Annotated in this window: 282 protein-coding genes, 10 tRNA genes and 1 pseudogene (1 of these 293 running past the window's edge); 115 read left to right on the top strand and 178 right to left on the bottom strand. The window is 65.4% G+C overall.

All coding sequences use genetic code 11. The features are described from left to right. Window positions 1-377: 377 nt before the first annotated feature. The 4 genes from A3Q7_RS0103430 to A3Q7_RS0103415 all read right to left on the bottom strand — a co-directional run bounded on the left by A3Q7_RS0103430 (window position 378) and on the right by A3Q7_RS0103415 (window position 19876). Window positions 378-2036: a ShlB/FhaC/HecB family hemolysin secretion/activation protein gene (locus A3Q7_RS0103430; protein WP_232417804.1), complete on the bottom strand. Its 1659-nt coding sequence runs from the start codon at window positions 2034-2036 to the stop codon at window positions 378-380. Between the two features lie 38 nt (window positions 2037-2074). Next, the gene (locus A3Q7_RS0103425) at window positions 2075-18154 is read right to left on the bottom strand and encodes a leukotoxin LktA family filamentous adhesin (protein WP_018410451.1); all 16080 of its coding nucleotides are present in this window, start codon (window positions 18152-18154) and stop codon (window positions 2075-2077) included. A 213-nt stretch (window positions 18155-18367) separates the two neighbouring features. Then, window positions 18368-19201: a PEP-CTERM sorting domain-containing protein gene (locus A3Q7_RS19325; RefSeq protein ID WP_232417803.1), complete on the bottom strand. Its 834-nt coding sequence runs from the start codon at window positions 19199-19201 to the stop codon at window positions 18368-18370. Between the two features lie 42 nt (window positions 19202-19243). Then, entirely contained in the window at window positions 19244-19876 is a 633-nt protein-coding gene (locus tag A3Q7_RS0103415) for a response regulator (RefSeq protein ID WP_018410449.1), read from the bottom strand. On the opposite strand from A3Q7_RS0103415, the gene A3Q7_RS0103410 reads away from it, so the two are divergent. Continuing rightward, window positions 19875-21260: a sensor histidine kinase gene (locus A3Q7_RS0103410; RefSeq protein WP_018410448.1), complete on the top strand. Its 1386-nt coding sequence runs from the start codon at window positions 19875-19877 to the stop codon at window positions 21258-21260. The genes A3Q7_RS0103415 and A3Q7_RS0103410 overlap by 2 nt on opposite strands. 66 nt (window positions 21261-21326) lie before the next feature. Beyond that, the gene (locus tag A3Q7_RS20225) at window positions 21327-22121 is read left to right on the top strand and encodes a CHAP domain-containing protein (protein WP_051079159.1); all 795 of its coding nucleotides are present in this window, start codon (window positions 21327-21329) and stop codon (window positions 22119-22121) included. A gap of 663 nt (window positions 22122-22784) precedes the next feature. Here A3Q7_RS20225 and A3Q7_RS20220 read toward each other — a convergent pair. From A3Q7_RS20220 to A3Q7_RS0103385, 5 genes are all read right to left on the bottom strand, one after another. Next, window positions 22785-28940: a CHAT domain-containing protein gene (locus A3Q7_RS20220; protein ID WP_018410446.1), complete on the bottom strand. Its 6156-nt coding sequence runs from the start codon at window positions 28938-28940 to the stop codon at window positions 22785-22787. Between the two features lie 30 nt (window positions 28941-28970). Continuing rightward, complete coding sequence (locus tag A3Q7_RS0103395; protein WP_018410445.1) at window positions 28971-29762, bottom strand: caspase family protein; 792 nt, start codon at window positions 29760-29762, stop codon at window positions 28971-28973. Window positions 29763-30011: 249 nt separating this feature from the next. Further along, entirely contained in the window at window positions 30012-31889 is a 1878-nt protein-coding gene (gene pbpC, locus A3Q7_RS19310; RefSeq protein WP_269745093.1) for a penicillin-binding protein 1C, read from the bottom strand. Continuing rightward, entirely contained in the window at window positions 31886-32239 is a 354-nt protein-coding gene (locus A3Q7_RS21255; RefSeq protein ID WP_269745082.1) for a transglycosylase domain-containing protein, read from the bottom strand. Before A3Q7_RS21255 ends, pbpC begins: the two co-directional genes overlap by 4 nt. A gap of 123 nt (window positions 32240-32362) precedes the next feature. Further along, window positions 32363-32596 (bottom strand): hypothetical protein, encoded by a 234-nt coding sequence (locus tag A3Q7_RS0103385; protein WP_018410443.1) that lies wholly within the window; start codon window positions 32594-32596, stop codon window positions 32363-32365. Between the two features lie 858 nt (window positions 32597-33454). On the opposite strand from A3Q7_RS0103385, the gene A3Q7_RS0103380 reads away from it, so the two are divergent. Both A3Q7_RS0103380 and A3Q7_RS0103375 read left to right on the top strand, forming a co-directional pair. Next, window positions 33455-34096, top strand: coding sequence for a response regulator transcription factor (locus A3Q7_RS0103380; protein ID WP_026224439.1), 642 nt, complete (start codon window positions 33455-33457; stop codon window positions 34094-34096). Further along, complete coding sequence (locus tag A3Q7_RS0103375; RefSeq protein ID WP_018410441.1) at window positions 34096-35877, top strand: ATP-binding protein; 1782 nt, start codon at window positions 34096-34098, stop codon at window positions 35875-35877. Before A3Q7_RS0103380 ends, A3Q7_RS0103375 begins: the two co-directional genes overlap by 1 nt. Window positions 35878-36349: 472 nt before the next feature. On the opposite strand, the gene A3Q7_RS0103370 is transcribed toward A3Q7_RS0103375, so the two are convergent. The 9 genes from A3Q7_RS0103370 to gspG all read right to left on the bottom strand — a co-directional run bounded on the left by A3Q7_RS0103370 (window position 36350) and on the right by gspG (window position 45341). Beyond that, window positions 36350-36844, bottom strand: coding sequence for an REP-associated tyrosine transposase (locus tag A3Q7_RS0103370; RefSeq protein WP_232417801.1), 495 nt, complete (start codon window positions 36842-36844; stop codon window positions 36350-36352). Between the two features lie 640 nt (window positions 36845-37484). Beyond that, window positions 37485-39806, bottom strand: coding sequence for a secretin N-terminal domain-containing protein (locus A3Q7_RS0103365; RefSeq protein ID WP_018410439.1), 2322 nt, complete (start codon window positions 39804-39806; stop codon window positions 37485-37487). Further along, a complete protein-coding gene (locus A3Q7_RS0103360; RefSeq protein ID WP_018410438.1) occupies window positions 39803-40315 on the bottom strand; it encodes a hypothetical protein in 513 nt (170 codons plus the stop codon). The genes A3Q7_RS0103365 and A3Q7_RS0103360 overlap by 4 nt, the downstream gene beginning before the upstream one ends. Next, window positions 40312-40869, bottom strand: coding sequence for a hypothetical protein (locus A3Q7_RS0103355; protein ID WP_018410437.1), 558 nt, complete (start codon window positions 40867-40869; stop codon window positions 40312-40314). Before A3Q7_RS0103355 ends, A3Q7_RS0103360 begins: the two co-directional genes overlap by 4 nt. Beyond that, window positions 40869-41408, bottom strand: a complete 540-nt coding sequence (locus A3Q7_RS0103350) for a hypothetical protein (RefSeq protein WP_018410436.1) — start codon at window positions 41406-41408, stop codon at window positions 40869-40871. The genes A3Q7_RS0103355 and A3Q7_RS0103350 overlap by 1 nt, the downstream gene beginning before the upstream one ends. After that, window positions 41405-42100 carry a hypothetical protein gene (locus A3Q7_RS0103345; RefSeq protein WP_232417799.1) on the bottom strand — a complete coding sequence of 232 codons (696 nt, stop codon included), beginning with the start codon at window positions 42098-42100 and terminating at the stop codon, window positions 41405-41407. Before A3Q7_RS0103345 ends, A3Q7_RS0103350 begins: the two co-directional genes overlap by 4 nt. Further along, window positions 42081-43751 carry a GspE/PulE family protein gene (locus A3Q7_RS0103340; protein ID WP_018410434.1) on the bottom strand — a complete coding sequence of 557 codons (1671 nt, stop codon included), beginning with the start codon at window positions 43749-43751 and terminating at the stop codon, window positions 42081-42083. The genes A3Q7_RS0103345 and A3Q7_RS0103340 overlap by 20 nt, the downstream gene beginning before the upstream one ends. Further along, the gene (locus tag A3Q7_RS0103335) at window positions 43748-44926 is read right to left on the bottom strand and encodes a type II secretion system F family protein (protein ID WP_018410433.1); all 1179 of its coding nucleotides are present in this window, start codon (window positions 44924-44926) and stop codon (window positions 43748-43750) included. The genes A3Q7_RS0103340 and A3Q7_RS0103335 overlap by 4 nt, the downstream gene beginning before the upstream one ends. A gap of 1 nt (window position 44927) precedes the next feature. Further along, entirely contained in the window at window positions 44928-45341 is a 414-nt protein-coding gene (gspG, locus tag A3Q7_RS0103330; protein ID WP_018410432.1) for a type II secretion system major pseudopilin GspG, read from the bottom strand. A gap of 161 nt (window positions 45342-45502) precedes the next feature. Between gspG and A3Q7_RS0103325 the strand changes: the two genes are divergently transcribed. After that, on the top strand, window positions 45503-46093 hold the full coding sequence (locus A3Q7_RS0103325) for a lytic transglycosylase domain-containing protein (protein ID WP_018410431.1): 591 nt from the start codon (window positions 45503-45505) through the stop codon (window positions 46091-46093). 1013 nt (window positions 46094-47106) lie between these two features. Here A3Q7_RS0103325 and A3Q7_RS0103320 read toward each other — a convergent pair. Beyond that, a complete protein-coding gene (locus A3Q7_RS0103320; RefSeq protein ID WP_018410430.1) occupies window positions 47107-48051 on the bottom strand; it encodes an IS110 family RNA-guided transposase in 945 nt (314 codons plus the stop codon). A 470-nt stretch (window positions 48052-48521) separates the two neighbouring features. Beyond that, on the bottom strand, window positions 48522-49523 hold the full coding sequence (locus tag A3Q7_RS0103315; RefSeq protein WP_018410429.1) for a PEP-CTERM sorting domain-containing protein: 1002 nt from the start codon (window positions 49521-49523) through the stop codon (window positions 48522-48524). Window positions 49524-49887: 364 nt separating this feature from the next. On the opposite strand from A3Q7_RS0103315, the gene A3Q7_RS0103310 reads away from it, so the two are divergent. The 5 genes from A3Q7_RS0103310 (at window position 49888) to A3Q7_RS0103290 (ending at window position 57273) form a co-directional block, all read left to right on the top strand. Then, window positions 49888-52812: a TonB-dependent receptor gene (locus tag A3Q7_RS0103310; protein ID WP_018410428.1), complete on the top strand. Its 2925-nt coding sequence runs from the start codon at window positions 49888-49890 to the stop codon at window positions 52810-52812. Between the two features lie 565 nt (window positions 52813-53377). Further along, entirely contained in the window at window positions 53378-54235 is an 858-nt protein-coding gene (locus A3Q7_RS0103305; RefSeq protein WP_232417797.1) for a hypothetical protein, read from the top strand. 113 nt (window positions 54236-54348) lie between these two features. Then, window positions 54349-55167, top strand: coding sequence for a PEP-CTERM sorting domain-containing protein (locus A3Q7_RS0103300; protein ID WP_018410426.1), 819 nt, complete (start codon window positions 54349-54351; stop codon window positions 55165-55167). Window positions 55168-55266: 99 nt separating this feature from the next. Then, entirely contained in the window at window positions 55267-56049 is a 783-nt protein-coding gene (locus tag A3Q7_RS0103295) for a PEP-CTERM sorting domain-containing protein (RefSeq protein WP_018410425.1), read from the top strand. Between the two features lie 231 nt (window positions 56050-56280). Then, window positions 56281-57273, top strand: a complete 993-nt coding sequence (locus A3Q7_RS0103290) for a PEPxxWA-CTERM sorting domain-containing protein (RefSeq protein WP_018410424.1) — start codon at window positions 56281-56283, stop codon at window positions 57271-57273. A gap of 164 nt (window positions 57274-57437) precedes the next feature. Here the strand turns inward: A3Q7_RS0103290 and A3Q7_RS0103285 are convergent, their stop codons facing one another. Both A3Q7_RS0103285 and A3Q7_RS0103280 read right to left on the bottom strand, forming a co-directional pair. After that, window positions 57438-58898, bottom strand: coding sequence for a sigma-54-dependent transcriptional regulator (locus tag A3Q7_RS0103285; RefSeq protein WP_018410423.1), 1461 nt, complete (start codon window positions 58896-58898; stop codon window positions 57438-57440). Continuing rightward, window positions 58873-60357, bottom strand: coding sequence for a sensor histidine kinase (locus tag A3Q7_RS0103280; RefSeq protein ID WP_018410422.1), 1485 nt, complete (start codon window positions 60355-60357; stop codon window positions 58873-58875). The genes A3Q7_RS0103285 and A3Q7_RS0103280 overlap by 26 nt, the downstream gene beginning before the upstream one ends. Before the next feature lie 1287 nt (window positions 60358-61644). Between A3Q7_RS0103280 and A3Q7_RS0103275 the strand changes: the two genes are divergently transcribed. The 4 genes from A3Q7_RS0103275 to A3Q7_RS0103260 all read left to right on the top strand — a co-directional run bounded on the left by A3Q7_RS0103275 (window position 61645) and on the right by A3Q7_RS0103260 (window position 64879). Beyond that, window positions 61645-61938, top strand: coding sequence for a DUF4212 domain-containing protein (locus A3Q7_RS0103275; protein WP_018410421.1), 294 nt, complete (start codon window positions 61645-61647; stop codon window positions 61936-61938). A 1-nt stretch (window position 61939) separates the two neighbouring features. Then, window positions 61940-64006, top strand: a complete 2067-nt coding sequence (locus A3Q7_RS0103270; RefSeq protein WP_026224434.1) for a sodium:solute symporter family protein — start codon at window positions 61940-61942, stop codon at window positions 64004-64006. A gap of 113 nt (window positions 64007-64119) precedes the next feature. Further along, window positions 64120-64209: transfer RNA gene (locus A3Q7_RS0103265), tRNA-Ser, on the top strand. 262 nt (window positions 64210-64471) lie between these two features. Further along, the gene (locus A3Q7_RS0103260; protein WP_018410419.1) at window positions 64472-64879 is read left to right on the top strand and encodes a hypothetical protein; all 408 of its coding nucleotides are present in this window, start codon (window positions 64472-64474) and stop codon (window positions 64877-64879) included. A gap of 759 nt (window positions 64880-65638) precedes the next feature. On the opposite strand, the gene acs is transcribed toward A3Q7_RS0103260, so the two are convergent. Beyond that, window positions 65639-67609 (bottom strand): acetate--CoA ligase, encoded by a 1971-nt coding sequence (acs, locus tag A3Q7_RS0103255; RefSeq protein ID WP_026224433.1) that lies wholly within the window; start codon window positions 67607-67609, stop codon window positions 65639-65641. Between the two features lie 231 nt (window positions 67610-67840). On the opposite strand from acs, the gene A3Q7_RS0103250 reads away from it, so the two are divergent. From A3Q7_RS0103250 to A3Q7_RS0103230, 5 genes are all read left to right on the top strand, one after another. Continuing rightward, window positions 67841-68365 (top strand): TIGR00645 family protein, encoded by a 525-nt coding sequence (locus A3Q7_RS0103250; RefSeq protein ID WP_018410417.1) that lies wholly within the window; start codon window positions 67841-67843, stop codon window positions 68363-68365. A gap of 77 nt (window positions 68366-68442) precedes the next feature. Further along, window positions 68443-69978, top strand: a complete 1536-nt coding sequence (locus A3Q7_RS0103245) for a fumarate hydratase (protein ID WP_018410416.1) — start codon at window positions 68443-68445, stop codon at window positions 69976-69978. Between the two features lie 227 nt (window positions 69979-70205). Then, complete coding sequence (locus A3Q7_RS0103240) at window positions 70206-71399, top strand: cation:proton antiporter (RefSeq protein WP_018410415.1); 1194 nt, start codon at window positions 70206-70208, stop codon at window positions 71397-71399. After that, window positions 71399-72517, top strand: a complete 1119-nt coding sequence (locus tag A3Q7_RS0103235; protein WP_018410414.1) for a YbdK family carboxylate-amine ligase — start codon at window positions 71399-71401, stop codon at window positions 72515-72517. The genes A3Q7_RS0103240 and A3Q7_RS0103235 overlap by 1 nt, the downstream gene beginning before the upstream one ends. Beyond that, window positions 72514-73005 (top strand): DUF456 domain-containing protein, encoded by a 492-nt coding sequence (locus A3Q7_RS0103230; protein WP_018410413.1) that lies wholly within the window; start codon window positions 72514-72516, stop codon window positions 73003-73005. The genes A3Q7_RS0103235 and A3Q7_RS0103230 overlap by 4 nt, the downstream gene beginning before the upstream one ends. A 48-nt stretch (window positions 73006-73053) precedes the next feature. On the opposite strand, the gene A3Q7_RS21060 is transcribed toward A3Q7_RS0103230, so the two are convergent. The 7 genes from A3Q7_RS21060 to A3Q7_RS0103195 all read right to left on the bottom strand — a co-directional run bounded on the left by A3Q7_RS21060 (window position 73054) and on the right by A3Q7_RS0103195 (window position 77227). Then, on the bottom strand, window positions 73054-73833 hold the full coding sequence (locus A3Q7_RS21060) for a general secretion pathway protein (RefSeq protein WP_077231391.1): 780 nt from the start codon (window positions 73831-73833) through the stop codon (window positions 73054-73056). A gap of 5 nt (window positions 73834-73838) precedes the next feature. Further along, on the bottom strand, window positions 73839-74219 hold the full coding sequence (locus A3Q7_RS0103220; protein WP_018410411.1) for a type II secretion system protein: 381 nt from the start codon (window positions 74217-74219) through the stop codon (window positions 73839-73841). A 6-nt stretch (window positions 74220-74225) separates the two neighbouring features. Beyond that, window positions 74226-74720 (bottom strand): type II secretion system protein, encoded by a 495-nt coding sequence (locus A3Q7_RS0103215; RefSeq protein ID WP_018410410.1) that lies wholly within the window; start codon window positions 74718-74720, stop codon window positions 74226-74228. A 70-nt stretch (window positions 74721-74790) separates the two neighbouring features. Beyond that, window positions 74791-75033, bottom strand: a complete 243-nt coding sequence (locus A3Q7_RS0103210; RefSeq protein WP_018410409.1) for a hypothetical protein — start codon at window positions 75031-75033, stop codon at window positions 74791-74793. 115 nt (window positions 75034-75148) lie between these two features. Next, entirely contained in the window at window positions 75149-76162 is a 1014-nt protein-coding gene (galE, locus tag A3Q7_RS0103205; RefSeq protein ID WP_018410408.1) for a UDP-glucose 4-epimerase GalE, read from the bottom strand. Window positions 76163-76266: 104 nt separating this feature from the next. Next, on the bottom strand, window positions 76267-76746 hold the full coding sequence (locus tag A3Q7_RS0103200) for an FKBP-type peptidyl-prolyl cis-trans isomerase (RefSeq protein ID WP_026224431.1): 480 nt from the start codon (window positions 76744-76746) through the stop codon (window positions 76267-76269). Continuing rightward, window positions 76667-77227, bottom strand: coding sequence for a peroxiredoxin (locus A3Q7_RS0103195; protein ID WP_026225023.1), 561 nt, complete (start codon window positions 77225-77227; stop codon window positions 76667-76669). The genes A3Q7_RS0103200 and A3Q7_RS0103195 overlap by 80 nt, the downstream gene beginning before the upstream one ends. 524 nt (window positions 77228-77751) lie before the next feature. Here A3Q7_RS0103195 and A3Q7_RS0103190 point away from each other — a divergent pair. From A3Q7_RS0103190 to A3Q7_RS0103165, 6 genes are all read left to right on the top strand, one after another. Beyond that, window positions 77752-78243 carry an FxDxF family PEP-CTERM protein gene (locus tag A3Q7_RS0103190; protein WP_018410405.1) on the top strand — a complete coding sequence of 164 codons (492 nt, stop codon included), beginning with the start codon at window positions 77752-77754 and terminating at the stop codon, window positions 78241-78243. 405 nt (window positions 78244-78648) lie between these two features. After that, on the top strand, window positions 78649-79257 hold the full coding sequence (gene lexA / locus A3Q7_RS0103185; protein ID WP_018410404.1) for a transcriptional repressor LexA: 609 nt from the start codon (window positions 78649-78651) through the stop codon (window positions 79255-79257). Beyond that, window positions 79247-79981, top strand: a complete 735-nt coding sequence (imuA, locus tag A3Q7_RS0103180) for a translesion DNA synthesis-associated protein ImuA (protein WP_018410403.1) — start codon at window positions 79247-79249, stop codon at window positions 79979-79981. The genes lexA and imuA overlap by 11 nt, the downstream gene beginning before the upstream one ends. A gap of 26 nt (window positions 79982-80007) precedes the next feature. Further along, the gene (locus A3Q7_RS0103175; protein WP_018410402.1) at window positions 80008-81462 is read left to right on the top strand and encodes a Y-family DNA polymerase; all 1455 of its coding nucleotides are present in this window, start codon (window positions 80008-80010) and stop codon (window positions 81460-81462) included. A 38-nt stretch (window positions 81463-81500) separates the two neighbouring features. Continuing rightward, a complete protein-coding gene (locus A3Q7_RS0103170; RefSeq protein WP_018410401.1) occupies window positions 81501-81983 on the top strand; it encodes an MOSC domain-containing protein in 483 nt (160 codons plus the stop codon). A gap of 55 nt (window positions 81984-82038) precedes the next feature. Continuing rightward, window positions 82039-82689 (top strand): FecR family protein, encoded by a 651-nt coding sequence (locus A3Q7_RS0103165; protein ID WP_018410400.1) that lies wholly within the window; start codon window positions 82039-82041, stop codon window positions 82687-82689. A 14-nt stretch (window positions 82690-82703) separates the two neighbouring features. Here the strand turns inward: A3Q7_RS0103165 and A3Q7_RS0103160 are convergent, their stop codons facing one another. Beyond that, complete coding sequence (locus tag A3Q7_RS0103160; RefSeq protein ID WP_018410399.1) at window positions 82704-84491, bottom strand: GspE/PulE family protein; 1788 nt, start codon at window positions 84489-84491, stop codon at window positions 82704-82706. Between the two features lie 566 nt (window positions 84492-85057). On the opposite strand from A3Q7_RS0103160, the gene A3Q7_RS0103155 reads away from it, so the two are divergent. After that, window positions 85058-85963 (top strand): crotonase/enoyl-CoA hydratase family protein, encoded by a 906-nt coding sequence (locus A3Q7_RS0103155; protein ID WP_018410398.1) that lies wholly within the window; start codon window positions 85058-85060, stop codon window positions 85961-85963. Window positions 85964-86306: 343 nt separating this feature from the next. After that, the gene (locus A3Q7_RS0103150) at window positions 86307-88955 is read left to right on the top strand and encodes a chemotaxis protein CheW (protein ID WP_018410397.1); all 2649 of its coding nucleotides are present in this window, start codon (window positions 86307-86309) and stop codon (window positions 88953-88955) included. 36 nt (window positions 88956-88991) lie between these two features. Here the strand turns inward: A3Q7_RS0103150 and A3Q7_RS0103145 are convergent, their stop codons facing one another. Then, entirely contained in the window at window positions 88992-89603 is a 612-nt protein-coding gene (locus tag A3Q7_RS0103145; RefSeq protein ID WP_018410396.1) for a thioredoxin family protein, read from the bottom strand. A gap of 13 nt (window positions 89604-89616) precedes the next feature. After that, on the bottom strand, window positions 89617-91722 hold the full coding sequence (locus tag A3Q7_RS0103140; protein WP_040570785.1) for a protein-disulfide reductase DsbD family protein: 2106 nt from the start codon (window positions 91720-91722) through the stop codon (window positions 89617-89619). A 168-nt stretch (window positions 91723-91890) separates the two neighbouring features. Here A3Q7_RS0103140 and A3Q7_RS0103135 point away from each other — a divergent pair, with 168 nt between their 5' ends. After that, on the top strand, window positions 91891-92373 hold the full coding sequence (locus A3Q7_RS0103135; RefSeq protein WP_018410394.1) for an RrF2 family transcriptional regulator: 483 nt from the start codon (window positions 91891-91893) through the stop codon (window positions 92371-92373). 90 nt (window positions 92374-92463) lie between these two features. Here A3Q7_RS0103135 and uvrB read toward each other — a convergent pair whose 3' ends face one another. Continuing rightward, on the bottom strand, window positions 92464-94503 hold the full coding sequence (uvrB, locus tag A3Q7_RS0103130) for an excinuclease ABC subunit UvrB (RefSeq protein ID WP_026224429.1): 2040 nt from the start codon (window positions 94501-94503) through the stop codon (window positions 92464-92466). A gap of 168 nt (window positions 94504-94671) precedes the next feature. Here uvrB and A3Q7_RS0103125 point away from each other — a divergent pair, with 168 nt between their 5' ends. Then, window positions 94672-95877: an amino acid aminotransferase gene (locus tag A3Q7_RS0103125; protein ID WP_026224428.1), complete on the top strand. Its 1206-nt coding sequence runs from the start codon at window positions 94672-94674 to the stop codon at window positions 95875-95877. A gap of 287 nt (window positions 95878-96164) precedes the next feature. On the opposite strand, the gene A3Q7_RS0103120 is transcribed toward A3Q7_RS0103125, so the two are convergent. Beyond that, window positions 96165-97109, bottom strand: a complete 945-nt coding sequence (locus A3Q7_RS0103120; RefSeq protein WP_018410391.1) for an IS110 family RNA-guided transposase — start codon at window positions 97107-97109, stop codon at window positions 96165-96167. A gap of 690 nt (window positions 97110-97799) precedes the next feature. On the opposite strand from A3Q7_RS0103120, the gene A3Q7_RS20885 reads away from it, so the two are divergent. The 5 genes from A3Q7_RS20885 (at window position 97800) to A3Q7_RS0103095 (ending at window position 106170) form a co-directional block, all read left to right on the top strand. Continuing rightward, window positions 97800-101084, top strand: coding sequence for a two-partner secretion domain-containing protein (locus tag A3Q7_RS20885; RefSeq protein WP_051079104.1), 3285 nt, complete (start codon window positions 97800-97802; stop codon window positions 101082-101084). Between the two features lie 140 nt (window positions 101085-101224). Next, entirely contained in the window at window positions 101225-102799 is a 1575-nt protein-coding gene (locus tag A3Q7_RS0103110) for a ShlB/FhaC/HecB family hemolysin secretion/activation protein (protein ID WP_018410390.1), read from the top strand. Between the two features lie 607 nt (window positions 102800-103406). Beyond that, window positions 103407-103595, top strand: a complete 189-nt coding sequence (locus A3Q7_RS0103105; RefSeq protein WP_198289153.1) for an ammonium transporter — start codon at window positions 103407-103409, stop codon at window positions 103593-103595. A gap of 112 nt (window positions 103596-103707) precedes the next feature. Continuing rightward, window positions 103708-104892, top strand: coding sequence for a phospholipase A (locus tag A3Q7_RS0103100; protein ID WP_018410388.1), 1185 nt, complete (start codon window positions 103708-103710; stop codon window positions 104890-104892). A gap of 87 nt (window positions 104893-104979) precedes the next feature. Beyond that, the gene (locus A3Q7_RS0103095) at window positions 104980-106170 is read left to right on the top strand and encodes a BaiN/RdsA family NAD(P)/FAD-dependent oxidoreductase (protein WP_018410387.1); all 1191 of its coding nucleotides are present in this window, start codon (window positions 104980-104982) and stop codon (window positions 106168-106170) included. Window positions 106171-106185: 15 nt separating this feature from the next. Here the strand turns inward: A3Q7_RS0103095 and A3Q7_RS0103090 are convergent, their stop codons facing one another. After that, complete coding sequence (locus A3Q7_RS0103090; protein WP_018410386.1) at window positions 106186-107916, bottom strand: SLC13 family permease; 1731 nt, start codon at window positions 107914-107916, stop codon at window positions 106186-106188. 10 nt (window positions 107917-107926) lie between these two features. Continuing rightward, window positions 107927-108679, bottom strand: a complete 753-nt coding sequence (cysQ, locus tag A3Q7_RS0103085) for a 3'(2'),5'-bisphosphate nucleotidase CysQ (protein WP_232418043.1) — start codon at window positions 108677-108679, stop codon at window positions 107927-107929. A 990-nt stretch (window positions 108680-109669) separates the two neighbouring features. Between cysQ and cysD the strand changes: the two genes are divergently transcribed. After that, window positions 109670-110599, top strand: a complete 930-nt coding sequence (gene cysD / locus A3Q7_RS0103080) for a sulfate adenylyltransferase subunit CysD (protein WP_040570783.1) — start codon at window positions 109670-109672, stop codon at window positions 110597-110599. 82 nt (window positions 110600-110681) lie between these two features. Then, window positions 110682-112592, top strand: a complete 1911-nt coding sequence (gene cysN / locus A3Q7_RS0103070) for a sulfate adenylyltransferase subunit CysN (protein WP_018410383.1) — start codon at window positions 110682-110684, stop codon at window positions 112590-112592. Window positions 112593-112635: 43 nt separating this feature from the next. Here the strand turns inward: cysN and A3Q7_RS0103065 are convergent, their stop codons facing one another. After that, window positions 112636-116235 (bottom strand): EAL domain-containing protein, encoded by a 3600-nt coding sequence (locus tag A3Q7_RS0103065; RefSeq protein WP_018410382.1) that lies wholly within the window; start codon window positions 116233-116235, stop codon window positions 112636-112638. Window positions 116236-116261: 26 nt separating this feature from the next. Then, on the bottom strand, window positions 116262-117242 hold the full coding sequence (locus tag A3Q7_RS0103060) for a phosphate/phosphite/phosphonate ABC transporter substrate-binding protein (RefSeq protein ID WP_077231298.1): 981 nt from the start codon (window positions 117240-117242) through the stop codon (window positions 116262-116264). A 321-nt stretch (window positions 117243-117563) separates the two neighbouring features. Between A3Q7_RS0103060 and A3Q7_RS0103050 the strand changes: the two genes are divergently transcribed. Further along, a complete protein-coding gene (locus A3Q7_RS0103050) occupies window positions 117564-117767 on the top strand; it encodes a cold-shock protein (RefSeq protein ID WP_008058826.1) in 204 nt (67 codons plus the stop codon). A 147-nt stretch (window positions 117768-117914) separates the two neighbouring features. Here the strand turns inward: A3Q7_RS0103050 and ppsA are convergent, their stop codons facing one another. Further along, window positions 117915-120290 (bottom strand): phosphoenolpyruvate synthase, encoded by a 2376-nt coding sequence (ppsA, locus tag A3Q7_RS0103045; protein WP_018410380.1) that lies wholly within the window; start codon window positions 120288-120290, stop codon window positions 117915-117917. 271 nt (window positions 120291-120561) lie between these two features. On the opposite strand from ppsA, the gene ppsR reads away from it, so the two are divergent. Genes ppsR through A3Q7_RS0103030 form a run of 3 tightly spaced genes read left to right on the top strand, consistent with a single transcriptional unit; the run spans window position 120562 to window position 122717 of the window. Next, window positions 120562-121374, top strand: a complete 813-nt coding sequence (gene ppsR, locus A3Q7_RS0103040; protein WP_018410379.1) for a posphoenolpyruvate synthetase regulatory kinase/phosphorylase PpsR — start codon at window positions 120562-120564, stop codon at window positions 121372-121374. Between the two features lie 31 nt (window positions 121375-121405). Then, complete coding sequence (locus A3Q7_RS0103035; protein WP_018410378.1) at window positions 121406-121837, top strand: DUF1841 family protein; 432 nt, start codon at window positions 121406-121408, stop codon at window positions 121835-121837. Window positions 121838-121859: 22 nt separating this feature from the next. Beyond that, window positions 121860-122717 (top strand): D-hexose-6-phosphate mutarotase, encoded by an 858-nt coding sequence (locus A3Q7_RS0103030; protein WP_018410377.1) that lies wholly within the window; start codon window positions 121860-121862, stop codon window positions 122715-122717. Between the two features lie 42 nt (window positions 122718-122759). Here the strand turns inward: A3Q7_RS0103030 and A3Q7_RS0103025 are convergent, their stop codons facing one another. Together A3Q7_RS0103025 and A3Q7_RS0103020 are read right to left on the bottom strand one after the other, a co-directional pair. Further along, on the bottom strand, window positions 122760-124649 hold the full coding sequence (locus tag A3Q7_RS0103025) for a propionate--CoA ligase (RefSeq protein ID WP_018410376.1): 1890 nt from the start codon (window positions 124647-124649) through the stop codon (window positions 122760-122762). 86 nt (window positions 124650-124735) lie between these two features. Next, a complete protein-coding gene (locus A3Q7_RS0103020; protein ID WP_018410375.1) occupies window positions 124736-125908 on the bottom strand; it encodes a GGDEF domain-containing response regulator in 1173 nt (390 codons plus the stop codon). 223 nt (window positions 125909-126131) lie between these two features. On the opposite strand from A3Q7_RS0103020, the gene A3Q7_RS0103015 reads away from it, so the two are divergent. Continuing rightward, window positions 126132-126665: a C40 family peptidase gene (locus tag A3Q7_RS0103015; RefSeq protein ID WP_018410374.1), complete on the top strand. Its 534-nt coding sequence runs from the start codon at window positions 126132-126134 to the stop codon at window positions 126663-126665. A gap of 220 nt (window positions 126666-126885) precedes the next feature. On the opposite strand, the gene A3Q7_RS0103010 is transcribed toward A3Q7_RS0103015, so the two are convergent. Next, the gene (locus A3Q7_RS0103010) at window positions 126886-127275 is read right to left on the bottom strand and encodes a DUF2325 domain-containing protein (RefSeq protein ID WP_232417794.1); all 390 of its coding nucleotides are present in this window, start codon (window positions 127273-127275) and stop codon (window positions 126886-126888) included. A gap of 124 nt (window positions 127276-127399) precedes the next feature. Here A3Q7_RS0103010 and A3Q7_RS0103005 point away from each other — a divergent pair, with 124 nt between their 5' ends. From A3Q7_RS0103005 to A3Q7_RS0102995, 3 genes are all read left to right on the top strand, one after another. After that, on the top strand, window positions 127400-128428 hold the full coding sequence (locus A3Q7_RS0103005; RefSeq protein ID WP_018410372.1) for a Fe(3+) ABC transporter substrate-binding protein: 1029 nt from the start codon (window positions 127400-127402) through the stop codon (window positions 128426-128428). 165 nt (window positions 128429-128593) lie between these two features. After that, window positions 128594-129274, top strand: coding sequence for a GTP cyclohydrolase II (gene ribA, locus A3Q7_RS0103000; RefSeq protein ID WP_018410371.1), 681 nt, complete (start codon window positions 128594-128596; stop codon window positions 129272-129274). A gap of 5 nt (window positions 129275-129279) precedes the next feature. Further along, window positions 129280-129906 (top strand): SAM-dependent methyltransferase, encoded by a 627-nt coding sequence (locus A3Q7_RS0102995; protein WP_018410370.1) that lies wholly within the window; start codon window positions 129280-129282, stop codon window positions 129904-129906. Between the two features lie 12 nt (window positions 129907-129918). Here the strand turns inward: A3Q7_RS0102995 and A3Q7_RS0102990 are convergent. Next, window positions 129919-130003, bottom strand: a tRNA-Leu gene (locus tag A3Q7_RS0102990). 45 nt (window positions 130004-130048) lie between these two features. On the opposite strand from A3Q7_RS0102990, the gene hpnC reads away from it, so the two are divergent. Genes hpnC through hpnE form a run of 3 tightly spaced genes read left to right on the top strand, consistent with a single transcriptional unit; the run spans window position 130049 to window position 132997 of the window. Next, a complete protein-coding gene (gene hpnC, locus A3Q7_RS0102985) occupies window positions 130049-130882 on the top strand; it encodes a squalene synthase HpnC (RefSeq protein WP_018410369.1) in 834 nt (277 codons plus the stop codon). Next, a complete protein-coding gene (gene hpnD / locus A3Q7_RS0102980) occupies window positions 130879-131712 on the top strand; it encodes a presqualene diphosphate synthase HpnD (RefSeq protein ID WP_018410368.1) in 834 nt (277 codons plus the stop codon). Before hpnC ends, hpnD begins: the two co-directional genes overlap by 4 nt. A 10-nt stretch (window positions 131713-131722) precedes the next feature. Then, window positions 131723-132997 (top strand): hydroxysqualene dehydroxylase HpnE, encoded by a 1275-nt coding sequence (hpnE, locus tag A3Q7_RS0102975; RefSeq protein WP_018410367.1) that lies wholly within the window; start codon window positions 131723-131725, stop codon window positions 132995-132997. 69 nt (window positions 132998-133066) lie between these two features. On the opposite strand, the gene A3Q7_RS0102970 is transcribed toward hpnE, so the two are convergent. Beyond that, on the bottom strand, window positions 133067-133279 hold the full coding sequence (locus tag A3Q7_RS0102970; protein WP_026224423.1) for an RNA-binding S4 domain-containing protein: 213 nt from the start codon (window positions 133277-133279) through the stop codon (window positions 133067-133069). Window positions 133280-133296: 17 nt separating this feature from the next. Further along, window positions 133297-134454 carry a methionine aminotransferase gene (locus A3Q7_RS0102965; protein WP_018410365.1) on the bottom strand — a complete coding sequence of 386 codons (1158 nt, stop codon included), beginning with the start codon at window positions 134452-134454 and terminating at the stop codon, window positions 133297-133299. Window positions 134455-134518: 64 nt separating this feature from the next. On the opposite strand from A3Q7_RS0102965, the gene mtnA reads away from it, so the two are divergent. The 4 genes from mtnA (at window position 134519) to A3Q7_RS0102945 (ending at window position 139799) form a co-directional block, all read left to right on the top strand. Continuing rightward, window positions 134519-135568: an S-methyl-5-thioribose-1-phosphate isomerase gene (mtnA, locus tag A3Q7_RS0102960; RefSeq protein WP_018410364.1), complete on the top strand. Its 1050-nt coding sequence runs from the start codon at window positions 134519-134521 to the stop codon at window positions 135566-135568. Between the two features lie 227 nt (window positions 135569-135795). After that, entirely contained in the window at window positions 135796-136425 is a 630-nt protein-coding gene (locus A3Q7_RS0102955) for a class II aldolase/adducin family protein (protein WP_018410363.1), read from the top strand. Between the two features lie 145 nt (window positions 136426-136570). Next, the gene (locus A3Q7_RS0102950) at window positions 136571-139156 is read left to right on the top strand and encodes a response regulator (protein ID WP_018410362.1); all 2586 of its coding nucleotides are present in this window, start codon (window positions 136571-136573) and stop codon (window positions 139154-139156) included. 73 nt (window positions 139157-139229) lie between these two features. Continuing rightward, window positions 139230-139799, top strand: a complete 570-nt coding sequence (locus A3Q7_RS0102945; protein ID WP_018410361.1) for a rhodanese-like domain-containing protein — start codon at window positions 139230-139232, stop codon at window positions 139797-139799. A 58-nt stretch (window positions 139800-139857) separates the two neighbouring features. On the opposite strand, the gene A3Q7_RS0102940 is transcribed toward A3Q7_RS0102945, so the two are convergent. Together A3Q7_RS0102940 and A3Q7_RS0102935 are read right to left on the bottom strand one after the other, a co-directional pair. Next, window positions 139858-140388: a cytochrome b gene (locus A3Q7_RS0102940; RefSeq protein WP_018410360.1), complete on the bottom strand. Its 531-nt coding sequence runs from the start codon at window positions 140386-140388 to the stop codon at window positions 139858-139860. 56 nt (window positions 140389-140444) lie between these two features. Further along, window positions 140445-142325, bottom strand: a complete 1881-nt coding sequence (locus A3Q7_RS0102935) for a potassium transporter Kup (RefSeq protein WP_026224421.1) — start codon at window positions 142323-142325, stop codon at window positions 140445-140447. A 134-nt stretch (window positions 142326-142459) separates the two neighbouring features. Between A3Q7_RS0102935 and A3Q7_RS0102930 the strand changes: the two genes are divergently transcribed. The 6 genes from A3Q7_RS0102930 (at window position 142460) to A3Q7_RS0102905 (ending at window position 149999) form a co-directional block, all read left to right on the top strand. After that, the gene (locus tag A3Q7_RS0102930) at window positions 142460-142813 is read left to right on the top strand and encodes a nucleotide pyrophosphohydrolase (protein WP_018410358.1); all 354 of its coding nucleotides are present in this window, start codon (window positions 142460-142462) and stop codon (window positions 142811-142813) included. Between the two features lie 99 nt (window positions 142814-142912). Then, a complete protein-coding gene (gene mfd / locus A3Q7_RS0102925) occupies window positions 142913-146365 on the top strand; it encodes a transcription-repair coupling factor (RefSeq protein WP_018410357.1) in 3453 nt (1150 codons plus the stop codon). Between the two features lie 113 nt (window positions 146366-146478). After that, complete coding sequence (locus A3Q7_RS0102920; protein WP_026224420.1) at window positions 146479-147405, top strand: ketopantoate reductase family protein; 927 nt, start codon at window positions 146479-146481, stop codon at window positions 147403-147405. Window positions 147406-147460: 55 nt separating this feature from the next. Next, window positions 147461-148414: a diacylglycerol/lipid kinase family protein gene (locus tag A3Q7_RS0102915; RefSeq protein WP_018410355.1), complete on the top strand. Its 954-nt coding sequence runs from the start codon at window positions 147461-147463 to the stop codon at window positions 148412-148414. Then, a complete protein-coding gene (locus A3Q7_RS0102910) occupies window positions 148411-149208 on the top strand; it encodes a metallophosphoesterase family protein (RefSeq protein WP_018410354.1) in 798 nt (265 codons plus the stop codon). Before A3Q7_RS0102915 ends, A3Q7_RS0102910 begins: the two co-directional genes overlap by 4 nt. Further along, window positions 149205-149999, top strand: coding sequence for a phosphatase PAP2 family protein (locus A3Q7_RS0102905; protein ID WP_018410353.1), 795 nt, complete (start codon window positions 149205-149207; stop codon window positions 149997-149999). Before A3Q7_RS0102910 ends, A3Q7_RS0102905 begins: the two co-directional genes overlap by 4 nt. Window positions 150000-150019: 20 nt before the next feature. Here A3Q7_RS0102905 and A3Q7_RS0102900 read toward each other — a convergent pair whose 3' ends face one another. After that, a complete protein-coding gene (locus tag A3Q7_RS0102900; protein ID WP_018410352.1) occupies window positions 150020-150958 on the bottom strand; it encodes a diguanylate cyclase in 939 nt (312 codons plus the stop codon). Between the two features lie 240 nt (window positions 150959-151198). Here A3Q7_RS0102900 and A3Q7_RS0102895 point away from each other — a divergent pair, with 240 nt between their 5' ends. The 3 genes from A3Q7_RS0102895 (at window position 151199) to A3Q7_RS19295 (ending at window position 154900) form a co-directional block, all read left to right on the top strand. After that, complete coding sequence (locus A3Q7_RS0102895) at window positions 151199-152122, top strand: LysR family transcriptional regulator (RefSeq protein ID WP_018410351.1); 924 nt, start codon at window positions 151199-151201, stop codon at window positions 152120-152122. A 149-nt stretch (window positions 152123-152271) separates the two neighbouring features. Continuing rightward, window positions 152272-154572, top strand: coding sequence for an FdhF/YdeP family oxidoreductase (locus tag A3Q7_RS0102890; RefSeq protein ID WP_018410350.1), 2301 nt, complete (start codon window positions 152272-152274; stop codon window positions 154570-154572). Beyond that, entirely contained in the window at window positions 154559-154900 is a 342-nt protein-coding gene (locus A3Q7_RS19295) for a winged helix-turn-helix domain-containing protein (protein ID WP_018410349.1), read from the top strand. Before A3Q7_RS0102890 ends, A3Q7_RS19295 begins: the two co-directional genes overlap by 14 nt. A 92-nt stretch (window positions 154901-154992) precedes the next feature. On the opposite strand, the gene A3Q7_RS0102880 is transcribed toward A3Q7_RS19295, so the two are convergent. The 11 genes from A3Q7_RS0102880 to A3Q7_RS0102830 all read right to left on the bottom strand — a co-directional run bounded on the left by A3Q7_RS0102880 (window position 154993) and on the right by A3Q7_RS0102830 (window position 165064). Next, entirely contained in the window at window positions 154993-155292 is a 300-nt protein-coding gene (locus tag A3Q7_RS0102880; protein ID WP_232417790.1) for a DUF971 domain-containing protein, read from the bottom strand. A 20-nt stretch (window positions 155293-155312) separates the two neighbouring features. Beyond that, window positions 155313-156182 (bottom strand): ABC transporter ATP-binding protein, encoded by an 870-nt coding sequence (locus A3Q7_RS0102875; protein ID WP_026224418.1) that lies wholly within the window; start codon window positions 156180-156182, stop codon window positions 155313-155315. 1 nt (window position 156183) lies between these two features. Next, window positions 156184-157170 carry an ABC transporter permease gene (locus A3Q7_RS0102870; protein WP_018410346.1) on the bottom strand — a complete coding sequence of 329 codons (987 nt, stop codon included), beginning with the start codon at window positions 157168-157170 and terminating at the stop codon, window positions 156184-156186. 3 nt (window positions 157171-157173) lie between these two features. Further along, window positions 157174-158619: an ABC transporter substrate-binding protein gene (locus tag A3Q7_RS0102865; RefSeq protein ID WP_018410345.1), complete on the bottom strand. Its 1446-nt coding sequence runs from the start codon at window positions 158617-158619 to the stop codon at window positions 157174-157176. A 69-nt stretch (window positions 158620-158688) separates the two neighbouring features. Then, the gene (gene fdxA, locus A3Q7_RS0102860; protein WP_018410344.1) at window positions 158689-159024 is read right to left on the bottom strand and encodes a ferredoxin FdxA; all 336 of its coding nucleotides are present in this window, start codon (window positions 159022-159024) and stop codon (window positions 158689-158691) included. Window positions 159025-159033: 9 nt separating this feature from the next. Next, window positions 159034-159981 (bottom strand): HEAT repeat domain-containing protein, encoded by a 948-nt coding sequence (locus A3Q7_RS0102855; protein ID WP_018410343.1) that lies wholly within the window; start codon window positions 159979-159981, stop codon window positions 159034-159036. A gap of 10 nt (window positions 159982-159991) precedes the next feature. Further along, complete coding sequence (locus tag A3Q7_RS0102850) at window positions 159992-160225, bottom strand: 4Fe-4S dicluster domain-containing protein (RefSeq protein WP_026224416.1); 234 nt, start codon at window positions 160223-160225, stop codon at window positions 159992-159994. Window positions 160226-160296: 71 nt separating this feature from the next. Continuing rightward, window positions 160297-162027 carry a fumarate reductase/succinate dehydrogenase flavoprotein subunit gene (locus A3Q7_RS0102845; RefSeq protein WP_018410341.1) on the bottom strand — a complete coding sequence of 577 codons (1731 nt, stop codon included), beginning with the start codon at window positions 162025-162027 and terminating at the stop codon, window positions 160297-160299. Between the two features lie 94 nt (window positions 162028-162121). Next, window positions 162122-162904: a GntR family transcriptional regulator gene (locus A3Q7_RS0102840; RefSeq protein WP_018410340.1), complete on the bottom strand. Its 783-nt coding sequence runs from the start codon at window positions 162902-162904 to the stop codon at window positions 162122-162124. A gap of 90 nt (window positions 162905-162994) precedes the next feature. Continuing rightward, window positions 162995-163855: a TSUP family transporter gene (locus A3Q7_RS0102835; RefSeq protein ID WP_232417788.1), complete on the bottom strand. Its 861-nt coding sequence runs from the start codon at window positions 163853-163855 to the stop codon at window positions 162995-162997. Window positions 163856-164062: 207 nt separating this feature from the next. After that, the gene (locus A3Q7_RS0102830) at window positions 164063-165064 is read right to left on the bottom strand and encodes a YeiH family protein (protein WP_026224414.1); all 1002 of its coding nucleotides are present in this window, start codon (window positions 165062-165064) and stop codon (window positions 164063-164065) included. Between the two features lie 104 nt (window positions 165065-165168). Here A3Q7_RS0102830 and A3Q7_RS0102825 point away from each other — a divergent pair, with 104 nt between their 5' ends. Further along, the gene (locus tag A3Q7_RS0102825; protein ID WP_018410337.1) at window positions 165169-166080 is read left to right on the top strand and encodes a LysR family transcriptional regulator; all 912 of its coding nucleotides are present in this window, start codon (window positions 165169-165171) and stop codon (window positions 166078-166080) included. 61 nt (window positions 166081-166141) lie between these two features. Here A3Q7_RS0102825 and purL read toward each other — a convergent pair whose 3' ends face one another. Both purL and A3Q7_RS0102815 read right to left on the bottom strand, forming a co-directional pair. Then, window positions 166142-170122: a phosphoribosylformylglycinamidine synthase gene (gene purL, locus A3Q7_RS0102820; RefSeq protein ID WP_018410336.1), complete on the bottom strand. Its 3981-nt coding sequence runs from the start codon at window positions 170120-170122 to the stop codon at window positions 166142-166144. A 153-nt stretch (window positions 170123-170275) separates the two neighbouring features. Next, window positions 170276-170680 (bottom strand): hypothetical protein, encoded by a 405-nt coding sequence (locus A3Q7_RS0102815; protein WP_051079154.1) that lies wholly within the window; start codon window positions 170678-170680, stop codon window positions 170276-170278. Between the two features lie 284 nt (window positions 170681-170964). On the opposite strand from A3Q7_RS0102815, the gene A3Q7_RS0102810 reads away from it, so the two are divergent. The 4 genes from A3Q7_RS0102810 to A3Q7_RS0102795 all read left to right on the top strand — a co-directional run bounded on the left by A3Q7_RS0102810 (window position 170965) and on the right by A3Q7_RS0102795 (window position 177327). Then, on the top strand, window positions 170965-171834 hold the full coding sequence (locus A3Q7_RS0102810) for a tetratricopeptide repeat protein (protein ID WP_018410334.1): 870 nt from the start codon (window positions 170965-170967) through the stop codon (window positions 171832-171834). After that, window positions 171834-172385: a DNA-deoxyinosine glycosylase gene (locus tag A3Q7_RS0102805; protein ID WP_018410333.1), complete on the top strand. Its 552-nt coding sequence runs from the start codon at window positions 171834-171836 to the stop codon at window positions 172383-172385. The genes A3Q7_RS0102810 and A3Q7_RS0102805 overlap by 1 nt, the downstream gene beginning before the upstream one ends. Next, on the top strand, window positions 172382-173476 hold the full coding sequence (locus A3Q7_RS0102800) for a calcium/sodium antiporter (protein WP_018410332.1): 1095 nt from the start codon (window positions 172382-172384) through the stop codon (window positions 173474-173476). Before A3Q7_RS0102805 ends, A3Q7_RS0102800 begins: the two co-directional genes overlap by 4 nt. Window positions 173477-173595: 119 nt before the next feature. After that, entirely contained in the window at window positions 173596-177327 is a 3732-nt protein-coding gene (locus tag A3Q7_RS0102795; RefSeq protein WP_018410331.1) for a response regulator, read from the top strand. Window position 177328: 1 nt separating this feature from the next. Here the strand turns inward: A3Q7_RS0102795 and A3Q7_RS20210 are convergent, their stop codons facing one another. From A3Q7_RS20210 to rpoE, 21 genes are all read right to left on the bottom strand, one after another. Beyond that, entirely contained in the window at window positions 177329-179401 is a 2073-nt protein-coding gene (locus tag A3Q7_RS20210; RefSeq protein ID WP_232417785.1) for an extracellular solute-binding protein, read from the bottom strand. A gap of 131 nt (window positions 179402-179532) precedes the next feature. Then, a tRNA-Gly gene (locus tag A3Q7_RS0102785) sits at window positions 179533-179608 on the bottom strand. Between the two features lie 31 nt (window positions 179609-179639). Next, a tRNA-Cys gene (locus A3Q7_RS0102780) sits at window positions 179640-179713 on the bottom strand. Between the two features lie 67 nt (window positions 179714-179780). Continuing rightward, window positions 179781-179856, bottom strand: a tRNA-Gly gene (locus A3Q7_RS0102775). A gap of 71 nt (window positions 179857-179927) precedes the next feature. Beyond that, entirely contained in the window at window positions 179928-180500 is a 573-nt protein-coding gene (pgsA, locus tag A3Q7_RS0102770; protein ID WP_018410330.1) for a CDP-diacylglycerol--glycerol-3-phosphate 3-phosphatidyltransferase, read from the bottom strand. 5 nt (window positions 180501-180505) lie between these two features. Then, complete coding sequence (uvrC, locus tag A3Q7_RS0102765; RefSeq protein ID WP_018410329.1) at window positions 180506-182287, bottom strand: excinuclease ABC subunit UvrC; 1782 nt, start codon at window positions 182285-182287, stop codon at window positions 180506-180508. A gap of 12 nt (window positions 182288-182299) precedes the next feature. Continuing rightward, window positions 182300-183334 carry a beta-N-acetylhexosaminidase gene (gene nagZ, locus A3Q7_RS0102760; protein ID WP_198289152.1) on the bottom strand — a complete coding sequence of 345 codons (1035 nt, stop codon included), beginning with the start codon at window positions 183332-183334 and terminating at the stop codon, window positions 182300-182302. Further along, window positions 183331-183720 carry a holo-ACP synthase gene (acpS, locus tag A3Q7_RS0102755; RefSeq protein ID WP_018410327.1) on the bottom strand — a complete coding sequence of 130 codons (390 nt, stop codon included), beginning with the start codon at window positions 183718-183720 and terminating at the stop codon, window positions 183331-183333. Before acpS ends, nagZ begins: the two co-directional genes overlap by 4 nt. Further along, the gene (locus A3Q7_RS0102750; protein ID WP_018410326.1) at window positions 183717-184472 is read right to left on the bottom strand and encodes a pyridoxine 5'-phosphate synthase; all 756 of its coding nucleotides are present in this window, start codon (window positions 184470-184472) and stop codon (window positions 183717-183719) included. The genes acpS and A3Q7_RS0102750 overlap by 4 nt, the downstream gene beginning before the upstream one ends. 2 nt (window positions 184473-184474) lie before the next feature. Beyond that, window positions 184475-185206: a DNA repair protein RecO gene (recO, locus tag A3Q7_RS0102745; RefSeq protein ID WP_018410325.1), complete on the bottom strand. Its 732-nt coding sequence runs from the start codon at window positions 185204-185206 to the stop codon at window positions 184475-184477. Window positions 185207-185234: 28 nt separating this feature from the next. Continuing rightward, a complete protein-coding gene (gene era, locus A3Q7_RS0102740; RefSeq protein ID WP_018410324.1) occupies window positions 185235-186170 on the bottom strand; it encodes a GTPase Era in 936 nt (311 codons plus the stop codon). After that, on the bottom strand, window positions 186167-186844 hold the full coding sequence (rnc, locus tag A3Q7_RS0102735) for a ribonuclease III (RefSeq protein ID WP_018410323.1): 678 nt from the start codon (window positions 186842-186844) through the stop codon (window positions 186167-186169). Before rnc ends, era begins: the two co-directional genes overlap by 4 nt. A 4-nt stretch (window positions 186845-186848) precedes the next feature. Further along, entirely contained in the window at window positions 186849-187214 is a 366-nt protein-coding gene (locus A3Q7_RS0102730; protein WP_018410322.1) for a DUF4845 domain-containing protein, read from the bottom strand. A gap of 35 nt (window positions 187215-187249) precedes the next feature. Then, entirely contained in the window at window positions 187250-188062 is an 813-nt protein-coding gene (gene lepB, locus A3Q7_RS0102725; protein ID WP_018410321.1) for a signal peptidase I, read from the bottom strand. A 21-nt stretch (window positions 188063-188083) separates the two neighbouring features. After that, window positions 188084-189877 (bottom strand): translation elongation factor 4, encoded by a 1794-nt coding sequence (gene lepA / locus A3Q7_RS0102720; RefSeq protein ID WP_018410320.1) that lies wholly within the window; start codon window positions 189875-189877, stop codon window positions 188084-188086. Between the two features lie 78 nt (window positions 189878-189955). Next, window positions 189956-190213 carry a glutaredoxin family protein gene (locus A3Q7_RS0102715; RefSeq protein ID WP_018410319.1) on the bottom strand — a complete coding sequence of 86 codons (258 nt, stop codon included), beginning with the start codon at window positions 190211-190213 and terminating at the stop codon, window positions 189956-189958. Then, complete coding sequence (locus A3Q7_RS0102710) at window positions 190210-191655, bottom strand: DegQ family serine endoprotease (RefSeq protein ID WP_026224412.1); 1446 nt, start codon at window positions 191653-191655, stop codon at window positions 190210-190212. The genes A3Q7_RS0102715 and A3Q7_RS0102710 overlap by 4 nt, the downstream gene beginning before the upstream one ends. A gap of 2 nt (window positions 191656-191657) precedes the next feature. Next, entirely contained in the window at window positions 191658-192083 is a 426-nt protein-coding gene (locus A3Q7_RS0102705) for a SoxR reducing system RseC family protein (protein ID WP_018410317.1), read from the bottom strand. Then, window positions 192083-193051, bottom strand: a complete 969-nt coding sequence (locus A3Q7_RS0102700; RefSeq protein ID WP_026224411.1) for a MucB/RseB C-terminal domain-containing protein — start codon at window positions 193049-193051, stop codon at window positions 192083-192085. The genes A3Q7_RS0102705 and A3Q7_RS0102700 overlap by 1 nt, the downstream gene beginning before the upstream one ends. Further along, entirely contained in the window at window positions 193048-193572 is a 525-nt protein-coding gene (locus A3Q7_RS0102695) for a sigma-E factor negative regulatory protein (RefSeq protein WP_018410315.1), read from the bottom strand. Before A3Q7_RS0102695 ends, A3Q7_RS0102700 begins: the two co-directional genes overlap by 4 nt. A 4-nt stretch (window positions 193573-193576) precedes the next feature. Beyond that, a complete protein-coding gene (gene rpoE / locus A3Q7_RS0102690) occupies window positions 193577-194176 on the bottom strand; it encodes an RNA polymerase sigma factor RpoE (protein WP_018410314.1) in 600 nt (199 codons plus the stop codon). Between the two features lie 204 nt (window positions 194177-194380). Here rpoE and nadB point away from each other — a divergent pair, with 204 nt between their 5' ends. Continuing rightward, window positions 194381-195997 (top strand): L-aspartate oxidase, encoded by a 1617-nt coding sequence (gene nadB, locus A3Q7_RS0102685; protein WP_018410313.1) that lies wholly within the window; start codon window positions 194381-194383, stop codon window positions 195995-195997. Here the strand turns inward: nadB and A3Q7_RS19285 are convergent. The 9 genes from A3Q7_RS19285 to A3Q7_RS0102640 all read right to left on the bottom strand — a co-directional run bounded on the left by A3Q7_RS19285 (window position 195930) and on the right by A3Q7_RS0102640 (window position 202687). Continuing rightward, window positions 195930-196379: a hypothetical protein gene (locus tag A3Q7_RS19285; RefSeq protein WP_026224410.1), complete on the bottom strand. Its 450-nt coding sequence runs from the start codon at window positions 196377-196379 to the stop codon at window positions 195930-195932. The two genes, nadB and A3Q7_RS19285, sit on opposite strands and share 68 nt — an antisense overlap. Window positions 196380-196388: 9 nt before the next feature. Next, window positions 196389-197630, bottom strand: a complete 1242-nt coding sequence (gene fabF / locus A3Q7_RS0102675) for a beta-ketoacyl-ACP synthase II (protein WP_018410312.1) — start codon at window positions 197628-197630, stop codon at window positions 196389-196391. A gap of 24 nt (window positions 197631-197654) precedes the next feature. Further along, on the bottom strand, window positions 197655-197900 hold the full coding sequence (gene acpP / locus A3Q7_RS0102670) for an acyl carrier protein (protein WP_018410311.1): 246 nt from the start codon (window positions 197898-197900) through the stop codon (window positions 197655-197657). A 137-nt stretch (window positions 197901-198037) separates the two neighbouring features. Continuing rightward, the gene (fabG, locus tag A3Q7_RS0102665) at window positions 198038-198784 is read right to left on the bottom strand and encodes a 3-oxoacyl-ACP reductase FabG (RefSeq protein WP_018410310.1); all 747 of its coding nucleotides are present in this window, start codon (window positions 198782-198784) and stop codon (window positions 198038-198040) included. Continuing rightward, complete coding sequence (gene fabD / locus A3Q7_RS0102660; protein ID WP_018410309.1) at window positions 198784-199722, bottom strand: ACP S-malonyltransferase; 939 nt, start codon at window positions 199720-199722, stop codon at window positions 198784-198786. The genes fabG and fabD overlap by 1 nt, the downstream gene beginning before the upstream one ends. Window positions 199723-199755: 33 nt before the next feature. Next, the gene (locus A3Q7_RS0102655; protein ID WP_018410308.1) at window positions 199756-200718 is read right to left on the bottom strand and encodes a beta-ketoacyl-ACP synthase III; all 963 of its coding nucleotides are present in this window, start codon (window positions 200716-200718) and stop codon (window positions 199756-199758) included. Next, the gene (gene plsX / locus A3Q7_RS0102650; protein ID WP_026224409.1) at window positions 200715-201728 is read right to left on the bottom strand and encodes a phosphate acyltransferase PlsX; all 1014 of its coding nucleotides are present in this window, start codon (window positions 201726-201728) and stop codon (window positions 200715-200717) included. Before plsX ends, A3Q7_RS0102655 begins: the two co-directional genes overlap by 4 nt. Before the next feature lie 73 nt (window positions 201729-201801). After that, on the bottom strand, window positions 201802-201981 hold the full coding sequence (gene rpmF / locus A3Q7_RS0102645; protein WP_018410306.1) for a 50S ribosomal protein L32: 180 nt from the start codon (window positions 201979-201981) through the stop codon (window positions 201802-201804). Between the two features lie 73 nt (window positions 201982-202054). Then, complete coding sequence (locus A3Q7_RS0102640; RefSeq protein ID WP_232417783.1) at window positions 202055-202687, bottom strand: YceD family protein; 633 nt, start codon at window positions 202685-202687, stop codon at window positions 202055-202057. A 137-nt stretch (window positions 202688-202824) separates the two neighbouring features. Between A3Q7_RS0102640 and A3Q7_RS0102635 the strand changes: the two genes are divergently transcribed. Both A3Q7_RS0102635 and A3Q7_RS0102630 read left to right on the top strand, forming a co-directional pair. Next, window positions 202825-203415 (top strand): Maf family protein, encoded by a 591-nt coding sequence (locus A3Q7_RS0102635; protein ID WP_026224408.1) that lies wholly within the window; start codon window positions 202825-202827, stop codon window positions 203413-203415. Continuing rightward, window positions 203412-204125: an SAM-dependent methyltransferase gene (locus tag A3Q7_RS0102630; protein ID WP_026224407.1), complete on the top strand. Its 714-nt coding sequence runs from the start codon at window positions 203412-203414 to the stop codon at window positions 204123-204125. The genes A3Q7_RS0102635 and A3Q7_RS0102630 overlap by 4 nt, the downstream gene beginning before the upstream one ends. 16 nt (window positions 204126-204141) lie before the next feature. On the opposite strand, the gene A3Q7_RS0102625 is transcribed toward A3Q7_RS0102630, so the two are convergent. Genes A3Q7_RS0102625 through A3Q7_RS0102610 form a run of 4 tightly spaced genes read right to left on the bottom strand, consistent with a single transcriptional unit; the run spans window position 204142 to window position 207108 of the window. Then, entirely contained in the window at window positions 204142-205107 is a 966-nt protein-coding gene (locus A3Q7_RS0102625) for a S49 family peptidase (RefSeq protein WP_026224406.1), read from the bottom strand. A gap of 7 nt (window positions 205108-205114) precedes the next feature. Then, complete coding sequence (locus A3Q7_RS0102620) at window positions 205115-205465, bottom strand: Rieske (2Fe-2S) protein (RefSeq protein ID WP_018410301.1); 351 nt, start codon at window positions 205463-205465, stop codon at window positions 205115-205117. Beyond that, window positions 205453-206109, bottom strand: a complete 657-nt coding sequence (locus A3Q7_RS0102615) for an HAD family hydrolase (RefSeq protein ID WP_018410300.1) — start codon at window positions 206107-206109, stop codon at window positions 205453-205455. The genes A3Q7_RS0102620 and A3Q7_RS0102615 overlap by 13 nt, the downstream gene beginning before the upstream one ends. 6 nt (window positions 206110-206115) lie before the next feature. Then, window positions 206116-207108, bottom strand: coding sequence for an RluA family pseudouridine synthase (locus A3Q7_RS0102610; protein WP_026224404.1), 993 nt, complete (start codon window positions 207106-207108; stop codon window positions 206116-206118). A 378-nt stretch (window positions 207109-207486) separates the two neighbouring features. Here A3Q7_RS0102610 and A3Q7_RS0102605 point away from each other — a divergent pair, with 378 nt between their 5' ends. Then, window positions 207487-210423, top strand: a complete 2937-nt coding sequence (locus tag A3Q7_RS0102605) for an Rne/Rng family ribonuclease (RefSeq protein WP_040570664.1) — start codon at window positions 207487-207489, stop codon at window positions 210421-210423. A gap of 147 nt (window positions 210424-210570) precedes the next feature. Further along, entirely contained in the window at window positions 210571-211086 is a 516-nt protein-coding gene (locus A3Q7_RS0102600) for an SRPBCC family protein (protein WP_018410296.1), read from the top strand. A gap of 67 nt (window positions 211087-211153) precedes the next feature. Here A3Q7_RS0102600 and A3Q7_RS0102595 read toward each other — a convergent pair whose 3' ends face one another. The 14 genes from A3Q7_RS0102595 to A3Q7_RS0102530 form a co-directional block, all read right to left on the bottom strand. Then, entirely contained in the window at window positions 211154-211651 is a 498-nt protein-coding gene (locus tag A3Q7_RS0102595; RefSeq protein WP_018410295.1) for a low molecular weight protein-tyrosine-phosphatase, read from the bottom strand. Window positions 211652-211676: 25 nt separating this feature from the next. Beyond that, entirely contained in the window at window positions 211677-212624 is a 948-nt protein-coding gene (ttcA, locus tag A3Q7_RS19280) for a tRNA 2-thiocytidine(32) synthetase TtcA (RefSeq protein ID WP_018410294.1), read from the bottom strand. A gap of 199 nt (window positions 212625-212823) precedes the next feature. Then, complete coding sequence (locus A3Q7_RS0102585; RefSeq protein WP_018410293.1) at window positions 212824-213711, bottom strand: urease accessory protein UreD; 888 nt, start codon at window positions 213709-213711, stop codon at window positions 212824-212826. Beyond that, complete coding sequence (gene ureG / locus A3Q7_RS0102580) at window positions 213701-214342, bottom strand: urease accessory protein UreG (RefSeq protein ID WP_018410292.1); 642 nt, start codon at window positions 214340-214342, stop codon at window positions 213701-213703. Before ureG ends, A3Q7_RS0102585 begins: the two co-directional genes overlap by 11 nt. Window positions 214343-214346: 4 nt before the next feature. Then, window positions 214347-216059 (bottom strand): urease subunit alpha, encoded by a 1713-nt coding sequence (gene ureC / locus A3Q7_RS0102575; protein ID WP_018410291.1) that lies wholly within the window; start codon window positions 216057-216059, stop codon window positions 214347-214349. 31 nt (window positions 216060-216090) lie between these two features. Then, on the bottom strand, window positions 216091-216795 hold the full coding sequence (locus A3Q7_RS0102570) for an urease subunit beta (protein ID WP_018410290.1): 705 nt from the start codon (window positions 216793-216795) through the stop codon (window positions 216091-216093). A 17-nt stretch (window positions 216796-216812) separates the two neighbouring features. After that, window positions 216813-217559 carry an urease accessory protein UreF gene (locus tag A3Q7_RS0102565; RefSeq protein WP_018410289.1) on the bottom strand — a complete coding sequence of 249 codons (747 nt, stop codon included), beginning with the start codon at window positions 217557-217559 and terminating at the stop codon, window positions 216813-216815. Next, the gene (locus tag A3Q7_RS0102560; protein ID WP_018410288.1) at window positions 217549-218046 is read right to left on the bottom strand and encodes an urease accessory protein UreE; all 498 of its coding nucleotides are present in this window, start codon (window positions 218044-218046) and stop codon (window positions 217549-217551) included. The genes A3Q7_RS0102565 and A3Q7_RS0102560 overlap by 11 nt, the downstream gene beginning before the upstream one ends. 96 nt (window positions 218047-218142) lie before the next feature. Then, window positions 218143-219318: an urea ABC transporter substrate-binding protein gene (gene urtA / locus A3Q7_RS0102555; RefSeq protein ID WP_018410287.1), complete on the bottom strand. Its 1176-nt coding sequence runs from the start codon at window positions 219316-219318 to the stop codon at window positions 218143-218145. A gap of 403 nt (window positions 219319-219721) precedes the next feature. Beyond that, window positions 219722-220015, bottom strand: a complete 294-nt coding sequence (locus A3Q7_RS0102550) for a hypothetical protein (protein ID WP_018410286.1) — start codon at window positions 220013-220015, stop codon at window positions 219722-219724. A 1-nt stretch (window position 220016) separates the two neighbouring features. Further along, window positions 220017-220706 carry a tetratricopeptide repeat protein gene (locus A3Q7_RS0102545; RefSeq protein ID WP_018410285.1) on the bottom strand — a complete coding sequence of 230 codons (690 nt, stop codon included), beginning with the start codon at window positions 220704-220706 and terminating at the stop codon, window positions 220017-220019. Continuing rightward, window positions 220699-221712 (bottom strand): Rieske (2Fe-2S) protein, encoded by a 1014-nt coding sequence (locus A3Q7_RS0102540; protein ID WP_157278072.1) that lies wholly within the window; start codon window positions 221710-221712, stop codon window positions 220699-220701. Before A3Q7_RS0102540 ends, A3Q7_RS0102545 begins: the two co-directional genes overlap by 8 nt. Window positions 221713-221775: 63 nt before the next feature. After that, window positions 221776-224172, bottom strand: coding sequence for a N,N-dimethylformamidase beta subunit family domain-containing protein (locus A3Q7_RS0102535; RefSeq protein WP_026224401.1), 2397 nt, complete (start codon window positions 224170-224172; stop codon window positions 221776-221778). A gap of 122 nt (window positions 224173-224294) precedes the next feature. Beyond that, window positions 224295-224735, bottom strand: a complete 441-nt coding sequence (locus A3Q7_RS0102530) for a N N-dimethylformamidase small subunit (RefSeq protein WP_018410282.1) — start codon at window positions 224733-224735, stop codon at window positions 224295-224297. A 267-nt stretch (window positions 224736-225002) separates the two neighbouring features. Here A3Q7_RS0102530 and A3Q7_RS0102520 point away from each other — a divergent pair, with 267 nt between their 5' ends. Continuing rightward, window positions 225003-226172 (top strand): transporter substrate-binding domain-containing protein, encoded by a 1170-nt coding sequence (locus A3Q7_RS0102520; protein ID WP_018410281.1) that lies wholly within the window; start codon window positions 225003-225005, stop codon window positions 226170-226172. Then, complete coding sequence (locus A3Q7_RS0102515) at window positions 226169-226798, top strand: ANTAR domain-containing response regulator (RefSeq protein WP_018410280.1); 630 nt, start codon at window positions 226169-226171, stop codon at window positions 226796-226798. Before A3Q7_RS0102520 ends, A3Q7_RS0102515 begins: the two co-directional genes overlap by 4 nt. Before the next feature lie 290 nt (window positions 226799-227088). On the opposite strand, the gene A3Q7_RS0102510 is transcribed toward A3Q7_RS0102515, so the two are convergent. The 5 genes from A3Q7_RS0102510 to A3Q7_RS0102490 form a co-directional block, all read right to left on the bottom strand. Continuing rightward, a complete protein-coding gene (locus A3Q7_RS0102510) occupies window positions 227089-228762 on the bottom strand; it encodes a formate--tetrahydrofolate ligase (protein ID WP_018410279.1) in 1674 nt (557 codons plus the stop codon). Between the two features lie 81 nt (window positions 228763-228843). After that, complete coding sequence (locus A3Q7_RS0102505; protein ID WP_018410278.1) at window positions 228844-229821, bottom strand: HpcH/HpaI aldolase/citrate lyase family protein; 978 nt, start codon at window positions 229819-229821, stop codon at window positions 228844-228846. Window positions 229822-229887: 66 nt separating this feature from the next. Next, window positions 229888-232632: a phosphoenolpyruvate carboxylase gene (locus A3Q7_RS0102500; RefSeq protein WP_018410277.1), complete on the bottom strand. Its 2745-nt coding sequence runs from the start codon at window positions 232630-232632 to the stop codon at window positions 229888-229890. Window positions 232633-232744: 112 nt separating this feature from the next. Then, window positions 232745-233632 carry a succinate--CoA ligase subunit alpha gene (gene sucD, locus A3Q7_RS0102495; RefSeq protein ID WP_018410276.1) on the bottom strand — a complete coding sequence of 296 codons (888 nt, stop codon included), beginning with the start codon at window positions 233630-233632 and terminating at the stop codon, window positions 232745-232747. Between the two features lie 116 nt (window positions 233633-233748). Next, window positions 233749-234924 carry a malate--CoA ligase subunit beta gene (locus A3Q7_RS0102490; protein ID WP_026224400.1) on the bottom strand — a complete coding sequence of 392 codons (1176 nt, stop codon included), beginning with the start codon at window positions 234922-234924 and terminating at the stop codon, window positions 233749-233751. 262 nt (window positions 234925-235186) lie between these two features. Between A3Q7_RS0102490 and glyA the strand changes: the two genes are divergently transcribed. From glyA to fchA, 5 genes are all read left to right on the top strand, one after another. Next, a complete protein-coding gene (gene glyA, locus A3Q7_RS0102485; RefSeq protein ID WP_018410274.1) occupies window positions 235187-236440 on the top strand; it encodes a serine hydroxymethyltransferase in 1254 nt (417 codons plus the stop codon). A 51-nt stretch (window positions 236441-236491) separates the two neighbouring features. After that, window positions 236492-237682, top strand: coding sequence for an aminotransferase class V-fold PLP-dependent enzyme (locus A3Q7_RS0102480; protein WP_018410273.1), 1191 nt, complete (start codon window positions 236492-236494; stop codon window positions 237680-237682). Window positions 237683-237777: 95 nt separating this feature from the next. Further along, a complete protein-coding gene (locus A3Q7_RS0102475) occupies window positions 237778-238728 on the top strand; it encodes a D-2-hydroxyacid dehydrogenase (protein WP_018410272.1) in 951 nt (316 codons plus the stop codon). 70 nt (window positions 238729-238798) lie between these two features. Continuing rightward, window positions 238799-239659 carry an NADP-dependent methylenetetrahydromethanopterin/methylenetetrahydrofolate dehydrogenase gene (locus A3Q7_RS0102470; RefSeq protein ID WP_018410271.1) on the top strand — a complete coding sequence of 287 codons (861 nt, stop codon included), beginning with the start codon at window positions 238799-238801 and terminating at the stop codon, window positions 239657-239659. A gap of 3 nt (window positions 239660-239662) precedes the next feature. Continuing rightward, the gene (gene fchA / locus A3Q7_RS0102465; protein ID WP_018410270.1) at window positions 239663-240292 is read left to right on the top strand and encodes a methenyltetrahydrofolate cyclohydrolase; all 630 of its coding nucleotides are present in this window, start codon (window positions 239663-239665) and stop codon (window positions 240290-240292) included. A 130-nt stretch (window positions 240293-240422) separates the two neighbouring features. On the opposite strand, the gene A3Q7_RS0102460 is transcribed toward fchA, so the two are convergent. Next, the gene (locus A3Q7_RS0102460; RefSeq protein WP_018410269.1) at window positions 240423-240695 is read right to left on the bottom strand and encodes a hypothetical protein; all 273 of its coding nucleotides are present in this window, start codon (window positions 240693-240695) and stop codon (window positions 240423-240425) included. A gap of 125 nt (window positions 240696-240820) precedes the next feature. Here A3Q7_RS0102460 and A3Q7_RS0102455 point away from each other — a divergent pair, with 125 nt between their 5' ends. The 4 genes from A3Q7_RS0102455 to A3Q7_RS0102440 all read left to right on the top strand — a co-directional run bounded on the left by A3Q7_RS0102455 (window position 240821) and on the right by A3Q7_RS0102440 (window position 242953). Beyond that, window positions 240821-241342 (top strand): gamma carbonic anhydrase family protein, encoded by a 522-nt coding sequence (locus A3Q7_RS0102455; protein WP_018410268.1) that lies wholly within the window; start codon window positions 240821-240823, stop codon window positions 241340-241342. 94 nt (window positions 241343-241436) lie between these two features. After that, the gene (locus tag A3Q7_RS0102450; protein WP_018410267.1) at window positions 241437-241649 is read left to right on the top strand and encodes a hypothetical protein; all 213 of its coding nucleotides are present in this window, start codon (window positions 241437-241439) and stop codon (window positions 241647-241649) included. Between the two features lie 58 nt (window positions 241650-241707). Next, complete coding sequence (locus A3Q7_RS0102445) at window positions 241708-242424, top strand: SIMPL domain-containing protein (protein ID WP_018410266.1); 717 nt, start codon at window positions 241708-241710, stop codon at window positions 242422-242424. After that, window positions 242408-242953 carry a C40 family peptidase gene (locus A3Q7_RS0102440; protein ID WP_018410265.1) on the top strand — a complete coding sequence of 182 codons (546 nt, stop codon included), beginning with the start codon at window positions 242408-242410 and terminating at the stop codon, window positions 242951-242953. The genes A3Q7_RS0102445 and A3Q7_RS0102440 overlap by 17 nt, the downstream gene beginning before the upstream one ends. A 57-nt stretch (window positions 242954-243010) precedes the next feature. On the opposite strand, the gene ftsB is transcribed toward A3Q7_RS0102440, so the two are convergent. The 15 genes from ftsB to A3Q7_RS0102365 form a co-directional block, all read right to left on the bottom strand. Beyond that, window positions 243011-243301, bottom strand: coding sequence for a cell division protein FtsB (ftsB, locus tag A3Q7_RS0102435; protein WP_018410264.1), 291 nt, complete (start codon window positions 243299-243301; stop codon window positions 243011-243013). Between the two features lie 5 nt (window positions 243302-243306). Further along, window positions 243307-244593, bottom strand: a complete 1287-nt coding sequence (gene eno, locus A3Q7_RS0102430) for a phosphopyruvate hydratase (RefSeq protein WP_018410263.1) — start codon at window positions 244591-244593, stop codon at window positions 243307-243309. Between the two features lie 49 nt (window positions 244594-244642). Beyond that, window positions 244643-245485: a 3-deoxy-8-phosphooctulonate synthase gene (gene kdsA / locus A3Q7_RS0102425; RefSeq protein WP_018410262.1), complete on the bottom strand. Its 843-nt coding sequence runs from the start codon at window positions 245483-245485 to the stop codon at window positions 244643-244645. Window positions 245486-245495: 10 nt separating this feature from the next. Continuing rightward, a complete protein-coding gene (locus tag A3Q7_RS0102420) occupies window positions 245496-247175 on the bottom strand; it encodes a CTP synthase (protein WP_018410261.1) in 1680 nt (559 codons plus the stop codon). Window positions 247176-247290: 115 nt separating this feature from the next. Continuing rightward, entirely contained in the window at window positions 247291-247485 is a 195-nt protein-coding gene (gene iscX / locus A3Q7_RS0102415; protein ID WP_018410260.1) for a Fe-S cluster assembly protein IscX, read from the bottom strand. A gap of 6 nt (window positions 247486-247491) precedes the next feature. After that, window positions 247492-247833 (bottom strand): ISC system 2Fe-2S type ferredoxin, encoded by a 342-nt coding sequence (gene fdx / locus A3Q7_RS0102410; protein WP_018410259.1) that lies wholly within the window; start codon window positions 247831-247833, stop codon window positions 247492-247494. A gap of 49 nt (window positions 247834-247882) precedes the next feature. Then, on the bottom strand, window positions 247883-249745 hold the full coding sequence (gene hscA / locus A3Q7_RS0102405; protein WP_018410258.1) for a Fe-S protein assembly chaperone HscA: 1863 nt from the start codon (window positions 249743-249745) through the stop codon (window positions 247883-247885). Next, window positions 249745-250305, bottom strand: coding sequence for a Fe-S protein assembly co-chaperone HscB (gene hscB / locus A3Q7_RS0102400; protein ID WP_018410257.1), 561 nt, complete (start codon window positions 250303-250305; stop codon window positions 249745-249747). The genes hscA and hscB overlap by 1 nt, the downstream gene beginning before the upstream one ends. Beyond that, window positions 250298-250621: an iron-sulfur cluster assembly protein IscA gene (gene iscA, locus A3Q7_RS0102395; protein ID WP_018410256.1), complete on the bottom strand. Its 324-nt coding sequence runs from the start codon at window positions 250619-250621 to the stop codon at window positions 250298-250300. The genes hscB and iscA overlap by 8 nt, the downstream gene beginning before the upstream one ends. Window positions 250622-250631: 10 nt before the next feature. Beyond that, window positions 250632-251042: a Fe-S cluster assembly scaffold IscU gene (iscU, locus tag A3Q7_RS0102390; protein ID WP_018410255.1), complete on the bottom strand. Its 411-nt coding sequence runs from the start codon at window positions 251040-251042 to the stop codon at window positions 250632-250634. Window positions 251043-251171: 129 nt separating this feature from the next. Then, window positions 251172-252383, bottom strand: a complete 1212-nt coding sequence (locus tag A3Q7_RS0102385) for an IscS subfamily cysteine desulfurase (protein WP_020565937.1) — start codon at window positions 252381-252383, stop codon at window positions 251172-251174. A 23-nt stretch (window positions 252384-252406) separates the two neighbouring features. Continuing rightward, window positions 252407-253546 carry a cysteine desulfurase family protein gene (locus A3Q7_RS0102380; RefSeq protein WP_018410252.1) on the bottom strand — a complete coding sequence of 380 codons (1140 nt, stop codon included), beginning with the start codon at window positions 253544-253546 and terminating at the stop codon, window positions 252407-252409. 2 nt (window positions 253547-253548) lie between these two features. Beyond that, entirely contained in the window at window positions 253549-254037 is a 489-nt protein-coding gene (gene iscR, locus A3Q7_RS0102375; protein ID WP_026224396.1) for a Fe-S cluster assembly transcriptional regulator IscR, read from the bottom strand. A 110-nt stretch (window positions 254038-254147) separates the two neighbouring features. Further along, entirely contained in the window at window positions 254148-254912 is a 765-nt protein-coding gene (gene cysE, locus A3Q7_RS0102370) for a serine O-acetyltransferase (protein WP_018410250.1), read from the bottom strand. 97 nt (window positions 254913-255009) lie between these two features. Next, window positions 255010-255768 carry an RNA methyltransferase gene (locus A3Q7_RS0102365; RefSeq protein WP_018410249.1) on the bottom strand — a complete coding sequence of 253 codons (759 nt, stop codon included), beginning with the start codon at window positions 255766-255768 and terminating at the stop codon, window positions 255010-255012. Between the two features lie 185 nt (window positions 255769-255953). Here A3Q7_RS0102365 and A3Q7_RS0102360 point away from each other — a divergent pair, with 185 nt between their 5' ends. After that, window positions 255954-256763: an inositol monophosphatase family protein gene (locus tag A3Q7_RS0102360; RefSeq protein ID WP_018410248.1), complete on the top strand. Its 810-nt coding sequence runs from the start codon at window positions 255954-255956 to the stop codon at window positions 256761-256763. A 3-nt stretch (window positions 256764-256766) separates the two neighbouring features. On the opposite strand, the gene A3Q7_RS19275 is transcribed toward A3Q7_RS0102360, so the two are convergent. From A3Q7_RS19275 to A3Q7_RS0102345, 3 genes are all read right to left on the bottom strand, one after another. Further along, window positions 256767-259073, bottom strand: a complete 2307-nt coding sequence (locus A3Q7_RS19275) for a putative bifunctional diguanylate cyclase/phosphodiesterase (protein ID WP_018410247.1) — start codon at window positions 259071-259073, stop codon at window positions 256767-256769. 3 nt (window positions 259074-259076) lie between these two features. Continuing rightward, window positions 259077-260285 carry an FIST signal transduction protein gene (locus A3Q7_RS0102350; protein ID WP_018410246.1) on the bottom strand — a complete coding sequence of 403 codons (1209 nt, stop codon included), beginning with the start codon at window positions 260283-260285 and terminating at the stop codon, window positions 259077-259079. Between the two features lie 409 nt (window positions 260286-260694). After that, on the bottom strand, window positions 260695-262299 hold the full coding sequence (locus A3Q7_RS0102345) for a methyl-accepting chemotaxis protein (RefSeq protein ID WP_232417781.1): 1605 nt from the start codon (window positions 262297-262299) through the stop codon (window positions 260695-260697). Between the two features lie 198 nt (window positions 262300-262497). Here A3Q7_RS0102345 and mutS point away from each other — a divergent pair, with 198 nt between their 5' ends. Next, window positions 262498-265047: a DNA mismatch repair protein MutS gene (gene mutS, locus A3Q7_RS0102340; protein WP_018410244.1), complete on the top strand. Its 2550-nt coding sequence runs from the start codon at window positions 262498-262500 to the stop codon at window positions 265045-265047. 52 nt (window positions 265048-265099) lie between these two features. Continuing rightward, entirely contained in the window at window positions 265100-265489 is a 390-nt protein-coding gene (locus tag A3Q7_RS0102335) for a hypothetical protein (RefSeq protein WP_018410243.1), read from the top strand. 63 nt (window positions 265490-265552) lie between these two features. Here the strand turns inward: A3Q7_RS0102335 and A3Q7_RS0102330 are convergent, their stop codons facing one another. Continuing rightward, complete coding sequence (locus A3Q7_RS0102330; protein WP_018410242.1) at window positions 265553-267229, bottom strand: alkaline phosphatase D family protein; 1677 nt, start codon at window positions 267227-267229, stop codon at window positions 265553-265555. Window positions 267230-267390: 161 nt separating this feature from the next. Here A3Q7_RS0102330 and A3Q7_RS0102325 point away from each other — a divergent pair, with 161 nt between their 5' ends. Continuing rightward, window positions 267391-267969 carry a hypothetical protein gene (locus tag A3Q7_RS0102325; RefSeq protein ID WP_018410241.1) on the top strand — a complete coding sequence of 193 codons (579 nt, stop codon included), beginning with the start codon at window positions 267391-267393 and terminating at the stop codon, window positions 267967-267969. 102 nt (window positions 267970-268071) lie between these two features. On the opposite strand, the gene A3Q7_RS0102320 is transcribed toward A3Q7_RS0102325, so the two are convergent. Next, complete coding sequence (locus A3Q7_RS0102320; protein WP_018410240.1) at window positions 268072-269847, bottom strand: M61 family metallopeptidase; 1776 nt, start codon at window positions 269845-269847, stop codon at window positions 268072-268074. A 200-nt stretch (window positions 269848-270047) separates the two neighbouring features. On the opposite strand from A3Q7_RS0102320, the gene A3Q7_RS0102315 reads away from it, so the two are divergent. From A3Q7_RS0102315 to A3Q7_RS0102300, 4 genes are all read left to right on the top strand, one after another. Continuing rightward, window positions 270048-270575, top strand: coding sequence for a BON domain-containing protein (locus A3Q7_RS0102315; RefSeq protein ID WP_018410239.1), 528 nt, complete (start codon window positions 270048-270050; stop codon window positions 270573-270575). A 55-nt stretch (window positions 270576-270630) separates the two neighbouring features. Continuing rightward, the gene (can, locus tag A3Q7_RS0102310; RefSeq protein WP_018410238.1) at window positions 270631-271290 is read left to right on the top strand and encodes a carbonate dehydratase; all 660 of its coding nucleotides are present in this window, start codon (window positions 270631-270633) and stop codon (window positions 271288-271290) included. Between the two features lie 212 nt (window positions 271291-271502). After that, window positions 271503-273545, top strand: a complete 2043-nt coding sequence (locus tag A3Q7_RS0102305; protein ID WP_018410237.1) for a PhoX family protein — start codon at window positions 271503-271505, stop codon at window positions 273543-273545. 69 nt (window positions 273546-273614) lie between these two features. Next, entirely contained in the window at window positions 273615-274244 is a 630-nt protein-coding gene (locus tag A3Q7_RS0102300; protein ID WP_026224393.1) for a PEP-CTERM sorting domain-containing protein, read from the top strand. Window positions 274245-274372: 128 nt separating this feature from the next. Here A3Q7_RS0102300 and A3Q7_RS0102295 read toward each other — a convergent pair whose 3' ends face one another. Both A3Q7_RS0102295 and A3Q7_RS19270 read right to left on the bottom strand, forming a co-directional pair. Then, the gene (locus A3Q7_RS0102295) at window positions 274373-274582 is read right to left on the bottom strand and encodes a DUF2788 domain-containing protein (protein ID WP_018410235.1); all 210 of its coding nucleotides are present in this window, start codon (window positions 274580-274582) and stop codon (window positions 274373-274375) included. A 77-nt stretch (window positions 274583-274659) separates the two neighbouring features. Next, complete coding sequence (locus tag A3Q7_RS19270; protein ID WP_018410234.1) at window positions 274660-275454, bottom strand: DUF2189 domain-containing protein; 795 nt, start codon at window positions 275452-275454, stop codon at window positions 274660-274662. Between the two features lie 310 nt (window positions 275455-275764). On the opposite strand from A3Q7_RS19270, the pseudogene A3Q7_RS21350 reads away from it, so the two are divergent. After that, window positions 275765-276472 (top strand): annotated as a pseudogene (locus A3Q7_RS21350) (methyl-accepting chemotaxis protein); the annotation flags it as partial. Between the two features lie 99 nt (window positions 276473-276571). Then, window positions 276572-277594 carry a substrate-binding periplasmic protein gene (locus tag A3Q7_RS21345; protein WP_408630405.1) on the top strand — a complete coding sequence of 341 codons (1023 nt, stop codon included), beginning with the start codon at window positions 276572-276574 and terminating at the stop codon, window positions 277592-277594. 37 nt (window positions 277595-277631) lie between these two features. Here the strand turns inward: A3Q7_RS21345 and cueR are convergent, their stop codons facing one another. Then, window positions 277632-278024 carry a Cu(I)-responsive transcriptional regulator gene (cueR, locus tag A3Q7_RS0102280; protein WP_018410232.1) on the bottom strand — a complete coding sequence of 131 codons (393 nt, stop codon included), beginning with the start codon at window positions 278022-278024 and terminating at the stop codon, window positions 277632-277634. Next, the gene (locus tag A3Q7_RS0102275; RefSeq protein WP_018410231.1) at window positions 278021-280438 is read right to left on the bottom strand and encodes a heavy metal translocating P-type ATPase; all 2418 of its coding nucleotides are present in this window, start codon (window positions 280436-280438) and stop codon (window positions 278021-278023) included. Before A3Q7_RS0102275 ends, cueR begins: the two co-directional genes overlap by 4 nt. A gap of 146 nt (window positions 280439-280584) precedes the next feature. Between A3Q7_RS0102275 and A3Q7_RS0102270 the strand changes: the two genes are divergently transcribed. Then, window positions 280585-280785, top strand: coding sequence for a heavy-metal-associated domain-containing protein (locus A3Q7_RS0102270; RefSeq protein WP_018410230.1), 201 nt, complete (start codon window positions 280585-280587; stop codon window positions 280783-280785). Window positions 280786-280825: 40 nt separating this feature from the next. Here A3Q7_RS0102270 and A3Q7_RS0102265 read toward each other — a convergent pair whose 3' ends face one another. Both A3Q7_RS0102265 and A3Q7_RS0102260 read right to left on the bottom strand, forming a co-directional pair. Beyond that, on the bottom strand, window positions 280826-283462 hold the full coding sequence (locus A3Q7_RS0102265) for a fused MFS/spermidine synthase (RefSeq protein ID WP_198289151.1): 2637 nt from the start codon (window positions 283460-283462) through the stop codon (window positions 280826-280828). A 1-nt stretch (window position 283463) separates the two neighbouring features. Beyond that, entirely contained in the window at window positions 283464-284090 is a 627-nt protein-coding gene (locus A3Q7_RS0102260) for a putative 2OG-Fe(II) oxygenase (RefSeq protein WP_018410228.1), read from the bottom strand. Window positions 284091-284420: 330 nt separating this feature from the next. On the opposite strand from A3Q7_RS0102260, the gene A3Q7_RS0102255 reads away from it, so the two are divergent. The 7 genes from A3Q7_RS0102255 (at window position 284421) to A3Q7_RS0102225 (ending at window position 290947) form a co-directional block, all read left to right on the top strand. Then, a complete protein-coding gene (locus A3Q7_RS0102255) occupies window positions 284421-284714 on the top strand; it encodes a hypothetical protein (RefSeq protein ID WP_018410227.1) in 294 nt (97 codons plus the stop codon). Between the two features lie 199 nt (window positions 284715-284913). Further along, on the top strand, window positions 284914-287130 hold the full coding sequence (locus tag A3Q7_RS0102250) for a hypothetical protein (protein WP_018410226.1): 2217 nt from the start codon (window positions 284914-284916) through the stop codon (window positions 287128-287130). Between the two features lie 66 nt (window positions 287131-287196). Continuing rightward, the gene (locus A3Q7_RS0102245; RefSeq protein WP_018410225.1) at window positions 287197-287796 is read left to right on the top strand and encodes a PEP-CTERM sorting domain-containing protein; all 600 of its coding nucleotides are present in this window, start codon (window positions 287197-287199) and stop codon (window positions 287794-287796) included. A 103-nt stretch (window positions 287797-287899) separates the two neighbouring features. Beyond that, on the top strand, window positions 287900-288778 hold the full coding sequence (locus A3Q7_RS0102240; protein ID WP_198289150.1) for a peptidyl-prolyl cis-trans isomerase: 879 nt from the start codon (window positions 287900-287902) through the stop codon (window positions 288776-288778). After that, window positions 288775-289755 (top strand): HupE/UreJ family protein, encoded by a 981-nt coding sequence (locus A3Q7_RS0102235; protein WP_018410223.1) that lies wholly within the window; start codon window positions 288775-288777, stop codon window positions 289753-289755. The genes A3Q7_RS0102240 and A3Q7_RS0102235 overlap by 4 nt, the downstream gene beginning before the upstream one ends. Then, a complete protein-coding gene (locus A3Q7_RS0102230; RefSeq protein ID WP_018410222.1) occupies window positions 289752-290348 on the top strand; it encodes a HupE/UreJ family protein in 597 nt (198 codons plus the stop codon). The genes A3Q7_RS0102235 and A3Q7_RS0102230 overlap by 4 nt, the downstream gene beginning before the upstream one ends. Next, window positions 290345-290947, top strand: a complete 603-nt coding sequence (locus tag A3Q7_RS0102225) for a HupE/UreJ family protein (protein WP_157278070.1) — start codon at window positions 290345-290347, stop codon at window positions 290945-290947. Before A3Q7_RS0102230 ends, A3Q7_RS0102225 begins: the two co-directional genes overlap by 4 nt. A 32-nt stretch (window positions 290948-290979) precedes the next feature. On the opposite strand, the gene A3Q7_RS0102220 is transcribed toward A3Q7_RS0102225, so the two are convergent. The 7 genes from A3Q7_RS0102220 to A3Q7_RS0102190 form a co-directional block, all read right to left on the bottom strand. Continuing rightward, window positions 290980-292404: a multicopper oxidase family protein gene (locus A3Q7_RS0102220; RefSeq protein ID WP_026224390.1), complete on the bottom strand. Its 1425-nt coding sequence runs from the start codon at window positions 292402-292404 to the stop codon at window positions 290980-290982. A 14-nt stretch (window positions 292405-292418) separates the two neighbouring features. After that, the gene (locus tag A3Q7_RS0102215) at window positions 292419-293852 is read right to left on the bottom strand and encodes a TolC family protein (RefSeq protein ID WP_018410219.1); all 1434 of its coding nucleotides are present in this window, start codon (window positions 293850-293852) and stop codon (window positions 292419-292421) included. Then, the gene (locus A3Q7_RS0102210; protein ID WP_018410218.1) at window positions 293836-294303 is read right to left on the bottom strand and encodes a hypothetical protein; all 468 of its coding nucleotides are present in this window, start codon (window positions 294301-294303) and stop codon (window positions 293836-293838) included. The genes A3Q7_RS0102215 and A3Q7_RS0102210 overlap by 17 nt, the downstream gene beginning before the upstream one ends. Window positions 294304-294362: 59 nt before the next feature. Next, a complete protein-coding gene (locus A3Q7_RS0102205; RefSeq protein WP_018410217.1) occupies window positions 294363-294737 on the bottom strand; it encodes a hypothetical protein in 375 nt (124 codons plus the stop codon). Between the two features lie 45 nt (window positions 294738-294782). Next, window positions 294783-296396 (bottom strand): SpoVR family protein, encoded by a 1614-nt coding sequence (locus A3Q7_RS0102200; protein ID WP_018410216.1) that lies wholly within the window; start codon window positions 296394-296396, stop codon window positions 294783-294785. Then, entirely contained in the window at window positions 296393-297667 is a 1275-nt protein-coding gene (locus tag A3Q7_RS0102195) for a YeaH/YhbH family protein (RefSeq protein WP_018410215.1), read from the bottom strand. Before A3Q7_RS0102195 ends, A3Q7_RS0102200 begins: the two co-directional genes overlap by 4 nt. A 68-nt stretch (window positions 297668-297735) precedes the next feature. Further along, window positions 297736-299658 carry a PrkA family serine protein kinase gene (locus tag A3Q7_RS0102190; RefSeq protein ID WP_026224389.1) on the bottom strand — a complete coding sequence of 641 codons (1923 nt, stop codon included), beginning with the start codon at window positions 299656-299658 and terminating at the stop codon, window positions 297736-297738. 600 nt (window positions 299659-300258) lie between these two features. Here A3Q7_RS0102190 and A3Q7_RS0102185 point away from each other — a divergent pair. Both A3Q7_RS0102185 and A3Q7_RS0102180 read left to right on the top strand, forming a co-directional pair. Next, window positions 300259-303552: an error-prone DNA polymerase gene (locus A3Q7_RS0102185; protein ID WP_018410213.1), complete on the top strand. Its 3294-nt coding sequence runs from the start codon at window positions 300259-300261 to the stop codon at window positions 303550-303552. 15 nt (window positions 303553-303567) lie between these two features. After that, window positions 303568-304020: a peroxiredoxin gene (locus tag A3Q7_RS0102180; RefSeq protein ID WP_018410212.1), complete on the top strand. Its 453-nt coding sequence runs from the start codon at window positions 303568-303570 to the stop codon at window positions 304018-304020. Here the strand turns inward: A3Q7_RS0102180 and A3Q7_RS0102175 are convergent. From A3Q7_RS0102175 to A3Q7_RS0102095, 15 genes are all read right to left on the bottom strand, one after another. After that, the gene (locus A3Q7_RS0102175; RefSeq protein ID WP_232417779.1) at window positions 304010-307780 is read right to left on the bottom strand and encodes a DUF748 domain-containing protein; all 3771 of its coding nucleotides are present in this window, start codon (window positions 307778-307780) and stop codon (window positions 304010-304012) included. The genes A3Q7_RS0102180 and A3Q7_RS0102175 overlap by 11 nt on opposite strands. Before the next feature lie 200 nt (window positions 307781-307980). Further along, window positions 307981-308057, bottom strand: a tRNA-Asp gene (locus A3Q7_RS0102170). A 13-nt stretch (window positions 308058-308070) separates the two neighbouring features. Further along, window positions 308071-308146: transfer RNA gene (locus A3Q7_RS0102165), tRNA-Glu, on the bottom strand. A gap of 85 nt (window positions 308147-308231) precedes the next feature. Then, a tRNA-Asp gene (locus A3Q7_RS0102160) sits at window positions 308232-308308 on the bottom strand. 49 nt (window positions 308309-308357) lie between these two features. Beyond that, window positions 308358-308433 (bottom strand) — tRNA-Glu (locus tag A3Q7_RS0102155). Between the two features lie 40 nt (window positions 308434-308473). Continuing rightward, a tRNA-Ala gene (locus A3Q7_RS0102150) sits at window positions 308474-308549 on the bottom strand. 154 nt (window positions 308550-308703) lie between these two features. Next, complete coding sequence (locus A3Q7_RS0102145; protein ID WP_018410210.1) at window positions 308704-310143, bottom strand: FAD-binding oxidoreductase; 1440 nt, start codon at window positions 310141-310143, stop codon at window positions 308704-308706. Between the two features lie 22 nt (window positions 310144-310165). Then, on the bottom strand, window positions 310166-311530 hold the full coding sequence (rimO, locus tag A3Q7_RS0102140) for a 30S ribosomal protein S12 methylthiotransferase RimO (protein WP_026224388.1): 1365 nt from the start codon (window positions 311528-311530) through the stop codon (window positions 310166-310168). Between the two features lie 29 nt (window positions 311531-311559). Next, window positions 311560-312150: a polyhydroxyalkanoate synthesis repressor PhaR gene (gene phaR / locus A3Q7_RS0102135; protein ID WP_018410208.1), complete on the bottom strand. Its 591-nt coding sequence runs from the start codon at window positions 312148-312150 to the stop codon at window positions 311560-311562. A gap of 185 nt (window positions 312151-312335) precedes the next feature. After that, entirely contained in the window at window positions 312336-313076 is a 741-nt protein-coding gene (phbB, locus tag A3Q7_RS0102130) for a beta-ketoacyl-ACP reductase (RefSeq protein ID WP_026224387.1), read from the bottom strand. A gap of 85 nt (window positions 313077-313161) precedes the next feature. Beyond that, window positions 313162-313902 carry an acetoacetyl-CoA reductase gene (gene phbB / locus A3Q7_RS0102125; protein ID WP_026224386.1) on the bottom strand — a complete coding sequence of 247 codons (741 nt, stop codon included), beginning with the start codon at window positions 313900-313902 and terminating at the stop codon, window positions 313162-313164. A gap of 189 nt (window positions 313903-314091) precedes the next feature. After that, the gene (phaC, locus tag A3Q7_RS0102120; protein ID WP_040570769.1) at window positions 314092-315804 is read right to left on the bottom strand and encodes a class I poly(R)-hydroxyalkanoic acid synthase; all 1713 of its coding nucleotides are present in this window, start codon (window positions 315802-315804) and stop codon (window positions 314092-314094) included. A gap of 566 nt (window positions 315805-316370) precedes the next feature. Beyond that, the gene (locus A3Q7_RS0102110; RefSeq protein WP_018410203.1) at window positions 316371-317225 is read right to left on the bottom strand and encodes a ZIP family metal transporter; all 855 of its coding nucleotides are present in this window, start codon (window positions 317223-317225) and stop codon (window positions 316371-316373) included. 52 nt (window positions 317226-317277) lie between these two features. Further along, on the bottom strand, window positions 317278-318021 hold the full coding sequence (pgeF, locus tag A3Q7_RS19260) for a peptidoglycan editing factor PgeF (protein ID WP_018410202.1): 744 nt from the start codon (window positions 318019-318021) through the stop codon (window positions 317278-317280). After that, the gene (locus A3Q7_RS0102095) at window positions 318018-318989 is read right to left on the bottom strand and encodes an RluA family pseudouridine synthase (RefSeq protein WP_018410201.1); all 972 of its coding nucleotides are present in this window, start codon (window positions 318987-318989) and stop codon (window positions 318018-318020) included. The genes pgeF and A3Q7_RS0102095 overlap by 4 nt, the downstream gene beginning before the upstream one ends. On the opposite strand from A3Q7_RS0102095, the gene A3Q7_RS0102090 reads away from it, so the two are divergent. Beyond that, window positions 318988-319782 (top strand): outer membrane protein assembly factor BamD, encoded by a 795-nt coding sequence (locus A3Q7_RS0102090; RefSeq protein ID WP_018410200.1) that lies wholly within the window; start codon window positions 318988-318990, stop codon window positions 319780-319782. The genes A3Q7_RS0102095 and A3Q7_RS0102090 overlap by 2 nt on opposite strands. Window positions 319783-319849: 67 nt before the next feature. Next, window positions 319850-320290: a universal stress protein gene (locus A3Q7_RS0102085; RefSeq protein ID WP_018410199.1), complete on the top strand. Its 441-nt coding sequence runs from the start codon at window positions 319850-319852 to the stop codon at window positions 320288-320290. A 33-nt stretch (window positions 320291-320323) separates the two neighbouring features. Here A3Q7_RS0102085 and A3Q7_RS0102080 read toward each other — a convergent pair whose 3' ends face one another. The 10 genes from A3Q7_RS0102080 to A3Q7_RS0102035 all read right to left on the bottom strand — a co-directional run bounded on the left by A3Q7_RS0102080 (window position 320324) and on the right by A3Q7_RS0102035 (window position 330314). Beyond that, on the bottom strand, window positions 320324-320956 hold the full coding sequence (locus A3Q7_RS0102080; RefSeq protein WP_018410198.1) for a LysE family translocator: 633 nt from the start codon (window positions 320954-320956) through the stop codon (window positions 320324-320326). Window positions 320957-321119: 163 nt separating this feature from the next. Next, a complete protein-coding gene (locus A3Q7_RS0102075; protein WP_018410197.1) occupies window positions 321120-321521 on the bottom strand; it encodes a hypothetical protein in 402 nt (133 codons plus the stop codon). 114 nt (window positions 321522-321635) lie between these two features. Next, window positions 321636-322352: a (5-formylfuran-3-yl)methyl phosphate synthase gene (locus tag A3Q7_RS0102070; protein WP_018410196.1), complete on the bottom strand. Its 717-nt coding sequence runs from the start codon at window positions 322350-322352 to the stop codon at window positions 321636-321638. Next, window positions 322352-322915 (bottom strand): DUF447 domain-containing protein, encoded by a 564-nt coding sequence (locus tag A3Q7_RS0102065; protein ID WP_018410195.1) that lies wholly within the window; start codon window positions 322913-322915, stop codon window positions 322352-322354. Before A3Q7_RS0102065 ends, A3Q7_RS0102070 begins: the two co-directional genes overlap by 1 nt. Beyond that, complete coding sequence (locus A3Q7_RS0102060; protein ID WP_018410194.1) at window positions 322912-324411, bottom strand: DUF6513 domain-containing protein; 1500 nt, start codon at window positions 324409-324411, stop codon at window positions 322912-322914. The genes A3Q7_RS0102065 and A3Q7_RS0102060 overlap by 4 nt, the downstream gene beginning before the upstream one ends. Beyond that, complete coding sequence (locus tag A3Q7_RS19255) at window positions 324363-325013, bottom strand: flavoprotein (protein WP_051079103.1); 651 nt, start codon at window positions 325011-325013, stop codon at window positions 324363-324365. Before A3Q7_RS19255 ends, A3Q7_RS0102060 begins: the two co-directional genes overlap by 49 nt. Next, window positions 325003-326976, bottom strand: a complete 1974-nt coding sequence (locus A3Q7_RS0102050) for a sigma-54-dependent Fis family transcriptional regulator (protein ID WP_018410192.1) — start codon at window positions 326974-326976, stop codon at window positions 325003-325005. Before A3Q7_RS0102050 ends, A3Q7_RS19255 begins: the two co-directional genes overlap by 11 nt. 194 nt (window positions 326977-327170) lie before the next feature. Next, window positions 327171-327989: an ankyrin repeat domain-containing protein gene (locus tag A3Q7_RS0102045; protein ID WP_232417777.1), complete on the bottom strand. Its 819-nt coding sequence runs from the start codon at window positions 327987-327989 to the stop codon at window positions 327171-327173. After that, window positions 327986-328780, bottom strand: coding sequence for an XrtB/PEP-CTERM-associated transcriptional regulator EpsA (epsA, locus tag A3Q7_RS0102040; RefSeq protein ID WP_018410190.1), 795 nt, complete (start codon window positions 328778-328780; stop codon window positions 327986-327988). Before epsA ends, A3Q7_RS0102045 begins: the two co-directional genes overlap by 4 nt. 430 nt (window positions 328781-329210) lie before the next feature. Continuing rightward, the gene (locus tag A3Q7_RS0102035; protein WP_018410189.1) at window positions 329211-330314 is read right to left on the bottom strand and encodes a beta-propeller fold lactonase family protein; all 1104 of its coding nucleotides are present in this window, start codon (window positions 330312-330314) and stop codon (window positions 329211-329213) included. A gap of 227 nt (window positions 330315-330541) precedes the next feature. On the opposite strand from A3Q7_RS0102035, the gene prfB reads away from it, so the two are divergent. The 9 genes from prfB (at window position 330542) to A3Q7_RS0101985 (ending at window position 342679) form a co-directional block, all read left to right on the top strand. Further along, window positions 330542-331646, top strand: a protein-coding gene (gene prfB / locus A3Q7_RS0102025; protein WP_157278068.1) for a peptide chain release factor 2 whose coding sequence is annotated in 2 segments (ribosomal slippage) — window positions 330542-330622 and window positions 330624-331646 — 1104 coding nt in all. Because the reading frame shifts where the segments join, the coding sequence is not laid out codon by codon here. Window positions 331647-331648: 2 nt separating this feature from the next. Beyond that, window positions 331649-332908 (top strand): hypothetical protein, encoded by a 1260-nt coding sequence (locus A3Q7_RS0102020; RefSeq protein WP_018410186.1) that lies wholly within the window; start codon window positions 331649-331651, stop codon window positions 332906-332908. Continuing rightward, entirely contained in the window at window positions 332905-334179 is a 1275-nt protein-coding gene (locus A3Q7_RS0102015; protein WP_040570662.1) for a hypothetical protein, read from the top strand. Before A3Q7_RS0102020 ends, A3Q7_RS0102015 begins: the two co-directional genes overlap by 4 nt. A 16-nt stretch (window positions 334180-334195) precedes the next feature. After that, the gene (locus A3Q7_RS0102010) at window positions 334196-334885 is read left to right on the top strand and encodes a hypothetical protein (RefSeq protein ID WP_018410184.1); all 690 of its coding nucleotides are present in this window, start codon (window positions 334196-334198) and stop codon (window positions 334883-334885) included. A gap of 179 nt (window positions 334886-335064) precedes the next feature. Next, the gene (locus tag A3Q7_RS0102005) at window positions 335065-337854 is read left to right on the top strand and encodes an AAA family ATPase (RefSeq protein WP_018410183.1); all 2790 of its coding nucleotides are present in this window, start codon (window positions 335065-335067) and stop codon (window positions 337852-337854) included. Window positions 337855-338105: 251 nt separating this feature from the next. Beyond that, window positions 338106-338915, top strand: a complete 810-nt coding sequence (locus A3Q7_RS0102000) for a PEP-CTERM sorting domain-containing protein (protein WP_018410182.1) — start codon at window positions 338106-338108, stop codon at window positions 338913-338915. Further along, complete coding sequence (locus A3Q7_RS0101995) at window positions 338915-339331, top strand: hypothetical protein (protein WP_018410181.1); 417 nt, start codon at window positions 338915-338917, stop codon at window positions 339329-339331. The genes A3Q7_RS0102000 and A3Q7_RS0101995 overlap by 1 nt, the downstream gene beginning before the upstream one ends. 5 nt (window positions 339332-339336) lie before the next feature. Next, on the top strand, window positions 339337-340602 hold the full coding sequence (locus tag A3Q7_RS0101990; RefSeq protein ID WP_018410180.1) for a glycosyltransferase: 1266 nt from the start codon (window positions 339337-339339) through the stop codon (window positions 340600-340602). A 13-nt stretch (window positions 340603-340615) separates the two neighbouring features. After that, complete coding sequence (locus A3Q7_RS0101985; RefSeq protein ID WP_026224383.1) at window positions 340616-342679, top strand: tetratricopeptide repeat protein; 2064 nt, start codon at window positions 340616-340618, stop codon at window positions 342677-342679. Window positions 342680-342721: 42 nt separating this feature from the next. Here the strand turns inward: A3Q7_RS0101985 and A3Q7_RS0101980 are convergent, their stop codons facing one another. Beyond that, window positions 342722-343114 carry a DUF423 domain-containing protein gene (locus A3Q7_RS0101980; protein ID WP_018410179.1) on the bottom strand — a complete coding sequence of 131 codons (393 nt, stop codon included), beginning with the start codon at window positions 343112-343114 and terminating at the stop codon, window positions 342722-342724. Between the two features lie 226 nt (window positions 343115-343340). Here A3Q7_RS0101980 and A3Q7_RS0101975 point away from each other — a divergent pair, with 226 nt between their 5' ends. The 3 genes from A3Q7_RS0101975 to A3Q7_RS0101970 all read left to right on the top strand — a co-directional run bounded on the left by A3Q7_RS0101975 (window position 343341) and on the right by A3Q7_RS0101970 (window position 345490). Then, the gene (locus A3Q7_RS0101975) at window positions 343341-344594 is read left to right on the top strand and encodes a DUF2399 domain-containing protein (RefSeq protein ID WP_040570661.1); all 1254 of its coding nucleotides are present in this window, start codon (window positions 343341-343343) and stop codon (window positions 344592-344594) included. A gap of 133 nt (window positions 344595-344727) precedes the next feature. After that, complete coding sequence (gene pqqA, locus A3Q7_RS20630) at window positions 344728-344802, top strand: pyrroloquinoline quinone precursor peptide PqqA (RefSeq protein ID WP_008060153.1); 75 nt, start codon at window positions 344728-344730, stop codon at window positions 344800-344802. Window positions 344803-344902: 100 nt separating this feature from the next. Further along, a complete protein-coding gene (locus A3Q7_RS0101970) occupies window positions 344903-345490 on the top strand; it encodes an IMPACT family protein (RefSeq protein WP_018410177.1) in 588 nt (195 codons plus the stop codon). Window positions 345491-345794: 304 nt separating this feature from the next. Here A3Q7_RS0101970 and A3Q7_RS0101965 read toward each other — a convergent pair whose 3' ends face one another. The 3 genes from A3Q7_RS0101965 to A3Q7_RS0101955 form a co-directional block, all read right to left on the bottom strand. Then, window positions 345795-346724, bottom strand: coding sequence for an alpha/beta fold hydrolase (locus A3Q7_RS0101965; protein ID WP_018410176.1), 930 nt, complete (start codon window positions 346722-346724; stop codon window positions 345795-345797). Continuing rightward, window positions 346721-347329: a TetR/AcrR family transcriptional regulator gene (locus tag A3Q7_RS0101960; protein WP_018410175.1), complete on the bottom strand. Its 609-nt coding sequence runs from the start codon at window positions 347327-347329 to the stop codon at window positions 346721-346723. The genes A3Q7_RS0101965 and A3Q7_RS0101960 overlap by 4 nt, the downstream gene beginning before the upstream one ends. Before the next feature lie 136 nt (window positions 347330-347465). Continuing rightward, on the bottom strand, window positions 347466-350764 hold the 3' portion of the coding sequence (locus A3Q7_RS0101955; RefSeq protein WP_026224381.1) for a cobaltochelatase subunit CobN. It continues 640 nt past the right edge of the window; only the last 3299 of its 3939 coding nucleotides appear in the window; the start codon falls outside the window, past its right edge — the gene reads right to left on this strand; it ends in the stop codon at window positions 347466-347468.

The following is a 350764-nucleotide window of genomic DNA, read 5'->3' as shown; positions in this document are numbered from 1 at the left end:
ATCCGGACTGGGTCCCTCCGCCCGACAAGCTATTCCTACGCTTGCCACGGCAGAACATACAAGCGGGCTTGCCCCGCGATGCAGCTTCAAACGAAGCCGCCGGGCAGTGGGGGCCGCTGGCCCTCACCCGGCGCTGCGCGCCACCCTCTCCCGCTTATGCGGGCGAGGGTCACATCGGCGACGGCGCCTGCCTTACTTACCTCTCCCACATCAGTGGGAGAGGGGCCGGGGGTGAGGGCGAATCGGCTCGCCCGCGATACAGCCTTGAACGGAGCCCGCGGCACGCATCCGCCGCATCGCGGCCAGAGGCCGCTCCCACAGCAGCTCGCTCAAACCACGAACGGAGCCGGGGTTTGGTGGGAGCGGGCTCGCCCGCTCTAGAACAACTGTGCGACGAGCTGGAAATGCACGTAGTAGTCGCGCGGGTCCTGGATGCGGTCGCGGATGGGCAGGCCGAAGGTGAGGCGGGCCTGCACGCGTTCGTTGATGTTGGCGTTCACGCCCCAGCCATAGCTGGCCAGGGTATCGGTGCCGCGTGTCGATTCGTTCGGACGGAATGGCTTGGTCGCGCCGTAGTCCAGGAACAGGAAGCCGCTGGTGCGCATCGGGATTTCCGGCGGCTGCGGCAGCGGGTGATGCAGTTCGACCGACGCGGTCAGGCCCTTGTCGCCGCTGAACAGCGCGGTCTGGTAGCCGCGCACGCTGCCTTCGCCGCCGATCAGGAACTGTTCGCTGGACGTGAGGTTGTCGTCACCCGTGTACTGGAAGGTGAAACTGTTATGCACCGACCAGCCGGGCGCCAGTTCCTGCACGCGGCGCACGGCGCCGCGCCACACGCTGAACGAGGTGGTCACGATGTCGTCGATGGGCTTGGCCTTGCCATGCGACCAGTTCAGCGACGCGTTCCAGATGCGGTCCCGCTCCCACCACTGCCCATCGACGCCGAGCGACATGTCGTCGATGTCGGTGGACTGGAACTTGGTGCCGAAGGTCCAGCTTTCGGTCTTGCGCGTCTTGGCGCCGACCAGCAGGTCGAGCTGGTGGTCGCTGCCGATCAGCAGCGGGTGGCGCAACTGCGCGGTGTAGGCGGTGGATTCGCCGCGGATGCGCAGCGCGGTGAACGGGCCGTTTACGATGCGCGTATGGTCGTTGAACCAGGACAGCGACAGCCGGGTGCCCAGTGTGCCGAGTGGAAAGCTGTAGCTGATGGCGCGGCCCTCGTGACCGTCGGCGCCGGTCAGCGTGACCCCCAGCGAATCGCGGAAGCCGAGCAGGCTGCGGTTCTGGTAGAACAGACCGACGCGATAGACGCCGGTGGCCTGACTGCCGCTGGTATCGGTGAACAGCCGCATTTCGTGCCGCTTCGGTTCGCTCGCGCTGACCGCCACATCGGTTTCCGCGAAGCGCGCGCCCGGCTTGAGTTCGGCGCGCAACTGCACATCCTGCGTGCGGTTGAATCGCTGCAGGCCGCGCTCCAGCGCGCCCACGTCGGCCAGTTGCCCAGGTTGCTGCCCGACCCGCGCCAGGATGAAATCGGTGGAGGTCGTGGCATTGCCGTCCACCGTCACCTTGCCGATACGCCCTTCCACCAGCTTGATGGTGATCGCGCCATCGGCCACTTCCTGCGGCGGCAGCACCGCCTGCGCGGTGGGCACGCCCTTTTCGCGATACAGCGCGTTGATGCGGTCCACCAGCGCCTGCACATCGGCCAGCGATACCTCGCGCCCTTCCAGCGTCGCCGCCAGTTCGCGCAGGGTGGATTCCGTCAGCACTTCCGACGCAGTGAAATCGATGCGTCTCAGCATGAAACGCGCCGCCGGTGCGGCCGGCTTTGCCGGTACGCGTTTGATCGCCTCGTCATCGACCGTCGGGCCTTCCGGCGGTTTGCGCTCCTGCTCCTCGCGCAGCCGGCGCTCGATCTCCCGGGCGCGTTCCTGGATCACGCCCGGGTCGGCCGAGGGCGGAATGTCGCGCAACTGCTGCGCGTGGGCCGCTGGCAGTGCCGCCAAACCGAGCAAGGCCAGCGAAGTTTTCACGGCCAACCGATGCAAGCGCCCTACCCGCCGACGATGGCTCACTGGACCTCCTCCTGTTGTTGTTCTTCCGCCTTGCGACGGGCTTCCGCCTCTTCCTCGGTTTCTTCCTCGCCCGAATTGACCGCCGGAATGTCGAGCGGGATGTTCAGCGCGAGCGGCAACGGCTGCGGCACCTGCGACACCGCGTTCTGCCTGTCCGGCGTGAGCACGCGGGTCACCACCAGTTCGCGCGACTGTTCGCGGCCGGAGAAGTCGAGCACGGTATTCATCACCACTTCGTGCAGCGGGCTGCGCGACACGACATAGGGATCGGTCACCAGCTTCCAGCGCTCCAGCAGCATGTTGTTGAACACCTTGTCCGGATGGTACAGCCGGATGTCCGAGTCCTCGCCCACCGTGCTGTTGTTGTCCATATACACCAGCGTGAAGGGGTTGCTGAAGAGCGCGCGGTTCTCGACACGGCCCTGGTCGATCTGCAGATAGCCGCCCTCCATGCTCACTTCCGCATCCAGCACGTCGAAGCGATCAAAGCGCACGCCGACCTCGCTGTCGATCTCCAGATCGACCAGACGCGCCGGCGCGCCATTGCGGCCGACCGCACGCATCGCCAGAGGCGCATCGGTGCCGGTATGGATGACGCGCGCGGTGACCGACTCGGAATTGAAGAACAGCGAGCGGCCCACCGTCAGCGTGCCCAGGTTCAGATCCTCCTTGGCCGACAGGGACAGGATGTCACCGGTGATGCGCGACACGCTGACGCTGCCCTGGTTCGATTCCAGCGTCACGCCATTGCCCGCCGTGACCGCGTCCATCAGGATGTCGTCCTCGGCGATCACCGTGGTACTGCCGAGCACCGCGGTCGCATCGAGCACCGTCACCTTGCCGCCGGAGCGCAGGTCGATATTGCCGCGCGAGGCATACACCGCGGTGCCGCTCATGTCGCCGGTGGTGCGCACGAACACGTCGTCCAGCGCATCGATGCGGCTGATTTCCAGGCCGTCGCGCTCGTCGATATGTACGCCGCCCGCGGTGGCGATCGCCTCGATCTTCGCGATGTCGGTTTCCAGCGCATCCGGTATCGCGATCGGCGAACCGCCGTTCCAGCTCGCGTTGCCAACGCCGCCATCCGCCTGCAGCAGCACACCGGCGCCCGGTGTCGCGGCGACCAGGTCGTATTCGCCGAGATCGCCTCCGTCAAGGATGCGACCGGCGGTGGTGATGCGTATCGCTTCGTCGCCCGCGTACTGCGTGGCTTCGATGCGGCCGACCACCACATCGCCGGTCGCATCGATCGCGATCTGGCCCTGGTCTGCACGCATCAGCGCACCGTCCTGCATGATGAGGCTGCCGGCCTCCACCGTCACGCTGCCCGGAGCGAGCACGTCGCCCGCCACCGCGAGACGGCCGGCCTTCGCGGCCAGCGATATGTCGCCCCCGGCGCTGATGCCGCCGATGTCCAGATCGGCGCGCAGGCCGGGCGCCGGCAGCGCATCGACCGCCGCCAGATGCACGTCGCCACCGGCGGTCGCATCCACCGTGCCGGCGGCACTGATGCGCAGCGGGTCGCCGTCGCCGCCGATATCGTCGGCCGCGCCCAGATTCACGCCGCCATGCTGGCTCTGCACCGACACCAGTGCGCCGCTGGTGCGCGCATCGACGATGCTGCCGGCGCTGGCAAGATGGATGTCCTCGCGGGCGAACACCTCGTTCAGCGTCAGGTCGCCGCGTGCGCTCATCAGGCCGGACACGCCGCTCACCCAGATCTGGTCGCCGGCGCGCACCGTGAGGCCGCCGCCCAGATCCACGGTGAGCGGACGCGACGCGCTGCCCACGCTGCCGGTCGACGCTTCGACGATGAGGCTGCCGCCGCTGACCGCCGCCTGGCTGGTGTCGCGCAGCGAATATTCATATACGCCGCCGCCACCCTTGATGCGGATGGCCTGGTTGGCCTGCACGCGGTCGATATTGATGTCCTGTTCCGAACCAAGGTAGGCGTGCGTGCCGGCATTGATGGTGACGCTCTGCGCCGGCGTGCCGGCATTGCCCGCGATATCGATGTCGTCGCGCTGCAGGATGACGATCTGGTTGGTCGCCTCGTCGAAGCGGATGTCGTCCGCCTCGGCCGACGCCAGCGCCAGCCGCTGCGCAGTCGTCAGATTGCCGACGTCCAGGTCGGCATCGATGGTCACTTCGCCGGACAGCCTGCCGACGCCGCCGCTGGTGTCGATGCGTATCGAACGACCGACGATATTGGCTTCCTCGATGCGCGTTTCGGTATCGGACGTGCTCTTGAACAGCACGCTGGATGGCAGCGCGGTCTTGAGCTGCTGTTCGGTCCAGGCGTAGCCATCGCTCAGTTGATTGATTTCCGTCTGGCTGAGCTGGTAACGGTAGTTGGGATCGAAGGTGGTGTTGCCGAACTGCGACTTGAGCTGCGCGTATTCCGCCGTGCGCTGTGCCTCGAACTGCGCGACATCCACGCCCTGCGACTGCAGCGCGCTGCGCTCGCCGCTGGTGGCCACATAGCGCTCGTTCACGATGTTGCCGCTGCTGCGCATCTGCCAGTAGGTCGCGTACTCGCGCTCGCGCTGCGCCTGGTAGGCATCCAGCGTGTCCTGCTTGCTCTTGCCGGCGCCGCTGGTGGTGGTGGTGTCGTCGATAAGGTTGAGCGTGTCCCACAGCGACAGCAGTTCGGATTCGGCGCGGGTGTCGCGCGTTTCATTGCTGTTGGCATCGATCAGGTCGCCGCTGGCGCTCAGCGTCACATCGCCTCCGGCAGAGGCGATCTGCACGATGCGCACATCGCCGCTACCGCTGTGACGGATGACGATGTCGCCACTGGCATGCGCCTGCAACGTGCCGCCGTCGGCGGCCCGGGTCTGCAGGTTCAGCGCGCGTCCACTGCTGCCTATGGTGCCGGTGCGCGCATCGAGCTGGATGCTGTCGCCGATCACCGCCACACCGTTCTGGATGCTGGCCGCGACGATGCTGCGCTCGGCCTCCAGGCTCACCTTGCCGTCGCCGGTACGTGCCTCGTTGATCACCAGATCGCCGGCCGGTGCCTTCAGCGCGACGTCGCCGATGCGCGTTTCCGCGCTCACCCAGCCGCCGTCCTGCAGATTCACCAGTATCGGTGCAGCTTCGCCACCGATGCCGGTGTCGGCATTGAGCGACACGGTCTTGCCGCTGACCAGAGCGAAGTCGCTGCCGGCCTTGATGGCGCCATCGCTGGACGTGATGGTGGTGGTCTGGTCGCGGTTGCTGACGGCCCCGACCAGGGTCACGTCGCCGCGGCTTTCGATGTTCACCCCGGCCTGCGCCGAATTCGCGTCCCAGCCTATGAATTCGATACTGATGCGCTGGTCGGCCTTCAGCGAATGCACGTTGAAATCCTTCTTGCCCTGCACCCAGGTGTCCTCCACCCAGTAGCGGCGCTCCCAGCACACGCCCGGCGTGCTGGCCACGCATTCCGACCAGGTCTTGCGGCTGGCACGGTAGCTGCCGGTGGTGGAGTAGCGGGTGAGGTCGTATTCGTACAGATTCGACTGGCCCGCCTGATCGACGTATTCGCCGCTCAGCAGCGGATCACCGGTGCGCACCGACGTGAAGGGACCGTAGTCGTAGTTGCCGCTGCCCGACGGGATGAAGCCGATGGCCGAATCCTCGTAGGCCTGATAGACGTCGATCTTCTGGAAGGTGTTGCCGGTGGTATAGACATAGCGCTGACCGGTGAGCGGGTCGTAATGGCTGGTGCGTCCGGTGCCGCCATCCTCTGTCTTGATCGTGACTTCGCTGCCGGTGCTGTCCACCACCTTCTTCTCGATCACGATCTGGTTGCCCAGGCGGGTGATTTCGGTGGTGACCGGACGCAGCGAATTGAAGTTTGCCGCGGCATGATTGGTCACGATGGTGCCGGTCGAACCGTCGTAACGGAAGGCGGTATCAGTGATGCGGATCTTGCCTTCGATGTCGTTGCCGGTATCGATGCCATTGATCTGCAGAGCATAGGACGTGTTGTTGTCGATATTGACCCGGCCGTAGCCATCGACCACCTTCAACTGACCGTTGCCGGTACTGATGATTTCTCCGAACAACTGCATGTAGCCGCCTTCGACCTTCACCGCGTCGACCTCGATCAGCCCGGTTTCCGCGTTGTAGTAGGTGCCGATCTTTCCGGCACGCAGATCGGAGGCGGTGAGCGCGTACAGCGGACTGGCCGGCCGCTCGCCCTTGGCGACGCGCGTGGCATAGTCGTTGGCGAAACCGGCGATGGTGCTGTCCAGGCTGCTCGACAGATCCAGCTTCCAGTCCACCACGCCGGCCTGCACCACGCCATTGATGTCGAGGTAGCGCGCGCTGATGAATACATTGTTGCCGGCGATCACGCCCGGACCGCTGGCCACATGCGGCGTATTGTTCGACTCGCTGTAGGAGTTCGTGGTGACCGGCTGGGCCCGGCCATTGGCTTCCGCTGCTGCCGCCACGCTGCCCCACGCACCGCCCCAGTTGCCGAATTCGTCGCGCGCCAGCGCGGCGCCACCCACGGTGAAGAAGCCATTCACATAGGCCTGCACGAAATTCTTGCCGGCGGCGATGTCGATCGAATCGGCCAGTATGGTCGGCGCGTCCTCGTTGCCCAGACCCTGCACGATGATGCTGCCCTTGGCATTCACCACCTTGACCGAACCGGTCACATTGGTGACGTTGCCGGTGATCTGGATGTCCGGCGCATTGAAGGTGAGCGTCGCGCGCGGATCGGATGGCGGGTTGTAGTCGTTGCGCACCTCGATGCTGGGCGCAGGACTGGATGCCGAAGTCTGCACCGTGCCGAAGGACGCGGACGAACCGCTGGGTGCATTGCGCAGATTGATGGCGGCATTGATCTGGCTGCTGCTGTCACCCGGTATCGTCGCGCCATTGAGCGTGAGCTTGCCGCCGGTGTCGGCGATGGTGAGCTTGCCGGTGCGCAGATAGAACGGACTGTTGTTGTCGATGAAGATTTCGGTGTCCTTGCGCGCCTTCAGCGTGGCGCCGGCACCGCCCACCAGATAGTCGCCGGTGACATTGATGTCGCCGCCGCGCGCCAGCACGTCCTGCACATTGATGTACTTCACCGGCGCGGCTTCGAGCGGCACGAGCTGGTAGACCTGCACGCCGTTCTCGTTGGTCACCAGTTCGCGCGAAGCCAGCCCTTCTTCCAGCAACTGCTGCGTGATGCGGTTGATTTCGTTGTCGTAGGCCGCTTCGGACGCCGCATCACCGGAATACTGCTCGCGCAGCGTGGTGAGCCGGTCGATTTCGCTGAACAGGCTGGCGACGCGGTCCTCGGTCGAAATCGTGTAGTGCACGCCCTCGGTCTGTTCGACGACCTGGATGTTCGCGTCGTCGTAGATGTTGTCCGGGTTGGCACCGGTGTAGTTGATCACCAGGCGCTGCTTGTTCTGGATGCCGGCATCGACCAGGCCATCGACCCGCACACCTGCGCTGCCGGTCAGTACGCTGGTGCCGCCATGCAGATCGAGCGACACATCGCCCTGGCCGACCATGTTGGAGAAGAAGCTGGCTACCGCCGCCGCCGCTTCGCGCCACAGGTCCTTGCCCACGCCCTGGCCATCCGCGATATTGCTGCCGCGGATGGCGCCCAGATTCACGTCCTTCACGCTGCGCACCTGGGCGTTGCCGGCGATTTCCACATAGTTCGTGGCACCCACGGCGGCGTCGGCCTTGAGCTGCGATTCGATGATGGGTGCCAGCGTCTTGTTGAACAGGTCGGTGCGTGCACGCGCATTGATGTCGTTCGACGTGCCCGCCGCATCGCGGCCGGCCATCAGGTTGATGTAACCGTCGGCGCGTATCGATGCACCGTCCGCGATCAAGGTGCTGTTGTTGTAGTTGATCACCGTGGTCGAGGTGCCCATGGCGGCACCCGCCAGACCGTAGGTGCGCGCATTGGCGCTGGTCTGCACGTCGGCGTCGATGCGCGAACCGAAATTCACATCGCCCACCGCATCCAGCCGCGCGCCCTGCCCCAGCCTCACCTCGGCCAGATTGCTGGCGACGATGGACGACTCGGCCTGGGCGATGGCGATCGCGCCACCGGTGTCGAGCTTGGTGCGGTCCTGCATGTCCAGCTCGTTCACCGCGACCATCCTGGTGGCGCCCGGATCATCGACATCGCCGGTCACATTGACCACGGCGTTGTCGCCGATGCCGGCACGGGTGTTGTTGGTGACCAGGCTGTAGGAGCTGGCCGCCGCGCCGGAAATCAGGCCGCCGGTACCGGCGGACGCGTTGAACACGCCATTGGCGAGCAGCGGCTTGAGCGACACATTGCGCGCCAGGATGTCCAGGTCGCGCGTGGTGAGCCGGGCCGCCCCGGCGATGCCGGCGCTCAGGTTGGATACCACCACGTTCGACGACGTGGCACCGCTGGCGCCCGCCAGTGCCGCCTGCACGGTGTCGACCGCGCCATTCCATTTCGCGGTGTGCTCGGCCTTCACCTGTATCGCCTCGGCATCGAGTACGGCATTCGTGCTGCCGCCGCCCAGCACCGCGGTGGTGGTGGCGGTGGTCGAGGTATCGGCGGTGGCGCCGGCGCCGGCCAGCAGGCCGCCCGAACCCGACTCCGCCTCGGCGAAATTGTCGGCGCTGCCGGTGGCCAGCACTTCGAGACGATCGCCGACCGCGCCGGTCACGCCATTGGCGACCGAAGCCGTGGTGGTCGAGGTCGATTGCGTGTCGGCATCGTTGAAGCCGGCGGCCAGCAGACCGACCACCACGCCGGACACCCTGGATTTCTGACGCGTGTCATTGGTGGCCGATACCCGCACGTCGCCATCGACGTCGAGCACGCTGCCCGATGCCAGCGCCGCTCGCACGGTCGAGGTGCTGCGCGCCTGGCTGTCGGTCGCGCTGGCGCCGAGCAGCAGTCCGCCGCCGGATGCCTGGGCGTCGGACGAGGTGGTGAACTGATTCGGCGCAAGAAACTGTGCGGCCGACACGGTGAGGCCGCCTGCGCTCACCTGTGTCGCATGCACCGCGGCATCCACCGTGCTGGTCGACGTCGCCTTGGCGACCGACACGCCGATGTAGGCGGTGAGCGCGCCGCCATAGCCATCCGCTTCGGCATCGACCGACGGCGATGCGCCCGCGCCGATCGTGGCCACGCCATCGCCGTCGAGCATCACGTCCTCGCCGACACGGGCCAGCACGACACCGCTGTCGCTGGCGTCCGCACCGCTGCCATTGCCGGCATAGACACCGCCCGAACCTGCGCGCGAAAAGGCACTGACCGCTCCGGTGCGGGTGGCCGACACGGTCAGCGCGCCGCCGCCCCAATTCACATTGGTGACCTGATTGAGCTGCGCATCGACATCGGCGATGGTGGCGCTGACGCTGCCACCCTTGCTGGCGGTCGATACCACGACGCCGGCCGCCACTGCACCCACCGCGTAGCCCTGCGCCTTGCTGCGCACCGACGAGCTGTCATCGGCATCCACGGTCACGGCACCATCGGCCGAGGTCGCATTGACGGTGACGCCACGTCCGATGCCGGCGGCCACCGTATTGCCCAGGTTGGCGGTCGCCACCGCCGCGCCGACCCCGACCAGCCCGCCGGCCGCCTGGAAGGCCTCGGCGCGCACCGCGTTGCGGTTGCTGTACAGATTGCCGGTTTCCGCCGACACCTCGACATCGTCACCGGCGGTGACCGTCACCAGCCCCTCGATATCGGCCTGCACATTGTGGCGCACATCGGTCACGGCAACCGAAGCGCCCACGCCCGCCAGACCGCCGATGGCCAGACCGCCGGCCAGTGTGTCGATCGCGTCCTTCTCCGACGCGGCCACACGCACGTCGCCATTGGCCGAAATCGTGTCGCGCACACCGTCGGTGTCGCGGATGGCGGCGCTGGTCGTGCCATCGGGCGTGGCGTTCACCGTGCTCTTGGTGGCCACCTGGCCGCGCGCGTTGACGCGATCGATGTCTGACTTCGAGAAATTGCTGTTCGGCGTGACGTTGGCCTTCTGGTTGGCCGCATCGTCGTCCGGCTTGCTCGAATCGTAGGACGCGAGCTGGCCGCCATTCGAGAAGCTGTCCGCCTTGCTCAGCGTGCCATTGTTGTCCTTGTCCGCCTCGCCGCGCGCGTCGCCGTTCAGGCCGGCGTTCACCACGGTCACCGCGACCGCGCCGCCGATGCCGGCGGTGCCGCCTATCGCCGCCGCGGCTGCGGTGTTGTCGAGTTCGCGCGTGGCGGTCGCGGTCACCGCCACATCGTTGTCGACGTACACCGAGGTGTCGGCGACATAGGCCGAGGTGGTGTTGTCGACCTTGGTGACCGATGCGCCCGCGCCCACGCCCGCAATGCCACCCACCGCGCCGGCGCCGGCCACGCTTTCAGTCACCACCGCATCGCTGGCCGATACGTTCAGTCCGCCCGACCGGTTGGCCGAGGAGCCGACGCGACTGTCGCTGACATGGGCGGTGGTCGTGCTGTCGATGATGCCCACCGCGACCGCGCCGGCCACGCCGGCCGCACCGCCGCCGGCGCCGCCGATGGCCCAGGTGCGCATTTCGGTCGAGTTGTCGGCGACCACATTCACCTGGCCGTCGGCATCGACCGAACCGCCGTCCACGCGCGCTTCGGTGGTACTGGTGTCGAGACCGACCGCGAAGGTACCGGCCCCGGCGATGCCGCCCGCGGCGAGGCCGCCGCCCGCGACCAGGAAGACCGAATCATGATCGGCGCGCACGTCGAGCGAACCGACCTGCCAGATCGCGTCGTCGGAAAATGCCATGGTACGGCTGGTGAACTTCGCCACCGAACCGCTGCCGACGACGGCGACCGCGCCGCCGGACGCACCGACGACGATGGAGGACACGCCCTGGCTGGAGCGCGCTTTCACCGTCGACGCGCCTCGGGCGGTCAGCGTGCTGTCGCTGACGCCGGCGGTGGTGTCGCGGTCGAACACATTCACATCGGCCGAGGCGCCGACACCGGCGATGCCTATCGCGATCGAGCCGATGAAGGTGTTGCCGTAGGCATGATCGGACGCCTTGACGCTCACCGCCTGGGCGCTGCCGGCGGTCGAATTGTCGCCGCCATTGATCAGCGAATCGCTGATCGTGGCCCGCGTCTCGCCGTCGATGATGGTGGTGCTGATGGTGGCCGCGACGCCGGCGAACAGGCCGCCGCCCACATTGGCGACCGCGGTCGTGGTCTGGTGCGTTGCACTGGCATTGACCGCGAGGCCGCGCATGTTCTCGCTGCCGCGCGAAGCGGCGAGATCCGGCGCGACGAAGGGATCGCTGGTCGAATAGCCGCCGCCACTGGTGCTCATGCGGTCTATGCTGTCGCGCAGATCCACGCCGCCGATCTCGCCGCTGTTGATGCTGAGGTTGTCGTTCAGCCGCGCGCGTGCCGCGACTTCGCTGCCGCGTATCGCCGCCTCGGTGGTGCCGGTAATCTCGTTGACCGAGATCGACGCCCCCACACCGGCCACCGACACACCGACACCCGCTGCACCCGCCAGCAATGTGATCCTGTCGTCGGACTCCGCCAGCACGCCGACATTGCCGCTCGCCTCCACTTCTGCGCCGTTCTCGATCAGCGCCTGCGTGTCGGAATTGATCAGGTTCACCGCCACCGAGCCGCCGACGCCGACATCGACGCCCGCCCCCACACCCGCCGCAGCGGTCTTGATCGCCGCCAGCGAGTCGGCATCGATCACCAGATGACGCACGTTCAGGCCGCCGCCCCGCGTGCCGGACACCCGGGCCAGCGTGTCGTTGGCGATCTTGTTCACCGACACCGCGGCACCGACGCCGGCAGAGCCGCTGATGCCCACGGCGCCGGCGAGCGAATTGATCGACGCACTGTCGGTCGCGTTGACGGCGACCGACGCGGTGCCGCCACTCACCTCCGAACCGGTGATCTCGGCAACGGTCCTGTTGTCGGTACGGTTACTGGAGGCGGAACCGGCGAAAGCGCCGGTCGCGGCACCCGCACCCGACACCGAGGCGGATTCGATCAGCGAGCTGTTGCTGCCATTCAGCGTGAGCGAAGCCGCGCCCCCCACCGTGCTGTCATGGACCCGCGCGCGCGCGGTGTTGCGCACCCAGTTGTCGCCGATGGCGCCGCCGATCGCGGTATTTCCCGAGAACGCCGCGGCACCGGCCAGCGACTTGATGGTGGAACTGTCGCTGGCGGACACCGTGATCGCCGAATTGCCGGCGCTGTTGCTGAGGGTGGTGCCGACGATTTCGGCGGTGGTGACATTGCCCGCCTCGCCACCTTCGTTGCTGTCGCCGTCGTACTTGCCGATGTGGTTCAGCGTGACCGAACCGGACAGCGCCACGGTCTGGGCACCGCCCACGGCGAGGGCCATGGTGTTGATGGTGGAGGTTTCGGCCGCGCTGACCGACAGCGTGCGCGCATCGCGGATTTCGCTGTCCTCGATCGATGCCAGCGTGCTGTTGCCGATCTTGCTGTAGCCGAAGGCGGCGCCGAAGGCATTCTGGCCTATGCCCACCGCCACCGCGCCCGCCAGCGATTCGAGCGTGGAATTGTCGGTCGCGCTCACCGTCACTGCATTGGTGTCGCCACTGTCCTCGATCAGCGCGTCGTCCACCGTGGCGTCGGTCCGGTTGCCGATGAAGTTCAGCGATATCGAGGCGCTGACCGCCGGATTGGCGCCCAGTGCAACGGTACCCGCCACCGCGAGACTGCGGATGCGGGCATCGGACGACGACAACAGGCTCAGCGAATTCGCGGCGTCGATGTGGGCGCGGTCGATCTGCGCCTGCACGGTATTGGTGATGTCCGCATAGGTGACCGACGCACCGATGGCCACGCTGTTCATGCTGGCCGAAATGGCACCGGCCAGCGTGTCGATGCGCGAGCGGTCGGCCGCGCGCACGGTCACCACGGAGGCACTCACGTCGTCGTGGCCGTCGTCCCGCGACGGCGCGGATATGCCGGCCAGCAGATCGTTGTCGATGAAGTTCACCGTCACCGACCCCGCCGCGGACACCTTGCCGGACACGCCGACGCCGACCGCGATGGACGTGATCACCACATCCGATTCCGCCTTCACATTGAGCGTGCCGCCGGCCGCCGTGACCGTGGCTTGCGCGTCCTCGATCTTCGCGGTCAGATCGTTGCTGATCGAACTCCAGTTGAACGATCCGCCGACGCTGTTGCTGTTGCTGCCGATATTCACCTGCATCACGCCGGCCACCGAGGTGATGCAGTTGCCGCTGGTGGTGACGCCCGCGCCCTGACGACCGCAGTAATCCAGGCCGAGCACGGTGTTCTCGCGCTTGTTGCCCGGCTCGATGATGTTTTCCAGCGTGGCATCGGCGCCACGGTCCTGCGCCAGAACGTCCAGGCTGTTCTTCGCGGTGATGACGGACAGTCCGGCGATGCGCGCGGTCGTGTCGTTGTCGATGTCGGTGATCACCACCGCGCCACCGATGGCATTCGAATCCTGGTTGGCCGAGGCCTGGCCATGCGCCGCGCCGGCACCGATCTCGGTGGCGTTGTAGGCGCGCACGCGCGCGGCATCGATGCCGTTGGCCGTACTGCCCTGGGCGATCTCCGCCAGCACCGTATTGTCGATGTCGGAATAGGTGATCGAGCCGCCGGCGCTGGTCTTGCCACCGAAAGCCAGGGTACCGCCGCCGGTGCCGATGAACATGCGGTTGTAGGCGGTCACGTCGAGCAAGCCACCGGCCACGCCGGCGCCGGTGAAGTCGGTCGAGCGCATGGCCGCGGTGACCGTGTTGTCGACCAGTGACAGCGACAGCGAACCGGTGAGCGATTTCGAATTCTGGCCGTTGTTGCCGCTGGTATTGACCGCCGCGCCGATGGCGATCGAAAGCTGCTCGCCGCCGGCCAGCGCCTGCACCGTCACATTGGCCGGATCGTTCAGCGTCGAGTTCTCGACCAGGCCTTCGACCGTGTTGTCGATGATGTTCACCGACACGCTGCCCGCCACCGCGGCCGAACCGCTCTGGCTCGAATTGCCGCCGCGGTTCAGTGCCGCCGCACCGGATGCGGTGACGATGTCGAGATCGGACACGCCACGCACGGTGACACCGCCCTTGGCCGCTTCGTCCTGCTCTATCGTCACGCCATCGATTTCGGCGCGGGTCACCAGCTTCACATCATTCACCGCGGCGCTGCCGGCACCAGCCAGGCCGAAGCTCGGCTTGCTGCTGGCCGACGGCGAACTGGCAGTGGAATTGCTGCCCTGGCTGACCGAAGTCGGCTTCTGGTCCACGATCGAGGACAGCTTGTTCTGGATGTCGGTGTACTTCTGCGAAATGCTGCCGAAGAAGCCGCTGCTCGAGTTTTCGTTCTTCTCCTGGCCGCCGGCCACCGCGCCGGTCACGGCGATCGCTTCCATGCGACCGTCGGCGCGCGCCTCCACCGACACATCGCCCACCCGCACGGTGGCGCCCGCCACCGTGCGGCTGCTGCTGCGGTTGTCGCCGTCCAGCAGATCCTCGTCGTCGTTGTCGCCGACCCGCGCCTCGGTCAGGTTGTCCGCGCCGATGTAGGCAATGCCCACACCCACACCGGTCGATTCCGACTTGTTGAAGCCGCCGGCGATGGACCACAGCACCGGGGTGTCGGTCGCGGCGAGCGACAGCGAACCGGCGCGCAGCGTTGCTTCGTCATCGACCAGGGCACGCGTGGTGTTGTTCACATCGACGATGGATACCGATCCATTGACGCCGAAACTGGCGCCCGAACCGGCGAGCGTAGCCATGGAAATGACCAGGTCGTGCGCCTCGGCCTCGATATTGACCGCGCTCGCCGCTCGCGTGCCGCTGATCGAATAGCTGCGCTCGCCCGCCGTCGTGCCCGACACGGTTTCGGTCACGCCGCGTATCTGCGCCCCTTCGCGCACGAACACCAGGGTGTCGCCGGTCAGCGTCTCCTGGGTATAGGCCATGCCCAGACCCTTGCTGCCGCTGCCGCCGCCGGCACTGCCCGGAATGAAGTGCCCGCCGTGGAACAGCAGGGTGACGTCGCGCCGCGCGCTCAGATCGACCGGCGACTTGAAGGCCCATTCCTGCAGCACCTGTTCGTCATCATCGGTCGAACTGTCGTCCGCCACGGTTTCGAAGCTGGCCGACCATTCGCCGGTTTCGCTGCCGGTGACATTGAGCTGGGCCGATTCGCCGACCTCGGTCTTCGCCGAATGATCGAAGCGCAGCAAGCTGACCGAACCGGACAGCGCGATGCTGTTGTTCGAGCCATCGGAACGCGATTTCGCGGCCGACGACCCATTGAACACGTCGAGGATGCCGGTCAGGTCGTTGAACCAGTCCTTCACCGTGCTCAGACCGTCCCAGCGCGTGAAGCTGCCGCCGGTGATGAGCGTTTCGCGCACCGGAATGATCACGTCGGATGCGACCGCGATGCGCGGTGCGGTGACCACCGCATTGGCACCGATGCGCGCCAGCGCGTCGTGCGAATAATTGGCGATCGATATGCCGGCGGAGAAGGTGTTGCGCGCGGTATTGCCGGTGGCCTGCGTCTTCGATTGCGATATCGCCGACGCCTCGGTCATCACCTGGATGTCCTGGCCCAGCGTGCGCGCCGCCACCACGGTGCTGTCGCTGGCATGCACGCGGGCGCCGTCGCCTATGGTGGCCGACGCGCTGGCGTCGCTGTCCACCCAGGCGATCGCGCCGCCTATGCGCAGCGGCGTCGAGGTCGGTTTCACCTTCTCGTCGAGTTCTTCACCGCCGAGCAGCTTTTCCCACAGCTTTTCCTCGATGAAGCCAGTGGTATCGGTCAGCGGTTTGGCCTTTTCCTGCGCGGCTTCGATGATGGAATCGTTGAGCGAGGTGCCGACCTTGGCTTCCGAGGTGGTCGCATTGGTGGTGGTGTCATTCACCGCCAGCACGCGCACCCGCGTGGCGTCCGCCACATTCGCATTCAGGCTGGCATTCGCCTCGCTGGAGAACTCGCTCACCGCGACCGCCGCAGCGGCCTTGCCCTCATTGCCAAGCGAGGCAGTGACCGAATGGGTGAAGCTGTTGCGGTTGGTGGCGGCCACCGTCACATCGCCCGACACCTTGATCGTGGCGCCCGCTTCCACGGTCGCGTTCGCCTTCACGTCGGCAAACGCGAGGCCGAGCGCCAGGCTCATCGGCGCATTCGCGTCCTCGCCCGGGTCGGCCGCTTCGATCGCCGCTTCCAGCGTGGCGTCGTTGTTGGCGCGCACGGTCAGATTGGCCGCTTTCACGCTGGCACCCGATTTCACGTCCACGGTGGCGGTCGAGCTGTTGCGCGCATACAGCGCACCCAGGCCCAATGGTGTGTTCACCTGGGTGCCCGGCCCGCTGATACCGGAATCCGGCGCGGCACCGGCGGAGGTCAGGTTGTCGGCGAGCAGCGTCACGTCCTGGGTGGCCTCGACCGTGGAACCCGCCTTCAGCGCGATGGTGGCGGTGCCGACCGCCTGCGAATGCACGATGTTGATGCCGAGCAGCGACAGACCGATGCCGAGCAGGTTTTCCGCGCCGGTGGTCGCGAAATTGGCCGCGTTGTCCTGGAAGCTCGCCTCGTCGTAGATCCAGCGGTTCTGCACATCGGTTGACGCGGTCATGGTCACATTGCGACCCTTGACCGTCGCGCCGTCGAGTTCGATCGACGCGGTCGCCTCGCGATACCCCAGGATGTCGATCAGCGACACGCTCTTCGCGGTGAAGGTGACATCGCCGGCTTCGAATCCGCTGTCGGCGTTCGCCAGCACCTGGCTGCCGGACTTGAGCACGATGACCGGCGCCTCGAAGGTGATGTCGCCCGAATCGCCGGTGGACACGCCACTGGTGTGATTGCCGGCGACGCTGCGGCTGGACACCACGACGTTCTCGTTCACCGTGATGCTTTCATCCGCCTGCAGCAGCAGATTGGCACCGGTCACACTGCCGCCGGACGGCAGGCCCGGATAGCCGGACCCGGTACGCAGCAGGTTGGCGCTCAGGATGATCTTGTCGGGATCGATCAGCACGGTACCCGCCGCGCCACCGTTGCGGCCGTCGGCATGGAACTGGCCGCCGGCCAGTTCCACCGTATCCCTGGCGGAGAACTCGATGAACCCCCCGTCGCCGGACGCTCCGGCGCTTGCATCCATCACCGCGCCGCTGCGGATGAGCGCACTGCGCTGCGCGAGCGAATCGATGCGGCCGCCATGCGAATCCTCGCCGTCACCGGCGGCGGTCACCATGGCATCCACGTCGGCGATGATGTCGCGACCGGCGCGCAGGACGACTTCGCCGCCCGCCACCCCACTGCCGCCGCGCGCATCCAGCGTGCCGGAAATTTCGATGTCCTCGTCCGCCGCAATATAGATGCGGCCGGCCTTTTCGATCACGCGGCTGCCCTGGGCCAGACCTTGCGCGTTCACGACGTCGCTGAAATCGGGCGCCCTGCCCTCGAAGCGACCACCGGTCAGTATCTGGCCACCGACGCTGACGGTGCCGGCCAGCAGCGTCACGTCCTCGACGGCATTGACCCGACCGTCGATGCGGATGGCGGCCGACGACAGCGGCGCCGTGCCATTGAGCAACTGCGCCACCGACCCCGCGTCCGGCACACCGGGTGAGCGGAAGAAGCCATCGACGAAGCCCTGGGTCGGCGTGCTGACCGACAGCGAACCGACATTGACCACGCCGCCCGCGCCCACCACGAAGCCGTGCGAGCTGGCGAAGAACACATTGCCGCCGATGCGCCCGTCGCGCAACGCATTCAGCGTGCCTTGGATGTCCACACGCGAGTCGCGCACGATGTTGATCAGGTTCACCGTACCGTCCGGCAGATGCAGATTGGCGGTATGGCCGGTATTGACGCTGAAATGCCTGAAGGAATTGAAACCGGCGTCACCACGGACAGTCGCGGTACGCACATCGGTCACCGCCCCCGCCGTCGTCACCGTGGTGAGCGTGTTGCCGTCGGTCTGTATCGCCTGCGCCCAGGCCGATGGCGACAGCAGCGCCGGCAGCGTGCTCATGCCGAGCAACAGGCTGGACGGCGCGCGCAAGTTGGCGACCAGGGTGCGCAGCCTGGGCAGGCTGCGACGGCGTTGTGCATTCGGTTTCATGGCAGTGTTCCCATAAGAGCCTTGATCGGCGACCACTTCGGCGATGCCGGAAACGATTCCGGGGAACACCGTGATCCGTCAGGCTTGTTCTGTTCGTTGTGTAGGTATTTTTCCTACTTTCTAGCGCATTGTAAGCCCATGTATCGAGCTTGTTCGGAAGGCGGGCTCGACTGCATCACGTTCGGTTTGCATCTCTGGAATCAAGGACATGGCTCAGCGGATGTTTCTCGCGCATCTGCCGGCACCGGGGCGGCGGATGGCCCGCAGCGCGCCGAGCGCCAGTGCTGCCAGCGCCAGCGTGCCGGGTTCCGGCACCGACTGGGTCGGGGGAGCGCGCAGCTCGAAAGTTGCGCCGATGTCCCGCAGGCGGTAAGCCGCAGTATTGGCGCGCAACTGCACCGCCTGGGTATAGCGTGCGTCCGGTGTGACCATGAGCATTCCGGTGGCACCCAGATCGAAGCTGAGGATAGGCATGTCGAAGGCGTCGATCTGATACTGGCCGTTCGCGATTTCATGCACCCCCAGATCGAACTCGAGATATTGCGTGATGCCCTGAACCGTCATCGCCAGCCGGAAGGACCGGTGGTCGGCAGTCTGGCCGTTCGGATCGGCAGCCCCGGTGCCCGCGTAGAGTGCGAAAATATTGCCTCTGACGGCGACATCGCGTGTGAGGTCGAGCGTCGCGGCGCGCCCGGTGAACTGAATGGTTGCCGAAATGTCGTCCCGCGACTGGAAATAGGTTTCGATCGGCGAGCCGGTGGTGGTGAACGTGACCGGCACCGCCTGCGCGACGCCGGTGCACAGGTACAGCACCAGAGCTGAAAGCACGGAATGACCCTTCACCTGAACCTCCTCATTGTTTGTCGTCGCCCGGACGGTCTTCAGCAGAAATGACCGTGCATGCAGGCATCCAGTCGCCGCGCCGGGCTGCGCGCGTTCCCGCTCGGCGCGCCACAACGGAGGCGGCTGTCCCGCACGAGCCGCGAACGCGCGGGAAATCCGGACTTCATTTAAGCGTTGCGCGCTGCCGGGGGTAAATACGAACAAGCGCGTAGCGGCGCGCCCGACTGGGTCAAAGGAGGAATTTGCTCACGCTTCCGGCAGCCGGTGGCGCACCACCCAGGCCACCAGTTCGGCTGCATTGCGCAGGCCGAGCTTGCGAGCGATGTTTTCGCGGTGCTTGCGCACCGTGTGTTCGGAAATGCCCAGTTCGACGCCGATCTGCTTGCTGGACAGCCCGCTGCCGACGCGTGAGGCGATGTCGAGTTCGCGCGAGGTGAGCGCCTCGACCGGCTCGACGTCGGCCGGTGCCATCAGGCCGGCCAGTTCGGCGCTCACGTGATACCCGCCATCGGCCACCGTGCGTATCGCCGCCACCAGTGCATCGGCATCATCGGTCTTGAGCATGTAGCCGTGCGCGCCGAAGGCCAGAGCCGCCTGGAAGGACTGCGGATCCTGGCGCGCGGTCACCACCAGCACCCGGGTCGGCAGCCCGGCAGCGGTGATGGCCTGCATGACGCTCAGGCCGTCCAGCAGGGGCAGGCCCAGATCGAGCAGCAGCACGTCGGGCATGAGCGTGCGCACGAGTTCGAGCGCGCGCTCGCCATCGCCACACTCGCCGCGCCACTTGAGACGGGGTTCCACCGACAGCATGAGGCGCAGTCCCTGACGGACCAGCGCGTGGTCCTCGGCAACGACGATGCTAATCTCTCGGGCTTCCATGGCCGAAGAAATTAACACGTCCGGAACCGGCGCCCTGCTCGATTCCGCCACAGTCGAAACGGACCGCGACGCGGTGCGTCGTGATCTGCTTGGCGTTCTGTTCGATCACACGCCGACCATAGTCGCCGGCAATCTGGCGGTGTCGCTGACCGCTTCCGTCGTGCTGATGCAGGGTGGCGACGTGCTGCCACTCGCACTCTGGTTGTCGGCCATCTGGTTGCTGGTCCTGCTGCGTCTCGGTTTCGTGCGCCGTTGCCGCAGCCGGTTGGCGGATTTCGGGCGCAGCCAGCTCGACCACACCGAAAGCCGGTATGCGACGATCGCCTCGCTGACCGGTCTGGTCTGGGGCCTTCTGCCCTGGATCAGCTACGACGGCGTGGACGCCTTCAGGGACTTCTTCGGCGTGGCCATGCTGGCCGGCATGGCAGGGGGCGCGGTCACCGCGACCTCTTCGCTGCCGCGCGCGCTGAACGGCTACCTGGTGTTCGCGCTGCTGCCTTTCATCGTGAAAGCCGCCTGGATGGGCGGTGCAGTCAACCTGGGTGGCGCGATCACCCTGCTGTTCTATCTGGTTGCGCTGATCGCCTTCGGGCGCGATGCCCACACTGCGTTGAAGCACGCACTGGAACTGACCCGCCAGAACGCCCGGCTGGCCGAACATCTGCGCCGCGAGCGCGACGCGGTGCAGGCGACGATGCGGGCGAAGAATCTGTTCCTGGCCGGTGTCACGCACGATCTGCGGCAGCCGGTGCACGCGGTCGGCCTGCATGTGCGCTATCTGCGTGCATTGCAGGCCGGCGGTCTGAGCGCAAGCGCGATGGACGAGGTGTGCACCGGGCTGGATGGCGCGGTGCGCGCGATGAGCAGCCAGCTCACCCGGCTGCTCGAACTGTCGCGGCTGGAAGCGGGCGAAACCCGGGTGTCGCGACGTGCGATGAGCGTGAATGAACTGTGGTCCGATTGCGCCGCCCAGTTCGCGCCGCTGGCCCAGGAGAAAGGCCTGCGGCTCGCCTTCCGGCCAAGCGAGGCGCAGATCGACAGCGACCCGATGATGTTGCGTTCCATGCTGGACAATCTGGTATCCAACGCGGTGCGCTATACCGAGCGAGGCCGCGTGCTGGTGGCGGCGCGCCGGCGCGGCGCCGACATCGAACTGCAGGTGTGGGACACCGGTGCGGGCATCCCGGCGGAACATCTGCCCCATATCTTCGAGCCGTATCGCCGCTTCGACGATCGCGCGCTGCGCCACGACGAAGGACAGGGACTGGGCCTCGCCCTGGTCCAGCGTCAGGCCGATCTGCTCGGGCATGCGCTGTCGGTGCGCTCGCGTGCCGGACATGGCAGCGTATTCACGCTGCGCGTGCCATCCGTCACTGCTGTCTGAGCGTGGCCCTGCACAGGGCGAAAATACCCGCTCAGAATGGACCCTCCTTCCTTCAGGGAGATGGCGATGAAATATCCGGGACGCTTGATCAAGCAGGGTGAGGCGGACGCAAGCATCGTCCGTGCGTTGAAGAAGGCACTGAACAAGGCGCTCGCGCTGCGCGCGGGACAGGGTCCGGGTCTGGACCCCGACAGTCCGGATTTCGGACCGAAGATGAAACAGACGGTCAAGCTGTTCCAGATGCGCCATGTCGACGGCAGCGGTCGCCCGCTCAAGGTGGATGGCGAAGTCGGTGCGCTGACCTGGCAGGCGCTGTTCGGCGCGAATGCCGTCCCAGCGAGCGGTCGCGCCAGCTCTGCGCTGTTGAAGTCGGTACTGGATCTTGCCGGTCGGGAGGCCGATCGCGCCGTACGCGAACAGCCGCGCAACTCCAACCGCGGCCCCGAAGTCGAGGCCTATCTGGAGCGCGCCGGGGTCGCCGCCGGCAATCCCTGGTGCTGCGCCTTCGTCTACTGGAACTTCGACGAGGCCGCGAAGAAGCTGCGCCGTGCCAATCCCATGTTCCGCACCGCGCACTGTCTCACCCACTGGAACCGGGCGGTATCGGCTGGCGCACAGCGCATCACGCGCAAGGAAGCCATCGACGACCCGGCGCGGGTGCGTGCCGGCATGATATTCATCATGGACCACGGCGGAGGCGCCGGACACACCGGTCTGGTCGAGCGCGTGGAAGGCGGCTTGATCCACACGATAGAAGGCAATACCGACGCCTCGAAAACCCGCGAAGGTGGCGGCGTCTATCGACTGCAGCGCAAGATCGCCGACATCAACAAGGGCTACATCGATTACGCGAAGTGCTGACCTCGGCCAGCCAAGGCCGCGTCGCGACCTTGGGGTCGCGCCTGCGGCAAAGCGCGCCCTGACCGCGAACAGCACGGGTGTCCCGTAGGAGCGAGCCCCGCTCGCGACAACACCTCCGAACGAAGCCTGCGGCCGGCATGTGCCGCCTCGCGACCTGGGGGTCGCTCCTACAACAGCGCGCCCAAACCACGAACGGAGCCGGGCTGTCGTAGGAGCGAGCCCCGCTCGCGACCCCACCCCAGAACGAAGCCACCGGCCAGCGCAGGCCGCGTCGCGACCTTGGGTCGCTCCTACGAAAAAGCGCGCCCTGACCGCGAACGACACGGGTGTCCCGTAGGAGCGAGCCCCGCTCGCGACAACACCTCCGAACGAAGCCTGCGGCCGGCATGTGCCGCGTCGCGACCTGGGGGTCGCTCCCACAACAGCGCGCCCAAACCACGAACGGAGCCGGGCTGTCGTAGGAGCGAGCCCCGCTCGCGACCCCACCCCAGAACGAAGCCGCCGGCCAGCGCAGGCCGCGTCGCGACCTGGGGTCGCTCCTACAACAGCGCGCCCAAACCACGAACGGAGCCGGGCTGTCGTGGGAGCGAGCCCCGCTCACGACCCCACCCCAGAACGAAGCCACCGGCCAGCGCACGCCGCGTCGCGACCTTGGGGTCGCGCCTACAGAGGATTTGCAAGTTCGCCGGCCAGCACAGACAGCAGTTGCAGATTCCGCGTTGCCATCGTCTTGCTGTCATCCTGACCTGATGCCCTGGCAAACAGATCGCGCAGCAGTTCTATCTGTCGCAACACGGAAATGGCGATATCCGGGTCTGGCTTGAGGCTCTCGATTTCGCTGATATAGCGCGCGGCCAGTGCCTTCGCCTCTTCACTCGTCTGCCGATTCGTCTCCGCGCCCGGCGCGGAGCCGTCGGTCGATGCGCGTCGGTGACGCCTGGGCGTTGCCTCTTGCTCCGATTGCACGCCGCTGCTCGCCGCGCCGCCGGCGAGCAGGCTTGCGGTGAGCTCTGCGTCGATCGCCGTCATGCCATCCCAGAAATTCATGTCGTCGGCGAAGGCCTTGCGCGCGCGCTCGCCGCAGCGGCGGACCAGGGCCAGCGTATCCGTCTGCTGCGGAAGCGCTGCTCCCCCGAGCACGACGTCGAGTTGCAGGCGGTTCAGCGTGGCATAGGGATGATCGCCCTCGCGGCCGCCTCCTCCTTCCGCCGCGGCGTAGGCATCGCGCGCAGCGCGCACCACCGCTGCCATCGTTGCCCACTCTTCTCCGGCGTACAGCATCACGCGCACCAGGCTCTTCAGCACGCTGCCGAGCACGCAGCGCCGACGGAGGGTGACCCGGTCGAACATTCCGTCGGTCAGGTCCACCAGCGCCCGCATGCGGCCGACCGCACTGTGCGCGCGCCGGCCCGCTTCGGCCAGCCTCTCGCTGCCGCGAGCCGCTTCGTCCTGGGTACTCTGCGTCGTCTTCCCTGGTGCTGCCTCGCTGGCGCCGTGCGCGCGTGCCAGATTCTCCGCGGTGCGCGCCTCGAGCCGCGCCAGCAGTTCGATCGCCAGCAGGGCTGTGCAGCCGTCGCGCTCTTCGGCGTCGGCCGCGATCGCATCCAGGTAGGCGCGGCGCGCGTTGTCGAAGCCGGCCTCGCCATAAAGGTCGTGCAGGCGCGCCAAGGCCAGCGACACGTCGCCCCGGCGCTGCCAGTGCTCCGGCACCCGGTTCATGCGACTTCGGATGAGCTTGAGCAGTCCGGCGTAGCCGCGCTCGCTGGTGCCACGCAGATCGGCATCGAGCCGAAGGCCGTCCAGCCAGTCGATCACTTCCGCCGGCGACACCGGTGCGAAGTCGCCGCCGTCCCCGTCTTCCGGCGGCTTCAAGGTGAAGGTCGGGCTGCCATAGGCCTGGTAGGCACCCCAGGTGTTGCAGTCGGGATGGCGGGCATGGCATTCGTGCCGCGCCTGGTGGATGGCCTCACCGAAGGGCTTGTTGAGCCGCACGAAGCGGTCGAAGAACACCCTGGAAAAAGTGAGGGCGGCCGCGTCGTCAACCGCCCAGCCCGCCGCCACCACGCAGCGCACGCCCATCTCTATCAGCTCGCGCGCCAGACTGTAGGCCAGGCGGTTCGGCGCCCAGCCGGCGCCGCGACTGATGCCGCCCAGATGACAGCAATTGAGGAATACCACCTCGGGCACCACTTCCATCTGCCCGACCTCCGCCGCGCTGAGCAACAGGCCGTCGGACAGCACCACGCCGCTGCGCAGTGCCCCCTGCCGGTCGGTCACCTCGAACACGCCGTGGGCCGCGATCACCAGCAGGCGATACGACTGCTGGAACAGTCTGGCGACGACATCGGACGCGCGACTGTCCGCGCTCGCGCGCACGATGTCGTAGTTGTCGGCCTCGAGTATGGCGGCGATGGCAGCCCCCTCTTCCTCCGCGCCGGGCAGCGACGGCAGGCGGTCCGGATCGTTGCCGACCGGTCCTCCGGCGAATTCGCTGCGATAGCCCTCGGTCGATGGATTGACGATGATGAGCGCGCTGCTGCGCCGTATGCTCTGGACCCGCGGACGGTAAAAGCGGGTTTCAAGCTGACGGATCAGGCGGGTGCTCAGCACCAGCGGCTCGCCATTCGTTTCGATCATTTCCCACGGCAGATTGGCGGTATAGCCATCGACCACCAGCATCAGATTGGGCGCCTCGCGCGCCACGCTCTTCAGATTCGGCGGAATCAGCAGATGGAACAGCGTGCGCCCGAATCCGGACGCGGCATTGAAGCGGGTGGAACCGGTTTCCAGTTCGACCAGCCGTTCCACCAGACCGGGCTGGCGCTGCTGCATCTCGAGTTCGACGCGCGCCCGCTGTCCTTCGTAGCGGTACTTCAGGCGCAGCGGATAGCGGCGCGCGGCACGCGGCGACGCCTGCGCCGCGACGCCCTCGATCGCTACCCGGCGCATGCCGCGTGCGGCAAGCAGCCGATCCATCGCGTCGTCGGACAGCGGCGAATCGCTGCGGAACTCATAGCATTCCGGCGAACAGGCAGATTCGCTGCGGTCGGCATCGCTCACCGTGAGCCGGGGCCAGTAGGAGGCCGACATCGCTACCGACAGTCGCGCGCGCACACCCTCGCCGTAGTGCAGTTCGGCGCCGGCCTCCAGCCGGTAGCCCGCGGCGGAAAGCGGACGCTCGAGCGTGCGCGGCAGCTCGCGCACCGCACGCGCCGCAGTCACCGCCACATCCTCGAACTGTTCGATGAACTGCAGTGAACCGACCTGCACCACGGGCTGGCGATGGTCGCTGCGGCGCTGCGCGAACTGCCGGTTGGCATCGATCACGCCGAGGGTGATGGCCACCACCGATTCATCGACCGAAATGGTGGTGGTCGAGTTGTAGCCGATCAGCACACTGGCCAGATGCAGCCGCGGAGGTACCCCGGCGCCGCGACCGACCTGTTCGACATCGCGGTCGGCCGCGTGCAGCAGAAGTCTGAGCACACCGCTGCGCACGGTTTCACGCACTTCCGCGGCGCTCAGTTCGCCGAATTCGCCCAGGCCGACAATCAACGCGCCGCGACCGCGTCCGCGCCGGATTTCGTCCGGGGTGCGCGGCATCAGCACCAGCGATACGGTATTCAGCGCACCAGCGTGAACGCCCAGCCGTTCGCGCAAGGTCAATGCATGATCCACCACGTCGGTATCGAGCGTGCGTTCGGCGCCGGCGATCGGATCGCCGATGTAATGGCCGCACAGCACCGGCACCGACAGGAAGCGCAGGTCGCCGGCGCGCACACTCACCTTCAATTCCGACCGGCGGCGCGCCGCGCGCAGCGGAGGCAGGCGTCCGCCGACGACCGCGGCCACCAGTTCGCGCTCGCCCGGATACGCCGGCACCGGCTGTGGCTGGTAGCTGCGCGGAAGCGGCCGCACGTCGCCGCGCGCCGACGCCAGCCGTGACAGCTTGAGCGGCCGCCCGGCTTCCAGCAGCGCATGTATGTCATCGAAGAATTCCGGCGCATTCGCCAGCGCACCATGATCCACCGGCATGAGCCAGCAGCGCTCATCGCTCAGGCCGTTGAAGTCCGCCGATTCCCAGGTGACCGATCCGTCGCCATACGGTGTGCCCTCCGAAGCCAGCACCTGCCGGCCCGCCGCACCCTGCACCACCACACCGCTCGGCGTGATGTCGGCCTGCCCGCACACATAGTTCACGCGATCCGCGTGCGCGAACGGCGCTGCGTCGAGTGTTTTCCAGAACTCACGGGCCCCGGCCAGCGCCTGCGCCGACGGCCGGGCGCCGATGTCGCGCGTGCGGAACCATCCGGCGGGATTCAGCGCGCGCAGTTCCTGCCACAGAGCCGCGTCGAACACGCTGTAGTCCTCGCCGCCGACACTTGCCGTGCCATCCATGGGCAGCAACTGCAGCGCGCCGTCGAAGCCGGCCACGATGTCCAGCACGGCCTGCAGGTCGCGCCGCAGATCCGCGCGCGCCAGCAGGCGCACCGAGTCGGATCGTCCGAGCAGGGTGTCCACCATCATGAAGGCGCCGCGATTGGGCGTGCCCAGCATGACCAGACGGCCTCCCGGATGCGCGGTGAGGCGCGACCACAGATCGGGCCGCTGACGGATCATTTCGCGCGCCAGCAGACCGCCCATGCCGTGCGCGAGCAGACGCAGCGGCTGGTCGGGATGCGCATCCAGCAGCCGTTCCACCTCGCCGGCCAGCCGCGCGGCCTCATCGGCGATCGCCTGCCGCCAGTCATAGGCATACGCGACCACATGGTGACTGTCATGCAGATAGTTCCGCAGCCGCCCGTAGGCGGAATCGATCAGTTCCTCGGCGCGCACGTGCTCGCTCGCCATGGCGATGCGCCCCAGCCCGCGGCGGGCGATATCCTGCGGGTCCAGCCAGATGCGTTCGCCACTGCCCGGCTCTGCCGACGCGTCGGCGCGGATTTCCAGATGCGAAGCCATGATGCCGGGCAGCAGCACGACCACCGGCCGCGTGTTGTCCGGCCGTTTCGCAGGGTCGCCGCGCGACGCCAGCGCCGGCACACCGGCAGCGAGGTCGTTCCAGTCGCCGGCGGGGGGCAGCACGTTTTCGGTGAGCCAGTCGCGCAGGGCCTCGCGCGTGTCGCGATTGACGAAATAGCGGAAGTGGCTGACGTCCGGCCCCTGCACGACGCGCGCATGTGCACCGCGCCGGGCCATGCCGGCAATCATGGATCGGGTGTCCACAACCAGGTCGTTGTTGGCGCGGTCGAAGAACATCCAGTCGGTGAACATGACGGCCAGCCGCTTGAGCAGACCGCCGCCCTCGATATCGCCGGCGATCACCGCCATGCGCACCGAGCCCTGTCGCGGCGCGCGCGCGAGGAAATCGGTGAGCGGTGAATCCGGCAGCATGGCTTCGATGCCGGGCATGCATTGCGGCAGCACACGCCGGTTCGCGATTTCCACCACCACGCGCGCCAGCGTGCGCACCGTGCGATCCAGCCCCTCCTTCACCGTGGCCGCGGCAACCGGTCCGACCAGGGCGCCGGCGGCCGCCCCGCCGGCCCAGCTCACGGCGCGCCGCAGCAGATCGAGCAGGCAGGACAGGAATACATCCAGGTTGTCGGACAGCAGCGAGGTGCCGGCCGCCGGCGCCGCCACGCGTACATAGCGCTCGACCGCGATGTTCTTGCTCTTGAGCGATGCGATCAGCGCGCGCAGCGTGTCCTGTTCCTGGCGCGCGACCTGTTCGCGCGCCGCGCTCATGGCGTCCCGTTTCTCCTTGTCCAGCCCGGCGTCCACCGCCCGTTCGTCCGGCCGCGGCTGGCGACGGAAATCACGGATCGCGGTGTCCAGACCGTCGCCACTCGCGGCCAGGCACAACAGATCGCCGACCAGACCGCCGCGCGAATGAGTCACCAGGTGCAGCCGAGCGCCGTCGGGCAGGGCCTGAACCAGGGCCAGCGCGTTGTCGAGCGGACTTTCCGAGAAGGTGCGATGCTCGAACGCGAACACCCGCTCCTCATGGTGCCCAGCCAGCGCAGGCCAGAGCTCGCTCGAGGCCAGTTCGCCGAAGCTGCCCAGCGTGCTGGACGCGGTGCCGTGGATGAACAGCAGCACGGGCTGGCCCCGCAGCGCGGCCATGTCGGCATCGCCCGGCAGGACGCGCCGCTCGGCCCGCAGCGGCCCGCCATCGTCCCAGCGGTAGAGGCCGGGCGCCCCCGCCAGCGTGCTTTCGATCGCCGCCATCAAGGCGGCGGCGCCCTGGGTGGACGCACGCATCACCAGCGCGTCCTCGAGTTTGTCGAGCGCCAGATCGCCCAGCTTTTCGCGCAGCAGGCGGGTCGCGCGGTCGGTGATCTCGTCCGGCTCCACCGCCAGCTCGGTCACCCGCTTCCATATCCATTCGCGCACGCCGCGACTGGCTGCCTCGGGATCGTGAAAGCGGGCGAAGTCGACCACGCCATCCGCGTTCACCGTATCCGGCTGCACGGTGGCCAGCGTTTCGGCCAGCGCATCGGCGCGCATGAACACCGTCGTGCCATCCTCCGCCTCCAGCGCGAGCAGCCTTTGGTCGGCCGGCAGGGCCTCGCGTGCCGGCGCATCTGCGCTGCGGCCGGCCGGCTGCAGCGCCCACTGGCGCAGCGGCCGCACATTCGGCAACAGCGCGGCCGCCGTCGTCGAACCGGCCTCATCACGGCTGCCGGCGCGCCGCAGTACCGGCGGCAGCGCGAGCGGCTGCACGGTGTCAGGCCGGGCGCTGCGTTCATCCGTGACGGCAGTCAGCGGCAGAACGAGGGAGAGCGGCCGCGCGGCACGCTTGTCTGCATCGGTCATGGTGTGGAGTCCGGAAAATCCGTCGCGCCGTCAGGCGAACACCTTCCAGCGTCGCGCGGTGGCCGAGCCGAAAAGCTGCGGCGTCTGCGGCAGACTGTTGGAGGGAAGATGAAGCGGCGTGATGGCCTTGAACCACTGCGCATAGCTCGCGTCCGGTTTCAGCGTCGCGAGCGCCTTCAGCGCGTAGTAGGTGAAGGCGCCATTCGGCCGTCCGCGAAAGCGGGTGTCCCAACTGAATTCGCTGTCCTGGCAACCGGCCATCAGCAGGTCGCCACCGGCTCGGCTCAGGCCGCTGCGTACTGCGCGCGGCGTGCGACGCGGCAGGTCGGCGGCGGACATCCACGCTTGCGGCGGCAGGAAGCGTGCGCGCGGCATGTCCGGGTCGAGATCGGGCGTGCTGCCGCGACTGACCGAACCGGAATGGCAACTGTCCGAGATGAGCAGCACCCGCACGCCAGCCGCCCGTTGTCCGAACAGATCGTGCAGTTCGTCGTCGAGCAGCACCTGCCCCTTGCCGATGTCCCACGGGCACAGGCCCTCGTCGCGCGCGTCGACTTCGTCGCCGTCCTTGTCCGCTACCCAGGTGCCATGGCCGGAATAGGTGATCACCACCGTGTCGCCCGAGCCGGCGGCGGTGATCAGCGCGTCCATGGCATCCACCATCGCCGCCTTGCTCGCCTGCCGGTCGAGCAGTGTGCGCACCTCGAAACCGCGCCGGCCCAGTTCGGCTTCCCAGTCGTGCGCGTCGTTGACACAGCCCGACAGATCGCTGGAGGTACCGGGATAATCGTTGATGCCTATGCAAAGCGCCTTTCGGGCCATGATCCCCTCCTCCCTGATGCTGCAGGTGCGCGGCACGGCGCTGACGGAACGGACGGGACCCGGGGTGCCGCCCCCTCCTCGCGATCTCTGGCGGATCGCCTGCTCATGCCCCTTCTTAGAGGGCCACCCGGCTGCCGTCAATCATCCATATGACTTACGTGGCTGCACCGCGCGTCGCGTGCCGGCGAGTCATGGCGAATCCCTGCGCCCCTGGTCCCCGGACGCCGCCCGGCGGATGTCCGTTACCGGTCACCGTGTCACCGGCGGCGGCATGTCCACCGCAAAGCGCACGCTGTGATAGCGCCCGCCCGCGTCCAGCACGGTGAGCCTGTGCATGCCGGCCTCATCCAGGCGCAGGCGGCCACCCGCGTCGGGTCGCACCCGCCGGCCGTCGAGCAGCCAGTAAGCCTCCGACTGCGCGCCGCGTACCTGCAGTTGCAGCACCACATGGCGATGGCCGGGCGCCGGTCGCAGACGGCTGCCATCGCCGATGCCGACGATGCGCAGCGTGCCGGCCGGCGCGCCGCCGGAGGGCGCGCAGCCGGGCAGCCAGTCCGGGATGCGTTGCTCCGCCGGCAGCACCCCGTCCAGCCAGGGCTGCAACAGCAGCGGCCAGCGCGCGATGTCGCGCGGAACACCGCCGCCGCAGCCGGGAACCGTGCGCAAACCGCTGTCCGGCGCGACCCAGATGGTCTGCCGCAGGCTGCTGCCGTCGATGCGATCGGGGCGAGTCGGCGGCAGCGCCCCCGCGAGCGACCAGGCGGTGCGGCGCACATGGCAAAGAGCGGCAGGCGTGTCGACAGCGGCCCCGCCAAGCGGCCAGCAGATGTCGGCCGGCTGCACCGATGGCGGCCTGACACGCGACGGCGCGACCGTGCGCGGCAGCGCTCCGGCAATGTCCTTCAACAGCGGCGCCGCGACATTGGCCCCGAAAAAACCCGGATTCGGCGTGCCATCCGGTCGGCCTATCCAGACACCGAGCGCGTGGCGGCCGGACACGCCGACCGCCCAGGCGTCGCGGAAACCGAAGCTGGTGCCGGTCTTCCAGGCCAGCGGCGCGGCGCTCCCGGTTTCGATGAAGGGGCGATCAGGGTGGCCGCCCCCTTCCAGAATGTCGCGCACGATCCACGCCGCCCCTTCGCTCATCAGGCGCGCTTCCTGCCGCGCTGCATCCGGCGTGAGCCGCGGCCGGCCAGCGAGCCCGCCGGCCGCGAGCGCGCGGTAGGCGCCCACCAGTTCTTCCAGCGTGACGCCGGCACCACCGAGGATGAGGCTGAGATTGGGCTGTTCGCCGGTGGCGATGCGCAGGCGCACGCCACCGTCATTCATGCGGCGGGTGAAATCGGCCGGACCGATCTGTTCCAGCAGGTCGACCGCGGGCACATTGAGCGAGCGCTGCAAGGCCTCCGCCGCACTGACCGGCCCGGAAAAATCGGCCTGGAAATTGCCCGGCTGGTAGTCGCCGAAGGCCTGCGGCGCGTCGACGAGCAGACTTTCCGAATGGATCAGGCCACGGTCGAGCGCCATCGCGTACAGAAAGGGCTTGAGTGCCGACCCGGGCGATCGCACGCCGCGCACCATGTCGACATGGGCGCCGCGCGCGTTGTCGGAGAAGTCGGCCGAACCGGCGTAGGCGAGCACCTCCAGCGATTCCACATCGATCACCAGCGCCGCGATGGACACGCGCGGCGGCAGGGTCGACACGCGGTCAGCCAGCAGGCGCTCCACCGTTGCCTGCAACTCGCGGTCCAGCGTGCTGGCCACGCGCACCAGCTCCGGCGCCCCGCCACGACGCATCTGACCGCGCAGCCGCTCGGCCGCGAGGGGCGCCAGCCATGCGCCTTGCAGGCGTTGCGCGATTACCGGCTCCATCCTCGCATCGGCCACGACCTCGGGCGTCCAGACGGCGAAACGCTGCAGACGCGCCAGCACGCGGTCGCGTGCCTGCTGTGCCGCCTGCGGGGAGCGATCCGGCCGCAGACGGCTGGGTGCGCGCGGCAAGGTGGCCAGCAGGGCCGCCTCGGCGTGGCTCAGATCGCGCGACGGTTTGCCCAGATAGGTCCGGCTCGCCATTTCCACGCCTTCGACGATGCCGCCCATGGGCGCGTGATTGAGGTAGAGCGTCAGGATGTCGCGTTTGGACAGCCGCCATTCGAGCTGCAGCGCGCGCGCGCGATCTGGCGCAGCTTGCCGAGCGGCGTGCGCGGCACCGGTTCGAGAATGCGCGCCACCTGCATGGTGAGGGTGGACCCGCCGGATACGATGCGGCCATGTGTCGCCCACTGCCAGGCGGCTCTCGCGAGCGACGCGGGATTCACCCCCGGATGCCAGTGGAAGCCCTTGTCCTCGTAGCCGATCAGCGCCTCGACATAGCGCGGGGACACCTCGTCGAGAGTGACCGGATAGCGCCATGCTCCATCGCCGCCCCGGCCAGGCGCGCAGCGGACTGCCATCGCGCGCGAGCACGATGAAGCCATCGTCGTGCTGCGGCAGCGGTGGCGGAAACAGACGGTCGAGCAGCCACAGCGACGCGACCAGCATGAGCGCAATGGCGAACACCGGATGGCGGCGCAGCCATGCCGGCACGGCGATCCGCGCGCTCATGCGTCGCCGGTCGGGCCCGGCGGCGCGGCCGACGGATGTTCCACCAGCCACTGCGCAAGCAGCGCCTGCCCGCGCTCCAGTTCCGCTTCGGCGATCTGCAGAACCACCGCCCCGTGGCGACGCGCATCGCCGCGCGCCCGCACCAGCTTCACATGCAGACCTTCGAGCGCGAGCACATCGCGCAACATGCGCGCATCCAGACTGTTGGCGATGATGGTGAGCGTTTTCATCGGCGCTCAATATAGGCCGAGTGCACCACCTTGGGTATGACAAGGCACCGAATTGAAAGGTCGCGACGCGGCGTGTACGGGCCACAGGCTTCGTTCGAAGCAGCATCGCGGGCAAGCCCGCTCCCACCAAACCCCGGCTCCGTTCGCGGCTTGAGCGAGCTGTTGCAGGAGCGACCCCCAAGGTCGCGATGCGGCGTGGGCGTGCCGCGGGCTTCGTTCCAGGCTGCATCGCGGGCAAGCCCGCTCCCACCAGATCCCCGCTCCGTTCGCGGTTTGAGCGAGCTGTTGTAGGAGCGACGCCAGGTCGCGACCCGGCGCATGCCGGCCGCGGGCTTCGTTCGATGGCGGGGTCGCGAGCGGGGCTCGCTCCTACGACAACCCGGCTCCGTTCGTGGTTTGGGCACGTTCTTGTAGGAGCAACCCCCAAGGTCGCGATGCGGCGTGGGCGTGCCGCGGGCTTCGTTCCAGGCTGCATCGCGGGCAAGCCCGCTCCCACCAAACCCCGGCTGCGTTGGCGGTTTGAGCGAGCTGTTTTGGGCCTGACAACCGGCTGCGTTGGCGGTCTGAGCGAGCTTTTGTGGGAGCGGCCTCTGGCCGCGATGGGATTGATGCGGGCCGCCGGCTTCGTCCGGGAGTGTGGTCGCGAGCGGTGCGCGCTCCTACGAAAGGCCGCGCTCCATTCGTGATCAGGGCGCGCTTCGGTCACGACACGGGATTCATCTGCATGATTCACAAGGTGATCTATTTCATTGACGCTCCGTTGGCGGGTGCCGACACTCCTTCATCCGGCCCCCGGATTCACCGTTTTCGATGAACAATCGTGATATTTCACCGCACGCGGATTGCCTCAAGGACGCCATGACCCGAACCCTTCTGGTGGTCGACGACCACCACCTGACCCGGGCGGGATTGCGTGTGCTGGCCCAGTCCGCGGACCTGACCGATGTGGAATGGCTGGAAGCCGCCAGCCTCGATGAAGCGCTGACGCAATACGCCGGCTGCATGCCTCCGCCGGATCTGGTACTGCTCGACCTCAGGCTTCCGGACAGCCTGGGCCTGCAGGGCCTGCGGCGTTTCCTGGCCGAATTTCCGCAGGCGCGCATCGCAGTGTTCTCGGGCAGCGAAGACACTTTCGTGATGCGACAGGCGCTCACACTGGGCGCGATCGGTTTCATTCCGAAGACCGCGGATGCCGACAGCGCGCGCGCCGCCATCGTCGGCCTGCTCGACGCCCGCCGGAGCGCCGCGGACAGGCCCGCCACGACCGCCGATGGTCACGGCGCGAACGGGACGCATGGCGCAACGCCCCGCGGTCCGTCCACCGACGGCCTCACCGCCACCCAGCTCAAGGTCCTGGAACTGCTGCTGGCGGGCCTGAGCAACACGCAGATCGCCAATGAACTCGGGCTGGCGGTCAGTACGATCAAGAATGCCGTGTCCTCGGTCATGCTGAAGTTCGACGTACGTTCCCGCTCCCACCTGATCAGCCTGTTCCGCTGATGACCGGCGCCGTCCCGGCCCCGCCGCTTCCGGATGACATCGACGCGCGCATCCTGCGCGAACAGGTCGATTCCATGATGCGCACGAGCTGGAGCGGTGCCATCGCCGCCTTCGTTGTCGGGCTGGGCTTCTGGTCCATATCCTGGGCACAGACCGGCGACCGCGGTGCGCTGCTGTGGGCCGCACTGCTGCACAGTTGCCAGCTCTGGCGCTATCTCGGCTGCCGGCGCTACCTGCGCACGCCAGCCGCTGCGCGCGACGCGCATGCGGCCGGCAACTGGTACGCGCGAGCCCTGCTGCTCAACGCGTCGATCTGGGGCCTCGCGCCCTGGCTGTTCTTCCCCGAGGACAGTCCGCTGGTCACCGCACTCATGATGCTGGTGCTGCTCGGCATGACCACGGGATCCATCGCCTCGCTCGCGCCGCACCGGCGCGCGCTGCTGAGCTTTCCGATTCCGGTCATGCTCGGGCTGTCCAGCGCCATGCTGTGGCAGGGCGGCGCGCTGGAACTGTTCATGGGCGTGTCGGCGCTGGTCTATCTCTATGTCAATCTGGACTTCGGGCTGCAGCAGCACCGTCTGTTGACCGAGGCCCTGCGCAGCCGCTACGAAAAGGAGGCGCTCGCCCGTCAGCTCGAGGAACAGATCGAAATCGCCCGCCGCGCCAGCGCCGAGCGCATCCGCTTCTTCGCGTCGGCCAGTCACGACCTGCGCCAGCCGCTGCATTCACTCGGACTGTTCGGCACCGCTCTCGAACGGCGGCTGGCCGGCCATCCGGCGCACGCGCTGGCGGGCAATCTCATGCAGTGCGTGAACGCGCTCGAACTGTCCTTCAATGAAATGCTGGAAGTGTCCCGGCTCGACGCGGGCGTCATCGTGGCACGCCGCGAGCCGGTGTCGGTGGCGGCGCTCTGCCGCGCCCTGGACGCCAGTTTCGGACCGCAGGCGGAAGCACGCGGACTGATGTTGCGCTTCCGTCCGGGGGCGCACTGGATCTCCGCCGACCCGGCACTGATGGAAAGGCTGCTCGGCAATCTGGTGCACAACGCGCTCAAATTCACCGCGAATGGCGGCGTGCTGCTCGCCGCACGCAAGCGTGGCGAACAGGTGCTGATCGAAGTGTGGGACACCGGCAGCGGCATTCCGGCTGCCGAACTGCCACGCATCTTCGACGAGTTCTACCAGGTGGGCAATCCGGAACGCGACCGCGCGCGCGGTCTCGGCATGGGTCTCGCCATCGTGCGCCGCCTCGCCGATCTGATGGGACTGCAGGTCGATGTGCGCTCGCGACCGGGCCGCGGCACGCTGTTCCGGCTGCAGGCCCTTGCCTGCGCGCCCGCGGCCGCACAGCCGCGGGTGGAGGCCAGGCCGGCCGGCCACGACACCGGTCATCCCGGACTGTGCGTCATGGTGATCGACGACGAGCCACAGGTGCGCGCCTCCACAGCCGCCGTGCTGGAACAGGCCGGCATGCTCGCGGTCACTGCCGACGGCGCGCAGCAAGCGCACGCGGTTCTGCAGACCCAGGCCGACCGCGCACAGCCGGTGGACATCCTGGTGTGCGACTTCCGCCTGCGCGGCGAAGAAGACGGCCTCGCCCTGATTGCCTCGCTGCGCGCCGCCGCCGGCCGGCCGTTGCCGGCGCTGCTCATCACCGGCGATACCGCTCCAGATCGCGTCCAGCGCGCCCGCGCCAGCGGCCTGCCGGTGCTCTACAAACCGGTCCCCGCCGAGGCCCTGCTCGGCGCACTGAATGCCGTGTTCTCGGAAGGCGACCGCTGACCTCGGGCAAGCCTGCTCGCCCTCACCCCCGGCCCCTCTCCCACTGATGCGGGCCACGGGCTTCGTTCGAAGCAGCATCGCGGGGCAAGCCCGCTCCCACCAAATCCCGGCTCGTTCGCGGTCTGGGCGAGCTTTGGTGGGCCTGACAACCGGCTGCGTGGCGGTCTGGGCGAGCTGTTGTGGGAGCGGCCTCTGGCCGCGATGCGGCTGATGCGGGCCACAGGCTTCGTTCGAAGCAGCATCGCGGGGCGAGCCCGCTCCCACCAAACCCCGGCTCCGATCGTGGTCTGGGCGAGCTTTGATGGGCCTGACAACCGGCTGCGTTGGCGGTTTGAGCGAGCTCTTGTGGGAGCGGCCTCTGGCCGCGATGCGGCTGATGCGGGCCACAGGCTTCGTTCGAAGCTGCATCGCGGGCGAGCCCGCTCCCACCAAACCCCGGCTCGTTCGGCGTCTGGACAGGCTGCACATCAAGCTACGTGAGGTGCAGGTCCTGTTCCACGCCCAGCCAGACGGCATGCCAGTGCGGATAGTCCTGAACCCTCAGGACCAATCTCGCACGCAACGGGTTGGTAATCAGATAGCGCGCCCACGCGCGGAGTTCGCGGTCCGTACCGCGCAGGGCTCGATCGTGGAAACCGGCTTGCCACACCCGACGCCCGAGGCTGCGTGCCACTCTCGACTTCACCTCTCGAACAACGGCGGAGAGATTCTCGACGTAACCGAGTCGAAACATCCAGTGCAGGAGATCAGGCATCACAACAAAGGCGAGCGTGCCGGAATGGCAACACCGATCAGACTCCATCAACGTCCTGATCAGCAGACGTGCACACCGAAAATCCGAGAATATCCTTTCGCGTCGTGCGGTCACCGTCGTGACCAGGTAAACCTGACCCGGGATGGATACCCGTCCCTTGCGAAGGCGATATGAGGAAGGCCTGTCCATGCATTCAGAATAGACGAATTGCACGGGGAATCAGGCCAAGCAGTCGGCTGTTCCGGTCGTGGCCGGCACATATCCTTGGTGGGAGCGCCTCTGGCCGCGATGCGGCGTGGGCCGGCCGCGGGCTTCGTTCCAGGCGGTATCGCGGGGCAAGCCCGCTCCCACAAAACCCTCAGCTCCGTTCATGGTGCGGGCGAGTTCTCGTGGGAGCGGCCTCTGGCCGCGATGCGGCGTGGACAGGCCGCGGGCTTCGTTTGAAGCCGTATCGCGGGCAAGCCCGCTCCCACCAAACATCGGCTCCGTTCGTATTTGTCGCGAGCTTTCGTGGGAGCGGCCTCTGGCCGCGATGCAGGGTCGGCCGGGCGCCGGCTTCGTTCCAGGCTGCATCGCGGGGCGAGCCCGCTCCCACCAAATCCCGGCTCGTTCGCGGTCTGGGCGAGCTTTGGTGGGCCTGACAACCGGCTCCGTTCGCGCTTTGAGCGAGCTCTTGTGGGAGCGGCCTCTGGCCGCGATGCGGCTGATGCGAGCCGCGGGCTTCGTTCGAAGCTGCATCGCGGGGCGAGCCCGCTCCCACAAGACCCGCCTGTTTGCGGTCCGCGCGTGCCACAGCTTCAGACCCGGCGCTGGTGGCGGTCGGGGGCTTTGCAGGCGCCCCGACCGGGCGACCTCACTTGATCTGGATTTCCGCCGGCGGCGGCGGGCCGACCTGCACCGGTACGCCGTCCTCGGCCAGCACGGTGACGCTGCCCACCTGCACGCTGGTGACGCCGGGCTGGGCGCTGGCGTTCACCTTGAAGGCGATGTCCGCGCTCATGGGCTGGCCGGGGACGCCCGCCATCTGCACCACGGCACGGCCCGGTGCAGTGGCGGAACCGGCGGTCAGGATGTTCGGGTCATAGACGATTTCCACGGTGGCCGTACGTGCGGTGGCGGCGGTGAGCGTGACCGACACGCTGGCGTCGCCACCGGCCGATGTTTCGCCCGACGACTGCAGGCGCAGTTCGGCCGGACCCGGCTCGTCGGTCTCCGGTTCGGGTGCCGGTTCGGGCGACGGAATCGGGGCGGCGACGGCACCGCGCGGCGGGCCGCCGGCCGGCGCACCGCCGCCGGAACTGGACAGTTTCATCCCGGGCTGTTTGCCGCCCGACTGGATGACCAGCGGGGAGGCGCCGACCGCCGATTCGGTACCGGCGGCGAGCGCGGGCGATATATGGGTCGGGCGGTTCAGGCCACGCACGATGCGCGGCGTGATGAGCAGCACGATTTCGGTCTTGTTCGTGCTGTTGCGCTCGCTGGCGAACAGCTTGCCGATCAGCGGCAGCTCGCCCAGGCCGGGCAGGCGCGAGGCGCTGCGTCTTTCCTCGTCATTGATCAGCCCTGCCAGTATCTGCGTTTCGCCATCGCGCAGACGCAGCGCCGTCGCGGCGGAACGGGTGCCCACCTGGTAGGCGAGCGAACTTTGCGGACCGGTCACTTCCTTGACGATGCTGGATACTTCCAGCGTCATCTTGATGTCCACGTCATCTTCGAGATGGATGAGCGGTTCGACGTCGAGCTTGAGGCCCACATCGAGATAGGTGACCGAAGCCGACACGCCGACGTTGGCGGTCGAGGTGGTGGTGAACACCGGCAGCTTTTCGCCGATATGCACCTTGGCCTTCTCCTTGTTCTTCACGCGGATGCGCGGATTGGCCAGCAGATTGGCCGCACCGTCCTGCGCCTTCAGGTTGAGCAGCAGGCCAGGGTTGCTGACGTAGGGCACGACCAGTCCCCTGGTGTCCTTCAGATTGATGTTGCCGGAGGCCAGCGTACCGCCCAGCGTGGTGGTGCTGGTCGTGCTTGTGGTGGTGACCGTACTCGTGGAGGTGGTGGGCGTGAGGATGCCGTAACCCACCTGGTCCGGCCAATCCACTCCCAGTTCCTTCAGCTTGTTGCTGCTGACTTCCAGTACCTCGACTTCCAGCATCACCTCGGGTTCGGCGACATCCACCGACTCGACGAGCTGTTCGGCCAGGCGCACCGCGTCCGCGGTGTCCTTCATCACGATCAGGTTCAACCGTTCGTCGATGTAGATGTCCTTGGTTTTCACCACGGTCTTGATGAGGTTCTGCACCTGCTTGGCTTCGGCGTTCACGAGGAAGAAGGTGCGCGTCACCAGTTCCTTGTACTCGCGCACCTTGGCCGCGGTATTCGGATAGATGAGCACGGTGTTCTCGGACAGCACGCTGCGCTCGAGCTGGTTGGTGATGAGCACCAGCCGCAGCACCTCGGATACGGTGGTGTTGCGCACGAACAGCGTCACCTTGATATCTGGCCTTACGTCCTTGTCGAACACGAAGTTGATGCCGGTCGAGCGCGAGATTGCCTCGAACACGTTGCGGATCGATGTGTCGCGGAATTCCAGCGTGACCGTCTTCTGGAACATGTCGCCCAGCTTGCCGGACGCGGTGGTCTGACGCGGCCGCCCCTCCTCGATCTGGCGCAACAGTTCGCGCGCGCCGGCATGGCTGTTGTCCTGCGAAAGCACGGACCGCACGCGGGTTTCCGCGCCAGACACATCCTTGCGCGCGAGCAGCGCGCGCGCCTCGGCCACCACGGCGTCATGCTTGATACCGCGATCGATGTCGATGCGCATGGTCTGCGCGCGCGTGTTGCGCGGATCGATGGCCAGCACCCGGTCGAGCAGCGCCTTGGCCTGGTCGTTCTTGCCCGCCGAACGCTGCGTATCGGCCTGCGACAGCAGGCGCGCGACCGCCACCTCGCGCTGACGCATGACGGTGGCGCGGATTTCCGGGTTGCCGGGCGACTCCCTGGCCGCCTGCTCGAACAGGGCCAGCGCGCGGTCCTGGTCGCCGGCCATCAGTGCATCCTTGCCGTTCTCGAAGGCGGAATTGGTGGCGCAGCCGCCCAGGGCCAGCAGGGCGATGACGGCGCACAGGCCGGCAAGCCGGGACGATGTTTTTCGCGGTGCGATCCGGTGTGGAATCATTTGGCGCTTCCGGTGGACAGTGTCTGCTGCTGCTTGAGCGGCTCGAACATGAAGGTGATGGCCGATGGCGTGATCGCCTCGACCCGGTACTGGTTGCCGATCAGATCGCCCTTGCGGGCGACGAGTATGCGGTCGCCCTGGGCAAGGAACACCACGGTGTCCTGTCCTTCGATCATGCGGCCCTGATAACGGAAAGGCAGCGGCGGAGCGACCGGCGGCGGCGGCGGCGGCGGCTTGTCGCTGCCCGGCGGCGGCGGGGGCAGCAGGCTCTGCACCGCGAACAGATCGCGCGCCACCTCGGCTGCGGCGCGCTCGGGCAAACGGGCGATCACGGCATCGGGAACGGCCGCCGGCGCGCTGCCGGCGAGCCTTGCGTTGCGCGCGGCGCGGCTGCCTTCGCCGCTCACCGCAGACGGGTCCTCGGCGTCGCCGGCATCCCCGCCCTCCCCGGATACGTACCACACGCCGACCAGCGTCACTGCGAGCGCCGCGATCAAACCCTTGTTCACGGCGCGTCCTTCAGCACGATGGCGATGCGCACGGTGGCATCCACCGTGTCACGCCCGATATCGGCGCGCCTGAGCAGCACATCCTCGACCATGACGGCGGGCGACACGCGCTGCGCATCGGCCAGCCAGGCGCGCAGCGCGGTGTATTTGCCCTGGATCGGAAAAATGTAATCCTGGCGCGCGTAACCGGCGCCCAGCATCTGGGATTCGCGGCTTTCGACGCGGGCCAGCGACAGTCCACCGGCGCGTGCCGCACGCGCCAGACTGGCGAGCAGGCTGGGCAAGCGGGCGCGCTGAGCCAGCGCGGCATCGAAGCGATCGAGCTGTTCGCGCGGCGACTCCACGGTGACGCCGGCCGCCACGCGCTGCGCCAGCTCATCGCGCGCCGCCTGCAGGCTGCGCTGTTCGGCCATCAGCGGCGACACCGCACCGAAATACACGGCGAGCGCGAACACCGCCAGCGCCACGCCGAGCGCCCCCGCCCAACCGGCACGGGCGATCGCGTAGGCGAGCTGACCCTTCAGCGCATCGACGCCGACATTCATGGACGCCATCACGAGCGCCTCCAGTTCAGGCGCAGCGAAAAGGTCACCACCTGGATGCCGTCGCGCTGCTTGAATTCAAATACCTCGATGCGCGGTGCATTCAGCGTGTCGGCGTCGGCAAACGACTCGGCGTACTCGAACAGCGCATCCAGGTCCTTCACTTCGCCGGTCACGCGCAGCAGCCCGCGCGCGGCATCCGGCTCCACGGTGAGCAGCGCGACATCCTTGCCGCGCGCTTCCAGGTCGGCGAACAGCGGTTGCCAGTCGCGTGCGAGTTGCTGCGACAGCGGCCGCGCCACCTGCAGGCGCGCGCGCAGCGCCGGATCTTCCTGTTCGCGCCGCGCCAGCACGCGCGCCTGTTCGGCCTGGCGCGCGGCGCGGCGATTGGCGTCGCGCAGGCTGTCCACCTCGTCCTGCAGCGCCAGGTAGGCGTCCACGGTCCACGCGGCCGCGGCGCAGCCCAGTGCCAGGCCCAGCCAGCCCAGCCAGCCGGGTGCGCGGCGGCGGGCGACGAAATCCAGTTCCGGTATCGCGGGACGGCGGCTCATTGCACGACTCCCGCCACGCATTGCCAGCCACGCGGCAGGCTGACCGCCGGCGCCCCCTGCAGGAAGAGGCGGCCACCGGCCAGTTCGCCATCGAACAGATTGAGCCGGCGCTCGAGCAACGCGCCCAACCCGGCGGGATCGGTCAGCGCCTCGCCGCGCATGTGCAGCCACTGGCCGCCGGACCACAAGCCCATGCACAGCCAGCCGTGCTGCCACTGCGCGAAACCGCCCAGCGGCGCGTCGCCGCGCAGTGCCGCGTAGCCACGCAACCAGGCCGGCTGCACGCTGGCAAGCTTGAGTCCGCGTGCGGCGGCCCACGCCTGCAGCCGCTGCATCAGCACCACGTCGAGCGCACTGGCCAGCACGCGCGCGGCCGGCCGTTCGTCCCAGGCCGACACCCAGGCCTGGGCACTGCTGCCGAACACCTCGGCCATGCGTGCGCGCACCAGCGCGGCCCGCTCGTCGCGGCCGGTCACGCCGGAGGGCATGTCCACAACCTGCCAGCGCACCCAGGCGTTGGCCACGGTCACCTCCAGGCGCGCGCGCTTCGGCGTTGCGGCTTCGGGCAGCGCATCGAGCGCCGCCGCCAGCGTATCCAGCGACAGCACTTCGGCGCGCGCCGGTCCGCCCTTCAGCGTGACGCCATGGGGCCCCAGCTCCAGTGCCAGGGACTCAGCCAACAAAAGTGACACGGTTCAATTCCGCAAGACTTGTTTCGCCAGTGGCCACCAGAGCCAGCCCGGCTTCGCGCAGGGTGCGCGTGCCGCGCGCGCGCGCGGCTTCCTTCAGTTGTCGCATCGGCGCGCGGGTAACGATGAGTTCGCGCAGTTCGTCGTCCAGCACCAGCAGTTCGGCGATGGCGCGCCGCCCCTTGTAGCCGGTGCCGCGGCAGTGGCCGCAGCCGGCGCCGGCGCGGAACAGATAACCGGCGGTGTCCACCAGGCCGGACTGCGCGAGCTGCTCCGCGTCCGGCGTGTGCGGCGCTGCGCAGTGCGTGCAGTTCAGACGCACCAGACGCTGCGCGACGATGCCATTGAGCGCCGACACCAGGTTGTAGGGATCGACGCCCATGTGCAGGAAACGGCCGATCACGTCGAACACATTGTTGGCGTGCACCGTGGTCAGCACCAGGTGACCGGTCAGCGCCGCCTGCACCGCGATTTCGGCGGTTTCACCGTCGCGGATCTCGCCCACCATGATCTTGTCCGGATCGTGCCGCAGCACCGAACGCAGGCCGCGCGCGAAGGTAAGGCCCTTTTTCTCGTTCACCGGAATCTGCAGCACGCCCGGCAACTGGTATTCGACCGGATCCTCGATCGTGATGATCTTGTCCAGACCGTGGTTGATCTCGCCTATCGTGGCGTACAGCGTGGTGGTCTTGCCGGAACCGGTCGGGCCGGTCACCAGCAGCATGCCGTAGGGCTCGGCCGCCAGCTTGCGCAGCGCGGCGCGCGATATTTCGTCGAAACCCAGGCTTTCCAGCGTGAGCGCCTTCAGTTCCTCGGTCAGGTGTTCCTTGTCCAGCACCCGCAGCACCGAATCCTCGCCATGCACGCTGGGCATGACCGATACCCGCAGATCGATGTCGCGGCCGGCATAAGCCACCTTGAAACGACCATCCTGCGGCACGCGCCGCTCCGCGATATCCAGCTCCGCCAGCACCTTGATGCGCGAAATGACCTGCTCGGCGGTGTCGGCACCGGCGATCTGGCCCACGCGCACCATGACGCCGTCGATGCGGTACTTCACCTGCATGCCGGCGGGGACCGACTCAAGGTGGATGTCGGATGCGCCCTGCTTGAGCGCGTCATACAGCGTCGAATTGACCACCCGCACCACCGGGCTTGCGTCATCGGCGATGCGCGCGAGCGACAGTACCTCGGCCGAACTGGAGCCCACCTGGTCGGTGTCCTCCAGCAGACCGGTGGATGCGCGCTGGCTCTCTTCGAAACGGGCCAGCGCGGCGGTGATGTCGTCGCGCGTGGCCAGCCGCAGTTCGAAGCTTTCCGGCAGCGTGGCGGCCAGCCAGTCCTGCAGCGCGGCATCGAAAGGATCGGCGACCACGGCCAGACGCTGGCCGGCGGCGTCGATCGCCACCAGCACGGAACGCGACAGCGCCTCGGAAAACCGTATCCGGTCCAGCGACAGATCCAGCGCATTCAGTTCGGCGCTGCTCATCGGCGTCAGCCCGACATGGGCGGCCACCTCGGGCAACAGATGTTCGGCGCTGGCGCCGCTCAGGTCGAGCAGCGCCTGCATGACCGAGCCGCGCCCGGCGCGCGCCCGCGCACGCGCGACGAGGTCGGCCGACAGCCGGGCGGAATCGTGAGGCAAGGCACTCATTGCAGGCTTTCCGCAAGCTGGAAGATGGGCAGATACATGAGCACGACCACGCCGCCGATGGCCAGCCCGATCACCAGCATGAGCAGCGGGCCGAACAGCCGGGTCGCGCTGTCGAGCCAGCGCGTCAGTTCTTCGTCATGGAAGGCGGCGATGCGCTCCATCATGTCGCCCAGATTGCCGGCGCGCTCGCCCACGCGCAGCATGCGCGACGCGACCGCAGTACTCAGCCCGACATCGGTGAAGGCATCGGATGCGGCGCGCCCTTCGCGTATCGACAGCAGCGCGCGCGACAGGCTCTGCTGCATCGGCAGCGGCAGCAGTTCGCGCACCAGTTCGAGCGACTGCACCACCGGTATGCCGCCGCGCAGCAGCATGCCCACGGTGCGGAAGAAACGCGCCAGGCGGAACACGCGCATGCGGCTGCCGACGCCCGGCATGCGCTCGAACTGCGCCATGAGCTGCTGGCGGAAAGCCGCCTGGCTGCTCACCCAGACCACGCCCGCGATGAAGGCCACCAGGCCGACGCCGAGCAGCATGGAATGCGCCTTCACGAACTTGCCCCAGGCGAGCAGCCATTGCGACGCCAGCGGCAGGTCGGTGGAAATGTCTTCATATACCTTGGAGAACTCGGGTACCACGAATACCAGCAGGAACAGCACGACCAGCGAACCGACACCGAGCAGGATGACCGGATAGGTGGCCGCCGACACGAGCTTGCCGCGCAGGGTGTCGAGCTGTTCGCTGTAGGCGACGAAGCGCTCCAGCGCCTGGTCCAGATCGCTGGTACGTTCGGATGCGCGGATCATGGCCACCAGCAGGTCGGGAAACACCTCGGTCTGCGAAGACATGGCCATGGACAAGGTCTTGCCCTGGCGCAGCGCGTCGATCAGCGAGGACAGCACGGTGCGCGACAGCGTGCGTCCTTCCTTCTCGGCCATCACCTCCAGCCCCTCGACCAGCGACAGGCCGGAGCGCAGCAGCGCCAGCAGTTCCTGGCAGAACAGCAGCACCGGAAAACGCTGGCGGGTCAGCGTCAGCGTGCGGGCACGGCTGGCCGACAGTACGGTGAGACCGTCGGCCTGAACCTGGGCGCGCGCGGAAGCTTCGTCTGACGCCTCGACCTGTATCTGCGTGATGCGGTTGCTCAGGTCAAGGGCGCGGATGCGGAACTGCATGTCACCAGTTCGTGATGTCGGCGGCTTCTTCGGTGCCGCCGGGCTGGCCGTCCTTGCCCAGCGAACTCAGGTCGTACTCGCCATGCTCGCCCGGCGACTTGTATATGTAAGGACGCTCCCAGGGGTCGAGCGGCACCGCCTTCTTCAGGTAGGGGCCGGACCACTTGGTGGTGCTGGACGGACGCTCGACCAGGGCCTTCAGGCCTTCCTCGGTCGACGGATAGCGGCCATTGTCCAGCCGGTACTGGTCAAGCGCCTTGTCCAGCGCATCGATCTGCGCGCGCGCCGCCTTGACCTCGGACTTGCCGATCTGGCTGAAGTAACGCGGGCCCACATAGCCGGCGAGCAGGCCTATGATGACCATGACCACCAGCAGTTCGAGCAGGGTGAAACCGCGTGCGGAATTCCGTTTCATATCCGTAATGTGACGTGTAATGATTGCCGAGTCTAATCGCCCGGTTTCCAACGCAGCAAGCGATACGCAACACGGCCAGCGGCTTTGTTTCAATATCGCTGAAAGATTTTCGCAGCATCCTTGCAACAGCCTCTACTTTAGCCCCCGCGTGTTTCTTCCAGATGACTCGACCGCTCGCCGCCCTGCTCTGCCTGTTTGCGCACTGCGCCTGGGCTGATGTCTATGTGAAGGAGGACGCCGACGGTACCGTCGTGCTCACCGATGCGCCCGCCGATACCGGCTTCGAACTGCTGCTGCGCAGCCCGCGCGAAGGACATTCGTCACCCGCGCCCGCCGCCAGCGTGTCCGGTGCCACCCACCCCGCAGCCCGGCTCCACGCGACACGCATCGAACGTGCCGCCCTCGCCAGCGGCGTCGATGCCGGCCTGCTGCATGCCGTCATCCGCGCCGAATCGGCCTACAACCCGAATGCGCTGTCGCCCAAGGGCGCGGCCGGGCTGATGCAGCTCATGCCGGCCACCGCGCGCCGCTATGGCGTGACCGATCGCTTCGACCCCGACCAGAACGTGCTGGGCGGCGCCCTCTACCTGCGCGACCTGCTGGCCCGCTTCAACGGCGAACTCGAGCTGGCCCTCGCCGCCTACAACGCCGGCGAAGGCGCCGTGCAGAAGTACGGCAACCAGATCCCGCCCTACGACGAAACCCGGCGCTACGTGCCGCGCGTGCTGCACAACTACCGCTCGCTGCAGTAGGCGCGCCCTGACCGCGAACGGAGCCGGATTGTCGTAGGAGCGAGCCCCGCTCGCGACAACACCTTCGAACAAAGCCTGCGGCCGGCACACGCCGCATCGCGGCCAGAGGCCGCTCCCACAAAAGCTCGCGACAGACACGAACGGAGCCTGATTTTCGTGGGAGCGGGCTTGCCCGCGATTCAGCTTCGAACACAGCCCGCGGCCGGCATGCGCCGCATCGCGGCCAGAGGCCGCTCCCACAAAAGCTCGCGACAAACACGAACGGAGCCTGGTTTTCGTGGGAGCGGGCTTGCCCGCGATGCAGTTTCGAACGAAGCCCGCGGCCGGCATGTGCCGCATCGCGGCCAGAGGCCGCTCCCACAAGAACTCGCGACAAACACGAACGGAGCCTGGTTTTCGTGGGAGCGGGCTTGCCCGCGATGCACCCTCGAACAAAGCCCGCGGCCGGCATGCGCCGCATCGCGGCCAGAGGCCACTCCCACAAAAGCTCGCGACAGACACGAACGGAGCCTGGTTTTCGTGGGAGCGGGCTTGCCCGCGATGCAGCCCCGAACGAAGCCTGCGGCCGGCACACGCCGCATCGCGGCCAGAGGCCGCTCCCACAAAAGCTCGTGACAAACACGAACGGAGCCGGGGTTTGGTGGGAGCGGGCTTGCCCGCGATCAGCTCTCGAACGAAGCCGGCGGCCGGCATGCGCTGTATCGCGGCCAGAGGCCGCTCCCACAAAAACTCGCGACAAACACGAACGGAGCCGGGGTTTGGTGGGAGCGGGCTTGCCCGCGATCAGCTCTCGAACGAAGCCGGCGGCCGGCATGCGCCGTATCGCGGCCAGAGGCCGCTCCCACAAAAGCTCGCGACAAACACGAGCGGAGCCAGGGTTTGGTGGGAGCGGGCTTGCCCGCGATGCAGCTTCGAACGAAGCCCGCGGCCGGCACACGCCGCATCGCGGCCAGAGGCCGCTCCCACAAAAGCTCGCGACAGACACGAACGGAGCCTGATTTTCGTGGGAGATTCTATGTTCGGCCGCAAGCGTTTTCGTGTTGTTTCGGGACATAGTCGGCCGCGTTCTTCATCACAGAGAAGGCAACGCGAGCGAGTTTTCTTGCCAGCGCAACCAGCGCCTGGGTGCGGCTGAATCCGCGCTGGAGCATGCGCTGGTAGAACGGCTGCCAGGTCGTGGATCTGCTGGCCGCCATGGCGGCGTTGTAGAGCAGGCGGCGCATCTCCGAGTCCCCCTTCTTGCTCAGCGCACGGCGTCCGGTCTTCTTGCCCGAGTCGCGCACGGTGACGTCCATGCCAAGGAAGGCGATGAAGGCGTCCGCACCGCTGAAGGGAGCGCGATGGAACACCGCGCACAGGCCGGCGGCGGTGAGCGCGCCGACGCCTTCGATCTTCAGGATGCGCCGGTACGGTTCAGTCCATCCGCTCTCGTTGATCAGCGAGGCGATGCGCTGTTCGAACCGTTTGATCAAGGCGGTGAGCCGCGCGAGAGCCACACGCACTTCGCGACCAAAGCCGGGCAGATCTTCCATGCTCTGACGGATGCGACCCAGGCTGCGTACCACGGTTGCGCGACGACGCAGCAGGCTGCGCAGTTCGGTGACCGCGGGCGCCGGGAGCGAGAACGGGCGCAGATCCGTGCCCTCGTGCGCGAGGTAGCGGGCGATCAGGCGTGCGTCGTGCCGATCCGTCTTGGCGCGCTGGCCCACGGTGTCGCGGTACCTGGACAGCTTGAAGCCGTCGATCAGAAACACCTGATGTCCGGCCTTGATGAGCAACTTGACGAGCGTGCAGTGATAGCTGCCGGTCGATTCGCAGCCGATGCGCTGGGCACCTCTGGGTAGCGTGCGCAACCAGCCGCGGATGGCCGCAGCGGTGTTGTCGACGCGCGTTACCTGCGCGCTGGGGTGCTCGGCGATGTCCAGCCAGTGCTTGGAGACGTCGATGCCAAAGCACACTGCCTCGTTCTGACTTGTCACGATGGGATCCTCCCGACTAAGGTTCAAAAGGCTTGTCGGGATTCACCACAGCACTGGCTTGCAGGGTATGGACGGTACCGCGGTCACGGTCCGATGGATTCCTGATCGGTGCTTGGGTGAGGGCGGGACATCTCTCCCACTGTCTGTACGTGCTTGCCGTCAGATCCGGACTGGGTCCCTCCGCCCGACAAGCTATTCCTACGCTTGCCACGGCAGAACATACAAGCGGGCTTGCCCGCGATTCAGCTTCGAACACAGCCCGCGGCCGGCATGCGCCGCATCGCGGCCAGAGGCCGCTCCCACAAGAACTCGCGACAAACACGAACGGAGCCAGGTTTTCGTGGGAGCGGGCTTGCCCGCGATGCAGTTTCGAACGAAGCCGGCCCTGAGCACACGAAAAAAAGCCCGCATCGGATGCGGGCTTCAAGGCTCTGATCAAAGAGAGCGGGTCAGACCTTGCGACGGCGGGCGACGGCGGCGATGACGCCGAGGCCGGCGAGGAACAGGGCGTATTCGGAGGGCTCGGGCACCGCGGTGACCTGCCAGCCCATGTCCTTCAGGATGGCTTCGTCCAGCGCGGTAATCTGGCGACGCTCGCCCGCATTCAGCGTGAGCGTCATCAGGGCGCCCTGGGCTGCGCCATTCACCGTGCTCACGACGGTGTCGTCGAGACGGCGATCATCGAAAACCTCGGACACATTACCTTCTTCATCCACCAGCTCGTAAACGGCCAGATACACGCTGTCGCCATTCACGGCGCTGGCTTCGGGCCCGGTGAACACCATGGCATCGCCATCGACATAGCGCTGGTAGCTGCCCACGCTGTTGCCATTCGACCCGTAGCCCAGCATGCCGATCAGACCGCGCAGCGCGGCCGTGTAGAAATCGACGCCTACGATATCGTCTGCGGTGCTCAGGTCGGTATCGACGTAGTAGTCAATAGTCGAGTTGAAGGCCAGCGCACCGCCCCATGGCGAAAAATCGGTGGTGGTCGTATAGCCCTCCTGACCCCGCGAGCGCAGCGACTCGCGATAGGCAACATAGTCGGGATCGCTGCTCGGCATGCCGGCCGGCCGGGTTGCATTGCGGGCATCCCCTGCCAGCGCACGCTCGGTCTGGTCAAACAGATCACGCGCACCGACATAGACATAGATCTGGTTGGCGCCGACCGAGGTCGGGCCCGGCATCGAACCACCGGTTTCCGGCGCCGACGTGAAAATGCTGGGAGAGAACTGGTCGGTCGGGGCAATGGCACCCAGACTGTCGGCGATGCGGGCTTCGATCTGCGCCGCCGCGGCTTCGAGAATGGCCTTCTTCTCGTCCGTCATGAACCCCTGGGTGTCGGTACCGTAATCGAATACGAACTCGATGGCCTGGGCACTGCCCACCATGCCCATCGATGCCAGCGCCGCGGCGATGAGTACGCGGGCATTCTTGTGTGCGGACTGCATGTCTTTCCTCCTGATATTTGATCTGACCGGCGGGGAGCCGCCGCCAGGGACACCTCTGCAGGAAGCGTGCCTGCTTGACCCGTCCCACGCATGACGTGGAAAGCTCCCCGCAAATCCGCCAAGCAGTTCCTCACACCCCGCAGGGTTTGAACCAGAGTGGTCGATTTCAGCCACCACTCCACACCCACATGCACGTCGACTGACACCAATATCCTGATACAGGACAGATTCCCTTCCTGGCCTCTCGTTTGCTTTGCCCGCCTCTGCGCCTGTCGCTTGCAAGCGCACGCAGCACAGGTGACACACCCCATGCCGGACATGACAACAACGCGTGCCAAAGAGCTGCGACGAGGAGGAAGGGTCTTTGCAGGTCATCACACGCATCGCGGCCGCCTGTATCGGCGTGCTCTGCATGTTCGCCGCGGCGCGCGCGCAGGACACCGGCGCCGGCGCGGAAAACCAGGCGGGGCCACCTCGCCCGGTCGCGGCGGAAAAGGACGGTACCGAGGTCATCCTCGACACCGTCATCGTGCGTGACAAGAAGCCCCAGGACATCGGCCCCATGCCCGGACTGGGGCTGACCCGCGAGGAAATGCCCTCCAATGTGCAGAGCATTACCGCGAAGGAAATGCGCGAGAGCAACGCCCTGTCCATCACCGACCTCATGAACTCGCAGATGCAGTCGGTGACGGTGAACGACTACCAGGGCAATCCCTTCCAGGTCGACGTGCAGTTCCGCGGCTTCACCGCCGGCCCGCAGGTCGGCACCCCGCAGGGCCTGTCCGTCTTCCTCGATGGCATACGCATGAACGAGCCCTTCGGCGACATCATGAACTGGGACATGATTCCGATGAATGCGCTGTCCCGCTTCGATGTCTTTCCCGGTTCCAACCCGCTGTTCGGCCTCAATACCCTGGGCGGCGCACTGTCCATGCGCACCAAGAGCGGCTTCACCGACCCCGGCGTCGACGCCAAATATATGGGCGGTTCCTGGGGACGCAACCAGGTGCAACTATCCGGCGGCGGCAGCGTCGGTCCGGTGGCCGGCTTCGTCGCGCTGCACGGCTTCGCCGAGGACGGCTGGCGCGACAACTCGCCCAGCAAGCTGCGCCAGCTCTTCGTCAAGAACGAGATCGCCCTCGGCAAGCTCATGCTCGGCTTCTCCGCGCTGAAGGTCGACAGCGATCTGGTGGGCAACGGCCTCGTTCCGCTCGAGGACTACGAACGCCGGCCCGAGTCCGTCTTCAGCTCACCCGACGAAACGCGCAATGAACTGAACCAGTACCAGTGGTCCGCCATGTTCGAAGTGAATGACAGCTTCAACATCACGGCCATGAGCTATCGCCGCAACAGCCTGCGCACAGGATTCAATGGCGACATCCTCGAGGACGGATTCGAGGACCTCGATCTCGACTTCCCGGTCACCAAGATCTATGACCCTTACTGCGCCTATGCGGATGTCGATGAAGATTACTTCCCGGACGACAATATTCCGCTCAATGGCTCGTGCAATCCGCCGAACGCGCCCAGCAACAGCAATTGGGGTCAGGCCCGCAATGGCGCGTACAACACATCGAATCCAGGCGGCATCATCGACGGTACACCGATTGCCGTGGCAACCCGCACGCGCACCCAGCAAGAGGGCAGCGGCACATCGCTGCAGTTCAACTGGAATCTGGAGCGCCACAAATTCATGGTCGGCGCGTCGCAGGACGTGTCCAACACGCACTATCGCGCCACCCAGCGGCTGGGTCTGCTGGACGCGGATCGCAACTTCTACTACGCGACATACGGGGTGGGCCCCGGGCAGATAGACCCGATCTTCTACCTCGCGGAGAACGAAATCGAATCGAACAACTTCCGTGGCGAATCCAAGACGCGCAGTTTCTATTTCAGCGAAACCTGGACGCCCCGCGACGACCTGCACCTGTCGCTGTCGGCGCGCTACAACGTCGCCAAGGTGAACAACTGGATGCTGGGCCGCACCTCGACCGGCAATCCGAATGATTTCAAGAACCAGGGGTACGGCGACCCGAACCAGGGCGTCGGCGGCCCCTCCTACATCCTGTGCTGGGGCAGCTATCCGGATGAATGCCACTACGTACCGCAACTGATCGAATACGACCCGTCCAATGTGAGCCGGGCGGTCACCGTCGAACGCCACACCTATCGATCATTCAATCCCTCCGCCGGCGTGAGCTGGCTGCCTCGCGAAGACCTCAACCTGTTCGCCAATTACAGCCGCGGCGCGCGCGCGCCATCGACGATAGAACTGGGGTGCGCGATCGACAAAGGTTTCACGCCAGGCCCAACCGGACCGATACCGAATGCGCGCATCGGAGCCGTCTGTCATCTGCCCAATACGCTGTCCGGCGACCCCTATCTGCCGCAGATACGTTCGCACTCCTACGAAATCGGCGCACGGGGCACGCTTGACAATGGCTTCGAGTGGAACGTGACCGCCTATCGAACCGATCTGACCAACGACATCTATCTGGTCGGCGTTTCGGCTTCGCGCAGCTATTTCGACACCATAGACCGCACTCGCCGCCAGGGCCTGGAAATGGGGCTGAAGGGCCAGGTCGACAAATGGGACTTCAAGGCCAGCTATGCCTACACCGAAGCCACTTTCGAATCGACCTTCTACATGCACAGTCCGCACAACAGCAGCGCCGACTTCAACCAGAACTCGGTGCCCAACGCCGCCTTTCCATCGCCCGGTGCCTCGCTGAACAACGGATACGGTACCTATCAGATGATACGCATCGATCCGGGCGACACCCTGCCCGGCGTATCCCGCCATAACGCGAACCTTACCGTCGGCTACCAGTTCAACGACAAACTGAACTTCAAGCTGGGCATGGTGGCGCATTCGCCGTCATTCCTGCGCGGCAACGAAAACAACGACCACCAGACCGGGGGAACGGACAAGGAGACCGGAGAGTACTCCTGCGGTGCTCCGCCCGGATGTCCCATACAGCAGTCAGCAACGGCCGAAGGACGGTTGTTCCGGTATGGCGGCAAGCTTCCGGGCTATGCCGTGTTCAATCTGAGCGCCAGCTACAAGATCGACCAGCGATGGACCGCGCTATTGCAGATCAACAATCTGCTGGACAAGGACTACTTCACCGCCGGTCGCCTCGGCATCACGCCTTTCGCACCCAGCGTACGCGGTGCGATCGGTGAAAGCGGCTGGAACTACAACTCCGCCGACTGGCTGAACACCACCATGGTCGCGCCCGGCGCGCCACGAGCGATCTGGGTGGGCATGAGCTTCCGCCTCGACTGATCCATGCGGGTGGCCCGGTTGTCGCGAGCGCGGTGGTCGCGAACAACCAGGCTGCACGATCACAACCACCTAACCCGCGCATCGGTCCGCCGCGCGCATTTTCGCCCTCTGGCGGAAAGCCTTCTGCCCGCGCATTCCGGGGATTGCATCCCCGAACGGAACGCTTCTTGCAGACATGCCCTTATGCGTTACTGATGATGACGCCCGCCCCGACACGACAAGAACACCACGGAGGAAATCACATGTCCATGCACCGGCCTGTCCTGCCCGGTCACTGACCTCACTCATCCACGGAGCCGCCATCCGTCGCCATGACGGGTGAAGCGATTCCGGCGTGCCGATCCACCGCAAGGCGAGCGATCGACGTCAGGAACAGCCGGCATCCAGCTTCATTCAGATGTGCTTCGCATCCTCGCGAAAAGCGGGGAGGGAGCCGCTCGCACATAAAAACATTGTCCTTTTAAATCATGTGTTTGCAATACTTTTCAATGTGAAGTTATCCCGCCGATATGCAGGAACTTTTCCCTGATTGATTCGATGCATGACTCCTATCCTGCATAGGTCCATGTCGTTCGAGAACGCGTACCGGGACGCAGGCCCCGGTGCGCAGGACACCCCCGGCGACGTCCGGTGCGTCGCCATTCAAAGCCCAAGAGGAGAAAAAACGATGCGAAGAACCTTGCTTTCCGCTGCACTGGTGATGGCGTGCGGCGCCTTGTCCGCCCCGGCGATGGCCGACTTCGTCACGCTGAATACGTCGGGCTCGCTGGTCATGACGTCGTGCAACCCGACACCCACCTGCCGCACCAGCGCATGGCCCGGATCGAACCCGGGTGGCTATGTGCTTCTCAACGCACGCCGGACGAATATCGTCGTGAACTCGGTGACGGTCGGCAAGGTGCTCGATCGCGTGTGGCGCAAGCCCGGCACCAGCACCTATGTGTTCGCGACCCGCGTCATCCTCAACGACGAGGACTGGGGCAACGGTTTTCCCTTCGAAGTCGATGACATCTTCCGTTACGGCTTCTCCAGCAGCGCATCGCTTGCTGCGGGTTGGCGGAATGCGCGCGTCAGCGACCAGGCGATCGACCAGGTCGGCCGCACCAGCGTCGGTCTGAACGAGGGCACGAAGACCTTCAATCTCGGCGTCGTGGACTTCTTCTCGCCTCTTTTCGTCCAGATTCCCGAAGAAGGCGGCGATGACGATGACGACGATGAGGAAGCAGTCGCAGGCGGCGCAGATGAGGACGAAACCCTGGATACCGGATCGCCGGGCAAGGTTCGTACCGCCTGGTATTACGTCCGGACCACGGCAAGCGGTTACCAGCTCGGCAGCAACGCGATCCGTCTCTGGAATGGCGGAGAAAGCGAAGGCCAGGAGCCCATTTCATTGTGGTTCAGCGGCTTCGTTCCGACCCACTGACACACACCACGCCCGGGTTCCGCGAGGAGCCCACTCGTTGTTCCAGAGCGGCTCCGGCGTATCCATCCGGAGCCATCACATCCGCAGCACGATGTTCATCAGAGGAGAAACACATGAAACACAGCATGTTCCGCGCAGCAGGCGCATTCGGCATCATGTTGATCGGCGCCGCCGCGCACGCCAGTTCGGTCTCTCTGCCCACGACCGGAACCATCATGGTTCCGTGCCAGGACAGCGGCAACGGCAATTCCACCAGCTTCACATGCGCCATGGGTTCCACGTCCACCGCGACGTCCGGCTACTCGCTCCTTACGAGCAGTTCCACCACCATCGTCGCGGGGTCGACCAATGTCGGTACGCTCTATGACCGAGTGTATGGCAATGGCGCGGGCTCATACATTTTCGGGGTGCGCATCAATCTGAATGACAACACCTGGGATTCGACCAACCTCACTTTCGAGGTGAACGACATCTTCCGCAGCGGTTTTTCCGGCGCCACTGCGCTCAGCGGCGGTTACTCGAAGGTGGATGTCTCCGGCGTCACCGACGAATATGCACGATCGATCGGCCGCTCCAGCAAGGGGCTGAACGAAACCGGCGTAGGCTCCTATGACGCGAACTGGGTGCGCTTCGAAACCGATGTGAACGTCGAGGACCCGGACGACACAAGCCCGGGCACCTCGGCCTGGTACTGGGTGGTGGTGAGTGGCGCGAGCGGATACACGACAGGGGAAGACGCGATCCGCCTCTGGGAAGCCGGAGAAGAGGACCAGACTCAGATCTCCCTCTACTTCGACGGCTATGTCCCCACCTATAGCGGTGCCCGCCTCGCCGCCGCCACGCTGGCGCCGGTGCCGGAACCGACCGAGTACGCCATGTTCCTGGCCGGCCTGGGCGTGCTGGGCGTGATGGCGCGCCGCCGCACGCGCTGAGCGACTGAGCGCCACTGACTTGGCGCTGCCTGACCGGGGCGATGAGGCACGATGTTTGCCTCATCGCCCCTGCATGTTCGTACACAGGGAGTTTTCATCTTGCGTTCCGCATTCCGTACCTGGGCGATCGCCGCCCTGCTCGCCTGCAGCACCCAGGCCCAGGCGCTGAACGGCGCCTCGACCGGCAACAGCTATGTCCATCTGGGCACCGTGGGCACAGGGGGTCTCGACGGCATCCTGATCGCGCCCAACTGGGTACTTACGGCCGGCCATGTGGCGCAGACCGGCATCACCTTCAGTTCAGCACTGGGCAGTGCCACCGTGGATGCCGCCTACCGCGCGCCCGGATTCAGCTTCCCGGCCAATGACCTGGCGCTGCTGCATCTGTCGTCCGCCCTCGATGCGAGCAGCTTTCCGACACTGAATGCGGAGGTGATCGGCAACGACAGTGCGGCAGAGGGGCTGCCGGTCACCATTGCGGTGACCGCGCAATCCGGCGCGCAAAGCCATGCCTACACGACGGTGGATGCCGCCTTCGACCAGGTGGCGCTGGAGGGCGGCAGCACCGCCACGGTGTGGTATCTCGCCACTGGCAGCACCGCGAATGGCAGCCCCTATCTGCAGGGCGGCGACAGCGGCGGCGCATTATTCGCCGGTCAGGCCGGCAACAGCCAGTCGCTGCTGATAGGCATCGCGTCGGCCACCGATGGCAGCCTGTCCTATTTCGTGCAGCCCGGCGCCTATCGCGACTGGGTGGACGCCACTCTGGCCGCATCGGGCCAGCGCGCGCTGTGGAATGTGTCCGCGGTGCCGGAACCTTCTGCCGCATGGCTGCTGTGCGCCGGACTGGCCGTGCTCGCAGCGCGCCGTCGCAGGGTGTGACCGCCCGGCAAGGTGGTTGAAGGCAACCACCTTGCATGCATTCAACCACCTCGGGCCGCTCGGCGTCCGCCCGCTGCTCGGCCAAGGGCGGGCACACCGCGGTCCACGGCGCGATTGCACCCCACCCAGGGGATTTCATCCCGCAAGGGAACGCTTCTTGCTGTTCATCGGCCGAGCCCACGCAAGGGCCTCACCCCATTCTCGAATCCAGAAGAACCAGGAGGACAGCAGATGAAAACCTTACGCCAGCTCACGCTCGGTCTGGCCCTGGCGAGCTGCTTCGGCAGCGCGAACGCCTACATCAATATCGTGTTCGATTACACCTATGACACGAACAACTTCTTCACCGCCGACCGCCGTGCAACGCTGGAACAGGCGGCAGCGGCATTCGAAACCCGCGTATTCGACACGCTGGACGCCATCACGTCGACGCCCGGCGGCAACAGCATTTCTCTGAACATCCTTGGCACGAGAATCGAGAACGCGAACATCGCCAAGAACGAATTGCGCATCTATGTGAATTCGGCCATTAGCGTTGGTAGTACCGCGGGTGAAGCCACTCCCATCAGCGCCAATCAAGGCGGCATGGGGGTGAAGGGCGACACTAGCTATATCAATGCGTCGTGGTCGCGCGGACAAACCGGATGGCCGGACAGCGAAGTCGGCACCTGGGGCGGCTCCATCACCTATGACAGTAACGTGAGCTGGTACGCCGACAGCGATGTCAGCACCATCGAATCCTTTGCGGGCCAATGGGACCTCTACACGGCCACGCTGAAAGGCCTGGTCGAAATCATGGGCGTCAGTGGCAACGGCGTGGACACCGCCTATCGGGAAAAGCTGAATGGCCTCGGCAATTTCAATGGCGACAAGGCCAAGACCGAATATGACGTGCGCGGTGGCAGGCAGAATCTGCTGCAGGCCATCCCGACCGAAAAGATCTATTCCCACGAAACCCGGCTGGCGGCAAACATCAAAGGAGATCTGACCCGCAACGGGGTGGAGACGGAACAGCTTGCGCTGCTTGCCTGGGGCTTGAGCACCGGTGAACGCCGCTACATGACCGATCTGGACTGGGCCATCATGGACGATATCGGCTGGGACGTCACCGGCTTCACCGTCATGCCGGAAACCCCGCCCATCCCGGAACCGCAGACCTGGGCCATGCTGGCGGCCGGCCTCGGCCTGATCGGCTATACCGCGCGCAAGCGCCGCATGATGTAAGCGCGGTCATCACGATCTGAAGACGCGAGGCCCGCACCGGCCAGCCCGGTGCGGGCCTCTTCGTTTTCGTGCCAGGGTGAGGTGCGGAGTGCCGGTGCCGGTGCCGGCGCCGCGCGCGGCGCATCCGCCGCGCATTCAACGCCGCAGCCGGCCCCCACCCGGCTTCATTCGTCTATCGAGCCGCGCAAGCCGTGCTTTTCGATGCGGTAGCGCAAGGTCATGCGACTGACGCCCAGACGGCGGGCCGCTTCCGACACATTGCCGCGCACCTTGTTGAGCGCGCGCTCGATCAGCCAGCGCTCGGCTTCGTCCAGTGTCATGGACGCGATGGGCAGCGCGGCATCGGCATCCCCCGCCACAGCGCGGGTGGCGCCGGGCGCCGGCAGGCCGAGATCGTCCGGCCCGATGCTGCGCCCCTGGCACAGCAGCACGGCGCGCTCGATCAGGTGCTTCAGTTCGCGCACATTGCCGGGCCAGTGATAGCGCTGCAAGGCGGCCAGCGCCTCGGGCTGGAACGCCGGTTCCACCAGCGCGTAGCGCCGCGCCATCTGCGCCGCGAAGTGGCGCGCCAGCAGGCTGACGTCATTGCCGCGCTCGCGCAATGGCGGCATGGTGAGCGTGACCACATTGAGCCGGTAGTACAGATCGGCGCGGAACTGGCCGGCGGCGATCATGGCCGGCAGATCGCGATTGGTGCCGGCCACGAAGCGTGCGGCGATCGGCCGTTCGCGCGTGGCACCGACGCGCCGCACGACGCGCCGTTCGATCACGTTGAGCAGCTTGGCCTGCATGTCCAGCGGCAGTTCGCCGATTTCATCGAGAAAGGCGGTGCCGCCCTCGGCCGCTTCGAGCAGGCCGGCGCGCGCGCCCTGGGCGCCGGTGTAGGCGCCCTTTTCGTGGCCGAACAGTTCGGCTTCGATCAGCTCGCGCGGCAGCGAGGCGCAGTCGATCTGCACGAAAGGGCGATCGGCCAGCGGACCGGCGCGATGCAACAGGCGCGCCGCGACATCCTTGCCGGTACCGGTTTCGCCGACGATGAGCACGGTGGGCGGCGGCGCAAGACCGCTGCCGGCCAGCGCCGCGAGCGCCGTCACCTGTTCGCGCGCGGCGCGCATGACGGCGCTTTCGCCCAGCATCTGGATGTTGTCGCTCAGATGGCTGCGGTGGCTTTCGCGGCTGCGCGAGTAATCGACCTTCTGCTTGAGGCCGGCGGTGCGCAGCACGCGCTCGATCACCAGTTGCAGTTCCTGGAGATCCACCGGTTTCTTCAGATAGTCGGCCGCGCCCAGCTTCATCGCGCGTACCGCGTCCTCGACCTCGCCATAGGCGGTGAGCACGATGACCGGCACCGAGCGCGCCTCGCTGTTGAGTTCGGGCAGCAGATCGAGGCCCTGACCATCCGGCAGCCGGATGTCGAGCAGCACGACGTCGGGCGCGAAGCGGCCGATGGCTTCGCGCGCCTGCGCCATGGTCATCGCGTGTTCGCAGGCATAGCCGGCGGAATCCAGGCGGCGCGTGACCGCCCGCGCGAACAGGGATTCGTCCTCGACCAGCAGCACGCGCGCCGCGCCTGCCGGGGTGGCGCCGGCTTCGCCGGCTTCAAGCAGTTCGTCGTTCGACAGCATGAGGATCCTTCATCGGCAACACCATGACCGCTTCGATGCCGCGGTCGTGATGGATGAATTCGAGCCGCCCGCCGTGCACCTCGCACACCTTGGCGGCGAATGGAATGCCCAGGCCACTGCCCTGCAGCTTGGTGGTGGCCACCGGCTTGAGACCGCGCGGCGCCGGCGCGCTGCTCATGCCCGAGCCGTAGTCGCGCACCGACAGGCTGACCTCGCCGCCGGCACAGGCATGGCGCAGGATGATTTCGGCGCCCGGCGGCGATGCCTCGATGGCGTTGTTGAGCAGGCCCAGCAGCGCCTGCTCCATCAGTTGCGGGTCGAGTTCGGTGCTGCCGCCCTCTTCCCAGCCGACCCGCCGCAACTGGATGCCGCGCGCCTCGATGCGATCGGCAGCCAGCGTGGACACGGTGTCGAGCAGCGTGCTCACGGTGACCGGCACGCGCTGCGGCTGCAGCGGGTGCAGATAGGACAGCAGCGAATAGGTCCAGCGGTCGAGCCGGTCGGCGGCGGCGATGATGCCCTCCAGCCCTTCGCGCACATCGTCCGGCAGCGCGTCGTCGTCGATCACCTGGGCGGTGGCGCGTATGCTGGCCAGCGGGTTGCGGATGTTGTGCGCTACCACCGGCACCAGCGCACTGAGCGTGGCCTGCTTTTCCGCGGTGAGCAGCGCCTCGCGGCTGGCTGCCAGGTCGGCCGCCATGGCATTGATGGCACCGGACAGACGCACCAGTTCGGCGGCGCCGCGTTCGGGCACGCGATGGCCGAAACGGCCGTGACTGATGATGCGGGTAGCCGTCATGATGTCGGCCAGCGGTTCGGCCACGGCGCGTCGCAGATAGCGCCGGAACACGATGAAAATGAGCGTGGCCAGCAGCAGCGGCAGGGCGAGCAGCCAAGGCACGGCGGCCTGCAGCCAGGACAAGCGCCGGTCCACGCGCACGCGGTCGCGCAACAGCAGCGCTTCAAAGGCGTCGAGCTCTTGCTCGAAATCACGGAATCCCCCTTGTTCGAGTGCGAGGTCCAGACTGGCCCCTTCGGCCTGCACCATGGCCGGCGTCGACTGCAACAGCGTTTCGCCATAGCCGCGCACGCGGTCGTAGGCGGCGCGCAGGGCGTCGACACGTTCGAGCTCTTCGGCCCGTTTCACCTGCCCATACACAAGAACGAAATGCTGATCGATGTCCTGTGCATAGCTCTTGAATTCATCCGCCGCACCGATGTCGCCGAGGAAGGCGTGATCGAACACCTCCTTCATCTGCCGGTACAGGCTGCCCCGCATGTCCAGCGCCTCGCGGCTCATGGTGGCCAGGCGGTCACGCTCGTCCGCCGCCTCGCGCCACAGATACAGCCCGGACACCCCCATCACCGCCGAAAACAGCAGCAGCCCCAGATAGAGCACCGCGTAACGCAGTTGCAGACGCTGCAGCGATTGGGCTTCGCCGATCAGGTGGGTAGCCAAGAGACGAAGACGACGACGGACAGATCTGCGCCTTTGCAAGAAGCAAGCCCGATACAGCGCCACGAATGGAGAAGTACCCCGCAACGCGCGCGCGCTCATCCCGACCTCGCATGGCATGATCCAGCAGGCATTCCGGGAACACGTCCCGAACACCGGGGCCGCCGACCGCACCGCCGGCCCCTGCTCGCCCGCTGACTGAACGTCGTGCACCGTGGTTCAAAAAAGCCACCTTGCATCATTTCAACCACCAGTCATGAGCAATGCGCCATGATGGGGCAATACGCGAGATGGAATGAGGGACGTCGTCCCTGATGATCCGGGCGACTGTCCCATATCCGCATCGGCGATATGACTTTAGTAATACAGATCCGCGCCGCCCTGCCTCCCCTCTCTCATCCGTGAGGCACATCGGCAACGGCGCCGGTCTCCCCTCTCCCACATCAGTGGGAGAGGGGCCGGGGGTGAGGGCGAACGGGATTGCCCGCGATGCAGCCTCGAGCGAAGCCCGCGGCCGGCATGCGCCGTATCGCGGCCAGAGGCCGCTCCCACAAGAACTCGCGACAAACACGAACGGAGCCGGGGTTTCGTGGGAGCGGGCTTGCCCGCGATCAGCTCTCGAACGAAGCCGGCGGCCGGCATGCGCCGCATCGCGGCCAGAGGCCGCTCCCACCAAAGTCCGCCCTGACCACGAACGGAGCCGGGGTTTGTTGGGAGCGGGCTTGCCCGCGATCAGCTCTCGAACGAAGCCGGCGGCCGGCATGTGCCCCATCGCGGCCAGAGGCCGCTCCCACAAAAGCTCGCGACAAACACGAACGGAGCCGGGGTTTAGTGGGAGCGGGCTTGCCCGCGATTCAGCCTCGAACGAAGCCCGCGGCCGGCATGCGCCGTATCGCGGCCAGAGGCCACTCCCACAAAAACTCGCGACAAACACGAACGGAGCCGGGGTTTGGTGGGAGCGGGCTTGCCCGCGATCAGCTCTCGAACGAAGCCCGCGGCCGGCATGCGTCGCATCGCGGCCAGAGGCCGCTCCCACCAAAGTCCGCCCTGACCACGAACGGAGCCGGGGTTTGGTGGGAGCGGGCTTGCCCGCGATCAGCTCTCGAGCGAAGCCGGCGGCCGGCATGCGCCGTATCGCGGCCTGCGACCGGTCACACAAAAGTTCGCTTGACGCGCGAACCATGCCTTTGCGCGCAAGGACCGATGCGCGGATGCGTAAGTATTCCGTAAGTCTCATCTGCATGATGACGCGCACATCACAAGAACGCTGCGGTTGTCGAGGTGGCACCCATGCCGCCCCGCACATCGCGCGCGGAGGAGCCCTGCATGCAGTTGTCGGAAAGCCATCGCCGGTACTGGCGGCGCAATCTGCGCATCACCATCGTCCTCATCCTGATCTGGCTGGCGGTCACCTTCCTGCCCATCTATTACGCGCAGGCGCTCAACCGCATCACCTTTCTTGGCTGGCCGCTGGCTTTCTACATGGGTGCTCAGGGCTCGCTGATCATCTATGTGCTCATCATCGGCTACTACGCGTGGACGATGAACCGCCTGGATCGCGAGCACGGCGTGCAGGAGGACTGACATGCCGAACCGACAGTCACAGTTCAATCGCCAGCTCAGGCGGATGTACGCCTGGTACACCGGCGGCTTCGTGCTGTTCGTCGTCCTGCTTGCGATCGGCGAACAGCTCGGCATGCCTTCGCAATGGATAGGCTATGTGTTCATGTTCGCCACCATTGCGCTGTATGCCGGCATCGGTGTGATGAGCCGTACGGCGGACGTGTCGGAGTATTACGTCGCCGGCCGCCGCGTTCCCGCCCTGTTCAATGGCATGGCGACCGGTGCCGACTGGATGTCGGCGGCGTCATTCATCGGCCTCGCCGGCACGCTCTATTTCAGCGGCTATCAGGGGCTGGCCTTCGTGCTGGGCTGGACCGGCGGCTACTGTCTGGTGGCGCTGTTGCTTGCACCATATCTGCGCAAGTTCGGTGAATACACCATCCCCGATTTCCTGGGTGCCCGCTACGGCGGCAATCTCGCGCGCATGATAGGCGTGGGCGCGACCATACTGGCCTCATTCACCTATGTCGTGGCGCAGATCTACGGGGTGGGCCTGATCACCAGCCGTTTCGTCGGGCTGGAGTTCGAAGTGGGCGTATTCGTCGGTCTGGCGGGCATTCTCGTGTGCTCCTTCCTCGGCGGCATGCGCGCGGTCACCTGGACGCAGGTGGCCCAGTACATCATCCTCATCCTCGCCTATCTCATCCCGGTGGTCATCCTGTCCACCAAGGTAACCGGCATCCCCTTGCCACAGGCGATCTACGGGCAGGTGCTGGAAAAGCTGTCGGCGAAGGAGGCACAGCTTTTCACCGCGCCGGACGAGCTGGCCGTCAATACGCTCTACCAGCAGCGTGCCGACGACTACGCGGCCAAGATCCGGGGTCTACCCGCATCGCTGGAGGCCGAGCGCACGGCGCTGACTGCGCGGCTGGAAACACTGAAGGTGGCCAACGCACCGGCCAAGGAACTTGCGGCGGCCGAGATGGGATTGCGCAATATGCCGCGCGACGAGGCGGAAGCGCGCCGTATCTGGGGCGACGCGCTGAAGCAGGCGGATGCCAAGGCACGTCCTCCGCAGCCGCATACGGCGGCCCATGCGGGGCGCAACGAGGACGAATCCGACACCAGACGCCTCAATTTCATCGCCCTGGTGGTCTGCCTGACGGTGGGTACGGCTTCATTGCCGCACATCCTGATGCGCTACTACACCACGCCCAGCGTGAAGGAGGCGCGGCAATCGGTATTCTGGTCGCTGTTCTTCATTTTCCTGCTCTACGTCACCGCGCCGGCCTATGCCGTGTTCGCGAAATGGGAGGTGTACGACACCCTGGTCGGCACCACCATTGCATCGCTGCCTGGCTGGGTCGCGTCCTGGGGCAAGGTGGGACTGGTGAAGATCGAGGACATCAATGGCGACGGACTGCTGCAACTGGCGGAACTGTCGCTCAATACCGACGTGATCGTGCTGGCCACGCCGGAAATCGCCGGTCTGCCCTACGTCATTTCCGGTCTGGTTGCCGCAGGCGGGCTGGCGGCGGCGCTGTCCACCGCTGACGGACTGCTGCTCACCATCGCCAACGCCATGTCGCACGACGTGTATTACAAGGTGATCGATCCGCAGGCCTCGACCCAGCGACGGCTGGTCATTTCCAAGGCGCTGCTGCTGGTGGTCGCATTGGTCGCCGCCTATACCGCATCGCTCAAGCCGGACAGCATCCTCTTCATGGTCGGATTCGCCTTTTCGCTCGCTGCGTCGGCTTTCTTCCCGGCGCTCGTGTGCGGCGTGTTCTGGAAGCGGGCGAACAAGCAGGGCGCGGTGGCCGGCATGCTGACCGGGCTGGCGGTGAGCCTGTATTACGCGTCGACCACCCATCCCTTCTTCGGTGGCGACCCGTCCAATGCCTGGTTCGGTGTGGAACCCATCTCGTCCGGCTTCTTCGGCATTCCCGCCGGCTTCGTCGTGATCGTCGTTGTCAGCCTGCTCACGCCGGCACCTGACCAGGATACCCAGGACATGGTCGAAAACCTGCGCTATCCGCGGCTCGACGGCGGCCGGCAGGGCGGAGACAGCGATCCCGGCGCGTACTGAAGTCCCGCGAACGACCCGCAGGGCGGACAGCGGCCGGCGCGCCGGCAGATCCGCGAGGGCCGGGCGCACGCACAGAAAATCGCCGGATTCTGATATAGTCGCGCCTCTTTGCAGGAGAGGTGGATGAGTGGTTTAAGTCGCACGCCTGGAAAGCGTGTTTAGGTGAAAGCCTAACGCGGGTTCGAATCCCGCCCTCTCCGCCACGCATTCAGCAAGCAAGCGCCTTTCGGGGCGCTTTTTTGTTGCACCCAACATCGCGCCATGTCCCGCATCCGGGATATGCCGCGGTCGTCCGCAAGGCCCTTGCTCCGTCCGCAGTCGTTTCGGGCCAGGCGGCGAACGGGCCCGGCCTTTCCTTCGTTTCTTGACTTCGCTCCCGCGTCCGCGACTCTGTTCTTGCCGCAGCACGGCTGTAAAGTTGTCGCGGCAGACTGGCAGCCTTTGATCGTCCGGGAATCTCAAGTCATGAACCGAGCCGCGAGGCATCTATTCCGCACCCTGTTCTGCCTGGCGCCTTTTGTCGCGCTTGCTCACGCCGCACCCGAACCGGCGTGTCAGGTCGAATCGAGCACCCCGGCGACCATGGATGTCGTATGCCTCATTCCGCTCGCGGCCGCGCCGCAGCAGTTCGAGTTTCAGGCGACCTTCTCGGGCAGCCATGACGACACCCGCCTGAAGATCGAAACCGCGCTTGACGGCAAGTCGCTCGCATGTGACAAGGGCAGCAAGACCGAGTCGGAATTCGAGGATGGCGACATCACGCTCAATTGTCGATTCTCCGTATCCGGCGCTCAGGGCAGCACAGCGCGCCTGAAGACCGGCCTTCGCTGGAGTCACGCCGAATACGCCGAGCACCGCTTGCTCAGGCGCTGAGGGTTGTCCGGGCAAGCCCGTTCCCACCAGACCCTGGCTCCGCTCGTGTTTGTCGCGAGCTTTTGTGGGAGCGGCCTGTGGCCGCGATGCGGCTCATGCGTACCGCGGGCTTCGTTTGAAGCTGCATCGCGGGCAAGCCCGCTCCCACCAAACCCTGGCTCCGCTCGTGTTTGTCGCGAGTTCTTGTGGGAGCGGCCTCTGGCCGCGATGCGGCGCATGCCGGCCGACGGCTTAGTTCGAAGCTGCATCGCGGGCAAGCCCGCTCCCACCAAACCCTGGCTCCGCTCGTGTTTGTCGCGAGTTCTTGTGGGAGCGGCCTCTGGCCGCGATGCGGCATTGGCACGCCGCAGGCTTCGTTCGGGGCTGCATCGCGGGCAAGCCCGCTCCCACCAAACCCTGGCTCCGCTCGTGTTTGTCGCGAGTTCTTGTGGGAGCGGCCTCTGGCCGCGATACGGCGCATGCCCGCCGACGGCTTAGTTCGAAGCTGCATCGCGGGCGAGCCCGCTCCCACCAAACCCTGGCTCCGCTCATGTTTGTCGCGAGTTCTTGTGGGAGCGACCTCTGGCCGCGATACGGCGCATGCCGGCCGCAGGCTTAGTTCGAAGCTGCATCGCGGGCGAGCCCGCTCTCACGAAAGCCGGGCTCCGTTCGCGGTCCGGGCAAGCCCGCTCCCGCAATGCCTCTGTCCGGGGTGCCAAGGGATGAAAAAAGGGCGCGACCTTTGCGGGTCGCGCCCTGCTTCGGCCCTGCGGGGCCGGATCAGAGGGTCTGTGCCAACTGATCAAGGATGGCGGGGTTTTCCAGCGTCGAGGTGTCCTGCGTGATCTGTTCGCCCTTCGCGATGGAACGCAGCAGGCGGCGCATGATCTTGCCGGAGCGGGTCTTGGGCAGGTTGTCGCCGAAACGGATGTCCTTCGGCTTGGCGATCGGACCGATTTCCTTGCCCACCCAGTTGCGCAGCTCGTTGGCGATCTGCTTGGCTTCGTCGCCGGTGGGTCGCGAACGCTTGAGCACCACGAAGGCGCAGATGGCTTCACCGGTCAGGTCATCCGGACGGCCCACGACGGCCGCCTCGGCCACCAGCGGGTGCGCCACCAGGGCCGATTCGATTTCCATGGTGCCCATGCGGTGACCCGACACGTTGAGCACGTCGTCGATGCGGCCGGTGATGGTGAAGTAGCCGTTCTTCGCGTCGCGGATCGCGCCGTCGCCGGCCAGGTAATAGCGCCCCTGGAAATCGGCCGGGTAGTAGCTCTTGACGAAGCGGTCCGGGTCGCCCCAGATGGTGCGGATCATCGACGGCCACGGCTTCTTGACCACCAGGATGCCGCCCTGCCCCCACGGCACGTCATGGCCGGTCTCATCGACGATGGCCGCCTGTATGCCGGGGAAGGGCAAGGTGCAGGAACCGGGCACCATGGGCGTGACGCCGGGCAGCGGCGTGATCATGTGACCGCCGGTTTCGGTCTGCCAGAAGGTGTCGACGATGGGGCAACGGCTGCCGCCGACCATTCGGTAGTACCACTCCCAGGCCGCCGGATTGATCGGCTCGCCGACCGAACCGAGCAGGCGCAGGCTGGACAGGTCGTAGCTCTTCGGATGCACGGCCGAATTGGCTTCCGCCGCCTTGATGAGCGAGCGGATGGCGGTCGGCGCGGTGTAGAACACGGTGGCCTTGTGGTCCTGGATCATTTTCCAGAAGCGGCCGGCGTCCGGGTAGGTCGGCACGCCCTCGAACACGATTTCGGTCGCGCCGCAGGCCAGCGGGCCGTAGGTGATGTAGGTGTGGCCGGTGACCCAGCCTATGTCGGCGGTACACCAGAAGACATCGGAAGGCTTGATGTCGAAGGTCCACTTCATGGTGAGCACCGCATGCAGCAGATAGCCGCCGGTGGAGTGCTGGACGCCCTTGGGCTTGCCGGTCGAGCCCGAGGTGTAGAGCAGGAACAGCGGATGCTCGGCATCGACCCATTCGGGTTCGCAGGTATCCGCCTGTCCTTCGAGCGCTTCGTGCAGCCACACGTCGCGGCCCGCGACCATGTTGCAGGCGCCACCGGTGCGCCTGTAGACGATGACGGTCTTGCAGGATTCGCAGCCGCCCATGCCGAAGGCTTCGTCGACGATGGGCTTGAGCGGGATGTTCTTGCCGCCGCGGCACTGTTCGTCCGCGGTGATCAGCATGACGGCGCCCGCGTCATTGATGCGGTCGCGCAGCGACTGCGCGGAGAAGCCGCCGAACACCACCGAGTGGGTGGCGCCGATGCGGGCGCAGGCCTGCATCGCGACAATGCCTTCGATCGACATCGGCAGATAGATCACGACGCGATCGCCCTTCTTGACGCCCCTGGCGCGCAGCGCATTGGCCAGCCGGCACACGCGGCCCAGCAGGTCGCTGTAGCTCACGTGAGTGACCGTGCCGTCGTCGGCTTCGAAAATGATGGCGGTCTTGTCGCCCAGGCCGGCCTCGATATTGCGGTCCAGGCAGTTGTAGGACACGTTCAGCGTACCGTCCTCGAACCACTTGAAGAACGGCCGGTTGTCCTCGTTCAGGGTGCGTGTGAACGGCGTCTTCCAGCTCACGTGCTCGCGTGCGAGACGCGCCCAGTACCCTTCGTAATCGCGCTCCGCCTCGGCGCACAGAGCCTTGTAGGCATCCATGCCTGACACGGCGGCATTGCGCACCATGTCCTGCGAGGGCTCGTAGACGCGAACTTCAGTTGCTTCTGACATACAACCTCCTCCATCACTCGAACTGTTCTCGCACACCGGCAAGCGCGCCGGCATGCAACGAATGGCCTTGTGAGCCACCGACAGGCGCGCAAGCGCGCTCATTTTTTGCTGCCTTTTTGCTGCGATTACAGCCAGTACGACTTACAGTGCGCTTACGCACCCTGGTCCGGCCGGGCTGCAAGGTGCGGATGGTAATATCAGCCCGGTCTTTTGTCTTATATCTGAGTTGCGATGACGAATCTTGGACGTGTTCTAAAAAGCTGCATCTTTGCCAGCCGCTGGCTGCAAGCCCCGCTCTACTTCGGTCTCATCGTCGCCCAGGCGGTGTACGTCTACCTGTTCATGGTGGAACTTTCGCACTTGGTGCACCGCATCGGCAACCTCACCGAGACGGACATCATGCTCATCGTGCTGGGTCTGATCGATGTGGTGATGATTGCCAACCTGCTCATCATGGTCATTGTCGGCGGCTACGAAACCTTCGTGTCGCGACTGAACCTCGAAGACCACCCGGACCAGCCCGAGTGGCTGTCCCATGTGAACGCGGGCGTGCTGAAAGTGAAGCTCGCCACCGCACTGATCGGCATTTCCGCCATCCACCTGCTGAAGACCTTCATCAACGCCGGCCAGCTCGAGGACCGCGTGGTGCTGTGGCAGGTGGTGATCCACATGGTGTTCGTGGCGTCGGCCATGGCCATGGCCTATACCGACAAGCTGATGACGCAGACGCTGGTGCTCAACAAGCAGCATCACTGAACGATCGCCGGAGCCGCTACCCGCGGTCTCCGGTGCGTGCCGCCAGAAGCGGCTTCACCACCGAAGAGGACTTTTCCATGAGCCAGCCCATCCGCCAGGACCATTTCATCCAGTCCATCGCCGATGCCTTCCAGTTCATTTCCTGTTATCACCCGCTCGACTTCATCCAGGCGCTGGGTGCGGCCTACGAGCGGGAACAGTCGCCAGCGGCGCGCGATGCGATCGCGCAGATCCTGACCAATTCGCGCATGTGTGCGGAAGGCAAGCGACCGATCTGCCAGGACACCGGCATTGCGGTGGTCTTCCTGAAGGTGGGCATGAATGTGCGCTGGGACGCGACCATGAGCGTGACCGACATGGTCAACGAGGGCGTGCGCCGCGCCTATCTGCATCCGGACAACACGCTGCGCGCCTCGGTGCTGCTCGACCCGGCCGGCAGCCGCAGGAATTCGAAGGACAACACGCCGGCGGTCATCCATTACGAAATCGTGCCGGGGGATCATGTCGAGGTGATCTGCGCAGCGAAGGGTGGCGGTTCGGAGAACAAGTCGAAAATGGTCATGCTGAACCCGTCCGATTCCATCGTGGACTGGGTGCTGAAGACGGTGCCCACCATGGGCGCCGGCTGGTGCCCGCCGGGCATGCTGGGCATAGGCATAGGCGGTACGCCGGAAAAGGCCATGCTGCTGGCGAAGGAATCGCTGATGGAGCCGGTGAATATCCAGATCGTCGCCGACAAGGCGGCACGCGGCGAGAAGCTCACGCGCATCGAGGAACTGCGGCTGGAACTGATGGAGAAGGTCAACGCGCTGGGCATAGGCGCGCAGGGGCTGGGCGGCCTGTCCACCGTGCTCGACGTGAAGATCCTCGACTATCCGACGCACGCCGCTTCGCTGCCGGTGGCGATGATTCCGAACTGCGCCGCCACCCGCCATGTGCATTTCCATCTCGACGGCTCCGGCCCGGCCAAGCTCGAACCGCCGCGCCTCGAGGACTGGCCGGCGGTGACCTGGCAGGCGGATACCAAGACGTCGAAGCGGGTCGACCTGAACACGCTGACGCGCGAGGAAGTGGCTTCGTGGAAGCCGGGCCAGACCCTGCTGCTCAACGGCCGGATGCTCACCGGCCGCGACGCCGCGCACAAGCGCATCGCCGACATGCTGGCCAGGGGCGAGAAGCTGCCGGTGGACTTCACCAACCGCGTCATCTACTACGTCGGCCCGGTCGATCCGGTGCGCGACGAAGTGGTCGGCCCGGCCGGCCCGACCACCGCCACCCGCATGGACAAGTTCACCGAAATGATGCTGGCGCAGACCGGCCTCATTTCCATGGTCGGCAAGTCCGAGCGCGGTCCGGCGGCGATCGAGGCCATCCGCAAACACAAGAGCGCGTATCTGATGGCGGTCGGCGGCGCGGCCTACCTGGTATCCAAGGCGATCAAGGCGGCGAAGGTGGTGGGCTTCGAAGACCTGGGCATGGAGGCCATCTACGAATTCGAGGTGGTGGACATGCCGGTCACGGTCGCCGTGGATTCCGGCGGCACCTCGGTGCACGACACCGGCCCGCGCGAATGGCAGGCGAAGATAGGCAAGATTCCGGTCGCGACCGCGTGATACCCTACCGCCCATCCTGAAGCCGGCAGCGCCGGCCCCCTCAATCAGGGAGCGCCAGCACGCGGCTCCCGGACCGGCCAGGGCCGGTCCGCCTCCCTGCACTTCGCCCCGGTCATCGCGGTCCACAAGCCCGCCCGGATGAAGAGCCATCGACCTTGAAGATGCCCCGTCGCGACGCCACCCAGGGTGCGACATCGTGCGAGGCGCATCCACCCTCGGAGGAGCCCATGATCTTCGAAGCAGGACGCATGTTCGCTCTGGTCGGCTGGCCCGCGGTGCTGCTCGCCGCGTGGCTGGCGGGCGAGATTGCGCACCGTGGCCTGGGCGTGCCGCGCGTATGCGCCTATTCGCTGGCAGGCATCGTCTACGGCAGTTGGGGCGGCATGCCGGATGAACCGGAAGCGCAAGCGGCATTCACCTTCCTGGCGAACTTCTCGCTGGGTCTTTTCCTGTTCGAGCTGGGACACCGCATCAATCTGCGCTGGCTGGTGACCAATCCCTGGATCGCCATCACCGGCATCGTCGAATCGCTGCTCACCTTCTTCGTCGTGCGTGGGGTCGCGCTCGCGCTGGGCCAGCCGGACGACATTGCCATGGTAATCGGTGCGCTGTCGGTCGCCACCTCGCCGGCAGCACTGGTGCGCGTGGTCAACGACATGCGCGGATCCGGCCAGGTGACCGAGCGCGCGCTGCATCTGTGCGCGATCAACTGCCTGCTGTCGGTGCTGCTGATGAAGGTGGCCATCGGCTACTGGCAGTTGCTGGCGTCCGGCAGCGCGACCGTTGCCGTGTGGAACAGCCTGGTGATCGTCGCGGTGTCGGTGGGCTGCGGCATTCTGGTCGGGCTCCCGCTGCCGCGTCTGCTGCGCCTGTTCCGGGCCGACGAAACCGGCGTGACCATCGTGTTCGCACTGGCCGTGATGCTGGTGACGCTGCTCACCCAGGGCGTGAACGTTTCGCCCCTGCTGGCTGCGCTCACGCTGGGCGTGCTCATACGCAGGCGGCACCACATGCTTACGCCGGCGCAGCGCAACTTCGGCGTGCTGGGCGATCTGCTCACCGTGTTCCTTTTCGTATACGTGGCCGGCATGGCGCAGTGGCCGAGCACGGCAAGCGGGCTGGCGCTCGCCGTGCTGCTGTCGGCCGGCCGCATCGCCGCGAAGATGTCCGCCACCGCGCTGTTCGCCCATGTGAGCGGGACCAGCACGCGCAAGGGTGCGTTGAGCGGGCTCGCGCTGGCGCCCCTGTCCACCTTCGCGCTGCTGCTGCTGGAATACAGCCGGCACGCGGGCTTCGGGCTTGCGGATGGCGCGCTGGCCGCGATCGCCGGCATGATGATCGTGATGGAGTTCATCGGTCCGGTGTGCACCCAATGGGCGCTGCGACTGGCCGGAGAATCCCGACGCAAGGACATGCACTGATGCCACTCGAGAATTTCCATCCGTCGGCCGCGCTCAGCATGGGCGTGGAACTGGAACTGCAACTGGTCGGAGAACACGACCGCGATCTGGCCTCGGCCGCGGCGGACCTGCTGGAACTTGCGGGCCGGCGCAGCTTTCCGGGCGACATCAAGCCGGAAATGACGGACAGCATGATAGAGGTGGCGACCGGCATACACGAGCGCTATCCCTTGCTGCGTGCGCAGTTGCATGCCATACGCGATGCATTGCTGGAAGATGCGGCGCGGCTGAATGTGTCGCTGTGCGGCGGCGGCACCCACCCGTTCCAGCAGTGGCACGAACGGCGGATATTCTCGGCCCCCCGTTTCCAGCAACTGTCCGGCCTCTATGGCTATCTGGCCAAGCAGTTCACGGTATTCGGACAGCATGTGCACATCGGCATGCCGGACGCCGACAGCGCGCTGCGCGTGCTGCATGCGCTGGGGCGCTATCTGCCGCACTTCATCGCGCTGTCGGCCTCATCGCCCTTTTCGCAGGGCAGCGACACGCTGTTCGATTCGTCGCGGCTGAATTCGGTGTTCGCCTTCCCGCTCAGCGGACGCGCGCCCTTCGTGCTCGACTGGGCCCGCTTCGAACGCGAGTACTTCGTGCGCATGGAAGACACCGGCATCGTGCGCAGCATGAAGGATTTCTACTGGGACATCCGGCCCAAACCCGAATTCGGAACGATAGAGCTGCGCGTGTGCGACACGCCGCTCACGGTGGATCGCGCGGCACAGATCGCGGTCTATCTGCAGGCGCTGTGCAGCCTCATCCTGGCCGGCGAGGACCCGGCGCCGCAGGAAGACGACTATCTCGTGTACACCTACAACCGCTTCCAGGCCTGCCGCTTCGGACTTGAAGGCCTGATCGTGCATCCGCGCGGCCACGCTGCGCTTCCGCTGCGCGACGACATACTGGGTACGCTGCAGCGCGTCCTGCCGCACGCCGAGCGGCTGGGCTCGCACGAAGCCCTGACCGCCTTGCACGACATGGTGAAGCGCGATGGCAATGACGCGTGCCGGCTGCGCGGGGTGCATGCCCGTACCGGCAGCCTGCTTGCGGTGGTCGATGCGGCGGTGGCGGATTTTTCGCGATGAGCGCTGGCGATATCGTGCTGTGGAGCCTTGCCTGGCTCGCCGTCGTCGTCGGTTTCGCCGGCGTGGTGCTGCCCGCCCTGCCCGGCATCCCCTTCATGTTCGCAGGCTTCCTGCTGATGGCCTGGCTGGACGGCTTCCAGCATCTGGGTACGGTTTCGCTCACGGTACTCGGGGTGCTGACGGTGCTGTCGGTGCTGATCGATCTGGCCGCCAGCGTGATCGGCGCGCAGCGCGTGGGCGCCAGTCCGCAGGCCTTGGCGGGCGCCGCAGTCGGCACCGTTGTCGGCCTGTTCGCCGGTCTGATCGGTCTGCTGTTCGGGCCGCTGATCGGTGCCGCGATCGGCGAGTTCGCCGCGCGTCGCGATGCGCTGCAGGCCGCACGCGTTGGCGCCGCGACCTGGGTCGGCATGCTGCTCGCCACCGTCGCCAAGGTCGCCATCGCATTCATGATGGCGGGCATTGCCCTGGCGGCCTGGCTGGTGGCCTGAGCGGCGCATCGACGCGGCCCACCACCCGCCGCGCCGGTCCGCGTCGACTCAGCGGCCGGGGACGGCGACGCCCGGAGAAGCGGCACCTTCCAGCTCTTGCGCCGGAGTCACCGGCTGGCTGGTGCCATCGGTCGCGTTCCCCCCCTGCGCGGCATTCTGCGTCGACGCGGCAACCGGAATGAACAGCCAGTCGGCGTGGCGAAGATCTTCCGCCGCCAGGCCGGGCGGGCCTCCTTGCGCAGTCTGCTGCCCGGCTGTTCCGGCGGAGGCCCGTCCCCCGGTCTGCATCTGGGTATTCACCGCACTCGGGAAGGCGCTGTTCTGCAGCCGCGCCAGCGAATCCGGAAGGTTCTGCCCCTGCGCATTCGGCATGCCGCTGCCGGTCGCGGCAGACAGGCTTGTTTTCATCGACGACGCCACCTTCTCGCCGGTGGTATCCACCCAGGGCGGCAGCACCCGTATGCGCGCCTTCTTCTCGGATCGGCTGTAGATCGCGCGGATCTGCCCGCCGCTCACGACCAGGCCCCAGTCGCGATTGCCGGTCATCGGGTCGACATAGATCTTGCGCAGGTGGCGCACCGGTGTCTGGAAGCGCTTGTCCTCGGTCAGATCCTCGAGTCGGGCCGGATACATCCTGGGTTCGGTCGGCGAGGCGTCGTAGTAGCGCTGCAAGGCGCGTCCGAATTCCCCGCCTATGAACAGCAGTTCGCGCTCGCGCTCGGTCTGCGACAAGGTGCTCCACATGAGCGAGGTACCGGTGGCGGCGATGCCCAGCACGGCCACCGCGAACAGCAGCAGCAGATAGGAAAAGCCGCGCTGGGTGCGCATGCCGGTCACAACTCGCCGAATGCCACGCCGTCGCGCGTCTGCCCTTCGGCGCCGCTCTTGAGGTCGGCCACGCCGGTGTCGGTTGCCGTATCGCGCGGCGGCACGATGATCCAGGTTTCGCTGCTGTCGGTCACCGGATCGAATGGCAGCTTGCGCAGATACTGCTTGTCGACCAGTTCCTGCAGATTCTGCGGATAGACGCCACGGTCGCCGCGGAACTTGTCGATCGCGTCGCGCGTGATCGCCAGCGTCTGCTTCAGCGTTGCTTCCCTGGAGCGATCCAGATGTTCGAAATAGCGGGGTGCGGCTATCGTGAGCAGCACGGCGATGATGGCCATCACCACGAGCAGCTCGATCAGCGTGAACCCCCTGCGCAGCAGCTTCATGCAGGTCTACCAGTTGCGATAAGGAACGCCATTCAGGCCGGTACGGCTGGACAGCGAATACACGTCGAACACATCGGCGCCCGGAGCGGGTTCATCCGGAGGGCTGGCATAGCTGCGCAGCCCCCAGGTCTGTTCCGGCGGAATGGACATGTCCTTGTTGAAGGGATCGCGCGGGACGCGGCGCAGGAAATAGATGCGCGCCTCGTTCGGCTGCTTGACGTCGCGCACGCCATTGACCAGCACGTCGAGGCTGGGCGGATATCCGCTGGCACCGACCTTTTTCTCGATGCGCCCTTCGTCCCAGGCCTTCTTGTAGTCATCCAGAGCGGTCCGGATCTGGCGCAGCGATGTGCGCAGCTCCGCCTCGTCGGCACGCACGCGCGCCAGCTCCACCATGGGCATGGCCATGGTGGCGAGCACGCCGATGATGGCGATGACCACCATCAGCTCGATCAGTGTGAAGCCGCGCCGCAGGGACAGAGAAGCGAATCGTGAAACCATCCGGTCAGGCTAGCACAGCATGCGTACGAAGCGATGACAGCCGGACAGTGAAGACGGCGAAGCCGGAGGATCAACCCAGGTGGCTGCGCCAGGGCTGCCCGCCCTCGTGCTCGAGCAGCCACACATAGCGTTGCGAGCGCCATTCGCGCAGGGCGTTCAGGGCGGTATCGAAATCCGGGTAGGACAGCCGGTAGAGGAGCTGTAGGTCGAACGGGGTGTCGTGTTCCAGTGCATCGAGCAACTGCCGGAAAATGCGCGCGCTGTCGTCTTCGACAGGCGCATGGGCTTTTTCGAACACGGCTTGGAGATGCATGGGGAACCTCCTGACGTTCAGTACCCGGGTCGGTGGACGCGAAGATGTAACACGAACGTGCCTGTCCTTCCAGCACGTTTTTTTTCATGTCGAGCACCGTTTTCCGGAAGCCGCGTCAGAGGTAGCCCTGCGGGTTGTTGCGCTGCCAGTTCCACGCATCCGCGCACATCTGCGCAAGATCGAACCGTGCATTCCAGCCCAGAAGCCGGTTTGCGAGCATCGGATCGGCATAGCACTGGGCGATGTCGCCCGGCCTGCGCTCGACGATGTCGAACGGCACATGCTGCCCGCTCGCCTGTTCGAAGGCGCGCACCACGTCCAGCACACTGTAACCGCGGCCGGTACCGAGGTTCACGGTGAGCAGACCCGGCTGTTCGGCCAGATAGTCGATGGCCCGCACATGACCTTGCGCAAGATCGACGACATGGATGTAGTCGCGTACGCCGGTGCCGTCCGGCGTGGGCCAGTCGCCGCCGAAAATGCGCAGCGCCTTCAGCTTGCCGACGGCCACCTGACTGACGAAGGGCATCAGGTTGTTGGGCAGGCCGTTCGGATCCTCGCCGATCAGGCCCGACGGATGCGCCCCGACAGGATTGAAATAGCGCAGCAGTGCGATGCGCCATTCGCCGTCGGCCGCGCTCAGGTCGCGCAGCACATGTTCCACCATCCACTTGGACCGTCCATACGGATTGGTCGGTCCGGTCGGAAAATCCTCGCGTATCGGCACGGACGCAGGATCGCCATAGACGGTTGCCGACGACGAGAACGCCAGGGTCCGGACACCCGCCTCCGCCATGACTTCGCACAGGGCGACCGTGCCAGACACATTGTTGTCGTAGTAGGACAGAGGCTTCGCAACCGATTCACCCACCGCCTTCAGGCCGGCGAAATGGATCACCGCATCGATCCGGTACGCCGAGAACACCTGGCGCATGGCCGCTCGATCGCGCACATCCGCCTGCACGAGCGGAATGCCACGTCCGCTGATGCGCTCGACGCGCGCGATGGCTTCAGGTTTGCTGTTGCAGAAATTATCGACCACGACGACATCATGGCCTGCAGCAAGCAGTTCGATGCAGGTGTGCGAGCCGATATAGCCAGCTCCACCGGTCACGAGTACACGCGACATGGGCGCTCCGGGCAAAGGATGCGGATGGGAGATGCGTCCGCGTCACGAGGACGCATCGATGCGTGCGCGACAAAGGCCGCGCGTGCGGCCCGAACGATCAGCGATCAGTGATGATGGCCGTGATCGCCATGCACATGGCCGTGCGACAGTTCCTCGGCAGACGCGGCGCGCACGGCAGCCACCGTGCACGAGAACACCAGTGCGGTACCGGCCAGCGGATGGTTGCCATCGATCACGACACGGTCGTCCGCGATGTCGGTCACGGTATACAGGCCTTCTTCCTCGCCCTCTTCGCTTACGCGTTCGAACTGCATGCCGACTTCGATGTTCTCCGGAAAGTTCGCCCGCGACTCGATCTCGACCAGTTCCTCGTCGTACTCGCCGAACGCATCTTCCGGTTGCAGCTTGACGACCACCTCGTCACCCACCTTCTTGCCTTCCAGCGCTTCTTCGATCGGCACGAAGATGCCGCCATAGCCGCCGTGCAGATAGGCCAGCGGCGTTTCACCCGGATCGACCATATTGCCGTCTGGATCGGTCACGCTGTACTTCAGAGTGACTACCGAGTTCTTGGTGATGAGCATTCCTGATTCCTTTCATGTTCAGTGCGCGCACGCGGTCGAGGACAAGCTCGGCGTGCCCGCGCGGATTCACGCCATATTCGGCGTAGCGTATGACACCTTTCCGATCGATGATGAAGGTCGAGCGGGTCATGCAGAAGCGCGGCTTTCCATCGACATCCCGCTCCCGCCAGACGCCATAGCGCCGGCTGACGTCCGCATCGACGTCCGACAGCAGGCGCACGGTCAGACCGTGCTTGTCGCGAAAATCCGCATGAGTGAAACATTCGTCCCGGCTGACGCCGAGCACGACGCAGTTGCAGTCGCGGAAACGGTCATCGAGTTCGCTGAATTCGATGGCCTGCGCGGTGCACCCCGGCGTGTCGTCCCTGGCATAGAAATAAAGCACGAACAGATGTTGCCCGAGCTGTTCGCCAAGATTGAACAGATCCAGATCGGCATCCGGCAATTCAAAGAGCGGAGCGGGTTGTCCTGCCTCAAGCATGGCTGCCTCCCATTCACGCCGCGCGACCGGACCCTCACATCGCACGTTCTGGAACTGCCGCCGATTCTATCAGGCCGGCGATCCGGCGCAGGAGCGATCATGCCGGCCGATCCGGTCTCCAGCGGGCGCCTGCCAGACCGGTCGCCGGACAGACGGGCCGGATCGGCTTTTTTCAGAGAATGTCCGCCGATCGCGCTGTAAGAAATCCCGTCGCGTCCACGCACGCAAATGGGTTGTATTGCACCACCATCAGTCAGATCCCGGTTGAGGCCACACGAAACAATAAATTTAAAAAATCTTTAACGTTCAATTGATTAAAAAAATGTACGCATACGGTTCTTCCATAACCTGGATTCTGGCCTGATATTTGCATCCATTCACGCGGGACGCGGGGCCCGGATGCCGGAACGGCGCAAGTTCATTACCTGCAGTTTCAAATGAGAGCGTCATCCCGGATTGTGAGGGGCAGGTGCTCTTGCAAGAATCCAGGCTCCACTTTGTCACTTTTAGTGAAAGGACGGGAAATGAAGAAAACTTTGATCGCAGCTGTAGCAGGCGGTCTGCTCTCCGTCGGTACGGCGAACGCCGCCACCGACTGGGGCACCCACGCACCGATTGAAACCGGCATCGCTTCGGTGACCGGTTCCTTCTCGGAAATCTTCAACTTCACCCTGACCGCACCGACCACCACGCTGTCGACGCTGGCCACTTCGGCTACCGCCGAGCCGGTGTTCAGCCTGAGCGCCGACAGCATGGTGTGGCTGTACAAGGAAGCCGGCGCTGTCGATTCCTTCGTGGCCGCCTACAGCTTCGGTACGCTGTTCACTGCCAGCAACCTGATGTCGGGCGATTACTACTACAAGGTCACCGGCACGGCGACCGGTTCGCTGGGCGGCGTGTTTGCGCTGACCTCGACCACCGCCCCGCTGGCCCCGATCCCGGAAGCCGATACCTACGCCATGATGCTGGCAGGTCTGGGCATGCTGGGTCTGATGGCCAAGCGTCGCATGAGCTGATCTCCCCGCTGTTGCAGGACAGAAAAAGCACCTTCGGGTGCTTTTTCTTTTTGAGTCTTTCAGAATGTTTCCGCAGTCCAGCATCGTTCGCGCCTGGATGTCCCCCGCAAGGTCCAAAAACAGCTCAAGCAGCGTCACGTTGCTGCAGTGTGTCAAAACGACCGACAGCTCACAGCTACGACCTAAGTATTAGTCCTTCAAGCCCCAATCCCGGACAAGCCTTGCGAACATGAGATAAAGCGCAGCGTTGCAGCCGCATAGCAATAAAGCTGCACGCACTGATGGCGCAACGCAGCAAAAAAATCGCATCCAGGCATGTAACCTTTTTCGACATTTCTCAAAGGTGCTTGCACAAGCCCCGTGGACTGTATAAAAATACAGTCAACCATCCAGGGACCTTCCGGCATGAGCACCGACAGCCTGACATTGCGGCAACAGCAGATCCTGCAACTGATACGCGATGCCGTCGCCGAGCGGGGCAGCCCCCCTACCCGGGCGGAAATTGCACAGGCCTTCGGTTTCCGTTCCCCGAATGCCGCGGAAAGCCATCTGCGGGCGCTGGCCCGCAAAGGGGTGATCGCACTGGATGAGGGCCGTGCCCGTGGCATCCGTCTGGCCGAAGCCCCCGGTCTGCCATTGATAGGACGCGTGGCGGCCGGTTCGCCGATACTGGCCGAAGCCCATGTGCAGGGACGCTATCAGGTCGATCCCACCCTGTTCTCCCCGCGCGCCGACTATCTGCTGAAGGTACGCGGCCTGAGCATGCGCGACGCCGGCATTCTTGATGGCGATCTGATCGCCGTGCATGCCACGTCGGAAGCGCACAACGGGCAGATCATCGTGGCCCGCCTGCAGGATGAAGTCACCGTCAAGCGCCTGCGCCGCACCGGCAGCCAGATCGAACTTCTGCCCGAAAACCCCGATTTCCACCCCATCGTCGTCGATACACGGCGCGAAGCGCTGGTGATCGAAGGCGTGATGGTGGGATTGATCCGTAACGGCCATGGCACCTGAAAGCGGACTCATGCAGACCGCCCCCAAACTCTGGCCGCCTCACCCCGATGTCTGGCGAGCTGGCGATACCGTGACGGATGTCCCGGCGGGATTGCCCACCGGCTTTGCGGAACTCGATCGTGCGCTCCCCGGCGGCGGCTGGCCCGTCAGCGACATCACCGAGCTGCTGTGCGAAGGCCGTGGCTATGGCGAACTGTCCCTGCTGCTGCCCATGCTGTCTGCCTGCAGCCGCAACGACGGATGGATCGTATGGGTCGCCCCTCCTGCAGTGCCGCACCTTCCCGCCCTGTCCGCGGCAGGCATCGTGACTTCGCGCCTGCTCATCATCCAGGCCGGCAGCGTGGGCGAACGGACCTGGGCCTTGCGGCAGGCTCTGGAATCGGAAGCCTGTACCGCTGTGGTCGGCTGGCTGGAAGGAATGGACATGGCGTCCTTGCGTCGTCTGCATCTGGCCGTACGCAACACGTCCGTACCGCTCATGCTGTTCCGCCCGGCCAGCGCGGCTCAGGCCGCCTCTCCTGCCGTTCTGCGCCTGCGACTTGGCGCAGGTGAACAAGGTTCGTTGCAGATCGACATCCTGAAACGGCGGGGCAGGCCGAGTGACGGCAGCATCAATCTTGTCACACGGCCCGGGCTTGCTGCCGCAGTCGCGCCTGGACAGTCGAAGTCCTCCAGCAAGATCGCCCGACAGCGTGGATCAACCGCGCTGCGCCTGATCGCCTGAGTCGCTGACATGGATCTGCGTACTCTATGCTCTGGCTGGCAATTGTCTTTCCCGAATGGCCGCTGCAAGCCCTCTTCCGCGGCTACCACAGCAGCCATGCAGTGGCCGTGGCGGCCGGCCAGCGTGTGCTGGCGCTGGATGCAGCGGCTCTGGCTCAGGGCGTGCGGGCCGGACAGCGCCTGGCCGATGCACTGGCACTAGCGCCAGACCTGCAGATACGTCCCCGCGATGTGGCCGCCGAAGCCGCCGCATTGCAGGACATCGCCGGTGCGCTGCTGCGCTTCACTCCGCATGTGTATCTGGATCAACACGGCCTGCTGCTCGAGGTGGCGGGCAGCCTGAAACTGTTCGGCGGGCTCGATGCCCTGCGCAGGAAGATACGCGACAGTCTGTCCGCCGGCGGTTTCATCGCGCACATGGCGTGTGCGCCCACGGCACGCGCCGCGCACTGGCTGGCGCTGGGCCAGCCAGGCAGCACGATACGCAGCCGGGATGATCTGTCTGACGCCCTGGCAGGGCTGCCTTGCAGCGTTCTGCAGATCGACTCAACGGCCCTCGATCTGCTGCGCAGTGCTGGATTGCACACGCTGGGCGACGCCATGCGCCTGCCGCGCGATGCGCTGGCACTGCGTGACGCGGCGATGCTGCGCCTGCATCTGGACCAGGCATTGGGCCTGCATCCGGACATCCGCACGCCTCACATATTGCCGGCGCGCATCGAAAGCCGACTGGAACTGCCCGTCCCCCGCCATGATATCGATGTACTTCTGTTCGCCGCCAGCCGCCTGTTCTCGACGGCGTGCGGACAGCTCGCCGCAGCACATGGCGGCATCGAACACTGTGTACTCGAGCTTGAACACGAGCATTCACATCCCAGCCGGCTCGACATCCGCACCGGCACGCCGACCCGTGAGGCACAGAAGCTCGCGTCTCTGACCCGGGAGCATCTTGCGCGGCTCAGTCTTCCGGCGCCGGTAAGCGCTCTGAAACTCCGCATGGAGACGCTCGTTCTGTTGGCGGGACGGGATCAGGACATGTTCGGCCGGCAAGCACCCTCGGCCAGGGACCGACAGGAGGCCTGCCAGGTGCTGGTCGAACGGTTGCGTGCCCGCCTCGGCCGCGATGCGGTGCATGGTCTGACGGCCTGCAGCGACCACAGGCCGGAACAGATGCAGCGGGTTGTCGATCCCGGACAGGCTGCACCCGGAGCGCCGCGCGCGAGGCGCCCGCTCTGGCTGCTCGCACACCCCGAACCGCTGACCGAACGTCATGGGCAGCCCTGGTACCACGGCCCGCTGGAATGCATCGGCGCAGCCGAACGACTGGAGACCGGCTGGTGGGAGCAGGCGGGCGAGGAGGACGCCCCGGGCGAAGCGCTGCGCGACTATTGGATCGCACGCGGACGGCGCGGTGAACAGCTCTGGATATTCCGCGAGCACACCTCGCCCCATCGCTGGTTCCTGCATGGCGTATTCAGCTGAAGTAGCATCCGGTTCCGGCACCCGCTCATTCGCGACACATGGACACCTTGCAAAGCCTGACATCGACCTTCGCCCACCCCGGCAGTGTGGAATGGATAGGCGTGCGCCCCGCACGCATGCAGCCGCTGCGCATGCTCGAATCGGTCAATGCGGTGGAATCGCTCGGGCTGGAAGGCGACCGCTATGCCAGCCCGGGCGGCAACAGACAGGTGACGCTGATACAGGCAGAACATCTGCAGACCGTGGCGGACCTGCTGGGCCTGGGCGAGGTGGATCCGGGACTGACCCGACGCAATATCGTGGTACGGGGCCTGAATCTGGTGGCGCTCAAGGGCAAGCGCTTCAGGATAGGCGAAGCCCTTCTTGAATACACTGGCCCCTGCGACCCCTGTTCGCGCATGGAAAGCAACCTCGGCAAGGGGGGTTACAACGCGATGCGAGGTCACGGTGGCATCACCGCACGCGTACTGCGTGGCGGCAAGATCAAACTGGGCGACGCGGTCGAACCTGAAGCCGGATGACGCGACCCGCCCGATCAGACATCCCTGACATCACACACAGAAGGAGAACCGCCCGATGAAGCGACGCGATCTGCTGCTCGCCAGCACATGCGCACCACTGGTCCTGAGCACCCTGGTGCGCGAGGCAGTCGCGCGCGATACCCGGACCGGCCTGCGCGGTTTCCGTGGTGAAGTGACGGTGAATGGAGCGCCCGCCCGGTTCGGCATGTCATTGCAACCAGGCGATACGGTGCGCACCGCACCCGGCGCCGAAGCCGTGTATGTGATCGGTCAGGATGCCTTCCTGCAGCGCGGCGACTCCCATGTCGCCTTCGGCAGCGGTGCGGCAGCCAACCTGATGCGTGTGATTACCGGCAAACTGCTGTCGGTGTTCGCCAAAGGCGATCGCCGCATCGCGACCCCCGCCGCGACCATAGGAATACGCGGCACCGGCTGCTACATCGAGGCCGGCGAAGACAGGACGTATTTCTGCCTGTGCTATGGCGAAGCGGACATCGCGCGCAACGGCGACCCCTCGCAACGAGAGATCGTGCGCACCGTCCATCACGACAAGCCCGTCTGGCTGCGCGACGCGCCCGGTCTCGACATGATGTCGGCGGCTTCGGTCATCAACCACAGCGACGCGGAACTCATCCTGCTCGAAGGTCTGGTCGGCCGCCAGCCGCCTTTCGTGCGGGCCGGCTGGCCACCGGATTCCGGTTACTGATCAACGCGCCGGGGTCATGCCGGGGGCGCCACCTTCATCACCTCTTCCAGCGTGGTGATGCCCTGCGCGATCTTCAGCGCACCGGATACGCGCAATGGATACATGCCTTCGCGGTAGGCCTGATCCCGCAGGGCGGACAGATCGGCATTGCCGGAAATGAGCGTCTTGATTTCCGGTGACATGAGCAGGATTTCGTAGATGCCGATACGCCCGGAATAACCGGTCATGCGGCAATCAAGACAGCCTGTGGACTGCATGAAGCGCTCAGGCCGGCTGGCTTTCCAGGGTGCGACAAGATCGTCCCATGCCTTGGGGTCGGCGGCTTGCCGGTCCATCGGTTTGCGGCAGTGAGGGCACAAGGTGCGCACCAGACGCTGCGCCATCACGCCCAGCACGGTGGCATTCAGCAGATAGGACGGCACCCCCAGATCGAGCAGGCGGGTAATCGCCGACGGTGCATCGTTGGTATGCAGCGTGGACAGCACCAGGTGGCCGGTAAGCGCGGCCTGTATCGCCATTTCGGCCGTTTCGAGGTCGCGTATCTCGCCCACCATGATGATGTCCGGGTCCTGCCGCATCAACGACCGTATGCCGGCGGAAAAGGTGACGCCGATATCCGGCGACACCTGCACCTGGTTGAACGAAGGTTCGATCATTTCGATCGGATCCTCCAGCGTGCAGACATTCACTTCCGGCGTCGCCAGATTCTTCAGCGTCGAATACAGCGTCGTGGTCTTGCCCGAGCCGGTCGGTCCGGTCACCAGGATGATGCCGTTCGGCTGGGAGGTCATGTGCTTCCAGCGCCGGGCATCCTCGTCGGAAAAGCCCAGGTCGCGGAAATCTCGCACCAGCACTTCCGGATCGAACACCCGCATCACCAGTTTTTCGCCGAAGGCGGTCGGCAGCGTGGACAGGCGCAATTCGATTTCCTGCCCGTCCGGCGCGCGCGTCTTGATGCGCCCGTCCTGCGGCCGGCGTTTCTCGACCACGTCCATGCGACCGAGTATCTTGATGCGCGAGGTCATGGCCCCCAGTACCGGCATGGGTATCTGGTACACCTGATGCAGCACGCCGTCGATGCGGAAGCGCACGACGCCGAAATCCCGGCGCGGCTCGATGTGGATGTCGCTCGCCCGCTGTTCGAAGGCGTACTGCCACAACCAGTCGACAATGGTGACGATGTGCTGGTCGTTCGCGTCGAGCTGCCGGTTGTTGCGACCGAGCTCGACCAACTGTTCGAAGTTGGATGCCCCGACACCGCTCACGTCGCCGCGCCTGGCGGCGCCCTTGACCGACTTGGCCAGGCTGTAGAATTCGACGACATAGCGCGCGATGTCGTCCGGGTTGGCGATCACCCGGCGTATCGGCCGGCGCAGGATGGGTGCGAGTTCCTGCTCCCATTCGGTCAGGAAAGGCTCCGCGCTCGCGATCACGACCTCCCGCGGCGACGCCTGGACCGGCAGGATGCGGAAGCGGCTGGCGTAGGCATTGGACACCACTTCGGTGACCGCTGCGAAATCCACCTTCAGCGGATCGATGTGGTAGTAATCATGGCCGCTCCAGCCGGCCATCCATTCCGTCAGCGCTTCCAGATTGAGCACCCGGTGCGGCGGATGCAGCGATTTCCACTTCTGCTCGGCAAGCACGACCAACGGGTGCTCGCTGCCGCGCCAGTATCGACGCTCGTGCATGAAGGCGCGGGCCACCGCCTCGGCCAGCAGCCCGTCGGCCACCATGCCATCGACCAGTTCCTGCAGTGAAACCTTGTGTTCCTTGGGTTTGCTTGCGGTTGCTTGTTTCATCGCGCGCTGAAAGAGGTTTGCGAACGGCACCCGCCGTGCGATGCAGCGACGCAAGAGCCGACGGGACCGAGGAGCCGGCCCTCATCATAAGCGCTCGCACGTCCGTCGCGCGGACCGGCACTCGCACGTCCGTCGCGCGGACCGGAATTCGCCGCCGGCAGGCGATTCCGCAGGTGCCGATCACGCGGATGCCGACGACGCCGACGGACCGGCGCGCCGGCTCCGGACAGTCGGGACAGACGGCGTCATCCTTGCCGTCAAATGTTCACGCAAAGCGCCGCAGCTTGTCGTAACATGCACTTACAGGGTCAGACTCTGTCCGGATTCGTGCCCCGGGCAGCAGGGAAAAAAAGGCAGAAAACTGCCTCTCCTATACGTCCTGCAGGGACGTTTTTTCAGCATGCTTTGTTGTCGGACTTGCCGACGGAGGCTGGAAATGTATCTGTTGACCCGCTGCTCGACAGCGTATCCCGTCCATTCAAGGCACTGGGATACGCATCTCGCCCCACAGTATATTGTCATGACTGCAACGGGCATTTCCGAGAACTATTTCGCGGAGGTGCAGCATGCAGATCGTTGATATCAGTCGAGCGCACCTGCAACAGGTCGCCCCTCAGCCGGCTGCGGCGAACGGGCCGCGCCTGCTGGCCACGCCCATCCTGACCTCACGCTACGAGGCCGACACGCGCGCATTGTGGATGTACGCACATCCGAACGGCCGTCCGTGCTTCACGCCGGAACTGCTGGCCGACGTGGTCGCCCAGCAGCAGGAGGTCGAGCTGGCACCAGGAACCGTCGATTTCTTCCTCAATTGCTCGGGGGTACCGGGCGTCTATAACCTGGGCGGCGATCTCGACCTGTTCCGCCGGCTGGTGGAAGCCGGCGATGAAGCCGGACTGATGCGCTATGCGGAAGCCTGCATACGCGCGATCAACAACAACGTGGCAGGGCTGCATGCCGACGCCGTGTCGATGGCGGTGGTCCAGGGCGATGCGCTGGGAGGCGGTTTCGAGGCGGCCCTGTCCTGCCACGTCGTGATCGCCGAGCGTGGCGTCAAGATGGGTTTTCCGGAAATGCTGTTCAACCTGTTTCCCGGCATGGGTGCCTACAGCCTGGTGGCCCGCAAGGCAGGGCCTCGCGTGGCGGAAGACCTCATCCTCAATGCGCGCGTACTCCCTGCGGAAAAGATGCATGAGCTCGGGCTGGTCGACCACCTGGCCGATCCGGGACGCGGGGAATGGGCCGCACGCGAAGTGATGCGCTCGATGGCGAACCAGCTCAAGGGTTTCCGTGCCTTCCAGCGCGCCAAGATGCACGCCTATGTGCGGCTGACCTACCAGGAGCTGGAGGATGTGACCCGCGAATGGGTGCGCGGTGCAATGAAACTGGACCGCAAGGACCTGCGCACCATGGAAAGGCTGGTCAAGGCCCAGAACCGGCTGCACGGCGGCACCGAATCGGTCAGCGCCTGAACAACGAGCGCCGCAAGCGCATCGGTCCGCGTACAGCGATGTGCTGCGGCCTGATGCCGGTGTGCGCGGGCGCGATGTAAAACTTATCTTTACGCGTAATATTTTTCCTCAAGCCGGTTCGCCGGTTTCCCGTTAGCTCTCCTCATCACCGGGAACAATCGGTCCACGCCGATCATTCCAGGGCCTGCTCGTATGTTGTCGCAGCCTCGGGCGGACCGGTACGCGCGCCAGACTTCCACACGTCGTGCGCGGGGTCCGCCACGCAAGCCATTAAAAAAAGAGGCTTCACGCGATCGACCGGATATGGACAGACCCTCACGCGGATCGTACAGAGAGGGCTCTCATGGCGCGCTACAAGAACATCGAGGTGGATGGCCACCTCGCTCAGGTCATCCGGTACATGGACAAGGTCGAGGAGTACCGGGAGGAACTGAAGCATCTGCAGTCCGTGTGGGACAACCTGACCATGCTGGGCCAGCTGTCCGGTACCGGCAACGACATGAGCAGCACGCGTCATGCATTCGGCGACCTGACGCAGACCCTGCTGCGTCAGCTCAGCGAAGAAAATCTCCGCAAATGCCGCTCCGAGCTGGGCGCGAAGGCCCAGGTGGCGATCGACATCCTTGTCCGCAATCTGTTCGAGCGCACCGCCGACATCGGGTTTCTCGCATCCGACACGGCCATCGTCGAGTTCATGCATGCGCACCGCGAAATGGCCGGCAACGCGATGCGCACCCGCGAACTGTCCGCGCGGCGCGTGGAACTCCAGCGGCGCTTCGCCGATTACGTCGCCAAGTACTCGGTCTACGCCGACATCGTGCTGTTCGACTGCGATGGTCAGATCGTGGCGCGACTGGACGAGCACGCCTCGGTGGAACGCACTCGCGACGGCGTGATTGCCGAAGCGCTCGCCACGGACGCCGCATACGTCGAACGCTTCGGTGTCGCCGACTACATCGCATCCGGCCTGCCTGCGCTCGTCTATGCCAGCCGTGTCAGCGATGGCGACGACAGTTCGGGGGTTCTGGCGCTGCACTTCCGTTTCGAGGACGAAATGCAGCGCATCTTCGCGCGACTGCTGGATAACGAGGACTGGACGGTCATCGTACTGCTCGACGACGGCGGACGCGTGCTCGCCAGTTCCGACACCATCCAGATGCCCATCGGCGCCCGGCTCGACTGCCGCAACGACGAGGCCCGGCTCGTGCGCTTTGCCGGACGGCTCTATCTCAGTTCGCGACGCGACGCCAAGCCCTACCAGGGCTATGCCGGCCCGGGCTGGTCCGGCGTGGCCCTGGTGCCGGTCGAGCAGGCCTTCGCAGTGGACGACAATGCGCAGAGCCACGCCATATCCGGCGATCTGCTGGGCGCGGTGTCCTCCTCGTCCGCGCTGTTCTCGGCCGGCCTGCGCGAAATCCCGCAGCGGGCGGATTCCATCCAGCGCACCTTGAACCGCTCGGTATGGAACGGCAATGTGCGCCAGAGCAGTTCGCGTCGCACCCTGAATGCGTCGTTCTCGAAGGTCTTGCTGTGGGAGGTGAGCAATACCGGCGAGAAGACCAAGGACGTGTTCCGGCGTGCCATCACGGATCTGCAGGAAACCGTGGTATCCGGTGTGCTGCGCGACAGCGCCTTCCTGGCGTCACTCGCCGTCGACATCCTGGACCGCAATCTGTACGAACGCGCGAACGACTGCCGCTGGTGGGCACTCACCGCGGCGTTCAGGGATGCGTTGAGCGATGTCTCGTCCACCGAAAGCCGCAGCAAGGCGGCCTCCGTCCTGCGCTACATCAACAGTCTTTACACGGTGTACAGCAATCTGCTGCTGTTCGACGCGCGAGGCGTGGTACTGGCGGATTCGCAGGCCGGTGCCTATCCCCAGTCGTCGCAGCCGCTCGGCGCGGAGTGGGTGCGCCGCATCCTGGCGCTCGCCGACGGGCAGAGTTATGCGGTATCGGCATTCGCCCCGAGCGATCTCTACGCCGGACGGCCGACCTATATCTTCGGCGCCGCCCTGCACGTCCCGACGACTGACGGTGCGATGCGCCGGCCGGCGATAGGCGGCATCGCCATCGTGTTCGATGGCGCACTGCAGTTCGACGCCATGCTGAGCGACTGCCTGCCGCGCGACAGCGAAGGACAGATCAAATCAGGCAGTTTCGCGGCCTTCGTCGAACCGGGTGGCCTCATCGTCGCATGCAGCGACGAAGCACGCTGGCGGCCCGGGCAGCAGCAGCCGATTGCGGCCGAAGCCCTGGCTGCCGCCAGCGCAAGCGACAGCGCAGTGATCGAGATCGACGGGCAGTTCTTTGCCGTGGGCTGCGCACGATCGTCCGGCTATCGCGAATACAAGGGACCGGAAGACGCCTACCGGAACGAGGTCGCCGCCCTGGTGTTCCAGCCGCTGTGCCCGGCGGCGACCGTCGGTCGTTTCATTCCCTCGGAACATCAGCCGGTTCAACCCGATCGTGGCGGCGAAGGCGAAACACTCGAAATCGCCACCTTCCGCATCGGTCGCACCTGGTTCGGGCTGCGTACCGGCAGCATCGTCGAAGCGGTCGACGCACTGGGGACGGTCGCCGTGCCCGGTGCCGGCCCCGGCATGAGCGGCTACCTGATGTACGAGGACACGCCGATCGCGCTGTTCGATCTCGCGCCGCTGCTCAACGAATCGGTCAGCACGCCGCCGGGCGAACGCCAGGCGCTGGTGATGCAGGCCGGAGAGGGCACGCGGCTGGGCATACTGGTCGATGAACTGGGCGAAATCCCGGAAGTATCGACTTCGCGCCTGCGCCCCATTCCCGGCATGCTGGGCGGCGGAAATGTGCTGGGTGAGGCGGTGCTGGATACAGGCAACACCGATGAGCACCGTCTCATGCTCATACTGGGCGCGGAACGCATCTTCAGCCGACTGTGCGGTGGATCGCCGCCCCCGGCGAACGCCATACCGATCGCACGGCGCGATCTGCCGCCGGTCCAGGCGCGCGCCTGAAACGGGCGTCGCTCTTCATCGGCGGATCAGCCGCCGTCAATTGGCGTACTTGATCGAGCAGCCGTAGGGCCGGGTCTGCGCCTTGGCCACCGGCTTGCCCACCAGTACCGCATCGATGGCCAAGCGCGCCAGCGGCTCCGCCTTCGGGATGTCGTTCACATCGGGCGAGGCAATGCTGTCGATGCCGCCCATATAGGCCAGCCTGCCATCCGGCGCGATCACATACATGTGCGGCGTGACCTGTGCGCCATAGGCGCGGCCCACCTTGCCGTCCGGATCGAGCAGGTAATGCGTGGGTGCGGCGCCCTGCTCTTTCATCATGCGGTTGGCACTCGCGCCATCGACATGACCCTGGGTCCCCGGCGCCGAACTGAGCACGGTCAGCCACACCGCGCCCTTGCCGGTCGCCTCCTTCTGCAGCGCCTGCATGCCGCCGCTGTACCACTTCTGCACGTACGGGCAACCGTGATTGGTCCATTCCATCACCACCGTGCGCCCGGCAAAATCGGAAAGCTTCACGCTGCGGCCATTCGAATCGACCGCAGTGAACGCGGGCGCCGCATCACCGACGCGCGGCGCCGCCTGGGCGACCGGCATGATCATTGCGCAGGCCATCAGGCCAGCGCCCAGCAAGGCATTCTGTTTCATCGGCAGGGTCTCCTCATGAAGCGATGTGATCGATGACGACACGCGGCGTCAGGATCTGCGGCAGCACGACCGGCGCGCCGCCGGACGGAAAGTACACATACAGCGGCACACCGTCGCGCCCATGCGCCTGAAGGAAACGCGTAATGTCCGGATCGGCACGCGTCCAGTCGCCCTTCAGATAGATCACGCCCCGCGCGGCAAAGGCTGCCTGCACCGCATCGGTTGACAGCGCGACCTTCTCGTTCATCAGGCAGGTGACACACCACGCTGCCGTCATGTTCACGAACACTGGTGTACCGGACGCCCGCAGCTCGGCCAGTCGTTGCGGCGTGAAAGCATTGTCCGCCACAACCTGCGGGCCGATGACTTCACCGGGTGTGCGCGCGATCGCCACCCCGCCCGCCACCAGAACGACCAGCGCGCCGGCGCGCCACAACCCGGCATGATCCGCAGCCCCCTGGGCAACACCGGTCAGCCAGGCTGCGAAAGCCACCAGAAGCAAGGCCACCATGCCGTGCAGCACGCCATCGGCGCCACTTTGCTGGCTCAGCACCCAGACCAGCCAGGCCGCCGCACCGTACATCGGAAAGGCCAGCGCCTGCTTCAGGCGCTCCATCCAGAGGCCTGGCCGGGGCATGCGACGCGCCAGCCCCGGCATGAAGGCGAGCAGCAGATAGGGCAGCGCCATGCCCACGCCAAGCGCGGTGAAGATGGCCAGCGTGTGGAGAGCGGGTGCAGCGAGCGCGGCCGCGATGGCGCCTCCCATGAAGGGCGCGGTGCAGGGCGTGGCCACCACCACCGCCAGTACGCCGGTGAAGAAACTTCCGCTCAGGCCGCCGCGCTCGGTCAGCGTGCTGCCCGCCGATGCGAGCCGACTGCCGAACTGGAACACGCCGGACAGGTTGAGGCCCACCGCGAACAGCAGCACCGCCATGGCGGACACGAAAACCGGGGACTGGAACTGGAAGCCCCATCCAAGCTCACTGCCCGCCGATCGCAGCGCAAGCAATACTGCGGCGAGCACGACGAAGCTGGCAACCACGCCGATGCAGTAGGCGATCGACTGCCGGCGCACCACGGTCCGCTCGCTGGCGCCGACGCGCGCAAACGACAGCGCCTTGATGGCCAGCACCGGGAACACGCAGGGCATGAGGTTCAGCAGCACCCCACCGGCAAAGGCCAGCAGCAGCGGCCACCATGGACCTTCGCCGGCCGCGGCGGCTGGCGGCGCCATCGCCCCGGTCACCGGTGGCTCGGTGCCGGCAAGGGCCAGGCTGACAGCCGGTGCGCGAACCGTCCTTTCGCCCGGCGTGCTCACCCACAGCGCACGCTCGACACCGTCCGCATCCCTTATCCGGAGCACCCCCTCGAGCGCGCGCGCCGCGTCGAATTCCGCACCCGGAGCAAGGGTCACGCGTGCGATATCGCCGGAGGTGGTGAGGGTCTGTGGTGCCGCATGATCAATCCGCCCCCAGTCGGCGGCGAAGAACTCGGCCGACTGCAGCGCCCCGGCGCCGGGCCCCTCCAGGATGAGCACGCCGCGCGCATCCACGCTGGCCTGCCAGCGGCTGTCCAGAGCGACCGGCGCTGCGGCCTCGGTCGCGGCGAACATGGGCGCATCGCTGCCGGGTCTGTCATTGCCCGGCGGCAGCGCCAGCCGGAACGCGCCTTCCTCGGGGATGCAGATGTCCTTGCACACCAGCCAGCTCGCCTTCACGGCCAGTTCGGCACCGCGCTGCATGGCGGATGGCAACACCAGTTCAAAGGGCAGCAGCACGTCGCCCTGATGGATATAGGTGGTGACCGGTCCATCGACATGCCGTTCCGGCGCCGGCCAGCGCACATCGCCGACGCGGGCGCCCTCGGGTGCGAACACCTCGATGCGCGGCGCCTGGCCGGCATCGCCCGGATTCATCCAGTAAATGTGCCAGCCCGGCTGCAGCCGGAAATGCAGGGCCAGGCCGAGCGTTGCCGCAGGCGCCGCGGCATCCTGCGCCGACACCAGCCGGACTTCAGCGCGCGGGCTGCGCACCGCATCGCTCTGTGCGGCATGCACGAAGGCCGACATCGACAGCATGGCGACCGTCAGCAGCCACCGGTTCAGTATGCAGTGTTTCATGGACGGATCGGAGTGCGCGCGCGGCATCGAGTTCCCGCCGACCGGCATCTGGACGGGTGGCCCACCGGGCGACGGCGGCACGCGTTCAAAGTGGCACGCCGGACGCATCCTGTCGGCAGTCGCCCTATACTCGAAACGGAGGCATTCTTCCCCTGCGCGCCCACTGCCATGCACATTACCCAGCATACGGATTACGCGCTGCGCGTGCTGATCCACCTTGCCGCGAACGCTCATCGTCTGGCGACCATCCAGGAAATATCCGACTGCTTCGACATTTCGCGCAGCCATCTGATGAAGGTAGTGAATCAGCTCGTGCGCCTCGGCTTTGTCGAGGGGGTACGCGGCAAGGGCGGCGGACTGCGTCTGGCGCGCGCGCCGGTCGATATCGGTATCGGCGACGTGATCCGGCAGATGGAAGCCGGTTTCGCGCTGGTCGAATGCCAGGGCGAGGACAGCCGCTGCCTGCTGACACGCGACTGCCGGCTCAAGGGCGTGCTGGACCGCGCACTGGCCGCCTTCCTGGCCGAACTCGACCGCTCGACCCTGGCTGACCTGATCGGTCCGGCGGAACGGAAGGCGCTGCAGCTTCTGCACAGGCGCGCACCGGACAGTCCGTCGTTGCAGCCTGTCGGAGCGCCATCGGATCAATGATCCGGAAATGGCGTCGCGCTTCCGGCATCATTTCAGTCAACCGGCTCACCTCATGCGGCCTTTGCGGGCAGCCCGACGACCGGCTGAGCGTCACGCGCCGAAGGCGCCGCTGCGCAGCTTGAACAGGCGATCGCGCGCCTCGGCGGCCTTCTCGAATTCCAGGTTCTTCGCGAATTCGACCATCTCTTTCTCCAGCTTCTTGATCTCCTTCGCGAGATCCTTCTCGCTCATGGACTCGAAACGCGCGTGCTCCTCCGCAACCTTGAGCTCGCGTGCCACCTCTTCCTGGTCGTAGACGCCGTCGATGATGTCCTTGATGCGCTTCACCACGCCCTTGGGCGTGATGCCGTGCGCCTCGTTGTGCGCGATCTGCCTGGCGCGGCGGCGCTCGGTTTCCGCGATCGCGCGCTTCATCGATTCGGTGAGCTGGTCGGCGTACAGGATGGCCGTGCCATGCAGATGGCGCGCCGCGCGGCCTATGGTCTGGATCAGGCTGCGCTCGGATCGCAGGAAACCTTCCTTGTCCGCATCGAGTATGGCCACCAGCGACACCTCCGGGATGTCCAGCCCCTCGCGCAGCAGGTTGATGCCCACCAGCACATCGAACTCGCCCAGCCGCAGGTCGCGGATGATTTCCACCCGCTCCACGGTGTCGATATCGGAGTGCAGATAGCGCACGCGCACGCCGTTCTCGCTGAAATAGTCGGTCAGGTCCTCCGCCAGACGCTTGGTGAGCACGGTCACCAGCACGCGCTCTGCGGCCTCCACCCGCTTGCGGATCTCGCCCAGCAGATCATCCACCTGGGTGGACGCCGGACGAATCTCGACCACAGGATCCACCAGGCCGGTCGGCCGCACCACCTGCTCCACTACCTGGCCCTGGTTGCGCGCCTCGTAGTCGGCTGGCGTGGCCGACACGAATATGGTCTGCGGCATCAGCTTCTCGAACTCGTCGAACTTGAGCGGCCGGTTGTCCAGCGCCGACGGCAGCCGGAAGCCGAATTCGACCAGATTGGTCTTGCGCGCCAGATCGCCCTTGAACATGCCGCCGATCTGCGGAATGGTCACGTGCGACTCATCGATGAACATGAGCGCGTCCGGCGGCAGATAGTCGATCAAGGTCGGCGGCGGCTCGCCGGGCTGGCGCCCCGACAGATGGCGCGAGTAATTCTCGATGCCCTTGCAGAAGCCCAGTTCGTTCAGCATTTCCAGATCGAAGCGGGTGCGCTGTTCGATGCGCTGCGCCTCCACCAGCTTGTGCTGGCTGACGAATTCCTTGGAGCGCATTTCCAGTTCCACCTTGATTGCATCGATCGCACGCAGCACCGTGGCGCGCGGCGTCACGTAGTGACTGGACGGATAGACGGTAAAGCGGCCGATGCGGCTGCGCACCTGGCCGGTCAGCGGATCGAACAGCGACAGTTCCTCGATCTGGTCGTCGAACAGCGACACACGCAAGGCGTTCTCGGCATGCTCCGCCGGAAAGATGTCGATCACGTCACCGCGCACACGGAAGGTGCCGCGCTTGAAATCGGTGTCGTTGCGCGCGTACTGCATCTGCACCAGCCGGGCGATGATGTCGCGCTGGTGCAGCGTGCCCCCTTCGCGCAGATGCAGGATCATCGCGTGGTAATCGACCGGATCCCCGATGCCGTAGATCGACGACACGCTGGCGACGATGACCACGTCGCGCCGCTCCATCAGGCTCTTGGTGGCGGACAGCCGCATCTGTTCGATGTGCTCGTTGATGGCGCTGTCCTTCTCGATGAACAGGTCCTTCGACGGCACATAGGCTTCCGGCTGGTAATAGTCGTAGTAGCTCACGAAGTACTCGACCGCATTCTCCGGAAAGAACTCACGGAATTCCGAGTAGAGCTGGGCGGCCAGCGTCTTGTTCGGCGCCATCACGATGGCCGGCCGACCGGTGCGCGCAATCACGTTGGCCATGGTGTAGGTCTTGCCGGAGCCGGTCACGCCCAGCAAGGTCTGGAACATGAGCCCGTCCTCTATCCCTTCGACCAGGCGATCAATGGCGACCGGCTGGTCGCCGGCCGGTGGAAACGGCTGGTGAAGCCGGTACGGACTATTGTCAAAGCTTAACAAGGCGGGTGCGGCAGCGGTTTCCGACATGGTAGAATTTTGCGTTGCACAAAATGATTGCAGCCCGATGACCGCACCGCATCGGCGGCGCGAGGGCAAACGCAAACATTAGCGCTTTTGTTGGTGTTTTTTCGACCTATCTTTCTTGTTGCACGCAACGCCCGACCGGGCGAACCAACCCTGCACACCGGAGCACGCATGAACCCGTCTGTCTTCTCGTCCGTAGAGATGGCCCCGCGCGACCCCATCCTGGGCCTGACCGAAGCTTTCAACGCCGACACCCGCACCACCAAGGTGAACCTGGGCGTGGGCGTGTACTACGACGACACGGGCAAGTTGCCGCTGCTGCGCGCGGTGCGCAGCGCAGAAGAAGCGCGCATGAAGAATGCGCCGCCGCGCGGCTACCAGCCGATCGAAGGCGCGCCGGCCTACAACAAGGCGGTGCAGGACCTGCTGTTTGGCGCAGGTGCCGCGCTGACCGCCGACGGCCGCGTCGTCACCGCGCAGGCACTGGGCGGCACCGGTGCGCTGAAGATCGGCGCCGACTTCCTGAAGCGCCTGCTGCCGCAGGCCAAGGTCTACATCAGCGACCCGAGCTGGGAAAACCACCGCGCACTGTTCGAAGCGGCCGGCTTCGAAGTCGATGTCTATCCCTATTTCGATGCCGACACGCGCGGCGTGCGCTTCGACGCCATGATCGCCCACCTGAAGGCGCTGCCCGCCAAGCAGATCGTGCTGCTGCACGCCTGCTGCCACAACCCGACCGGTGCGGATCTGAGCGACGCGCAATGGGGTGAAGTGGTCGAGGTATGCAAGTCGCGCGAACTCGTTCCCTTCCTCGACATGGCCTACCAGGGTTTTGCCGATGGCATCGATCAGGATGCCGTCGCGGTGCGCCAGTTCGTGCAGTCGGGCCTGAGCTTCGTCATTTCCAGTTCGTTCTCGAAATCGTTCTCCCTCTACGGCGAACGCGTCGGCGCATTGTCCATCGTGACCGCCTCCAAGGACGAATCGGCGCGCGTGCTGAGCCAGTTGAAGCGCACCATCCGCACCAACTACTCCAACCCGCCCACCCATGGTGGCGCCATCGTCGCGTCGGTACTGGCAACACCGGAACTGCGTACGATGTGGGAACAGGAACTGGGCGAAATGCGTGAGCGCATCCGCGCCATGCGTACCGGCCTGGTGGACAAGCTGGCTGCACGCGGCGTCACGCGCGACTTTTCCTTCGTCGTACGCCAGCGCGGCATGTTCAGCTACACCGGCCTGAGCGTGGCGCAAGTGGACCGTCTGCGCGACGAATTCGGCATCTATGCGGTCAGCACCGGCCGCATCTGCCTGGCAGCGCTGAATTCGAAGAACATCGATTACGTGGCCGACTCGCTGGCGACCATCCTGAAGTAATCGACTCTGCACTCCGTAAAGAGCCCGCTCCGAGGAGCGGGCTTTTTATTGGCTGCGATGCGGCGCATGCCGGCCGCGGGCTTCGTTCGGGGCTGCATCGCGGGCGAGCCCGCTCCCACCAAACCCTGGCTCCGCTCGTGTTTGTCGCGAGCTCTTGTGGGAGCGGCCTCTGGCCGCGATACGGCGCATGCGTACCGCGGGCTTCGTTCGAGGCTGAATCGCGGGCAAGCCCGCTCCCATCAAACCCTGGCTCCGCTCGTGTTTGTCGCGAGCTTTTGTGGGAGATTCTATGTTCCGCCGCAAGCGTTTTCGTGTTGTTTCGGGACATAGTCGGCCGCGTTCTTCATCACAGAGAAGGCAACGCGAGCGAGTTTTCTTGCCAGCGCAACCAGCGCCTGGGTGCGGCTGAATCCGCGCTGGAGCATGCGCTGGTAGAACGGCTGCCAGGTCGTGGATCTGCTGGCCGCCATGGCGGCGTTGTAGAGCAGGCGGCGCATCTCCGAGTCCCCCTTCTTGCTCAGCGCACGGCGTCCGGTCTTCTTGCCCGAGTCGCGCACGGTGACGTCCATGCCAAGGAAGGCGATGAAGGCGTCCGCACCGCTGAAGGGAGCGCGATGGAACACCGCGCCCAGGCCGGCGGCGGTGAGCGCGCCGACGCCTTCGATCTTCAGGATGCGCCGGTACGGTTCAGTCCATCCGCTCTCGTTGATCAGCGAGGCGATGCGCTGTTCGAACCGTTTGATCAAGGCGGTGAGCCGCGCGAGAGCCACACGCACTTCGCGACCAAAGCCGGGCAGATCTTCCATGCTCTGACGGATGCGACCCAGGCTGCGTACCACGGTTGCGCGACGACGCAGCAGGCTGCGCAGTTCGGTGACCGCGGGCGCCGGGAGCGAGAACGGGCGCAGATCCGTGCCCTCGTGCGCGAGGTAGCGGGCGATCAGGCGTGCGTCGTGCCGATCCGTCTTGGCGCGCTGGCCCACGGTGTCGCGGTACCTGGACAGCTTGAAGCCGTCGATCAGAAACACCTGATGTCCGGCCTTGATGAGCAACTTGACGAGCGTGCAGTGATAGCTGCCGGTCGATTCGCAGCCGATGCGCTGGGCACCTCTGGGTAGCGTGCGCAACCAGCCGCGGATGGCCGCAGCGGTGTTGTCGACGCGCGTTACCTGCGCGCTGGGGTGCTCGGCGATGTCCAGCCAGTGCTTGGAGACGTCGATGCCAAAGCACACTGCCTCGTTCTGACTTGTCACGATGGGATCCTCCCGACTAAGGTTCAAAAGGCTTGTCGGGATTCACCACAGCACTGGCTTGCAGGGGATGGACGGTACCGCGGTCACGGTCCGATGGATTCCTGATCGGTGCTTGGGGTGAGGGCGGGACATCTCTCCCACTGTCTGTACGTGCTTGCCGTCAGATCCGGACTGGGTCCCTCCGCCCGACAAGCTATTCCTACGCTTGCCACGGCAGAACATACAAGCGGCCTCTGGCCGCGATGCGGCTGATGCGGGCCGCCGGCTTCGTTCAGGGCTGTATCGCGGGCAAGCCCGCTCCCACGAAACCCCGCTCCTTTCTTGGGCAGGGCGGGCCGTTGCAGGAGCGCCCCCAAGGTCGCGATGCGGCGCATGCGGGCCGCCGGCTTCGTTCAGGGGTGGAATCGCGAGCTGCGCTCGCTCCTGCGCGAGCCCGGCTCCGGTCGTGGTCACAGCGCACTGTTGTCTGCGCTCCGGTTCGGGTGTTTTTCCCGGACAGCCCGCCTCCGGATGCAAATCGCGACAAATGTGAAAAAATATTCGTACGCGTATCTAAAGTCCGGTGCCATCAAGGCCGAAAGTGCCCTTGGACCGACCGAAGTCGGCCGTTACAACAACGCAAACAATGCTTCGCCTGAGCGAAGCACAGCCTTTCGATCGGGAGCCTTGATGAAGCCGACACCCCTCGCACGCGCGCTTTCGCTGCTGTGCATTTCCGGTCTGCCCGCCACTGTCCATGCCCTGCCCGACGGGGCCACGGTCACGCACGGCAGCGCGACGGTCAACGTGAACGGCGGCACGATGACCATCACCAATACGCCGAACACCATCATCAACTGGAACGGCTTCAGCATCGACCGCAACGAACTGGTCCGCATCATCCAGAACAACGCCGATTCGTCCATTCTGAACCGGGTGACCGGTGGCAATCCTTCCGTCATCCTGGGTGCGCTGCAGTCCAACGGCAAGGTGTTCCTGATCAACCCCAACGGCATTCTGTTCGGTGCGGGCAGCCGCATCGATGTGGGCGGACTGGTCGCCAGCTCGCTGCGCATGAGCGACCGAGACTTCCTGGACGGGCGCGCGCGCTTCACCGGCGAAAAGGACAATCTGAGCAAGGTCAGCAATGCCGGCACCATCACCACGCCCACCGGTGGCCAGGTCTTCCTGATCGCGCCCAATGTCGACAACACCGGTGTCATCACCGCGCCGGACGGCCAGGTCATCCTGGCCGCCGGTCACACCGTGTCCGTCGGCACCTCCAGCCTGCCCAATGTGCTGGTCGAGGTGAGCGCCGATCGTGACGACCTGAATGTGTCCGAACTGATCGCCAGCGGTCGCCTGTTCAATATCACCAACAGCGGCAGCATCCACACCCTGTCCAACGCGCAGTTCACCTTGAAGAACGGCAAGGTGGCGCTGGAATCGGTGGCCACGGTCACCACCACCGCGTCGTCGGACATTTCCGGCAACATGGTGCGCGGCATGGCCGGCACGACCGGGCAGTACGCAGGCAGGTTCGAGGCGGGCGCGCAGGGCTTCATCGAAACGTCGGCGAAGTATCTGAAGATCGATCGCGACATCGAAATTTCCACCCAGGGCGGGCGCTGGCTGCTCGACCCGGACAATATCGAAGTCCATGCCGGTAGCGCCTCGGGTGTCGCCTCCAGCACGGTGGATGTCAATACGCTGAAGACGGCGCTGGAAAACGGCACGGACGTCGAAGTGAGCACCACCGCACTGGGCAATTCGGGCGGCAGCGAAGACGGGGACATCTTCTGGAACGCGGAACTGCAGACCAACTACAACGCCAGCGGCAAGCTCACCGTCATCGCCGACCGCGATCTGCTGGTGAATGAACTGATTTTCACCGGCAACGGCAAGATGCTGCTCACCGCCGAGCGCGATATCGTGATCGGCAGCGGTGTGTCCAGCATCGGCTCGGCCAGCGGCGACTACGATGCGATCGTGATCGACGCCGGTCGCTTCTTCCGCGCCGACAACAGCGCCTTCACCTTCTACGATTCGGTCGCCGGCCAGAGCGTCGCCAACTGGCAGGTGTATGCCCAGAACCCGGGCACGGCGGGCAACAACTTCGGTGCATTGCAAAGCAACAATGTCGCCGTCTGGGGCTGGGGCAACAACGCCGCCTGGGACGGCAACAGCGGCAGCGATGCCCGTTTCGGCAATACCGGCCTGAACAGCTTCTTCATCTTCCGCGACAACAACCAGGTCGTCGTGAACGTCGCCTCGGATTCGGTGACCGAGGGCGAGGCCTTCGTGTCCGGACAGAATACCCCCTACATCCTGAACAATCTGCAGTACGCGGCCGCCGACTATGCCGGCAGTTCGTCGTCCGATCCGAACATGCCGCCGGATCCGTACGCCCCGCCCGGCGGCGGTGGGGGCCCGGGAGGAGGTGCGCCCTGGCAGGACCAATGGCCGGATGTGTCCGGCATTACGATACGCACGCGCACTTACACCACGTCCACGCCGGCGACCGACGCGCAGTCGCCACTGAGCGGTGAACTGGAAGCCGACTTCAGCCAGGCCACGGTAAGCATCGCCGGCTACACGCTGGTGCAGGGCAGCCGCGGCGACCTGACGGTCAATGCAGCCTCGGGCAACCCCGGTGGCGGTGATCCGGGCAGTGGCTCGGGTGGTGGTGATTCCGGCGGCGGCTCAGGCGGTGGTGATTCCGGCGGCGGCAGCTCGGGCGGTGGATCGACCGATGAGCCGGCGAATACCGGCGGCAGCGGTTCCACGGCCAACGTTGGCGGCACGACTGTCAACGTGCCTCAGGAGACGGTTACCACAGCGCTCAATCAACTGACGACCATACAGGTCGCCAGTGGCGGGACATCCGCAACGGGTGGGGCAGCAGGGCTGGGCGGAGGACTCGGAGGTGGCGGGCTGGGAAGCGGTGGCTTGGGCGGCGGTCTTGGTGGAGGGCTGAGCACCACGTCAGACAGCTCTGCCGGCGCGACGACACCGACCACCGGATCCAGCGTCACCACGCCGTTGTCTTCCGGCGCTGCGCCCGTTGCGGGCATTACCGTGACGACCGCGACGACCATGCCTTCGAATGTCACGGTTGTGACCGCCGGCACGTCGATTACGCTGCCGTCCGACACGGTGACGAGCACGGTGACAGGTCTTGAATTGACCCCCGCCCCCAGCGCGGAGGGCGTGGCGGGTGGTGGCAGCGGCGACGGCCTCATCGTCGGCAGCACCGGCAGCCCGCCCCCGCCTGGTGACAGCGGCAGCGGCCTCATCATCGGCAGCACCGGCAACAACGCGATCGTCGTTAGTGGAGGCAGCGACCTCGTCCTCGGTGGTGGTGGTGGCGACCTCGTCCTCGGTGGTGGTGGCGGCGACCTCGTCTTCGGCGATAGTCGCCACGAAATTGTCACCAATCGCCCGTCGGCCAGCGATTTCGGCACAGATTTCAAGATGCCCGAGCCGGCGAAAAGCACCTATGAGGATCAGCGGGCGAATAACCCCAAGGTTGCAACGGTCCTCGATACGATAGACCGCGTAAGCCGTGGAGAGGCCACCGTTGCCGAAGTCAAAGCCACTTTCATTCCGGTTTCGGACGAGACCAGCAGCATCCTGCGTGAATATATGTTTGAGAAGATCGTGGTGACAAAAGCGTTTCTTTTCGAAACCGAACGCACCATCACAATTTTCGAATCTTCGCTCGGCAGTCTGCTGAAGAATCCGGGCGAGCTTGGAAACAAGACCCTGGGCGAGATCTATGCAAATGACAAGTCGATCACGTCGCTGCCTTCGGGCACCGCGAACATGACCCTCAATGAGGCCATCGCCGCCTACGGGACGCTGCAGAGCAAGCTGGGCGAGGCGAAAGCACAGGTGGAACAGGCCGAGACATTTTCAAGGAACTTTCAACAGAACCTGAAAACGGCGGTGGAAGAGTACGTACGGAGCCTGTAACTGCGGACCGGATAATGGCGAGGCTGGATGCTGTTGAGTCCCGGCCCGCCAGGCAGCACTTGAATAATCTTTCATGAAACGGGGATGACACGGTATGCGTCCGCGACGCCGTGTCCCACCCTTGTCACGGGAATCGATACATGTCCGCCTCATACAAGAAGAGCCTGCTTGCCGTGGCGCTGTGCGCATCGTTCGCGCAAGCGCTGTTTGCCGCCGATGCGGTGCCCGCCGCCGCCGGCAGCGCACCGGTCGATCAGGTCACGATACGCAGGATAGAGGTGCACGGCGGGTCCGGTCTGCCCGATGCCGACATCCGCGCGCTGTCCGGCCGCTACGAGAACCGCCCGGTGTCCATGGACGATCTGCGCAGCTTCGTGCAGGAACTGGATGCCCTGCTGCGCAGCCGAGGCATCGACGCATCGGTGAGCGTGCCGCCGCAGGACGACGTGAGCGAGCGCCTGGTCGTGCAGGTCACGCAGTCGCGCATCGGTGGCGTGAGCGGCCCGGAGGGTCTCAAGTCGCGGCTCACCAGCGTGGCAGGAGGCAAGGCGGTCGACGGCGCCGACATCGCGCGCAACTCGCGGCAGATCCAGGAAGACACCGGCTACATGCCGCGCATCCGCCTGGTGCCCGGCCAGGAAGGTTTCGCCGCCGAGGCATCGTCCGACGCCGGCACGCCGTATTCCTTCGGCATCAGTTTCGACAATACCGGCGACAAGCGCACCGGCCGTCCGCGCGCCACGGTGAGCGCCGGTCACAATGATCTGTGGGGGCGTCAGCACAAGCTGGATGCCTTCTACCAGACCGCGCTCGAGAATCTCGACGACGTGCGCATCTATGGTTTCAACTACCGCATCCCGTTCTACGCCAGCGGCAACTCGCTCGATTTTTCGTACAACCATTCGAAATCCAGCCAGGGCACCATCAATGGCGTGCTGAACATCGCCGGCTCGGGTGACACCTATGGCGCGACTTTCACGCACCGCTGGCTCACCCACCCGGAGGCGCTGCGCCACGACAGCTATGCCAGTTTCACGATACGCAAGGTGGGCAACGACGTGACGCTGGTCGGCAGCAACGAGAGCCTGCTGCCCGACCTGCGCACCAATACGCTGACCGTGGGGCACCGCATCGATGGGGAAGCCGGCAACAACCAGTTCGGCGCCGATCTGTCTCTGACCCACAATCTGCCCTTCGGCAGCGATTCCGATCGCGACAGCTTCGAGCGTTCGCGCACCGGCTCGGACCGTCATTACGACATCGTGCGCGCCTCCGGCCGCTTCACCCGCTCTTTCGAGCATGGCGGCGCAGTCCGTCTGCTGGCGCGTGCGCAATACACCCGCGATGCGCTGCCCTCGCACGAACAGTTCGGTATCGGTGGCCTGTCCAGCGTGCGTGGTTTCAACGAGCGCCAGGTGTCGGACGACAAGGGCTTGCTGCTGTCGCTGGAGTACTACTTCGCGGGGCTCACGCTCAACAACGTTCAGGTGACGCCGCTGCTGTTTGTCGATAGCGGCTGGACATGGCGCAACGAGGCGCTGGCCGGCGAAGACCGGCACAAGCAGCTCAGCTCGCTCGGCGCCGGCGCGCGCTGGCAACTTTCGCGCAACGCCTCGGTGTCGACCGATCTGGGCTACACATTGAATGCGCCCGACCAGTCGGCGCGCTACGAAGGCACCCTCTTCCTGCACGCATCACTCGGCATCGCCTTCTGATCCGGCGCATGCCGGCCGGCGGCTACGTTCGAAGCCGCATCGCGGGCAAGCCCGCTCCCACCAAACCCCAGCTCCGATGGCGGTTTGCGCGAGCTGTTGTAGGAGCGGCCTCTGGCCGCGATGCGGCTTATGTGGGGCCGCGGGCTTCGTTCGAGGCTGCATCGCGGGCAAGCCCGCTCCCACCAAACCCCGGCTCCGATGCCGGTTCGGGCGAGCTGTTGTGGGAGCGGCCTCTGGCCGCGATGCGGCTTATGTGGGGCCGCGGGCTTCGTTCGAAGCTGAATCGCGGGCAAGCCCGTTCCCACCAAACCCCGGCTCCGTTCGTGATCGGCGAGAGCTTACGTGGGAGCGGCCTCTGGCCGCGATGCGGGCTATGCCGGCCGCAGGCTTCGTTCGAGGCTGAATCGCGGGCAAGCCCGCTCCCACCAAACCCCGGCTCCGATGGCGGTTTGCGCGAGCTGTTGTAGGAGCGGCCTCTGGCCGCGATGCGGCTTATGTGGGGCCGCGGGCTTCGTTCGAAGCTGCATCGCGGGCAAGCCCGCTCCCACCAAACCCCGGCTCCGGTGCGGGCTCGGGCAAGCTTTTGTGGGGAAGCGGCCTCGGTAAGGTGAGTATCGCTTCACAAGTGACCGGCACGCTTGCCGGCATCGTGTTCGCCCTGGTCGGCGGCGGCGTCATCTACGGCACGATCAAGGCGCTGGCAGGCCTGCGTCCGGATCCGGAAGAAGAATACGAAGGCGCCGATCTCGCGATCCATCGCATCGGCGCTTCACCCGAGCGCGAAACCCTGTGGTGAGCGCTGGTGAGCGCACACGGTAGGACGATGCCGTCAGGCGGTCGGTTCGCACCGACAGCACGCTGACGCCGGGAGCGGGCAGAATCGCGGGGATCACAAAAGGAGATTCCCCATGACTCGCCTCAGTCCGTCGCATCCGAGCGGTATTACCGTCGCGCTCGCCACACTGCTCGTTTCGCTGATCGCGCCCTCCGCCCGCGCCGACCTGCTGCTGGCATCGCGTCAGACTCTGGTCGAACCAGGATTGCCGCTCACGCTGACCGTGGTGGCAAGCAATGGCGAAGCGCTGCCCGACGAACTGAAGGCACGCATCATCGTCGGCGCCCGAGCGGCCGACCTGCGCCTGCGCGCCGAAGGGCCCGCAAGCGGTATTCAGCGAAGTTACAGCACCACCTTTCCGCCGGACCTGGATGGTACCGGCCGCATCGAACTGACGTCGGCCGCTTCCAGCGTGCTGCTGGTCCAGCTCAAGCCCGCGCCGCTGGCAGCCGGCGCGGTCGCGGTCAAGGCGGCCGCCGACAGGCCGGTGGCCGAGGACAGCGAGCCGCAAGGCGTGGTGAACCTCGGCGCCAACCGCATCGGACTCGGCACACATGAGCCGGTCTATTTCATCGCCGGCTCACGCGGCGACACGACGGCACGCTTCCAGATTTCGTTCAAATACCGCATCTTCGATCCCGAAGGCTGGGCCACCGAACTGCCTCTCGGCCAACTGCTGACCGGCCTTCACTTCGGCTACACACAGACCTCGATCTGGGACTGGAGCGGCGATTCCAAGCCCTTCCGCGACACCACGTACAAGCCGAGCTTCTTCTACGAATTCGGTCCCTACCGGCAGATCGGTGCGCGTCACATCTTCAGCGCGCAGGCCGGCTACGAACATCAGTCCAATGGCCGCGACGGCGATGAGTCGCGTTCCATCGACACGCTGTTCGTGAAGCCATCCTGGCGCTGGGACATTGACCACAACACCCACGTCGGTGCATCGATCAAGATGTTCGACTATATCGACCGCGATCCGACCAATCGCGACATCGCGAAATACCGCGGCTACGCGCTGCTGGGCCTGGAAGTGGGCAATGACGATGGCTGGCTGCTGAAAGCGGAAAGTTACCCGGGCAGCCAGGGCTCGCTGCAGATCGACCTGTCCTACCGGCTCAAGCGCAGACTGCTCGCCGACGCCGGCGCGGGCGGCTTTCTCCACTTCCAGTACTTCAATGGGTATGGCGAGGGCCTGATCGATTACAACCGCGCGGGCCCGGCGCAGTTCCGCGTCGGTTTCTCCATCGTGCGCTGACCGGAAGCGACGGGCCTTCGTCACGCCGGCACATGCAAGAGGGCGCTAGACTGGCGCCCCCTTCCCAGCGACGGCCGGACCTCTTCAATGCATGTCGACGTGATCGTGATCGGCGCCGGCGCCGCCGGACTGATGTGCGCCGGAATCGCCGGCCAGCGTGGCCGTACCGTACTGGTGCTTGACCACTATCCGAAGCTGGCGGAAAAGATCCGCATTTCCGGCGGCGGGCGCTGCAACTTCACCAACCGCGACCTCAGGCCCGAGTGCTATCTGTCGGACAACCCCCATTTCTGCCGTTCCGCACTGTCGCGGTACACCGTGCGCGACTTCATTGCGCTGGTGGACAAGCACCGCATACCTCACCACGAAAAGACGCTGGGCCAGTTGTTCTGCGACGACAGTTCGCAACAGATCATCGACATGCTGGTGGCCGAGTGCGAAGCCGGGCGTGTTCAATGGCAGCGTCCGTCGGCGGTGGCGGGTGTGGCGCGCGAGGGCGACGGCTTCCGCGTCGAGACCGACCGGGGACCGCGTTTCGCCCGCTCGCTGGTGATCGCCAGCGGCGGCCTCACCGTGCCGAAGATAGGCGCCACGCCCTTCGGTTACCGGGTCGCGGAACAGTTCGGGCTCAAGGTGGTGCCGCCCAAGCCCGCGCTGGTGCCTCTTGCGCTGGCACCGGAATGGCTGGCGCGCTTCGGGGAACTGTCCGGCGCATCCTTCGATTCGAATGCCTCCTGCGACGGGCCGGTTTTCCGCGAACAGACCTTGCTCACCCACCGCGGCCTGTCCGGTCCGGCCATCCTCCAGGCCTCGAGCTACTGGCAACAGGCGGGCGGCCGCGAGCCGGTGCTGATCGATCTTCTGCCGGACGTCGACGACGCGGAATCATGGCTGCAGTCTTCGCGCCCGGGCGGCCAGACGCTCGCGTCGCTGCTCGCCCGGCAACTGCCGCGGCGCTTTGCCCAGCAATGGGTGGACTTCGAAGGACGGGGCACCTGGAACGCGGCACTGGTCGAACTGCCGCGCGCAACGCTGGCGGACATCGCGCGCCGCCTCAAGGGCTGGGCCGTTCAGCCCTCCGGCACGCTGGGATACAACAAGGCCGAGGTCACGCTGGGTGGGGTGGATACACGCGAACTCGACCAGAAAACCATGATGGCGCGCCGGATACCCGGCCTGTATTTCGTCGGCGAAGTGGTCGACGTCACCGGCTGGCTGGGCGGCTACAACTTCCAGTGGGCATGGTCGTCCGGCTGGTGCGCCGGACAGGCGGCCTGAGCGCGCTGTGCACGGTCAGCGGGCGAACGGGAAGAACACGGGCACCAGAAGCAGCACGGTGGCCCCATAGGCGAGTGACACAGGCAGGCCCACACGGACGAAATCCATCATCCGGTAACGCCCGGGGGAATACACCATGAGGTGCGTCTGGTAACCGAAGGGGATCAGAAACCCCGCGCTCGCGCCATACAGCACCGCCATCACGAAGGGCATGGGGTCGGCACCGAACACACGCGCCGTCGACAGCGCGATCGGAAAGGCCAGCGCCGCGGCGGCATTGTTGGTGACCAGTTCGGTCAGCAGTACCGTCATCAGGTAGATGCCGACAAAGGCACCGATCACCCCATGTCCGTCGTACAGCGAACGCAGGGCACCAGCCATGAGCTCTGCGGCGCCGCTGCCCTCAAGCACACTGGCGATGGCCAGCGACGAGCCTATCGTGAGCACGAGATCGAATGGAAAGCGCCGGCGCATTTCGCCGAGCGTAAGCAGCCCGCTCATCACCAGTGCGGCCAGCAGCAGCAGCAGACCCGAGAAAAGCGGCAACACGTCGAAACCGGACAGTGCGATGACCGCGGCGAAGCCACCCAGAGTCAACCGGCCCTGCAGCGGCGTCAGGCGGGGCCTGACCGTTCCTCCGACCAGATGGAAATTGCGATCGATATTGCGGTGATTCGCGAAGTCGGGCCCCACCGCCAGCAGCAGACTGTCGCCGACATGCAGGGGAACGCGGCCGAGCTGGCCGGTCAGTCGCTTGTCGCCACGCCGTATCCCCACCACCCCCGCATCGAACATGGTGCGGAAATCGACTTCGCGCAAGGTCTTGTTCGCCAGTTCCGACTGGCTGGAAATCACGACTTCGAGCAGATTGGAACGCAGCAGAGAATCGGCCTCGACCCCGAACACCTGCAGGCCATCGAAGCGCTGCAGGGCGGCCACCTTGTCCACCTCGCCGGTGAAGATGAGCACGTCGCCCGCTTCGATCACCTCGGTCGGTGCCACCGGCGAAATCAGGCGGCCGTCGCGCATGAGTTCGAGCAGGAAAAGCCCTTCCAGACTGCGCAGCCTGTTCTGCTCGATGCTCGCGCCGATCAGCGATGACGCCGGCTCGACCCGAGCCTCGAGAAAGTAGGCCTGCTGCAACTCGCGGTCACCCGCATCGTTGCGTGGCAGAAGACCGACGCACAGAGCCAGCACGAGCACACACACGATCGCGATGGGCACCCCCACCCACGACGGATCGAACATGCCCAGTGCAGGCATGCCGGCATTCACCATCAGGGAACTGACCACCAGATTGGTCGACGTGCCGACCAGCGTGGTCACGCCACCCACGACCGCGGCGAACGACAGCGGCAACAGCAACAGCGAGGCCGGATGGTGACGCTGCTTGGTCACCACCCCGAGCAGGGCGCCGACCACCGCGGTGTTGTTCAGGAATGCCGAAAACAGGGTCGTGACCGAAGTGAAGCGCAACAGCGCACCGCGCGTCGATCCCTGCAACAGCCGGTCGGACAGGCGCTCGAGCAGCGGGGAACGTTCGATCACCAGCGACACCAGCAGCAGCATCACCAGTGTGGCGAGAGCGGGATTGGTGTAGCTGGCGAGCCAGGTTTTCTGGTCCAGCAGGCCCGAGAAGTAGTAACAGGTGGCCAGTCCGGCGAACAGCGGAGCCGGCGGAATGCGCCCATGGACCAGCAGGGCCAGCAGCAACCCGATCGACGCAAGAACCAGCCAGGCGGTCATGACAGAAGACTCAGGCGCCCAGACCCCATGCGGCAAAGTGCGGATTGGCGAAATCCGGTTTGCCGTAGTGCAAGGGCGCACCGTCGATCTGTTCGATGCGTCCTCCGGCTGCAGCGAGTACCGCGTGTCCGGCCGCGATATCCCATTCCATGGTGCGGCCCAGGCGCGGATAGACATCGGCCTCACCAGCGGCCACCAGGCAGATCTTCAGCGAGGAACCGGCGTTGCGCAGGCTGGCAACCTTGCGACCGGCCAGATAGGCGTCGAGCGCCCCGGCGTCTCCATGTGACCGGCTGGCGACTACGGTGAGCCCTTCTGCGGGCGGAATTCGACAGCGGATCGCGCGCAGGCCGTCGGCATCATCCAGCCAGGCCCCGACCCCCACAATGCCCGAGAACAGGCGTCCCAGAGCCGGTGCCAGCACGACGCCCAGCACCGGCTGCCCCTGCTCGATCAATGCGACATTTACGGTGAATTCACCATTTCGATTGATAAACTCTTTAGTGCCATCAAGCGGATCAACCAGCCAGAACGGTGCCCCATCCGCCGGACGCTGGCCGGCTTCGGTCGATTCTTCCGACACGATGAAAACGTCCGGAGTGAGCGCTTTCAGACGGGCAACGATAAGTTCGTCGGCCTTCCTGTCCGCCATCGTGACCGGAGAATCATCTGATTTATCATGAACTTCGAAGTCCGTCGCATAGACATCCATGACGCGCTTGCCCGCGTCACGAACGATATCCAGCAGTGCCGCGTGCAGCACCTTCAATTCTGCGACATCCTTCATTTTTTCTCCCGAGCGGCCACGTCAATAGGCACTAAATAATTAATGCACACTATCTGCGCACTGAATGCTTGTACTCTACATGATGGAAGTCACCTCTGTCCGTGAAGAATGGACGCTAGAAACCTGCCCGCCGACCAGTTGAACGAACGCCGCCGCGAAGCCGTGAGGCTGCGCCTTGCCGGCATGACAGTGGCCGCTGTGTCGGCTGCCGTGCGTCTGAGCGCGCCCACGGTCATCGCTGCTCACAAGGCCTATCTGGCCGGGGGCTGGGATGCGGTGCTGCTGCGCCGGCGTGGCCGTGCGGCGGGCAGCGGACGCAAGCTCGACACCGCGATCGAGAAGCAGCTGCTGGCCACCATGTTCGAACATTCAACGGATGCGCTCGATGCGCCGCAGGCGCTGTGGAGCGACGAGTCGATCGCGCGCTGGTTCGAACGGAAGGGATTGACTGTGCCTCCGCGTCGCAGCCTGGCGCGCTACCGTGCAGGCTGGGGCCTGCATCCCGTTGTGTCCGACGAAGAGGAGGCGCGGCTGCTTGCGCTGATGAAGTCGGCCGCCCGTGACCACGCTGCGTTCTGGTGCGGCGCACAGGCGAGTGCGCCGCGCGTCGCGGGCGAAGCCGGTCACTGGTTCCTGTTCGCGCGCGGCACGCGCGGGCAGTTGTACTGGTCGGCCCTGCCCCATGCGCCGCGCACGCACGACTGGACCCACTTCTGGCAGCGCCTGGCAGCCACCGTTACGCGGCCGCTGCACCTGTTTCTCAGCGGCCTGGCGCTGACACCACGCGGTGAGCTGGATCGCTGGATGTCGGCCCGGACGCCGCCGATACGCTGGACCTCGGTGCCGATGTCGCCGGGCACGGCCGCGGTGGCCGCCGGCACGGCGTATCCACCCTCCGCCGTGACGCGCTCGACCGCGCAGCCGGCGGCCACCCCTCATCATTCCGCGATCAAAGCGAGAGCGCCCATGCAGACCACACCCGAAGCGATCGATCCCGACACCCTCACCCACCTGCAGCGGCTCGAAGCCGAAAGCATCCACATCATGCGCGAGGTGGTGGCCGAGGCGGAAAATCCGGTCATGCTGTACTCGATCGGCAAGGACAGCGCCGTCATGCTGCACCTGGCGATGAAGGCCTTCTATCCCGCAGTGCCGCCGTTTCCGCTGCTGCATGTCGATACGACGTGGAAGTTCAAGGCCATGTACCAGTTCCGCGACGAAATGGCGAAGAAACTGGGCATGGACCTGATCGTGCACATCAACCAGGACGGTGTGGCGAAGGGCATCAACCCGTTCACGCACGGCTCGGCCATCCACACCGACATCATGAAGACCGAGGCGCTCAAGCAGGCGCTGGACAAGTATGGCTTCGACGTCGCCTTCGGTGGCGCCCGCCGCGACGAGGAAAAGTCGCGCGCCAAGGAACGCGTGTTCTCGTTCCGCACCGCGCAGCACCGCTGGGACCCGAAGAACCAGCGGCCGGAGCTGTGGAACCTGTACAACGCTCGCAAGCACAAGGGCGAATCGATCCGCGCCTTCCCGATCTCGAACTGGACCGAACTGGATATCTGGCAGTACATCTACCTGCAGAACATCCCCATCGTGCCGCTCTACTTCTCGGCGCCGCGGCCGGTGGTGGAGCGCGACGGCACGCTCATCATGGTCGACGACGAGCGCATGCCGCTGCGTGCCGGCGAAGTGCCGCAAATGAAAAGCGTGCGCTTCCGCACCCTGGGCTGCTACCCGCTGACCGGCGCGGTCGAATCGACCGCCGCCACGCTGACCGACATCATCCAGGAAATGCTGCTCACGAAGACTTCGGAGCGCCAGGGTCGCGTGATCGATCACGATTCCGCCGGTTCGATGGAAAAGAAGAAACAGGAAGGGTATTTCTGATGCGCCCCCACACTCACATCCGTTCCTTGCCCCCCGAGGGGGCTCAGGCCGTCTTTGGGGCGGCCCTGCAGGAGGCCTGCTGATGGCACACGTTTCCGACCTCATCGCGCAGGACATCGGCGCCTATCTGAAGCAGCACGAGCACAAGAGCCTGCTGCGCTTCATCACCTGCGGCAGCGTGGATGACGGCAAGAGCACGCTGATCGGCCGTCTGCTGTACGAGTCGAAAATGCTGTTCGAGGACCAGCTGGCCGCGCTCGAAGCGGACTCGAAGAAGGTGGGTACCCAGGGCGGTGACCTCGACTTCGCGCTGCTGGTCGACGGTCTGGCCGCCGAACGCGAACAGGGCATCACCATCGACGTCGCCTACCGCTTCTTCTCGACCGACCGGCGCAAGTTCATCGTCGCCGACACGCCGGGTCACGAGCAATACACGCGCAATATGGTGACCGGCGCCTCGACTGCCGATCTGGCCATCATCCTGGTCGACGCGCGCCACGGCGTGCAGACGCAGACCCGCCGCCACAGCTTCCTGGTGTCGCTGATCGGCATCAAGCGCGTGGTCGTCGCCATCAACAAGATGGATCTGGTCGGCTATTCGGAGACCACCTTCCGCCGCATCCTCGACGACTACCGCGCCTTCGCCGCGCAACTGGGGCTGGAGGACATCGTAGCGATACCGATGTCGGCACTGAAGGGCGACAACATCACGTCACAGAGCGAGCAGATGGGCTGGTATCACGGCCCGACGCTGATGGGCTATCTGGAAACGGTCGAGGTTGACCAGAAGCGCCGGCTCAAGAGCCCCTTCCGCATGCCGGTGCAGTGGGTGAATCGTCCCAACCTCGACTTCCGCGGCTTCGCCGGCACCCTGGCCAGCGGCACGATAGAACCCGGTGCAGCGATACGCGTGCAGCCGTCCGGCCGCACCAGCACGGTCAAGCGCATCGTCACCGCGGACGGCGATCTGTCGCGCGCCATCGCCGGTCAGTCGGTCACGCTGGTGCTCGACGACGAAGTCGACATTTCGCGTGGCGACGTGATTTCCGCGAAGGACGCCCCGGCCGAGGTGGCCGACCAGTTCGAAGCCACACTGGTATGGATGCAGGATGAACCCATGATGCCCGGGCGCGCCTATCTGCTCAAGATAGGCACGCGCACGGTGACCGCGACGGTTACCGACATCAAGCACAAGGTGAACGTGAATACGCTGGAACATCTGGCAGCCAAACAGCTCGCGCTGAACGAGATTGCGCTGGTCAAGCTGAGCATGGACCGGCCGATCGCCTTCGACCCCTATGAATCGGTGCGCGAAACCGGCGGCTTCATCCTGATCGACCGCATCAGCAATGCCACGATAGGCGCAGGCATGCTGCGTTTCGCGCTGCGTCGCTCGCACAACATCCACATGCAGCACGTCGACGTGAACAAGGTCGCACGCGGCACGATGAAGGGCCAGAAACCCTGCGTGCTGTGGTTCACCGGTCTGTCGGGTGCGGGCAAATCCACGCTGGCCAACCAGATCGAGAAGCGGCTCACCGCGATGGGCCGCCACACTTACCTGCTGGATGGGGACAACGTGCGGCACGGCCTGAACAAGGATCTCGGCTTTACCGAAGCCGACCGCGTGGAAAACATCCGGCGCGTGGCCGAGGTGGCCAGGCTCATGGTGGACGCCGGCCTCATCGTGCTCACCGCCTTCATCTCCCCCTTCCGCTCGGAACGCCGCATGGCGCGCGGCCTGCTCGAAGAAGGCGAATTCATCGAAATTTTCGTCGACACGCCGATGACTGTTGCCGAGGAGCGCGATCCCAAAGGGCTGTACAAGAAGGCACGGCGCGGAGAGATCAAGAACTTCACCGGCATCGATTCACCCTACGAAGCGCCGGAACGCGCCGAAATCCGGGTCGATACGAGCGGACTCGATATCGACCGATGCTGCGATCGCATCATGGAGCGTCTGCGCGAACTGGGCATATTGATCGAAAGCTGAGTCCCGGGGAGCCCGCCCCCCGGCCGCGCCGACCGCGACTTCTCTAGTGGCGGCGGCGCGCGTCTTCGGAAGAGGCCCTCATCAGCGCATCGATGGCACGGATCACCCGCTGCCGGACTCTTTCCAGGTCGGGCAACAGCGCACGCGCCTGCGCGTGCAACTGTTGCCCGCACAGATCGACGATGCGGCTGCCGACGAGGTGCAGTTCGCGATGCGCGGAATCCAGTGCATGGAAAGCTGAAAACTCGCCATAGCGCCGTTCGCCGTCGACATGGAACCAGCGGCCGAAACGACAGTGCTCCGGGTCACGCAGTTCGGCATCGTTGAGGTTCATGACATAGCCGTGCGCCGTGGCGGTCACGGCATCCACCCAGCGACCCAGGTCACGTGCCGCGGTAAACAGCGGGCGTTCTTCCATGTTCCAGGGCACGTCGCGCCAGTCGGCCCAGCGCGGATCGGGACGCCAGTCACGATACCAGGACAGCAGGCGACCGGCCGGCAAGGGCGCAGAAATGCCGTAACCCTGGATCTGCGTGCACCCGAGGCGCAGCAGCAGCAGCAGCCCATGTTCGTCGGATTCCACCCCTTCCGCCACCGGTTCCCTGTGCAAGGCGCGCGCAAGCGCAGTCACCGCCTGTACCACCTCGAAGTCGTCTTCGTCGTCCAGCATGTCGAGCACGAAGGACTTGTCGATCTTCACGACATCCACCGGCAATCTGCGCAGATAGCCGAGCGAGGCGTAACCCACGCCGAAGTCGTCGATGGCGACGCGCACGCCCAGGCGACGGATATCGGATACCACGGTCGCCGCGCGCTCGATATCGTCCAGCGCAACCGACTCGACGACCTCGATCTCGAGCACTTCGCGCGGCAACTGGGGCTGCTCGGCAAGGAGCTCGGCAAGACGCGGAATGAAACCGGGCGAAAGCAGGTGCGGGGCGGACAGATTCACCGACACACCGAAGGACTCGCCCTGCTCGTGCCAGGCCGCAAGCTGGGCCAGCGCAGTGCGGATGACCCATTCGCCCAGTCGATGGATTTCGTGATCGTTGTCGATCAGCGGCAGGAAAGCGTCGGGCAACAGCAGGCCTTCTTCCGGATGCTGCCAGCGGACCAGCGCCTCCGCTCCCACCATGCGGCCCTCGCGCATGTCCACGCGAGGCTGGTAATACAGCACCATTTCGCCGCGCCGTATCGCTTCGCCGATGCGTTCGCGCCGCCGCTGCTTCTCGACCGAGGCCTGGCTGTCGGCGAAATCGAAAAGACGGTAGCAATGCCCGCCCGCCTGCTTGGCGGCATACATGGCCTGATCGGCATGCCTGAGCAGAGCGTCGGCATTGCTGTCGTTGAGCGGATAGAGCGTGACGCCTATGCTGGCCTGCGTGCGTACCACCTCGCCGGCGATGGTGACCGGTTCGGCCAGCGCCACCAGCATGCGTTCCAGACAGGCGTCCATTTCGCTCACATCCTGCAGCGAGCCCAGAAGCAACACGAATTCATCGCCCCCCAGGCGCGCCACGGTGTCGTCGATGCGCACCGCCGTCGCCAGTCTGTGGGCAACCGCCTGCAGCAGTTCGTCGCCCGCATCGTGACCCAGGCGATCGTTCACCGGCTTGAACGCGTCCAGATCGAGAACACACACCGCGAGCAACCTTTCCTGCCGGCGCGCCCGCGCCATCGCCTGCATCAACCGGTCCTCGAGCAGAAGACGATTGGCCAGTCCGGTCAGCGGATCGTGCGTGGCCTGCCAGCGCAGGCGCTCCTGCATCCGGTAGCGTTCGGTCGCATCGCGGAAGACCACCACCGCGCCACAGACATCTCCGCGCGAATCCCTTATCGGTGCGGCCGAGTCCTCGACGATGCATTCGCGACCGCTGCGCGACACCAGCAAGGTTTCGCCATCCAGTGGCGTCAACACATGCTGGCGCAGCGCTTCGACGGCCGGATCGGGTCGCGGTTTGCGGGTCGCCGCATCGACCAGTTGCAGCACTTCGCCCAGCGGCCGCCCGGCCGCCGCCTCGTTGCTCCAGCCGGTGAGCTGCTCGGCCACCGGGTTGAGGAAATCGATGCAGCCCTTGTCGTCCGTTGAAATGACCGCATCGCCGATGGACAGCAAGGTCACGCGCAGCCTCTCGCGCTGCGCGGCCAGAGTGTTCTCCAGACGGACGCGCGAGGACATGTCGCGGAAGGTCCATACCACCCCGAGCAGGCGGTGGCCGGCACGCATGGGCAGGAAATCGCGCTCGATCACCCGGCCATCGCGCAATTCCACCGCTTCTCCGATCACCGCCTCGCCGCGCGCCACCACCTGTTCCAGACGCTGCAGCATCGCCTCCCCGTCGGCAACCAGGGAACGGCACGCCTGCCACACTTCGGCGCGCGACTTGCCAAGCAGTTCGCCCGGCGTGTCCGCCATCGGAAACAGCTCGCAGAAGGCCTGGTTGGCCACCGCCACGCGCCCTTCGGCGTCTTCCATCAATACGCCGGTGTACATCTGCTCGAGCAGGCTGTACAGCCTGGATCGCTCGAGAGCGCGGCCCGCCTCGGCGTCCTTCAGCGCGGTCACATCGGTATGCGTACCGCTCATCCGTATCGCCCGCCCGGTCGCGTCACGCACTGCCGACCCGCGTGTCAGGATCCAGCGCAGACCGCCGTCGCGATGACGCATGCGGACGATGATTTCGAAAGCAGGCGCGCGCCCCTCCAGATAATTGTTGATCAGATCGAGCAACAACGGCAGATCGTCCTCAAGCACCCGGTCGAGGAATACCGCAGGCTGGTCGCCGAGTTCGTCCTCCTTGTAGCCGAGCATGGACTTCCAGCGCGCCGAGTAGAACACGTGATTGGTGACAAGATCCCAATCCCAGATGCCATCGTTGGCCCCCTTCACCGCGAGCTCGAGTCGCTCCTGCGTCAAGCGCAGCATCTGTTCCTTGGCAACCAGCGCATCGAGTGTTTCGTTGATGCCACTCAGCAGCGCACCCAGTTCGTCACGCCGCGCATGTTCCAGTCTCTGCGTGAGATCGCCCCCACGTACGCCCGCAAACAGCCTGCTGGCGCGGCGCAGATCGGACGTCAATCCGCGGGCGATCAACAGTGCCGCGAGGCCTCCGGTCACCGCCGCCACCAGCACATACGACAGCGCCTGCACCAGTACCAGCCGCAGCGCGTCATGCTCGGCATCGTGGTTGCGTGCCACACGCGCCCAACCGACGACGCGATCACCGTAGCGGACCGGCGCCAGCGCATCGCTCAGTTCGTCGGTCTGTTGTATCAGTCTCGGCTCGCCGACCGGGCCCTTCAGCACCTCGCGGCTCAGCGCATCGTCCAGCACCAGGCCCACCTTGCCTTCGTCCGTATGCGCCAGCACCCGCCCGGAACGATCCAGGTACATCGCATATTCGATGCCCTGCACGCCCTTGACCGTATGCAGCAGATCCTGCAGGCCTGCCAGATCGCGCGACACGACCCAGTCGCGGCCGCTGCGTGCGAGCAATCCGGCTTCGGACAGCAGCGCCTGACGCGTCTGTCCGGTCAGGGCGAGATACTCGCGCCTGACCTGATCGCTGACAAACAGCAGGATCAGGAAGGCGTGCAACAACGCGATCGCGACCGTGAGCCGCCTGCGCAGCGAGCCGGCCATCCACTGCGATAACCGTTCCCGACCCTTCATTGCGGCAAAGGACCGATCACTCGCGAGTAGCGCTCGAGCATGCGCTCCACCGGCGCGTACCGGGCATCGTCCGCCGGTTCGAACCCGCGGATTTCAGCGGCCGACAGGAGCTTCCTGCCCGCTTCACCCTCACTCATTCCATACAGCGCCATGGCGACGCGATCGACAAGCCCCGGATCAATATCGGAGCGGGCGATCAGGCCGTTGTTGGGGAGAGTGTCCGTGCGCCACGCCACTTCGAGTTGCGCAGCCAGCGCGGGATGACTGCGTCTGAATGCACGCCAGGGCGGCGGCCAGGTGGCTCCGGCATCGACCATGCCGGTCGCCACGTTCATGATGCTCGACTCCTGCGACCCCACTTCGCGCACATCCAGTTCGCGCGCGATATCCATGCCATGGTCGTGCAGGTAGAGCAAGGGCAGCATGCAGGCCGCCACCGCGGTGCGCGATGGACAGCTGAAACGGCGATTGCGCAGATCGGTCGGCTCACGCAGGGCGCTGCCCTTGCGGCGCAGGATGAGACCATGAAAATCGCTGTCGTCGGCGACCTTGCCGAAGATGCGGTAGGCGGGACGCGCTTGCACGGTCTGGTAGGGATTGGGTAGCGCGATATCGAAAACCCCTTCGCGCAGCTTGCGTTCGTAGTCGGCGTAATCGCGGGAAGTCACGAGATGCAGGCGTATGTCCGGCAACGTCCGGTTAACTTCATCAATGATAGGCCCGTACAGTGCGAGCAGCCGTGCCGGATTGTGCAATGGATGGATGCCGAAGGACAGATCCCGCACCACCTGATCGGGCGGCGCAGGCGCGTAGGCCGGCAAGACGGGCGGCGCCGGGCGATCGCATCCGGCCAGCGCAAGGAGAGAGCAAAAAAGAATCAGGCGCAGCAGTCCGCCGACTCGGTCCGGGACCGTTCCAGGCTGACGCCAACGCGCGCCGCCGGCCTCAGGCCGCGCGGCGGTACCAGCAGAAGCCATAAGCGGGATTCACTCTGTCAGGCATTCCATGCATATGGCGAGAAGTGTATCCGCAGCGACCGCTTCGCTGACAAGTACGACATCCATGCGACGCGCACTCATTGCCTGGATCAGGGCAGAGCAAATTCCATTTGCTTCCGGGCGACTATTCCCGTATAAGCACCCTTGTAGGTGATTTCAAGCATGAACGTGTTGTGCGTCGGTTCTCGATTTTCAAGTCAGTACTCCGCTTGCCATATTCTCCCCTTGAGGTTTCCCTGCGCTACGGTCACTGCATGTCGCAGTGACTTGTTCACACTCTAGTTCTGAAGGAATTCAAACATGGCAACTGGTACCGTCAAGTGGTTCAACGACGCAAAGGGTTTCGGCTTCATTTCCCCGGATGATGGCGGCGAAGACCTGTTCGCGCACTTCTCCGCAATCCAGGGCAACGGCTTCCGTTCGCTGCAGGAAAACCAGAAGGTATCCTTCGAAGTGACGCGCGGCCCCAAGGGTCTGCAGGCTTCGGAAATCAAGCCGCTCTGATCCGTCAGATCGCTTGAAGCCGCCATCCATCGCGGCGGCGGCACAAAGAAAAAAGCGCACCATTTGGTGCGCTTTTTTTTTCCCGCGCCAGGCGCGGCCATGCCCGTCACGCGCCCGCCCGTCCGAGGCAGGGCGCGCGCAAGGTTGTCAGGCCTGCTTCTCCTTGCTGTGCGCAGCGAATTTCAGCCAGGTATCAACCACCGTATCCGGATTCAGCGATACGCTCTGTATGCCTTCGTCCATCAGCCACAGCGCGAAATCCGCGTGATCCGACGGGCCCTGGCCGCAGATGCCGACATACTTGCCCAGCCTGTTCGCGGTGCGGATCGCCATGGACAGCAACTGCTTCACCGCGGGATCACGCTCGTCGAACGCTCCGGCAACCAGACCGGAATCGCGGTCCAGGCCCAGCGTGAGCTGGGTCAGGTCATTGGAACCGATCGAGAATCCGTCGAAGTGCTCGAGGAACTGTTCGGCCAGCAGCGCGTTGGACGGAATCTCGCACATCATGATGAGCTTGAGGCCGTTCTCGCCACGCTTCAGGCCGTGCGCCGCCAGCAGCTTCACCACTTCCGCCGCTTCACCGGTATTGCGCACGAAGGGCACCATCAGCTCGACATTGGTCAGACCCAGCTCTTCGCGTACGCGACGCATGGCGCGACATTCCAGCTCGAAGCAGTCGCGGAAGCTGTGCGCGATATAGCGCGACGCGCCGCGGAATCCCAGCATGGGGTTTTCTTCATCCGGCTCGTAGATGTCGCCACCGAGCAATTTCTTGTACTCGTTTGACTTGAAATCCGACAGGCGGACGATGACAGGCTTGGGCCAGAAAGCGGCGGCGATGGTGGCCACGCCCTCGACCAGCTTGTCCACGAAGAAAGCCTCGGGGTTCGCGTAGCCACGCGCACGACGGCGGATTTCCTCGCGCAGGCGGGCCGGCGCCTGGTCGATCTCGAGTATCGCCTTGGGGTGGATGCCTATGGTGTTGTTGATGACGAATTCCAGCCGGGCCAGACCGACGCCGGCATTCGGCAACTGGCAGAAATCGAAAGCCAGCTCGGGATTCCCCACATTCATCATCACCTTGAGCGGCAGTTCCGGCAGGTTGGACAGATCGGACGTCACCACTTCGTAGTCCAGACGGCCGCGATAGATATTGCCGGTATCGCCCTCCGCGCAGCTCACCGTCACCTCTTCGCCCTCGCTCAGCGTTTCGGTCGCGTCGCCACAACCCACGATGGCCGGAATGCCCAGCTCGCGCGCGATGATGGCGGCATGGCAGGTGCGACCGCCACGGTTGGTCACGATGGCTGCCGCCTTCTTCATGACCGGCTCCCAGTTCGGATCGGTCATGTCGGTCACCAGCACGTCGCCGGCCTGCACCTTGTCCATCTGCGAGGCATCGTCGACGATGCGCACCGGTCCGGCGCCGATCTTCTGGCCGATGGCCCGGCCGCTGGCCAGCACCTTGCCGTACTGCTTGAGGCGGAATTTCTGCTGCGTCATGCCGGATTCGTGCGATTTCACGGTTTCCGGACGGGCCTGCAGGATGTAGAGCTGGCCGTCGACGCCATCAAGTCCCCATTCGATGTCCATCGGACGGCCGTAATGCGCCTCGATGGTCATCGCGTAGCGAGCCAGTTCGAGTACCTGCTCATCGCTCAGCGAAAAGCGCTGGCGATCGGCATCCGCCACGTCCACCGTCTGCACGCTGCGGCCGGCAGCGGCGGTGGCGGCGAATTCCATCTTGATCATCTTGCTGCCGAGATTGCGGCGGATGACCGCCGGACGGCCTTGGGCCAGCATGGGCTTGTGCACGTAGAATTCGTCCGGATTCACTGCGCCCTGCACCACGGTTTCACCCAGCCCGTAGCTGGAGGTGACGAACACCACATCGCGGAAACCCGATTCGGTGTCCAGCGTGAACATGACGCCGGCAGCGCCCTTGTCCGAACGCACCATGCGCTGCACGCCGGCGGACAGTGCAACGCCCGCGTGCATGAAGCCCTTGTGCGCGCGATAGCTGATCGCGCGGTCGTTGTACAGCGACGCGAACACCTCACGGATCGCGTGCAGCACGTTATCGATGCCGGAAATGTTCAGGAAGGTTTCCTGCTGGCCGGCGAAGGAAGCATCCGGAAGATCCTCGGCGGTGGCGGAACTGCGCACCGCGAACGAACCGTTGCCTGCGGCATCGAGCGCAGCGTAGGCGGAACGGATATCGGCTTCGAGGGCAGCCGGAAATGGCGTGTCCATCATCCACTGACGGATCTGCGCACCGGTGCGAGCCAGCGCATTGACGTCATCGACATTCAGCGCATCGAGCGCGGCATGGATGCGACCCGCCAGATCGTCCTGCGCCAGAAATTCGCGGAAGGCGTGTGCCGTGGTGGCGAAACCGCCAGGAACACGAACGGATTTCGGGAGCTGGCTGATCATTTCGCCCAGCGACGCATTCTTGCCACCGACGCTTTCCACGTCGGTCATGCGCAGCTGTTCGAAAGGGATGACGTAGCGAGACATGGGTATCCTCTCTGGAACATGGAGCGGCTGCTTGTTGCGGCAGCCGGACTGGCCATCGCACCGGGTAGGTGCGTGGAAGGCGGCATTCTAGTTAAAGTCGCTGCTGCGCTGCAAAATGTTTTTGGCACAACGTGATGTTTTTTTTGGCATGTTGCTGACTGCACTGCGGTGTCGCCCCGCCGGACACGGGCCGCGACCGATGCAGCGAAATCCGCTTCGGGTCAGAATGCGCCCCCTGCATGCGAAAACGCTCGACTGCCACAGGTGAACGATGAGAACCGTCTTCTTCATTTCCGACAGCACCGGCATCACCGCCGAAACCCTGGGCCGCAGCCTGCTGTCGCAGTTCGAGGGCATGAAGTTCCGGCAGACCCGGGTGCCCTTCGTCGATTCGGTGGACAATGCCCTGGATTGCGTCGAGCGCATGACAGAAGCGAAGATGCGTGACGGAATCCGCCCCATCGTGGTCACCTCCATCGTGAATGCCGAAGTGGCGCGCACGGTGCGTCAGGCGGATGCGCTGTTCCTCGACATGTTCGAACATTTCGTGGGGCCACTGGAGGAAGAACTGGGCCAGGCAGCCAATCACAATGTCGGCCGGCCGAAGAGCATGGAGGAAAGTGCGGATTATCAACGGCGTATCGAGGCGATCAACTTTTCACTCGCCCACGACGACGGCATGTCGCACAAGGAGCTCGCGCAGGCGGACGTCATCTTGGTCGGCGTATCGCGTTCGGGCAAGACACCCACCAGCCTCTACATGGCCATGCAGTTCGGCGTCAAGGTGGCCAATTACCCGTTGATTCCCGAGGACTTCGAACGCGGCAAGCTGCCCAGCGAACTGGTCAAGTACCGTCCCAAGCTGTTCGGTCTGACCATCGCGCCGGACCGACTGGCCCAGATACGCGAAGAACGCCGCCGCGGCAGCCACTACGCCTCGCTCGAGAACTGCGCCTTCGAAGTCGAGGCCGCGCAGAAGCTGATGCGCATGGAGGGCATACGCTGGCTCGATTCGACGCACAAATCGATCGAGGAAATCGCCGCCATCGTGCTGCAGGCGATCAAGTTCGAAGAAGCCTACTGAAACGGCGCAACAACCAGGCATATCGATCATCATGTTCACACCCAGCCGGGACCAGGCGCGCCAGTTCTTCATCGATACCTGGGCAAAGCGTGCAAGCGGCCAGCCTCTCACCCAGATGGAGACGCTGGCGATCAACCTGATCGCCCGTCACCCGGAATACCATGCTCTGCTCGAACAGGGCGAACGCGCACTCACCCGCGAATTCCCGCCCGAACTGGGCGAAACGAATCCTTTCCTGCACCTGTCCCTGCACCTGGCGATAGAGGAACAGCTCGCGATCGACCAGCCGCCTGGCATACGCGCCGCGTTCGAGGCGCAACGCACGCGGCTGGGCGACGAGCACGCGGCGCTGCACCGGGTGCTCGACTGCCTGGGCGAAACCATCTGGCGCGCGCAGCGCGAGCGCCAGCCGCCGGATGGTGCCGCCTATGTCGCCTGCATCCGCAAGGATCTGGATGCCTGACACCCTCACCGCATGGTCACCGATGAGCAAGACACCCGCACACATCACCGAAACACAGTTCCACGGCCAGCCAGCCCTGGTCATGCAAGCCGGGGACGGCGCGCAGTGCACGGTCAGCCTGTTCGGCGGACAGGTGCTGTCCTGGATACCGGCCCGCGGCAGCGAGCGCCTCTACCTTTCGCCGGACGCGCGTTTCGACGGCCGCAGCGCGCTGCGCGGTGGCATTCCGGTCATCTTTCCGCAGTTCGCCGAACGCGGGAGCGGCCCGCGTCACGGTTTTGCCCGGACCCGCATGTGGCGATTGACGGAAAGCCGCGCCACCGCGGACTTCGCAAGCGCGACCTTCGCGCTGACGGACGATGCGGACAGCCGCGCGCTGTGGCCGCACCGCTTCACGCTCGAACTGACGGTCGTGATCGGTGCCAACCGCCTGGACCTGGAACTGGATGTGGCCAATAGCGGTGACCGGCCCTTCGATTTCGCCGCGGCCCTGCACAGCTACATCCGAGTGCGCGAGGTCGAGAACTGCCGCCTCGAGGGCCTGCGCGGCACACGCTGGCTCGACGCGACACGCGGTGATGCACGCAGCGAGGACCGGCTGGATGCGCTCATCGTGGACGATGAGGTGGACCGCTTGTATTGCGCGGCGCCGGATACCGTGGTGCTGCACGACGCGGATCGCGCCATCGGCTTCCAGAGCGAGGGTTTCCGCGATCTCGTGGTATGGAATCCCTGGGAACACAAGTGCCGCGAACTGAGCGACATGCCGGATGCCGACTTCCGCCGCATGCTGTGCATCGAGCCGGCAATTGCCGAAAAACCGCTTGCGCTGGCGGCGGGCGCACACTGGACCGGCCGCCACACGCTGGTGGTGGCCTGAAGCACGCACCGGCCCGGCGCTGGACCGGTCCGGTGCAAAGACTCAACCCAGCGCCAGCCGTATCTGTTCCAGCGTGCCCGGATCGTCCAGCGTCGTGAGATCGCCAGGATCGCGCCCTTCCGCAATGGCCTGTATGGACCGCCGCAACATCTTGCCGGATCGCGTCTTGGGCAGGCCATGGACGAACAGCACCCGCCCGGGTCGGGCGATCGCGCCCAGCAGACCATCCACCGTCTGCATCACGTCCTTCTCGAGCTTCCTGCGCGCCGCTTCATCGGCGATCCGCGCCGGATCCTTGACCACCGCGAATGCAATCGGCATCTGCCCCTTCAGCGCATCGGCGACACCGACGACCGCAACTTCAGCAATCGCCGAATGGGCCTGGATGGCCTCCTCGATTTCGCGCGTACCAAGCCGGTGGCCTGCCACGTTGATGACGTCGTCAGTACGGCCCAGTATCTTGTGATACCCCGCCTCGTCGCGTATGCCCCAGTCGAAGGAGGAGTAAACGAGCGGTGACTTGAACAGGGAGAAATAAGTGCGCACGAAACGCTCGTCGTCGCCCCACACCGTCGACAGGCAGCCCGGGGGCAGCGGCGGCACGATGCCGACGATGCCCTTCTCGTTCGCTCCGCACTCGCTGCCATCCTCGCGGAAGATGCGCAGATCGTAGCCATAGACCGGATGCCCGGGCGAGCCGAGCTGTACCGGCGTGTTCTCGACACCGGGCAGTTCGCACAGGATGGGCCAGCCGGTTTCCGTCTGCCAGTAGTTGTCGATCACCGGCTTGCCCAACGCATCCATCAGCCACTGATGGGTCGGCTCGTCGAGCGGCTCGCCGGCCAGGAACACATGCCGCAGCGAGGACAGGTCGTGCTTGCGCAGATAGGCCGGATCCTGCTTCTTGAGCACCCGCGCGGCGGTCGGCGCCGAAAACATGACCGACACCGAATGCTTCTCGACCAGGCTCCACCAGATGGCGGGATCGGGACGCAAGGGTGTGCCTTCGTACATCAGAGTGGCCATGCCGGCGATCAGCGGACCGTAGATGATGTAGGAATGGCCCACCACCCAGCCGATGTCCGACGTCGTGAACATCGTTTCGCCAGCATTGCCGCAATAGATGTGCTTCATCGACGCAGCAAGCGCAACGCAGTAGCCGCCGGTGTCGCGCTGCACACCCTTGGGTTTGCCGGTCGTACCTGAGGTGTAGAGGATGTAGGACGGCTCGCTCGATTCCAGCCAGACGCAGGGCACCGTCGCATCGATGTGTTGCGCGCGCAATGTCGCGTAATCGACGTCGCGCCCCTCGATCCGCTGAAAGCCGGCTTCGAGGCCGCGATCGACCATGAGCACCTTGTGCGGCGGATGACTCGACAACGAGCACGCCTCGTCCAGCAGGTGCTTGTAGGGCACTACCTTGCCGCCGCGCATGCCCGCCTCGGCGGACACGATCACCTTCGGGCGTGCATCGTCGATGCGGGTCGCCAGCGACCCGGATGCGAATCCGCCGAACACGACGGAATGGATGGCGCCAATGCGGACACAGGCCAGCATTGCAAAAGCGGCCTCGGCGATCATGGGCATGTAGATGAGCACGCGATCACCGCGCGCCACGCCCAGCGACAACAGGATGGCCGCCATCCGTTCGACCTCGCGCTGCAGTTCGGCAAAACTGTAGGTGCGCTCCGCCCCGGTTTCGGTCGATACGAAGATCAGCGCGGTGGCATCGGGCCGGCTTGCGGCATGGCGATCCACCGCGTTATGACACAGATTGGTGGTACCGCCGACGAACCACTTGGCAAATGGCGGGCGGGAGAAATCACAGATACGTTCAGGCGGCGATTGCCAATCCACGAGCGCGGCCTGCTCCGCCCAGAATTCGTCACGCTGGGCGAGTGCGCGCTCGCGGAATGCCTTGCTTGTTGTCATTCATCTCCTCCAACCCCCGCACGACTGTGGATGGATGCAGCTCTGGCTCGCGGTGACGGGGCTGACGGCCCTCGCCCGCGATGCTCTTATTTTCCAAGCAGCGAAGTATCGGCTTCGGCAATGAGTGTGCGCAAGGTGTCGACCGGAATGTTGCAGTCGTATTTGACCGCGATCAATTCCAGCAGCGGCAGCAGCCGGTAGATCAGGGCCGGCAGTTGCGGTTCGACCTCCTGCTGTGCGCCGGACTTGATCAGCAGAAGTGCGCGCTCGATGCTCACGATGCCCGCCGTCCAGGCGAATTTCTGAGGCTCGCCACCGGTGCTGCGCACCGCATTGCCGCCTTCGCGATGGGCCATATCGGCGCGGGCCACCGCAAGACCCAGCATCTGCGACACGGAACTCGCGTTGTCGGCCACGCTGTTGGCGACACCGATGTTCAGGCTGATGCGCAAGGTCTGGCCGCGGTACTGCATGGCGGTTGCCGCAATCACGCTGCGCATGCGGTTGGCGAACTGCTCGGCGCTCTGCAGGCTGATGTCCGGCGTGATGATGGCGAACTGACCGTCGCCGATCTGCGAGAAGGTATCCTCCTTTCGCACCTTGGTTGCCAGCACCTTGGCCAGCTTGCGCATGATGAGATCGGTGACATGACGGCCGAAGCTGCGCACGATGTCGGCGAAGTTGTCGATGCCGACGATAAGTACGCTCACCTGGCCGTGGTAGCGCACGGCCGCCGACAGCAGCTGCGCGCCGTGGATTTCCATGTACTGCGGCGTCGCCATGCCGGAGTCGGGATCGATCGGAGACGACGCAGCGAGCGCTTCCCGGCTGTCGGCAAGCTGGCGGGTCGTGGCATTGAGCCGGCTGGCCGATTCAATGCGCGCCAGCAGTTCGACCGTACCGATGCCCTTCGTGATGAAGTCGTTCGCGCCCAGCGCACGGGCACGCTCGCGTGCCTCGTCGTCCTCATCGCCGGAAATCATGATGACCGGAATGTCGGCGATGCGCTGGATGTGCGAGGCACGTATGCGCTGCAGCAAGCCATAGCCGTCGAGCTTGGGCATGCTCAGGTCGGACAGCACCACCTGTATTGAATCATCGACCAGGAGCGCCTGCCAGCCGGCCTCGCCATCGACCTCCTCACGACATTCGAAGCGGTCGCGGATGCGCTTGATGATGGACGCGCGCACCATGCGCGAATCATCTATCACCAGCACCTTCGCGTGCACGACGTCGTCGGATGGGGTCGGTTCGCTCATGCGCCTCTCGAATGAACAGGGTGTCGGATCGGATGGGCGATTGTAGGCGATGCACTTCACCGCCGGGGGTGCGGCGGGTGCGGGTCCGCGCGAGACCGGAAACGTGAGCACGCATCGCCGACGCTGTCGGAAAACTTGGCAGTGACCGGTCGCGCCGGTATAGTCCGGACCCATGCCAATAAAAACCCCAAGCAGGACATGGATCTGCGCGGCAGTCGCCCTCATGGCGATCGGCACCTCGTCCGTGCATGCGGAACCCTCTGCCGATACGGTTCAGGGCGGCCCGGGGTTTTCCGCCCTCTACGCCCAGTTCTCCGGCGACCGCGTGGTCGAGCATGCGACGGCGGCGGCCGACGCCGTGACCGGCCTGATCGACAGCGGGCTGTCCATGCTGGGCATACGTTACCGCTTCGGTGGCAATTCGCCGGAAAGCGGCTTCGACTGCAGCGGTTTCGTGCGTCATGTGTTTTCGGATGCACTGGGCGTGCTGCTGCCGCGCACGGCAGTAGAAATGGCCAGGATGGGTGATACCGTCACCCGTGACGAACTGCAGCCAGGCGATCTGGTGTTCTTCAACACGCTTCGCCGCTCGTTCTCGCATGTCGGCATCTACCTGGGCGACAACAAGTTCCTGCACGCGAATTCGCGCGGCGGCGGCGTCCGTGTCGATGACATGAGCGGACGCTACTGGGCCAAGCGCTTCAATGGCGGGCGACGCATCGACGTGCAGGACGCCTCCGCTTCGCCGATCCACTGAGGCCGTTGCGGAATATCCGCTGACAGCGGTCTGGCGCGCACCATCAAGGTGCTCAGAAGACGGAACACCTCCATCTGAAGGTGCAGACTGTCGAACCGCCTTACAGTGCCGGGCGAGTCACCGACAGACGGATGCATACGACATGCCCCCGGACGTCAGCCACCCGCTGCCCCGCTCCGCGTTTGCCCGGACACCTTCCGCATCGCTCGCCGGACCGCCTTCAGTGACGTGTAGGTTTGCTTCCCGGGCAGCCCGCGCACTTCACCGCGCCGCATCCTTCCAGCGCCTGCTTCAGCGCACACACGGAACGGCGACACGCCACGACCGGAATACCGCTGTCGCGCGCCGCCTCGCGGAACGCCTTCATCACGTTGTGCCCGAGAAAATCGGTAAACAGGATGAGCACATCGGTCCCTCCCGGCAGCCTTTGTGTCGAACGTTGATGCTTGGGATCGCGGCCGGTGATGTGATGCCGGATGGTGAGCCCGAACTCGGCGAGCACGTCGGGAATGTTGCCGAGACGATCAGCGCCGACCAGAACAGCGTCCATATGAAAACCTTTATGAGAACGATTCGCATTTACTCTAGACCAACTGCGAATGCTTTGCAATCTCAAAATGCATCTGATAATTTCCCGCGCGGCCGAGCCCTTGTTGACGCGATTTGTTAGCCCGCAAACAACCAGGGCGTTCTGCGCGAACCGGCCACACCCCCATCACTCCGGAGCAAGAAAAATGGCTTCCCTTTCGATACGCCAGGCCACCCTGATCCTGACCGTGCTGGCAGTCGCCCCTGCCACCGCGCAGGAAAAGGTGCTCAACCTCTACTCTGCTCGTCACTACCAGACCGACGAAGCGCTCTACAGCAACTTCACGAAGCAGACCGGCATCAAGATCAATCGCATCGAAGGCAAGGAAGACGAGCTGCTGGAACGCCTCCGCAACGAGGGCAGCAACAGCCCGGCCGACGTATTCCTCACGGTCGATGCCTCGCGCCTGGAACAGGCCGATGCCCTGGGGCTGTTCGCGCCGGTGAAGTCGGCGCTGCTGGAGCAGCGCATACCCGCCCATCTGCGTGACCCGCAGGCGCACTGGTTCGCCTTCTCGACACGCGCGCGCGTCATTGTCTACAACAAGCAGAAACTCAAGGCTGCCGATGTCGCCAATTACGAGGACTTGGCCAAGCCCGCGTTGAAGGGCAAGCTGTGTTCCCGCTCCGGCGCGCATCCTTACAACGTTTCGCTCGGTGCTGCGCTGATCCAGCATCTGGGTGAGGCGCGGACCGAAGAATGGGCGCGCGGTGTGGTCGCCAACTTCGCGCGTGATCCAAAGGGCGGCGATACCGACCAGATCAAGGCGGTCGCCGCCGGCGAATGCGATGTCGCGGTATCCAACACCTACTATCTCGTCCGCCTGATGCGTTCATCCAAGCCCGAGGAACGCGCGGTGATGGAAAAGATCGCGGTGGTATGGCCGAACCAGTCGAGTTTCGGCACCCACATCAATGTATCGGGGGGCGGGATGTTGAAGAACGCGCCCAACAAGGACGCCGCGGTCAGGTTCCTGGAATACCTGGCTTCCGACGAGGCGCAGACCTATTTCGCCAATGGCAACAATGAATGGCCGGTGGTGCCGTCGGCCGTGGTATCCAATCCGGAGCTGAAATCGCTCGGCGATTTCAAGTCGGACACACTGAACGTGGGTGAACTGGCCAGGACCACGCCGCAGGCGCAGAAGGTGTTCGATCGCGCGGGCTATCGCTGATACAGGACAACGCCCATAGCGACGAGAAGCCCTGATGGCGCCCGCCATCAGGGCTTCTCGCTTCCGGCTACCCCGAAAGTGGCATGTCGTGCTTGAAGGTCGCGACATGAGCCATACTTATGGCTTCCGACCCGCCCGCAGATTCCGGGCCCAGCCCGCGCAGCAATGAGCAGCTCATCCACTGAAAAGAAATACCGGGTCATCGGCCACCTTCCCGACGCCGATCCGAGCCGGCACGTATCCGACGCAGTCACCGCCGGCGCCGGTGGTCCATCGGAGGTCCATTGCCATCTCCCCACCCGCTGGGCCGACTTCACGCTGCACGGCTTCCGCGATCCGGATACCGGGCTGGAACATGTTGCGCTCACCCTGGGCGACATCGATGACCGATCGCCGGTCATGCTGCGCCTGCATTCGGAATGCCTCACCGGCGACACGCTGTTCAGCCTGCGCTGCGACTGCGGCCCGCAACTGGAGGCATCGTTGCGGGCGATCGCGGCCGAGAAACGCGGCGTGCTGGTCTATCTGCGACAGGAAGGTCGCGGCATCGGCCTGATCAACAAGATCCGCGCCTATGCGCTGCAGGACGAAGGCGCCGACACCGTGGACGCCAACCTCATGCTGGGCTTCGCCGACGACGCGCGTGACTATCGCTTCGCGTCCCACATCGTGCGCAGTCTGGGCATACGCCAGGCGCGTCTGCTCACCAACAATCCGCTGAAAGTGCGTGCGCTCGAAGCCGAAGGTGTCGAGGTGGTGGAACGCATTCCGCTGCATGTCGGCGCCAATCCGATGAACCATCGCTACCTGGCGACCAAGGCCCAGCGCATGGGCCACATGAAGTAGTCGCCATGAGCCACGTCGACGCGCAGGATTTCTGGTCCGACCGCTATCGCGCCGTTGGCAAGGACTATCTGTTCGGCACCGAGCCGAACCGCTTCCTGACATCGCAGGCCGCTCTGATCCGGCCTGGCCAACGCGCGTTGAGCGTCGCTGACGGTGAAGGGCGCAACGCGGTCTGGCTGGCGCAGCAGGGGCTGGACGTGACCGCCATCGACCTGTCTACAGTGGCCATCGAGAAGGCCGAGACGCTGGCAGCGCAACGCGGTGTGGCCGTGGATTTCGTGCTCGCCGATGCGCTCTGCTGGATCTATCCTGAAGACACCTTCGACCTGGTGGTCGCCATCTTCATCCAGTTCGCGGCACCGGACGAACGCGCCCGGCTTTTCGACAACCTGAAGCGGACGCTGCGCCCCGGCGGCCGCATCGTGCTTCAGGGCTATACACCGAAGCAGCTCGAATATCGCACCGGAGGGCCCTCCGCGGTCGACAATCTCTACACCCTCTCACTGCTGCGTTCCGCCTTCGACGATTTCGACATCGAAGTGCTGGACGAATACGAAGAGGTACTCGCGGAAGGCTCCGCGCATCGCGGGCTGTCTGCACTGGCGGGGATGGTGGCGAGAAAGCCTGGCTGAACAGGCGCAGGCTGGTGCCCAGGAGAGGACTCGAACCTCCACACCTTGCGGCGCTGGAACCTAAATCCAGTGCGTCTACCAATTTCGCCACCTGGGCACGCGGCGACGATTGTACATGGCGGCCCGGTATACTCGGCGGCCCATGCCGGTCGAACACTACGAAAACTTCCCCGTCGCGTCATTGCTGATGCCGCCCGCACTGCGTGAGCCGGTGGTGGCCATCTACGGTTTCGCGCGCAACGCCGACGACATCGCGGACGAAGGCGACAGCCCGCCGGAACAGCGGCTGAGGGCGCTCGAGCAGTGTCGCGGGCAACTGTGGGTCATCGCCGAAGGTGGCGAGCCGGACGACGCGATTCATACACGCCTGGCGCGCGCGATCCGCACGTGGTCATTGCCACTCAAGTTGTTCCACGACCTGCTGGATGCCTTCGCGCAGGACGTGGTGAAAACACGCTATGCGAACGACGCCGAGCTGCGCGACTACTGCCGCCGCTCGGCCGACCCGATAGGCCGTCTGCTGCTGTGCCTGTACGGTGTGGACGATGCGTCCAGCCTGCGTGAATCCGACGCCATCTGCAGCGCACTCCAGCTCATCAACCACTGGCAGGACATTGCCATCGATCTGCGCAAGAATCCGCACTGCGATCCGCCCGGTCGCATCTATGTGCCGCTTGACGTGATGGCGCGCCATGGCGTGAGCGAAGAACAGTTGCGCGCAGCCCACTGCGACGAACGCTTCCGCGCCATGATGAAGGACCTTGTCGATGACGCGCGCCAGCTCATGCGCTCGGGCATGCCGCTGGCACGCCGCCTGCCCGGCCGCATCGGCTGGGAACTGCGGCTGATCGTGCAGGGCGGACTGCGCATTCTGCAACGTATCGAACAAGTCGATTACGATGTATTCCGCCACCGCCCGCAACTGGGCCGCTCCGATTGGCCCCTGATTGCCTGGAAGGCCCTCTCCTACCGATGACCCCGGACGAATACTGCCAGGACAAGGCCGCGCGGAGCGGCTCGTCCTTCTACTACAGCTTCCTGTTCCTGCCACCGCCGCGCCGTCGCGCGATCACCGCGCTGTACGCCTTCTGCCGCGAGGTGGACGACGTGGTCGACGAGACCGAGGATGGCAGCATCGCGCGTGCCCAGCTCGCCTGGTGGCGCATGCAGATCGACGCCTGCTTCGATGGCACGCCGGAACACCCGGTCTGTGTGGCGCTGCTGCCCGCCATCCGCGATTACGCGCTGCCGCGCGAACAACTGCTCGAAATCATCGACGGCATGGAAATGGATCTGGACCAGTCGCGCTACCTGGACTTCAAAGGACTGCAGCTCTACTGCTATCGCGTGGCGTCGGTGGTCGGACTGCTGGCGGCGCGCATCTTCGGCGAAACGCATCGCGACACGCAGAAGTATGCCCATGATCTGGGCATCGCCTTCCAGCTCACCAACATCATCCGCGACGTCGGCGAAGATGCGCGCCGCGGTCGCATCTACCTGCCGGTCGAGGACCTGCAGCGCTTCAACGTGCGCGCCGCCGACATCCTGCAGGCGCGCTACAGCGACGAATTCCGCCAGTTGATGGAGTTCCAGATCGCCCGCGCCCGCCAGTACTACGAACAGGCCATGGCGGCACTGCCGGCGCAGGACCGCGCGGCGCAGCGGCCCGGTCTGGTGATGGCGGCCATCTATCGCACCCTGCTCGACGAGATAGAACGCGACGGCTGCCGCGTGCTGGACCGCCGCATCGCGCTCACACCGCTGCGCAAGCTGTGGCTGGCGTGGAAAACCTGGCTGCGCAACTGAACGAGGCGACGTGAAGCCCACGGTCGGCATCATCGGTGGCGGATGGGCAGGTCTGGCCTGCGCGGTCGAATGCGTGCGGCGGGGACTGGCGCCTGTCGTCTTCGAAGCGGCCGCCCACCCTGGCGGCCGCGCGCGCGGAGTGAGCCTCGACGGGCTCGTGCTCGACAACGGCCAGCACATCCTGATCGGCGCCTACACGGCCACTCTGGACATGATGCACACGGTGGGTGCGGATCCGGACAGATGCCTGCACCGGCTGCCGCTCACCCTCAGCTTCGACGACGGTTTTGCGCTGCGCGCGCGCGGCGGTTCATCGCTTGCTCGAGCGCTTGCGCTGCTCACTGCGCGCGGCCTGCACTGGCGTGATGTGTCGTGCCTGCTGCGCCTGCTCTGGGCAATCGGGCGACCGGACATCGAGGATGAAACGGTCTCCGCGCTGCTCGCACGCACCGGACAGCGCGACAACCTTGTGCGCCACCTGTGGGACCCGCTGTGCGTGGCGGCGCTGAATACGGCACCGGATCAGGCCAGCGCACGCGTGTTCGCACGTGTGCTGGCAGACAGCCTGCTTGCCGGCGGCGGCGCCGCAGACCTGCTGCTGCCGCGCGTGGACCTCGGCGCCCTGTTCCCCGAACCGGCAGTCGCCTGGCTCACCGCTCGCGGTGTCGACGTGATGCGTGGCAGCCGCGTGCGGCACATACGGTCATCCGGCACGGGTTTCGATCTCGACGTCGGCGAAACCGGGCACCGCGTCGACAATCTGGTCATCGCCACCGCTCCGCAGCATGCGGCCGGATTGATGCTTGGCCTGGCCGGCTGCTCGCACACGGCATCGGCGATCGACGCGCTCGAGTACGAAGCGATCACCACTGTCTATGCGGCGTTCGATGCATCCTGCACGCTGCCGGATCCCATGACCGGTTTCGTCGACGGCCTGCCGCACTGGGTATTCGACCGCGGTGCGCTGGGCGGACCGCCCGGTTTGCTGGCCGCCGTCGTGTCCGCCGACACGCGGCAACGGAACACGACGGAACGCGAGGTGCTGCAGGCGATGAAGCGGCGCTGGCCGGAACTGGGAGAACCGCTGTGGGTGCGCAGTCTGAGCGAACGTCGCGCGAGCTTTCGCTGCGTACCGCATCGTCCGCTCATCGAGCAACCTGCCGACCGCCGGATCGCGGTCGCTGGCGATTACATGGTTCCGGACTACCCGGCCACGCTGGAATCGGCCGTGCGCAGCGGCATTGCCGCCGCACACCGGATCGCGCACCAGGAGAGCAACGCGTAAACCGCCCGGGCCCGCCGGCCGAAGCGGGATCGCCGCAGCGTCCGGAATCGCGCTGCCTGCCTCGGCGAATCAGCGGACGGTGATCCGCACGCCGTCGCATTCGACCACCTGGTGCGCGCGTATCTTGGCGGTACGGCGCGATTCCGGCTGGCCGTCCACGTAGACGCCGCCGGCATCCACCCGCGCCTTGCCCTCACCACCGCTACCCGCCAGGCCGACCAGCTTGAGCAGGTCGCACAGGGCGATGAATTCGCCGCGCAGTTCGAAATCGATGTCATCCATCTGTTGATCCATTCCAGTCAGAAACGACGCAGCCGTTCGCACGCCTGTTCAAGCAAGGCATCGCTCTTGGCAAAGCAGAAGCGCACCAGCCCGGGATCGTGCGCATCGTGATAGAAAGCCGACACGGGAATGGATGCCACGCCGGCCTCGCGCATCAATCTGCGCACAAAGGCCTGGTCGCCCTCGCGCGCGATCGCCTCGTGCCGCGCGAGCTGGAAATAGGTGCCGGAGCACGCCAGCAGTTCGAACGCCGATCCCTGCAGCGCAGCGCGGAAGGCGTCGCGCTTCTTCTGGTAGAACGCACCCAGTTGCAGATAGCGCGCAGCGTGCTGCATGTAGTCGGCGAGGCCGAGCTGGCAGGGCGTGTTCACCGCGAACACGTTGAACTGATGCACGCGGCGGAATTCCACACTGAGCGCAGCCGGTGCGCAGACGAAGCCCACCTTCCAGCCGGTGACATGGAACGTCTTTCCGAAACTCGACACGACCAGCGTACGGCGCGCCAGTTCGGGCAGCCGGCAGGCACTGGCGTGCGCCGCGCCATCGAAAACGATGTGCTCATACACTTCATCCGAAATGACCAGGATGTCATGCCGCTCGCACAGGGCGGCGAGTTGTCGCTGATCGTCCAGCGTCCAGGTCGAACCTGTCGGATTGTGTGGCGTATTGGTAATGATGAGTCGCGTGCGCGGCGTGATCGCACGTTCGACCGCCTCCCAGTCGGGCCGGAAATGTGGCGCCTGCAGGCGGACGAAAACCGGCGTCGCGCCGGCCAGCCGTATGCCCGGAAGGTAGCTGTCGAAGGCCGGCTCGAAAATGATCACCTCGTCGCCCGGTCCGGCCAGTGCGGTGATCGCCGTATACACCGCCTGCGTCGCACCGGCGGTGACCGTGATTTCCGCGTCGGCGTCATAGCGCGCCGCGTAGACCGCGCTCATCTTGTCGGCGATGGCCTGGCGCAAAGCCGGCTGGCCGGTCATCGGCGAATACTGGTTGCGACCGGCGTGCATGTGTTGGGTCACCGCATCGAACAGCGCGGGCTCAGCGGTGAAGTCGGGAAAGCCCTGCGCAAGGTTCAGCGCTCCGCACTCCGCGGCTTCGCGCGAAATGACGGTGAATATCGTGGTGCCCACGTCGGGCAGACGTGAGCGGACAATGCCTGGATAGTCGTGCATGTCGGGCAGCAGGAAGTGATCAGCGCGGATTATGCTTCAGCGCCCGACGCCAGGACCGAACCCGATGCACGACACGCCCAGCCCTCTGCGCGTGGAGCACGATGTGCTCCACATCCTCGATCAGACCGCGCTGCCTTTCGAGCGACGGGAAGTGAAGATAGAAACAGCGCGCCAGGCCGCTCACGCCATCGCCAGCATGCAGGTGCGCGGCGCACCGCTGATCGGCGCAGTCGGCGCATTCGGCCTTGCCCTGGCGCTGCGTGAAGCGGCCAACGATGACGCGCTCGCCGCCGCGCGGGACATGCTCGCGGCCACCCGTCCCACGGCGGTCAATCTGTCGTGGGCGCTCGCCCGGGTGGCGCGCCGTGTGCTGCCGCTGCCGGAAGCCGCCCGCGGGGAAGCGGCCTGGCGTGAAGCGATGGCGCTGTGCGACGAAGACCGCGCCGCCAACCTCGCGATCGGCCGGCACACGCTGGCGCTGATCCGCACGCTGGCACAGGCCGGCAGGCGCGTCGACCTGATGACCCACTGCAACGCCGGCTGGCTGGCCACCACCGGCTGGGGCACAGCGCTGGCAGGCATCTATCTGGCGCATCAGGCCGGCATGGATGTCCACGTCTGGGTATCGGAAACGCGCCCGCGCAACCAGGGCCTGCTCACCGCCTGGGAACTGGCTGAAGCCGGCATCGCGCACACGCTGATCGCGGACAATGCGGCCGGGCTGCTGATGCAGCAGGGCCGCGTTGATGCGGTGGTGATCGGTGCCGACCGCATCGCGGCGAATGGCGACACAGCGAACAAGGTGGGCAGCTACCTCAAGGCGCTGGCCGCGCGCGAAAGCCAGATTCCGTTCTGGGTTGCCGCCCCCTGGTCCACCATTGATCTGGCCTGCGCGAACGGCGGCTCGATTCCGATCGAACTGCGTGCCGACGAGGAACTGTGCATCCTGAGAGGCATGGACGGCATGGTCCGCCAGTTGCAACCGGAGCATGACGTGCACAACCCGGCCTTCGATATCACGCCCGCCCACCTGATCGATGCGCTGATCACGGAAACCGGCGTCGTCCGTTGCCGCGCGGGCGAAACGCCGGTGACCGACCGAAGCGGCGCCTGACGCGGTCACCTGCCGCTGTCGAATGACGGACCATGAGCGCAAATGCAAAACCATCCACAGAACTTAAGAAAGTTTCGAGGTTAACGAAATCCAGTCTGGACAACGTTTTTCGGGCATCGATGGCGAGCTTGCCCTTAAGATTCGTCAACATTTCATCGAGACACGCTTGAAATCCCTCGTTACGTCAGGATAATCAGCGACACTCAACAATACAGGGGCACACCCTGATGACCGAGGTCAGCGGCGAAATGGTGCGCGATGCATCACGCCGATTGGAAACATGGGGACTCAACCGGAGTGCCGCTGGCAACGTCAGTGCGCGCTGCGGCGCCGTTTTCCTCATCACACCGAGCGGTGTCGCTCCGGATTTGCTGGCGCCGGAGGACGTGGTGACCATGGATCTGGCAGGTGGATGGCAGGGACGCCTGAAGCCTTCGTCCGAATGGCGCATACACCGCGACATCTACCGCGCCTGCCCGGACGCGGGCGCCATCGTTCATACCCATGCGCCCTTCTCCACCGCACTGGCCTGCATCGGTGACGACATTCCGCCCTTCCATTACATGATCGCCCGCTTCGGCGGCGCCAGCGTGCGCTGTGCGCGCTATGCCACCTTCGGCGAGCAGGCCCTGTCCGATGCGGTGCTGGAAGCACTGGACGGACGTCGCGCCTGCCTGATGGCCAATCACGGCATGCTGGTCCATGGCGACACCCTGAGCCACGCGCTGACCCTGGCGCTCGAATTCGAAACCCTCTGCGAACAGTACTGGCGCGCACTTCAGGTGGGAACGCCGCGCCTGATCGGCGAAGAGGAAATGAGTCGCGTGATCGCGAAATTCGGGAGCTACGGACAATGAATACGGTCCTGGATCACGGTATCCCCGCTCAAGAATCAGGTCTGATGGCCGTGAACAGGAGCAATTCACTTTCCCGGCACAACGTGGCCGCCACGCACCGCACATCCGCCCCGTCATGCCCCACTCGACGCTGACAGAAGGCAGCATGCCGCGCGACGACAGTTCGGAACGCCAGGTCGAAGCCGAACTGGTGTCGATTGCCTATCGACTGACGCCCTTCACGCTGTTGATGGCCGTCGTGCTGGCCGGACTGATCTGGGGCGTGCTGCACGCCATCGTCGACGTGCGCGCACTGACGCTGTGGCTGGGCGTCATGGTGGTGGTCAATGCCGGACGCTACGGCCTCATCCTGGCCTGGCGTCATGTCGCGCCGGGCATCAACGAAACCCTCATCTGGAAGTGGCTGTTCATCCTCGGCGTGTTCGCCGCGGGCGTAGCGTGGGGTTCGCTCGGCGTGGTGCTGATGCCTCCGCCCGGGCACCCCTACGAAATGGTCATTCCGCTCACCCTGGTCGCGGTATCGGCCGTCGGCCTGTTCTCGCTGACCGGCATGTGGAAGGCCTATGTGGCCATGTCGTTTCCGACGCTGCTGCCCACCGCCTTTCTGTACCTGACCGCGCCGGAACCCGAACGCGAGGTGCTGGGGGGCTTCCTGCTGCTGTTCCTGATGATCGCCGTCGTCAATGCGCGGCGCTTCCAGCGCAACACGGCGGAATTCATCCGGTTGCGCCTGCATCACGCCAAGGTGGCGCAGGAAAATGAAGAAGCCAAGGAGGCCGCCGAACAGGCGAACCAGGCCAAGAGCCAGTTCCTGGCCAATATGAGCCACGAAATCCGCACGCCGATGAATGGCGTACTGGGAATGGCGCAACTGCTGCTGCGCAGCGAACTGAACGCGGATCAGCGCCGCTATCTCGAAACGCTCTATCGCTCGGGCGAGAACCTGCTCGACCTGCTGAACGACATCCTGGACCTGTCGAAGATCGAAGCAGGACGCTTCGATCTCGTGCGCAGCGAGTTCGATCCGCGACGCACACTGCGCGAAGTGACCGAGCTGCTGGGGCCACAGGCGCGCGAGAAGAGCCTTACGCTGGCACTGGATATCGACGATGCCGTTCCGGGGCGCATTGAAGGCGATGCGGGTCGTTTGCGTCAGATCGCGGTCAACCTGATCGGCAACGCAATCAAGTTCACGGATCACGGAGGCGTGTTCATCACGCTGCGCGCTCACTCGTCCGAAACCGGCGCGCTTCTGCCGGATCGGCCGAACAGCGGTTCGGTTCGCCTCGTCATGTCGGTACGCGACACCGGCATAGGCATTGCGGATGCCGATCAGGGACGCGTGTTCGACGCCTTCGCCCAGGCGGACAACACCGCGTCGCGCCGCTTCGGCGGAACCGGCCTCGGCCTGGCGATATCCCGACAGCTCGCGGAAATGCTCGGCGGGTCGATCACGCTGCGCAGCGCGGCTGGCATCGGCTCCACATTCACCCTCACGCTGCCGGGCAAGGTAGTCGCCACCGCGCTGGACGAAAACGCCCATTCGCTGTCCATGCCCACGCTGCCAAGGTTGAACGGGACCGTTTTACTGGTCGAGGACAGCGCGGTCAACGCCGAGGTGGCCATCCACATGCTTGAGGCATTCGGCCTGCGCGTCACCGCTGCACGCGATGGCCGCCAGGCGCTGCAGGAACTGGAGCACGCGCGCTTCGACCTGGTGCTGATGGATTGCCAGATGCCGGGCATGGACGGCTTCGAGGCATGCGAGCGCATACGCGACCGCGAACGTCTGGTCGGCCTGCCCGCAACACCGGTCATCGCCCTGACCGCCGGAGCGAACGACGGCGACCGCGAGAACTGCATCGCCGCCGGCATGGACGACTATCTCGCCAAGCCCTTCCGCGAAGACGATCTGTACGCGGTGGTACGCAAATGGTTGCCCGATTCAGCGGTATCGGGCACGCAGTCGATCAGCGTCGAGAACATCGGCCAGGCCGACCGCGCCCGCTTTGCCGCGCTGTACGAGAAGGAATCCCAGCGCAACGTCCTGGCCATGCAGGAGGCGTTGCGCGAACATGATGACATCACGCTGCGACGCGCCGCCCACACCATGAAGTCGCTGGCGGTGCACGCGCAGGCCTTCGACCTGCATGACACCATGCGCCGCGTCGAAGCGGCTGCGGTCGAGAAGGACTGGGCGCTGCTGACCACCCTGGTGCCGATTGCCAGCCGCATGCAGCTCGAATCGGCACGGCGCGTGATCGAATGCAGTGGCGAAGGCGAATTCGCCCAGGGCGCCCTGCCCGACGCGCTGGACATCCTCATCGTCGATGATGACGAGGCGGAACGCTTCCTGATGCGCCGGGCACTTGAACAGGCGGGAGCCCTCAGCATCCGCGAAGCGGAAAGCGGCGAAGAGGCGCTGGTGCTGGTCGGCCAGCAGTGCCCCCACGTGCTGCTGCTGGATGGCCTGATGCAGGGCATGGATGGCATCGCCACCTGCAAGGCGCTGCGCGAACATTACGGCCCGGAACAGCTGGTGATCGTGCTGCTGTCGGGCATCGACGATCCGGCCTGGCAGCGCGCGGCGGTGGACGCTGGCGCAAGCTGCTTCGTCGCCAAGTCGGTGTCGCGCGACGCACTGATGGACGAACTGTCCGCCCGGCTCGCTGAACTCGACCGGCCATTGCACAGTCGACTGCGCAACAAGCCGCGCCTGAGCGTCGCCTGAGGCGGCATCCGCGCCTTTTGCATCCAGCCGTCGCGCCCGCCGGATGCGCCCACACATGCAGGAGCCTCCAGCCATGCGTCGAATCCTGATCGCACTTGTTGCCCTTGCCGTTCCGCTCGCACACGCCGCTGCCCCCGAGGATGTGGCGAAGGAAAGGCGGACTGTGCTTGAGCGCTATCTGACGGCATCCGAAGCGCATGCGATGGTCAGCGCCAACCGCAGTCGCGTCCTGTTCATCGACGTACGCACGCAAGCCGAAGTGAGCTATGTGGGCATCCCCGAGGGTCTGGATGCCAACATTCCCTTCCTGCTGATCGATTTCGATCACTTCGACAGCAAGAAGCGCAGTTACACACTGCACCGCAACCCGGATTTCCTGCGTGCGATAGAAGCCCGACTCAAGGCGAGGGGACTGGATCGCGACGCGGACATCGTGCTCATCTGCCGTTCCGGCGATCGCACCACACAGGCGGTGAACGTGCTGGCGGCCGCCGGATTCACGCGCGTATGGAATGTGGTGGATGGCTTCGAAGGCGATCTGGCCAATGGCCGGCGCAACCTGAACGGCTGGAAGAATGCCGGCCTGCCCTGGACCTACCGCCTCGAAGCGGATCAGGCGTGGACGCCGGCGGACGCCCGCTGAAGCGCTCCGACAGAGCCGCAGTGCGCCCGATGCGGCATGCGCTCCGCCGCAACCGCGGTCAGTCGCCGCGGAACGGCAACATGCGGGACATCAGTCCATCGCGATCCACGAACTGGTGCTTCAGCGCGGCGATGACATGCCCGGCGACCACCAGCATGAAGAACCAGTTCAGCACCCGATGCACCCACAGCAGTGCCTCACCCAGCGCCTCGTCCTTGGGCAGCAGATCGGGCAGCGGCAATACACCGAACCACACGGTCTGGAATCCCTTGGCCGAACTCATGAGCCAACCGGACAGCGGCGCCAGCACCATGAGCAGGTAGAGCAGATGATGGCCGCCCTTGGCCAGCCTGATCTGCAACGGGTTCATGCCTGCAGGCAGTTCGGGCGGTCGATGGGCGATGCGCCATGCCAGGCGCACCAGCACAAGCAGGAACACCGTAACGCCCGCCCACTTGTGGTAGGAGTAATACTTCAGCTTCTGCGGTGAAAGAGGCAGCTCGACCATGTAGAGGCCGAAGGCGAACATGCCGAACAGCATCAGCGCAACAAGCCAGTGCAGCGATATCGCGGTCTTTGTGTAGTGCATGACAGGTTTCCGGATCGGTGGAACGGCCCGGCGCTCGCATGCCGGGCGCGGTGATTTCAAATGCTGATCTGTGTGCCCAGTTCGACCACCTGATTGGGCGGCAGATGGAAATAGTTCGCCGGGCCTTCCGATTGCCGCATCATCCACGCGAACAGTGCTCGCCGCCAGGAATGCAGGTCGTCGCCCTCACCCTCGACCACGGTCGCCCGCGCGACGAAATAGGTGGTGCTCATCGATTCGAGTTCCAGGCCGCGCGCCTTGAGCTGTTCGAGCGCAGCCGGGATGTCAGGTTCCTCGCGAAAGCCGTAGCGGATTTCCACCGCATAGGTATCGCTGCACAAGGTATGCATTTCCGCCCGGTCGATATCCGGTACGCGCGGCACGTCCTCGATCGTCACGTGCAGGAAAAGGATGCGCTCGTGCATCACCTTGAAGTGCTTGAGGTTGTGGAACAAGGCGCTGGGCACCGTGTCGGTGTCGGACGTGAGGTAGATGGCGGTGCCCGCCACGCGCGGCACATCGAGCAGCGGAGCACTGATGAAATCGGACATCGGAATGTTGATGCGTCTGCGTTCCCTGCTGATCAGGCTGGAGCCGCGCTTCCAGGTGGTGAGCAGGGTAAACAGCGCCGCGCCAAGCAAGGTGGGCAGCCAGCCGCCCGCCATGAACTTGGTGAGGTTGGACGCGAAGAACAGCATTTCGATCAGCAGGAACACCACCAGTACCGCGAACAGCAAGCCCTTGAGGCGGCGCGTGGACATGCTGGTGATGAACAGCATGAGCAGCGTGGTGATGATCATGTCGCCGGACACCGCGATGCCGTAGGCGGCAGCCAGTTCGCTCGAACTGTCGAATTCAAGTACCAGCACGACAACCGCGATCAGCATGAGCCAGTTCACGGCGGGAATATAGACCTGACCGCGCTCGGTGTCCGAGGTGTGGAGCTGGCGCAGCCGCGGCAGATAACCCAGGCGCGTGGCCTGCGCCGTGATCGAGAAGGCGCCGGAAATGGTGGCCTGCGACGCGATCACGGTGGCCATGGTAGCGAGCGCGACCAGGCCAATGCGCCACTCTTCCGGCGCCAGCATGAAGAACGGGTTCTCGACCGCCTCCACCGAGCGCAGGACCAGGGCACCCTGGCCGAAGTAATTGATGAGCAGCGCGGGACAGACGATGAAGTACCAGGCCAGACGCACCGGGCGCGCTCCGAAATGGCCCATGTCGGCATACATGGCTTCCCCGCCCGTCAGCGCGAGAAACACCGCACCCAGCAGGAAGAACGCCTCTGCCGGCTTCTCGGCCGCAAAGCGCGCCGCATGCACAGGATTCAGTGCCGCAAGCACCTCGGGAGTCTGCACGATGCTGTTGAGCCCGAGCATGGCCAGGGTTGCGAACCAGACGATGGTGACCGGCCCGAAAAAACGCCCCACCACGCCGGTGCCCTTGCGCTGGGCACAGAACAGGACGACGAGTATGAATATGGTGATCGGCTCGACCCAGTGTTCCAGGGTGGGCGCCACGACGGCCACACCCTCGACCGCGGCCAGTACGGAAATCGCCGGCGTGATCACCGCGTCGCCGTAGAACAGGGCCGCAGCGAACACGCCAGCGGCTGTCACGGCCGCGATGCGGCGACGTACCCCGGTCCGTGCCGAGCGCTGGGCGAGCGATGCCAGTGCCAGCGAACCGCCTTCGCCCTCGTTGTCGAAACGCAGCACGATGAATACGTACTTGAACGAAATGAGCAGGGTCACGGCCCAGAACAGCGCCGACAGCGTGGCCAGTACATTGGCCTCGGAAAGCGGCAGCCCATGCGCGCCGGAGAATGCCTCCTTGAATGCATACAGCGGGCTGGTGCCGATGTCACCGAACACGACGCCCAGGGCCGCGACGATGAGCGGCCCCATTGATTTTGATTCGTGATGCGCCTGGGTCATCATCCGGACTGCGGAATGCGAGGCAAAGGGCGTCAGATACTGCGCCGCAACATGTTCAAGATCAAGTCTTGACCTCACATCGCGTTGATGTTTATCGATGTTTTACCGGGCTGGCATCACCAGCCATCGACACCATGACCGATACTTCCGATCTGCTTGCCCTGCGCGCCCTGGTGCGCGCCTTCGTCGATGAGCGCGACTGGGCACAGTTCCACACACCCAAGAATCTGGCCATGGCCATGAGCATCGAGGCAGCCGAAGTCATGGAGCATTTCCAGTGGCTGCCCACCGGTCGCGAGCTGAGCGAGGACAAACGGCAGGCGGTGGCCCATGAACTGGCCGATGTTCTGGTGTACCTCGTGCGGCTGGCCGACGTGCTGGATATCGATCTGCCCGGCGCGATCGCGAACAAGATGGCCATCAACCGGCAGAAGTATCCGGCCGACCGCGTACGCGGCGATGCGCGCAAGTACGACGAGTACGAATGACACCGGTCACGGCGAACGGTCGGTTTCCGGGATAATCCACGCCTCCGCCGTCACCGGTGGCGTCCGGTCCTCTCCGGCGCCCCAATGCTCTGCCCGCTCATGACTTCATCACCCTCCCTGCTGTCCCGCCTTCCCCGCCCTCGCGCAGGTGGCCGCACCGACTGGCCCGCACTGCCCGGCGGCGCCCGCGCACTCGCGCTGTGCGAACTCGCACGCGAGCTGGATGCCCCGCTGGTGGTCGTTGCCGCCCGCCCGATGGAGGCACAGCGCCTGCTCGACGAACTGCGCTGGTTCGCGCCGGACTTGCGCACCTTCCAGTTGCCGGACTGGGAAACCCTGCCCTATGACCAGTTTTCGCCGCATGCCGACCTGGTGTCGGAACGGCTGGAAACGCTGTATGCGCTGATGCGCGGCGAGCTCGACGTCCTGGTGGTGCCGGCATCGACGGCGCTGTACCGGCTCGCGCCGCGCGAGTATCTCGCGGCCCACACCTTTTTCGTGAAACAGGGGTCCAGGCTGGACGTCGAGAGCCTGCGCCTGCAGCTCGCCGTCGCCGGCTACAGCGCGGTCACCCAGGTCGTGGCGCCCGGTGAGTACAGCGTGCGGGGCGGTCTGGTTGACCTCTACCCGACCGGCTCGGCCCTGCCCTACCGCATCGATCTGTTCGACGATGAGGTCGAGAGCATCCGTACCTTCGATGTCGATACCCAGCGCACCGTGTTCCCGACCCAGGAAATACGCCTGCTGCCCGCGCGCGAATTCCCGATGGACGACAAGGCCCGTGCGGCCTTCCGCTCGCGCTTCCGTGAAGCTTTCGAAGGCGACCCATCGAGATCCACCATCTACAAGGACGTATCGAACGGCGTACCCAGCGCTGGCATCGAGTACTACATACCGCTGTTCTTCGAGCGCACCGACACACTGTTCGACTACCTGCCGACGCATGCGGTGGTCGCCCTCGACTTCGAAGTGAACGATGCGATCGCCGATTTCTGGCGTGACACGAAAAGCCGGCATGACCTGATGAAGGGCGAACGTGCCCGCCCCATACTGCCGCCGGCCGAACTGTTCCTGTCGGAAGAGCAGTTTCATGTGTCGCTGGCCAACCGCCCCATCGTGCGGCTGGGGCGCGGCGACGACCTGGCCGATGTCGGGGTGCTGCCGGATGTCGCGGTTGAGCGCAAGTCCGACGACCCGCTGTTCCGGCTGCGCGCACTGGTCGCCGTCCAGCGCGTGCTGGTGGTGGCGGAATCGGCGGGACGCCGGGAAACACTTGCCGATTACTTCTCCGAATACGGTCTGCGGAACGCGGCGGTCGATGGCTTCGACACCGCACTGAACTCCGATACGCAACTGGCCATCGCGGTCGGTCCCCTGGCCGAGGGCTTCGTGCTGACCACGCCACAAAAGGGCCAGGGTCTGGCGCTGGTGACCGAAAGCGAGCTGTATCCGTCGCAGGCGCGCTCGCGCGGTCGCCGCGACGGGCGCAAGGTGACCGCCGAGAACTTCCTGCGCGACCTGACCGAACTGAAGATCGGCGATCCGGTTGTGCATCTGCAGCACGGCATCGGGCGCTACCTCGGGCTCATGCACATGGATCTCGGCGAAGGCGAGACCGAGTTCCTGCACCTGGAATACGCCGACGGCGACAAACTTTACGTACCGGTATCGCAACTGCATCAGATCAGCCGCTACAGCGGCGCACCGGGCGACCAGGTGCATCTGCACAAGCTCGGCTCAGGCCAGTGGGAAAAGGCGAAGAAGAAGGCCGCTGCCCAGGTGCGCGACACCGCGGCCGAACTGCTGGCGCTGTACGCGCAGCGCTCTGCACGCAAGGGTCACACTTTCGGCTTCAGGCAGCACGATCTGGATGCCTTTGCCGAAGGATTCGGCTTCGAGGAAACGCCGGACCAGCTCAACGCGATCAACGCGGTGGTCGGCGACATGACGTCCGGCCGGCCCATGGACCGCCTGGTCTGTGGCGATGTCGGCTTCGGCAAGACCGAGGTGGCGCTGCGCGCCGCCTTTGTCGCGGTGGCCGACGGCAAGCAGGTGGCGGTACTGGCGCCGACCACGCTGCTGGCCGAGCAGCACTACCAGACCTTCACCGACCGCTTCGCACAGGTGGCGCACGAGTGGCCCGCGCGCATCGCCGAAATTTCGCGATTCAAGAGCGCGAAGGAACAGGCGCAAGCACTGAAGGAGGCGGCCGAGGGCAAGATAGACGTGCTGATCGGCACCCACCGACTGCTGCAGAAGGACGTGAAGTTCGCCCGCCTGGGTCTGGTCATCATCGACGAGGAACACCGCTTCGGCGTGCGCCAGAAGGAGGCGCTGAAGGCGCTGCGTGCAGAGGTGGACGTACTCACGCTCACCGCGACGCCGATCCCGCGCACGCTGGCGATGTCGCTCGAAGGCATCCGCGACTTTTCGGTGATCGCCACCGCGCCGCAGAAGCGGCTGGCGATCAAGACCTTCGTCAGCCCGTGGTCGCGCGGCCTGATCCGCGAGGCAGTGCTGCGCGAATTCAAGCGTGGCGGTCAGGTGTATTTCCTGCACAACGAGGTCGACACGATAGAGGAAATGAAAACGCGGCTGACCGACCTGCTGCCGGAAGCGCGCATCGTGGTCGGCCACGGCCAGTTGCCGGAACGCGAGCTGGAGCGCGTGATGCGCGAATTCACGCAGCGCAGGCACAATGTCCTGCTGTGCACGACCATCATCGAAACCGGCATCGACAATCCGAATGCCAACACCATCATCATCAACCGCGCCGACCGTTTCGGACTTGCGCAGCTCCACCAGTTGCGCGGTCGCGTCGGCCGCAGCCATCACCAGGCCTACGCCTATCTGCTGACCGATGCGCATGCCAAGCCGACCGAACAGGGCCGCCGCCGGCTGGAAGCGATCACCATGATGGAGGAACTGGGGTCGGGCTTCTTCCTCGCCATGCACGATCTGGAGATCCGCGGCGCCGGCGAAGTGCTGGGCGAATCGCAGTCCGGCGAAATGCAGGAGGTGGGATTCAATCTGTACACCGAAATGCTCAAGAGCGCGGTCAAGACGCTGCAGAGGGGCGACAAGGGCGAAAGTGTCGACCTCACGCAACCGCTCGACGTGGTGTCGGAAATCAATCTGCACATGCCCGCCTTGCTGCCCACCCAGTACTGTCCCGATGTGCACGAGCGCCTCACCCTGTACAAGCGTCTGGCCAACTGCGAGAGCGACGACGAACTGGGTGCCTTGCGCGAGGAGCTGGTGGATCGCTTCGGCCCGATGCCGGAGCAGACCCGCGCCCTGATGGAAACCCACCGTCTCCGGCTGGCGGCGAAGCCCTTGGGCATCGCCAAGATCGATGCGCACGAGACGCAGATACTGGTGACCTTCGTGCCCAATCCCCCGATCGAACCGATACGCATCATCCAGCTTGTGCAGAAGGACAGGAACTTCAAGCTCGCGGGACAGGACAGACTGTCCTGGAAGCGGTCGAGCCCGGATCTGGACAGCCGGGTCGGCGCGGTGCGTGAGCTGATGAAGAAGCTCACCGGCTGATCGTCCCTGTCACGGCCCGGCGGCCGGTACAGCGCAGCGCGCGAGGCCGTCCCGGACGGGTCCGGCCCGCAGTTCGCGGCTATGCTGTGCGGCACCGACGACAGGGGGTGATCATGCGGATACTGATACTGGGCGCCGGCGGCATAGGCGGCTACTTCGGAGCGCGCCTGCAGCATGCGGGTGCGGATGTGCACTTTCTCGTACGCCCGCCCCGCGCGGAAATCCTGCGCGCCCGCGGCCTGCGGGTGCACAGCCCGCTGGGCGATCTGCGGCTGCAGCCCGACGTCATCACGCGCGTCGACGCGCCGGCCGACGTGGTGCTGCTGTCCTGCAAGGCGTATGACATCAACCCGGCACTCGATTCGATTGAACCGGCGATGGGCCCGCACAGCGCCGTCGTGCCACTGCTCAATGGCGTCGCCCATCTCGATGCACTGGACCGGCGTTTCGGCCGCCAGCGCGTGGCAGGCGGCGTGGCGCATCTGGCGCTCACGCTGGACGGAGATGGAGACATCCGTCACCTGAACTCGACCGAGAAGCTCATCATCGGCGCGCGGGCGGATTCGCATCGGACAATGGTCGAGTCGCTGGGCGAACGGCTTGCCGCGATCTCGCCCGATTACCTCGTATCCGCCGACATCGAACAGGACATGTGGGACAAGCTGGTGTTCATCAGCGTACTGGCCGGAGCCACCTGCCTGATGCGTGCCCCCGTCGGGGTGATCCTCGCCACGCACGCCGGTGGCCGCCTGATCGACGACATGCTGGCGGAAAGCGCCGCCGTCGCATCGGCCTGCGGCCACGCTCCGGCACCGGCCAGAATGGAGGGCTACCGGGCGACCCTCACCGAATCCGGTTCGACGCTGACTGCGTCCATGCTGCGTGACCTGTTGCGTCACGCACAGACCGAAGCGGAGCACATACTGGGCGATCTTTGCCGGCGCGCCGAAGAGCATGCCTTGCAGGTGCCCATGCTTGATCTCGCCCTGTCGCATCTCCAGGCCTACGAAACGCGCAGAGTGTCGGAATCCTCCGGCTGAGAACGGGAGCGGCAGGCCGTATGATGAGCGGCGGTACATGCTGCATGGAGACTGGATGACATTCGCACTTTCCGCCGACGCCCCCCTGTTCATCGTCCTGAATGCAGCCTCGGGCAGCCGGGACGCGGAGGAAACCGCACGCATCATCGAAACGGTGCTGAGCGGTTGTGGCCGCCAGCATCGCATGCTGCACGTACATGATGTGCGCCGGCTCGCCACAGTGGCCTGGCAGGCGGTCGAAGAGGCGCGGATGCAGAAGGGCATGGTCGTGGTCGCCGGCGGCGATGGCACCATCAATGCGGTCGCGCAGGCGGTGGTCGGTACCGGTGTGCCCTTCGGCGTGCTGGCTCAGGGCACATTCAATTACTTCGCGCGTACCCACGGCCTGCCGACCGACACCGAAACCGCGTTGCGCGCCTTGCTCGACGGCCAGGTCAGACCGGTGCAGGTGGGCCGCGTCAATGACCACATTTTCCTGGTCAATGCCAGTCTCGGGCTCTACCCCACCCTGCTCGAAAACCGCGAACAATGGAAACGCCAGTTCGGCCGCACCCGTCTGGTGGCGCTGTGGGCAGGGCTGGCGACCTTGCTGCGCGGCCATCGTCGTCTGACGCTGGAAATCGAGCACGGCGGCGGGCTGCGTACCATGCACACCTCGACGCTGTTCGTGGGCAACAACCCGTTGCAACTGGAACAGATCGGCATCGCCGAGGCGGCCGCGCTGGAGCACGGCCGTCTCGCCGCGCTCGCGCTGCGCCCGGTAGGACGCAGGGCCATGCTGTGGCTGCTCGCGCGCGGCGCCTTCGGCCGGCTCGGCGACGCGCAGGAAATACAGAGCTTCAGCTTCCGCACCTTGCGCCTGAGCGTGCTGAGAAGGCGCAGGAGCCATGGCCGCATCAAGGTCGCCACCGACGGCGAAATCGTATGGATGCGTACGCCGCTCGAGTTCACGGTGTTGCCCGACGCATTGAACCTCGTCGTGCCGCGCGCGGTGGAGGCGCGCGAGTGAACCTGCTGCTGCAGGTATCCGATCCGCATTTCGGTGCCGAGCGCCCTGAAGTGTGCGATGCGCTGCTGCGTCTGGCGCAGCGCGAGCGCCCGCATGTGCTGCTGATGAGCGGCGATCTGACGCAGCGCGCCCGTCCCGCGCAATTCGCCGCCGCCCGCCGCTTCGCCGACAGCCTGAACGTGCCGCATCGGCTGACCCTGCCAGGCAATCACGACATTCCGCTGTTCGATCTTGCAAGCCGCCTGTTCCGGCCCTATGCACGCTACAGACGGCATTTCGGACCGGCCCACGACGGGGTGCTCGATGTGGATGGCTTGCGCCTGATCGGTCTGGATTCGACCCGCCGCCTGCGCCACGTCGATGGCGAACTGTCCGATGTGCAGATCGCGCGCACCGCCGAGCTTCTGCGCTCCGCACCCAACGGTGCACTGCGCGTGGTTGCATTGCATCACCCCCTGGAGGTCGGGCGCGGCAGTGAACGGCGCAACCGCGTCCACGGTCACGAAGAGGCGATCCGCGAATGGATACGTGCGGGCGCCGACCTCATGCTGGGCGGCCATATCCATCTGCCCTCGGTACGCCGCCTCGAGCACGCGCCACGCTGGTCCTGGGCGGTGCTGGCCGGCACTGCGGTATCGCACCGCATCCGTCACGATGCGGGCAATTCGGTGAACCTGCTGCGCCGCGCAGGCGACCGCGCCTGCATTGTCGAACGCTGGGACTTTCGCGATGCGTCGGGTGCGTTCGAACTGGCTGCGCTCAATGCGCTGCCACTTGCGCGACACTGCCGATGAGCGCTTCCATCACCGGAGGAGCGGCCGCACTGGCCGAATTGCTCGCCACCCGGATATGGCTGGTCTATGCCGTGCTCCTGATCGGAGCCCTGGCCGCCGCCGCGCTGATATTCGTCGCGTGGCGGGATTGGCGAGGCACACGTGATGCCCGCCTCACCGCAATCGTGATCGCCGGACTGTGCGCCATCGGCACCGGTGCCATCGTTTTCGCGTGCATCGCCTTCGCAGTGCACAGAGGCAATGCATTGCCGGCCCTCGACGACGCTCTGGTCGATGCCTTGGCCACCCACGCCACTGTGACGACGCTGCAGGTGTTTGCAGTGCTGACGCGGTTCGGCGACACCGAAGTGCTGACCGTTCTCGGCGTACTCGGCACTGCCGTGCTTCTGTGGCGCCATCAGTACCGGCTGGCTGCCACCTGGGCGGCTGTGATCGGCGGCAATTCGCTGCTCAACGTAAGCCTCAAGAGCGCGTTCCAGCGCGCGAGGCCGGTGCACGAACACGGCGTGACGATGGAAACAAGCTGGAGCTTCCCTAGTGGACACGCTTCCGGCACTGTCGCTGCCTGGGGTGTGTTCGCCTATGTGCTGCTGCAGCTTCTGCCCGCACGATGGCATCTGCCTGTGGTGCTGGCCGCCGTTGCGGTCGCACTCACCACCGGCTTCAGCCGCATCGTGCTGCAGGTGCATTTCGCGAGCGATGTGGTGGCCGGCATGTTGTCCGGCGCTTGCTGGCTCGCGCTGTGCATCGTCGCCAGCGAATGCGGGCGGCGGCGACGGATCCGAACCTGATCACGCAACGTCCACAGACCCTAGCTCAACACCGCGCGGTTGCGTCCTGCCTGTTTCGCTGCGTACAGCCTTTCGTCGGCGGTACGGAAAAGATGCAGGACCTCGGCGTCCGCCGAAGGTACGAAGGCGCCGCCGATGGAGGTGGTCACCACACCCCAGTCGTCGTTGCACGAATGCGGAATGGCGAGCGCGCGTACTCCGGATATGACTTCGTCGGCCAGCGTGCGATAGGTTTCCAGACTGGCATCCGGCATCAGGACCGCAAATTCCTCGCCTCCGTAACGTGCGGCCAGGGCGCCGCGAGTGCGCTTCTCCTGGTTGAAACGTTCGACCACATCGGCCAGGGTACGCGCGACCCGACGCAGACAGTCATCGCCGGCGGCATGTCCGTACAGATCGTTGTATTGCTTGAAGTGATCGATGTCGAGCATGAGCAAGGCGAACGAGGAACGTGTCTGCTGTGCCTGCTCCCACTCGACGTCTACCGTGAGATCCATGTGTCGACGGTTGCACAGACCGGTCAGACTGTCGCGTATCGCCTGTTCCTTGAGGAGGTGGTTCGCCAGCGTGAGCCGCTTGCGCAAGCGCGCGATGCGTGCCATGGCCTTCATCTTCGCGCACAACACGGCTTCCGGCAGCGTCTTGACGAGAAAGTCGTCGCCGCCCGCGTCAATGGCCGTAATCAGGTTTTCGTGCGTACCCGACGCAGTCAGGAAGATGATGGGCGTCCACGCCCAGTCCTGGGTCGCCTCGATCGCGCGGATGCGCGCCGTCGCATCGAAACCGTTCATCACCGGCATTTCGATGTCCATCAATACCAGGTCAGGTGCAAAGCTGGAGAACTTCTCCACGCCTACCGCGCCATTCTCGGCGATACACACCTCGTAGCCGAAGGACGCCAGCCGCACCGACATGATGGCGGCCATGGCGCGGCTGTCCTCGACGAGCAGAATCTTCATTTCATCACCGCTGCAATGCTATTCCGGGGCCGGCACGCATCGGCGCCCGCCCGGCCGAGTGCGTCTCACGACGATCCCGAGGTCTATCGACCTTTCCGGCGGAAACTGAAGCGCGCGAAGTGCAAACCCCTGCACAGTCGGCACAGATCCTTGCCGCCGGATCGAGAACGGGAGAAGGCGGTCGCCCGCATGCTATCGTGACGACCGTTCCGGGCACCTGTTCTCGGCTGACCGCACACCATGTTCTTCCGGCAACTCGAATACCTCGTCACCCTCGCCCGCGAGAAGCATTTCGCCCGCGCAGCCAAGGCCTGCCACGTGTCCCAGCCCGCGCTGTCGTCAGCGATCCGCAATCTGGAAGAAGAGCTGGGCGTGACCATCGTGCTGCGCGGCCAGCGCTTCCTCGGCTTCACCGCCGAGGGCGAGCGCATCCTCGCCTGGGCGCGGCAGAGCCTCGCCGCACTGTCCGGCCTGCGCCAGGAGGCATCGGTGGCCCAGGCGCACCTGACCGGTGTGCTGCGTCTCGGCGTCATCCCCACCTCGTCGGTCATCGTGTCGCTGCTGACCGGAGCTTGCCGCAGCCAGCATCCGGAACTGGCCTACTCGGTGCTGTCGCTATCCACCGACGAAATCCTGCGACGGGTGGACGAATACGAGCTCGATGCCGGCGTGTGCTATCTGGACGACGTCGACGAAGCGGGTTTCCGCGTACTGCCGCTGTTCCAGGAGCGCTACATGCTGCTTGCCCCGGCCGGCTCGCGCGAAGCGGCGCTCGACACCATAAGCTGGAAGGAAGCGGCGGCACTGCCGCTATGCCTGCTCACGCCGAACATGCAGAACCGCCAGATCGTCAATGCAGGCTTTCGCCGTGCATCGGCGCAGCCCTTCGTCGCGGTGGAGACCGATTCGGTGTCGGCACTGCTCGCGCAGGTGCGCCATGCCGGCCTGTACAGCGTGGTGCCGCACAGCCTGACCGATCTGGCGATCGCCCCTACCGGCACGACGATGGTGAGCCTCAAGCCGCTGTTCTCGCGCGTGATCGGTCTGGTGCTGCGCGATCCGGACCCTCTGCCGGCACTGCCGCCACTGCCCTCGGCCTTGTGGCACATCGCGTCCGGCCTGGATCTGCATCGGCGCTTCGGCACGCCGTCTGCGGGCGGCTGATAAGCACGGCTTATCAAAGAATCCGGACAAACGATTGGACGGGTCTGTCAAGCCCTTGCAGCATCCACCGCAACAGTGCATGGGCACAGGCCGGTTGAAACCACATTGACCGGCATCAAGCGCCCGTGACGAATCATTGCGGAGCGCTCATGTCGGATTCAGGGATCAAGGAGTACAACGCGCCGGCCGGTGGCTGGGGTGCGCTGAAGAACGTCGCCATCCATTTGCTGAAGGAAAAGATTCCCGGCCGCGGCGCACTCACCCTGCTGTCGCAGAACCAGCCCGATGGCTTCGATTGTCCCGGCTGTGCCTGGCCCGACCGCGAGCACACCTCCACCTTCGAGTTCTGCGAGAACGGCGTCAAGGCGGTTGCGGCCGAATCGACCGCCAAGCGCGTCACCCCGGATTTCTTCGCCCGTCACACGGTGACCGAACTGCTGCAGCAGTCCGACTACGAACTGGAAGCGCATGGCCGGCTGACCCATCCGATGCGCTACGACGCGGCCACCGACCGCTATGTTCAGGTGAGCTGGGACGAAGCCTTCAAGCTCATGGCTGACCATTTGAATGCCCTGCCCGACCCTGATCAGGCGGCCTTCTACACCTCGGGCCGAGCCAGCAATGAAGCGGCTTTCATGTACCAGTTGTTCGTGCGTCGCTACGGCACCAACAACTTCCCCGACTGTTCGAACATGTGCCACGAGCCGACCAGCATAGGCCTGCCGGAAACGGTCGGTGTCGGCAAGGGCACGGTGACGCTGGACGACTTCGACCACTGCGACACGCTCATTCTGTTCGGCCAGAACCCGGCGACCAACCATCCGCGCATGCTGGGCGAGCTGCGCGAATGCGCCAAGCGCGGCGCCACCATCGTCGCGGTGAATCCGCTGCGCGAACGCGGGCTGGAACGGTTCGCGAGTCCGCAGCACATGCTGGACATGCTGTCGCCCAAGGGCGTGCAGATCAGTTCGGTGTTCATCCGTCCCAAGCTCAGCGGCGATCTCGCGCTGATCAAGGGGGTTGCCAAGCGCGTGCTTGAAATGGACGACGCGGTGATCGATGCGGGCGGCGAGCGCGTGATCGACGTCGAATTCATCGCCGAGCACTGTGCCCACTTCGACGACTTCGCGGCCGATCTGCGTGCGTCGGACTGGAGTGAAATCGTCGAGGAATCCGGCGTGCCGTACGAGGAGATCGACCGACTGGCCGGCATCTACGCACGCGGCAAGGCCGTGATCGCAACCTGGGGCATGGGCCTGACCCAGCACAAGCATGCCGTGGCCACGCTGCAGATGCTCACCAACCTGATGCTCATGCGCGGCAATATCGGCCGGCGCGGCGCCGGACTGTGCCCGGTTCGCGGTCACTCGAACGTGCAGGGCGACCGCACCGTGGGCATCGATGAACGCCCCACCCCGGCCTTCCTCGATCGCCTGGAAAAGGTGTTCGGCTTCAAACCGCCGCGCCACCATGGCTACGACGTCGTGGCGACGATACAGGCCATGCTGGACGACAAGGTGAAGGTGTTCATCGGCCTCGGCGGCAACTTCGTTATGGCGTCGCCGGATACCGATCGCGTGTTCGCCGCGATGCGCGCATGCAACCTGACCGTGCACATCACGACCAAGCTCAACCGCAGCCATCTGGTTCATGGCCGCGATGCACTCATCCTGCCCACCATGGGGCGCACCGAAATCCACGCCACCGCGCTCGGACCGCAGGGTGTGACGGTCGAGGACTCGATGAGCATGGTCCATATTTCCTACGGCATCAACAAGCCGGCCTCGCCGGAATGCCTGACCGAGATCGAAATCGTCGCCCGGCTGGCGCAGGCCACCCTGCCGGACGCCGGCATAGACTGGATGTGGTACGCGGAAGACTATGCGCGCATCCGCGATGCGATCGAAAAGGTGTACCCGCAGTTCAAGGATTTCAACGCGCGCGTCGTGCGTCCGGGTGGTTTCCACCTGGGTGTGGCCTCGCGCAACCGTGTCTGGCTCACGCCCAGCGGCCGTGCGGAATTCAAGGTGCACGCCATCCCGAAGGACACGCCGATACACCAGGCGCGCAAGCGCTTCGGCGATCGCGTGCTCACGCTGATGACCACGCGCTCGCATGACCAGTACAACACCACGGTCTATGGCATGGACGACCGCTATCGCGGCGTGTTCGGTCAGCGTCGCGTGCTGTTCATGAACCGTGCCGACATGGACCGCCTCGGCTTCGCGCCGGGCCAGTGGGTGGATCTGGTCAGCGTGTGGGACGACGGCATCGAGCGTCGTGCCGACGGCTTCAAGCTGGTCGAGTACGACATTCCGGACGGCTGCATCAGCGGCTATTACCCGGAAACCAATCCGCTGGTACCGCTGCACAGCTTCGCCGACAAGGCGCGCACACCGACCTCGAAGTCGATTCCGGTCCTGATGGAGCCTTCGCGTGTCGCCGCGTAACGACGAAGACCTGTTCGACGATGATGTCGAACCGGATGCCGGCAGCGACAACGACGGTGTCGATCCGCTGACGGTCGCCATACTGCGTGCATTGCACGAAGATCTGGCCGACAGCCGCGACATGTCGCTCGCACGGCTGGCGAAGCGTGTGGGCGCTCGCCAGAGCACACTGCGTCGCCAGCTCACTGCGCTGGAAGATGCCGGACTGGTGGGCGTCATGCTCACCGAGGACGGCAGCGGACAGGTCGAATTGACGACAGAAGGTCGCGCGCTGTGCGCGCTGCTGATGGAGGACGGCGATACGCCACCTCCGCCGCCGGTGCACTGAGCCGGCGCGCATCGAAAGTTTCTCTCTCCTCGGCGTCTTCTCCTCCTCGACGCCTTCATGCCGGGGCCGTTCCAGCCCCGGCATTTCTTTTTTCAGACCCCGGTTCCAGCCATTCGCGCCGCCTGCTCCGACTGACACAGTTCGCGCAGATAGGGCCATGGGTAGATGCCGCGTTCGTGGCCATCCGAGAACACGAAGTTGAGCCCGTGATCGGCCAGCGGCTTCACCGCCTGCACACCTACCGACGCGATTTCGGCAGGCGGCTGGCCGTCGCGCCGCCCCCTCTCGCACTGGGCACAACGGCAGCGCGCGCGCAGCAGGCCATGCGGCAACGCACGGTTCAGTCCGTCCGACCATTCGATCTCGAGCAGGCGCGATTCAGCATGCAGCACCAACCTGACCGGCAGCGCGCTCACAGCACCGCCCCGACGCTCTGCTCGCCCATATGCCAGTCGTGACCGGCCAGCCCGCCCTCCTTCAGCTCGCCACCCATGGCAGCCAGACTCTCCTCGCGTATCAGCGCGCGCAACTGTCGGTGCAGCGACAGGAAGGCGGGTGAAGACAGCATGTCGGGTGTGCGCGGACGCGGCAGCGGTATCGGAATTTCCGCCTTGATGCGGCCGGGCCGAGCGGTCATGACATACACCTTGTCGGACAGGAAGATGGCTTCCTCGATATCGTGCGTGATGAACAGCACCGACAGTTTGAGCTGCTGCCACATATTGGTCAGGATTTCCTGCATCACCACCCGCGTCTGCGCATCGAGCGCGCCGAAGGGCTCATCCATCAGCATCACCTGCGGACTGGTCGCCAGCGCCCGCACGATGCCGACCCGCTGTTTCATGCCGCCGGACAACTGATCCGGATAGTGGTTCTCGAAAGACAGCAGGCCGGCCAGGCCGAGCAAGGTGCGCGCGCGCGCCTCTCGCAACATGCGCCCCACCCCTTTCATCTTCAGTCCGAATTCCACGTTCTGCCGCACGGTGAGCCAGGGAAACAGCGAGTACTGCTGGAACACCACGCCACGATCCGCGCCCGGCCCGCTGATGCCCTGGCCATCGACCGTCACGCGGCCCGCGTCGGCGCGCAGGAACCCGGCGACGATGTTGAGCAGCGTGGACTTGCCGCAGCCCGACGGTCCGACGATGGACACGAATTCCCCGGGTTTCACGTCGAGTGACACGCTGCTGACGGCGTCGAAGGGCCGGCCGTTCTGCACGAAACGCACGCTCACATCGCGGATGTCGATGTGTCCGGCTGCCGTTGCTGGAGGGGTCGTCATATCAGTTCTCCTTGCCGTGACCGGACTGCCAGGGCATCAGCACGCGGCCAAGCAGCCGTATCGCACCGCTGCATGCCAGACCGAGCACCCCGATCACCACCATGCCGACGACGATGTTCGCGTACTCGATCAGCGAATAGGCTTCCCAGGTGAAGTAGCCGACGCCGTATTGACCGGAAATCATTTCCGCGGCGATCAACGACACCCACGCCACACCCATGCCCACCGCCAGACCGGTGAAAATGTGCGGCATGGCGCCGCGCAGTACCACCTGGGTCATCAGCGCGAATTCGCTCGCACCCAGGCAACGGGCGGCCCGCACCAATACCGCGTCCATGCTCTGCACCCCGTGCACCGTGTTCAGCAGGATGGGAAAGAAGGCGCCGATGAAGGTGATGAACACGATGCTGGTTTCGGTGGTCGGCCACAGCATGATGGAGATGGGCACCCAGGCGATGGCCGGTATCGGACGCAGCACTTCCATCGCGGGGAACAGCAGGCTGCGCATCGCCTTGTAGCGGCCTATCACGAGCCCCAGCGTCACACCCAGCACGGTCGCCACCGCGAAGCCGAGCAGGATGCGTCTCAGGCTGAGCAGGATGTGCGAACCGAAGCCGCGATCACCGAACAGGTGCACCGCCTCGGTAAACACCTCGACCGGCCCTGGCACATTCGTGAAGCGGATGTAGAACACCCAGCGATGAGTGGTCGCCAGATGCCAGAAGCCGATCAGCAGGCCGATCGAAAGCGCACCCAGCAACAGGCCGGGCAAACCGCGCCGTAGCGCGGCACCCCAGCGGGCGGCTGTCGTTGCGCCGGCGGGTTGCGTCATGCCTGACGGTCTCGGCATCACCGGCACGACCGGCGCGTGCGTGGCCCCGCCGGCCGCCAGGGTCGTTGCCACCGGCGCCGCGGCGGGTGGCGTATCGACCTCGCCGGACGGCGGGGCCGTCTCGTCCAGCGCGGCAATCCTCATCGCATTGGCCATGACTTATTTCCTTACCGTGGCGACCGCCAGTGCATCGGCGTAGCTGCCCAGTTTTCCGCCATTGGCGGCGGCATGGGCTTCGGCATCCTTCTTCAGCAGGAAAGGCGTGATGCTGCTCGCACCGCCCTTGCTCACGATGGAATAGAAGGCCTTGTCGGCAAACAGCTTGATCTTGAACGCCTGGTCGAACACGAAAGCCACGCCGATCTTCTTGCCTGCCTTGGTCGCCGCATTGACCGCAGCCAGCGTGCATTCGGCCGACTTGTAGGCGGCAATGCTGCCGCCCTCCAGCCACACCTCGCCCGCCTCACGCGGCTTGTCTATCGCGCCGCCGCACAGCGGATCGGTGCCGGTGATTTCGTAGCTGGCAAAGCTCGCCTTCTGCTTGTCGTAATCCAGGCCCAGTTCCTTGAACGCCTGCTTGACATAGGTTTCGTCGACCCAGGCATCGGCATCGAAGTCCTTCACGCGGCCCATGCGCTGAAGCACGCCGTGGTCATACTTCACGGTGTCGACCCACTTCGGCTTGATGGTCGGATCCAGCGTATGCACGCCGCCCGGGCCGAGGAACATGTAGGCAACTTCCTTTTCCACCCGCGTCCACTCCTCGATCTTCGTGGCGGCCTCGACCGGGTTCTTGCGCACCCACTCGTTGGCCTCCATCAGCGCCTTGATGTAGGCGACGACGAATTCCGGATACTTCTTCGCAAAGTCCTCGCGCACCACCACGCCGTGGAAGGTGGGCACCTTGGTTTCGACGCCATCGAAAATCTTGCGCGCGAAGCCCCGGTAGGGCAGCAGTTCAGCGAACGGAACGAAATCGGCGTGACCGTCGATGCGCTTTTCCTGCAGGCTCGACGTGCCGACCTCCGGGCTCTGGCTGGACAGCTCCCAGAAGTCGCTCTTCCAGCCCTTGTCCTCCATCGCCTTGAGCAGCATGCCGTGCGCGGCAGAACCGAAAGGCACGGACACCTTCTTGCCCTTGAGATCGGACAACTGGTAGTAGGGCGAATCCTTGTGCACCACGATGCCGTTGCCGGCACCATCCGCGTTGTAGGCGATCAGCGCGATGAGACGGCTCCTCGTGTCCGGGCTGGCCTGGAAGGTGGCGCCATTCACCAGCAAGGGATAGTCGCCCATCATGCCGATCTGCAGCGTGTTGGCCACCATGCCGTTGGTGACCGGAGGGCCGGAGGTGAAGTTCTGCCACTCGATCCTGAACTGGATGTCCTTGTACTTGCCGGTCTTGGGCAGGTGCTTCTCGATCAGCCCGAGTTCCTTGACCACGATGCCGCCGGTGACGGTATTCGTGGTGGTGTTCTGGGTGCCTATGCCCACCGTCACCACTTCCGCCAGCGCCGTTCCGGCACAGGCCAGCAGCGAGCCGGCAAACAGCATGGAACGCAGTGTGCGCTGCAGTCGCTTCGAGCCGTACATCAGTCCATTCATGGCTATCCCCTTCTTCCTGTCAGATCGATGAAATTGCGCAACGGATGAAATCGGTGTGCGGGTCTGTGCTCAGACCTTCTCGGCTATGTCGAGGTACTGGCGCTTGTCCTTGACGGCTACCCAGCGATCCGCCTCCTCCAGCGGATCGCGAGACGCCGAAATGACCGGCCACTGCCGCGCCAGTTGTGCGTTGATGTCGATGAAGGCGCGCTGGTCCTCCGGCAGATCGTCCTCGGCATAGATGGCTTCGGCCGGACACTCCGGCACGCACACGCCGCAGTCGATGCAGCCGGCCGGATTGATCACCAGAAATTCCGGCCCTTCGTGGAAGCACTCCACCGGACACACATCCACGCAGTCGGTGTATTTGCAGCGCACACAGGCTTCGGTCACGACGAAGGTCATGGCGGTCTCCTATTTCTGGGCGAGGGAAATGGCGGTCAGCGCGAGACGGGACAGCTTGCGCACATCCGGGTCGGCGTCGTCGAGCGCCTTTTCCAGCGCAGGGATGGCACGCGGGTCGGCGATTTCGCCGAGCGCGATCGCGGCCTCCTTGCGCAGATTGCCTATCGGATGTGCGAGCGCCTCCATCAGCGACGGCAGCGCTGCGGTCGCTTTCAGCAGCCCGAGGCTGCGTGCCGCTTTCACACGCACCTGCCAATAGTCGTCCTGCATAGCGCGCATCAGTTCGGGGATGGCCAGGCCCAGGCGCAACTTGCCCAGGGTCTGTGCCGCTTCGTCGCGCACCATCCAGGACACATCGCTCAGCGCCCGCGTCAGCGCCGGCAGCACACTCACTTCGCTGGAGTAGCCGATGGCACCGATGGCGATGCGCCGCACCTCGTGATCCGGATCGCGCGCCGCGATCTCGGCCAGCGCACCGATCGCCTCCGCTCGGCGCAGGTAGCCAAGCACGCCGACCGCTTCGCGGCGCACGCCGGCATCGGCGTCCTTGAGCGCATCCATGGCCGGCGCGAATGCGGCATCGACGCGCAGCGCGCGCACCGCGCGCAACGCCAGCATGCGCACCTCGGCGCTGTGACCGCTCAGGAAAGGAATGAGCGGTGCGGCGGAGGCGCTTTCCTTCAGTTCTGACAGCACCAGTCCAACGGCCGTCCTCACCTCGGCATCCGGGTCGAGCAGCATGGGGGCGAGCGCTTCGACCACCTCGGCGTCCTCGTAGCCCTCGAGTGCACGCACGGCTTCGGTCCGCACCGTGGCGTCGCTGTCCTGCAGCCGCGGCAGCAGCAACGGAACGATGTCGTCCTCATCGCTGTAGGGCAGATCGATCACGGCCAGGCGGCGCACCTCGGCATCCGGGCTGGCCAGTCGATCGGCAATCGACAATGTCTGCAGTTCCATGATGGTCCCTTCAGCGCAGCAGGTAGGGGATGGACACGCTGACCGCACCGGTCGGGCAGTCGGTCTCACAGGGCAGGCAGTACCAGCACTCATCGAACTTCATGAAGGCCTTGCGGGTGAGCATGTCGATGGCGAGCACGTCGAGCGGACAGACGTCCACGCACACGGTGCAGCCCTTCTCGGCAATGCACTTGTCGTTGTCGACCTGCACCGGCACCTGGGTCGGCGTAGCTGCTAGGGTCATGGCGTACTCCTTGTGGAATCGAGTCTTGAGTCGGGTCGTGGAAACGGAGCGGATCAGCGCCGTCGTGAAAATCAGGCGGCCTCGGCGCTGCGGGCAACGCGCAGGCGCTGATAGGCGGTGCGCTCTTCCTCGTCGATGGGCACCACATAGGGTTCGATCGCCTTCTTCGCCAGCGTCATCCGGCCGTCGGCGCCCTTGCTGAGCAAGGTGTGGCAGAACCAGTTGTCGTCGTCGCGCTCGGGATGATCGACGTAGTAGTGGTAGAGGCCCCATCGGCTTTCGGTGCGGAACAACGAGGCGCGGGCGGCCATTTCGGCGCAGTCGATGATGGAGTGCGCTTCCATCGCACGCATCAGCTCATGCGGATTGCCGGCCATCATGCAGGCCGTGTCCTCACGGATTTCGTCGAAACGGCGCAGCGCGATCTCGTACTTGCGCGTGATCTTGGGCGGTTGCAGGTAGTCATTCACCAGCCGGCGCGTCTTGTACTCGATCTGGAACGGGGTCAGTCCGTCGGTGCGTCCCAGCGGGGCCAGGATGCGCGCCTCCTCGGCCGCTGCGGCGCCCGCGTCGTAGTCGACCAGCGGCCGCTCGGCGCAGTACTCGGCGGCGTTCTCGCCGCATATACGGCCATAGACGAAGGCACCCAGCATGTAGTTGTGCGGCACGCTGGCACAGTCGCCGGCGGCATACAGGCCGGGCACCGAGGTTTCGCCGCGCGCGTTGATGTGAATGCCGGATGCGCTGTGGCCGCTGCAGAACCCGATTTCCGAAATGTGCATTTCCACCATCTGCGAGCGGTAGTCGTTGCCGCGCTTCTCGTGGAAGCGGCCGCGGCTCGGACGCTCGTTGGTATGCAGGATGGTTTCGATCTCCTGGATGGTTTCCTCCGCCAGGTGATCGAGCTTCAGGAACACCGGACCGTTGCCGCCCTCGAGTTCGTTGTGGAACTCCATCATCATCTGGCCGCTCCAGTAATCACACTCGATGAAGCGCTCGCCCTTGGAGTTCGCGGTGAAGCCACCGAAAGGACCGGTCACATAGGCACAGGCCGGACCGTTGTAGTCCTTGATCAGCGGGTTGATCTGGAAGCACTCGAGATTGGCCAGTGAAGCGCCGGCGTGATAGGCCATCGCATGTCCGTCGCCACAGTTGGTCGGGTTCTCGTAGGTGCCCATCAGATAACCGGAGGCCGGCAGGCCGATGCGGCCGGCCGCGCCGGTGCTGATCACCGCCGCCCTGGTACGGATGACATAGATGTCGGCGGTGCGGCAGTCGAAGCCCATCACCGCGGCCACTTCGCCGTTGGCGCCGGTCAGCACGCGGGTGACGACGACGCGGTTGGTCACCTCCACGCGCGCCTTCTTCAATTGGCGGTAGAGGATTTTCTTCATGTGGTGACCTTCAGGCATGGGCAGCACATAGCTGCCCAGGTGATGCACCTTGCGCACCGCGTAATCGCCGGTTTCGTCCTTCTCGAACTTGACGCCCCAGCGATCCAGTTCGTTGATCATGTCGAAGCTGTTGGCGGCATAGGCCATCACCGCTTCCTGATCGACGATGCCGTCGTTGGCGATGGTGATTTCCTTGACATACTGCTCCGGTGTCGCGTGACCGGGTATGACGGCGTTGTTCAATCCGTCCATGCCCATCGATATCGCGCCCGAGCGCTTCACGTTGGCCTTGTCGATCAGCAGCACGCGCAGCTTGGGGTTCTTTTCCTTGGCCTTGACCGCGGCCATCGGGCCGCCGGTACCACCGCCGATGACCACGAGGTCGAATTCCAGATCGATGCGTTTCATGTTCTCTCCTGTAGGGTGTCGCACTCTGGCGCGTCAGCGCCCGCCTGCGAACGAAGAATTCCTGCGATGCAATTTCCAGGCATCACTGCCCGCCTCAACTCCGGTCGATCCGTAGCCGGTACTGGAAGGCATCGCCGCGGTAGTAGAGGAATTCGAAATCGATGGGCCGTTCGCCGGCCCAGGTGAGCCGCTCGATGCGCAGCAAGGGCGAGGCCTCGGCGATGTCCAGATGCCGCGCCAGCGAGTCGTCGGCGGAGATCGCCTCGATCTGCACATCGGCATGCGTCAGGTTGTGACCGAAGTCGTTTTCGAGAATGACGAAGATGTCGCGCGTGGCCAGGTCCTCCTGGGTGAGCCGCTCACCGATGTCGAGCGGGAAGTAGCTCACGTCGACCGAGATCGGCTCCCGGTTCAGGTAGCGCAGACGCTGGATCTCGAACACCATGTCATCGTGCTTCTTCAGATGCAGGCGCTGCGCCACCAGCGGCGTCACAGCCACCGGCTTCGCGCTGAGCAGCAATGAATAGGTTTCGTAGCCGGACGAGGACATGGCCTCGCCGAAACCCTGCAGCCTGGACAGACTCTGGAAGGCCTTGGGCTTGGCGACGAAACTGCCCTTGCCCATCACCTTGAAGATGAGCCCCTCCTTCTGCAGGTCGCCCAGAGCCTGGCGTATCGTGATGCGGCTCACCTTGAATGCCGACATCATCTGGCTTTCCGACGGCATCTGGGTATGAGGGGGATAGCTGCCGTCGAGAATGCGACGGCGCAGGATTTCCCGGATCTGCGTATACAGCGGCATCTGCGATACCGCCGAAAGATCCTTGCCTAACGCGTCCGGTACGGAATCCGGTTCCGGCGTCTGTTGCGGTGCCATGCTGGAGCTCCTGTCGAAGAACCTGTTATGACGGGTTATGTCATGCAAACTCGGTGCCACTTTTTCGCCGTGCACAAAATCGTGTTCAGCTCATTGATTCAAAACAATTACATGTCGAATTACCGGGGATTCGCCCGAACGATTCGCCGGGTTTTCCTGCACCGCCGCTGTGCGATGCACCATATCGGCCGCCTGTCGTGGCCACGATGCAAGCAGACCGATGATCATGAGCAGCGCGAGCACCACGCGGCGGAAGTAGCGCGGATCGAGCACCCGGTACACCCGCTCGCCCAGCAGACCGCCCGCATGGAACAGCGGCGCCAGCAGCAGCGATTGCAGCAGCAGCGCGCGGTCGAGCACCCCGCCCAGCGCAATGCAGGCCAGCGCCATCGGATACAGGCAGCCGAAGTAGACGAGGAAGCTGGCACGCAGCCGGCGCGCATCGGTATCGATGGCCAGCAGATAAAGAATGGCGGGCGGCCCGCCCACGCCACCGAAACCGGTCAGCAGGCCGCTGGCCAGTCCGGCCAGCGCAGCCCCCGCCGGTCCAGGGGTCCATCGCGGACGCCAGCCGGACGCCATCAACGCGGCGCTGAGCAGGACCGACAAGCCCACCAGCAGTCCGAAGTGGCCTGCCGGCACGCGCTGCACCGCCCACAGCCCACATGGCAGGCCACATGCGGCCGCGCCCAGCATGGGCAAGAGCACCCGGTGATCCACCTGTCGTCGCATGGCAGGCGCAAGTGCGTGCGTCAGTGGCAAGGCATTGAGCAAGGTGACCAGGCACAGCGTGTCGCGCGCCGAGGCCACCAGCGCGAGCAACGGTGCCATCAGCAAGGCCGCCCCGAATCCGGTCATGCCTCGCAGGACGCCGCCCGCCAGCACCGCGGACGCGATCACCGTCCAACTGGTGGCGTCGCGTACCCCCCACCAGCCCTGGAGCACAGACATGTCCATATATCCCTTCGTGCGGTCGGCACAGCCCGGACGGCGCGACCAACCTGTCATGACAGGTTGGATAAAGCAAGAGCCACACCGGATGGCGCCTCTGCGGGCCTTCGCGGCGTCCTGCCTGCGTTTCCGGCCTGCGGCCCGCGGCAGGCCCTGCGCCGGTCGCGCACGATGCCGGCGCACGTGCGCCCTCAAGCGGTGCCCCGATCACGACCACGCTCCGATCAGCACCAGGATGGCAGCGCCCACCACGAGATGGATGCACAGCCCCCCCGCCAGAAGCCACACGCGCACACCCGCACCGCCCATATCGGACAAGCGCGTCTGCATGCCGAGCGCGGCCAGACCGATGGCGAGCAGCAATTGCGCCGCCATCACGCCGGCCTGCTGCACGGCAGGCGGCAGCAGGCCACTGCCATTGAGCAACATCATCAACACGAATACGCAGGCGAATGCCGGCGTGCGGCCGCTACCCTCCGGCGCCGAGGTCCGGCGCAGTCCGCGCGCCAGCAGCATGAGCACCGGCGCCAGCAACATGACCCGCCCCATCTTCTCGACCAGCGCCGCAGCAGTCGCGTCGCCGCCGCCCGCCGACGCAGCGGCCACCACATGACCCAGCTCGTGCACCGACAACCCCACCCACATGCCGAACTGATGCGCGTCCATGCCCGACAAGGGCTGCAGAGCGGGCAGCAGGAACATGCAGGCGGACCCGAACACCACCACGGCAAGCACCGCGGCCGACACATGACGGGCGCGCGCGCCGATCACGCCATCGGCCGCGGCGACTGCGGCAGCGCCGCAGATGGCGCTGCCGCAGCCGATCAGCAGGCGCAGATCCCGCTCCACGCCAAGCAGCCGGCCTAGCCAGTCCGCCAGCAGCAAGGTGCTTGCCACCATCAGCACGACCGCGACCGCCCCGTGAATGCCGGCGGCGCCGAGATCGGCGAAGCCGATGCGCAGCCCGAACAGCGCGATGCCCGCACGCATCAGCGGACCCCGCGCCAGATGCAGTCCGCGTGCGCCGTACATGGACAGAGCCGGCCACAGATTGCCCGCCGCCATGCCCACCAGGACCGACAGCGGGAGCCAGCCCAGACCGCTGCTTTCCATGCCCGGCATGCGGGCAAGCAGAGCGGACAGCAGAGCGATGCCGATCGCGGAGGCGAGGCCCACTGGGCGTCCGGGCATCAGGGGAAGAGAGCTCATCGGGCGTGTGCATTACATCGGGAAGCGATGGCGCGCAGCCTAGATGGCGAGCGATTCATTCTTCTATATCATGCAAATCACCAGATGATTACCTGGGGTAATACATGAACCTGCACTTGCTGCGCATCTTCGTGAAAGTGGTGGACGCACAGAGCTTTTCCCGCGCGGCAGAGGCACTGGACATCACGCAACCCGCGGTATCCAAGGCGGTCAGGGAACTGGAAGCACAGCTCGAAACGGTTTTGCTGGACCGGCGCGGCAAGAGCTTCCGCCCCACCCAATCCGGCCAGGCGCTGTACGACTACGGGCGCAGCATCCTGGCGCTGGAACGCGAAGCCACGGAAACGCTGCGCGCCTACAGCTCGCTCGACCGGGGCCGGCTCACCATAGGCGCGAGCACCACCATCGCCACTTACTGGATGCCGCCCTTCCTGGTCGACTTCCACGCCCGGCATCCGCGGCTCGACCTTCAGGTCGTCGCCGGCAACACCCGTCAGATCGCCGATCTGCTGCTCGACTGCCGGGTGGACGTGGCGCTGGTCGAGGGCGAGGTCGACGACACGCGGCTGCAGCGCAGAATCTGGCGGCGCGAGGAAATGGTGATCGTCGCGCCGCGCGACCTCGACCTGTCGTCGGACGACCGCTTCCGGCCGGCCGACCTCGCGCAGCACACCTGGATCGTGCGCGAGCGCGGCTCGGGCAGCCGCACCGCCACCGACCGCGTGCTCGACGAACTGGGGCTCACCCCCGCCCGCACCATGGAAGTGGGCAGCAATGAAGCCATCGTGCAGAGCGTCGCAGCCGGCGGCGGACTGGGCCTGGTGCCGCGCATCTGCGCCCGCGATCAGCTCGCGCTCGGCCGCGTGCGCCGGCTGCATCCGGGTGGCGCGGCCATCCAGCGCACGCTCTACCGCATCCGTCTGCCCGAGCGCCCGCTCGGTCCGGCCGCCCTCGCCTTCGAGGCGCTGATCGCCGCACCGAGGCCCGACGAGGATCAGATCGCTGAAGCCCCCTGAGCGGGAAACGAAAAGGCCGGCTTGCGCCGGCCTCTTGCCGCTTCTGGAGACAGGTCGGCGCTCAGCCCACCCACACCCGCGCATTCCTGAACATGCGCATCCATGGGCTGTCCTCGCCCCAGTGCGCCGGGTGCCAGCTCATCTGCACGGTGCGGAACACGCGTTCCGGATGCGGCATGAGGATGGTGGCGCGACCGTCGGCCGAGGTGACCGAGGTGATGCCGTCCGGCGAGCCATTCGGATTGCGCGGGTAGCGCGTAGCCACGGAGCCGTCGTGGTCGATGTAGCGCATCGCCAGATGCGCCAGCGACTTCGCCTGTTCGTCGGCAAACACCGCGCGTCCCTCGCCGTGTGACACGACAATGGGCATTTTCGAACCGGCCATGCCACGGAAGAAGATGGACGGCGAATCCAGCACTTCGACCTCGGTGAAGCGGGCCTCGAACTGTTCCGAACGGTTGCGCTCGAAGCGCGGCCAGTGTTCCGCACCAGGAATGATGTCCGCGAGCTGGCTCATCATCTGGCAGCCGTTGCACACGCCGAGCGAGAAGGTGTCTTCACGGCTGAAGTACTCGGCGAAGGCGTCACGCAACAGCGGATGGAACAGGATGGACTTCGCCCAGCCGGACCCGGCGCCCAGCACATCGCCGTAGGAGAAGCCGCCGCAGGCCGCCAGGCCCTTGAAGTCGGCGAGCTTGAGGCGGCCAGCCATGAGGTCGGACATGTGCACGTCCTGCGCATCGAAGCCGGCACGGTCGAAGGCCGCGGCCATCTCGACCTGGCCGTTCACGCCCTGTTCGCGCAGGATGGCGATGCGCGGGCGCGCTCCCTTGCTGATGAAAGGCAGTGCGACATCCTCCTGCGGCTCGAAGGTGAGTGCGGCAAACAGGCCGGCGTCGGCGTTGTCGTCAAGCAGCGCGAATTCCTCGCGCGCGCAGTCGGCATCGTCGCGCAGCGCGGCGATGCGGTGGCTGGTTTCGGTCCATGCCTTCTGCAGGTCCGCACGCGACTCGCTGAAAATGACCTTGGCGTTGTGCCAGAACCGGATCTCGTCGCGGTCGTTCGGGCTGCCGATGCCGTGGGTAACCCCGGACAGGCCCGCCTCGCGCAGGATGTCCATCACCCGCGAGCGCTGATCGACACGGATCTGGATCACCACGCCCAGTTCTTCGGCGAACAGCGCGGTGAAGGTGCGGTCGTTGAAACGGCCGCGCACTGCATCCGGCTTCTTCGCGAGCGAATCGACATCGACCAGCAGCGGGTCGTAAGCCAGCGTGTCCAGGTTGATGGACAGACCGACGTGCGAGGCGAAAGCCATCTCGCACAACGTGGCGAACAGGCCGCCGTCCGAGCGGTCGTGATAGGCCAGCACCAGCCCGTCGTCGCGCAGGCGGGTGATCGCCGGCAGCAGGCGGCCGAGCAGCACGGCATCGGCATCCGGGGCATGTTCGCCGACCACGCCACAGGCCTGGGCGAAGGCCGAGCCGCCAAGGCGGTTCTTCATCTGGCCGAGGTCGATCAGCAGAAGTTCGGTGTCGATTTCCGGGTCGATCAACAACTGCGGCGTCAGCGTCCGGCGCACGTCGTCGACACCGGCGAACGCGGTGATGATGAGCGACAGCGGCGCCACCACCTCTTTCTGCACCTCGGCCTCGGACCAGCGCGTCTTCATCGACAGACTGTCCTTGCCGACCGGGATCGCCAGCCCGAGGGCCGGACAGAAATCGAGGGCCACCGCTTTCACCGTGTCGAACAGCGCGGCATCCTCGCCCTTGTGGCCGGCCGCCGCCATCCAGTTGGCCGACAGCTTGATGCGCTCGAAGCTGCGCACGTCGGCAGCGATCAGGTTGGTGATGGCCTCGCCTATGGCCATGCGGCCCGAGGCCGGACCGGACAGCAGCGCCACCGGCGTGCGCTCGCCCATCGCGAATGCCTCGCCGCGATAGCCGGTAAAGCTTTCGCAGGTGACGGCGACGTCGGCCACCGGCACCTGCCAGGGGCCGACGAACTGGTCGCGCGCGGTGAGACCGCCGACCGAGCGGTCGCCGATGGTGATCAGGAAGGACTTGCTGGCCACGGCCGGCACGCGCAGCACGCGGTAGGCGGCGTCCTTCAGGTCGTAGCCGGCGACGTCCATCGGCGGGGCATAGGCCGGCCGGCGCGACACCGTGCGGTGCATCTTGGGCGGCTTGCCGAGCAGCACGTCCATCGCCATGTCGACCGGCTTCGTGTTGAACAGCGGATCGGCCACCGTGAGCTGGCCATCGGCGGTCGCCTCGCCCAGCACCGCGAACGGGCAGCGCTCGCGCGCGCACAGCGCCTCGAATTCCGCGATGCGCTGCGGGGCGATGGCGAGCACATAACGCTCCTGCGACTCGTTGCACCACAGTTCGGCCGGGCTCATGCCCGACTCTTCGCTGTGGATCGCGCGCAGGTCGAACCACGCACCATGACCGGCACCGTGCGCCAGTTCCGGCAGCGCATTGGACAGGCCACCGGCACCCACGTCGTGGATGGCCAGGATGGGGTTGTCGTCCTTCATCTGCCAGCAGCGGTCGATCACTTCCTGCGCGCGGCGCTCGATTTCCGGATTGCCGCGCTGCACCGATGCGAAGTCGAGGTCGGCGGTATTGGTGCCGGTGGTCATGCTCGATGCGGCGCCGCCGCCCAGACCGATCAGCATGGCCGGGCCACCCAGCACCACCAGCTTGGTGCCAGCCGGGAACTCGATCTTCAGCGCATCGCGCGCGGCGATGTTGCCGATGCCGCCGGCGATCATGATGGGTTTGTGATAGCCGCGCATCTCGCCCATGAAGGGCAGTTCGAAGGTGCGGAAATAGCCGGCCAGATTCGGGCGGCCGAATTCGTTGTTGAACGCGGCGGCACCGAGCGGACCTTCGATCATGATCTGCAGCGGCGATGCGATACGCTCAGGCTTGCCATAGGGCAGCGATGTCGCATCGCTGTCGATGCGCTCCCACGGCTGTTCAAAGCCGGGGATGTTCAGGTTGGACACGGAAAAGCCGGCCAGACCTGCCTTGGGCTTTGCGCCACGACCGGTTGCGCCCTCGTCGCGGATTTCGCCGCCGGCACCGGTCGCCGCGCCCGGGAAGGGCGAAATCGCGGTCGGATGATTGTGCGTCTCGACCTTGGCCAGGAAATGCATGGGTTCGACATGCCAACCCCAGCGGCCCTCGCGGTCCGGGTAGAAGCGGTCCACCGGCACGGTGGTCGCGCCCTCGATCACCGCGGCGTTGTCCGAGTACGCGACCACGGTGTGCTGCGGCGTGGCCCTGTGCGTTTCGCGGATCATGCCGAACAGGCTCATGTCCTGTGGCTGATAATCGATGGTCCAGCTTGCATTGAAAATCTTGTGCCGGCAGTGCTCGGAATTCGCCTGCGCGAACATCATCAGTTCGACATCGGTCGGATCGCGGCCCAGTTTCGCGTAGGCGTTGAACAGGTATTCAATCTCGTCATCCGACAGCGCCAGACCGAGTTCCGAATTCGCACGCTCCAGCGCGACCCGACCGTCCGCGAGCGGAACGCTCACCAGCGGTCGCGGCAGTACATGACTGAACAAGGCATCCGCCTCCTCCAGTCCGCCGAGCACCGATTCGGTCATGCGGTCGTGCAGGGCGGCTGCCAGCGCGGCGCGCTCGGCTGCATCCATGCTTCCAGCCCGCAAGCCGCGCGCCAGGGCGGGCTCGAACATCACCCCGCGCTCGATGCGCACTACGCCGGTCAATCCGCAGTTGCGGGCGATATCGCTGGCCTTGGACGACCACGGCGAAATGGTGCCGATGCGCGGCGTGACCAGCAGGCATTCACCTTCGATCGCGGAAGCCGGGCGGGCGGCCAGCAGCGCGCATAGCCGCTCCAGCGCAGCGGTTTCGAGCGCGGCGCCGCATTCGATGAAGAAGTACTGGGTCGCATCCAGTTCGCGCAGGCGCGGTACGACGGCGCGACAGCTTTCGGTCAGGCGGGCAAGGCGGGCTTGGGACAGGGCGGCGGAACCGCGGAGCTTCAGGATGTGGGCCATGGATGCAGGCAAGGGCGGGAGGTGAAAGCGGCGGCGGCCGTGCTGCCGGCGCCGTCCAATCCACAATTATACGTGGGCGTCGCCCCTCGTCCCAAACGCGTCAGGCGCCGGCGCCACTTCCGCCCCTCCGGAAGATTCCTCTCGCCCAGCCGCTCAATCGTCGTATTTCAGTTCGGCGTCCTTCATGCAGGCCTTGCGCGCCGACCCTTCGAGCGACTCGCAGCGTGCCTGGGCCGCCGCCAACTCGGCTTCGTTGCGTTCCTCGACCTGTTCGGCGCGCGCCTTTTCCGTTTTCAGCGCCACCTTGGCATCCGCCAGCGCATTCTTGCGCGCGGCCTCAGCCTCCTTCTCACATACATTCTCGGCGTCGCCATCGAGCTTGTCACAACGATCCATGGCGGCCTTGTAGTCCAGGTCGATGTTCTTGCGCGCGGCATCGTACGTCGCCTCGGCACGCGCCTCGATCACATCTTCCTGGTCGGCCGCGGCCGCCGGCAGGGTCAATGTTGACAGGCAGATGGAACACAGTGCGTTGAACAGGGCTTTCCTCTTCTTCATGGCGGTCTCCTTGAGCTGGCGCGGCCATGCGGTTCCCGGCCGCACCGGTGGGGGTTGTCGGCGATGCGCTGGCTGCATGCCGACAGCCGGTGATGTGAAGCTTAGCGATGCCGGTCACGCGCTCCTGTAGTCGCTGCGCGGCGTCGCGGTAGGACTGTTCCCGCACTCGGGGACAATGCGCGGCCCGCTGGCGCGAGGGCCGGAATTCGCACTACGATGTGCGCGCTTTCCGCATCTGCTTCGCGGAAAGCCCCCCCCTCCACGCACCCGGGAGCACTGCCTGCATGTCCGATGCCTCCATGCCCGATGTCATCGAGGTCAACCTGACCAACTTCCAGCGCGACGTGATCGACGTTTCGCGGCGCGTACCCGTTCTGGTCGATTTCTGGGCGCCCTGGTGCCAGCCCTGCCGCGCCCTGACTCCGAAGCTGGAAGCGCTGGCCGCCTCTTTCGCCGGGCGCATGCGGCTGGCAAAGATCAACTCGGACGACAATCCGGAACTGGCACGGCGTTTCGGCGTACGCGGCATTCCCAACGTGAAGGCCTTCGTGGGCGGCGTGGTGGTGGATGAATTCACCGGCGTGCTGCCGGAACGCGAACTGCACGACTTCATGGAGGCGCTGCTGCCCTCGCCTGCCCAGCCAGCATGTGACGAAATGCAGGCAGCCCTGGCACGCGGGGATGCAGAGGCCGCACTGGCCATGGGCGACGTCGCGCTCGCCCTGGATGCCGGCTTCGAGCCCGCCCGCCTGGGGCGTGTCGAAGCGCTGATTGCGCTGGGCCGCCTGGACGAGGCGCAGGACGCGCTGGACAAGCTGCCCGAGCCACGCCACGATGCGGCGCGCATCGGCACGCTGTACGCGCGCCTGGCGGTGGCTCGCCGTCAGCCGGCCGGGAACGCGCAGGACTACGAGGCGCGCATTGCACGCAACCCCGGCGATCTGGCTGCCCGCCTTGCCTGGTCGGCGGCGCTTGCCGCCCGCCAGGACTGGGAAGGTGCGATGGCGCAGGCGCTGGAAGTGGTGCGCCAGGATCGCGCCTTCGAGGACGACGCAGGCCGTCGCGCCCTGCTCGACCTGTTCGCCTTGCTTGGCTCCGATCACGAACTGGTGCGGCGCTTCCGGCGGGAGCTCGCTGCGCTGCTGAACCGCTGATGGCGGACCGCGTTTCCAGCTTCCCGCCGGTTGCCGACCCGGCCACCGCTCGCATACTCATCCTGGGTTCCATGCCGGGCGAGGCCTCCCTGAGTGCCGGGCGCTATTACGCGCATCCGCGCAACCAGTTCTGGCCCATCGCGGGCGCCTTGTTCGGTGCCAGCCCGGATCTGCCGTACGAACATCGCCTGCAGCGGCTGAAGGATGCGGGCATTGCCCTGTGGGACGTGCTGGAGAGCTGCCAGCGATGCGGCAGCCTGGACGCCGATATCGATCTGCGCAGTGCGCGGATCAACGATTTCGAGCGCTTTCTCGAGCGACATCCGCTGATCGCCGCGGTGGCTTTCAATGGCGGGATGGCGGAACGACTGTTCCGGCGTGACGTCGCGCCCCATGTGCGCGCGCTGCGCCAGATCCGTCTGCCGTCGACCAGCCCCGCTCACGCCAGTCTGGGCGCGGCAGGCAAACTCGAGCGCTGGCATGCTGCGCTGCAACCCATCCTTGCATCGACAGTCGAAGCGCACATCCAACCCGGCTGGACGTCCCGATGATCACCCTGTTGCTGTTTGCGCTCGGACTCACCCTGCTCATCGTCGGTGCCCAGATGCTGGTGCACGGCGCCTCCCGTCTCGCACTGTCCTTCGGCATTTCGCCGCTGGTCGTCGGCTTGACCATCGTGGCCTTCGGTACCAGTTCTCCGGAAATGGCGGTATCGGTGCAATCGGCATGGTCCGGAAAGACCGATATGGCGGTCGCCAATGTAGTGGGCAGCAATGTATTCAACGTGCTGTTCATACTGGGGCTTTCGGCATTGATCACGCCGCTGCTGGTAGACAGGCAGCTGATACGTCAGGAAGTCCCGCTCATGATAGGCGCCGCCCTGCTGTTCGCTGGTCTCACACTCGACGGCGAACTGTCGCGCGGCGAGGGTCTGCTGCTGTGCGTGCTGCTTGCCGCGTACACCACCTTCCTCATTGTCCAGAGCCGGCGGCAGAACGGCGGTCCGGACGACACCACTACAGACCTTGATCGGCCCGCATCGGAGCCCTCCCGGACCCGAGGTCTGGACGACCGACTGCCGGTGCAGCTTGCCCTCATCGTCATCGGTCTGGCGGCGCTGGTGGCCGGCTCCGACTTCATGGTCGACGCCGCCATCGTGTTTGCCCGTCACCTGGGCATGAGCGAAGCGGTGATCGGTCTGACCGTGGTCGCAGCCGGCACCTCGCTGCCGGAGGTGGCGGCATCGGTCACCGCGGCCCTGCGCGGCCAGCGCGACATCGCGGTAGGCAACGTCGTCGGCAGCAATATCTTCAACCTGCTCGGCGCGCTCGGACTTTCCGCGGTCGCGGCACCGCACGCACTCTCGCTCGCGCCGGCCATGCTCAATTTCGACATCCCGGTCATGGTGGCGGTATGTGTCGCATGCCTGCCCATATTCGCCACCGGCCATCTGATCGCGCGCTGGGAGGGCGGGCTGTTCCTCGCCTATTACGTGGCCTACACCCTCTATCTGATCCTCGCCGCCAAGGAACATGATGCGCTGCACGACTATGCTCTCGTGATGAAAACCATCGTGCTGCCGCTCACGGCGGTGACATTGGCGCTCATCAGCGTCCGGCACTGGCGGCGCAGCACCGGCTGAGCCATTGCCGCAGTGCGCAAAGGGTTGTCAGGACCGCGACAGCCATCGCGGTGCATACTCCGCGCCAAATCCGTGCGGAGTCGCCGATCCATGACCGATGCCGTTCCAGGAGTGCCCGTGTGAGCCCGTCGAGCCGTCCCTCGTCCATCGCCGGTCTGCTCATCGTTCTCATCGTCACGACCGTATCGCTGCTGCTTGCCGCGGTGGGTGCGCTGCTCTACCGCAGTTACAGCGAAGCGGAGCTCCGCGAGTTCGAGCAGGCGATGGACATGTCGGTGGAACAGCTTGCGGTAGGACTGGTGCCGGCGGCCTGGAACCTCGACTACGAACAGGTGCGCAAGCTCATGGAGAGCCGCATGCGGGATCGGTCGATCGCCGGGGTCGAGGTACAGCTGGACACCGCCCGCCTCGCGTTCGCCCGGGCCGCCGATGGCGCACCGCAAGCGGTCGACGGCGTCGCGGAGAGCCCGAAGTGGCGGGTCCGCGAACGGCCCATCCTGTCGGGCGAGCAGCCGATAGGCACGGTCCGCGTGATCGCCACGCCGGAATATGTCGAACAGGAGCTGCGTGGAACGCTGGTCAGCCTGGTGCTGTTCATCGTGGCGCTCGACGCGGTGCTCACCATGGCGCTGTACATCGCGCTGCAACGCATGGTGCTGCAACCGCTGCGGGAAGTGGAGCGGCACGCCGACGAAGTCGCGCGCGAGGGACGCTCGCAACGCGAGCTCGGCAGCCTGCGCTTTGCGGGCGAACTGCACAGTCTCACGCGTTCGCTGGATGCGATGGTGTCCCAACTGGAAGCCCGCAATGCCGAACTGGCGGCATCGAACGAACGCTTCCAGCGCGTGATCCGGCTTCTGCCGCTGCCGATCAGCCTGTTCGAACGCAACGGGCGCATCGTCTATCTGAACGAGAGCTTCGTCGCGACCTTCGGCTACACACTGGACGATATTCCGGATGCGGAAACCTGGTTCCGGCTCGCCTATCCGGACCCGGTGTACCGCGAGGAGGTGCAACGCACCTGGGCGCAGGATCTGGCCGATGCACCGCTTGCGGCAGGGCTCGTGAAATCGCGTCCCTACTCGGTCATCTGCAAGGACGGCAGCCGAAAGATCGTGGAGATCGGCGGCATGATGTCGGAAGATCCAAACATCACCATATTGAGCGATATCACCGATCGCAGGCGTGCCGAAGAGGAACTGGCGCAGCATCAGGAGCACCTCGAGGAGCTGGTCTCCAGCCGCACCGCCGAACTGGAAAGCACCAATCGCCGCCTCGAGGAAACCCAGTTCGCACTCGATCACGCGGGCGTGGCCATCCAGTGGATAGACGCGGCCAGCGGCCGCTTCAGCTACGTGAACGATCGCGCCTGCGCGCTGTATGGCCGATCGAGGGCGGAACTGCTGGGTACCCGGGTCGGCGATGTGCTGATCGACATCGCCGGCGACGATCTCGCCGCGCTCGAGCCTGCACTGCGCGAGCGGGGGCATGCCCGCATCGAAACCATCGCGCGCCGGGGCGACGGTAGCGAGGTGCCGGTCGAAGTGGGCATCTATTTCGGACCGCCCTCCTCCGGCCAGAACGATCATTGCATCGCATTCTCTATGGACATCACCCAGCGCAAGGAAGCCGAAGCGGCACTGATTTCGGCCAAGCTGGCCGCGGAAGGCGCGGCACAGGCGCGCAGCGAATTCCTCGCCAACATGAGCCACGAAATCCGTACGCCGATGAACGCCATCATCGGCATGACGCGGCTCGCGCTGCAGACCGATCTGGATGCCCGCCAGCGCAATTACATCGGCAAGGCCAACGGTTCGGCCATATCGCTGCTCGGCATCCTGAATGACATCCTCGACTTTTCCAAGGTGGAAGCGGGCCAGCTCGTTCTGGAATCCATGTCGTTCAGGCTGGAGCGGGTATTCGAATCGCTGCTGTCGGTCGTTGCGCTGCGCGCGGAAGAGAAGGGCCTCGATCTGCTGCTCGACGTGGCGCCAGACGTACCACCTGTACTGGTCGGCGACCCACTGCGCCTGGGGCAGATACTGACCAATCTGGTGGGCAATGCGATCAAGTTCACCGAGCGCGGCGCGGTACATCTGTCCTGCCGCAGACTGGACCAGGAAGACGGCCATGCGCTGCTGGCTTTCGCGGTGCGCGATACCGGCATAGGCATGAGCCGGGCGCAGCAGGACAAGCTGTTCCAGCCCTTCACCCAGGGCGACAGCTCGATCACGCGGCGCTTCGGCGGCACCGGTCTGGGGCTGGCCATCAGCCGGCGACTGGCCGAACTGATGAATGGCCGCCTGCAGGTGAGCAGCCGCGAGGGCGTCGGCACCACCTTCACCTTTGTCGCCCGTTTCGCTACGGCGGAACTTCCCGATGCCGACCGCCGCGTGCTGCCGCCGGCCCTGCGCGACGCCCGGGTTCTGGTGGTGGACGACAACAGCGAGGCGCTGGACATCCTGTGTCGTGACATCGAACACCTGGGGCTGCGCACGATACGCGCAAGCAGCGCACAACAGGCTCTGGAGCGGATGGACAGTGGCACAGCGGTCGACCTGCTGGTATGCGACTGGAAAATGCCCGGCATGGATGGGGTGGAACTGGTACGCCGGATGCAATCGTCCGCACGCTCACCGCTGCCGCCGGCAGTCCTGATGGTGAGCGCCTACGGTGCCGACGACATGCGGGACGCGGCTCGCGGCCTCGAAATTGCCGGTGTGCTGACCAAACCCGCCAGCGCCTCGGCCTTGCACGACGCCATCGTGACCGCCTTCGGCCTGCAGTCGGCAGGACAGGGCGCGCCCCCCGTTCCGTCCGCCCCCGATGATGTCGCCATCCTGAGAGGGCGACGCGTGCTTCTGGTGGAGGACAATCCGATCAACCAGGAACTCGGTGTCGAACTCCTGCAGGCCGTCGGCATGGAAGTGGTCGTCGCGGATAACGGAGCCGAGGCGCTCAGGCATCTGGATGCGACCGGATTCGATCTCGTGCTGATGGATGTGCAGATGCCGGTCATGAACGGGCTGGATGCCACGCGGGAAATCCGTCGCCGCGAACATCTGCGCGAACTGCCGGTCATCGCGATGACGGCGGGCGCCATGCCGTGGGAGCGCGAACAGACGCGTCAGGCAGGCATGAGTGATCACATCACCAAACCGGTGGACGTCGACATTCTCATGGCCACCCTGTGCCGCTGGCTGGGCGACCGACCGGGAGTCGCCGAGCCGGTGGCCTCTTCCATCGCATGCGCGCCGGACGACGTGGATCCGCTGCTCGATCGGGACGGGGCTTTGCGTCGCTTGAATGGCGCGGAAGCCACCTATCGTCGTGCCCTCACGCTGTTCATCGACGAATCCGTCCATCTGCGCGCGCGCATGCGCACGGCGCTCGCGCACCGGGACATGCAGGCGCTCGCCGGTCTGGCCCACCGTGCCCGGGGCAGCGCTGCCGCGCTGGGCGCAAACAGGCTCGCAGTCGCTCTGCGCCGCGTCGAGGACGCATGTCGTCAAGCAGAGGCTGTCGACCTGAACGGACTTCTGCGAGCCGGCGACGACCTGTTCGACAGCACGCTCGATGCCATGCGCAATGAACTGGCTCGGCCCCCGGCATCATCCGTGGCCGAACCGCTGACCGAAGAGGACATCGCCCGGCTATACGGACTGCTGGAGAGCAACGACAGCGAATCGACCGAATTGTTGTCGGCGCTGCTCGAGCGGCCTCGCACGCCCGAAGTACGGCAGACATTGAAGCAGATGTCACGCGCAATGGAGCGCTACGACTTCGACAGCGCCCTGGCACTGATGACGCAACTGCGAGCCCCGACCGGAGACCCGGACACCCGCATCTAGGCTATTGCCGGATGTAGCCCGACGCCCGCATCTGCCGCGCGACCTCGGCCTGCGCCGCACGCAGCGCCGTATCGACATCCTGTTCTCCGACCAGCGCACGCGCGATTTCGGTGCCGACGCGATGGCCGATGGCCGGAAATTCAGGAATGCCCACCCATTGCACGCCGGTGTAACGACGCCCGGGCAACTGTGTGTATGCACTCGCAATCGCCTGCCGGACGAAACCTGAAAAAGGTGCGGCGGCACGGTAAGCCGGCGCGTCGTACACCGTCAGCCGTGTGCCGGGCGGCACCGCAACCCAGCCAGCCTGCGCGGCGACCAGCGAAGGATATTCGGGCGAGGTCGCCCACTCGATGAAACGTCGGGCGAGTTCCTTGTTGGGAGACGAGGCCGGAATCGCGAGCGCCCATATCCACAGCCAGTTCGATCCTTCGCGCACGCGCTCGACCGGCGCCGGCGCGAAGCCGAGCGAAGCAGCCACCCGGGACTCCTTCGCGTTGAACAGCTTGCCGGCCGCCACCGTGGCATCGATCCAGATCGCACAGTGTCCGCGCGCAAACAGTTCCAGCGTTTCGGGAAAACCGTTCAGATGCGCATCCGGCGGTCCGTAGCGGCGCAACAGATCCACATAGGTGGACACCGCCTCGCGCCACTCGGGGCTGTCCAGCTGCGGCTGCCAGGCATCGTCGAACCAGCGACCACCATAGGTATTCACCATGGTGGTGATCACCGCGACATTGTCACCCCAGCCCGGACGTCCCCTCAGGCACAGTCCGTGAACACCGGCCGCCGGATCGTGCAGACGGGCAGCCAGCCGTCCGATGTCGGCATAGCTGGGCTGGGCTGGCATGGTCAGCCCGGCGCGGCGGAACAGGTCGGTCCGGTAATAGGTCATGGTGCTTTCGGCATAGAAGGGCAGCGCATGCAATACCCCGTCATGACGCAAGCTCTCGCGCACCGGAGCGATGAGATCGTCCTCGCGATAGGCCGGCGGCAGATCGCGGAAGGGCACCAGCCATCCGCGTGCCGCCCACAGCGGCACCTCGTATGAACCTATGGTCATGACGTCGAACTGGCCATCGGCAATCGCCAGATCGGTCATGAGCCGGGTGCGCAGCGAGGTCTCGTCAAGCACGCGCCACTCGATGCGCACATCCGGGTGGCGACGCGTGAATTCGGCAGCCAGCGTCTTGAGCGTCAGCATGTCCGGGTTGTTCACGGTGGCCACGGTCAGCACCTTGCGTCCATCCGCCGCCGGACCGCGTGCGCTCAGCCCGTGCCGGGTAAGAATGTCGTCCACGCGCCCTTCACGCGCCAGAGCCGCCAGACCGCGGTTGAAATCGGCGCGCAGACGTTCGTGATTCGGTGCCCGCCTGGCGAATGCGATATGGAAATCGCTGCGGAACAGCGGCGGCTGCATGAAATCGAGCTGACCGATCAGATGCGGCCGGTGCAGGATCATCAGATCGCTGGCGGTGAACTTGTCGACCAGCATCAGGTCGATGCGCCCGAGCGCCAGTTTGTCCAGGTTCTGCAGATCCTGATCCACGTATTCACGCTTCAGGAAGGCCGCCGCGTCGAAGGCAGACCAAACCGAGGTGCCGCGCACGGCACCGAATCGCAGGTTCGCAAGACCGCGCAGCGTTTCCGCCGGCCGCACCGGTGCATCGGGCGGGTAGTGGATGTCCAGCGAACGCTTCTTGAGCAGACCGACACTGGCACCAGGAAACGGGTCCGACAATGCGAATTCCGGGGTGAACGCATCGTCATGCGGAACAGGAAGCAGGCCATCGACCTGCCCGGAAGCGGCCAGGCTGCGCGCACGGGCGGGCGGATAGAAGCGGATGTCCACCGTATAGCCGACCCGTTCGAACGCCGCGCGCACCAGTTCCGCGACATAACCTTCGCGCGGATGCGCCGGACCGATGTATGGAGGCTGTTCGGCTGCAGCCAGCCTGACCGTGGCTGCCAACGCCTGCGCTGCGGGCAGACACAGGATGGCGAGTGCGCCAAGCCGGCGCAGCCAGCGGCAACACCGCGGTTCCAGGGTGACACGCTGCGACGGGGAGCTCACCGGAACGGCTCTCCAGTTGGCGGACCGGATGTGCAGCATATGCCCGCCGCGCGCACGCGTACAGCGTCGCGGCACGCCGCGCGTGCCGGAAAAGAAAAACGGCGAAGCGCAAGCTTCGCCGTTCAGGGTGTTGGAGCGGGAAACGAGGCTCGAACTCGCGACCTCAACCTTGGCAAGGTTGCGCTCTACCAACTGAGCTATTCCCGCGTATCGATGCCTGGCATCGACCGGATTGTCTTGGAGGCGAGGGTCGGAATCGAACCGGCGTCCACGGCTTTGCAGGCCGCTGCATGACCACTCTGCCACCTCGCCAGAGGCACGGCCGGAGAACAGGCCGTGAAGCAAAATGGGGAAGCTGAGCTTCCCCATTTCTGTATCCTGGAGCGGGAAACGAGGCTCGAACTCGCGACCTCAACCTTGGCAAGGTTGCGCTCTACCAACTGAGCTATTCCCGCAAGACAGGCGCGCATTATAGGCCTGCCGGAAAAGCTGTCAACTGTCCGCAGCAGAAATCGCCGCCGTACCTTCAGACCTCCTTGCGCGCGCGCAGCTCGGGCCATGCCCTTCGCATGTAGTAGGCCATGGACCACACGGTGAGCAGCGCGGCGATCCAGATGAGCTTGCCGCCGATGAAGCCGATGTCTATGCCGAACAGCGGATCGAAATACAGCAGCATGGGTATCGCGATCATCTGCGCCGTGGTCTTGATCTTGCCGATCATGGACACCGCCACGCTACGCGAGGCGCCCACCTTGGCCATCCATTCGCGCAGCGCGGAAATGGTGATTTCGCGGCCGATGATGATGAGCGCGATCACCGTGCTTGTGCGCGACAGCTCGACCAGCATGATGAGTGCTGCCGCGACCATGAGCTTGTCCGCCACCGGATCGAGGAAAGCGCCGAAGGAGGACGTCTGGTTCAGCGTACGCGCGAGATAGCCATCCAGCCAGTCGGTGATCGCCGCGACGACGAACACGGTGGTCGCGAACACGTTCTTTTCGTGCAGCGACAAGGTGTGATCGGGCACGAAGAACACGCCGACGAACAGGGGAATCAGCAGGATGCGCGCCCAGGTCAGCGCGGTGGGAAGGGTAAACATGAACCCTAGTTTAACTGCCGGTGTATCTGTTCGGCGAGCTTGCGGCTGATGCCATCCACCCGGCACAGATCCTCTACCGTGGCATTGCGCACACCGGACAGTCCGCCGAAGGTGGTGAGCAGTCGCTTGCGGCGGGCCGGTCCGATGCCGGGAATGTCCTCCAGCGTGGAGGTGAGCCGCTTCTTCGCGCGCTTGGCACGATGGCCGGCAATCGCGAAGCGGTGCGCCTCGTCGCGGATTTCCGCAATCAGATGCAGCGCCGGATGTTCCGGTCCGAGCACGAGCGGCGTCTCGACACCGGGGCGTATCAGTTCCTCCGCCCCCATCTTGCGCTCCTCGCCCTTGGCCACGCCTACCAGCGGCAGATCGAGACCCAGTTCGGCCATCACCTCGATGGCGATGCCGAGTTGCCCCTTGCCGCCATCGATCAGCACCAGGTCGGGTCGTGCCCCCTCACCGTTGGCCACCTTCTCGTAGCGGCGGGTGAGCACCTGGCGCATCGCCGCATAGTCGTCGCCCGGCGTGATGCCGTCGATGTTGTAGCGGCGGTACTCGCTGTTGCGCATGGCGCCATTCATCCACACGACACAGGACGCCACGGTGGCTTCGCCCATGGTGTGACTGATGTCGAAGCACTCGATCCGGTCGGGCGCGATATCCAGCTCCAGCGCATCCACCAGCGCCCGCACGCGATGGGAGGCTCGGGCGCCCGCATCCAGGCGCGTGGTGAGCGCGATCTCCGCGTTCTTCAACGCGATGTCGGTCCACGCCCGCTCGCGCTCGTTGCGAGCCAGCGCCAGGGTCGAACCGGGCAGCGGTGCTTCGCCATCTTCGGCCTCCGGCGGCACGTTCACCACGATGCGTTTCGGCGCATTCCCGGCCGCGTAGTGTTGCGTGACAAAAGCAAGCAGCATGTCGGCCGCGCTGCCCTGCCCGGCCGCGGGAAAATGCGCGTGATCACCGAGGTGGCGCCCGCCGCGCACCATCGCGTGATTGACGCAGGCGGAGCCGTCGCGCTCGATCGCCACCACGATGTCCAGATCCTCGTCGCGCGCGCTGTCGGCGAACTGCTTGTGCAGCACGCGATTGAGCGCCCGGATCTGGTCCCGGATCTGCGCGGCCTTCTCGAAGGCGAGCGCCTCGGCAGCGGCATTCATCTGTTCCGACAGGCGCTCGATCACTTCACCGTGACGACCGTTCAGGAACAGCGCGGTGAGCCGCACATCCTCGTCGTAGTCCTCCTTCTCGATCAGGTCCACGCAAGGAGCGGAGCAGCGGTGGATCTGGTGCAGCAGGCAGGGGCGCGAACGGTTGTTGAACACGCTGTTCTCGCAGGTACGCAGCAGGAAGGCACGCTGCACCAGTTGTATCGTCTCCCGCACCGCCCACGCATTGGGCAGCGGGCCGAAGTAGCGCGCATCGCGTCCGACGCTGCCGCGGAAGAAGGCGATGCGCGGAAAGCGGTCGTTGCTCAGCTTGATGTAGGGATAGGACTTGTCGTCCCGGAACAGGATGTTGTACTTCGGCCGCAGGCTCTTGATCAGGTTGTTCTCGAGGATGAGCGCCTCGGTTTCCGATCGCACCACCGTGGTGTCCACGCGCACCACCTGGGCCACCATCATGGCAATGCGTGGACTGGACTGCGTGCGCTGGAAATACGAGGACACGCGCCGCCGCAGGTTCTTCGCCTTGCCGACGTAGAGTACCTCGTCCTCGGCGCCCATCATGCGATAGACGCCCGGATCCTCGGGCACCGTCGGCAGGAAGGCCTTGGCGTCGAAACTCATGGCAACGAGGCGCTAGGCAAGCAGGCTGCGCACCGCGTCCAGTGCATCGCGATAGCGTGCGTCCTGCGCGAGCACGCTGCGATCGCCATAAGGTCGTGCGGGCATCAGCGACGCGACGCGCGCACTGCGCACGCTGTCGAATTCGGGCCGCCAGCCATCGATCAGCTTCACCGCCTGGTCGCGCGCATTGCACACCAGCACCATGTCGCAGCCGGCATCCCATGCCGCCTCCGCGCGTGCCACCACGTCACCGGCCACCGACGCGCCCTCCATGGACAGGTCGTCGCTGAACACCACGCCGTCAAAAGCGAGTTTGCCGCGCAGGATGTCCTGCACCCAGGTACGCGAGAAACCGGCCGGCATGCGATCGACCGCCGGATAGATGACATGGGCCGGCATCACGGCATCGATCTGCCGGCCGAGGTCCAGATAGGGCCGGATGTCCAGCGCCCATATCGTGTCGAAGTCGCGCTCGTCCACCGGGATGGCCACATGCGAATCGGCTTCGGCCCATCCGTGGCCGGGAAAGTGCTTGCCCACCGATTTCATGCCGGCTGCGCGCAAACCTTCCGCCAGCGCACCGGCCAGCGGAGCGACAATGGCCGGGTCCAGGTGGAAGGCGCGATCACCGATCACCCCGCTGCGGCCGTAATCCAGATCGAGCACCGGCGTAAAGGACAGGTCCACGCCCAGCGCCCGCAGTTCGGCCGCGAGCACATAGCCAGCCGCGCGCGCATCGGCCAGCGCGCCGCCGGCATCCGCCTCGTAGCGACTGCCCAGTGTGTGCATGGACGGAAGATGGGTGAAACCGTCCGACTTGAAACGCTGAACCCGGCCGCCCTCGTGATCCACCGCGATCAGCAGCGGCGGCCTGCGCACGGAATGGATGGCATCGGTCAGCGCGGCAAGCTGCCGGGCGTCATGGAAGTTGCGCGCGAACAGGATGAGCCCGCCCACCGACGGATGGTTGAGCAGTTCGCGATCCTCGGCATCGAGTTCCAGTCCATGCACATCCAGCATGACCGGTCCGGGTGGCGCAGTCCTCATGTTCGGTTCTCCGTGCGCTCGACCACCACGAAGGCGAGCGCGTGTTCGTTTTCATCCGACAGTGAAAGATGCGGCCGCAGTGCGCGTTCCGCCATCCAGGCTGCCAACGCCTCATCGAAGGCGAAATCGGGCCGCCCCAGATCGTCGTGCATCACGGCGATTGCACGCAGCAGAACCGGCGCCCGGATGCCCGTGCCCAGGGCCTTGCCCAGCGCCTCCTTGGCGGCGAAGCGCTTGGCCAGAAAATGCGCCGGTCGCTTCGCACTGGCGAATTCGACCAGTTCGGACGCACTCAGGATGCGATGCGCGATCCCGTCACCGTCTTCGGCCAGCATGCGCGCGAAACGCGCAACGCTGCAAAGATCGGTGCCGACGCCGGCAATCACGCATGCCTCCCGGCCGCCTCGCGCATCAGCGCCTTCATTTCGCGCACCGCCTCGCGCAGACCGACAAAGACCGACCGGCTCACGATGGCATGCCCGATGTGCAGTTCGCGTACCCCCGGCAACTCGGCCACCGGCTGTACATTGGCGTAGTTCAGCGCATGGCCCGCGTTGAAGCGCATGCCGAGGTCGCGGATGAGCTTGCCCGCGGTGCGCACCTTGTCCAGTTCGACCACCACAGCCTGCGATTCGCGGTCGCGCCCGAGGCCATGGAAGGCGTGCGCATAGGGGCCGGTGTGCACCTCGCAGACCTGGGCGCCGATGCGCGCGGCGGCTTCGATCTGCGCCGGCTCGGCATCGATGAATACACTGGTCACGATGCCGGCGTCGCGCAATCGGCCGATCACGTCCTTCAGCCGTATCTCCTGCGACACGATGTCCAGGCCGCCTTCGGTCGTCACCTCGTGTCGCCCTTCGGGTACCAGCATGGCCATTTCCGGTCGCAAGGTGCAGGCGATGCCCACCATTTCGTCGGTGGCTGCCATTTCCAGGTTCAGCTTGATGTGCACCAGATCGCGCAACCGGCGCACGTCGTCATCCTGGATATGGCGTCTGTCCTCGCGCAGATGCACGGTGATGCCATCGGCACCGCCCAGATGCGCCTCGACGGCTGCCCAGACCGGGTCCGGTTCGTAAGTCCGGCGCGCCTGCCGTAGGGTCGCCACGTGGTCGATGTTGACGCCCAGTTCGATCATGTTCAGAGATCCTGTAATTCGATGAATACGCGCCGCGTACGCAGCTCCTGTCCCTGCAGATAATGCGCGATGAGCATGCGCATCAAGGTCTTCGCGAGGCGGGCGACCTGCGCATCGGCATAGTCGTCCGCATCCAGCGCCAGCGCCTGGGCGCCGCTCAGACCGAAATCATCCGGCCCGCCCTCGCCTTCGATCAAGCCCTGTTCCGGCCTGAACACATAATTGGCCGCAGGATCGATGGCCTGGCCGCCAGCGTCGTGAGCCAGGGTCAGGCCATAGCCCAGTTCTCGCAGCAGCGCCTTCTCGAAGGCGCGCAGCATGGCTTCGTGCCTTACCGTGTCAGCGGGTGCCGTGGCCAGCTTCTGCACCGCTTCGGCATAAAGCGCAAACAGCGCCGGGTGAGCGTCCTCGCGCGCCAGCAGTCGCTGCAGCAGCTCGTTCAGATAGTAGCCGAGCAGCAAGCGGGGACCGGACAGCATGGGCCAGGCGCGCTGCCATTCGGCGCGCGCCAGCGTGTGCAGCTCTCCCGCACCGAACCAGCCCAGCTCGAGCGGCTGGAACTCGACCAGCACGCCACGCAACTGCGAGCGCGGCCGCTTGGCGCCGCGCGCCACCAGCCCGACGCGACCGTAGTCGCGGCTGAATACGTCGACGATGAGGCTTGTTTCACGATAGGCGTGGGCCTGCAGCAGGAAGGCCGGCTGACCATCCACCCGCTGCTTGCCGCCGCTCACCGCGCGCGCCTCCGCCCTCCACGAGCGGTCATGGCTCGAAACCCAGGCTCTTCAGCGCGCGTTCGTCATCGGCCCAGCCGCTGCGCACCTTCACATGCAGTTCAAGGAATACCTTCGAACCGAACACCCGCTCCATATCGGTCCGAGCCGCCGCGCCGACCGTCTTCAGCACTTCGCCGCCGCGACCGATCACGATGCCCTTGTGCGCCTCGCGACTGACGATGACCGCTGCCGCGATACGCCGCAGCGCCCCATCGACGTCGAAGCGCTCGATCTCGACTGCAAGACCGTAGGGCAGCTCGTCGCCCAGTTGCCGGAACAGCTTTTCGCGGATGTACTCGGCCGCCAGAAAGCGTTCGCTGCGATCGGTAAAGTCGTCGGCGTCGAACATGGCCGGACCTTCCGGCAACAGATCACCCGCCACCTTGAGCAGGGCATCCAGACCATCGCCGCGCTGCGCACTCACCGGAATGATGGCGTGGAAGTCGCGCAGCTTCGAAATGCGCTCGACGAAGGGCAGCAGCTTCGCACGGTCGCCGGTCTTGTCGGTCTTGTTCAGCAGCAGCAGCACCGGCCGGTCCTGCGGCAAGAGCGCAAGCACCTCCTCGTCGGCGTCGGTCAGGCGGCCGGCTTCGATCACGAACACCACGACGTCGACATCGGCCAGCGCCTGTGTCACGGTGCGGTTCATGGCGCGGTTCAGCGCGTTGCGATGCCGGGTCTGGAAGCCGGGTGTATCGACGAACACGAACTGGCGGGCATTCCGGGTCAGGACGCCGTGAATGCGATGGCGCGTGGTCTGCGCCTTGGCCGACGTGATACTCACCTTCTGTCCGATCAGACGGTTCACCAGCGTGGACTTGCCCACATTGGGGCGGCCGACGATGGCAATGAAACCGCAGTGGGTCACCGGCGGGCCGGCCGCATCATCCGCCGGCAAGTCATGTTGCGTAATGTCGGTCATGCCGCCCCCTGAAGTTGTTCGAGCGCGTCTGCGGCGGCAGCCTGCTCGGCATGACGACGGCTGCGCCCCTCACCTTCGGTGCGCACGCCCAGCGCATCGATCACGCAGGCTGCGCGGAACACCGGGGCGTGGGCCGGGCCGCTGGTCGACACGATCTCATAACGCGGGGGCCGGTTGGCCCGCGCATGCAGCCATTCCTGCAGCGCGGTCTTCGGGTCGCGCGCGTCCCGTTCGGGATTCAACGCCATCAGTCGCGATTCCAGCAAGCGCGCCACCACCGCGCGGGCGGCGTCGTAACCGGCTTCGAGAAAGACCGCGCCGATCAGCGCTTCCAGCGCATTCGCGAGCAGTGCCGGCCGCTTGCGGCCGCCGGTTTTCTGTTCGCCTGCGCTCAGCCGCAGCGCATCGCCGAGCGCGATGCCGGCGGCGATGTCCGCCAGCGTGTCTTCCTTGACCAGCGAGGCACGCAACCGCGACAGCAGACCTTCCGGTGTGTCCGGAAACCTCCGGAACAGCAGATCGGTGGCCACGCAGTCGAGCACCGCGTCGCCCAGCAGCTCGAGTCTTTCGTTATGAGTGGATGAATGACTGCTGTGGGTCAGCGCCTGCGCAAGCAGCGCGCGCGATGCAAACTCATGGCCGAGCGCACGCTCGATACGTTCATCGGGATTCAACGCTTCAGTTCGACCCCGAGGCCGACCCTTCGAAATCGAACACCAGACTCACCGGACCGAACAGCGGCACCTTGCGGCTGTATGCGAAGGAAATCTCGACGCCCTGACTGTCCTTGACGATGTCCAGATCGGCTGGCTGCACGCTGGACATTTCGTCCATGATGGAGCGCTTGGCATAGGCGTTACGGTAGTCCGCCACGCTGCCGCCGCGCACTTCGCCACTGCTGGCGACCGCCTTCACGTTCTTCAGTATGGTGTAGTACTCGATGACGGCCGGCACCGTCTTCATGCCCAGGATCACGACCACCGCAAGCACGAAGGCGACGAACAGGAAACCCACCATGCTCAGTCCGGACTGCTTGCGCTGCATCGCTGTCTCCTCTGCATGAACCATGACCGGAAACCTCACCGGAAGCTGCCGATGCGGCCGAAATCGATGCCCTTGGGCGGCAGGATGCTGTCCGCGTGGAACCAGATGAAGAAGGCCTTGCCCACGATGTTGCCTTCCGGAACGAAGCCCCACACCCGGCTGTCTGCGCTCTGGTCGCGGTTGTCGCCGAGCACGAAGTAATGCCCCGGCGGCACCTCGCACTGAACCCCCTCGCGATTGTAGACACAGTTCTCGCGCCCCGGAAAATCGAGCACGGTCGGCACGTCCGGACGGACATGGACGTCGTTCAGGGCTTGGTGCTCGACCGGACCCAGCGTTTCGACGAAACGCTGCGAGTACAGCGCGCGATCCTTGTGCAGGTAGTCATCCATGGGCTTGACCGGTACCTCCACGCCATTGATGGTGAGCCGCTTGTTCTGGTAGCTCACCTTGTCGCCGGGAAGGCCGACCACACGCTTGATGTAATCGACCGACGGATCGGCCGGATAACGGAACACCATCACATCACCGCGCTGCGGATCGTTCATCGGCACGACCTTGTTGTTCAGCACCGGCAGGCGTATGCCATAGGTGAATTTGTTCACCAGGATGAAGTCGCCGACCAGCAGCGTGGGAATCATGGATCCGGACGGAATGCGGAAGGGCTCGACGACGAAACTGCGCAGGCCGAACACGATGAAGATGACCGGAAAGAAGCTGGCGCCATATTCGACCCACCAGGGATGCGGACTGCCCGCCGGCCTCTTCTTCGCGAACACCGCCTTGTCGGCGATCCAGAGGATGCCGGTGATCACGCACAGCACGAAAAGAATCAATGCGAAGTTCAAGATGGAAGTCCCGTCTCTGTTTTACTTGTCATCCACACGCAGTACCGCGAGGAAGGCTTCCTGCGGGATTTCCACGTTCCCGACCTGCTTCATGCGCTTCTTGCCGGCCTTCTGCTTTTCGAGCAGCTTCTTCTTGCGCGTGATGTCGCCGCCATAGCATTTCGCCAGCACGTTCTTGCGCAGCGCCTTGATCGTTTCGCGGGCAATGATGTGCGCGCCGATCGCTGCCTGCACCGGCACATCGAACATCTGGCGCGGGATGAGTTCGCGCATCTTGGCAGCGATCTCGCGCCCGCGGAACTGCGCGCTGGCACGATGCACGATCACCGACAACGCATCGACCTTCTCGCTGTTGACCATGAGATCCAGCTTCACCACATCGGCCGCGCGATATTCCTTGAACTCGTAATCGAGCGAAGCGTAGCCACGCGACACCGATTTCAGCTTGTCGAAGAAATCGAACACCACCTCGGCCATCGGCAAATCATAGGTAAGTTGCACCTGACGTCCGTGGTAGAGCATGTTCACCTGCTGGCCGCGTTTCTGCTCGCACAGCGTGATCACCGCGCCGAGGTAATCCTGGGGCATGAAGATGACGGCCTTGATGATGGGCTCGCGGATCTCGGCGATCTTGGACGTTTCCGGCAGCTTGGACGGGTTCTCCACCATGACGATGCTGCCGTCGTTCATGGCCACCTCGTACACCACGGTCGGCGCCGTGGTGATGAGGTCCATGTCGAACTCGCGCTCCAGCCGCTCCTGCACGATTTCCATGTGCAGCATGCCGAGGAAACCGCAGCGGAAACCGAAGCCGAGCGCCTGCGACACTTCCGGCTCGTACTGCAGTGACGCGTCGTTCAGCTTGAGCTTTTCCAGCGATTCGCGCAGCTGGTCGTACTCGCTGGCTTCCACCGGGTAGAGCCCGGCGAACACCTGGGGCTTGATTTCCTTGAAGCCGGGCAGCGCTTCGGGCGCGCGACGGTCGGCCAGCGTGATGGTGTCGCCCACCTTGGCCGCCTGCAGCTCCTTGATGCCGGAAATGATGAAGCCCACCTCACCCGCCGAAAGCGCGCTCTTCTGTACCGATTTCGGCGTGAATACACCGACCTGATCACACATGTACTGCGCGCCGGTCGACATGAGCAGCATTCTGTCCTTGGGCCGCAACGCGCCATCGACCACGCGCACCAGCATGACCACACCGACATAGTTGTCGAACCAGGAATCGATGATGAGCGCCTTCAGCGGCGCATCGGGATCGCCCTTCGGCGCGGGAATGCGCGCAATTACCGATTCGAGGATGTCGTCGATGCCCATGCCGGTCTTGGCCGAGCACGGAATGGCATCGGTCGCATCGATGCCGATCACGTCCTCGATTTCCTGCTTCGCGTTGTCGGGGTCCGCCTGCGGCAGATCCATCTTGTTCAGCACCGGCACCACCTCGACGCCGAGGTCCAGCGCGGTGTAACAGTTGGCCACCGTCTGCGCTTCCACCCCCTGGGACGCGTCCACGACAAGCAAGGCGCCTTCGCAGGCGGACAGCGAACGGCTCACTTCATAGGAGAAGTCGACATGGCCAGGGGTGTCGATCAGGTTCAGGTTGTAGACCTGTCCGTCCCGAGCCTTGTAGCTGAGCGCGGCGGTCTGCGCCTTGATCGTGATGCCGCGCTCGCGCTCCAGATCCATCGAATCCAGGACCTGGGCTTCCATCTCGCGGTCCGACAGCCCTCCACAGCGCTGGATGATGCGATCGGCCAATGTGGACTTGCCATGGTCGATATGGGCGATGATCGAGAAATTTCGGATGTGCTGCATCAGTCGGATGAGATCGGATCAAAAACGAAAAAGGGCGCCTGGGCGGCACCCTTGCGGCCGGCCAGACCGGGCCTGCAGTCAAGCGCGCGATTCTAGCAGATAGGCCGCGACCGCCTCCGAGTCCAGGCGATGTCGGCAAAGTTCGCGCCCACCGGCGCACAGCACCGGGATGTGCTCGCCGTAGAACGGCTCGAATTCCGGATGTTCGTCGATATCGATTTCCCGTACCGTCACGTTCCGGCCGTCGATCAAGGGCTGCAGCGCATCCAGCAGCTCGTCGCACAGGTGACACCAGCGGCGAAGATAGAGCGTCAGTTCGGGCGAAGCACCGCTCACTTTCCATCACCGCCCTGGGAATTGGGCGGACGCAGCGTCAGGAAAGTCTGCCCGTCGCCACGACGGACGAGCACGGTCAGACCGACCTTGGGCTCTATGCCCGACAGAATGCGGTTGAACTGCTCCAGCGAACTGACCGGCGTCTGTCTGCCGCGCGCGATCACCGCGAGAATGATGTCGCCGGCCTTCAGGTCGGAACGTTGATTGCCGGCCACCTCTTCCACGCGCAAACCGCCCTCGACCTTCAGATCGCGCCGCTGTTGCGGCGTCAGCTCTGACAGGACCAGCCCCAGTCTGTTCGGCACGCGTTCCGTTTCCGGCTGACCGCCTCGCCTGAGCTTGCGCGGGTCGACCCGGTCATCATTCAGTTCGGCCACCGTGAGCCGGAGCTCTTTTGCAACGCCGTTGCGCCACACCTGGACACTGGCCACGCTCCCGGGCCGGGTGCCGCCGACCAGCCTGGGCAGATCACCCGATTTCTCCACCGGCTTGCCATCGAAGCGCAGGATGACATCACCCGCTTCGATGCCGGCCTTGTCCGCCGGCCCGCGCGGCTCGATCGAACTGACCAGCGCGCCTTCCGCCCTCTGCAGACCGAAGGAATCAGCCAGTTCGCGCGTCACCTCCTGGATCACCACACCGATGCGACCGCGCTGCACCCGGCCGGTGGCACGCAACTGCGACTGCACGTCCATGGCCACATCGATGGGGATCGCGAACGACAGCCCCATGAAACCGCCATTGCGGCTGTAGATCTGCGAATTGATGCCGACCACCTCGCCGCGCAGATTGAACAGCGGACCGCCCGAGTTGCCGGGGTTGATCGCCACGTCGGTCTGGATGAAAGGCACGAAATTCTCCTGCGGCAGCGATCGGCCCTTGGCTGACACGATGCCGGCGGTGACCGAACTTTCAAAGCCGAAGGGCGAGCCGATCGCCACCACCCACTCACCCACCCGAAGCTTGCCGGCATCGCCGAAGCGGACGGTCGGCAGGCCGGTTGCATCGATCTTCAGCAGGGCAATATCGGTGCGCCGGTCTGCGCCGATCACGCGCGCCCTGAACTCGCGCTTGTCGGACAGTCGCACGGTGATTTCATCCGCCTCGTCGACGACATGGGCGTTGGTGAGGAGATAGCCATCCGCCGAAACAATGAAGCCGGAACCGAGGGAGCGCGCATCTTCAGCCCCCGGCCCACCGGGCTGTTGCGGCACGAAGCGCCGGAAGAAGTCGAACATGGGGTCATCTTCGTCCAGACCCGGCGGCAACTGCGGCATCGCGCGCGTGCTCACCTTCTGGGTGGTGCTGATATTCACCACCGCCCGCCCTTGCTGCTCCACCAGATCGGAGAAGTCCGGCAAGGCGCGCTGCGCGTGAACAGGAAAGATTGCGCCAAGCGCGATGGCGGCACCCAACAGTGCAGCCCGGAGGGAAGCCATCATGTTCATGAAAACCGGGAGTGAGGACGTCCGGAAACAATCCGGATCGCGGGAAGCAGGGACATCGCCGCACTTGCACGCAGCCAGATGCCCGCCAACGCAAGGCCGGCGATCAGACCCACGGCCACCGCGGAATCGGAAGCGTCGCCAAACCACACTCCGAGCGCGACACCGACGATCAGCGCAAACAGGGCGACGCCGTAGGTCAGCAATGCAGCCAGCAAGGCGGTACCGGAGGAAACCTCGAGTTCCACCCTCTCGCCCGGCAGCACCGCGGAATCGAGCGGAATCATGTACGTGGAGACGTTGCGTTCGCACGACTGGCCGCAACCTCCGCGCTCCGTGCAGCGGCCGCAGCCGGCGCTCCGTTCGACCTCGACCCATGCGAAGCCGTCGGATACCTTGACGACCGTACCCGGGCGGACGTCCATCAGCGCTTCTGCACCACCGCGTCGGCCATGCGCTGCAGGCTGTGTGGCGGCACTTCGCCCAGCGCGGTCACGACATAACCTGCGATGCGGCGTTTATAGACGTTGACCGCACCATGCTTCATCGGCCCCATCATGCCGCCATCTTCCTTGCGGTAAGGCTCTATGAACAGCGAAATGGCCGCAAGACCGTCGGAAAACACCATGTGCACCATATCCGGTCGATCCGGACCGAGCGCGCGCTTCATGCCGGCAATCTGCCGGAAACCCGGCACATCCGCGCTCACGGACCATCCCAGGTCGGCGTTCTGAACCTGCGTCGAATTGGCCGCGTGCACGGTCCAGCCGGTTGCGCTGGACGCCATTCGCGACTGCACATCCTCACGGTGCAGGGCGGGACCGATCTGCAACTGGGCGAAGGCGAACTGTTCGATCGGCTCGCCCTTCTCGTTGACCATGCGTGCCTTCACCAACAGGCCGGTCTGGGACTCGATCCAGAACATGTGGCCATAGCGGAAGCCATCCTTGGGTTCGAGCAGCACAAGTTGCGTGTCGAAACCGGCTACGCGCCCCGGCGGACCCTTGCGGATACTGTAGACCTCACCCAGCGCATTCACCGATTCCGGCAGCAGCGACGGAAACGCTTTGCGCGCGCCGCGTCGGTCCTCGATGATCATCTTTTCCTTGGGCAGATAACAACGGACGTCGTCGTTCACGCGTATCACTTCACGCGGGCTGCCATCGAGCACTTCCAGCCGCTCTATCGAATTTCCATCGGGATCGACGTAATGGGCAATGCGCGACGTCTCGACATTGGTGCCGCTCTGGTAGACGAAAGTGCCCAGGTAGGAAATACGTTGCGACGCGCTGACCGCCCTTGCGAGCATGGAGAACGCTTCAGACTGCCCCTGGGCGGAAACCCAGGGAGCAAGCAGCGCGAGACAGACGAGACAGACAGCTCGACAGATCATCGACGGTCGTCGTCGGTATTCGGATCCGAAACGCCACGAGCGTACAGTGCGACGCCCTGCATGCTCCCCGCGGGAGAATATCCGTGATGGGCCACCAGATAGGCACGCAACGGTGCATCGTTCTGAGCCATCCGGACCACTGATGCGGGCTGACTGGGCTGCACAGTCGCCACGACCTGATTCAATGAAGAAGGACCCGACATCATGTCCAGGCCAAGCCACGACACCAATGCAACGCCCGCAACCGCGGCTGCGGCAGGCATCCACAACCGCTTCGCCTCCGGACGAGGGCGTATGGAAACCGGCGACAGTACCGTCGGCTCGTCCTCGATTCGACTCATGATCACCGAGGTGAAATCCGAGCCCGGCCCGATATGCTCGCCCCGGATCGCATCGCCGATCAGCATGTGCAATGCGAATTCGTCGCGCAGGTCGGAATCCGCGTGAAGCCTGTCCAGCACCTGCTGAGCAAGGCGCCCATCGAGTTCGTCATCGATGAACGCGCTCAAGTTCTCTTTCATGCCCTTACCACCTCTTGTCCGGCGCCGTGTCGAGCAGCGGCCGCAACTTCTCTGCAATGGCCTCACGCGCGCGGAATATCCGCGAACGCACGGTGCCGATCGGACACTCCATCACCGCCGCGATTTCCTCATAGGCCATGCCCTCGAGTTCGCGCAGCATGATGGCAGTGCGCAGTTCGTCGGGAAGGGCTTCCATCGCTGAAGTCACCGTCTCGCCGATCTGTTTGGTCAGCAACAGGCGCTCGGGGGTATTGATATCCCGAAGATTGTCGCTGTCGTCGAAATTCTCCGCCTCTTCGGAATCGAATTCCGTGCTCGTTGGCGCACGTCGCCCCTGAGAAACCAGATAATTCTTGGCCGTATTCACGCCGATGCGATACAGCCACGTGTAGAACGCACTTTCCCCGCGGAAGGACGGCAAGGCGCGATAGGCCTTGATGAAGGCCTCCTGCGCGACATCCTCGACTTCCGCAGGATCGCGGATCAGCCGCGACAAAAGACGTCCTAGCTTGCGCTGGTACTTGCTCACCAGCAGGCCGAATGCCTGTTTGTCGCCACGCTGCGCGCGTTCGACCAGAAGCTGGTCTACCTCTCGCTCGCTCATCTGGGCCGATGTAGTGCCACCCGGGTCTTTCACCGGCGCGGATTTTGAACTGGCGCGCAGTATATCCGAGCGCACAGGCCTGGGTACCACTTGAAGGGGGTGTAGTGTCGCGTCCATGCTGCGACTGACACCCCCCAATGAACAAAGTTCATCACTGCGCGCGCTGAGCTATAGTGCAGCCCTCGACTGGAACTGCGGATAGCCGTGCAGACATACGACGCGCTGGTACTGGGAAGCGGACTCGCCGGACAGGCGCTCGCACTTCGCCTCGCTGAGGCAGGACGGCAGGTTGCACTGGTCACCAAGCAGAAACTCGAGGATTCCGCGTCAAGCTGGGCGCAAGGCGGTGTGGCGGCAGTACTTGACAGCGAGGATTCGGTCGAGGCTCATCTGCGCGACACCCTGATCGCCGGCGCCGGCCTGTGTGACCCGGATGCCACCCGTTTCGTGGTCGAGAACGGCCGGCGGGCGATCGAATGGCTGATCGGGCGCGGCGTACCCTTCACCCGCGACGAACAGAGCGCGCTCGGCTATCACCTCACACGTGAAGGCGGACACAGTCACCGGCGCATCGTTCATGTGGCCGACGCGACCGGCTCGGCCATACAGACCACGCTGACCGGCCAGGTCAAGACTCATCCCAACATCCACATCTTCGAACGGCACATTGCGGTCGACCTCATTGTCGGCTGGAAGCTGGGCCTGCCTGAAACCGGGTGCGTCGGCGCCTACGTGCTGGATATCGAAGCGGATCGCGTGCATACCTTCGCATCCCCGGTCGTGGTGCTGGCCACCGGCGGCGCGGGCAAGGTCTATCTGTATACGACCAACCCCGACACTGCGACCGGCGACGGCATCGCCATGGCCTGGCGGGCAGGATGCCGGGTCGGAAACATGGAATTCATCCAGTTCCACCCGACCTGCCTCTACCACCCGCACGCGAAGTCCTTCCTGATCACGGAAGCGATGCGCGGCGAAGGCGGGCTGTTGCGACTACCGGACGGCGAACGCTTCATGCCGGCTCATGACGAACGCGCCGAACTCGCACCACGCGATGTGGTGGCCAGGGCGATCGACTACGAAATGAAGAAGCGCGGCCTCGATTGCGTCTATCTTGACGTGTCGCACAAGCCCGCGGATTTCCTGATTGCCCATTTTCCCAATATCCACGCGCGCTGCCTCGAACTGGGGGTGGACATCACACGCGAGCCGATACCGGTCGTGCCGGCGGCTCACTACACCTGCGGCGGGGTCAAGGTGGACCGGCGGGCGCGCACCGATGTCGACGCCTTGTATGCGATAGGCGAAACCACCTACACCGGCTTGCATGGCGCCAACCGCCTGGCCAGCAATTCATTGCTTGAGTGCCTGGTCTATGCCGAGGCCGCCGCCCACGACATCCTCAGCCGACCGAAAGCGACGTTGCCGGATCTGCCCGACTGGGACGAAAGCCGCGTGACCGACGCCGACGAGGAAGTGGTGATCGCCCACAACTGGGACGAGCTGCGCCGTTTCATGTGGGACTACGTGGGTATCGTGCGCACCAATAAACGCCTGGAGCGCGCCCTCCATCGCATCCGGCTGCTGGAGCGGGAAATCGACGAGTACTACGCGAACTTCCGGGTCAGCAACGATCTGATCGAATTGCGCAATCTCGTGCTGACTGCGCATCTCATCGTCCGCAGCGCAATGCAGCGGCACGAAAGCCGGGGCCTGCACTTCAGTCGCGACTATCCCGGAAGCAGCCCGGTCGCTACAGCGACCCTGCTTCGTCCGCGCCGCTCCCGCCTGGGCGACGAGCTGAGCGCAGGTACGCACTGAGGACGCGGAAGTGATCCGGGTCCTCGAACTGATCGACCCACAGCATGAGCTGCCGTCTGCCCCGCGCGGCATCGCCGTTGCGCAGCAGCGAGATCCATGAGCGGCTGCAGCGGGCGCGCAGGACGGCCATTTCCGACACCCGGCCGGAGCAGTCGCGCACGCTCAGCCTTCCGTCAGGCGACGACGCAAGGCTTTGCAGGCTGCCCGAGGAACGGCGCAGATACAGTGCAATCGACGCGGCGGGCAGCAGCACGCACAGAGCCATCGCACCGACCTCGAAAACACTCGCAGTGGCACTGGCAAGGCAAACAAAAAGGGCCACGTCCTGAAGACGTGACCCTTTGAGCGAAATCGCGGGCAGGCTGCGCTCGCCGCCACTCATTCCACTTCCCTACGCGAGCTTGCGGAAAACAAGCGTCGCGTTGGTACCGCCGAAACCGAAGGCATTCGACATCGCTGCGCGGATCGGCATTTCTCGCGGCACGAGCGGCACGTAATCGAGATCGCATGCCGGATCCTGATCATGCAGGTTCGCGGTGGGAGGTGCGATCTGGTGATGCACGGCCAGCACGCTGATCACCGCTTCGATGCCCGCGGCCGCCCCGAGCGCATGTCCGGTCATGGACTTGGTCGAACTGACGCACAGCCGGGTTGCGTGCGCGCCGAAACAGCGCTTGACCGCCACCGTTTCGGCAATATCGCCCAGCGGCGTGGATGTGCCGTGAGCGTTGATGTAATCGACCTCGTCCGTTGCGACACCGCCATTGCGCAACGAATTGTTCATGCTGCGCGAAGCACCTTCGCCATCCTCGCAGGGCGCGGTGATGTGATGCGCGTCGGCGCTCATGCCATAGCCGGCAAGCTCGCAGTAGATGCGCGCGCCGCGCGCCTTCGCGTGTTCGTACTCCTCGAGCACCAACACACCGGCGCCTTCTCCAAGCACAAAACCGTCGCGTCCGCTGTCCCAGGGACGGCTTGCGGTTTCCGGATCATCGTTGCGCGTCGACAGGGCCTTCGCGGCAGCAAAACCGCCGATCGCCAGGCCGCAGATGGTGGACTCGGCGCCGCCGGCGATCATGATGTCGGCGTCGCCATACTCGATCAGGCGCATCGCCTCGCCGATCGAGTGATTGGCGGTCGCGCAGGCACTCACCGTGGCGAAATTCGGCCCCTTGAAGCCGAAGTTGATCGCGACGATGCCGGAAATCATGTTGATGATGCAGCCGGGAATGAAGAACGGCGACACCTTGCGCACGCCACCCGACAGCAGCGCACTGTGCGTCTCCTCGATCATCGGCAGACCGCCGATGCCCGAACCGACACAGACACCGATGCGCTCGGCGTTAACCGGGTGCGCTTCCAGACCGGCATCACGTATTGCATCCGCGGAGGCCGCGATGCCGTAGTGGATGAAGGTATCGAAGCGTCGCGCCTCCTTCGGAGACAGGTAGTTGGCGACGTCGAAATCGCGCACTTCGCCTGCGATCTGGACAGGCATGGCCGAAGCATCGAAGCGCGTGATGCGCCGGATGCCGGACTTCGCCGCCAGGACGTTTTCCCAGGCTTGACCGACCGTGTTTCCGACCGGAGAAATGATGCCCAGGCCGGTGACGACTACTCTCTTACGTGCCAAAACGTGCTCCGCTGGATGAAACGCTCAGCCCTTGTTGGCGAGGTGGTTGTTGACGTAGTCGATGGCCTGCTGGACCGAGGTGATCTTTTCGGCTTCCTCATCGGGAATTTCGCACTCGAACTCTTCTTCGAGAGCCATCACCAGTTCGACGGTGTCCAGCGAGTCAGCGCCCAGATCGTCAACGAAGGACGATTCGTTCTTGATTTCGGCCTCGTTGACACCCAGTTGTTCGGCGACGATCTTCTTGACACGTTGTTCGATGTTTTCCATTGCGGTACTCCTTCCCTGTGTAGGCCCAAACTGAAGCGTAAGAGCGCGAAAAAAAAGTGGCGCGAGTGTATCAGAAAGCACGCTCCACATTGCCTGCAGCCGATGCCCGGCGGCAGGAGCCGGCCGGGGCACGGCCATCAATGCATGAACATGCCACCATTCACGTGCAGCGTGCTGCCGGTGACGTAGGCAGCGCCCGGGGACGCCAGGAACACGACTGCGGCGGCGACCTCTTCCGCCGCACCCAGCCTGCCGAGCGGGATCTGTCCGAGCAGCGCTTCACGGGCGGCATCGCCCAGCGCATCGGTCATGTCGGTCGCGATGAAACCGGGCGCGACGCAGTTGACCGTGATATTGCGCGATCCGAGCTCCCGCGCGAGCGCCATGCTCATCCCCGCGACGCCGGCCTTGGCTGCTGCGTAATTGGCCTGCCCCGGATTGCCGGTTTCACCGACCACCGAAGTGATGTTGATGATGCGACCACTGCGCGCCTTCATCATTCCCTTCATGACGGCACGCGACATCACGAACACCGCCTTCAGATTGGTGTCGATGACCGCTTGCCATTCCTCGTCCTTCATGCGCATCGAAAGATTGTCGCGCGTGATGCCGGCATTGTTCACCAACACCGAAACGGCGCCGAATTCCTTCTCTATCGCGCCGATCAGCGCAGGAATCGCGCTCCCGTCGGTCACATCGAGCACCACGCCACGCCCCTTGATGCCTGAGGATTCCAGCACCTGCCCGATACCAGCCGCACCCGCTTCGGTCGTTGCCGTCCCGATCACCGTGGCGCCAGCCTGCCCCAGCGCCAGCGCGATCGCGCGACCTATCCCGCGGCTTGCGCCGGTCACCAGCGCGATCTGACCGTCCAGAATAGCCATCACTCTGCTCCCATCTGCTGTGCGAGTTGATCGAGAGACGCCGCATCCGCCAGCGCCACTCCATTCAGTTCCTTGTCGATACGCTTGGTCAGGCCGGCAAGCACCTTGCCAGGACCGCACTCTGCCACGGTCGCCACACCCAGCGACGCCATGCGCCGGATCACCTCGACCCAACGCACCGGGGCCGCCGCCTGGCGCACCAGCGCGTCGCGGATCGCGTCGGCATCTTCCGGACTGGCCACATCCACATTATTGACCAGCGTGATGACCGGCCGGGCGAGCTCGACACTCCGGAGGGCCGTCGCCAGACGATCCGCCGCGGGCTGCATCAGGCTGCAATGAAATGGCGCGCTCACCGGCAAAGCCACCGCGCGTTTCGCCCCGCGCTCCGTGAGCAGCGCCATCGCGCGCCGCACCGCCGTGGCATGCCCCGCGATCACCGTCTGTTCAGGCGAATTGAAATTGACTGCGGCAACCACTTCGCCGTGTGCCGCCTCGGCACAGGCGATACCGACCACCTCGGCATCGAGGCCGAGGATGGCCGCCATTGCACCGGTGCCGGCGGGCACCGCCTCCTGCATGGCCTGCGCACGCAGGCGTACCAGCGGCACGGCATCCCTGAGCCGCAACACACCGGCCGCGACCAGTGCCGCGTACTCGCCCAGACTGTGGCCGGCGACCACATCCGGCATGCGCCCGGTGCGCCTCATCCAGCTGCGGAACACCGCAACGCCGGCCGTCAGCATCAGCGGCTGGGTATTCGTGGTCAGCGCGAGCCGCTCCGCCGGCCCGTCGGCCACCATGGCCCACAGGTCCTCGTCAAGCGCTGCCGAAGCCTCGTCGAAGGTCGCGCGGATCTCCGCGTCGTCGCCATAGGCCGACATCATGCCGACCGACTGGGATCCCTGGCCGGGAAACACAAAAGCGAATTTATGCATATGAGGAATATCTGCCTGAACCCACCGCCGCGATCAGAAACGCAACAGCACGCCACCCCAGGTGAAACCGCCGCCAACGCCCTCAAGCATCACGTGATTCCCTGGCTTGATCCGTCCATCCCGCACCGCCACGTCAAGCGCGAGGGGCACGGAGGCGGCGGACGTGTTGCCGTGCTCGGCCACCGTGGTCACCACCCGTTCCATCGGCAGTTCCAGGCGCTTCGCGGTCGATTGCAGGATGCGGATGTTGGCCTGATGCGGAACCAGCCAGTCAAGCGCACTCAGCGGAAGCCCGGCCGCCGCCATCAGCTCCACCGCCGTATCGCCCAGAACGCGCACGGCGAATTTGAAAACAGCCTGACCGTCCATCTGCAGGAAGGGCTTGCCCGAAACGCCGCCGCCGCATACCTGGCCCGGCACCGACAGGATGTCGTGGTAGTGGCCGTCCGCATGCAGGGCACTGGACAGGATGCCGGGCGCAGCGGACGCCTCGAGCACAACCGCGCCCGCCCCATCGCCGAACAGCACGCAGGTGCCGCGGTCATTCCAGTCGAGAATGCGCGAGAACACCTCCGCGCCAACCACCAGCGCACACCTGTGCGAGCCCGAGCGGACAAATTTGTCGGCGATCGTCAGTGCGTAGACGAAACCGGAACAGACCGCCTGCACATCAAAAGCGGCGGCCGTGCGGTTGCCGAGCTTGTGCTGCAACAGGCAGGCGGTGCTGGGGAACACCTGATCGGGCGTAGACGTCGCAACGATCACCAGATCGACCTCCGCCGCATCCCGACCGGCTGCCGCGAGCGCCTGGCGTGCGGCGTGCAGGGCCAGGTCGCTCGAATTCTCCTGCACCGATGCGAAATGCCTGAACCGTATGCCGGTGCGATCGGCGATCCATTCGTCGGAGGTATCGATACCCCGCGCAACCAGGTCGTCATTGGACACGGCCGCGCCGGGCAGATGACCACCCGTGCCGGTAATGCGGCTGAAAATCATGCAGCTACCTCGGTACGAGTCATGCATTGGGTGATGCGGGCGATGAGGTCATTGCGCACCGCGTCCGCAGCGCGCGCCACCGCCTGTTCGAAACCGTAGGCGTCGCTCGACCCGTGACTCTTGACCACAACGCCACGCAAGCCCAGCAGGCTGGCGCCATTGTAGCGGCGGTGATCGACCCGGCGGCGGAACGCGGATATCACTGGACGGGCAACCAGGTACATCAGCTTGCGCAGCGGTCCGCGACTGAATTCCTCGCGCAGGAAGGTGGCGATCATCTGAGCCAGACCTTCCGAAGTCTTCAGCGCCACGTTGCCGACGAACCCATCGCAGACCACGACATCGGTCGTGCCCTTGTAGATGTCGTTACCCTCGACATTTCCATAGAAATTCAGATCGCTGGCGCGCAGAAGTTCGGCTGCGCCCTTCACCGCTTCGTTGCCCTTGATCGCCTCTTCGCCGATGTTGAGCAAACCCACGGAAGGACGCTCCCGCGATTCCAGCGCGGAAACCAGCATCGCACCCATGAGGCCGAACTGGAACAGGTGTTCGGACGTGCAGTCCACGTTGGCCCCCAGATCGAGCACATAGGTGTGCCCCTTGACCGTGGGCAGTATGGAAGCGATGGCAGGACGATCGATGCCGGGAAGGGTCTTGAGCACGAATTTGGAAATGGCCATCAGCGCGCCGGTGTTGCCGGCGGACACCGCCGCCTGGGCGCGCCCCTCCTTGACCATGTCGATCGCGACACGCATCGAGGAATCCTTCTTTGCGCGAAGCGCCTGTGCGGGCGGCTCATCCATGCCCACGACTTCCGACGCATGGACAACCGACAGGCGCGACTCGCCCTCGGCGCCAAGACGCTTCAACTCGTCCTGAAGCACATCCTCGAGCCCGACCAGAAGCAGGTGGCAATCCGGATCCCTGCGCAGATAGGCCAGAGCGGCCGGCAAGGTGACGGATGGCCCGTGATCCCCGCCCATGCAGTCTATGGCCAGGGTGTAACTCATGTCGGGCATCCGCATGAAAAGGTGGTTTCCGGCGCGCACCCGCAGGAATGCGCCGGACAGGAAACCACGATGATCACTCGCCCTTGGTCTTCAACACCTTCTTGCCGCGATAGAAACCACTCGGAGAGATGTGATGACGCAGATGCGCCTCACCGGTGGTCGACTCGACGGCGGTGGCCGGCGCGGTCAGGAAATCGTGCGCACGATGCATGCCGCGCTTCGACGGCGACTTCTTGTTTTGCTGAACAGCCATGACAACAACTCCCCCGGAATAACCGGACAAATAAACCGCAAAAGCCGGGCGGCAGAGCCGCCACGGGCGAAAATCAGCTCTTCTTCAACGCACCGAGGACTGCGAAGGGCGAGGGACGACCGTTACCGGCAAGCTTGTCCAGCGATCCGGCCGGCAGACCGCACGCTTCTTCGTGCATCGGCACGGGCGGCAGCGCGAGCAGCAACTCGTCCTCCACCAGAGTGGCAAGTTCGAGCGGACCGTCGAGCTCGAGCGCTTCGAAACTGTCGTCCTCCAGATCGGCGTCATCCCAAGCCTCTCCATCGAACACCAGGCGAAAACGCGTCCGGCTCGCGATCGGCAGCGGGAGATCACCCAGACAGCGCTGGCACTGAACAACCACCGAAGCGGAAACATCCAGCTCCAGCCAACAGGCACCGTCCGTATCGACCGACCCCTGCACTGACCACTGCACAACGCGCCCCGCTTCACGGCACTCGGCCACAAAACGCGGAAAAACCTCGACCTGACTGCGACCGCTCAACGCCTGGGCCGCATGCGCAAACTGGCGGGCATCGAGGCGGACCTGCACGTTGTCGCCACCGGCTGCCTCGCTGGAAGCCTGACTCAACGACCCGTCCACCGACCCAACCAATGATTCACCCGAGCGCACACTCGCCACCTGTACTGCTGCATCGCGAGAACCGTAACCGGCGATGCCTGCCACCGGAAACCATCTTCGACGATGCGCGAAGAAACAAACACGAAATGATACTATCCCCCTGAAGTAGCTGTCAAAGCCTGCCCGCAAACGAATCGGGGCGATGCATCGCGCACCCGAACGTATCGTCCTCCTCATACGCCATGTCCCGCCCCCTGCCCCCCATCGTCCTCGGGTCCTCGTCCCGCTATCGGCGCGAACTCATGTCGCGCCTGCGCCTGGATTTCATCTGCGATGCGCCGGATATCGACGAGCAAGCGCTTGCAGGAGAATCGCCACGTGCTCAGGCGATACGCCTCGCGCGCACGAAAGCCGCCGCAGTCGCCGCACGCCACGCTGGCGCCTGCGTGATCGGCTCCGACCAGGTCGCCTGGAGCGGCGGCGACCGCTATGGCAAACCAGGCACGCGCGAAGCGGCGATCGCCCAGCTCACGGCGCTGAGCGGACGCGTCATTGTTTTCGATACCGCACTGTGTGTCATCGATGGCCGCGACGGCAGCCTGCATGAAGCCCTGGTGCCCACCGAGGTGGCGTTCCGCCGTTTGCAGGCTCAAGAAATCGAGCGCTATATCGACCTCGACACACCGCTGGACTGCGCCGGCGCGGCGAAATCCGAGTCCCTGGGCATCAGCCTGCTCGAACGCATGAGCGGAGACGACCCGACCGCGCTGGTCGGACTGCCGCTGATACGCCTTGCGGCCATCCTGCGCGACCTGGGATTCTCCCTGCCATGAGCGCAGGCACTCTTTACATGCTGCCGAGCCCGCTCGATGCCGCCTGCGCGCCCGGTGCGGACACCCCGAGCGCGGTGCGCGAATGCGCACACCGGCTGGATTACTTCCTGGTCGAGAACGCCAGATCGGCGCGCGCGACGCTGAAGCGCCTGGAGCATCCCCGCCCTCTCCGCGAACTGGACATTGTCGAGCTCCCGCCGGAGCACGAAGGAGGGCTGCTGCGCGAACTGCTCGCACCGGTCGCCTCCGGCCGCGACGCCGCGGTCATCTCGGACGCGGGATGTCCCGGCGTCGCCGATCCGGGCGCCCTTGCCGCCCGCACTGCCCACGGAATGGGTATCCCGGTGATGCCGCTGGTCGGCCCTTCATCGATACTGCTGGGCCTGATGGCCTCCGGTCTGAACGGCCAGTGCTTCATTTTCCACGGCTATCTGCCGGTCGAGGACGACGCGCGCGGCAAGACCCTCGTCGAGCTGGAAAAGCAATCGGCAAGATTGCGCCAGACGCAGATTTTCATCGAAACACCCTATCGCAACCTGCGCATGTTCGAGGCGATACGCAAGCACTGTCGCGGCACGTCCCTGCTGTGCATCGCATCAGCGCTCACCGCACCGGACCAGTTCATCCGTACCCAGGCGATTGCGGCCTGGACGCCAGAACAGGTCGAACGCATCGACCGCCGTCCGACCCTGTTCCTGCTGCTCGCCTGAAAGCAGGCGTCGGCGTCTATCGCATGCCCACGCGGGACAGCGCGCCGGCAACGCTTTCTCCGAAATTGGCGCCGAACTGTTTGGCGAAACGCTCGGCGATGTTCTGACGCTGCGTGAAATCGACGATGTCCGCCGCCTTCACCACCTCGCGGGCGACATACTCCACACTGCCCAGATCGTCGGCCAGCCCCATTTCAATGCTGCGCGAGCCCGTCCACATGAGCCCGGAGAACATGTCCGGAGATTCCTTCAGCCGCTCGCCGCGCCCCTGCCGCACGACGTCTATGAACTGCTGATGGACATCTCCCAGAAGCTGTTTCGCATGCAGCTTCTGTCGTTCGTCCTGGGGGGAGAAAGGATCGAGAAAACCCTTGTTCTCTCCGGCCGTAAGCAGGCGCCTCTCGACACCCAGCTTGTCCATCAGACCGGTGAAGCCGAAACCATCCATCAGCACGCCGATGGAGCCGACGATGCTCGCCTTGTCGACATAGATGCGATCGGTCGCGACAGCGACGTAATACCCGCCGGAGGCGCAGATATCCTCCACCACGGCGTAGATCGGGGTATCCGGGTAAAGACCACGCAAGCGACGGATCTCGTCATTGATGATGCCACTTTGCACCGGGCTGCCGCCCGGGCTGTTGATCTTGAGGATGACGCCCTGCGTGTTCTTGTCGTCGAATGCCGACTGCAGCGACGAAATCACGCGATCCGCACTCGCCTCGCCGTTGGGCGCAATGACCCCGGTCAGTTCCACCAGCGCGGTATGTTTCTTGTGCTCGGCCTGACTGAACAGCGCGCCCCAGTCGACCAGAGCAAAGGCCAGTACGCCCAGATAGGCAAAGCCGACCAGGCGGAAAAAGATGCCCCAGCGCCGGCGCCGCCGTTGTTCGGTCACCGATTCCAGCGCGATGCGCTCGATCAGCTTGCGTTCCCAGCCCATATCGCCCCGTTGCTCGGACTGCTTGTCGGATTCGGACATCGCTTCTTCACTCATTGCATGATTCGGACAGCCAGACCTGCCCGCCGGATTCCTCGACCGGCACCGGCTGCAGGCGGGCGCCACGACATGGCCCCCCCACACAGACACCGGTTTCCGGCTCGTAGAGCGCACCATGCGTCGAGCAGATCAAGTATAGCTTCGACAGATCGAAGAACTCGCCGTGGTTCCAGTCGAGTTCTATGGGTACATGGCGGCAGCTGTTGAGGTAGGCGTAGACCCTGCCCTGGAAGCGGACTGCGAACGCCTCGACGAGGGCCCCCTTGCGCTCGACCTGGAAACGCACGCCTGCGCCGCCATTCTGCAGGGCATCCGATGGGCAGAGGCTCAGGCGTTGCATTTGAGCCACGCCGACAGTTCAGCCACGCTTGCCGCGTGCGCCCGCGGCGACGCCGCAAGCAGTTCGTGCACCGGATGAGCGCCATAACTCACCGCGACGGCCTGACAGCCGGCATTGCGCGCCATCAGCAGATCGTGCGTCGTGTCCCCGATCACCAGCGTGCGTGTCGGCTCGTGGCCCAGCTGTTCCATGAGTTCGAGCACCATGTCGGGTGCCGGCTTGGACACCGATTCGTCTGCACAGCGGGTCGCAGCGAACCTCGGCGCCAGTCCGGTATGTCCGAGCGCACGATCAAGACCAGCCCTGCTCTTGCCGGTGGCAACGGCCAGCATGTGGCCGCGACCGGACAGTTCGTCCAGCAACGCTGCGACGCCCTCGAACAGTGTCAGTTCGTGGTCACGTGCCAGATAGTGATAGCGATAGCGGCAGGCCAGTTCCTGGTGCCGCGCCACCGGCAGTTCAGGAACGGCGCGCGCCAGCGCGTCGAGCAGACCGAGACCGATGACCGAGCGGGCCGTGGCGTCATCGGGTGGAGTCACTCCGATGTCGATGCAGGCATTCTGTATGGACCGGACGATGGCGGCTGCCGAATCGAGCAGTGTGCCATCCCAGTCAAAAACGATGAGGTCGAACTGTGCGGGCATGATCTGTCAGTGAGGGTCACCTGGGGTCTGGTCGAATTCGCGCACGGATTGCGCATCCAGGTGGCGGATGAAGCCTGCGAGATCCGCGGGCAGCGGCGCCTCGATGCGAAGCGGCTCGCCGGTCAGCGGATGCTTCAAGGCAAGCCGGTGCGCATGCAGGAACATGCGGGGCAACGCCTCCTTGCGCAACGCTTTGTTCAGCGCAAAGTCGCCATATTTCTCGTCGCCGGCGATGGGAAAGCCGCTTGCCGCGAGGTGCACGCGGATCTGGTGCGTGCGGCCGGTGCGGATGCGCACGCCGAGCAGGCTGTAGCCAGGCCAGCGCGCCTCGAGCTCCACGATGGAATGCGCCGCTTTGCCTTCGGGATCGACCGACACCCGGCGCTCGCCCGATTCGGTGAGATATTTGGTGAGCGCCAGCCGGATGTGCTGCACCGGGTTGAGCCAGCGCCCCTTCACCAGAGCGAGATAGCGCTTGTCCATCGAACGCGTGTCGGTGCCACCTTCGCGGAAGGCGTCATGCAACGCATTCAGGGCGGAACGCTTCTTGGCCACCAGCAGGATGCCCGAGGTTTCCCGGTCAAGCCGATGCGCCAGTTCAAGCAGTTTCGCCTGCGGCCGGGCGCGGCGCAGACTTTCGATCACGCCGAAACTCACGCCCGAGCCACCGTGCACCGCAATGCCGGCCGGCTTGTTGAGGGCCAGAAAGGCCTCGTCCTCGTAAAGAATATCGAATTCCAGCGCCGGCGCGGGCGGCTGTGCGCCGGGTTCGGCCAGCCTGATCGGAGGAATGCGCACTTCGTCCCGCTCGACCAGGCGATAGGTCTGGTCCACCCTCCGGCTGTTCACGCGCACCTCGCCGGAGCGCAGGATGCGGTACACATGGCTCTTGGGCACACCCTTGCACACGCGCAGCAGGAAGTTGTCGATGCGCTGCCCCGCCTCCTCCGCATCCACCACATGCCGTGCAACTTTCGGAGCTTTACCCAACTCCTTCATTTCAAATATACTGCGGCGGGTTTTCGGTCGGATTTCGGAGCCGACGCAGAACGAAGCACATCCAGCCCGAAGTGGCGGACGCCGGGTGACATTGAGACGGTGCAGTGCTTCTTCATGCAGTCCTTCAGGAAATGACGGAAACCGGATCACGGGTTAATCCCGCTCACCCAAAGTAGCGAGTGTACTGAGTAGCGCGAGTACCGTACAGGCAGAATCCCCCAGGCAGCCGCGAAAGCGCGGATGCATTGAGAGTTGGCAGACCCCTCCACGTCCCCCGTCCGTTCCCATCGAAAAGTACCGATTGCAGCCGACTAGATAGACGTTATTCACTGACGAGCGGTTTGTCCTGCCCGTGTGCGGTGCGCGCGGGAGAAGTTGATGAAACGAATGCTCTTCAACGCAACGCAGGCCGAAGAGCTGCGCGTTGCGATTGTCGACGGTCAAAAGCTGGTTGACCTCGACATTGAGTCATCCAGCAAGGAACAGCGCAAGAGCAACATCTACAAGGCCGTCATCACCCGCATCGAGCCCAGCCTCGAAGCGTGTTTTGTCGACTATGGCGCAGACCGCCACGGCTTCCTGCCGTTCAAGGAAGTATCCCGGTCCTATTTCAAGCCCGACCTCGAACCCGGCCGCGCGCGCATCCAGGACGCGCTGTCGGTCGGCCAGGAACTGATCGTCCAGATCGACAAGGACGAACGCGGCAACAAGGGCGCCGCCCTCACCACTTTCATTTCGCTGGCCGGGCGTTACCTGGTGCTGATGCCGAACAACCCGCGTGGCGGCGGTGTTTCGCGCCGCGTCGAGGGTGACGATCGCGCCGAGCTGCGCGAAACCATGGATCAGCTCGAAGTGCCCTCCGGCATGAGCCTGATCGCCCGCACTGCCGGCATCGGTCGCAACGCGGAAGAACTGCAGTGGGACCTGAACTACCTGCTGCAACTGTGGACCGCCATCGAAGGTGCAGCCCAGTCGCAGACCGGCGCCTTCCTGATCTACCAGGAAGGCAGTCTGGTGATCCGCGCCATCCGCGACTACTTCCAGCCCGACATCGGCGAAATCCTGATCGATACCGACGAGGTGTACGACCAGGCCTACACCTTCATGGAACACGTGATGCCGGGCAATGTGGCCCGCGTAAAGCGCTACCGCGACGATGTCCCGCTGTTCTCCCGTTTCCAGATCGAGCACCAGATCGAATCCGCCTACTCGAGGCAGGTAAACCTGCCGTCGGGCGGTGCCATCGTGATCGACCATACCGAGGCACTGGTGGCGGTCGATGTGAACTCGGGTCGTTCGACCAAGGGCAGCGACATCGAGGAAACCGCGCTGCGCACCAACTGTGAGGCGGCCGACGAGATCGCGCGCCAGCTTCGCCTGCGCGACCTTGGCGGCCTCATCGTCATCGATTTCATCGACATGGAAAACCCGCGCGCCCAGCGCGAGGTGGAAACCCGGCTGCGCGACGCGCTGCATCACGACCGCGCGCGCGTCCAGATGGGCAAGATCAGCCGCTTCGGCCTGCTCGAGCTGTCGCGCCAGCGGCTGCGCCCGGCTCTGGCCGAAACCAGCTACATCCCGTGCCCGCGCTGCAATGGCACCGGCCACATCCGCTCGACCGAATCGGCGGCGCTGCACATCCTGCGCATCCTCGAAGAGGAGGCGATGAAGGAGAACACCGGCGCCGTACACACCCAGGTGCCGGTCGATGTCGCCACCTTCCTGCTGAACGAGAAGCGCGCCGACATCAATGCGATCGAGTTGCGCCACAAGGTGAACATCGTACTGATCCCGAACAAGCACCTGGAAACGCCGGCGCACGAAATCATCCGTCTGCGCCACGACCAGCTGAATCAGGAAGGCACGACACCGCCCTCCTACCAGATGGCCAGCCACCCCGCGACGGAAAGCTATCAGCCGCCGTCGGCCATACCGGCCGATGAGCGGCCGAAGCGCCAGGAAGCCGCGATCAAGCACATCACGCCGGATCAGCCTGCTCCGGTGGTCGCCGAGCCGGCGCCCAGCGTGCCGGTCGCGGTAACCGCGCCGGTGCCGGCATCCAAGGGCGGACTGTTCCAGCGCATCGCCGCGTGGTTCCTCGGCAGCCCCGCGACTCAGGCGGCTGAACCGGCGCCGGCACCGGCCGCCAAGCCTGCGCCCACGCGCGAGCGCACGCCGCGCGGCGAAGGCCAGGAGCGCGGCGGACGCAGCCGCAATCGCAAGGATGGACGCGACAGCCGTGAAGGGCGTGAGACGCGCGAACCCCGCGAAGGACGCGAGCCGCGCGACGCGCAGAACAAGGGTGAAGGACGCGATGGCCAACGCAAGCCGCGCGAACCCCGCGAGCCGCGGGAAGGTCGCGACAACCGTGAGGCGCGTCCGGAACAGAGCGAAACCGTAGCCCGCGAGCCGCGCGAACCGCGTCAGCCGCGCGAGCCGCGCGAACCCAAAGAGGCGCGCGAGCCGCGTCAGCCACGGGAACGTGCAGCCAACGATACGGCGCGCGAACCGGCACAAGCCGATCTTCCGCTGAATGGCGCGCCGCTGGCCGAGAGCACCGCACCGGCTGAGGGCGGGGAGGAACGCAGCTCGCGTACCCGTCGTCGTCGCGGCGGGCGTCGCGAACGCGGCGAACGCCGTCCCGATGCAGTCGAAGGCCAGGTTGCGGAAGCAACTGCCGGCGAAGCTGCCGTTGCCGACAACGCCGTGGCAGCGGACCTGAACGTAAGTCCCGCCGCCAACGAAACCGCGGCCAACGCGCCGGCGGCCCTTGTGGTCGAGGCGGTGGTGCCGGCCGAACCGGAACGTGAAATCCAGGCTGCACTTCCGCTGCACGCACCGGATACGGCAGCCTTGCCGGAGCCGGGCACGGTGGATGCAACGGTCGCTAACGACGCATCGCAGGTCGTGAGCCACAATGATGGGCCAGCGGTGGACGTCGCGCCGGAAGTGGCGGACACCCCTGAACCGGCGATCACCGCCGCGTCGGCTGAGCCGGTGGCCAGCCCGGTCGCAGCGACGCCGTTGAATGGCAGCGATGAGTCGACGCTGGTGCGTGCGATGGAAAGCCTGGTCGCCGCCGCGCCGACACCGTCGTTGCCGACCGCAGCGCCCGGACAGGCCCCGGTGGAGCCCGCCCCCGCCCTGCAGGACACACTGGCCGCCAGCGGTCTGGTCATGGTGGAAACATCGGCCGAACGTGCTGCGCAAAGCGAGACGGTAGAGGTCGAAACGCCCCGGTTGGGACGTCCGCGCCGTGCCACGCCGGTCATCAACAATGAACCCATGCAGCAGGTCGAGACGCGCAATCCCTGACCTTCGCCGCATGAATCGAAGCCCGGACTGAGGTCCGGGCTTTTTTTACGTTCACACCCGTGCTCGGGGGTATTTCCCTTAGCCGAAAGACGCTTTTTCACCGACACTGCCACGCCTTTTCATCACAACAAAACGAGGAGATTCTCCATGCGTCTGTTTGCAGCACTGCTCGCCGTCGTCGCCAGCACCACCGTATTCGCCCACGGTCCGTCACGTCTCAAGGCCAATGAAACCGTCACGCTCAAGGCCAGCCCGGATGCGGTGTGGGCCAAGGTGAAGGACTTCACCCAGCTGCAGTCCTGGCATCCGGCGGTCGAAAGCAGCAGCGCCACCGCCGGCAGCGACATCGGATCGGTACGCACGCTGAAGATCAAGGGCGGCGGCGAGGTGGTCGAGAAGCTGGAAGCGATGTCCGATGCCGACCGCAGCCTGACCTATACGGCACAGGATGGCGGCGCGCTGCCGGTGAGCAAGTACAAGTCGACCATCACGGTGAAGCCGGCGGAGGGCGGCGGTTCGACGGTGGAATGGAAAGGCGTGTTCTTCCGCGCCGACCCGAGCGAGCACCCGGCCGCCGGCAAGGACGACGAGGCGGCCACCGGCACCATCAAGAAGGTCTATACCGACGGCCTGAACAATCTGAAGGCACTGCTGGACAAGTGATTCTGCAGGCCGGTCATGCAGACCGGCTGCAGCGTTCAAGGAGCGGCCGCGGACGGGTCGCTCCGCGTCAACGCAGTTGCGTCAGCACCTGCCTCAGTTCCTGCAGCAGGCCGTCCGCGGCATCCTCGATCAGGTCCAGCACGCGTTCGAATCCCGCCGGTCCGCCATAGTACGGATCGGGCACTTCCTGTTCTCCGAAGCGGCGACCATGTGACAGGAAGAGCGCAATCTTGTGCCGCATCGCAGGCGGGCAGACTTTTTCGAGATTGCGCAGGTTGTCTCGGTCCATCGCATAGATGCGGTCGAAGCGCTCGAAATCGTCAGTCGTCACCTTGCGTGCGCGGATGGAGGCAAGGTCTATGCCGCGCGCGGCTGCCGCGTCGAGCGCGCGCGGATCAGGGCGGCTGCCCACGTGATAGGCATGCGTCCCCGCGGACTCCACCCAGATGCGCTGCGCCAGGCCGGCCGATTCGAGCCGCGCGCGCATCACGCCTTCCGCTGTCGGGGAACGGCAGATGTTGCCCATGCAGCAGAGAAGAATCTTCACTTCAGCATCCTGATCCATCCTGCGGCCCCTGCGCAACAGGCGTTCAAGCACAGTCGTCCCCGACCTTCGCATCGGTGCGTACCGCGATGGCAGCCAGCCCCTCCTCCTCGCTCCAGTTGCGGACCGGCAACTCAAGCGGGTCGAATGCGGTATCTCCCTCTTCCACGGCACTGCCCGGAGCCAGGCCTGCGAAATCGAACAACCGGGCGTCTGCGAGGTGAGACGGCACCACATTGCGCATCGCAGTTGCCATCGATTCGATGCGCCCCGGATAAAGACGGGCCCACTCCTGCAGCATCGCCTTCACCTGCTTGCGCTGCGCATTCTCCTGAGAACCGCACAGATTGCACGGGATGATGGGGAACTGCATGACGCGCGCGAAGCGCTCGATATCGCGCTCGGTGCAATAGGCCAGCGGGCGGATCACGATGTGGCGGCCGTCGTCGCTCACCAGCTTGGGCGGCATGGATTTGATCTTGCCGCCGAAGAACATGTTCAGGAACAGCGTTTCCAGCAGATCGTCGCGATGGTGGCCCAGCGCGATCTTGGTCGCACCCAGTTCCGACGCCACCCGGTAGATGATGCCGCGACGCAGCCGCGAACACAGGCCACAGGTGGTTTTGCCCTCGGGTATCTTGTCCTTGACGATGGAGTAGGTGTCCTCGGTCTCGATGCGGTACTCGATGCCCAGCGACTCGAAGTGCGCCGGCAGCACGTGGTCCGGAAAGCCGGGCTGCTTCTGGTCGAGATTGAACGCGATCAGGCGGAACTTCACCGGCGCGCGCGCCTGCAGGCCGCGCAGCAGTTCCAGCATCGTGTACGAATCCTTGCCGCCGGACATGCACACCATGATCACGTCGCCGTCCTCGATCATCGAGTAATCGGCGATGGCCTGCCCCGCGGCACGCTCCAGCCGCTTGCGGAACTTCAGGAAGTTGTTGGACAGCGTTTCGGCGGTGGGCACCGGCGCTTCGAGAATGGACGGCGACATGGCGGGCTCGCCTGGGGGGCGCAAAATGGAACTGCCGGATTATACCGGTGCGGCCCTCGCGCTTCCGCGTCCTTGCTCACGGAAATGGTGGCCGAATACCTCAGCCGCCGGTTCGCACGGGGCCCCGCAGACGAGGTGCGACGGCTTGCCCCTTCCGCCATCCGCCGCACCCCGCCAACGGGACCTGTCTGCCGCGACGCTAGCGTCGTCGCAGCCCCGGCGCCGCGCCGGTGAAATGAATGCGCGCTGCCCTCCAGGCGGCATGCAGCAGGTGCTCGAGCCCCACCGCGTCACTGGCCAGTACGCGGAACACGATGCCCGCCGAATGCGGCAGCAGGCTGGCACCGGCGAGGCAGCCCGCACCTTGCGGCAGGGCGCGCAGTTCGGCCAGCAGACCCGCATCCGCGCCGCGGCCGAGCATCCAGAGGGTGCCGTGCATGCGCAGACCGCCATGACCGCCGGCCGAATTCGTGCGCCACAGTGCGCCATCCAGACACATGCGCTCGCGTGCCAGAAGTCTGCCGTCCGTCGCGCGCACCGTCATCGCGGATTCGATGCGCCGGAAACTGCCGTCGCCGCCTTCGTGGTCGTGCGCCAGAAAGCTGTCGGCGACGATGACCCGCGCGTCATCGGCCAGCTCGACCTCGATGTCGCTCACCATATGGCTGCCCGGAAACAGGATGAGCGGCGCCGGCATGTATTCGAGCAACGCATCCGGCGCCACCTGCAAGCGCATGGACTGCAGCGCACAGCCGCCCTGCATCGCATGCACGATGGTCGACGCGGGGGTCGCGACATGCGCGCGCGCGCCGGCAGCCAGCTCTATGCTTCCGGCCAGGCGCTCATGCTCGAACAGGCCACCCGATACCGACTGCAGATACACCACGCACAGATCGCGCGCTGCCGCATCCACATGAAGCGCGCGACCGACATGCACCGGATAGGCGACGAACTGACGGGCGAGATAGCCGCGGCCCGACGCCTCTCGCGCAAACGCCAGATCGACGCAGCGTCGCGCATCCGCGCGCAGCGCGGCATCCGGTGCCGTGCGCAGGACTGCATCCGCCAGTGCCGGCTCAGCGATCAAACAGCACCTCCTGCGCGATGCGTTCGACCACCGCGTCCACGCCATCGCCGTGCGCGCAATTGGTCAGCAGTGTCGGACGCCCGAGGCGTACCTCGTGCGCCTCGCTCACCATGCGATCGAGGTTCACCCGCACATGCGGGGCCAGATCGACCTTGTTGATCACCAGCAGGTCGCACTGCAATACGCCCAGCCCGCGCTTGCGCGGAATGTCGTCGCCACCGGCGACATCGATCACGAACAGCCAGTAGTCCACCAGATCGAGCGAGAACGACGAAGCGAGATTGTCACCGCCGCTTTCGATCAGGATCAGCTCCAGCCCGGGATAGGCGCGATCCAGTTCGTCGGCCGCAGCGAGATTGAGCGTCGGATCCTCGCGTATCGCGGTATGCGGGCAGGCGCCGGTTTCCACCGCCAGCACGCGCTCCGGGGCGATCAGGCCGCTGCGGCGCACGCGTTCCGCGTCCTCGGCGGTCACCAGATCGTTGGTGATGACCGCGATATCGGTACCGCGCGCCATGAAGCGCGGAATGAGCTGTTCGAGCAGCGCGGTCTTGCCGGAGCCGACCGGGCCGCCGATGCCGACCCGTGCCGCGCCACGCGGCCGTGCGTGCGGATTCAGTTGTGCGGACATGGCATCACCTCAGCATGTAAAGACGGTTGAGCGGCACGCGGTCGGCCGGCGGGCAGCCGATCACGCGCCCGTCGACGCTGACTTCAAAGGTCTGCGGATTGACCGAAATGTTCGGGCAGGCGGCGTTGCGCACCATGTCCGCCTTCTGCAGGGTGCGCGTACCCTTGCAGGCCAGCAGCGCCTTGCGGAGGTCGAGGCGGCCGTGCAGGTCGCTGTCCAGCGACGCGGCGCAGACGAAGTTCGCCGACAGGCCCTGCGGCGCGCGCCCGAATGCGCCCCACTGCGGCCGCATGATGAGTGGCTCGCAGGTCATCAGCGACGCCGCCGAATCACCCATCGCGCCCCAGGCGATGAAACCGCCCTTGACCACGATTTCCGGCTTGATGCCGAAGAAGGCGGGACGCCACAGCACGATGTCGGCGATCTTGCCCGGCTCCAGCGAGCCGACGTGCTGATCGACGCCGAACGAGCGTGCGGCATTGATGGTGTATTTCGCGATGTAGCGCAGGATGCGTTCGTTGTCCGCGCTGCGCGTGGTCTCCTCCGGCAGGCGGCCGAACTGGTCCTTCATCTTGCTGGCGAGCTGCCAGGTGCGACAGATCACCTCATTGATGCGGCCCATGCCCTGGCTGTCCGAGCCGAGCATGGATATCGCGCCCATGTCGTGCAGCACGTCCTCGGCGGCGATGGTCTGCGCGCGGATGCGGCTTTCCGCGAACGCCACGTCCTCGGGCACTGCCGGGTTCAGGTGGTGACACACCATGATCATGTCCAGGTGCTCGTCGAAGGTATTCACGGTGTACGGATTGGTCGGATTCGTCGACGATGGCAGACAGTGCGGCATGCCGGCCACGCAGATCACGTCCGGCGCGTGACCGCCGCCTGCTCCTTCCGTGTGGTACATGTGTATGGTGCGCCCGCGGGTAGCTGCCAGCGTGTCCTCCAGGAAGCCGGATTCGTTCAGCGTGTCGGTGTGCAACTGCACCTGGAAATCCATCTCGTCGGCCACCGACAGGCAGGTGTCTATGGTGGCTGGCGTGGCGCCCCAGTCCTCGTGGATCTTCAGGCCGATGCAGCCGGCCTTCATCTGTTCCACCAGCGACTCCGGGCGCGACGAGTTGCCGCGGCCGAGGAAACCGAAGTTCATCGGCCACTGTTCCGAGGCCTGCAGCATGCGGCCGACATTCCAGGCACCGCCGCAGTCTATGCCGACCGTGATCGGGCCAAGCGACCCGCCGAACATCGTGGTGATGCCGGACGCCAGCGCGTGCTCGACCAGTTGCGCCGAATCGAAATGCACGTGCACGTCCAGCCCACCCGCTGTCGCGATCAGGCCCTCGCCGTCGCGCACCGTGGTCGCGTTGCCGACCACGAGCTGCGGATGCACGCCATCCATCACATGCGGATTGCCGGCCTTGCCGATGGCGACGATGCGGCCGTCCTTGATGCCGATGTCGCCCTTCACGATGCCCGCGACGGCATCGATCACGACAACGTTGCTGATCAGCATGTCGAGCGCGCCCTGCTCCGAGGTGAGCCCGGCCATCATGCCCAGGCCGTCGCGCAGCGTCTTGCCGCCGCCATGCAGGCACTCATCACCCGGCGTCGAGTAGTCGTGCTCGATCTCTGCCAGCAGCGAGGTGTCGCCCAGGCGGATCATGTCGCCGCGGGTCGGCCCGTACATCGCCGCGTAGTCGCGTCGGGTCAGCCATGCCATCCGGAATCCTCCCTGTACAGTGGTGATCGGTTCATGCGCCGCGAAATCCTGCGGCGCGCGCGCGGGCCAGCGCGTCGTTCAGGCCGGCGCTGTCGGCGGTCGGGCCGTCGGCCAGGCGGTTCAGTCCGAATACCTCGCCGCTGCCGCCGAAGGCGACCAGCGTCACCTCCTTGTCCTCGCCCGGTTCGAAGCGCACCGCTGTGCCGGCGGCGATATCCAGATGCATGCCCCAGGCCTGCGCGCGGTCGAATTCAAGCGCACGGTTCACCTCGAAGAAATGGAAATGACTGCCCACCTGTATCGGCCGGTCGCCGGTATTCAGCGCGCGCAGCGTCATGCGTCGGCGACCGGGGTTCAGCTCGATGCGACCGTCGGCCGGAATGATTTCACCCGGTACGCGATCGGGCGTCGCCTGCATCACGGTGTCGGGTCCAGGCCGTATCGGATCGTGCACGGTCACCAGCTTGGTGCCATCCGGGAAGCTCGCTTCGACCTGGATCATCGGCATGAGCGCAGCGACGCCGGGCAGCACATCGTCGCTGTTCAGTATCTGCGAACCGTATGAGATCAGTTCGGCGACGCTGCGTCCGTCGCGCGCGCCCTCCAGGATGTCGTCCACGATGAGCGCAATCGCCTCGGGACAGTTCAGCTTCAGGCCGCGCGCGCGCCGTCGGCGCGCCAGTTCGGCCGCGTTGAATATCGTCAGTCTTTCCAGTTCGGTCGGTGTCAGCAGCATGCAGCCCTCTCCAGATATCAGTTCGCGAACAGCCGGCCCGCACGGGCTTCGTGGCGCATCGCCGCGACATCGAGCAGCGGCGCCCCGCTCCACAGCGCATCGACCCCGCATGGAGGCATGGCCATGACGCGCGCGACCAGTGGCCGCGTGCGCGCGAGCAGCCTTTGCCCCTCGGTATGTCCGATCAGGCCCAGGCGCAGCGCGGCACCGACGACCGTGGTACACAGACCGCTCGCCGCCATCGCATCGCAACCCTCGGCGCCCAGACCGTAGGCTCCCCAGATCAAGCCCTGCACAACGGGCAGATGACCGGGCATTCCGGCTGCGCGGACCTGATCCAGATAGACCTGGGCGATGCCCAGGCCGAGGTCGGCGTGCACGCGCAACTGCGTGAAGCCGAGGCGGCGGCTTGCGTCGCGCCAGCCGCGCGACAGGTTCATCGCCTCGCACACGCGGTCCAGTTCCAGCGCTTCGTTCAGCGCCGCCGCGCCGCGCTGCACCCAGGCCTCGCGCGCCGCATGCATGAGCGGTCGGTCAAATCCCGCCCAGCGCTGTTCGATATGCGCGCACAGCACCTCGAACACCTGTTCTGCGTTGCCCACCCGGCCGTCCAGCTTGAGCGACTCCAGCCCCCACGAGAACGAGGTCGCCCCGCTCGGAAAGAAGCTGTCGGCGAACTGCAGCATGCCCAGCATGGACAGCGCATCGCCGGAGTCAGCCGGCCAGCCGCCAACGGCGTCGGAAACCGGCGCGTCAGTGCGCATGGGGCACCGCCAGATAGCGCACGCCGGCAGCCGGTGCCGGCGGCGCATCGATCACCTGCGCGTGACCGCGCGCGAGCAGGTGAGAAAGACGTTTCAGATAGTCGTCGCGTGGACCTTCCAGCAGCACCCACAGGCGCTCGCCATCGAAGCGCACCTTCCAGTGCATATTGCCGGCAAAGTAGCCGGCTTCCAGCGCGCCCGCCGCACTCGTCGCACCGAGCACCAGCCACTGCGGCTCGTCCAGCACGACCAGCACCGCGCGCGCCGGTTCGAGCAGCAGCACCGCGCCATTGTCCAGCCCCGAACTGCGGTCCAGCATGAGCGCAACTTCGGTGCCGCGATCGGTGGTGACCCGCTGGCGCCGACGCGACAGGTCACGGCGCGACAGGTGGATGCGTTCGACCACGCCGTCATGTTCCATCTGGTGCAGGCGCTCGGCGATATCGGCGTCGGTCGCATGGCCGACGATGTCTGTCAGTCTGAGCATGGTGGGATCCCGGATCGTTGGCCGATGGCGGACGCCGCGCGATGCGGCATCCGCCCGGCGTGCGCGCCCGCGCACCCAGGCGGCGGGCGCCCCTGGTCACAGCGTCGGATACGGATTGGGTTCGATCAGCGGCGACTCGTACAACAGCTTCACCTGGCCATCGGCATTGAACGAACCGATGCGCGCCTGCTTCCACAGATGGTGATTGCTGTCGTGGAACTTCACCTTGCCTTCCGGCCCTTCGAATTCGAGGCCGGCCGAAGCCGCCACCACCTTGTCGACATCGAAGCTCTTCGCCTTCTCCACCGCCATCTTCCACAGGTACACCGCGGTATAGGCGCTGGCCAGGGTGTCGCCGGTGACGCGCTTGTCGCCATACTTCGCCTTGAAGGCTGCGACGAATTTCTTGTTGGCCGGATTGTCCAGGCTCTGCAGATAGCTCATGCAGGTGAGCACGTCCTGCACATTCTCCTTGCCGATGCCCGACACCTCCTCTTCCGACACGGCCAGCGCCATCACCGCGGTCTTGTTGAAGTTCACGCCGGCCGCCTTCAGTTGCTTGTAGAAGGCGACGTTGGATCCGCCCACCACGGTGCTGAGAATGATGTCCGGCTTGGTCGCCTTGATCTTGTTGATGGTGGAGCCGAAGTTGGTGCTGCCCAGCGGCAGGTATTCCTCACCCAGCACCTTGCCGCCCCCTTTCACGATGGTGGGGCGAGCGATCTTGTTGGTGACACGCGGCCAGATGTAGTCCGAGCCGATCAGATAGAAGGTCTTGCCGCGGTTGGCGAGCAGCCAGTTGCATGCCTGTATGCACTGCTGCGTGGCTTCATGTGCGGTATAGAGAATGTTGGGCGATTGTTCCTGGCCCTCGTAATAGGTCGGGTAGTACAGCAGCCCTTTCATCTGTTCGAACACCGGCAGCACGGCCTTGCGCGAAGCGGAGGTGTAGCAGCCGAACACCGCGGCCACCTTGTCGCGGTCGAGCAGCTTGCGCGCCTTCTCGGCAAAGGTCGGCCAGTCGCTCGCGCCATCCTCGACCACCGGCACGATCTTCTTGCCGAGCACGCCGCCCGACGCATTGATCTCGTCGATGGCGAGTTTCTCCGCGTCCACGACCGACGCCTCCGCCAGTGCGATGGTGCCGGTCAGCGAATGCAGGATGCCCACCTTCACCGTATCGTCCGCCAGCGCATTGCGCACCATCCACGGTCCGGCGACCGAAGCGAGCGCGAGGCCCTTGACGATGTCCCGCCTGAGTTGATTCTTCATGTCCTACCTCGATGCAATGTTGAAAGGAAAAATCGAATGGGGAGCTTGCGAATGCACCGTCGTCATTGCCGGTGCGGTGCTACGGGATCGAACAGCGCAAAGGCGAAAAAAAAGGGCCTGCCCGGATCCGGAGATCCAGGGCAGGCCCTTTTGCCTTTGTTCCGCGCCGGCAATGCTGGCAACGCGGAAAGTTGAGTCAATACTAGGAAGGCCCATCCGTGCCGTCAAGCGTCGACACGCGAAATCCGGAAAAAAATTTTCCGGCCAGGCGCCGCCCGCAACGCCGGACAATACCCATGTCATGGCGCATGAAAAAACGCTCTCCTGCACCGCGCTCTCGTGCACCGCGTTCCAGCATGCGACGGCAAGTGCCCGCCCGCCGCGGCGACCAGGCGAACCCGCCCTACCCCATGCGCCGGTACATGAAGACGCAACGTCCTGCACTGGATGCGCTTGAAGCCGGCGCCGGATGCAGGCGATAGCGCGAGATCATGAACTCATACACGGCACGCGCCGCATGCGGCGACAGCGCCGGCTTCCACAACCAGATGTCGCGTTCGGGATGAACGCCGCACAAGCCGAACAAGGCGTGTTCCGGATCGTCCGCCACGCCGATCGACCAGTCTTCCATGCGCGCGCCGAATTCCTTGATGTAACTGAAGCACTCGAACTTGATCTGCTGCACGCTGTAGCTCATGTCAGGGCTCCGGTACCGGTATCAGCCGGGCGGGCGAGCTGACGGCGGCGGTACGTGTGCGCCAGCGGTCGAACAACGCCGCCCCTTTCTGCTTCTCTTCCGCCGACATCTGCCCCAGCATGCCTTCGAGCGCGGTCAGCGCACTGCCCACGCCGTGCTGCGCGGCGAGCGAAAGCCACGCGAAGGCTTCGGCCCTGTTCTTTTCCACGCCCAGCCCGTTGCCATACATGAAGCCCAGCCTGGCCTGCGACGGAAAGTGCCCCTGCTCGGCGGCACGCCGGTACCAGTGCAGGGCCAGCGACTCATCACGCTCCCCGCCCAGTCCCTTGAAGTACACGGTAGCCAGATTGCTCTGCGCCATCGCATCGCCGGCTTCGGCGGCCTTCCTGAGCCAGTGCAGTCCCTGCGCGACATCGGGCGAGCAGCCCTGCCCCATCATGAGCATGGCGCCGGCATTGGTCTGCGCCGGCACATGCCCGCCCGCTGCGGCGAGCAGGTACCAGTCCAGCGCCTGGACCAGATCGGCAGGCACTCCTTCGCCATTGGCGTACAACGCGCCCATCCACGCCTGCGCCTCGGCGTCGCCGCGCTCGGCGCAATCGCGGAACAGCGCGAACGCCGCTGCGTCGCCGTTGCGATAGGCCGTCACCGCATCGGCGAGCGACACGCACGTCTCGATCACCTCATCCATGGATCGCTCCTTCGTCTATCGTCGTGCGTGCCCTCACTCGCTCAAGCACGACCTGCAGCAGCCAGCGCCCGCGCGCATCGGGCCTGTCATCCGCCGCGGAGCTGTCTGCGCTGCCGCACCGCTCGAGCTGGCGTTGCGTACGCTGTGCGGCGGCCAGACGCGCAGCCAGCCGCTCGCGCCATGCCACGCCATCTCCGCCCGACAGCAGCGCGAAGCGGCAGCGCGTGCGCGCCAGGGCGACGGGCTGCAGCACCACGGCGCACAGACTGTCGGCACTGCGCATCAGGACCAGATTCGGAAAATGCAGTACGGCGACCTCGCCCTCCGCCCGGTCAGCGGAGAACACCGGCCCGTCCGGCTGCGTAGCCTTCCTGTCCGAGTCAAGCAGTTGGGCCGCCACCTGCTTCCAGTTCGCCTCGCAATCCACCCATTCCATCGTGTCCGCCATGACCGAGGCGTCACCCGCGGCGAGCGCCGGCACGCAGTGCGCCAGCGCCGCCTCACTGCGGGCGAAGCCCGGACCCTGAGGCTCGAGATGGACGAACAGCAGCGGCCCGAAAGCAGCCGTGCGCACGGGCAGAAGTCGTTCCGGCCGCAGCCCGAGATACTGGAACATGTGCGGCGTACCATCGTCGAGTTCGCCGGCGCGTATCACAGGTCGATCCAGACTGTGCCCGCAGGACGTAAACGAACAGGGCGTCTTCGCCCCTTGCCGGCATTGCAGCGGCACGACGCGACAGCCGCCGTGCTGTGCCTTGTTGAAACGTCCGACCAGCCGGCCATCCCCCATCCGCTGGATATGGACCGCGTGATCGCCCACCGTGTAGGGCAGCAGATCGCCCGCCTCGGGGATTTCCGACGACAGTCCCACGCACACCCATTCGCGCGTCCAGATCGCCTCATCCTCGGCGCGCGCGAAGTCGAGTGCGCGCGACGCGCCGCCTTCGTTGAGCCCGCGCCCACCCACGACTGCAAGCTGCGCCACCTCATCCATGGTGCATGTCATGTCCATTCTCCTGTGCAGCCACCCGCCCGTCCGCAGCGGACGGGCGGGCGGACATGCGTCCGGTCAGCGCGAAGAGGCCAGCGCCGGCGACTCGTAATCGGCACGGCCGCGGTGCTTCCAGGCCTCCTGCGGTGCAGCCGGCAGCGGGCCGTCCTGCATGAAGCGGTCGAGCACGTTGCGGGTCAGACGCGAAATGTTGTTGTCGCAGTTGTTCCACGGCAGCGAACCGCAATAGGCGATGGAGCTGAACGCGAAGCAGCCGCCGCCATTCGGCGTCTCATGGAAGGTGATGTCGGCGCGCACGCGCGGATGCACGGTGCCGTCCAGGCCCTGCTGGTTGAAACCGAAGTCCTCCATCACCAGCAGATAGGCTTCCGTGTGACGGCCGGCCGAGGTGGCCACGGTCAGGATGTGCGGCGGCGAACCGAGCATGGTGTCGACGATGTCCAGTTCCAGACCGGCGGCACCGCCGCCGACCAGACCGAAATTGCCCAGTTTCTCGTCGTAGCTGATGCCTTCGAAGGCCCAGCTCACCCGTGCATCCATGCTTTCCGGCGTACGCGAGAAGTAGGACGAAATGTCGAAGCCTTCCGACGACATGCCCACACCCGCCACGGAATGCAGATAGCGGCCACGGTAGCGCCACATGCCGCCCAGCTCGCCGGTGCCCTGGTGGTAGTACTCGCCCGGATCGGCGCGCCAGGTGCGGATGCCGGATTCACAGCGCCGCATTTCGGTCATAACGCCGCGCCCCAGATGCTCATAGGCGGGATGGAAGGAATGCACCCAGTACCACGCGTCGGCGCCCATGTACATCAGGCGGCCGCCGCGCTGCGTATAGTTGTGCAGGGCGTCGAGCTGGCTGCCCGAATTGTGCTCGGGGTGCGAACCGGTGATGATGACGTTGTAGTTCTCCAGCCTGGCCAGACCGTCGTAGGTCACGTCCTCGTCGGTAAACACGTCGTACTCGTAACCCAGGGTTTCCAGCCAGCAGATGAGATGCAGATCGGCCGGGTACTGCCACGGTGCCTGAGCCAGGAAGTGGTCGTACTTCGGGCGGATGCTGAGGATGGGACGCAGCCGCGACGACAGGCAGATGCCGCTGCCGTCGGTGTGGGTGTCGTAGATGGAGCCGCCGTACTCGCGGTGTTCGGCGAGGAACATGTTCTGCTGCTGCATGATGGGCACGCGATAGACGAACAGTTCGGCGCCGCCGGCATTGCACGCCACATGCTCGTTGGCGTAGGCCATGTAACTGATGGTGGGCACCATGACCGCGATCTTCGACTGTTCCTGTCCTATCCTGGGCACCACCCAGAACGGGATGTAGTCTTCGTCACCCTCGGGCGTGGTGAGCCTGGCGGCGTAGAACCGGCTCTTGATGCCGGTGGGCACGGTCCATTCGAAACTCACCTGCCAGCGTGCGTTGTCCAGGTCGTCGTCGTGGAAATGGATGGCACCGTACTCCTTCGGCGCCACCTTCCAGTCGAAGGTCTGGCCGGCCCAGTTGTAGCCGGTCAGCGCGCGGGTCGGACAATTCACCAGTGTGGCGTGGAACTTGTACGGACCGGCATCCTTGCCCACCAGGGTGTCGATGCCATCCGAAAAATCCCAGGCGGCGACGATGGCTTCCGACAGGGCGCCGGTCGGTCCGGCATTGCGGCGCTCGGTCAGGCCCGGCTGCACGCCGCCCTTCATCATTTCGATCTCGAAGCGCGACAGCGCGCGGTTGCACAGGCGCGGGCTGTCGATCTTGCCGTTGTAGTGGCCGCCAACGATGACGCCCTGCGGCAGCGACGACAGGCCCAGCGGACCCGTATCGACATGGTCGACATGACCGGCGATCACCAGCGGCAGATCGGTGTGCTCGACCTTGCCCTTGAACGTCGCCCTGACCGGCGGGATGTCCGGGTCGAGCGCATACACCACCTGAGGTTCGTGATACAGCACCACCTCGCCGGTGTTCGCGTCGAAGCTGGCGGCGATGAAGTGCCAGGCGTGGTCCCGCAGCGGCGCACCGGTGGTGTAGGTTTCGCCATTGATGCGCAGTTCGGCACAGCCGTCGGTGTTGATGAACAGGCCGTAACCCTTGCCGCCGGACCACTTGGTCAGCAGCCCCTGGGGGCCATGCTTCCAGTAACGCTTGTCGGTCCGAGGCGTGGTGGGCCAGATCCAGCACTGCAGCGTGAAGCTGTCCGGGTTCAGTTGCGGCGCATCCGGCACGAAACCGTACGAGCCGCCGTACACCACCTGCTTGATGCCATCGTAGTCGGCCTCGCAATCGGCCTGCACCGGCTTCTCGATGAAGCCGGGGCCGCGCGGATTGGTGTCGCCGTTGATCATCTGCACGATGGATGCGTGGTACTTCGCCGGCCCGTCGCAATTGACATGGAACTTGATGGTGTCGCCCGGATGAACGCTGAACTTGTCGGCATATCCGGTCAGTCGCATTGCACACATATTCGTTTCTCCTGGCCGAGCGCCGCCCTCCGCGGGCTCGGATGCATAAGCAGTGAATGGGTGGAAGACGTTCGCGGCGGCCGTTCAGACCCGTCGCCGCGCGCGTCGGCGCGTGGCGGCGATCAGGTGGCCGGCCAGTTGTCGTCGCGCCGCTTGTAGCCTTCGTGATAGTGCTCGGGCATGCCGTCGCTTTCCTCCATCTCGTCCAGGCGCATCAGGAAGACGGCGTGCTGGATGTCCTGTTCGCTGGTATAGATCGTGTCGTCGACGAAGGTGGGCGGCACGCCGCGTATGCCGGACAGCCGGCCGATGCGCCACTCGGCGTCCACCTGGGTGCAGATCACGATCAGCTTGCCCTTGGGCGATGTGCCCCGCATGCGCAGCAGCACGCGCTTGAGCAGCGGATCCTCGTGCACGCCACCGCTGATTTCGGTGGTATCGCCCGGCGTGGCGCACTTGAGCACCGAAAACCCGGCCACGCCTGCCATCGATTTCACGCAATCGAGGTGTTCCTGGATGAGCCGGTCGCGCTCGGGCGTGCCTTTCCTGGGTATGGAAATCACAGCGTTTCTCCTGAAGAGTTGAATGGTCGGAAGCCTGTCGCGACCGGCCGACGCTGACCGGGGCGGAATACCTGATTGCGGAAGAGGAAACGGGTCGGAAAAACAAAAAGGCCTGCCGGATCCGGAGATCCGTGCAGGCCTTTTTGCCCGTCATCCGGCCGGCAGTGCTGGCGGCGGGATGCGATGAGTTGATGCTAGACAAGGTCTTTCGCCAGGTCAAGCTCTGCTAGTATCGATTGCACCCATTCCTTTTCCGGCAGCACTTCCGTGACCACAACCGATCCGATCAAGGTCGGCGTCCTGTTCTCCCGCGAAGGCGTCACCGCGCGCATCGAAAACACGATGCTCGCAGGCACGCTGTTCGCCATCCGCGAGATCAACGATGCCGGCGGAATACTCGGCCGCGAACTCGTGCCGGTCTATTACGACCCGAAATCCAGCCCCCAGATGTTCCGCACCCTGGCCACCCGCCTGGTTCAGGAGGACAAGGTCAACGTCATATTCGGCTGCTACATGTCGAGCACGCGCAAGGCGGTGCTGCCGGTGGTCGAGCGCTGGAACCGTCTGCTGTTCTGCCCCACCATGTACGAGGGCTTCGAGTTCTCGAACAACATCATCTACACCGGCGGCGCGCCGAACCAGAACAGCGCGCTGCTCGCCGACTACATGTCCAGCCATTTCGGTGCGCGGGTGTACCTGATAGGCAGCGACTACATCTTCCCGTACGAATCGAACCGCATCATGAGCGACTTCGTGCACCATCGGCAGGGCGGTGCCAAGGTCGGTGAAAGGTATGTGCATCTGGATGCGCAGGAAAGTGCCTTCACGCCCATCATGAAGGACATCAAGGCGAAGCGGCCCGATTTCATCTTCTCGACCATGGTGGGCAAGACCACCCGCATGCTCTACCAGGCCTATGCCGATGCCGGCTTCGATCCGCAGACCATGCCGATCGCCAGCCTGTGCACCAGCGAGGAGGAAGTGTCGGAAATGGGCATACGGCTGGCCGAGGGGCACTACACGGCCGGTACCTACTTCCAGTCGATAGACACGCAACGCAACCGCGACTGCGTCGCGCTGTTCCGCAAGCTGTTCGGCACCCAGGTGCAGCCGAACATGAGCTGGGAGTCGTCCTACTACCAGGTGCATGTGTTCGCCGACGCCTTCCGCGAAGCCGGCAGCGACGAACATGACATCCTGCTGCCGCATGTGCTCGGTCGCGAGTTCGAAGCACCGCAGGGCCGCATCCGCATCCTGCCGCAGAATCACCACGCCCGGCTCTACCCGCGCATCGGTCGCGTGAATGGCAGCGGCCAGTTCACGATCCTGGCGGAGACGCCGGGCGGCGTGGATGCGGATCCCTATCTGGTCAGCCACTCCTTCGACGACTGGAGCACCCGGCTGCGCATGAATTCGAGCGAAGAAGCCTCATCGTGAGCACACCACCCCGCAACAGCGGACGTGCCGGCAAGCGGATCACGCCCGAATTCCTGTCGCAGTTGCGCAATCTGCGCATCGTCGTGCTGCATCCACGCGATGCCGACGGCGAGGTGCTCATCCAGCAACTGAAGCGCATAGGCTGTCAGGTGCAGACCTTCTGGCCGCCGGTCGAGGACATTCCGGACAAGGTCGACGTGGTCTATTACGCGATCCAGTCCAACGAAATGCATGCGCCGCTGAACTTCAGCAATTTCGAACAGCCGCCCGCAGTCATCGCCGTGGTCGGCTACGAGAACCCGACCATCTTCGAAGTGATGCTGCGCCTGGGCGCGACCGGGGTGCTCAGCTCACCGGTGCGCTCCACCGGCGTGCTCGCGTCGCTGGTGCTCACCATGGGCCTGACGCAGGAAATGCGCGGCTACCGCAAGCGCGTGCAGCGGCTGGAGCAGAAGCTGCTCAGCGTGAACCAGATCAATGACGCGAAGGCCATCCTGATGCGCACCCGCGGCGTCAGCGACGCCGAGGCCTACAAGATCATCCGCGAACAGGCGATGAGCAAGCGCGTGCCGACCGAAGAGATCGCGCGGGCGATCATTCATGCCAACTCAATACTCTCCGGTTAGTTGAAAGTGGCGTCCAGTACGCCACTGGTTCAGCGCGCATTATTTGTCTCTGGAATTCACTCGGTTAGTGTTTCGAGCGGAACTGGAATTGGGGATACGGCGCGTGAGCAGGCGCGGCAGGCCGAGAGGATTCCAAGGAGTTCTGACAGCGAGCCCTCGATCAGCTCTCACCACGCGAAGAATTTCGACTACAGATGGCGTCGGCCATCGCAAAAATGCAGTCCCCAAGAGAAAAGGCCGCTCAAGAGCGGCCTTTTCATTGCTGCGAAACGGCGATCAGAAGCGAGCGTTCAGAACAGACCCGACACCTTGCCATGCTCGTCGATGTCGATCTTTTCCGAGGCCGGCGCCTTGGGCAGGCCCGGCATGGTCATCATGTCGCCGCAGATGGCGACCACGAAACCGGCGCCGTTGGCCAGGCGCACTTCGCGCACATTGAGCGTGTGGCCGCTCGGTGCGCCCTTCGCGTTCGGGTCGGCCGAGAAGGACATCTGGGTCTTGGCCATGCACACCGGGAACTTGCCGTAGTCGACGTTCCAGGCCTCGAGCTGCTTGCGCGCCGCGTCGGCAAAGGTCACCTGCCCTGCGCCGTAGATCTTGGTGGCGATGGTGGTGATCTTGTCCTGCAGCGTGGCGTTCTCGTCATAGACGAACTGGTGCTTGCCCGGTGCCTTGTCGCAGATGTCGGCCACCATGCGCGCCAGTTCCTCGGCGCCGGCGCCGCCGTGCGCCCAGTGACGGGCGATCACGAACTTGCCGCCGAGCGCTTCGATGCGGCTCTTGAGCAGCGCGATTTCGGCGTCGGTGTCGAAGGTGAAGTGGTTCACCGACACGACGCAGGGCAGGCCGTAGTGCTCGGTGATGTTCTTCAGGTGGCGCTCGATGTTGACGATGCCCTTTTCCAGCGCGGCCAGGTTTTCCTGGTTCAGGTCTTCCTTCTTCACGCCGCCGTGGAACTTGAGCGCGCGGATGGTGGCGACCAGCACGACGGCGGCGGGGTTGAGCCCGGCCATGCGGCACTTGATGTCGATGAACTTCTCGGCGCCCAGGTCGGCGCCGAAGCCGGCTTCGGTCACCACGTAGTCGGCCATCTTCAGGCCGGCCTTGGTGGCCGACACCGAGTTGCAGCCGTGCGCGATGTTGGCGAACGGACCGCCGTGGATGATGGCCGGGTTGTTCTCCAGCGTCTGCACGATGTTCGGCTTGATCGCGTCCTTGAGCAGCGTGGCCATGGCGCCCTGCGCCTTCAGGTCGCTGGCGTACACCGGCTTCTTGTCGCCCATCGTGTAGCCAATGATGATGCGGCCCAGGCGCTCCTTGAGGTCGGTCAGCGAATTGGCCAGGCACAGGATGGCCATGACTTCGGACGCGACCACGATGTCGTAGCCGTCTTCGCGCACGAAACCGTTGGCGGTGCCGCCCAGGCCGATGGTGATCTTGCGCAGTGCGCGGTCGTTCATGTCGACCACACGCTTCCACTGGATGAGGCGCGGGTCGATGCGCAGCTCGTTGCCGTGGTTGATGTGGTTGTCGATCAGCGCGGACAGCAGGTTGTGCGCGGCACCGATGGCGTGGAAGTCGCCGGTGAAATGCAGATTGATGTCTTCCATCGGCACGATCTGCGCGTAGCCGCCGCCCGCGGCACCGCCCTTGACGCCGAATACCGGGCCGAGCGACGGTTCGCGCAGGCAGATCATGGTCTTCTTGCCGATACGGTTCAGCGCGTCACCCAGACCGACGGTGGTGGTGGTCTTGCCCTCGCCCGCCGGCGTCGGGCTGATCGCGGTCACCAGGATGAGCTTGCCATCCGGACGGTCCTTGAGGCTGTTCAGGTACTCGAGCGACACCTTGGCCTTGTAGTGACCGTAGGGCTCGATCGCGTCTTCCGGGATGCCCAGCTTCGCGACCACCTCGCTGATGCGCTGCATCTTGGCCTGCTGCGCGATTTCGATATCGGATGCCATATTGGTTTTTTCCGTTCAGTTCAAATAGCGTGTACGGGACAGGACCAGTGCCCTGCCCCACCCTTGCCGTGGTCCGCGCGCTCAGCGGGCCGCCGAAATGGCGTCCGCCTTCTTGATCAGCGCTTCCGCCATGCGGATGCTGGCGATGTCTATCAGTCGTCCATCCAGCGACACGGCGCCACGGCCCTCCTTGGCGGCCTGTGCCATGGCGTCGAGGATACGGCGGGCCTTGGTCACTTCCGCGTCGGACGGCGTATAGACCTTGTTCGCCAGTTCGATCTGCGACGGGTGGATGGCCCACTTGCCTTCGTATCCGAGCACCGCGGCACGGTTGGCGGCCGCAATATAGCCGTCCGGATCGCCGAAGTCACCAAACGGGCCGTCGATCGGGCGCAGGCCGTAGGCGCGGCAGGCCACCATCATGCGGGTCTGCGCGGCGTGCCAGGGATCGGTCCAGAAGGTCTGACGCTCGCCATTCTCGTCCTTGTCGCTCAGCACCACGCTGTCCTTGTTCACGCCACCGATCACGGTGGTGCGGGCGCGCGTCGATGCCGCATAGTCGGCCACGCCGAAACTCATCGCCTCCAGACGCTTCGATGACTGGGCGATGGCCTCGACATTGGCCATGCCGAGCGCGGTTTCGATCAGCACCTCGAAACCGATGCGCTTGGTGCGCTTCTTGGCGACCTCGATCTGGGTCACCATCATGTCGACCGCATAGACGTCCGCAGCCGTGCCGGCCTTGGGAATCAGGATCATGTCCAGGCGCGGGCAGGCCTCGACGATGTCCACCACGTCGCGATACATGTAGTGGGTGTCCAGACCGTTGATGCGCACCATCATGGTCTTGTTGCCCCAGTCGATTTCGTTCAGGCCCTGGATGATGTTCTTGCGCGCCTGTTCCTTGTCGTCCGGCGCGACCGCGTCCTCGCAGTCGAGGAAGACGATGTCGGCGGCGGACTTCGCCGCCTTCTCGAACATGCCGGGGTTGGAGCCGGGAACGGCCAGTTCGGAGCGGTGCAGACGCGGGGTCGCTTGTTCGATGATCGTGAAGCTCATGGCAGGAAACTCCTCCGTTGAAATGTTGCGTTGCGCGTTTCGGGTGATCGGTGGGTGGCAGTTCGTTCAGCCGGTGGCGCCGAAACCGGCGGCCACGCAATTGATGGACAGCAGCAGCGCCTTGCGGAATTCCTCCTTGCGCTGCGCATCGTCGGTGAGCCGGAATGCCCGCAGCAACGATATCTGCTGGCGGCTCACCTGGTTGATCACCGGCAGCCGGTGATCCAGCTTCTGGCGATAGTCCGGGAAACGTTCGGCGACCTGGCGGGTACCGGACAGACGCAGGATCTGCGTGCGCGTGATGTCGTATTCGCGCGCGATCATGCCGAACACCTCCTCGCGCACGCCGGCCTCCGACACGAGCTGGCTGTATTCGCGCGCAATGTCGAGATCGACCACCGCCAGCGTCTTCTCGACTTCATCGACGATGAGCCGGAACAGCGGCGACTCGTTGAACATGCGTGCCAGCAGTGCCTCACCGCGCGCGCCGCGCACCTCGATGAAATTGGCCAGGCTGGAACCGACGCCATACCAGCCGGTGACGATGTGACGGTTCTGCGACCAGGCGAACACCCAGGGAATCGCGCGCAGCTCGGCCAACGACTTTGCGCCGAAACGACGTGCCGGACGCGAACCGATGTTCAGCAGCGATATTTCCTCGAGCGGGCTGGCTTCCTGGAAGTAGCTCACCAGACCGCTGTGCGATATGAGGTTCTGATAGGCCGCATGCGCCGCGCCAGACAGCGCTTCCAGCGCGTCGTCGAATTCCGGCGTCGAGTGGCCGCCCGCCGCGCCGCCGGACTTGAGCACATGGTCGAACACGCTGGCCGCCAGCAATTCGAGATTGAAGGCCGCCGTGCCCTTGTTCGCGTACTTGCTGGATATGACCTCGCCCTGCTCGGTCAGCCGGAACAGCCCCTGGATGGAACCCGCCGGCTGGGCCGCGATGGCGCGACCGGCCGGCACGCCACCGCGGCTGACCGAGCCGCCGCGTCCATGGAAGAAGGCGATCTTCACGCCGGATTCGCTGCCCACCGCGGTGAGCTTCACCTGCGCCTTGAACAGTTCCCAGTTCGAGGCGACGAAGCCGCCGTCCTTGTTCGAATCGGAATAGCCGATCATCACTTCCTGCACGCCGCCCAGCGCGCGCACCGAGCGCTTGACCAGCGGCACCGCGAGCAGCTCGCGCATGATGGCCGGGGCGCGGCGCAGGTCGTCTATGGTTTCGAACAGCGGCATGATGGGCAGGGAGCAGCGCTCGACGCCCGCCGGATCGGCGAACAGCCCGGCTTCCTTCGCGAGCAGATAGACGCCCAGCACGTCGGAAGCATTGCGCGTCATGCTCAGGATGAAGCTGCCGAAAGCCTCGCGGCCGACGCGCGGACGCATGTCGGCCACCAGCCGGAACAGGCCCAGCGTTTCGCTGGCAACCGCCGGCAGCCCGCACAGGTCGCGCACGCCGGTGCGCGGCTGCGCCAGTTCAGCCAGCAGCCAGTCGCGCCATTCGGCGCTGTCCTGCACCGGCGCCGGCACGTCATCCGGTTCGCCGCGACTGAGGCGCCACAAGGCCTCCAGGGTCTGCGTGACGCGCGTCGAATTCTCGCGCACATCCAGCCTGACCGTACTGAAGCGGAACATGTCCACCTGACGACGCAGCGGCACCACCTCGCTGTCGGCCAGACGGGCCAGGCGCGCGTCGCGCAGGCCGGCTTCCAGCGTGCGCAGGTCGGCGATCAGCCGCTCGGCGGATTCGTAACCGCGACGACAGGCGGCGCCCTCCTCGGCTTCGGTGCAGGCGATGGTGTCGTCGAGCTTGTTCAGGATGCAGGCGAGGAACTGGCGGAACGGTTCGCCTGGATTGCGTGCGGCGATCGCGCTGCCTTCGCCGCTTTCTTCCAGCGCCAGCGTGAGCGCATCGCGGAAGTCGCCGGACAGCACGAGCGAAGCCTCGGTGACCGACAGGCTGCGCACCAGATCGAGCACCCCCTGGCGATGCCGGCGCAGGCTGGCCAGCCGGCATTCGGTCAGCGCGCCCCGGGTGATGGCATTGGTGACGAAAGGATTGCCGTCGCGGTCGCCGCCTATCCACGATCCGAATTCGATGAAACCCGGCAGGCCGTCAGCACTGCCGAAATGAGCGGCCATCGCCTCGTCGGCGCGCGCCAGCACTTCCGGGCCGACCTCGAACAGCGTTTCATTGAAGAAATGCAGCCCCCAGGCGATTTCCTGCGACACGCTGGGCTTTTCCAGACGCAGTTCGCCGGTGAGCCAGAGCAGTTCGATCTCGTTGCGCAGTCCGTCCTCGAGTTCGGCGCGCTCGCGCGGCGTCCAGCGCGGTGACTCGAGATCGATCAGCATGCGGTAGATGCGGCGATGACGCTCCAGCACGGTCACCCGCTTGGCTTCGGTCGGGTGGGCGGTCAGTACCGGCCGCACCTTCACGCCGGCGAAGGCCTCGCGCACGCGTTCTGCGCCGAGTCCGGCCTGACGGGCGGCGGCGAGCACGCTGGCGAAGGTGCCAGGCAATGCGGCGCGGCCATGCTCGCGTTCGATCTCGCGCCGCTTGCGCATGGCGCCGTTCTGTTCGGCAATGGACAGCAACTGGAACAGGATGCCCTGGGCCTGTATGGCACGGCCCAGCATCTGCGGCGACAGCGCATTGCCGGATTCGCCGGCCAGCACCGGCAGAAGTTCGGGATGATGACGTTCGACCACTTCGCGCAGCAGCGAAAACTGCAGGTCTATCGCCTTTTCCGAGAACTGGGCCCCGGACGCGTCAGCCGACGCAGGGGCGGAAATGGGATCACTCACCACGATGGGGTCTCGCACTGTTGGACTTCGCAAGCGGGGTGGCGGGACGTCCGCCCCCATGGGGGCGGACGGAAAGCAGGGCGCGCTCCGCACGCCCCGTGCTGCTCAGGACTTACATCCGGGCCAGGACGGAGGCCACGGTGCTGCCCAGTTCGCCGGCGCTCGGCGCAACGGTCAGACCAAAGGAACGCATGATTTCCGACTTCTCGGCAGCGGTATCGCCAGCCGCCGAAATGATGGCCCCGGCATGACCCATGCGGCGACCCTTGGGCGCGGTCAGACCGGCCACATAGCCGATCACCGGCTTCTTCATGTTTTCCTTGACCCAGGCCGAGGCTTCCGCTTCCTGCGGACCGCCGATCTCGCCGATCATCACGACGGCGTGGGTGTCCGGATCTTCCTCGAACAGCTTGAGGTGATCGAGGAAGGACGAGCCATTGATCGGGTCGCCACCGATGCCCACCGAGGTCGACACACCGATGCCCAATTGCTTCATCTGCGACGCGGCTTCATAGCCCAGCGTGCCGGAACGCGACACGATGCCCACATTGCCCTGCTTGTAGATGTGACCGGGCATGATGCCCAGCATGGCCTTGCCCGGGCTGATGATGCCCGCGCAGTTGGGACCCACCATCAGCGTGCGGCGCTCCTTCGGATAGCGCATGAAGTAGCGCTTGACGCGCATCATGTCCTGCGCCGGGATGCCGTCGGTGATGGAACACACCAGCCGGATGCCCGCGTCGGCGGCTTCCATGATGGCGTCGGCGCAGAAGGCCGGCGCCACGAAGGTGATGGAGGCTTCGGCACCGGTCGCCTCCACCGCTTCCGCCACCGTGTTGAATACCGGCTTGCCCAGGTGCGTGGTGCCACCCTTGCCCGGGGTGACGCCGCCGACCACATTGGTGCCGTACTCGATCATCTCCTTGGCGTGGAAGGTGCCTTTGTCGCCGGTGAAGCCCTGGACGATGATCTTGGTCTTTTCGTTGATCAGAATGCTCATGTCTAAATCCTCTAGTGCATCGGTTATCCGCCGCGCGCCACCCGCCGGGCCGCCCTGTGGGCCCGCGCTGCCCCCTCGGGCGGCAGCGAACGGAGTGAGCGTGGGGGTCTCTTCACTCAGCTCGCGGCGTGGGCGCGGGCGGCATCGACCGCCTTCTGCGCGGCCTCGGTCAGCGAATCGGCGCTGATGATGGGCAGGCCGCTGTCGCGGATGATGCGACGGCCTTCCTCCTCGTTCGTGCCGGCCAGGCGGACGATGAGCGGAACGGTGATATCGATGTCGTTGCAGGCCTGCACCACGCCCTGCGCCACCCAGTCGCAGCGGTTGATGCCGGCGAAAATGTTCACCAGGATGGCCTTCACGTTCTTGTCGGACAGCACCAGGCGGAAGGAATTGGCCACGCGCTCGGGCGAGGCGCCGCCACCGACGTCGAGGAAGTTGGCCGGGGCACCGCCGGCGTACTTGATGGTATCCATGGTGGCCATGGCCAGACCTGCGCCGTTGATGATGCAGCCGATGTCGCCGTCGAGGCCGACATAGTTCAGGTTGTGCTCGGCCGCCTGCACTTCGCGCGGATCCTCCTGCGACGGATCGCGCATGTCGGCCACCGCGCGCTGGCGGAACATCGCGTTGTCGTCGAACGACATCTTGGCGTCGAGCGCCAGCACGCGGTCGTCCTTGGTCACCACCAGCGGGTTGATTTCGACCATGGTGGCGTCCAGATCGCGGAAGGCACGGTAGGCACCCATGATGGCGGTGACCGCGCGCGACACCTGCTTGATGTTCAGGCCCAGACCGAAGGCGATCTGGCGCGCCTGGAAGGCCTGCAGACCGACTGCCGGCTCGACCACGACCTGCATGATCTTTTCCGGAGCAGTGTGTGCCAATTCTTCGATTTCCATGCCGCCTTCGGCCGACGCGATCACGCGCACACGTTCGGCCTTACGGTCCAGCACGATGCCGAGGTACAGTTCACGTTCGAAGGGCTCCGCCACTTCGACATACACCCGCTGTACCGGCTTACCTTCCGGTCCAGTCTGAACGGTCACAAGCCGTTTGCCGAGCAGTTCGCGGGCTGCGGCGTCAACTTCGTGATATGTCTTGCACAGCTTGATGCCACCAGCCTTGCCACGCGCACCGGAATGCACCTGGGCCTTCACCGCCCAGTGCCAGCCACCCAGTTCGGTCGCGGTATACACAGCCTGATCCGGGCTGTAAGCCACGCTGCCGCGCGGCACCGGAACCCCGAATCCCGCCAAGAGCTCTTTCGCTTGGTACTCGTGAATGTCCATGCTTCACCTTCTGTCGTGAGGAAGTTGGGAGGCAGCCCGGAAACCCGGGCCCTGGATGCCCGTGTACAGGCCGGGCACCGAATTCGATGAAAAGAATTATGGATGAGGGTTGTTCAATTAAGATTCACTTATACTTATTACAGCGATAAGAAAGTCCGATACGAGGCCCCTGATCGATCAGATATAGTCTTATGGCCTTGCATTACTTCTCATGGCCTGGCCCAGGCGCCGGTCCACAGCTCAATCTAGAAAGGTAAGCAGAATGTTCGACCCGAAAATGACCATTGCCCAGTCTGACCCCGAACTGTGGGCAGCCATCCAGGCGGAATACGAACGCCAGGAGCACCACATCGAGCTGATCGCGTCGGAAAACTACGCCAGCCCGGCGGTCATGGAAGCGCAAGGCTCGGTACTGACGAACAAGTACGCGGAAGGTTACCCGGGCAAGCGTTACTACGGCGGATGTGAACACGTCGATGTGGCCGAACAGCTTGCGATCGACCGCCTGAAGGCGCTGTTCGGTGCCGAATACGCCAACGTGCAGCCGCATTCCGGCTCGCAGGCGAACGCCGGCGTTTATATGGCCATGCTGCAGCCGGGTGACACCATCCTGGGCATGTCGCTGGCGCACGGTGGTCACCTCACCCACGGTTCTTCGGTGAACTTCTCCGGCAAGATCTACAAGGGCGTGGCCTACGGCCTCGATCCGGAAACCGAAGCGATCGACTACGCGCAGGTCGAAGCGCTGGCCAAGGAACACAAGCCGAAAATGATCGTCGCCGGTGCATCGGCCTACGCCCTGCACATCGACTTCAAGCGCTTCCGCGAAATCGCGGATTCGGTCGGCGCCTACCTGCTGGTCGACATGGCCCACTACTCCGGCCTGATCGCCGCCGGCCTGTACCCGAGCCCGATCGGCATCGCCGATTTCGTCACATCGACCACGCACAAGACGCTGCGTGGCCCGCGTGGCGGCGTCATCATGGCCAAGGCCGAATTCGAGAAGCCGCTCAACTCGATGATCTTCCCGGGCATCCAGGGCGGTCCGCTGATGCATGTCATCGCTGCCAAGGCAGTTGCCTTCAAGGAAGCCGCTTCGGCAGAATTCAAGACTTACCAGCAACAGGTGCTGAAGAACGCCCAAGCCATGGCCGAAACGCTCGTCGAGCGTGGCGTGCGCATCGTGTCGGGCCGCACCCAGTCCCACCTGTTCCTCGTCGATCTGCGTGCCAAGAACATCACTGGCAAGGACGCAGAAGCAGCGCTGGGCCGTGCACACATCACGGTCAACAAGAACGCCATCCCGAACGATCCGCAAAAGCCGTTCGTGACCAGTGGCATTCGTATCGGCAGCCCCGCTATGACGACCCGCGGCTTTAAGGAAGCCGAGGCGAAGAAAGTCGCGAACCTGATCGTCGACGTGCTGGATGCGCCGAACGACGACGCCGTGATTTCGCGCGTCGTGTCCGACGTGACCGCGCTGTGCGCCGACTTCCCGGTGTATGGCCGCAAGTAAGTACGCGATCAGACGCTCACCCAATTTCGAAAGTTAATCAGGAGTCATCCAATGTCCCGAATCGCCGGCCGCAATCATCTTTTCGTTCCTGGCCCGACCAATGTGCCCGACCGTGTGCTGCGCGCCATGGTGGTCGCCCAGGAAGATCACCGCTCGCCCAAGTTCCCCGAACTGACCAAGTCGGTGCTGGCTGACCTGAAGAAGGTGTTCAAGACCACCGAAGGCACCATCCTGACCTTCCCGGCCTCCGGTACCGGCATGTGGGAAGCCGCCCTGACCAACACCCTGTCGCCGGGCGACAAGGTGCTGTGCTCGCGTTTCGGCCAGTTCAGCCACCTGTGGGCCGACATGGCGCAGCGCCTCGGCTTCGAAGTGCAGATCCTCGACGTCGAATGGGGTACCGGCGTGCCCTACGACCAGTACGAAGAAGTGCTGCGCGCCGACAAGGAGCACAAGATCAAGGCGGTGCTGGCCTGCCAGAACGAGACCGCCACCGGCGTGACCAGCGACATCGGTCGCGTTCGCCGCGCAATGGACAACGCCAATCACCCGGCCCTGCTGATGGTCGACACCGTGTCTTCGCTGGTGTCCATCGATTTCCGCATGGACGACTGGGGTGTCGACTGCGCCGTGTCCGGTTCGCAGAAGGGCTTCATGCTGCCCGCCGGCATGGGCATCCTGGGCATGAGCCCGAAGGCGCTCAAGGCCATGGACGGCGCGACCTCGCGCCGCTGCTACTTCGACATCAAGGACATGGTGAACGCGAACGCCACCGGCTACTTCCCGTACACGCCGTCCATCCCGATGCTGTACGGCATGCGTGAAGCACTGGACACCATTTTCGAGGAAGGTCTGGAGGAAATCTTCGCCCGCCACGAATACCTCGCCGCCGGTGTGCGCGCAGCCGTCCAGGAAGGCTGGAAGCTGAACCTGTGCGCCAAGGCGCCCGAGTGGTACTCGAATACGGTCAGCGCCATCGTCGTGCCGGAAGGCTTCGACGCCGCCAAGGTGATCAGCAACGCCTACCAGAAGTACAACCTGTCGCTGGGCGCCGGCCTGTCCAAGGTCGCCGGCAAGGTGTTCCGCATCGGTCATCTGGGCGACCTGAACATGCTGTCGCTGATGAGCGCCATCGCCGGTGCAGAAATGTCCATGCTGGACAACGGCATCAACGTCACCCCGGGTTCGGGTGTCGCGGCCGCCTCGACCTACTGGCGTACCCACGCCCCGCAGGCCAAGTAATATTGCAATGCACGGCCTGCTCCGGCAGGCCGGCTGCCCTGCACGGCCGGGTGTCCTACCCGGCTTTTTACATCCAATGACTAAAGGAAGAGAGCATGTCGCAACACGTTGTGTTTCTTGACCGCTCCACGCTGAAGGCCAACGTTCGCCGCCCCTCCTTCGAACACACCTGGGAAGAGTACGACACCACCGCCCCGGAGCAGATCGTCGAGCGCCTGAAGAACGCCACCGTGGCGTTCACCAACAAGGTGCCGCTGCGCGGTGACGTGCTGGCCCAGTTGCCGAACCTGAAGTACATCGGCGTGGCCGCCACCGGCTACGACGTGATCGACGTTCCGGCCTGCCGCGAACGCGGCATCGTCGTGTCCAACATCCGCAACTACGCCGTGCACACGGTGCCGGAACATGCGTTCGCGCTCATCCTGGCCCTGCGTCGCAGCATCATCGCCTACCGCCAGGACGTCGAACGCGGCCGCTGGCAGGAAGTAGACCAGTTCTGCTTCTTCGATCATGCCATCTACGACCTGCACGACAGCACCATCGGCATTTTCGGCGAAGGCGTGCTCGGCCAGGGCACGGCCAAGATCGCGCGCGGCTTCGGCATGAAGGTGCTGTTCGCCGACCATCCGGGCCCGAAGGCGCCGGGCGTCGAATTCACGCCGCAGGAAGAGGTGCTCGCGCAATCCGACATCATTTCCCTGCACTGCCCGCTGACCGCCGAGAGCCGCAACATGTTCAGCATGGAGCAGTTCCGCAAGATGAAGCGCACCGCCATCCTGATCAACACCGCACGCGGCGGCCTGGTGAACGAGGAAGACCTGGTCGTGGCGCTGAAGGAAGGCATCATCGCCGGTGCCGGCTTCGACGTGCTCACCAAGGAACCGCCCAAGGAAGGCAATCCGCTGCTCGATCTGCGCCTGCCGAACTTCATCCTGACACCGCATGTGGCATGGGCTTCCGATGGTGCAATGCAGTTCCTGGCCGATCAACTGGTCGACAATTGCGAAGCCTTCGTGAAGGGCGCGCCGGTCAATACCGTCACCTGATTTCCGCCTGCCCGCTCGCACGGGCAGTGCGTCAACGTTTTCCGACTTTCCGCTTCCAGAGAATTCCAGAATGAAGAAACTGCTCTACCAATTCGATACCGATGAACATCCGTCGGTGTTCGACAGCGTGGTGTGCCATGACGGCGGCGCCGATCACGTGATCGGCTACGGCGGTGTGCATCCGCACAACGTCGGTGCCATGGTCGACGGCGCCATCTTCACGCGCGCGCCGAAGGACAAGAAGAACACCGCCATCTTCATCGGCGGCAGCAATATGGCCGAGGGCGAGGCGCTGTTCAAGGCGGTGAAGAAGAAGTTCTTCGCCAATTTCCGCGTATCGGTGATGCTCGATTCCAACGGCTCGAACACCACGGCCGCCGCCTGCGTCGCCTGGCTGGCACACAGCGGTTCGCTCAAGGGCAAGAAGGCGGTCATCCTCGGCGGTACCGGTCCGGTCGGCTCGCGGGCGGCGGTCATGCTGGCCAGCGAAGGCGCCAGCGTGACGCTCACCTCGCGCAAGCTCGCCACCGCGGAAGAGGCGGCCAAGCAGTTGAAAGCCAACTTCAACATCGATGCTGCAACAGTCGAAGCCGCAGACAACGATGCGCGCGGTCGCGCTGTCGAAGACGCCAACATCGTGATCGCGATGGGTGCCGGCGGCATCCAGTTGCTGGAAGAACGCCACTGGAAGGACAACCCGAACATCGAAATGATGGCCGACGCCAACGCGACACCGCCGCTGGGTATCGAAGGCATCGACATGATGGACAAGGGTGCGGTCAAGCACGGCAAGATCGTGTTCGGCGCAATCGGCTTCGGCGCGCTGAAGATCGCGCTGCAGCGCGCCTGCGTCGGCCGTCTGTTCGAAAGCAACGACATCTCGCTGGACGCGTCGGAAATCTACGCGATGGCGAAAACCATGGTGGGCTGACAGATGAGCATGATCAAGGACAAGCCGGTCACGACCTTTCTCGACGAACTGGCCAGCAGTGCGCCGACCCCGGGCGGCGGCAGTGCAGCCGCCATCATGGGCGGCATGGGTGCCGCGCTGGTGAGCATGGTGTGCAACCTCACCATCGGCAAGAAGAACTACGCCGAAGTCGAAGGTGAAATGAAGCAGTTGCTGGATCGCGCGGAAACCCTGCGCGCCCGGCTCACCGACTTCATCCGCGCCGATGTCGAAGCCTTCGACAGCCTGATGGCGGCGTACGGACTGCCCAAGGACAGCGACGAGCAGAAGGCAGCACGCTCGGCCGCCATCCAGGAAGGTCTGAAGAAGGCCACCGACGCGCCGCTGGCCTGCGCCCGCGCCTGCGCCGACGTGATCGCGCTGTCCCTGATCGCTGCCGAGAAAGGCAACACGAACGTGGTGTCCGATGCCGGCGTTGCCGCACTGGCGGCGGTCGCCGCACTGCGTTCGGCCGCGCTGAACGTGGACATCAACGTACCCAGCATCAAGGACGCCGACTTCGCCGCCTCGCGGCGCGCCGAGACCGACGCCCTGCTGGCCAAGTGGGTGGCCGAAGCCGACCGCGTGGTCGAGGTGGTCAAGAGCAAGCTCTGAGCCGCTCGCGCGACTCGGAAAAAGGGCGCCCGCGGGCGCCCTTTTTTCATGTGCTCGCGCGAATGGCCACCCGTCAGCGATACATTTCCTGAATGCCGGTTCTTCCGGTCGGCTCAGACGTGCCTTGGCGCTACTGCTGGGCCTGCATCTGCGCCTGCACACGATCCAGCCATTCACGCATGGTCGCGAGCAGTTCGCTGCGGCTGAAGGAACAGCTTTCGCCGGAAAACAGCCGTGCCGATTCGAGCCGCATCAGCAGGCCATCGAGCACCTCGCGCCACTTCGCGGGAATGCGCCCGTCGTCCACGCCGTACTTGCGCCACTGCGCGATCAATTCGTCCATGTCCAGGCGCCCGGCCTCGAAATCGGCCAGCGTACGCGACAATACTTCGTTCATCTTCATGCCTTTCCCGGTCCGTCCCGGATCCTGTCATCGCGCGAATGGCGAACGTGCCTGCCACAGCGCCTCGGCGTACAATCGCGCCCCGGTCCCGCCTTGTACCCTGGTCCCCGCCGCACTTCACCGACATGAGCGTCTATAGCCTGGATGGCCAGCAACCCGAACTCGATGCCCGCGTATGGGTCGCCCCCGGCGCCACCGTGCTCGGGCGCGTGCGCATGGGTGCGGATTCCAGCGTCTGGTTCGGCGCCGTCATCCGCGCCGACAACGACCTCATCACGGTGGGCGAACGTTCGAACATACAGGACTGCGCGGTTCTCCACATCGATCCCGGCCGTCCTCTGCACATCGGCAATGATGTCACGATAGGCCATCACGCGATGCTGCACGGCTGCACGGTGGGCGACGGGTCCTTGATCGGCATCCACGCAGTGGTGCTCAATGGCGCGGTGATCGGTCGCCACTGCCTGATCGGTGCCAACGCCTTGATACCCGAAGGCCGGATCATTCCGGATCGCTCGCTGGTACTCGGCTCGCCCGGCAAGGTGGTGCGTACACTCGGCGACGACGAGGTCGAGCGCCTGATGCGCAGCGCCAGCGGCTATGTGGACAAGGCCGCGCTCTATCGCGACACGCTGCGCCCGCTCTGATCCACCGTCCATCGTTTCATTGTGTCAGGCGGCTCAAGCTCGACGCACGGCATGACGTAAACCCGGAAGACAGCTTCCTTTTCCGGAGATCGCCATGAGCCAGCGCACTGAATTCTTCTTCGTCGGCGCACATGTACTGCCCGCCATCATGCTGGCGTCCAGCGGCACGGATGCGGCAGCGGCTGCCGTGCTGAGCTATCTGGCACTGCTGGGCATGTCGCTGATGTCTGCCATGGGCGACATGCCGGAACGCCAGCCGGTGCGCATCAAGTCGGACGACGAGCAGGACATACGGCATCGTCGCTGACAGCCGGCGGCCGATGCGGCCGCTATACTCCCGCGATGTCCTCACTGCGGGAGTCCCGATGAAAGCATCTCACTGGCTGGTCTGCGCTGCCCTGCTGGCCGCGCCCTGGATGACCGCCTCCGCCGCGGATGACGCCGCCGACAGGCGCAACGTGATAGTGGTCGAACTGGCCGCGGAAGCATCGCGGCTTGCGCCCAACGACCTTGCCCGGGCGACCGCCTTCGTGGAACTGAGCGACGCCACGCCGTCCGCGCTTGCCAGGAAGGTGAATGTCGCGATCCAGAATGGACTGGCGACCGCCAAGTCCTACAGCACAGTGAAAGTGCGCAGTGGCGGCACCTCGACCTACCCGGTCTATGGCAAGAACGGCCGCACGATAGAAAGCTGGCGCATGCGCTCGGAACTGCTGCTTGAATCCAAGGACCAGGCGGCGCTGTCCGAACTGCTGGGCAAGCTGCAATCGCAGATGGCCGTCGGTCAGCTCACGCTGGAACCGAGTGAAGAAGCGGCACGCGAAGCGGAAAACGCCGCCATCACCGACGCCATCGCCGCCTTCAACGCGCGTGCGAAAATCGTCGCCTCCTCGCTTGGTGGCGACTGGCGCGTGGTGCACATGAATGTGAACAATACCGCCCTGCCACCACCACCGCGTCCCATGATGCGATCCAAGCTCGCAATGGCCGAAGCGACGGTGGCCGACATGCCGATGGAAGCCGGAGAATCGCGCGTCAGTGTCAATGTCAGCGGACAGATAGAGATTGAACGCAAGCCCTGAGCTGAATCGCTTCGCGCCCCTGTTGGCGCTTGTGGTGGCGGCGTGCGGCAGCTTGCCGCCAGTGTCACAGGAAGGTGCCGGGCCGCCCGCTGCGTCTGTCGCCCGGCCCGCACCGGGCCGCTTCCTGCAGCTCGAACATGACGGTCACGCGCAGGACGCGGTGATCTACGCTCTGGGACTGATAGGCAACCACTACCGTTTCGGCGGGCGCAATCCGGACAGTGGCCTGGACTGCAGCGGCATGGTGAGCTGGATCTATGAACAGGTTGCCGGTCTGAAGCTGCCGCACAATGCGGCGCGCATTGCCGAACTGAGCCGCCCCATCGCCCGCGATGCACTGCAGCCAGGCGATCTGGTGTTCTTCAACACCAGCGGCACCACCTATTCGCACATGGGGATTTACGCCGGTGAAGGACGTTTCATCCATGCGCCGAGCACGCGCGGGAAATATGTGCGTACAGACCCGCTGGACAGCGGCTGGTTCGCGTCTCGCATCAGCGGGCTGCGCACATTGAGAAGGGATATCTGAAGCGCGATCCGGCGCGGACGATGTGCGTCAGGCCGTCAGGCGCGCCGGACTTTTCCGTCAGAGCTTGCGTTCGGTGCGCGGCACCTGGACGAAGATTTCGCCCGGCTTGATCAGGCCCAGTTCACTGCGCGCGCGCTCCTCGATCGCATCGAATCCGGTCTTCAGGTCCTTCACGTCCGCTTCGAGCGCGATATTGCGCGCCTCCAGCCTGTCGTTGAGCGCGCGCTGGGCCTCCAGCGCGCGTTCCGACTCGCCCACCTGCAGCCACCCTCCCTTGCCCAGCCACAGCGGGTACTGGATGGCCGCCGTCAGCACCAGCAGCAGCAGAGTGGGCCAGTGCCGGTTCACGCCGCTTACTTGCGCAGGTTGTAGAAGGCCGAAGAACCCGGATACCAGGCGGTATCGCCGAGGTCCTCCTCGATGCGCAGCAACTGGTTGTACTTGGCGATACGGTCGGAACGGCTGAGCGAACCGGTCTTGATCTGCATCGCATTCAGGCCCACGGCAATGTCTGCAATGGTGCTGTCCTCGGTTTCACCCGAACGATGCGAAATGACCGCGGTATAGCTCGCGCGCTTCGCCATCTCGACTGCGGCAAAGGTTTCGGTCAGCGTGCCGATCTGGTTGATCTTGATCAGGATGGAATTGGCGATGCCGCGGGCGATGCCTTCCTTCAGGATCTTGGTGTTGGTCACGAACAGATCGTCGCCGACGATCTGCACGCGACCGCCCAGGCGTTCGGTCAGCAGCTTCCAGCCGTCCCAGTCGTTCTCGGCCATGCCGTCCTCGATGCTCACGATGGGAAACTTGTCGGCCAGCGTGGCGAGGTAATCGACCAGTTGCGCCGATTCCATTGTGAGGCCGGCGCCCTCGAGGTGGTACTTGCCGTCCTTGTAGAACTCGGACGCGGCGCAGTCCAGCGCCAGAACCAGGTCGCGGCCCGGCTCGTAGCCGGCGGCCGAGGCGGCATCGAGTATCATGTTCAGCGCCTCTTCGGCGCTGCCGACGTTGGGCGCGAAGCCGCCCTCATCACCGACCGTGGTCGGATAGCCCTTCTTGTCGGTGAGCTTCTTCAGCGCGTGGAAGATTTCCGCACCCATGCGCAGTGCCTCGCGGAAGCTGGACGCACCGACCGGCATGATCATGCATTCTTGGAAATCCAGGCTGTTGTTGGCATGCGCGCCACCATTGATCACGTTCATCATCGGCACCGGCATGGCCATGCCGCCCGAGCCGCCGAAATAACGATAAAGCGGCAGACCCGCTTCCTCGGCCGCCGCCTTGGCCACCGCCATCGACACCGCCAGCGTCGCGTTCGCGCCCAGGCGCGACTTGTTCTCGGTGCCGTCGAGCTCGATCAGGGTCTTGTCGATGAAGGCCTGTTCCTCGGCATCGAGACCGATGATGGCCTCGGAAATTTCGGTATTGACGTTCTCGACGGCGGAAAGCACGCCCTTGCCGAGGTAACGGTCCTTGTCGCCATCGCGCAGTTCGATGGCTTCGCGCGAGCCGGTGGATGCGCCGGACGGAACGGCCGCACGCCCCATGATGCCCGACTCCAGCAATACGTCCGCTTCAACGGTGGGATTACCGCGCGAATCCAGAATCTCGCGCGCGACGACATCGACGATTGCACTCATGGTCGTTCAGGTCCTCAGAAAATCATTGATTGTGAATACGCCGTACGCATCAGGCCAGGGCGGATTCGAGGAATCCGTGCCTCTTGGTGACGGCGTCGAGATCACGCAATTGTTCCAGCAATGCTTCCATCATGGGCAGCGGCCAGGCATTCGGGCCATCGGACATCGCCTTTTCGGGATCCGGGTGACTTTCCATGAACAGGCCGGCGATGCCCACGGCCACTGCGGCCCTCGCCAGCACCGGCACGAATTCCCGCTGACCGCCCGAGCTGCTGCCCTGGCCACCCGGCAACTGTACCGAGTGCGTCGCATCGAATACCACCGGGCAACCGGTATTGCGCATGATGGCCAGCGAACGCATGTCGGACACGAGGTTGTTGTAGCCGAAGGACGCACCGCGCTCGCACACCATGATGGTATCGGCGCCGGCGTTCGCCTCCCTGGCCTTGTCAACAACGTTCTTCATGTCGCCCGGCGCGAGGAACTGCCCCTTCTTGATGTTCACCGGCTTGCCGGTGGCGGCCACCGCGTGGATGAAATCGGTCTGGCGGCACAGGAAAGCCGGCGTCTGCAATACATCCACATACTGCGCGACGATGGGCGCCTCTTCCGCCGTATGGACATCGGTCAGCACCGGCAGCTCGAGTTCGCGCCTGACATCGGCCAGGATTTCCAGCCCCTTTTCCATTCCCGGCCCGCGGAAGCTCTTGCCGGAACTGCGATTGGCCTTGTCGAAAGACGACTTGTAGATGAAAGGAATGCCCAGGCGACTCGTGATGTCCTTCAGCTTGCCTGCGGTGTCAAAAGCCATTTCGCGCGATTCGATCACGCACGGGCCGGCAATCAGGAAGAAGGGCTGGTCCAGTCCGACTTCGAATCCACACAGTTTCATGCCCGGCTCCTCAACCCGTGACCTTGCGTACGGAACGCTTCACCGCCCCGCGCGCATCCTGGCGCGCCAGCGCGGCGCGGGCAAAAGCCGAGAACAACGGGTGACCGGCGCGCGGCGTCGAGGTGAATTCAGGATGGAACTGGCAGGCCACGAACCACGGGTGGTCAGGCAGCTCGATCATTTCACACAGCGGATCGCTGCCATCGGTCGATCGTCCGGACACACGCAAACCCACTTTCTCGAGCTGGGCGAGATACTGGTTGTTCACCTCGTAGCGATGACGATGACGCTCGACGATGCTGTCGGCGCCATAGATTTCACGTGCAAGACTGCCGTCGGCCAGCTTGCAGGTCTGACCGCCAAGCCGCATCGTGCCGCCGATGTCCGAGGTTTCGTCGCGACGCTCCAGCGTGCCTTCCGCGCTCAGCCACTCGGTGATCAGGCCGATCACCGGATGCGGCGCGTTGCGTTCGAATTCGGTGCTGTGCGCACCGGACAGGCCGGCGACATTGCGTGCGTACTCGACCACGGCAAGTTGCATGCCCAGGCAGATGCCCAGATAGGGCACGCCATTCTCGCGTGCATAGCGGATCGCCGCGATCTTGCCCTCGACCCCGCGACGGCCAAAACCGCCGGGCACCAGGATGGCATCCATCGGGTCGAGCAGTGAACGGCCGCCATCGGCCGCGCGCTCGATCTGTTCGGAATCGATGTAATGGATGTGGATGCGCGAGCGCGTGTGTATGCCCGCATGAATCAGTGCTTCCGACAGCGACTTGTAGGACTCGGTCAGGTCGACATACTTGCCGACGAAGGCGATGTCGACCTCGCGCTCCGGATGTTCCATCGCCTCGATCAGCCGTGTCCAGCTGCTCAGATCGGCCGCGCGCGCGAGGATGCCAAGCTTGTGGCAGACGATCTCGTCCAGCATCTGGTTGTGCAGCATGGCCGGAATCTTGTAGATGCTGTCCGCGTCCATCACCGAAATGACGGCTTCCGGCTGCACATTGGTAAACAGCGCGATCTTCCGGCGCTCGTCGTCCGGCACCGGCCGGTCGGAACGGCACAGCAGGATGTCAGGCTGGATGCCGATCTCGCGCAGTTCCTTGACCGAATGCTGGGTAGGCTTGGTCTTCAGTTCGCCCGCCGTTGCGATGTACGGAAGCAGCGTCAGATGCATGAAACAGGTGTTGCTGCGACCTTCCTCGATGCCCATCTGGCGGATGGCCTCCAGGAAAGGCAGCGATTCGATGTCGCCTACCGTGCCGCCGACCTCGACGATGGCGACATCCGCACCTTCAGCGCCGCGCTTCACGTACGCCTTGATCTCGTCGGTGATGTGCGGGATGACCTGAACCGTCTTGCCCAGATACTCTCCGCGGCGCTCCTTCTTGATCACCGACTCGTAGATCTGGCCGGTGGTGAAGTTGTTGCGCTTGCTCATCTTCGCGCTGGTGAAGCGCTCGTAATGGCCGAGATCGAGATCGGTTTCCGCTCCGTCTTCGGTCACGAAGACCTCGCCGTGCTGGAACGGGCTCATCGTGCCCGGATCGACGTTGATATAGGGGTCGAGCTTGAGGTGGGTGACGCGGATGGAGCGCGATTCGAGGATCGCGCCCAGCGAGGCGGCTGCAATGCCCTTGCCGAGCGAGGACACCACACCGCCGGTAACGAACACGTACTTGGTCATGCTGAGAGCGGGTGCAGGAAACCCGTATTCTAGCCGAAAGCGCAGCAAGCTTCAGCCGCCCCGCGCCTCCGGACAAACCGCAAGCACCGCCAGTCGCCGGGAAAAACCTGAAAAATCAATCCGCTTCGTCGATCCAGGCCATCTGTATCGCTTCCAGCACCTTTTCGTTGCACCGGTTGGGATCATCGTCAAAACCCGGCAGCGCCATGACCCAGTTCATCAGATCGGTAAAACGCACATAGCGAGGATCGACATCGGACTTGGTTTCAGTCAGCCCGATGGCGATATCCAGGGTGTCGGTCCATTTCATCGTGTTCTACCTCTTGCCTTCGCTGACCATATTGATCGTGTAACGCGGAATCTCGACCACCAGTGGCGTCCCGCCTACCACCGCCTGACAGGACAGCCGCGACAGGGGCTCCAGACCCCATGCCTTGTCCAGCATGTCCTCCTCCAGTTCTTCCGCCGGCTCAAGGCTCTGGAAACCTTCTCGCACGACGACATGGCAGGTGGTACAGGCACAGGACTTCTCGCAGGCGTGTTCGATCTCGATATCGTGTGCAAGCAGCGCGTCGCAGATCGAGGTGCCCGGCTCGGCTTCGATGACAGCGCCTTCCGGGCACAACTCGGCGTGGGGCAGAACGACTATCTGGGTCATGCGTAATCCGTGGTACGTGTTGATCGATTGCGCGGTCGGCGTGCCGCGCTTACAGCGACTCGACGCTGCGGCCGGCCAGCGCACGCTGGATACTGCGATTCATCCGGCGCGCGGCGAACTCGTCGGTGGCCCGCCCGGCGTCGTTGATCGCCTGCTTGAGCGCCGCCACATCCTCACCCTTCACCGCCGTTGCCAGCGCGGCAAGCGACGCATCGACCACCGCGCGCTCGCTCGTGTCGAGCAGATCGCCATCGGCCAGCAATGCCGCGACCGTTGCATCGTGCAGACGCTGCGCTTCGACGCGCTGCTCGGCCAGAGCGCGCGCCTTCATGTCTTCCTGAGCGTGCTCGAAACCATCCTTCAACATGCGGGCGACTTCGTCGTCGGCCAGACCATAACTCGGTTTGACCTCGATGCGCGCCTCCACACCGGTGGTCATTTCGCGCGCAGACACGCTGAGCAGCCCGTCGGCATCGACCTGGAAGCTGACGCGGATGCGTGCCGCCCCGGCCGCCATCGGCGGAATGCCGCGCAGTTCGAAGCGCGCCAGCGAACGGCAGTCGCTGACACGTTCGCGCTCACCCTGCAGCACGTGGATGGCCATCGCGGTCTGGCCATCCTTGAAGGTGGTGAACTCCTGCGCACGCGCGGTCGGAATCGTCGAATTGCGCGGAATCACCTTCTCGACCAGCCCGCCCATGGTTTCCAGGCCGAGCGACAGCGGAATCACGTCCAGCAGCAGCCAGTCCTCGCCTGCGCTCCGGTTGCCGGCCAGAACATTCGCCTGGATGGCGGCGCCGATGGCCACCACCTTGTCCGGATCGAGATTGGTCAGCGGCACCTGACCGAAGAACTCGCCCACCGCACGCTGCACATGCGGCATGCGGGTGGCGCCGCCCACCATCACCACGCCCTTCACATCCTGCGGAGAAAGGCCGGCATCGCGCAGCGCCTTGCGCGTGGGCGCCAGGGTCTTGTCGACCAGCTTCTGCGTCATCGCAGCGAAATCGGCGCGCGTGAGCGTGAGGTCGATCTCGTCGCCGGTCGACAGCTTGACGCCGACATGCACGCTGTCCTGGGCACTGAGCACTTCCTTGGCACGTCGCGCTTCCATGTGTACCAGGCGCATGTCCTCAAGCCCCGGGGGACCGATGCGCGATGCTTCGATCAGCCAGCAATAGACACGGTGGTCAAAGTCGTCGCCACCAAGCGCCGCGTCGCCACTCGTCGCCAGCACTTCGAACACGCCACGCGACAGCTTCAGGATTGAAATGTCGAAGGTGCCGCCGCCGAGGTCATAGACTGCGTACAGTCCTTCCGACGCATTGTCGAGACCATAGGCGATGGCTGCGGCGGTCGGCTCGTTCAGCAGGCGGAGCACTTCCAGACCGGCCAGTCTGGCCGCATCCTTGGTGGCCTGCCGCTGCGCATCGTCGAAATAGGCCGGTACCGTGATGACCGCGCCGGTCAGCGGCCCGCCCAGACTGTCCTCCGCGCGCGAACGCAGCGCGCGCAGGATGTCCGCGGATACCTCGACCGGGCTCTTCGCGCCCTGAGCGGTACGCAGGCGGACCATGCCTGGCGCATCCTCGAATACATAAGGCATGGATTCGACATGCGCGACATCGCTCAGGCTGCGTCCCATGAAACGCTTGACCGAGGCAATGGTGTTGCGCGGATCCTGTGCCTGCGCCGACTGGGCCGCGTGGCCGACAACCACGCCCCCATCGGCCCCATATCGCACCACCGAGGGCAGCAGTGCGCGCCCCTGTTCATCGTTCAGCACAACCGGCACGCTGTTGCGGACGGTCGCCACCAGCGAGTTGGTGGTACCGAGATCGATGCCGACAGCCAGCCTGTGCTGGTGCGGCGCAGTGGATTCGCCCGGTTCGGCGATCTGCAGCAGTGCCATCAGTTTTCCAGCTTTTCGTGCGCGGCAGCAATGTCTTCGCCCAATCGGGCAATGAACATCATGCGGCGCACGGTCGCTGCCGCAGCAGACAGATTGTGTTCCTCGTCCAGTTCGCGGACGAGCTGGCTTTCAGCCCCGCTGCGCGCAGCCCGCAGCGTGGCCGACAGCGCATCCAGCGCTTCCGGATCGCCGGCGTTGCGAGCGTCGTCAAGTGCTTCGCGCCACGCCATCTGCTGCATCAGGAAGTCGGCAGGCATGGCAGTATTGTTCTCGGCGCCCACGTCCACGCCTTCCAGCTCGAGCAGATAGCGTGCGCGCGTCAATGGCGAGCGCAGCAGGCGATAGCCTTCGTTGATGCGGGTCGCCCACTGCATGGACAGACGTCTTTCCTGCTCCGGGCGATGCGCATGGCGGTCCGGGTGGGCGGCCGACTGCAACTCGTGGTAACGGCCTTCGAGCGCCCGCTCGTCGATCACGAAACGCCGCGGCAGACCGAACAGCGCAAAATGATCGCGGCTGAACAGATCCGCCTCGGGCAGTACCTGCGATGTGTCAGACATTGAAGCTCTCGCCGCAACCGCACTCATCCTTGACATTCGGGTTGTTGAACTTGAAACCCTCATTCAGCCCTTCGCGCACGAAATCGAGCTCGGTACCGTCGATATAGGGCAGGCTTTGCGGATCGATCAGCACCTTCACGCCATGACTTTCGAAAACCAGATCCTCGGGAGCCAGGTCGTCGGCGAATTCGAGCTTGTAAGCCATGCCCGAGCAACCACTGGTCCGCACGCCCAGGCGCAGACCCACTCCGCGGCCGCGCTTTGCGATGAAGCCCGCGACATGCCTTGCCGCCTTTTCGGTGAGAGTGACGCCCATATGGACCTCCTTACGCTGCGTCGGCCGCAGGAGCCACCTGCGTACCCTGCTTCTTGCGATAGTCCTCCACGGCAGCCTTGATGGCGTCCTCCGCCAGGATGGAGCAGTGGATCTTCACAGGCGGCAGCGCCAGTTCCTCCGCAATCGCGGTGTTCTTGATCTCCAGCGCCTGATCCAGCGTCTTGCCCTTGACCCATTCGGTCACCAGCGAACTGGATGCAATGGCCGAGCCGCAGCCATAGGTCTTGAACTTTGCGTCCTCGATCACGCCATCCGGACCGACCTTGATCTGCAGCTTCATCACGTCGCCGCATGCCGGCGCACCGACCATGCCGGTACCGACCCCATCGTCCTCCTTGCCGAAGGACCCCACATTGCGCGGGTTTTCGTAGTGATCGAGCAGTTTGTCGCTGTATGCCATGTCTTTCTCCTTGTCTTCCTGCCTGTCGCCGCGCCTCGCGGCGACAGCATGCCGGTGATGGAACCCCGCGTCCCCGGCAACGCGTCCCCCGGGGAAATGCCCGGGTGAAGCGGCTTCAGTGATGCGCCCTCAGTGATGCGCCCACTGCACCGTGCTCAGATCCACACCCTCCTTCACCATTTCCCACAGCGGCGACAGTTCGCGCAGCTTGCCGATCTTGCGATGAAGCAGATCGATGGTGAAGTCGACTTCCTCTTCGGTCGTGAAACGTCCGATCGAGAAGCGGATCGAGCTGTGCGCCAGTTCGTCATCGCGACCGAGGGCACGCAACACGTAGGACGGTTCCAGACTGGCCGACGTACAGGCCGAGCCGGACGACACAGCCACTTCCTTGATCGCCATGATGAGCGACTCGCCTTCGACATAGGCGAAGCTGATGTTCAGGTTGTGCGGCACGCGTGCCTCCATGTCGCCATTGACATAGGTGGCCTCGATATCGGTCAGCCCCTTCATCAGGCGATCACGCAACATGCGGATGCGTTCGTTCTCGGCACCCATCTCCTCGCGCGCGATGCGGAAGGCTTCACCCATGCCCACGATCTGATGGGTGGCCAGGGTGCCGGAACGCAGTCCGCGCTCATGTCCGCCCCCGTGCATCTGAGCCTCCAGGCGGATACGCGGCTTGCGGCGCACGTACAGCGCGCCGATTCCCTTGGGCCCGTAAGTCTTGTGCGCCGAGAAGGACATCAGATCCACCTTCAGCCTGTCCAGATCGATCTCGACCTTGCCGGTGGCCTGCGCCGCATCGACATGGAACACGATGCCCTTCTCACGGCAGATCTCGCCGATCTCGGCGATCGGCTGGATGACGCCGATCTCGTTGTTGACGAACATGATGGACACCAGAACCGTGTCCGGGCGCAGTGCGGCGCGGAAAGCATCGAGATCGACCAGTCCGTTCTCCTGTGGATCGAGATAGGTGGCTTCGAAGCCCTCGCGCTCCAGTTCGCGGAAGGTGTCCAGCACCGCCTTGTGCTCGGTACGCACGGTGATGATGTGCTTGCCCTTGCCGGAATAGAAATGGGCCGCGCCCTTGATCGCCAGGTTGTTCGATTCGGTTGCGCCCGAAGTCCAGACGATTTCCTTCGGATCGGCATTCACCAGCCTGGCGACCTGCTCGCGCGCCTCTTCCACCGCCGCCTCGGCTTCCCAGCCATAGGCGTGGCTGCGCGACGCGGGATTGCCGAAGTGCTCGGTCAGCCAGGGAATCATCCTGGCCGCGACGCGCGGATCGACCGGCGTGGTCGCCGAATAGTCGAGATAGATCGGAAATTTCAGCATGTCATCAACTCCGTTGGACTTCGTCACGCCACGGCCATCGCCTGCAGGCCGCGAAGCTCTTCCGCCACCCGCGCCAGCGCGCCGCAAAAATCTTCCACATCCTGCGAGCGCGTCGTCCTGCCCACGCTCACCCTGATCGCACCGCGCGCGAGCTCCGGCGCCACACCCATCGCGGTCAGCGTACGCGACGGTTCGGGCGATGCACTGGAACAGGCCGAACCGCTGGCCACCGCGAAACCGGCGCGATCCAGCTTGCCGACCAGGGTTTCGCCTTCGATGCCGGGCAGCGCGAAATAGCAGGTATTGGGCAGGCGGGCCGCCGCCTCGCCGAACACGATGCCGCCGAGCGCCGCCACACAGGCCTCGATGCGCGCCCGCGCCGCGTTCATCGCCTCGCGTCCGGCCGGCAGCGACGCGATCGCGTGCTCGCAGGCCACTCCGAATCCAACGATGGCCGCGATGTTCTCGCTACCCGAACGCAAACCGCGTTCATGTCCGCCACCCGCGATCAGCGGCTCAATGTCGACCCGCTTGTCGACGATCAATGCGCCGGCGCCCTGCGGGCCGCCGATCTTGTGCGCCGACAGCGTCATCGCCGCCACGCCGAGCGCCCGGAAATCCAGCGGCAGCTTGCCCAGCATCTGCACCGCGTCGGTATGCATCCACGCGCCCTGCCGCCTGGCCGCGTCGGCAAACGCCGCGATGTCCTGTAACACCCCTGTTTCGTTGTTGGCCGCCATCACCGACACCAGGGAAGCGTGCGGATGCAATGCGTCCACCCGGGCACGACCGGCCACGTCAACCCGGATGTCCTCGAGTATCCAGCCGCGGCGCACGAGCTGACGCGCCGGTTCCCGCACGCAGGGGTGCTCGATCGCACTGACCGCGATCACACCAGGTTTCATGCGCTCCGCGGCACCCTTGATGAACAGGTTGTTGGCTTCCGATCCACCACTGGTGAATACCACCTCGGTCGGATGCGCCCCCACGGCCGCCGCGACCTGCGCACGCGCCTCGTCGATCGCGCGTCGCGCCGCACGGCCATACTCGTGACGGCTGGATGCGTTGCCGAAGCGCTCACCCAGCCACGGCTGCATGGCGTCGCGCACCGATTCGAGCAGCGGTGCGCTGGCGTTGTGATCGAGATAGACCGGTGCAAACATGATCAGGCCTGCGCGGCGATGACCTCGCTGCTGCCGCACGCCCGCGCCGCGGTCGCATCGTGCAGCACCACCTTCTGGCTGGAACAGGCGCGCTGCTTCTGGACCAGATCGTGCAGATTGATGGAATCGAGGTAGTCATACATGTGGCGACTCAGATCGGACCACAGGTCGTGAGTCATGCAGCGGTGCTCGTCGTGGCAGTTCTCCTTGCCGCCGCATTGCGTCGCGTCGAGCGGTTCGTCCACCGCGAGGATGATCTGGGCGACCGAGATGGCGCGCGCATCCCGCGCCAGGCAGTAGCCACCGCCGGGGCCGCGCACGCTGGCCACCAGTTCCTGCCGGCGCAGCTTGCCGAACAACTGTTCCAGATAGGACAGGCTGATGCCCTGGCGCTCGGCCACGCCGGACAGGGTGACCGGCCCGCGGTCCTGCCGCAGGGCGAGGTCGAGCATGGCGGTGACGGCAAAACGGCCTTTGGTGGTCAGTCTCATGGGGTACTCCCGCTGTCGTTCGCGGCGCACATCGCGGTCATGCGAGGCGCAGCGTCGATCGGGCAATTCCCGATCATTTCAGTCGACTTTAAGATTCCCGACAAGTTCAGTCAACAATTCGGACGTATCTTGCCGAGATCGACATGGGCGTGATCGGCGACCTCTTCCTTCGCCTCGTCGTCGAGCTGGATGCCGGCGCGCTCCAGCCGGCGCAGCAGGCATTCCAGCCGACGGTCGGTTTCCAGCGCGTGATCGACCAGTGCGGTCAGTGCCTTGGAGGTCGGGTCTTCCATGTCGCGTGTCACCCCGTAGGCGGTGAAGCCGGCCTGTTCGGCACGACGGCGCCGTTCCTCGTCGGCACCGGCCTCGATCACGCGGGCCGGATTGCCGACCGCCGTCGCCCCCGCAGGCACCGGTTTCACCACCACTGCGCACGATCCGATCTTGGCACCGTCGCCCACCTCGAAACCGCCCAGCACCTGCGCGCCGGCGCCGACGACCACACCGCGCCCCAGCGTGGGATGACGCTTGGCACCGCGATACAGCGAGGTGCCGCCCAGCGTGACGCCCTGGTAGATCGTGCACTCGTCGCCGACAACCGCGGTTTCTCCGATCACCACCCCCATGCCGTGGTCGATGAACACCCGCCGTCCCATGGTCGCACCGGGATGGATTTCGATGCCGGTCAGCAGGCGGCCGATGTGCGAAGTGAACCGGCCCAGCCACAGGAAACCGCGTCGCCAGCAGGCATTGGCGATGCGATGGATGAACAGCGCATGGATGCCCGGGTAACAGGTCAGCACCTCGAAGGCGGAGCGTGCGGCCGGATCGCGGTCGCGCACACTGGCGACGTCTTCGCGCAGGCGTTGGAACATCTTGTGTCCTTGTGGGAAACCGGCAGCGTCGCCGGGAAATCGAAACCCGAGAATTTTAGTCGGATTTTGTGCACCTGCGAAGGGCGATACCGGCAGCTCAGTCGCCGCCGCGCGGCTTGCGGCCGCCAATGGCCTTCAGCGCCCCCATCAAAAGGTGCAGTTCCTCGGTCTCGACCCCGGCACGCCCGAACAGCCGCCGCAGGCGCGGCATGGCACGTCCCGGATTGACCCGGTCGAGAAAGCCGGATTCCGCCATCAGATCCTCGAACAAGCGATACAGGCTTTCCAGTCCTTCATGCGGCGCCAGTTCGGGCACCGGGCCGGTCGGCGGCAGCGCGCCGGCGACCGCCATGCGCAATTCGTGGCACATGATCTGCGCGGCCGCGGCGACATTCAGCGAACGGTAGTTGTCGCTGGTCGAAATGGTGACCGGCACTGAGCACATGGCCACCTCCTCGTTGGTGAGACCGGAGCTTTCGGTACCGAAGACCAGCGCCACCTCGGCGCTGCCGGCGCCCGCAGTGCCTGCCAGCAGGGTGGCCAGTTCGACCGCCGCCGCCCGCACATCGCGCACCGGCAGCGACATTTCTCGCCTGCGCGCGGTCAGCGCGGCCTGTGCCACGGTGCCGGCGAGTGCCGCCTGCAGGCTGTCCACCACGATGGCGCCATCGAGCACGTCGGTCGCGCCCGAACTCATGGCGACCGCATCCTCATGCGGAAACACCTTGGGATTGACCAGGTAGAGCCGCGACAGGCCCATCACCTTCATCGCGCGGGCACAGGCCCCGATATTCCCGGGGTGCGTGGTGTGGGACATGACCACGCGCACGCGGTCCAGCGAAGCGAAGGTATTCATCGGCTTACCTCGTCCGGCGCGGGTGATGACACGGTCGGACGCGCGATCCGACAGGGCATACGGCCGGCAGGCGCAGCCGGCGACTTTTCCCGGAAAGCCGGGCCATCAACTGAGGTGTTCGGGTTCATATTAGAATGCAGGGTTTTCCTGCCGGGACGCGGGCATCACGCACCGCTCACAGACACATGCATCCGACGCTTACCACCGCCGTCAAGGCTGCCCGCCGCGCGGGCCAGATCATTACCCGCGCCAGTGAGGACGTGGACCTGCTGAAGGTCAGCAGCAAGCGCCAGAACGATTTCGTGACCGAGGTGGACCGCGCGGCAGAGGATGCCATTATCGGCATCCTGCGCGAAGCCTATCCGGACCACTCGATTCTAGCCGAGGAAAGCGGTGAATCCGGCGCTCAATCCGATTACCGCTGGATCATCGATCCGCTCGATGGCACAACGAATTTCATCCATGGCATGCCGCAATTCGCCGTGTCGATCGCGCTGGAACATCGCGGCCAGATGCAATCCGCCGTGGTATTCGATCCGCTGCGCAATGAAATGTTTACCGCCAGCCGCGGCCGCGGCGCCTTCCTGAACGACCGCCGCATCCGCGTATCGCGCCGGGCCAAACTGGCCGACGCGCTGATCGGCACCGGCTTTCCCTACCGCGTGTGGGACCATGTCGATGCCTATCTCGGCATGTTCAAGGACCTGATGCAGAAGACCTCGGGCCTGCGCCGCCCGGGCGCGGCCGCGCTTGACCTCGCCTATGTCGCGAGCGGCCGCTTCGACGGCTTCTTCGAGATCGGGCTGTCCCCTTGGGACATCGCCGCCGGCGGCCTGCTGGTGACCGAAGCCGGCGGTCTGGTCGGCAACCTGATCGGGGAAACCGGCTATCTGGAAAGCGGCAATCTGGTGGCGGCCACGCCGCGCCTCTTTCCGGCCATGCTGGCCGCGATCGAGCCCCATCTTACCGATGCGCTGCGGGGCGTGGCTGGCTGATGTTCAGGGGCCGGCATGCTCGCGGCCCCGGCAAAGAGTGTCGATGAATTCCGGCCGCGAGAAGTAATAGCCTTGTGCGACCCCGATCTGGGTATGGGTCCTGAGGTAGTCGAGTTCCTCTATCGTCTCCACGCCTTCGGCCACCATGACCACGCCGAGCGCCGAGCAGAGCGACTCTATGGCGCGCAGGATGCCCTGACTGCGCGGGCGCTCGTGTATCGCATGTACGAAAGCCCGGTCCACCTTCACTTCGTCCGCGGTGATGTCGGCCAGCGTGGACAGCGATGAATAGCCGGATCCGAAGTCGTCTATCGACACCCTTACACCCAGTTCCCTCAAGGCGGGCAGCACCTGGCGCTGGAAGCGCTGGGTAGCGACCAGGGCATCCTCGGTCAGTTCGAGTATCAGGCTGGGGGCCACACCGCTGTCGGCAATTGCCGCGATGAGCATTTCCATGAACGCTGTGTCGCCGGCCTGACGCGCGCCGATGTTTACGCTGACCGTGACGTCACGGCCGTGGCGTGCCTGCAGACGCCGGATGTCACGGCAGGCATCGGCGAGCGCGAAACGCGTGATGTCGTCGAGCAGGCCCAGTTCGGTGGCCAGTTCGATGAAGCTGCCCGGCATGCGGACCGAGCCATCGGCTTCTATCCAGCGTATCAATGCCTCGAACCCCACTATCCGGCCAGACCTCATGTCCACCTTGGGCTGATAGGCGCAACGGAAAGCGTGATCGCGGATGGCATTGCGCAGTCTCTGTTCCAGTTCCATGCGCGCGGTGAGCGCTGCTCCCATGGACGCGTCGAAATAGGCCGCGCTGCCCTTGCGCTCGCTCTTTGCGCGGTACATGGCGCTGTCCGCGCAGCGACGCAGCGCCTCGTAGTGGGTACCGTGCAGAGGAAAGATGCTGGCGCCGACCGACGCCGAGGTCAGCACTTCATAACCTTCGATCGTGAACGGCTGCTTGATGGCCGCGACCACGCGGTCTATCACCGGCGGCAGATCCTCCTGCCGTTCCAGCGGATTGATGAGCAGCAGGAATTCGTCGCCGCTGATGCGGGCAAGGGTGTCCGACGAGCGCATGCTGTTCGATACGCGACGCGCCACTTCCATCAGCAGCGCATCGCCGATGGCATGACTGTAGTAGTCGTTGACCTGCTTGAAATTGTCCAGATCGATGAAGGCCAGCGCGAACATGCCGCCGCGCTCGTGGGAACGCAGCGCGGCGTCGACCATTTCCTGCATCAGGGCGCGATTGGGCAATCCTGTCATCGGGTCGTGGAAGGCGAGATGCGACAGTTCATCCTCGAAACGCTTGCGTTCCGTGATGTCCAGCGACGTCGTGAGCAACAGTCTTTCGTCGAAGATGCGCACCGGCTTGTAGGAAGACAGCAAAGTCACTTCGTCGCTGCCCACCAGCACCGTGCGTTCCTCGCTGCCCGGCCGGTCGGAATGCAGGCGCACCTGATCGGCCACGCGCATCGTCTCCGCCTCTTCGCGCGCCAGCAAGGCATAGGGCTGCCGACCGCGCAGCGCCGAGGCGGGCAGCGACCACGGCGCGGCAGCGGCATCATTCACCAGCACGAAACGTCCGTTCTCGTCCTGGACCGTGACGCCCACCGGCAGCAGATTGACGATCTCGTTCAGCAGATCGGCATTGCGCTTGGCGCTGAGTTCGCTCAGCCGGAGTCGCTCGGTCAGCGCCTGCAGGCGGTTTCTTTCGGTCTCGCCCTGCGAGGCCTCGCGCGCCGCCATGGCATGCGAGGCGAGCAGCGAGAACTTGCGCGCAAGGGCCACGTGCGTGCGGTCGAAGCCGGCATCGCCAGGTGCGCGCAGCAACACCAGAATGCCGCGTCGCCGACGCATCCGCAGCGGCACATACAGCGCCGACTGCGCGGCGCAAAGGCCGAGTCGACCGGCACCCCGCCACTCCGGCAGCGCGTCGTTGGCGAAGGTGGCGATCACCTTGCCATCCATCACCTTGCGGAAAAAATCGCCGACCGGCCAGCGCGAACCGACGAGTCGTACAGGTTCGGCCACGACGGCTTCGAGAAGGCCGTCCGACCCTTCCGCCAGAGCGAGCGCCTGCGAGAACACGAAGGTCTTGTGCAGCGCATTGAACACACAGGCGAAGGCATCATCCGCCGCCCCGTCGCCAAGCAGGGTATCGAGCGCCTGCAGAAGCTGATTGACATGGTCATGCGCGACGCGCAGAGCTTCGTGCTGCCGCTGCAGCGAGTGAAGCGCCTCGCGCAGCACTTCCGCGCTTTCTATCGAGCCCGGATCGGGCGGACACACGGGTTCGACCATGATTCAGTGCGCAAACGCGACCGCGGAAATCATCAGATTGCCATGTACGTTGCACTGGCTCAGTTGCCCCTGTTCGCCGAAGGTGAAGCAGCCGATGAAGGGACGATTCTGCATCCGGGCCGCGACCGTTGCGGCAACCTCGTCGAGTGACTCGCCGACGGCCAGCTTGCAGCCGGCGCAGTACACCATGACGCAGCCGGCCAGCGTGCCGCCGTCAAGCGCGCGATGCGCGAGGTCGGCCGCCCTGCCCGCGCGCTCGACCAGTCGCCGGCGCTCGCCCTTCATCGCGAACACGCGGCTGCCGACGCTCACTTCGCAGAAGGTGGTGAGCGAGCCCGACGCGGAGACCGATTCCGGGTGAACCAGAAGGTAGTGGGTGACGCCCTCCACGCGTCCGGCATCGACCGCGATCGGGCACATGGTGGTGGCCGCCAGTATCGTTCCGCCATCGCGCATGATGTGCGGCGGGATCACCTCGCCGGTCCATTCGCGATACACCTCTGCCGCCGGCCTGTCATCGATGGCGAGCAATTCTCGCCCCGTGGTGGCGGTGACCGTCCCGCTTTCGCCGGAAGGGTGATACGCAACACGGGTGACGACGCCATTCGGTCCGGCAGGCTCGTAGCCTCCCTGGAAGGCGCATCCTGCGCCGGCAGACGGAAACAGGACACAGACCACCATGCCGTCGCGCCAGACCCCTTCCGGGCCGAGCTGACGCCACTGCCCGCTCACATCGTCGTCGGCGGACGATCCGCCCACGATGGCGCAACGATCGCCCACCACGCGGCGCAGCCCCATCATGGTCTGCTCCTCCCGACCGGGCTGCTGGTAGATCCAGATCACCTCCGGCAGTTGCCCGGCGCAGCCGCAGCTTGCAAGCGCCTGGCCGAGCAGTGCTTCGGCTGTGGCGGCAGCATCCTCGCCGAGTGGGCCGGACGCGGCACCGTACTCCCCCGACTCATCGTCCACGAGCAGCAGCCCGATGGAATTGCTGTCCCAGACACCCGAATCGGTCATGAAACCGCCGCAGGAGGTCCCGCCGATGATGGCAACGCCCGGAAAGCGGGCGCTCAGCCAGCGATGGATGTGCGCATCGTCGTGTCTCTGTCCGTAGAACACGAAGACGCATGACGCGCGCGCACCGGCGATCTGTGTTTCGATCGCTGCAAGCGCTCGAGCGGTATCCGTGTCGGAAGCCGCAGCAGTCTGCATGGTTGTCATCGTCGTCCCGTCTGCGCATCGCGAAGCGCGCACCATCCAGTGGAAATGCCCGGCAAGGCCGGATTTCCGTCACAAGGTCGCGCTGTCCGCGGTGCGCAGCGGCGCGCCCTTCCGGGGCGTATCACAACCGGTGTTGGCCTTGTATCAGCCCGGAAAGAGCGGCGGGCAAGGCGGCGCGATGCCATACGGACCACTGTCCGCGCCGGGTGCGCAAAGGCTTGTCGATCGTGAAGACGCTCCGGGAAGAGGTATCGTCAGATCGAGGCGGATGCTTGAATGCCCCGGCACGACACCGGGCGGCGGCGATGTGCGCGGAACACCGTTTCCGGCGGCTCGCCCCGCGCCGTGCCGCAATACCGCCTGTCCCATCCGCAACCGCCGATCGACCCGATTTTCCGCGTCAGTGACTGAAGCGGGACACCACGCGATTGAGGTCCCCGGCGACCAGAGTCAGCTCGCCGGTGGCGGTGGCGGTCGCCTGCATGCCTTCGCTGGTCGCTTCCACCATCTGGGCCACCTGTTCGATCTGGCCGGCCAGATTGGTACTTGCGATTCCCTGCTCGCGCGTTGAATTGGCCACTTCGGCAACCAGGGCACGCGCCTGACTCGCCGTTTCGGCAATGCGTTGCAGCATTCCAGCCGACTGTTCCGCAGCATCCACACTGAGGCGCGCCCGTTCGGACGCAGCATTCATGGCGCCGGCAGCGGCCTCGGTTTCGGCACGGATGGCGGTGACCGTCTGGCCGATCTGCAGCGTAGCCTGCGCGGTGCGTTCGGCCAGCTTGCGCACCTCGTCCGCCACCACCGCGAAGCCGCGACCCTGCTCGCCGGCGCGCGCCGCCTCGATCGCGGCATTGAGTGCCAGCAGATTGGTCTGTGCGGCGATGTCGTTGATGGCGGTGGCGATGCCGCCCACCTCGTTGGCCCGGGCGCTCAGGGTGGAGATGCGCTCGCCCGCCTGCACCACCGCATCGGCAAGCCCGCGCATTTCGGTCGCCGCCTGATGCACCTGACGCTGACCTTCCACGGCCAGCTCCGATGACGCAACAGACCGGTTCTCGGTTTCGCCGGCATTGTCGGAAATATGGGTGATGCTGACCGTCAGCTCCTCCATCGCGGCAGCCATGGACTGCGTCGAATCGGTCTGCTGCTGTGCCGACCCGGCCACCCTGCGCGACGTCGCGCTGATGTCCGCCGAAGCGCTGCCGACCTTGCGCGCGCCTTCGCTGATCTCCGCCACGGCCGAGCGAAGACGCACGATCAGCTCACCCAGCTCGGCCATCATGCTCCCTGCCGGCGCATTGCCCACCTCGGTGCGCAGATCGCCTTCGGCCACCTTCTTCATCGCCTTGACCGCGGCGGCCGGTTCGCCCCCGACCTGCCGCATGACCGATCGCCCGATGGCAAGTACCAGCGCAAGCACAAGGCCCGCCAGCAGGGCGACGACGGACAGGCTGAGCGCCAGATCCTTGCGGAAGGCCGCCTCGACATCGTCTACATAAAGCCCGGTACCGACGACCCAGTTCCAGGCAGGCACCGGCGCAACGAACGCAAGCTTGCGGACCGCTTCGGTCTCGCCGGGGCGCGGAAAGTGATAGTCGACGAAGCCGCCTCCGGCCATGCCGGTCTTCACGATCGCGGCGATGAGCGGCTTGCCGAGCTTGTCCTTTTCGTCGATGAAGGACTTGCCCTCGCGTTCCGGCTTGGGCGGGTGGAGCACGCTCACACCGTCGTTGCGGTAGATGAAAAAGTATTCGCGCTGCTGGAAGCGCACGTCGCGCAATGCCTCGCGCGCCTGGACCTGCGCCTGCTCGCGGCTGAGCACGCCGTCCTTCTCCAGCTTTTCGTAATGGCCGATCTGGGTGCGCACAGACTCGACCAGGGCCTGCAGCAACTGCATGCGCTGGTCGTGGGCGGCGCTGCGCATTTCCAGTGCACCCCAGATTCCGATCATGAGCATGCCGGCAAGCGCAGTCAGTGCAACCGCCAGCATCTTGTTTTTCAAGGTCCAGGTTCCGAACATGGTGGCACCATTTAGTTTTTTGGAATCAACCATGTATATCGTCAGGAAATACTCCCGACTTGAATGACGAGGGCGTGCGCGCGCCCCCCTTACCCCGTCTGCAGAGCGGGCTGGATACAATTGCGGCCCCAGTCCGCGAACCGGAAGCTCGGCCGGACTCCGCCCGCATCTACGCAATCCATGGAAAACAAAGACCTTTCCGGCCACACGCCGATGATGCAGCAGTATCTCGGCTTCAAAAGACAGTACCCCGAGCTGCTGCTGTTCTACCGGATGGGCGACTTCTACGAACTGTTCTTCGACGACGCGATACGCGTCGCGCGGCTGCTCGACATCACGCAGACCCATCGCGGCCAGTCGGCCGGCCAGCCGATACCGATGGCCGGCGTGCCCTTCCACGCGGTGGAGCAATATCTCGCCCGGCTGGTGAAGATGGGCGAATCGGTCGTGATCGTCGAACAGATCGGCGATCCGGCCACCTCGAAGGGTCCGGTCGAGCGCGCGGTGTCGCGCATCGTCACGCCCGGCACGCTGACCGACGCCAGCCTGCTCGACGAGCGCGCGGATTCGCTGCTGATGGCGCTGCACATCGAGCGCGCCCGCGCCGGTGTGGCCTGGCTCAATCTGGCCAGCGGCGAACTGAAACTGACCGAGGTGGCGACGAATGTACTGCCCTCGCTGCTCGACCGGCTGCGTCCGGCGGAACTGCTGGTGGCCGATGCCGACCACGCGCCGGACGGCCCGTGGGCGATCACGCCACGCAGCGCCTGGCAGTTCGATGCCGCCGAAGCCACACGACTGCTGACCACGCATTTCGGCAGCCGCGACCTGTCGGCATTCGACGTCGCCGACGTTCCGATCGCACTCGCCGCCTGCGGCGCGCTGTTCAGCTATGCACAGGCGACGCAGCAACGCGCGCTGGCTCACGTCACCACGCTGGCGGTCGAGCACGACGCGAACTGGCTGCGCATGGACGCGGCCACCCGGCGCAATCTCGAGCTGACCGAAACCCTGCGCGGCGAAGCGGCGCCCACGCTGCTGTCGCTGCTCGACACCTGCGCCACCTCGATGGGCTCGCGCTGGCTGCGCCGCGCGCTGCACCACCCGCTGCGCGAGCGCGCGCGGGCCGACGCGCGTCAGCAAGCTGTGGCCGCGCTGCGCGACACCGACCGCGCCGACCTTGTACACGACGCGCTGCGCGGCATCGCCGACATCGAGCGCATCGCCGCCCGCATCGCGCTGCGCACCGCACGGCCGCGTGACCTGTCCAGCCTGCGCGATTCACTGGCGAAGCTGCCGGCCATCGCCGAGGCGATTCCGCAGGACCGGGACCTGCTCGACCAGGCGCGCGCGACGCTGGCGCAGCCGCTGGCGGCCAGCGACCTGCTCGACCGCGCCATCATGGACGAACCGGCCGCGCAGTTGCGCGACGGTCGCGTCATCCGTGCCGGTTTCGATGCCGAACTGGACGAACTGCGCGGCCTGCAGGACAACTGCGGCGAATTCCTGCTGGCGCTGGAAGCGCGCGAACGCGAGCGCACCGGCATCGCCAACCTGAAGGTCGAATACAACCGGGTGCATGGCTTCTACATCGAAGTCACCCATGCCAATGCGGACCGGGTGCCGGACGATTATCGCCGGCGGCAGACGCTGAAGAATGCCGAGCGCTACATCACGCCGGAGCTGAAGGCCTTCGAGGATCGCGCGCTGTCGGCGGCCGATCGCGCAACATCGCGCGAAAGGATGCTGTACGAACAGGTGCTCGACGCACTGGCGCCGGAACTGCCGCAACTGGGCGACATCGCACGCGCGCTGTCCGGACTGGATGGCCTGATCGCGTTTGCGCGCGCCGCCCAGCGCCACGACTACTGCCGGCCGCAGTTCGTGGACGAGCCGGAAATCACGATAGAGCGCGGCCGCCATCCGGTGGTCGAACAGCAGGTCGACAACTTCATCGCCAATGACACGGTGATGCACGATGCGCGCCGCATGCTGCTCATCACCGGCCCCAACATGGGCGGCAAGTCGACCTATATGCGACAGGTCGCCCTGATCGCACTGATGGCGCACTGCGGCTGCCCGGTACCGGCGCGGGCGGTGCGGCTGGGGCCGCTGGATGCCATCCACACCCGCATCGGTGCGTCCGACGACCTGGCGTCCGGACGCTCGACCTTCATGGTCGAAATGACCGAGGCCGCCAGCATCCTGCATGGCGCGACCGAACGCAGCCTGGTGCTGATGGACGAGATCGGACGCGGCACCTCCACCTTCGATGGCGTCGCGCTGGCGCAGTCCATCGCGCGTCACCTGCTCGTGCGCAACCGGAGCTGGACACTGTTCGCCACCCACTATTTCGAACTGACCCAGCTCGGCGCAAGCCATCCGACCTGCGCCAACATGCATCTGGACGCGGTCGAGCACGGCAACCGCATCGTGTTCCTGCATGCGATAGAAGAAGGACCGGCGTCGCAGTCCTACGGCATCGAGGTGGCCGCGCTGGCCGGCGTGCCGGGCAGCGTCATCCGCGACGCCCGGCGCGCCCTGCAGCAGCTCGAAGCGAGCCGCGTGAATGCCGGGCCGCAGGCCGATCTGTTCGCGCCACCGCCACCGCCACCCGAACCGCCGTCGCATGCGGCGGTCGATGCACTCACGGCGCTCGATCCGGACGGCATGAGTCCGCGCGAAGCGCTGGAAGCGCTGTATGCGCTGAAGAAGCTGGTGCAGTCGTGAGCGTGCGCGCCGGATGGCGACGCGAAAACCGTTTCACCGGAAGGAAACTGTCATGGCACACGCCATCATCTGGATCATCGTCGCCCTCATACTCGGCATCTGGACCTTGCTCGCATGGACTGCCGATGCCGTACTGACGTGGCCGGGCTGGAGCACGCAATCGCTGGCGGAGTGGCCACTGTGGCTGGACAGCCTGCAAGCGCCGACATGGCTTGCGCCATGGATACCCCAGATGTGGCTGGACGAAACGCGCGCCTGGCTGCTCGATGCCAGCCCGGAGATCGAAGCCGCGCTGAAATCGCTGCCTGACCTGCGCGGCCTGTTCGGTGTCATCGTCTGGACGGCATGGACGATAGGCGCCGGCATGCTGTTGCTGATGGGCATCGCCGGCAGCGCGCTGGTGAAAATGTTCGGCCGCAAGTCCGCCGCCGCGCGCCGGTGACCGACCTGCGCACCCCACAAGCCGCCGTTATGGTCGAGCGGCACGGCCGCTCGACCTGCACACTCAGGCCGGCAGCAGCTTGCGGTTGCCCGCGCCCGGCAGCACCTTGAGCGCCGGGCCCTGCTGCAGTACATAGCTGCGGCTCTTCACCGTGCTCACATAGCGCCATTCCGCGCGGCAGGCATCCGGCGTCGCCGTCACCAGCATGAAGCCGCGACGGGCGGTATCGGCGTACTGCAGCGGGCCGATGATCTGGGTCAGGCCGGCGGCCACCGCGGCCGGGCTTTCGCTCGGGAAATACTCTTCCAGACCCGGCGAACTGACCGCCGGCGTCGCGAATTCCACGCCGACCGCGCGACCGGCGAAATCGGCCAGATCGCTGGCCCACGCGTTGTGCGTATCGCCTGCCAGCACGACCAGGTTCTTGTCGAGCGCGCGCGCGGCACCCAGCACCTGTTCGCGCGCCACGGCATAGCCGTCCCAGGCATCCAGGTTGTACGGGATGGCCGGCTGCGCGAGGATGGCCTGTTCCTGTGCGGTCAGCGTGGCAGGCGCGGTCTGCGCCTTCACCACCAGCGCGCTGTAGGCGCTGAAGCCGATCTGGCCGAGCACCAGCGGCGCCGGAATGTTCATGCGGCCCATCAGCACCTGCTGTCCCAGCACATCCCACAAGGTGTCGGACTTCGCCAGTTGCACGCCGAGCCAGTCCTGCTGTTCCGCGCCGAGCAGGCTGCGGTTGGGGTCGGCCAGATCCCCTGCAAAGCGCGCCGTGTCGAAACCGCTCGCACCGAAGTAGTTCGCGTAATCCATCTGCTGATCGCGACCGATGATTCGCGTGTCGAGCATGTGCAGCGACAGCAGGTTGCCGAAGCGGAAGCTGCGGTAGATGCGGTCCGGACGCGACGGGTCGGACACGCGGGTCGGCATCCACTCGTGATAGGCACGGATGGCGGCGGCGCGACGGTCCGCGAAAGCGCCTTCCACGCCTTCGCTGTGGTTCTCGGCACCCTCGCGCCAGGCATCGTTCGCCACCTCGTGATCGTCCCATACCGCGATCACCGGCATCGCCGCATGCAGCGCCTGCAGGTCGGGGTCGGTGCGGTACTGGGCGTGACGGGTGCGATAGTCTTCCAGCGTCAGGATTTCGCCTTCCGGCTGCGACAGCCGGCCCATGGCCGCCGCGTCGCCCGAGGCGTAACCGCCGCGCGGATATTCGTAGATGTAGTCGCCCAGGTGGATGGCGGCGTGCACATCGAGCTTGGCCGCCTCGGCATACACATTGAAGTAACCGGCCGGATAGTTGGAACAGGAGAACACCGCGAGGCGGACCTGATCGATCGCACCGGCGGGCAGCGTGCGCGTGCGTCCGACCGGCGAGAGCTGGTTGTCGGCGCGGAAGCGGTAGAACAGGCGGGCCGCTGCCGGCAGACCCAGCACATCGGCCTTCACCGTGTAGTCGATGTCCTCGCCGGTGAGCACGCGTCCGCGCCGGATGATGCGGCTGAAGCGCTCGTCCAGCGCCACTTCCCACATGACCGCCATCATGCCGGCCCGGCTCGGCGACACACGGGTCCAGATGATGACGCGATCGGACAGCGGATCGCCGCTGGCCACACCGTGCTGGAACAGGCTGTCGCTCGCGGCCAGCGCACTGGCCGAGCGGACGACGGCGGAACCGGCCAGCGCGCCTGCGCCGACCGTACGCATGAAATCGCGACGGGAAAACACATTGCGGGACATCGGAACTCTCCGGCTTGAGGGGGCTGGCGCGCAGTGTGGGCAGTGCCGGTGACAGTCCGATGACGGAATCTTGAATGGATATGCGAAGAGGTGACACGTGCATGTCACACGGGCGGCCTATCGTCCGCGGCAATGCAACATGCCTTTCAGGAGTCCGCACCATGAAGATGAAGAAGATGCTGCTCGCCGCGCTGGCGGCTGCGGCGTTCGCCGCACCGGCGCACGCACTGCGTCTGGACAGCAGCGTGCTCAACGGCAATCTGATCGACACCTCGCTGAGCACGGACACGCTGTTCGCGCTCGACCTCACCCTGCAGAACAGCCTGCCGGTGAGCTTCGATTTCGTGATCGAAGCGGAAGATATCGCGCGCGGCAGCGTCGATGTGAATGGCGTGATCCGCGAAGTTGCCGGCCTGGGCATTGCCGGCGTGAGCTACTCCTTCAGTGGCGCCGCCTTCGAGCTGATCCCCGGTTCGCTGCGCGCCGCCACGGCCGATGGCGATCTGCTGACCGGAAACCTGTTCGGCCAGGGCAGGGTGACCGAGCTGTACATCGGCAATCCCTTCGTCGAGGACGGCCTGACCGACTGGACGCTGGTGTTCGCCAATGCGAGTGCCGGCGACCGCTTCAGCCTGAATCTGGCCATCACGCCCGCAGTGCCCGAACCGCGCGAATGGATGATGATGCTCGCCGGACTGGGCATGATCGGTGTCAGCGCCGCCCGTCGCATCTGGCGCTGAAGCTGCCGTCGTTTCTGCCGCGGCCTCGTCGCCGCGCGCGGACTTCGTCCGTCGCCGATCGCACGCTGCAACCGCCGGCCGCAAGGCCGAGCGGGGCAGCGCCTAGCCACGGCCCAGCCACTGTCTGAGCAGATCCTTCGCGGCGCGGCTGGCACGGGCGGCGGGCGCGATATGCGCCTGATCGAGCGGAGCCGCATCGAGCTTCACGCGGAACTTCATCAGCTCGTCACGGCGGAAGGCGTGCACCTTGAGTTCGTCGCCCGGCTGATGCCGCCTGAGCAGCGCGTCGAGCGAAGCATGGGTGACGCGCAGACCGTCCATCGCCACCAGCACGTCGCCGGCGGAAAGCCCGGCGCGTTGCGCCGGGCCGTGATCCAGAACCTGGGTCAGGCGGACTGCATCGCCATCGTTCGCCGTCCTGGCACCCAGCACAGGTGTCGGTGCGGCGGCTTCGAACGACAGTTCCAGACCGACGGATTTGAGCAACTCCTCGAGCGGCAGATCCTCGGTTCCTTCGGTCGCCTGCTCGAAGAAGCGCTTCAGCTTGAAGCCGCTGACGGCCTCTGCCGTGCGGCGTATGCCATCCTCCGGCACACCTGCTCCGGTCAGACCGAACTCGGTCCATAGCCGGCGCATCACGTCATCCAGCGATACCGCGCCGCGACTCTTGCCGCGCAATGTGAGATCGAGCGCGAGTGCCACCAGGGCGCCCTTGGTGTAATAGCTCACCACCGCGTTCGGTGCGTTCTCGTCCTGCCGGTAGTACTTGATCCAGGCGTCGAACGAGGACTCGGCGACGCTCTGCTTGAGCCGGCCGCTGCCGCGCATCACCTGAGTCACGGTCTTGCCGAGCAGCTTCAGGTAATCGTCCTGCGCGATCACGCCCGAGCGCACCAGCGCGAGGTCGTCGTAATACGACGTGAAGCCCTCGAAGGCCCACAGCAATCGCGTGTAGTTTTCTGTCGTCAGGTCGTACGGCACGAAGGCGGCCGGCTTGATGCGCTTCACATTCCATGAGTGGAAGTACTCGTGGCTGCACAGACCCAGGAAGCCCCGGTAGGCATCGCTCATCTGCGTCGCCCCGGGTGCCGGCAGATCGTTGCGCGAACACAGCAGCACGGTGCTCGAACGATGTTCCAGGCCGCCATAACCGTCGCCTACCGCCATGACGAGGAACAGATAGCGCTCGAATGGAGCGGGCTCTCCGAACAGGCGGATCTGCCATTCGCACACATGCTTGAGGTCCTCGCACAGTCGCGCGGCGTCCACGTCATGGCGACCGGTGATGGCGATTTCGTGCGGCACCCCGCAGGCCTTGAAGACATGCAGGGCAAATTCGCCCATCTCGACCGGATGATCGATCAGTTCGTCGTAACTGGCGGCGCGATACAGCCCGAAGCCATAGCGCCTGGCGCCCTGGCGCCCCGGCGCCTCGGGCAGCGTGGTGGCCACACGCCAGTCCTTGTATGCACGCCCCGATGGCGGCCGGATGTCGATGTCACAGCTTTCATCCTCGAAGCCGTGCACCTTCAGGAAAACGCTTGAGCCATTGAAGAAGCCGTGCGTGTTATCAAGGTGCGCGGCGCGTACCGAAAGATCCCAGGCGTAGACCTCGTAGCGCACGCGCAGCGGCCCTTCACACGGCTCGGCCTGCCAGGTGTGCTTGTCCAGCTTGGCCAGCGGCACCGCCTTGATGCCCGCGCGGGCCTCGATGCGCACGATGTGACGCGCGAACTCCCGGATCATGTAGCTGCCGGGAATCCATGCCGGCAATGACAGTTTCTGCCCTTCGTGAGCGGGCTGTGCAATGTCCAGTTCGACCTCGAACAGATGGGCCTCCGGATGAATCGGGGTGATGCGGTAGCGGACGGCGCTCATGACTGAGTTTTCTGGTTCGGTAACGATCCGATTTGAACACAGCGTCGCCCGCCGCGTCATCGAACGCGGCACGACGCCCGTCAGGTCCGCATAGTCCTACAGGCGGCGGCCGCACTGCCGACAGTGCATGCCGGGTCCGCTCTTTACAGTCCTGTCATGGCTGATCGCCATACTCGAACCCTGACGACAGGAGGATTGCCATGCACACATCGCCCCTCACCAGCCGCTTCATCCAGCCCGCGTTGCGCATCGCCGGCGTTACGGCTCTCGCACTTGCACTGTCCGCGTGCGGCGAATCCAGTGACAACGCGACGCTGGGCCAGAAGCTGGATTCGGCCATCGCCCAGACCGAGAAAAAGGCGGACGAACTGGGCCAGCGCGCCGAAAACACGCTTGACCATGCACAGACGCGCGCGGAATCCGCGCTCGACAGCGCGCAGGCGAGAGCGTCGGAGGCGGCGGCCGATGCGCGCAGCTCGGTCGAACAGGCCGCCGACAAGCTTGCCGAGCAGGTCGACGACGCCGCCATCACGGCCAATGTGAAAGCCCGTCTCGCGGGCGATCCGGAACTGAGTGCGCTGAAGATCGACGTCGATACGCAGGACGGCAAGGTGAAGCTGTCCGGACCGGCGCCGAGCGAAGCCGCGCGCGCACGCGCCGCCGAACTCGCTGCCTCGATCAAGGGCGTGGTCGGCATCGACAATCAGATCGTCGTTGCACAAAGCTGAGGCGTCCTCCCGTATCAGCCGCGACCTATATAATCGCGGCTGATACGAGGGTGCCATGACCAATAAAAGTACTGATCATCTTTTCGAAGCCAATCGTCGCTGGGCGGAACGCATGCGGGCTGACGACCCGCTGTTCTTCGAGCGTCTCGCGACGCTGCAGTCCCCTGAATACCTCTGGATAGGCTGTTCCGACAGCCGGGTACCGGCCAACCAGATCGTCGGCCTGATTCCGGGCGAGGTGTTCGTCCATCGCAACGTGGCCAATGTAGTCGTTCAGACCGACCTGAATTGCCTGTCGGTCATGCAGTACGCGGTCGACGTGCTGAAGGTGAAACACATCCTCATCGTCGGTCATTACGGCTGCGGCGGCGTACGGGCGGCCCTGCACGACATGCGTTTCGGCCTGATCGACAACTGGCTGCGCAACGTCCAGGACGTGCGGAACAAGCACCGCGCACTGCTGGATGCGGTCGTGGCGGATGAACTGCGCGAAGACCGGCTGTGCGAACTGAATGTGATCGAACAGGCAATGAATGTCTGTGAAACCACGGTGATCCGCGATGCCTGGGCGCGCGGCCAGGAGGTCCGGGTACACGGCTGGATCTATGGCCTCAAGGACGGCCTGGTGCGCAATCTGCAGATGGAAGCGGGCAGCGAATCGGAATTGCAGGATGCCTACGACGCCGCGTTGAACACTCTTGCCCGGGCGAGCTGACCCTCCCTGAAGCGCACACCCCTCGCGCGCCGACTTTTCCTGCTCCATCCTGACCACCTCCCCGGTGGCGCCCGCCTGCCGGATAGTCCGTTCGGACTATCCGGCACCCTGTTGCATTTCTCTTCCCTGTCAGAAATCCCTCGCAGACTGTTTGCTTAGCGCGGTAATCATTCGCCGCCTATCCCTGCCTATATCCCGCAATAGGAGCAGACATGTCTTCGATACAGCATCCTGACAATGACCTGACGATCAACCCGTCGGGCAACGAATCCATACGCGACGTGATGGCCCGTTTCCAGGGTCGTCGCAATTTCATGAAGGGCACACTGGCCACTGCCACCGTGGTTTCGATCGGCGGCTTCAGCGTCGAATCGAGCGCGGACAGCGGCTACGCATCCAGCCCGTCGCCGGCAGGTGGCATCGGCTTCACCGGCGTTCCCGCCAATGTGGTGCCGATGACCGATGGCATCACCGTGCCGCCCGGCTACACGGCTCGCGTGCTGATCGCATGGGGCGATGCCATCGGCAAGGCCGGTGCCCAGGCCAATGTGCATTGGGATCCGGCGACCGAAATGACCGAAGCGCGTCAGCTCACCACCTGGGGTGCGCACAATGACGGCATGCACCTGTTCCCCTTCCCGGTCGGCAATGGCGTGAGCAATGACCGCGGCCTGCTGGTGTCGAACCATGAGTACGTCGATCCGGGTCTGGTCGCCAATACGCTGAGCTATGCCAGCATCACCATGACCAAGGAAAAGGTGGACGCCCAGATCGCCGGCCATGGCGTGAGCGTGGTGGAAGTGCGCAAGCTGAATGGCGAGTACAAGGTGCAGCGCCCGTCCGCCTTCGCCCGCCGCATCACCGGCGCCACGCCCTGTAAGGTGACCGGCCCTGCGGCCGGTCACGCGCTGATGAAGACGGCCGCCGATCCTTCGGGCACCGTGGTGCTGGGTACGCTGAACAACTGCGCCAATGGCTACACGCCCTGGGGCACCTACCTCACCTGCGAAGAAAACTTCAACGGCTATTTCGGCACCACGGCCGCCAAGCTGGCTGCACAGCCCCTGTCCGCGCTGGAAGCCCGCTATGGCCTGGCGGCCGGCGGCTTCGGCTATCGCTGGCACGAAGCCGATCCGCGCTTCGATTTTCGCGACAACCCGAACGAGCCGAACCGCTTCGGCTGGGTGGTGGAGATCGATCCGTGGAACCCGAACGCCATGCCGGTCAAGCGCACCGCGCTCGGACGCTTCAAGCACGAGAGCGCGGAAACCGTGGTCGGTGCCGACAATTCGGTCGCGGTCTACATGGGTGACGACGAGCGCAACGACTATGTCTACAAGTTTGTCTGCGCGAAGAAACTGGACACGAAGAACCGCGCGAACAACCGCGACCTGCTGGACAGCGGCACGCTGTATGTCGCCAGGTTCAATGCCGACGGCACGGGTGTCTGGCTGCCGCTGGTATGGGGCCAGAACGGCCTCACGCCGGAGAACGGTTTCGCCGACCAGGGCGAGGTGCTGATCAAGGCGCGCCAGGCGGCCGACCGTCTGGGTGCCACCATGATGGACCGCCCGGAGTGGATCACGCATCACCCGGTGACGCGCGAAATCTACATGACGCTGACCAACAACAACCGCCGCGGCGGCACGACCTCGAATTCGGTCAATGGCACGACGACCGCTGGTAGCGCCCGCCCGCCGGTCGACGCGGCCAACCCGCGCCCCGACAACCGCTACGGTCACATCATCCGCTGGAACGAGAACGGCGGTGACGTGAAGGCCACCGGTTTCGAATGGGACATCTTCGTCGAATGCGGCGACAAGCTGGCCAGCGCGCCGAATCTGCAGGGCAATATTTTCGGTGACGACCTGGGCGCACCGGACGGCCTGTGGTTCGACAAGGACGGCCGCCTGTGGATACAGACCGACCAGGCCGGCGACGCCACCGGCGACTGGGCAAACATCGGCGGCAACGCCATGTTCTGCGCCGATCCGGCGACCCGCAAGATCACCCGCTTCCTGACCAGCCCGAAGAACTGCGAGGTCACCGGCATCGCCTCGACACCGGATGGCAAGGCGCTGTTCATCAACATCCAGCATCCGGGCGAGGACTGGTCGGGCAGCTTCACCGCCCGCAGCACCTGGCCGGACAGCCAGTTCAACGGCCCGACCACCCAGGCCGGCAAGCCGGTGGCCAAGCCGCGTTCGGCATGCGTGGTCATCACCAAGGATGACGGCGGCGTGGTCGGTACCTGATCGACAGTCCCTGCATGACCTGCCGGGCGCGACCTTTCGTCGCCCGGCCTCTTTCGGAAAGGAATGAACATGAACTTCAAATTCGCCGCACTGGCGCTCGCGCTGTCCGCCGCTCTGCCGGCACAGGCCGCCCTCACCAGCAACGCCGCCGACATCACGAATGCGACGGTGGTCGATTTCAATGACTATGACGGCTACCTGACCAGCGGTCCGGAAACCGTGGCGCCGGGCGTCGTATTCACCGGCGACGAAGGCTCCGAACTGGGCGCCTTCATCCGTTCGCTGGAAAGCAATGGCGTGTGGGGTGCGGAATCGCCCTTCGTCGCCGGTGGCGCGGTCGGTGAACTGCGCTTCACCTTCGCCGAACTGACCTCGGCCGCCGGTGCCTTCGTGAATCACTACGCCGAGCTCGGTTCGTTCTTCCCGTTCGGCCTGGTGGTGTCGGCCTATGGCGACAACAACCAGATCATCGAAACCTACACGCTGTCGATCACCACCGACGAATTCAGCTACAACGAAGGCCTGTTCGTCGGCATCACGCGCGACGCGGCGGACATCCGTTCGATCTCGTTCAAGGGCACGAACGTGGTGCTGGACAACCTCGCGGTCGCCGGCCCGGTACCGGAGCCGGAAACCTACGCCATGCTGCTCGCCGGCCTGGGCCTGATCGGCCTGACCGCGCGTCGCCGCATGCGCTGATCGCGCAACACCTGTCACGAGGGTCCGATATTCGGCCCGGCCATCCGGCCGGGCTTTTTTTCGTCCGGCGTTCCGCGACGGACGAGGTACCGCCGCGCGCGCAGGCGGGCTCCTGCCGGGGATGCGCCTCAGTTTTCGAGAATCATCTTGATCACGCCTTTTGCCACATAGCCCATCATGCCCAGGCCCAGCCCTATCATGATGACGAAGGTTCCGAAGCGGCCCGCCTTGGATTCACGCGCGAGCTGGAACAGTATGAAGAACATATAGAGCATGAATGCCGCGACGCCGAACGTAAGTCCGAACTCGGCAAACTGCTCTTCGGTGATGCCGCCCATGAAAAAGAAGAACTCCAGATTGCATTGATACGAATCCTGTCCATCGCGACCCTCGGTGCCCGCGCTGCGCCATCCGCTCAGTTCCGCGCATCGGCGGACTGCGGGTTGCGCGGCACGAGATCGCGGTAGGCGTGCCAGCTCGCGTGTCCGAGCAGCGGCACCACCACCAGCATGCCGACCAGCGCGGTCGCCATGCCGAAAAGAGTGAAACCGGCAATCGCGGTGGCCCACAGGGCCAGCGGTGCCGGATTGTCCAGCACCGTGCGCCAGCTCGTGAGCACCGCGCCCATCACGCTGATGTCATGTTCCATGAGCATGGGTATGGCCACCACGCTGGACGCGAACACCGGTGCAGCAAGCAGCCCCCCCAGCGCCATCCAGCCCTCGAACAGCCAGCCCTCTTCCGCCAGCACGACAACGCGCAGGAAATCCTCGGGCGTGGTGACCGGCGCGGCGGCAAACACCTTGATCAGCGAGGCCGAGGTTACCACCCATCCGCTGCCTGCCAGCGCAAGCAGCAGGCCGAAGACCACCAGATGTTTCTCGTGCGGCAACCAGGCGCGCAGCACCGTCGCCGCGCTCACCCTGGCGCCGCCTTCCAGCGCGCGGCTGGTGGCATACAGTCCGGTGGCCACCACCGGCGCCACCAGCATGAATCCGGAAAACGCGCCAGCGAGCAGCCAGAACTGGTCGGGGATGAACCAGCACAGCAGATAGCCGAACAGCGCGACAGCCAGACCATGGGACAGGCCGGGCCATGGACAGGCCAGGAAGTCTCGGCAGCCCGCCACGAGCCAGGTGAGCGGTCGGCCCAGCGGCACCGTCCTGGTAGTGAACACACGGGACTCGATCAGGGCTTGGCTGTCGTTCATGGCGTCTCCAGGTGTCTTCGCTGTCGCCAGGGCCTGTACGGGCACCCGCGACACGTGTCGGCAAGTCGGGCAACGGCCGGCGCCGGATGCGCAGCTTCCCGCATTGGCGCAATCGCATGCACAAGTATCGGGCAAAGCAGGTCGTGCCGTCACGAAATAAACGCGGAACTGCACCAGCCGCGCGCATGCCCTGCCCGGCGTTTGTGCATCGCACGAAAACTCTCAAGAGCCCCTTCCTTCCGCCGATGACCGCGCAAAGTGGCGCGCATCCGACGCCACCAGCACTCCGATCAATACGAGGGACGAGTCGATGTTTTCACGCGGGTTCGGACGGAAGGCGCGGCAGACGCGCGAACAGTGCCTGCGGGCACTGGATGCAATGATGACAGGCGAAATACCGGCGCACTGGCCGGACGATGCGGAGCTGACACAGCGCCTGCGGGCACTTGCCGATCGCATCGTACAGGCGGATGCGGCGCCGCAGCGTGGCGAGCTGCCGCACCAGCTCGGACTGCTCAGCAGCCGGGCCGGCGCGCTGGTCGGCCATCTGGCGCGCAACAGTGCTGCACAGCGCAACACCATTCAGCAGGTATCGCTGCGCTCGCACCGGCTGGCCGACGAACTGAGCGCGGCGGTCGAGCACGTAAGCCATTCGCGCGACACCGCCGCCAGCCTGCAGGCGGACATCGGTGGCGCGATGAAGGCGGCCCACGCCTCGCTGGTCAGTGCGCTGGAAGCGGCGATGCAACAACTGGCACGCAAGGCGCAAGGGGCTCAGAGCGTGCTCGAGGACGTGCGCCGCATCGGCGAGCAGATCAATCTGCTCGCGCTGAATGCAGCCATCGAGGCGGCGCGTGCAGGCGAGCACGGGCGAGGCTTCGCGGTCGTCGCCGACGAGGTGCGCAAGCTCGCGACGGTCACCATGGAACACATCGGTCGCGCCGGTCGCGAACTCGATTTCAGCGATGTCGAAGCGGAACTGCACGCGCTGCGCACCACCAACGAGGCCCGCCTGAACGAGGCCACCGTCACGGTGCAGGAATCCAACCAGCGCCTGTCCGGACTGTTCGACGCGCTGAACGGCGAAATCGTGGCCGTGCAGGACAACACCCAGGTCATGTTCGAAAGCATGGACATGCTCGATCTCGCAGTCAGCCGCGTGAACGCCAAGGAAGTGTGGCTGCGCGCACTGAACAAGGACATCGCGAACGGCCTGCAGCATCTGGCGCGCGAGACGGCCAACTGGACGCCACCGTCGCTGCGCGGCCTGGACCTCTGCAACGGCGACCTGCTCGACCGCATCCGCAGCCGGGGCGCGCTGCGCGTGGCCGTCGAGCCGGCATTCGTCGGACTGTCGTTCCGCCGCAAGGCGGGCGAAGCGCTACAGGGTCTGGATGTCGATTACGCGCACGCGCTGGCCCGTCATCTGGGCGTGCGCTGCGAACTGATGGAAACGCCCTGGGACATCTGCACCGAGCGACTGTTCAGCGGCGAAAAACCCGGCCAGCCGCCGGCCGACATCGTGATCAGTGCACTGCCACCGAGCGCGGATTACGGAGCGATCGCCTACTCCGAGCCCTATACCTATCTGCACTGGGTGCTCGCACGGCGCGCGGGCGACGCTCGCATCCGCCGCATCGAGGACCTGGAAGGCAAGGTGCTGGGCATCATCAACGATCCGGGGGCCTTCGCGGTGCTGCAGAGCCTGGGTGTGGGCCAGGACGAAGGTTGCCGTATCAGGCTGGCCAATCTGATCGCCTATTCCGACCAGGGCCGCATACACGACTGCCTGGCCAACGGCGTGGTCGATGCATTCGCGGTCGATCTGCCGATCTACCACTGGGCGTGCACCGACGCTGCCAGTCCCTGGCGCGGGCGCATCGAAATCGTCCCCGGCAACCTGGCCGCCCGCCCCTATTACTACACCATGGCGGTGATCGGCGAAGCGCAGGCGGCACGTCTGCTGACAGAGGTGAATGCCTTCATCCGCGGCTTCCGCGGCAGTCCGGAACGACTGGCGATAGAACGGCGCTGGCAGGGTACTCCGATCGAGGGCCGGCACACCCATCGCGACGAACCCGGACGACTGATGGGCGAGGACGAACTGCGGGCAATGGCCGAGGGCGCGGCGGGGCGCTGACGCCCGCCATCCGCTGCGGCGAGAGGTCCATGCCCGCTCAGATGTCGCCGGACAGACTGTCCAGTATCGGGCAGTCGGGCCGGCCATCGCCCTGACAGCAGCTCACGAGGCTTTCCAGCGTACGTCGCATGGCGGTCATTTCGGCGATGCGACGGTCCAGATCGACAATGTGTGCCTGAGCGATGCGCTTCACGTCCGCGCTGGCGCGGTCCGGCTTCTGCCACAGCGCCAGCAGGCCGGCGATCTCTTCCATCGAAAAGCCAAGATCGCGCGCGCGGCGGATGAAGCGCAGGGTATGCACTTCGCGTTCGCCGTAACGGCGATAGCCCGCTTCACTGCGCGCCACTTCGGGCAGCAGCCCCAGCGCTTCGTAATGTCTCACCATGCGCGCCGACACGCCCGAGCGTGCCGCCGCCTCGCCGATATTCATCTTTTGCCGCCTCCCGCCCGCCAGCGCCGCAGCAGCAAGGCATTGCTCACCACGCTGAAACTGGAGAACGCCATCGCCCCACCCGCGATGACCGGGTCCAGCATGCCCGCCGCGGCCAGCGGAATGCCGACCACGTTATAGGCGAAGGCCCAGAACAGGTTCTGCCTGATCTTGTTCCAGGTGCGGCGCGACAGGTCGATCGCGTCGGCCACGCGCGCAGGATCGCCACCCATCAGGGTGATGCCAGCCGCATGCATGGCCACATCGGTGCCGGTCGACATGGCAATGCCCACATCGGCCGCCGCCAGCGCGGGCGCGTCGTTGATGCCATCCCCCACCATGGCCACCACCGCGCCGCCCTGCTTCAGCCCGGCCACCACGTCAGCCTTGTGCTCCGGCAGCACCTCGGCGCGCACATCGGCCATCCCGAGTTGCGCAGCCACGGCCTCCGCGGCGCCGCGGTTGTCGCCGCTGACCAGTATCGTGCGCACACCTGCCGCCTGCAGTCGCTGCACCGCTTGCGCGGCCGACGGTTTGATCGAGTCACCGAACGCGAGCAGACCGAGCAGGCGCGGCGCACCACTCAGATCCGCCAGCCAGGATACGGTACGCCCGACTGCCTGCAACTGTGCCGCGCGGGCCGCCAGCGGCGACAGGTCGACGCCCAGCTCTTCCATGAAGCGCGAACTTCCGAGCTTGAGCTCGCGGCCCTCCACGGTCGCCGCGATGCCGCGGCCCGCGACGGCCGTCAGCGCGTCCGCCGACGGTACCGTGAGCCCTTCGCGCAAGGCGGCAGCCGTCACCGCACGCGCCAGCGGGTGTTCGCTCCCGGCCTGCAATGCGGCGGCCCGCGCCAGCAGTTCACCGCGCGGACCGGACTGCGGCTCGACCGCCACCAGTTCCGGGCGTCCTTCGGTCAGCGTGCCTGTCTTGTCGAATGCCACAACGGAAACGCGATGCGCGACTTCCAGCGCTTCGGCATCCTTGATCAGCATGCCGTGGCGCGCCGCAACGCCGGTGCCCACCATGATGGCGGTCGGGGTGGCCAGACCGAGCGCGCACGGGCAGGCGATCACCAGCACGGCGACCGCATTCAGCAACGCCACTTCCACGCCGGCGCCGCTCATCGTCCAGCCGACGAAGGTGAGTACGGCGAGCAGCAGCACCACCGGCACGAAGACAGCGCTCACGCGGTCGACCAGGCGCTGGACCGGCGCCTTGCCGGCCTGCGCGCCTTCCACCAGCCGCACGATGCGGGCCAGTACGGTCTCGGTGCCAACGGCGCGCGTGCGCACCACCAGCAGACCTTCACCATTGACCGAACCGCCGGTCACGCGGTCCCCCGCCTCCTTCGCCACCGGCAGGCTTTCGCCGCTGATCAGCGACTCGTCGATCTGGCTCACGCCTTCGATGACCTCGCCATCGACCGGCACGCGCTCGCCGGGCCGGATCACGACCAGGTCACCTACCCCGACGCGCGCCAGCGGAACGTCCATGTCCTTGCCGTCGCGCCGCACCCGGGCGACTTCCGGCCGCAGCGCACTCAGTTCGCGCAATGCGTCCGTGGTCTGTCGCCTGGCCCGTGTCTCCAGCCACTTGCCCAGCAGCACCAGGGTGATGACTACTGCCGAAGCTTCGAAATAGAGATGCGGCCGCATGCCGTCGGGTGCGCCCAGCCAGAGCCACAGACTCAGACCATAGGCGGCCGAGGTGCCGAGCGCGACCAGCAGGTCCATATTGCCGCTGCCGGCGCGCAGGGCCTTCCAGCCGGCACGGTAGAAGCGCGCGCCGAGCCAGAACTGCACCGGCGTCGCGAGCAGCCACTGCAGCCAGGCGGGCGGCATCCAGTGCACGCCCCACAGCATGCCCAGCATGGGCAGCGCGAGCGGCAAGGACAGCGCGACCGCGAACGCGACCGGCCACCACTGCGGCCACGCCGACGCCGGCACCGCAACCGCGGCCTCGCTGCGCGGAGTGGCGGTGTAACCGGCGCGTGCGACCGCTGCCAGAAGGGCCGCCGGCTCATCGCCCAGATACGCGACCTGCGCGCTTTCGCTGGCCAGATTGACCGACGCTGACTGCACGCCCGGCACCTTCGACAGTGCTTTCTCGACACGTGCGACGCAGGATGCGCAGCTCATGCCATCGATGTCCAGGCCGATCACCTGCGGCTTCACCGTGTAGCCGGCGCGCGTGATCGCGGCGACCAGTGCCGGCGTAAGTGCACCGGCGTCCGCGCCGGCCTCGGCGTCGACGGTGGCGTTTCCGGTTGCCAGATTGACGCTGGCGGATGCGACGCCGGGCGTACGCGCGAGCGCCTTTTCCACGCGCGAGACGCAGGACGCGCAGGTCATGCCCTCGACGCCGAAGGACCAGCGCGGCGCGGCCGCGGCGGCAATGGATTCACTGTTCATGGCGATGTCCGTGACGGGATCGGACAGAGTGTCGACCTTTCCATCATGGTAAGGTCAAGCATGCCGAGTGCGAGCGACACTTGACCTTGTCACGGTGACAAGGTCCAGGCTGCGCCATTCCGATCACTCATCAAGGACCCAGCATCATGAGCCAGACAGTGGAATTCACCGTACCCGACATGACCTGCGGCCACTGCGCCGGCCGCATCGAGGCGCTGGTCGCCGGCCTGGACGCAAAGGCGCGTGTAGACATCGATCTGCCCGGCCATCGCGTGCGCATCGAGTCCGACACCGATGCCGAAGTGTTTCGTGCCGCGCTGATCGAGGCCGATTACCCGCCCGCCTGACGCCGCCCCCGGTCAGCGGATCGCGTCCGGCACGACACGGTCACCGATTTTGCGCGCCGGCATCCAGCAGCCGGATCGCTTCCGCCGCTTCGCTCCGGGCGGGTTGCACCTGAAGCAGATCCTGCAGCAGCGCGCGCGCTGCAGCGGCATCGGTCCGCGCCAGCGCGAGCGACATGCGCAACAGCGGATCGTAGGCCGGCCGGAAATCCGGGCTGGTGCGCAAGATGTCCAGCAGCGGCCCGCGCACCTGTGCCAGCATCTGTCGCACATCCGCGCTGGGTCGCACGCTGCGGCCCAGCGCGATGTAGCGATCGCGCGCCGACCAGTAGGCGGCCAGGCGGCTGCGCCAGGCCGGATCCGGTGCCCCTCGCAGCAGTTCGTCCACGTCGATATGTGTCGCGTCGAGCAGGCTGACCAGCCGGTCACGCGGCAGGGAATCCGGCTGGTAGGTGATGCGCGGTGCGCTGTAGATGACGACCGGATGGTCGTCGGTGTTCACCGGTGCGTCGCCGGCGAATGCCGACAGCGCCTGCGGGCCGGCAATGAAGGTGCCAAGGAGCGCGAATTCGTCGTCGATGTCGAATTCCGCCGGTGTGAAGGGCAGCGCTGCCGTGGCCAGCCGCCGACGCACCTGATCGAGTTCCAGGTGGCCGCCGTCGCCGCGTGCGACCAGACCCAGCGTCGGCGTTTCCAGACTGTTGGTGGCCAGCATGGCCCAGCCCTGCGGATAGACCGCAAGGAAGGCGCGCACGACGCTGCGCAAGGTGTCGAGATCGAGCTGATGCAGAGGCAGCCACTGGCAGAACACGCCATCCGGCGTGAGTCGCGCCTGCACGGCGCGGAAGTGCTCGACCGTGTACAGCGCACCGGAACCGCTGCGCGCCGGATGGAAGTTGTCGGACACGATCACGTCGTAGCGCTCGCTGCCGGCCCGCACGAAGCGCCGTGCGTCGGCCGCCATGACATGCATGCGCGGCACCGTGCCCTGTCCCCACAGACCATGGGTGAAGCGCGGCGAGGCGGCGATCACCTCGGGCAGCAGTTCCGCCACATCGACCTGCAGATGGCTGTCCTGCGCGGCGGCGGACGCGGTCACGCCGGTTCCCAGGCCGAGGAAGAGCGCGCGCGCCGGCGCCGGATGAAGCAGTATCGGCAACAGGGCCTGACGCGCATCCGCAAGGCGGGTGGCGCTGCTGCCCTCCTGTTGCCGGTTGTTGATGTGCAGCGTCGCAACGCCCTGGGCATCCTCGATCACGCTCACCGTGGCGAGTACGCCCTCAGCATGACTCAGGAGCCGGCCGCCGGGCGGAACGGCAACGAAGGCGAGCGAAGGCATCCAGAGCGTGAGCGCCGCGGCGGCAACCACCGGCGCCCAGAATCCGGGCCGGCGTCGCACCGCCGGCGAGGACAGCAGCAGATAGCCGAGCACGACCAGCAGCAGGGCTAGCCCGGGGCCGAGCGCAGGCACCAGCAGGACGCCGAACAGCAGCGGCGCGAGCGCCGCGCCCAGGGTATTGACCCCCAGCGCACGACCGAAGCCGACGCCGGCCAGCCGGCCCTGGGTCGCCAGGTGGCTGAACAGCACGCCCATCGCCATCGTGGGCAGCAGGAAGGCGCCCAACGCCAGAGCAGCTTCGGCGACCAGCGCGCTCGCCAGGCTGGCACCCAGCGCGGCGAGCAGCCACCCCTTGACGGCCGGGGCCGCGGTCAGGGCGAGGATGCCCGCCAGGCAGGCCCACGCCAGGATCAGGCACAGCGTGTCGCGCAATCCGTCGCCCCGGTCAAAGCGATGTCGCCGGCCGGCATAGAGGGTGGCGCCGAGCGCGGTGCCGACCAGATAGACGGCAAGCAGGATGGCAAAGGTATAGACCGTGTTCTCGGCAACCTGGCTGAGCACGCGCACCACCAGCACTTCATAGGCGATGCCCAGCAGCCCGGTAGCGGCGAGCAGGCGCAACACCTTTGGTGCGTCCTCCATTGCGACCGGAACGCGCTCCGGCGATATGCCGGCCGAGGTGCGCGGAAAAAGCTTCCAGGCGATCACTGCGCAGCCCAGATTGAGCGCGGCGCAGATGCCCGCGGTGGCACCGAGACCGTACCGGGGCAAAAGCCAGAAGGCGCTGCCCAGCACGCCGAGCAGGGCACCGAAGGTGTTTCCGGCGTACAGCGCGGCGATCGGCGTGCCGCCGTCGGTCAGACGCGCCAGTGCGCGTTCCATGGCGGGCAGCGTGGCGCCCATCGCCGCGGTTGCCGGCAGCAGCAGCAGGAAGGTACCGCCGAAGGCCACGCTCCAGTGCCAGACGGGCGCGGGCTGCGGGCCGATGAACTGCAGCAGTGCGCCAGCCAGCGGTTCCAGCGCGAAGGCGAGCGCCAGACTCCACAGGCCGATGAGCGATTCGCATGCGGCATACCACAGGCGCGGGTGCGCACTGCGGTCGACGCGCGGACCGAGCGCCAGGGCACCGACCGCCAGTCCGCCGAAAAAGGCGGCTACGACCGCCAGCACGGCCGCGGCCTCATGGCCGAGCCAGAGCGCGCTCTGCTGGGTCCACACGATCTGGTAACCGAGCGCCGCGAAACCGGACGCCACCATGAGTACCAGCGCCATGCTCCAGGGCAGGGACAGCCGGAACCGGGCGGATGACGCTCCACCCACGCCTTGGCCGACGTTCGACACGTCAGCCGCTGAAGCCGATCCGGTAGCCCCAGGAATCGAGGCTGGCCGGGATCGCGTTGAAGGGCATGGTGATGCGCCGTCCGGCGGTGTTGTGCGGAACGGCGTGCATCAGATAGCTGGGAAACAGGACCAGGTCGCCCGGTTCGGGCTGGGGGCTGATCCAGCGCTCTGCGTTGTAGGGTCCGACGGCGATGCCCTTGTGGTCGTTCTTGAACGAAAACTCGGTGCCGCCCGGCGACTTCATGAATACCGTGCGCGAATCCGGATGGATGGGCGTGAGATAGACCACGCCCGAAATGAAGCTGTTCGCGTGGTTGTGCATCGCCTGGTATCCGCCGTGATCCATCACGTTCACCCACATTTCCTTGAGCGACCAGCCCATCTGTTCGCCGAACAGCAGCGCGCCGAATTCCGACACCCGCGGGGTGAGCTGCTGCGCGGCCTCCACCAGCAGAGGACTGTCCCCGGGATGCAGCATGGCGGTATGCGTCAGATTGGGCGAAGTGTTGTTCGCCTGCTGTGCCTGGACGGTGAAGTGTTCGACCAGTCCGCCGACCAGAGCCGGATCGAGGGCGCCCGCGATACGCATGACGGGAATGGGAAACAGGCCGAAAACTTCGCTTTGCATGGGCGTTGAGGAGGTGATCGTGGGAAGCGGGAGACGTAGCGGACCCGGGCAGAAACGGCGGCACTGCATCCGTCGCGCAAGTAAAGTGGCGGCTTGAGCCGCTTCCTGCCAGACGCGCGAGCGTACGCGGCGTGCGTGACAGTTCAATGAAAAAGGCCGGCACGTGCGGGAAGCGAACTGCAACGATGTCATCAAATCATCACGGATGCTGACTAAAGTTCGTGTGAACAAAAAATAAGCGCGTGTTGAACATTCATTATTGAGTGTGAAATCTCTTTAAGGATTGGGCATGGATCTCATGCCAAGCCCTTGTACAGAAGGAGTTTTTTGATGTCCAATCCTCCGGTTTCCGGTCGAATCACCCGCGTCGCGGCCCTGCTTTCTGTTGCACTTGCTGCGTCGTGGGCACTCGCGCATGAAGGCGTCCACCCCGATCCTCACATCGCTCCGGCGCTGCTCGCGCAGCCGGACGACCACTGCGGAGTCCGGACCGATGCTGCGCCGGCCTGCGGCGCGGCGAACGCGCACGGGCAGGTGAAGCCGGGACAGGATGCCGACGCGGCGCACGGTCGTCCGCATCACGATCCCCGGCAGCACGGCGGGCGACAGACACCGCTGGGCTGATACATGCGAAGCCCCGCCAGGGGCCATCGCGGCAGCGTGCACACCCGTGGGTAGTCCATGCCCATGGTTGCGCGCGCTTGCATTTAATCTCCTTGAAACAGGAAGGTCACGTTGCGTCCCGAGAATGTCGGAGGGCTGGCCCTGCCCCGGACCAAGACCAATAGCTATTCCTTCGCATCTCCTGAAAGGACCCTCCGACATGATGTTCAACACCAAGATGACGCCGGTTGCCTCGGCCGTGGCCATGGCAATCAGTGCCGTCGCCGTGAGCATGGCGCCTGGCGTTGCCAGCGCCGGCAAGACCGCCGGCACCTATGTGACCGGTGACTTCCACAACCATACGACCTGCTCCGATGGCTCGATCTCGATGCAGATGCTGGTGAAGAAGTCCACCGACAAGGTCGATACCCCGTGGGGTCTGGACTGGTTCGTCCAGGCCGGTCACGGCGGTAATGGCAACCGCAACTGCTCGCTGGTCGAAGACGAATCCGTCGCCACGCCGGCCTACCCGGTCGTCGAGGGCAAGGGCCCGACCACGACCTGGGCAAACAGCATCGGCGCCGCCGCCGTCAAGGGCAATGCGTCGAATGGCACGCCTCTGAGCAGCCAGTCGAATCCGTCGATGTGGCGCTGGCAGTCCATCCAGGAAATTTCCTACCCGATCGCCGAATACCTCACCGCACTGAAGGGCGTGCCGGTATTCATGGGCATGGAATCGGTCGTGTCCGGTCACGAGCACACCTCGATGAGTGTGATTACCGGTCAGTTGCCGGCCGAAATCGACCATGCCGGCCTGCCGACCGGCCCGGGCTACACCCCGCTGGGCAATGCCGCAGCGCTGGCTCAATGGTCCTACTGCTTCGACCGCAACGACAGCGACAACAGCCGTGGCGCCGGCCAGAGCTGGGATTGTTCGGTGCCGGGCAGCCTGAACGCCGCCGATGCCAACTGGAACGCAACCGCCGCCAAGCTCACCAACAACAGTGGCGAAGCCGGTCACCTGAAGACGGTGGAAGGCGTGAAGTGGATGGCCAAGTACCATCCGAATGCCAGCTACTACGTACCGGCCCACCTGGAGCGTGCCGGTCCGTTCAATCCGAGCGGCAGCAACGGCTTCAACATCGAACACCTGCGCAATTTCAACAATGCCGCGCCCCGGGTCGCTTTCGGTTTCGAAAGCCAGCCGGGTCACGGCGCATCCAGCGACCGCGGCGAGTACTACCCGGATCGCAACAATTTCGGTGGCAAGCGCTGGGATTCGGTCGGCGGCACGACCTGGGGCGGTACCGGTGTCTACGCGGCGCAGATCGGCGGCGTGTGGGATGCGCTGCTGGGCGAAGGTCGCAACTGGTGGTTCTTCGCCAGCTCCGACTGGCACAACCGCGGCAGCTTCGGTACCCACGACGTGCGTTCGACCCAGGACTTCTACCCGGGCGAATACCAGCGCGATTTCGTGATGGTGCGCAATGGCAGCGACAAGGTGCGCCCGCAAGCCATCGTGGACGGCCTGCGCAGCGGCAACAGCTTCGCCAGTTCCGGTCAGTTGATCGACCGTCTGGGCTTCGTGGCGTGCGCCTCGTACAAGGGTCTCGCTGCCCGTACCAACGCATCTGTGGAACGCCTCGCTCTGAATGCCGCGATGGCCAATACCGATACCGATGTCGCCGGTTGCGCCACCATGGGTGAAAAGCTGAGCGTTCGCCCGGGTGCCGAAATCGTGGTCGCCATCGTCGTGCGCGATCCGTCCGGCACGAATTACTCGCCCTACTCCTTCCCCAACCCGTCGTTGGCCCAGGTCGGCATCACCCAGCCGATGAATGCGCCGGAACTGGATCATGTCGACGTGATCCGCGGCATGGTGACCGGTTACAAGCAGCCCGCCAGCGCCGACTACGCCGGTGCCTGGCCGGATGACTGGGTCGAGAACGCCGACATGGCCCGCGTGCCGGCCGCCGCCAAGAACACCACGGCAGCCGTCATCAAGACCTTCAACGACGGTACCTGGGCATCGGTCGCCGGCAATCCGGAATACAAGTCCATGGTGTTCCGCATCCCGGCCGTGGCGGCATCGCAGTACATCCGTCTGCGCGGCAGCAACCTGCCCGCCGGCGTGCCGTACGAAACCGACGACAAGGGCAATCCGCTGGCCGACGTCTATACCAATGCCGGCAGCAACAACCGCGCCATCGCCCCGCTGTCCATCCCGTGCAAGGCAAGCGGCAGCAATGTGCCGGGCAACGACGTGACCCACACGGCGTCGATGACCAAGATCGACGGTTGCCCGAACCATCTGCCGGTCGTGAATGGCCAGAAGATGGTGGCATACGACGTGGCCGCCTGGGCTGACCTGTGGTTCTACAGCAACCCGATCTTCATCGAGGTTGCCAATTCGACCCAGGTCGCCGGTGTGAAGTAAGGAAGCAGGATGCGCCGCCCCAACCGGCGGCGCATCCATTGATCCGTTGAAAACAGGAGTATCGAAATGAATCTGAATCTGGCCACTCTTCTCGCCGCCGGCCTGTTCGCCAGCGCCCCCGCCTTCGCCGCCGATGTCGTCGTCGATTTCGACGAACCGACCAGCTTCGCGTCGATCGGCGACTTCTACGCCGATTCGCTGGGCGTGTCCTTCGGTCTGGACATTCTGGCCCTGCAGAACGACGAACTCGGCCCCTACTATTCCAATTCGCCGTCGCCCACCGGCGTCATGACCGTGGTTGGCGCAGATGCCACCATGAACTTCGCCACCGGTTTCACCGCCGCGTCGTTCTGGTACTCCACCACCAGCTTCGCCATCGTGAACATCTATTCCGGCCTCGATGGCACCGGCGATCTGCTGGCCGCCTTCGCGCTGGTGGACAACGCCACCTACGGCTGCAGCGACTCCGCCTACTGCAACTGGAACTTCGCGTCCAACGCCTTCAATGGCGTGGCCCACTCCATCACCTTCGCCAACGCCGAAGGTGCCGGCTTCGACAACCTGACCATCACGGCGGTGCCGGAACCCAGCCAGGCCCTGCTGCTGTCGCTGGGTCTGGCCGGCGTGGCCTACGGTGCCCGTCGCATGAGCCGCAAGCAGGCCTGATAGCCCGCGACTGCCAAAGCCGTGATCGGGACGCCGTGCACCTTGCACGGCGTCCCTTCGTTGTTAACGCTCCTTGCGTCGCACCCGGTCCGTGCGATCACCGATGATGAGAATGTCCCTGTCCGCCCCCCAATCCGACTCCCCTGCTGTTGCCGCTCCCTCTTCCTCCCGCGGCGGCCTTCCGGCATGGCTGCGCGATCCACTGCTGCACTTCCTCGTGCTCGGCGCACTGCTGTTCGCCATCGATCACGCACTGTCCGGCAAGGCCTACGATCCGCACACCATCGTCGTGGACGCCAAGGTCGACCAGCATGCGATAGACATCTTCCAGGCTTCGCGCGGTCGTCCGCCCACCGAGCAGGAACTGTCGGCACTGCGCCAGCGCTGGGTCGACAATGAAGTGCTGTACCGCGAAGGTCTGGCGCTGCAGGTGGATCGCGGCGACGAAGCCATACGGGATCGGGTCATATTCAAGGCGCTCAGCATCATCGAGGCCAGCGTCAAGCTGCCGCCCTATGACGACCAGACCTTGCGCACCTGGTTCGAGGCGCGGCGTGACAAGTACGAAGAACCGGCGCGCTACGACTTCCAGGAAGCGGTGCTCGCCGGCGACAACGGGGAAGCCGCGGTGCGTGCCTTCGTGCGCGCCCTGAATGCAGGCACGCCGGGCGATGCACAGGCTGGACTGAGGGTGTTCAAGGCGCGCCCCGAACCCACGGTGGTGCAGAGCTACGGCGAGGACTTCGCCGCAGCGCTGAAGAAAGCGCCACGGGAGGAGTGGGTCGCCCTGCCGGCCAAGGAAGGCTGGCGCGCGATACGCCTGATCGCGCAGACGCCGGCGCGGCCCGCGGATTACGACGCGCTGCGCGGCGTGATACTGCAGGACTGGACCGACCAGACGATGGCCGAACAGCGCACCGCCGCAGTACGCAACCAGGCGCGCAAATACAACATCAAGTATGAAACGGGCCGCAAGGAATGAAGCCGCATCGCCTTCCGTCCCCGGTGCGCGCTCTGCTGGCCCTGGTCATGCTCATGCTGTTTGGCGGTGCATCCGCACACGAGCTGAGCATCGCCGAGATGGAGATACGCCAGCTCTCGCCCACCGACTTCGTCTGGCAATGGACCGCCAGCGGCAATGTGCCGGTCGCCCAGGAACTGACGCCGAAGTGGCCGGAAAGCTGCGCGGCCGACGGCAACGTGCTGAAGTGCGGCCGGGAAGGACTGCGCGGCAAGCTCACGATAGAAGGCATAGGCCAGACCTACTCGGCGGCGCTGATCAAGGTGTACTGGCTGGAGGCCCCGTTCAGGGTCTACACCATCAGCTCCGCGCAACCCACGGCGCGACTGGGCGGATCCGGCCAGGACCATGCCGAAGGTATCGCTTCATACGTCTATCTGGGCATCGAACACATCCTGCTCGGTGTCGACCATCTTCTGTTCGTGCTCGGACTGTTGCTGCTGGTCGCCAACCGGTGGACCCTGGTGAAGACCATCACCGCCTTCACGATCGCCCACAGCATCACACTCGCGGCGGCCACCTTCGGCGTGGTGCATGTCGCTGCCGCCCCGCTCAATGCCAGCATCGCCCTGTCGATACTTTTCCTTGGGCTGGAGGTGGCGCGAAGCTGGCGCGGCGACAGCAGCTTCACCATACGCAATCCATGGCTGGTGGCGTTCGCCTTCGGCCTGCTGCACGGCTTCGGCTTCGCCAGCGGTCTGGCGCAGATCGGCTTGCCGGAGAAGGACATCCCGCTCGCCCTGCTCATGTTCAACGTGGGAGTGGAAATCGGACAACTGGGCTTCGTTGTCGGCATACTGCTGGTCGCCCGCGCGATCCGCCTGCTGGCACTGGATCGCAACATGGCGCTGCAGCGTTTTCCCGGCTATGTCGTGGGCGCGCTCGGCGCCTTCTGGACACTGCAGCGTATCGCCATCCTCCTGAAAGTCGTCACATGAAACCGCGCACACCGTTCACCCTTCCCGGCGCCCTGCTGATGCTCTTGCTGCCCGCCGCCGCATTCGCCCACCAGGAGGCGGGCCAGGCGGCCGGCTTCCTGGCCGGCCTGGAACATCCGGTATCGGGCCTCGACCACATGCTGGCCATGGTGGCCGTCGGCCTGTGGGGCGCGGTGCTGGGACAACCCGCCATCTGGATGCTGCCGGTCGCGTTTCCGCTGATGATGGCGATGGGCGGCCTGATGGGCCTGCTCGGATTTCCGCTGCCCGGCGTCGAGATCGGCATTGCCGCATCGGCCATCGTACTCGGTGCCATGGTGATGACCGAAAGACGCTTGCCACTCAGGGCGGCCGTCGTCATTACCGCACTGTTCGCGATCTTCCACGGCCATGCGCACGGTGCCGAACTGCCCGAGGGCGCGAGCGCATTGATGTACAGCCTGGGCTTCGTCATGTCCACCGGCCTGCTGCACGCGGTGGGCATCGCGCTCGGCACGCTGCACGGCTGGAGCGCGGGGCGGCGGGCTGTGCGCGCCGCCGGCGGCGGCGTTGCGCTGGCGGGCCTGTTCTTCATGTGGAAGGCGCTCGCGTGAGGCGAAGCGCGCCCGCTGTCATCGCCTTCGCCCTTGCGCTTTTCGCCGCGCCGGCACAAGCCCACCTGGCCAGCACCGGCTTCGGCGACTTCTACGATGGCATCGCCCATGTGCTCATCACCCCTGAAGACCTTCTGGTGGCCCTGGCGGTGGGGCTGCTCGCCGGACAGCGCGGCAGTCGCGCCACCCGGTTCGCGGTGATCGCACTTCCACTGGCCTGGCTGGCCGGCGGACTGATGGGCGCGCGCTGGTCGCCGCTGCCGTCGCAACTCGTTGTGCTCACCACGGCGACCTTCGCGCTGACCGGTGCCCTGGTGGCTCTGGACGCGCGGCTGCGCGATGCGGCCATCATCGCCATCGCCATCGCGGCGGGTCTGCTGCACGGTCTGGCCAACGGCCCGACCATGACGCCGTCGGGCATAGGCACGCAGGGCCTGATCGGCGCCGTATGCGCGGTCGCCGTGCTGGTGCTCCTGTTGTCCTCGCAGGTGAACGCACTGGTTCCCGGATGGCAACGCATCGCGGTGCGGGTGGCTGGAAGCTGGATTGCCGCCAGCGGCCTGCTCATGTTCGGCTGGCTCTACCACACCGCACGTTGACGTCGGTCGCCACGGCAGATGCCGTGGCGAACTCAGTGCTGCCCGTGACCGCCCACGCCCGGGCGACGCACATGGACTTCAACCCCTTCTGCATCCGATCCGTGCGCCTCGCCGGACGAAGTCGGCGAGTCCGCCGCAGGTGACGATGCCGGTGGCACCCGGGAGCCGTCGACTTCGGACGCTACCGTACCCGGTGGATGATCGAACCAGCCGGGATCGGTGTAGTCGTCAGCCTTCTGCCCGCGCCTTACCTTGAGCACCGAGAACATGCCGCCCATCTCGAGCGGCCCGAACGGACCGTCGCCGGTCATCATGGGCAGCGTGTTCTCGGGCAGCGGCATCTTCATGTCGGCCATGTCGGCCATGCCCTGGCTGCCCATGGCCATATAGCCCGGCACGAGATCGGCGATGCGTTCTGCCAGCCCGCGCTGGTCTACGCCGATCAGGTTGGGCACGTCATGTCCCATCGCATTCATCGTGTGGTGGCTCTTGTGGCAGTGCATGGCCCAGTCGCCCTCCTCATCGGCGATGAATTCGATCTGCCGCATCTGTCCGACCGCGATGTCGGTCGTTACCTCCGGCCAGCGCGCACCTTTCGGTACCGGACCGCCATCGGTGCCGGTCACCTCGAACTCGTGGCCATGAATGTGTATCGGATGATTGGTCATGGTGAGATTGCCGATGCGGATGCGCACGCGGTCGCCCTGGCGTGCCACCAGTGGCGCGATGCCGGGAAACACCCGGCTGTTCCAGGACCACAGGTTGAAATCCAGCATGGTCATGGTTTTCGGCGTATAGCTGCCTGGGTCGATGTCGTAGGCGTTGAGCAGGAACACATAGTCGCGGTCCACCGGTGCGATCAGCGGGTGACGGCCCTTCGGGTGAGTGACCCAGAATCCCATCATGCCCATGGCCATCTGCGTCATTTCGTCGGCGTGCGGGTGGTACATGAAGGTGCCGGGCCGGCGTGCGACGAATTCGTACACGAAGGTCTTGCCCGGCGGTATCGCCGGCTGGGTCAGCCCGCTCACGCCATCCATGCCATTGGGCAGGCGCTGGCCATGCCAGTGCACGCTGGTGCGCTCAGGCAGCCTGTTGGTGACGTAGATACGCACGCGGTCGCCTTCGACCACTTCGATGGTCGGCCCCGGCGACTGGCCGTTGTAGCCCCACAAGTGGACCTTGAAGCCGGGCGCCATTTCGCGCACCACCGGCTCGGCCACCAGGTGGAATTCCTTGACGCCGTCCTTCATGCGCCAGGGCAGCGTCCAGCCATTCAGCGTCACCACCGGGTTGTACGGGCGACCGGTCGGCGGAACCAGCGGGCCGCGCGTGTCGGCGGTCGTCTCGACCACCGGCTCCGGAATCGCCGCCAGCGCCACACGGCTCACGGCCGCGCTGGCCACAGCGGCACCAGCGATGCCTGCATTGCGGAAAAAATCTCTGCGGGAAGTCATTTCGCTCATCCTGTTCAGTGCTCTGCGCCAGAGGCGGTGGCCATTGCGGCGCCCGGTGCGGGCGCCAGATCGGGGCGACCGACCAGCGCCATGTCGAGATCCGCCTGGGCGATCCAGAAATCGCGCAGCGCCTCGATGTAACCATTCACACCGGCCACCTGAGCGCGGGCGTCGGCCAGCAGTTCGAACACGCCGATCAGCATGCCGTTGTAGCGCAGCAGGTTTTCATCGGAAATGCGCTTCCTGAGCGGCACCACCTCGTCGCGGTAATGGCGCGCGATGTCGAAGGCCATGCGATAGCCCGCGTACGCTTCGCGTACCTCGGAGCGGGCGTTCACTGCCGCTTCGGCGGCCCGCTCGACCGACTGCATGTAGATGGCCTCGGCCCGCGCGACGCGCGAGCCGCCCCAGTCGAACAGAGGAAGTTCGAAACTGATCTCGTAGCCCTTCTTGTACGACTCGCCGCGCCGTCCTTCCAGCACGCGCGCCGGACCGAACTCGAGCACGTCGATGAAACGGGTGGTCTTCGTCAGCCCGAGATCGCGCGCGGTCGCTTCTGCGTCGAGTTTCGCGATCTGCAGGTCGATGCGCGAACTCATGGCCTGGCGCTCGATGTCCGGAGCGTCGAGCGCGGCCGCGGGCAGTTCGGGCAGTCGGTCGGGCAGTCGGAACGCGGTCTGTTCGCCCCACAGGCCCAGCAGGCGGGTCAGCCGCTCGCGCGCCGCAGTGTGCGCCTGTTGTGCGCGCGCCAGATTCAGCGCCGCATCGGCGTGGAAGCCCTGCTCCCGTGCCTGTGCCAGTGCGCTGTAGTTGCCGGCGGTGCGCATGCGCCGGGCAAGCTCGGCGCCTGCGTCGGCGGCCTCCATCACCTGTTTCATGTAGCGCAGCGTTTCGCCGGCAGAGACCGCCTGCACCCAGGCGCGGCGCACATCCGCTGCCAGACGCAGCACCTGCAGCGATACCGCGCGCTGTGACTGTTCGAAGACGCGGCGATTCACCTCGACCGCCTGCGGCATCGTCAGCAGCGAAAAGATGTTGAAGGTGATCGCCTGCTCGATCTTGTAGTCGCGCCCGCCGTCTTCGCGCTTGCTGGCGTGGAACATCGACAAGGTCGGATTGGGCAGGCGGCCCGCGCGCACCACATCGGCCTCGCGAATGCCCAGTTCGTGGAAACCCGCCTGCAGGCCGCGATTGTTCAGCAGCGCGAGCTGTACCGCGTCGTCCGCCGACAGCGGCTGCGCCAGCAATTCGGCAACGCGGTCGGCCACCGCCTTGCGGTCCTCGTCGCTGCGCGCCCATCGGACCTCTTTGCCCAGCGCGTCGCGTGCGGTCCGTTCGACCGTGCCGAAACCGCCGTCCGGGCTGAAGCTGGCGCATCCGGCCAGCAGCGCGACCGCCGCCGCCAGCGGCACGAGCCTGAGCCGGCCATGATCAGTGCTTGTGCGCATCGCCGCCCTCCTCGTCGCCGTGATGGCAGTCGTGTCCGTGGTGCGACTTCATCGCCTGTGAACCGCCGCCCCGCTCGTGCCCGTGCATCGATTCATGGTGGGCAGCGTGATGCGGACAATGGTGCGGCTTCGCGTCGCCGCCGGCAGCACCGTGGCCGGCGTGCGCATCGGCCGCCGCTTGCTCGGCGGGGTCATGACCGGCATGCGGGTCGGACGACAGGGTCGCTCTACTGCCGTGGTCGTGCCCGTGTCCGCCGGTCTGGCGACCGACTGCGTCGTTGGCATCGCGCCAGTTGCCGACCGTTGCAGCGCCAGTGGCGCGGTAGCTGTCGAACACCGAGCGGTGATCGACTGGTCGCGTGGGGGCGGCCGGATCCGCGGGATCGGCCGCCCAGGCAGAGGTAGAGACGGATGCTGCGACGAGCAGCATCCGCATGGAATGATGGAACATGGCAACCTCGCGAAAGACAGGAGTATCGATTTCCGCCCACAGTGGACGGATTTCGGGTGTCAGGCGAGGTCGTGTCTGGGCGGACGTTCAGTGCCTTCGGTGATGAAGGCGGGAGGGGTCACGCGCGCCGGCAGCGGACGCAAGTGAGTGGACATGTCGCCGGGCAGCCGCAGCGCGGACGGCATCAAGGCGCTGCCGATGCAGCAGGCGGCGCAGGCGCTGCAGGCGTGCTTGCCGGGAGAGGGCGTCTCGGCGGGATCATGAGCCCCATGGTGGTGATGGGCGGGCGCGGCTGCGTCGCCGTGCAGGATCCCTGTCGTCTGCAGGCCATGATGCGACGGCGCGCAACGGATCATGACGGCTGCAGCGAACCCCTGCAGCGGCAATGCCAGCAGCAGCATGAAGGCAAGCAGGACGCGGGTCGCGGAGCGCATGAAAGCCAGGATATCAGCGGAAGGACGGAATTCGCATGACACCGGTCAAGTCGTACTCGGGTCCACCGTCCAGCGGCGCGACACATTGCCCTGTGCATTCACGCTTTCCAGATGAACCGGGAAACCCCACAGGCGCGCCACATGCTTCATGACCTCGTAGGCGCTGTCATGCAGCGGCCGGTTGTTGTGCTGGGTATGCCGCAGCATCAGCGAACGGTCGCCGCGCAGGTTCACGCTCCACACCTGGATATTGGGTTCGCGCGAACCGAGATCGTACTGGCGCGACAGGGACTCGCGCAGACTGCGGTAACCCGCTTCATCGTGGATGGCGGACACCTCCAGCGTCGGTTCGGTGTCGTCGTCTCGAATGGCGAACATGCGGAAGGCGCGCATGACGCGCGGCGACAGGTACTGCCCGACGAAGCTCTCGTCCTTGAAGTTGCGCATCGCGTGATCCAGCGTGGCCAGCCATTCGCTGCCTGCGATGTCCGGAAACCACGCGCGGTCCTCATCCGTCGGCGCCTCGCAGATGCGCTTGATGTCGGTGTACATCGCGAAACCGAGCGCGTACGGATTGATGCCGCTGTAGGCCGGATGGCCGACCGGAGGCTGATACACCACATTGGTATGCGATTTCAGGCACTCGATCATGATGCCATCGTCCAGCCAGCCGTCGTCGTACATCGTGTTCAGCAGATGATGATGCCAGAACGTGGCCCAGCCCTCGTTCATCACCTGGGTCTGCCGCTGCGGATAGAAGTACTGCGCGATCTTGCGCACGATGCGCACGATTTCGCGCTGCCAGGGTTCGAGCAGCGGCGCGTTCTTCTCGACGAAATACAGCAGGTTCTCCTGTGGCTCGACCGGAAAGCGCGGCGCCTCGCGCTCGACCTCGTCGCGCTCGACGCGCGGCGGCAATGTGCGCCAGATTTCGTTCACCTGCTGCTGTGCATACGCCTCGCGCTCCTTCAGGCGCGCCTGCTCCTGTGCGAGGCTGAGCTTGCTCGGCCGACGGTAGCGGTCCACGCCGTAATTCATCAGCGCGTGACAACTGTCGAGCAGCAGTTCGACCGCGTCGATGCCGTGCCTTTCCTCCGCCGCCGCGACATAGTTCTTCGCATAGACCAGGTAGTCGATGATGGACGACGCGTCGGTCCACATCCGGAACAGGTAGTTGCCCTTGAAAAAGCTGTTGTGACCGTAGGCCGCGTGCGCGATCACCAGCGCCTGCATCGCCATCGTGTTCTCCTCCATCAGGTAGCTGATGCAGGGATTGCTGTTGATCACGATTTCGTATGCCAGGCCCATGTGGCCGCGGCGATAGTTCTTTTCGGTCGAGATGAATTCCTTGCCATAGCTCCAGTGCCGGTAGTTCACCGGCATGCCGACGCTGGCGTAGGCATCCATCATCTGTTCCGCGGTGATGATTTCGAGCTGGTTCGGATAGGTGTCCAGACCGAAGCGCGCGGCGGTCGCGCGGATCGCATCGTGATACTGTTCGATGAGCTCGAAGGTCCAGTCGCTGGGTGCCGGCAGCCGGGCGGCCGGACGTTCCTTCAACGGCAGCGGAGTGCGCAGTGGCGGCGCGTGCCGGCGGCCGCCGTATTCAGCCGGCGAGGCCGCGCGGCCGATGTGGCGCCGGTCATAGGTGTCGCTCATGTCGCCGCTCCTTCCTTCTTGAACAGATCGCGGAACACCGGATAGATCTGGTGCACCTCGGCCGCCTTGCGTATCGCGAAGTTCTCGCTGTCATCGGCCAGCGTGGCATATTCGTGCCAGAGGTTCTGCTCCTGCTCGACCACCTGGATGTAGGCGAAATAGCGCACCAGCGGCAGTATCTTCTGCGCCAGGATGTCGCGGCAGCGCGGGCTGTCGTCGTGCCAGTTGTCGCCGTCGCTGGCCTGGGCGCCATAGATGTTCCACTCACCGCGCGGATAGCGGGCCTGGATGATGTCCTCCATCAGCACCAGTGCGCTGGACACCACGGTGCCGCCGGTTTCGGTGGCGTGGAAGAAGTCGTGCTCGTTCACCTCCTGCGCCTGCGTGTGATGGCGGATGAACACGATCTCTATCTTCTCGTAGTGCCGGGTCAGGAACAGGTAAAGCAGGATGAAGAAGCGCTTGGCCAGATCCTTGCGCGACTCGTCCATCGAGCCGGACACATCCATCAGGCAGAACATGACCGCCTTGGCGGTAGGCACCGGCGTGCGCACCCGGCTGCGGTAGCGCAGATCTATCGGGTCGAGATAGGGAATGTGTTCCAGGCGCAGCCGCAGCGCCTCGATCTCCGCCTCGATCTGTTCGATCTCGAGCACGCGCTCCGGCGTGGCCGGCTGGGCGCGCAGCGCTTCGAGCTGTTCCTCGAGCTGGTGCAGCGTGCGCCGGGACGAACTGCCGAGCGCAATGCGCCGCCCGATCGCACCCCGCATCGAGCGCACCACGTGCAGATTGTTCGGCGTGCCGTCGCTGGAAAAACCGGCCCGGTGCGTCTTGAATTCGGGCGTATCCGCCAGCGTGGTGCGGATCAGGTTGGGCAACGCCAGATCATCAAAGAAGAACTGCATGAATTCTTCCTTGGTGAGATGGAAAACGAAATCGTCCTCGCCCTCGCCGGAATCGCTCGCCTGCCCGGAGCCACCGCCTCCACCGCCCCCCTGCGGACGTTCTATGCGGTCACCCTGCACGAAATCCTTGTTGCCCGGATGCACCATCTCGCGCTGGCCACCCGAGCCGTGGCCGAACACCGGCTCACTGATGTCGCGGCGCGGAATGTGGATGTCCTCACCCTGCGCGATGTCGCGTATGCCGCGACCTTCCACCGCACGGCGCACCGCGTCGCGTATCTGTTCCTTGTGGCGGCGCAGGAAACGTTCACGGTTGCCGATGGACTTGTTCTTGCCCGCCAGTCTGCGATCGATGATCTGCTGCAAGATGTGTCCCCTTCCCGCCGGAGCGGCTTCGCCCCGGCCTTCATGTCATTGCTTCAGGCAGCCGCGCATCACGAACTCTTGCGCACGCGCAGATACCATTCGCACAGCAGCCGCACCTGCTTGGGTGTGTAGCCCTTGCCCACCATGCGGTTGACGAAGTCCTCGTGCTTCTTGGCATCGTCGGCGCTGGCCTTGGCGTTGAAGCTGATGACCGGCAGCAGTTCCTCGGTGTTGGAGAACATCTTCTTCTCGATCACCGTGCGCAGCTTCTCGTAACTGGTCCACACCGGATTCTTCCCGGCGTTGCTGGCGCGGGCGCGCAGCACGAAGTTCACGATCTCGTTGCGGAAATCCTTCGGATTGGCGATGCCGGCCGGCTTCTCGATCTTTTCCAGTTCCGCATTCAGCGACGCGCGGTCGAACACCTCGCCGGTGTCGGTGTCGCGGTACTCCTGGTCCTGTATCCAGTAGTCGGCATAGGTGACATAGCGGTCGAAGATGTTCTGGCCGTACTCACTGTAGCTTTCCAGATAGGCGGTCTGGATTTCCTTGCCGATGAATTCGGCATAGCGCGGCGACAGATGCTCCTTGATGAAGGAAATGTATTTCTGCTCGGTTTCCTGCGGGAACTGCTCGCGCTCGATCTGCTGCTCCAGCACATACATCAGGTGCACCGGATTGGCCGCCACCTCGGTGGAATCGAAGTTGAACACCTTGGACAGGATCTTGAATGCAAAACGGGTGGAAATACCGCTCATGCCTTCGTCCACGCCTGCGTAATCGCGGTATTCCTGATAGCTCTTGGCGCGCGGATCCGTGTCCTTCAGGTTCTCGCCGTCATACACCTGCATCTTCGAGTACAGGCTGGAGTTCTCCGGTTCCTTCAGGCGGGTGAGCACCGCGAACTGCGCCATCATCTTCAGCGTGCCCGGCGCGCACACGGCTTCCGCCAGCGAGGAGCCGCGCAGCAGCTTTTCGTAGATGTGCACTTCCTCGGACACGCGCAGGCAGTAAGGCACCTTCACGATATAGATGCGGTCGAGGAAGGCCTCGTTGTTCTTGTTGTTGCGGAAGGCCTTCCACTCGCTCTCGTTCGAGTGAGCGAGCACCACACCGTCGAACGGGATCGCGCCGAAACCTTCGGTACCCTTGAAATTGCCTTCCTGCGTGGCGGTCAGCAGCGGGTGCAATACCTTGATCGGGGCCTTGAACATTTCGACGAATTCGAGCAGCCCCTGATTGGCCAGGCACAGGCCGCCGGAATAGCTGTAGGCGTCCGGGTCGTCCTGCGCGTAGCTCTCGAGCTTGCGGATGTCCACCTTGCCCACCAGCGAAGAAATGTCCTGGTTGTTCTCGTCGCCCGGTTCGGTCTTGGCGATGCCCACCTGCTTCAGGATGCTGGGGTAACGCTTGACCACGCGGAACTTGCGGATGTCGCCGCCGAACTCCTCCAGCCGCTTGACCGCCCACGGGCTCAGGATGCGGTTGAGATAACGGCGCGGAATGCCGTATTCCTTCTCGAGGATGGCGCCATCCTCGGCCGGGTCGAACAGCCCGAGCGGCGACTCGTTCACCGGCGAGCCCTTGATGGCGTAGAAGGGCACTTGTTCCATCAGCGACTTGAGCCGCTCGGCAATGGAGGACTTGCCGCCACCCACCGGTCCGAGCAGGTAGAGGATCTGCTTCTTCTCTTCCAGCCCCTGCGCGGCGTGGCGGAAATAGCTCACCACCTGCTCGATCGCTTCCTCCATGCCGTAGAACTCGGCGAAGGCGGGATAGATCTTGATCACCTTGTTGGCGAAGATGCGTGACAGCCGCGGATCGTTACGGGTATCGATCGTCTGTGGCTCGCCGATCGCCTTGAGCATGCGTTCGGCGGCACTCGCATAGGCCAGCGGATCGCGCTTGCACTCCGCCAGATATTCTTCCAGCGATAGTTCTTCTTCGCGTGTGCGTTCGAAACGCGCTGCGAAATGACTGACGATATCCATGCTGATCTCCATGTCTCCGTTGACCGACAAAAACAGGTGGTCCGGACTGACTGCGCGGCAGGCATGCACCGCACCACCTCATGTTCAGCTTGGCTCACACACGCTCTCTGGCAAAGCCGGAAAAGCGCGGTGATCTCTATCCTGCTCCTAAGCATCGCTGCTGTGTCAGCGGATCGATCGCACGATGCATCTGCGCAACAGTCGTTCGGACACTCTTCGCCATCCCGATGCGGCACTGCATCCGTGACGCCGACACGCGACTTACCGCCAGTCGATGCTCCACACCCTGCTAAGTTCCCGCCCCTCACCGGTGTAATCACGCATCGGCACGAGGCCGCGTTGACGCTGGATCAATACGGTCCCAGCAAGTTGTGGTCCATGCATCGCAACACTGTGCAAATCCGGTGGCCCGACAACGCAGAGGCCCGACTGATTGAAACAACGGACAGTCGGCCGCCGCACTTCAACATTCTTTGCATGCGCGGCATGCACCAGTGAAGGGCGATGCACCCGCCACGAGCATGCGTCGGCAAGGGGAAGGACGGGGGTTCCGTTCGTCGGCGACGGATGGCTATACTGTATAAAAAAACAGCTCACGCCATGTCCACCTACGCTGAACTTCACTGCCTGAGCCATTTCAGCTTCCAGCGCGGCGCCTCGTCTCCGGACGAGCTGGTAATCCGTGCCGCCGAACTTGGCTACGCCGCCCTGGCCCTGACCGATGAATGTTCGGTGGCCGGTGTGGTGCGCGCCCATGCCGCCCTGCGCGCACTGCCCGATCCGAAACCCGCCCTCCTCATCGGCACCGAAATGCAGCTCGCGGATGGCCCCAGACTGGTGCTGATCGCACGCTCGCGAACCGGTTACGCGCATCTGTGCGAACTGATCACGCACGCGCGGCGTGCAGCCGACAAGGGGCGCTACCGCATCGGGTGCGGCGACTTCACGCGGGCTGCCGTGCAGGACTGCAGCGGGCTGCTGCTGGCGGACGACAAAGCGCTCGACAATCCGGACACCCTGCTCGCCCAGGCACGCTGGCTGCGGGCGCTGTTCGACGAACACGCCTGGCTGGCGGTGGAACTGCTGCGCGGGCCCGACGACACGCACAAGCTGGCGCAGCTCACCGCCATCGGCGCGGCATCGGGACTGCCGCTGTGTGCCGCGGGCGACGTGCACATGCATGTGCGGGCACGCCGCCGCTTGCAGGACACGCTGACCGCGATACGGCTGCACCGGCCGCTGTCCGCCTGCGGCGAAGCCCTGTTCCCGAACGGAGAGCGCCATCTGCGCCCGCTGCAGGCATTGCGCAAGCTCTACCCGCCCGAGCTGCTGCAGGCCACGCTCACCATCGCCGCACAGTGCCGTTTCTCGCTCGACGAACTGCGCTACGAATACCCGGAGGAAATCGTACCGGCAGGTCATACGCCCTCCTCCTGGCTCAGGCATCTGGCGGAACGCGGCTACGCGCGCCGCTGTGCCGAAATCCGGCGCGTGGTCTCGATGGATGACGCCAGCTTCACGCGCAAGGCCGAACAGATGCGCAGACAGATCGAGGACGAACTGGCGCTGATCAGCGAGCTGACGTACGAGCCTTATTTCCTGACCGTATACGACATCGTCGCCTGGGCGCGTTCGCAGGGCATCCTGTGCCAGGGGCGCGGTTCGGCGGCGAATTCGGCGGTGTGCTACTGCATAGGCGTGACCGAGGTCGATCCGTGGCGCGCCAACATGCTGTTCGGGCGCTTCATTTCCGCGAGCCGCGACGAGGCACCGGACATCGATGTCGATTTCGAGCACGAGCGGCGCGAGGAAGTGATCCAGTACATCTACCGCAAGTACGGCCGCGACCGCGCCGCGCTGGCGGCCAGCCTGATCTGCTACCGGCCCCGTTCGGCGCTGCGCGACGTCGGGCGCGCGCTGGGGTTCAGCGACGAGGCGCTGGACCGGCTCACGCGCGGTCACATGTGGTGGGACGGCCGGCAGGTGCGCGAGGACAGGCTGATGGAGGCCGGCTTCAGCGCGCGTGCGCCGCGCGTGCGCCTGTTGATGGAACTGGCCAATGAGCTGATCGGTGCACCACGTCATCTGTCGCAGCACGTCGGCGGTTTCGTCATCGCGCGTGGCCGGCTGTCCAGCCTGGTGCCGATCGAGAATGCCCGCATGCCGGAGCGCTGCGTCATCCAGTGGGACAAGGACGATCTGGAGGCGGTCGGCTTGATGAAGGTGGACGTACTGGCGCTGGGCATGCTCACCGCGATACGCAAGACGCTGCAGTCGCTGGCGGCCTACGAAGCACTTGTTCCCGCTGCGACGTGCGTGGCACGGACACCGACGGACTGCGCCATGCCGGCGGACGCAGATGCCACATACCCGGGCCCGGCAACGAAGCCCTGCGCGACAGGACAGGGATTCGTTCCGCGCACCCTCGCCGACATTCCGCCGGAAGATCCGGCCACCTATGACATGCTGTGTCGCGGCGGATCGGTGGGTGTATTCCAGGTCGAGTCGCGCGCGCAGATGAACATGCTGCCGCGCCTGCGCCCGCGTCGCTACTACGATCTGGTGATCCAGGTGGCCATCGTGCGGCCGGGGCCGATACAGGGGGGCATGGTGCATCCCTATCTCGCGCGCCGGCATCTGCCGCCGGATGCGATCGACTATCCATCCGACGCCCTGCGGCCGGTGCTGGAGCGCACGCTGGGCATCCCCATCTTCCAGGAGCAGGTGATGCAGCTTGCCGTCGTGGCCGCGAATTTCACGCCCGGCGAAGCCGACCAGATGCGCCGTTCGATGGCCGCCTGGCGACAGCGCGGCACGATGGAGAAGTTCCAGCAGAAACTGACCGAAGGGCTGCTGGCAAACGGCTATTCCCCGGACTTCGCGGAGCGCATCTACAAGCAGATCGAAGGCTTCTCGGGCTATGGTTTCCCGGAGTCGCACGCCGCCAGCTTCGCATTGCTGGTCTACGCCTCATCCTGGCTCAAGTGCCATCATCCAGCCGCGTTTCTGTGCGGTCTGCTGAACAGCCAGCCCATGGGTTTCTATGCGCCTGCACAACTCATCGCCGACGCACGTGCGCACGGCGTCGAGGTCAGACCGGCGGACGTGAACGCGAGCGACTGGGATTGTGCGCTCGAACCCTCGCATCCCTTACCCGCTCGAGGCAGCGCGGCGCCCGATGGCAGACCGGCAGCCTGCGTGCGGCTCGGACTGCGCATGATCAAGGGTGCATCGGAAGAAGTCGCGCGACGCATCGTCGAGGCGCGCACCGGCGGCGCCTTCCGCAGCGTGGACGATCTCGCCCGTCGCGCACGCATCGATCGCGCGCAATTGCGCGCGCTGGCGGCCGGCGGCGCACTGGCCCGACTGGCGGGCAACCGGCATCAGGCGCACTGGCAGTCGGCCGTACGCAGGCCGGACGCACTGCTGCAGGACGCCCCGCTCGACGAAGTGCCGCTCGCGCTGCAAGCGCCGCGCGAAGGCGAAGATATCGTGGCCGACTACGCCAGCCTCGGCTTCACGCTCGGCCGTCATCCGCTGGCGCTGCTGCGCACCCAGCTCCGCGCGCAGCGCTTCATCACCGCGGCCGAACTGCGTCGCCTGCCGGACCGCACGCTGGCGCGTGCGGCGGGCATCGTCACCTGTCGCCAGCGGCCGGGCACGGCCAGCGGCGTCATGTTCGTCACGGTGGAGGATGAAACCGGGCTGGCCAACATCATCGTGCACCAGGATGTGCAGCAGAAGCAGCGGCGCGAGGTGCTGGGGGCCACACTGCTGGGCATCTATGGTCAGGTGTCGCGCGAAGGCGAGGTGATCCACCTGATCGCGCGCCGCCTGGTCGACCGCTCCGCCCTGCTCGGCGCATTGACGCCGCGCAGCCGTGATTTCCATTGAACCGGAGGACCAGACATGAATGCCGCGCCCGATTTCGACGCACTGGACCAGAACGGCGTGCGCCATCGCCTCGCCGACTACCGCGGCCGCTGGCTGGTGCTCTATTTCTACCCGCGCGACGATACACCGCAGTGCACGCGGCAGGCCTGTTCGATACGCGACGCGCGCGAAACACTGCAGCGCATGAACGTCGCGGTGCTGGGCGTATCGGCCCAGGATGGCACGACGCATCGCGCCTTCGCGGCCCGGCATGGCCTGAACTTTCCGCTGCTGGTCGACGACGGCCTGCGCATCGCCACCGGCTACGGTGCGCTGGGTACCGGCTGGCGGGCCGGGCTGCGCAGGCTGCTCGGTGCCTACCGGCGCATCACCGTGGTGATCGCTCCGGACGGCCGCATCGCGCAGCGCATCGATACGCCCGACGTAAGGGACCACGCCGGGCAGATCCTGCGCAGCATCAGTTCCTGATGGTGAATTCCGCGCGCGCCGGCGCGCTCCTGTCGTCCTTTGCGCGCCCCTCCTTTGCCGCATCACCCGCCGCATCGAGCCGCGGCGACAGCACGAACAGGCGGCCATCCTCCACCTTGCCGCTGCGGCTCAGATAGTCCTTCACCACCTGCGCGCGCGCCAGGCCGAGCTGACGCAGATCCTCGTCGCTCACCTCGGTGTTGGTCAGGATGAGTTTTTCCATCTCCGGCACCGGCAGATCCTTGGCCAGACCGATCACATTGCGTGGCTTGGGAAACGATGAGGCCTTGTAGACCACTTCCAGCAGGCGCGGATACTCGTCGGCCGACACCGTCACCTCGTCAGCCGACCCCTTGGTCTGCGCCGCCTTGGCGGCGCGGATGCGTCGATCCAGCACGGCGCGGCGATAGCCCTCGACATCGACCGCACGATCCACCCGCCCGCTCACCTCCAGCTTGAGCGCCGGACGGTCATTGAGTGCCTTGGCCAGGGTATCGAGCTTGCCACGTGCGGTATCGGACAGCGTGCTGCGCCCGGGGTCGAACGCCACGTGGTCCAGCTCGGCTTCCGAGCCGAACAGCGAGCCCAGCAGCGCGAACGGCGAGGTGACCGCCTTCACGATGAGATTCACGATCACCTTCACGACGATGCCACCGATCGAGAACTGCGGATCGGACAATGAACCGCTGATCGGCAGATTGATGTCGATCACGCCATTGCGGTCCTTGAGCAGCGACACCGCGAGCAGCACCGGCGCCTTGATCGCGTCCGGGCTGTCCACCGCCGCGCCGAAGGTAAGCTGGTCAAGAATGACATTGTTCTGGGCGGTAAGCTGGTCGTTCTCGATCTTGTAGGCAATGTTCACGCTGAGCTTGCCTTTCTCGATGCCGTAGCCGACGTACTTGCCGGAATAGGGCGACAGCGGCGCCAGTTCGATGCCACGCGCGCTCGCCTTGATATCCAGGAAAAGCGACTGTGCCAGCGGATTGATGCGGCCGGTGATGTCTATCGGTGCCGACCCTTCGACCACGCCACGCAGCTCCACTTCACCGCGTGTTCCCGCGACTGAACTCAGGCCGGCCACCCGCCCGCCCAGCTCCGAAAGTTGTGCGCGGTAATTGGGCTTGATGAAGAAATCGCTGAAATCCACCCGCCCGCCCTGCATGACCACGGTCTTGATGTCGATCGGTGGCCGGACGGTATCGATCACTTTCGCGAGCGCCGCCTGCCCCTCCGCCGGGCGTGCCGGGGCCGACTTGCCGGCGCCAGCCGGGGCGGACGGAGCCTTCGCGGCAGGCAGCTTCGCAACCGGCGCCTTCGTGACAGGCGTCGCGGCGGTCCCCGATCCGCCATCCTCGGCGCGCACGATGTCCTGCAGGTTCAGCCGCCCTTCGGGTGACACGATGACACGCGCGAAATAGTCGCTCAGCGCGATCTCGTTGATGCTCAGTCCCGCCAGCAGATCAGGCCGTGCGCTGTCCAGCCTGAGTTGCATGCCCCCGGCGAACAGCGAACGCCACTTCAGCAGATCGGCTGCGTTGAGCTTGTCCGTCAGGTGGATATTGTCGACATTGCCCTCACCACTCCAGCCCAGGGTCCATCTGCCCGAAGTCTGCATCTGCACGCCCAGATCACCACGCAGGCTCAAGCTGCCGGCGAGCAGTTCGGCGTTCAGTTTGCGGGCCATCCATGGCTGCGCCGCAAGCAGGTCGAGGCGACGCACATCGACCTTCAGGTCGGCCTTGAGCGGCGACTGGGTGAAACTGCCGCGGGTGCCGAACACCCCACCCTTCGGATCGCGGAAGGACAGTTCAAGCACGGATCTGAGCTTGGGATCCGTGCCCACGTTGTCGAGCTTGAACGCGAGCTTGCTCAGGTCGATCACGGCTGGCGTGGTGAGCGTACGGTCCTCGAAATGCAGACTGCCGTCGTTCAGCAGCACGCTGCCCAGGCGGGCGCTCCAGGCCGCCGCATCCTTCCCGGATGCCACCGTGGCCGGCTGGGAAATCCCGGCCGGGGCACGCATCAAGGCGGCCAGATCCATGCTGCCATCGGCGAGTCGGGCCACCTTCGCGCGCGGCCGTTCGATGACGAAGCTCTCTATCGATACCTTGCGTGAGGACAGGTCGACCCGCGCATCGCGCACGACGATATCGTCCGCCTGCATGAAGGCACCCCGCTCGCGCGGGCGCGCAAGCCGCAATCGCGAAATGCCGGCCTCGGTCACCGCAATTTCGCCCTGCGGCGTTCCGTTCTCGATACGCAGGCCGAAACGCGTGCCCAGTCTGAATGCAGCCTCTTCCAGATCGAAATTGATGCGGTCGGCGAAATAGGGTGAGAAGCGTGGAAGGTCGAGGTCAGCGACCGTCAGTTCGCCCTCGATGCCCGGCTGGGCGATTTTCACGCGCGCATCGAGAGAGATGCGCGCATTGCTTTCCGTGGTGGCGCTCACCAGCAGTTTGGCAGGCGTATCCGCATTCAGCGCGAAATCCCGCAGCACCACATCCATGGGTTCGATCACGTACTTGAACGTCTGCGCCGGAACATCGTCGGTGAAAGCCAGGCGGGCCTGCAGGATTTCCAGCATGCCCAGCTTCACATCCGGCACCGCTTTCTTCGGTTCCGGCTTCGGTCCGTCCTTTTCCTCTTTTTTCCCCGCCGCCCGGGCCGCGTCCTCACCGGCTTCGCGTCCGCCCGCATCCGCGGCGCCGCGCTGCTGCGCAGGCAGCGGGCCGAGCGCCATCAGGTTCCAGCTTCCATCCTTCAGGCGAGCCAGCTCGATGTCGGGTTGATCGATGCGTATGCTCGCGATGTCCACCTTGCCTTCGAGCGGCTGTATCTCGTTGAGCACCATGTCCAGCGCCGGCAGCCGCAACAGCGGCTGCCCCTCGCGGTTGTCGAGTTCGAGATCGCGCAGTTCCAGCGTGCCCTGCAGCGCAATTTTCGTGTCGCCCGACGCGGGCTGGCGGAAACTCACATCGATATCGGTATCGAGCGCACCGGAGGCAATGCGGAAACCGAGCGGTACCGGCGAGTATTCATCGAAGCGTGCGAGATTGAGCGCGTTGAATTCGATCTTCAGCGTCGCTTCCCGCTCGTCGAGGAAGGGTCTGATGCGGCCCTTGAGCGAGAACGGCGCATCGTTGATGCGCGCGGCGATGGATGGCTCGACGAACAGTTCGACATCCGACGGCAGGTTGGACACGAAGGGCAGCCCGATCTGGATGTCGCTGATCACATGCTTGCGCGCAAACGGCTGGTCATCGATGTCGATACGACCGTCGCGCAAGGTGATGTTGTTGACCGAGAAGCGTGCCGGCTCGTCACTGGGCGGCTGGTCCAGCAGCTTTTTCAGCACATCGCTGTAGTTGTAATGCCCGTCCTCGTCCAGCCGGACGATGCGCAACAAAGGTCGCTCCACCTCCACCTGACGGATCACCGGCGCGCCCCGGAACAGCGACATCCACTCGACATCGACCGTCAGCCGGTCGACCGACGCGGCCTCCTCCTTGCCATCCACCTCCAGCATGCGGAAGCCGCGCACATCGAGCTTCAGCGTGTAGGGATTGATGTTCACCTCGTCGATCGACAGGGTCCTGCCAAGAAAGGCCGAGCCATGTTTCTCGGCGAGCGAACGGACCAGGTGGGGTGCCGCGAACACCCCCAGCAGTCCGAACAGGACCAGGAAAATCACCAGGGCGATGGCGGCCTTGCGCAGCGCCGGTCGTGCAATGAGGGTGTTCAGGGACATTGTGCTCATCCAGTGGTCGGGACGGCTGCGCGCAGCATGGGGCAGACACGCGGTCTACGGTCACAGCGTGCAGTGTGTCCGCGCTTGCCTGCATCAGCAAGCACCGGGCTGCACCTTGCAGGCATCCGCCACCCAAGGCAAGGAAAAGGCATGCGCAGAAATGAAAAAAGCCGCGGAAGCGGCTTCGATGACGGACGGGCTTGCAGGTATGGCGGAGTGGACGGGACTCGAACCCGCGACCCCCGGCGTGACAGGCCGGTATTCTAACCAACTGAACTACCACTCCGTACTGCGGGCGATGGCGTCCCCACGGGGATTCGAACCCCGGTTACCGCCGTGAAAGGGCGATGTCCTAGGCCTCTAGACGATGGGGACAGAAGGGGCGGGCCCCTCACAACAAAAAAGGCCGCTTGCGCGACCCTTTCCGGATCGTCGCTGCACCGGGTGCAACGACAGGTGTTGGCGGAGTGGACGGGACTCGAACCCGCGACCCCCGGCGTGACAGGCCGGTATTCTAACCAACTGAACTACCACTCCTCGTTGGTGCCGGCGCGACATCTTCCGGACCTGCAGACCAGCCCTGGGCTGGCGTCCCCACGGGGATTCGAACCCCGGTTACCGCCGTGAAAGGGCGATGTCCTAGGCCTCTAGACGATGGGGACCTAGTGTGCTGCACTGACTGCTTTGCTGCTCTCTTTCGCATGGTGGAGGTAAGCGGGATCGAACCGCTGACCTCTTGCATGCCATGCAAGCGCTCTCCCAGCTGAGCTATACCCCCGTCGAAAGAGACGCGCATTATAAACAGTGAAACGGCTTTGTAAAGGGCCTCGCGCCAGTTTTTTTGCGCAGCGCACATGGTCGGCAGGTGCGATGACGGGAACATCCCGCAGCCCGCATGAGGACGGCATGGCCGGTCGCCATCGCACGCCTCTTCAGAAGGACGAGGGCAGCACTTTGCCCGGATTCATCAGGTCGCGAGGATCGAACGCCGATTTGATCGCACGCATCATGTCCAGTTCGACCTCACTCTTGTAGCGGGGCAAGAGGTCACGCTTGAGCTGGCCAATGCCGTGCTCCGCGGAAATCGATCCCGCGAACGCCTGTACCGTGTCATGCACGAGCGCACTCGCGCGTGCCGCATCTGCGAGCAATGCCGCATTGTCGGCGGCATCGGGAAAGGACAGGTTGTAGTGCAGATTGCCGTCGCCGGCATGACCGAAGGCGACGATGCGCACGCCGGGCAGCAGCTCACCCAGCGCGGCACCGGTGCATTCCGTGAAGGCGGGTATCGCGCTGACCGGCACGCTGATGTCGTGCTTCACGCTGAATCCCTCAATGCGCTGCGCCTCCGAAATGTTCTCGCGCAGCGCCCACAGCGCGCTCGCCTGCGGGCCGTCCTGGGCGATCACCGCGTCCGCCACGAGCGCGTTCTCCAGCGCCCTGTCCAGCACGCTTTCGAGCACCGGTTCGAGCGCACGGGCGCCCCCCTGCTCCGCACCTGCGAGTTCGATCAACACGTACCACGGATGAGGCGCGGACAGCGGGTCGCGCGTCCCCGGGATATGCCGGAGCACCAGGTCCAGCGCGTCGCGTCCGACCAGTTCGAAGGCGTTCAGGGCATCGCCGGCGTGCGCCTGCAGGTGGCGCAGCAGTGCGATGGCCGAGCGCACGTCGGGCAGCGCGACCCAGGCCAGTGCGCTGCAGGCCGGCAGCGGCCGCAACCTGAGCACCGCGGCAGTGATGAAACCGAGCGTGCCTTCGGCACCGATGAACAACTGCTTCAGGTCATAGCCGGTATTGTCCTTGCGCAGACTGCGCAGGCCGTCCCAGATGCGCCCATCCGGCAGCACCACCTCCAGCCCGAGCACCTGTTCGCGCGCATTGCCGTGGCGCAGCACATGCACGCCACCCGCATTGGTGGACAGATTGCCGCCTATCTCGCAGGAACCTTCCGACGCCAGGCTGAGCGGGAACAGCAATCCGGCCTCGCGTGCGGCGGCCTGCACGGCTGCGAGCTTGCAGCCTGCCTCGACCGTGATCGAGGCATTGTCCGCATCCAGCGCGCGCACACGGTTGAGGCGCGACAGGTTCACCACCACTTCGTGACGCCCGCTGCGCGGCGTCGCCCCTCCGCACAGCCCGGTATTGCCGCCCTGGGGCACCATGGCGACACCGGCCTCGGTGCACACCCGCACCACCGCAGCCACCTCGGCCACCGATGCAGGGCGCACCACGCACAACGCGTCACCGCGATAGCGGCCGCGCCAGTCGGTGCAGTACGGCGCGGTGTCGGCCGCCTCGTGCAGCACGTGGGCTTCGCCCAGCGCCGCGCGCAAGCGTGCCAGTACCGCCTCGATCACACTGCCTTCCATGCCCCCTCCCGGCCGAGGATGTTCACTCCTCGCGCATCACCTCGGCATACAGATCGTGCACATCGCAGTCGGTGATGCGCACGCGCACGAAATCGCCGACTTCGAGATCCTGTCCGTCCAGTACATGCACAAGGCCGTCGATGTCGGGTGCATCGCCCTCGGTGCGCGCGACCGCGCCATCCTCGTCCACCTCGTCGACCAGCACGATCATTTCCCGGTCGATCTTTTCCTCCAGGCGCTGCGTGGAAATGTCTTCCTGGAATTCCATCAGGCGCTGCTTGCGCTCCTCGCGCACTTCGTCCGGCAAGGCGCCCGGCAGATCGTTCGCGCTGGCGCCGTCGACCGGCGAATAGGCGAAACAGCCGACGCGGTCCAGCCGCGCCTCGCCGAGAAAATCGAGCAGCTCCTCGAATTCCTGTTCGGTTTCGCCGGGAAAGCCGGTGATGAAGGTACTGCGTATCGTGATGTCGGGACAGATGGCGCGCCAGGCGCGGATGCGCTCGAGATTGTTCTCGGCGTTCGCCGGCCGCTTCATCGCCTTGAGCACGCGCGGGCTGGCATGCTGGAACGGGACGTCAAGGTAGGGAAGAATCATGCCCTCGGCCATCAGCGGAATGATGTCGTCGACGTGCGGATACGGGTAGACATAATGCATGCGTACCCAGATGCCCAGTTCGCCCAGCGCGCTCGCCAGGTCATGCAGCCTGGTGCGCAAGGGCCGCCCGCCCCAGAAGCCGGTGCGGTACTTCACATCCACGCCATAGGCGCTGGTGTCCTGCGACACGATGAGCAGTTCGCGCACACCGGCGTCGCGCAGTGCTTCGGCTTCGCGCATCACGTCGCCGATCGGCCGGCTCACCAGGTCGCCGCGCATCGACGGAATGATGCAGAAACTGCAGCGGTGATTGCAGCCTTCGGAAATTTTCAGGTAGGCGTAATGCGATGGTGTGAGCCGTATGCCCTGCGGCGGCACCAGATCGGTGAACGGGTCGTGCGGCCGGGGCAGGTGCTGGTGCACCGCATTCATCACCTCTTCCGTCGCATGCGGGCCGGTCACCGCCAGCACCTGCGGATGCGCTTCCAGCACCTGCTGTCGCTTGGGCCCTTCGGCCCCCATACAGCCAGTCACGATCACCTTGCCGTTCTCGGCCAGCGCCTCACCGATCGCATCGAGCGACTCCTCGACCGCGGCATCGATGAAACCACAGGTGTTGACCACCACGACATCGGCATCGTCATAGGTCGGCACGATGTCATAACCTTCCGAACGCAGGCGCGTCAGGATGTTTTCCGAATCGACAGTCGCCTTCGGACAGCCCAAAGAAACAAAGCCGACCTTGCGGGTCGGCTTTGCCGGATTACCGGATTCTGAAGAAGTACGGGTCACGCTGCGTCTCCGCCGCAAAACCCGGCATTTTACTTGTTTTGCGGACCTTTATCGCCCCCTGGCCCGAAGCCGGGGAACTTGAAGCCGGACATCATCGAACGGGTCTGCTGTTCGATCTGTTCCTGCATCTGCACGAACATGCGCTTGCTCTGCTCCATGTACGCACCCATCATGCTCTGCATGGCCGGCCCCTGGAAATTGAGGAACTGCGCCCACAGGTCCTTGCTCATCGTGTTGTTGTCGCCGTAGATGGAGCGGGCCTGTTCCTGCAGCTTGGACTGCATGTCGGTGAAGGCCTTGATATTGCCTTCCAGGTACTTGCCCATCATGCCCTGCATCGCATTGCCATAGAAACGGATCATCTGCGACAGCAGGTCCGACGTGAACATCGGCTGGCCTTCGCTCTCTTCCTCGATGATGATCTGCAGCAGGATGCTGCGGGTGAGATCTTCGCCGGTCTTGGCATCGACCACCTGGAATTCCGCATTCTCGAGCACGAGCTCCTTCACATCGGACAGAGTGATGTAGGAACTGGTGCGGGTGTCGTACAGGCGGCGGTTCGGGTACTTCTTGATCAGTCGGGTGGACGACGTACCCTCGCGGGCCTCTGAAGCGCTCATTGTGTGGTGTCCTCGCTCGTATGTGCTGCACCGGGGCGGTGGCCCCGCCCACTCGTGTGGTCTGACGGCTTTCGGGTCATCTCACGTGCTCCGGATGCCGGTCGCCGCTCTGCCGATCATACCGCAAGCAACAGCCTTATGCGGCACCGCCGCATAAGGCTTTATTCTGCTGCGATAAACCGCACTTATTGATAATACAGGCCACCATTGATGTTCAGCGTCGCACCGGTCACATAGCCGGCGAGTTCGGACGCCAGATAGGACACCGCGGCGCCGATTTCCTCGGGCTTGCCGAGACGCTTCATCGGTACCGAGTCGATGATGCCCTGGCGGATGTCCTCGCGGATGGCCATCACCATGTCGGTGCCGATATAACCCGGCGCGATCGCATTCACGGTGACGCCCTTGGTCGCCATTTCGGCGGCCAGTGCCTTGGTGAAGCCCACCACGCCCGCCTTGGCGGCGGAATAGTTGGTCTGCCCGGCCTGGCCCTTGACGCCATTGACCGACGAAATATTGATGATGCGGCCCCAGCCGCGCTCGGCCATCCTTGCCGCCACGTGGTGAGTCACATTGAACAGGCTGTCCAGATTGGTGGTGAGCACCGCGTCCCATTGCGACTTGTCCATCTTCACGAAGAACTTGTCGCGGGTGATGCCGGCGTTGTTCACGACCACATCGACCGGACCGATATCCTGTTCGATCTTCTCGATCATGGCCTTGCAGGAGTCGTAGTCGGACACGTCGCCCTCGGCGGCCTTCATGTCGAAGCCTTCCGACTTCATCCTGGCCAGCCATTCTTCCTTTTGGGGGAAGGCGGGCAGACAGTTCGCCACGACGGTGTATCCGTCCTTGGCCAGTGCCTTGCAGATGGCAGTTCCCAGACCGCCCATACCCCCGGTAACCAGGGCAACTCGTTTCGTCATGACTTCTCTCCCAGCCAGCTGCGATGGAAACCGTCCACTCCCGCCGGACGAAGTGGACGGTATGCGCGGACCTCCGCGCCGGCGATCAGGCCATATGCTGACCGCCGTTGATTGCGATATTGGCGCCGGTGACGAAGGCCGCCTCGTCCGACGCGAGATAGGCCACCAGCCCCGCGATCTCCTCCGGCTTGCCCAGGCGCGATACCGGGATCTGCGGCAGGATCTTGGTATCCAGTATTTCCTGCGGGATCGCGGTCACCATCTTGGTGCCGATGTAGCCCGGCGAAATCGTGTTCACGGTGACGCCGTTGCGTGCCACCTCGAGTGCCAGCGCCTTGGTGAAGCCGTGCATGCCGGCCTTGGCTGCGGAATAGTTGGTCTGCCCGAAAGCCCCCTTCGAACCATTGACCGAAGACACGTTGATCACCCGTCCCCACTTGCGCTCGGTCATGCCGTCGATCACCTGCTTGGTCATGTTGAAGCAGGAGTCGAGGTTGGTACTCATCACCACGTCCCAGTCGGCCTTGGTCATCTTCTTGAAGGTCATGTCGCGCGTGATGCCGGCGTTGTTCACCAGCACGTCCACCGGCCCGACCTCCTTCGCCACCGCCTCGACGCAGGCCTTGCACGAGTCGAAGTCCGACACGTCGCATGGATAGGCCCTGAACTCATACCCCATGTTGTTCATGTTCTGCAGCCACTCGGCTGCCTTGGTGTTGCCCGGACTGTGCGTAGTGACCACGCTGAATCCCTGTGCCGCCAGCTTGATGCAGATGGCTTCACCCAGTCCTCCCATACCACCGGTTACCAGTGCGACTCGCGTCATTTCCTTGTCTCCATTTATAGGTATCGAGGGTGGGTCTTCCGCAGCTCCCCTCTGAGGCTGCCATGTCCATCGCGGCCCGTGCCGGCCATCTCACACCGCATTCTGCGCGCCTGCGCGTCGCCTCCCGCTCCGTGCGCGAGGAATATGCACCGCGCGGGCCGGTGCGGGCGACGAGCCGGTCGTCGGGTCCTAGTTCGTGGCGATCTTTTTCACGTAGCGGCCCGGTGCGGGCTCGATCACCTTGTGACGGGCATTGCCTGGCGCCGCCGGTGGCGCCACCTTCTTGCCGGACAGTGGCACCAGCCACTGCGCGTAATGTTTCCACCAGCTGCCCGGATGCTCCGTCGCCCCGGCGCGCCATTCCTCTGCCGTGCTTTCGTTGCCGCCGGTCCAGTAGGAACGCTTGTCCCGCGACACCGGGTTGATGGTACCGGCCACGTGACCACTGGCACCCAGCACGAAGGTTGTCTCTCCGCCGAGCAGTCCGCGCACCAGGTAGGCACCGGTCCACGGCACGATGTGATCTTCGGACGTAGCCAGCAGATAGGATGGCATGTCCAGCTTGCCCAGATCCGCCTTCACGCCGAGCATTTCAAGCTTGCCCGGAATGCGCAGGCTGTTGTCCAGGTAGAGATTGCGCAGATACCAGGCCATGAACGGCCCCGGCAGATTGGTGCTGTCGCAGTTCCAGTGCAGGATGTCGAAGGCCGGCGGTGTTTCACCCTTCAGATAGTTGCCGACGACATAGTTCCAGATCAGGTCGTTCGGCCGCAGCGTGCTGAAGGTCTGCGCCAGTTCGCGGCCAGGCATGAGGCCACCGCGACCTATGGTCTGTTCGCGCGCGCTCACCATGGCCTCATCGACCAGGCAGCCGATCTCTCCCGCATCGGAAAAGTCCAGCAGCGTGGTGAGCAGCGCCATGCTGGCCACCGGCTTCTCGCCCCGTCCGCAGGCAACCGCCAGCGCGGACGCGAGCAGCGTGCCGCCGACGCAGAACCCGAGCGCATTGGGTTGAACATCGCCCGATATGTCGCGCACGACATCGAGCGCGGTCAGCGGGCCGAGTCTCAGGTAGTCATCCCAGGTGTGCTGTGCCAGCGAAGCATCCGCGTTCCGCCACGAAATCAGGAATACGGTATGCCCCTGCTCGACCAGATAGCGCACCAAGGAATTCTCCGGCTGCAGGTCCATCAGGTAGTACTTGTTGATGCACGGCGGAACGATGAGCAAGGGCTTCCGGAACACCTTGTCGGTGAGCGGTGCGTACTGGATGAGCTGTATGAGCTCGTTCTCGAACACCACCGAACCCGGTGTCACGGCCAGGTTGCGACCGACTTCGAAGGCCCCGGGCGTGGACATCGAGATATGCCCCTGCTGCAGGTCGTGCAGCAGGTTCTGCAGGCCCCGCCTGATGCTCTCGCCTTCGGTACGCAACGCCGTCTCGATGAATTCGGGATTGGTCGCCGCGAAGTTCGCGGGAGACATCGCGTCGATCACCTGCTTGGACAGGTAGCGCAGCTTGCCCCGGGTACGCCCGTCACTGACCGGAATCGCCTCGACGCATTCGCGCATGAAGGCCGAATTGATCAGATAGGCCTGACGCAGGTAGTCGAAGTAAGGGGTACGACTCCATTCCGGAGCACGGAAGCGACGGTCCGCCGGATCGGTCTGCACCACCGGTGCCGGCGGTTCTTCATCGGGCTTGCGCTGTACGAAGGTTTGCCACAGCCGCGTCTGGTTCTCCAGCCACTGTTGCTGCAGGGCGGCAAGGCGGGCGGTCTCGGGCGGTGGCAAAGCCGCGCCGGCATGCGGCATCTGCGCAGCCAGGACCGATTGCTGACGCGTCATGAATTCGGTGAAATTCTTGCCCATTGCCGCCACGACTGCGGACCAGTCGGGCATGGCGGCCTCGTTGCGAGGCGGGGCGGACTTTCCGGGTGCTGCCGAGTCGCTGCTCATCAAACAAAACCCCAGTCGTTTTTCTGTGCGGACGCGACACCTGTGTCAGGCATCTGCGGAATCTGCGCTCATTTTTCCGGTCGCAGTCGCGGCGACGAGCATAGCAGCGTGCAAGGACCACGGAGCCTGATGCCTGCGGGGATGTCATCCCGTATCGACCGTGCCGCCATGCGGCACCCTGTGCGCACAATGATTGTTGCATCGCACAAAATGAGTGTCAATCCCGCAGCGGCGCCGGCAGCACGCTCATCTGCGCACTGCATCGTTTCTGGACAGGGAACCGAGGAGCTTTCATGTACATCGTCGCCATCGCGTGGATATACGTCGTGCTCATGATGGCCGTGACGGAACAGTCCGTCGCGGCGGCCGTCATGACGCTGCTGTTCTATGGGGTCGCGCCGCTCGCCTTGTTCCTGTGGCTGTTCGGCACGCCGTCGCGCCGGCGCGCACGCCTCGCCGCCGAACGCGCGCAGAGCGCGGCCGGTGCGCAGGCCGTGCCGGGCGATCGCTCAGAGGATGTGGCCGTGGGCGAGGCCGTCGACCAGGCGATGGATGAGCAGGATGCTGCCCACCCCGAGCGAAATCAGGATGATCTGCTGCACGGTGGCGCCCAGTTCCGCCCGCTTGTGAAGGCCGGGAATGAGATCGGCGACCGCCACGTAGATCATGCTGGCGGCCGCGATGCATAACAGGTAAGGGACAGCGCCGCTGACCGCGGACAGTGCGAACCAGGCACCGACTGCGCCGACCAGCGTGGCCAGACTGGACAGCAGATTGAAGGCGAGCGCGCGCACGCGGCTCATGCCCGAGTGGAGCAGCACCAGATAGTCGCCGACCTCCTGCGGAATCTCATGGGCAACGATGGCGGTGGCGGTCACGATGCCCAGTGGAATGCTCTGCGCGAAGGCAGCGGCGATCAGCACGCCATCGACGAAATTGTGGAAGGCATCGCCGATCAGGATGAGCGAAGCCGCGCGCTGGCCGTCGGCCGACTGTGCGGAATGTCCATGCGCGTGGTGAGCGTGGCCGTGGGCCTCGTCATGTGCATGGACCGGCTGCTCGACCGGATCGTGGGCTTCGCAGCTCACTTCGTGACAGTGCCGCCACAGCACCAGCTTTTCCAGCAGGAAGAAACCGAGGATGCCGACCAGCAGCAGGCTGGTGGCCAGTTCAGCGCTGCCGACGGCCTCGATGGCCTGCGGCAGGACGCCCAGCAGCGCCGCGCCGAGCAGCGCGCCGACGGAATAGCTGATGAGCAGGGGAATGCGCTGCAGATTGACGGCCAGCCCGAAAAGCGCGGCGGCGCAGACACTGATCGCGCCGCCCGCGAGTGAGGCGAACACGATCCAGGCAAGTACTGACATGATGGGAAGAACTGAAAACGGACTCTTATTATCCTTGAACTCGGCAAGCCGGTCAGGGCAACGACACAGATTGTTCCAGCCAGATCAGACTGGCCATGCGGCCACAGCGCGCATCGCGGCGGAAGGAATGGAACAATCCGGCCTGACTGAAGGTGCACAGGCCGCCGCCATACACGGCAGATACACCCGCTGCCGCGAGATCCATGCGTGCCAGCGCATACAGATCGGCGAACAGTCGGTCACCGCTGCCGGCGCGAAATGCTCGTCCGGCCTCTGGCAGCCGCTGCAGGAAGGCTGCGCGCACTTCCGGCCCCACCTCGAAGGCGAGCGGACCAATGGCCGGCCCCAGCCAGGCCATCAGTTCGCCCGGCGGCACCGCCATGTCGCGCACGGTGCGGCCGAGCACACCGGCTGCCAGCCCTCGCCAGCCCGCGTGCGCCGCAGCGACGACACGAGCGGAACGGTCGCACAGCAGCACCGGCAGACAGTCGGCGGTCATCACCGCGCACACGCGACCGGGCGTGCGCGCAACCGACGCGTCGGCCTGGGTCGGGCATGGCTGGTCGGCATCGGCCACCGTCACACCGTGAACCTGATCCAGCCACATCGGCTCGGCGGGCAGATGGGCGCGCAGCAGGGCGCGGTTCGCGCTCACCGCGTCCGGTGCGTCGCCCACATGCGAAGCGGGATTGAAAGGCCCGAACGGCGGCGCACTCGCGCCGCCCAGACGGGTCGTGACACAGGCGCGCACGCCAGCGGGTGCCGGCCAGTCCGGGCGGATGAGCGGCAGCGTCATGTCCGCGCCGGCTGCAGTGAATCGATGAGCATACGCAAGTCATCGGGCGGCGCTACCTGCCATTCCATCGCCTGTGCGTCACGCGGATGGATCAGGCCCAGACGCCACGCGTGCAAGGCCTGGCGCGAGAAACGTCCGGCGACCGTACGACTGGCATACACCTCGTCACCGAGCAGCGCGTGGCCGATGTGCGCCATATGGACACGGATCTGGTGAGTACGCCCGGTTTCCAGCCGGCATTCGACCAGCGTCGCGTGGTCGAGCGCCTGCATCGCGCGATAGTGGGTACATGCCGGCTTGCCGCCGGTGGCCACCACCGCCATGCGCGTGCGCTGCACCGGATTGCGGCCGATCGGCGCATCGACCGAGCCCTCGCCGCGCAGCGTGCCGGAGGCCACTGCGATGTAGCGCCGCGATACGGTACGCGCCTGCAACTGCCGCACCAGATCGACCTGCGCCTCGACCGTCCGCGCCACCACCAGCAGGCCACTGGTATCACGGTCCAGCCGGTGCACGATGCCGGCACGCGGCACCTTCTGCAGCGCGGCATCGTGATGCAGCAGCGCATTCAGCAGGGTGCCGTCGGCGACGCCACTGCCCGGATGCACAACCAGACCGGCCGGCTTGTTGATCACCAGCACGGTATCGTCCTCGAACACGATATCGAGGGGAATCGCTTGCGGCGCATGCGCGCCCTCCCCGGGCACGCTGCCAGGATCGAGCGACAGACGTTCGCCGCTGTAGGTGCGGCGACGGGCGTCGGTACAGGACAGTCCATCCACCGTCACCCGGCCTTCGCGCAACCAGCCCTGCAGGCGGCTGCGCGAATATTGCGACCAGACCCGGGCCAGCACCGCGTCGAGCCGCTCACCGACGATGCCGGGAGGCACGACAGCCTGCAAGCGGTTGTCGGCCGGCTCGGCGATATAATCGTCGTCTTGCGTTTCTTCCAGGATCAGAGCGGTCATGTGGCGTAGTGTAGCGATACTGTGGGTGGCTCTGGCGGCCGGGTGCGGACTCCTGCCGGACAAGATCGACGAAACGGCGACCTGGTCCGCGCAGCGGCTCTATTCCGAAGCCAAGGAAAGGCTGGGCGAAGGTTCCTACGAACAGGCGATCAAGCTGTACGAAAAGCTGGAAGCCAAGTTTCCGTACGGACGCTATGCGCAGCAGGCGCAGATCGAGGTGGCCTACGCCTATTACCGGCAGGGCGAGCGCGCCCAGGCGATCGCCGCCTGCGACCGCTTCATCAGGCTGCACCCGAATCATCCGAACGTCGATTACATCTATTACCTGCGAGGCCTGGTCGACTTCAATGAAGACCTCGGCATCATGAGCAATCTGTCGCGCCAGGACATGACCGAGCGCGATCCCAAGGGGCTGCGCGACTCCTTCGACGCGTTGAAGGAACTGGTCACCCGCTATCCGGACAGCAAGTACACGCCGGATGCACTGATCCGCATGAACTACCTCGTGAACTCGCTCGCAGCCCACGAAGTGCACGTGGCACGCTACTACATCAAGCGCGGAGCCTTCCTCGCCGCCGCGAACCGCGCACAGTTCGCGGTGAGCAACTACCAGGAAACACCGGCGGTCGAGGAGGCGCTCTACATCATGATGGTGGCCTATGATTCGCTCGGTCTGACCGATCTGCGCGACGATGCCGAGCGTGTCATGAAGAAGAATTTTCCGGACAGCGACTACCTTGCCCGTGGCTTCAAGGATCCGGGCGTAGACGACCCATGGTGGAAGCTCTGGTAAGCGGGCAGCGAAGCCCGCGCCAACGCCACCCACCGGAACCGATCGTCCATCCACTGCGGAGAACACCATGTACAACAAGGTATTGCTCGCCTACGACGGTTCCGAATCCGGGCGCCGAGCGCTGCTCGAATGCGCCGAAATCAACGATCTGCTGCGCGCTGAAATCCACCTGCTGGCCGTCGCACCGATCGCTGCAACCCTGTTCGTCGCAGAAGGTTTTGTCGCCGATGTGCCGCAGGAGGAAGAGAACGCACGCTTTGCCGAGGTGCTGAAGGAAGGGCTGGAACAGCTCAAGTCACGCGGCGTAAGCGCCGAAGGCCACCTGGTGACCGGCGACGCGGTACGCGAAATCAACCGCCTCGCACTGGAACTGAAGTGCGATCTCATCGTCGTTGGCCACACGCGCCACGCCTCGCGCCTGGAGCGCTGGTGGAGAGGTTCGGTCGGCGCATCGCTGGTCGACGAAGCGCCGTGCAGCATCCTGGTGGCGGTGCACCGGGGCAAATGAACCTGTTCGCCGGACGTGCGCGTTCCGCCCGGCTCAGGATCTGGTCACGATCAGGCGCACGGCCAGGGAAGCGAATACCGCCGCCGCGACACGGTTCAACGCGGTCCTCAGCGAGATCGATCTTCTCAACAGTACGCCCGCTTTCCCGGCCATCCATGCAATGGCCAGGAATACGATCAGCGCGCATGCCATGAACACCAGTCCGAGCACGGCAAGCTGCGCAGGGACCGGGCCGCGGGCCGGATCGGCGAACTGCGGCAGGAAGGCCAGGAAGAAGATGGCCACCTTGGGATTGCTCACATTCATCACCACGCCGCGCGTGAACAGCCGCCCGGCACCGCGTTGCACACCATCGCCCGAGTCCTGCGGCACACTGCCCGCACTGGCACGGAAGGCCTGCCAGGCGAGCAGGAGCAGATAGGCCGCACCAGCGAACCTGAGCAGGTTGAAGGCAAGCGCGGAGGTCTGGAACAAGGCCGCGACGCCAAGTGCCACCGCCGCGATGTGGACCAGCAGACCGCAGCACAGGCCCAGCGTGATGAGCAGACCGGCGCGCACGCCGTGCAGCGCCGACTGCGCCAGCACGAACAGGTTGTCCGGGCCGGGAGCGATCGCGAGCGCGATTGAAGCGGCAACGAACAGCGCGAGATCATTGGCGGGAATCATGGGCGGCGAGCCTACATCGTTTGCCGCCGGCTGACAGCCCCGGCCACGTGATCGCACGCTGTCGGGTTTGTCCGGGCCGCGACTTTCCGCGCACCCGATTGTCGGAATGGACGCCTGCCCCGCGCAGCCATCCGAGGGCCGGCGCTACCCGCCACCGATCCCCTCAGGCGTGCACGCGGATGAAATCCTGCCCCCAGCGTTCGGCGCGCGGCGAACAGCCGGACAGCGAGGCCTGCACCTCGGGCACGGTGAAAAAGGTCTGTTCGTGCAGATAGGGATGGGTCATGCGGCCGACGTCCCGTGCATCGTGGCTGAGGTCGACGATGCGGCCGTCTATCAGATTGAACTGGTGCTCGAAATGGCCGCGTATCGCGCCGCCGAACACATAGCGCATGAACAGCGAGCCGAACTTGCACGACCCGGACAGATCGTCCGGCTGCGCCAGGGCCCGTTCGCCCGCCAGTTCGCACCAGCGCTCGAACACGAATGACTTGGCCAGCGCGAAGCGCGCGTAACTGTAGTCGAGGCGGGATTCGCCACTGCAGGTCCAGTCGATGAAGTCCATGGATACGGGTGGTGCCGCCAGCGAAGCGCGACATCGGTAATGAACACGATACTCATCGATGCAAGGTTCGCGCCTGCATACTGCATCCGCCCGATTTTCCCGGTGACGAGCGGATCAGTCCGCGCCCAGCGGCGCCGCCTCGCGCAGCGCTTCGCGCACGCGCAGCACCGACCGCGGGTCCAGCCCGTGAGCCCTTGTCTGATCGGCACACAGCGCACCGCGGAAACCGAGGTAGTCGGGCCGCAGCGTCATCAGTTCAGCGACATGATGCAGGCGCAGCGATCCGGCCAGCCCGCACAGCAGCCCGCGGGCGCGCGCGCGGGCAACGAAGTCTGCCAGCCAGTCGCGGCTCGCCACATCCGGCAGGCTCAAGCCAGCCTTGTGCGCGGTATCCACCATCACGCCGTCGAAATCCGCCTCGGCCACCGCATCGACCAGATCGACGGGCGGCGCGAGATCGGCGAACACGACGGCGATGCGCCGCACGCCGGACAAGGAGCGCAGCCCGGCCAGGCAGGCGTGCACCGGGGCGTAGTCGCGACCTCCGCGCACCCAGTCCGGCGGAAACAGTCCGGCCTTGACGTAATCGACACCGGTCGCGGCGACATCCGCCATCGCCGCCTGCACGGCGGCGGCATCCGCTTCGACATTGCCGGCCGTGGCACTGGTCGCCACCCGCCCGGCGACGAAGTTCACCACCGCCCGTATGTCATCGACCGGCAGGGCACCGAGCGCGCCGTCGGCGGGTTGCTTGAGGTCGATCAGATCGACACCGGCATCGAACACGATGCGCGCCTCATCGAGATCGCGCACACTGGCCAGCATGCGCATCACGGCTTCGCTCCCGCGCGATGCGACTCTATCCGTTCGACCAGCCAGCGCCACGCCTCCAGTTCGTGCGGACCTGCGGTCTTGTCGATGGCGATCTGCAGATAGGCCAGTTCGGCATCGATCTTGTCCATCGGCAACATGTGCAGGCGGCTGACCAGGATGGCGGCTTCGATCACCGCAGAACGCGCCCGGTTGAAACCCGGAAACACGCCGTGGCTTTCTTCATGCACGGTCCGGCACAGCAGGCGCGGACGCACCGGGTCGTCCTCGACCTCGACCAGTTCCAGCTCGCGGTGCGCCAGCGTATCGACCAGTCGCGCACAGCCGATCCTCTCGGCCGCCTGTACCGGCCAGTCGCGACGCCCGGTCAATGTGCCGGCGAAAACGCGTACGTCGTCGGTGAAATTCACCACCGCGATGCGCGTCGCCAGCAGGTTGTCCAGCGTGCCGGACGGCCGGAACGGCGCCAGCACGGTCAGTCCGCGTTCTTCGCGTACGCCCAGCGGCGTGATGTGGGTCCGTCCCTGCACATCCACCGTAGTCAGTATGGTTTCCCAGATCATGATTCGCTCTCGCCGGGCGGCGCCGGCGTCGTGTTGCTGTGTTCACCCGCGCTCGGGGTGCCGGTCGCACCGGCGGCACGGCGCTTCGCTTTGCGCTGCAGCGTGGTGCCGGGCGCGCAATGGGCCATCAGGTCCTGTTCCTTCTTCTCGACCGCGGCCCCCCACAGCAGTTCTTCGTCCTGCGCATACCTCCGCCCGAGCTGCCAGGCGATCTGGGCGCGCGCCAGTTCGACACCCAGGTAAAAGGCATGCCCGCCGTCATCGGCCACGTTCAGGCCGGGATACAGTGCAAACGGATCAGTGCTCACCTGCATGCCGTCGCGGTTGTAGATGTGTATGCCCTGCTCGCTGATCTGTATGCGGAAATTCGGGTCGCGCACCGCAGCCGCCAGGTCCGCGATCTCCTGTGGCGTATCGGTGAAAGGACGACGCTGGTGCGTGGTCATCAGATCGTCGGAGTAGTCGCGCGGCAGCGCATTGTCGTCGCGCGCGGCATACATGATGCGGCGCGCGATGTCCGCTTCCTTCACCGCGCGGCGCGCGTGCGGACTGACTTCGGTTGCCAGCACGGCGCCGACGCGCAGCTCGGAAATGATGCCGAACAGCAGTGCGTTGATGCCACTGGTGTCGGCATCGGTCAGTTCGGTCAGATTGCCCACGCCCATCATCATGGGAATGTCCGGATGCGTGCGCCGCAGGTCGTGGTAGCGCACGATGGACGATGTAAAGCCGAAATGGATGGGCTCGATGATGGGATCGGCGTAGAACGGCTCGCCACGTGCCAGCATGATGTCCACCGCGTCGCGCAGCGAATCCAGATCGCCCGGCGTATCCGGGATGAGCACCGGAATGGCGTCGACCTCGTCCGCCACCCACAGCGTGCTCTTCTTCAGGCTGAGCAGGTAGTCGGCACCGGCGCGCGCGCCGCGCAGCAGGTCGTCGGTATTCAGCGAATCGATGCTCACCTGGAAGCCTTCGTCCTTGAGCGCACGTATGCAGTCTTCCATGTGCGGAAAGGGCGTGTCAGGCAGGCAACCGATGTCAACCACATCGGCACCGTCACGCCGGTAACGGCGCGCGGTCGCCAGCACCTGGTCGACACCGACCTGCGGCGCATCGACGATTTCCGCGAAGATGAGCACGTCGTGACGGTCGAGCACCCGCTTCTTCGCCTTGCGGCCGAAGTGCACCGGCAGATCCTTCACCTCGTCCGGACCGCGCTGCACCGGAATGCCGTAATGGCGCGACAGATCATCCAGGTCGCCGCGGCAACGGCCGGGCACGATGATGCGGTCGGCATCGACCGGCGCCGGCAGACGGCGCCGTATGAGGTCGGCCGTCATCAGGCCGGCCACATTGATGCCGACATCGAGCACGCTGGGCACGAAAGGCAGAGGCTGCATGTCATCGAGGATGCGATGCAGGCTCTTGTACGCGAGATGCCCGGTCAGGAAGAGGATGCGCTCGCCGGGGCGGGCGACGGCTTGGTCAGACATGCCAGTCTTTGCTTGAGTGCGCTTGCCAGCGCCTCCACGCTGTTGACCACGGTGACGCCTTCGAATTCGGCGAGCCGGGCGGTGTGCGCGAGATCGATCGCGCGCGGATAGAGGGTGACCCATTCGCTGGGCGATTCGGTCACCACCACCGGTTCGTTGTCGCATGCGAACACGATGACGGGAATGCGCAGCTTGCCGGCCTGGGCGAAGATGTTCGTCACCAGCGTATCGGAAATGCCACAGGCGCACTTGGCTACCGTGTTGGAAGTGGCCGGAGCCACCACCACCGTGTGGTACTGCCCCTGATAGAACAGGCCGACCGGGGCGGCACTGGCCGTGCTGTCGCGGAACACGCGGTAGCGCTTCTTCATGTCGGCCAGCGGATAGCCATACATGTTCAGCACCTCCTCGCCGGCGCGCGACATGAACAGATCCACGCCGTGCGCGTCGGCATCCGCGGGTACGACGCCCGACAGTGCATCGATGAGCGCCAGCGATTCCTTCAGGAAGTGGCCGGATCCGGTCAGCCCCCACGCGATGCGCGCGTCGGGCAGCACCTCGGCTTCATCCGGAATGTCCTGCATGCGTGGGTCAGTAGCCATCACCCGCCTGCGTGTCAGTATCGATATCCAGTCTTTTCATCTTGCGATAAACGGTGTTGCGGCTCACGCCCAGTTCGCGCGCGAGCCCGGCGATATTCCAGCGATGGCGGCGCAGTTCGGCAAGCAGCGCGTCGCGCTCGGCCGACTGCAGCGGGTTCAGGTTGCTGGTCGGCGCCGCGGGCATATCGCCCGGCGCGGCACCCGGGGATGTCCCGCCCGTCGCGACCGCCGCCGGCTCCGGCGCTTCCATCAGTTCGGCCGGCATGTCGCGCAACGTGATTTCGCCACCGTCGGACATGGCAACCAGAGTACGCAGCACATAGCGCATCTGCCGGATATTGCCCGGCCAGCGATAGCGGTCCAGCACCTGCATGGCGGCCTGGCCGATGCGCACCGGCGGATGCCGACCCGCGTTTTCCTCGGCCAGACAGCGCTCGATCAGCGCACGCCGGTCGGTCCGTTCGCGCAGCGGCGGCAAGGTCACTTCCATGCCACGCAGTCGGTAGTACAGGTCTTCGCGGAAATGACCCTCGCGCACCATGGCGCGCAGGTCGCGGTGCGTCGCGCACACCAGTTGCAGGTCGACCGGCACCGCGTTCTCCGCGCCGAGCGGGGTCACCTTGCGCTCTTCCAGCACGCGCAACAGCCGGGCCTGGAGCTGCAGCGGCATGTCGCCGATCTCGTCCAGGAACAGCGTGCCGCCGTCCGCCTGCAACACCTTGCCGCGCCGGCCGTCGCGGTTGGCACCGGTGAAGGCGCCCTGCTTGTAGCCGAACAGTTCCGACTCGATCAGCGACTCCGGCAGCGATGCGCAGTTGATCGCGACAAAAGGCCCGCGCGCCCGCTGGCTGGACGAATGGAAGGCACGCGCAAACACTTCCTTGCCGGATCCGGTCTCGCCGAGAATGAGCAGCGGGATGTCGCGATCCAGGATGCGCATCGCACTGTGCACATTGCCGGCCATGCGCAGATCACCCAGGTCCAGTTCCGCCAACGCCTGGGCCGCCGAGGCTGATTCCGAGCGCGAACCCGACTGGTTGCGATTGCGAGCGGGCTGCTGCGCCAGCACATGCCAGGTCTGGTGCTGCGGCATCGACAGCGTGAGCGGATGAAAGCCCGCACGATAGCTGCGCGACAGCAGTTCCGGCAACGACTGACCGAAGAACTCGGTCACGTCGCGGCCGAGCAGCGTTTCGCCCTCGGGTGCGAGCAGTTCGAAACCGGTGTGGTTGGCTTCGACGATTTCGCCTTCCGGCGTCAGCGCCAGCATGCCCTCCACTGCGGTGGACACGCGCCCGGCATGAGCGTGGAAGCGGATCAGGTAATCGGTGGCGTGACGAGCGCGAAAGGCACGGTGTTCGATCACCCGCGCCGAGCGCTCGACCAGCGCGCGCAACGCGCGCGCGCCACCCGGCGACAGCGAACAGACGGCCAGCACGGCCGCCACCTCACCCACGCCGTCATAGATGGGCGCACCGGCGCAGATCATGTCGATATGACGCGCGAAGAAATGCTCCTCGCGTGAAATCACCAGCGAATGGCGTTCGGTCAGGACGGTGCCTATGCCGTTGGTGCCCTGCAGATCCTCGCTCCAGCGTGCGCCCTCGACCAGCCCGCGCAGCGAGGCCTCGCGTGCAAAGCCGGGATGGCGGACCACACTGACGATGACGCCTTCGGCGTCGGCCAGCACCAGCGCCGAACTGGGATCGTCGAGCTGGCGGTGCAGAGCCTGCATTTCGGGCACCGCCGAATCCATCACCTCGCCGAGCTTGTCGCCGCGCTCGCGCCAGGCCTGCGGCTGCAGCGCGGGCTGGGTGTCTTCCGATGCGGGATCCAGCCCCAGCTCGTGAAAGCATCGCAGCCAGGATCGGGCCACGAGTTCGTGCCCGGCGGGGCGCTGTGGACGGCTGATGATGGCGTGTACCGAACGGACGTGTTCAGCCACCTGATTGGTAGAAACCATGTGTTCGAACCCAGGGAACCGGTAAGCGCTCTTCGGGCTGCCGACGGTCGATTGCACACGCATCGTCCTCCGGCAGGCGATCCGGGTGGCCGCATCGCGGCCGGCCCGGAAAAAGCGCCCAATGGTACCACCCCGGCGGGAAGCGTTCACGGGCCGCCCCGGGCAGACCCCCAGGGGGCGCCCGCTTGCACCGCTCAGTCGTAGATGTCGGTCGACATGGCGCCGGGCTCGGCACCGGACGCCAGCAGATGGGCCACGGCCAGACGCTGCCTGCGGAACACCGCCCAGTAAAGCGCGTTGAAGCCCGAGCGGTCGATTTCGTTCGGATCGAAGCCGGCGGCAAGCAACTGGTCCATGACGCCGATATGGCCCAGGTAGGCAGCAAGCGACAGCGCGTGCCGCCCGAGTTCGCGGTCGTATTGCAGGAAGTCGGGCCGGTGTCGCAGCAGTTCCGCGATCACCTCGCCACGATCCATGAGCACGGCATCGATCAATGGCACATGGCCGTTCGCGCTTTTCACATCAACATCCGCACCCGCTCTCAGCAACAGCGCCACCACCGCATGGTGGCCGGCCAGCGTCGCGCCACCCAGAGGGGTGAAACCGGATGCTCCGCGCCGATTGACATCGGCACCGGCGGCGATCAATGCGCGCACCAGATTCAGCTCACCCGCCGAGGCCGCGCGGGCGAGCACGCTGTCGCCCAGCACATCGCGCACATTCGGCTGCGCGCCCGCCTTGAGCAGACGGGACACCGCGGCCCAGTCGCCGCGGCGTGCCGCCGACAGCATCGCGTAATCGCTTGCGCGGTAGTCGCGTACGTCCGGATCGCTGGCAGCGCGCCGGATATCCGCGTACTGCATCGCCGTCGCGGGCATGCGATCTCGCGGGCGCGGCGCTTCCCTGATCGCGCCCACCCACTCCTGCGGCAGTTCCTGAGCGTGCACACCGGACGCGAACAGCGTCGCACAACAAAGCGCGATCAGAGAAAGGGATTTTGACGATTTCATCATGAGGCATCTCCGGCGACATCGACGCCGCCTTCCCTGGCGCGCAAGGCCGCGACCCGCGCCACCGCCTGGGCACGGTTGGTCACGTCCAGCTTGCGCAGGATTTTCTGGATATGGTTTTTCACGGTGAGCGGACTGATATCGAGGATCTGTCCGATCTCGTGATTGGTCTTTCCTTCGCGCACCCATTCGAGCACCTGGAGTTCGCGCGCACTGAGCGAAATCGGCAGCGGATTGCGGCTGCGCGGTCGGGCACCGTTTTCCGCGCGTTCGAACTCGTTCACGCGCAGCAGCGCCAGATGCAGATGAGGCATCAGCAGTTCGATGCGGCGCGCATCATGCAGTGTCGGCGCAAGCGGCAAGCCAAGCAGCGCGAAGAAGGTGGATTGTTCCCCCCTCACCTCGCGGCATCCGTGGGCCAGCGCGTGCGTCAGTTGCAAGGACGACAATGTGCGGCCGACCGGCGTGTGGTCCGCACCCTGGGCACTGATCAACGGTTCGCGCGCCCCCTGGCGCCAGCTTTCGAGCAGGCGCGAAATCAGCCCGCCCGCCGGATCGGTCAGGCGGGACTCGAAATCCGGTGCCAGCACAGTGCGCGAAAACACCATCGCGCGGAAATCCAGTCGCTCGATGTCGCCACACGCACACACCATGATTTCGTGCGGCAACAACGCCTGCAAGGAGCCCTGTGCCCACAGGAAGAACTGGAAGCGTTTCACCACGCGTATGGACGTTTCGATCGTGAACAGCAATTGCTGCGAATCGATCTGACCGCGGTCGAGCGGATCTGCCATGGTGGAGGAGAGGAGCTGCAACGCGTTGACTGTTGTTGTGATCGGTACGCACGCACATGAGTGATACCGACCGCGGCCGCTCGCCCCAAGCGGGGCCGGGCCCCTGACCCAGCGGATGCGTCATGCAAGCAACACATGACCTGATGTAAGCAGGACCGAAGTTTTGCAGCCAAATGTTGCAAGGCGGTGAAACAGGGTCACCGCACCGGGTCGTCCGCGCGAGACACGCGCAAACGGCTGAGTTCCAGAACGGAAAGCGAGGGAAGCGAGCGCCCTCGGGACGCCCGCTCGGGTCGAGGCAGGGATGACGTTCCGCACCGGCGGGTAGCGGTTCCGTGCCGCTTCGGCCAGCGGCTGCCCTTGCCCGCCTGAGGTATCGCCCGCAGGATCCGGGCGCGCCGCCGGCCAGGCACCGGGCGACCGGCCCTGCTCAAGGCTGATCGAGACTGCCCATCGCCCGCGGCCAGGTGACGATGCCCCACGGCAGCTTCTTGTCCTCGATACGGCCGGTCACTTCCAGCTTCTGCGCGTCGACCACCACCACCGCATCGGAGCGGCCGCACACCACCAGAATCTTTTGCTCATCCGGAGTGAAGCTGAAATGCCAGCAACGATCCGCATCCAGCGGCACGTCCTTGATCTTGGAGAAGGTTTTCGCGTCGAACACTTCAAGCATCCTGGCGCGCGACGTGGCCACGAAAAGCCGCTCGCCCTTGCGGTCGAACGCCACGCCATAGGGCGTCTCGCCGGTGGCAACCGCCTTCACCGGATCGAGCTTGTCGTCGAGCACCAGCACGTTGTTGCTCAGTTCCAGCGTGGCAACGAAGGTCTTGCCATCGGGTGACAGCTTGATGCCGCGCGGACGCGTGCCGTACTTGGCGACATCCACCTTCTTCAGCAGCTTGCCGGTCCTGATGTCGTGCAGCGTCAGCGTGTTGTCGGCTTCATTGGTCACCACCAGACGCTTGCCATCGGAGGTGAATTCGATGCCTTCGGTTTCCGGGCCGCCGACGATGTTGCGGATCACCTTGCCCTTCTTCAGGTCGACGACCGCCACCTTGGCCGGTTCCTTGCCGTCGTCGTCATCGTCATCATGAGCACCGCCCTTGCCATCCGCCTTCCCGTCATCGTCCTTCTTGTCAGCACCGCCCTTGGGCGGTGGCCCCAGCTTCGACGTGGGCTCGAAGGACACGAAGGCCATGCCGCCACGCACCCGCACAAATTCAGGGTTCTTGCCTATCCTGATGCGCTTGCTCACCTTGCCGCTGGCCACGTCGATCAGCGCGATGTCGCCGGATTCGCGCACCGCCACCACCAGGGTCTTGCCATCATCGGTGATACCCAGTCCGCGCGGCACCTTGCCCCCCACCTCCATGTCCCCTGTCACCTGCATGGAAGCAAGGTCGATGATGGAAATACCGTCGTTCTGGTTGCTCACATAGGCGGTACCGGCGGCCCGGGAAAGACCTGCCCCGGCCATGAGGGAAAAAAGCACGACCGGCATCAGGCCGCGGCTGGCAAATTTGACTCGCATGGAAAGTCTCCTCGGGATCTTATAGGGGTGCTGGACGATGCGCGGCGCAAAGTATAGAGAGGGCAGCGGCCCTCGGGGTTCAGGATTTCCGCCAAACCCGAGCGGGCCGTCACAGGAAATCATCCCGCAGAAACTCGCGCAGCAGCCCGGGACCGGCAAGGGAAAACATCCCGCACGCAGGCGGCGGTACAATGCAAGGTTTTCCGCAAACCGCATCGACGACCGCCATGGAAGCAGAACGCCTCAACGCCATCGCCAATCACCTGACCGACCTGCAATCGCGGGCCGGCGAACTGCGGAGGTATCTTTGACTACGATGCCAGGGCATCGCGGCTCGAGGAAGTGGAACGCGCGCTGGAAGACCCCAGCGTGTGGAACGACACCGCGCGCGCGCAGGAACTGGGCAAGGAGAAGCACTCGCTCGAAGGCGTGGTGCGCGTACTCGAGTCCATTGATGCGCGCCTGAACGACGCGCGCGAACTGTTCGATCTCGCGCGCGAGGAAGCGGACGAGGACACGGTCGCCGCCATCGAGGCGGACAAGGAGAAGATCGAGGCCGATGTGGCTGGCCTTGAATTCCGCCGCATGTTCAACAACCCGCAGGACCCGAGCAACTGCTTCCTGGAAATCCAGGCCGGCGCAGGCGGCACCGAAGCCCAGGACTGGGCCTCGATGCTGCTGCGCATGTACGTGAAGTACTGCGAGCGCAAGGGCTTCAGCGTCGAGGTGATGGAAGAGTCGGAAGGCGAAGTGGCCGGCATCAAGAGCGCCACGATCAAGGTAAGCGCCGAGTACGCCTATGGCACGCTGCGCACGGAAACCGGCATCCACCGGCTGGTGCGCAAGAGCCCCTTCGATTCGGGCGCGCGCCGCCATACCAGCTTCTCCAGCGTGTTCGTCTACCCCGAGGTCGATGACTCCATCGATATCGAAATCAATCCGGCCGATCTGCGCATCGACACCTTCCGCGCATCGGGTGCCGGTGGCCAGCACATCAACAAGACCGACTCGGCCATCCGCATCACGCACGTACCGACCGGCATCGTCGTGCAGTGCCAGAACGACCGCTCGCAGCACAAGAACAAGGCGGAAGCGATGGCCATGCTGAAGTCGCGGCTGTACGAGGCCGAACTGCGCAAGCGCCAGGCGGCCCAGCAGGCGCTGGAAGACACCAAGAGCGACATCGGCTGGGGCCACCAGATCCGCTCCTACGTGCTGGACCAGAGCCGGATCAAGGACCTGCGTACCAGTCACGAAGTGGGCAACACCCAGGCCGTGCTTGATGGCGATCTCGACGGTTTCATCCAGGCCAGCCTGAAACAGGGCGTCTGACGGTGCGTGTCCTGCTGCGCGCCGTGGCATTCGGCGTCGCACTGAGCTTTGCCGGCCTCGCCCTGCTCGCCTGGGCGCTGCTGTCGACGCACCCGGCGGTCGGCGAGGTTTCGCCGCAGGCGGATGTCGCGGCGCGCGAACAAGCCTTGCGTCATCTCGCGCAGATCGACCCGCGCAAGAGTGCACGCAGCCGGCCGATCCGCCTCGGCAGCCAGGATGTGCAGGCGATGCTCGCGTGGGCCAGCCAAAGGTTCGGCCATGCCGACACCCGTACTGCCGCGCGCATGGACCGCGACATCCTGATCATCACGCTGGCGCACCCGCTGGGTGGGAGCTTCTGGCTCAACGGCGAACTGGAAATGGTGTCGCGAGCCGGCATGCTCGATATGGACCGCCTGAGCATAGGCACCCTCGATCTGCCCCGCGCCGCCGCGGATGCGCTGATCTCGGCTATCGGCCCTGCGTTGCTCGCCCGCACGGGCCTCACGCTGGATCCGCTGGCACTTGCAGAAGCGCGCAAGGCGGTGCGCATCGAGCGCGGGCAGATGCTGATCGATCACAGCCGCGGGCGGATCGCGGCTCGCGATGGCTTGCGCATGCTGTTTCCTCCCGGCGAGGTGGAGCGCGTCGCGGCCTATTACGCCGAACTTCACGGTGCGGTCATTGCGCTGTCGAATGCGCGTGCGCGCCGACAGGACACGCTGCTCGTGCCGATGCAGAAGCTGTTCGCGCTCGCAGTCAAGCGCGGCGGCGACCTGCGCAACGAACAGCGCTCCGCGCTGCTGGTGCTGGCGCTTCATGTGACCGGCCGATCGCCGGCCAGCCTGTTCCCGGAGGCCGAAAGCTGGCTGCCGGTACCGCCGCGCCCGCTTACATTGCGCGGCCGCGAGGACATGGCACAGCATCTGGTCGGCTCCGCGCTGATCGCAGCCCATGCGGGCACGGCATGGGCCGACACGATAGGTTTGTCGAAGGAGGTGCGCGATGCACGCAGCGGCAGCGGCTTTTCCTTCACCGACCTGATGGCCGACCGCGCCGGCACACGTCTCGGCGAACGCATTGCCGCGGGCGATGCGCGCGTGGCCCGCGTGCTCGCGCAACTGTCCGATGCCGGCCAGTTGCTGCCGGAGCTGGACGGCCTGGCCGAATTCATGCCGGAGGCGGAATTCCGTCGCCGCTTCGGCGGCGTCGGAACGCCGGCCTACCAGGCGGTCATGACCGACATCGACGCGCGCATCGGCGCGCTGGAGATCTATCAGTGAGCGCTGACTTGAGCGAATTCCTCGCGCCCGGCATCGAGGCGGAAGAAGTACCGGAACTCGACCGCCTGCTGCGCGCGCGGCCCATGCTGTCCGCATTCACGACACTGTTCCACGGCTCGGAAACCGAGGTGCTGCTGCGCGTGATGGTGCTCGGCGAAATCGGCCGCAGCGCCGACATGCCGCGCTGGTCACCGGACGCGCTGCGCGCGCGTTTCGCCTTCATCGACCCGGTCAAGCTGGAAACCGTGCTGCGCCGGCTGCGCGACCACGCGCTGCTGCTGATCGCCGACGGCCAGTACCTGCTGTCCGACGTCGGCCGCAACGCCTGCGCCGCGCTCACCATGCTGCTCGAACTGTCCGGCGACGAGGATGTCGAGCTGGGCTTTCTGACCGCCCAGCTGGCGGGTCTGCAGGCGGTCGACGGCGACACCGGCGAGGCGCTGCAGCAGTTGCTGGGCAAGTTGAACGACCTGACGCTGCACTTCGAGGACGCGATCGCCTCCGGCTCGGAATTCCGCATCCTGTCGGCGCGCCGCAGGCTGGCCGCCAATGCGCGCTGGCTGGATCGCGGCACGCTGCTGCTGCGCGAACTGCTGGCCGACGAGGACATCCCGTTCGAGCGCGCCAGCCTGGCACAGCGCATCGGTCTGGCGCAGTCGCGGCTGGCGCGGGTCGACGCCTCCTTCCAGCGCGCGCTGAACAAGATCGAATCTCAGCGCGTGACGCTCGGCGGCTCCGGCATTTCCTCGTCCGACGTGGCGAACTGGCTGCGCGGGCTGGATGCGGCTGCGCTGGCCGGCCTGTGCGCAGACGCGCTGACGCCCAGCCCCGATCTCACGCTGCTGGCCGGCGGGCACGAACTGCTGGACCGCGCGGAGCCGGCGGCCGCCAACGAACCGGTGCCGGAAGCCGGCGCCTCCATCCTGCCGGCGGCCGATGAAGCGCCGGTCACAGCGGCACCGCAGATGGAAGACCTGCGCCTGCTCGAACTGTTCGGCCAGCGCATCGAGCGGCTGGATGCCCCCTCGTCGCTGGCGGACATCGTGCCGGGCGGCAGCTTCGCCCAGGCCGCCTACCGCATGTCGCTGCTCGCGCTGCTGCGCGACGCCGACGCCGACGGCATGCGCGAGGCGGGCGAAGGCCCGATTGCCGATTTCCTGCGCATGCCGGTCGACGTGCGCTTCAGCGAAGACATCCAGCCGGTGGACGACGCGGACGTCGCCGCCATCACGGTAGGCGAAGTCGCGCCGCGCATGGCAAAACAACCCTGAACCGACGGGAGTGACGATGGAAACAGAACTGCGTACCCTCACCGCCCGCCTGCTGGCGCACCGCTCGATCCCGCGCTCCGACGCGCTGGCTCGCCGCGCGCTGGTCGACGACAGCTTCCGCCACGCACTGGACAACCGGCTCGCCACGGTCGGCCTGCAGTTGCTCGACAATCCCTATGCCGCACATATTGCGGTCGGCCTGGCCGAGGACATGCGTGAGCCGGTGTTCGGTCAGGGCCGCGAGTACGCGGCGTCCAACGTCGGCCTGACGCGCGACGAACTGGCCTGGCTGATGGTGATCTGGGCGCTCATCGTGCTGCCCAAGCGCGAGCGTCAGGTGAACCGCCGCAGCCTGCAGGACGACGGCCAGGACGACATGTTCGGCGCCGAAACACCGGTCGAGCACGGCGAGGCGGTATCGGGCGCGCTGTCCGAAGCGTCGCTGGCGGCCGATTTCGGCAACCGCCTCGGTGGCAAGACCAAACTCAACTTCGCGCTCGGCAAGCTGGCGCGCCTCGGCTTCATCGAACGGCGCGGCGGCCAGGTGCTGGAAGGCCCGCTGCTCGACGTGCTGCTTGACTACCGCATCCTGGCCGACCGCGTCATCCACGGCACACTGGCCGACGTACTGGCCGAAGCGGGCCATCGCCTGCCCACCGCGAACGCCTTCGAGCTGGCGCAGGCCGACGAGGACGGCGAAGAATGATGCGCTCCTTGCGTTCTGCGTGCACGCATCCGCACGCGGCGGGCGGCGCTGGTCGGAATCGGCGCGCCATCGCCACGGTCCAGGCGGCGGTGACGCCTTCGCCACGACCGCTTCACATGAGCCATCGCGGGCAGCCCCCGTTCCCACGAAACCATCTCCTGCGCTGACAAACCACGACCATGTTCCACATCAAGCAACTCGAACTGGTGCACTGGGATTTCTGGCGCCGCTTCACGCTGCCGCTCGACGCCCAGATCATCACCATCGTCGGCCCCAATGGCTCGGGCAAGACCACGCTGCTCGACGCGCTGCGCACGCTGTTCGCGCTGCGCTGTTCCGGCAAGCGCGACTTCCGCCGCTACGTCCGCCGCGCCGACCGCGACTTCGCGTGGATACGTGCGGTGGTGGCCAACGTGCCGGGCGGCACCGGCAAGCGCCCGTTCTTCCCGTGCATCCACGACGAAGTGACGCTGGCCTGCCGCATCAAGCGCGCTGGCGGTGACTGGACGCGCGACTACGCCATCGTCGACGGCAATGTGGCGATTGAACAACTGGAAGCCGGCAGCGAATGGGCCGGCCTGCGCGACTACCAGAACCGCCTTGCCTGGGGCGGGCTGACACCGGCCATCGCCAAGGTGCTGTCGCTGGAACAGGGCGACACCGACAAACTGTGTGAATACTCGCCGCGCGCGCTGCTCGACCTGGTGTTCGACGTGTTCGGCGACAAGGAGGTGCTGGACAACTACCAGGCCGCGCGTGAGGAACAGAAGAGCGCCGAGCGCGAACTGGAAAGCATAGGCCTTGACCTCGACCGCCTGCGCACCCAGGCCGAGGCCAAGCGCATGGAGGCCGACAACTACCTCGAATGGAAACAGCATTCGGACGAGGCACACGCGCTGGAAGCCGAAATCGTGCCGCGGCTGGAAGTGGCCGAACTGAGCCGCGACATCGAAGGCGAGCGCAGCGGGCTGACGCGGCTGCGTGAAGACCTGCGCAGGCTGCGCGTCGAGCACGACGCCGTGTCGGCGCGGCTGGAATCGGTGAAGAGCGAGCGCGACGCTGCGAAGTCGGCGCTGGACGTGGCACGTGCCGCCGAGAAGACCACCGAGACCGAACAGCTCGGCGCGCACGACGCGCTGCGCGACATCGAGCGCCTGCTCGACGAAGAACGCAAGCTGCGCGAGCGCGTCGCCAGCGAGCATGGCGCCGACGCTCTGGCACTGGAAGCCGAGCACGCCGAGGCGGAATCGACCGCCACGAAACTGGCCGCCGACGAGCGGGCACTGGTGCTGCGCTTCGAAGAGAAGTCCGAGGCGCTGCGTGCGGCACGCGAACGCCGCGGCGCGCCGAGCGACCGCGAAGTGAGCGAATTCCGCGCCGGGCTGGACGAAGCAGGCATCGCGCACAGCGCACTGTCCGACGTGGTCGAGGTGACCGATGCCGCCTGGCAGGCCGCGCTCGAAGCGGTGCTGCGGCCCTACCGCCACCTCATCCTGCTGGAGCGCGAGGACGACCGCCACGCCGCCTGGGCGCTGGGCGAGCGCGCGCGCTTCCGCCACTTCATCGTCGCCGAGCGCGAGAGCGCCACCGCGCCGCGCACCGGTTCGCTGGCCGAAGTCGTGCGCTTCGCCGCGCCGGTGCCGCGCTGGCTGTGCGAGCTGCTGAACCGCATGCAGCGCGTCGATGACGCAGAAGCCGCGCGCACTCTGCCGCGCGACGCCGAGTGGATCACCCGCGACGGCTATCACAAGGAACGCCGCGGCGCCCGCCACCTGGGCCGGCCCGCCGAATTCCACTTCGGCGAACTGGCGCGCCAGGCGCGCATCGCCCAGCTTGGCGCGGACATTGCCGCACTCGACACCCAGCGACGCCAACTGAGTCCGCAACTCGACACCGCGCGCGAACGGCTGAAGGCACTGCGTGCGCGCCTGCTCGGCCTGCAGTCGGCCACGCTGCTGGCCGAACGCAGCGCCGAATTCGCCGCGGCGGCGCAGGCGCAGCCGGCGGCGCGCGAACGCAGCGCAGCCGCCGAAGCGGCACGCGATGCCGCGCGCCGCGAGGTCGAACGGCTGAACGAGAATCTGCGCGGCATCGAGGTCGAATCCGACCGCCGTCGCCGCGAAATCGATGACACCGGTCGCCGCCTGCGCGAACTGAGCCAGGAATCGGCGCCGCGCCGCAACGAGCAGGCGCGCCGCCTGCTGCAGTTGCGTGCGCGCCGTCGCGGCATGCCGGCGCACTGGCTCGACCCGCAGGAACTGGCGCAGCTCGCCGAACGCTATGGCGATGCCCGCGCCGCACGGCGCGAACTGGGCCGCCTGCGTGAACTGCTGGCGCGCGGCGACTGGATCACCGACCCGGCAGCGCTGACGCTGCGCGAGCGCCTGCGCGACGACCTCGCCAAGCGCGAGCAGGATTACGCCGCCCGCCAGGGGTATTGCGCGACCGCACGCCGCCTGACCGACGATGCGCGCGCCGCCTATATCGCCAAGTTGCGCGCCACGGTGCGGCAGTACGCCAAGAACCTGCGCGCACTGGGCGAACTGGCCGGTGTCGGCGTCGACTGCCCGACGCCGCACCTGGATAACGACGACCTGTCTCTGGCCCAGGCCGGGCTGGAGGTGAGCTTCGACTTCGACCGCAAGGGCGCGGTCGGCCTCAACGACGGCGAGGCGTCCGGTGGCCAGCAGGTGATGAAGTCACTCATCCTGCTGATTGCCCTGCTGATGGATGACACCCGACCGGGCGGCTTCGTATTCATCGACGAGCCGTTCGCCCATCTGGACGTCGCCAACATCGACCGCGTCGGTCGCTTCCTCGGCGCCACGCGCGCGCAGTATCTGATCACCACGCCGGTCACGCACAATGCCAATGTGTTCGCGCCGGCGCAGCTTACGCTGGTCACCAGCAAGAAGGCGCCAGGCGAAGGCTGGGCGCCGCCCATAGGCGTACTCAAACGCGCGCGCTGAGCGGCGCATCGTCGGCGCCGCCGGACGATGCGCGCGGGCGGATGCAGCACGTGGATTGTTGCGATGCGTGAAAAGCGGGGCGGAAGCGCGCCTGCGCGCTGCGCTTTTGACACGGCTTAACATAACGGCCGGTGCGAGCGTGACGCCCTGCACGCACTATACGGTCCATATCACGTACGTTATATTCCACGCAATAGTTGCTGCCATGCAGCAGCAACTTCCAAAAAAAGATCCATGCGCCGGGAACCACAATGAACACGTCCACCCTTGTTGCCGCCAGCTTGCTGGCTTCACTGTCGCTGTCGGCCCACGCCACAATCGACCTCGCGCCGACACTGTCGGGCAGCTATGCCTCGGGCAGCGGTGCCGACGCCCGTTTCGTCAAGATCGACGACAACTGGCAGGGCAGCACCGTGCTGTGGGACGAAGCCACGCAGACCTATGGCAGCGGCCAGCCGATCGGCAGCTTCGTCTGGGGCACCGGCGTGTGGGGTCTGGCCGACTGGCAGGCGCTGATCAACGCGCCCGCCGGGCAATCGCCGGTCCTCTCGACATGGACTGGCATCGCCTCGACCATCAATTTCGGCAACACGCTCTACAACGAGCTGTACAGCGGTCAGTGGGGCGGCACGAACGCGATGCCACAGCCCGAGCTGCAGACCAACTGGCTGGCACAGTTCACCGGCTACATCCGCATCACCGAAGCCGACCTGTACAACTTCTCGGTGCTGTACGACGACGGCTTCACCTTCACGCTGTTCGGTGAGGACGGCAATTCGGTCAGCATGGCGCAGGACGGCATCAATCCGCGCGATCGCCAGGGCTTCGGCGAAGACCTGATGCTCGATGTCGGCCTGTATCGCTTCGAACTGGGTGTCTACAACAGGCTGGAAGCCGGCGTGGTCGACCTGCGCTGGAGCCGCGGTTCGGGCGACGACTGGACTGTCGTCCCGACCGAAAACCTGGTCACTTCGCCAGTCCCGGTACCGGAGCCCGGCACCTGGGCGATGTTCGCCGCTGGCCTGCTGGCGCTTGCGGCGGTGGTGCGGCGACGCACCTGATGCGTCGGGACCCTCTGCGCAGCCCGCACCAGAAGCTCTTCCATCTATTCATTGTCGTATCCGGCTGGACATTGTTCTTGCTGGCCTGGATGCGGGTGGCGAGCGATCTGCCCGACTATGCGGTGCTTGCGAAAATGGTGATCGGCACGCTGGTCGTGGCGCCGCTGGTCACGTTGTACTGGGTGCTGCACAATCTGGCGATCGCCCGCGTCAAGGGTCCACGCACGCGCGCCATCGAGGCCGAGGCACACTATGTCCGCGACTGGAACGGGCGCGAAGTGATCGCCGACTGGGCGGCCGTGCGGACGGCCGGCATCACGGTCATCGGCATCGTCGATGACCGCAAGGTCTACCGCACGCTGATACGCCGTGACCACGAAGGTCGCGTGCTCACCCGCATCTTCGCCAAGGGCTGACGCCCATGGCCACCAGTTCGCAGTTCATCCTGTCGCTGCAGCACACGACGGTCTACGACCTCATGCTGCTGTTCTTCGCTGCCTATCCCATCGTTTCCAGCCTGGTGTGGATCACCACCTCGCTGTTCTTCGTGCTGCGCTGGGAACGCGATGAGGACACGGAGCCGGACCGCAGTTGGGCGCCACCGGTCACCGTGCTCATGCCGGCGCACAACGAGGAAGCGATGATCGGCCGCTCGCTCGCGGCCGCATGCAATATCGACTACCCGGATTACGAAATCGTCGTGGTGAATGACGGTTCCAGCGACTACACGGTGCAGCGCGTGCTGCCTTTCGTGCAGTCCGGCCGCGTGCGGCTGATCGACAAGCGGGTGAACGAGGGCAAGGCGCTGGCGCTGAACGATGCGCTGCCCATGGTGCGCGGCGACATCGTGCTCATCATGGATGCCGATGCGGAACCGGAACCCGACATCCTGTGGCGCATGGTGCCGCACTTCCGCAGCGCGCGCGTGGCGGCGGTCACCGGCAATCCGCGGGTGCGCAATGTCGACAGCTTCCTGGCGCGGCTGCAGGCGATCGAATTCACGTCCATCGTGAGCCTGCTGCGACGCTCGCAGCGCATCTGGGGCCGCATCGTCACCGTGTCCGGCGTGGTTGCGGCCTTCCGCAAGAGCGCTCTGTTCGCGGTGGATGGCTTCTCGCCCGACATGCCGACCGAGGACATCGAACTCACCTGGAAGCTGCAGCGGCGCTTCTTCGACATCCGCTACGAGCCGCGCGCCATCGTCTGGATGACGGTACCCACCCATTTCAAGGCCTTGTTCCGGCAGCGGCTGCGCTGGGCGCGCGGGTTGATGGAAGTGCTGCACCGGCACGCCGACGTGATGCTGCACTGGCGCTACCGCCGCATGTGGCCAATGTTCGTCGAGTCCATCCTGTCCATCCTGTGGGCCGTCGTATTCATGCTGCTCAGCGCGCTGTGGTTCGTGTCCTGGTCCATGGGCATTCCGCCCGTGGGTGCCTCGCCCTTTCCCAACCTGTGGGGCATGGCAATCGCGACGCTGTGCCTGCTGCAACTCGCGCTGGGTACGCTGATCGACCATCGCTACGACCGCGGCATCTGGAAGTACTTCCCGTATGCCGTGTTCTATCCGCTGATCTACTGGGCCTTCCTGTCCATCACCACCTGTCTGTCTCTTTCTCATCTGTTCGTGCGCCCCTCGCGCGAGCCGGTGCGCTGGAACACGCCCCGCAGCGGCCCGGAGGCCTGATACATTGCGCGCCATGAAAGCCCGTTCCGCCCTGGTTGCGCTGCTCGTCGCGCTGGCCCTGCCGGCCGCGCATGCCGTGCATCCGCAGCGCGAACAGGCACGCGTGCTGGTGGCGCAGCAGCGCTACGCCGAAGCGCTGGAACTGTTGCGGCCACTGGCCGGACAGTATCCGGATGACAGCGACCTGCTGATCGAAATCGCCCGCGTCGAAGGTTTCGCCGACCACAACGCGCGCGCGGCCGACCTGTACGAGAGCGTGCTGGCGCGCGCGCCACAGCGGCGCGATGACGTGATCGATTCGCTCGCCTGGCAGTCGCTCTGGGCCGGCCGCCATGCCCGCGCGATCGAGCTGTTCCGCGCGCGCATGCATGACGCACTCAGTCCGCAGCAAGGCGCCGATGTGCGCCGCGGATTGATCGACGCCTTGCGCGCCCGGTTCTATGCGCAGGTCGAACGCGGCGACAGTGCGGAGGCGCTCGCCACGGCCGATCAGCTCGACGCGATACGCCCGCCCGATGCCGATGCGCTGGCCGAGCGTGCGCGGCTGCTCGCACGCATGGACCGCAATCGCGAATCGGCGGCGAGTTACGCGCGCGCCATCGAACGGGCGCCGGAACGTCGCCGCGAATGGCTGGCCCCCTACGCCTGGCAGACGCTGTGGTCAGGCGACGCGCACGCCGCGCGCACGCTGTTCGCCGAAGCGCATGCCGCCGGCGTGGAACTGCCGGAGAGCTGGCGCGGACTGGCGCAGTCCTGCGCCGCGCTCGATCGCCATCCGTGCGCGGTCGAGGCCTGGCAACGCCTGCTGCAGGCGCGTCCGGACGATCGCGCCGCGCGCCTCGGCCTGGCCCGGGCACTGCTGTGGTCGGATCGCACAGAGGACGCGCGCATCGAGTACGAGGCACTGGTCGCGCGCGACCCGCAGGACCGCGATGCGCGCATCGGACTCGCGCAGGCACAGAACTTCGGCGGCCGGCATCGCGCCGCCGTGCAGACCTTCGACAGCCTGGGCACGCTGTCCGACGAAGGCGAACGCGTGGCCAAGGCACGCGCACTGTATTGGGCAGGCTACGCCGACCAGGCGATGCCGCTGCTCGAACCGCTGGAAGACCCGAATGCGCGCTGGCTGCGCGACTGGCGCATACGGCGCGAGGTGCAGAATTACGCCTCCGCCGGCCTGGATGCATCCGAGGATGCCGACAGGCTGTTCATAGTCACCCCTTGGGCGCTGGCGGGCTGGCGCCTGTCGCCCGACCGCAACGTGGAAGTGGGGCTGCGCCTGCCTCACATCAGCGGACGACCGGTCGTCGGCAATGAACCGCGCCGGTCCATCGATGGCCGTGAGCTTTCCGTGAGCTACGGACTGCGGCTGGGCGATGTGCGCAGCCGCTACGGTTCGGCATGGACCTCGTTCACCGTCGGCGCGCGCGACTATGACGGCTGGTCAAGCGGACTGTGGCGCGCGCGCGCGCGCTACCTACCGACCGACCGCTGGCGCGTCGACGCCGAGGCAGGCAATGGCATCATCGATACCGTCACCGCCTTGCGCAATCAGGTTGATTACCGCGACATGTCGCTCGGCGCAGAATTCCGTCCGGTACCTGAATGGAGCCTCGCCGCTGGCGTGGCCCGACTCGATTTCGACGATGGCAACACGCGCAACCGCCTCACGTGGCGAGCCGATCGCGCGATATGGCGACTGCCCAAGGTGCTGCTCGGCATCGAAGGCCAGACCTTCGACAACTCGCGCCCCTGGAACGAATTCCGCGAGAACCGCGGCTACTACAACCCGGACCGCTATATCGAAGGCCGCATCTTCGCCGCGCTGTACGGCGAGAAAGGGCCTTGGACCGGCTATGCGAAAGCCGGCATCGGCCGCTATCACGAGAAGGATGGCTGGGGCAGTACCGCCTCCGGCCGCAACTATCTGCTCGAAGGCTGGATCGCCTACGACCTCGGGCCCGGCTGGCAACTGCGTGCCGCTGCAGGCATGTCGGACAGCGAAGCCGGATCGCCGGGCGGCGGCAGCGGCTACTGGCGGCGCTTCGGCAGCTTTTCCGTCAACGCCTGGTGGTAAGCGGCGGGATTGCGGACATGCGGCCATCGGCAACGCATCCGGCTAGCTGCGCCACACTCCGATCGCCAGCGCGATCCAGCCGCCAATGAAGGCCAGGCCGCCGAAGGGCGTCACCATGCCGAGCGCGCGCATATCGCTCAAGGCCATCGCGTAGAGGCTGCCGCTGAAGAGCAGGATGCCGGCCAGCATGAGCACGGCAGAAATGGCGAGCGCGCGCGAGGCGCGCAGGTGCAGCGACAGCACGCCGACGAGTGCCAGCGCCAGCGCATGCCAGAAGTGGTATTGCACGGCCGTCTGCCATACGCCGAGCATGTATTCGTCCAGTCGCGCGCGCAGCGCGTGCGCGCCGAAGGCGCCGGTCATGACTGCGAGTGCGCCAGCCAGTGCGGCAATGGTCAGCCAGCGGCGCGCGCCGGGAGGAAGCGTGTTTTCCATGATGAGCGGGAATCTCGATAGATGATCCAACAGCGAGCCATGCCAGCGCGTCACGATGCATGAACGGACAGCCGCAAGCGATGATGACGCACATGCGCGCACGCAGCATACGCAAGCGGAGTGCCTGCGCACAGTCCGCCCGCCAAGTCGGCCCTATCCGTGACCTGTGCGCCGAGCGACCGCACGCATCGCGCATTCGTGCGGCTATGCTGGTCGCTCCATCACCATGAGGCGAGCGCTTTCAACCATCGACATGGACGCGAAGGACCGTACTGAGCACTGGAGCGCCCCCGATGCCGAAGGGCTCGCCTGCCTGCGTCCGGGAGATCCCAGGCGCGCCACGCTGCGCGACCGGCGTCATTGGCGCGCGGTGCGTCCGCAGCCTTTGGCGGCCGACACCTGGCCGTCGGAATGGCGCGCCATGGTATCCGCCTGGGTCGCGCGTCGGGGTGAAGGACCGGTGCGGCGCGACGTGCTGCTGAAATCCGCCGGCGCAGCGCGGGCGCACGACATGGACCGCGTGATCGACCTGCTGCTGCGCGCCGGCCTGATCGAAACCGAGGAGCGCTTCGAACGCGGCAGTTGGTGGCTGCATGCGGTGCGCTTCACCGGCGCCCCGGCCTTGCGCAGCGCACTCGGTCTGCCCGAACCTGACCACGCCAGACAGATCTGGGCGGGTCGGCGCGACACCCGGTTCGATGATGCGGAACTGGATGCCGCCGTCGATGCACTCGATGCGGAGCCACCGGCCCGCGCGCTGTCGCGGCTCGCGCTGCTCGAGTCGCTCGCACGGTGGAGCGCCGAAGGACGCAGCGGCACCTGGCGCGATTTCGCCCAGTTCGCCCGCGGCGATACCAAGGCCGTGACCGGAAGCGAACGGGAGTGGCTGAATGCCGCGACCGATCTCGCCCGGCGCGGCATCGAGGACCATACGCCGCTGCTGCGTCTGCGCGCCCCGTTGCGGCTGCACAGCTCGGCAGGCGTGCTGGATCTCGGCGCGGCCGGCGATTTCATCGGTTTGAGCCCCCGCACGCTTGAACATTCGAGGGTGGAGGGAAAACCGGCATGCTGGCGACTGGTCGAGAACCTCAGCAGTTTCGAGCGCGTGGCGCGCAGCGCCGCAGCGGACGAGGCCGTGCTGTGGTTGCCCGGCTACCCACCGTCGTGGTGGCTGCAGGCGATACGCACACTGCTGGCGGCCGCGCCGGCACCGTGCTTCATCGCCTGCGACCCCGATCCGGACGGCATCGCCATCGCTCTTCACGCCGCCCGGATCTGGCAGGAGAAGGGGCTCGTATGGTCGCCATGGCACATGAGCGCAGAGGATCTGGCCGGTCTGTCCGTACGTCGCTCGCTGACCGCACGCGATCGCGAAAAACTGCTCCTGCTGCGATCACAAGGTCTGCCGCCGACGCTGGATGCACTTGCGGGCGCCATGCTTGCCAGCGGCGAGAAGGGCGAGCAGGAGGCCCTGCTCTGAGCACCGCCCGCGACTGGAGAAATTCATGAGTCCCTGTTCCAGACGCAAGCGATGAGTCTGCATCGCTGCAGGCGCAGTATCCGATCCATGCACTGCATGTCGCAGTGAGTACATCAAGACCGAGGAGAGACACATGAACTGGGAAACCCCGAAGGCCACCGACCTGCGTTTCGGCTTCGAAATCACCATGTACGTCGCCAACCGCTGATCTTCGGCGCTTGAGCAAACAAGAAAGCGGGCATTGCCCGCTTTCTTGTTTTCCAGCCCTCACATCTGCGCTCTCGCCGGGCTGCGGTAAGCTCCGGCCCATGTCCAGCACCCTCGCCTCACCGGTCCATAGCGACCTCACCATCAAGAAAAGCCGTTTCCTCGGCTGTGTCGAACCGATGCCCGACCGCAGCGCTGCGCAACAGCGCGTGCTGGAACTGTGGCGTCAGCACCCGGGCGCCACGCATGTGTGCTGGGCGCTGCTGGCGGGTGGCCAGTCCGCGGCCGTGGATGACGGCGAACCCAGCGGCACTGCAGGCCGCCCCATGCTCGAAGTGCTGCGACATCAGGATCTGGAAGGCGTGCTCGCCACCGTCGTGCGCTACTACGGAGGCATGAATCTGGGCGCGGGCGGCCTGGTCCGCGCCTACACCGACGCCGTCGCACAGGCGCTCCTGTCGGCGGTGAAAGTGCCGCTCACCCGCGTGCGCACGCTGCGCTGCACCCTGCCCTACTCGCTTGAAGGCCTGGTGCGCCGGGAAATCGACGCCGCGCGTGCCACGCTGGAAGAGGTCGCGCACGGATCGGTCGTCGCCATGGCCATACGCCTGCCGGAACCGGACGCTCCGCGTTTCGTCGCCCGGCTCAACGACGCCAGTCAGGGCCGCATAGGCTGGATCGAAGGCTGACGCCAGCTATGTCAATGGCTTCCCCTCTCCCACATCAGTGGGGCAGGAGGTGAAGGTGAGCGGGCTCGCCCGCGATACGGTCTGGAACGAAGCCAGCGGCCTGCGCAAGCCCCATCGCGGCCAGAGGCCGCTCCCACAAAAGCTCGGCCAGGCCGAGAACGAAGCCGGAGGTTTCGTGGGAACGGGCTTGCCGGCGATTGCAGCCTCGATCGAAGCCAGCGGCCGGTATGTGCGGAGTCGCGGCCTTGGGGTCGCTCCTGCAACAGCGTACCCTGGCCACGATGCGTCGCGTGTGTGCGTTGTATCAATACAGCGGGGACGGCGTGGGCAGTGGCGGCAGGGTGGGCGGCAGCGATTGTTCGCCGCGCACGAAGGCGCTGACGGCCGCGACGGTGGCGGGATCCTTCAGCACGCGGTTGTGACCCAGACCCCAGGTCTGCAGCAGGCGGGCGCGCGGCATCACGCTGGACAGACGCTGGGCGTGCGCGAACGGGACACGTTCGTCGTCGGCGTCATGCACCAGCAGGGCGGGCAGCTCCACGCTCCGCAGTTCATCGATGCGGTCGATCTCGTCGAAGGGCAGCCCGTAATGCCGCTCGAGTCGCTTGCGCATGGCTTCGCGCACGCGCGGCGACAGGCCGATCAGCGCCGAGAAACGCAAGGTGTGTTCGTGTATCGATGCCGGTGCGCCGATGAATACCGCGCGTCCGAAGCGCAGGCCACGGCGCAACGCCAGTCCGATCGCCGCCGCGCCAAGCGAATGCCCGACCGCGGCCGCGAAAGGCCCGTGCGTCTGGTTCAGCGCCTGCAGCGTGTGCACGAAGTCGGGCAGCCCGACGCGCGCGCGACCGCTTTCGCCATGGCCGGGCTGGTCGTACCACACCACGCGCAGTCCCGCATCGAGCAACGCGGCGGCCAGCGCCGACATCTGCGTGCCACGCCCGCCCCAGCCATGCGCCAGCAGTACCGCGGGCGCCTCGACCGGGCCGGCGGTCCAGACCGCAATGTCATGCCGGCCGGCGCTCACCGTCTCGCGCCGCGCCGGAAGCCGGGATGCCACCGCCCGCCTGGGCCTGGGCGGTGTCGTGAACAGTCGCTCCGCGGTGCGCCGGGCCAGTTCGGGCGCGACGCGGCTGGTCAGCCGGAAATAGTTGCGCAGCAGCAGCACAACCGGCAGCGACACGCCGATCGCGGCCGGTGCATGGGCGGGAAGGTCGGAAGCGAGAGCAGTCATGGCAGCGGACGTCCGGATACTTCGAATTCGTGGATCAGGCGCGAAAAGGCGTTGCGCGCGCGCTCGGCGGCACGGCTGTCGTCCATCAGACGGGCCGCGTGGTAATAGCCGAGCACGATGGAAAACATGTCGAAGGCAAACTGGTCGGCATCGACCTCCGGCCGCAGATGACCTGCGTCGATGGCAATGCGCACCGCCTTCACCAGCGCCTGCTGCAGTTCGCAGTAGTGCTTCACCAGACGCTCGCGCATCGGACCCGGCCGGTCGTCGTATTCCACCGACGCTGCATGGATCGGACAGCCATGTGACAGACCACCGCGCTGCGTCCAGCCCAGCCAGCCGTCGAACATGGCCCAAAGCCGGGGCAGCCCGCGTGCCACCGCGAACGCCGGAATCATCACCGTGTCGGCGAACCTCTGCGCCGCGGTGTCGATGGCAGCGCACTGCAGTTCTTCGCGCGAACCGAAGTGCGCGAACAGACCGCTCTTCGACAGCCCGGTGCGCTCTGCGAGCGCGCCTATGGTCAATGACTCGAAACCCGCCTCGCTGGCTTGCGCCACGGCGGCTTCGAGGATGACCGAACGCGTGTGCTCTCCCTTGCCCATGGATGAATGATACGAACGGTCGTGCTATTTTTCAAGCAAACCGACACCGTGTCCGCCGCGCGGCTCATTCCCGGTCATATGGCGCGGACGCCAGCGCCCTCCGGGCAAGGGGACCTGGCGTCGGTCCGCAGCGTGCTCAGGCCGCGGCGGCGCGACCCCTGCTGCGGAGATAGCCGCCAAGCGCGGCGACGCACAGCAGTGAAATCGCGAGCCAGAGCGTCTGCTTCGGCTGCAGCACCGGTGCCTTTTCCCGCTTCACCTCTTCCATCTGGAACCCTTCGAGGGCTTGTGGCCGAGCAGCTTCAACGGGTCGCGCGGCGGCATTCGCGTCCGCGGCCGACGAGGGCTGGCCATCGCGCGCAACCGGCCCGGCGGGGCTCGCCCGCTGCGCCGTAGCGGCCGCCGTTGCCGCCGCCGGAGCGCCGCGCTGCGCGAGCGCCCGGTCCTGCTGGCGCGCCAGTTCAACGATTTCCGGACTGGAGCAGGTGTCTCGATAGCAGGCCACGCCGGCTTCCGCAATCGCTTCCATGTTCGCTTTCCTGAGCGCATCCACCGTTTCCGGTGAAGCTTTCCAGTAACCCTTGTTCACCGCGGTCAGCATGCGATCCACCATGCCCTGGAAGGCGAGCATGTTGTCAGACTGACGAAACTTGTCACGTATGCCGAGGCCATGCTTGTCCGCGACATAGGTTTCGTACATTTCCTGCCATTTCGCGTCGTCGATCCTGTCCGGCGTCGTGACCGTCCAGCCCCAGAGATGTTCGACCACACGGTTCACGAAGCGCGCCCCGGCATAACCTTCCTTGAACATGGCATCGATCCATGCCGGATTGAGATAGCGGGCACGCATTTCGCGTCCCATGTACTTTTCCAGTGTTTCAGTGCGGATGTCGCGCGGATTGGCCATATTGGTCACCAGCACCTCCGGTGTGCTGCCGTTGACCTGGCGCACCGCCATCGCGGTGCCGCCGAGGTACTGGTAGAAGTCGTCGTTATCCAGCGTCGCGTAGATATTGGACGAGCGGCTGTGCACCGCACCCTGCACGCCGGTCAGGGCCATCTTGAGCAGATCCACGCCCAGCGTTCGCGGCAGCTCGGCAACGACCTTGCCATCCTTGATCGTACGTCCGCCCCACATGCCCTGGCCGAAAGGATGGCTCATGCGCATGAAATACACGTCCGCCACCTGCTGTTCGCTGTCCCAGGTATTGGACAGCGGCACCACCTTGTCGAGGTTCGTGCCATAGGCACCGGATGGCACCGAAAAAAGCCGCACGCCGGCCAGCTTTTCCGCTTCGTCCTCGGCCAGTCCCTTGGCCAGCAGCAAGGCCTTCGCGGTCTCGAAATGCCGACGCATCGGATTGTCCGCCTCCGGACTGTTGCGCGCCGCAGTGGCGGCATCGTCAAGGAACTTGATCAGCGGCGAAAACAGGTCACGGTAAAGGCCGGATGGAATCACCGTCACGTCCACGCGAGGCCGCCCGAGTTCCTCGCGTGGAATCGCGGCCACGGCGGTGACCCGTCCACGCCCGTCCCACACCGGCTTGACCCCCCACAGCGCCATGATCTGCGCTTCCATGATGCCTTCGTGTCGCGACGACTCGACCCCCCACAGATTGAACACAAGTCGGGTGGGCCCGCTTCCATGACGCTTCTTCCAGGAGGCGACCAGTTCCTCGGCGAGTTTTGCACCGGTGGCATAGGTGGCCGGGGTGGGCAGACGCGAAGGGTCGAAGCCATAGAGATTGCGGCCCGTGGGCAGCGAGTCCGGATTGCGGATCGGATCGTTGCCGGGGCCGGCTTTCACATAGCGTCCCGCCAGTCCGGCCATCAGTGCATCCAGTTCGCTGCGGCCGCTGTCCAGCAATGCCTGCTCGAGTTCGGTCATGCGCACCGCGCGAAGCTCGTCACTCAGTCCGCTCTCGACCGACAGTATGGCGTCTGCGGTGGATCGCCTGCGTTCGGGCGCGGGCGCGACGCCGAAGGTATGCATGCCGAAGGGGCTGCGCTTCTCGCCGATGTCCTTCAGGTAGTGCTCGATCTCTTCGACCGCGTGATCATCGACCTCGGCAATGTCCAGATCCCTGAGCAGGCCCATGCGGCTGGCACGCGAGGCAATGTCGGCAAGGATGGCCGCAGGTGCGAGTGCCCCCTTCTCCCGGGCGACGCCATAGTCGGAAATGAGGCCCATCAGCTCGGACAGGTCGGGATTCAGCCCCGCCTTGTCCAGCGGCGGCGTCATGTGGGAAACGAGCGTTGCCATGCCGCGTCTCTTGGCCTGCAGACCTTCGCCGATGTCATCCACGATATAGGGATAGAGCTGCGGCACCGGTCCGACGAACAGTTCGCCCGGGTCGCCCGCCGTATAGCCCACCTCCTTGCCGCTGTGCCATTCGTGCGTGGCATGCGTGCCGACGTGCACCATGGCGCTCACATTCACCTCCTTCTGCAGCCAGAGGTAGAACGCGAGGTACTGATGGTGCGGCGGCACGGTCACGTCGTGATAGAGCTTCTTCACATCCTGTTCCCAGCCGCGCGCCGGTTGCGGCGCGAACAGCACATTGCCCCAGCGCTGCGCCGGAAAGATGAAGTACGGCGTGCCCTGCTTGTCGCGCCAGATCGAAACGGTGGAATTTTCCGGCCGCCCCCAGGCCTCCTCCATCGCCTTGCGCAGCGCGGGTGGCAGACGATCGAAGTGTTTCCGGTATTCCGATACCGGCCACAGCACCGCCCGGCCGCTGCGCGCAAGCGCCTCGATCGCACCGGGGGCCCAGTTGCCGATGTTGGCGCCATGGTCGCGGATGGCATCGAACAACTGTTGCTCGCTGTCCGGCGCGCCTTTGGCCCAGTAACCTTCCTGCCGCAAGCGGGCCAGGATCTGCCACAGGGAACGCGGCAGCACGTTCAGATAGGACGCGCCGATATTCTCCTTGCCCGGCGGATAGTTGTAATAGAGGACGGCCACCTTTTTCGCCGGTGGCGGTGAAGTCCGCAATTCGACCCAGCGCAGGGCGCGCTCGGCGACCCGCTCCACGCGTTCCGGAACAGGCATTTCCACTACGGACTCCAGGCCCGTGAGCGGGTCCCTGTCCTTTTCCTTGGTGGCGACCACGGTGGGCGATACGGCACCACCGAATTCGGCGGCGGCGATCTGCCACCCTCTTTCCATGATGTCCAGACCGACCGGTGAGGATTCCCATTGTTCGCGCGTCTGGTTGTGCAGGGTGATGGCGTTGATCACCGGCACGTCCAGCCGGCTCAATACCGGTATGGTCTTGTCCGGGGTCGATCCGATCTTCAGGCCGAGCGCGATCAGCGCGCGGATGCGCGCCTGCCCGGATTCGTCGATATAGAAGCGCTGGATCGCCTCGCCATCGGGAAAACCGAACACCGGCATGGCATTCAAGCCCCGCTTTTCCAGCGCGCGCACGATGG

Origin of the sequence: Methyloversatilis thermotolerans, assembly GCF_000372885.1 — a bacterium.
Taxonomy (GTDB): Bacteria; Pseudomonadota; Gammaproteobacteria; order Burkholderiales; family Rhodocyclaceae; genus Methyloversatilis; species Methyloversatilis thermotolerans.
Note: the sequence above shows the minus strand (reverse complement) of the source record. Positions and strands in the feature narration are given on the sequence as shown.

Coding starts and splice junctions, on each gene's coding strand:
- era (WP_018410324.1), bottom strand. CDS start 186,170: ATGACCGACATTACGCAACATGACTTGCCGGCGGATGATGCGGCCGGC.
- A3Q7_RS0103375 (WP_018410441.1), top strand. CDS start 34,096: ATGACCGGCGCCGTCCCGGCCCCGCCGCTTCCGGATGACATCGACGCG.
- A3Q7_RS20885 (WP_051079104.1), top strand. CDS start 97,800: ATGAAGCCGACACCCCTCGCACGCGCGCTTTCGCTGCTGTGCATTTCC.
- A3Q7_RS0102995 (WP_018410370.1), top strand. CDS start 129,280: ATGAGCCACGTCGACGCGCAGGATTTCTGGTCCGACCGCTATCGCGCC.
- A3Q7_RS0102635 (WP_026224408.1), top strand. CDS start 202,825: ATGTCCCGCCCCCTGCCCCCCATCGTCCTCGGGTCCTCGTCCCGCTAT.
- uvrC (WP_018410329.1), bottom strand. CDS start 182,287: ATGAGTTTCGACGCCAAGGCCTTCCTGCCGACGGTGCCCGAGGATCCG.
- A3Q7_RS0103245 (WP_018410416.1), top strand. CDS start 68,443: ATGAGCCAGCCCATCCGCCAGGACCATTTCATCCAGTCCATCGCCGAT.
- A3Q7_RS0103005 (WP_018410372.1), top strand. CDS start 127,400: ATGGCTTCCCTTTCGATACGCCAGGCCACCCTGATCCTGACCGTGCTG.
- A3Q7_RS0102220 (WP_026224390.1), bottom strand. CDS start 292,404: ATGACTTCCCGCAGAGATTTTTTCCGCAATGCAGGCATCGCTGGTGCC.
- A3Q7_RS0102365 (WP_018410249.1), bottom strand. CDS start 255,768: ATGAATACCTTCGCTTCGCTGGACCGCGTGCGCGTGGTCATGTCCCAC.
- A3Q7_RS0103100 (WP_018410388.1), top strand. CDS start 103,708: ATGACTCGCCTCAGTCCGTCGCATCCGAGCGGTATTACCGTCGCGCTC.
- A3Q7_RS0103415 (WP_018410449.1), bottom strand. CDS start 19,876: ATGGAAGCCCGAGAGATTAGCATCGTCGTTGCCGAGGACCACGCGCTG.
- A3Q7_RS0103215 (WP_018410410.1), bottom strand. CDS start 74,720: ATGGTTTCACGATTCGCTTCTCTGTCCCTGCGGCGCGGCTTCACACTG.
- A3Q7_RS0102875 (WP_026224418.1), bottom strand. CDS start 156,182: ATGACGACCCCTCCAGCAACGGCAGCCGGACACATCGACATCCGCGAT.
- A3Q7_RS0103395 (WP_018410445.1), bottom strand. CDS start 29,762: ATGGCCCGAAAGGCGCTTTGCATAGGCATCAACGATTATCCCGGTACC.
- A3Q7_RS0103195 (WP_026225023.1), bottom strand. CDS start 77,227: ATGCTTGAGGCAGGACAACCCGCTCCGCTCTTTGAATTGCCGGATGCC.
- A3Q7_RS0103385 (WP_018410443.1), bottom strand. CDS start 32,596: ATGAAAACGCTCACCATCATCGCCAACAGTCTGGATGCGCGCATGTTG.
- A3Q7_RS0102945 (WP_018410361.1), top strand. CDS start 139,230: ATGCGTCGAATCCTGATCGCACTTGTTGCCCTTGCCGTTCCGCTCGCA.
- A3Q7_RS0102805 (WP_018410333.1), top strand. CDS start 171,834: ATGGCGGACCGCGTTTCCAGCTTCCCGCCGGTTGCCGACCCGGCCACC.
- A3Q7_RS0102510 (WP_018410279.1), bottom strand. CDS start 228,762: ATGGCATCCGATATCGAAATCGCGCAGCAGGCCAAGATGCAGCGCATC.
- A3Q7_RS0103135 (WP_018410394.1), top strand. CDS start 91,891: ATGCACATTACCCAGCATACGGATTACGCGCTGCGCGTGCTGATCCAC.
- A3Q7_RS0103170 (WP_018410401.1), top strand. CDS start 81,501: ATGGACACCTTGCAAAGCCTGACATCGACCTTCGCCCACCCCGGCAGT.
- A3Q7_RS0102240 (WP_198289150.1), top strand. CDS start 287,900: ATGATGAGAATGTCCCTGTCCGCCCCCCAATCCGACTCCCCTGCTGTT.
- A3Q7_RS0102185 (WP_018410213.1), top strand. CDS start 300,259: ATGTCCACCTACGCTGAACTTCACTGCCTGAGCCATTTCAGCTTCCAG.
- A3Q7_RS0102270 (WP_018410230.1), top strand. CDS start 280,585: ATGAGCCAGACAGTGGAATTCACCGTACCCGACATGACCTGCGGCCAC.
- A3Q7_RS0102965 (WP_018410365.1), bottom strand. CDS start 134,454: ATGCACGACTATCCAGGCATTGTCCGCTCACGTCTGCCCGACGTGGGC.
- A3Q7_RS0102855 (WP_018410343.1), bottom strand. CDS start 159,981: ATGGAACTGCAGACATTGTCGATTGCCGATCGACTGGCCAGCCCGGAT.
- A3Q7_RS0102560 (WP_018410288.1), bottom strand. CDS start 218,046: ATGCTCAGACTGACAGACATCGTCGGCCATGCGACCGACGCCGATATC.
- A3Q7_RS0103210 (WP_018410409.1), bottom strand. CDS start 75,033: ATGCATCTCCAAGCCGTGTTCGAAAAAGCCCATGCGCCTGTCGAAGAC.
- A3Q7_RS0103015 (WP_018410374.1), top strand. CDS start 126,132: ATGGCGATCGGCACCTCGTCCGTGCATGCGGAACCCTCTGCCGATACG.
- phaR (WP_018410208.1), bottom strand. CDS start 312,150: ATGAGCGCTTCAGAGGCCCGCGAGGGTACGTCGTCCACCCGACTGATC.
- A3Q7_RS0102505 (WP_018410278.1), bottom strand. CDS start 229,821: ATGAGCTTCACGATCATCGAACAAGCGACCCCGCGTCTGCACCGCTCC.
- A3Q7_RS0103065 (WP_018410382.1), bottom strand. CDS start 116,235: ATGGCCGGCTCGCTGCGCAGGCGGCTCACGGTCGCGATCGCGTTGTTG.
- A3Q7_RS0103020 (WP_018410375.1), bottom strand. CDS start 125,908: ATGAGCGAACCGACCCCATCCGACGACGTCGTGCACGCGAAGGTGCTG.
- A3Q7_RS0102305 (WP_018410237.1), top strand. CDS start 271,503: ATGTCTTCGATACAGCATCCTGACAATGACCTGACGATCAACCCGTCG.
- A3Q7_RS0102840 (WP_018410340.1), bottom strand. CDS start 162,904: ATGGCACCGCAACAGACGCCGGAACCGGATTCCGTACCGGACGCGTTA.
- A3Q7_RS0102615 (WP_018410300.1), bottom strand. CDS start 206,109: ATGCCCGCACAGTTCGACCTCATCGTTTTTGACTGGGATGGCACACTG.
- iscR (WP_026224396.1), bottom strand. CDS start 254,037: ATGAGACTGACCACCAAAGGCCGTTTTGCCGTCACCGCCATGCTCGAC.
- A3Q7_RS0102920 (WP_026224420.1), top strand. CDS start 146,479: ATGCGGATACTGATACTGGGCGCCGGCGGCATAGGCGGCTACTTCGGA.
- A3Q7_RS0103125 (WP_026224428.1), top strand. CDS start 94,672: ATGAACCCGTCTGTCTTCTCGTCCGTAGAGATGGCCCCGCGCGACCCC.
- A3Q7_RS0103305 (WP_232417797.1), top strand. CDS start 53,378: ATGTCGTTCGAGAACGCGTACCGGGACGCAGGCCCCGGTGCGCAGGAC.
- A3Q7_RS19255 (WP_051079103.1), bottom strand. CDS start 325,013: ATGGCTACTGACCCACGCATGCAGGACATTCCGGATGAAGCCGAGGTG.
- ppsR (WP_018410379.1), top strand. CDS start 120,562: ATGAGAACCGTCTTCTTCATTTCCGACAGCACCGGCATCACCGCCGAA.
- A3Q7_RS0103140 (WP_040570785.1), bottom strand. CDS start 91,722: ATGAAACACTGCATACTGAACCGGTGGCTGCTGACGGTCGCCATGCTG.
- A3Q7_RS0102060 (WP_018410194.1), bottom strand. CDS start 324,411: ATGTCTGACCAAGCCGTCGCCCGCCCCGGCGAGCGCATCCTCTTCCTG.
- A3Q7_RS0103315 (WP_018410429.1), bottom strand. CDS start 49,523: ATGCAGTCCGCACACAAGAATGCCCGCGTACTCATCGCCGCGGCGCTG.
- mutS (WP_018410244.1), top strand. CDS start 262,498: ATGGAAAACAAAGACCTTTCCGGCCACACGCCGATGATGCAGCAGTAT.
- can (WP_018410238.1), top strand. CDS start 270,631: ATGACCAATAAAAGTACTGATCATCTTTTCGAAGCCAATCGTCGCTGG.
- A3Q7_RS0102835 (WP_232417788.1), bottom strand. CDS start 163,855: ATGTCTGTGCTCCAGGGCTGGTGGGGGGTACGCGACGCCACCAGTTGG.
- ttcA (WP_018410294.1), bottom strand. CDS start 212,624: ATGTCGCCGTCCATTCTCGAAGCGCCGGTGCCCACCGCCGAAACGCTG.
- urtA (WP_018410287.1), bottom strand. CDS start 219,318: ATGAAGAATCAACTCAGGCGGGACATCGTCAAGGGCCTCGCGCTCGCT.
- A3Q7_RS0102325 (WP_018410241.1), top strand. CDS start 267,391: ATGAAGATGAAGAAGATGCTGCTCGCCGCGCTGGCGGCTGCGGCGTTC.
- A3Q7_RS0103335 (WP_018410433.1), bottom strand. CDS start 44,926: ATGCAGTTCCGCATCCGCGCCCTTGACCTGAGCAACCGCATCACGCAG.
- A3Q7_RS0101980 (WP_018410179.1), bottom strand. CDS start 343,114: ATGGAAAACACGCTTCCTCCCGGCGCGCGCCGCTGGCTGACCATTGCC.
- A3Q7_RS0101960 (WP_018410175.1), bottom strand. CDS start 347,329: ATGGGCAAGGGAGAGCACACGCGTTCGGTCATCCTCGAAGCCGCCGTG.
- A3Q7_RS0103350 (WP_018410436.1), bottom strand. CDS start 41,408: ATGAGCCGCCGTCCCGCGATACCGGAACTGGATTTCGTCGCCCGCCGC.
- A3Q7_RS0103155 (WP_018410398.1), top strand. CDS start 85,058: ATGCAGATCGTTGATATCAGTCGAGCGCACCTGCAACAGGTCGCCCCT.
- A3Q7_RS0102420 (WP_018410261.1), bottom strand. CDS start 247,175: ATGACCAAGTACGTGTTCGTTACCGGCGGTGTGGTGTCCTCGCTCGGC.
- A3Q7_RS0102200 (WP_018410216.1), bottom strand. CDS start 296,396: ATGAGCGACACCTATGACCGGCGCCACATCGGCCGCGCGGCCTCGCCG.
- A3Q7_RS0101975 (WP_040570661.1), top strand. CDS start 343,341: ATGAGGCGAGCGCTTTCAACCATCGACATGGACGCGAAGGACCGTACT.
- A3Q7_RS0103290 (WP_018410424.1), top strand. CDS start 56,281: ATGAAAACCTTACGCCAGCTCACGCTCGGTCTGGCCCTGGCGAGCTGC.
- A3Q7_RS0102570 (WP_018410290.1), bottom strand. CDS start 216,795: ATGCTGCTGACACCGACCGAACTGGAAAGACTGACGATATTCAACGCG.
- A3Q7_RS0102550 (WP_018410286.1), bottom strand. CDS start 220,015: ATGAGCTACAGCGTGCAGCAGATCAAGTTCGAGTGCTTCAGTTACATC.
- A3Q7_RS20225 (WP_051079159.1), top strand. CDS start 21,327: ATGAAATATCCGGGACGCTTGATCAAGCAGGGTGAGGCGGACGCAAGC.
- A3Q7_RS0103110 (WP_018410390.1), top strand. CDS start 101,225: ATGTCCGCCTCATACAAGAAGAGCCTGCTTGCCGTGGCGCTGTGCGCA.
- A3Q7_RS0102905 (WP_018410353.1), top strand. CDS start 149,205: ATGAGCGCTTCCATCACCGGAGGAGCGGCCGCACTGGCCGAATTGCTC.
- A3Q7_RS0102455 (WP_018410268.1), top strand. CDS start 240,821: ATGAGCGTCTATAGCCTGGATGGCCAGCAACCCGAACTCGATGCCCGC.
- A3Q7_RS19285 (WP_026224410.1), bottom strand. CDS start 196,379: ATGAGTGGCGGCGAGCGCAGCCTGCCCGCGATTTCGCTCAAAGGGTCA.
- A3Q7_RS0102850 (WP_026224416.1), bottom strand. CDS start 160,225: ATGACCCTAGCAGCTACGCCGACCCAGGTGCCGGTGCAGGTCGACAAC.
- A3Q7_RS0102800 (WP_018410332.1), top strand. CDS start 172,382: ATGATCACCCTGTTGCTGTTTGCGCTCGGACTCACCCTGCTCATCGTC.
- A3Q7_RS0103325 (WP_018410431.1), top strand. CDS start 45,503: ATGACTCGACCGCTCGCCGCCCTGCTCTGCCTGTTTGCGCACTGCGCC.
- A3Q7_RS0103095 (WP_018410387.1), top strand. CDS start 104,980: ATGCATGTCGACGTGATCGTGATCGGCGCCGGCGCCGCCGGACTGATG.
- A3Q7_RS0102095 (WP_018410201.1), bottom strand. CDS start 318,989: ATGACCGCTCTGATCCTGGAAGAAACGCAAGACGACGATTATATCGCC.
- A3Q7_RS0103410 (WP_018410448.1), top strand. CDS start 19,875: ATGGCCGAAGAAATTAACACGTCCGGAACCGGCGCCCTGCTCGATTCC.
- A3Q7_RS0102380 (WP_018410252.1), bottom strand. CDS start 253,546: ATGTTTGCACCGGTCTATCTCGATCACAACGCCAGCGCACCGCTGCTC.
- acs (WP_026224433.1), bottom strand. CDS start 67,609: ATGTCAGAAGCAACTGAAGTTCGCGTCTACGAGCCCTCGCAGGACATG.
- lepA (WP_018410320.1), bottom strand. CDS start 189,877: ATGCAGCACATCCGAAATTTCTCGATCATCGCCCATATCGACCATGGC.
- A3Q7_RS0102475 (WP_018410272.1), top strand. CDS start 237,778: ATGTCGCAACACGTTGTGTTTCTTGACCGCTCCACGCTGAAGGCCAAC.
- iscX (WP_018410260.1), bottom strand. CDS start 247,485: ATGAAATGGACCGACACCCTGGATATCGCCATCGGGCTGACTGAAACC.
- A3Q7_RS0102080 (WP_018410198.1), bottom strand. CDS start 320,956: ATGATTCCCGCCAATGATCTCGCGCTGTTCGTTGCCGCTTCAATCGCG.
- rpmF (WP_018410306.1), bottom strand. CDS start 201,981: ATGGCTGTTCAGCAAAACAAGAAGTCGCCGTCGAAGCGCGGCATGCAT.
- A3Q7_RS0102235 (WP_018410223.1), top strand. CDS start 288,775: ATGAAGCCGCATCGCCTTCCGTCCCCGGTGCGCGCTCTGCTGGCCCTG.
- A3Q7_RS0102700 (WP_026224411.1), bottom strand. CDS start 193,051: ATGATCTGTCGAGCTGTCTGTCTCGTCTGTCTCGCGCTGCTTGCTCCC.
- A3Q7_RS0102275 (WP_018410231.1), bottom strand. CDS start 280,438: ATGAACAGTGAATCCATTGCCGCCGCGGCCGCGCCGCGCTGGTCCTTC.
- cysD (WP_040570783.1), top strand. CDS start 109,670: ATGCAGACCACACCCGAAGCGATCGATCCCGACACCCTCACCCACCTG.
- hscA (WP_018410258.1), bottom strand. CDS start 249,745: ATGGCACTGCTGCAGATCGCCGAACCGGGCGAATCCACTGCGCCGCAC.
- A3Q7_RS0102470 (WP_018410271.1), top strand. CDS start 238,799: ATGAAGAAACTGCTCTACCAATTCGATACCGATGAACATCCGTCGGTG.
- A3Q7_RS0102385 (WP_020565937.1), bottom strand. CDS start 252,383: ATGCTGAAATTTCCGATCTATCTCGACTATTCGGCGACCACGCCGGTC.
- A3Q7_RS0102360 (WP_018410248.1), top strand. CDS start 255,954: ATGCATCCGACGCTTACCACCGCCGTCAAGGCTGCCCGCCGCGCGGGC.
- A3Q7_RS0102695 (WP_018410315.1), bottom strand. CDS start 193,572: ATGAAAGAGAACTTGAGCGCGTTCATCGATGACGAACTCGATGGGCGC.
- imuA (WP_018410403.1), top strand. CDS start 79,247: ATGGCACCTGAAAGCGGACTCATGCAGACCGCCCCCAAACTCTGGCCG.
- A3Q7_RS0102625 (WP_026224406.1), bottom strand. CDS start 205,107: ATGTCCGAATCCGACAAGCAGTCCGAGCAACGGGGCGATATGGGCTGG.
- A3Q7_RS0102870 (WP_018410346.1), bottom strand. CDS start 157,170: ATGGCCAATGCGATGAGGATTGCCGCGCTGGACGAGACGGCCCCGCCG.
- hpnD (WP_018410368.1), top strand. CDS start 130,879: ATGACCCCGGACGAATACTGCCAGGACAAGGCCGCGCGGAGCGGCTCG.
- mtnA (WP_018410364.1), top strand. CDS start 134,519: ATGCACGACACGCCCAGCCCTCTGCGCGTGGAGCACGATGTGCTCCAC.
- pgsA (WP_018410330.1), bottom strand. CDS start 180,500: ATGTTTACCCTTCCCACCGCGCTGACCTGGGCGCGCATCCTGCTGATT.
- A3Q7_RS0102460 (WP_018410269.1), bottom strand. CDS start 240,695: ATGAAGATGAACGAAGTATTGTCGCGTACGCTGGCCGATTTCGAGGCC.
- A3Q7_RS0102070 (WP_018410196.1), bottom strand. CDS start 322,352: ATGCGCATGCTGGCCAGTGTGCGCGATCTCGATGAGGCGCGCATCGTG.
- A3Q7_RS0103285 (WP_018410423.1), bottom strand. CDS start 58,898: ATGCTGTCGAACGACGAACTGCTTGAAGCCGGCGAAGCCGGCGCCACC.
- A3Q7_RS0103165 (WP_018410400.1), top strand. CDS start 82,039: ATGAAGCGACGCGATCTGCTGCTCGCCAGCACATGCGCACCACTGGTC.
- A3Q7_RS0102075 (WP_018410197.1), bottom strand. CDS start 321,521: ATGGACTTCATCGACTGGACCTGCAGTGGCGAATCCCGCCTCGACTAC.
- A3Q7_RS0102970 (WP_026224423.1), bottom strand. CDS start 133,279: ATGGATGACATCGATTTCGAACTGCGCGGCGAATTCATCGCCCTGTGC.
- A3Q7_RS0102215 (WP_018410219.1), bottom strand. CDS start 293,852: ATGCGCACAAGCACTGATCATGGCCGGCTCAGGCTCGTGCCGCTGGCG.
- A3Q7_RS0102190 (WP_026224389.1), bottom strand. CDS start 299,658: ATGGATATCGTCAGTCATTTCGCAGCGCGTTTCGAACGCACACGCGAA.
- iscU (WP_018410255.1), bottom strand. CDS start 251,042: ATGGCATACAGCGACAAACTGCTCGATCACTACGAAAACCCGCGCAAT.
- A3Q7_RS0102845 (WP_018410341.1), bottom strand. CDS start 162,027: ATGAAACGCATCGATCTGGAATTCGACCTCGTGGTCATCGGCGGTGGT.
- A3Q7_RS0102350 (WP_018410246.1), bottom strand. CDS start 260,285: ATGCAGACTGCTGCGGCTTCCGACACGGATACCGCTCGAGCGCTTGCA.
- A3Q7_RS0102000 (WP_018410182.1), top strand. CDS start 338,106: ATGAACACGTCCACCCTTGTTGCCGCCAGCTTGCTGGCTTCACTGTCG.
- A3Q7_RS19270 (WP_018410234.1), bottom strand. CDS start 275,454: ATGAACGACAGCCAAGCCCTGATCGAGTCCCGTGTGTTCACTACCAGG.
- hscB (WP_018410257.1), bottom strand. CDS start 250,305: ATGTCTGACACATCGCAGGTACTGCCCGAGGCGGATCTGTTCAGCCGC.
- A3Q7_RS0101985 (WP_026224383.1), top strand. CDS start 340,616: ATGAAAGCCCGTTCCGCCCTGGTTGCGCTGCTCGTCGCGCTGGCCCTG.
- A3Q7_RS19275 (WP_018410247.1), bottom strand. CDS start 259,073: ATGGTCGAACCCGTGTGTCCGCCCGATCCGGGCTCGATAGAAAGCGCG.
- A3Q7_RS0103090 (WP_018410386.1), bottom strand. CDS start 107,916: ATGACCGCCTGGCTGGTTCTTGCGTCGATCGGGTTGCTGCTGGCCCTG.
- fabG (WP_018410310.1), bottom strand. CDS start 198,784: ATGGCTATTCTGGACGGTCAGATCGCGCTGGTGACCGGCGCAAGCCGC.
- rpoE (WP_018410314.1), bottom strand. CDS start 194,176: ATGAGCGAGCGAGAGGTAGACCAGCTTCTGGTCGAACGCGCGCAGCGT.
- A3Q7_RS0101970 (WP_018410177.1), top strand. CDS start 344,903: ATGTCCAGCACCCTCGCCTCACCGGTCCATAGCGACCTCACCATCAAG.
- A3Q7_RS0102090 (WP_018410200.1), top strand. CDS start 318,988: ATGTGGCGTAGTGTAGCGATACTGTGGGTGGCTCTGGCGGCCGGGTGC.
- A3Q7_RS0102535 (WP_026224401.1), bottom strand. CDS start 224,172: ATGTGTGCAATGCGACTGACCGGATATGCCGACAAGTTCAGCGTTCAT.
- A3Q7_RS0102445 (WP_018410266.1), top strand. CDS start 241,708: ATGAAAGCATCTCACTGGCTGGTCTGCGCTGCCCTGCTGGCCGCGCCC.
- A3Q7_RS0103050 (WP_008058826.1), top strand. CDS start 117,564: ATGGCAACTGGTACCGTCAAGTGGTTCAACGACGCAAAGGGTTTCGGC.
- A3Q7_RS0102330 (WP_018410242.1), bottom strand. CDS start 267,229: ATGTCCCGCAATGTGTTTTCCCGTCGCGATTTCATGCGTACGGTCGGC.
- A3Q7_RS0102145 (WP_018410210.1), bottom strand. CDS start 310,143: ATGGAAGGCAGTGTGATCGAGGCGGTACTGGCACGCTTGCGCGCGGCG.
- A3Q7_RS0102600 (WP_018410296.1), top strand. CDS start 210,571: ATGCGTCTGTTTGCAGCACTGCTCGCCGTCGTCGCCAGCACCACCGTA.
- A3Q7_RS0102940 (WP_018410360.1), bottom strand. CDS start 140,388: ATGCACTACACAAAGACCGCGATATCGCTGCACTGGCTTGTTGCGCTG.
- A3Q7_RS0102300 (WP_026224393.1), top strand. CDS start 273,615: ATGAACTTCAAATTCGCCGCACTGGCGCTCGCGCTGTCCGCCGCTCTG.
- kdsA (WP_018410262.1), bottom strand. CDS start 245,485: ATGAAACTGTGTGGATTCGAAGTCGGACTGGACCAGCCCTTCTTCCTG.
- A3Q7_RS0103190 (WP_018410405.1), top strand. CDS start 77,752: ATGAAGAAAACTTTGATCGCAGCTGTAGCAGGCGGTCTGCTCTCCGTC.
- A3Q7_RS0103340 (WP_018410434.1), bottom strand. CDS start 43,751: ATGAGTGCCTTGCCTCACGATTCCGCCCGGCTGTCGGCCGACCTCGTC.
- A3Q7_RS0103425 (WP_018410451.1), bottom strand. CDS start 18,154: ATGAAACCGAATGCACAACGCCGTCGCAGCCTGCCCAGGCTGCGCACC.
- A3Q7_RS0102730 (WP_018410322.1), bottom strand. CDS start 187,214: ATGCAGCGCAAGCAGTCCGGACTGAGCATGGTGGGTTTCCTGTTCGTC.
- acpP (WP_018410311.1), bottom strand. CDS start 197,900: ATGGAAAACATCGAACAACGTGTCAAGAAGATCGTCGCCGAACAACTG.
- A3Q7_RS0103145 (WP_018410396.1), bottom strand. CDS start 89,603: ATGAAACAGAATGCCTTGCTGGGCGCTGGCCTGATGGCCTGCGCAATG.
- A3Q7_RS0103175 (WP_018410402.1), top strand. CDS start 80,008: ATGCTCTGGCTGGCAATTGTCTTTCCCGAATGGCCGCTGCAAGCCCTC.
- ribA (WP_018410371.1), top strand. CDS start 128,594: ATGAGCAGCTCATCCACTGAAAAGAAATACCGGGTCATCGGCCACCTT.
- A3Q7_RS0102950 (WP_018410362.1), top strand. CDS start 136,571: ATGCCGCGCGACGACAGTTCGGAACGCCAGGTCGAAGCCGAACTGGTG.
- A3Q7_RS0103355 (WP_018410437.1), bottom strand. CDS start 40,869: ATGGCGTCCATGAATGTCGGCGTCGATGCGCTGAAGGGTCAGCTCGCC.
- lexA (WP_018410404.1), top strand. CDS start 78,649: ATGAGCACCGACAGCCTGACATTGCGGCAACAGCAGATCCTGCAACTG.
- A3Q7_RS0102480 (WP_018410273.1), top strand. CDS start 236,492: ATGTCCCGAATCGCCGGCCGCAATCATCTTTTCGTTCCTGGCCCGACC.
- A3Q7_RS0102245 (WP_018410225.1), top strand. CDS start 287,197: ATGAATCTGAATCTGGCCACTCTTCTCGCCGCCGGCCTGTTCGCCAGC.
- A3Q7_RS0101965 (WP_018410176.1), bottom strand. CDS start 346,724: ATGACTGCTCTCGCTTCCGACCTTCCCGCCCATGCACCGGCCGCGATC.
- galE (WP_018410408.1), bottom strand. CDS start 76,162: ATGTCGCGTGTACTCGTGACCGGTGGAGCTGGCTATATCGGCTCGCAC.
- A3Q7_RS0102230 (WP_018410222.1), top strand. CDS start 289,752: ATGAAACCGCGCACACCGTTCACCCTTCCCGGCGCCCTGCTGATGCTC.
- A3Q7_RS0102915 (WP_018410355.1), top strand. CDS start 147,461: ATGACATTCGCACTTTCCGCCGACGCCCCCCTGTTCATCGTCCTGAAT.
- A3Q7_RS0103220 (WP_018410411.1), bottom strand. CDS start 74,219: ATGAAGCTGCTGCGCAGGGGGTTCACGCTGATCGAGCTGCTCGTGGTG.
- A3Q7_RS0103365 (WP_018410439.1), bottom strand. CDS start 39,806: ATGATTCCACACCGGATCGCACCGCGAAAAACATCGTCCCGGCTTGCC.
- A3Q7_RS0102595 (WP_018410295.1), bottom strand. CDS start 211,651: ATGGATCAGGATGCTGAAGTGAAGATTCTTCTCTGCTGCATGGGCAAC.
- A3Q7_RS0102335 (WP_018410243.1), top strand. CDS start 265,100: ATGGCACACGCCATCATCTGGATCATCGTCGCCCTCATACTCGGCATC.
- A3Q7_RS21060 (WP_077231391.1), bottom strand. CDS start 73,833: ATGCGCACCCAGCGCGGCTTTTCCTATCTGCTGCTGCTGTTCGCGGTG.
- A3Q7_RS0102320 (WP_018410240.1), bottom strand. CDS start 269,847: ATGAGCGCCGTCCGCTACCGCATCACCCCGATTCATCCGGAGGCCCAT.
- A3Q7_RS21345 (WP_408630405.1), top strand. CDS start 276,572: ATGTTCGAAAGCATGGACATGCTCGATCTCGCAGTCAGCCGCGTGAAC.
- A3Q7_RS0103300 (WP_018410426.1), top strand. CDS start 54,349: ATGAAACACAGCATGTTCCGCGCAGCAGGCGCATTCGGCATCATGTTG.
- A3Q7_RS0102750 (WP_018410326.1), bottom strand. CDS start 184,472: ATGATCGAACTGGGCGTCAACATCGACCACGTGGCGACCCTACGGCAG.
- phbB (WP_026224387.1), bottom strand. CDS start 313,076: ATGACGAAACGAGTTGCCCTGGTTACCGGGGGTATGGGCGGTCTGGGA.
- A3Q7_RS0102565 (WP_018410289.1), bottom strand. CDS start 217,559: ATGCGCACTGACGCGCCGGTTTCCGACGCCGTTGGCGGCTGGCCGGCT.
- plsX (WP_026224409.1), bottom strand. CDS start 201,728: ATGAGTTACACCCTGGCCATAGACTGCATGGGCGGGGATCACGGGCCA.
- A3Q7_RS0103275 (WP_018410421.1), top strand. CDS start 61,645: ATGCCGCCCCGCACATCGCGCGCGGAGGAGCCCTGCATGCAGTTGTCG.
- A3Q7_RS0102865 (WP_018410345.1), bottom strand. CDS start 158,619: ATGAATGGACTGATGTACGGCTCGAAGCGACTGCAGCGCACACTGCGT.
- A3Q7_RS0102315 (WP_018410239.1), top strand. CDS start 270,048: ATGCACACATCGCCCCTCACCAGCCGCTTCATCCAGCCCGCGTTGCGC.
- A3Q7_RS0102210 (WP_018410218.1), bottom strand. CDS start 294,303: ATGTTCCATCATTCCATGCGGATGCTGCTCGTCGCAGCATCCGTCTCT.
- A3Q7_RS0102065 (WP_018410195.1), bottom strand. CDS start 322,915: ATGATCTGGGAAACCATACTGACTACGGTGGATGTGCAGGGACGGACC.
- A3Q7_RS0102045 (WP_232417777.1), bottom strand. CDS start 327,989: ATGATGAAATCGTCAAAATCCCTTTCTCTGATCGCGCTTTGTTGTGCG.
- uvrB (WP_026224429.1), bottom strand. CDS start 94,503: ATGTCGGAAACCGCTGCCGCACCCGCCTTGTTAAGCTTTGACAATAGT.
- purL (WP_018410336.1), bottom strand. CDS start 170,122: ATGGCCCACATCCTGAAGCTCCGCGGTTCCGCCGCCCTGTCCCAAGCC.
- A3Q7_RS0102825 (WP_018410337.1), top strand. CDS start 165,169: ATGAACCTGCACTTGCTGCGCATCTTCGTGAAAGTGGTGGACGCACAG.
- pgeF (WP_018410202.1), bottom strand. CDS start 318,021: ATGACGCTGCCGCTCATCCGCCCGGACTGGCCGGCACCCGCTGGCGTG.
- A3Q7_RS0102955 (WP_018410363.1), top strand. CDS start 135,796: ATGACCGAGGTCAGCGGCGAAATGGTGCGCGATGCATCACGCCGATTG.
- A3Q7_RS0102490 (WP_026224400.1), bottom strand. CDS start 234,924: ATGGACATTCACGAGTACCAAGCGAAAGAGCTCTTGGCGGGATTCGGG.
- A3Q7_RS0103035 (WP_018410378.1), top strand. CDS start 121,406: ATGTTCACACCCAGCCGGGACCAGGCGCGCCAGTTCTTCATCGATACC.
- glyA (WP_018410274.1), top strand. CDS start 235,187: ATGTTCGACCCGAAAATGACCATTGCCCAGTCTGACCCCGAACTGTGG.
- A3Q7_RS0103160 (WP_018410399.1), bottom strand. CDS start 84,491: ATGAAACAAGCAACCGCAAGCAAACCCAAGGAACACAAGGTTTCACTG.
- eno (WP_018410263.1), bottom strand. CDS start 244,593: ATGAGTGCAATCGTCGATGTCGTCGCGCGCGAGATTCTGGATTCGCGC.
- phbB (WP_026224386.1), bottom strand. CDS start 313,902: ATGACGCGAGTCGCACTGGTAACCGGTGGTATGGGAGGACTGGGTGAA.
- A3Q7_RS0102935 (WP_026224421.1), bottom strand. CDS start 142,325: ATGACCCAGGCGCATCACGAATCAAAATCAATGGGGCCGCTCATCGTC.
- A3Q7_RS0103250 (WP_018410417.1), top strand. CDS start 67,841: ATGACGAATCTTGGACGTGTTCTAAAAAGCTGCATCTTTGCCAGCCGC.
- A3Q7_RS0103230 (WP_018410413.1), top strand. CDS start 72,514: ATGAGCGCTGGCGATATCGTGCTGTGGAGCCTTGCCTGGCTCGCCGTC.
- A3Q7_RS0103200 (WP_026224431.1), bottom strand. CDS start 76,746: ATGCTCATCACCAAGAACTCGGTAGTCACTCTGAAGTACAGCGTGACC.
- A3Q7_RS0103025 (WP_018410376.1), bottom strand. CDS start 124,649: ATGACAACAAGCAAGGCATTCCGCGAGCGCGCACTCGCCCAGCGTGAC.
- A3Q7_RS0102810 (WP_018410334.1), top strand. CDS start 170,965: ATGTCCGATGCCTCCATGCCCGATGTCATCGAGGTCAACCTGACCAAC.
- fchA (WP_018410270.1), top strand. CDS start 239,663: ATGAGCATGATCAAGGACAAGCCGGTCACGACCTTTCTCGACGAACTG.
- A3Q7_RS0103270 (WP_026224434.1), top strand. CDS start 61,940: ATGCCGAACCGACAGTCACAGTTCAATCGCCAGCTCAGGCGGATGTAC.
- A3Q7_RS0102085 (WP_018410199.1), top strand. CDS start 319,850: ATGTACAACAAGGTATTGCTCGCCTACGACGGTTCCGAATCCGGGCGC.
- nagZ (WP_198289152.1), bottom strand. CDS start 183,334: ATGAGGACTGCGCCACCCGGACCGGTCATGCTGGATGTGCATGGACTG.
- A3Q7_RS0102895 (WP_018410351.1), top strand. CDS start 151,199: ATGTTCTTCCGGCAACTCGAATACCTCGTCACCCTCGCCCGCGAGAAG.
- A3Q7_RS0102655 (WP_018410308.1), bottom strand. CDS start 200,718: ATGATTTTCAGCCGCATTACCGGCACGGGTGGTCATCTGCCCGGCGCG.
- cueR (WP_018410232.1), bottom strand. CDS start 278,024: ATGAATATCGGCGAGGCGGCGGCACGCTCGGGCGTGTCGGCGCGCATG.
- ureC (WP_018410291.1), bottom strand. CDS start 216,059: ATGGCATGGCTGACCCGACGCGACTACGCGGCGATGTACGGGCCGACC.
- A3Q7_RS0102890 (WP_018410350.1), top strand. CDS start 152,272: ATGTCGGATTCAGGGATCAAGGAGTACAACGCGCCGGCCGGTGGCTGG.
- A3Q7_RS0103380 (WP_026224439.1), top strand. CDS start 33,455: ATGACCCGAACCCTTCTGGTGGTCGACGACCACCACCTGACCCGGGCG.
- A3Q7_RS20220 (WP_018410446.1), bottom strand. CDS start 28,940: ATGACCGATGCAGACAAGCGTGCCGCGCGGCCGCTCTCCCTCGTTCTG.
- A3Q7_RS0102260 (WP_018410228.1), bottom strand. CDS start 284,090: ATGCAAAGCGAAGTTTTCGGCCTGTTTCCCATTCCCGTCATGCGTATC.
- A3Q7_RS0103240 (WP_018410415.1), top strand. CDS start 70,206: ATGATCTTCGAAGCAGGACGCATGTTCGCTCTGGTCGGCTGGCCCGCG.
- fdxA (WP_018410344.1), bottom strand. CDS start 159,024: ATGACCTTCGTCGTGACCGAAGCCTGTGTGCGCTGCAAATACACCGAC.
- fabD (WP_018410309.1), bottom strand. CDS start 199,722: ATGCATAAATTCGCTTTTGTGTTTCCCGGCCAGGGATCCCAGTCGGTC.
- A3Q7_RS0102705 (WP_018410317.1), bottom strand. CDS start 192,083: ATGGACGTCCGCCCGGGTACGGTCGTCAAGGTATCCGACGGCTTCGCA.
- A3Q7_RS0102815 (WP_051079154.1), bottom strand. CDS start 170,680: ATGAAGAAGAGGAAAGCCCTGTTCAACGCACTGTGTTCCATCTGCCTG.
- A3Q7_RS0102180 (WP_018410212.1), top strand. CDS start 303,568: ATGAATGCCGCGCCCGATTTCGACGCACTGGACCAGAACGGCGTGCGC.
- A3Q7_RS0102605 (WP_040570664.1), top strand. CDS start 207,487: ATGAAACGAATGCTCTTCAACGCAACGCAGGCCGAAGAGCTGCGCGTT.
- A3Q7_RS0102930 (WP_018410358.1), top strand. CDS start 142,460: ATGACCGATACTTCCGATCTGCTTGCCCTGCGCGCCCTGGTGCGCGCC.
- A3Q7_RS0102010 (WP_018410184.1), top strand. CDS start 334,196: ATGGAAACAGAACTGCGTACCCTCACCGCCCGCCTGCTGGCGCACCGC.
- A3Q7_RS0102110 (WP_018410203.1), bottom strand. CDS start 317,225: ATGTCAGTACTTGCCTGGATCGTGTTCGCCTCACTCGCGGGCGGCGCG.
- ureG (WP_018410292.1), bottom strand. CDS start 214,342: ATGTCCGCACAACTGAATCCGCACGCACGGCCGCGTGGCGCGGCACGG.
- A3Q7_RS0102620 (WP_018410301.1), bottom strand. CDS start 205,465: ATGCAACGCCTGAGCCTCTGCCCATCGGATGCCCTGCAGAATGGCGGC.
- hpnC (WP_018410369.1), top strand. CDS start 130,049: ATGCCGGTCGAACACTACGAAAACTTCCCCGTCGCGTCATTGCTGATG.
- A3Q7_RS0102900 (WP_018410352.1), bottom strand. CDS start 150,958: ATGAAGATTCTGCTCGTCGAGGACAGCCGCGCCATGGCCGCCATCATG.
- A3Q7_RS0102005 (WP_018410183.1), top strand. CDS start 335,065: ATGTTCCACATCAAGCAACTCGAACTGGTGCACTGGGATTTCTGGCGC.
- A3Q7_RS0102610 (WP_026224404.1), bottom strand. CDS start 207,108: ATGAAGGAGTTGGGTAAAGCTCCGAAAGTTGCACGGCATGTGGTGGAT.
- phaC (WP_040570769.1), bottom strand. CDS start 315,804: ATGCCCGACTGGTCCGCAGTCGTGGCGGCAATGGGCAAGAATTTCACC.
- A3Q7_RS0102035 (WP_018410189.1), bottom strand. CDS start 330,314: ATGCGAGTCAAATTTGCCAGCCGCGGCCTGATGCCGGTCGTGCTTTTT.
- A3Q7_RS0102050 (WP_018410192.1), bottom strand. CDS start 326,976: ATGGTTTCTACCAATCAGGTGGCTGAACACGTCCGTTCGGTACACGCC.
- sucD (WP_018410276.1), bottom strand. CDS start 233,632: ATGAGCATTCTGATCAACGAAAAGACCAAGATCATCGTCCAGGGCTTC.
- A3Q7_RS0102540 (WP_157278072.1), bottom strand. CDS start 221,712: ATGACATGCACCATGGATGAGGTGGCGCAGCTTGCAGTCGTGGGTGGG.
- A3Q7_RS0102250 (WP_018410226.1), top strand. CDS start 284,914: ATGATGTTCAACACCAAGATGACGCCGGTTGCCTCGGCCGTGGCCATG.
- A3Q7_RS0103030 (WP_018410377.1), top strand. CDS start 121,860: ATGAGCAAGACACCCGCACACATCACCGAAACACAGTTCCACGGCCAG.
- gspG (WP_018410432.1), bottom strand. CDS start 45,341: ATGAAACGGAATTCCGCACGCGGTTTCACCCTGCTCGAACTGCTGGTG.
- A3Q7_RS21255 (WP_269745082.1), bottom strand. CDS start 32,239: ATGGCTTCATCGTGCTCGCGCGCGATGGCAGTCCGCTGCGCGCCTGGC.
- A3Q7_RS0102175 (WP_232417779.1), bottom strand. CDS start 307,780: ATGAGCACAATGTCCCTGAACACCCTCATTGCACGACCGGCGCTGCGC.
- A3Q7_RS0101995 (WP_018410181.1), top strand. CDS start 338,915: ATGCGTCGGGACCCTCTGCGCAGCCCGCACCAGAAGCTCTTCCATCTA.
- A3Q7_RS0102545 (WP_018410285.1), bottom strand. CDS start 220,706: ATGGATGAGGTGATCGAGACGTGCGTGTCGCTCGCCGATGCGGTGACG.
- A3Q7_RS0102710 (WP_026224412.1), bottom strand. CDS start 191,655: ATGATGGCTTCCCTCCGGGCTGCACTGTTGGGTGCCGCCATCGCGCTT.
- iscA (WP_018410256.1), bottom strand. CDS start 250,621: ATGGGCGTCACTCTCACCGAAAAGGCGGCAAGGCATGTCGCGGGCTTC.
- A3Q7_RS0103260 (WP_018410419.1), top strand. CDS start 64,472: ATGAACCGAGCCGCGAGGCATCTATTCCGCACCCTGTTCTGCCTGGCG.
- cysE (WP_018410250.1), bottom strand. CDS start 254,912: ATGTTCCAACGCCTGCGCGAAGACGTCGCCAGTGTGCGCGACCGCGAT.
- epsA (WP_018410190.1), bottom strand. CDS start 328,780: ATGGCAGATCCGCTCGACCGCGGTCAGATCGATTCGCAGCAATTGCTG.
- ppsA (WP_018410380.1), bottom strand. CDS start 120,290: ATGTCTCGCTACGTCATCCCTTTCGAACAGCTGCGCATGACCGACGTG.
- A3Q7_RS0103235 (WP_018410414.1), top strand. CDS start 71,399: ATGCCACTCGAGAATTTCCATCCGTCGGCCGCGCTCAGCATGGGCGTG.
- fdx (WP_018410259.1), bottom strand. CDS start 247,833: ATGACCCAGATAGTCGTTCTGCCCCACGCCGAGTTGTGCCCGGAAGGC.
- A3Q7_RS0102630 (WP_026224407.1), top strand. CDS start 203,412: ATGAGCGCAGGCACTCTTTACATGCTGCCGAGCCCGCTCGATGCCGCC.
- A3Q7_RS0102830 (WP_026224414.1), bottom strand. CDS start 165,064: ATGAGCTCTCTTCCCCTGATGCCCGGACGCCCAGTGGGCCTCGCCTCC.
- A3Q7_RS0103150 (WP_018410397.1), top strand. CDS start 86,307: ATGGCGCGCTACAAGAACATCGAGGTGGATGGCCACCTCGCTCAGGTC.
- A3Q7_RS0102255 (WP_018410227.1), top strand. CDS start 284,421: ATGTCCAATCCTCCGGTTTCCGGTCGAATCACCCGCGTCGCGGCCCTG.
- A3Q7_RS0102450 (WP_018410267.1), top strand. CDS start 241,437: ATGAGCCAGCGCACTGAATTCTTCTTCGTCGGCGCACATGTACTGCCC.
- A3Q7_RS0102295 (WP_018410235.1), bottom strand. CDS start 274,582: ATGGGCGGCATCACCGAAGAGCAGTTTGCCGAGTTCGGACTTACGTTC.
- A3Q7_RS0102205 (WP_018410217.1), bottom strand. CDS start 294,737: ATGCGCTCCGCGACCCGCGTCCTGCTTGCCTTCATGCTGCTGCTGGCA.
- A3Q7_RS0103060 (WP_077231298.1), bottom strand. CDS start 117,242: ATGGCTTCTGCTGGTACCGCCGCGCGGCCTGAGGCCGGCGGCGCGCGT.
- mfd (WP_018410357.1), top strand. CDS start 142,913: ATGACTTCATCACCCTCCCTGCTGTCCCGCCTTCCCCGCCCTCGCGCA.
- A3Q7_RS0101990 (WP_018410180.1), top strand. CDS start 339,337: ATGGCCACCAGTTCGCAGTTCATCCTGTCGCTGCAGCACACGACGGTC.
- cysN (WP_018410383.1), top strand. CDS start 110,682: ATGGCACACGTTTCCGACCTCATCGCGCAGGACATCGGCGCCTATCTG.